The sequence below is a fragment of the Streptococcus sp. ZY19097 genome, from assembly GCF_040731245.1.
Classification (GTDB): domain Bacteria; phylum Bacillota; class Bacilli; order Lactobacillales; family Streptococcaceae; genus Streptococcus; species Streptococcus orisratti.
The window spans coordinates 2,076,176-2,537,548 of record NZ_CP160400.1; the positions used below are offsets into that span (position 1 = coordinate 2,076,176).

Consider the following 461,373-nt stretch of genomic DNA (forward strand, 5'->3'; position numbering starts at 1 on the left):
GTTGACAACGGATAATTTTGATTTTCGAAGAGTATGAGCGATTAAACATCAAGATGTGTCTTCTATCTTGGTTCTCGAGAAATGTCAAACAAAGAAACTCTGCGAGAAAGAAGCTAGCGTCATTAATCACGATACCGCTAACTGCACCCACGGCACAACAAGTTCTTCCCGATTAAAGGTCACACTTGTTCTTCTAGTCACAAAGTTCCTTGTCACAATTAATTTTTCATCATTTTAGACCTTTATAGAGATGTTCATAAGCGAGACTAGCCGTATCCCATGAAAAATCTTTTGTCATGGCATTATGTTGTAACTCTCGCCAATCTTCTTTATGATGATAGTAAACATCTAATGCAAAGGCTAGAGTCGTCGTTAACCAGTAGCCTGAGAAATTATTAAAGGTGAAACCTGTTCCCGTTTTATCAAAACGATTGTAAGGAATTACTGTATCACGCAGGCCACCCACTTCATGTACCAACGGCAACGTTCCGTAGCGCATAGCCATCATTTGTGATAAGCCACATGGTTCAAAGGCTGAAGGCATAAGGAAGAGGTCACATGCTGCATAAATTTGCTGAGCTAATTCAAGGTCAAAAGTAATGTTAGCAGATAATTTTTCAGGATAATTACGTCCAAACCAAGCAAAAGCATTTTCATAATCTGCATAACCTGTTCCCAGAACGACAACTTGCAGGTCATTTTGTAAAATGTTGTTTAATTCATTGACCACGAGATCAAAACCTTTTTGGTCCGTTAGGCGAGACACAATACCAATCAAAGGCACATCATCACGCACAGGCAGACCAACGCGCTCTTGAAGCGCAGCTTTATCTTTGGCCTTGCCCGAAAGGTCGTCAGCAGAGAAGTGTGCTAACAAATAAGGATCTGTTTCAGGATTGAGAAGCTCTGTATCAATTCCATTGACAATCCCTGATAACTTACCTGACTCCATACGCATAATCTGGTCAAGACCTTTACCAAACTGAGGCGTCTTGATCTCTTCGGCATAAGAAGGCGATACAGTCGTTACACGATCTGCATAAAGTACCGCTGCTTTCATCCAGTTAAGACAGTCATTCCAGCGCAAAGTTCCATCAGCATAACGCTCAAAACCTACACCGAACAAATCCCAAAGCATTCCCGGATCGAATTGACCTTGAAATTCAATATTATGAATAGTAAAGACCGTTTTAATATCCTTGTAAGCATTTATCCAGTGATATTTTTCTTTTAACAAGAAAGGAATCATTCCAGTGTGATAATCATGTACATGAAGAATATCAGGAATAAAGTCAATTTTCTCCATCAATTCAAGCGCAGCTATTTGGAAGAAGGCAAAGCGCTCGCCATCATCCCAATCTCCATAAACATGCCCACGGAAAAAATAATCATGATTGTCGATAAAATAAAAGGTCACTCCATCACGTACGATACGTTTGACACCGACGTAAACGCGGCGCCAACCAAGATAAGTGTAGAAATACAGGACATCTTCAATTTCCCCACTAAATTTAGCATCTACAACATCATAATAGGGTAAGACAACTGCTACTTCATTTCCGTTTTTAACAAGTGACTTAGGCAATGCTCCAATAACATCACCTAAGCCGCCTGTTTTGGCAAAAGGGGCTCCTTCTGCCGCAACAAACATTATTTTCATCCAACAATATCCTCAACAATTTCACTAGCCTTGGCGATAACAACTGGTTTTTCCTGAGTTCCACGAATAGTGACACCCGCAGCGATGGTAACACCTTTATCAACGATGGCGTTCTCAACAATTGCACCTTCTCCAATTTTTACTTTAGGGAAAATCACACTGTTCACAACTCGTGAATTCTTGTCAATCTGGCAGTTACGTGAAACAATAGAATGTTCAACATTACCTTTTACGATACTACCTGAAGCAAACTGAGCGTTTTTAACAGTAGAAGTAACATCAAAATAAGTGGATTCTTCATTTTTAACTTTGGTATAAACCTTTTGATTTGAATAAAGTAATGAATAGAATTTTTGTGTATCTAGCATATCCATGTTAGCATCGTAGTACGATTTTACCGACGAGATATTAGCAAGATAGCCTGTATATTCAAAAGCTAGAGCGTTGGAGGTAATAGTCAAATCACGTAGTAAGAAGCGCAATTTGCGTGGTTCTGCTACCTCAGCCTCTTTCTCCATCTGCTCAATCAACCAAGGAGTATTAACAACATAAATACCAGCTGACATCTTTTCAAAATCTTCTCCAGTGAGACCATCTCTACGACCAGTTACTGTATCACTATCATCTATTTCTAAAATATCATTTGCCGCAGATACATCAGATTTTGGCATTTTTTTATAAACAACTGTGATGTTACGCTTATTGGCATTATGAAGGTGAATAACTTGCGCTAAATCAATGTTACAAAGAATATCACAAGACATGTAGATGGTTTGGTCTGAACCAGAACGTTTGAGATAAGTTAAAATTTGATCGTAATAATCTTTATCAGCAGTTTCTTCACCGATACTTGCATTGTAAAAGCCAAGGAAATAGTGGCTAAGCAAAGTATTCAGCCCCCATTCACGTCCTGAACGAATATGGTCAAAAATGGAACGGACATTTTGCCCACGGAAAATACCGTAAACACTACGCACACCTGCATTTGCCAGATTAGAAAGTTGGAAGTCAATCAGACGATATTTACCATCAAATGGCAAACTAGCTAATGGTCGTTCAGCTGTTAATCCTTCCATTTCATGAAAGCCAATTGTGCTTCCAAGAATCGCAGAATATTTATCAATCTTCATTTGGTACCCCCACTACTTCATTATAACCAATAACTTGAACTTCATCCGTTCCGTCAATAACAACGCCTTCAGCAATCTTAGCACCTTCACCAACAATGGCACGGGTTATTTTTGCACCTTCACCGATAATGGCGCCACTCATGATAAAGGAATCTTTAATTTCAGCACCTTCTTTTACCTGAACATTAGTTGATAGGATGGAATGTTCAACTTTTCCAGATACAAAACAGCCATCCACAACCAATGAATCTTTGACATCGGCAGTTTCAGTAATAAAGTTTGGTGGCGCAATCAAATTCTTGGAGTAGATTTTCCATGAGCGATCACGACTATGAAGATCATTGTCTTCACCAATATATTCCATATTGGCTTCCCAAAGTGATTCAATGGTACCTACATCTTTCCAGTAACCTTGGAAGTTGTAAGTATAAACACGTTCACCCGATTCAAGATAGGCCGGAATGACATTCGAACCAAAGTCCGACATATCAACATTATTCTTTTCTGCATCTACCAACATGGTACGAAGACGTTGCCAATTGAAGATATAAATCCCCATGGATGCCTTAGTTGATTTTGGCTCAGCTGGTTTTTCTTCAAACTCGACAATTCGGTCATTTGAATCGGTATTCATAATACCAAAGCGACTGGCTTCTTTGAGAGGAACATCAATAACGGCAACTGTCAAGCTAGCATAATTATCTTTATGGGTTTGGAGCATATCATCATAATCCATCTTGTAAATATGATCGCCTGACAAAATCAAAACATATTCTGGATTGATACTATCAATGTAATCAATATTTTGATAGATGGCATGGCTAGTACCTTGGAACCAACGATTTCCTTCAGTCGCTGAATAAGGCTGAAGAATGGTAGCTCCCGCGTTAATACCATCAAGTCCCCATGATGATCCGTTTCCAATGTGGCTGTTTAAAGCTAGGGGTTGGTACTGTGTAATAACACCTACATTGTTAATGCCTGAATTTGCACAATTTGAAAGTGCAAAATCAATGATACGATAGCGTCCTCCAAATTGAACCGCAGGTTTTGCAATGCTTTGTGTCAATTTTCCAAGACGAGTTCCTTGTCCTCCGGCGAGGATCAGAGCTAACATTTCATTCTTCATGTAGTTTTCCTTTCTTAGGTTTATTTTTTCAAACGACGTTTAATTTTCCAGATACTTGCTCCAAGTGCTGGAAGGGTAAAAGTGAGCGTGTTTTGATAGTGTTTCCAAAGTCCAGTCTGCGTCCGAACATTTGGATTACCTTCTTTCCAAACGCCACCAAAAGCCTCTAACTCCGTATTAAGAACTTCTTCGTAGATGCCCGCAACCGGTACACCGATAGTAAAATCTCTACGTTCAACCGGCGTCATGTTAAAGATACAAATCAACATATCTCCCTTGTCATTCTTACGAATGAAAGATAGGACAGATTCCGCAGTATTATCGGCATCAATAATCTCAAGTCCTTCATAGGAATCATCAATCTGCCATAGAGCTTTATGCTCCTTATAAAATTGATTGAGATGGCTGGTGAAACCTTGCATTTTTAAGTTGAGTTTATCTTCTTCATCAAGATTTCCCCATTCTAACTCATGATCATACTTCCATTCCAAAAACTGACCAAATTCCGACCCCATAAAGAGTAATTTTTTACCCGGATGACAAATCTGGTAAGTATAAAGGGTACGTAATCCCGCAAACTGGTTATAGCGGTCTCCCCACATTTTGTGCATCATGCTTTTTTTGCCGTGAACAACTTCATCATGTGAAAATGGTAAGATAAAGTTTTCATTAAATACATACATGAAGCTAAAAGTGACCAAGTTAAAGTCATATTGACGATAAATAGGATCTTCTGCAAAGAATCTGAGGATATCGTTCATCCAGCCCATGTTCCATTTATAGTCAAAACCACAGCCATCCTCACTAAGCGGTTTGGTAATTGGTGTTGCAGCTGTTGATTCCTCAGCAATCATCATAACGTCTGGGTGATGATACTTGACAATCCCATTAAGACGGCGAAGGAAATTATAGCCTTCAATATTACGATTTCCCCCAAATTGATTTGGCGACCATGGTCCATCATCGTAGTCTAGATAAAGCATATTGCTGACAGCATCAACACGGATACCATCAATATGATAAAACTCAATCCAAAACAAGGCACTTGAAATCAAGAAAGACTGCACTTGATTTTTACCAAGGTCAAAGTTCAATGCTCCCCAACGGTAATTATGGGCGCGATGATGATCTTGATATTCATAAGTTGGCGTCCCATCAAAATAAGCTAGGGCATCGTCATTTTGTGTAAAATGTCCTGGAACCCAGTCAACGATAACACCAATATTGTTCTGATGACAAGCTTCTACGAAATCTTGAAAATCTTCCGGTGTCCCGTAAGTGTGCTCGAAGGCAAAATACCCCATCAACTGGTAGCCCCAACTCATCCCCAAGGGATGCGCCATCAACGGCATGAACTCCACATGGGTATAATTCATTTTCACTAGGTAAGGAATCAATTCCTCTTTTAACTCTTTAAACTGATAAGGTTTTCCAGTTTCATCCTTTTTCCATGAATTGGCATGGACTTCGTAAATATTAACCGGACGTTGTTTGAAACCGAAGCGTTTACGGCGTCCCATCCAAAGACCATCTTTCCACTTTTTATCCTCAAGGCTCTTGACAACAGCCGCAGTCCCTGGGCGTTCCTCCAAGTAGAGCGCTACTGGTTCCATTTTTTCAACAACTTGACCACCTTTTCGTGTCACTAAATACTTGTAAAGTTGTCCTTCCTTGGGTAAGTCCGTAAAAACTTCCCAAACTCCCGCTTCATTTTTAGTCATTTGAAGCGGTTCATTGCGCCACTCTGTAAAGTCACCAATCAGCTGAACAAGTTCTGCATTTGGTGCCCAAACTCTAAAAACATAGCCATCTTTATCCTCTTGGTGATCACAATGCACCCCAAAATACTGTTGAATATGGAAATTTTCCCCTATTCCAAAAGTGTAAAGCGCTTCTTTATTATCCATCAAATCCCCCCTCTAAACCACTATCCTGATTGCCCTTATCAGTAAAATTTCACACAATATGTGTTCTAATCACCCATACTATAACAATACAGATAAAATAAATCTCACTAGCTATGTCTAAGTAACAAAAGATAAACCGAACAAATATTATTGAAAATTTAGCTCCTTAGAGCACCCCAGAGTGTGTTAAAAAATAAAAAATGACAAAATAATATTGAAAGAAAATCAAAATTATCATGTCACTTTTACACTATTTCGATTTTCAATTAATATATGTCTCGAAAAAACAAAAATAACCCGAGAAACCTCAGGTTATTCCGTGATATCAAGGATCGCCGCTGTCAAATTATCAAGCATTAATTCATTTTTTCGAAAACTCTCATCATTTGTTATTATTATATCATTAAATTGTTTAGTTTGCAAGCGTTTTCCAGAAGTGTTGAAAATGACTTTGTATTTCCTTTCGTCTTCAACAATGAAGCTAATAAAACCAGTCCCAGAAACAGCACTATTAACATAAACATGGTCACGCACATCTTTAAATGTCTGGTATGAAAAATATGGAGTTTGAGTTTTCATTTGAATAACTTTTTTAACAAACTCAATCGTTGATTTATGGTAGGTCACATGACGCCAATTTACTTGATTGACATTATCAGGTGCGTTGTAAGAATTCATTGCACGTTCCTTGTCTGCATCAGTCAGTTGTCCATCTTGACCCGTTGGATAAAGTTTTGTTCTTAAAAATTCCTGTCCCAACTGCATAAAGCTCATCCCTTGCATTAAAAGATTCATTGCTGTTGCCAACTCAACTCGACGAATATGTTCCTCAACACTATCAGTAGGATGTAACTCTAAAAGAAGATCATTAAGATTGTAATTATCATGAGCTTCAACATAATTCAATACTTGATTTGGAGCCAAATAATTAACAAGTTCATCACTTCCAAGAATAGCCTTAGCAACCTTATCCTCCGAGGAGGCACCCGATACAAAACCTCGCTTAAAGTCACCATAAACTTCCGCACCTTTAACCGCATTACGTTGATCATCGTTAAAGAAACCAATGTTTGGCATTTGCTGTGCGTTATCTTTTTTAGCTTTATCCTCTGGCATCAGACCAATACCCATGTCCCAACCCTCACCGTAAAGAAGGATGTTAGGGTCAATCTTGTCTAACTCTTTCCGAATGGCATTCATCGTTTCAACATCATGAAGCCCCATTAAGTCAAAACGAAAACCATCCAAATTGTAATTTTGAGCCCAGTAAAGAATAGAATCAATCATGTATTTTCGATACATTTCTTTCTCACTAGCCATCTCATTGCCACAACCAGAGCCGTTTTGGAAAGAACCATCAGAATTCATACGATAATAATAATCTGGAACCGCTAATTGAAAAGCCGAATCTTGTGAAGAATAGGTGTGATTGTAAACCACATCCATAATCACCCCAATCCCTGCATCATGATAGGCTTGAACAAGTTGTTTTAATTCTAAAATACGAGTTGCAGGCTCATGAGGTTTACTTGTAAAACTCGCCTCAGGAACATTATAGTTTTCTGGATCATAGCCCCAATTATAAGCATAATTTCCATCAGCATCAAAGGTTTGATGATGATCAAAAATGGGTTGCAACTGAATGTGAGTAACTCCTAAGTCTTTTACATAATCAAAACCAGTCTTATCCCCAAACTGATTACGCGTTCCTGTTTCAATGGCACCAAGAAATTTTCCGCGATTTTTAGGATTGACTCCAGATGTTTCCGATTGTGAAAAGTCACGAATATGCATCTCATAAATGACTGCTTGATTTGGGTTAGATAACCGCCAAGTAGCTTCTTTTCCATGCTTGATACTAAAACCTTCTGGAATAAGATGTTCAGGAGCAATGACAATTGAGCGGCGCCCATTTGCTGTTGTCGCAATAGAATAGGGATCTCTGGTATCCCTAAAGGTTCGTTTACGATAATATATGCGGTAACAGTAAGCCTGATAATTCATATTTCCCTGTATGGTTTCAAACCAGACCCCATGTGTATTCTTCCTGTGGTCTGAATGATTCACTTCGTTTCCTCGTACCATAGGAAAAACTCGCTCCACACTGGCTTTTTCATCTGTTGAGTTGTAAAGTACTAACTCTACTTTTTCTGCAGTTGGTGCCCAGAGTCTAAATTCTGTAAACCTTTCAGAATACTTAGCTCCCAACCAACCATCAAAGCCCCATTTTTGATCAAAAACTTTACTATTAGTTCCCATATCAAATGCATGAGGTTGTCTCCGACCGTAGGAATGGCTTGCAACTGCTGCTTGACGAGAATAGTAAACGGTACTATCACCATCAACTAACCAAACTTCTGTTTTAGAACCACCATTTTCACGATTGATGCGGTAGTCAACAGTCTTATAACTCCAATCTCGATTCTTAACAATTACGTAGATATGACTCAAAAAATAAGGTGCTGGTTCAGTTAAAGTCGCTACTGCTCCAAAGCTATCATAACGCGAAAAGCGGGCATCTCTTCCCAAGTGACCGTCACGCCATTGCCATAAACTTCGGTCGAAATAACTACCTTGACGGCTATGGTAGTGCACGATTACAGTGTTTTCCATATTATTTTACTCCTCTATTTCAGGTTTGAGTTCTTCCACTTCGTGGGCAAATTTCTGAGCGATAGCTTCTAGTGCCAATTCTTCCTGACTCCATACCAGAGCATCGTCTGAAATTTCATCTGTATTGGCGAAGAAAGTGATATGATTTTTCAAATTCTTGAGAGTAATCGGAGCATCTCCACCATATTCGCCATCCAAATTAATCATCATGCGCTTATCAGATTTTGGTTCAATTTCAATATAGCTAGTTTTAATGTACTCAACACGTCTGTCGTTGATGTGTTTGCCTCCGTCTAGAACCAAGCGAATCAAATGCAAAATCTCAATCAGATTAGCTGTCTTGACCAAAATCAAGGTAAATTTCCCATCATCTAGCTTAGCATCCGGTGCAATTTGTTCAAATCCGCCCACAGAATTAGTGAGGGCAGTAAAAATCATCGAAACGTCACCCTCAAAAACACCATTATCATGCGTAATTCTAACAGGAACCTTACTGACTTGCGGTAATAACTCAACTCCCTTGACCAAATAAGCCAAGTAACCAAACATGGTTTTCAACTGACTTGGGACACTGTAGGTCAACTCAGTGAAGGAACCAGCCGCAGCAATGTTGATAAAATAAGTATCTTCGTAAGCTTGACCAATGTCCATTTTAATCAGTTGGTTTTTACCAATCAACTTGGCCGCTTCAACGGGATTGCCACGCGGAACTTTCAATGCCCGTGCATAATCATTAGTCGTTCCAGTCGGAATAATAGCCATTTTAGGCCGCTTCTTCAGGGGTGCTATCCCATTAACAACTTCATTAATCGTTCCATCCCCTCCAGCTGCAATAACCAAGTCAAAGCCTGCAAGGGCAGCGCGTTCAGCTTCTTTTTGGGCAGAATCTTTTTCTGGAGTGGTCTGAAAAGCAGATGTTTCATAGCCAAAACCTTCCAAAACATTCAAAACTTCTGCAACATTTTTCTTCATGATTTCTTGTCCAGATGTCGGATTGTAAATCAAGCGCGCACGTTTTTGTTTCTTAACCATAAGATTTCCTCTTATAAACTTTCTAACCAAGCTTCATCACGAATATCAACACCAAGTGCTTGAGCCTTTTCAAGTTTAGAGCCCGCATCACTTCCTGCAATTACCAAATCTGTCTTTTTAGACACAGAATTTGTCACTTTAGCACCTAAATTTTGCAACTTTTCTTTAGCCTCATTTCGAGTTAAACGTTCTAGTTTTCCAGTAAGAACTACCGTTAAGCCTGATAATTGGGCATCAGCCTGTGGCCTTTGACCTTTGAAGGATAAATTCAGACCAACCTGACTTAGCTCCTCTAAAAGCTTTTCTGCCTCTTCCTTATCAAAATAGCTGCGCAGAGATTTGGCAACCGTATCCCCTAAACCATCTATAGCAGAAATGGTTTCCACATCTGCTTGAGCCAAACTCTTGAGATCACCGAATGTTTCAAGCAACTGGCGACTAACCTTGGCACCAATGTGACGAATCCCCAGACCAAATAAAAGTTTTTCTGCTGAATTCTCTTTAGATTGTTGAATGGCTTGATAAAATTTCTCCGCCGATTTTTCCTTTACCCCATCAAGCAACAGAAAATCTGCAACTGATAATTGATATAAATCCGCAACATCATGAACCAAATTAGCTTTGAATAATTTTTCAATAACTGATGGTCCTAAGCCAGCAATGTTCATGGCATCACGACTGGCAAAATGTGACAATCGCTCCAAAATTTGAGCTGGGCAAAGCGGATTGATGCAACGTAAGGCTACTTCATCATCGTAATGAATCAAAGTGCTATCACAGGATGGACAAGTTTTAGGAATAGGCATAATTTCTTGCTTATCCCGCTTGCTTTCAACCACATGTAACACAGCAGGAATGATATCACCAGCTTTATAGACAATCACAGTGTCACCAATGCGAATATCCTTATCAGCAATATAATCCACATTATGCAACGTAGCCCGACTAACAGTCGTTCCCGCTAGCTGAACTGGACTCAAGTTTGCTGTTGGTGTCACTACTCCTGTTCGACCGACAGTCCAATCAACAGAAAGAATCTTTGTTTCCTTTTCCTCTGCTGGAAACTTATAAGCAATAGCCCAGCGAGGTGCTTTTACGGTAAATCCTAGTTCTTCCTGCATAGCTAAGCTATTAACCTTGATAACAACACCATCTATGTCATATGGTAGGTGATCACGTTCTTCAGCAATCTCCTGAATAAATCGCCAGATGTCATCTATTGATTCTGTCACAATACGGCGAGGATTCACAGAAAAACCAAATTCAGCAAGTTCTCTTAAGACATCATCTTGTGTACGACGTGTTGTTGGACTTGCTTCTTGATAAAGAAACGTTGCTAGTCCTCTTTTGGCAACGACCGAAGTATCTAACTGTCGCAACGTTCCTGCAGCAGCATTTCTTGGATTGGCAAATTCAGCCTGCCCATTATCACGACGCTCCTGATTGATTTTATCAAAAGAGAGTCGTGGCAAGTAGGCTTCTCCACGAACCGTTATTGTCAAAGGTTCAGATAATCGCTGCGGAATATCTTTAATCCGTTTTAGATTCTCAGTAATGTTTTCACCAATATTGCCATCACCTCGAGTCGCACCAACCTGAAGATCTCCATTAACATAAACTAAAGAAACCGAGAGCCCATCAATCTTTAGTTCGGCCATATAGGTTGCCTCTGGAAAAGTACGCTTCACTCGATTATCAAAGTCTTCTAATTCTCCACGTGAAAAAGCATCCTGCAAACTGTAAAGCGGAGTTTCATGTTGGTATTTTTCAAATCCATCTAAAACAACACCTCCGACAGCCTGAGTTGGACTATCTGGGAGAATAAACTCTGGATGTTCATTCTCTAGCTCAACCAACTCTCGATAAAGCTTGTCGTACTCAGCATCTGTCACTGTAGGACTGTCTTGGGTGTAGTATTCGGTTCTGTATTGATTCAGTAAATGAACCAGTTCTTTGATACGTTTTTCCATATGTTTCATTTTACCACATTTCCAACTCTCTGACAGTTCAGAAACGCTCTAAAATACATTTTTTAAAAAATCATCTCTGCTTATATCTGTTAAAAAACTCCCTTGCAAATTCGTACTCAGTAGTAACCTAACACCAAGCATTCGAAAGCAGGTAGCAATTGAACATTAGAGCGACTTTCACAACTTAGTTAACCTTATTATGTCAGTATTTCTTGTGCTTCATCGCCTAGTTCGTTTTTGATTTTCTTTGGTAAACAGTCTTCTCATTCTTAAAAGGTGCAAAAGAAAAAGCTGGATGACAAATCAAACCTATGAGAAATAGTGATTTATCATCTCAGCTTCTTTTTAATTATAGACTATTTTTGTAACCAAGCGTCAGCCATATTTCCCAAAAGTTGGCCAACATAGTAGGCAAATAAGGCCGCCGTTAGACCAACTATTAGAGTACGCAGAAGTTCTTTTCCCTTATTTCTGTTTGTTATGTGTGCTTTAACCAATCCCAAAAGCGCTAAGGCAAAAGAAACCAAGACACAGGCAATGGTGAACGTATTATCTTGAAAAGCACTGAAAATATTGAACAAGAGATAAGATAATAAGGGAATCAGACCAAAAAAATTGAATGAAATAAAGGTCGCGGCAGCATTTTTAACCGCCTTTCTCTTGTCCACATGCTCCTCAGTTGTCGAACTGAGGTAATCACCAACTGCCATGGAAAAACCATCAGCCAGTAAGTTAGAAAATCCTAAAACGATAATGGGGGCTACGCCAAGATTGCCACCAACCGACCCTGCCACTACAGCAAAAGTTGTCACAATGCCATCCATTCCGCCATAAACTATGGACTTTGCATAATCGTTGACTGCCATTTGAAACCAACTTTCTATCTTTTTAGTTTAACCTTTTAGAACCTGTATTCACAAGCGAAGTGCTTATAGATAAGAAATCGTTTTTCGCTAATCAAGGCAGTTTTTTTGAGGAGATACTGACTGTATTTGGAAAAAAACTAGCCTTAGATAAAAGTACTGAACTGTGAATATAGGTTCTTAATTCAAAATAAAGATTTGCAAACTCTACTGGACTGCAGCAAGAGAAGATAAACTAAAAGAGTATAAAATTGAGATAGCTATCCTTCTTATGACTATTGTATCATTTATTTAGAATGATTACAATTAAGTAATTCAAAGATGACGGCAAGCAGTTATCGTGATATAATAGGAAGGCTAAAAAGAGAGTTAACGAGGAATATAATGAATACTGAAGATTTTAATTTTCATTTACCAGAGGAACTCATTGCACAGACACCTCTGGAAAAACGTGATAGTTCGAAATTATTAGTCATTGACAAAGACAATCACAGCATGATAGACACCCATTTTGACCATATTATTGATCAACTGAATCCGGGTGATGCTTTAGTTATGAACAACACGCGTGTCCTTCCTGCCCGTCTTTACGGTGAAAAACCTGATACTCATGGACATGTTGAATTGCTTTTACTTAAAAATACCGAAGGCGATCAATGGGAAGTTTTAGCAAAACCTGCCAAACGTCTTCGTATCGGTGCTCAAATTTCTTTTGGAGATGGCCGACTAACAGCAACGGTAAAAAAAGAATTAGACCACGGAGGTCGAATTGTCGAATTTGCCTATGACGGTATCTTCCTAGAAGTTCTTGAAAGCCTTGGCGAAATGCCATTACCACCTTATATTCACGAAAAGCTTGAAGACCGCGAGCGTTACCAGACCGTCTATGCCAAGGAAAATGGCTCTGCTGCGGCTCCTACAGCTGGTTTACATTTTACAGAAGAATTATTAGAAAAAATTGAAGCTAAAGGGGTCAAATTAGTTTACCTCACTCTTCATGTTGGTTTAGGCACTTTCCGCCCTGTTTCAGTTGATAATGTTGATGAACATGAGATGCACTCTGAGTTTTATAACTTATCCGAAGATGCAGCCCAAACTCTGCGTGAAGTCAAAGCAGCAGGTAAACGTGTGGTGGCTGTAGGAACAACTTCCATTCGAACACTTGAAACTATCGGTTCAAAGTTTGATGGTCACATCAAAGCTGACAGCGGTTGGACCAACATTTTCATCAAGCCAGGATATCACTTTAAAGTTGTCGATGCTTTCTCAACAAACTTCCACCTCCCTAAATCTACCTTAGTGATGTTAGTTTCTGCCTTCGCTGGCCGTGAATTTGTTCTTGATGCTTATAAACACGCAGTCGATGAACATTATCGCTTTTTCAGTTTTGGTGACGCTATGTTTGTCAAATAACGGAAAGCCTCTCCTTATCAGACCGATAGGGAGACTTTGTTTTACTGATATTCTGTGAAAAGTATATTGATAATTTATCAAGGCAACTTTGCTTTCGTTAAGTGTTACGATGACACAAGTGAACTACAATAACGTAGTCTGATACATTGAACACTTGCAATTAGCATTTTATGTTAAAATAATACTCTTCGAAAATCAAAATTATCCGTTGTCAACTTGCCTTGATGAACTCAAGTTCTATCGTCGGCTTCGTTTCCTAGGCTACTTTTGATTTTCATTGAGTATAAAGTCAACATTCAAAGAGAAAGGGTACAGATGAAAGGAAAGATTTTAAGAATTTACCTTACCATTTTTATGTTAAGTATTTTGGGTTTTACTGCCTATCGGCACGAAGAAAAACAAGCCCAATCTGAAAAAATTTATCATGCCTATCAAGATCTCTATGAATCATTAACCGCTGAAAATGAGGAGTATCACTCCTTACCACTTTTAGAGAAGTGGCAGCTCCGTCCTGCTTTATTAAAGCAATTTAAAGAATTGGTACAAAAAGGATGGTCTAAGACAGTCATTAAAGAAATCTATATCAAGAAATTGAGTTTTTTAGATGAGCGTTCAAATCCTAATTTAAAATCCTTTCAAAGTCAATTTTTAGAAGCTCAAAAGGTTGGCAGTCCTCTCTTTAGAGATATGTGGCATAGTCAAGTTAAACTTGATTCCACCCAAAACGCGAAAAAAAGTCTCGCTTTCCTCACTCATTTCATCAATTTACCTAAAGAACTTAGTGGTAATACCAATGAGACCAGAGCCCTTCTAAGGCATTTTGATGCAAACCTCTCACCAACCGATGCTTTCTGGACCGAACTAGCCTCTCTGGTACAGATAGCCTTTCCAGACGACACCTTCTCACAAACGGACACTTTTTCCAAACAAATCCATCAACTTCGCTACGTTATCTCTGCCCAGCAAGCCAACTGGGTTCGTCAACACTACCGTACCAAAACAGACAGCGATGCAGATGCCTTAGCCAAATATTTAACAAAACTACCTGAGCAAGATTACAGTCTGACCGAGTCTTCCCGCTATCATAATAAGGTTGCCATTGAAACCAACACTTCGGGCAGAAAAGTCCCCAAGTATAGTGACAATGTCAAGCAAAGCAATTTCAAGGTGCTTATCCACTTTCACTCTGAGTTTATCCTATCAGAATCTGGACAATTTCTTAATGAGATTGATACACAAACTCGGACAAAAAATAGTATCGTCAATAGTGCTAGCTTTAACTATGCCAATCAAAATGACAATCGCCATCGTCAACTAGACATCACTCCCATCAACGACAACGAACCAAAATTCGCCTTAAAAGCAATGATAGATGGCAATTCTCTCTTTGTTGAGCCAAGTAAAAAACAACAGCGAGACAAGCACAACAAAATTTTCAGCCGTAAAGGAAAATCTTCTAAACAATTAACCAAAGAAGCAGCTCAAAAATTTCAAAACCTCATCAAAAGCTACCAAATCGCCTTCTCCAAAACAACAAAAATGCAGTAATCTTGAGGTTACTGCATTCTCTTTTATAGTCTTTTAGTACTAGTCAACGAGCTGCAGGTTGCTAGAACAGCCTCTAGGCTGTTCTAGGTTGGAAATAAGACATGCGAAGCAAGTGACTTTCGTAAAGTACGGCAAAGTGAGTTCAAACAATCCAGTGGAGTGTTTGAAGTTGGAAATAAGGAAACAGAGTTTCCTCTTACGTCGAAGTAATAAAAGATAAACTAATTGACTATACTACTTTAGGCTAGACCATTTTCATTAACCCGATGCCACTCATTGATAACATAGGTCAGAGCTGCTAGTTGCATATAGCCATAGCCATTGATTTCATCTGATTCCTCGGTAGTTCCTCCAAGATAACGAGTGTAAATAGCAATCAAGTAAGGACTTTCTTCAAAAACCATAGCATCAACATTAAGCGCCTCACGCACATAGCCCGGCTTTTGAACGATACGAATATCTGAAAGGTAGGTTTCATAATATTGTCCAGTAAAGGATTGATCCATGAAGTTAATAATATCAGCATATTTCTCTTGATGATTGTAAAGATACTCCAAAACCTGAATGTAGTAATCCGTTGTCGTCTTATTGTCCTCTTGACGAATGGTCTTGACCTCTCCTTTTGATTGTCCATATTTACCAAACATAGTGTAAGCGGCATCCATACCACCAAGTCGTTCAGCCAAAGCATATGCAGGAGTATTCTCCGAATAAACTAAGGAATACTCTTGCATATCTGGGATTGACATTGCGCCATTAAATTGTCCCACATAGGCATCATGTTCTGGTCTATACTCATAATCTGTCTGAGTAATGTCAAACCGCTCAGTCAAAGACAGCTTTCCCTCATCGACAGCATCTACAACAAGCATATTCAGTGGCAATTTATAGGTACTTCCCGCTGTCATAGGCTGAGTATCATTCATCGAAAATTGATGACCTGTCTTAGGATTCTTATAAGTAAAAGCTACTTGAGACACGTCAATTCCACACTCTGTTAAATAATTTTGGACCACCTCAACTAGACTCAAATGTGCATAATCATAATATAATCCTAGCGAGCTCATTCGTTCCAAATCAGCCTCCATGACGGCTTGCTTATCCACGTCGCTCTTTTTTAACTCTGGTTTATTCGCTGCTTCTTGTTTTGACATTCCTTCCGTTGAAGCTTTCAAAAACGATTGCTTCGTCGAAACGTCAGCTTTTGCTTGTTTTTTCAACTCCTGACTATTTTTGATAAATAGCAGAGCAGCCAATAAAAGTGCCAAAACAGAGAAGCATACCCCTATACATAAGTGTTCTTTCTTTTTCAAATCATTTCTCCCTGCTATCTATTTTATAACATTATTAGAAAAATTCAAGAAAAAATAGTATAGATAATAAATGATTAATAGCAAAAATCTATAATTCCTCATAATATGGATACATTGAAATATTAAAAATTTGATTGATTAACATCCTAATTCTAAAATATTGTTATCATCCATAGCTATAAATTACGTTCTTTCTCATTGTTTTCTAAACAATTATTTTTATCTTAGCAAACTTTTTACACACAAAAAAAAATAGTCCTAGTGCTCTAGTCCTAATCTATCGTTCCATTAGCTGTTTCTAATCAAGTAAAATCAAAAAGAGCAGAAAGTCCTGCTCAATATCTTATTTTGCTGCGGCATAGAGTTCCGCAACTTTATCCCAGTTGATAATTTCAAAGAATGCTTTGATGTAGTTAGGGCGTACATTGCGATAGTTGAGATAATAGGCATGTTCCCAAACATCAAGAGCCAATATTGGTTTTAAACCTTGTGAAATTGGCGTGTCTTGGTTAGCTGTTGAAAGTACTTCAAGTTTGCCTTCTTTATTAACAACAAGCCAAGCCCAACCAGAACCGAAGCGAGTTGTCGCTGCTGCTGTGAAAGCATCTTTGAAGGCAGTAAATGAACCGAAAGCTTCGTTGATAGCTGCTTCAACTTCTGCTGTGACTTCTTTCTTTTCAGGTGAAAGGAGTTCCCAGAAGAGAGCGTGATTAAGATGTCCGCCACCGTTGTTGATAAGAGCTTGACGAATGTCAGCAGGAATTTGTTCAACATTTGCCAAAAGAGCTTCAAGGTCTTCACCGATTTCTGGATGCTTTTCAAGAGCAGCGTTAGCATTTGCCACGTAAGTTGCGTGGTGTTTATCATGATGCAATGTCATCGTTTCTGCATCGATATATGGTTCAAGCGCATCATATGCGTATGGAAGGTCTGGTAAAGTGATTGCCATGAGAGGTTCCTCGTTTCTTTTATTTTTCTTTATTCTACCGTAAAATAGCAGAGCTTTCAAAGAATTTGACTGAAAATAAAAGTGAGCTTAGCTTCTTTCATGTGCAATCTTAAGCAGGGCAATATCAAAAAGATAATCCTTATCAAACTTACCTTGTTTAATGGCATAGTCCGTCTCAATCAAGGTCACGACAGCCTTTTTCAAAAAAGGCAATGATAAGGTTCTAGAATCTCGCAAGGCAAACTTAACCTGATAAGGATTGACCCGCCTTCCCAGATAATCAGAGAGCTCCATTACAATTTGCTGCTCAGATTTACCTTGGCTAGCCAAGTTTTTCACTTGCAAAAAGGTACGAAATTGCCCCAGCATAATAGCAATAAGTTTAATTTCATCCTCGCCTTGCAGACGCAGATCACGCACCAATTCACGCGCACCATCAATCTTTCCTGACAATACAAACTGGGTCAGGTCAAAAATATTATCTTGCAATGTCTTGGGAATAGCTTCGCTGATATCCTGAGAGGTAATATGACCGTCTTTCTTATAGGACTTAAGAAAGGCAATATTGGTCAGGGTATCACTGAAATCAAAATTAGACTTAATCAGCAATTCCTCAAAGGCACCCGTTTCAAAAACCAATCCCTCTTGATGGGCATATTTTTGAAAATACGTTTTCAACTCCGCTTCTTTTAGCTGCCTCGCTTCAAAAACCTTGGCATCACGCTTAAGAAGTTTGACCAGACGACGTTTGCCATCTAATTTGCCAGGAACACAGATGATAAGCCTAGTTGTCTCCACAGGATTTTCCAGATAAGCTTCAAAACGCTTGAGCTCTTTCTCATCCAAAAAAGATTTTTTATCCGTTGTAATGTCAAGCAAATTATCAAAAATCACAACTTTACTATCAGAAAAGAAAGGGAGGCTTTCCAAATCCATCTCAGCCTCCTGATAGGAAGTCTCCGCCATATCAAAGTAAGAATACGTTAAGTCATCCTTGTCAAACCCTATTTTTTTTAAAAGACGTTCTTTCAACTGAGCATACTGCCCCATATCTTCACCAGCTAGCACTGTTAATGGTGAAAGATTATTTTTGTTAATTTTATCAATTTCTTCAATAGTAATCATACTGCTATTATAACATACCTCTTACAGCAGTTTATAAGAAAAGGAGAAAAAGGCCTTGAGTCAAAGTTTCTTTGTATATTTCCCTTAGGTGGTAAGTGGACAGTAGCGACTTCCATCAAAATTCCATACTTAAGTCAAATCTTCCAAATGCCTGAAACCAAGCAGATTCAGGTGTTTTTATCGTATAAAAAACCTTAGTTTAGCGCTCACTTCGCTCGTAAAAACTAATCGTTACTTTTTCTAGTAGAGCCTCCTAGCTAATTTACTGCTAAAACAATTTGTCCACATGATAAGGACTTTTGTCTTTGTCACACCATACGCATGAAAAAATGCATGTATCCATTTTTTAGCTACATGCACTTTTTAGTTTTTCATAAAATTGATATTCTGACAAAGGTAATTCCTCATTTACAATGCCATTTATTCTCATTAAGCTTATCGCATATCCTGACAGCTTGACCTTGAAAAGTTGAAATTTAAAAGAGTAATAATAAAATACCTGAGTTTACAGTTGATGTACCAAAAATTTAAATAAATGTTGACTGCTACGACTTTCCAAAATCAATTCTGGATGCCATTGAATACCCAAAATTGGTGTTCCATGTTTACTTTCGTATGCCTCAATAGTGCCATCTCGCGGATCACGTGCTGTCGCTACTAAGCTAGGTGCTAGTTCTTTCACACTTTGACGATGGATGGAATTGATTCGACTACCAGACTCCACCAAGCGGCTTACCCGACTATTAGGCTTGACTTCTACCTCATGAGCAGTACCTTGGAATTTGCTCTGCCAATGATTGTCAATATTTTGATTGAGCGTACCGCCTAAAGCAACATTAAGCAACTGCATGCCCCGGCAGACAGCAAAGATAGGTTTTCCTTGTGCTAGTGCTTCCCTAACCAGAGCTAGTTCAAACTCATCACGCTCAAGGCAATAATCATCACAATCAACTTCCTTTTCCTCACCATAAAAGCGGGGGTCAACATTTTGACCACCTGATAGGATAAGCTTATCAACCATATTCACATAGACTTTTGCTAAATCAGGAGTTCCAACAGGGATAACGATAGGAACACCTCCAGCTTCCTTAACTCCTTCTGAAAGCTGGCGTGAAACTGCATCAAAATGAATGCCTGACATAGCTGGCATTTCCTTCACATTTCCTGTAATTCCAACAATAATAGGCTTCATCACTGCTTCTCACTTTCTCTTATTTTTATCCCAATTCAGAATATGTCTATTGTAAACTTTTTTTAGCATTTTTTCCAATAGCAATTTTTTATCACGAAGATAAAATGGCTCTATCACCTTAGGTGACATTGCAGAGGTTCAAAATGTTATCGTCAGTTATGACTTCAACGATTGGAAAAACCAGCCCCCGCTTATAACAATTCACTTAATTACTGAGTTCACTTTACTACTTCAGCATAGCCCATAGCTTTCTGAAACGTGATGAACTGCTCTAACAGCCACAAGAGCTACTGGGTAACCCCATACTAAAAACAGTCGATAGCTACTATTTCAGTCCGCTACTATAACGTTTTTTCCATAATTCTTGTAACTGCTGACAAATCTTTTCAAGCTGCTTTAATTGATTAACTTGATGAATGCCATAACCAATCTGATAAGGGGAGACCACAAAACGAGGAGCAATGTGGCAGTAAATGCTGTCTTCAAACTGGTAAAAGAAAAGATTATAGGACTTACACCGACCACCCAGAAAAATAGTCAAAATGTAATCTGAAATGAATTGAACCCCATCAGCTAGTTGGTCTAATTGTGATAAACTGGACACCTTGATGTTAAATTCAGTGAAATCAATCATAGGCTTAGTAGATACAGTGATTTCAGGTTGCTCATTTGTCTCTTGAGTAACTAGTAAGCCCTGAAAATCTTGAATCCTAATTTTTTCCTGACCATCAATATTATCCAATCCAACAATTTGTAGGTGGGGGTGCCTAAGGCTACCTCCAGATAAAGGACCAAAATTACGGTACATAATGACACTGCGAAAACGCCCGCTGGACTGTAAGCTCTGCCATTTTTCAAATGCAAACGAAAAGAGCTGATGATTTTTTTCTAAAGAATAGTTGGAAATATCACCGAGATGATTATAAGACTCAATAATAAGAGTCTGATAGGTTGCCTCCAAGGTCGGGTATTTATTCTCTACCCAAATCATATCTTGACGTTGATCCAAAATTTTGCCTAGATTATCTTGAATACAGAACGGGCAGGTGTCCTTGTTGCTAGGCTTTTGCTCTGCTATATTAGGGTTGAATATTAGTTGTCTATCTGTCATGCTCCTATTATACGACCACATCACAAAATGTCAATAAAGAAAACGCTTGACTAGTGTCAAACGTTCTCCGAAAATTTTTAAATTTGGTAGGCTATTAATAGATATGTTCTTAGTTTATTGCAGCAAGGACAGCTTCAGCTTGTTTTGTAAGCTGTTCAAGAACTTCCTCAGTTGCCACAAACTTGCCATCTGCCCATGCGGAATCATTTACTTTTGATGTTGTGATTTCATCAACAAAAGTTGTACGGATAAACGGTAACAAATTACGGTAGATTTCGGCTGCTTGTTCATGCCCACCATTAGCAACAAGAGAAACCGTTGTTACTTTTTCGTTAATAGCTGACACACCAGTTGTATCTGAAAGGTCAACCGCACGACTCAGCCAGTCAAGCAAGTTTTTCACTGAACCTGGGATTGAAAAGTTATAAACTGGTGAGAAAATCCAGATTGCATCTGCTGCCGCTACGGCATCACGTACAGCTTGAACCTCTGGCAATACCGGAGTTTCAAGATCTTGGCTGAACATCGGAACATTTTTCCAGTCAAGGTAAGAAACGTTTGCTTTACCCTCAAGAGCTTTCTCAGCGTTTTGCGCTAATTGGTGATTAAATGATCCTTCACGAAGTGATCCAACGATAAATAAGATATTTTTCATGTCTTTTTCCTCTTTTTGAAATAAATTTTTTAAAGTGTCTAAGATTGTCATCTCGGCTCCTTTTAACTACTAATTAGTAGTTTTTATTACTATGTAGTAATTATAACCCTAAGAAAATCTTTTGTAAAGTTTTTTGCTCACAAAAGATTAATTTTTTACCCCCCACTTGTCAAGTCAAGTGCAACAAGTTCATTGATAACTAGAGTTCCAGAGGTTAAGCTGTTTGGGCTAGCCCAAACAAAATATTTGCGGTTTTATACTTGTGAATTCGTCTAGGTCTGTCATTGATAGCAGAGACGTAGTGATTGAGTTCTTCTGTCGTTAGTGAGTTAAGAGAGACACCTTTTGGGAGAAACTCTCTCAAGAGACCATTGAAATTTTCATTTGTTCCTCTTTCATGAGAAGCATAAGGATGGGCAAAATAGACTTCCACACCTTTTAAGTCTGACAAGTTACTGAACTCTGAGCCGTTGTCCGATGTGATAGAGCGAATAGGGTACTGTGATAGTAAGCTCTTAACAGCCCTATTGATGGTTTCTGCTTGTTTATTAGCCAGTTTTACAGCGATGGCAAATCGTGTTTGACGCTCTACTAGGGTCATGACAACAGCTTCCCCTCTGGTCTTCTTGCCAAGCATGAGATCAATCTCCCAATGCCCAAATTCAGAACGGTCATTGATACACTCTGGACGTTCTTCAATGGATTTTCCTAAGATTATCTTCGTGGCCTTAGGCGTTACTTTAGACCGTTTTCGGATGCTTACCATCTTAGGTAAATCAATCGGTTTAACCCTCAACAGTCCGTCTTTGATGTAACGATACACTGTCTTGGTGGAAGGGATAACTTCCAGTGGATGTTTTTCTCGGTAAGTTTGAACAAAGCTATCGACACTGTGACAGCGAGGTTTCGTTTTCAGGGCTTTCTCAAGTTCCTTGAAGAAGGTCTGGGAGCAGTACGATAGTTTATGATAGGCACTTTTTCGACGATTGGTTTCATAAACACGTTGACCACTATCTGGAAAGTAAACCGTTGAGTAGATTCGTTTCCCGTTCTTATCTTGAACCTGAGAAACACTTCCTCGTTTGATTTCACGACTGATGGTTGAGCGATGACGCCCAAGCAGACGAGCAATCTCAGAGGGGTTTTTGCCCATCTTGAGATAGGCGCTGATTTCTCCGCGTTCAGAGGCTGAAAGGTGTGAATATAACGATTTTTTGGTAGAATGATTAGTGGACATGTTCATCTGCTTTCTATACTGAGTTGGGGAATTCTAGTATATCAGACGAGCATGTCTTTTTTGTTGCACTTCATTTTACAACGCGGGTTAATTTTTTACCTAGGAATTTTTAAATTTTTTAAGAAGCTCAATCAATTGTTCTTGTTCTTCTTCTGTTAAAACAGAAAAAGTCTCTTCAACAGCTACAATATGAGCTGGCAAGGCCTTCTGAATTAAGTCACGCCCAGCCTCAGTCAAAGTCACCAGATAGGCACGTTTATCTGTAGGACAGGTCGTGCGAGTTACCCAACCGTTTTTTTCCATATTTTTAATAACAACTGTCATATTACCAGAAGTTGCCAACATGCTATCAATGAGCTCTCCAATTTTCATCGCTCCCCCCTTGGCAAATAACACATCCAGCACACCGAATTGTGTAGGTGTCAATCCAAATTCCCTAAAAGACTCCGAAACCTTTGCATCAATAGTTCGAAAAGCCTTGCGCATGACTACCATAGACTTAACTGCTGCATTTTTGAATTGAGTCATAATATTTCCTTTCTTTCGAACTCGTTGATTTAATTTTAACACTAGTTAGTAGTTTTGACAAATTTTAGGGAATAAAACACAACGCTTTAAGGGAGTTATTGAAAAAACATTTATTATATCACGAATAAATAAATGAAGTGCTATCGAAACTAGACTACCCCAATCTGTATTGCCTATCGTGTCATTCCAAATAATAGTTGCACCCTCCTGCATATAGCGCTTATAGATGACATTATCACTAAATGTATTCCCGTTTTCTATATCACTGTCTGTTGCCCTAGCACTTATTAAAGCTATCGAAGGAACAACTACTGTGTTACTTCCACTTTGGTGGTATAAACAAAAGAAAAGAGAGAACAATCTCGTTCTCCCTTTCACGTCATCTCAAACACTTATGATTAAGCGTTTTTAGATCTGCGATAGTATACCACTGCTGCTACAAGAACAATAACTCCTAAAACAGTCGCTACAAGTCCACCTTTTTCACCTGTCGATGGAAGACCTGGTTTTTTAGGTTTGCTAGTAGTAGTTGTTTCTGGTTGGTTTGGTTTCTCACCTGTAGTAGTTGTTGTGGTTGGCTCTTCTGAAGTAGTCGTGGTGGTTGGCTCTTCTGAAGTAGTTGTGGTTGTTGCTTCTTCTGAAGTAGTCGTGGTTGTTGGCTCTTCTGAAGTAGTTGTGGTAGTTGCTTCTTCTGAAGTAGTTGTGGTTGTTGTTGCTTCTTCTGAAGTAGTCGTGGTGGTTGGCTCTTCTGAAGTAGTTGTTGTTGTTGCTTCTTCTGAAGTAGTCGTGGTTGTTGGCTCTTCTGAAGTAGTTGTGGTTGTTGCTTCTTCTGAAGTAGTCGTGGTTGTTGGCTCTTCTGAAGTAGTCGTGGTGGTTGGCTCTTCTGAAGTAGTTGTGGTTGTTGTTGCTTCTTCTGAAGTAGTTGTTGTGGTTGGCTCTTCTGAAGTAGTCGTGGTGGTTGGCTCTTCTGAAGTAGTTGTGGTTGTTGTTGCTTCTTCTGAAGTAGTTGTGGTTGTTGTTGCTTCTTCTGAAGTAGTTGTTGGGGTTGGCTCTTCTGAAGTAGTTGTGGTAGTCGTAGTCGTTTCTTCAGTTGTAGTTGTTGTGGTTGGCTCTTCGTAATTATTCTCAAACGACTTTTTATCATCCTTATAAGAAACTGTCGCTACAAGATTACCTTTGCCATCATCTTCAACTTTCACTGTAACGGTCAATTTAGATTTATCGTAGGTAATAGTTGAATCTATTCCTTCAACTTCTTCAATAGTATAATTGTAAGTTCCTGCTTTCTTATATTCGATGACATCAAAGACAACTTTACCATCAGCAGTATTCTTAGCAGTTTTTACATTTCCATCTTCATCAGTTAATGTAAATTCAAACTCATCTGCTTGAAGTCCTGTTGGACGATTTCCAGTAAGCAATTTAGTAACTTCAATTTGTGCAGTAGTAGGTTGTACACTATAAATATTTGTTACACTAAGGTCATCGGTTTGTTTTGCACTATAACCATCAACTGTTGTAATAACATTACCATCCTTATCAACCTCTTTAACGCTGTATGTATATTTCACACCGTTTGAATCAGTAGCAGGAAGTTCTGTCCACTCTACACTAGTTTCATCATCAGTTGTAGAAATTTCTTTCAATTCAGTACCCGATACTTCTTCAGTTGTTCCTTCCAAAGTACGATATAGTTTGAAGTAAACCGTTGGACGAGAATCCTTTTTACCGCCATCCCAAACTTTTTTAGCTGTTACTGTCGTTTTAGGAACTTCATAAGTGTTTGTTACAGCTGTCTGGTCTGCGTTGTAAGAAACAGTGTACTCCTTATCCTGACCAAGTTGAATTTTATCTCCTTCGTTCAAAGGAAGGCTTGTACTATCCTCAAGTTCACGTACAGAGTAGACTAATTCAGTCACACCATCGGTATCGTACTTAGGCAATTGATTTGCCCAAACATAGGTATAGATACCATTGCTTTCAGTTACTTCTGGTCTATAGGTTGCACCGACTGGTTTTGCTGCAGAGATGTCTTCACCAGCTTTACGTACATAAAGACCAAGGCTAACTTGCTTGTGATCCGCAGTTTGTCCACCAGACCAAGTTTTTGTTGCTTGAAAATCAACTGTTTCTCGCTTATTAGAGATGCTCACTGGTACAGCTTCGCCAGTCATTTCAACTTCAAATTCATCACTACTTAAAACATAACCTGCTTTAGGAGTCTTTTCTTTGACAATGTATTTCCCGTTAGAAAGCACTGGTGAAATGGCAATACCATTCTCATCTGTTTTTACGGTATAGACTTCTGAAGGATTGTCTTTGTTGATGATATCAAATTCAACATCACTCAGTTTTACAGTAGCATCAGCTTCATCGTATTTAGTGATTTTAATCTTACCTGCAAGGTCAACAGAGACCGATGCTCCTACTTGTTGAAGAGCTTTAACACTTATGGATTGTGTTGTTTCTGTGCGTTCTTTTCCGTCCCATGATTTCCAATTTGGGCGCGCTTCGCCATTAATAGTGATTCCGCTTGAGTTGACAACTTGTGTATCATCACCTGGATTTGTCGTCTTGTAAGCTAATCTAAAAGCTTTTGTCCCTGTATTGGTAGGTAAAAGAAGTTCAAAACTTGTTCCACCATTTTTTAAACTTAAAAGTGCATAGTTATCAGAGTCAGCCTTATAAACTGCAGAATCAGTCGTGATTTTATACTCTTTTAACCAGCTGACAACATCTGCCTTTGAAGTGTCTGTCGTTTCATAAGTTACTTCTCTGAGTTCAAAACTATCTTCAATGTAGGTTGACAGAGAACCTGCACTTGTATCAATAGAGTCTCCAACTTTGACGACTTTACCTGTCAGGTCTTCACCACCACGGTTTACACGTACCCACCAGTTGATATCTTTAGAAGTTCCGGTAGACCAGCCACCCTTGTAGACAACTTCACCTTCAACCGAAACTGCATCAGCGTCGTTATATGGTTTAAAGGTAATGGTCTGAGTTCCACCAGGTAAAATGTAGGTAACAGTATTTTCGACTCCCGTAATGACTGCATTTGATGAGGCATTAAAGTCCCCCTTGACATTTTGCTTGTCTTCAACTTTATCATTGAAGGTGAAAGTCAAAACACCAGTAGCATTATCTGCCACAACCTTACCAAGGACTTCTCCGCTATTAGTATCCTTTAGATCAAACTCTGATTGTACAAGGGTTAAACCATCTGGAACCTTAATTGTGAAGTAATCACCACCCTTGATATCTCCAGCTCCCAATGTCGGAAATGAAAACTCTCCTGTATACAGGACTTCTTTGGTCATACTTCCCTTGCCATGCCAAAAGACATCTGACGCTTCTCCGGTCGAACTGTCTTTAATTTTGACATTGGATAAAACTACCTTATCGGTGATATCCGCAGCCTTTACTTCGTTTGCTGAAACAAATATTGAAAAGGCTATGAACGGAAGCATTAGTAGACCTAACACTTTCTTTAAGTTTTTCATAAAAATCAATTTTTCCTTTCTGAATTATTAAGCCAACAGTGAAATAGTGCATCCATCATTTGTAATAAGCAACACTCCTTTCAAAAAGTGAAAACGCCATCAGTTTGAGTGTTTTTTCTCTACTCCATAAGCTTACTTCACAGTATACTCCATTGTTTATAATTTGAGGCTGAGTTTGTTGACAATCAGATTCATTTTGCTGTGTGTTTAACATATTTTATTGTATCATATCCCCGTCTTATCGAATATACCAATACTATTCTACCCCCCCCCCCCGATCCATTTGTCAAGCGCTTTTGAGCACTTTTTTAGGAAAAATCATTGTATTTAACCTGTCAAATAGGGGGGAATAAAGCCATCAGTTTGCAGTTTTTTTCTCAAAAGCAACTCAGTTGCTAGAACAGGTTAAAGACATTTAAAAGAAATCATCAAAGAGGCTAAGCTGATTGTCTTCTGGCATATTACCTAGAATGCCCATTTCGTCCATTTTATCAACAAGAGTTGCGGAAACTCCGCCTCGTTTACGGAGTTCCATCTTAGAGAGAAATTCCCCTGCTTCACGCGCTGCGACAATTTGTTTTGCAACGTTTTCACCAAGGCCATCCATAGCCACAAATGGGGGCACTAACGTATCACCGTCAATGAAGAACTCAGTTGCCTTGCTGCGGTAGAGATCAAGTTTCCCAAATTTAAAGCCTCGTTCCAACATTTCATTGACAATCTCCAGTGTTGTGAAGAGGTCATTTTCAACGTTGCTAGCCTCGTTGCGCTGCCTTTTTTCCATAATATCCTTCATACGAGCCTTGACAGCATCCAAACCCGCACTCATGGTTTTGAGTTCAAAGGCTTTCGCACGGATTGAGAAATAAGCACAATAATAATAAAGTGGGTGGTGTACCTTAAAGTAGGCAACGCGTAACGCCATGAGTACATAAGCTGCCGCATGGGCTTTAGGGAACATGTACTTGATTTTTCCACAAGATTCAATGTACCAGTCGGGCACATTATTTTCTCGCATAGCCTGAATGTAGCCGTTGCGCTCCTCATCAGAGATTTTTAGCCAAGCTCCTTTACGCACACGCTCCATGATGGTAAAGGCCATTTTAGGCTCAAGACCTGCGTGCATGAGGTAAACCATAATATCATCACGACAACCAATAACGGTTTTCAAGGTGGCAATGCCTTCTTTAATCAAATCTTGGGCATTTCCCAGCCAAACGTCCGTACCATGTGAAAGTCCAGACAGTTGCAGAAGCTCAGCAAAGGTCGTTGGATGAGTCTCTTCAACCATTCCGCGAACGAAGTTGGTTCCAAACTCAGGAATTCCCAACATCCCAGTAGGTGTTCCAATCTGTTCGGGCGTCACTCCCAACACTTCTGTCCCTGAGAACAAAGCCATGACATCTGGGTCATCAGCTGGAATATCTTTGGGATCAATACCTGACAAATCTTGCAGCTTACGAATCATAGTTGGATCATCATGCCCAAGAACATCGAGCTTCAAGACATTTTCATCAATATCGTGAAAGTTAAAGTGAGTGGTCTGCCATTCAGCTGTATTATCATCGGCTGGATATTGAACAGGAGTAAAGTCATAGACGTCCATGTAATTAGGAATAACAACAATCCCCCCTGGGTGCTGCCCCGTCGTTCGCTTGACTCCAGCAGCTCCCATGGCTAGACGCTCTACTTCTGCATCTTGATAGAATTTTCCGTAATCGCGTTCATAGCCTTTCACAAAACCAAAAGCGGTTTTTTCTGCAACGGTACCTACGGTACCAGCACGAAAAGCGTATTGTTCCCCAAAAATATCACGCACATCCAAGTGGGCTGAGGGTTGGTCATCCCCTGAGAAGTTCAAGTCAATATCAGGTACCTTATCTCCATCAAAACCAAGGAAAGTCTCAAATGGAATGTCCTGACCATCTTTCTTGTAGCGCGTGCCACACTTGGGGCAAAACTTGTCTGGCAAATCATAACCTGAACCAACCGAACCATCTGTGATAAATTCACTGTGCTGACAAGAGGGGCAGACATAGTGGGGCGATAAAGGATTAACCTCTGTAATTCCAATCATGGTCGCTACGAAACTTGAACCAACCGAACCACGTGAACCTACCAAGTACCCACGCGCATTGGAGCGGTGTACCAGCATTTGTGACGCTAAATAAATCACGGCGAAACCATTACCCAAAATAGAAGTCAGCTCCTTTTCAATCCGCAAATCAACAAGGTCAGGCAGAGGATTTCCGTAGATCTCAAAAGCCTTCTGATAAGTCATCTCAGCGACCTTTTCTTCAGATTTATCAATAAACGGTGTGTAAAGGTCTTTCTTGACCACTTCAACCTCTTCAATACGGTCAGCAAAGTCTTGAGTATTGGTCACAACGATTTCGTAAGCCAGTTCCTCACCCAAAAAAGCAAATTCGTCCAGCATTTCATTAGTCGTGCGGAAATGTGCCTTAGGAAGTGGGGCAGGCTGAGCATTTTCACCACGTCCAATAGGGCGATTAATCATGGCACCTTGACCAAGGCTTCGCACAATGATTTCACGGTAAATTTCTTGCTCTGGTTCCAAATAGTGTACATTACCAGTCGCAAGTACTGGTTTGTCTAACCTACGTCCAACCTCAATCAAATCACGAATGACCTGGCGAATACCTTCCTCATCCTTGATGGTTCCTTGAGCCAATAACGGAGCATATATGGCAGGAGGCATGACTTCAATGAAATCATAGTATTTGGCAACTTCTACCGCTGCTGGGACACCTGACGATAGTACAGCATCAAAAACTTCACCATCTGAGCAGGCTGTCCCCAAAAGTAGGCCCTCACGGTACTTATCCAAGATTGTTCTTGGGATACGTGCCACTCCTTCGAAGTACTTGACATTAGACAGGCTAACTAATTTGAATATATTTTTCAATCCTGTCTGGTTTTGCACATAGATGGTGGCATGTTTGACACGCGCTTTTTTGTAAGAATCTTCTGCTACCAGCTTGGTGTTGAGTTCGTTCAGATTAGTCAGGTTGCGATTTTCACGCGCTTCTTTTAAGAAGATAAAGAGCAGGCGACCTGTCGCTTCAGCATCATAGTTGGCCATGTGGTGATGGTCAAGCGAAACCTGGAAACGTTTTGTCAAGGGACCAAGACCATGACGTTTGTATTCAGGATAGAGGTTACGGGCAAATTCCAAGGTATCAATAACAGGCTGAGTAATTAAAGGTAAACCATGACGCTCATAGTTTGCATTCATGAAACCAACGTCAAAGGTGGCATTGTGGGCAACTAGCACTGTGTCTTGACAAAACGCTTGAAATTCTTGTAAAACCTGTAAAATCGGCTTAGAGCCACGTACATGATTGTCTGTAATCCCTGTCAACTCTGTCGTAAAAGCAGATAAAGGATAACCTGGATCGATGAATTCGTCAAACTGCTCAACAATGTTTCCCTTGTACATTTTAGAAGCTGCAATTTGAATCAGGTCATTATTAACAGCAGAAAGTCCTGTTGTTTCAACGTCAAAGACCACATAAGTTGCTTCGTTGAGATCCATGTCAATAGGATTATAAGCGATTGGAACCTTATCTTCTACAATATTTGCTTCTAAACCAAAAATAGGTTTTATACCTTTTTTACGAGCAGCATGATATCCATGTGGAAAGCTCTGCACATTGCCATGGTCAGTGATAGCTACCGCCTTATGCCCCCACTTAGCAGCTGTTGCAACCAGATCCTCTACTGTTGGCAAGGCATCCATTGTAGACATGTTGGTGTGAGCATGAAATTCGACCCGTTTTTGTCCCTCTGGCATGAGGTCCTTGCGTTCATGATGGACAATTTCTTTCACATCTTGAACATTCATCGTCAGAGCTTTGGTGAATTGATTATTTTCAATATTTCCACGTACCCGTAACCAAGCACCCTTGGAAATCATATCATACTTTTTAAGCTCATCGTCGTCCTTAGCCCACTTTTGCATAGCAAAACTAGATGTGTAGTCAGTCATCTTAAAATTGATAATATGACGACCTGTTCGCGTTGTCTTACGTTCGACATTGAAAACCATACCTTCAAAAACAATGCGATTTTCTTCAGTAGTAATTTCAACCATCGGTGTAATTTCTGCCTTCTCAAAACCTGCTTGACGCTGTTTTGCACGTTCCTTAAAGTCAAATTGTGGCTTAGGTGCTATTTCTTCTGCTGGTGGCATAGATGCCTCTAGAGACTTAACAGCTTCCATATTTTCCTGCACCGCTTTCTCCACCAAAGCCTCACGAGAAGTCTCAAATTCCGACTTAAGCTCTTGCGTCATAACCTCATCTGACACCATGTCAAAGGTCACTTTACCAAAACCGAAGTGTTCAAATTGCTTCTCAAGATGAGGAAGGTGATTTTTACGAAAATGCTCATTATTGACAAATGCTGGCGCTGAAATGGCAATTTTTTGACCATCATAAGATACCTTCAGTTTACTAAAGGAAGCTTTAAAACTGGCGCTGTTACAAAGTGGTAGTTCAAAAGCTTCACGATAGTAAGCAGAAATCAATTCATCAGAAAAATCAATATGTTCAGCTTTAATATCAAAGGTTGCCTTAATATCAGCTTTTTCAAAAGTGTTCACCAAGCGCATCTGCAACTCACGGTAATAGTCAATAGGTAAAATCTCTGCAAAAGAAAAATGAAACTCCCATAAGCGTGATATTGAATGAACCTTAACCTCAATAATATCAGCAGATGAAAAAGCACTTGAATTCTTTATCTCAAGTGGCATTTCTATCTGGTCCATGAGTTTCTTAAACAAGTCTGACATAAATTAAGTTACCTCTTTGTACTCAAATAATCTGGTGGTCCCTGGTTTTTAAAGAACTCTAAAGTCCGTAATAGGTTATACTCTCCAAAAATCATCCCATCTGGTCAAGTCGTCTTGGTGGCTTGTATTATTCTGTGAAAATTTAGCAAAAAATGAAAAGTGTCATCTATCTAGTACTCATTTTTCACTGAAAGCTAAACCATTTTAACTTTCAGTGAATAAAAGCTTCAGAGTTCAATAAACTACCCTATGATTTTCAACAAGTCGTATTTTAATCTAGTGATGATTACTATTTATTTTACCATAAGCTAAGCTATTTTTCGAGACAAAAGAGCACCTCGCTATCTAGCAAGGTACTCTTTTCACTGAGCAAAACTACTCGTCTTCCTCTATAAACTCATCTTCTTCGTCATCTTCTTCGTTGATATCCACTTCTTCGTCAAAGTCATCATCAGGAATGATTTCACTTAATTCAGAATCATAAGATTCAACTTCTGATTTTTCATCGTCCGGATCTTCATCATCATATTCTAGATCAGTTCCTTTACGATCAAAATCTTCATCTTCTGGATCATCATCACTATAATCAATGGCGTCCTCATCTCCATCCATGAAGGCATTGACGCGTTTGTTTTTACGTTTTGGCGCTCCTTCTTCATCCTCCTCAAGAGTGATGATTTCTTCATCGATTTCATCAATAGCATACCAAGAGCGAAGTCCCCATTTGTTTTCACCAAGTGGGATAAAACTTCCATCAGTATTTAAATCTGCGTAGAAAAATGGCAGAGCTTCACGAATGTCTGCATCAGATTTTTCCAGATAAATCTGAATTTCATTCACAAGATCACTGAAATACATCTCATGATCACGACCACGCTCTTCCAAAATGGCACGGGCAACCTCTATCAATGAAAGTTCACTTTTTTCTTGTCCAGCAAATACTTCTAATTCCAAGACAGTTCTCCTTATCCTATTCGGCCAGGGCAAAATGCCCACAATAGTCCGATTGTCTATAAATATCGTTCCTTACTATTTTACGCTAAAATCCAGCATTCGTCAAAAGATTTATAGAAAAAGTCAGGTTTCAGAGCGAGACCTGACTTTAAAATTATTTTCTGTTAGTCATACCAGTATAGTTTGGTTGATTAGAAAATTATTTTTATTTAACTTTAGCTGTACCTGTGATTGCTTCAACTGCTTTTTTCATAGCAATATCATGTTTGAGCATGTCAGCTGAAAGAAGAGAACGGACTTGTTGAACTTCCATATTATACTCAGAAGCAAGTTCGTTAATTTCTTTTTCGATTTCTTCTTCGCTCGCTTCAAAACCTTCTGCTTTAGCGATTGCTTCGATGACAAGGTTAGTTTTCACGCGTTTGTCAGCATCAGCTTCATATTGTGCATGAAGATCTTCCTCAGTAGTACCTGTCAATTGGAAGTACATTTCTGGTGAAATACCTTGACGTTGCATGTTGCCCATAAATTCGTTCATAGCACGGTGAACTTCGTCATGTACCATTTCTTCTGGCAATTCAACGATTTCAGCATTAGCAACTGCCAATTCAAGTGCAGCACCTTCTACAGCATCATCGTATGCAATTTCTTTAGCTGCTTCAAGTTCTTTACGGTATTTTGCTTTCAATTCGTCAAGAGTTTCAACTTCTTCGTCAATGTCTTTAGCTAATTCGTCATCAAGAGCTGGAACTTCTTTAGCTTTAACTTCGTGAACAGTTGTTACGAATTTAGCATCCTTACCAGCAAGGTCTTCTGCCTGATAATTTTCTGGGAATGTTACGTTAACTTCCACAGTATCGCCGGCTTTTGAACCAACCAACTGTTCTTCAAAACCAGGAATGAATTGACCTGAACCAAGTTCAAGAGAGAAGTTATCACCTTTACCACCGTCAAATTCTACACCATCAACTGACCCTACGAAGTCAATAACAACAGTGTCACCTTCTGCAGCTGCGTCTTCCTTAATAACCAACTCTGCAAGATTGTTACGTTCACGCTCAACCTTAGCATCCACTTCTTCATCGGTAACTTCCTTGGTAACTTCAACTGATACCTCAAGGTTTTTGTAGTCACCAAGTTTTACTTCAGGTTTTGTAACAACTTCAGCAGTCAAAGCCCATTCTTGACCTTTTTCCATAGAAACAACGTCAATTTTTGGTTGTGCAACAACATCAAGACTAAGCTCTGCAACAGCAGCTTCATAAGCGTCTGGCAAGATAGCGTTTAAAGCATCTTCGTAAAGCGCTTCTTCCCCATATTTTTGATTAAATACAGCACGTGGCATGTGTCCTTTGCGGAAACCTGGAGCATTCAAATCTTTCTTAATTTTATTGAACGCTTGATCAAGAGCTGGTTTGATTTTATCTTGAGCAATTGTGAATGTAATCACGCCACGATTTGTAGCTTTGTTTTCAAATGATACAGACATGAAGTCATTTCTCCTCTTAAAATTTTATATACAGTTTAGTTTACCATATTTCAAGGTCTTTTAAAAGTTTTTTATGTAAAAAAACATTCTGTTTTACCATCTTTCTGAAAAATACTTGCTTGATGGACTGATTTTTAATAAACTATTTCTATGAAAATTATTACAAAATATATTGAGCAATTACAGATTGAACAAATTGCCGTTGAACTTCTATCTAAAGTTGTTTCTCTGATACTACTCCTTATCTTTTTTACTCTGGTCAAGCGATTATTAGACTATCTTTTTGATAAAACCATTATCAAGTCTATCAAACTTTATCGTCAATCCGAAGCACGCCAGAAAACCATTGCCAAATTGCTCCATAACATCATGAATTATACCCTTTATTTCTTCTTGATTTACTGGATTTTAAGCATTCTGGGTGTTCCAATTTCTAGCCTTTTAGCTGGTGCCGGTTTAGCTGGTGTTGCCATTGGACTTGGTGCACAAGGTTTCTTGACAGATGTCGTCAATGGTTTTTTTATCCTTTTAGAAAATCAATTTGAAGTTGGAGATTCTGTCGTTATCGGTCTGGTTGAGGGGAATATTTCTAGTGTTGGCATTAGAACAACACAAGTACGTGGCTTTGATGGTACTTTACATTTCATTCCAAACCGTAATATCACAGTCGTTAGTAATAAATCTCGCGGAGATATGCGTGCTCAAATTGATATTCCTATTTACGCACATACTGATCTTGATAAAATGATGGTGGTCATAAAAACAGTGAACAAAGACCATTTAGAAGATTTTCCAGAAATTGTAGGTAGCCCAAACGTGCTTGGTCCACAAACCCTAAAAACAGGTCAATTGGTTTTTCGTATTGATATTTTTGTGCAAAATGGCAACCAAAGTAAAGTCTATTCCCAATTTTATCAGCTTTATCAAGAAGCACTTATTTCAAGTGGTATCCATTTACCAACAATCAATACAAACCCAATAACAAAGCTCTGATGATAAACCAGAGCTTTTTTCGTATCTTAAGAACCTGTATTCTGCAAGGGACATTTCCCATCAGCAACTAATTTCTAAATTTAATTATAGATATCAGAATTTACGGATGGGATCAGCGGCATAAGTCGCACGGACACCACCAATTAATTTTGGTCGGCTAGCTAGAGCAGTGACGTGCGCTCCTCCAAGCTGACGTTGAATGGGAACCAGCGGTACTTGAACACGTTTGATATGCATGCCAATGCTAGTATCACCGATATCCAGACCCGCCTGCGCCACAATTTCTTCAACCTCAACAGGGTCTTTCATGTATTTAAAAGCGGCAACTTGACCACTACCACCAGCATGTAAGTTAGGAAGGACGTTAACAATCTCTAAATCTTTTTCCTCGGCTAAGTCTCGCTCAACAGCTAGAGCACGATTGAGATGCTCACACCCCTGCACCGCTAGATAAATACCTCGATTACTCAACTCATCCAGAATAGTCTTAACAATTACTTCACCAATTTCTGTGCTACTATTTTTTCCAATCAGGCCGCCGGCGACCTCACTACTGGAGAGACCTAGAACAAAAATCTGTCCTTTTTTAATAGCAGAGCGTTCAATGATATCGACAAGAATAGCACGTGTCTGTGTTTCTAATGATTGTAAGTCCATCTTATCTCCTTTCAAAGCGTTTAAAGGCTAGATAGCTCAAATAACCGACTAACATGCCGTAAAAATTCTGTAGGACATTTCCCAAAATACCCGCCAGAGAGCCACCTAAACCATAGCCTAGCAATAGCGATCCAATAAAATACCAACCAACCATAACTATCGAAGCCAGCACCAGACCTAAAAATCGCTTACCGCCAATCCAACCAGCAAAGTACCCTTGTGCTCCATGAGCAATCAGACTGTGAAACATCCACTGGGGATAACCCGCCAACAAATCAATGAGAAAGCCTGCCAAGCCACCGACAATAGCTCCTTGACGACTTCCCAAATAAAAGGCCGTAAAATAAATTCCCGCATCAAGCAAGGTCAAAAAGCCTGTTGGCGTTGGTACCATCACAAAACGCCCCAAAATAACACTGAGAGCTGTTAAAACGGCTAATTGGCTTATTTCACGTACATTACTTTTCTTCATAATTTTGCTTAACCCCATAACGATCTGAATGTAAAATGGCTTGGTAGACAAAATCTTTAGAAATGCTAACCGCCTCAGAAACTTCTTTCCCCAGAACTAATTGACTAGCAATGCTAGACGCAAAGGTACAACCAGCCCCGACATTATTTTGTTTTAGTACAGGATACTCTAAGATATTGAATTCACTACCATCATAAAAAACGTCTACAGCTTTTTCTTGGCTAAGGCGATTGCCACCTTTGATAACCACGTTCTTTGCTCCCAATTCATGTAGGTAACGAGCAGCCTCTTTCATTTCATCCAAGTTTTGGATTGGTTTTTGAATTAAAAGCTCCGCCTCAACCAAGTTTGGTGTGATAATAGTAACATAAGGGAAGAATTTCAAGAGTTCCTTTCGCAAGGCTGATACTTCCACATCATGACTTTCTTTACACACTAAGACAGGATCAAGTACCACCGGAATGTCGGTGTGGGCTTTTACAAAGTCTAAGGCTAGCTCTGCAATGTCCACATTTGGCAAAAGCCCAATCTTAATACCTGCAAAAGGGACATCCTTGAGGCTTTCAAGTTGATGACTAAAAATAACGTTATCTGTTGCAAAAACTTCAAATCCCTTGTCCGTTATAGCAGTTAAACAAGTCACAGCTACAAAACCATGCAGATGATTGGTATTATAGGTTGCTAAATCTGCATAAAGTCCACCACCGCTAAAAACATCATTCCCAGAAATTGCCAAAATGTACTTACTTGTCATAAATTATCTCCTTTAAATAGAGCCCATTGCCCGATGCCGTAGGACCAGCTAGATTTCGATTTTTACTCTCAAGAACTGTTCGGATTTGGCTTACTGGCATACGACCGTTGCCAATTTTCAAGAGAGTTCCCACCATGTTTCTGACTTGTTTATAAAGAAACCCATTCCCTGTGAATGTAAATACCAAAAAACCTGTTTTAGCATCGCGTTCTACCGTTGCCCGCGTGATAGTGCGAACCTTATTTTCAACAGAAGATCCAGAAGCTGTAAATCCCGTAAAATCATGAGTCCCAATCAGGTCTTCAATCGCCTCTTGCATACTCATCAAATCCAAAGGATAAGGATAAGAGGTCGCATAGTTTCGCATCATAGGATTCTTGGGGCGACCGCTATCCACTAAAAATTCATAAGTTTTGTAGTGTTTGGTGTAGCGTGCATGAAAATCTTCCGTAACTTCCTCAACGCTCACCACATCAATATCCTCAGGGAGCTGACTGTCCAGAGCAAAGCGCAGACGTTCTGGATCACGCGGCTTGGACAAATCAAAATGAATGACCTGCCCATAAGCATGAACACCCGAATCTGTCCGACCTGCACCCTGAATTTGGACCGCTTCACCGCTGTTAAGCCTTTGCAAAGTTTTTTCAATTTCTTCCTGAACCGAGCGCACCTTAGTTTGACGCTGAAAACCAGCAAATAAGGTACCATCGTAGGAAATCGTTACTTTATATCTTGTCATAGGTTTATTTTAGCATTTCTTGAAAAGTTAGACTATCCTATTTATAACTTTCTGTCCCCAGACAATTCATTATACGTAAACACTTTACAGAAATAGTTTAAAAGAATATACTGGCAATAACAAAGAAATCGTAAAAAAAGAACATCACCTTTCAAATTCCTTTATTTCTTGAATCCAAAATTTTGACAGGCTTTAGAGATTGAAAAGAAAGCATTTATTTACAGTATTAAAAGCAAACCAGATACGAACAGCTACATTTCTCACCTACGGAATATTTAGGCTATAAAATGCTCTTAGTAAAATATCATTAAAGGAGGTTAAAATGATTAACATCAGTATTTATTTCATTATTTTATTAACATTGATTATCTTGACTGGGCTTATCATTATAACTAAATGCCACCAAAATATGAGTAAGCTTGCCATAATCCTGATTAGTCTCTTGCTCCTAATTTTATCTATCCCAGTTATATATGCCATTCTTTTTCTAATCTTTATTGGTTTTAACAGTCCATAAATTATTTTAGACAAAACAAAAGAGCCAGATGGCTCTCAGAATAATGTATACAAACCTACTTTTAACTGAAATAGAAGGGAGCAACAAAACGATATTTACCGTCGTGGTGAAAGTGGCTGAATAGCAGTAAAATCAGCCACTCGGAAGTTTTGAGACTTTAGACTCAAAACTTAGGCATGGAATTCCGTAGGAAGTCGCTACCGACAGCACCATCTAAGGGAAGTATCAAAAACGACTTTTTCTTCTATCTAAAAAGAGCCAGATGGCTCTTTTATTATTCTCCTTCAAAAGCATCTTTCATTTTATCAAAGAAGCCTTTTTTCTTTGGAGTTACAGCCTTGTCACCACCCGCAGCAGCAAAAACTCGAAGCGCCTCTTTCTGAGCATCATTTAGCTTAGTCGGTGTGACGATATTAACAGTTACATGCTGATCGCCCTGACCGCCACCACGGAGTTTAGGAGCCCCTTTGCCCTTAAGACGGAAGGTCTTACCTGTTTGCGTCCCAGCTGGAATGTTCATTTCAACAGGGCCGTGTACGGTCGGAATATCAACTGTATCTCCAAGAGCTGCCTGAACAAAGCTAATATCCATATTGTAATAAATGGTTGATCCATTACGTTCAAATTTAGTGCTTGGCAAAACATTTATGACGACGAAAAGATCGCCATAAGGGCCGCCGTTGAAACCAGCTTCTCCTTGACCTTGCAAGCGAATTTGTTGACCAGTTTCAACCCCTGCCGGAATTTTGACAGAGACTTTGTGTTTTTCCTTTTCATGACCTGTGCCATGACAAGTTGTACAAGGGTTCTTAATTTCTTTACCAGTTCCGTGACAAACATCACAAGTCACTTGACGACGCATCATACCAAGTGGTGTTTGTGTATCCACGTTGATAACTCCTTGACCATGACAGCGGCTACATGTCACAGGACTTGTACCGGGTTTAGCACCTGAACCATGACAGGTAGTACATTCTGCTTCACGGTTATAGGTGACTTCTTTTTCAGCACCAAAAATAGCCTCTTCAAAACTCAGATTAACACGGTATTGAAGGTCATCACCTTGACGTGGCGCATTGGGGTTACGCATACTTCCGCCACCACCAAAGAAGCTTGAGAAGATATCTTCAAAGCCACCGAATCCTGCTCCACCATCAAAACCACCAAAACCACCTGCTCCACCTCCGAAGCTACCATTAGCTCCAGCAGGCCCATATTGGTCATAAGCCGCACGTTTTTGTTCATCACCTAACGTTTCATAAGCCTCCTGAACATCCTTATACTTCTGTTCAGCACCAGGTTCTTTGTTAATGTCCGGGTGGTACTTTTTCGACATTCTTCGATAAGCTTTTTTAATCTCATCTTGCGAAGCGTCTTTAGAAACACCCAAACGATCGTAAAATTCTGTATTGTTCATAATGTAAGATATTAAGCCGTTAAGCGACTCAAAGAAAAATAGGAAACTGTACGACGATGCTTCGCATCTAGGTAAAGTTTATCTTTTTTCACAGAGTCGTAGGCGTATTCACTTGTACCAATTTAGTCATGCAAGAATACTACCTATTAACGACCGTGTTCAGTTACGAACACTTTCCTTTCTGTAAAAGTTAAGCAAAGTGAAAATAGGAAATCGGCAGAAAATCCTGATTTTCTAGATGATTTATCTTTTTCACACAGCTTTTAGGGCGGGTTCAATTCCTTTCGTTAAATAATAGACGAAACTCAGAAAGTAGCCCGTATTCAATTACGAACACTTTCCTTTCTATGAAGATATTAAGTCGTTAATCAACTCAAAGAAAAATAAGGAGTAAGAGGTCCAGTGGACACTTTCAGCCCTGTCGCACAAAAACAACGAGCGACAGGTATTCCTCAAAAAGTCTATCCCCAGACTTTTTGACTTTTCCACAGAGTCGTAGGCATATCACTTCTGTAAAAGTTAGAAGGGCATTTACCCAAAAACAGAGGCTGGGTTGCAACCTCTGCGTTTAGAATTATATTTCAAGCTTTCGAGTTTTAACCTTAACGTAAAATAACCTAATAGACCCACTTATTTTTCAGTAAACTCACCATCAACAACGTCATCACCATTGTTTGATGAATCAGTTGATTGTGCACTTTCAGAACCTGCTTGGGCTTGTTGAGTTGCTGCGGCTTGTTCATACATTTTAACAGCAAGTGCTTGTGCTTTTTCGTTAAGAGCTTCAAGTTTTGCCTTCATATCATCAAGGTTGTTAGCCTCTTGAGCAGCTTTCAACTCATCAAGAGCTGCTTGTGCTGCGTCACGTTCTGTGTCAAAGCCTTTACCTTCAGTTTCTTTGATAGTTTTTTCTGTGGCAAAGATAGCTTGGTCGACTTCGTTACGAAGGTCAACTTCTTCTTTACGTTTAGCATCAGCTTCTGCGTTAGCTTCTGCATCTTTCATCATTTTTTCAATTTCTTCATCAGTCAAACCAGAGTTAGATTGAATAACGATGTGTTGTTCTTTTTGAGTGCCAAGGTCTTTAGCTTTAACAGATACGATACCGTTTTTATCAATGTCAAATGTTACTTCGATTTGTGGGATACCACGAGGTGCAGCTGGAATATCAGTCAATTGGAAACGACCAAGAGTTTTGTTGTCAGCAGCCATTGGACGTTCACCTTGAAGAACGTGGATATCTACGGCTGGTTGGTTATCAGCAGCAGTTGAGAAGACTTGTGATTTAGACGTTGGGATAGTTGTGTTGCGATCGATAAGTTTTGTGAAGACACCACCCATTGTTTCGATACCAAGTGACAATGGAGTAACATCAAGAAGAACGACGTCTTTCACATCACCGGTGATGACACCACCTTGGATAGCCGCACCCATAGCAACAACTTCATCAGGGTTTACAGATTTGTTTGGCTCTTTACCAGTTTCGACTTTGACAGCTTCAACAACGGCTGGAATACGTGTTGAACCACCAACCAAGATAACTTCATCAATTTCTGACAAGCTTAAGCCAGCGTCTGAAAGTGCTTGGCGAACTGGTGTTTTTGTGCGTTCAACAAGATCACGAGTTAAGTCATCAAATTTTGCACGAGACAGGCTCATTTCTAAGTGAAGAGGTCCAGCAGCACCAGCAGTAATAAATGGTAGGCTGATTTGTGTTTGAGTCACACCAGACAAATCTTTCTTAGCTTTTTCAGCCGCATCTTTCAAACGTTGAAGAGCCATCTTATCTGTTGATAAGTCGATACCATTTTCTTTTTTGAATTCAGCAACTAAGAAATCAATAATCTTTTGGTCAAAGTCATCTCCGCCCAGCTTGTTGTCACCAGCTGTTGCCAATACATCAAAGACACCGTCACCAAGTTCCAAAATAGAGACGTCAAAGGTACCACCACCAAGGTCAAATACCAAGATTTTTTCATCTTTGTCAGTTTTATCAAGACCATAAGCAAGGGCTGCTGCAGTTGGTTCGTTAACGATACGCTCTACTTCAAGACCAGCGATTTTACCAGCATCTTTTGTTGCTTGACGTTGAGCATCGTTGAAGTATGCAGGAACTGTGATGACTGCTTTGGTCACTTTTTCACCAAGGTAGTCTTCAGCGTAGCCTTTAAGATATTGAAGGATCATCGCTGAGATTTCTTGTGGTGTGTATTCTTTACCGTTTGCTGAAACTTTTTCAGACGTTCCCATTTTTGATTTGATCGAGATGATGGTATCTGGGTTAGTGACTGCTTGACGTTTTGCTGCATCACCAACGATGATTTCACCATTTTTGAAAGAAACAACAGATGGAGTTGTGCGGTTTCCTTCTGGGTTTGCAATGATTTTGCTTTCTGTTCCTTCAAGAACTGCAACTGCTGAGTTTGTTGTTCCTAAGTCAATACCGATAATTTTACTCATGTGTTTTACCTCTTATTTTAGTTTTCTTTTTATTCATTCATAGTTTACCGTCATTGCAGACGAGGTTTTTCCATAGTTTTCGAGTAACTCTTGTCGCTTTAGCGACCTTAGAGTTACCGACACAAGGTTTGCCCAAGAGCTAGGAGCCTCTCGACGAAACGATTGGTTGCAAACGACTGTGCATGACATTTCGGTCAAGTTTTTGTTTAGTTATAAACCACCACCATTGCTGGCCTCAGCAAACGTTCGTGCAGCTTGTAACCCTTTTGGAGGACCTGTGCAATCGTATCTGCTGGATGATCATCATCAGCTGGCAAAGTTTGAACTGCCATGTGGAGATTGTGATCGAAACTTTCTACTTCAACTTCTTCAATACCTTCATCCTTGAGTGCTCGAACTAAGCTTTCTTGAACCATTTCAAGACCTTTTCTGACGTCTTCTGTCAAGCCTTCAACAGCAAGAGCACGCTCCAAGTTATCTAAACTTGGAAGGATAGCTTTAGCCAAGTCTTGTGAGCGGTATTTTTGCAATTGCTGACGCTCTTCATTGGCACGGCGTTGGATATTTTGCATTTCAGCGTGAGCACGAAGATATTTGTTTTCAAAATCTTCTGCTCGAGCCAAGGCCTCTTCTAATTCTTTGTTTTCAGAAACTTCTTCAACAGTTTCCTCAACAACCTCTTTCGCTTCGGTTACTGGAACTTCTTCCTGAAGATCTTCGTTTTTTACTTCTTCCGACACCTTGTGCCTCCTTGTCTTTTTCTTGATAAATTTCTTTAGCATGGTCGCCTCAATTCACCTCATAATGGTTACTGTTGAGGTAGCGGTAATAATCTCCGAGTTTCATAGCAAGTACCCGACCAATGACATTAACCAGACTGACACTCCTGCGATAATCCATATCAATTGGACCAATCAAGCTGAGAAGCCCAAATCCTCGATAAGGAATAAGGAATTTGTGCGTTAAAACTGTCAGATTCGCCAATGCAGCTTCCTTGCTATCAGCAACCTGAACAGTTGCCATCTCATCTTCTTTCAATGAAGAACGTAAAGCTAAGGCAACGCTTTGCTCATTGTCCAAAAACTGATAGGTTAAAAGATTCGCATATTCCAGAGATTGAACCTTCCCAGAAACAAAAACCGTTTCCTTAAAGAGCTCTGCAAAGATATAATCAAAAAGATTCAGCACATTATCCATCGTGGTGAAATACTTCTGCACAATTTGGGGGATTTCTGTCCGAAGCTTATAATGAATATCCATAACCGATCGTCCCAAAAAACGTTCATCAACAATTTCCTTTAGCGTGAGCAAGTCACGTGTCAAGAAATTTTTAGGAATTGCAAACTGAATAGTTGCTGGCCGTGACTCATCAAGAGTCATAACAGCCAGAGCATCGTGGTTAGACAACTGAACAATGTCAAAAGCAGTCAATTTTTGTCTAGCAGGCTCAACATCCAAAATCACCGCCACATAGCCAGTCATATCAGTCAATACTTGACTAGCTTTCTGGAGAATGTCTTCCAACTTGAAAGCTTCAAAATCGAAGGCTTTGATAACTTGATAGATGTCCTGTTCGTCAATGCTATCAAGACTCAAGGAATGTTCAACAAAGTATTTGAAACCTGCTGGACTTGGCATACGACCACTAGAAGTGTGGGCCTTCTCTAGTAAACCCAATTTTTCAAGCTTAGCCATATCATTCCGAATGGTGGCACTTGAAGAATCAATGGTTGCCTGAAGAGCTTTGGAGCCAACAGGCTCATGAGTTTGCGTAAACAAGTCCACAATTAAATTCAAAATATCATTTTGACGTGGCGTAATCATGGCCTAGCTCCTTTCATTGAATTAGCACTCTATTACCTTGACTGCTAATTTATGATTTCATTATACTCCTTTAAAAACTTCTGTCAAGGGAAAAACACAAAAAATTAGCACTCTTTTTAATTGAGTGCTAAAAATACATCTAGAGACCTATTTGTCATATCGTTCTAACTTATTATCCTTTATGACTTTACTTAATTTTGTGGCATAATCAGGATCACTAGAAAAGTAATATTCCTGCAAAGCCTTGGCATCATCTACGTATGTTTGACCACTAACTAGCTGCCGATAAAGTTCTTCATCCCAAAAACGACCATTTTTTAAAGCCAACAAATAGTCGTAAATTGACTCACTATAATTGGAATAAATAACAAAATCTTCCGACCTAGTTGCCCACCCTTTGCTACTGTAAATCTTTTGGAGAAGGGTTACCTTTTCCTGCCCATCCGATGCTTTTAAGGAAAATAAATTGTGATATTTCTTAGCTAACAGACTATTTCCATAATTTGTTTCTAGCGCAGCTTGACCTATAATAATAGATGGCTTTACTCCATAGGCCTTCGCAGCTTTTTGAACAATCGGAGCGATAGCCTTGATGAACTGTATTTGAGAAACAGAGGTGGTTTGAATGTCAGACGCCTGTCGTACCGATTGATGTCGAAATAAGGAAATAGTCAGCAATAAAAACAGAAATAGAAAAACTAAAGCAGTCTTTAAAGAAAGACGGGATCTCATTTACCATTCTCCTTCAATACATTTAAGTATTCTTCCAGTGAAAGGTTATGTTCAGTCATGTACTTAGCAGATTCAACTCCTACATATCGGTAATGCCAATCCTCATAGCCAATCCCAGTACTGTCCTGCTTATCTGACTCAAACCTTAAAACAAAACCATACTCTGGAGCTATCGCCTTGATTTGAGAAACGATTTCAGCATTACTCTCATTAAGAGAGTTAACATTACTCATATCAATAGCCAGCCCCGTTTGGTGTTCACTGGCGCCGGGTGGCTGAGAATATGTTTGAACCTTTTCCTCAGCAGCTTCCTGAGTGAGGCTCGGATCATTAGCAATTTCTTGCTGCACATAAGAATTGTACAGTTCTTGCTGATAGGCAACGCTACGATATCCAGAGATAAGTTTTTCATTTGGTTCAATAGCTCGCGCTGCAGCTAGGAAATTCGTTACATTCTCTGCAATCCGTGCATCAACTTGAACTCCTTCAACCTCTGCCAATTCAGGATTCATCTCTTCCTTAATATTATTTCGGTTGACCAAAACCAACTCCCAGTCACTTGATGATACGTCAGGCAAATCTGTCTTTTGATTTTGAGACGATTGCGAACTTGACTTACTAGAAGCAACTGCTGAGGATGTGGATGATGTAGAAGAGGTAGAAGATTGACTCACCTGCTTGACTTGATTATCGTGTGTAAAGAGGTACAAACACATAATAAAGACGACCACTACTAACACTTGTAAAATAAGACCTATAAAACTACGCTTTTTCATTTTCTAATATTTCCTGACCTCTGTGACGGTAAGACATGTCACCTATTTCTTCAATCGTAAATTTACCATCTGCAAAATCTACCACTGAAACACTACCATTGTCTAAACTAATTTTTTCACGATTATTGTCAATCAACCAAAGAAAAGTATTGATTGTCATGCCATGACTGACAATGATAACATTTCCACCACCCTCAGCATCAATCTTTTTAGCGATGGCTGTAAAACCATCCCAAATGCGCTGACTTAAAACTTCCCATGGTTCTGCCCAACCCGCTGTATCTACTTCAACAATACTCTCGGCAAGTTCAGGATAAGTCACCTCATTAATTGACTTCCCACCTTCAAAAGCCTTCGTTCTTGGTAACACACCAAAGAATAGCTCTCCATCATAGCCACCATCCAAACTTCCAAAACACCATTCGCGAATGCGTTTGTCTCTTTGATAAGGAATAGATTCTTGACCACATTCTTTCAGAATGATTCCCATAGTTTGAATTGTCCGACCCGAATCACTTGAAAATGCAGCTTTAAATGTAGTTCCAGCATCTTTCAAACCTAAACCTAACTGACGAATTCCTCGTTCACCCTCATCAGTTAATGGTGTATCACTCCAACCCTGAGCGCGACCAATCGTATTAAACATGGTTTTACCATGACGAGCAATGTATAATCTCGTTTTAGCCATCACAATCCTCCACAGTATTCGTTCGTTATTCAATTATACCAAAAACTCCAATCTTTCAGTAAAAAACACCTGCCACAAAAGCAAGTGTAATGAAATTGTAATCAGTTTTTGAAACTATGAATTGGTGCCGGAATTTGACCCCCTCGTGCAATAAAATCAGCTGAAGAATTCTTATTAACCGACATCACAGGAGCCGTTCCCAGAAGCCCGCCAAATTCAATCATATCGCCTTCTTTACCTTTTGGAATAATACGCACAGCTGTCGTCTTCTGATTGATAACTCCTATCGCAGCCTCATCAGCAATCATAGCCGCAATGGTTTCATAGGGCGTATCTTCAGGAATGGCAATCATATCCAAACCAACCGAACAAATAGCAGTCATGGCTTCTAGTTTTTCAAGATTGAGTGAACCACTCTGTACCGCCGCAATCATTCCTTCATCCTCTGATACAGGGATGAAAGCACCTGACAGGCCACCAACTTGGTTACAAGCCATAACGCCGCCTTTCTTAACTTGATCATTGAGCAGGGCTAGTGCTGCTGTTGTTCCGTGAGTTCCAACAGTTTCCAGCCCCATTTCTTCAAGAACGCGAGCTACAGAGTCTCCGACAGCCGGAGTTGGAGCAAGGGAGAGGTCAACAATACCAAATTTCACACCCAGACGTTCTGAAGCCATTTGCCCAACCAATTGACCAATGCGCGTGATTTTGAAAGCAGTTTTCTTGACAGTTTCAGCAACAACATCAAAACTTTCTCCGCGCACTTTCTCAAGAGCACGTTTCACAACACCTGGACCTGAAACACCGACATTGATGATAACATCCGCCTCACCAACACCATGGAATGCTCCAGCCATAAAAGGATTATCTTCGACAGCATTAGCAAAAACGACCAGCTTAGCCGGGCCCATCTCAGAAGCTTCAGAGGTTTCTTTAATGATGCGCCCCATATCACGAACTGCTGTCATATTAATCCCTGCTTTGGTGGACCCAATATTAACAGAAGAACATACCTTTTCTGTTTCGGCTAAAGCACGTGGAATAGAATTAATAAGAATTTCATCACCTTTTTGATATCCCTTTTGCACCAATGCTGAAAAACCACCAATAAAATCTACACCAATTTCATGAGCAGCCTTATCAAGAGCCTTAGCAATCGGCACATAATCTGTCGCATCCGTTGCAGCCCCAATCAAAGAGATCGGAGTCACCGATACACGTTTGTTAACAATCGGAATTCCTAATTCTGCAGCGATTTCATCCCCTACAGTAACAAGGTTAGACGCTTTGGAGACAATTTTCTGATATATCTTTTCAGCAGCACGATTAATATCCGTGTCAATACAATCAAGAAGTGAGATTCCCATCGTAATCGTACGAATATCAAAATTTTGCTCCTCAATCATCTCAATGGTTTCAGTAACTTGTTTAATATCCATCGCTAGTACCAACTCCCATTCTACAAATTATGCATAGCATCAAAAATAGCAGAGCTTTGAATGTTTATTTTAACATTCAAGCTGTCTCCATAAGCTTCTAGTTCAGAACGCAATTGAGTAAAATCCTTTTTATCATCTGAAGACACCACCATCATCATTGTAAAATACTCATCCAGAACAGTTTGTGAAATGTCATCAATATTCAAGTCAAGTTCAGCAATCTTCGCAGAAACACCTGCAACAATCCCAGTTCTATCCTTACCAACCACAGTAATAATTGCTTTCATAATAAGCCTCCAAAATACGATTTGTTCAATTTTATCATATTTTAAAAAATAAAGCCACATTTTTCAGATTTTTCGGAGTTTTTCCGAACTTTATCTATATCAACATTAAATAATATTCCTTATTTCTTATTTTCTACCAAATCATAGTCATTTAGTATTTTTACTAAGTGTTAGATAATAGCAATATATCAGCAAAACAGGAAAGTGACTTTCATTTTATACATTAGTGGCTTATACTGACCCTAAAAATTTAATACTCTTCGAAAATCAAAATTATCCGTTGTCAACTTGCTTTGATGAACTCGAGTTCTATCGTCGGCTTCGTTTCCTAGGCTACTTTTGATTTTCATTGAGTATAAACATAACATCTTAAGTCAAGGATTACTTTCTGTATTGTACAGAGAACACTACTTCTAAATTTGGTTTGATTCGTTTTTTGTTAAAATAATAAATACAGAAAAGTGTTGCCTTTTCAAGTTAACTTAATATAGTAAAATGAAACACAAACAGTGCATTTTGTGATATAATGTATTTATGGCATATTCATTAGATTTTCGTAAAAAAGTTCTCGCATACTGTGAGAAAACCGGCAGTATTACTGAAGCATCTGTTGTTTTCGATATTTCACGCAACACCATCTATCAATGGCTAAAATTAATGGAGACTACTGGCGACCTTCATCACCAAGTTAAGGGAACCAAACCAAGAAAAATTGATAGAGAAAAATTAAAGAACTATCTTGAAGCTCATCCAGATGCTTTTTTGACTGAAATAGCTTCCGAGTTCGACTGTCATCCAACAGCTATTCATTACGCTCTCAAAGCTATGGGATATACTCGAAAAAAACATACTAAGATTAGTAGTGAAGAAATCTCCGACGGGAGAAAGTACTCACTACTTTTTCTTTATGATAAAGTAGAGGTGTCTTGTTAAGTCGATGCTTCTTTTGACGCTAGACGTCGCAACAAAAACTGGCAAGACACCTGTTTTAGGAAGAATGTTATCAAAGTATGTGGGACGCTAGACGTCGAGTATTGAAAATGACATCTCTAAAACAAGGAATCATTCAAGACAAAGAGGTAATATCATGCGTGCAGTTTTTGGGATTGATGTGAGTAAAGTAAGTTCAGAAGTGGCCATTCTAGTCAACGGCGAGAAGGTTCATGGCTATACCATGCCCAATGATGCCATTGGCTTTGCTCGGCTACTTGGCGATTTGAAAACCGTCCACAAGCCAGAAATCATCTTTGAAGCAACAGGCGTCTATTCTCGTCGTCTTCAAGCTTTTCTGGATGAACATGGCTACGCTTACACACGGCTCAATCCCTTAGAAGCCAAGAAGCAACTGGATAGCTTGCGTGTGCGGAAAACAGATCAAATTGACGCTGAAAAACTGGCTCAGTCCCAGTTTGTGCTGAATCGTAAACCGACCTATGTCCAAGAAGAAGTCTATCAAGACTTGCGGGATCTCAGCCGTTTCTATCAGAATCTGACTGAGGACATTGTTCGGGCTAAAAATCGTCTACACAAGGTCTTACAGGTCACTTTCCCAGAGTTGGAGACTATCTTATCAACGCCAACTGGGGAACAATACTGGAACTTAGTTACTGCGTTTCCTTGCAAGGACTTCGTGCTTGAGTTAAGCAAGGATGAACTCTCAAAGAGCATCCGTCAGTCCACTTCAAAACGGATTTCTGACGAGCGTGTGGCCTACTTAGCAGAGAAGCTGACAGCACTAGCTAATCAATCTTATTGTGCCGTCAAGAAAACCTCTCCAATCATGGAAGAGGTCCGTTACTATGCAAAAGAATTGCTTAGACTTTCTGAACAGAGACAAGCAATCTTAGACGAAATGGTGGAACTAGCTCAACCTTTACCAGAGTATGACATTCTGCTTTCTATTCCTGGTATCGCTGAGACGACTGCAACAAGTATTATTGGTGAACTGGGAGATATTCGCCGTTTTCAGTCTGCCAATCAAATCAATGCCTTTATCGGTATTGACCTGAGACACTATGAATCTGGAAACTTCATCGCTAAGGAACACATTACCAAGCGTGGCAACCCCTACGCTAGAAAGATTCTGTTCAAATGCATTCACAATATCGCTTCAGCTAGTCACACCAATCCTTGCCATATTGCAGACTTTTATGAGAAACGAAAAAGGCAATCGCAAACGACTTCAACCAAGCCACACACGATTGCCTCCATACATCGTCTCATCCGGACAATGTATTACCTCATTATGCATAACAAACTTTACGATTACACTTTAACCCAAAATCGGTAAAACTGTTTATGCCATATTATTGTAACACCTTATTTCAAAAATCACAAAATAAGGTGTTGGTTTTGTATACACTTTTTATGTAAATCTTTAGTGTAAAGTAAGGTCACTTCCCTATTTTGATGACTGTATGAAAATTATTTTTTCTCTAAAACCTTGATAGGCTTGACAAATGGTAGAAAAAGAGCTGTACCTACTATGAACAAGACCCTGAGAAAGTAAATCAGTTCCTTAAAGAATTTAATAACTTAAGTCACCTGACACCTGTTTATATTGACGAGACAGGGTTTGAGACATATTTTCATCGAAAATATGGTCGCTCTTTGAAAGGTCAGTTGATCACGGGTCAGGTCTCTGGAAGAAGATTCCAGCGGATATCTTTAGTCGCAGGTCTTATAAACGGTGAGATTATAGCCCCAATGACCTACAAAGAAACCATGACTAGTGACTTTTTCGAAGCTTGGTTTAAAACATTCTTACTACCCACTTTAGATAGACCATCTGTTATCATTATGGACAATGCAAGGTTTCATAGGATGAGTAAGCTAAAAGGGTTATGCAAGGAGCAGGGGCATAGACTTTTACCACTTCCTCCTTACTCACCTGAGTATAATCCCATTGAGAAAACATGGGCTCAAATCAAAAAACACCTCAGAAAAGTATTGCCAAATTGCGATACTTTTCTTGAGGCACTTTTATCCTGTTCCTGTTTCAATTAACTATAAAAATACAACTTTTTTATGAAAAATCGTTATCTGAAAGCAAAATTTTCTTCATGCGTTTGTCCTGATAAGATTGATAGATAGGTTTGTTTTTGATTCTTATTTCAGGTTGCCCCCCTTAAAATCCTTAAATAAGGGTTCAATTTTCCTCAAAAAAGCCTTTCTTCCCTTAAAACACTCTCCTCGCATCACTCTTTCTAACATCTCCATTTCCCCAGATGTCAGTCCCTTTTCAACTCGTTTTAAAACATCACAATATGCTACATAATCATCTAAAAACATTTCGCTGCCACGAATCACATGCTCAACCTCTCCAATTTCTGTGTAAGCCATCTTATGAAATTGCCTCTTTAAACTCTCTTGCGAACGGATCACGTCTTTAATATGGCTAGAAAATTTAGTTTTAAAATAACGATAAAAAACTAACTCATCTTCTTCTAACAACTTAGGATATTGGCAAATTAAACGGTAAAGGATCAAGCGTCCTTCTTGCTGCCAATCATCCCTTTCCCAATCCCTAACATAATAAAATCGGCGCATCTTCATAACAATAGGTCTCACCTTAATATAAATTTTTTCAAAATTATCCATAATGACTCCTTAAATAATAAGATAAGACCAGTATATCTAAAAAGTTGAAAAACCAACATGACATAAATGTCATGTCAGAATGAAGAAATATTCCCATTTTTTGTACAAAAAAAGGAACGCTGATTTCTCAACGTTCCCACCACATTATCTACTCCGCCAGTAGGACTCGAACCTACGACATCATGATTAACAGTCATGCGCTACTACCAACTGAGCTATGGCGGATAAAAGCTAAGCGACTCCCTTATCTCACAGGGGGCAACCCCCAACTACATCAGGCGTACTAGGGCTTAACTGCTGTGTTCGGCATGGGAACAGGTGTATCTCCTAGGCTATCGTCACTTAACTATCGAATGGTTTGACCACTCAAAATTGAATATCTATACTCTATCAAGAAAACCGTACGCTGTCAATACTGACGTCGTTGAATTTTATGAATTGTATTCGAACTAAAAAGCTAGTGATTTAGACAAATCGCCTTAAAGTCTCAACGACTTCCGCGTTGATTTTCTAAAATCCTACGCTTTTCTTTACGTTCTCATTACTTAGTTTGGATAAGTCCTCGAGCTATTAGTATTAGTCCGCTACACATGTCACCATGCTTCCACTCCTAACCTATCTACCTGATCATCTCTCAGGGCTCTTACTGATATAAAATCATGGGAAATCTCATCTTGAGGTGGGCTTCACACTTAGATGCTTTCAGCGTTTATCCCTTCCCTACATAGCTACCCAGCGATGCCTTTGGCAAGACAACTGGTACACCAGCGGTAAGTCCACTCTGGTCCTCTCGTACTAGGAGCAGATCCTCTCAAATTTCCTACGCCCGCGACGGATAGGGACCGAACTGTCTCACGACGTTCTGAACCCAGCTCGCGTGCCGCTTTAATGGGCGAACAGCCCAACCCTTGGGACCGACTACAGCCCCAGGATGCGACGAGCCGACATCGAGGTGCCAAACCTCCCCGTCGATGTGAACTCTTGGGGGAGATAAGCCTGTTATCCCCAGGGTAGCTTTTATCCGTTGAGCGATGGCCCTTCCATACGGTACCACCGGATCACTAAGCCCGACTTTCGTCCCTGCTCGAGTTGTTGCTCTCGCAGTCAAGCTCCCTTATACCTTTACACTCTACGACTGATTTCCAACCAGTCTGAGGGAACCTTTGGGCGCCTCCGTTACATTTTAGGAGGCGACCGCCCCAGTCAAACTGCCCGTCAGACACTGTCTCCGATAGGGATCACCTATCTAGGTTAGAGTAACCATAACACAAGGGTAGTATCCCAACAACGCCTCAATCGAAACTGGCGTCCCGATGTCCTAGGCTCCTACCTATCCTGTACATGTGGTACAGTTACTCAATATCAAACTGCAGTAAAGCTCCATGGGGTCTTTCCGTCCTGTCGCGGGTAACCTGCATCTTCACAGGTACTAAAATTTCACCGAGTCTCTCGTTGAGACAGTGCCCAAATCATTACGCCTTTCGTGCGGGTCGGAACTTACCCGACAAGGAATTTCGCTACCTTAGGACCGTTATAGTTACGGCCGCCGTTTACTGGGGCTTCAATTCATACCTTCGCTTACGCTAAGCACTCCTCTTAACCTTCCAGCACCGGGCAGGCGTCACCCCCTATACATCATCTTACGATTTAGCAGAGAGCTGTGTTTTTGATAAACAGTTGCTTGGGCCTATTCACTGCGGCTGACTTAAAGTCAGCGCCCCTTCTCCCGAAGTTACGGGGCCATTTTGCCGAGTTCCTTAACGAGAGTTCTCTCGATCACCTGAGGCTACTCGCCTCGACTACCTGTGTCGGTTTGCGGTACGGGTAGAGTATGATACAACGCTAGAAGCTTTTCTCGGCAGTGTGACGTCACTAACTTCGCTACTAAACTTCGCTCCCCATCACAGCTCAATGTTATAGGTATAAGCATTTTACTCATACCACACCTCACTGATTAGACGTGCACTTCCAATCGCACGCTTTAGTTAGCCTACTGCGTCCCTCCATCACTTCATACTCTAGTACAGGAATATCAACCTGTTGGCCATCGGATACACCCTTCGGTCTCTCCTTAGGTCCCGACTAACCCAGGGCGGACGAGCCTTCCCCTGGAAACCTTAGTCTTACGGTGGATGGGATTCTCACCCATCTTTCGCTACTCATACCGGCATTCTCACTTCTATGCGTTCCAGCGCTCCTCACGGTACACCTTCATCACCCATAGAACGCTCTCCTACCATACCTATAAAAGGTATCCACAGCTTCGGTAATATGTTTTAGCCCCGGTACATTTTCGGCGCAGGGTCACTCGACTAGTGAGCTATTACGCACTCTTTGAATGAATAGCTGCTTCTAAGCTAACATCCTAGTTGTCTGTGCAACCCCACATCCTTTTCCACTTAACATATATTTTGGGACCTTAGCTGGTGGTCTGGGCTGTTTCCCTTTCGACTACGGATCTTAGCACTCGCAGTCTGACTGCCGACCATAAATCAATGGCATTCGGAGTTTATCTGAGATTGGTAATCCGGGATGGACCCCTCACCCAAACAGTGCTCTACCTCCATGATTCTTAATGTCGACGCTAGCCCTAAAGCTATTTCGGAGAGAACCAGCTATCTCCAAGTTCGTTTGGAATTTCTCCGCTACCCACAAGTCATCCAAGCACTTTTCAACGTGCCCTGGTTCGGTCCTCCAGTGCGTCTTACCGCACCTTCAACCTGCTCATGGGTAGGTCACATGGTTTCGGGTCTACGTCCACGTACTCATTCGCCCTATTCAGACTCGGTTTCCCTACGGCTCCGTCTCTTCAACTTAACCTCGCACGTAAACGTAACTCGCCGGTTCATTCTACAAAAGGCACGCTCTCACCCATTAACGGGCTCGAACTTGTTGTAGGCACACGGTTTCAGGTTCTATTTCACTCCCCTCCCGGGGTGCTTTTCACCTTTCCCTCACGGTACTGGTTCACTATCGGTCACTAGGGAGTATTTAGGGTTGGGAGATGGTCCTCCCAGATTCCGACGAGATTCCACGTGTCTCGCCGTACTCAGGATACTGCTAGGTATAAAGACTATTTCAAATACGAGGCTATTACTCTCTTTGGCCTACCTTCCCAGGTAGTTCTTCTATACTCTTTAAGTCCATATTGCAGTCCTACAACCCCAGAGAGTAAACTCTCTGGTTTGCCCTCCTGCCTCTTCGCTCGCCGCTACTAAGGCAATCGCTTTTGCTTTCTCTTCCTGCAGCTACTTAGATGTTTCAGTTCACTGCGTCTTCCTTCCTCTACCCTTAACAGGTAGGGATACTAGCCATCAGCTAGTGGGTTCCCCCATTCGGACATCTCTGGATCAGCGCTTACTTACAACTCCCCAAAGCATTTCGTCGTTAGTCACGTCCTTCATCGGCTCCTAGTGCCAAGGCATCCACCGTGCGCCCTTATTAACTTAACCTTATTAAACTAGTTTTTTAAACTAGAAAACTCATTAAATTGTCACAGCGTTTTCGGTTTATTTTCTTGTTACTATTTCATATATTTCTATATGGAATTTGATAGATATTCAATTTTCAATGATCAAACTTGAATCCGTAGATTCAATGGAGCCTAGCGGGATCGAACCGCTGACCTCCTGCGTGCAAAGCAGGCGCTCTCCCAGCTGAGCTAAGGCCCCACAAGACCTCTCAAAACTAAACAAGATCCAACCAAACGTGCTTCCGTTATTTTCCTTAGAAAGGAGGTGATCCAGCCGCACCTTCCGATACGGCTACCTTGTTACGACTTCACCCCAATCATCTATCCCACCTTAGGCGGCTGGCTCCAAAAGGTTACCTCACCGACTTCGGGTGTTACAAACTCTCGTGGTGTGACGGGCGGTGTGTACAAGGCCCGGGAACGTATTCACCGCGGCGTGCTGATCCGCGATTACTAGCGATTCCGACTTCATGTAGGCGAGTTGCAGCCTACAATCCGAACTGAGACTGGCTTTAAGAGATTAGCTTGTCGTCACCGACTTGCGACTCGTTGTACCAGCCATTGTAGCACGTGTGTAGCCCAGGTCATAAGGGGCATGATGATTTGACGTCATCCCCACCTTCCTCCGGTTTATTACCGGCAGTCTCGCTAGAGTGCCCAACTCAATGATGGCAACTAACAATAGGGGTTGCGCTCGTTGCGGGACTTAACCCAACATCTCACGACACGAGCTGACGACAACCATGCACCACCTGTCACCAGTGTTCCGAAGAAAAATCCTATCTCTAGGACGGTCACTGGGATGTCAAGACCTGGTAAGGTTCTTCGCGTTGCTTCGAATTAAACCACATGCTCCACCGCTTGTGCGGGCCCCCGTCAATTCCTTTGAGTTTCAACCTTGCGGTCGTACTCCCCAGGCGGAGTGCTTAATGCGTTAGCTACGGCACTAAGCCCCGGAAAGGGCCTAACACCTAGCACTCATCGTTTACGGCGTGGACTACCAGGGTATCTAATCCTGTTTGCTCCCCACGCTTTCGAGCCTCAGCGTCAGTTACAGACCAGAGAGCCGCTTTCGCCACCGGTGTTCCTCCATATATCTACGCATTTCACCGCTACACATGGAATTCCACTCTCCCCTTCTGCACTCAAGTCCTGCAGTTTCCAAAGCGTACAATGGTTAAGCCACTGCCTTTAACTTCAGACTTACAGAACCGCCTGCGCTCGCTTTACGCCCAATAAATCCGGACAACGCTCGGGACCTACGTATTACCGCGGCTGCTGGCACGTAGTTAGCCGTCCCTTTCTGGTTAGTTACCGTCACTGTGTGAACTTTCCACTCTCACACACGTTCTTCTCTAACAACAGAGCTTTACGATCCGAAAACCTTCTTCACTCACGCGGCGTTGCTCGGTCAGGGTTCCCCCCATTGCCGAAGATTCCCTACTGCTGCCTCCCGTAGGAGTCTGGGCCGTGTCTCAGTCCCAGTGTGGCCGATCACCCTCTCAGGTCGGCTATGTATCGTCGCCTTGGTGAGCCTTTACCTCACCAACTAGCTAATACAACGCAGGTCCATCTCATAGTGAAGCAATTGCCCCTTTCAAGCCTCTAACATGAGTTAAAGACTATTATGCGGTATTAGCTATCGTTTCCAATAGTTATCCCCCGCTATGAGGTAGGTTACCTACGCGTTACTCACCCGTTCGCAACTCATCCATCCGGTGCAAGCACCAGACTTCAGCGTTCTACTTGCATGTATTAGGCACGCCGCCAGCGTTCGTCCTGAGCCAGGATCAAACTCTCATTTAAAAGTTTGAGCTTGCGCTCGTGTCATTGCTGACTTATTGTTTCTTGACAGGTTACTTCCGTAACCCGCACGTTTGGTTCGTCTTCTTGTTCAGTTCTCAAAGGTCTTCGCCTCTCTCGAGACAACTTCTTTATTCTATCAAACTTCTTCTAACTTGTCAACTACTTTTTTTAACTTTTTTTCTTCCGTAGTGACTTCCTGTTTGACAGCTATGTCAGTATAGCAAACTTCTTGTGCTTTTGTCAACTATTTTTTTCCTCCTAAATTCTCAAAGTAAGTTCTAGTCTACCCCCAAAGCTGGAAATTAGACTGAGACAAAAAAATAAGGTAGAACTTACTATGGGACAAGTTGGTAACTGACAATGAAAAACAAACACTTAACTCTCTCTGATCGCAATGATATTCAAATAGGAATTGAACAGCTCAAGCCCTTCTCAGCTATAGCAGCTAAGTTAGGAAAAGACCCGTCCACAATCTCAAAAGAAGTTCGGAGAAATAAGGTGATAAAAGAGAACTCTAGTACAACCAATTGTGATTCTTGCCCTCTATTCAAAAAGGCTCCTTACGTTTGTAATGCCTGTCCAAAAAAGAGAAGCAACTGCGGATACCAGAAACAGTTCTACTACGCCAAAAGAGCTCAGCTTGACTATGAAGCTAAGCTCTCGGAGTCGAGAACAGGCGTTGCCCTAAACAAGGAAGAATTCTATCGTATGGACGAGATCGTCTCTTCAGCCATCCAAAAGGGACAACACCTCAACCACATCATCGCCTCAAACGAACTTTCGGTATCCAGAGCTTCTATCTATCGTTACCTTGAAAAAGGGTATCTGTCCACTAAGCCTATTGATTTCCCCCGTGTCGTGAAATTCAGAAAACGGAGAACCAGAAACCTCCAACCCATTCCTAAAACTTCCAAAGAAGGACGGTCTTACGAGGACTTCCAAGGCTTTCTTACTAAAGAAGGCATCAGCTATTGGTTGGAAGGAAGATTTCCACATGACCTATACAGATGAAAACCCTGCCCAACGTGCAGCAAGTGGCTACTCAGAAAAACTTATGCTGTAGCAGGTGGACCATTTTATCTGGCCGGTCATTCGAAAGGTGGAAATTTAGCCCTCTACGCAGCATGCCAGCATGCTGCAGATCAACAGGATAGAATCCTAGCCATCTATCCCTTTGATGCACCTGGCTTACACAAAAAACTTGGAAGTATCTTGATATACTCCCCTTATATTTATTCGAAAGATTATTACCGTTTAACGCCCTAGTACCAGATGACACGCTCTATGTTTATTGACAATGCGCCAATTGAGAGTTTCTTTGGACACTTTAAGACGGACTGCTATGATTTGAAGAAGTATAAGACCTTTGAGGAGCTAGTATCAGATATCGATGACTATATTTATTTTTATAATCACCAATGTTTTCAAGAACGCAATCAAAACCACCCGTGAGAACGGGTGGTTTGCTCTTCGGCTGAAAGCCTCTGCTACCGGCCGAGGCCTAAAGGCCTACCGAATGGTTTCCCTTCAGCACCACCTTTGCTAGCTGACCCGACTAGCGGGTCTCTTTAAGACTACTTTCTTTTATTCTTCTCACCTGTAAACGGATCATATTCCTCGAAAAGACTGAGCTGATCTGCTATCACGTCTTCTTGTAATTGATTACGAATATATTCTTCAATTCGCTTCTGATTTCGCCCAACCGTATCAACATAAAACCCTCGACACCAAAATTTGCGATTCCCATATTTATACTTTAAATTAGCGTGTCGGTCGAATATCATTAAGCTACTTTTACCCTTTAAATATCCCATAAATGAGGAAATACTTAGCTTCGGTGGTATACTCACCAACATGTGAATGTGATCTGGGCATGCTTCTGCTTCATGAATTTCAACACCTTTTCTTTCACATAATAACCGTAAGATTTGACCAATACTTGCTTTGTATTTCCCATAGATTATCTGACGTCTATATTTTGGGGCGAAAACAATATGATACTTACAATTCCATGTAGTATGTGCTAAACTATTATTATCCTGTCTCATCAGAGGTCCTCCTTTTGTATATTAGTTAGTGGTCGGGAAACCTTATCTAATATAACACTTTAGGGGGACTTTTTTGATACATCGCTAAAAGCTTTTCGGAACCACTAGCACAGCTAGTGGTTTTCGTGAGACAAACAACGGCCTTGCCCCTCTTGAAATGAGGAACAAGGCCGTTGCCTAATCTTTTATTATTTCATTGTCCACTTGACAGGGAGCAGTTCAGATTCAAGCTGATTTTAACAAAAGCCAGCTGAAAGTCTGCGTTTTTTATTATTGGCTAGTTCTTGACCAGCCTCATTGTGAAAACGTTACTATAAAAATGATACTCCAGTTATTAACGCTTCAATATCATTGACTAAGAATTAAAAATTTATCTTTTAAATAATGTACCTATACTTAGCCTATAAGTTTAAAAACGATTGATCAGATCAATGACACCAAAAGCTAACAATTTATCAAAAATATAGATAACTAAGGTAAAGAAGGCCGTATACTCTAAAACCGAGAGAAAATCCTTCCAGCGTTGATTAGGGTCAGGCCATGTCGTGTCCTTTAAAACAGTGAAAATACTTCCTATGAATCTCACTTTAATCTCCTTTACTTATTCTATGATTAGCGCGTTTCTTTGTGCAAGGTATATTTTTTACAGTGTTTACAAAATTTATTAACTTCTAATCGTGTTGTTTTAGGTGTGCTACTAATTGCAATCGAATAGTTACGACTACCACATTCTGCACATGCCAAGCTTGCTTTTTTTTGTGCCATAACGCCTCCGTAAACTTGATTCTACCACATTTACCTGTTTCTAGCAAGTTAAAATCAAAATCTGATTTTTTCTGCTATCTTTTACTAATAATTGATTTAAGGGGTGCTTCCTTTTAATCCTAGGATCACCTTTTGTAACTTTACAAATCATACTCCTAAGCATTTAAAAATCCATATTGAAACTATAATTGCGAATTTTAATCTATACTTGTTCACTAGAGTTCGTTTCAGGTTTGTTATAAGTAATAAGTAAAATGAAAAGTAAACTCTATATTTTCAAGCATATAAATGGATGAAAGTTAGCACATTACGCTCAACTAAAATCAAAATCTGACAATCCAACTTATGTGAAATATCCTCTTTAAAATAGACCAATCTAATCTTTGTACCACTTTTCGAAGCCTCGTTTGCGAATTTTAATCCAGACTTATTCAATAGGGTTCATCACAGGGGGATAAGGCGGAGCAAAGTCAAGCCTATATTAGTTGTTTTTTCAACTGTCTTAGATTTATGTCAAATAGCGTTATCCATAGCCAAAAGGATGTAGTCATTCGGGTGGGCTTGGGATAATTGTCTCAAAAATTCATTCATCCAGTTGGTATTACAGACTCCAGCAATCATAAAGAAGGAGTCGCCGATTCGGATATCAACTGCTCCGTGACAATAGCGATACTCTCTAATATAATAACTATGAACTTGAGGGCGTTCTCTTCCAGGTGTCCAGGACTTGCCTGTTTTACTAATTCGTCCAAATCTTGCTTCATCTGGATACACAACCGTATCTTTTGATAATATATACTATATTTAAAACGATTTCTAACTTTCTTGAATGAAGATTTTATTTTAGGCGCTAAAATAGGCTTGGGTCTGAATTCTTGGGATGTTCTAGTCTAGGAGTCACTTAAGTTGCTTGCTGCTTAAGCTACATTCCCCACCCCTCAAAGAATCTTGTTGATTTTTTGAACCAACCATGACGCTTTAAGGGTGCATGAAAACCTTCGCAAGTCGTTGGACGACCACCCCTTTTTTGATAAGCCTTAAAAACTTTATCTATGGTTACACATTCCCCTGTTAATGAGTTGGTAAAATGCTCTTTAAAAAAACTTCTTCTACTTCAAGGAAAAGTCTGTAAAAATGACAACATTCACGTCTCTTCCCTTAGGAGCAATCTTTTTATCTAACTAACGAATCCGTAGATTTCGTACTATTTGATGGATGAAACCTATGTTTTTGATTTTTTTGTTAGCTATTAGACTATTTCTTTCTAAACGAAAAACATATGTCCGTCCTGAGCATTACGCCCATTGATAACCACTTTTGACAAGTTAATTTTACTATCTATTAATATTTTCAAGCATATAGTACTCCGAAAAAGCAGCTTACATTTTTTTGATTTTTACTAACGTAGAATAGATGATACAATTATCCATTCGAGAAGCATAGGCTCCTCAAAGCCTTCACGAAATCTAGAGCAAGACCACAGAACTCCTTGCCAACGTTTCATTTTCACCTCAGCAATGAAAATTTAGCCTTAGGAAGAACGTTGTGCCTCACTCCTTTATTGTCTTACCTGTCCTTGACCATTAATATAGAACTTTGTAGAAGTTAATGCCTCAAGTCCCATTGGACCTCGAGCATGCATTTTTTGTGTTGAAATACCGATTTCTGCTCCCAGACCAAAAACAAACCCATCTGTAAAACGTGTTGAGGCATTGACATAGACGGCTGCTGCATCAACTTGGTCTTGAAATGATTCAGCGTGTGTAATATTTTGGGTGATAATTGCTTCCGAGTGATGAGTCGTATGCCTATTTATCCAATCAATAGCCCGATCTACGGAAGTGACAAGTTTTACTGACATGATGTAATCAAGAAACTCAGTGTTAAAATCTTCCTCGGTAGCTGGAACTGCATTTTTAAAGAGTTTTAGCGATTCCTGATCAGCTCGAAATTCAATAGGATGTACTTTGGAAATTTCTTCCTCTAATTTTGGAAGAAATTGCTCTGCTATTTTTGCGTGAACTACCAAGGACTCTGCAGAATTGCAGACACTTGGTCGCTGCGTCTTAGCATTAATGACGATGTTAATCGCCATATCTAGATCGGCACTGTCATCAACATAAATATGACAATTTCCTACTCCTGTTTCAATAATTGGGACTTTTGATTTTTCCTTAACTGTTTGGATGAGGCGTGCTCCTCCACGAGGGATAAGGACATCAACATAGTCTACAGCTTGCATCAATTCTTCCGCTACAGTATGACTTGTGTCTTCAATAAGTTGAACGACATCGGCATTGATTCCAGAAGTGGCGAGTACCTTTCTAATAACGGAAACAAGAGCTGTATTGGAATGAATGGCATCTCTGCCACCACGAAGAATAATGGCATTCCCTGTCTTGAAAGCTAGTGAAAAGGCATCAACAGTAACATTTGGCCGACTTTCAAAAATCATAGCGATGACACCTAACGGCACACGCTTTTGCACTATTTTAAGCCCATCCAAATTGGTATAACCACGAACAACTTGACCAATGGGGTCTTGTAAATCAGCAACTTGATTCACTCCTTCCGCAATGCCTTTGATTCTTTCTTCGGTCAAACGTAATCTGTCTAGCATAATATCTGAGATTCCATTTCCCTTGGCTGCCTTCAAATCACGGTCATTCTCTGAAAGAATATAATCAGTTTGAATAATCAAAGCCTGAGCAACTTGTCGAAGAATGTTATTTTTTTCTGAACTTCCCAGTCCAAGCAAGGTTTGACTAGCTGCTTTCGCATTTTTCCCTAAATTATCAATATATGTCATTTGAGCCTCCTATTTTTCTTGGGCAAACCAGGTACCAATCTGGTCACCGCTTAAAACACGAAGTATATCACGAGGTTGGGCACCATTCATCAAAATCATTTGGCTTTGATTTTCAAAAACCATCTGAGCGCTCTTTACTTTACTGAGCATTCCACCCGTTCCAAACTTACTTCCCGCACCTCCTGCTGAGGTGATGATTTCGTCTGTGATTAACGAAACATGACTTCGTAATTTGGCATCATCATAAATATTAGGATTCTTATCAAAAAGTCCATCAATGTCTGACAACATGATAAGTAAATCAGCCTTTGTGATTTTAGCAACGACAGCAGAAAGGCGGTCATTATCGCCAAACTTAGTGATGTGATCCATCTCATCAACACTAATAGCATCATTCTCATTTACGATAGGCACAACTCCTATTGAAAGTAATGATTCAAAAGCATTGGTGACATTAGATAAGCTTTCAGGGTACTCAACAACATCACGTGTGAGCAGGATTTGAGACACTGTTGTTTGGTAGTGTGAAAAGATCTGTGAGTAGAGACTCATCATAGCTACTTGTCCGACACTTGATACTGCTTGTTGTTGGGATATTTCAGCCGGTCGTTTCTCCAAACCTAAAACATCCAGTCCAAATCCCATGGCACCTGATGATACTAAAATTACTTCTTTCCCTGTATTCATCAGGCTAGAGATAACAAAAGCCAGTTGATCAATTTTGGATAAATTAATCTTTCCATTAGGCAAAACAAGGGAACTTGTTCCAATTTTAATTACAATACGTTTTACAGTTTCAAAATTTCGTTTCATAGGTATAATTATACTATAAATACCGTGCGTATGCACGGTATTCTTTTTGATATTAACCAAGTTGTTTCCAGAATATCTTATTCACAAAGAGCTGGGTAAGCCCCAATAACAATACAGAAGCTATTGTCACAGCGCTGTTAACTGCTAGAGGATTTTTCGTTATGATACTGGCGAATATGGCTATAGCAACAACAATACCCCCAAATATGAGATTTCCAAACATAAAAGCCATCATCGTCCACTGACCCGCACCGCGGGTAAACAATTGGGTGACATCTTGCCATTTCAAATCTAACAATTTGTAATCACGGCGATAGACGAACTCTCCTTGCAAGCTTGCCATTAAAATGAACCCTAACACAAAGGACACTACAAGAATTGGATGAAATTTGAGAACTACCAATCCTAGCCCTGCATAAACAAGAACAGGAATAATCACTTGAAGTCCTAGCAAAACAAGAAACTTTTGATGTAAAAATCGTTTGAAATTTAAAGGTAGTGATTTAAAGAATGTATAATTTTCTCTTTCAAGCGAGATCCCTACACCAAGAAAAGAGGTCGGAGTACTACACATACTACCTAAAATCATGCCAACTAGTAAAGCAATGCCAAAGTAGTCTGGGGTAATCATCGTTGAAAAATTACTACCATTAATTGCCATGGGCATAACAAAAGAAACTGCAAAAATGAGTGGCATAAGATAAGTTTGTGTCAAAAGCGTCGCGTTTTGGAGTGTTGATAAATGATGACGAATCAGGACTTTAGATAAGGATGCATCAATAGTTTCTTTAGGCTTTCTAATTCTCCGTGCTTGACTTTTAGCATTGACGTAAAGTGCTTCTTGATAGTAGTTTGGCATGATATATTTGATAATACCCACAATCAACAAAACAAGAACTAGTAATGGTAACCAAAAGTTTAGCAAGGCATTTAAACCCAAAGGTGCTACAACAACATCATGAAATCCTCTAAAATAAGGAACGATTCCTCGGTCAGAGATAACTCCTTCTTCAACCATACGGGTCTGATTGGTTGCATTTAGATAAAAAATGAGACCTACAGCACCAAATGTCGACAAAAACATCAGTGCCGTCGAAATCAATTTACGTTTTGGGCTTCTGACAATAACGCGCCCAATGAGGCTGTTAAGGTAAAGTGCGAGCGTCATAGAGGAGACCAGCAAAATCGCAAAAAGTAAGATAGCCAACGGAATCGCAACAAACGCACCAGCTATTTGCCAATAAGCAATACCAAAGAGAGATAGAAGGGGCATAAGAAAAACAGACCCCATCCCCAAGGAAGAAATAATCTTTGCAACGTAAAGTTCGGATGATTTTACAGGTAAATAGACATAAAGCTTAACATCATTACTCTCATAAAAAATAGTATACATCGCTGTGAAAGCAGATATAGTTGCCATGACAAAGAAAATAGCCACATAAAATGAAAAATATCCTGGATAACGCGCAAAATCCATACCAACAAACATAAACAAGTAGATAACCATAAAGACGGCAATCATAATTGCCTGTTGCTGAAACATGCTCTTGTAGGCTGAAAACTTTTTATTAGGTTTACGTTCTTGCTTCTTCTTTAGCGCTGTCAGTGTTTGAGGATTAGAGTATAAGATGTTAATTTTAACGAGTTCCCAAATAATCTTCCAATTCATCTTATTCACCCCACTTCTTGTGATTTGCGACCAGCCATTTCCAAATAGATTGTTTCTAGGTCTTTTTCTGGGTGGTTTGCTTTAAGCTCATCTAATGTTCCAACAAAAATTAGTTTCCCTTGTTTTAAAATTCCAATTCGATCACACAATTGCTCTGCTACTTGGAGTACATGTGTGGAGAAAATTACTGTATTTCCCGCTTTTGCGTGCTCTTTCATCAATTCCTTCAAGTCAAAAGAAGCCTGAGGATCAAGTCCTGTCAAGGGTTCGTCCAAAATCCAAATATCAGGATTTGAAACCAAAGCACCGATAACGATAACTTTTTGACGCATTCCATGTGAAAAACTATCAATCATTTCCTCTTTCTGAGTAGAAAGATCAAATAGTTTGCTCAACGTCTCAATGCGCTCCTCTGCAAGATTCTTATCAATATCGTAAATTTTTGCAAGAAAGTGCCAATATTCATTGGCGGTCAAATTTAGGAAAATATCTGGTGAATCTGGAACGTAACCAATCTTTTTCTTTATTTCATCACGGTGTTGTGACAAGGCCAAGTCATCCAAATATACTTCTCCATAACTGGCTTCAATAATAGATGTTAAAATACTAATTGTCGTTGTTTTACCAGCTCCGTTATGACCAATCAATCCAAAAATTTCACCATTGTTAATGGTCACATTAAGGTCGCTTAGAGCTTCTTTTTCACCATACAATTTTGATACATGATCAAATTTTATCATCTTAATCCTCCTCGTAAAACTATTCATTTAATCTCACACTTTTGTTCTATCAAAGCAACACAAAAGTTACTATCATTATACCCCTCATTTCTCATTTGTCAAGCGTTTCCAATTCGTTTTTAGCCATTTTTATTCTTTCCTAAATTCTCAAAGTAAGTTCTAGTCTACCCCCAAAGCTGGAAATTAGACTGAGACAAAAAAATAAGGTAGAACTTACTATGGGACAAGTTGGTAACTGACAATGAAAAACAAACACTTAACTCTCTCTGATCGCAATGATATTCAAATAGGAATTGAACAGCTCAAAACCTTTTCGGCTATAGCAGCTAAGTTAGGAAAAGATCCGTCCACAATTTCAAAAGAAGTTCGGAGAAATAGGGTGACAAAAGAGAACTCTAGTGCTTCCAATTGTGAGGCCTGCCCTCTGCTCAAAAAGGCTCCCTACGTTTGTAATGCCTGTCCGAAAAAGAGATTGAACTGTGGATACCAGAAACAGTTCTACTATGCCAAAAGAGCTCAGCTTGATTATGAAGCTAAGCTCTCGGAGTCGAGAACAGGCGTTGCCCTAAACAAAGAAGAATTCTATCGTATGGACGAGATTGTCTCTTCAGCCATACAAAAGGGACAACATCTCAACCACATCATCGCCTCAAACGAACTTTCGGCATCCAGAGCTTCTATCTACCGATACCTTGAAAAAGGATATCTTTCCACAAAGCCTATTGATTTCCCCCGTGTCGTGAAATTCAGAAAACGTCGAACAAGAGATCTTCCTCCCATTCCTAAAACTGCCAAAGAAGGACGGTCCTATGAGGACTTCCAACGCTTTCTCACAAAAGAAGGCATCAGCTATTGGCTGGAAATGGACACCGTTACTGGACGGATTGGAGGAAAAGTTCTTCTAACCTTCAACCTCTCCTTCTGTAACTTTATTTTCGCTCGATTGCTTGATAATAAAACAGCTAATGAGGTCGCTAAACACCTCTACATTATCAAAAACGACCTGCATCAGAAAGAGATAGACTTCTGCGAACTATTCCCTGTCATTCTGACCGACAATGGTGGTGAATTCGCCAGAGTGGACGACATCGAAAGGGATGTTCGCGGAGAATCAAAGCTATTCTTCTGTGACCCCAATCGTTCTGACCAGAAAGGGAGAATTGAGAAGAATCACACACTTATCAGAGATATTCTTCCTAAAGGCAGTTCGTTTGACAACTTGACACAGGAGGACATCAACCTGGTTTGTTCGCATGTCAACAGCGTCAAACGAGCTTCTTTCAACGGAAAATCGGCTTATGAACTCTTTACATTTACCTACGGTGAGGAATTGGCAACACTTTTGGGTATCTCTAAAATTGACCCTGAGAACGTCATTCAATCTCCACGATTACTAAATAATCACTAGTTTTTATCAAAAAAATTAATCAAAAATAGAAAGGAACTTGTCCCATCCCAAATTCCAGATAGCTAGAACTTACTTTGAGACGTCTCAGAGCCAGTAACTTTAGTGTACTCTTTTTTTCAACAATTTCAAGCCAAAAACACCCTTGAAGCCTCATTTTAGTCAAAAACAGAACTTAGTCTGAGACTAAATTCTGTTGGTTTTATGCAGTTTTCTCATAGTAACTTCTGGGAGACTCAGACCTAGAACTTACTTTGAGAATTTACCATTTTTATTCTTTAATGAAATATTTTGAAGCAGCTGACCGAATTCTCTTCTGATAAAAGTTATTATCACTTATATACAATTTAATTCAAAAATGGTCGTATACCCACAAAAGAAATGCAGGGCTTTTTTATCAGAAAATTAAAAACATCTCACTTTTATGTTATAATAGTAAAAAAGTCGAGGAGATACCGTATGAAATTTGAAAAGAAAGAAATGTTAGCACTTGCTGCCAGCTCTGTATTGCTATTGTTTGCAGCGACAATTTTTTTTGTACATGAAAATAAGGCACAGTCAGCTGCCAACAAAAAACTTGATTCATCAAAAGAATCACAGGTAGATATTGCAAAAATTCAGAGTTTATTGACAAGTATTGAAAAAGCACCAAGCGATGCCAGTATCAAGAACATTGATAACTTATTGAAGAAACTCCCAGATTCTGAAAAAAAGCAAGATCTCATCAAACGTTTGGATACTATTAAGATAAACTTAGCCAAAGAAGCCGCAGAAAAAAATGCTATCGCAGAAGCAGAAAACGCAGTTAAGACCTTGGAAGATAATCAAAATCAAGACAATTTGACTGCTGCTCAAGAAGCTATCAATAAAATTGCCAAAGAGGAAAATAAGAAAGCGTTACAAGAACGTCTTGCTGCTGTTAAGGCTAATTTAGAAGCTATTGCAGAAGCAGCACAGGCAAGTGCCAATACAGTAATTCAAGATAACACCTCTCAAACACAACAAAACAATAGCAATAACTATACTTATAGTACACCTAGCGTTGTTGTTCCTAATACAAATTCTTCTGTTCCTTCACAAACACCAGTACCAAGTCAGGAGCCCACACCTAATCCTACGCCTACCTCTGAGCCACAACCATCTGAAACACCTAGTACTTCAACTCCCGAAACAGCACCATCATCAAATACTGAATCTAATGAGAATGTTTCAGCTAACAATTAAAACCACTATGCCCTGGAGGTTATAAAGACTAAGTCCTTATAACCTCTTTACTGTGAAACTATGTTACTTTCTACCATAATAAACTTACGAAAGTATTGAATTATTGAAAAATCCGGTTTATAATGGATGTATTGGAATTTTTTACAAATGCGAAAGGGATTTTAATGAAAACTTCTAAAAGTGAGATTGTCTATCTCATTCTAAGTATCCTAATGGTTGCTTTAGCAGGTAGCGTTTACTTCCTTTTTGGAAATAAAAATAATGCTACAAACTCATCAGTAGCTACTAAACAAGTATCCACTGAACAATCTACTCATTCGGAATCAAAAGAGCTTAGTGCTGCAAAAGCTGCTGTTGAAGCTTTGGAGTCTAATCCTAGCCAAGAAAATCTGACTGCTGCTCAAGAAGCCATCAAATCTGTTAAAGATGACGTTAAAAAGACTGAATTGCAGATTCGCATCGATACGGTCTCAGCTGAGTTAACCAAACAAACAGCTGCAGAAGAGGCTGTTAAGACTGCTGAGGAGACGCAAACTACTGTAAATGTTGCTGCTGCTCAAGAAGCCATTGATGCCTTAACTGATAACTCAAAAAAAGCTGAACTTCAGGTACGACTTGATGCTGTCTCTAAAGCTATTGCTTCTCAAGCTAGCGCAGTTACTAGTTATGACTCTATGAATACTTATTATTCTAATACTTATTCAAATCAAGCACCATCAACTTATACATCCGAAACCATTCAGCAGGAGCAATAATGTCTATTGGACTTATTTTCTCTGCTATCGGTGCTAGCTGTCTTGCCGTCTCGGCTTTTACTAAACACAAAGATAGAATGCTTGTTTGGCAAGTTGCCGATTATATTTTTACAATGATAGCTAATCTCCTCCTTGGAGGCTACACTGGAGCTATTTCTATTAGTGTTTCTATCATTCGCAACTTGTTGATGATTAAGAAATGGTATTCTTGGGCGACTGCAACCTTATTTGTATTTCTCCAACTTAGCTTAGGGGCTTACTTTAATAATCTTGGTTGGGTTGGTTTTTTACCCATTATATCCTCTATTTCTTATACCCTTGCAACGTTTATGACCAATAAAATACAATGGTTACGCTGGGTTATTATTGAAAATATGTTACTTTGGTCTTTCTATGATTGGACTATTAAAGCTTATCCTGCCCTAATAATGGATTTTTTCATTGTTACGACAACACTCATCGCTATCAAAAAAAGTAAAAGGAGCAAGATTTAATCTCGCTCCTTTTGTTTGGTCAATCAAGTCAATAACATTTGCTTTTCAATGGATAACTAGGAAATTTCGTAACCTAATAATACACCACCTTCTTCAGCATAAAAGCTACATAAACCAGATGTTGCAAGGAAAGTAACTTTAGCTTCTGGAAATTTTTCTTGAATTTTCTCTGCCAATTGTTGGCAGATTTTTATATTATTGGCATGTGCAATGACAACACGACCACCTTTATAACCTGCTTTGAGTAATTCTTCAACAGCAATAATTACAGATTTCTTCTGGCCACGCGCCTTTTGAAGAAGTTCAAGTTTTCCTTCACTACTTGCTTCTCCCACCATACGAATATTTAAAAGACCTACAACTTTGCCAACAAGCTTACTAAGGCGCCCATTTTTGACTAGATTATCAACCTTAGAAAGAATAAATAATAGTTTTGTCTTAGACTGATAATCAGTGATGGCCTTCACAACTTCCTCAAAACTCAGTCCCGCTTCAATTAGGTGTATAAGTTCCAAAACAATCAAATCCATTTCTCCTCCTGCTGACAGTGAGTCAATCACGTGAACATTGACAACAGGATTTTCCTCCAAAAGTAGGTTTTTTGCTAGTTGAGCGCTATTTTGGCTACCCGAGAGAGAACCTGTAATAGTCATGGCAATGACATTTTCTGCTCCTTGGTAAGCTTGTAAAAAGGCATCTGGACTGGGACAACTTGAACCTGCTGATGATTTGGTGGCATACAATGTCTCCATCATTTGGTCAATATTTAAACCCTCGTCATCAACAAAAATTTCAGAACCAATTTGAATGGTTAAAGGTACATTTTGAAAAGACACTCCCTCAGGTAAATTTTCTACAGTTTTAAAATCACATCCAGAATCAACAACAATTTTCCATTTCATCTCTACTTCCTCCAGTCTAATTCCTTCTAATGATAAAATTTCAGGACAATTAGTCTATAACTCTGCCTTAAAGCCTGATTTTACGTATTTATTGCTTACTTTATTTGACAAATAAAGCCTTTTCACTTAAAATTATACCATTAAAGACTTTTTTTCTTTTTGAAAAAACGTCCGCTGTCACAACTAAGGAGAATTTGTCATGACTGAAAGGCGGGTTTCAGCTAATTCTATCAGAAACTTAACCCAATTCAATACAGAAAATCGCTCTTTAACACGGGAAGCCATAGAGACTGCTCTGCTATTTTTTATGGAAAGTAAGCAACTTTCTCAGATTACTATCTCAGAATTGGTCAAAAAGGCAGGCGTTTCACGCAATGCTTTTTATCGTAACTACCACTCAAAAGAAGATATTTTGGAAAGCCTCTTGAAACAGACTGTCCGCCAGGTAGGGCGTGGTCTAAAACAATTTGAACTAAAAACACAGACTTATCAAGCTTGGCTTTATCTTTTCCAAGAAGCTCGCAAAGAGGCTCATATCCTTGCTCTAATTTTCAAAAACCATTGCGAAGATTTGTTGAACAAGATTATAGCCAAACGAATTGCCGCCTACCAGCGGTATAAACGCAAATGTCTCATTGCATACAGCAATTCTTTTTGGAGTAGTGCTATCATTTCTGTTCTTCGTAATTGGATTACAGATAACATGCGTATTGCCGAAGAAGATTTGGCTGCCATGGATTTACCTCTATTGCCATTTTAAAACAACAAAGGAACCACAACGGGTTCCTTTTATAATGCATAATCGTAGATAGCCTTGGCAACCCCAGCTTCATCATTGCTGCTAGTCACATATCTACAGCGCTTCTTGATATCCTCTGTTGCATTACCCATAGCCACGCTGTGAGTAGCAAATTCCAGCATTTCAAGGTCGTTAGCCGCATCTCCTAGAGCCATGACTTGATCTGGAGAAAAGCCCAACTTCTCAGAGAGACTTTTAAGGGCACTGGCCTTGGTGTGACCTTTTGGCATCACTTCGAAAATGTAATCTTGGCTGCGCACTACACTGAAATCTTGAGATAACTCTGCCTCTTTGCTATTTTGGAAAGAATCTAATAACGACTCTTCAGCCATGTACATGGCTTGAAAGATAATCTCGGAGCTTTTCTTTACTTCTTCTAGGCTAATTGACTTAGCTTCCGCAAACACTAGGTCAGCATCATATTGAACAAGCATTGGTACTTTATTAGCGACAGCATAATAATTTTCTTCTCCTGTTAAGGTCAAACACACATCTGGATGACTTTGCGTTGCTTGATAAAGGCTTTCCAATTCTTTTGTAGTCACCTGAGCATAGTCCATTAACTCCCAGTTTTTTGTACTATAGATAGTACAACCATTGTTCATAATAATGTATTCTTCCTCAGTCAGACCAAGCTCCTCAAAATAAGGTAAAATTCCAGATTTGGGCCTACCTGTACACAGAACAACTTTGATACCAGCTGCAGCTGCCTTTTGGATAGCAACAATATTTTCTGCTGGTATTTTTTTATTGGAATCAAGAAGCGTTCCGTCCATATCAATTGCAATTAATTTAATCATTTTCGTCTACCTTCCATTTTATTTTAGGCAAATGCCATTGACGCCAATAGCCAATCATCCGTAAGCATGTTAAAACTAGCACCAAGAGATAATAATCTGGATCGTTTTTAGCAATTTTAAAATAAAGTAATAGAGCAGCTAAAATAGACCAGCCAGCGTAAATCTCACTTCGCAGAACACTTGGTTTTCGTCCAGCTAATACATCTCGAACCACACCGCCACCAGCTCCAGTTAAGACAGCAGCAACGATAACTGCACTTAGAGGTTGATGTAACTTTACTGCATAAAGCGTCCCTTGGACACTAAAAGCCGCTAAACCGATAGCATCTGTTAGCACTTCAGCTTTCATCCAACCTTTGCCCACCCATTTTGGGAAAAATATCAGCAAGATCATCGCAGCAAAAGCAAAATGAAAAGCTTGTCCTTGACTCCACAACGCACTGATAGGCAGACCGATGAGAACATTCCGAATAGCACCGCCGCCAAAAGCCGTCACAAATCCTAAAATAAAAATCCCCAGCAGATCAAAGTCTTCCTCCATGGCTACGATGGCTCCTGACAGGGCGAAAGCCACACTGCCAACAATACTTAAAATTTCCCAAACATCTATCGTCATTTGTCACCTAAGCAAAATTTTCCTACTCCATAAGTTTATCATTTTTACAACTAAAAAAACAGGAGGACTCCTGTTTTTTTAGTAAACTTCTTTGCCTAATGTAAACTTTGTCCCTTTGAGGGCACGTTTGAGTGACCATACCCAAGGCTTACCAGTTACGGTAGCTTGTTTTTTGTCCAAGTCAACAACGACTTTTTCAACACCACGTACGGTGGAAAGTTTTTCCGTTACAGTTTTGACGCAACCGTCACATTTCATGCCGGTTATTTCATATGTTTTTTCCATGATAGACTCCTTTTTATTATCATTATTTTTAATTATAGTCTTTTCAACTTAATATCATTTTCTGCACTTTTCCTTAGGTGGTGGGAGGCGGAAGCGACCTCCTATGGACGATAGATACAAGCTTTCGCTTGCTCTATTTCCAACCTTTAACAGTCTTCCAGACTGTTAAAGCCATTCCTTTTCAGCGAGCCTAGGTCTCGCAGACCTCCACCCCTAGAACTTAAATATTCTAGGGGTCATAGCGCAGCGGTTAATTGGTGCTAAAGCACCTATACTATTGTGGTGAGCTACGCTCACTTCATTTCCAACCTCAAAAGGTTCCCCAAACCTTTTGAGCTATGCGGGGGTGAGAGTGAAACAGTCCAGTGAACTGTTTCAGGTCGACATCTAGAAATCGGAAAGTGGAGAGAACCATAGAATTGGGTTTCTGCCCCACTCCCACGGCGGAAAGTGCCTGTTGGTGAGCGGTAAAACTGCCCGTAGTACTCCTTATATTCTGAAAGTAAAAGAGGGATTTCTATTAAACCATCAATCAATTAACTACTACAAATCCAACTTGATGTATTTCAAGCGGAGAGCGTTGAGGACAACCGACACAGAGCTGAATCCCATGGCAAGGCCTGCAATCATTGGATTGAGGAGCGGTCCACCGAAAAGATGGAGGAGCCCCATGGCAACGGGGATAGCCAGAATATTGTAGATGAAAGCCCAGAAGAGATTTTCTTTGATGACACGAATGGTATAGCGACTAATGCTGAGCACCTTGATGACATCAGAAATTTCAGGCTTCATGAGAATAATATCTGCTGACTCGATAGCAATATCTGTCCCCGAACCAACAGCGATACCAATATCGGCAGTCGCTAGAGCAGGGGCATCATTGATACCATCACCAACCATAGCAACGATCTTGCCTTGACTTTGTAGACTTTGGATGGCTTGTGATTTTTGATCTGGTAGCACTTCGCTGATGACAGTCTTGATACCAACTTGGTTGGCAATGGCTTGCGCAGTTTTTGCATTGTCACCAGTCAACATCACCACGTCAATACCCATCTCTTGCAATTTAGCGACAGTAGTCTTGCTGTCTTCCTTGACTAAGTCCGCTACGGTGATAAGTCCCAGTAGATTTGCATTAGCCGAGATGAAAATCGGAGTTTGACCTTGCTCGGTCGCAGCCTGCACCGCTTGCTCAGCTGCGGTCAGGTCAACACCTTGTTCTTCCATGAGTTTGTGGTTCCCGACATAGAGGATTTGCCCTGCTAGGTCAGCTGTTAACCCCAAACCTGTCAAGGAGGTAAAATTCGTCACCTCAACCAATTCCACTTGGTATGCGCTAGCTTTTTCCACAATAGCTTGACTCAGAGGATGTTCTGATAATTTTTCAATAGAAGCCACTTGTGCAAGAAGGTCTTTTGCTGTTCCCTGATAAGCAAAGATGTCAACCACTTGGGGTTTGCCCTGCGTGATAGTCCCCGTTTTGTCAAAGACAATGGTGTCAATATGATGGGCATTTTCGAGGATGTCACCACGCTTATAGAGAATGCCATTTTCAGCGCCACGACCAGTACCAACCATGATAGCTGTCGGTGTTGCAAGCCCAAGAGCACAAGGGCAAGCGATAACCAGCACTGCAATAGCAACAGTCATGGAAAAGACAAAGGTTTGACTCATAACGAAATACCAGAAGAGAGCTGACACAAGGGCGATGGCAATGACCGTCGGAACAAAGACACCCGCAACACGGTCAGCAATCTTGGCAATAGGCGCCTTGATTTGTTGGGCGTCCTCCACCAGCTTGATGATTTGTGCCAAGAGGGTCTCATCGCCAACTTTTTCTGCTTGAATGGTCAGTGCGCCAGCGCCGTTGATAGAGGCGCCGTAAACCTTATCGTCAGCGACCTTTTCCACGGGAATAGATTCACCCGTAAGCATGGACTCGTCAATGGCAGAATGTCCTGATAAGACCACGCCATCTACAGGAATTTTTTCACCAGGTTTGACCAAGATGCGGTCGCCGATAACCACTTCCTCAATAGGGATAGCCTGCTCGACACCGCCACGGATAACGGTAGCCTCCTTGGCGGACAGCTTCATGAGCTTTTGAATAGCATCTGATGTGCGTCCTTTAGACAAGGTTTCAAAATATTTACCCAAAGTTATCAGGGTCAAAATCACAGCAACCGACTCAAAGTAGAGCTCGTGGGCGTGATGGGCGTGTCCCAGCGCAATGTGGTAAATGCCGTAAAGGCTGTAAAGGAAGGCAGCCGACGTTGCCAATGCCACCAGCGCATCCATGTTAGGATGGCCTTTAAAGAGGGTGCGAAAGCCATTGACATAAAAGCGGCGACCAAAATGCATGACAGGCAGGGTCAAGACCAATTGCACCAGCCCATAAATCATAGGGTGGAGCGACATATTGACAATGTCTGGCACCCAAAGTCCCATCATGGAGCCCATTGACAAGTAGAGTAAGGGGAGTGCAAAAACGGCTGACCAGAGGAATTTATGCCACATATTTTGTGTGGCTTCACTCTGGCGTTCGGCCTGACTCTTGGTAGTTGACGGGTCAAAGACCATTGCCCCATACCCCGCGTCAGCGACCGCCTGCTCAATCTGGCTCTCGCTCACCACGTCAGGATTGTAGTCTACCGTCATCTTCTCCGTCGTCAAATTGACCACAGCTGTTTCAACCCCTTGCAACTTTTTGACAGCATTTTCCACATTAATCACACAGGACGCACAAGTCATGCCATCAATGACAAACGTTTCTTCTTTCATACACTCACCTCCAAATGTTCCTTACAGCGACATTGCCCCGGCGTGCAGTTACAGGGCACTTCCTCGACTGCCGATGCTTTTTTGGTCAATAGCAGAGCTTGCAGGGCATCGATATCCGCCATTGTCATAGGGGTGCTGTCCAGCAGGTGCTCTAAGATAGCCCGATGCTTGCGCTGGCAGAATTTAGCGAAAAGCTCATCAGCTTGCTCGTTCTGAGCATCTTCCTCAGTCAAGCACGCGCTATAAATGAAAGACTTACCGCTTTTAACCGTGGTCAGATAACCCTTATCCACTAGGCGTTTGAGCATAGTTTTGACAGTTGACACCGTCCAATCGGTCTTTTGACTAAGCACAGTCAAAATCTCACCGCTGGTGGTCTGCTCCTTGGCCCAAACCACCCGCATGATTTCCCATTCTGCATTTGAAATTGGCATGGCAAACTCCTTTCGTTTACATTTGTAGATTTATTTTATCTCGTTCGTCTACATTTGTCAACAAAAATCTTTGGGTACATTACATTTATTATGAAACTGATAGTCTATTCGTGGTAATCACCTAATCTATATCACAAAACCATGGGGGCGTCCTCATGGTTTTTGCTTTGTTCTAATGTTTTTCACCCCAAATTAGCAATAGTGCAGCCTGAGCTACCTGTACTTTGTGGGGCGTAGCCAAAGGATTTGACATGTTTGTTATGACAGAAGTACTTAGTTACACCTTCGCGAATGCCACCTGTACCAATACGTAGATGATGTCCATCTGGTCCTTATTGAGCAGGACTTAGTCCATAAAGTCATCCAATTTTTGCATAGCTTCTTCCGTAGCGTTTGGCACACAGAACCAAGCGAGTACGTATCACAGAACTCGTCTTAGCTTTTTTAACCACATTTCTTCTTAGGTTTCTGTACTTCTTCTTACACGCGCGCCAAGGTAAACTTATTTTATTTCAATATCATCTTTGAAAATATAGAAAGAGAAAACTGTTCGTAATGAAAAGGAATCACGATAATTTAGATGCTGACAGCTAAGAAAAGATTTGAACTTGCTATTTTTGATTTTCTTTGAGGTTAGATAAGTCTGTAGCTAAACGATACAGGCTACTGTTTAGTTCATCGGAATTATGGGATGAGAGGCAATTCACAACCATACGCTTGTCCCTTGTGAAAACCAAAATAACACTTAGTCAACTTACCTTTCTCAACTTTAATTTTACTCATACATTTCGCATTTAGTTAATTTCTTTGAATGGGAATTTGTTGCTGACCTTGTTATTCCTTATTTTCTTTCGTTGAAACATTTTTATCCCATTTGACAGTGTGATGGGTATCTCGATATTTCTTAGGAGTAATGCCTACCGTCTCTTTAAATTGTTGAATAAAATGGCTTTGGGAGGAAAAGGACAGGTGATTAGCAATTTCAATCATGGAATAGTCACTAAATTTTAGCAAATCTTTGGCAACTTCCATTTTCTTACCCCTAACATAAGAACTTACCGAAACGCCAACCTCTTTTTTAAACAAACGTGATAGATAACTTGGGGAAACTCCGTATTCCATAGCCATCTGTTCAACGGTAATACGCTCTTTGATGTGGCAATAAATGTAATCCTTACAAGCTGCAACGTGTTTAGAAGTTACATCCTTTTGAATACTTCGCCTCATTTTTTCGGTATAATCAATAACCATCTCATCATGTAAATTTTGAACCTCTTGAACAGTGTGGATGTCATCTAACTTTTGAATATAAAAATCACTAAGACGAAATGCTTGTTCAAGTTCCATGCCGTTTTGTCCACACATGCGTGTGATAAGAGCCGTTGTGATGACAAAATGGTATTTCAAATTTGTCACCGGATTTCGTGAAAGCTGACCAACACCGTCTTTTTCTGTAAAACGCTCTTGTTCACAATTTTTTCGGACAGCTTCAACATCTCCAGTAGAAACTGCTTGATAAAACAAGAACTCTTCAGTTAATGGTCGGTGTTCCATCTCATCAGCACTATCACTAGCAGCAAACAACTTCCATTCGTTTTGGTAGTTCATCAGTTCCTCCAAATATTAAACGTAATCGGTAGCTAGCTACTTTGATCAAAGCAATATTCCACCAAAGGAATTCAAAAAAGAGAGCAATACCGTAATCCATTATATCATATTAATAATTGACCATGTGCCAATTCTTTTAAAGGTAACTGTACTGCTGTCATTTCCTTTAAAAATATAGTTCTTATCCAAGAAATCTTATCAAAAAACAGAACGTATTAAAAGAATAAAACAATTGCCATTCATCAACCTGCAAGGTCAATCCACCAACTTTGTGCTAAACTATCAACATCATGATAGACTTCAACATTCGCATTGCTATCTTTACTAGCATAAGAAACATTTAACAGCAACCCTGTCTGTCGATTAGCAATCTTATAAAGGTTATCGCCAGTCGGCATAATCTCCCATTCTTGACTTGGATGATATTGGTACTCCCACCGACATACATTACCACCATCTTTTGCTGTCTTATCTTGAGTAGCTATCCAGTCATAATAGGCATACAATGTTGTCTATTATTCTAATCTCTGTGTTGCCTAAAGGACATCTTTAATCTTTAATGTTTCTTTTTTACCTCATAGGACATCCAATCGTAATAAGCATATAGCGGCGTTTGACCATCATAGGTATCTAGCCAATCATCAACGCCAATTCCTGGCCAAGCATTCATCATGACTTTTCCTGGTGTTTCCGGTATATTCTCGGTCGCTGTATAAACAGCTTTACCATCTACATACCAAGTAATGCTATCTCTTTGCCAATCAAATCCGTAGGTATGAAAATCCTCTGATGCATCAAATCCAAGTTCAAATAAATACTCATGTTCTCCTTCACCATCCGTGAAATAGTTAAACTGAACTTTAGTTGTATCCTTTCCTAAAAATTCAATATCAATTTCATCCCATTTCGTTCCATCACTTGGTCCAGTATAAGTGAAAAAAGAACTGACAACACCTGGATTTTTAATAGCTTTCATGGAAACTTGATAGAACCCATAATGATAATAGTCTCTGGTGCGCCATTCACCTCCTGTATAACCTCCTTGTCCATCACTGTCGATTTTTAAGGACATGAGCTCATCCTTAAAAGTGACATTTTCTGGTTTCCAAATACAGTTGAACATATCTCCATTTGAACCTGTTCTAAGTTCCATAAAGCTATCATCATAAGATTCAAACTTTGTCCCAAATTGGGGATTCGTATTTTTCATTACAACAGTTTTCCATCCTTATCTAAATTAGATTTATTGACCTTTCATTAGTTCCAAAAGGAGCTATCCTTTTCTTCTTTTTGGTTTGAAAATAGCAGCTCCAACTAGAAGAAAACTACCAGCTAGAGAAGCCACTAGACCTGATTTTTCACCAGTATTCGGTAATTTTTGATTATCGTTTTTAGCAATCTTTGCAACACTAGTTTTTTGTACTTCTTTTTCTGCTACAGGAATCTCAGTTTTGTTCGTTTTCTCTATGCAATCTTTCTTAGTTGGTACTTCAACAATATCGTCTTTAGCTGGTTCTTTGTCAATAGTTGGTATTTCAACGTCATCATCCTCAGTTGGTTCTTCCGTTGGAAGTGGTTTGGAAGTAGCTTTCTCGTAACTCATCCAGTCATAATAAGCAACAAGGGGTGTTGTTCCGTCATAGGGTTCCAACCAATCATCAACACCTTTACCTGGCCAAGCATTCATCATGATTTTACCTGGAGTCACTGGAATATTTTCAGTTGCTGTATAAACGGCTACTCCATCGACATACCAAGTAATCTTATCTTTTTGCCAATCAAAAGCATAGGTGTGAAAGTCCTCTGCAGCATCAAATCCTAAATCATGGATATATTCATGTCCTCCCTGACCATTTGTGTAGTAGTTAAATTGAACTTTACTTGTATCTTTACCAAGAAATTCAATATCAATTTCATCCCAAGGGTTATCATCGCTTGGACCTGTATAAGTGAAGAAGGAACTCACTGTACCAGGTTTTTTAATTGGCTTCATGTTAACTGTGTAAATTCCATAGTGGAAAAATTCTTGGGTACGCAATTCCCCTGAAATATATTCAACTGGTGCACTTGTATCTGTTCCGTTATCAATGGTAAGCGTCATGATACCGTTATTAACTTTGACATTTTCTGGTTTCCAGACAGCTCCAAAAGGATTACCATTCCACCAGTCAGCTTTAGCCATAGTGGCTTCATCAAATTTATCAAATTCAGTTCTAAATTCAGTTGGCAAAGTTTTTTCTGCTGTATCTGCTGGTGCAGTTTCCTCCACAGGTGCTTCTGCAACTACAGGCAAATCTGCAGGTGCTTCTGCAGTTACAGTTGCTCCGGCATCCTCAACAACTGTCGTAGCAGCTTCTGTACTAGTAGTATTTTGAACAACATCGCTTGCTGAAGAAACGTCAGCAGTTGTATCAACAGGATTAGTTTCTGTGACTGTAGGAGTAAGCTGAGTTGTGTCCGCTTGTATTGAAACTGTCACATCATCTTCGGCTGAAACAGTTGCCAAACCAACATGTAAGCTACATAGCGCCGCAGCATAACATACATATTTTAGAACATGTTTTTTTGTCATAAAAAATCTCCATTTTCATATTTTTTAATAATTAAATTTAAACTAGCAAATTGAAATATCAATAAACTAGGAGAGGGAATTATACTAGTGTAGTTAAATATAGCGAGATCAATCTGGTCTCAATACACCCTATACATCTCACGCTTCCTAGTAACATACGACTTTCAATAATCGCTCTGCTATTTTCAATACATTTCACTTAGAAACGCTTTAATATGATGTCAATCAAAAAGATATTAAACCAGCAGCTCTCATCAGAGCTTAGAAATTGCTGGAAAAATATCAATTTAAAGTTATAAAGGTAGGGGCTAATCCTATTCTTTGACACCACCAAGAGTCACACCCGCAATAATGTATTTAGAGAGGAAGAGATAAACGATGATAATTGGAACGATGGCTACCAAAATCATGGTGTAGATTTTACCCATGTCAAAACTCATGTAGTCCGCGCCACGGAGAGTGGCAATTAGAATTGGCACAGTCATCTTATCTTTGGATTGAATGACCAAAGCTGGAATAAAGTAATTATTCCATGAGCCAACAAAGGTAAATATAGCTTGAACCGCAATAGCTGGTTTCATGATAGGAAGAACAATGGTGTTGAAAGTGCGAAATTCATTAGAGCCATCAATTCGTGCAGCTTCTACTAAGGAAAGTGGTAAGGAAGCTTGCAAGTAGCTATACATAAAATAGAAAACAGCTGGTGACGCAATGCTTGGAATAATCAGTGGTAACAAACTATCGTACATTCCCATATTAGTTATCAAACGAAGAAATCCCATAGAAGTTACTTGAGTTGGCATCACTAAAATTGCCAAAATAAAGGTGAATGCAATTTTCTTTAATTTAAAATTGTAAACATACAGTCCATATGCTGTCAAAGCTGAAAAGTAGGTACAAATAGCTGCCGTAAAGCCTGAAACTATCAAACTATTTAAAATACCTCGGAACATAGGGAAACTACCATCATTGGCAACTTTTGAAAGATTGCTAAAAAGGGAATTCCCTGGCAAAGCTGAAAATCCTTTTTGCAGTTCAGCATGTGAGTGTGTTGCATTGATAAATAGAATGTAGAAAAAGAAGAGACACATGAAAGAGAGAACTATCAATACGAAATGTGCCACAATAGTGCGTAACCGATTTTGTGCTTTTGTTGACATCATACCACCTCATTATGCCTTTCTAGCCTTCATTTTGCGTTTCGTTGCCTTAAGTTCATTATTAGTCATCCTATAAACAAACCAACAAAGAAAAGCACTGACAACGAATAGGTAAACCGACAAAGCACCCGCCATACCATAGTTTTTACTCTTCAGGTGATTATTCAAGAACATGATGAGTGTTGTAGAGGTTCGGTCTGGTGCTCCTTGTCCATTGGTCAAAATTTGCGGAACATCAAACATTTGTAGTCCACCGATAATAGATGTAATTAAAGTATAGGCAAGAATTGGACGAATCATCGGAAGAGTAATATAGAAGAAACGTTGACGACTATTACACCCATCAATTTCAGCAGCCTCAAAAATATCTGGACTAATTCCCATAATAGCTGCCATGAGCATGATAGTTGTATTTCCGAACCACATCAGAAAGTTCATTACACCAACCAGTGAACGCGTACCAAAAGCCGTTCCCATGAAATCAATTGGCTCTTTAATCCAACCAAGAGAGCTTAAAATAGAATTGATTGGACCATTAGTTGAGAAAAGGGTAAAAAAGAGCATGGCAAAGGCTGAGGCCATAATCAAGTTAGGAAGATAGATAACTACCTTGAAAAATTGTTTACCGCGGATTTTCAAACGTGCATCTACAAACCAATTAGCCAAAAGAAGAGCAATTGTAATCTGAGGAACAAAACCAATCAACCATAAAATCATAGTGTTTCCTGCATATTTCAACATATCTGACTTCAATAAGCTGATGTAATTTTCCAAGCCAACAAATGTTGGTCCGATTTCTCTAATCCCTGAACGGTAATATTCGTAAAAACTGTAACGAACCGTATCAACCAACGGAATAAAAGAGAAAATAAAGAAACTTAGGAAGAAGGGCAGTATGAAAATATAACCCCATTTACCATAATCAATACGTTTGCGTTTTTGTTTCATCTTTCTTACTCCTTTAGTTATCCGCAGTGCTAATTAACACCGCGGATACTATTTTCTATTTTGGCCATTTAATTTCTGTGATTTCTGGATAACGTTCTTTTATGGCTGTTTCAAAGTTGGATTTTGCCTTGTCAAAGCTTACTTTACCTTGGAGATAGTCGTTAAATGAATTTTGGAAGATTTCGACACAACCTTGGTCATAAGCTGATAATGGCGCGATTTTAATTCTTTCTGCAACTGGTGAGAAGTATTCAAAGGCATTTTGTCCGCCAAGGAAATCTGATTTAAAGCTGTCATCTTTAGCTGCTTCTTCCATACCAGATTTAGTATTTGTGAAATCTTGGTAATCTTTAGAAATTTTCAACAGATTTTTCTTATTACCAGTTAAGGCTAATATAATGTCTTTGACATGTTTGGGATTATCTGTTCCTTCAGCACCATGAATGTAAGAACCGCCCCAGTTATATTCTTGTGGTGGATTTGTGACAGCCCAAGCTCCCTCAGCACCATCCCAATTTGGTTTCAAGGTAAAATCAATTCCCCAAGCTGGGAAAAGAAAAGCAAAGACATTTGATTTAGATCCCATAGCCTTGTTCCAATCATCCGTCCATTGACCTTTGACGGTCTTATTAAAGTAACCTGCATCAAGCCATTCTTTAGAATCTTTAACCCAGTTCATTACTTCTGGACCAACATTAATAGTTGTTTCACCAGCTTTAACCCAAGGAGTTTTGATACTATTTCCATATAGGCGGAAAGTGTCTGCATAAGAAGCAAATGTTAAGTAGCCTTTATCTTGCAATTCCTTAGACGTAGCTTTTAGGGTATCCCAGCTTTTTACTTTTTCACCAATAGCTTCTGGATCATCTGTTCCAAAAACAGCTTTGGCGATATCACGGCGGTAAACAAGGACACCTGGACAAGTTTGCCATGTTGCCCCACGTTGAACACCATCTTCATCAGAAGCGGTTACTTTTGTAAAATCATACTGATCAGCCAAATCTTTCTTCGGATTGATTCCTAAATCTTTCAAAGGCATCGCTGCATTAGCTTCCTTGGAAGAGTATTTGTTGACGTAATCCGTTTCAGATAAGAAAATATCAACCTTGTCATCTGCAGAAGCTGAATCTTGTTTTAGCAGAGCCTCATCAAGTTTTTGTTGATAGACACCATCCTGGTTAGGATTAACAATCCAATGAATTTCTGTTCCATCTTTCAAGGTTGTCACTGTTCCATCTTTTGAAGTTTCTTTGACTTCTGGATAAACTGCTTCTACACGTTGACGAAATTCATCATTCCAAGAATAGATGTTGATAACTTTTCCTTCTTTAGCAGATGTTCCTGCTGAAGAACTGCTTTTTGAAGAGCACCCAACCATTGTTCCAGCAGCAAGAGCAATTGCTATTAAAGCGCTTACTTTTTTGTTCATAAAAATTCTCCTTTAATTTTCTGAGGATCTTCCTCATGTATTTTGTACTTGAATTATAACTTGAATGCTAGGTGGGTTATATTATATTTTTTCAAAAAATATCAGATTTTTGACCTCATTTCATTTTTTTCTTTTTTCAATTTTTATTTCTTTCAAGGTATTTATATAGAACATTTTTATCTCAAAATATCTATTTAGTGCTATAAAACATTAATATAATAGCATTTAAAGGTTTTAATTGCTTTAAGTCCAGACAAATTCAACGAAACTATTTTAAAATTCCATTTTATTGTTTTTTGACTTGATGTCAGATTTTTGATATTTTTCGCTTTTTTTTTATTTTTAAAAGAAAGCCTTTTCTTTAAAATAAAGCACGTAAGATAACTTAGACCTTGTATTCACAGTTCAGCACTTCCATCTAAGACCAGTTTTTAAACTACTCATCGTTAGTTTTTTCAAAATACAGTCAGCATTCCCTAAAAAAACTACCTTGATTAGCTTAAAAACTATCTCTTATAAAAAGCACTTTACTTGTGAATACAGGTTCTTAAAATAAGGAGACTAAGATGGAGCATTTGACATTTACTAATAAAAATGGTGATTTCACTATCGATCATCCTGAAAATATCAATTCTTTGTACTTTCCTCTTGCTTCAGAAGTTGGACTAAAAAGTGCCATTAGTCCAAATTTAGGAGGAGATGCAAAAATTGATCAAGAATCCTTCCTGATAGAACCAGTTAGTATTGATAATTTACACAATAACCGTTCTACTCGAAACTTTTGGATAAAAAATCAGTTTGGCCAAGTTGCCTCGTTAACGGGGGCCTCTGCTAGACAGGAAGCACAGAAATTCAGTGATGAACAAGAAGAAAGTCGCATAAGTGCAGGTTTCATGTGGCAAAAATTGGAGCGTCAATTAAAAAAACCACAGCTGACAGCAACCCTTACTTCCTTTATTCCACACAACGAAAATGTTGAAATTATGCAAATAGACATTATTAATAAATCTGAGGTGGAACAAACCCTAACCCCTTATGCTGCTATTCCAATTTTTGGACGGAGCGCAGACAATATTAGAGATCATCGTAATGTAACCTCTATGCTACACCGTATCAAGACAAATCAATTTGGTGTTGAAGTTTGTCCAACAATGTCCTTTGACGAACGTGGCCATCGTCTTAATAATAAAATTTATTATGTTTTTGGTTTTGACGACAAAGAAAAAAGACCACAGACCTTCTATCCTACCGTTGAAAGTTTTATCGGTGAAGCTGGAAACTTTACCCACCCTGCTGCTGTTTTTAAAGATTCAACAGGTTTCGATTCACAAACAAGTATTGATGGTCGTGAAGCTATGGGAGCCTTTCGCTTTGATTCCTTTACATTGGATGTTGGTCAAAGTAAATCTTTTATTATCCTTATGGGAATTGAAGAGGAAGAAAAAGCCATACACAATATGGCGAAGAAATATAGTAAACTCTCTCAAGTTCGGTCTAGTTTAGTAGAAACACAAAACTATTGGTTAGATAAAGTTAGCGTTGGATTCCATACTAAGGACATCAATTTTGATAATTACATGAAATGGGTTTGTTTTCAGCCTTATTTACGCCGCATTTTCGGTTGCTCCTTCCTTCCACATCATGATTATGGTCGTGGAGGCCGAGGCTGGCGTGATTTGTGGCAAGATTGCCTCTCACTTCTGCTCATGGAGCCTAAGGCTGTTAGAAGTATGATTATAAATAATTACAAAGGAGTTCGTCTTGATGGCACCAATGCTACTATCATTGGCCAAGGGGAGGGAGAATTTTTGGCCGATCGTAATGGTATCAGTCGTGTTTGGATGGATCATGCACTTTGGCCACTCATCACAACAAAACTTTACATTGACCAAACTGGTGATATCAATATTCTAACCAAAGAAGTCTCCTACTTCAAAGATTCTCATGTTAAACGTGGAACAGCAATTGACAATCTCTGGACTGAGACCTATGGTAATGAACAGCGAACTGCAACTAATGATCTTTATACTGGTTCTATCTTAGAACATCTACTTATCCAACATTTAACAGCTTTCTACGAAGTCGGCCAACACAATGTCTATCGCCTCCGTGGAGCTGATTGGAATGATGCCCTTGATATGGCCGATGAGAATGGCGAAAGTGTTGCCTTTACTGCAGCCTACTCTGGTAATCTTATGGAATTGGCTTCACTCGTTCGTTTACTAGAGAGTAGAACTAATATAAAATCCATAGAAATCTTGGAAGAAATTGGATTGCTTCTGAAAAGTGATTCGGATATTTACGATAAAATTAATCGTAAACATCACATTTTAGATGCCTATACTAATCAATGTCAACACAATACCAATGGTCACAAAATAAAATTAAGCCTATCAGAAATTGCGCTCAACCTTATTCAAAAAGCAACTTGGTTACGTCAACATTTACAACAAAACGAATGGTTAGATGTCAATGAAGCAGAAGGCTGGTACAATAGCTACTACGACAACAGCGGCAAAGCAACCGATGGCTACTATAACGGCCAAATTCATATGATGCTAACCGGACAAGTCTTTACCATCATGAATTATGTAGCTACTGATGAACAAATTCGTAAAATGACTGCTAGTGCTGACCACTATCTCTATCGCCCAGAAATCGGTGGTTATCGCTTAAATACAGATTTCAAAGAAATTAAGAGTGATTTAGGACGTATGTTTGGCTTTGCTTATGGCGAAAAAGAAAATGGGGCTGTTTTTTCACATATGACTGTTATGTATGCGAATGCTCTTTACCGTCGCGGTTTTGCCAAGGAAGGCTGGAAAGCACTTAAATCCTTAGCTGACACTGCTTTAAAATTTGAGACTAGCCGCATCTATCCAGGAATACCTGAATATTTTCGCTCAGATGGTCGAGGTGTTTACCACTACTTGACAGGAGCAGCTAGCTGGTACATGTTGACCATGGTCACTGAAGTATTTGGACTTCAAGGAAAATCAGGTGACTTAGTACTCTATCCTAAGCTCTTAGCAGAACAATTTGATGAAAAGGGCATAGCTTCTATCACCGCACCATTTGACAATAAGACTTTTCATATCACTTATGAAAATCGTAAGCACAAAGATTTTGGTGACTATGTGATAACAAAAGCCAATTGTGACGGTCAGAACTTAGACATTACAGATGATGCCTTTGTCCTCATCTCTAAGACACAATTAGACCAACTAGATGATGCAGAGCACCGTATTACTATTGTTTTGAATTAAGAACCTGTATTCACAGTTCAGCACTTCTATCTAAGGCTAGTTTTTGAGCTACTCATCGTTAGTTTTTTCAAAATACAGTCAGTATTCTCTCAAAAAACTGCCTTGATTAGCTAAAAATTACCTCTTATCTATAAACACTTCGCTTGTGAGTACGGGCTCTAAAATACTTTTTAGGTTATTCCTCACAAGGAAAATTTGCAACAGTTTTAAAAATCTTATAGTTACCTAGAGTCAAATTCTAACCCTATTATGCTTCGAAAATTTAAAATCAGGTCTTTTAGCCTTGATTTAATGAACTTCAATTCGTATTTGTAAGTTATTAATATGAACAACGTTTACTTTATTCCAACCTTCAACTGCCCTCTCCTAGACTGTTAAAGCTAGTCTGATTTTGATTTTCGTTAAGTATAAGTGATAACTGTAAGGCAAAAAGTTAAATCTAGTTTCACATACCATCCCAAAAGGGATTATAGTAAAACAATAATTGTTAAGGAGAATTTCATGAAGTACGGATATTTTGACGATGTCAATCGTGAATATGTAATCAACAAACCTGATACACCAAGACCCTGGGTTAATTACCTTGGTTCACCAGAATATGGTGCCATCATTTCCAATAATGCTGGTGGCTATAGTTTTGCTAAATCTGGTGCAAATGGGCGTATCCTACGTTATATCTTTAATCATTTTGATCAACCCGGCCGCTATATTTACTTGCGTGATGACGACAGCCAAGACTTCTGGTCTGCCTCTTGGCAGCCTGTTGGAAAGAACTTAAAAAATTATCATAGCGAGTGTCATCATGGTATGGGATATACGAAAATGATCGCTGATTATGCAGACATTCATTCAGAAGTCACCTATTATGTTCCAAAGGGGCAAAGCTATGAAGTTTGGGCGCTTACAGTGACTAACAACTCTAACTGTACCCGTCACCTAACTCTGACTGGTTACGCTGAATTTACCAACCACCCTAACTACGAGCAAGATCAAGTTAACTTGCAATATTCACTATTTATCACGCGCACTCTTTTTCAGCACAATCATCTTATTCAACAACTCCATGGGAATTTAGATGCTTTAGAATCTGATGAAGAAGTTGATGAAAAAACTGTCACAGAACGTTTCTTTGGTTTGGCTGGACAGGAAGTTTCTTCTTTTTGCGGTGATAAAAAGGCCTTTCTCGGATCCTATAATAGCTATGACAAACCTATCGGAGTCACCTCTGGTGATCTTGGAAATATCCCAAGTTATAATGAAAATGCCTGCGGTGCACTAGCAAGTAAAGTTACTCTTAAACCCAAGGAAAGTAAAACACTGGTCTTTATTCTTGGTGAAAAGTCATCTCTTGAAGCGCAGGCTATTCTCCGAAACTATAACGTTCCTAAAGCAACTGTTGATACTGAAGTCAATGATCTTCGATTAGAATGGGAAGATCGTCTAATCAATCTGCAAGTAAAAACACCAAGCCCTGAGTTCAACACCATGATTAACACTTGGAACGCCTACAACTGCTACATGACTTTTATCTGGTCACGTGCAGCTTCACTTATTTACTGTGGTTTACGCAATGGCTATGGCTACCGTGATACAGTGCAGGACATCCAAGGCATCATCCATCTCAAGCCCGAAATGGCTGCTGAAAAAATACGCTTTATGCTCTCTGCACAGGTGGATAACGGTGGCGGATTGCCATTGGTTAAATTCAATCACAATCCAGGGCATGAGGACACGCCAGACGATGCCTCTTATGTCCAAGAAACGGGGCATCCAGCCTATCGCGCTGATGATGCTCTCTGGCTTTTCCCAACGGTTTACAAATATGTGGCTGAGACGGGAAATCTTGCCTTTCTGGATGAGGTCATTCCCTATGCAAACAAAGGGCAAGCTACAGTTTACGAGCACTTAAAGGCAGCCATTACCTTCTCTCTCAACAATCTAGGCCCACATGGGATGCCCGCAGGTCTTTATGCTGACTGGAACGACTGCCTACGCTTGGGAGCACAAGGTGAGTCATCATTTGTTGCTCTGCAATTTTACTACGCCTTGACTATCCTCAAAAATTTAGCAATTGCTAAAGGTGATACTAACTACATAACTTTTCTTGATACTGAGCTGGAGAATATGGCTACAAAAATTCAAGAACTTTGTTGGGATAATGACCGTTTTGTACGTGGATTTACTGAAACAGGCGAACGCATTGGTGAGGCTTGTGCTCCGGAAGCCAATATGTGGCTCAATCCACAAAGCTGGGCTATCATTAGTGGACTAGCCAGTGATAGACAGGCTGACTTAGCCATGAACAATGTCTTCAATCGCCTCAATACGAAATATGGTGCTATTCTCATGGATCCCCCGTACCACAAACATGCCTTTGATGGCGCACTTGCAGTTATTTATAATCAAGGTAATAAGGAAAATGCCGGCATCTTCTCACAATCACAAGGTTGGCTTATCTTAGCCGAAGCCCTACGCGGTCAAGGTGAGCGTGCCTTCACTTATTTTATGGAAAATGCTCCGGCTGCACAAAATGATCGTGCTGACATCCGTCAGTTAGAACCTTACTGTTATGGGCAGTTTACTGAGGGACCTGCCAGCCCACACTTTGGTCATTCACACGTTCACTGGTTGACAGGAACAGCTTCAACTGTTATGGTAGGCTGTGTTGAAGGTATTCTGGGGTTGCGTCCTGACCTCAAGGGACTTAAACTCAGCCCCGCCATCCCCAAAGATTGGGATAGCTTCTCTATGAACAAGACCTTCCGTGGCAAGCAATTGCACATTACCGTTCAAAACCCAAACCACAAAGAATCAGGCTTTAGCAAACTCTTCCTAAACGGACAAGAGTTAGATAGTCCCTATCTGCCAGAGCAACTCTTATCAGAAGAAAATGATGTCATACTTATTTTGTAACTTGAATTATCAAATTAAGTTTACAGCTTTCCCATAAAATATCTCATAAGATTTCCTTGCGTAAAATGTTCGTTCGAATCCATTTTACTAGAAAATCTTATGAGTTTTTATTATACATTTATAATGTAAATCCAAGATAAGGAACATCTTTAAAGAAGATTTAGTGATTTATCAGCAATTGCTTGTCTGCTAGTGACTCGTATTGTTGCAGGCATCTAAGCGTTTAAGCATCAGCACGCTTTCTGTTTTAGAGCCTTTTTGAGCAAAGGACTTGCTAGATAAGGCTCCTTATGCTAATTTTGTACCAGAATACAAAAACTATTCCCGTTTTGTCATGAACTGCTCAGACGGGAATAGTTTCTTTAATTGGTTAAAGACTTAACTTAATGACATTGGGTGTTTTCTGGGTCACTTTTTTAAAAACATGTCGAAGATGAGACTCGGAGCCGTGAGCCAAATAAGCCAGTTCTTTCAATGTCAGATTTTCGGCATATTGCTCTTGTAAAATCGTGTCAATTTCCTCCACCCAAAGCGTGTCATCTACGGGCTTTCCGTTGGGCTGACACCTTTTGCAAGGCCTAAAACCATCTTTTTCAGGTTCTGTAAAATCGTAATATCCCGTAATATTTTCTCGTTTTGGTGGACGTGAGGGACAGGAAGGGCGACAAAATATTTTTGTGGTTTTGACAGCATAGCGAAATTGGTCGTCATAGGAAGGATTATTTTCGATGATGGCCTTCCATTCGGTATCGGTAATCATGTTGCCTGACCTCCTTCAAGTTTTAAGAGGGCTATTTTCCGTTCAATACCACCAGCGTAGCCTGTCAGTTCTCCCTTGCTTCCCAAGACACGGTGGCAGGGAATGAGTAAGGAAATTGGATTGTGTCCTACAGCACCTCCAACTGCTCGGGCAGAACTCCTTTCTTTTCCCTCCAATTGGGCGACTTGCTCTGCTATTGCTTTATAAGTAGTGGTTTGCCCGTAAGGGATTTGCACCAGTATTTCAAGTACTTTTCTGCGAAAGTCCGTGACTTCAGGAGCCAGTATCTCCAAGTTTACCTTTGGGTTTTCTCCAGCAAAATACCGCTGTAACCAGTCTTTGACCTCTAGGATAGCTTTATTTTCACCTTTTGGAATGGCTTGAAGGTCATAGTCAGCCCCCAGATATTTTTGATTGTGAAACCAAACTCCTTTGATAGTATGGGCATCTGCCAGTATAATCAGCTTGCCCATTGGGGATACATAATTGTTTTGAATCAGCATAATCTCTCCTCCTCTTAATAAAGTAAACGCCAAATGTAGAAAGTAGCGTAGCTAGACCAAGTTCCCCATTCTTGCTTTAAATGGTGCAAGGTGTCAGTGTTTGGCTTATCTGGTAATTGCTTGATTAGCTTGATACCATTTCAGAGGCCTATATCGGCCATTGGGAAAGCATCTCCCATGCGCAAACAACGCATGAGGACATGGTTGGCTGTCCAAGGACCAATTCCCCTTAATTTGACCATAGCCTTTTCGGCACTCTCAGCGGTTTGAAATGTTTGATAATAGGATTTTGAAATATCGCCAATCACTATTTTTTGTGAAATATCAATGAGGTATTCAGCTTTCCGTAGTGTCATACTTAGACTGACTAACTGTTCATACTCTTCGAAAATCAAAAATATCCGTTGTCAACTTGCCTTGATGAACTCAAGTTCTATCGTCGGCTTCGTTTCCTAGGCTACTTTTGATTTTCATTGGATATCAATGGTCGTTTGAGCCAATTTTTTGGGATCTGGATAAATCCAATAGTTTTCTCCATCAAAAGAAATGGCTTTTCCAAAAGTCTCGGTGAATCGTCGTTTTAAGGTGTAAGTGTAGGCAAGATTGATTTGCTGTCCTAATATTCCCCAAGTAATCGCTTCATAGAACTCAGGCATGCCGACCATTCTTAGTCCATAAAAATCATTGACAAGCTGGTTCAGAATGGAATCAGAAGATGCCAATTTGTAGAATTCCACTAAAGACCTGGCTAAATCAAACCAGTCCGACACAAACTGCGAGATGTGTTCTTGACTGCTACTGGTCCAACTTATCTGATTCAAAATTCTGATTTGAAGCCGCTTTAGAGAATCGCTATCGGCTATTTCACAAAGATAGATTTGCTTGTCGATTAAAAAGGCACGCCGCACCCTATCCTCTACCACTTTGTACATGATTTCATTATTTTCACAAGTCAAATAGCCTAAAATAGCTTCCCACGAAAAGATAGTTGGTACTGAAAGAGGCAGTATTTGCTCGGGCATTACGGTACTTCCTCGAGTTTTCTTGATTCTATTATAACAGAAACAAGAACGGGAAAAATAACACAATCTGTCTTTTTTATCACTGAATGTCTCAACTACCTGATATTTTAGAACCCGTATTCACAAGCGAAGTGCTGAACTGTGAATACAGGTTCTTATACTCAATGAAAATCAAAAGTAGCCTAGGAAACAAAGTCGACGATAGAACTTGAGTTCATCAAGGCAAGTTGATAACGGATAATTTTGATTTTCGAAGAGTATTAAATAGGCTATCAGGTCTGGCCTTAGAAAGTGCATTTTGTTAAACTATCCATAGAAAGAATAAAGAGGAGCCTTATGAAACTCACCATTACCAAACAATATCAAGAATTTTTAAAGAGTATTGGTCTTGACTTCCAAACCTTACTGGATGTTGCCCAGCTTCCTGATGGCACCTGGAAGGAAGAAATGAGCCTGTCAACGCTGGATTACTACCGCCTACTGTTGGCATTTGACAAGATTTTGACTGATGAGCAAATTTTGGCCATGAGCCGTCTTCAGAATATCCAGATGTTCATGCCGCCATTTTTTGCTGCCCTTTCCTCAAAAAATGGCCTAGCGGCTATTGAACATTTTGCCAAATACAAAAAAATCATTGGCCCCGTTATCGTTGGTGTGGAACAATTTGACGATTTTGTACGCGTCAGCTACCGCTATGATTATACCGGACTTGAACTGCCGCGCTTTGCTGTTCTCAATGAGCAACATCTCCTTTTGGACATGATCCGTACAGGGACAGGTCAGGCGATTAAGCCGGTTCGTCTAGGAACACCTTATGTCTATGGTCAGGAAGCTTTAGAGGCTTTTGACTGTCATGTTGAGCAGATGGAGGGAAATGAGCTTATTTTCCGGAAATCAGATTTGGAGCTGCCCTTTATCACTGCCAATAATATCATGCTGGATTATCTCGAACCCCAGCTCAAAGAGCGTCTGGCTGAAGCCATCTCTAGTGAGAGCTTTACAGGCATTGTTCAGCAAAAACTTTATCAGGCGATTCCTGGTGGAGAATTCTCGGTTGAGGATATCGCCATGTCCTTGGGCATTAGCAGCCGTACCCTGCAGCGGAACCTAAATGCCGAAGGTACCAAATTTAACCAAGAACTTCAAAATGTACAGAAACTTCTGGCCCTCAGCTACCTCGAAAAATCTGACATTTCGACGGATGAAGCGGCCTATTTAGTGGGCTATGCAGAAGTTTCTTCCTTCTCAAGAGCCTTTAAAAAATGGACGGGGAAGACCATCAGCCAATATCGCAAACTAAACCAGAAAAAATCCGTTGATTCAGCCCTTTAGCTTGCTGTTAGTTCAAGATAGAAGGGTAGGTGAGCTATACAAAAAAGAATAGCTAAGCTCAATTATTCAATTTGGAAATATAGTCTTTTAGTTTGCTTTTAGTACTAGACAACGAGCTGCAGGCAGTACTGGAGTACGGCAAGGCGAGTTAACGAAGTAATAAAAGATAAACTAATTGACTATATCAGCAACTTCTCCCTCTATTAGCGATACTAAGCGACGCAAATAGAGCTACACTTCCAAATTGATCCAACATCTCATTTTGATTTTTAGAATATGAATGAATTTAGATAAACAAATACCCCTCCAAGAGAATGTTCCAACTGACTGGAAATTTCTTAGTGGGGGTAATTTTTTAAATTGGAAAAATTAAGCTCAGACTCCAAAATTTTACTTTGTCATCTTAAAGTTTTCAGGTTCACCATCATATTTTGCCCAAGCTTTCGTTAGAAATTGGTCATTAATGGTGTAATTGGGGAGCGTTTTTTGCTTGCTAAGGAAAGGATTAACCGCCTTATCAAGAGCTAGCCAACCATTCCATCCCATGTGGATGGTATCTTGCATGAAATAAGATTTATTACCATCTTTTGAAAAATCAGCAATGTTGGTAAAGCCTTGGCTTTGTAACTGATATTTAATCTTAGCGACAGCCTTTTGATACATGTCCTGATCAAGACCTGTAAAAGCTACCCACTTACTATTCACTGGAGGAATGACAAAAAGAACGTTCGTCTGACTCCTAGCAAATTGATTAAGAACTAATTGAAGGTCATTATATTCGGGGGATTTGATGTAATTAAAATTTTTTTGTGAACCTTCCAACCTTTTAAGCTGATGAGATATTCGAATGTTATAAAATTGATTTTCAATGCCAAAGTCATTATTTGTAGTGGCAGCTTTGCCATCTTGGATGGCGATATCTCCCAATTTTTTATAAGAAATTGGTTTAGGGAGATCATTTACCTGTGACAAAACCTTATTTTTAAAATTGTTAGTTATAGAAAAATGACTAAAGAAAGCATCTTCTTTCTGATAAATCAAGTCTTTCCACTCTAACAATTTTAGATCACTACTACTAAGTTTTTCTCCTCGAGCAACTTTTTCCACCATGGGTTTGAGAGCGCAATCAGGATACATTTTCAAAAAACGCTTGGCAGCATAACGGTCATAAGTGCTCCCAGTCTGAGTTTGCAAAAAATCCACTAACTGCCCTATACTAAAGTAATTTTGAAAAGCGCCAGCATTGGCTCCTTTTGCCACAAACCACTGAGGGGAAATCACATAGACTGCCTTCTTATGGTCAAGTTCTTTGCCAATTTGCTGAATCCCAAAGAAATGAGTCAAAGACGCTGCTCCTTTTTGTCCTAAGAGATAAGGGATATAAGGTCGTTTATAAGCCTCTGCCAAGACCGAAGGATGCATTTTATCCATACGTGACCACTCACTAGATCCAAAAAATGGGACAAAGCGATGATTAGGATCTGTCAATGCACGTGTTTTCTTATACTTACTTTTAAAATTTGACTTAGTCAGAGCCACTGCATCTTCCTTTTCAGCCGGCAAAGAATAGTTCATTGTAGTGGGGTAAAACCCAATAAGGCCAAATACTAATAGCAGAGCACAAAAGACAGGTCCTAAAATGTGCCAGAGGCGTTTAAGCATGACGAAGCTCCTCTATCCCTGCAATAATTTTGTTAGCAGTGTTCCAATCATTACGACCGAATTCTGAAACTGGAATGTTGATATCAAAATGCCCTTCCAATTCAACAATTAACTCAACCGTACCCATACTGTCAAGTACGCCGGCATCGTACAAATCCTCATCCATCATATCAGAGACATCTTCCATAAAAAGATCATCAAAAATTGCTAATACTTCTGCTGTTACATCCATTATTATAAACTCCTTTAATTAAGATACAAAGGGCACTCAGAAAGCGTGATGAAAATAGACGGTAAGTCCAAAATCTTCGATTTTGTAGACGCACCCCCGTCAAGACGACTAGACCTTTCACAAACAATGTCAAAGAAAGGTCGGACATCTACGACGTTAAGGAAAATGAAATAAATCTTATTTCGATAATCCCTTTTTCACGACGCTTTTAGCCCATGTTCAGTTATTAAGATACAAAAGGGCTTCAGAAACACAAAGTCATGATAGGAGATGTACGAAGAGACCTAAAAACTCTAGACTCCCTATCTTTTTGATGTAGCGTTTAGCCCATATTACGTTAACATGTGTCGTTTCAGCTTTTAAAGAATGTTAGTCACCTAAACAAAAACTCTGTAAACACACTAAGGTTTCATCGGTTTTGGAACCCATAATTGATCTAAAAAGCCTGAAAAGAGCAAGAAGGACAACATGACCACGTTAAACGTGATAAAAATCCCCAAGGCTTTGGTCCATCTATTGTCTGGCAGTGGCGCTTGTCCTTTGTTTTTGCGTTCTTTATTGATTTTTTTCTTCTTACGTAACCACCAGTCATTGATGACTAAGCCAATACCGTGGAAGAGACCGTAGGCAATGTAATACCATGTCACGCCATGCCAAAATCCCATTATCAACATATTAACAATATAGGCAACACTGGAAGTGACATTACGGTTTTTAAAGACCTTATGTTTTACCAAAACCTTCACCAAACGCATGAAAACAAAGTCTCGGAACCAAAACGATAGACTCATATGCCAACGATTCCAAAATTCTTTCAAATCACGAGATTTAAACGGTTGATTGAAGTTAGCAGGACTTCTAATTCCCATCAAATTTGAAATAGCCAGCGCAAACATGCTGTAACCTGCAAAATCAAAGAAAAGATCCAAACCATAAACATACATGATGCCTAAGGTTGGTAAATTGAAAATACCACCTAGCTGCAAAGCAATTTCTCTAAGAGGCGGCATAAGTACTTGCCCTAAAATGTAGGCCAAAATAAACTTATACAGAAAGCCTAGCATCATGTAACGAACGGCTTGTTCTAACATGTCTAATAAATCATCTCGCTCAGGTATTTTCTCATAGTCGTCATTAAATCGTTTAAAACGATCAATGGGACCACTAGAAAATGTCGGCATAAAAAGTAAGAACCGTAAAAATTGCCAGAGAGTAAAATCTGTTAGCGTACCATCACGCATTTCCATAATCATACCAACTGAACGAAATGTCAGATAAGAAATCCCTAAGAAACCAAACAGTGAAGCATGAGTGTTGGCTTCCATAAGTGGATTGATTTTCACAACAGCCAGCGGTAAGATTGCTAAAAAGACCCAGAAATAAAAGACCCACTTATTATCACGCGCCTTGCGATAAAACTTATAACTGTAAACCAGAACAATCTGCCAGACCACGTAAGCTAGAAGCGAAACCAATTGATTAAGGTGTTTACCCGTCAGCATGAGAACAATAAAAGCGAGACTAACTAGAGCTTCATAAACTGGAAAACGTTTTTTGAAAAAGAGACCTATAAAAATAGGTAAAACCGCTATTATCAAGTAGACAAAATATTGAGGATTACCATAAGCCTCTAAGTGAGGCAGATGATGGAGAAAATCAATCATCGTGAATTCACCTCATTCATAAGCCCCTTAATATCAATCTTTCCATTTGGCGTCAATGGCAAACTATCACGGTACAAAAACTTTGATGGCATCATGTAGTCCATCATGATGTCTTTCAATTCTTCTTTGATAGCCTTGGTGATGTCTATTTCTCTATCAAATTGCGATGCAACACCTTCTTTAAGTACAACGTAGGCTAGGAGGTTTTGTACCTTATGATCTTTGTTATAGCGTGGCACAGCGACAGCTGATTTGATATAGTGTGATTTATTTAAATTTTGAGAAACATCCTCAAGTTCAATACGATAGCCATTAAATTTAATTTGAAAATCCATGCGTCCGCCATAGAGAAGCAACCCCTCATCTGACATTGAACCCAAATCACCAGTATGATAGGCAGGTAGACCATCTATCTCGAAAAAAGCTTCCGCTGTTTTTTCAGGATTATTGAGGTATCCTTTTGAAACCGCTGGTCCAGCAATAATAATTTCACCTTGCTGACCATTGGCCAACTTATTACCATCTTCATCAACGATAAAAGTTGGTGAATCGGCCTTCGTATAGCCAATTGGAAGACGTCTGCAGTTTTCTAACATCTCATCTGTGATAGCTACCGCTGATAAGGCTACGGTTGCCTCTGTAGGCCCATAGGCATTGACGATTCTGGCATTTGGAAAACGTTGGCGAAGTTTCTGAGCAGTTTTCACCGTCAATTCCTCTCCATCAAAATAAAAATGTGTCAATTGAGGTAGAGTTTCAGCATTAAAATCATTGGATAACATGGCCATATCTACAAAAGATGGTGTTGAGGTCCAAACTTCTATCGGTAGTTGATTGATAGTTTTAAAAAGCTGCTTGAAATCAGTGGTTAATTCTTTTGGCAGGGCATATAGTGTCCCACCCTTAGCCAAGGTTGGTGCCCAATACATGACCGATAAATCAAAAGAATAAGGTGGCTGCGCTAACATTTGTGGACGCTCTGGAACTGAGAAGGCTTCTGCTTCTATCATCCAATTCGTGAAACTCAACAAGTTATCATGCGAGATTTGAACGCCTTTAGGTTTACCAGTTGTTCCAGATGTAAAGATGATGTAATAATTATCATCTCCCTTCACAGAGTGACTAAGTTGATAGGTCGCCTTTTGTGCAAAAATATCTTGAAGCTGAGCCAAATCAAGTATTGGAACTTCCCTTGCATCTATCGGAAAGTCCCCCACGGCGATAATAAGGCTCGGCTCGGCTATCTCAACAATAGACTCAATACGCTCCAGGGCCGAGTGCTGATCCACTGGAATATAAGCATGACCAGCTTTTGTTAAGGCCACAAAAGTCGCTAGCATCTCGTATTCTTGACCTCCAAAAACGAGCACTGGTGATTTTGGAGCTACCTTTAGAAAATCAATATAGGCCGCAAGTGAATCCGAGTCTGCTTTCAAATCTCCGTAAGTATGAACCTCTCCTAAAATATTATAAACTGGAAAATCTCCCTGAGTTTGAGCTAGTTGCTCAATCGTTTCAATCATATCCTGTAACATGAATACAAACCTTTCTAGAATTCATTATAGATAAAACTACCCTGACCGTGACCAAGATAACTGAAAAAGTAGATTAGAACTAGAAATATAAAAAAGTAAAACACGGTTTTTAATATAAATTGACCCACATCTTTCATTGTAAACTCCTTATTTAATTGGTAGATGAACAGTAAAAATCATGTTCCCATGGTCTTGAATAGCAGTAATTTCCCCTTTGTGCTTGGTGACAATGGCTTTGGCAATCGCCAAACCAAGTCCAAAGCTTGAAAAGCTATGATGAGAACCCTCTACTTGGTAAAATCGTTCAAACAAAGAATCCATAACTTCTTGGGAATAACTTGGACTAGGGTTAGATACCTGTAAAACTGCTTTCTTTTTTTCCTGTGTCAAACTAATCCGTATCGTACTTTGATCCAAAGAATATTTGATGGCATTGTCAAGAAGGATAGTGATTAGCTGCTTTAGTTGGGAATCTTGACCTAATACTCGAATATCTTCGACAATATCTGACTCAATCAATTTGCCCTCTTCATAAGCTAAACTTTCATAATTCAAGGTCAGTTCTTCACAGATTTCTGATAAATTGACATCGCTAAAATTGATGTCACCTTGTTTCTCATCTAACTTTGAGAGGCCTAGTAAGTCTTGTACTAAATTTTCCATCCGCTTGGTTTCTGAAAGAATGTGTTCTAGATAACGATTTGGCTTGATTTTATTTTGCAAAACCTGAGCATTGGCACGAATGGAAGCAATGGGGGTTTTTAACTCATGACTAGCATCTGACACAAATTGCTTTTCTCGGTTGATGGCTGCTTGAGCCGGTTGAGTGATAAAACGTGATAGATAGATACTAACACCTGTCAGAAGTAGAAAACCAAATACCGTAAAAACAATCGTCAGAAAAACTTGTCCGTAAGAAACCGAATAACTTTCCAAATCAATGAAAACCAGTTGCCAAGAGCCATCTTTCTTTTCTTTTAAAGAATAGATGATATCCCGCCATTTCCAACCTTTTTTCCCTTTTTTCAATAAGGACTGGCTAATTGTTTTTACTTCCTTATTAGTTAAATCTGTGTCGTTTACATCAATGGTAATATGACTCTCAGCATCAATCCTAACAAGGGCAAGGGCTTCTCCAGAACCATTATTAAGATAGCCATTATTTGCCACCATCTGCACGATGCGGTGAGTATCATATTCATCCCAGTATCTATCATAGCGGTTGCTTATGATAAATAATATCATGATCATTCCAGCCAGCATAGACATTGTGATAATGACAAATTTTCGCCGTAAATTATTTAGCACTAGCCTTCCTCCTCGATAGAGTAACCGACTCCTTTAGTAGTCTTGATAGCAATATTCGCCTTTAAAAAGCGGAGCTTCTTTCGTAAAAAGGAAATAAACACTTCTAGTTGATTATAGTCTGATTCGTCCAAAGGTCCCCACACTTTCATAATCAGTTGATTTTTGGGAATAATCTGTTTGGGGTTGCGAAGGAAAGTTTCCATGAGCAGAAATTCTTTATTAGATAGTTTGACGCTATGATCGCCAGATGTCAATTCACGCGTATCTGAATTTAAAATAAGATTCCCCATTTTAAAATGATTAAGCTTAGTAACTGAAGATTGGCGAGTTCTTACCCGAATTCGTGCAAGTAATTCTTCGGCTTCAAATGGTTTTGTCATATAATCGTCAGCTCCTAAATCTAGACCAGCGACACGATCCTCCAGCTGAGACTTAGCGGTCAGAAAAATAATTGGAACTTCCATTCCCAAGTGGCGCACTCGCTTCAAAATTGTTACACCATCTACTTTTGGTAGCATGATATCCAACAAGATTAAATCATAAAGCCCTGTTAAAATGTAATCCAACCCTGATTCACCATCAAAAGCCAGATCTACCTCATAATGATTGCTCTCTAAAATTGCCTGAATCGCTTCTGCAATACCACACTCATCCTCAACAACCAAAATGCGCATAAATGCCCTCCTATCATAAACCAGTATTAGTATAATCGTTCAAAATTGAAATAACCTTGAAATTTTTAAGAAATCTTTCAAGGTGGTATCCCTTCGTTTTTTTACCTCCTTAAAACAGCGCTCTTAATTATAACAAAATCACAAAACAAAGACATTTTTTAGCCGTACCATCTTTAACCAAGCTAAAAATCAAAACTTAAGTTGTCTCAAGGCAATAACTAAAACTTCATGAAGTGTACATGTGAAAAAATGCCCTTAAAGAGTTACAGAAAAAATACCTTCATTACGGACTGACAAAAATCACTGGGCTCCTTCTGACAGGCGCTTCTTTTGAATTTATCAGTATTGTCCTATTTATCTATTTGGCGCACTCGCTTTATCACCACCAAATTGGTATTCCTGAGGTGGTGGCAAGTTTGGGTTATATCACTGCCTTTTCAGAACCAATTCAGGAAATCCTGTACGACCTGCAAATGTTGGAATCTGTCAAACCTGTACTTAAAAGTTTTCAGGATATTGTACAGCACCAGCCTGCAGTTCAAAATCCCTTGCTTTCATTTGACAGAATTACTTTGGAAAATATCTCCAAACAGCTCGGGGATTTAACCTTAACTATCCCTTACGCCAGTATTAGCAAGGGTGACAAGATTGCCCTTATTGGTGAGAATGGTTCTGGCAAGAGCAGCCTGCTTAACATTTTAAATGGAACGGACGAAGATTTTCAAGGGCAAATTTTTATTGACGGTCAAGCTACCAAACAGCTCTGGGGGAGATTTGGCTTGATTTTACAACTAGAGCATACCTTTATCTCTAGTTACAAAAACAATGTGACAGTTTTTGAAGCCTTTGATGCAACGTTTAGTGACTCTCTATTTGAAAATACACCTCCCCAGTCCTTATCTGGTGGTCAACAGCAGAGGATGTACCTCAATCGAGAGAAAAACCGCAAAAGTCCTTTAATTATTATGGACGAGCCTTTTTCTGCACTGGATGCTCTTCAGTTTGAATCGGAATTAAAAAAGGTTCTGGCTTTGCCAAGTTCAGTCATTATCACCTTGCACCGACAAAATCAAGCTTTGAAATACTTTGACCAAATCTGGGAAATCAAAGACGGAGAGCTTACTATCGTAAAAAGCTAATGCCATGTATTCACGGTTCAACACTTCCACCTAAGGTTAGTTTTTAAGTTGCTCATCGTTGGTTTTTTTCAAAATACAGTCAGTATTCCCTCAAAAAACTTGCCTTGATTAGCGAAAAACTATTTCTTAGATAAAAGCACCTCGCTTGTGGATACAGGCTCTTAGTCTGCGAAAAATAAGATCTTGCCTTACAAAATTAATTTTAGGGACCGTGTTATTTTATCTATTTTAAGGAGAAATTAATCAGAAAAACTTGTGCTTTTTCGAGGTAAACATCAACACTTTGTACGATAAAGAAAACAACTCTGTAATATCTTTCCTCTAAAGGTATTGTGGAGTTGTTTTAATCTGTGAAAAAGGTCAAGTATCATCAAAATAGGTTCTCTTATACTCTTCGAAAATCAAAATTATCCGTTGTCAACTTGCCTTGATGAACTCAAGTTCTATCGTCGGCTTCGTTTCCTAGGCTACTTTTGATTTTCATTGAGTATTACAACTCCTTAAAACAGTTTTAATCAATTCAAAAGATAAATAAGACAACGTTTTGTCTGACAACATCAAATTCCAAACTTAAAGTGACAAATAACTTTATCAAACTCATTAAGCACAGTACTTTTGGCTTCAGGAAGATGAAAATAAAAAAAAAAAAAAAACGGTTTTTGATTGCTTTGGATATAAAGAAAGAGAGGATGCCTTCACCCTCTCTAGGTATTAGTTTTCCATCAATCCACTAGTTGATAAAAAGTCTATTTAACTTTCATGATACGTACCAGATTGGCACGTTCAGCTTCTTCTAATTTGAGTTCAATATAGTGTATGGTTTCTTCCAACTGGGGAATGGTAGAATATTCCAATCCGTTTACGCGACGGCGGGTTTTCTCGATTTCATCAGCCATAAGCTGACAAGATTTTTCAACCTCTGCCAAGCGCAGTAATTTTTCCACCAAACCCTCCATAGCTAAGAGGGTAGCATCCATCTCACTATTGGAAGCAAGATAACTATACACCACGTCCCCGTTGTCATCACCATAGGGATTGTCGATGTGGCTATGCATCTTGGGAACATTAACGCTCATGACGTTTTCTGTTTCGATGAAAAGTTGAACTTCCTTGGTCGGAACCAAAAACATTTCTTCAATCATGGCATTATTTTCCAATGATTTAGCCATGACAAAGTCCTGCATATTACTCACCAATGCCGCTTCAACTTCTTTACGAAGGTTATTATTTTCACGAATAAGATCAACAAAACGACGCATGAGTTCATCTCGCTTATCCTTGAGCAACTTGTGACCACGAGTTGCGGTTTTGAGACGATTTTTGAGATTGCTCAATTCCATACGCGTGGGTTTGACATTTAATCGTGCCATAGGCTACTCCTCCTCATGGCTACTCAGCATCTGCTTGTTTCTGAGGCAGATAGTGATCGAGCATATCGTCCTTAATACGCTTGAGTTCCGTACGCGGTAGGATAGAGAGCAATTCCCAGCCCAGATTAAGCGTCTCCTCAATGTTGCGATTAGTTTGGAAACCTTGATTGATGTACTCTTCTTCAAAACGTTTGGTGAATTTCACATACAATTTATCTGTTTCTGACAGGGCGGACTCCCCCAGTACAACAGCCAATTCAGCCGCTTGTTTGCCTTGAGCATAAGCCGCGAAAAGCTGATTCATGGTTGCCGCATGGTCGCCACGCGTCTTGCCCTCACCAGAACCCTTGTCTTTTAAACGTGATAGTGAAGGAAGCACATTAATTGGCGGACGGTAGCCTGAGTTGTAAAGTTCATGGGATAGAATAATTTGACCTTCAGTGATGTAGCCTGTCAAATCAGGGATTGGGTGGGTAATGTCATCTTCTGGCATGGTCAAGATTGGAATTTGGGTGACAGAACCCTTCTTCCCTACCAAACGACCTGCACGCTCGTAAAGGGTTGATAGGTTGGTGTAAAGATAACCTGGGTAGCCACGGCGGCCTGGCACTTCACGGCGAGCTGCTGACACTTCACGAAGAGCCTCACAATAATTGGTCATATCTGTCATGATAACTAGCACGTGCATGTCTTTTTCGTAGGCAAGATATTCGGCTGTCGTCAGTGCAATACGTGGTGTCGCAATACGTTCAATAGCAGGGTCGTTTGCCAAATTGATAAAGAGAACCGAGCGATCAATGGCACCCGTTTGACGAAGGTCATTCATGAAAAATTCTGCTTCTTCAAAGGTAATCCCCATCGCTGCAAAGACAACGGCAAAATTTTCATCCGAATTTAAGACTGTTGCCTGACGGGCAATCTGCGCCGCTAATTCATTGTGAGGCAGACCTGAACCTGAAAACACTGGCAATTTTTGCCCTCGAACCAGTGTATTCAAATGGTCAATCGCTGAAATTCCTGTCTGAATGAATTCGTCAGGATAGTCACGCGCCACTGGGTTAATAGCCTGACCATCAATATCTAGGTATTTTTCAGGAATGAGTTCTGGTCCACCATCGATTGGTTTTCCCATCCCATTGAAAATACGCCCAACCATATCTTCTGACACTGGCAATTCTAGCGGATGCCCTGTAAAACGAACCTTTGCTTTTTCTAGATTAATCCCAGAAGATCCTTCAAAGAGCTGTACCATGGCTTTGTCTTCGTGGACTTCTAATACCTGCCCCTGACGGACTTCGCCATTATGCAGTTTGATTTCCACCAATTCATTAAAATGAATCCCTTCAACTTGATCCACAATCATCAGAGGGCCTACAACTTCGCTGACTGTTCGATATTCTTTGAGAACACTCATCTTAGATACCTCCCTTTGCTAATACTTGGTGAATATCTTCTTTAACTTGACCTGCTAATGCCTTGATTTGGTCCAGATTGTCTTCTGAAATGTATTTACTGCGAGCCATGCGGTCACGGACTTGGCTAGTACCTTCCATGATTTCAGTGAAGTAGGCGCCTAGTCTGAGTGCCTCTTCCGCCTCATCAGCAAAATTAAGAATATTGCTGAGCATAGCTTCTTGTTTACCAAAGGAAGTAAAGGTATCCACAGAGTCAAAGGCATTTTGCTGCAAATAATCTTCACGGATTTGTTTGGCAACTTCCATGGTCAAGCGGTCTTGTTCCGACAGCGAATCAATCCCAACCAGACGCACAATTTCTTCCAAACTGGATTCACGTTGTAAGATATTCATAGCACGGGTCACCTTAGTAGCCCAACCAGTATTTTGAACCTTATCGATATACTTACCAATCTCATCCTTGTAAAGTGAATAAGATGTCAGCCAGTTAATAGCAGGGAAATGGCGGCGTTGAGCAAGCGGTGCATCCAACCCCCAGAAAACCTTAACAATACGCAAAGTATTTTGAGTAACTGGCTCAGAAATATCTCCTCCTGGAGGGGACACAGCACCGATAGCGGTAATAGTTCCTTCACGTCCTTCACTACCAAGCACACGGGCACGACCAGCTCGCTCGTAGTATTCGGCAATACGGGAACCAAGATAAGCTGGGTAACCTTCGTCACCTGGCATCTCTTCCAAACGCCCTGACATTTCCCGCAAAGCTTCTGCCCAACGTGAGGTAGAGTCAGCCATTATGGCTACAGAATAGCCCATATCACGGAAATATTCTGCAATAGTAATCCCAGTATAAATAGAGGCTTCCCGCGCAGCCACGGGCATGTTGGACGTATTGGCAATCAAAACAGTCCGTTCCATAATTGACTGACCGGTATTTGGATCAATCAATTCTGGAAACTCATTTAGAACATCAGTCATCTCATTCCCACGCTCGCCACATCCAACGTAGATAACGATGTCCACATTGGCAAATTTAGCAATTTGGTGCTGCACAACGGTCTTCCCTGCTCCAAACGGTCCAGGGACAGCGGCGGCTCCCCCTTTTGTCACAGGGAAAAAGGTATCAATAACACGTTGTCCTGTGATAAGAGGTTCTTCTGGAATCAGACGTTGGGCAACAGGACGGCCTTTACGAACAGGCCATTTTTGCATGAGAGTCCCTTTGTAAATGGCCCCGTCAGCTTGTTCAATCTCATAAACCGTATCTGTCACAGTAAAGTCACCTGCTACAATAGACCGTACTTTCCCAGATATCTTATTTGGTACCATGATACGGTGCTCAACGACAAGCGTTTCTTGAACAGTTCCTAGAATATCCCCAGCTGACACCTCAGCTCCCACCTCAACCGTTGGCGTAAAGTTCCATTTAGCATCACGATCAAGACTGGGAAGTTCTACCCCGCGAATAAGAAAATCACTTTTTGTAGTTTGTTTAAAACGATCAAGCGGACGTTGAATACCATCAAACATTTCTGAAATTAGTCCGGGTCCAAGCTCAACAGACAAAGGACTTCCCGTTGTCACGACTGGTTCACCTGGACCAATACCTGAGGTTTCTTCGTAAACCTGAATAGAGGCTTTATCTTGGCGCATCTCTATGATTTCACCAATCAAGCCTAAGTTACCAACACGACAAATATCCTGAATATTGGCCTCTTGCATGCCTGATGCCACTACCAACGGCCCCGACACTTTAATAATTTTTCCTTGGCTCAAGATTTTTCCTCCTGAAATAAGATTTAGCAGTCAAGAAGTGGCTTACCACCTCTCCTCTTCTTAGGAGGCTGCTTCTTTTGTATAAATGATAATTGAATAGAATAGAGACTGTACTCTCAACCTATGGCTCTAAAAACTAATAAGCGACAAGATACACTGAGGTTTATAGAGTTGAAAACAGAGCTCAGCTTTTATGGTAAGTCAAAACTAACCTTCTTATCTAACAGCTTTTAGAACTAAAGTATGTTCTGTCCAACAGCTTTCTCGACATTATCTTGCACACGCTTAATTCCCAAGCCACTTGCTCCCTTATGAGTTGGAATGAGGATTACTGCAGGGGTTACCTGACTATCGTAATAAGCAATGGTCTCAGGGATATGCGTTGCAATATCCTCAGTCAAATAGATGATGCCATAGTCTGACTTAGCTAATTTTCTTAGGGTATTAATCGCATCCTGATTATTGTTAACTGGAAAAGTGTTAAAACCAATCATGCGAAAAGGCAGAATAGCATCGCGATTCCCAACGACACCAATTTTATATTTTTTACTGTCCATAAACTGGTCTCATCCTTTCTTTGACAGCTTCTAACGGCAAGTCATTGCAAATAGCTGACAAGAGCAGGCGCAGATTTTTCACTTCCAATTCACGACCAAGCAAGTAACGTGCCAAAACTAGAGGACCTTGAATCTCAAAGCGCGCCTGCTCAAGCAAATTGAACTGCAGTACATCATACAAATACTCCAAGTCCACTGCCGTAATACTACCTTGACGCATTTTTTCTTCATAATCTTTGAGATCAACCTTAAAACCATCTGGATTGACCTGATTAAACCAGACCGTTAGTTCTTGATTTTCAACCAAGGTGATGTAATCTTTCGGCGCTAGGTTGCCATCTTCGGATAAGAGTTGAAGCATAAAACTCTGCGGTTTCTTTTGGTCAAGAGCCCGCTTAACTGTAATTACGTTATAAAACTCAATCATCAGTTGAACAGCTTGGCTAAAGACTGAACTGTCAAACTGCTCTGCCATTTTTTTTAAGTGCTTAAAATAAGCTAAATCAGTTCCTACTTCTAGGACGCGAATATCCCTATAATCCTCATATTCAGACCAGATATCTCGTAGTTCCTCAACCATAAAGTTTGGGAAAAATTCTGAATGCAGAGTTGAAACCAAATGACTCAGTGCTTCTAAAGGCTGCTCTCCTATGGGTAACAAAAGTTGTGAAAAATCCTGTTTGCTGGCTTTTGCCTTAAACAAAACCTTGATGTTATGGTAGACATAGCGCAAGGAAAACATGGAAACAATGGCTTTGTCTGGCGTTTCTTCAAAAGCCCACTGGTATTCTGCCGCTAACGTCTTGATTAAGACCTGCTCAATGGCATCTAAATCCTCCAAGTCCTCTGCTGACAGGGGGTAAGGCGTTGATTGCAAAAGCAAGGCTAGCACCTCTCTGTCCTCAGCTTGAAGAAGCTTTTGAAAAAACTCTTCCGTCAAAAGACTGTTTTCCTTAACCGCAATGGTGGTGTTAATCTGAGAGAATAGTGTTGAATCCATCAGTCACCTCCCTAATGTTCTTTGAAAATATCAGCAGCAATGTGTGAACTTTCTTCTTTGTAAATAGAGTCAACGAGGGTGTCGTAAAGGTAGGTGTCATCCACTTTCCCATTTGAAATAACAAAGCCAGCTTGATCGGGAAGTGCTAGCGTTTCAAAACTAACCATTGGAAACTCTGTGCGTAATTGACTGAGGACTTCAGTGGCTAGCTTATCAGCAGTAATTTGCCCAAAGATGACCTTAATCTCTTCATCCTTATATTTTTTTAAAACCGATTGGAGAAAGGTCAGTTCATTAGCTAAACTCCAAGAGGCCATCTGCTCCTGAGCCGCTGTGAAAAGTTCCTTTAAAATGTTTTGTTTAGACACCAAGGTTGATTGTCGCTCTTGATTACGAATTTGCTGTGCTTCAACTTGGAAACGCTGATTAATTTCTTTTAATCGACTTTGGCGCTCTGCTTCTTTATCAAGTAACAGTTGTGCCTTACGATTTTCAAAATCTTTCTCCAATTGAGTCTTAGCTGCCTCTAACCTGAGCTGTCCTTCTTGGTGAGCCTGTTCGATAATCGATATTTTTAGTTTGCTAACGTCACTCACAAAGAGACCTCCTTTTTCATCTTTAGCTAGGTTTTATAACCTTATACTCAACGAAAACCAAAAGTAAGGATGTTAAGGTAGAATATCACACTCATCACATCAAGCTAACAACATCTAAATTTGATTTTCCCAGAGTATCTTTTCTCTTTTTGAAAGAGAAGCTTATCCCACGCGGAGTGTCAAGATAAAGGAGACAACGAAAGCAAGGATGGCATACGTTTCTACCATGGCTGCTAAAATGGCACCCTTCATGAATTCTTCTGGGCGTTTCGCTAAAATTTGCATCCCCGCAACCGCTACGTTTCCTTGATGTTTAGCTGAGAAGTAACCAACAATAGCAACAGGTAGGGCAACAAAGAAGTAAGCCACTCCTTTTTCAAGCGCAAGGTCTGGTGACAATTGCAACCAAATCAAGATTCCAATAACAAAACCATAAAGTCCTTGAGTCCCTGGCAAGAGTTGCAAGATAAGAGCTGAGGCAAACTTTTCAGGTTGTTCTTTCAAAAGAGCAGCCGCAGCCTGACCAGCTTTACCAACACCGTAAGCTGACCCCATACCACTCAAAGCGACAGCAAAAACAATGCCAAGAGCAGCAAAGAAGGCGCCGCCATGTGTTGAAAAGTAAGATGCTAATGATTCCATTTTTATTCCTCCAAATGAGTTTTTCTAATTTTAACGTATTTTTCAGCTGACTTGAGCGGTTGGAAAGCCTTTCCGCCACCCTCATAGAATTTACCGAAGAATTCCACAAACATCAGACGAGCGCCATGAACATAACCTGACAAGAGGGACAGGAAGATATTGATGGCATGTAGTAGAATGAAAATAACAATACCAATGCTAAAGCGAGCCACTGGTGGGAAAATATTGACGATCAGGTTAAAGGCAGATCCGATACTTGCTCCTGACAATCCTAGGGCCATTAAGCGAGTAAAGCTGACCAAATCACCAACATATCCGCTAATATTGTAAAGATTGTACAAGCCTGTTCCCAAGCCAACCAAACTTTTAGCTTGGAAAATAGAAACAGCAACAATCCCCACAGCATTGGCAATGGCTAAAACTGCTCCAATAGTTCTCAGCACTCCCATACCTGGCATCATTGTCCCCAAAGCAATCAAGAGGATACCAATTAAGATCAGACACCAAGCGAAGCCTGAATTATATGCCTCACCATAATCTTTCATGCGCAAGCGCTGCATACCACCTAACAAGAGACCAACGATAACCGTCACAAAACCGAAGGCTACCGACAGCATCAAAATCGTCATGACATCCGTTGTGGTTGAAATAAGAACAAGTGGCAAGGTAAAGCCAAAGAAAGAGCCGTAAACGATTCCCCATAGCGAAACCGCAACGCCTAAAATATTAAAGAACTTGATAAAACGACGCGTTCCCTTTGATAGATTGAAGCATTTCAGTGCTAGAGCCGTTGCAATAACCATGAAGAGGCCATAGCCCAGATCTGCCACCATCATTCCAAAAAAGGTAAAATAAAATGGCGCTAAAATCGGGGTGGGGTCTTTTTCATAGTATTTTGGTAGGGCATACATCTCCGTAACCAACTCAAATGGTTCAATCAGAGGATGATTTTTCAACTTAATGGGAACTTGATCCCAGTCAGCTTCCTCAACTTCAAATTCTTGAACAAAGACACTGTCGCCAAATTGTTGAGCAATTTCCGCCTTCAAGTCAGCTACCTCTTCTGCTTGAACCCATCCTTCCAAGGCTATTAAGTGCTTGGTACTGGCCAGATTGTATTTGACCTTTTGGCGCGAATAAAGCCCTAGAACGTAATCTGTCTGCACCTGTAAATCTTGTAGTGCTTGTCCAGAATCTTGCAGCTCCGCAATCAGAGATGCTTTCTCTCTTTCAAGCTTTTGACTTTTTTCTTTAAGCTGCGTAATCTTTGTAGCTGGCAGGATAGGCTCATCATAGTCAAACGCTACAAAACCATAGTCTTGCAGAGGAATGTCCTGCTTCGCTTCATAGAAAATTATCACCCCATACTCAAGTTCAGAGTTAAAAACATCCTGACAGGTAATATAGGGATTGTCCTTAAGTTCATGGTAAAACCCATCATCAGCGGTCTTAGGAACGCTGCCGACAATTGCTTTGATAAATTCAAAACGTTCAAGTTCCTTTGGACTGACCTCCAAGTCTCGCCATTTTGACAAACGATCAATCTCTGTTTGACTTTCGGCCAGTTGCCGTTCTAAAAGTTGCACACGAGCAATTTTAGCATTAATCGTTTCCAATAATTTTTCAGCTACATGCCCTTGACCGAAATTCTCTAACTCGTTAAAAGATAGGGTAAAATCTGGTCGACGTAAAGACTTAAGTAAGCCTTCTTTGGATAAATACCTGTTTAACTTTTCAATGGTCATCTCCAAAGATTGCTGCCTCCTAGAAAGGTAGGACAATGCTTCATCTCCAGATAAGAGACCTTTCTTGCTTTCCAAGTGAATTTGAGGTAACTGAACCTGGTTCTGCGCAAAAGCATCTTGCCAATCTGTCAACTGGCTGATTTCTCGAACTTGGACAATCTGTGAAGCCTGTAAAGCCAACAAAACCGCGTCTAAGCTTTCTTTAGGGAATACCAGAGATACCTTTTCCATTTGACTAATAGCCATACTTCTCTACCACCCTATCCACAATTTGCTGAACCAGATCATCTTTTTTATCCGTCAAAACCGACCTGACACTACTCTCATTTTGGGTAATCGTCTTGGCAAGACTTTCTTTTAATTGCGCAATTTCTTGAGCTAACTTTTCTTCTAATGCTGCCACTTCAGCTTGAGTTTCACGATCATAATCTGCTTTGATGACGTCTAAATCCTGATCAGACCGCACTCGCAAGTCTTGAATCTGAGCATCATAATCTGCCAAAACTTGTTTGGCTTCATTTTCAATTCCTTGCATTGTCTCTAAAATGGAATTTGCCACCGCGCCACCTCCTCTCAATAATTACCCTTCTATTTTACCAAAATTCTAATCATTTAGAGTATTCTAAATAAACTTTTTTTATGTATATTTTAAGGGCAAAATAGGTATATTGAGAAAACGAACCACCATCTGGAAAGTGGGATAATGGTATTTTGATAAGGTAATATTTTTACAGATAATAAGTCAAAAATCCCCATTGTTTCTACAATGGAGATTTGACAACCCTAAAAATTCAATTTAACCTTCCCAAACTTTTTCACCATTCAAATAAGTTGCCAGCAAATTCAGGTCTTTATCTAAAACTATGAAGTCAGCAGCGTAACCTTCTTTGATTTGGCCGCAAATATTATCAATACCAACTGAAATGGCTGGGATTAGACTAGCCATTCGAACAGCCTCTTCAGGACTTGCAATCCCCCAAGCTACTACATTTTTAAGACCATCCTTGAGTTTTAGGATAGAACCAGCTAGGTTTCCGCCATCCTTTAGTCTTGCGGTTCCATTTTCCACAGTAACAGGAAACTCACCCAGCATATAATCCCCATCTGGCTGTCCCCCTGCTGCCATACAGTCGGTAATCAGGGCCACATGATTATGATTTTTCTGCTTCATGAGAATATCGCAGGCTACGGGAGAAACGTGATGCCCATCGCAAATTAATTCAGCATAGGTATTCGGGAGGTTGTAAACAGCACCTACCATTCCAGGTTCGCGGTGATTAAGGCCACGCATCCCATTATAGGCATGTACCCAGACAGATGCCCCTGCTTGAACTGCTCTTTTAGCTTCCTCATAGGTTGCATTAGAGTGTCCAAGTGCCACTGTTACCCCTTGTTTGGTCAACTGTGATACAAAATCCGCAACTCCCTCTCGTTCAGGAGCAAGTGCAATTTTTTTAATCAACCCATTTGCCGCATGTTGCCAGTTCGCAAATTCTTCCAAACTTGGATTTTTCATATAAGAGGGATTTTGAGCTCCTTTGTACTTTTCAGTAAAATAAGGACCTTCAAAGTAAATTCCTTGAATTTTCGCTCCTTCTTCAGTCCCTGCCACCTTAGCAACAGCCTTGGAAGCCTCCGTCAATCGCTCTGCCGATGATGTCAACGTTGTTGGCAAAAAGGAAGTCACACCTGTTGACAAGAGTTCTCGGCTCATTGCTAAGATTCCTGCTGGGTCACAGTCCATGACATCATGACCAGCAAAGCCATGAATATGGGTATCCACTAATCCTGGTGCAATTTGGTAGCCTGTGTAATCGAGTACCTCTGCTCTCTCAGGAAGATCGCTCAGCCATTTCCCAAAATGACCATCTGTCACCTCCAAGTATCCACCACTTTTCGTTTCCTGTGGGTAATAAAATTTGCCCGCTTTAATATATTGTGTCATCTCACACCTCCATATTGTCACCTTCATTATACGCTTATTTGATAGAATTGTAAATGGTATATACCAAAAAGGAATTAAAAAAAGAAGCAATAACCTTACGGCCACTGCTCCATTAAATTTTAAAGTGAGTTATAAAGTTTAACTGCATTTTCCACGGTAAAGCCGTATTCTTCAAAGATTCGGTTTCCTGGTGCAGATGCTCCCCATGTATCAATGGTCAAAGTTTTGCCAGCTAATCCAACATACTTGCCCCAACCAAAACTTGAAGCAGCTTCGATAGCCAAGCGTTTTGTGACAGCCGTAGGAAGAATTTCTTCCTTGTAAGTTGCATCTTGTTCGTCAAAGAGATTTTGTGATGGCATAGAAACCACGCGCACATGCACCCCTTGCGTTTCGAGCGCTGCCTGAGTGTCAAGCGCTAATTTCACCTCAGAGCCTGTCGCAATGATGATACCATCAAGGTCGCCTTTAGCTTCTGAAATGATGTAGGCACCTTTATTAACACCATCTTTAGCCAATTGAGCTGTGCCTTCAAGAACAGGTAAGTTTTGGCGCGTCAAAACAAGCATGGTTGGACGATTCGTTTCAGCCAAGGCGCGTTGCCAAGCAGCGTTGGTCTCATTGCCATCAGCGGGGCGAATAACATTGAGATTTGGCATCGAGCGTACACTAGCCAATTGTTCAATTGGTTCGTGAGTAGGACCATCTTCACCAACAGCAACGGAATCATGTGTCATGACGTAAACCGTTGGTAATTGTTGAAGAGCAGCCATACGAACAGCTGGAAGCAGATAATTTGAGAAGACAAAGAAGGTTCCACCATAAACACGTGTGCCTCCGTGAAGCGCAATCCCGTTCATAGCAGCAGCCATAGCAAATTCACGGACACCAAACCAGATGTTACGGCCTGCGTAATTATCTGGTTGGAAGTCTGTTTCAGCCTTCACCATAGTATTATTTGAAGCTGATAAGTCAGCTGAACCTCCCCAGAAATCTGGCAGTTGAGCTGAGATTTGTTGAATAGCTTGTTGGCTAGAAACGCGGCTAGCGACAGCTGTACCAAGTTCATGCGCAGCCAACTCCACTTGTGCAGGCTCATTCGCAAAAGCAGCCTTGTATTCTGCCGCCAACTCTGGGTAAGCTTTTTCGTATTCTGCAAATTTAGTATTCCATGCATTTTCAGCAGCTTCGCCACGGAATTTTATTCCTACTTCAAAACGACGGGCAACTTCTTCTGGAACAGTAAAAGCTGGATAAGCATAGCCAAGTGTTTTCTTAGCATAGTCAATCCCTTCTTGACCAAGTGGTGCTCCGTGAACAGCTGATGTCCCTTGTTTTTCAGCACCAAAGCCAATAATGGTTTTGACTTCGATAATGGTTGGTTTTTCAGTCTCTGCCTTAGCTTCATCAAGAGCAGCAGCAATTGCTTCCAAATCATTACCATCTTTAACTAAAATATGTTGCCAACCATAAGCCTCAAACTTGCCTTTAATATCTTCAGTAAAGGCCATTGAAGTTGGTCCGTCAAGGGAAATGTCATTTGAGTCATAGAGCAAGACCAATTTACCTAGTTTGAGGTGCCCCGCTAAGCTAGCGGCTTCTTGGCTGACACCTTCCATCAAGCAACCATCTCCATTGAGGGCATAAGTGTAGTGATCAACAATATCAAAACCTGGTTTGTTGAATTTAGCTGCTAAATGAGCTTCTGCCATAGCCATCCCAACAGCGTTGGCAATTCCTTGTCCAAGTGGACCAGTTGTCGCTTCAACGCCGTCTGTATGATTAACCTCTGGGTGGCCTGGGGTTTTAGAACCCCATTGACGGAAGTTTTTTAAATCATCCATGCTAACCTTGTAACCAGAAAGGTGTAACAGACTATAAAGAAGAGCGGAGCCATGACCCGCTGACAATACAAAACGGTCACGGTTAGACCAATTGCGACTTGTCTTAGGATTCACGTTCATCACATGATTCCAAAGTACATAAGCCATAGGAGCAGCACCCATAGGAAGCCCTGGGTGACCTGAATTAGCAGCTTGAATAGCCTCAATCGAAAGTGAGCGGACAGTGTTTACTGCCAACTGATCAATAGCATCAAATGTCATGAATAAAACCTTTCTGTAAATGAATGGGTAAAATTAACAATCTTCAATATTTATTATATCACAAAGAAAAGAAGTAGGAAACGGTTGATTCTCTATACTTTCTGCTATTCTCCTACTTTTTTAAAATCATACGGTCCCTTAGTTAAAAAATAGCTTTCAGTAAACTTCCGCCTTTACTACCGTGGAAGTCAGTCTGGTAAGCCAATACTAGTAGGCTAATCAGAGCTATGAGAATCTAAGGCAACAATGAAATGATAAAATTAAGATTGAATGATGTAATTTTCTCTAACATTGAAAACAGACTAAAAGGCTGGAAACTTAATCCCAGCCTTTTATGTTGTCCTAGACTAACATCATTTGTGAAAGATTCCAACACAAATGATGAATTACCTAACTACACTATTACTAATAATCAACTAATAATACTCAATGAAAATCAAAAGTAGCCTAGGAAACGAAGCCGACGATAGAACTTGAGTTCATCAAGGCAAGTTGACAACGGATAATTTTGATTTTCGAAGAGTATAAGTATTAGTTTGTTGAAGATATACTCCCTCTTTTATCCAATCACTTTACTTCAGACATTGTAACAAGATTGTAGGTGATTGTTTGACCATCTGATGTGCTGATAGAAACGAGACCACTGCTAATATCTTTAATCCCATCAAGCGCTATATGATAAGTATTGGCGATTTGATAAAGTTTGTTGCTGAGTTCTTCACCTGTTAAATTGTGAAGTTTGCCCCGTTCTTTCATTTCCAAATCAAATTCATCCTCTTCCGTTTCAACCTCGTCTTCAGAACTGTCTTGATTTTGGTCAGTTTCGCTAGGTTCCACAGAATCTTGTGACTTAGCTGAGTCGGAAGTTTCACTCTTATCTTCTGAAGCAGTTTCACCAGATGCTTCTCCTTTGACATGGTCGCTGGCATTTCCCCAACCATCATCAGATGTTGGACGATCCTCTGGATGTTCAACAAAGTATTTGATTGTAGCCAACAACTGCTCTAAACTATATCCAGATGGCACTTTGATGGTTTTGTCATCAAACCAAGATAAAGCTACGTTGTGATAATGATCTTGATGTGGAATAACCAATCTTCCATTTTGATAAGCAACTGCATATGCGGTATTATATGGCATTACGTCAACAGGAACTACCTTTTCTGGAGAAACACGTTCATAAAGTTCTGCTGCTGTTTCTAGTTTTGGAGAGGCACTAGAAGATGCGGTGTCTTGTGCTTTCTTCTCAGGAGTTTTTGACTCAGTTCCCGCTGTTATTCCTTTTTCCGCGCAGAATGCTTGTGCTGCTTGTCTTTCTTCCTCTGACAAGTCACTTTTCGGGATCCAATGGCTATGACTCATGTGAGGGACAATGTAGGCATCTCCTTCGTCACTCACAATATCTTTAGCATCAAAGATATAACCATCCGAAGTTGTATATTTACCAGAAGCCTTAGCTTTGGCAATTTCATCAGCATTATAAGTGATTTGTGAGTTTGGCTTACCTTTGCGTTCATCCGATCCGAGTTGATCACTCTTAACATCTTTATTTGGTGTATTTTGGACGGTCTTACTTCCCCAACCATATTGTGAACTTGGACGGTCTTCTGGATGTTCAAGATAATACTTGATGGTTGCAAAAAGTTCTTCCAAGCTATAACCACTTGGTGCTTTGAAGGCTTCTGAATCATCAAACCAAGAAATTGCAATGTTATGGTAATGGTTCTTATGAGGAATGACAAGATTTCCATTTTTGACCATCGTAACATAAGCTGTATTATATGGCATTTTTTCAATTGGAATGATTTTTTGTGGTGTTACTCTATCATAGACTTCTTCAGCTGATTCTTTATCTGGAGTAAAGTATGATTTATCGTCTTTTGCTGGAGCCACTAATCCTTTTTTCTTACAAAATGCTTGAGCTGAAGCCTCTTCACTTTTTGAAAGTAGGGTTTTATCTACCCAGTGAACGTAGTCTTTGTAAACAACAATATATTGATCGCCCTCGTCACTAATGATATCTGAAGCATTGAAAATGTAACCATCTTCATAAGAGACATAACGCCCAGCCTTTTTAGCTGCTGCTATTTCTGACGCACTGTAAACTGTCCCTTGCCCCTCTGTCAGATTATCATCCTTTTTAGATTCTAAGGACTGAGATTTCTGATCTTTGGACGGTTCTTCCTTCTTGTCCTTGTCTTTTTCCTTATCAGCCTTAGCTTTAGCTAACAATTCTTGCGCCGCTGCCCATTCTTGCTCTGATAATTCTTTCTTAGAAATCGCGCGCAAGCTTCCTCCTGTGGCCCGTGGAATACTAAATGCTTCTTTCCATACGAATGTGCCTGGATCTAGAACATCCTCTGGGGCAAAGATATAGCCATCTGAATCGGCAAATTTACCCGCAGCTTTAGCAGCATTTACTTCCTCTGCCGAATGGATGATTTGCCAATTCTTCAACTTGCTACGTTCTGATTCTGGAGTGACATTAGTTGCCGTCTCTGTCTTAGTTGAATATTTGGTAACTCCTTTTTTATCGGTGCTTTGAGTTGTTGACTGGGTTGCTTTCGTTGATTCCCCTTGTGCTGCTTTTTCCTTATCTGCCTTAGCTTTGGCTAACAATTCTTGCGCTGCTGCCCATTCTTGCTCTGATAATTCTTTCTTAGAAATCGCGCGCAAGCTTCCTCCTGTGGCCCGTGGAATACTGAATGCTTCTTTCCATACGAATGTCCCTGGATCTAGAACATCCTCTGGGGCAAAGATATAGCCATCTGAATCGGCAAATTTACCTTCTTTCAAAGCCTGTCTAACTTCATCAGCTGAATGAATGATTTGCCAATTCTTCAATTTGCTACGTTCTGATTCTGGAGTGACATTGACAATTGTTCCAATTTCCTTCTTGCTACCATGTCCCTCTGTCCAAATCGCTGGACGATCTTCTGGATGCTGCATGATATACTTCACACTTGCAATTTCTTCCGCAGTTAGCCAAGTATATGGAACAACGTGAATGTGATCAATATGTGGAATAATGAAAGACTCTCCAGTATCATATGTGGCATTTCCAGCATGCATCTTGAGTTGACTTGCTGTCACATAGAGTTTAGGAGCTAATTCATTTTCTTTAGGAGCGACGATGTCATAAATGTATTTTCCATCAGCTGCCGACATCAGCTCTTGCTCAGCAAATGAAATCTTAGTTAAATCTAATTCTTCACGTGCATAGAAATACTCTTTCCCATTATCTTTCATAAGATAACCTGTTTGACCGTTTTGTGTCAGTTTTTTAGAAACTTTCTTATAGTCAAACGCAGGTTTTACCTCATCAGACTGACTTGTCTTTGCGTCACTCTTAGTATCACTCTTAGGTGTTTCCTGTTTCGGCTGAGAAGGGGTTTTTTCTTCCGCTTTCTCTTTTACCCAAGCAGCGACTTGATCCAATTCTCCCTGCTCCAATTCTCCCAATCCAATATAGTGGATATGGTCACCGTGACTGGCTGTCAAACCATTATTGTCAACTGATAGAATAGAAGATTTGCTAAAAACATAGCCATCTGATGTATCGTAAGGCTTGCCATCTAAACCTTTTCCATAGGCAACTATTTTTGTTCCGTTGTAGTTAAGAACAATCTCTTTTGGCTTCTCTACTGGTTTAACAATTGGATCTGTTGTCGGTTTGTTTTCTTCCATTTTTGGCTGTATTGCCGTACCAATTGGGAATTGCTTAGCAAGGGTCGCCTCTAACTCAGACATCCTGTCATAAGGAATAAAGTGGAAGTGATCACCATGCGGAACTACCACTCCTTCTCCTGTACGCTTTGTTATCTGGGCTGGATCAAAAACAAGACCATCTGCTTCCGTATACCTTTCTGATTGTGGACTATGATAGAGTTTATAGAGAAGAGTGGCTAACTCATCAGTTTTTTCAGTTGTCGGATGTGATGGTAATACAGAGACGATACCTTTTTGAACACCAGTCTGTCCTTTGTTAGAAGTGGTTGGTTGACTTGGAGATGGGATAATTGAAGGGAAACTTTGCCCTGTTGAAGCTGTCGGATAGGATACTACAGGTGCTGTTCTGATCGTCCTATCCCCCTGAGATACTCCTCCTGATTGATGAGCAACGACTGTCTCTCCTTTTGTTCCTTTATGTTGCTTGCTGTCCCAATAAGCTTGTGCAGCAGCTAATTCACTAGGAGATAGATCAGCTTTAGGAATAAAGTGAAAGTGATTACCGTGTGGCACTAAGAAACCATCACCCAAGTCATTAATGACATCTGTTGGGCTGAAAACATAACCATCATCTGTTTTATAACGTCCATCAGTATGACTCCCTGACTTACTCTCAGAAGTTGAAGCATTCGCTTTCTTTTGACTTCCGTGTTTATGCGACCCACTCTGCTTTTGAGCAGCCTCTTTCGTTCCTTTTTCTCTCTCAGCTGCAATTTGTTCCTTCGTGCGTATATTTTTATGGTCACTATTTTCCTTCAAATACAAATAATAGTTTCCATCAACTTTGATGATGTACCCATCCTTGACCTCATTAATAACATCTTCCTGTTTAAAGACATAATTTGGGTCTTTCATAACCAGTTCCTCACTGATTAGAGCATCGTAAGGAACTTTTCCGTTGTAGTAATGATAATGGTCTCCATGCGAAGTGACATAACCATCATCTGTAATTTTGACAACAATCTGTTCTGCACTAATGCCTTCTTCCTGACTAATTTGATCAGGTGTTTTATTCTCAGATTGACGAGATGTGGATTTTTTCTTTGATGTCTCCACATATGCTATATTAGACTCCTGGGCCTGACTTGCTTGATATTTTCCTAGCTCATAGGCACAAAAACTGACCGACAGCAAAACAACTGCTACGGCGGAACCAGCTACAATTTTCTTTTTCATAACTTCCCCTATTTATTCAACTCTTGATATAAAATTTCTAAATTTTCTTCAACATTTTCAAGATAAGTTTTCTGATTTTTAGGATCTGACTCCAAAGGACTAAGTGTTTTCAGCTTGGCCCCTGTTGATTTGGCAACAGTTTTTGCCATTTTCTGAGAAACATTTTTTTCAACAAAGACAGTTTTAACCTTATATTGTTTAATGAAATCACGAATTTCTTTCAATTGTCGTGGTGTCGGTTCCTGTTCAGGAGAAATCCCAGAAATGCCAAGTTGGGTTAAACCAAAGCGATTAGCAAGGTAAGAAAAGGCAGTATGTTGTGTAACAAAAACCTTGTTAGAAACATTTTTGAACTTTTTCTGATATTTTTGCGTCAATTGCTTGGCTTCTTCCTTAAAGGATTTTGCATTTTTTTCGTAAATATCCTTGTTCTTTGGATCCAGCTTAATCAAACTTTTCTTGATTCGCTCAACTTCTTTTGAAGCCATTTGCGGATCTGTCCAAGTATGGGGATCATACAAAGTGGCTGGGTCAACACCATCACTTACCTCCATATCCTCAAGACCTTGAACCTTAGATAAAGTCATCCCTTTAGAAGCCTCCAAAACTTTAACTGTTGACTTATTTAAGCTAGGCTCTAAACTTCCAGCCCAAGTTTCAAGAGTATGCGAATGGTAAATGAAAACATCAGCATCATAAATCGCTGCCACATCATTCGCAGAGGGTTCAAAGGAATGAATACCCGCCCCTGATTGAATCATTCTGACATCATTTAAATCACCTGAAACAGCCTTTGTCATGGCATATATGGGATAAAAACTTGTAACAATTCGCAGTCCCTTTTGTGTTGAGGACTTATTCTGGCATCCTGTCAATGTTGTCACTATCAAAGCTAATGTAGCTAGCAGACACCAGTGAGAGAATCGCTTTTTCATGAAAAAACCTCCTTTTACTTAACCGGTTTTTAACCAGTTAAGTAAAATTATAGCACTGCTTTTTTTCTTGTCAAGAAAAAATTAACAATCAATACAACTCTAAAGTATAGTAAAATGAAACAAAAACAGTACATTTTGTGATATAATGTATTTATGGCATATTCATTAGATTTTCGTAAAAAAGTTCTCGCATACTGTGAGAAAACCGGCAGTATTACTGAAGCATCTGTTGTTTTCGATATTTCACGCAACACCATCTATCAATGGCTAAAATTAATGGAGACTACTGGCGAACTTCATCACCAAGTTAAGGGAACCAAACCAAGAAAAATTGATAGAGAAAAATTAAAGAACTATCTTGAAGCTCATCCAGATGCTTTTTTGACTGAAATAGCTTCTGAATTTGGCTGTCATCCAACAGCTATTCATTACGCTCTCAAAGCTATGGGATATACTCGAAAAAAAAGAGCTGTACCTACTATGAACAAGACCCTGAAAAAGTAGATCTGTTCCTTAAAGAGTTTAATAACTTAAGCCACCTGACTCCTGTTTATATTGACGAGACAGGGTTTGAGACCTATTTTCATCGAGAATATGGTCGCTCTTTGAAAGGTCAGTTAATAAAAGGTCGGGTCTCTGGAAGAAGATTCCAGCGGCTATCTTTGGTTGCAGGTCTCATCAATGGTGAGCTTATAGCCCCGATGACATACAAAGATACTATGACTAGTGACTTTTTCGAGGCTTGGTTCAAAACATTCTTACTCCCCACTTTAGATAAACCAGCTGTTATCATTATGGACAATGCAAGGTTTCATAGGATGAGTAAGCTAAAAGAGTTATGCAAGGAGCAGGGGCATAGACTTTTACCACTTCCTCCTTACTCACCTGAGTATAATCCCATTGAGAAAACATGGGCTCAAATCAAAAAACACCTCAGAAAAGTATTGCCAAATTGCGATACTTTTCTTGAGGCACTTTTGTCCTGCTCTTGTTTCAATTAACTATAATTGGAAGTGGGAAAGACATCCACGATGGCTTGCCCAGCCTCAATGAAAATTATTTTTTCTCTAAAACCTTGATAGGCTTGAAAAATGGTAGAAAAACATACTAAGATTAGTAGTGAGGAAATCTCCGACGGGAGAGAGTACTCACTACTTTTTTCATTCTCAAGATGATAAAGTAGAGGTGTCTTGTTAAGTCGTGGGGCTTTTTGACGCTAGACGTCGCAACAAAAACTGGCAAGACACCTGTTTTAGAAAGAATGTTATCAAAGTATGTGGGACGCCAGACGTCGAGTATTGAAAATGACATCTCTAAAACAAGGAATCATTCAAGACAAAGAGGTAATATCATGCGTGCAGTTTTTGGGATTGATGTGAGTAAAGTAAGTTCAGAAGTGGCCATTCTAGTCAACGGCGAGAAGGTTCATGGCTATACCATGCCCAATGATGCCATTGGCTTTGCTCGGCTACTTGGCGATTTGAAAACCGTCCACAAGCCAGAAATCATCTTTGAAGCAACAGGCGTCTATTCTCGTCGTCTTCAAGCTTTTCTGGATGAACATGGCTACGCTTACACACGGCTCAATCCCTTAGAAGCCAAGAAGCAACTGGATAGCTTGCGTGTGCGGAAAACAGATCAAATTGACGCTGAAAAACTGGCTCAGTCCCAGTTTGTGCTGAATCGTAAACCGACCTATGTCCAAGAAGAAGTCTATCAAGACTTGCGGGATCTCAGCCGTTTCTATCAGAATCTGACTGAGGACATTGTTCGGGCTAAAAATCGTCTACACAAGGTCTTACAGGTCACTTTCCCAGAGTTGGAGACTATCTTATCAACGCCAACTGGGGAACAATACTGGAACTTAGTTACTGCGTTTCCTTGCAAGGACTTCGTGCTTGAGTTAAGCAAGGATGAACTCTCAAAGAGCATCCGTCAGTCCACCTCAAAACGTATTTCGGACAAGCGTGTGGCTTACTTAGCAGAGAAGCTGACAGCACTAGCTAATCAATCTTATTGTGCCGTTAAGAAAACCTCTCCAATGCTGGAAGAGGTGCGTTACTATGCAAAAGAATTGCTTAGACTTTCTGAACAGAGACAGGCAGTCTTAGACCAGATGGTGGAAATAGCTCAACCTTTACCAGAGTATGACATTCTGCTTTCTATTCCTGGTATCGCTGAGACGACTGCAACAAGTATTATTGGTGAACTGGGAGATATTCGCCGTTTTCAGTCTGCCAATCAAATCAATGCCTTTATCGGTATTGACCTGAGACACTATGAATCTGGAAACTTCATCGCTAAGGAACACATTACCAAGCGTGGCAACCCCTACGCTAGAAAGATTCTGTTCAAATGCATTCACAATATCGCTTCAGCTAGTCACACCAATCCTTGCCATATTGCAGACTTTTATGAGAAACGAAAAAGGCAATCGCAAACGACTTCAACCAAGCCACACACGATTGCCTCCATACACCGTCTCATTCGGACAATGTATTACCTCATTACGCATAATAAGCTTTACGATTATACTTCTACCCAAAATCGGTAAAACTGTTTATGCCATATTATTGTAACACCTTATTTCAAAAATCACAAAATAAGGTGTTGGTTTTGTATACACTTTTTATGTAAATCTTTAGTGTAAAGTAAGGTCACTTCCCTATTTTGATGACTGTATGAAAATTATTTTTTCTCTAAAACCTTGATAGGCTTGACAAATGGTAGAAAAAAGCCCCCCGAATAGTCAATATTCAAGGGGCATTAAGCTTAGATCTTAGAAACAGTATTCACAGTTCAGCACTTCCATCTAAGGCCAGTTTTTAAGATGCTCATCGTTATTTTCAAAATACAGTCAGTATTCCCTCAAAAAACTGCCTTGATTAGCGAAAAACTATCTCTTATCTAAAAGCACTTCACTTGCGAATACTGGGTCTTATTTTGACAGCGATAAGTTATCCGCCGAATGAATGCGTGCTAATAACTTTGAAAAAAGGAGCTAGCTGTCTTTCTTTTCGTCAAAACTACGAATTTGGATCATCAAGACTACGTCCATGCAGACCTTTTTCACGTTGTAGTTGACGAAGTTTTTCAGGAGTGATGTCATTACCTTCTTCATCAACAATTTTTATTCCTGCAATGTGATGACGAACCGAACGACGATAACCTTCGATATATTCTTCACGGAGTTGGGCTTGTTCAACCTTTTCCTCTGGGGTCAAACCTACCGTTTTTTTCTTTTTAGCAAGCTCGTTAATACGAGCAATTTTTTTAGGTTCCATTTTACAACTCCTTTCTTTGTTTATTATTTGAGATTTACTTGGTATTCAGTTTATTAAAAGCTGCAACAGTCTTAGCCTTGTTGGTCAGGGTTGCGAGAATGACTAAGCGATTATTCTTCACAGCATCATCTTCCACCATGACCATAGTATTGTCAAAGAAGTCATCAATGACTGGACTTAGCGCAAATAGCTGAGCAAGTTTGTCACTGGCTGTTCCTGATAAGACTAAAGCTTCTGCAGCCTGTGCGAGAGCTTTTTCGGCTTCATTTTCAAAGAGTCTGCTGTCCACCTGGCTAGTAACGCCAGCTTTTTCACCAAGATTAAAGACACGAGAAAGGGACTCGACTGCTGGTTTGTAAACATCAGTCTTGCTAGCCTCTACTAAGCTTTCTGCGACAGCAAGCATGTCTGGAACAACAAAAGTCGCACCTGCAAGGACAGCTTCCTTGATATCTTTAGGCGTCTTACCCATCATCTTGTCAACACGCGCCTTGATAAAGTTCATCACATCAGCCTTATGGTCATACGTCAGGCTATCAAAGCTAAGGGCATAGATGTTATCCACCAGTTCATCCATTGGGATATTCCAACCAAAGGCGTCAAGAATACGAACAATCCCTTGAGTGGCACGGCGAAGGGCGTATGGATCGTTTGAACCGCTTGGAATCAAGCCTACTGAGAAGAATGAGAAGAGAGTGTCCAGTTTATCAGCCAAGGCCAAAACCGCACCCACTTTTGTTTCTGGCAAATCACCATCAGCCGAGTTTGGTAAGTAATGTTCGCGGATAGCTGTAGCTACTGCAGCATTTTCACCTGCCAAGAGAGCATATTTTTCACCCATGATTCCTTGCAACTCATCAAATTCTCCGACCATACCTGTCAAGAGGTCAAATTTGTAAATTTGAGCAGCGCGATCAAGGGCGGACGCTTCATCAACAGAAAGTCCAGCCTTGTCTGATAAATATTTGGCGATGATACGGCTGCGGTTCATGTGTTCCGAGAGTGAACCAATCTTTTCATGGAAGGTCACATGGTCTAATTTAGCCACCAAGTCAGAAATCTTAAGTTTTTGGTCTTCACGCCAGAAAAACTCACCATCTTCAAGGCGGGCAACCAGAACCTTTTCATTTCCCTTGATGACATTTTCGATGTGTTCTGCGTTACCATTACGGACCGAGATGAAGTTTGGTTTTAGCTGACCTGCTAAATCACGGACAACGAAATAACGTTGGTGATTTTTCATGGAGGTTACCAGAACTTCTTCTGGCACTTCAAGGTACTTGGTGTCAAAAAAGCCCATGAAAGCTGTTGGGTATTCGACTAGGTTGAGGACTTCATTGAGAAGCTCTGCGTCAATTTCAACGCTAACGTTTTGGTTTTTTTCGATATCCTTGATTTGGTCAACGATGAGCGCTTCACGTTCTTTGGCATCTGCGATAACAAAGACGCTGCGCAAGTCGTCTTCATAACTATCTGCGCTAGCAATTTCCACCTCATGACCGAGAAAACGATGTCCGCGGCTAATGCGGTCAGAATGAATATCCAAAAATTCCATATCTAATGCTTCATCACCAAGGAGTACGGTCAAGGTATGGACAGGGCGGATATACTCAAATGTATTGCTAGCCCAGTGCATACTGACTGGAAAAGTCATGCTTGCAAGAACTTCTGGAATCCCTCCTAGAACTTCACGAGCTGGTTTACCCGCCTCATGCTTAGTCACATAAACGTACTCTTCGCCTTTGATTTCGCGGAATTCGATGTCATCAACCGTCAAACCTTTACCACGGACAAACCCTTGCGCTGCCTTTGTAAAATTGCCATCAGCGTCCAAGGCGATTTTCTTAGAAGGCCCCTTGAAGTCTTCGGTCAAATCTGTTTGTTGGTCTGCAAGTCCAAGTACACGCACAGCTAAACGGCGTGGGGTTGAAAAAGTTTGAATGCCATCAAAAGTCAAACGATTGTCTGTCAAAAAGGCAGCCATTTTGTCCCCCAGTTGTTTTTCACTCGGTGTGACAACGTAGGCTGGTAGTTCTTCAAGTCCTAACTCTACTAATAAGTTTTTTGTCATGTTTTTCTCCAAAAATGATTTTTCTTTGGTACTTTTCTGATGTGATGCGGACAGCAGCAAACCTTCGGTTTCATACCTAACTTTCGAACTTAAAGTCTCGAAAATCCCGACATTCATTAAAAATCAATCACTTAATGAACGTTTCACCACCGCGAAAAGTATCGTTTAGGGCGACCTACTGTCGCTAAATCCTATCACTCATAAATTATCAGCTCACTTTGCTGACACTTAATTGCTCTTCGCACTTTTCAAGCTCAGGTTAAGATAGCCCACTGGGCTACCATTACTCAGCCTCTTCTGCCAATAATTTCGCCCGTGTTGCTTTATCAAGTAATGGATAGCCTAGCTTTTTACGCTCTGCGACGAAAGTTTTGGCAACTACGCGCGCTAAATTCCGAATACGAGCAATATAGCCGGCACGCTCCGTCACCGAAACGGCACCACGCGCATCAAGCAAGTTGAAAGTGTGTGAACATTTGAGTACGTAATCATAAGCTGGGTGAACCAAGCCTTCTTCCAGAGCACGACCTGCTTCTTTTTCAAACTTTTCGAAGTTTTCAAGTAGCATGTCTTGGTCTGAAATTTCAAAAGAGTATTTTGAGTGTTCATATTCGGGCTGGAGGAAGATTTCTCCATATTTGACCCCTGGTGCCCATTCAATATCATAAACAGAATCCACTTCTTGGATATACGATGCCAAACGTTCTAAACCATAAGTTACCTCAGAAGTGACCGGACCTGTTGCTAGACCACCGACCTGTTGGAAATAAGTAAATTGGGTGATTTCCATACCGTCAAGCCAAACTTCCCAACCAAGACCAGCTGATCCAGTTGATGGATTTTCCCAGTTATCTTCAACAAAACGGATGTCGTGTTCCAAGGGATTGATACCCAATTTTTCCAAAGACTCAAGGTAAAGTTCTTGGATATTTGATGGGGAAGGCTTCATTACCACTTGGAATTGGTGGTGTTGGTAAAGACGGTTCGGATTTTCCCCATAACGACCATCCGCAGGACGACGCGAAGGCTCTACATAAGCCGCATTCCATGGCTCAGGACCAATGGCACGCAAGAAAGTGTAGGGACTCATAGTTCCCGCACCTTTTTCATTATCATAAGCCTGCATAAGCATGCAGCCCTTATCATTCCAAAATTGTTGCAAAGTTAAAATAATTTCTTGAAATGTTAATTTTTTTGACATAATTGCCCTTCTTTCTATGTGTATTTGTTTGTTTTGAGATTCCATTCTTAAAAACGCTCAAAGGCTCGAGATAGCCCTTAGCTTATCAGACACTCATCAATCGCTTAACCAACTAAATTGGTCATCTTCAAAAATATGTCGTTTAGGCACAACACTTAAATTCTGGCTAGAATGATCAATCGTTCCCATTTTTAGTGTCATCATATTTGGAAGCGTCTCTTGAAGATGGAAAAGCTGACTGTGGCAGATCTGACAATAAAATCGCTTTTTCCCTGGAGATGAGCTATAGCTCACCAATCGATCATCACCAGCTAAGAGAGTAACATTGTCTTGATGAACTCTTGCATTAACAGAAAAGGCAGAGTCTGTTGCTTTTCGACAAAAAGAACAATGGCACAGTATCAATTCAGTGATGTCTTCCTCCACTCGATAGCTAATCGCCCGACATAAACAACTTCCGTCTAGCATATTCTCACATCCTTGTCATTAATACTGGGGACAATCTCTTCAAAGACTGCTCCAGATTGGATATCTACAGTATTTTCCACCATGCTCAAGGCTTTAAAATAAGCAATCAGCTTGGGGAAATCATATCCTGTAAACTGCTCGTGACCTCGATTGATAGCTTCTAAGGTAAACATTGCTCTCCTTTCTTGATAACAACCTTTCACCCTTTAGTAAAAAACAAAAAGAACCACATTCTCTTCCCTTGTCCGCAGACATAGGGGCGTTGAGAACGCGGTTCCACCCTAATTTATTACTTCATTTATTCGTCATTATTAACTTGGCTAACACCAAGAGAAAGCGCCAGCTTCTTATCTTGTTTCACCTGACTTGCACTCTCTCAGGCTCGCTACAGAAACGCCACAAGACTTTCTTTCTTGACAAGTATTATAGCAGAAATCATCCAACTTGTCTAATAATTTTCGAGGTGAAATTAGTCCTTACAGTTTTTTCAACATATTATCAATATGCTCAATTGATTTTTCACGTCCAAGCAGGAAGATGGTGTCTGGTAACTCTGGACCATGCATTTCACCTGAAACAGCGATACGGATTGGCATGAAGAGGTTTTTTCCTTTGATGCCTGTTTCTTTTTGAACAGCTTTGATTTGTGGGAAGATGTTTTCTGATTTAAACTCTTCATCAGACATAGCTTCCAATTTTGCCTTGAAGGCTTCAAGCACCGTTGGCACGGTTTCACCAGCCATGACTTCGCGCTCTGCCTCGGTCAATTCTGGGAAATCAGCAAAGAAAAGGTCTGTCAATGGTAAGATTTCATCAGCTGATTTTAATTGTGGTTTGTAAAGCTCCACCAATTTTTCAGCTTTATCTGTCAAACGCCCTGCATCTTTCAAGAATGGTTTGCAAAGTGCAAAAACAGTATCAAAATCCGCATTTTTCAGGTATTCATTGCTCATCCAGTCCATTTTCTTTTGGTCAAAGGCAGCTGGAGATTTGCTGAGGCGGTTTTCATCAAAGAGTTTAATGAGTTCGTCACGGCTGAAGATTTCTTCCTCTCCACCCGGGTTCCATCCAAGAAGGGCAATAAAGTTGAAAACTGCTTCCGACAAATAGCCCTTTTTACGGTAGTCTTCGATAAATTGAAGCGTGTTGGTATCACGTTTGGACAATTTTTTCCCTGTCTCAGAGTTGATGATAAGGGTCATGTGACCAAATTCTGGAGCTTCCCAACCAAGTGCTTCATAAACCATAAGCTGTTTTGGTGTGTTGGCAATATGATCATCTCCACGAATAACGTGAGAAATTTGCATATCGTGATCATCAATGACAACGGCAAAGTTGTAAGTTGGGTAACCGTCTTTCTTCTGGATGACCCAATCCCCACCAATGTTGCCACCTTCAAATTCGATGTCACCCTTAACCATATCCGTCCACTTGTAAATACCTGCCTCATTGACTTTCAAGCGAACAGTAGGCACAATACCAGCTGCTTCACGTTCTGCAATATAAGCTGCTTTTTCCTCTTCTGTCATGCCAAGAAATTCATTGATATAACGTGGTGTTTCACCGGCTGCTTCTTGGCGTTCACGTTCCGTTGCCAATTCTTCTTCGGTAACGTATGATTTATAAGCTTTGCCTTCTGCTAAAAGCTGGTCAATGTATTTTTGGTACAAAGGCAAACGTTCTGATTGACGATAGTTTTCATGTGTTTCCGGACTTTCGTCCCAATCCATCCCCAACCAACGCAAGTTTTCGAGCTGAGAACGTTCCCCATCCTCGACATGACGCTTACGGTCAGTATCTTCTATACGGATAATGAAGGTTCCACCGTGATGACGAGCGTAGAGATAGTTGAAGAGCGCAGTACGCGCATTTCCAATGTGTAAAAGTCCCGTTGGACTTGGTGCATAACGCACACGAATGTCTTTAGCCAATGCTTTTCTCCTTGAATACTTAAGTCTATTCGCAGAACCTGTATTCACAGTTCAACCCTTCTATCTAAGGCTAGCTTTTGAGCTACTCATCGTTAGTTTTTTTTAAATACTGTCAGTATTCTCTCAAAACTGCCTTGATTAGCGAAAAACTATCTCTTATCTATAAGCACTTCACCTGTGAATATAAGTTCTTAGTTCTAGCGACTTCAGTCGCCAATCATTCCTATTATAGCATTAAATTTAAAAAAATAAAGCTGACATGTCAGCTTTTATGATAAGTTACCAGTTACCAGTTATCAGCTTTTAGCTTTGGATTCCAAATTTCAAGTTGAAGTTAGCCATTTTGTAAAAACTCTCTAGGAGATTTGTAATCTAGTATTTTCTTTGGATAGTTATTAATCCAATTTTCAATGAATGCGACTTGTTGTTGAGTCGCATTTTTGCTTCCCTTTGGTAACCAACGATGGATGAGTCTATTATGATTTTCATTGGTTCCCCTTTCCCAAGAAGAATACGGGTGAGCATAATAAATATGCTCAGGGTCAAAAACATCTGCTAAGCGACTAAATTCTGTACCATTATCCGCCGTAATAGAATGAATTTGGTAGCCTTTCAGAATCGTGCTCAAGGCCTGATTAACCAACTCAGCCGACTTGTCAGGGATGAGACGAATGATTTGATAACGACTCTTTCTATCGGTTAATGTCAGTAAGCACTCATTTTGAGCTCGTGTCTGAATGACGGTATCAATTTCAAAATCACCGATATTCTCACGCTTATTGATACTCTCTGGACGTTCCTCAATAGACTTTCCAGCAGATTTAAAGTCAGGACTAGCTTGCTTCTTCTTAGCTTTCACTTTTCGGGGATAAAGCATGTCAACCTCGGTTAGGCCTAGATGACCGTTGTGAATCCAATAATAGATGGTTGAAATAGGGACGTTAATACCTTTTGCCTTGACCATCATTTCAGGAGAGTATTTCTGATTCATATAGTGAACAATCTTTAGATGATTGGATTGAAGGCTACATTTTATTATGCTAATTTAATTATTTGATCAAAGTATTTTTCTCTTTCTGAACTAAGGTGATGTGTTACGGTAATATAGGTAATATCAGGATTTTTTAAAAGATTATTTTCAATAAAATCAGAATTAGTCTTATCAAGATTGGCTGTAGCTTCATCCATAATAATAATTTTACTACCTTTTAATAATGCTCTTGCAATACCAATTCTTTGTTTTTGACCTTCTGAAAGTAGATCATTAGATACCTTTTCCTTTAAACGCCCCAGTAAGTCTAGTAAATTTACATCTTTCAAAGCTTTTTTTATTTCATTTTGTGTAATGTCTTGAGACCACAGAGTTAAATTATTTTCAAGTGTGTCATTGTAAATATGTGTAGAATTACTAATATATGCGACTTGAGAAACAATGGAATTTTCATCAATTTCTTTTAACTCTAAATTGTTGTATTTTACATGACCAGTATAATTCTGGAGATTTCCTAAGATAATATTTATCAATGTTGACTTTCCACTTCCAGATTCACCAATAATAGCATATTTTTTATTTTTTATTAAGTTGATATTGAATTTAGAGAAGATTTTCTTATTACCAAAATTGTATTCTAAATCGCAAATATCAATGTTCTCAATATTATTTACTATTTTTTTCTCAGTATTTTTAGAAGAAATCTCAAATTTTAAAAATAAAGGTTTAACAGAATGAATTGCCACTTGTAGTTGATTAAGTGTTGTTAATGAATTAAAAATATTACCTGAAATTTGTCCCACAGAAGATATAGAACCAATTGAAACTTGTCCTAAAGTGATAAGTAAACCTGTCAAGAAAAGAATTGACATTTGTGCAATAATAGAAAATATAGACATGATTATCTCTATCCTAGTACTGTTTTGAGTAAAGTTTACTTTTTGTGTCATATAGTTTCTAATTATTTTTGTGATCTGAATTAATAGAGTAGGTTTTTTATTCGAATAATAAAGTGTTTTGTATCCTGATAATTGATCATTTAATCCAGATACGAGCTCTTCGTTTGCAGTTGAAAAAATTGACATAAAATTTTGCATTTTCGTAGCAAATGGTTTAGGAAGGTATGTAAGACAAATTGTTAATAGTATAGTTAAAACTACAATTCTAATATCATAACTTAAAAGAGCAATAATAGAAAAGAGGGAGGTGAATAATGTAGAAAATAGATTGTATAAATTTGAAAAGCCACTATTTTCGATGATTTGAATATCATTATTTAATATGGAGATATGATCTCCGATAGTTTTGCTTTGGAATGTATGGAAAGGAGAATTAGTTATGTTTTTAATATAATCGGAACGAATTTTTAGAGACATTTCTTGTATTAACTTAGCTTGATGAATAGTAATGATATAAGTAAATACAAGATAGAGAAGGTAGAGTGATATTTCAATTCCCAACCAAATAAGGAAGAGTTTAAAATTACCTGCGACTAATTGATTGGTCATAAATGCTAAGGTAACAGAAGCACCTACAAGAAATGCAGAATTACAAGCAATGAGAAATATATGCAATAAATTTTTAAATTTAAATTGTAAGATGTATTTTTTCATAATTTTTTTCCTTATTTTGTACCTTGCTTATCAAAGAGATAAGAGTTTCAAAAAAATAGAATTGGCCTAACATGCCATGAGAATAGCTATTTTTTATTTCATCACGTATTGGATCAATTAATATAAATTTACCATTTTTTTCTATTGAGTAATCACAAATGTGATTACTGATATTAATACTAGTCTGTAAATAATGCATTTTATCGAAATAGCGATATAACCAGGCATTCGCAAGCCCGAGTCCGGCTAATCCATTATATAGTGATGTACTTTTTGCATAGGGATGTTCTACTCCATTACCTAGCTTTTTAATAAAAGCATCATATTCTGTAGTTTGTTCAGAAATACTAAATTTTATTAATTCAATAATTAAACCTGAGTTTCCATCTACTAGATACGGCGAAAGATAGTCTTCAATAATTAGATAGGGAACATCTTTTTCGTATTTGATGTTATTAGAAATAATAGATTTTACTAGCTTCCTAAATAAATTAGGATTTTTTAGTTTTGAGTTTAAAATGGTTAGTAGACGATATTTTTCTTTGTATTCCAGATTTTTAAAAAAGTTTTCAGATAACATGTCGTCAGATAAATTTTCTTGTGATTCATCTAGTAAAATTCTTGCTAACTGAGAATCTAAATCACTTCCTTGAATATCTTTTACTGTTAATTTTTCAGATGGAGTAAGTCCTAATTGATTTATTGCTAGATAGTTATCTACTTTTTCACACCAAGATTTACCTTCTATAGAAATTGTAGAATTAGTTACCAGAGTATTTAACAGTTGATCTCGTTTATGTATGAGTTTTTCCAAATCCATTCCTAGTTTGATAAAGTTAATAAAAAACATTTGATTGTTCCTTTCTAGCTTAAAGTCTTTCATAAATTTATTTAATAGTTGTGAAGGGAAGTTCATCTCTAAACACATCTTTGTAAATAGCTTTAAAGTCTCTGTTCCAGTTTGATCAAATTTTAAAAGTGAACTTGCATTGGTTAGTAGATTGATGATACAGTACCACAATTTGACTATATCTTTATGTTCAAATTTTGCATATATTGTTTTTGGATAGCAGCTATTTGTAGTTGCTATCAACGGATTTTCATTTTTTAAATATGCTGTTTCGAAGTCAATAAAATAAACTTTGTTTTCTGGTGTTAATATGATATTACTACAAGAGATATCGTCAACAATAACACCATGATCATGAATATATTCTAATGATTTAAATAGTTTTGAAATTATTTGTTGGAGTTTATTATTGAAAGTTGTAATTTCTGAAGGAGTTCGTTTTAGGAGTAAATTAAAGTCTGTTTTTAAAGTGTTAAGTGTTTTACCTTCAATAAATTCCTCTACGAGGTAGTAGTTACCTTCTAAATAAAAATCATCAATGTAATTAGGAGTTACTGAACCTGATAATTTTTTAATTATTTTAGTTTCGTTTTTTAGTAATTCTATAGAAGTGATATCCCTGGTAGCATAGACATATTTTCGAGCTTCTTTTATAATAACTTTTTGGAGTTAGTAATATCGATTGCGATATAGATATTTCCTGCACCAGTTTGATAAAGGATAGATTTCATATCATATCTCTCCTTTAGGATAGTAGAGGTGTCAGTTTTTTCAGGAAAGTATTCTGTTACAAATTTAGGGCAAGAATAGTATGCACCTGGTAAATCTGGATATTCAACACCATTATTATCAAAAAGATAGGGTCTTTGACCGTTTTTTACAGATGCATTCATGAGGCCGTACCTATAAAATATAACCTCTGACTGTTTATAATTTTGGTCTGTTATTATTTGGATGCCAGATTCATATTTTATTTCTTGATATAGGACATCGAGTAGATATAGAAAGGTTTGATCGTTTTCAGGATAGATCGTAATAAACTTTCCAATCTCAATTTGAGAGGTCTTTTTTGAAAAGATAAAAAATAATTTTTCTGTAGAGTTTATAAATTTAAATGGGGTATCGTTCGTTAAACAAATAGTGGTTACAGAATCTAATATTTTTTGGTAATTATCTAATGTTGCTGAAATATGGATCTTCCATCCTTGGTATGGGATAGATTTATTAGTTGAAAATACATAGGTAAAGTTAGAGTTAATAATTAAGTTATCAGGGGATAGACTAGTTGGAAAAATCATGGTATCAATCATAAATTTGCTCCTTAAAAAAACTAGAACTATAAAAAGATAATATCTTTTTATAGTTCTAGTTTACATCGTTTTAAACACCAAAGTTAGATATTGTTATATAGTGGAATTTAGTAGTTCTTCATAGTAAGCTTCGCGAGATACGAGTAGATTGTTCGCTCCTAAAGTTTTGAGAATTTCAAGGCAGTTCTCAATAAGTTTTTTTCCAATTTCTACTTTACCTGATTTAATCCAGAAAGCTCCTAAAAGTATATTATATTCAAGTTTTTCGTGTAAAAAGGTTTCTGGAATACCTATATCTGAAATCATATCTAAATACGACTTTGCTAAATCTAGTTGATTTCTTTCAATAAATTCAGATGTTGCATTTATCAGTATATCAATCCTAATTTTTATATTTGATTCATTATTTCCAAAAAGGGTTGTTTTGTAAATGACTTCTTTGACAAGTACATTGAGAGTTTCTGAAGAAATAGCTGGCATACTATTTCCTAGTATTATCAACTCCCTCTTACCCCATTGTTCAATATCAAAAAGATAGTCCGTGATAATTTTTATCTTATCCACATCTACGGCTTCCCTTGTGATTGTAGATAAAAAGGATTCAATCATGATTGTATTATACAGGAATAGTTTTTTATTGCTATCATGATATTTATTATTTTCTTCTTTTAGGTATTTTTTTAAAGCAAGGATATTATTTTGATAATACGCCTTACTAACACGTTCTAACAGTAGTTCTGTATAAGTCGGTTTTTCTTTTGAGAGAATACCATAGAATTCTTCTATACTAACATCTAGATTTTCTAATAGTAAGAAGAACCTAGATAAAGAAATTTCTGATTCTCCACGCTCAAATTTTGACAAGAAAGATATAGATAAGTAGTCACCAGCAACATCTTTTAAAGCTAATTTTTTTGATAAGCGAATCTTTTTGAATAGTGCGCCCATTTCTGTTGTTTCAATCATAGTACTTCTTTCAATAGGTAAAATTTTAAATTTTAATAGATTATATCAAAAAAATAAAAGAAAGTAAAAAAGGCGTATGTTTAGCGAACATAGCCTTCTTACTTTTAAGATACTACAATAGAGCAATAGATGGTAAGAATAAATTGACTTTGAGTGATGTTTTCTTGAGGAAGTTTGTTAAGCTGTTGTACATTCATGATACTTCTCCTCGTAAGTGTCTCTTTTTTAGTATTGAAAGAACTACAATTTCGTCTCCCAAAAAGATATTATTCATAAGCAGATATTTCCTTTCATCAAATTTGATAAGTTAATTTTAAACTAAATTCCTTTAAAATCAGGGGGAAGTTTCATATTTGATAAATAAGTTATCCCATGAAGAATATAAAAAGTATTATTAAGCTTCTAGAAAAGGGGAGTAATTTTGTCATAAAGGAAATTATTCATAGAAAATTCAATTAAATTTATACTTTAAGATATAAAAAAATGAATATGGTTCCGAAATAGATTTCTAATATATGACACTTCAATAATATAAAGCGGATTTAAGGAGGGGAGTGAAAAGGCAACACTTTTCTGTACAAATTTTATAAAGTGTTTTTGTTAAGTGATTGCTCTTCTAGCCATGGGGGTTGTTTGGTAATTGAGACTATTGCGGATGCGGTGATGATTCCACTAGTGAACATAATCCTTGGTTTTAAGGGTTAGTTCTTCTAGAGAGTGGAAGGTTTCTTGGTTGATAAACTCAAGTTTGAAAGCATGATAGGTACTTTCAGCTACGGCATTATCATAGGGACAAACAGCTTGACTTAGACCGAGCGATGCCAAACGCTTCTAACATCTCATCAATCAGCTGGGTATCAAACTCCTTCCCTCGATCAGAATGAAGCATCTTGACCCTGATAAGAGCGTAAGGAATGCTTTGAAGGGCTTCTTTGACCAAGTCAGCAGTCTTTTGCCAACCAAGAGATAGGTCAATGATTTCACGATTAAAGAGGTCAAGAATCAAGCAAACATAAGCCCAGCGATTGCCAACACGAACATAGGTTAAATCCGTCACAAGGGATTCCAATGGCTTTCGTTGGTTGAATTGTCTAGCCAGTGTTTGGAATGGGGGCTTCATTTTTCCCTTTAGAATGCAGTTTGAAGGCAGTCTTCTGGTAGACGGATACGAGATTCAGCCTCTTCATGATGCGACGAATCCGACGACGAGACAAGTTGACCCCACTCATCTCCAGACACTTCTTGATTTTCCTAGTTCCGTATCTGGACTTACTGTCAAGAAAAATGTGCTTAACCATTTCTTCAAGCTCTGCTTCAGATACGGGCTCTACAGTCTGGTAATAATAACTTGAACGAGGTATATTCAACCAACGACACATGGTCAATAGCACAAATAACACAGTACCTATCAGCTTTACCTATTTCAATGCTCTACCAAGTCTAATTGACATTGAAATCATAATAATAGCCTGCCCCTATACTGCCAACTCATTTTTCTTAACCAGATTATCCAAGGCACAATTATAATAGTGCTACGATGAAGAGCCGGAAGAAAATTCTTGGTATTGCTACGCAACTACTTTCCTGAGCTTCCCTCTGTAAGCATAGACAACCAAGGCAAACCCGATAAACAGGAACATCAAACTAATCACATCAATAGGTAAGACCACAATTAAACCAGCCACAACAAGACGCGTCAGCATGGAACCGATTTGAAAATAAGTATTAACACCACCACTTATCATGGCTAACTTGTCCTCAGGCATACTATTTGCAATCAAGGCAGCAAACTTAGGATTAATAGCTCCAGCTAAAATGGTGATAAGGAAAATCGTTGCATAAACACCATGAATCTCATGGATATAGATAAAAAAGAAGAAAACTGGTACGAGTAACGTTACCAAACGAATAGCTAGCGTCAGATCTAGCTTCTTCAGAACAGTCATGGCAAGAATATTACCCAGAATACCACCAAGGAGGTTGAAAATAGTCAACAGTGCCAAGGTCGTTACCGCATTTCCGATAATAAAGTGCTTATCCTGACTGATAATAACGGGAATGATAATAGTTACAACATTCAGCACACCATTGAGAACAGGAACTACTACCATAGACTGACGCATTTCTGGCAGTTTGAGACATTCACGCAGGGCTAGCTTCATGCTGTTCCACATATCCTTGACCAGATTACCTTTGACTTCTTTTGTAATTTCCAGAGGGCGTTCCACCAATAATTTTTCAAGACTGGGTTTCAAACCCAGCATTATCAAAGCACAAAGGGCAAAAGTTCCTGCATTGACAAAAGCTAACGCTTGATAACTCATAACCGTCACCAAGGCTGCGCCAGCCGATTGAAAACCGATATACAATATAGCAGCTGCGGCCTGACGAAAAGCGTAACTATCTGAGCGATCTTCGTCAGCCACTACCCGTAAACTCAAAGGTGTGTAGAGACCATTTTCGTACTGACCCGCTAAGTCGGACAAAAAATTGATAAAAGCTGCCAGAATAACAATCCACAAACTTGGTTTAAAGCCGATAACAACACCGATTAAGAGATAAATTCCCGTCCGAAAGTAAAGTGTTTTCAAAATCGTCTTAATCTTATCAGTTGTTCGGTCTGCAAAATACCCCATAACAAAACCTGCCAATATAGGCAGCGTTTCTGAGATACTGACAATTGAAATGGCTAACTTGGCATCCGGTAGCTGCAAAACATAAGACATCAGCGCTAGGTAATAGACAACATCCCCAAAATTAGATAGCATATCGTTGACAAAAGTCAGCATGTAAAGTTTGTTTTTCAAAAGCTTTTTCATAATATCTCCTTATATTTTTGGAATTTTCTGATATTTGTTTTTCAATAAAAGAGCAGAAAAACAAGAAAGATTTTACTGCTCTAAAAGGGCACTTAAAGATACATAATTGTTAGGTTTGAAAAGACCATATCGGCGTTAATAACTAAAGTCTTTTCACAATCTAAATGACTAGGTTCCTGATTAACCTTGCTAAAGACTTGGTCTCCTTTGATCGTAACCTTCCAAGTTGATGGCACATAAAGGATTACACTTGAGAATATAGCATTGACTTCATAAGTTGCTGTTTCTCCAACCATATCATTCTCTTCAAAATAAACCGTTGAATTTCCAAAGATGAGATCCATAGACTCTCCAGAAAGAATCCTGCCAGATGTCCGTTCCTCGGAGGCCGTCCATTTTTTTTCAATTCGGATTCGCTCACTTTTATTCCAGTTAATCAGTGATTTGTCCTTAGGCTTAAAAATCAATTGCAGACCGCCAATCACCAACATAGCTACTAAAAATAACAACCAACTTGAAATACTATACCAGTGAAAAATACTATTTAACTGACTCAAAGCTAAAATAAGGCAAGCTAATCCAGCAAACCAGCTTCGTTTCAAGAGACAAACAATAGCACATCCCCCCAAGAAAGTAATCCACAAAATCGTCCAAACTGGAATGTAGGCAAGTCCTAACTGTTCTTGAAAAAGTAGGAAACCAGCCAGCAAAATCAACCCTATTCCCAAAAAAGTTCGTTTCATATTTTACCTCGTTTCTTGTAACTTCTCTTTAAGTAATTGATAATAATGTCGCGACGCGTGCACCTGCTTGTGAGTCTCATAAAAACGAATGGTGCTAGTTCCTGAGAATGATTTATCAAGCGAATAAATGCTACGCGTATTGACAATAGTTGCCTTAGCCACCCTGCAAAAATATGAGGGCAAGTAATCTTCCAGCTCATAGAGTTTGAGTTTCACCTCATAAGCATTATCTCTTGAATGCCCATAGATTTTTGAACCATCCGTTTCAAAAAAGAGAATGTCTTCAATTTTTACGAAATACTCACTGCTTCCTTTATAAAATACCAAAGGTGCTCGACTAAGCTGGGAAAGTGCCTTTTGAATTTGTGCCACTTGTTCATTTAGTTGACTGGTTTTTATGATAACTTCAACATCACTACAAGTATCATCCAAATCAATCCGAATCCTCATCGGCTTCCTCCCTTCATTGCTATAACTATTATAGCAAGCTTTATTCGTAAAACAAGGGCTTTTCAGTAAGTGGTAAGCTTTGGACAGTAAGTCGTACCAAAAAGAACCCAAGATGACTTGAGTTCTAATGTCTAATTTTTAGAAAAGATTTCCTAGCAATGTGCCACCATCATCATCTCCGCCACCAGTCACAATATGATTTCCGATAACTCGTGAGAATGTTTCAATATTAAGACTCTGAACGTAGATTTCACCGTAACCATGGAAAGTGTTGACAATTCCTTCTCCAGTACCGATGGACTGCAAGAAGCCGTTCTCAAGATGAATATCATAATTGAGATCCTTACTCCAAGCAACGACATGGGCATTATCAATAGTAATACTTCCACCGTTCAGTTCGAGTTTCTTGATAGAACCAAAACTATTGGCCAAAAGCGTTCCCTCTCCCTCAGTTGTCATGACAAAGAGTCCTCCTTGTCCACCGAAGAAGGCGCGGCCAACAGACTGACGTTCCATTTTGTACTGTGCTGAACCATCTAAAGCCAGAAAAGCACCATCATTGAGGCGATACTGTTTAGTTCCCAAATCAAGGGCGATAACCTGACCAGGCATTGATGGCGCAAGAGCCAATTTACCATCATCTGCATTTGACACTGCTTGGGTGATAAACATAGACTCGCCAGAAGTAAAAGAGCGACCTATGGCTCCCATCAACTTCCCAAGACCAGAACCACGTCCGTTAAGGCGAGTATTGAGAGTGACACTTGGTGTGTGGTAAACCATGCTTCCTTGTTGGATATAGGCTGTCTCACCAGCTTCTAGGGCAATCTCAACTAAAGGAAATTGCATATTACTATCAATTGTGTACTTCATTCGGTTATCCATAATCGGCTCCTTTTGTATGTTTGTTTCGATACAATTATTTTAACCTTTTCCTAAATAACTGTCAAATGAGAAATGCGCCTTATCTAAACTTTAGAAGCTGTATTCACAGTTCAGCACTTCTATCTAAGGCTAGTTTTTTCAAAATACAGTCAGTATTCTCTCAAAAAACTGCCTTGATTAGCGAAAAATTATCTCTTATCTATAAGCACTTCACTTGTGAATGCAGGTTCTTAGAATCAAAGCAAGGAGTTATCAAGAAATTAAACACATGCTATCTACAGCTTTCATTTTGAGTGAATCTTATAATTTTATCTCACTATAAAACTTACCAGTAAGAATTCGTTCTAAATTTGCTTGATGGGTAGGGATCATATTTTCTGGTAATTGTTCAATAGAAAACCAAGCAAGTTGGGCACATTTTTCGTTTTCTTGAATCGTTGGAATCCTATCAAAGTGGTGAACTGAAAAATAAAAATACAAGTAAGTTCTTTCTGGAAAAACGACTTGTGAGATATGCTTCAAAGTAGGTTCATCCTCAGAAATGCTAATTCCTAATTCTTCACGACACTCTCTGATCAGTGCTTGTGTTGCTGTTTCACCCTTTTCAACATGACCTGACCCAGCAAAATCCCAGTATCCATCTTTATAACCAGTATTTTGCCGCAATTGTAGGAGTACCTTACCATCTTTGTATATCATAGGGAGTACTGCTGAGAACGACTGAAACCGCTCTGCCATTTCTAAATCACCTCCGTCATACGCCCCGTATCAACATCATAGACTGCACCTGAAATGTTAATATCATCTGGTATTAACGGGGACTGGCGCAAAATCGCCATATCCTCCCGTACACTTTCTTCGACATCAGTAAATGGAAGAAAATCGTGACCGTGAACATCTACTCCCAAATCACGTTGGAGTTGATCTGCAAAAGCATCATTGGTAAAAGTCTGCGCACCACAGTCTGTATGATGAAGAACAACAATTTCTCGAGTCCCCAACTGTTGCTGAGAAATCACAAGTGAACGAATCATGTCATCTGTCACGCGCCCACCAGCATTCCGCAAAATATGAGCATCCCCTAAAGCAAGCCCCAATGCCTGAGCAACATGCAATCGAGAATCCATGCAGGTCACGATAGCTACTTGGGTTTTAGGTTTAATTGGCAAATGGGCTGTTCCATGAAGATCCGCATAGGCCTGATTAGTTTTTAAAAATTTTTCAAAATATGACATGAGAGCCTCCTTTACTAGTTAATGGTCTCATTTATAAATTTTATCTATCTTAGCATTTTTAGAGATATTTGTCATGAAGAAGGGTCTGGTTTCATAATTTTTCAAATTATATACAGAAGAATGAGAGGTGGAAGGTCATGCATCAATGACTATTTTCGTCTTTCTTCAACTTTACCTATGAAATACGGATTCTTGTAATGTCAAATGAAAAAGGTTGCCAAATGTAGGACTTTATTTTTGAGATAAATCGGTTGATATGAGTTTTCGCATCCCCGTCCCTATTATCCTAAATTGCAAATGTTCATAGAAATCATCAGCTTCTGAAACCAAGTCAAGTCTGGTTTTTGGGTGATGATGACCAAGTTCGGTCAGTAGAAGACTTGCATATCCCTTATGTCTATGTTTCTTGGAAACTAACAGCTCGCAAAGATAGGTTGTTAACACCCCATCTGTCAGATACCAGACAAAGCCACAAATTTCCCCTTCAACTTCTAGAACGAACCAACAAGATGTTTGTAAGAGCTGTTCAATTTTATCAGGAGTAAAACTCTTCCAACCCTCTGCTTGATAGAGTTGATATAGCTGGACAGAGTCATCTATTTTAGGTTGACGGATAATCAGTTATGAAACACCTTCTTCAAGACCTCCCCAACTGTCGTCACACCGACAACAGTGATATTTGCAGGTACTTCAATACCTTGCAGAGCATTTTTGGGAGCGTAAACCTTGGTAAAACCAAGTTTTGCCGTTTCGTTGATACGTTGCTCAATACGTGTCACACGACGAATTTCGCCTGTCAAACCAATTTCACCGATGAAGGCTTCCTGTGGATTTGTTGGTTTTTCTTTATAGCTTGATGCAATGGCTACCGCTACTGCCAAATCAATCGCTGGCTCATCAAGTTTAACACCACCAGCCGATTTCAAATAAGCATCTTGATTTTGCAAAAGAAGTCCGCAGCGCTTTTCTAAAACAGCCATAATCAGACTGACACGATTAAAATCTAAACCCGTTGTGGTGCGTTTGGCATTTCCAAAAACAGTTGGCGTCACGAGTGCCTGCACCTCAGCCAAAATTGGACGGCTGCCTTCCATGGTAACCACGATAGCTGACCCCGTTGCACCGTCCAAACGTTCTTCTAAGAAAACTTGGCTCGGATTAAGCACTTCAACAAGACCACCAGATTGCATTTCAAAAATGCCGATTTCGTTGGTTGAACCAAAACGATTTTTCACAGCACGTAGAATACGGAAAGTGTGATGACGTTCCCCTTCAAAATAAAGCACCGTATCCACCATATGCTCAAGCATGCGCGGTCCTGCAAGCTGCCCTTCCTTAGTCACGTGACCAACGATAAAGGTTGCAATATTATTTGTCTTGGCCAGTTGCATCAACTCTGCAGTCACTTCACGTACTTGTGATACCGACCCTTGAACCCCAGAAATATCAGGGCTCATAATGGTCTGAATTGAGTCTATAATGAGAAAGTCAGGCTGAATTTGCTCAATCTGTGCGCGAATGGCTTGCATATTGGTTTCAGCATAAAGGTAAAATTCATTGTCAATGTCGCCAAGACGCTCACTACGTAGTTTAATCTGCTCTGCTGATTCTTCCCCAGAAACGTAAAGAACTGTTCCCTTATCTGCAAGTTGAATAGATACCTGCAAAAGAAGCGTTGATTTTCCGATACCTGGGTCACCACCGATAAGCACCAAACTACCTGGCACCACACCGCCACCAAGTACGCGGTTAAATTCATCCATGCCAGTCTTCGTGCGTGAATAATGAATCGAGCTAACATCCTTTAACTTAGTCGGTTTGCTCTTTTCACCCGTCAAACTAACACGCGCATTTTTGACTTCTTGCACCTCAACTTCTTCAACAAAAGACGTCCAAGACGAACAATTCGGACAACGTCCCAAATATTTCGGAGAATGATAACCACACTCCTGACAAACAAATGTTGTTTTTTTCTTAGCGATAACTCGTTACCTCCATTGCGTTTCCCATTTGTCTTCTTTGCCTTTATTTCCCTGTTGAACCAAAGCCGCCTGTACGAACACCGTCTGCTTCATCACCGTCAGCAACCAAGAACGGCATGAAAACACCTTGAACAATGCGTTCGCCAGCTTCAACCACAACAGTCTCATTAGTGATATTTTTCATTTGTGCAAAAATGTGACCTTCATTAGCAGGATTGCCATAATAATCACCGTCAATGACACCTACCGAATTGATCAAAACCAAGCCTTTTTTACGCGGATTTGAAGAACGGTCAAAAAGATAAAGCACCTCACCAGCTTGCATGTAAGCTTTGACACCAGTTGGCACTAATTTAATCTCACCAGCTGCAATTTCTGTTGTTTCCGCAGCTTTCAAATCATAACCTGCAGCGTGTGCTGTTTCTCGCTTTGGTAGCAATGTTTCATCAGTAAATTGTGAAACCAATTCAAATCCTCTAATTTTACTCATTTTGTCTCCTTTTTCTGTATTAAATCATCTTCATATTATAACATAAAAGCTATTCATCAAAAAAACTTTCCTTGCTTGGAAACAAAGAAAGTTTACTTATTACTATTTTTCCTTACACTATTTAATTCCGTAAATGGTAGGGCAAAAAATAGCAAAACCAATATTATTGCTAAAACAGCACTACCGTCAAAAAAGATTGTTGTCAAATGGCAGAGCTTTTCAACAATAGCAAAGCAAGCTGTTAGACTAAGTGTTAAAACAACCGAACTTGTCCGTAACAACGATAATGATTTTCCTTGATGATTATCTGGAGTAACAAGCATTCTTTCTGCTGAAAGCAACCCAAAACACGGTAAACCTGTTCCAAAAATAGCTCCTACCGCTAAACCAAACACTAGAAAATGCTCAACAGTTTGTGCATGACCAACAAGATAGGTAAAATACCCACTACAAGCAATTAAGAGCATTGAAAGAACTTTTCTTACCGATACCTTAGCTAAATAAAGAATCTTATTAAGCACCGCACCACCTGCTACACTAAGCAGAATTCCGATACCAATGATATGAATATGAGTAAATCCCTTATCAATCTGTCCAATTCTAAAAATCAAAAGGCTCATGACAATCTGATTTTTCACCATGAAGAGAAGATTGGCAAGGTAAAGACCTACTTGTTTTAGCCTTACAATCACTTGCAATAATTCTCTTAACGCCAAAATAAAGCTTTCTTGTGTTTCAGAAAGAGGCTGTTCTTTCTTTGTTTCCTTTGGCAAATGAAAAATAAATAGAGCACTAAAAAGGTAACAAATGCTAACAATAATAAAATAAGTGTTAATTTTGAGAAAAGAAATTGTCAAAAAGACAAAAAGATAGCCAACAATAGCAAAGGCTGAATCAACAATATTAATGCTCTGTAAAACCGAAACGGATTTTTCTTTAGTTGTGATAAGGCTGAGATAAACAGGTCTTGAAATCTCATCTAACTCCGAAACAACTATCGAAATCACGTCAATAATGACTATTGAAATCAGAAATAACGGAAGTGAAACCTCGAAAAGAAAAATAGGAATGATAAGTAGCGGTATCAAAACCAAGTCTGATAACAAAATCAACTTCCACGGCGATTTCTTATCGACAATATAACCTGTAAAAAATGCCATAAGCATGCTTAATGTCACGCTGATATTGCTAACTAAACTATTTAAAAATTGACTATCAACATAACGCTGAACAATAAATGATAGCGTTAACCCATAAACGCTACTAGCTACAATCCCAGCAGCTTCAGATAATAGAAAAAACGATGACCTAAATTTTTTCATAACCTCTCCTAAACCCTACGATAGTTCACCCTTCACCAAAACGCCACTTTTTATCAATAAATAAACACCGATGCCGAATGTCATTATATTAATCGAAATTCCTAAAACCGTTATATTTTGATAAAAACTTGGAATTAACAAAAATAAAATACCAAAGATAGCGTATAAACTAGAACTAGCAGTGTAAATTAAAGCGACTTTATTATTGTCATATTCCGCATAAATCATTTTTTCAAATATATTTCCAGATACTCCAATCACAACAAACGCGATAAAAAATAGCAGTAATTTCACCAATGGATCAGGAATAATGAATACAAATAACAAGCATAGTCCAGATATGATATAGTCAATGCAGAAAAAATGCCTAGGACGTATTCTGATATGTGGCGCTAGAAGTGCTCCAAGCAAATCTGCCCCACGTTGCACAGCAAGCACAACACCTAAATACCCAATAGAAATCTTCTCCTGAAGTAAATATAAAGGAACAAGGGTCAACAGTAAATCCGTACCCCCACTCAAAAAAGCCTCGATGAAAATAATAAGCGAAGCAAATTTTGACTCTCTAAATGCCTCTACCGATTCTAATAGACGAAGTTTTTCTTTCTCAGGCTCCTTAGAAAATTGACTTGTAGCCCTAGTGTCAAGTTTAACTCGAAACATAAAATAGATAGCTCCTATAAAAAATGGAATACTAAGTTGCAAAAGGACTAGATACGAAATAAAAGCCAACAAAGAGGAAGCTATAAAATTACTAATAATATCTAGCACATTTGACGTTTTGTATTGAATATCGATAGATTTATCAATCAGCTCGCTATCATTATCCAAAGTTTCAGGAGTAATTTTCATTTGCATGGTATTTAACAACGTTGTCAGCAAATTAAAAATGACATTCAAACTATACATCCAAAAAACATCAAATCGATAGTTAAGACACAAAATAATTCCCACAATAGCAACTAATTGCGATATTTGGAAAATCATTAACCATTTTTTGTCATTCCTTATGCGGTTTAAAAAAGGACCATAGAAAATCGAAGTCACATTAGGAAGCATTCCAAGTAAAGTAAATAAAGATAGCTTCGCAGCGTCTATTTGATACACCTGCACCAAACCAATAGAAAGAGCAATCAGATAAAAACTATCCGCTATGTTTCTCGTTGAACGACTTAAAATTAAATGATAAAAATTACTCGTAAATGTTTTAATTTTCATATCAATTTATACTCAATGAAAATCAAAAGTAGCCTAGGAAACGAAGCCGACGATAGAACTTGAGTTCATCAAGGCAAGTTGACAACGGATAATTTTGATTTTCGAAGAGTATTATCACTCCTACACTTAATGTACTCTATTATACCCCCTAAGTGGCTTATATGTGAAAAGTTGAAAAAAAGAAATTAGCTCAAAACTGAGCTAACTTCTTTACTAATTGTTGATCATAGGTAACATTATTTTTCCTCCTTTTTGAAAAACGTTTGTTCATACTGAAATAATCTTTTAGTCAATAGATCTGCTAGAGGATCTAAATTCAACCTTTTAATATTTTCTATATAGATTTCCACACGTTCTTTCTGAGTTCCTTTATAGAGATAGGAATAAGTAAGCTTCAAAAAATTTAATAATATCATTTCAAATGTGTCAAAAACATCTAGTAAAGATTCTAACTCCGTAGTAAAAAATTGAACATGAGTCAACTGCTTTCTTTCGAACATTTCTGAAATGATATTTAGGTAAGTAAATTTCAATAAATTCCTATAACTTGTCAGTGGTAAATAAACTTTTGAACGAGTGACAAGCTCTTTACCCAAAAATATTAAATCTGTATCGCTAAGAATTGGCATGGTATTACCAAATATGTGAAGATCATAACTTGTCCAATCCTCAATAGAAAACAGATACTCTGCTAAAAACTCACCATCTTCTTTATCAAATACATATTCCCTATCCAATGAATGTATAGCATTTTTTATAACCAAGCTATTCAGTCTATAATAGATAACGTCTTCTTGATTAAGGTACTGTTCTAATAACGCTTCAAGTCCACCTTTATCTTCATTAGTTAACAAGGTCATGATATGTTTCATTAACTCTTCATAATCAGTAAGTCGATAACCATTTAATACATGACCAAACTCAGCAAAGGTTAAATTAATCCCCTCAATGGCACTAATCATTCGGTCGGCCGATAACATCGACTGACCAGATTCAAATTTTGATAACTGTGACTTCGATAATTTCCCTTTAGCGACATCTTTCTGTTTCACTTTTCTAGCTAAACGTAGTGCCTTGTAAAATTCCCCTAACTTTACCTTCGACTCTAATTCCAAATTCTTACCTCTTTCAGTGACAGCATTTATTCTCTAAACTTCTTTTCCATCAAATACAAAGCGTATCTGCGGAAACTCTTGAGCTCCATCTCTGTCTTGCATAAAGGCTTTAGCCTCTTTTTTGATTTGCACGAGGTCAATGGCTTGCGCTTTTGCCGCATAGACGCAGCCGCAGTAACACTGACGGTAGATATCGTATTCCTCGCACATTTCAACTGACCTGCGATAGCCATTATTTTTCTTAAAATCACTCGGCAGATATCTCGTAGTATAAACCTTTTGAACATCAATCCCTACACTATTGATTGTTTGAGAGTTCTTATGAGGACTAATGGTCAAAGCACTGGCAAAATAGTCAAACCCCAGTTCAACAGCTTTCTGAGCAGTCTTGTCCAGACGATAGTCAAAACAGACACGGCAACGGTCACCACCTTCTGGTTCTTCTTCCAAACCACGTACCCTACGAACATATTCGTTAGGATTGTAAGCCGCTTCAAGAAACTGCACCTGATTTCCTGTCTTTTCATTAAAATCCGAAACAAACTTTTGGGTGACGTAAGCCCGGCGATGATACTCCTCTTTGGGGTGAATGTTAGAATTAGCAAAATAAACCGTTAGGTCCGCAAACTGCGTCAGATATTCTAGCGTATAAGTCGAGCAGGGTGCACAGCAAACATGCACAAGGATTTTGGGACGCACATTTTCTTTAGCCCAGGCTTTGGTCATCTGTTGCATGACACGATCATAATTTATCTTTTGATTGGGATTCATCTTGGCAAGAATCTCTTGTAAATCAATCATTTTTATTCTCTTTTCTAGCTAATCTAGGTTTTAATATTAGACTTGTTCGGTAACTACATCATCTGCATTCAAATTTCCAAAATCAAAGAACTATTTGTACCAACAAACTATCTATAAGCCTCCTTGAAAAAGGATTCTGCATATTTAGCAGAACCTGGCGAATTTACTAAAAACTCACTTTATCCTTAACGGAATCACGACTAGTACAATAAATTGATTTGATTTAACACTAATATTCAAATGTCCTTTCAATTTCGTAACCCTATCATAAATACTTTTTATTCCTATACCTTGTCTATCAGGTGATTTTATAGATTTCATACCATCATAATTAATAGCCACATCAGTTTTTTTGATAGGATTAACCACTTTAAAAACTAATTTGTTATTCTTAAAGCGTAATACTATGTCAATTGGAGTCTTTAAGCCATTACGTTCAATTTCTTCTATGGCATTGTCAAGAATATTCCCAAGAATAGCACATGAATCAACAGCTATCAAGCTTAAATCTAAATTATATGGAATTTGTAAGTCTAAGTTATATGGAATATTATCTTTTTTCATCTTAGATATTTTTTGATTTAATATTGCATCAATAGGGATGCACCCTGTAATTTTACGATTAAATACTTCCTGTCCCAATATCTCTTGAGTTATTGTTTTGATGTTCCCACAATCGTTATTATCAGCATAAAAATCTATTGAAGAAATAATATTTTTCAAATCGTGTCTAAGGACGGCTAGTTCCTTTTCTTGCTTTATAACCTCACTAGTTATGTTATTTTCATCAGAAGCTATTTTATTTTTTATAATATTATAGTTTTTTTCACTCATGTAATTATAAAGCACAATTATAACAATATTAATTAACCACAAATAGCTGTCAAATGCAAGAACTTTACCGAGAGATAACGGTACTTTATGTAGTAGCAAGACAATCGAAATAAAAGGAGTGACTGAAAGAATCCCGTATTCTATCTTATTCAGACCTATTAAATTGTCAACTTTGAATCGCTTCAATCCTAATATAAATAGCAGAGTCAGCACCATCATGAAAAATTGAACAAAGAAAATGGCAAGTGTTTTAGTTTGTGGCGCATGGCTAAATAGTAAAACAACAATATCTTCTTGAATCAGTAACCAAAAAATCAGAAATATGAAATGAAATATTTTTTTCATCACATCTCCAGATAAAAAGAAGAAAAGAATCAAAAAAGTGAAGAACAGGGAAAAAATCTTAAAATCAATGAAGGTGTTCTGATTCACAATTATTGATGTTCTACCAATAAAATAGATAACTAAAATAAAGCAATAGAATCTCATTTTAGGTATTCTGACAACAAAAAAATGCTGTAAATAGATCCAAATAATAAAGCTTTGAAATAAAAAAAGAGAGAGGAGACCAGTTGTTTTAAATAAACCAATCATAATCCAAAACTCCTCTCAATAAACTGATTATAGGCTGTAATTACTGCTTTCTTTCGACTTCTACTGATAGCGATACAATCGCCATTTACCATTGTTACTTCATTTCTATTAAAAGATGCAACATAGTCTAGATTAATTATTGTACCACTATTAACTCTAACGAAATGTGTTTGAGGCAACCCTTCTTCAATTGCCGATATCTTCCCATAAAACGACACATTACCACCATCAACTAATTCAAGATGAATTTTTCTACCAAATTCAGAGTACAGGCATACAATATTATCTAAAATCACTTGAAAATGTTCCTTACCTACTTGATAAAATAAGAATTTCTGTTTAGCCGTCAATTCTACAAGAACATCCTTAAGAACAGCTCTCAGTTTCTCAATAGATACAGGTTTTATTAGATAACGAAAAGGAGAGACTTCAAAACTTTCTAAGGCATATTGTTCATAACTTGTAACATAGATTAAGATAAAATTTCTGTCTATTGCCCTCAATAATTTTGCAGTCTCAATACCGTTGATCCCTTCCATTTCAATATCCAAAAATATCAATTGATAGTTATCTGTCTGATCTCTCATTGATTTTACAAGACGATCTCCTTTATAATAACCATCAATATCATGTTGAATATTAACTTCATCAAAATACCTTGAAATCTGATACTCTAGATTACTAACCTGTAAACTATCATCATCACAAATTGCTACTCTATACATTTGTTTCCGTAAATTCCTTTTTGGAATATTATATCACTCATAGTGCTTTCTTTTCAAATCCTTTCATAGTAACAAATAATAATAACATACAAATCAAGAAATAACTCAACACATGGGCTATAGATAATCTAACTGTAAAATGATAATCAGGTACAACAAAAAAGTATCCCGGAATAAATTCAGAAATAATCGTAATATGTGATAAAAGTTGACACAAAAAGTAAACACCTAAACTTACGAATGCAGCTACTATTGCCGAAACGTATAATGACAAGTAAAAGGCTACACTAGCCAATAAAATAATAAAACCTAAATTTACCAAACTAATTATTATTGATTGCATATTTGTAGAATGCAATTCCCAAAAATTTACGTAACCAAACTCACTTCGAGATAAAAAACAAATATAAGTGATTAGTGAGGATAAGCAGTTCAGTACATACAAAAATAAGATTGATAAGATGACAACTATATACTTAGAAATAATTAATATTTTCTTACTAGACACTCGGTTTACTTCTAGTAAAATTTGCCCTCCTTGAATTTCTCCTCCCAAAATAAAAGAAGCAGTGTACAAAATTAATAATAGTGGAATAGTTAATATCAATAAAAAGGTCCACATCGTTGTAATAAAGGTAACTAAATCTAACTTAGCACCAATTTTTACAAAATCCCAATGCAAAAAAGTACCTAATCCGTAAATCAACGACCACAAAGATAACACTGCTAATACAATAAAATTTTTCCGTTTCAGTAATTTATATAGTTCTGCTAAAATAATCGATTGCATTTTGTTACCCCCTAAATAATTCTTCTATAGAATCATTCATTGTGATATCCTTTATTTCACCGTTATATCTGTAAATAAGCTTTAATGTTGAATTCAGTAGCGACATATCTTCTGGTAAAGTTATTTGATTTTCTTTCACATCAACCATATCTCTTAAATCATGTTCCAACTCTGGCACTACATATTCCAAAGTAATAATTATTTGATTTTCTCCCAGTTTAGAATGTGTTTCAATTCTCTTATCATTTATAAATAAAAAATAATCACAAATTTCTTCAATTTCATGTAACTGATGTGATGAGATTAAAATTGTAACACCCTTTTCTCGACGTAACTTTACAATATAATCTAGAAGGACTCTAACTCCTGTAGGATCCAAGCCAACAAATGGTTCATCCAAAATCAAAAATTCAGGATCATCTAATAATGCCAACGCCAAACCCAATCTCTGTTTCATACCAAACGAATAAGATTTTACCAGCTTTTTACTGTTATCTAAACCAACAAATTTTAACAACCTATCAATTCGATCATCTAAATTTTCTTCATTAACAGTTGAAGAATACATAGAGAATAATTTCAAATTATCATATGCAGAGAAGTCTTCAAACAACCTACAATCTAAGAGAAAACCAATTTTATTTAATGCCTTTCTTTTAGTATGATAATTCGAATCACCTTTAAATTGAATATCACCTTCAGTTCGTGATGTGAGACCCAATATCATCTTCATTAGAGTAGTCTTCCCACAGCCATTTTTTCCAATCAAGCCAACTATATCTCCTGAGTGGATATCAAAATTGATATTAGTTAACACCTCTTGTAATCCAAACGATTTACTTAAATGACACGCTCGTAGTATTGTACTCATGAATATTACCTCCGCCATGTGCAGTATGCGTTAAATAATTATAGAAGTTATCACAATTTTCAAGTAATACTTCATATTTTTCCGTTGCAATAATTTCTCCATTTCCCATAAAAATTATAGAGTCAAATTTTTTTAAAAATGACTGTTCCAAATTATGTGAGATCATTATGACAGTTTTTTCTGAATTCAAAAATTTTTCAGCTATTAGTTTCGAGGATTCTTCATCTAAAGCTGACTCAAATTCATCAACTAGTAATATTGGTCTATCCTCTAAAAACGCTCTAGCTATATTGACTTTTCTCAATTCTCCACCAGAAATATTGTCCCCATTTTCCGAAATCATTTGAATCTCTTTACTTTTTTTGTTTAAATTAACGTCTCTAATTACCTCATCAATAGTTTTATCATCATAGCGTTCAAACAATGTAATATTATCTTTCAAAGTACCTTTAAAAGCAATACTATTTTGCGGTACATATGAAATCAATTTGGCGACATCTTCTAAATTACTAGCTTCTCCATCTATAAATACTCGTTCTTCAACATCATTTAGCAAATTTAACATCAAACGTCCAAATGTTGTTTTTCCGCTACCGTTTGGACCAATAATACAATATTTTTTGCCATATTCAATAGATAGATTAACATCACCCAAGAGCTTTTTAGCGCCTCTTGTTACACTGCTAGTAGAAAGCCTTATATTCCCAAAACCTTTTTGATACACTTTTTTATCTAAAACAATAGATTGTTTTGAAAAAATATCTGACATTTCTTTCGTTATATCCTTGCTAGCCAAAATATCAATAACGGAAGAACCTATCTGTTGAATCGGACTAACTATCAAATTTGAAATTTGTGTGACGGCAATCATCTTTCCTAATGTCAATCCTTGATTCAACACTAAAAAGCCACCAAAGCATAAGCAAGAAATAATAATTACATATTGGAAAAAACCACTAATTTGATTATACTCTCCATTTTTTATATTTAGTAATTGGGTATTTTTTTCAAATTTAAATAACTTCTCTTCAAATTTCTCAAAAAATATTCGCTCCTTCTGAAAAGTTTTGACCACCAATATTCCTTGAAACATCTCTTTTATAAAATGTAGGTATTCTCCACTTAGAACTGCATTTTCAGAAACTAAATCATTTAACTTTTTACCAAGTAATAAAGGAATCAGCATAGATACAATCCCTAAAGTAAATACTATTACACAAATCAACGGGCTAATTTGATATAAATAGACAGTGGCAATCATCAACACCAAAATTGCTTGTATCATCGAAAAAATACTATCTAAATAATACTGTTCAATTAACGAAATTTTATAATCAAAGTAATTCATCTTTTCACCCGTAGTTGTTTCAGAAAAATCACAATAACAAAGCGATAAAAAATATTTAGCCAAATTTGATTTTAAATACAGATGAATATTCTTAGTAAGTACTGATTGAATCCATATCACAAAAAGATTCAAGACATAGTTTATTACAAGAAAGACCACAAAGGAAAAAATTGCTAATTTAAACTTTGTAATATCTGATGATTCTAGGGAATCAATAAATTTTTGAATTATTGTAGCGAATGATACTTCAACTAAGCCTAATATAAACGTAGAGATTATAAATACCACTACTTTATTTCTTTCTTCCCTTAAGACTCTCCTCATAGATGTTCTCCCTAGTCAGAAATAATTTCTGCTGCAACTTCATTGTAGTAAGTTTTAAATAATCGACAATATGGATCTACTTTATCTACTACATCAAATTTCAATTTTGAACGAGCTCTACAGCCTCCTCCACATAGGTATCTGAATTGGCATCGTGAACAACCCTCTATTTTATCTACATTCAATAATTTGAACAAACTTGCATTAGCAGATTTCTCTCTCATATTCTTTATTGAGTCGTACTTTATATTTCCTATACAGTACTCATCATACATCAACATATGGCATGGATAAACGTTACCTTGAGTGCCTATGGCAATCATTGATGTACCAGCTCCACAGTAATTCCTAGCTACTAAAGTTTTATCCTCAAAGGCACTATCATTGATTGGTGCATCAGACTCAATCATAAACTTACTGATATTGATTAAATCAGTATCATTTGGAAGATATGACATCAATTCACCTTCAAAACATGCGCTGAGAATACTAAAACTGATTGTTGTTCCTATTTCCTTTGCAAGTTTTACATACTCAAAGAGATTACTTGAATTCAAATGATGAATTGTTGGAATAATATTGACATTATTTCCCGATTCTTTCAACCAAGAAATTGACCTCATAATTTTGTCAAATATTCCTTTATCTCTTAGATATGGTTCACTATCCGAACAGTATGTATCTAATGAAACAGAAACAGTATCTACAAATTTTGATAGTTCTGAAAGTATTTTTTTGTTAAAAATAGTTCCATTAGTTATTAATACTACATTTGGAATTTTAGCAACTGTTTTAGCATATTCCACTATCTGAAGAATATTTCTCCTTAACAAAGGTTCCCCTCCAGAGAATACTAGGTTTCGAATTCTGACATCAGAAAGTTGGTCAATTGCATTTAAAATCTCTTCTGTTGATAGATCTTCACACTTATTTCTTCGCTCATCGAAAGAATAGCAACCTACACAATGCAAATTACACTTATTAGTTAAATGTAAATAGGCAGTTATTGGAGTTTGCTCATTCCTAAATTCTACATCAGAGATGAAATCATTCTCTACAAGATAAGTAAAAAATTCTTTCTCTTCTCCGGTTAAATCATTACAATTTAACTGATTATTTTTTATTCTTTTTAGAAATTCAATTGCTTGATTATCTACCCCAGCAACTATCCCGTTGCTAAAATTAAATAGTAAGTACATTTCATCTATTTTCATTACTGAAATATTGTCATTTAGAAACACGTTTTCCCTCAACTCTTCCTATGAAATAATTTTCAATAATCATTAACAAAAATACAAATAGGCTAATAACTAAAAATGACGTCAAACTCAAGTCTAATGAAATATTGTTACCTACACTAGGATTAATTTTCACTGTATTTTCGACAAGACTATTAAACACTTCCTTTGTCAACAATCGGTGAATTATAACCCAATTCAACAAAAAATGTACAATAGTTGATAATAAATAATATACTGCTCTCCCCTTTTTAAAGTGCCTTAGGAGAAATACGCAACAATTTGAATACAAAATTGAAGGAAGAAGCATCAACAATATATAAAATGTAAACAGATTATAAGTTGAAATAAAATTATAATTGATGAATATTAGAATAAGCAAACAAAATAAAAATATTGAACCCAATTTAATTTTCATAAAAACCTCTATCTAAAAAGTTACTAAAATATTATATAAACTATGAATAATCGTTGAAACTCCAACATTATTAAATTTTATTCTGATAAATGCCAGAAATACCCCTAAAGGAAATCTTATCATTAGATTATCTAAAATAGGTTCCGATATGTGACCTAAAAAGGCAAAGATAAGCGAAGTAATCACTATTGATTCTAAGATGGTATAAGAAGACTCCATCCTATCTAAGATAATCATTCTATATAACATTTCTTCAGAATAACCTACCAAAATAAAATGTAAGATCAGTATAGTTTTCTCGGATACATTAACAAAAGAGCATAGTAAAATACTTATTAAAGCTAATGTAGCTACAATAATATGTTTTGAAAAGTTTACTTTACTTTTAAACAAAACTTTTTCTAAAAATATTGGCTGCACTACCAGGGCTACTATTGTAGGTGCACTTAATAATAGCAACATGCTCTGAGTTTTTAAGCAGACTGAACAAAATAAAATATATAATATCAAACAAATATTAGAAACCATTACTTGAAATAAACACTGTACTAATATCTGAAGTCTTCTGTTTTCTTTCATAACATCTTTAAATAGAAAGTAGGCTAACACAACATTAGCCTACCTAAACGATTAATCACACACAAAAATCTTTGTAACCAGAAATTATTAATTATAATGATGAATGAAATACTTCAACAATCATTATTTTTAGCAATTCCCATCACTACAAACATTTCTCTGTGCTTCTCCGACACTCAAAAAGTAAGCTATACCGTACTCTTAATTTCTTTAATGTAGTGACCAACTGAAACTTGAACTAGTGCTCCTACACTCACACAGCCTGCTTTTTTAGCTTTTTTTGTAGAAAATTTAAGCATGATAGCTTCCTCCTTTGAATTATTTTAACATCTCTGTTGATGACTATAGTATACCTTAAATTATTAAAATTAAATTTCGTTCGTATTATTCTGTTAATTTGAATGTAGTAAATGGTAAAATATTTTGTGTGATAAAATTTTTATTTTATAAGGGTTTTGAGTTTCTCCTCAAAACAAATAAAACCATCAGTCAAAAAGTGTCAGTCTGACCTTCACTGATGATTCTATTTTTACGATAGTGTGTATACACTGTCTGAGCTCGCAAAGACCTTTTTATATTTTATAGATGTTGCCGTATTTGATACGGTGCCGTACGTTGTTCGTACAAATCTGTTATATCATATTCCTTATTTTGAGCGCTAAATAGCAAGTTTTGCTCTGCTATTTCCAAAATCCAAAAGCAAGACAATCAAAGACAAATAAACCTTCCTTATGATATAATGGGGTGAGATGTTTTATTAGACTAGAAAGAGGAAAATTATGATTAAGCAAAAAGTTGCTATTTTGGGTCCTGGTTCTTGGGGAACTGCTCTTGCCCAAGTCCTTAATGACAACGGACACGACGTGATTCTTTGGGGAAATATTCCAGCACAAATTGAAGAATTAAACACGCATCATACCAACTCACATTATTTCAAGGACATCGTCATTGATAGCAACATCAAAGCAACGCTAGATTTAAGAGAAGCCTTAGCAGACGCAGACGCAGTGCTTTTTGTTGTTCCTACCAAAGTGACACGTTTAGTTGCCAAACAAGTTGCTGAAATTCTTGATCACAAGGTTGTGACTATGCATGCCTCAAAAGGTCTGGAGCCTGGTACGCATGAAAGGTTGTCAACTATCTTAGAAGAAGAAATTCCTGCTGAACTAAGATCTGAAGTTGTAGTGGTCTCTGGACCAAGCCATGCAGAAGAAACAATTGTTCGCGATATTACTTTGATTACTGCCGCATCAAAAGATCTGGATGCAGCCAAGTATGTTCAAAAGTTGTTCAGCAACCACTACTTCCGTCTCTACACAAATTCAGATGTGATCGGTGTTGAAACGGCTGGTGCTCTGAAAAATATCATTGCCGTTGGCGCTGGTGCTCTCCATGGCCTCGGATATGGTGACAATGCTAAAGCTGCAGTTATTACGCGTGGTCTGGCTGAAATCACACGTCTCGGTGTCAAACTTGGTGCTGATCCTTTGACTTATAGTGGTTTGTCTGGCGTTGGAGATCTCATTGTCACTGGGACATCTGTTCATTCACGAAATTGGCGAGCTGGTGATGCACTCGGCCGTGGTGAAAAACTGGAAGATATCGAACGCAACATGGGGATGGTTATTGAGGGAATTTCCACAACAAAGGTTGCTTATGAGATTGCACAGGAACTAGGTGTCTATATGCCAATCACAACTGCTATCTACAAGGTTATCTACGAAGGTGCAGACGTTAAAGAAAGCATTATCAATATGATGTCAAATGAATTCCGTTCAGAAAATGAATGGAACTAAACTGTGATTAAATTGAATTCTAAAAAGGAGCTATTTATGAAAAAAGTTAGAAAAGCCGTCATTCCAGCAGCAGGTTTAGGAACACGTTTTTTGCCAGCAACCAAAGCCTTAGCTAAAGAAATGCTGCCAATAGTTGACAAGCCAACCATCCAATTCATCGTCGAAGAAGCCCTTCGTTCGGGTATTGAAGATATCTTAGTTGTAACTGGTAAATCCAAACGCTCCATTGAAGATCACTTTGATTCAAATTTTGAATTGGAATATAACCTCAAAGAAAAAGGCAAGACAGACTTACTCAAGCTTGTTGACGAAACAACTGGAATTCGACTTCACTTTATTCGACAAAGTCATCCACGCGGTCTTGGAGATGCTGTCCTTCAAGCCAAAGCCTTTGTGGGGAATGAACCTTTTGTTGTCATGCTTGGTGACGATCTCATGGATATCACTGATAACAAGGCTGTTCCATTAACCAAACAACTCATGAACGACTTTGAAGTTACTCACGCATCAACCATTGCTGTAATGCCTGTTCCACATGAAGAAGTTTCTGCATATGGCGTTATCGCTCCGCAAGGTGAAGGAGCAAACGGCCTTTACAGCGTTGAAACTTTCGTTGAAAAACCTGCTCCAGAAGAAGCACCAAGTGACCTTGCCATTATCGGTCGCTATCTACTCACCCCTGAAATTTTTGCCATTCTTGAAAATCAAGAACCCGGTGCTGGTAATGAAATTCAGTTAACTGATGCCATTGATACCCTCAATAAAACCCAACGTGTTTTTGCACGTGAGTTTACAGGTAAGCGTTACGATGTTGGAGACAAATTTGGTTTCATGAAAACCTCTATTGACTACGCTCTCCAACATCCCCAAGTCAAAGATGATTTGAAACAATACATCATTGATCTCGGAAAAAAACTGGAAAATACAACGAAAGTTGAATAAATTACCACAAAATACCAATAAAGCTTCCTATCACTTGATTTGATAAGAAGCTTTTTACTATACACAATTCCTTTCCTTAAAAATTATTAGTTATGGGCTTTCAGTTTGCTTTTATACTCAACGAAAACGAAAACGAAAATCAGGCTAGGCGACGCAGAAGTAGGTAGAACTGTCTTCATTAAATCAAGTTGACTACATCTATATTTGAAACATTACTTAGAGTAATGCCATCCCCACAAGGACAAATACCAATAAAATATAGGTCAGTAGAGCAAGCAATCGTTGGTTTGGTTTGAATAGTTGCCGTTCAAAATTGCTTGGTAAGAAACAAGCGCATAGAGCACCACCAATCAAGCCACCAATGTGCCCCGCAAGACTAACATTGGGACTAAAAAGGTTAAAAAGTAAATTAATCAGAATTAAAACTTGATAGGAACGACCAAGTTGTTTTAAGTAAGGGTTGTGACCAAAATAGCCAACAACAGCAATTGAGGCAAAGATACCAAAGAGTGATGTTGAGGCCCCTGCGGCAACAGCATTAGGTGTAAAAGAAAGGGTCAGAACATTTCCCATAATACCAGACAAAATATAAAGAACAAGAAATCTGCGACTTCCCCAAATCTGCTCCGCTATTTGTCCAACAAAATAAAGAGTCAAGGCATTAAAGAAAAAGTGTTCCCAACCAATGTGAACAAAAATCGGTGTCACCAACCGCCAAAGCTGACTAGGATAGGCTTTGACATATGTACCAAACATGCCACCAAAGTCAAAAATAGCCTGTACCGAAGTAGCACGGCCAAAATACAATAATTGCATAGCCAGAAAAATAAGAGTTGTTAAACTAAGCAGGCCTATTGTTACTGGATTTTTTTTAAATTCATTTTTCATTCAACAAATACCTCCTGAATAGCCACATCGTGCTGTTCTGATTGAAAATCAGCGAGTTGAAAGTCATAAATCGTACTAACCGTTTTTCCCGCGTAGTCAGCTAAATAATGATCATAATAACCACCACCGTAACCAACCCTATAACCAGCTTTATTGAAGGCTAAACCTGGCACTTGAATCAAATCAATAGTTGATTTATCAACTGCTAAAGTACTCTTGGGTTCCCACAGCCCAAAAGATGTTTGAATCAAATCTGTCTCATCATAGGCTACAAAAATCATGTGTCCTTGACCAAAGGTTTTTGGAACCAAAATAGTTTTTCCATCTCTAAACGCTGCTTCAATTAACAATTTTGTATTAAATTCAAAATCAAAAGAAAGGTAGGTCGCAATTACCTGACTGGTCTGATAAGCCTGAGACATGAGCAAAGTTTCTGTTAATCTAATGTCTTTTTCAGCCTTACTCTCTCTATTTTGCGACTTCATTCTTGAAATCATTGACTTTCGTAATTTCTTTTTTTCCATATCATTATCATACCAGAAGTAGGACTCTTTGTCTTAATAGAGACATTCTCTAGTCACTTTAAGGTTTCTTTAAGATTTTTTGTGTAGGATACTCTTATCCTAAATAGCGGTCTCTCCCGACCGTTGGGAAAAATAGTTTTCTCTTTTTCCCCTTTTCATAAATCTCCTGAGCATCTGGTGAACACTAGGTGCTCTTCCCTTTATCACAAAATAGGCTGGGGTTATCCCAGCCTATTTTAATTGTTTACACGTGTCTTCAAAAAGGAGCTAATTACTTCAACGGCAAATGGCAAAGCTGCTTCATCTGGACTCATCTTAGGGTGATGAAGAGCGTATGGGGTATCTACACCTAACCAGAACATGACACCTGGAACTTGGTGTAACAAATAACCAAAATCTTCTCCCGTCATTGCAGGTGGACAGTCAATCAGATTGACTGCTGGGCTATTTTCAAAGAAAGCCATCAACTCTTGAGCTAATGTCGGATTATTTTCCACTGGCAAATAACCACCTTGTTTAAGCTGAATATCCACCTCTATGCCAAAGCTAGCAGCCACACCTTGGGCAATCGCTGTCACACGTTTTTGAATGAGTAGGCTCATGTCCTGAGTCAGCGTGCGAATGGTTCCGTGAAGCTTGGCAGTCTCGGCAATGACATTATTGGTTGTTCCAGCATGCATCGAGCCAAAAGTCACAACCCCACCCTGAATAGGGTCAACATTACGGCTGACAATAGTCTGCACTTGTGTAATGAAGTATGAAGCCGCAACCAGAGCATCGTTGGCCTCATGCGGAAATGCGGCATGACCACCCTTCCCTTTAAAAGTAATCAGCACCTCACAAGTACCTGCAAATAAAGTTCCTGTATTGGTAGCAATGTCACCCACCTTAAAATCAGGACGCACATGAAGCCCATAAAATTCGTCGGGTAGCCAGTCACCAAAAGCACCATCCTCATACATGAGCATACCACCAGCTTCATTTTCCTCTGCTGGTTGGAAAAGAAAGAGCAGATTATTCTTGGGTTGTTCTTGAGCCATAACCTCAAGCAGACCAAGTGCTGTTGTCATATGCATATCATGCCCGCAAGCGTGCATTCGTCCTTCGTGAGTGCTAGCAAAATCCAACCCCGTCTGCTCCACAATGGGCAGACCATCAATATCAGTCCGCCAGCCAACTGTCTTTTCTGGAACTGAACCATGCAGAAAGACCAGAATCCCTGTCCGCCAAGTCCTCTGCTCCACAAAGTCTTTCCCAGCAGTAACTTCGGCAATCCGTTCCAAAAGGTAAGCCTGAGTTTTATATTCCTCCAGCCCAATCTCTGGGATTTGATGCAAATCACGTCTGATTTTTATTAAATCTAAAGTCATGCGTATTCCTTTCAAGAAAAGCTTGAGTTGACCTCAAGCTTTCACTATTATAGTCTTTAGTTTACTTTTAGTACTAGGCAACGAGCTGCAGGTTGCTAAAACAGCCTCTAGGCTGTTCTAGGTTGGAAATAAGACATGCGAAGCAAGTCACTTTCGTAAAGTACGGCAAAGTGAGTTCAAACAATCCAGTGGAGTGCTTAAAGTTGGAAATAAGGAAACGGAGTTTCCTTTTACGTCGAAGTAATAAAAGATAAACTAAATGACTATAACAATCAACTTACAAATTGCGCAGAGCATCTTCAAGCGCCGTTTTTTGTTGTGTTTTTTCGTCAATTTCTTTAATGATACGGGCAGGCACACCAGCTACGACCACATTTTCAGGGACATCTTGTGTTACAATAGCTCCCGCGGCAACAACCGCCCCATTACCAACTTGAACACCTTCAATAACAACAGCGTTGGCACCAACTAAAACATTGTCACCGATACGAACAGGCTCAGCTGATGCAGGCTCAATCACTCCCGCAAGAACAGCTCCTGCTCCAATATGGCTGTTTTTACCGACAGTTGCTCGACCGCCAAGAATAGCTCCCATGTCAATCATCGTTCCGGCGCCAATTTCAGCACCAATGTTAATGACAGCCCCCATCATAACTACGGCATTATCCTCAATCGTCACTTGGTCGCGGATGATAGCTCCTGGCTCAATGCGAGCATTGAGATGACGTTTATCAAGCAAGGGCACAGCTGAATTGCGACCGTCTTGCTCTACCACGTAATCTTTGTTTTCAGTCAAGTTTGCCAAAAGTGGCTCAATGTCTTTCCAATCACCAAAGAGAACATTGCCAAGCTTAACGACAGAATTAGGCACTTCCGAAGCTAAAGTCCCTTCAAAAGTCACCTTTACATTGGTTTTCTTTTCGGCATTTCCAATAAAAGCAATAATTTCTTGCGCAGACATTTTTTGTGCAGTCATCTCGTCTTCTCCAATTTCAAAAATAGTTAGTTCCTATTATAACAAATATTCAGAAAATTTCAAAATAATTTGGACTAAAAATAGGGCAAAGAAATCAACCCTAAATTCCAACAAAAGAAGTCATTCACTCTGCTATCTTATCTAATATCTTTAGTGCCTCTTGAGACGACAAGCATACTTGAACCTTCTTTCCATATTGTTTTAAATTCTTCAAGAGCATTGCTCTGTCTCTGTTGAATTGCCTATGCCAACGCAAAAATTGTCCTAAAGCTGCAAAATCAGGAAAAACATGATAAGACTCTTTCCCACTCCTCTGTCTAAACCATCTCACCAGCAGACGTTTCAGTCTAACCCTTGAAGGAACATCTAAAAAGATAATCACATCGGCCTTGTCAAAACTTTCCTGTAGAACCTTGCGTGGAGAACCTTCAACAATCCAATTGTCTTGAGCTAAAATTGCTTGGAACAAAGCATCCCTATCTTCAGCACTTCGTTTATAATCCCCCGAATCATCCCGAACCCAAACAATATCATCCTTTTCATAGTAGGGAATCCGATAATAGTCACTTAATTTCCTAGCTAGAGTCGTCTTCCCAGCACCGACTGAACCAATAATATCAATCTTCATTTTAAACATCCTTACCAGTAAATTAAAAAAATTTTTCCAAAATCTTGAATTTAACGGTCAAAAAGTGGTTAAATGCACAAAAACCCTTGATATCTCAAGGGTTTAAAAAGCTTAAAAAGGAGAGGAGGGGATTTCAGCGTCTAACTTAACAGGAATTAACCGAATCAAAAGCCAATAAAATCAGGCTTTTTGATTTTTTATTTGGTTAAATTTGGCTAATTATTGGGAAATTGGTGGGCGAATGGTGGGCGAATATTCCTTGAGTTATTCAGAAAAAACCTTAGCAAACTATGTCAAAGGTCGGACTGATATTGGCGGCATGTCTTTTGATAAAGTGATAAAGATTACTGCATACTATATTAGTTTAGATAATGGAAGTCCATTATAACCGACATTTTGCCAAAAGTCCGTTATAACGAAAACAAGCTCTAGGAGTTTCCTAAGGGCTTGTTTTATTTGAGTTCAAAAAAGCCCCAGAAATTGCTGGGGGTTAAGCGGTCATCAACACCTCTTCAAAAGAGTTTGTTGTTTCCGGTAATCTTATAAGTTCTTTTACACGTTCAAACCAAGTCTTCTTCTCTTCATCTTTTTTACTCTTAGATATATACGGAGAGTATCCCACAGTTTCAACCATTGCAATATTTTCTAATAACAGTTCTGTAAGAAAAATAATCGATAGTTTATAGTTCACAAAATAAGACAACAAGTATTTGACACCTATTTTTCTATCTTTTTCCTTACGAAACATATTGAAATGTAGTGAAAATAGAACAACTGGCAACGCTCCTACTCCAAGGACACTAAAATGAATATCATTCCTTGCCAAATAAGTATAAGTTTGAACTACCATAGAGAGATACCAAATTATCATAAAAATTATTAAGAAAGTCAGTAGTATCATTTTAATTTCTTCCTTCCCCTTTTGTAAGAAACGTTCGCGATATATTCACGACTTTTTAACTTATAGTGGGTCCTTCTTTTTTCCATATTTTCAAGAAACTCATCATTTGATGCTCTAACTACCCCTCTAGCAATACGTTTATTCTCTAGATCTTGAGGTGTATCAACTGTTCCAGATAAAACCGATAAAACGAGAACACCTAATGTTGCCATAAACGCTATAATAGTTTTCATCATAATCATGATAAAAGTAAAACTATTTGCTGAAAGATTAAGCTTTCCGAAATTATTACCAAATAAAAATACAATAACTATAGAAATAAATTCAATTTTTACAAGTAATGAAGTGATTTTAAAAATTTTTTCTTTGCCTTTATAATCTTTGTCAAGACACGAAATAATGTTATTGGCCATAAAAAGAATAGACGTAGAAGAAAAAGTAGCTAAATCTGATGTAGTGGCAAATGTTAAAAGACATGTACACAAGGAAACCCAGACTAATACTTGTTTTATGAATAAACGGCCAATCAATAACCTTATCCTCTCTTTATCTAATCAATTACATTATCACATATTTTTGTTTTTATTTCAATTTTTTTTTATTTTTTAAACAAAAAACCGCCCAGATTTTCTCTGAGCGGTCATTTTCATCTATTCGCAGACTTGCACGATTTTACATCTGTTGCCATCGATGGCGGAGGTTCCTCATTTCTTTTTTGTTCTGGTCGCCTGCTGTTGAATCCGATGTTATTTTGTTTTAATTGTGTTGGCTACATTGTCAATAGCCGTTTTGAGCACGTTGTTTAATTTTTCGTCATCAAGCTTTTGTGAATCAATCAAACGATTAAAGTCGCCATCGTCTAACGTTAAATGCTTACAACCAGCCTCTTGTAGAGCTGTTACGGTACCAATGTCACCGATACCAAATATAGCACCATTTACACAGCCAATGTAACCTTGTTTTCCTGATTTTGAGCGCATTACGAAATTCATATAATCTTCCTCCTCGTCCTCTGACGTTTGTTCTTTTAGTGTTGATGACGTTGTTTGCTCGTCATCTAGCAATACAATATTTTTATCTAAACCGCCTGCAATACCCACAGACGTAAACTGCCACCAGCGGATGCCTTCCATACTCGGAAACACTGACCAAACAGGGTCTGGTGTTATCTCGTAGTTTGGATAGGCTGCAATCCACAAACTGTTTGGATATTTAGCAATAATCTGCGTATAATCCACATTTGCCAACGTAAACGGCTTATATGAGTAGTAGATAGGCTGATAGCCTGCTGCTTTGCATTTATCCATAAAAGCAAGTACAGCGTTAGTATTAGCCTGTCTGTTTCCGCTTGCGTCATCTTCATAGTCACAGACGAGGTAAGTCACTTTAGCTGGCAAGTTTGCGATAAAAAAGTCAGCTTCCGCCTGAGCTAGTGCCACATTGCCACCAAAACGAGCAAAGTGATAATAGCCAACACAGTTACTCGTCTGGGTCTGTGTGACCCGTACAGGACTTAACCAACCTGTACCCTCACTAACCTTGATAATTGTGTTACGAGTGCCAGCCGCTTGGCAAATCGCCGTTAAATCAGCCGCCTGATAAGCCGACACGTCGATAAAATAATCATTCTTCTTCATGATTATCACTCTTTCAAATCAGCCAGATTCATCAGCACACAGACAAGTCCAGAAAGGGCAACTGTAGAAGCAACTACTTGCCAGTTTACTTCTGAGATAAGAGCTGTTGAGCCAATTACCCCAAGCGCTGCCTGTGCCATCGTCTTAACGACCTTGACTCCTAGTTTTTTGATATAAGTTTTCATTTCTTTCCTCCTAAGGCATCATCTTATAGTCTCTGACCTCATCTTTGAGTTCTGAGACCTGTTCTTTTAAATCTGCAATATCATTGCGTGTCTCACTGGCCAAATTATTGACCGCTGTTGTCAAATGTTCCATATGTCGTTGATTATCACTCGCAATTTGACGATTGGTTTCCATCAGCGCATCGTTAGTCTTTTGAAAATTGTTAATCAAGCGTTTAACATGAGAATTTTGACTGACAGCCATCGAGACAAGCAAAATTGCGAGAATGACAACAACCACCCCCGCAATCTTATCGATTGTCCAAGAGGCCTTGATAGCCTCCCGTACGATATCTTGTCCTGGCATCCAATCACCTGCCTAACTACTTACCTTCAACAGCTGCATCTTCAATTTCAGCTAAAATAGCATCCTCTAATTCATAGCGTTTTGTACGAAATTCAGCTTCTTGTTGACGCATTTCTTTACGATTTTTAGCGTATAAGTCTGCGTTGTACACCGTTTCATAGACAGTTGACACACCTTTTTCATTGACATTCACTGTGTAAGATTTGATGATTTCATCACCGATTTTCAAATTCCCGATAAGTTGTGTTGTTTTAATTGTTTCTAAAGCCATAATTATTCTCCTTTTGTTTTTTCTGGTACAGTTTGGACATCAAGCAGAGCTTCCAGCTCCGTTACTCGTGCTTGTAGTTCGGTGTTTTGCTGAGTAAGTTGCTTTTTAGCGCGGTCAACTTCGTTTAGCTGGATAGCCAGCAAGTTTTTAGCGGTTGACTCATTAGCCAACTGAGCTGTCAATTCGTTGATGGTCAAGCGTAGAGCTTGATTAAGTTGTTCTTCTTGGTTCATTTTTCCTCTTTCCTCCTTTTTTTACCAGATAGAGTAATACCCGCGTTGATATTGTCCGTCATGATCTAAGTTTCTAAAGTTATCAAATATATTATTTAGTATCGCTGCTAAAGACCGTCCTTTAATGTAGATATCATTTATGCCATCAATAGTTTTGCTATCTGTGTTAAAGCCAATAGAACCCAGCCCTTCTTGACCGCTTTGGGTAAAATCAATTCTTTTCCCGTAAAGATTGACGGCCGTTTGAACATTTGTACCAGAGCGCGCATTCCAAAATTGGATGCCGACAGACGTCGAATCCATTTTAACCAAACCGTTTCGATTTGACAGCAAAGCAGTGTACGATCCCTCTACACCATTAATAGTCCCTGACCCATAGACCAAATACTGTAACGGTCGTCCGGTAAATTGATTTCTTATTCCAATCGCCTGCTGGTCCATGTTAATCCATCCTGTTTGCAAATCAAACTTAGTCGCTCCGTTTATGGATGAGAGAGTGCCACCTATAATTTTTTCGGCGCTCATCGTCACGGACTGTACTTGGGTGATGAAGGCATTTTTAGCAAACAGCTGCTTGAGATAAGCTTCATTAGCCATCAGCTTATCAAAAAATGCTTGGTCAAATTTAATCTGTCCACCAGTGATGGCTTGTGCTCCGATAATGTTAGCATTGAGTTTGCCAAAAGTTCCGTCTGCGACAAAAAGCGTTCCGAATTTACCATCAATCGCTTGAATTTCGTCAGCCAAGGTCTTGCCCTTCAAACGTATTTTTGCTGCGTCAAGTAAAAACTGCGAACTTGACAGATTAGCTTGCGACAAGATGTCACCAGCACTATTTAAGGTCTTAAAGGACCAAGAATCTTTTAAGAGCGCTACTTGTGATTCAATTGCCAGCTGCATTGCCGATGTGCCATCTACAAAAGATTGAGGTGGTGTGTCGCCACGAACAATGGACAGCTGACCAAAGGCAACTGTGCCGTTCTTACGTAACCAAACATGCAAAGCGTAGTCATCAGTTACTAAACTAGTATTGTTAACCGTAAATGTGCCCGTGAAGATTTGATTGCTGCCTGCTTTTGTTGGCATTATCGTAAAGTTGGCCAGAATCGTACCACCATTTTTGATTTCAAATCCTATAATGTCATCTGGCAAGGCATCAACCCACAAGTTAACACGATAGGATAACTTTTCTCCTGCCACAAATTTTTGACTGTGCAAAGGCATTTGAAATCCTTTCCAGCCTCTCGATGTTAGACCACTCTGCGTGATACGCAGCAACTTAAAAGCAGATACACCAGTCAAAACAAGATTGGAATTTGGTTCTCTTTCTCGGTATTTGCTATAGTTTGTCGGATCATATACCAGGTTACCGCTTGCAGTCAAATCAGCCACACGATTAACCAGACCTTGCGATGTCTGCAAAACTTGGCTGATTGAGAGGCCTTGCTCAGCGATAGTTTGCGTATGACTACGTACAGTGTCTTTAACCTCGTTAAAGGCCGTGACAGTGGTTAAGTCCTCAGGTGCTAGTGACCAGTCCGCAAATGTACTTTTTGTCAATCTCGCTTTCGTGATAGTACATGTCGCTATAGTATTGTCGTGTCTAATTTTAATTCTATCAGTTACAAGCCATGCAGCATTAGATATAGTGAGTTTACCAGCGAATTTTCCTTTTTCAGTTGTGATAACATCACCGATTCTTGCTAAATATCCAGTCGTGGAATTGTAAAGCTCGACCCTAAAGTTACCAAATGTAGTTTTGTTTGTTGTTGTATAATCAAACGCGACATATAGAGTGTCGTTAAGGGTAAAACCTAAATTCGACAGAGTATCCGATAGTTGATACATGTCGTTAACGACATAACCGCTTGTTTTATTGATTGCCAGCTGTCTTTGCTTGTCTGTCGCTAGAAGATAGTTACGAGTTCCAATATTCGTCGGTATTTTACTTTCAACCTGACTAATCGTCTGCGTCAGTGTATCTGCTGACCGTGTAACCATCTGTTGCACCTGACTAGCTGTCTGATAGCCTTTGCTATCAACTAGCGAGTTAATCTCAGTGCGTGTCAGCCGTTCGGCGATTTGGCCAGCTTGAGCTTGGATGGTAGTCTCTGCTGCGTAAATACGACCTGATAACTTATCGTAATCTGATTTTGACACTTTAGCAGCTATCTGATTAGCCACATCATCAACCTTGACATCTACTGACTTGATTTGGTCAGTCAGAGCGGTTTTGCTGAGCTCAACCAAACGATTAGCTTCTGCGATGGCGTCAGACTTAGCCCGACTACTGATGTTTTTAGCTTCTGTGGCTAAATTTACACTAGCACTAGCTTTGGCCAAGACATCAGCAATCTGCTTATCCTGTGCCTGCTTGTCAAGTTGGTATTGCTGGTTAGATTTGGTCATCTCGCCAACTATCTCCTGCTTGATACCATCCGAATAGACCTCCGCACTAGCTTTCGCTTGCTCGATGTCGTCGTTAATTGCTTCAACACGCTTGTCAAATTCAGCATCAAAGGCCTGATTAGCATTTTTGACAGCTCGATCAACAGCAATTTCCTGAGCCTTTGCACTTGCTCCCAAAATAGCTTCAGCAGCATTAGACACACCACTAGATACACCCGAGCCACCAACACCAGGTTTGTTATCAAACGTGATAGAGATATACTCTTCCGTCAAAGCGTTGTATTCATAAGCGATAGCCTTCTTGTAGAGGTCTACATTGTGCTTCCTGCTCTTGATGTTGACCGTATCGCCCAAATGGATAACTTGACCATCAAGCTCATAGGCCTCAATCTCAATGGCATCGGATATCTTATCAATACCCTCGTTCTTAAACTTAGCTTCAGCCCATTTTCTCAGCTCATCCACTGTCTTAGCATTATTATTCTCATAATCTTTTTCGTTGATGTATGGATAATTTCCGATAAGTGGGCTATCAACGGTCACTCTGATGGTGACTTCATCTTTTGCTCCATCTGGCTTAAAAGTTGAGCTAGCATGGATTCTTGTCACAACTCCTTGTGAGTTCTTGGTCCGTTGATAAGACTTGAGGCTCTTGTGGGTTGTGATAACGACACCTCGGTCTGTTCCACGGTTGCGCTTAATGGACAGTGCAAAGTTGTCACGGATCAGCTCACCCTCCCACGTTCCAACGATGCTGTGCTTACCGTCCAGAAGGACAGAGTACAGGGTTTCTGTTTCAGTCGTGTTAAAGGTCCGACTATCCATGATATCGCTAGTAAAGCTAAAATCACCTAGCCCAGTCTTAGCATTCTGCACCATTTGAGATAATGCCACACCACAGCTAAGTTGTGAAATGCTGACAGGTTTGATAGACCGCTGCATAATATCGTCAGTGATATGGTAAGCAGTAATATCCAGACTATCATCATTCTCAACAGGCTTCTTGATGCGAAAAAGTTGTGAACCAAGAATAGGAGTTGGAGCTTTTATCAGCATATCTTCTTTGATAAGCTGATAGATGCCAGAATCTGTGATAGGATAGCGGACAGTCAAAGTAAAGTCACCATTTGTTTCTTCTTTGACAATAGCAGAGCTCGCTTCATGCAATGGGATACCGTTCCATTTAACTGTCTTGACATCTTTATCAAGTAAATAAAGCAACTACGCCCACCCCCAAACTGTTTCGAATGTCAAAGATTGAATGCCAGCACCTAAAACAACACCCACATTTTGACCTTTAGCTGTATCAATTGTGATGAAATCCCCAGACCACTTGATAAGCTTACCAGTAACCGTCTTAAAGCTAGGATTGTCAGGATCATTGATCATCACAAGCGATTCTGAGAGTTTTTCAAGCTTGATGACTTGGTTATCTATCGTAAACGATGTCTCAGATGCACTCTGACCAACCACCGTAATTTTTGGAAAAGCAAGAGCTGACCCTTGAACCTTCAAAACCCCACTAGCGTTCAATGTCTTGGTGTCAATGTCCTTGAAAAACTTGGTTGGATGACAAATAAAGGTAACATCAACAACCCAAGCACCAAAGTCATCTTTTCCAATCTCAAAACTATTGACCTTATAGCACCAAAGTCTAATAGTTGGTTCCTGTTCATTTTCCAACCAAAACTTTTCACGGTTCAAAAGAGCAGAAAAGCGATAAATTTCTTCGTCACTTGGCTCAATTAAAGTGATATGATAAGACTTTTCAATCAGTCCACGATGTCTGTTCGTTTGCACAACTGCACCACTAATTCCATCATGCTCTAATAAAACTGTTTTGGAGGTAGAGACAATGACATTTGGTCTAGTTTCAACCAAAATTTCACAATCGAAAGACGACGTTTTCACATTGTCAATAATCAATTCGTTAATTGTTGTCATGCAAATCATCCTTTCAAATTAGTTTTACGTTGCAGTTCTTCAGCGATGCGATTTCCGACCATATCAGCAAGTTTGCCTAAGTCTGCCTCTTCCCTGACTGTCACATTAGAAAAGTTAACATTGATGTTATTATCAGTATTCATTGTATTAGCAATACTTTGACCTATGGCCCCCAGCGTTGACTTATTCAACGGTAAGATAGCTTCAGCGCCAGCTTCACCGCCAACCATTGCACGGTTCCCGTTCAGCCCAAATAGTGTAGGTTTTGTCATGATACCACCCTTAGCGTACCAATCAATCCCAATGCTAGGAACGCCGTCATCCAACCAATCCAAAGGGTTAGCAGAACCACTCACACGAAAGTGAGGCAGTGGAATATGAGGCCACTTAATATTAAAATCAAATAGGCTTTTTATTGCATTGATTCCGTTTGAGACTGCATTTTTCGCTCCGTCAATAGCATTTGCAATACTATTCTTGATACCATTCCATATATTTGAAACAGTACTTGATATACCATTAAGAACATTGCTGACAGTGCCAGAAATCCCATGCCATGTATTCGAAATAAACTGACTAATTCCTGACAAGATGTTTGAGATAATTGATTGGATGCCATTAAAGACACTTGAAGTTGTTTGCTTGATAGTCTCCCAAGCTCCCGACCAATCACCAGTAATCATTTGCATGACAGCTGTGATAATGCCAAGTACCAAATTGATAGCTGTTTCAACAGTCGTCTTGATGACCTCCCAAACAGTTGAGATAATGAGTTTGATATTTTCCCATGCTGCCTGAAGATAAGGCTGTAAAACTTCCATTACGGTTGTAATGACAGCTAAGATAGCATTCCAGACAGTCTCAATAGTCTGTTGTATTAAAGCCTGATTCTCAGTAAACCAAGTCGACACGGTCCCCCATATTGACATAATAAAATCAGAAATACTTTGAAATATACCTTGAATAAAAGGGGCGACCGCTCCCCATATACCTTGAAACCACTCGGCAATACTACCCCAGTTCGTAATTGCCAGCACAATAGCTGTAATAGCAGCAATCGCTCCCGCTATCGCTGCCACAACAATTCCGATAGGGGCTCCAATTGCTCCTATTGCTATTACTAGTGGTGCAATTGCTCCAACTAAAGTCATTACTGCTGCGGTGACAATACCAAAAATAACAATAGCCTGTTGCATACTGCCATCAAGACTAGTAAACCAATTGACAGCAGACTCAAGCAGACCCATCAAAGGTTCTAAAGCTGGAATTAACGTCTCTAAGAGTTTACCGCCAATCTCAGCAAGTCCTTCTTTGGCTTGATTAGCATATTTTGTCAGATTATCAATTGGATCAAGCGTCTCGTCAAAAGTTGTTGATACAGTACCAGATGATTCTTTAGCAGCATTGGCCAAATCATCAAGACTAAAAGCACCACGTTTAATCGCATCTACCATACGAGGCGCCGCCTTAGAACCAAAAACATCAGATGCAAGACTTAAAGCTTCTGTTTCTGATGTGGAATTTTGGATAGCAGTGACCGTCTCTTTTAAACCTTGCTCAAGACTTTTACCATCTTTAGCATAGTTTACAGCAGCTTTAGACAAACTTGACAAAGCAGCAGATGAGTCAACACCGCTCTTCTCAAATTTTCCAATCAGAGCAGCACCTTCCTCAAATGACAGTCCAAGCGCTTTGATTTGAGGTGCACCAGAAACGGCCTTACTCATGATGTCATCTACAGACTGACCAGTATTTTGAGAAACCTTAGTCACATTGTCTAAAACCATGCCCAGATCATCAGCAGATAACCCGTAGGCCTCAATAGCCTGTTTAGCTGAAACAGCAGAGCTTGAAATGTCTGTGTTGTTAATTTGTGCATACTTGATTAGCAATTCCGAACTTGACCTCAGCTTGTCTCCTGTTAGTCCAAACTGAGTATTCAATTCCCCAACAGCATCTGCTGATTCCTGAAACGTAGTAGCAGGCATGCTTGTAGCAATACCTTTGCTGATTTCTTGTAGTTCGGCTAAGGCTGTACCTGTTAACCCTGTTTTGGTCGTGATGGTATCCATAGCCTCGTCAAGCTCTGACCAGGCATCCACAGTCGACTTCCCAGCGTCAATCATCTTCTGACCTAACTCACCAGCCTTCTCAGCAGCCTCCATCATGACATCAGCTTTCAGGTATTCTGTGGCTTCGCTGATACTACCACCAGCAGTTTTACTAGATTCTCCAAGATTGTCCATTGCTCGGTCAATCTTCATGACTTCGACCTCTGCTTGACCGATTTCGTTTTGAAGTTGCTTCCATTCAGCCGTGCCGATATTCTCGTCACCAAGTGCTGCTTGCTTTCGCTTAAGCTCTTGGACTTTATCGCTAGCCAATTCGGATTGTTGAGCCAACAGCCTCATCTTTTGTTCGGCTAGTTCGACATTGTCAGGGTCAAGCGCTAGCTTTTGATTAACGATATCAAGTTCTTTTGCGACATCATCAAGCTGTTTGTTAAGATTGTAGATAGATTTTGCATCTCCAACTTCATCAATATGACCCTTTGTAGCTGTGATAGCTTTATTGACAGACTGCATCTGCCCCTCAACTTTAGCAATTTCAAGTTGAAGCTTATTCCATTGAGCTGATCCAACCTCTGACTGACCTAAATCTTGCTGTTGTTTCTTTAACTCAGCAAGCTTCATAGCTCCTACACGAGCTTGCTCTTGCAAATTTAGCAGTTTCCTGTTGAGCAATTCAACATTATCTGGATCCATTTTCAACTGCCGATTGATATTGGTAAAATCCTTTTTGAGACTAGACAGAGCACTGTTAATCCCTTTGACAGATTTGTCAAATTCAACCGTATTAGCACCAAACTTGACATATAGACCTTCAAATGTTTCTGCCATATTATCTCCTCCTTTCTATCTAATCTCCCATTACACTAAGCAACTCAGCATTAGATAGCTGTTTCTTTTCCTCTTTGCCAGAAGACATCTGAGCAAACAGGCTCATCAAGTAATTAAAATGTTGCTGTTCTGCCCAATGAACGTCTATCCTAAATTCAAAAATAAGCTGATAAATCTTTTCAGAAGTTATTACTTCGCTTGAGGCTTTTTTCGATCTTGAGGCACCGTTCCTTTAAACTTGTTCAATTCAGCAATCAACTCAGTGAAGAACTGAACATTAAGTAAGTCGCCAAACCATGGGGCCATTTCTGCATTTTCAGCAGTGATTTGATTTTGCGCTAAACGACCATTTTCAACTTCACCATACAGACATGGAATAGCATTAACCATAAAATCCATAAAATCAGGTTGAAGCAGTAATGGAATTAGTTTAATCTGATCTTCTTTGGACAGATCGTCACTAGTTTTTAATCCAATTTCCAGTAAGGCATTGACATAAGCGTCAACAGCTTTCTTGTTATCGTCAAAAAAATTGCGACCTGTTCGTTCTGCATACAATTTGAAAGCTGGAAGAGAATAAAGAAAGCGCACCTTTTCAGTACGCTCTACTTCTTCTTCATAGCTATCAAATGTAATAAAAGATAGCTCTTTAGTAATCATGTTATCCTCCTGGAGTTACGCTAGTCGCCTTTCCAAGCGCTTCATTGATAAAGTCAATAAGCTTTGTAGGTGACGACTTGGCAAATAATTTTTCAAACTTAGTACGAACGGCACCTTGCGCATTATCACGCCAAGCAATTTCAGAGACAGGTTTGTTTTCAGAATCTAAGATAAAGTTGTTAGGCGATGCCGTACATGGTATTTCGATATTTTTTGGAGTAACTGAGCTTTCATCAGTAGCAGTTCCTGCCTTTGGAGCAGATGCTTTGACGTTAGTCCAAATATGGAATTCTTCTACCTCTCCACCAAATTCATCTGTGACAGTTTCAGCATAGCCCCAAATGAAATTAGCATTGATACCAGTATCGATTAAGGCTGGTGGCACTGCTGATGTCAACTTTTTACCTAAATGATCAATCATAAACTGTTTTGGGATTTGATAAGTAGTGATTGACCCTTCTGTTGATTTTTTACCTTGCAAGCGTACATGTTCAACATTATCAGCGTAGTAAGCGTTAGATTCTTGGGAGGTTTCAAACGACGTGCTAATCATACCTGTAAATGGGTATGGAGTTTGAAGGTCAAGTTCCCCCTTACTATTCTTTGCAATTTTAGCAAAGAACCCCGTAGCATTACCATGAGTAACTTCCCGTGTATCATATTGATAAGTCATTGCTGACTCCTTTCTTATTGTGGTTTAATCTTGATAGATTTTAGTTCATTGAGGTACTCCTCTTTATTTTTTAGATAGGCTGGTCTGATGTGTTCTTGCGGTGCAACAAAACCACCATTCTTTGTAGCATGTCCTAACTCCAAAAGATGAGTTAGACTCTTATCTCTGCCTACATTATGGACAACAGCAGTGTCTTCGATGATATCATTTACCCATCCCTCAGCATACTCACCACCATGCGGTCTTCGTGGACTAGCATCCTTTATATCGTTGCAAGTTTTTTCTCCGTATTTTTCAACAAGAGACTGTACTTGACTCTTGATATCAATTCTAAGTACATTGACGCGTACCATACTACCATTTCCCACTTGTCAACACCTCGAATCTAAAAGTAGTTAGCAAATAGTCTGTATCTGGTTGCTTGAGATTGATTTGATTTGGCTCACACATAAAATGAGACAGCATCAAATCCTCAATGCTGTCCAATTTCTTTTTATGATAATGACTAACCTGCACAGTGACTTTCCGCATATGCACCTTGTCGTCAGCAAATAGTGTGCTGCTTGGAATCAAACGATAGTATAAGATGACATTATCAGGTGAGCTTCGCTCCTCACGTTCAGCATAGAAGACTTCCGATTTGACACTGTTGGTTTCTAAAATTCTTTGAATATCTTGTCTTGTGAAAAACTTTCTGGCCATTACTTCAATTCTCCAAGTTCAATGACAGTGAAGTGTCCCTCATCTGACTCAGTTCCAATATTTACTTTGTAATCTTTTCCTTTGTACTTCACATAGTCCAGATTATCAGTCACATAGTTAGCGCGGACAATGAGCCTCGCTGTCAAAACTTGACCATCGGCAAGAGCCTTGTCTAGTCGTCTCTGATAGATTTTCTCTTGCTCAGCCTTGACCTTTTTTTCAACAATTTGATTTTCAAAGACACCCTTTTCAACTTCGACACGCTTGTTGTAACAAAGAATAATGGCAACTCTGGATGACTTCATGTCTTTCCTACATAAATAGCCTTGAGCTGATATAAAATATTGGTCAGCTCGCTATCTATCCATTCCATCGTAGTCTTTGAACCAGTCATCAGTGACTTGTCAAAGCGTTGCACACATCGCAGATGGAGCCAGTCAAGAATACTTTCCTGATCTTCATCTTCAATATCAGCCCATGCTTTCAGCTCAGTATCAGTTGAAACTTTGCTTACTGGTATGCCATTTCTCTGCAAATAAGAGATACCACTGTTAATGTAACGCAGAAGTTGACCGTCAAAGATATCTTCTTCAACGTCAACCTCTACCATTTCCTTGATTATGTTAAGGATTGTCATTGTGACTCCCCTTTCTATCTATTTTAGCCTGCTGCTGAAGTAAACTTAACAGCTGACTTGTATTGACCCAAGCGACCGCCCATTACGCTTGCAAGCTCGATATGACGACGGTTTACAGTAACGTCATAATCTTCAAATTTATCAGCAGCCACATCATCACCAACCAATTTGTAAGCCTTGTCCGCCACTGCAATGATAGGATTAGTTGCATCATCCATCCAGTCATACACATAAACTCGGAAGCCAGAGATGATATTTCCGGTCGTTGCGATTGGAGCGAATGGTTGAGGGTCAAGATAGCGACCTTCTGGATCTTTAGCAGTCTTGAGCTTACGAGCAATTGCTTTTGAAGTGATAAGAATTGGTGTAGCTGTTGCTGCCATTTTATCAATACCAGCGACAAGCGTCTCAAGAGCTGTTTGAGTTAATGAAGCTGCCTTCAAGTCAATTTCTTGAGTGTCAAATAATTCAGAGAGTGTTTCTTCGGCGATTGATTTAATTTCTGTGATTTTATCATCAGCGTTTGGAGCTTTACCATCTCCAATAACAATAGCACGTTCGACAGCGCGGATGAAACCTTGAGCAAGTTCTTTCATGACATAATCAAAGTAAGCACCAGTTGTGTCTTTTTTCAAATCTGCATATTCAAAAGCGTACTTGATATAGACAGTGGCTGAATTGATAGTAAAGTCAGTGAAAGAAAATTCTTCATCTTTCTTCGTCTTACCAGCTTTTTGACCTTTAGCAGCAGATACTTGAGATTGCAACGCCACACGCACTGAGTATCGTGGGTCTTTTGTAACGTGATTTAGAATACCGTCGTAGTTGACAAACGCATCTTCGATAGCAATAAGCACTGGCTCTGGTAAAATCTTATCAAGACCGGTCACTCCTTTTTCAACAAGGTTAGCTTCCCAAGCCTTGCGAGCAGCATTAGAACTTCCTTCGTTATCCATCAAGATACGGACAAAGTCAAGAGCAGCAGCTTTGGTTTTTAAATAATCCATAGTCGATTTACCTTTCTGTTTAGACTTGATGACGTGAGCAGCTTTGCTGAGTTCTTCTTCAGTTTCTTCAATGTCAGAATCTAAACCAGCAATAGTTTCCTTGAGTGATGTTGCTTGAGTGGCCAGATTTTCAGCTTCGGTTTTCAATTGCTCCAAAACATCATCTTCAATAGTTGCAGCTTTCAGTTTTACCTCAACTGCTGACTTTTTAAGTTTTACTTCTGACAGTTCATCAACTGCTTTTTGACGAGCTTCCAACAGCTCTACAAGTGATTTTTTCATCTTGTCTCCTTTTCAAATTTCTGCAAGTTTATTCATGATTTCTTGCTTCATGTTCGCTTGAGCGATACGTTTATCAACTTCTGACATATCAAAATTTTTGACATTGTCTACAGTTGCTTGAGGGTTGGCTGGCACGGTCACAACAGAGATTTCAAAGATTTCAACTTCCTTGAAAATCCATCCACCGTAAGGTTGCTTAGCGTCAACAGGCTCATAATCTTTGATAAAGAACCCAATGCTTAGACTATCCAACGCACCCATTTTCATGAGGTCATAAGTTTTCTTAGCCTCTGGATCACTAAGATTAAATGTTGAACGTGTTCGCAAGCCTTTTTCATCCACAGACAATTCATGTTTACCAATAACACAATTACGGTCATGGTTGAGACACATCGGGACAACAGCCTTGGTTTTCAGTGTCTTATCGAAGCATCCTTTAGCCATGACGTCCCCATCTCTATCAACATTGCCGTAGGTAGAAGCGTAAGCCTCAAAATGAAAGTCAGCTGACTCATCCTCAACTGACTTCACGACAAAGGTTTTTAGTTTTTCCATTACTTACCTCCTTTCGTGAAAGATATGCCAACCTCCCACCCCTATTGATTATTCAGTTGACTCACTGCCAATCTGCACAGCGTTCAAGTTGGTTTCAAAGACTTCACCACCCTCGTAACCTGGTAAACCAAGATAGGTTTCACGGAACTCATTTGAGTTCATTAAGCCAGCATATTTGGACTTGAAGCCACCTTCAACCAAATCCTTAAATGAAATCATGTCAGCCATATCAAAGAAGACCAGTAGCTTGTTCCCCTGAGTCCGTGCTGTCTTTGTGAAATATTTCCTGTTAATCTCTTCCGAAAAGACACGCTGATAGAGTTTCATCACACTAGAATAGTAAGCCCTGTATTGCTCTTCTGAATAATCACAAGTAAAGAGTTTCTCATTGATACCATGAGCATGATATAGCTGAGATTTAAGAAACTCTAACTCTTCTTTGGAAGCAGTTGAGTAGTCCTTGCTTAGTTCCTCAAATTCTTCACCTTGCTCAAGATAACCGATGCCACCTTTATGAGCAGCATTCAAAATAGAATCAACACGCTCTTCAGCTAGCTTTTTCAACTGATTATCTGCTGCCTTAGTTGGAAGTTTCAAGAACCCTCTTAGACTTTGATTTCCTTCACTCAACTTCTCAGACAAAGCATTCAAGTTGATGTCAATCAATTCTGTAATCTGATTAAGCTGAGCAGTAACATTGAGCTTGGGATTTTCAAAGACCCACACATCAGTCAAAGGCAATTCAACAGAAACATCATCAAGCATAAGCTCCACGCTCTCAGAAGTCCAAGTAACTGTTTTCTTAGCGAGCCAAATCTCAATCATCCGTCCATTCTCCCACCGAGGGACAACAACAGCGACACCATCACGCAACATAGCCCTTGTGACATTTGACCAAAAGACAATAGGAATTTCCATAGGGTTAGGAGAAACTGACAAGACATTTGCTAAGTCACTATTCTCATACCATTCCATCTTATCCACACCGCCCTGATTACGAGTAATCTTGACATGCTTAAATCTCATCTGAGCCGTATCCGTTGAAATCTTATTGTAGATGTTATCCAGATAAATCGAATTTCGCCGCCAATAAGAGATATTTCGTTGAAGATAGGTTCTAGTAGCTTTCCGATTATTCGGACGGAAAATCCTAGCCAAAACCTCCCTCAGATTGTTTAAATACCTATTCATTATTCACCTCAATCAAAATAATAACTCAAGTCCTCCTTGCAATTCTCGTAACAAATAAACGCATCAAGCTGACTAGCAAAGACGTCAATCTTTTCTTTTGCCTTTTCTTTATTTGGAAATACGTTGTTATTCGCATCTATCTTGACACGAACATTGGCATGATTCCAAGTTGCCACAGGATCATCAAAGATGATTTTACCCATCTTAGCCTTTTCCTTATAAACCTTTAGAGGATTTGACAAGCTCTTGACTGTCTGTGGAATGTCGTGACAGATATCACCGTAGTAGTCATTAAATAAGCGGATAAGCTCTTTAGCATTCCAGCGGTCATATCCAACAGCAACTGGTAAAATTCTATTCTCGCTCATGAACTGTCTTAATTCTTCAAAGATATAGGCTTGGTCATTGTAGTCCAGTTCATGAACATGAAGCTGGCCACTAAGTTCCCACTCAGCGTATTTGTCCCTCAGTTCTTTTGGAAGACCTTCAATCGTATGACGTGGCATGAATTTCTTGTTCAAATACTGACGTTCTTCTCCACGTACCACCATAAATGAGACAGAACAGATATCATTGACATCAGATAAGTCAACGCCAAGAACGCATCGAGCACTCCGCTCATCATTTCCAACAAATAAACTCTTATCAAACTTATCTGTCCAACCCCTGCATTCTTCATTACTGAAGTATGCTAAGTAATTGTTAACAGGAAGATTGAAAGTCTTGGCCATCAACTCTGCTTGCTGTGCTGGGTCATTTTTGCTCATCTCAATATCACGAGCTATAGTTTCTTTCTCTGTCGTGATACCAAGTAAAGGCATAGCTTTCTGCCACATATCGGGGTCATGAATCTCAGACACATCATCCAACTGATAAATCCAGGGCATGACAGAATCATTGATTATCTTGTCATCAAGGATATCTACCCAGATGTTGTAATACTTATCAAAGAGCTTGTCACGCTTCGTCCCATTGGTGGAAATGTACCAGGTTATCCAATTCTTGCGCTTACGGCTAGAGCCATCATTCACAACCTTAATAAAGTCATCATCGTAAGTGTGCACCTCATCAAAGATATTGTAGTGAGCATTAGTACCGTCAAGACTTTCATAATCAGAAGTCTTGATTGACATAAGGCTGTTAGTTGTTTCATACAAGATACCTTGCTTGGTTGACCGTAGGATGTCAGCCTCACGCATGTAATGTAGCAAGCTTTCTTCGTTCGACAACATGGCTCTTGAAGCATTAAATAAATAGCCAGCCTGTTCACGACTGTAAGCCAGAAGCTGAATATCAGCACCCCACTCACCATCAATGATTTGACCAACCTCCCCAATAGCAGAACCAAGAGTAGTCTTACCAGTCCCACGAGGCACAATAATAGGCACCTCATGAATGAGACGCCTTTCTTCGTAGTCAGTATATTCCTCCAAGGTGTCGGGATTGGTCTTAGTAACCTCAACTGTGTGATAAAATCCCCATGTTGTTTCAAGCCAAACCTTTTGAGGCAAAGCCAAACGCAACTTGCCAGCAAGACCTTTGGTATTGCTGCATTCCTCTTCAATAAACTCAATCCGCTTGTCAGCTTCCTCTTGTTTGAAGATGTATTGCTCTTTGTAGCGCTCAACACGTCTAATTGATTTCATTGTGAGCTTACAAACACGAATCTTACCAGAATAGATGAGCTGAGCATACTTATCAAAATATCTCATCTCAACCATAACGTGCCAACTTCTCCTGAATCAATTCTTTGAGACTATCACCTTGCGGGCTCTGTTTTTCAATCGTTGACATGATTTGCATGTTTAACTTTTGGTACTTTTCCATACCGTCAAGCAGATACTTATCAGGTAACTCACCAGCATTGATAACCTTATTGATTTCAAGCTGGAAATTTTCAATCACTTTTTGATTATGATTGTACTGAGTCTTGAGATTTTTAAGAGCCACAGAGTCATTATCGCTGATGTCCAGTGTTTTTTCCTTTGGAATCAGCTTGAAAGTCTTACGAGATAGCTCAACACGTTCCTGTCTTGTGTACTTTTGCCGTTGATTTGCAAGCTTTTCCAACTCTTTGAACTGACTTTTGGTGATATTTGACCTAGTTTCTTCAAATATGCCCAGCTTTTTTCGATACCTGGTAAGGGTAGCACGACTTATTCCTAGCTTTTCTAAAACTTCATTGATTTTCAAAATCATACTCCTTTCTTGTATCAATTTTCGTCATTTTTGGGGGAGAGGTGCACAAGAGGATTGACACCGTTATTATTTTGGCGCTGTCAAAATTCAAAATGGGGGGTGTCCACAAAATTTCAAAAATAAAAAAATCAAAAATAAATTTATATTCCGATTGTCTAAATTTAAATTTATTTTACTTTGAAAAGTTTTTGTGTTGTGACATTCAAGACAAAGTAGCTGACAGTTCTCTTCGTTGAGAGTAATAGATTCATCTTGATAATTAGTTTCGTCAATCTCTATGATGTGGTCAACAATACTCTTACCGTGAATCAAACGTCCACACATGTCACAACGCATACGCTTAGCTTTTCTGATTTTATTTCTCAGAGTTCTCCAAGGTTTCGAGTTGTAGAATTTAATCTGCCAAGCTCTGAACCAGTCAGAGTGTTTAGGGTTTCTATAACTCATGGTAATTTCTTAACCTAGTCTTAGAAATTGATTCACCTTCTCTGATAGCAAAGGCTACAAATTCAAAAGGATAATTTGATTTGTTGTCTTGACTCTTTGCTAAATCATCAAGCCAATGCTTAGAAGGACTAGGATTTGAATTGATTGTGATTTTTAAAGAATTATCAATCTCATTTATCATCATGAAAGCTCCTTAACAAAAACAGAGAACATGCCTAGACTTGCTCTCTGTTTTTTTCTCATGCTACCAATATATCAGATTGTTTTTGTCAATAATACCTCTTTTTTTGACAAGATTGTTTTCTGTTGGTCAAATTGTGTAAAATAACCATGCTGAACTATCTATATCTTATATTTTATCTAATTTTGTTTCACCTTAAAAAACCAATATAGACAAGGCTTCAAGCATACTCCAAAATATAAACTAGAAACTTCCTCGTTATGGATAGTTGAAAAAATCAAAAAAATATTAGAGGCTAAAATTACTCATCTTAGTATCAAGTTCGTCTTGTCTTACACAGATATAAATTAGCGTAACTGCTGGACTTGAATGATTGAACAATGACATCAAGTCAGCAACGTTCTTGTACTTCTTGTAGTAATGATAGCCAAATGTTTTTCGCATAGTATGAGTGCCGACATTATCAATGCCTAAGTCTTCAGCTGCTGTTTTCAAAAACCAATATACTGTCTTGTAACTGAGAGCTTTATTCTTGCCAATTCTACTTTGGAATAGATACTCATGCAGCGCTCTATCTTTTACGAATTCCCTTAATTCATTTTTGAGTGGCCTTGTCATCTTGATACTCTTATATTTTCCAGTCTTCTGTTCTCTAATTTTAATATGCCAGCCTTGAACATCTTTAACCTTCAATTTCAGAATATCCCCAACACGAAAGCCTGTGTTGATTCCTAAAAGAAATAGCATGTAATACTTTTCATTCCAAGATGATAGGTAATCTTTCATTGCTTGAATGTCATCTTTATCTCTTAATGGTTCGACAATATTCATCGCTCTGCTCCTTTCGTAAAAAAATAAAGCACCAAGGATTTCTCGGTGCTTAGCGACACTATCAATCTATCAGATTGTTGCTGTCAATTCTATATATTTTTTTGACAAGTTACATGAAGAGTAGTTTCGCTAGTGTATCCAGAATAACTTCTCGTCTTCTGTAAATCTGCTTGCTATGCCTGTACAGATATCCAGTTTCTCCACTCTCCATGATGTGCCAAACCTGAATCCAATCATATCTAGTATGTTCTCCCCAGCGTAGATGGAAAATTTTTTTATCATCAGGTTCAAGTACCTTTAGTAATTCTGATATAGCATTTTGGAACTCTTCCAATTTCAGAATCATTGGATCGCTGGCATAAGCAACAGCTAGATTTTCAGAAGTGTTAGTTGAAGTTCCACTGCGACTAGCTCCCGAATCATCGATATCTGGCATGGTCAGGTTTTTGACCGCATAGACTCTTTCCAGCTCATGACGGCGCTGACCAATAAGTTTATCAATTTTTTGATACTTAGCCTCAAGCTCAAACTCAAGGAAATCACGTCTTGTCTTACTTGCTGTTTTCTTTGTCAAATTGTTCTCCCCATTTTTTCCATTGTTCAGCTGCACTAGCAAAGGCTAATGATAAGTTCATAAATACATTACTAAGAGCAGTACCAACCGACTTAAAAGCTTGTCGGATCTGTTCAGGATTTTGCAGTAGCTGTTCCAGCTCTTGTTGCTTTTTTAATTCAGCTTGCTTAGCTTTCTTCTTCTTGATTCTTTTGTTCATATTGCTTCCAATTCTCCATCACTCCAACGCCACCCATCTGAATTGTGGGTATTTCTTTGCTTCTTCTTTGGTGCATTTGTAAGCTAAATCTGCGACTTCAACTATGTTATCCGAACAATCCAAGCACCACTCTTCATCCTCGGCTTTTATCAAATAAAAGAATTCGAATCGTCTCGGCTCTGGCACATCGACCAGTAGCACACCTAGTTTTTCAGTCATTGTCTGCCTCCATCGACAAAGCTATAACTTGCCTCGCTTCACCATTGAAAACCATGAGTGTTGTGCCATTTTTTAATTTTTTGATATCATTTTTAGTCAACTTGACCGTGTGCACATCGTACTCATTATCTTTAAAACGTATTTTAGCTACTTCTCTATTTGTCATTGGTTTCCTCCTTAAATTGAAAATCAATAACTCTAATGTGAGTAGGATTTATTACAGCGTTCCCAACGATAACCGCATGCCCGTTGTTCAATTGGGAAATCACCTTTTCTCGGATTTTCATTGCTTCATCATCGGATTTAACTGTTAGTACTGTTTTTGATTTATCTGTCCAAGCTGTAATTATACACATTTCTACCCCTCCATCAATTCCGGATTTTTGTAGATGTTGCCGATGATTTCGATTTCAGTTTCTATATCAACGAACCCACTTTTATAATTCCATAATGGGTCATAAGTGTCTTTTTCATCGACTATAACAAAAGAAAAATCCTTGAAGCAGACAACACCTACATATTCGCACTCATCTTTTTCTGTTACTATGTAACACTTAACTACATCCCCCTCAAAAATCTCCACACCATTTTTATCCAACAGCCCTGTGGATTGCATGAGATACTTTTCATCAATACTCCAACCTCTCATTTTATCTACAGATATCTTGCCAGGATCATTTGCGTAAACGTTGCCATTCCAAATGATGAGTTGAGCATTAGTAAACATCTCCATATTGTGAACATCCCAAGCTCTAAATTTCGGTATCATTTTCTGCCTCCTTCGTAAAATAGCCAACTAGCCCCTAATCCAAACATCATCTTCTGAGCAAGCGTCATCTCGTGGATAGTATTCGGGACAAACGAATAAAATATCAGCATAAATCCAAAAGACCTTAATAATTGTTTCATCACTCCACCTCCACAGGCTCATAGCTAATTTTGACTAAAATCCCATTGCCATCGTCTTTGGTAATTTTAGCTCTCAAAAAATTACCATCGCTATCAGTTAGCATTTTCAGAACATCGGCTACTGTCATATTCAAAAATTTATCTGGTGTCATTTTCTACCTCCACATCGCTGGCAACCATAGTATCAACAAGATTACCAATCCAATCAAAGTATCATCACTTATCATTCAACAACCTCCCGAACAACCTGAATTGATACGCTCTTTGAACTGTTCCAGTTCTTCTGTAACCTCAGACAATACCCGTTTTTCTTGCCTGACATCCTTTTCAGAAGCACCATCACGATTGATATAATGCTGTAACGCATGCTTCATGATGTGTAGCTTGACATATTCACTTGCCATTTTTATCCTCCTTTGGATTGCCATAAATCAAATATACAGCGATTTCCATTTGTGCCATACCAATAGCAAAATTGACCCAGTCATCAAATTCTTTGGATTTGGGCAACCAATCTTTAGTCGCTCCCCAATCGTAATCTTTGGGTTTCTCATCAGCAAAAATGCACTCAAGAGCTCCTAGAAAGCTCATGCCATCCTCAGTCATTTCCCAGAAGTAGTCAGCTCTTTTCTTAACCGCTTCTGGCAAGCTGTGTTGTGGTTGTACAACCTTACCATCTTTTATTTTCCAACCGTAAACACCATCAAATTTTTGCTTAATATCATCAAACATTTATTCTCCACCTTCCAAGTATTCAGGAATCTCATCCCCTACCTTAACAGCCTCATACTGTTCCTTCGTAACCAAGAACTTACCATAAGCACCCACAGTCACGGTATAGTGACCACTGATAACTTGCTTGTCAGTAATCTTACCACCCATCGCAGCGCCAGCATTGTCAACATTATAAATAACAACAGGCTTTCGTGCCTCAAGCTTATCTACCTGCTTGGTCATTTCCATGGCATGGTCTTTTGCTTGTACAACTATAATCAGCAAGACGATAGCAGCAAGAATCGGCATTTTGTTAGCGTAGTGGATAAACAGTTCATATTCAAGGTAACAGACCAGAAGAACTGTTACTACGGTCACAACGATAATCACATCATAACTACTCATTGTTCGTCACCGTCACTGGAATAACACTTTCTGGCATATATTCCACTTCGTATTTATACTTACTTACTTTTGTTCCATCGGTCACATCCTCAACAACGTACATGTTATTCTTAGTCATATTGACCAAATGCTTTTTATACTTACCCTTACCAACCTCAGCAATAATAACAAGTTTATTTGACTTGCCAGTATCAACTGAGATTAAGCCTGTAACAGTAAATTCCACCTTATCCGTACGCGTATTGATAACCGTCACACGCCTGCGAACATTGAAGTTATCAGCTTCCTTGCTGATGTTTTCTGATACTTTGTCAGATTCAGTACATGCTGCAAGTGATAACAGCGCTCCAAAAAATACAATTCCTGCAATTAGTTTCTTTTTCATTTTAAATCCTCCTCCTTAACGAACACTCCATTAATCATTTTGCCTTTTCGATCTTTGATTTTGTCGTATGCGATCTGCAAGCAATCAGTTAGTGTAGTGTCGCTGTATAAAGCAATGTACTGCATTGTTCTATTGATTCCTAACAACTCAACTCCAACACTGATTTTTTCAGTGTTTTTGTTCTCAATATGCAATAGGATTTTACCAGCCATATTGCCAATATGTTTTACCAATTCTAGCAAAAGGAGTTCTCGGTTGGCGGCCTCAGGTTTGTTTCCCCTATTCAATTGCAGCAGTAGTCCAATAATTACTACCCGCATATCGCCAAGAGCATCCTTAATAAGCTCAGGCTTATCCTTAGCAATCCCCTCAAACAGCTCACCACTTTCCTCCATCAGCTTTTCGAACTGTTTAACAGGATTTGCCTCGTGTAAATTACGGTCAACGAACCATTGGTCAACTTTTTCTTCTAGTGTTTTAGTCATTTGATAATACCTTTCCTGTTATTGTTTTTAAATTTTTTGTAATTTTATCAGCCATTTTTTCATCAATAAGAAACTCTTCAACTAACTCATTAATCTCCGAAATAGCAAACTGCATCGCATCTCGATAGCCTTTCTTGTAATCTAGACTTTTAGTCATTTTCTGTCCTCTCTATTAAGTAATAGCAATCCTTAGCACCGTAATCAATTCTGATACACTCACCACTCATACTTTTGCAAAAACGTGGATTATTGATAGCAGAATACACAGCTTGATGTGCTTTAAGAGCCTTGACAGCAGCATGTATGTGCACAAACTTTCCAAGACTACACTTTCTATGCCCGTTATAGACAAAATATAGTTCTAGCACTGCTCACCCCTCCAAATAATCAAATATCGTCATCTGCTCCACTTCCTCAGAAAAGACTGGTTTGAAATGTACTCAACATTTCAGCCTTTGCCTTCCTGTAAAAGTCTTTCTTAATCTCAAAGCCATAAGCTTTGCGATTCATCTCAATAGCAGCTCTAAGCGTACTCCCGCTTCCTGCCACAGGGTCAATCACCACATCACCTTCATCCGTAAAGATTTCAATTAACCTTTTTAGTACAGGAATAGGTTTCTGCGTTGGGTGGATGGTTGGGTAAGAGCTATCTTTTTCCCAAGGAGCATGATTGAGTACCATTGCCCCGTTATTATTAAACTTATGCAACTTATCACGATACAACACTGTAGCTTCTTCAACTGCTCCAACAATCTTCATGTTAGCTTTTAGCACTTGAGGACTTGATTTCTTCGTAAAATACAATGGATAGGCCTTATTAAAACCATGCTTTTTACCACATTCAATCACCATACCCCTTTGTTGCCATGCGTGGAAAACAATCATAGCTGGTGCTTTACCTTTTTCCTTTGGCTCTTTTCTCAGAAGTCGGCTGCAAAAATCAAAGAAATTGTTAATTTTAAAATCGTTGTCCGTGTCAAAGAATGATTTACCTGCTAACTTACTCTCCCCGTTGCTGTTGTCACCATCCTTGTACCAACGTGGATCACTAGCATAAGCATTATTACCGAGATTGTAAGGAATGTCTGCGATAATCAACTGAGCCCGTGGAATTTGATAACGCTTCGCATTTTCAAAGTGGTCATTATACAACTCACAAACTACCTTATCACTAATCATCTCTCCCCCTCACCCACTCAATCGCAGCCTGAAACTTCTCGTACTGACTATAGCACCACGCATCATAGTCATTTACAGAACCATCATCTGAAATAGACCGATAATACGAATCACGCTGATCAGTCAGCAAAGCTATCACATCTTCTTTATCCATCAAAATACAACCTTTCCGCCACATTCTGCCCAGTTCTGCCACTCAACCAGTTTCAATTTCAAGCATTCTAATGGCAAATCAAGCAACATCCGCCTAACCTTGCTGTCAATCTTCCAGTAACACTCTTCAAAACCAGTTATCAACTGCTCTTTTTCTTCCACAACAATCACCTCTTACTCACGCTGTTATCAGGCCAAATCAAAATCTGTTTATTCTGCGTTGACCCCTTAAAAATCCTATCAACCAAAGCCGCATCATAAATCTGCAAAAGTTGTTGACGACTAAAATTCGTATTGATAACAGTTGTCTGCCGCTGATCTAAAATATTAAACAACACACCCTGCACCCAATCACTTGCAGGCTTAATTTGTGTACTCATACAGGATTCTTTACCCAAATCATCAAGAAAAAGATAATTAACCCGTGTCAGTAAATCAATCGCATACTCCTCAGTAAAACCACCGCCACCGTTGAAAGAGCTCTTGATTTTAGAAAATAGCCGAGCTGTTGGCATAAAAAGAATGGATTTCGGCTTTCCTGCCTTTTTAAAAGAATCATTCAAAGCATCCGCCATCGCAACAGACAAATGAGATTTACCAACACCAGGAACGCCCATAAGCACAGTATTTCCAGAATTTCCATCGTAGTAAGAGCGACAAATCCGCTTAGCAAAGTTCAAAGCCTTCACATCAAACTCAGTGACAGTATCATAAGAATTAAAATTAGCCTTCTTCAAATCCTCTGAAATGATACTTTCCTTCCTAAAGACACTAAAAGTCTGTGCAAGCTTAGCATTAACCAAGCTCTGCTGTAATAGGTCATCTTCTTTCTTTCTGATAGACTCTTTCTGACATTCAGGACAAAACTCCTGAACCACAGGTCCCTCAACAGACGGACGACTAATTCGCCACAAATGAATATCATGAATCTCACAAATCTCATCACTCAGCTGTTTGCTCATAAATTCGCTATACTTGCGAGCAATACTATCAACCTTTTCCATCAGTTCCAATCCTCCATCCCAGCAAACTTAGCAGCATTAGGATCAACAGGTTGGTTAGTCGTCTGACGTCTGTCTTCCTGCTGTTGCTGTTCCACCGTCAAAATGCCTTTAGCTTTCCAATTTTCCAAAATGCTAAACGTATAAGACGGGTTATCAATGCCTTGGTCGGTTGTCTTTATGACAGCTAACTTCACCAAATCAAGATCCATGTGGTCAAGTCCAACATATTCAAGCAGCTGCGTGATATGCCTGTCTCTTACTTTCAATCCCTCACTTTTTAAGAAGCTACCAAAATCCTTATCAGTAGTAGTAGTATTTATTGATATATTAGTATTGATATTATCAGTATTGATTCCCTTAACTTTTTTAAGGTCTTGACCTAAAGTTTCTTTAGTTCCGTGCTTAACTTTCTTTAGCTCCTGACCTAAAGTTTCTTTAGTTCCAAACAAATACAAGCGATTAGGCTTGTTAATACCTTGCCTAACTTCCTTTAAAAGCCCAAAGTCAGCTAGTTCTTTCTTGGCTTTGATGATAGAGGGTTCAGAACAACTCAGCTCTTGCATAAATTGTTCATTGGTAAAATACATATAAATTTTACCGTCTTCATCATGCCACTTATTTTTGACAGATAACCCCCGCCTATCAAATAGCAACATATACATCATTTTGGCTTTATCCCCCAACCGACTGTATGGCTCATTTAATAGCCATTGCGGAAACTGGTAAAAGGAATTACGCTTAACTTCATCTATGCGCATTTTTCTTACCTCCTCTTAAAGTTCAGTCTGCGATTTAGCTTCATTTTTTGTGAGATATTCATAAGCTTTACTATAGGCATCCAAATAAAGATAAACAATGTCAGAGATGTGACGACCAGCATGCTCTAAAATGACATAATATTCATCATGTTCCTGACTTAAAAACTCTCTAACACTATCTGAAACATGACGAAAGCCATAACTACCATCAAAATATTCAAAGAGTTCATCAAAGTAATATTGCTCATCATCATCCAAAGCTTCGTATGGTTTCTGATAAAAAAAGCTATTAAGTACCTCCTTCTTAGCTTCTTCACAGTCATAAGCAAATAGAGACCTTCGTGATGTTTGTACTTTTTCTATGAAGTAGCCTGGATTGTTTGTGTAATCTTGATAAAATTCCTTCCAGTCGCCCATATTGTCAAAATTGACAGCCACCAACTCCCCAAAATCTCCAGTAATCGCCAAAGATGAGTGCTTTTTATCAAAAAAATACCGTAAACTATGCCATCTGCCCTGCTCAGGATCATAAAAATCAATAATTGTTGCTGTCTCTAACTCAATTTTCTCAGCAATATGATTGCTAAATAACTTAAAATCTCGCATTATTTACCTCTCTTTACCGTAACAACATAAAACCAAACAACCCTAAAGACATCAGCAAGATTATCAAAATCTCCAGACTTGATAAAGTTTCTAACAGACTTCCTCACCTGCCACACCATCTCAGACCGATAATCCAGATGGTAACTGACAGGATACTCAGTCCATCCTGTCATATCCACTTTGTCCGTTGAGCTGAATAACTCGCCCATACCGCTCCAGATATGCTGGAGCTTCATTCTCAGCAATGTTTTCATGCGTCACCTCACTCTCCACTGTATCGCGACCAAAATAGGCCAGTAAGCAAAGAATAGCTATAAATACGATTGCAGTAATAGGATTTTCCATTTTCAACCTCACACTACCGTTCTTTGCCAATTTTTGTGATACCACTCGATAACTTCATCCCGAGGATATTTCTCACGAGCATTTTTAATCCGTGGGAAATCCTTATGACAGTTAAAGCGTGCATCAAATGTTCCAGTATCTTTAGTACCTAATAACATTTCAGCACATTGAGACTTATTGAGTTCCATCGGATATCGCCGTTTTTCGTCCATGACAACGTGCATGACCTTCAACGCTCTATCCATAAGACCAGCTTCAAACTGGTCAAACATTTGAATCATTAAATCATTCATGATATAATCCTCTTGTATTATTTATTACAGAGCCTGATTGCCGTCAGGCTTTTTTGCATTACATTTCATAAGCATTTAACTCCATGATTTTCATTTTGGTGTTAGTGCTTGGTTCCCAAGTCATCCAGTAAGACAATGCTGCATCCGTGAATTTCTTTGGTAACATGTCATATCTGCTGATATTGAAATGTTCTTTGAAATCAATCTCAGCTTCTCTAAATATAGATTGAGCAAATGGCTTATCAGCATAAGCTTGACTATCCATACCACCAAGCCAAGCCACTACTCTAGCCTTTCTCTTTTTCAAAAGAGCCTGCGCTGTGCTAGGATGAATCGGTTGTTCATTTTTGAGATAATCAACATCTTGAGCCAATGCCAACTGCTGCTCTTTCAGTTTCTTCTGACCAGTAAATAGAGCGATAAAAGCTTCATCAGACAAATTCTCTGGCACATAAGCTCCCTGTTGACGAATCTGTGGCAATACCTCACTAGTCACCCAACGTTTGAATTCTTTTGCCTGTGGCAACTTACTGGATAAGATAAGTGAGTAAAGACCAGATTCATTGATGATAATTGTGTTTTGGATACGACCCAAACTATCGGTGAGTCCGTGTTTCACGGAGTCATCCTCATCAACATGTCAAGAAATTGCATCAAGTGGTTTTTGATAACCTAAAATATCAGCCACATCTTTCCCAACAAACCAAGGCTCATTGTTAATGGTTACAGTACGGACTTCCTGCCCGTGAAAAACAAAAATTTCGTTCATAAAATTCCTTTCTAATTTGATATAATAAAAATAAAATGCTTGTGAGGTAACAATGAAATTCATCTATTTAGGACTTATTCTTTATGCAATCCTGTATATTTATCAAATAATAAATGGATTAAGAAAGATACAAATGACACATGAGTTGATTGATACTTTCAACAAAGCATTTGAAAGTAAAGATATTTCTGAATGGAGACATCAATTAGTTCCATTAATGCCAAAATTAAAATACCTCAATCCTTCGTATCCAATAGATGCCCTCAGCTACGATAAAGATGATTATTATTTTCACGATGCTGTAAAAACAATCTACTCACAACTTTTCACTATTCAAGATTACTTACTGTTTGATAAATGGAAAATTTTTAATCCATTGACTCCTCTGAAAGATGTTTTCCTCATACCAAGTAAGATTATCAGATTTTTAGGACTAGACCTAAACAGTATTGTTTCTGCCATCGTAAGCACCATTACGTGGATAGTCATTTATCATGATAAAATTTCAACATTGATAACTAGTTTAAAACCTATCTTTGAGGAATTTTTCAAAAATAATTAATAGCATTACTGTCTCAAATAGGACACAGACAGCTACCTCGAAACCTAATAAACACCAGTTGGCAGCAAATAACGACAACGATAAAAACATTAAGTCTCTTAAAAATATCTTCACACCATTCCCCTCCTTATCTCTCCAAGTGCTAAAATAGTCTCCCACACATCTAGCCCCTCAAGGCTATCTATCATCAGCTGGCTCAGTTGATGATTTTTCTTTTGCCAGTTGGCGATTAGCTTCTTACTCATATTTTTCAAAACTTTCCCAACTCTCAGAAATTCTGAGTTTCTTGTTTACTTTCAGCTTGAGATCATCGCCAGCCATGACCATCTTTCAGTAAACGACTGACCATGGCTGGCGAAACACCTAGCACAATCGCAAAATCAGACCGAGACCAACCACGTTTATGTAGTCGCTTGTTTACCAAATCAATCCATTTTTGATGTTGTTGGCTCATATTTTCCCTTTCTATTTTTGGTATAATTGACTTATCATCACGTAAAGGAGGATAAGTCAATGAAGTCTTTTGACGATTTTGTATCAACTCTCACAGCTCAAAAAGTAACTGAACTGGTAGGTAAAGCAAATCAAACAGCTGCTTCTATTGCCAACTCTGTGCCTGAGCAACAGAAGGAAACGCTCATTGCTGTCACAGCCTACACTACTTCTCTTGAGCTGTTGAAAGAGTATCATGAATGGCTGAACCAATAGCCTGGACGTTTCTTGAGGTTAGTGGTAAAACGCTAGCCTCTTTAATTTCATCTCCCAATACAATCTTGTGTTGGGACTTTTCATTGTCAATATAGGCACTTGCCATTTTTCTAACTCGACTTGCAACCATCTCGCAAATCGTGACTGTCTCGACTGGGAGATCTGGATACTTATCAAAATGAAACGTACGAGTTTCCAATTCGGACAAGTTATCACACTCCTTCAAAAGTTCCAGAAATGCCGATTCAGCAATGGTATCAATAAGTTTGACAGTTGTTTCAATGACAGGTAAAAAATTTGTTGTGAGTTTTTCCATCCCCTTATCCTTTCTATAGTTGATTAAGACCACTTTTCGTGGTCTTTTTAGGTAAAAAAATATCATTGATATTATGTTTTAAAATATCAGCAATTATGAACATTTCTGTTGACTTAAAATCTGTATATCCTAGCTCCTTTGAACGATATGAAACCTCAGAAATATTCAATTTCTCAGCCATCTGCTTTTGTGTCAGATTGGCTTTTTTTCTCAATTCATATAATTTAATCTGCAATAAATCCACCTCTTTCTAAAATATTTGACGTCATGACTAGCCGAGGAATCGAACCACGAAAAAAGACCAACCTAGCCACCTGCTCCTTGTGCTATAATAAAATGTACCACCATCTCTACAGAAAGGAGCAAGGATATGGATAAAAAACAAGCCATTAAAGAACCCAAGATGAAGAATAGTCAGACAAGCCAGACGGCTCAGACAACTGATAAGGTTCGTTTCCCTCAACCTTCTAAAAATAAATGATTTTGATTTTCTTGTCAAAATTAAGATAAACGTCACTTTGAATATCATTTTCATCTAAATAAGTCATTAGTTCTGCTTCCGTTCTAGGCCTTTCATCGTTATGGCCAACAAACGAAGCAAGAATTAGTGATTTTTCTTCATAGTTACCGTTTATAGCCTTAATAACACCACTTGCGATAATATTACCAGAGAAATCAATGACAAATCGATTCGGCTTATCTTCCTTAAACATCATGTCCCACAAGTGCATATCAACTTGCTGTGCTAAGCCATGCTTTCCCCTTAGCCAATTGCTAAAGTTATAGGCCATATCAAGAAAGCAATGAGCTGAAATAGTGAAAATGATAGCAGAAATAATTGCTCCTACAATAGACCAAAGCATGCTGTCACAAAAGTGTCTAAAAACAAGATAAATGAGATAATCAAAAGATGACATCAAGCCAATCAGAAATTTTCGATCTGACTCTCCACCAATATCCCTATCTCGAATTCTAACAAACAGCCAATAATTCAAATACCCAAAACCACCAACAGCAACAATAGATTGAATAACTTCTTCCATCACTTCACCACCAACCAAATAACTAATCCTATAAATCCGATAACCAAGACAGCTGGTAACAAACCACCTTCAAACTTGACGGTAGTTTTCACTTTGCCATCTTTACTGACTTTAGTACCTTCCAAGTCTCCAAATAAAACTTTTTTCCAGTCCATCATGTTTCCTCTCTTTTCTTGCAGAGATAGAGCCAATGTGCTAAACTATACCTATCCCCTCAAGGGGGAGGAGGCTTTCGCCTCCCTACTCAATCAAGCTACCGCTTGATTAAGTATTTGAGTTTAAGCTTGAACCAAAAGATGTGTAGCTCGAATTCTACTTCTTTGTGTTCAGGCTTTTTGTTTAGCCTTGACTGCATCAGCTCTACCTCCTTTCTCGGTCATTTCCTTGACCTTGATTATATTATAGACCACGTTTCGTGGTTTGTCAATATTTTTTTTTTTGAAAAAATAAAAAAAGTTTTCTTTCCGTGGTTTTTATGTTATTATTTAATTGCAAGAAGGAGGTGATGAAATGGACAAAGAAGAAATTGCTGTCTTCATAGGTGAAAAAATTAAATATTATCGGAAATTAAATAATTGGACTCAAGAAGAATTAGGTAGAAAAATTGGAATAGGAAAAAACGCTGTTGGTAATTATGAACGTGGCTTTCGTTCCCCTAAAAAAGATACTGTATTTGCTTTAGCTAATGCTTTTGATATTTCTATAGACGATTTATTTCCACCTATAGATAAAAACTCCACCTCCACAGAAGCCCCTAAAACCGTTTCTGACGAAGTTTTGAGATTGGACAGGGATTTATACAAAGATAACCACAAAAGCTGGATAAACTACGGAAATAAGCTCCTAGATAAACAAAATACAGTAACATACAGTAAGAATACAGTAAACAAACCACAAGCCACCTACTACACCTACAACTACTACGACCAACCCGCTTCAGCTGGTACAGGTCAGTATCTAAACGATGTACAAGTTGAACAGCTTGAATTGCCAGTAGATATAGACGCTGACTTTGTAGTCCCCATCTACGGAGACTCCATGGAACCCGAATACCACTCAGGCGACTACGTCTTTGTAAAACTATCTGTAGACCTCTCAAATGGTGATATTGGCGTATTTGAGTATTACGGCGATGCTTATATTAAAGAATTAGTAATTGATGATTCTGGGGCATACCTACATAGTTTAAACTCTAAATACGACGACATACCAGTTGATGCCGATAGCGACTTTAGAATTATCGGTGAAGTTGTTGGAAGATATTCAGAAAAATAAAACAATGCAATATAGGAGAATATTATGAAGAAAGTTACATTAGGCACAATCACACTACTATCTATCTTGACTTTGGCAGCTTGCTCATCAAACAAAGAAAGTACAACGACATCTAGTAAGGAAAAAACTGAACAATCATCTTCGACTACTCAGTCAAAAACCAAGGTAGATAATAGCAAATATAATGATACTATCAAAGAAATTAAAGAAAAACTTGACCCAGATAACACTGGCGGTGTAACAGTTGAAATTGAAAATAACGTTACCGATTCTGAATATCCTGATGGTCATAATATCATCCGAGTGTTGCTGACAGGAGAGTCACAAAAAGCAGCTAAAGAAGCTCTGGATGCTGTCTATTCGAACACTGCAACGACAGACCAAAGCAACACTATTACTCTATTTAGAATGACAATTTCTGAATTAGCTAAAAATTTACCAGACGATACAACAACTATTGATTTTGGTTACGAACAATCTGCTGATCAATACGACTTAATCGCTAAATCTTCAAAAACAAAAGACGTTATCCCCGTAGGTGACCTAATTGTAGAATAAAAAAAGCCCTACGCTCGACAGTTTGGCGACAGAGAGCGTAAGGCAAATCATATATAGTAAAAACCTGCTTTTCAGTAGGCCTCTTTACTATACCCATTTTATCAGAAAGTGAGGTAAAAAACAACATGGCATCATTTAGAAAACGTGGAGACGCTTGGGAATATAGGATAATCTATCAAGATATAAATGGAAAGCGACGTGAGAAATCAAAAGGAGGGTTTAGAACCAAAGTCCTTGCAAAAGCATCAGCCCAACAAGCTGAGCTGGAATTAAGTACAGTTTCAAGCGAACTTCTAGATATTACTGTACTTGATTATAATGAACGATGGGCAGAAATATACAAAAAACCACACGTCACAGCTAAAACATGGAAAACCTATACTAAAAACTTCAAACACATCAAACGCTTTTTTGGCGAGAAGAAGCTCAAAAATATCAATCACACCCTCTATCAACAAATTTTAAATGAATTTGGAGAGACAGTCGCACAATCAACGCTTGAAAAATTCCACTATCAAATCAAAGGAGCCTGTAAAATGGCTATCCGAGATGGTATCATTAGAGACAACTTCGCTGAAGGCGCCATTGTCAAAGCGCAGAAGTCTGGTAAAGCAGAGGCTGAAAAATTTATGGAGGAAGATGACTATCTAAACTACCTAAACTTTGCGAAAGCAAGAATCAGGCACGCCTCCTACCTGACAACCTACATTATTGGGGTAACTGGTCTGCGTTTCGCTGAAGCTCAAGGGCTTACCTGGAACGACATCAATTTTGAAAATGGCTATGTTGACGTCAATAAGACATTTGATTACTCGATTTCTCAGAACTTCGGACCAACTAAGAACGAACAATCCATTCGACAAGTTCCTATTGATCAAAACAGTCTAAAAATACTCAAAAACTATAAAGAAAATTACTATCAAGAAAACAAGCTAGGTCGTATCTGCTTCGGTACGTCAAATAACGCCTCAAATAAAGCCATTAAGAGAGCGACTGGTGAAAATTACACCAACCACTCTTTAAGACACACATACGCCTCCTATTTGATATATAAAGGGGTAGATTTAATATCTGTCTCTAAACTCCTTGGACACGAGAATTTAAACATTACTCTGAAAACATACGCCCACCAAATCGAAAAATTGAAACAAAAAAATGACCAAAAGGTCAAAGAGATTTTTAACAAAATATAAAATCGGTGGGCAAATGGTGGGCAAACACCCTTAAAACCTTGTTACATCAAGGGGATAAAAGGAGAGGAGGGGATTCGAACCCCCGAGCCCCGTTAAGGACTACACGCTTTCCAAGCGTGCGCACTCGGCCACTATGCGACCTCTCCAAGATAAAAGTTGGCAAACCAACTTTTCCATTATAACATGCTTTTTCAAAGTTGACCACTAAAATGTTGCTTCAACTCGATAGATAACTTGCCCTTTATTTGAAAATTTTTCTTCGTACTCGGTCATGACATTTCCTTCAAAATCACTGGCGTGCAAATCTAGCCAGACCTGTTTAAGAGCCATACCATACTGAGAAAAACTGACCAAACTGTATTCAAATAAGCCACGATTATCTGTTTTAAAGTGAATCTCACCATGTTCAGGTAATATTTTTTTATATGTGTCCAAAAAAGATTTATAGGTCAAGCGGCGTTTTTCATGCTTTTTCTTTGGCCAAGGATCTGAAAAATTCAGATACAGGAGGTCTACTTCGCCATCAGTAAAATAATTAGTCAGGGCTGAACCATCAACCAAAAGCAGCCTGATGTTAGGCGCTTGACTTTCTAGAACCTTATCCAAGGCATAGCTAAGCACTGACACTTGGATATCAATTCCGATGTAGTTGATATTTGGATTTTTCAAAGCCATCCCTGTGATGAAAGCACCTTTTCCAGAACCAACTTCAATATGGATAGGATTGTCATTACCAAAAATGTCATGCCAACGTCCCTTAGCTTCTTCAGGATTTAAAATGACATAGTGTGGGTTATTTTCTAGGTGCTCCTCGGCACCCTTACGTTTTCTAACTCGCATTATTTCTTTCTAACGATTTCTCTAAATTTACGCAAACCATAGATTTCTTGATTGACGTGTTCCATATCACGTTTATCAAAACAATTCAAAATTTGGGAAAGGTAAGAAAATTGACCATACCAGGCAATTTTTTCTCGCACTTTCTCATTGTCCTTATAACCATAATAAGCCAACCACTCATGCCATCGGGAGTAGGGAATATAGTGGCTCAACAAATAAGCCACATCATACATGCGGTCAGTTAAGCGTACCGAATCCCAGTCCACCAAATAAATCATACCACTGGTTGTAATCACCCAATTGCTATGCTTAATATCTCCGTGCACAATGGTAGCAACCTCAGAACGAAAAGGCGGCAAACTGCGTTTAAGTTCCTTTACAATGGATTGGAGATAGGTATTTTCTCGAATTTGTAAAGGTGCGTTATTTTCCCAAGCAAGCAGTAAATCGTAAGGATTTTCAATCTTGTAATTGAGTTGCAAGAGTTGGTTAACTAATGGTTTTGAAGTGTGCAAACGTTGCAAAATATGGGCAACTTGCTTACTACCCATATCTTCACGCGTCAAAATACGACCATCTAGCCATTCCTGTGCGCTCATAGTATCTCCATTACCCAAGCGCTTCGACCACAAAAGTTGCGGAGCAATTTGTTCCTTGGCAAGGGCTGGCAAAATGGGAGTTGTGTTGACTTTGACAAAGATACGCTCACCACTTGTATAAGTTCCTATATAAGCCTTGCCGCTTTTTCCTCTTAAGGGGGTCAGTGTGAAATCTTGTTCGGATGCTGTCACCTCGCCACCCTCCTTTTCTCAATGAATCATTTAGTCTATTTTACTTGTTTTACAGAGCTTAGTCAATCATCGTCTTTATTTTGTAAGGAAGATACAATTTTGTAATAATTAAAATGGCCACAATCAAAATGACCCCAGCCTGCCATGACAAGGTCAAAAATAGTTGAAACACAGCCAGCAAGTAAAGCAACTTTTCCAAAAAAGACTGTAAATTTTTGGCTTTAGTTTCTCCAGAGATTGGATAAAGTTTTACCAAATACTGGTAATCAAAATGATGATAGAGCGCTAGCAATTGAAAAATCAAAAGATAATCAAAAGTCAGTGTTAAACCTATCGCAATGAGACGGTTAGACACAAAAATCAAAGCCAGAACACTTAGCAGAAATAGACGCAAGGTTAGAGCTAGATAATCTGAACTCCGTAAAAAGGCACGAAGGTAGAGATTGGACCACAGTTTGGCAGAATTTTTTTTGACAATAGCTAAGAAACCATCCAAATACGATCGCCTTTTAACACTACTTGAGATACCTTTCACATTGGTGAAAAGTGAATAAAATTTGAGAATAGACTGTTTGCGCCTCATTTCGTAGGCAATAGCCCTATCCCAAGCTAGACGCCCATCATCAAAAAATACTCTCGATTTAGCTTGCATAATAAAGTATTTGACAATTAACAAAATCCCTACCGCAATGATAAAACCTATAACCGATAAACCTAATTGAAAGAAAATTGGAGCTAACAGCACAAGAACAACTGTCTGCAACATTCCCCAAATCACAAAAGAACGAACCTTAGCTCGACCAATCCAAACTGTAAGTTCTGCTTCTTTGGTCAAGAGAAACTGTTTGTCAGCCGGTTCCAAGTAAGAAGCAATTTGCCCCACACTCAGCAGCACAGCTATTGTCACCACTAAAATAACAATAATCGGAAAATGATTACTTGGAAAGTTTTTCAATAGACTACTATATTGAAACATGAGAAATCCCATGAAAAAAACCAAAACCAGCACAAAATGATCATTAAGGACATAGCGTAAATATTTTAGGCATTGATTAATAAAAGCAGAGCGACGTTTTTGAAAAAGCTTTGTCATATTAAACCTCTTTCGTCAAAGCCATATAGATATCGTTGAGACTAGCCGTGCTGTCAGCAAATGTTTTCTGTAATTCTTCCAAAGTCCCAACTGCCCGCACCTGACCTTGATGTAAAATCACAAAACGATCACACATTTTCTCTGCAGAATCCAAAACATGGGTTGACATCAAGATTGACTTGCCTTTAGCCTTCTCCTCAGCTAATAAATCTGTCAAATCTGCAATCGCCAAAGGATCCAAGCCGAGAAAAGGCTCATCAATGATAAATAAACTAGGATCAACAATAAAGGCACAAATAATCATAACCTTCTGCTTCATTCCCTTAGAGAAATTGATAGGAAACCACTCCAACTTATCGGATAGACGGAAGATTTGTAATAACTTTTCAGCACGCACTAAGGCCTCATCTACAGGAATATCATAGGCCATCGCCACTGTTTCGATATGCTCACGCAGAGTTAATTCTTCATAAAGACTTGGTGTCTCAGGAATGAAACCTATCTTTTTGCGATAGTCAGCCTGATTTTGAGAAAGGCTCAGCCCATCTATGCTAATCTGACCTTGATAAGGCTGCAATAGACCAATGATTTCATTGATAGTCGTTGATTTTCCAGCACCATTAAGCCCAATCAAACCGACCAATTCTCCATCAGCCACCTCAAAGGAAATATTTTTTAAAACAGGGATATTAACATAACCACCTGTTACATTTTCAATTTTTAACATAAGTATCTCACCATTTTTTTGATATAATAATTATAACAAAATCAAAGAATTATAGGTGCTTCAAATGGAAAATTGTATTTTTTGTAATATTATTGCTGGTGAAATCCCATCATGTAAAGTTTACGAAGACGACCAAGTTTTAGCTTTCTTAGATATTTCACAAACCACAAAAGGTCATACCTTACTGGTTCCAAAAGAGCATGTCCGTAATGTTCTTGAAATGTCAGAAGATACTGCTGCTACACTTTTTGCTCGCTTACCAAAGCTCGCCCGTGCCCTCAAAAAAGCAACTGGGGCGCCAGCCATGAATATCATCAATAACAATGAAGAATTAGCTGGCCAAACAGTCTTTCACGCCCACATCCACCTCGTGCCACGCTACCATGACAATGATGGCATTGAGATAAAATACACCACACATGAGCCTGATTTTGAAGTCCTTGGAAAAATGGCAGAGCAGATCTCTCGCGAGGTTCAATCATGAAATTAAAATCTTTTATCACACTTAGTCTCTTAGGCTATGCTGGCTATCAAGCATATAGATATCGCGATCAGATTACTGAAACTATCCAAGATTTTTTAGAACGCAAAGACAATATTAGCTCTGATCTAGACAATATCAGACGCAACCTAGACATTATTAACCAAGAAAAAAATAACATCCAACAAATCAGTCAGGACTTATCTTATAAGTTTAGGGTTTTTGGTAAAGAAACTCAAGCACATCTTGATGAAATCAACCGTATCACATCAAAATATAAACAAGTCAAGTAAAATATGATACATCTTATACTCATTTAAAATCAAAATTAGCTATCTACTAATCAAATTGAATATAGAGAATTTCAATTTTGAAGTTTTCGAAAAGAGAATGGCTAGTCAAAATCTATGATTTCCAATCTGAACTTAGATATTGATTATAGATTACTTTTCGTCTATACTTGGGGGGAAACACAATGTGGTATTTACACATCCACTTTGTGTGAGATAAACTATGTGCCTTTTGTGCCATATTTTGCTCCTTTCGCTTTACATTAGGCTTGAACACCTTTATTGTATCGCGTTTGGAGTTTTTTTGGTATAACCAGCGATGCGCACCCGCATAGCGGGTGGTTTATTTGTTTCGCACCTGCGGAGCGAAACGGACTGAAAGTCACATAAAACAAAAAAATTGAGCAAACTGTTTTGTTGCAGTTTGCTCAATTTTTTTCTGTCTGATTTTTATTTATTATTGATAGCCATAAGTTTGATAAGTCTGATCTGTATAGCCTTGATCATAAGTCTGATTGTAACTATCTGTTCCAGAGTAGGTAGCATCAGCAGCTCCAGTATCATATCCTCCATAATCGCCATAGAGATTTTCATATAAAACAGCTGTTGTTTTCAATTCTTCACTCTTGGTCAAATCAAGTTCTGACTTAATTGTATTTTGAATTTCTAGCAAATGCTCTGATGTCACGAGCTGATAAGAAGTTCCGTTTATCATCGCATCCTCACCTTTTAACTGGTAGGTTTCAATTTTTTTCAAAGCATCTTGGTAGCCTAAAAGATTAGGAATTGTTTTGGACGATATTTCAATATTAGTCTGCATGTTTTTGCTGACAGCTGATAAAATTTTTCGGTAAGAACTGATACTATCCAAAGCAAGTATTTTTTTCAGCACTTTTTGAATAACTTCGCGCTGACGTTTTTGACGACCGTAGTCCCCTTCTGGATCATCATATCTCATTCGAGCATAGACTAAGGCCTGCTCTCCATTAATATGATGTGTCCCAGGTTCAACCGTTGCTTCATACTCTGGCTCATGTTCTGATATAGAGATAGGGAAGTCGAAAGAATTAGTAACAGTGATTCCATCCACAGCATCAACAAGGTCAACTAAACCTTGCATATTGATTTGCATGTAATAATCGATATCAATATCTAATAAGTTTTGAACCGTCATAATGGCCATTTGAGCTCCGCCTGAAGCATAAGCAGCATTCAGCTTAGCTTCAACACCATTCATATCATTATCTTCAGAACCGGTTAAGTTTATCAAAATGTCACGTTCCAAACTTGTCATAGTCGTTTTTTGGGTTTTAGGATTGACTGTTACCAAAATCATGGAATCGCTATTGCCTTCCCATTTTGATTTTCGCTCAGATGAACCTGTGTCAACTCCCATCAAAAGGATAGAAAAAGGTTTAGTCTGTTGAATAGCCTGACTGTCAGTATCCGATGTCTTATAATTCTTAAAGGTTTTTGACAACTCGCTTGTTGAAAAATTATAGGCATTTGTGACATAAACTCCAATTGCAACTACAGTTGTTAGTAAAATCGCCCCAAGCATGAGAACTATTTTTTTTCCAATTTTCATTATTCTAAATCAATCTATCAGTTTCCCCATTAGGCAAACATCTAGAAACTCTCCATCCTTTGTTTTTACTCCACGTTTTTTTAAACCTTCAATTTCAAAACCAAATTTTTGATAGATATGAATAGCCCTTTTATTGCGTTTTTGAACAGTAAGTTCTAAGCGACGAATAGTGTTACTGTGTTCAGCCCAATCTAAGGCTGCCTCCATGAGCATCTGTCCCAAACCATAGCCCCAATAATCTTTTGAAACTGCTAAAAAGACTTCACCAATATGACTTACTTGCGAAGAAGATTCCGCGGAAACATTTAACACACCAACAATTTCTTGACCAATACGTGCCACCAAACAAATCTGATTGTCAGATAACTGGCGATCTTGGATAAACTGAGCAAGAGCCCTCTCAGTCATAAGTGACTTGTCATCATTGCTCGTCAAAAAATCTGTTTCCGTTTCAACCTGTTTGATAAGGTTAAGCAAACCAGAAGCATCCTCAGCTTCTGCTTCGTAAACTAGCACTTCCCGCTCAGCCATTTTGCAAATCCTCTAAAAGCTCCTGACTGCGTGTGCCATGTGCATCGAACCTCACCTTACGACCATCAATGTCTCGCTCTATAAAGACCTCCAAATAGTCATCTAGCAAGTCTGAACTAAGCAGTTCCCCCCACTCAATCACAGTTACACCTGCGCCATACAGGAAATCATCCAAATCAATAGAATCTGGATCGTCACCAATACGATAAACATCCAAGTGATACAGTGGTAATCGCCCCTCATATTCACGAACAATGGTATAGGTTGGGCTCTTAATCATTTGTGAGATTCCTAGGCTTTTGGCAATTCCCTTAGTTAAGGTTGTCTTGCCAGCACCAAGGTCACCCGTTAAAACCAGAACATCACCTGCTATCAGTTTTTTGCCGATTTGCTCACCAATGGCAATCAGCTCTAACTCATTTCGACTATAATACATGGCAACATTATACCAAAAAATATCTCACCTTCCAAGCAAGACCCGAAAGTCATCAGATTAAAATTATTAAAAAAACTGGGAAAACCCAGTTTTAATGCTATCAATCTTATAAAATTGCTAGACTGATAAAGTTTAAAATAAACAAGATATCCAAAATCCAAAGAATTGCATGCACATCTTTTGCTTGACCCTTGACAATTTTAACAACAGTATAAGTCAAGAAACCTGCTGCAATACCGTAGGTAATGCTATAAGTGAAGCCCATAAAAATCGAAGTAAAGAATGCTGGAACAGCTTCTGCCATATCGTCCCATGTGATATTCTTAAGATTTGAAAGCATCATCACACCAACAATGATAAGAATCGGTGCAGTTGCTTGCGTTGGCACAATGGAAACTAGCGGGCTAAAGAAACTTGAAATGGCAAAGAGTACCGCAACAACCAAGGCTGTCAGACCAGTGCGTCCTCCCGCACCAATACCAGCAGCTGATTCAACATAAGTTGTTACATTTGAAGTTCCTGCCACAGCTCCGACTGTAGTAGCAATCAAATCGGAATACAAAGCCTTATCCAAAGCCTTAGACTCATGGTTGTCACCTGTTGTTGCAATGATACCAACCTTTTCACCAGTACCAATCAAGGTTCCAATAGTATCAAAAATATCTGTCAAAGAGAAAGCAAGGATTGCCATCAATACACCAGGAATACGTGACACATCTGCAAAAAGCGAACCTAGACCTTGGCTACCGAGTGCTACACCAAAAATGGATTTCAAATCACCAAATGAAGCAAATAAGTTTGTAGCTGCCCAGTTAACACTTCCAAGATCTACAACTCCCATGAAAATACCAATAACAGTCGTTGCTGCAATTGAAAGGATGACGCCACCACGAATCCCCTTAATAATAAAGACGATAGTAATCAAGAGACCGATTAAAGCAAGGATAACTCCTGGGTTATTAAATGCTACCAAGCCGGGTGTTGCAGAAGAATTGGCAGTAATTGAAGCCAAACCTTTCGCTGCACCTTTACCAGCTACCGTATAAGTTCCTGGGTCAACCGAAAATTTCAAGAAACCTGCATTTTTAATGCCAACATAAGCAAGAAAAATTCCAATACCAGCTGAGATCGCTGATTTCAATGTTGCTGGGATAGATTCAATGATCATTTTCCGAACTTTTGTAACTGTGATAATCAATGAAATCACACCACAAATGAACACCATGGCCAAAGCTTCTTGCCAAGTGTAACCTAAAGCAAAAACAACCGTATAAGTAAAGAAAGCATTCAATCCCATTCCCGGCGCTTGAGCATACGGTAGATTTGCATAAAAGGCCATCATTAAGGTCCCTACAACAGCACCAATAATCGTAGCTAAGAAAACACCTTGAGCAGGCATCCCAGTTTGAGCGAGCATTGATGGATTAACAAACAGGATGTATGACATTGCAAAGAAGGTGGTCAAACCTGCTGTGACTTCTGTACGAACATCTGTACCATGCTCTTTCAATTTAAAAAACTTTTCCATGAAAGTTTAAGTCTCCTTACGACATTAAATTATTCGGATTTGTATTATTTCCCGAACGACTTAACCATTTTATCAAAACATCGTTCACTTTTCAAGAGACTTATTTTGAATTTTATTGTCTAAAAAGACTAGGCAAAGCACCTGAATAAAAGTAAATCCTAACACAAAATGCAAGGCATCCCAGCTAACAACCTCTACAAGTTCATGAATAACAGTCATCGGACGAGTTGCAATATCCCAAGAATTCAATCTAGCATAGCGTCCGATATGAATGGCAAAACTTGACACAAAAGATAATCCACCAATGAAGAGGAGTCTGAGAATATAAGAATTTAAGCGCAGTACCCCCGTTATCAAATTAAAACTTTCAATCCCACAAAGCACTCCAAATAGAATACTCGAAACATATAAAAGGTACAAGATAAGACTCTGTTTGTCCCAAAGAACAGTACTCGTGAAATGCATATGAACAATATCTGTCAACATATAGAAAGTATTTGGATAAAAAAAGAGCCACATACCTCCAGCTAATACTCGTAACAGTTTCTTTTTGATCACTACCGTAATAACAGCAAAATCTAAGGCAATTAGCGCTAAAACCATATTCCAAATCAAATCTGGACCAGATAAATTGTAATAGCGAATACCAAAAGCTATGACTAAAAAAAAGAGATGGATAAGACTTAACTTTTTGAACATCAGTTTTCCTCCTCACTAATTGACACTTATTATAACAAAAATTTCTTAAGCTTTCCTGATTAAAGAATGCGCAAGTCGCTTCTTAAAAAGGTCCTCATCTATCTACAACAATAAAAACATACTAAGATTAGTAGTGAGGAAATCTCTGACGGGAGGAAGTACTCACTACTTTTTTCATTCTCAAGATGATAAAGTAGAGGTGTCTTGTTAAGTCGATGCTTCTTTTGACGCTAGACGTCGCAACAAAAACTGGCAAGACACCTGTTTTAGGAAGAATGTTATCAAAGTATGTGGGACGCTAGACGTCGAGTATTGAAAATGACATCTCTAAAACAAGGAATCATTCAAGACAAAGAGGTAATATCATGCGTGCAGTTTTTGGGATTGATGTGAGTAAAGTAAGTTCAGAAGTGGCCATTCTAGTCAACGGCGAGAAGGTTCATGGCTATACCATGCCCAATGATGCCATTGGCTTTGCTCGGCTACTTGGCGATTTGAAAACCGTCCACAAGCCAGAAATCATCTTTGAAGCAACAGGCGTCTATTCTCGTCGTCTTCAAGCTTTTCTGGATGAACATGGCTACGCTTACACACGGCTCAATCCCTTAGAAGCCAAGAAGCAACTGGATAGCTTGCGTGTGCGGAAAACAGATCAAATTGACGCTGAAAAACTGGCTCAGTCCCAGTTTGTGCTGAATCGTAAACCGACCTATGTCCAAGAAGAAGTCTATCAAGATCTGCGAGATTCAAGTCGGTTCTATCAGAACTTAACTGAGGACATCGTTCGAGCTAAAAACCGTCTGCACAAGGTCTTACAGGTCACTTTTCCTGAATTGGAAACTATCTTGTCAACACCAACTGGGGAACAATACTGGAACTTAGTTACTGCGTTTCCTTGCAAGGACTTCGTGCTTGAGTTAAGCAAGGATGAACTCTCAAAGAGCATCCGTCTGTCCACTTCAAAACGGATTTCTGACGAGCGTGTGGCCTACTTAGCAGAGAAGCTGACAGCACTAGCTAATCAATCTTATTGTGCCGTTAAGAAAACCTCTCCAATGCTGGAAGAGGTGCGTTACTATGCAAAAGAATTGCTTAGACTTTCTGAACAGAGACAGGCAGTCTTAGACCAGATGGTGGAAATAGCTCAACCTTTACCAGAGTATGACATTCTGCTTTCTATTCCTGGTATCGCTGAGACGACTGCAACAAGTATTATTGGTGAACTGGGAGATATTCGCCGTTTTCAGTCTGCCAATCAAATCAATGCCTTTATCGGTATTGACCTAAGACACTATGAATCTGGAAACTTCATCGCTAAGGAATACATTACCAAGCGTGGCAATCCCTACGCTAGAAAGATTCTGTTCAAGTGCATTCACAATATCGCTTCAGCTAGTCACACTAATCCTTGCCATATTGCAGACTTTTATGAGAAACGAAAAAGACAATCGCAAACGACTTCAACCAAGCCACACACGATTGCCTCTATACATCGTCTCATTCGGACAATGTATTACCTCATAACGCATAACAAACTTTACGATTATACTTCAACCCAAAATCAGTAAAATTGTTTATGCCATATTATTGTAACACCTTATTTCAAAAATCACAAAATAAGGTGTTGGTTTTGTATACACTTTTTATGTAAATCTTTAGTGTAAAGTAAGGTCACTTCCCTATTTTGATGACTGTATGAAAATTATTTTTTCTCTAAAACCTTGATAGGCTTGACAAATGGTAGAAAAAGAAATTCTCAAACGAAGAGAATTTCCGTATAAGAATAGTTATATTACAATTCTATTCATCCCCCAACAACAATAGAAGCATCACCTGAATAGTTGTCATACCAAAGATAAAGGGAACATTAGCAAGCGAGATGCTCGAAACTAGTTCGTCGGTGAAATTAATCGGACTGGCCAGTAAATCACCACGACTCAAGGTGGTTACACGCCCGACATGTAAAATAAAAGTGGCTATCAAAGCGATAATTGGCATCAAAACCATCTGAACATAAATATTCAACTTAAAACTCTTCATAATCAAATGAACGCTCAGAGTTCCGGCAACCAAAGCAAAGACCAAACTTCCCAAATAAGCCATGAAAGGTCTCATTGCAGCATCAGTCCATATAGCTTCGCCGCCCCAAGAAACCTCAGCAACACTTAACAAACTCGCAACAGTTGAAGGATAGAAAAAACACCAAACTGGCAAAGCAAGCACCTTAAATAAATTGTTTTTCGAGTAATAAGCCAAAAAGCCCATCTCTAAAGTCACTAAGGCAAAAATCGTATTTTTCATAATGCCATCAACAGACGGATTGTATTGCCAAATGCTAAAAAGAATTATCAAAACAAATAGGTGACTAAAAATAATTTTGTGCATTTCAACTAAAAACCTCTCCACATTCTCAGATTTCATTATATCATACTATTTCGTATAAAGATAAGCCAGTCATTCAAAAATTAGTAATAGGATAATTCTAAAATGACGTTAGCCACTTAGGGTATGAAAAAACATCTCAGAGAGATGTAATATAGTCACCACAACGAGATGCGCTAAATTGGAAGAATGGTTAGCACAAGGTTTCACAGGCCCAAAAGACTGATTCAACTACCTAAACTTAAAGGAACAATATGAAGATGAAAACCTTGATTATAGCTTTTCAAAACGAGAGATCATCATTATCACTCGTGAGGATGGCTTCCCAAATCTTGATGAAGCACTAAAAAATTATCTTGACCTTGTTGCCCAACTAGATGATCTGGACAAGGAACAAGCTAATTACTACCGTAAGCATTTGGTTTAGAAAGTGGTGTAAGGTATGATGGAACAGATAGTGCAAACTTTTTTGACTATCGCCGTTTTATTATTTGCTATCAGCTTTTAAAGGCTGTTTCAGGGGAGAATAAATCTAGTTTTTCATTTTGAGTCACTAGATTTTTAGATTATCCTACACCGATAACAATAATCCCTTCTAAAACAACAAGAAGAAAAGGCAATAAATGGTGGTTTTTCATGTGAAATACCTCACTTTTATTTTTTCCCTATTTTATGCTAAAATGTTATAAAATAAAAAATATTCCCATATATGCGTAACAGAGGAGAAAAATGAAAAAATTTGGAGAAGTTTTTAAAAAGTTTCGAGAATCTAGAGGACTGCGCTTAAAAGATGTCGCAAAGGCTGGTATATCAACCTCCCAGCTATCTCGATTTGAAAAAGGAGAGACAGATTTAACCATTTCTAAGTTCATGCTTATCTTAGATGAAATCAACATGCCGATTGAAGAATTTATGTATGCTGTTCATGATTTTCATCGTGATGAATTAAATGAACTCTTATCAAAGGTTCGCCATTTTGTATCTAATCATGATATTGAGGGATTGAAAAGATTACTCTATTCCCAAATGGAGTCAGATCCTAAGCAGGAGAAATTTCATAAACTTAATATCGTTTTATTAAAAATTCGTTTACAAGATTTATCAGGAGAATCTTATTATTCTAGTGATGATTTATCTTATCTAACCGATTATCTTTTTAGTGTTGAATATTGGGGATACTATGAATTATTGATTTATTCAAATACTTTAGATGTCCTAAAACATGATGTTTTCATGGTTTTGGCTAGAGAGATGTCTAGGCGCTCTGACTTTTACAAAGAGATTCCAAAGAATAGACGATTGATTTCAACGATGCTATTAAATGGATATATCACATGTGTTGAAAGAGAAAAATTTATGGATGCCTTATATTTTGAAAAACAGTTAAACCAATGCTTTTTTATCGAAACAGAAGTATATGAACGCTTGGTATTCCAATACGCACAATATCTCTATCGTTACAAAAAGGAGAAGGATTGTAAAGCAATTATTGCAATGAGAAAATGTATTGCAGCTATGAAATTAGTAGAAAGTAATCACTTAGCACAGACTTATGAAGGACATTTAAAAAAAGTTTTAGAAGAAAATAGCTAGTCGGCATATACGGGAAAGAAATTTAACTGCTAGGAGTAAGTGATACAATTATGAAGAGGATAACTTCATGAAAAATGATAAGTAAAATGAAGCAATAGCGCTTGACTTGTCAATCAATAAAATTAATTTGTCACATGGTGTTCTTTATTATGCCAATTCAAAATCTCACAGGCACTAAATAAAATTAAGGGGGAAAGATTTCCCCCTTAATTTTACAAATTTTATTTGTAGCAGGATAATTAATAAATAGACGAACGTCTTTGGTTGACTAACTGGAATAAATTATCTGTAAAAATGAAATTCACCTAAAAAAGGTAATCACTCCTCTTTATGTAAGATTCAAAATTACGGTAAATTGTAATCAAAAATGCCGGCACTACTGGATAGTAAACATAAAGATTGTAAACTTTTTAATAATTGTGGTGGAGGTTGCTATGCCATGGCATTTGTTTCGAAACTAGAATATGATAAGAGGTGTATCATACATGCGAATAAGTAAAAATTGGTTTATTAGGTTTGAGCCTAATTTTCAAACGGAACAAAATACAATTTTATTTAATAAATTAAGCGGAGAATTATTTGAAGTAACAGAAGTTTATTATGATTTTATTGATTCTTTAAGAATTGGAACTGATTTTCAAAAACTTCTCTTAAGAAAATATAACGTCAACAAAAGAAGATATGTTTGAGATTGAAAATACGATTTTAAAAAATCTAATATTACTAGGAGTAGTTATTAATGAGTGAGGTTGGAGTATATAACATCAAAAAAAGTTTTCATGGTAAAGTCGTACTGAGTATCCCAAGTTTTGAAGTGCAGAAAGGAGAAATTGTTTCTATAGTAGGTGCTAATGGTGCAGGTAAATCTACTTTGATAAAGATTATCTCGGGCCTAATGCTGCAAGATTCAGGTGATGTTGTTGTTTTTGGAAATAGCAATACCTCAGCAGCAATTCATAAGGATGTCAAATTTGTTTTAGAAAGCGGTAGGGGGTACTATGAGTATTTAACTTCAGATCAAAACATTGATTATTTTTTACACTTGAATAAGATTTCACGGAGTCACATTAAGAAGGATTTAGAAAATTTATTTGAAATACTTGACTTTAATGCCTACACCAATATATTGGTATCCGAACTGTCACAAGGAACGAGACAAAAATTATCTCTAATTATCGCTCTACTTTGCAAGCCAAAAGTTTTGTGTCTGGATGAGCCTACAAATGGTTTAGATATTGTTGCAAAAAAACAGTTTGCAAAATTATTACAAACCCTCTGTCAAGAAAAAGAAACCATAGTTCTGATGACTACACATGACATATATTTTGCAAAAGAGATCTCAACGAGAGTTTGTGTGATGAATAAAGGTGAGATAAATCAAGAAGGTAGTTTCTCAGAAATTTTTGGAAAAAACAATAAGTGGATTAAATATAGAATTGGTATTCCATACTTTGAGAAAGATTCTTTTGATAAGTTATTTCCTGAATTATCTTATCATGTAGACAATGAGAGATTAATTGTTGAAGTGAAAGACAGTCATGTGAAAAATCAAATCTTCAATCATTTTGATATTATATTTTTTGAAGAAGTTGAAGAAAGTATTGAAGAAATATTGTATGAGGTTATTCATCATGATTAAAGAAATAAGAAGGGAATTGAACCGACAGCTGCAAGAGATGATGCAGTTTAAATTTAATTTATTCTTTGCAAATTTTGGAATCTTAATAATGGTTTCAGCTTATCTCCAATACTTTCAAAATGTACAGAGTAAGTATTTGTTATTATGTTTACTATTTACCTGGTACTTTACAAGTCATGCTATTACACATCCAACATTTTTTATTGAAGATGACCTTTATGATAGAACTTTGATCAGTGTGATTCAGAGCAGTAAGAGTATTTTTCATGTATTAATGTTTAAAATCACAGTTCAGATTTTAGTAGATTTTGTTAAAGCAATTCCAATCTTTATCGTTTTATCCATGATTAATCAAATTAATTTTCCAGATGATGTCTTAAAATTAGTTGGGAGCCTCACTGCATGTATGCTAACGATTATTAGTATGTATGGTTTTGGATTCTGCTTATCAAGTCTCTGTTTTATTTTTAATCGTACATCTAGCATCACATCGTTAATTTCTTACTTTATGCTATATTTTACTGGTATACTAGCGCCTCTAAGTGGCTCATTGAGGATTATAGGAAACCTCTTTCCTTATTATACCTTGAGAAATGTTATCATTTCTCCATCGTATCAGAGTGTATTTTTGATAATCATTTATTGTGCCATCTATTGGTTAGTTGGAGCTTTACTATTCCCCACTTTATTGAAAATAGCTAAAAAAAGAGGGAGTCTTTTCCATGTTTAGTGAATTGAGAAGATATTTTAATTATAAAGTTCGATATCTGTTTGATAGTATTTGTGAAGTCATTTATTCCTTGATTTTTATTACGGGTATCATTGTTATTTTCAATAGTGATAAACCAATAAATCTAATTAATTTTTTTATTTATTATTCAATGACTAATGTAATATTACTTGCTAATAAGGAGTTGGAATATGAAATTAGAACGAATCAATATACAAATATCAAAGCAACAAGATGTACACCGATGATGATTTATTTTACCCGTTCAATCACATATTTTATCTGGACAACACTCATTTTTTCGATTTCAATCATTTTATCTTACCCATTTTTTAAAGACAAATTTGTTATCCCTTCCGTAGATACGGTAGGTCTGATTTTAATTACAGTACTTAATTGTATTTTATTTTTGGTGATTTATTTCCTGATAATTAAGTTAACTGAGCGTTTTAAACGAGTATCCGTTTTATTAAATTTGCTTAATACAATTACATTATTTTATTCAGGACTAGTATTTCCAACTTCATTTACTAGCTATGCAGATTTATTGGATATCTTCTTGAATTAAATTCAAGATTAATATGATATACTCAAAGTGTATTTTCATATAGTTTTATTCAAAGTTGGGTGAATTACTATATGTCTAATTCATTTGTCAAATTATTACTCTCTTAGTTGTTTGCAAATTTAGCAGATATTTTCTTTAGATCTAAATTGTCAAATTAAGGTTAGGCTTTTCATAATTTAAATTTTTGATATACAAAGTTTTGAAGATTATTACTAAACACGCACACACGTTGTTTCGAACGAGGAATCCCATAACTATTCAACTTTTCTTGAATTATTTTTCCATAGTTTTTAACCTCACATGAATCTAATTCAATTACTGATGCGACTACTTTTTTTAACTCTCTTAAATCTTTATCGTTAAAAGCCTCTAACTCCAAATAGGTACCAATCGGATCTGGAAATGTATCAAAACAAAAAGACTTTTCACCTTTTGTATAGATTGTTCTCTTTTTTTGTGAAAGCATTCTACATTTAGTAAAACCAATACTGTATAAATAATCAATGATTTCTACAATATTATCAATGATAGTATTTTTTAACAATACTAATTCCGATAATTCAATTGAAAATTCTGAATTAATTATCCTTTGAATTTCTTTAAAAGATTTCTTATCTTTACTACAGCTTTCATACTCAATCTCTATATTATCCTGTAAATCGTGTCTCTTTCCCTTCAACTTTAAAGTTAATAAATATCTTTTAGGTTTAACTAATCGATATCTCAAAACAATCCCCTTTGATTTAAATTCAAAATTTGCTAAATCTGGAACAAAATCAGTTTCAAGAAAGCTCCCCCGTATCTTAAATCCTGCTTCCTCAATGACTCTTTTACAATTCTCAAAAGTTTTTGAATCTAAGACCTCATATTTTAACTCTAATTCATTTTTATATAAACTTTGTTGATCAGTTGACATCAAATATCTCCCTCCTAAAAGTCTAACTTTTTTAATAACTGCATTAACAAGCTCCTTATATTTCAACTTCATCTCCTGAATAGTTGTTGTTTCTATGATGTTATAGAAGTCATCAAAATAAAATGTGTCATTTTACAAAATTTTAGAAAGCCTTTAAAAAATTCAAAAGCAGGTTGATACAATATATTGTAAAATCAAGACACATTTACTACTGTTGGCCAGCACGGTACTTTTTTAATTTTCATAAACGTTTTTTTACTATTTACCCTTACAGAGTACAACTCTCCTGACTGTTTGTCAATTGAATATATAGAATTTTCCGAAAAATATGGAGTAGTCTAATCTCCACTTAAACTTATCATAGTCAGTCCTTGCATTTCAACTTATTTTCTGTCATAATCCTTAATATGAGAAAAAAACTAATCGCTATTGATTTAGATGGTACCCTATTACACAATGATAATACCATTTCAGATTATACTGTTGATGTCATTCAACGTGTCAAAGATAAAGGCCATTTTGTCGTTATCGCGACCGGTCGCCCTTTTACCATGGCAGCTGACCATTATAAGCGTCTCCGCCTAAATACGCCCTTGATTAGCTTCAACGGCGCTCTCACGCATATTCCTGACAAAAAATGGGACCGTGAACAAAGTGTTACCATTGACAAAAGCTACCTTATAGACGTTTTAAAACAAAGAGAAAGTTTCGAAGCAGACTTTATTGCCAGTGAATATCGGAAAAAGTTTTTTATTACTATGGACAATCCGCAGAGCATCAATCCTGAATTGTTTGGTGTTGAAGAAATCACGAATAAAATGCAATTAGATGCTTCAAAAATCACCAAAAATCCAAATGCCCTCCTCATGCAAACAAGGCATGAAAACAAGTATGCTCTTGCTGATGAGATGCGCCGCCACTTCAAATATGAAATGGAAATTGATTCTTGGGGTGGACCAATGAATATCCTTGAATTTTCACCGAAAGGTATCAATAAAGCCTACGCCCTGAGCTACTTACTTAAAGAACTCAATAAATCCAAAGAGGACCTGATTGCTTTTGGCGATGAACACAACGATACCGAAATGCTATCTCTGGCAAAATCTGGTTATGCCATGAAAAACGCTAGTGAAGTACTTTTACCATACGCCGATGAGCAACTTGACTATACAAATGAAGATGATGGTGTGGCTCGAAAATTAGAAGAACTTTTGCTATAAACGAACATTATTAACCTACTTTGATTAAAAAGTAGGTTTTTGTGTCATATTTTCTGCTATTTTGACACATTTTCAATCATTTTCGATTGGAAATTTATGCTAGAATTTGCAAGTTTTTTCTTTTTTGTCATATCTTTGTAAAAATAGGGGTTGATTTTTAGGTGAAAACGTTTTACAATAGTATCGTTCTCTAATTCACTAAAATGAAAAAGAATAGCCGCTCTTAGCGGAAGGAGATTATTCTTTTTTCTTTTAATGAAAAATATAAATAAGGAGGAAGAACAAGAATGGCTATCGGTATTATTATTGCCAGTCATGGTAAATTTGCTGAAGGTATCCATCAATCTGGTTCTATGATCTTTGGTGAGCAGGAGAAAGTTCAAGTTGTAACTTTCATGCCAAATGAAGGTCCAGACGATTTGTATGAACACTTCAACAATGCTATCGCACAATTTGATGCTGATGATGAAATCCTTGTACTTGCTGACCTTTGGTCTGGTTCACCATTTAACCAAGCAAGTCGCGTGATGGGAGAAAATCCTGATCGCAAAATGGCTATCATTACCGGTCTCAATTTGCCAATGCTTATTCAAGCCTACACTGAGCGTCTAATGGATGCTACTGCTGGGGTTGATAAGGTTGCTGCAAACATTATTAAGGAATCTAAGGATGGTGTTAAAGCCCTTCCCGAAGAACTTAATCCAGTGGAAGTTGCAGCGGTTCCAGCTAAAACTAGCGCTCCAAAAGGAGCTATTCCAAAAGGGACTGTCATTGGAGATGGTAAGATCAAAATTAACCTTGCACGTATTGATACGCGTCTTCTTCACGGACAAGTTGCTACAGCATGGACTCCAGCTTCAAAAGCTGACCGCATTATTGTTGCATCAGATGCCGTGGCAAAAGATGATCTACGTAAAGGTTTAATCAAACAAGCGGCACCTTCTGGGGTTAATGCTAATGTTGTTCCGATTGATAAATTGATTGAAGTAGCAAAAGATACCCGCTTTGGTGAAACGCATGCGCTTATCTTGTTCGAAACTGTCCAAGATGCCCTTCGTGCTATTGAAGGCGGTGTGCCGATTAAAGAACTCAATGTTGGTTCTATGGCTCACTCAACAGGTAAGACAATGGTTAACAACGTTTTGTCAATGGACAAGGACGACGTTGCTGCCTTTGAAAAATTACGTGACCTAGGCGTAAGCTTTGATGTTCGCAAAGTGCCAAACGATTCTAAGAAAGACTTGTTTGACCTTATTCAAAAAGCAAACGTTCAATAATTCACTCAAACTGCAGTGCTCACATCTTGTTAAATCAGTTGAGAGTACTCATGAAAACTCAATAGAAAAGGAATAAAACCATGTCAGATATTTCAATTATTTCTGCTATCTTGGTTGTAGTTGTTGCCTTCTTTGCTGGTCTTGAAGGTATCCTTGACCAATTCCAATTCCATCAACCACTTGTGGCTTGTACACTTATCGGTCTTGTGACTGGTAATCTTGAAGCAGGCGTTATGCTTGGTGGATCACTTCAAATGATTGCCCTTGCTTGGGCTAACATCGGTGCTGCTGTTGCTCCTGACGCTGCACTCGCTTCTGTAGCTGCAGCTATCATCATGGTAAAGAGCGGTAACTTCTCAACTGAAGGTATAGCCGTTGCAACAGCAACAGCTATCCCACTAGCTGTCGCTGGACTCTTCCTCACAATGATCGTTCGTACAATCTCAGTTGCCCTTGTCCACACAGCTGACAGCGCTGCTAAAGAAGGGAACATTGCTGCAGTTGAACGTGCCCACTTGTTTGCCCTTGTCCTTCAAGGTCTTCGTATCGCTGTTCCTGCTGCTATGCTAATCGCTGTTCCTGCCTCTGCTGTTAAAGACATCCTTGGCTTGATGCCAGACTGGTTGAACGGTGGTATGGCTGTCGGTGGTGGTATGGTTGTAGCCGTAGGTTATGCCATGGTTATCAATATGATGGCAACTCGTGAAGTTTGGCCTTTCTTCGCTCTAGGATTTGCATTTGCTGCTATCAGCCAATTGACACTTATCGCACTTGGTGTTATCGGTGTTGCGATCGCCCTTATCTACCTTAACCTTTCTAAACAAGGTGGTAACGGTGGAGGAGCTGCCTCAGGTTCTGGCGATCCAATCGGCGATATCCTTGAAGACTACTAGAAAGGGGAACAATCATGGCTGAAAAAATTCAATTATCAAAATCAGATCGTCAAAAAGTTTGGTGGCGTTCACAATTCTTGCAAGGTTCATGGAACTATGAACGTATGCAAAACTTGGGTTGGGCTTATGCACTGATTCCTGCTATTAAAAAACTTTATACTTCTAAAGAAGACCAAGCTGCTGCTCTTGAACGCCACTTGGAATTCTTCAATACCCACCCATACGTTGCTGCCCCAATCATGGGGGTAACTCTTGCTCTTGAAGAAGAAAAAGCAAACGGTACTGAAATCGATGACGCTGCTATCCAAGGGGTTAAAATTGGTATGATGGGACCTCTTGCTGGTATCGGAGACCCTGTCTTCTGGTTCACCGTTCGTCCTATCTTAGGAGCTCTTGGTGCATCATTGGCAACAACAGGTAATATCGTTGGTCCATTAATCTTCTTCTTTGGTTGGAACATTATTCGTATGGCCTTCTTGTGGTACACACAAGAATTTGGTTACAAAGCTGGTTCTGAAATCACAAAAGACATGTCAGGTGGTATCCTGAAAGACATCACAAAAGGAGCTTCAATCCTTGGTATGTTCATTCTTGCTGTTCTGGTTGAACGTTGGGTATCTATCAGCTTTACTGTTAATCTTCCTGGTAAACAATTATCAGAAGGAGCCTACATTGAATTTCCAAAAGGAAATGTAACTGGTGCTGAGTTGAAAGGGATTCTTGGAGAGGCACTTAGCGGTTTGAGTTTGGATAAGGTTCAATCACAAACACTCCAAGGACAGTTGAACAGCTTGATTCCTGGATTGATGGGACTTCTCTTGACTTTCCTTTGCATGTGGCTACTTAAGAAGAAAGTTTCACCAATCACAATTATTATTGCTTTGTTTATCGTTGGTATCGCTGCTCGTTTCTTCGGTATCATGTAATCAAATCATTCAATTCATAAAAGGGGTTTGGAACAATTTAGTTCTGAACTCTCTTTTGTTTAACTAAAAATTTGAGGTCAAATGATGTTTTTAAAAATCTTTATCACTCTGACCGACTTTTGCTTTACAACCTTCAATTATGGTATAATACAATAAAAAACAGCAAAGTGAGAAATTATGGCTCAATCTCTTAATAAATCAGTTGAACTTCAAACAACAGGTGTTTCCTATCTAGCTATTGGAGGTAAAGTTGGAAAATTCCTTATAGGTGAAACTGCTCTAGAATTTTATCCAGACGTTAATGTTGAACAATTTATTCAGATTCCATGGACTTCTATTAATCACATTGGTGCTAATGTTACACGTAAGAATAAAGTCAGCCGTCATTTTGAAATCTTTACAGATCAGGGGAAGTTTCTCTTTGCCTCTAAAGATTCTGGTAAAATTCTTAAAATTGCACGAAGTTATCTTGGCAATGATAAGGTCGTAAAACTCCCAACTCTAATTCAAACCATTATTTCAAAATTAAAGTCTTTTAAGCGCAAGTAACCTATCTATTGGCTAAATATTTGCTCTTTAAGCTACTGCATATCAGCATAGCAAAAATATCATTTACTTTTTCTCAGTTTTCCTATATAATAAAGTTATCGGATAAGTAAGATTGGACGTTTTCCAGAAAGTCTGCGGTTGCTGTGAGCAGGTAATCGAACAATCCCAAATTCTACCGTGGTAAAATTTAAAAGTAATTAAGTGCACAGAATGTGAAGCTGGATGGAACCGCGCGTGAGCGCTCCAGCAAAATCATTTCTGTGTTTTTTTCTTACTGGGGAGGTTTTCCATGATTAAAATTATTGTTCATGCTTTTATAGATAAGTCCGAGGCGGTGGTTGAGGTTGTTTTTGCCTCTAAGGACGAAACTATTATCCGTGATAAAATGGCTATCTTTCAGAAACAATTCCCAAAAGACTACTTAGCCATTTATGATTTACCACTTGACACGGACCTTACTAATCTTACTCATTACCCATCTGTAGCGATTAGTAAAGATGACTTTAATTAAACCAATCACAATCATTACTTACAAAATCAAACCATTTGGAGGAAATTATGTTAGATATTAAACGTATTCGAAACGATTTTGATACTATAGCTGCTACTTTAGCTAATCGAGGTGTCAATCAAGAAACACTTCATGAATTAAAAGAATTGGATGAAAAACGCCGAACACTTTTAATTAAGTCAGAAGAAGCTAAAGCAGAACGCAACATCGCATCGGCTGCTATTGCTCAAGCTAAGCGCAACAAAGAAGATGCTTCTGAACAGATTGCGGCTATGCAGACATTATCAGCAAGCATCAAAGCTACTGATGCTGAATTGACTGAAACTGATGAGAAACTCAATGAAATCATCGTTCGCCTACCAAATACACCACATAGCTCTGTTCCTGTCGGGGCCGATGAAGACGAGAATGTTGAGGTCCGCCGTTGGGGAGCACCACGTCACTTCGACTTTGACATCAAAGCTCACTGGAACCTCGGAGAAGATTTGGATATTCTTGATTGGGAACGCGGTGCCAAAGTCACTGGTTCACGGTTCCTTTTCTACAAAGGATTAGGCGCCCGCCTAGAACGTGCTCTCTACAATTTTATGTTAGACGAGCATGCCAAGGAAGGTTACACTGAAATTATTCCTCCTTACATGGTAAACCACGATTCAATGTTTGGTACCGGTCAATATCCAAAATTCAAAGAAGATACTTTTGAGTTAGCGGACAGTGACTTTGTCCTCATTCCAACTGCTGAAGTCCCTGTGACTAACTATTATCGTGGTGAAATCCTTGATGGCAAAGATTTACCTATCTATTTCACAGCTATGAGTCCTTCCTTCCGTTCTGAAGCTGGCTCTGCTGGTCGTGACACTCGAGGGCTTATTCGTCTTCACCAATTCCATAAGGTTGAAATGGTGAAATTCTCTAAGCCAGAAAATTCCTATGACGAATTAGAAAAAATGACAGCAAATGCTGAGAATATCCTTCAAAAATTAAACCTACCATACCGTGTCATTACCTTGTGTACTGGAGATATGGGCTTCTCAGCCGCTAAAACTTACGATTTAGAAGTTTGGATTCCAGCACAAAACACTTACCGTGAAATCTCTTCATGTTCAAATACTGAAGATTTCCAAGCACGTCGTGCCCAAATTCGTTACCGCGACGAAGCAGATGGCAAAGTCAAACTGCTTCATACTCTTAACGGTTCTGGTCTTGCTGTAGGACGCACTGTGGCTGCTATTCTTGAAAATTATCAAAATGAAGATGGTTCTGTAACAATTCCAGAAGTTCTTCGTCCATATATAGGCGGTGTTGATATCATCTCACCCAAATAAACTATATCTTAATACTAAAAATCCCAAATCTAAAGCTATTGATGACTTCTGATTTGGGATTTTTGTCTGCTCTCAGTAACTTAAGAACAGCAGGTATATTACATTTATACTCCCGAAAAATCAAAAGCACACTAGACAACGATGTCAGAATTTGATTTTTGAAGAGTAGTATTACTTAAAAGTCTTACAAAAAAAGCCCAAATCGGGCTAATTTTAATATTTTCTAAAGCGTCGATAACGGTTTTCCAGTAAAGTTTCGATGGGTTGCTGACGAAGTTGAGCTAGTTCCTCAATCAAATTTTTCTTTAACATTTCTACAATTTCACTTGAAAAATAACCATGCTCTGGAATAACCTTGTCAACCACTTCCATTTGGAGTAATTCATTGGCTGTAATCTTCATCAATTCAGCAGCCTCTGTTGCCCGTGAACCATCTTTCCACAAAATAGAGGCAAAACCCTCTGGGCTTAGAATTGCATACATGGTATGTTCGAGCATCCAAACCTGATCTGCCACAGCTAAAGCTAAAGCACCTCCTGAGCCCCCTTCACCAATAATAACGGCGATAATAGGCACCTTAAGATCGCTCATTTCCATCAAATTACGAGCAATAGCCTCTCCCTGACCACGTTCCTCAGCACCTACACCTGGGTAGGCGCCTGCGGTATTGATAAAGGTAATAATAGGACGACCAAATTTTTCAGCTTGCTTCATCAGTCGAAGGGCTTTACGATACCCTTCTGGATTTGGCTGACCAAAATTACGATGCAAATTATCTTGCAGATTTTTTCCTTTTTGGATACCTACAATGGTAACAGGTTGACCGTCCAAACGTGCTAAACCGCCAACAATAGCCCCATCATCCGCAAACTGACGATCTCCATGTAGTTCCATAAAATCTTCAAAAATCAATTTGGCATAGTCGAGCGTTGTCAAACGACTTTGTTCTCTGGCCTCTTTCAAAATTCTTGAAACATCACTCATCTAGCACCTCCATGGAATTTTACCAAGTCAGCTATCACGTCAGCCAATTCTGTTCGTTTGACAATGGCATCAACAAAACCGTGATCCAACAAAAATTCTGCCCTTTGAAAATCTTCTGGCAAATCTTCACGAACAGTTGTTTCAATAACTCGACGGCCTGCAAAACCGATCAAAGCTTGAGGTTCAGCTAAGATAATATCTCCTTCCATGGCAAAACTTGCCGTAACCCCACCAGTCGTTGGATCGGTAAGAACTGTCAAATAAAAGAGTCCTGCATTAGAGTGCCGCTTAACTGCCGCAGAAATCTTAGCCATTTGCATAAGACTCATGATTCCTTCTTGCATCCGAGCACCACCTGACGCTGTAAAAATAACAACTGGTAACTTCTCTGCAATAGCTAATTCAAATAAACGGGTCAATTTTTCACCAACCACTGTCCCCATTGAGGCCATGATAAAATTCGAATCCATAATTGCCAGAGCAACCTTTTGTCCCCTTATCAAAGCTTTACCCGTAAGCACAGCCTCATCAAGGCCAGTTTTCTCCCGTGCAAGAGCTAATTTTTCAGCGTATTGTGGAAATTTTAAAGGATCTTTAGTTTCAAGGCCTGTAAACAATTCATCGAAACTTCCTTCATCAACTGTAATAGCTAAACGCTCCTGAGCAGAAATACGAAAATTATAAGAACAAGCAGGACAAATCTTAGCAACACCTAAATCTTTCTGATAGATCATATGCTTACATGATGGGCATTTGGCAAATAATTCATCAGGAACTTCTGGAGCCTCACGTTCAACCGTTTTTTTAAGTGAACGATTAGGATTGATACGAATATATTTATCTTTTTTTCCAAATAAAGCCATAATCCCTCCTAATCACCTGACTTGTAATAGTTTGGTAGGAAGTCCTCCATCAAGAAGGAAGTATCATAGTCCCCTGCAATAACTCTTGGATTAGCAATTAAATCCAATTGAAAGTCTGTATTAGTGGTTACTCCTTCAATCTCCAACTCATAAAGTGCCCTCTGCATTTTCATGAGAGCCTCAAAACGATTTTCCCCATGAACGATAATCTTAGCAATCATACTGTCGTAATAAGGAGGAATCGTATATCCAGTGTAAACTGCCGAATCAACACGGAGTCCAACGCCACCGCTTGGAAGGTATAGTTCTTTAATAGTTCCAGGGCTTGGAGCAAAATTAAACTTAGGATTTTCAGCATTGATACGACATTCTATGGCATGCCCTCTGATTTCAACTTCATCTTGTGTGATTGGTAAAGGTTCTCCAGCAGCAATCCGAATTTGTTCTTTTACAATATCAATGCCTGTAACAAATTCAGTCACCGGATGCTCAACCTGAACACGCGTATTCATTTCCATAAAATAAAATTCACGTGTAGACTCATCAAGCAAAAATTCGATTGTTCCAGCATTTTCATAAGCAACCGCCTTAGCTGCACGGACTGCCGCATCACCAATCTTTGTACGAAGAGTCTTACCAATGGCAATAGATGGACTTTCTTCCAAAACCTTTTGATTATTCCGTTGCAAGGAACAGTCACGTTCCCCAAGATGAATCACATTGCCAAATGAATCGCCCAGAATCTGCACTTCAATATGTCGAGCTGGATAAATAACTTTTTCAATATACATGGCCCCATTTCCGAAAGCTGCTTTAGCTTCCTGTGAAGCTGATTCAAAAGCAGGGCCCAATTCAGCAGAGGAGTTAACCTTCCTAATTCCCTTACCACCGCCTCCAGCCGAAGCCTTAAGCATGACAGGATAGCCAAGTTTATCAGCAATCGTCAGAGCTTCCTTGCTAGTGTAAACCTCACCGTCAGAGCCCGGAATCACTGGAACATTTGCCTTAATCATTTCAGCGCGTGCATTAATCTTGTCACCCATCTTATCCATAACAGCTGCACTTGGCCCTATAAATTTGATGCGCATTTCTTCACACATCGTGGCAAATTTGGAATTTTCACTTAAAAAGCCAAAACCAGGGTGAATGGCTTCCGCACCTGTGACAATAGCAGCAGACAAGACTGAATTCATATTCAGGTATGAGTCAGTTGAGCGTGCTGGTCCAATACAAATAGCTTCATCCGCTAAAATCGTATGGAGAGAGTCTCTATCAGCCTCTGAATAGACGGCAACTGTTGAGATTCCCAACTCACGCGCCGCACGAATAATACGCACCGCAATTTCACCACGATTGGCAATCAATAATTTTTTAAACATGTGGATGCATTTCTCCCTCTATTCGAGTAACCTATCAGTTGCCAATAGCAAAAGTAAGTGTCCCTGACGCTGCTAATTTACCATCCACTTCAGCTTTGGCTTCAACAACAGCAATGGTTCCGCGACGTTTGATAAATTTAGCGGTCATGACCAATTGATCTCCTGGAATCACTTGCTTTTTGAATTTCACCTTATCCATTCCTGCGTAAAAAACAAGTTTCCCCTTATTTTCTGGTTTTGATAATTCCAGAACACCCGCTGTCTGAGCCAAAGCTTCCATAATGAGAACTCCTGGCATAACAGGATAGTCAGGAAAATGCCCATTAAAAAATGGTTCATTGATGGTTACATTTTTAATGGCAGTTATTTCATCTTCAGAAATCTCCAGTACTCGATCAACCAAAAGCATGGGATAACGATGAGGAAGAGCATCTCTAATTTCTTTAATATCAATCATTTAATGCGCACCAATCCTTGTCCAAATTCAACCACTTCTTCATTAGTAACGAGAATTTCAGTCACAATTCCATCACGAGGAGCTGGAATCTCATTCATCACTTTCATCGCCTCAATAATCAAAAGAGTTTGACCTTTTTTAACCGAGTCACCTACTGAAACAAAAGCTGGTTTGTCAGGGCTTGAAGCAAGGTAGGCAACTCCTACAAGCGGACTAGGGACTTCCTCGCCTTCAGCAACAGCGGGAGTCTCTTCCTTGGAAATAGCTTGCGCTGCCTCTGGATCCTCCTCTTGAGTTGTTGCCACTACTGGTGTAGCTACAAACGTTGGAGTAGACACAGGAGGAAGCGGCGCTTGCGCTTGTACCAACTGATGGTCGTTTTTAGAAAAAGCTAATTCCCCATCTACTGTCTTAAATGAAAATTCTTTCAGGCTTGAAGCATCAAACTGCGCCATCAATTCTTTAACTTCACTAATATTCAACATTATTCCTCCCAGCGTTTAAAGGCAAGAACGGAATTATGACCACCAAATCCAAAAGTATTGGAAATAGCATATTGAAGGTCTGCCCCTTGACCTTGTCCGAAAATAACATTAGCCTCAATATCGTCGGAAAGCTCCTTTGTTCCCGCTGTCATTGGAATAAAACTATGACGGATGGCCTCAATGGTTGCAATAGCTTCTACAGCTCCTGCCGCCCCCAAAAGATGCCCAGTGAAGGACTTGGTTGAAGAAACTGGAACATCTTTACCAAATACAGTAACGATAGCTTGACTTTCTCCTTTTTCATTGGCCTGAGTAGAGGTTCCGTGAGCATTGACGTAATCAACATCACTAGCTTGGATACCTGCTTCCTGAATAGCCAATTTTATAGCCTTAGCCGCACCAGAACCATCTGGTGTTGGGGTGGTTTGGTGGTAGGCATCACAATTGCTACCATAACCCACAACTTCAGCTAAGATAGTCGCTCCGCGATTTTGAGCATGTTCAAGGCTCTCTAAGACAAGCACACCAGCACCCTCGCCCATGACAAAACCATTTCTATCCTTATCAAAAGGAATAGCTGCACGTTTAGGATCTTCTGTTGTTGACAAAGCGGTTAGTGCGTTGAAACCACCAATACCAATCTCATTAATAGTGGACTCCGAACCACCTGCCAAAATCACATCGTGGAAACCAAACTTGATTTCACGAAAAGCTTCTCCAATAGCATCATTCGAGGAAGCACAAGCAGTTGTAATTGACTTACATACTCCTTGGGCACCAATTTTAAGGGCAATATTCCCAGCGGCCATATTTGACAATGCTTTTGGAATAAACATAGGCTGGATACGTCGGATTCCTTTTTCATGCATACGAATGATTTGCTCTTGCATTTCCTGCAAACCGCCAATACCAGATGATACGATTACACCAACACGGTCACGATTTTCGGTTTCCATGTCTAGCCCAGCATTTTCTAAAGCTTCCAAGGTTGCATAAATTGCATAGATAGAGTACATATCCATACGATTTTTATCTTTACGAACAAAGTATTTATCAAAAGGAAAATCTTTAACCTCGCCAGCATTGTGCACTGGGATATCTGAAGTATCAAATTTGGTAATCGGACCAATGCCAATTCTACCATCATAGAGGCTGTTCCAAAATTCTTCCGGGGTATTTCCAATTGGTGATGTCACACCGTAACCCGTTACTACAACTCTATTCAATGTCATCTTTTTCTCCTTATTTACAGGGAACTGTCTAAAACTCTCCTCTTACTGCATGGTCATGCCGCCATCAATAGCAACAACTTGACCAGTTAGGTATTCTTGCTGTGCCAAAAATGATGCAAGTTGAGCAACTTCATCGGCTTTCCCAACACGTTTCATAGGAATTTGAGCAAGCATTGCTTCTTTCATTTTTTCAGGAATAACATCAGTCATATCCGACTCGATAAACCCTGGAGCAATAGCATTCACCCTTACACCACGCGCAGCAACTTCTCTTGCAACAGACTTTGTAAAGCCAATCAAACCAGCTTTTGAAGCTGCATAATTGGCCTGTCCGATATTACCTGTTAAGCCAACGACACTAGATATATTAATGATAGCACCTTGACGTGCTTTTGTCATCGGTTTCAAGACTGATTGTGTCATATTAAAAGCGCCAGTCAAATTAATTTTCAAAACAGTTTCAAAATCTTCTTCTGTCATTTTTAACATGAGCTTATCTCTAGTAATTCCAGCGTTATTGACTAGAACATCAATTGACCCAAGATGGGCAACAGCCTCATCCACCATACGTTTTGCATCCGCATAGTTTGAGACATCTCCAGAAACAGCAATTACTTTAACTCCATAATCATCAAAACTATTGATGAGGTCTTGCGAAATAGCTGAGCGACCGTTTAGTACAACATTGGCTCCCAATTTTGCAAATTGATGTGCGATTGCTAGACCAATCCCTCTGCTTGATCCGGTAATAAACACGTTTTTAGATGTAATTTCCAAATTAAACCTCCTATTTTTGTAGCAAATCAGTCAGACTAGCCAAATCCTCAACCGTAGTTGTTGGAATTGTTTTGTCAATTTTTTTCATAAAACCACTGAGTACTTTGCCAGGGCCAATCTCAATCACTTCGGTCAGCCCTAGTTTTTTCATTGTTTCAATAGATTCGTAAAAACGAACTGGCTCCATAACCTGTCGAGCAAGTAGACTCTTAACTTCAGACTCTGTCATGACCTTAGCTTCAGTATTTCCAATTAGAGGAATATTAAATGGTCTAAAGACAATCTTTTCTAACTCCACAGCTAACTTTTCACTAGCTGGTTGCAAAAGAGCCGTATGAAAGGGACCTGAAACTTTAAGCGGAATAAGACGTTTAGCACCGGCTTCTTTTAGAAATTCAAGCGCTTGACCAACTGCTTCAACTTCACCACCAATTACAATTTGTCCAGGAGTATTATAGTTTGCCGGTGTCACAATTCCCTTTTCAGAAGCTTTCCGGCAAGCCTCCTCAATGACGGAAGCATCCATATTCATAACTGCAACCATCTTGCCTGTTCCAGCAGGAGCCGCAGTTTCCATAAATTCTCCTCGCTTAGCGACCAAAGCAACTGCATCTTCAAACGCCAAAGCCCCTGAAGCAACCAAGGCAGAATACTCACCCAAGGACAGGCCAGCAACTAAGTCAGCATTGTAGCCTCTTTCTAAGAGCAAACGATAAATAGCAATAGAAGTCGTTAAGATTGCTGGCTGTGTGTATCGTGTTTGATTGAGTTTTTCCTCATCATGATCAATCAGATGCCGCAAATTATATCCCAAGATACGACTGGCGGTATCAAAAGTTTCTCTGATAATAGGAAAAGCTTCGTAGAGATCACTTGCCATCCCAAGTTTTTGAGCACCTTGCCCGGCAAATAAAAACGCTGTTTTTGTCATTTAAATGTAATCCTCCAACTTGTGATAAGAGAGACTAATGGCAATTAGGCATCAACATCTTCCCAGCGAGCAGCTTCTTTTTTGATTACCCTAGCAGCACCATAGTAAATATCTTTTAGAATATCTTCGCAGCTTTCTTCTTCCTTAACCAAACCCGCAATTTGGCCAGCCATGACTGAACCATTAACGACATCGCCATCAATAACTGCATTGCGAAGAGCACCTGCACCAAGCTCTTCAATTTCTTCTGCCGATTTTTTACCAGCTAAAAAATCTTTTTCCGCTTGTCCATAGGCAGAAGAGAGTTTATTTTTAATTGCTCGAACTGGATGACCAACAACTGAAGCAGAGACGACAGTGTCAATATCCTTTGCTTTCAAAATTTTATCTTTAAAATTCTGGTGAGCATTTGACTCTTTGGCTACAACAAAACGTGTCCCAACTTGGACAGCCTCTGCCCCCAACATAAAGACCGCAGCAGCGCCTGCACCATCTGCTACACCACCTGCACCAATGACCGGAATGTCAACAGCGTCTACAACTTGACGCACAAGGGTCATCGTGGTCAGTTTACCAATGTGTCCGCCTGCTTCCATTCCTTCTGCAATGACTGCATCAGCACCCAATTTTTGCATCCGTTTTGCTAATGCTACCGAGGGAACAACGGGAATAACAGTAATACCAGCTTCATGGAATCGCTCCATATATTTACCAGGATTTCCTGCTCCAGTCGTTACAACTTTAACCCCCTCTTCAATGACCAAGTCAACAATATCATCTGCAAAAGGAGACAAAAGCATGATATTCACACCAAAAGGTTTATCAGTAATTGATTTCACTTTATCAATATTTGCTTTAACTACCTCTTTGGGTGCATTTCCTCCGCCAATGATGCCTAGACCGCCAGCATTTGATACTGCCCCAGCTAAGTCACCATCCGCAACCCATGCCATTCCCCCTTGAAAAATGGGGTATTTTATATTCAATAATTCTGTAATACGTGTTTTCATTTTTAAAACTTCCTAAGCCTTAACACCGACGATAATTTGATTATCAAACTATCAAAATAAGAAGAGGGAGCGGCGTAGTTTGACAACTGTCAATGCTTCACCGCCCCTAACTTTAAAGAGTGCCTTATTTTGTTTTTTCCTCAACGTAAGCAACCAAGTCACCTACAGTATTAAGTCCTTCTTCTGTTTCGATTTGAATATCAAAAGCATCTTCGATTTCTGAGATGACTTGGAAAACGTCAAGTGAGTCAGCGTCAAGATCATCAAAAGTTGTTTCCAATTGTACTTCTTCTGCGTCCTTACCAAGTTCTTCAACGATAATTTCTTGTACTTTTTCAAATACTGCCATGATTAATTTCTCCTTAAGATATAAAAATTTTTATAAATGTGCATTCGCACAGTGTATAACTAGATTTTAACAATAAGAGTTCCCCATGTCAAACCTCCACCGAATCCGGAAAGAAGAATTGTCTGAGAACCATCCATTTTCAACATTCCCTTATCAACACATTCTGATAAAAGAATAGGGATACTGGCCGCACTAGTATTGCCATATTCCATCATGTTGGCTGGGAATTTTTCCCGCGAAATACCAATCTTTTTAGCCATTTTATCCAAGATACGATTATTTGCCTGATGTAATAAAAGATAATCTAGGTCATCATTTGAAAAGTTGATATCTGTAATCAACTGTTTGATATTGGCGGATACCTCACGAACAGCAAAATCAAAGATTGCACGACCATCCATTTTTATATACGGATCATTCTCTGACTTTTGTGAAAATGGTGAAGATAGACCAATTTTACCAGAAGTTAAACTTTCTCCCCGACTTCCATCAGAATGAAGTGATTCAGCCAAAAAGTGACGCTTATCACTTGCTTCTATCAGCACACCACCTGCACCATCCCCAAACAGAACGGCCGTTGAGCGATCAGACCAATCAACAGCTTTAGAAAAAGTCTCCGCACCAATGACCAAACCTTTGTGATAAAGGCCAGACTGTATCAATTTATCTGCCGTCGCTAAAGCAAAAATAAATCCACTGCAGGCTGCTGTTAAATCAAAAGCGAAAGCATTAGCAGCACCAATTTGCGCTTGAACCCTTGTGGCTGTAGATGGCATCATAGAATCTGGCGTAATTGTTGCAACGATAATAAAGTCAATTTCACTGGCTTGAACAGAGGATTTGAACAGCAACTGCGCTGCAACATGACTAGCTAAATCACTAGTAGTCTCATTTTCACTAATATGACGATTTTTTATTCCCGTCCGAGAAGCAATCCAGTCATCAGAAGTGTCCATTATTGTAGCTAAGTCATCATTAGACACAACTTGCTTAGGCGCATAATGAGCAACGTGGCTAATTCTTGAATATACCATCAGACTAACTCCTCAAGAAATTTATGGAGATTACTCAGTCCACGTTGTAGTACTTCAACATCTTCTTCGGGCATTCCTTCAACAATATGATTAACCATAGATTTATGAAATCTTCCGTGCAAACGATTTAATAATCTTCCCTTTTTTGTCAAGGCCAAATGAACAACACGTCGATCAACATTAGATCTTGAACGTTCTATATAGCCCTTTGCCTCAAGTTTATTCAAACTAGTGGTGACTGTCCCCAATGTCAACATCAGCTCACGTGCAATATCCGTTGGAGTAACATTTTCTGAATTACCAATAATTTCAATAGTGTGCATCTCTTTTATAGAAACATCATTGAATTGACTTGTCCTCAAACTCATCTCCTCAATAACTATAACACGATTGAAAATATCAACAAGATATTCATTGATTTTATCGTAATCCACGAGGTCACCTCCCACAAATAAACTTTGACAGTCAAAGTATATCAAACATCAAACTATTTTGCAAGGATTTTTCAGAAAAACAAGCTTTATTTCCCAGTAAATTTTGGACGACGACGTTCCCCGTAAGCACGCACACCTTCCTTAAAATCTTCTTTAAAAGCTAGTTCCCTCTGTAATGCTAGTTCAACTTGTGTATAATTTTCCCATGATTCAAACGATGATGTCCAAATCATTTCTTTAATCGCTCGATAAGAGTTGATTGAACCACGTAATAGTTTTTTAACAAGCTGATTCGTAGTTTTTTCAAGTTTTTCAGAGTCACATAAACGATACACAATACCATATTCATGTGCTTTTTCTGCAGTCAAGCCTTCACCTGTCATTGCTAATTGGGCGGCTCGTGTCACACCAATAGCACGTGTCATGAGAAGCAAACCTCCTGCATCTGGTGCCAAACCAACTCCAACAAAAGCCTGAATGAACTTTGCTTTTACAGATGCAATAACAAAATCAGCGGCAACTGCCATATTAGCAGCAGCACCAGCAACTGCTCCATCTATACTCATAATAACTGGCTTTGGCAATTTTTTTAGAGCAAAAGAAATCTGATTAACGAGCTCTGCAATTTTAACCAGAGATTGTACATCATCCTCCTCAACAGCCCTTTGCATCTCTGCCAAATCACCTCCAACAGAAAAAATTGATCCATTAGCCTTAATGATAAGTACCTTGGTAGTCGCATTTTCTGCGACTATACGGATTGCTTCCAACACTTCCTCACACATTGGAATATTGAATCCATTAGATACTTGTGGGCGATTGAATGTCAACGTTGCAACATCTTTATCATTATCAAAAATAACATTATTAAACATCACAATTCCTCAACACTTTCATTGGTTTGATAATAAAGTATTTTGATTATCAAATTATTTTGATAACATCTTAACATAAAAATCCCACAAATAGCAAGAAAAAAATTAAAATAATTCAACTTTTTAAACAGTGACCATTTTGAAAACATAGAAATATTCTAAGAAAAAAGGAAAAACTACTGACAAATTTTCTGAATTTTGCTATAATTTTATGTAAAATCTACCTTTTGGAGAAAATATGAAAGTTATCAAATTTGGTGGAAGCTCCTTGGCTTCTGCAAAACAGTTGACTAAAGTTTTAAACATCGTTAAATCCGATTCTAATCGTCGCTTTGTGGTCGTTTCAGCTCCAGGAAAACGTGATGCTAATGACATAAAAGTTACAGATGCTCTGATTAAATATTACAATGCCTACACCTCTGGACAGGATGTAACAGAGGTCCAAAATTGGATTATCGAGCGATACCAATCGATTGTTAATGAGCTTAATCTTGGATCAACAATCATGAAAAAAATATCCGATGCAATTAAACATCTAGCTAGTGAGCCGATTGAAGGAAATGATTTCTTATATGATACTTTTCTAGCTGCTGGTGAAGATAACAATGCCAAACTCATTGCGGAATATTTTTCAAAAAACGGCGTTCCTGCGCGCTATATTCATCCAAAACAAGCTGGTATCATAGTGACTAGCGAGCCTGGAAATGCCCGAATTCTTCCGTCAAGTTATGATAAATTGGAAAATCTCCGAGATTATCAAGAAGTACTTGTCATTCCTGGATTCTTTGGAACCACTGTAGATAATCAAATTTGCACCTTCTCTCGCGGTGGTTCTGATATTACAGGCTCCATTGTCGCTGCTGGAGTGAAAGCTGATTTGTATGAAAATTTCACAGATGTAGATGGTATTTTTGCAGCTCATCCTGGTGTTGTTCACAAACCTCACTCAATCCCTGAATTAACTTACAAAGAGATGCGCGAATTAGCCTATGCAGGATTTTCTGTTCTTCACGACGAAGCTCTCATTCCAGCTTACCGTGGAAAAATTCCACTTGTTATTAAAAATACAAATAATCCTAGCCATCCTGGCACAAAAATTGTATTAGCCCATGAAGGTATGGAAGTCCCTGTTGTTGGGATAGCGGGTGATGATAACTTTGTTAGTATTAACATCTCAAAATATCTTATGAATAGAGAAGTCGGGTTTGGTCGCAAAGTTTTGCAAATCCTTGAAGATCTCAACATTCGTTGGGAACATATGCCTACTGGTATTGATGACATGTCTATTGTTTTACGCGAAAGAGAGTTAACACCCATTAAAGAGCAAGAAATCATCACACAATTAACTCGTAAGCTTGAAGTCGATGAAGTAAATATTCAACGTGGCCTATCAATCATCATGATAGTTGGTGAAAACATGAAAAGTCATATCGGGGTAACTGCATCTGCAACAAAGGCTCTTTCCGATCAACATATAAATCTTGCTATGATTTCGCAGGGATCAAGTGAAGTATCAGTTATGTTTGTTATTGAAACAGCCAAAGAAAAAGAAGCTGTTCGCGCCCTTTACAAAGCATTCTTCGGACTAACAAAAAAATCATAACCTCCATCAAATAGATGTTTTGTACAGAGATAGAAGTCAAAATTCCCAGCCAGCGCTTAAAACGCTGGCTTTCACTTTGTTCAAGCTACTCTGCATCTGACCTGCCACTAGTCACTTTTGTTTTACAACTCGCCATCCATAAAGGAAGCCTCATATTCCTCCAAAAGTTATGATTCCAAATTGGTGGACCTATTAACTATAGTCATTTTCTACCGTTTGTCAAACCTATCAAGGTTTTAGAGAAAAAACAATTTTCATCCTAAATTCTCAAAGTAAGTTCTAGTCTAACACCAAAGCTGGAAATTAGACTGAGACAAAAAAATAAGGTAGAACTTACTATGGGACAAGTTGGTAACCGACAATGAAAAACAAACACTTAACTCTCTCTGATCGCAATGATATTCAAATAGGAATTGAACAACTTAAGCCCTTCTCAGCTATAGCTGCTAAGCTAGGAAAAGATCCGTCCACAATCTCAAAAGAAGTTCGCAGAAATCGAGTGGTTAAAGAAAATTCTGTGACATCTAATTGCGAGGCCTGCCCTCTACTCAAAAAGGCTCCTTACGTTTGTAATGCCTGTCCAAAAAAGAGATTGAACTGTGGATACCAGAAACAGTTCTACTACGCCAAAAGAGCTCAGCTTGATTATGAAGCTAAGCTCTCAGACTCTAGAACAGGTGTTGCCCTAAACAAGGAAGAATTCTATGAAATGGACGCTATTGTCTCTTCTGCCATCCAAAAGGGACAACACCTCAATCACATCATCGCCTCCAACGAACTTTCGGCATCCAGAGCTTCTATCTACCGATACCTTGAAAAAGGATACCTCTCATCAAAACCTATTGATTTCCCTCGTGTTGTGAAATTCAGAAAACGCTGAACAAGAGAGCTTCCTCCTATTCCTAAAAAAGCGAAAGAAGGACGGTCCTACGAGGACTTCCAACGCTTTCTCACAGAGAAAGGCGTCAGCTATTGGCTGGAAATGGACACCGTTACTGGACGGATGGGCGGAAAGGTACTTCTCACCTTTAACCTCTCTTTCTGCAACTTTATCTTCGCTCGATTACTTGACAACAAAACGGCCAATGAAGTCGCTAAACACCTCTACGTTATCAAGAACAACCTGCATCAGAAGGAGATGAACTTCTGCGAAATATTTCCTGTCATTCTGACCGACAATGGTGGTGAATTCGCCAGAGTAGACGACATCGAAATGGATGTTCGTGGTGAATCAAAGCTCTTCTTCTGTGACCCCAATCGTTCTGACCAGAAAGGGAGAATTGAGAAGAATCATACACTTATTAGAGACATTCTTCCTAAAGGAAGTTCTTTTGACATCCTGACACAGGATGACATCAATCTGGTTTGTTCGCATGTCAACAGCGTCAAACGAGCTTCTTTCAACGGAAAATCAGCTTATGAACTCTTTACATTTACCTACGGTGAGGAATTGGCAACACTTCTGGGTATCTCTAAAATTGACCCTGAGAACGTCATCCAATCCCCTCGATTACTAGATAAATAATCGCTAGTTTTTATTAAAAAAATTTCAAAATAGAAAGGAACTTGTCCCATCCCAAATTCCAGATAGCTAGAACTTACTTTGAGACGCCTCAGAGCCAGTAACTTTAGTGTACCCTTTTTTTCAACATTTTCAAGCCCAAAACACCCTTGAATCTGCATTTTAGGCAAAAACAGAACTTAGTCTGAGACTAAATCCTGTTGGTTTTATGCAGTTTTCTCAGAGTATAGCAAAATGAAACACAAATAGTACATAATGTGATATAATGTTTTTATGGCATATTCATTAGATTTTCGTAAAAAAGTTCTCGCCTATTGTAAACGAACAGGTAGTATCACAGAAGCATCAGATGTTTTCCAAATCTCACGAAATACCATTTATGGCTGGTTAAAACTAAAAGAGAAAACAGGGAACCTAAACCATCAAGCAAAAGGAACAAAACCAAGAAAAGTTGATAGAGATAGACTCAAAAACTATCTTAATGACCATCCGGATGCTTATTTGACTGAAATAGCGTCTGAATTTGACTGTCATCCAACGGCGATTCACTATGCTCTCAAAGCTATGGGATATACTCGAAAAAGAACCATACCTCCTATGAACAAGATCCAGAAAAAGTAGCTTTATTTCTTAAACATTTTAATCGTTTAAAGCACTTAACACCTGTTTATATTGATGAAACAGGATTCGATACTTATTTTTATCGAGAATATGGTCGCTCATTAAGAGGACAATTGATAAAAGGTAAAGTATTTGGAAAAAGGTATCAGAGGATTTCTTTGGTTGCAGGGCTGATAAATGGTGAGCTAATCGCTCCGACGACTTATGAAGAAACAATGACGAGTGACTTTTTTGAAGCCTGGTTTCAGAAATTTCTGCTGCCAACATTAAGCACACCATCAGTTATTATTATGGATAACGCAAGATTCCATAGGATGAGTAAGCTAAGAGATTTATGCGAGGAGCAGGGACATAAACTTTTATCACTTCCTCCATACTCACCTGAGTATAATCCTATTGAGAAAACATGGGCTCATATCAAAAAACACCTCAGAAAAGCATTGCCAAATTGCGATACTTTTCTTGAGGCTCTTTTGTCCTATCCCTATTTCAATTAACTATAGTTTGAATTAGCCAAGTAAGCGAAATCATAATTATTCTGTCCTTCAACTGCTAATCTTAAAATTCTTTATTTTCTTATGATACAATACTAGTAAGTCACCTTTCATAATTAATTGGAGGAACTTTATAGTAATTGTTGTACCTCAATTAACTTAATAACATTGATAGATAGGTTTGTTTTTGATTCTTACTTCAGGTTGCCCCCCTTAAAATCCTTAAATAAGGGTTCAATTTTCCTCAAAAAAGCCTTTCTTCCCTTAAAACACTCTCCTCGCATCACTCTTTCTAACATCTCCATTTCCCCAGATGTCAGTCCCTTTTCAACTCGTTTTAAAACATCACAATATGCTACATAATCATCTAAAAACATTTCGCTGCCACGAATCACATGCTCAACCTCTCCAATTTCAACGTTCCCACCACATTATCTACTCCGCCAGTAGGACTCGAACCTACGACATCATGATTAACAGTCATGCGCTACTACCAACTGAGCTATGGCGGATAAAAGCTAAGCGACTCCCTTATCTCACAGGGGGCAACCCCCAACTACATCAGGCGTACTAGGGCTTAACTGCTGTGTTCGGCATGGGAACAGGTGTATCTCCTAGGCTATCGTCACTTAACTATCGAATGGTTTGACCACTCAAAATTGAATATCTATACTCTATCAAGAAAACCGTACGCTGTCAATACTGACGTCGTTGAATTTTATGAATTGTATTCGAACTAAAAAGCTAGTGATTTAGACAAATCGCCTTAAAGTCTCAACGACTTCCGCGTTGATTTTCTAAAATCCTACGCTTTTCTTTACGTTCTCATTACTTAGTTTGGATAAGTCCTCGAGCTATTAGTATTAGTCCGCTACACATGTCACCATGCTTCCACTCCTAACCTATCTACCTGATCATCTCTCAGGGCTCTTACTGATATAAAATCATGGGAAATCTCATCTTGAGGTGGGCTTCACACTTAGATGCTTTCAGCGTTTATCCCTTCCCTACATAGCTACCCAGCGATGCCTTTGGCAAGACAACTGGTACACCAGCGGTAAGTCCACTCTGGTCCTCTCGTACTAGGAGCAGATCCTCTCAAATTTCCTACGCCCGCGACGGATAGGGACCGAACTGTCTCACGACGTTCTGAACCCAGCTCGCGTGCCGCTTTAATGGGCGAACAGCCCAACCCTTGGGACCGACTACAGCCCCAGGATGCGACGAGCCGACATCGAGGTGCCAAACCTCCCCGTCGATGTGAACTCTTGGGGGAGATAAGCCTGTTATCCCCAGGGTAGCTTTTATCCGTTGAGCGATGGCCCTTCCATACGGTACCACCGGATCACTAAGCCCGACTTTCGTCCCTGCTCGAGTTGTTGCTCTCGCAGTCAAGCTCCCTTATACCTTTACACTCTACGACTGATTTCCAACCAGTCTGAGGGAACCTTTGGGCGCCTCCGTTACATTTTAGGAGGCGACCGCCCCAGTCAAACTGCCCGTCAGACACTGTCTCCGATAGGGATCACCTATCTAGGTTAGAGTAACCATAACACAAGGGTAGTATCCCAACAACGCCTCAATCGAAACTGGCGTCCCGATGTCCTAGGCTCCTACCTATCCTGTACATGTGGTACAGTTACTCAATATCAAACTGCAGTAAAGCTCCATGGGGTCTTTCCGTCCTGTCGCGGGTAACCTGCATCTTCACAGGTACTAAAATTTCACCGAGTCTCTCGTTGAGACAGTGCCCAAATCATTACGCCTTTCGTGCGGGTCGGAACTTACCCGACAAGGAATTTCGCTACCTTAGGACCGTTATAGTTACGGCCGCCGTTTACTGGGGCTTCAATTCATACCTTCGCTTACGCTAAGCACTCCTCTTAACCTTCCAGCACCGGGCAGGCGTCACCCCCTATACATCATCTTACGATTTAGCAGAGAGCTGTGTTTTTGATAAACAGTTGCTTGGGCCTATTCACTGCGGCTGACTTAAAGTCAGCGCCCCTTCTCCCGAAGTTACGGGGCCATTTTGCCGAGTTCCTTAACGAGAGTTCTCTCGATCACCTGAGGCTACTCGCCTCGACTACCTGTGTCGGTTTGCGGTACGGGTAGAGTATGATACAACGCTAGAAGCTTTTCTCGGCAGTGTGACGTCACTAACTTCGCTACTAAACTTCGCTCCCCATCACAGCTCAATGTTATAGGTATAAGCATTTTACTCATACCACACCTCACTGATTAGACGTGCACTTCCAATCGCACGCTTTAGTTAGCCTACTGCGTCCCTCCATCACTTCATACTCTAGTACAGGAATATCAACCTGTTGGCCATCGGATACACCCTTCGGTCTCTCCTTAGGTCCCGACTAACCCAGGGCGGACGAGCCTTCCCCTGGAAACCTTAGTCTTACGGTGGATGGGATTCTCACCCATCTTTCGCTACTCATACCGGCATTCTCACTTCTATGCGTTCCAGCGCTCCTCACGGTACACCTTCATCACCCATAGAACGCTCTCCTACCATACCTATAAAAGGTATCCACAGCTTCGGTAATATGTTTTAGCCCCGGTACATTTTCGGCGCAGGGTCACTCGACTAGTGAGCTATTACGCACTCTTTGAATGAATAGCTGCTTCTAAGCTAACATCCTAGTTGTCTGTGCAACCCCACATCCTTTTCCACTTAACATATATTTTGGGACCTTAGCTGGTGGTCTGGGCTGTTTCCCTTTCGACTACGGATCTTAGCACTCGCAGTCTGACTGCCGACCATAAATCAATGGCATTCGGAGTTTATCTGAGATTGGTAATCCGGGATGGACCCCTCACCCAAACAGTGCTCTACCTCCATGATTCTTAATGTCGACGCTAGCCCTAAAGCTATTTCGGAGAGAACCAGCTATCTCCAAGTTCGTTTGGAATTTCTCCGCTACCCACAAGTCATCCAAGCACTTTTCAACGTGCCCTGGTTCGGTCCTCCAGTGCGTCTTACCGCACCTTCAACCTGCTCATGGGTAGGTCACATGGTTTCGGGTCTACGTCCACGTACTCATTCGCCCTATTCAGACTCGGTTTCCCTACGGCTCCGTCTCTTCAACTTAACCTCGCACGTAAACGTAACTCGCCGGTTCATTCTACAAAAGGCACGCTCTCACCCATTAACGGGCTCGAACTTGTTGTAGGCACACGGTTTCAGGTTCTATTTCACTCCCCTCCCGGGGTGCTTTTCACCTTTCCCTCACGGTACTGGTTCACTATCGGTCACTAGGGAGTATTTAGGGTTGGGAGATGGTCCTCCCAGATTCCGACGAGATTCCACGTGTCTCGCCGTACTCAGGATACTGCTAGGTATAAAGACTATTTCAAATACGAGGCTATTACTCTCTTTGGCCTACCTTCCCAGGTAGTTCTTCTATACTCTTTAAGTCCATATTGCAGTCCTACAACCCCAGAGAGTAAACTCTCTGGTTTGCCCTCCTGCCTCTTCGCTCGCCGCTACTAAGGCAATCGCTTTTGCTTTCTCTTCCTGCAGCTACTTAGATGTTTCAGTTCACTGCGTCTTCCTTCCTCTACCCTTAACAGGTAGGGATACTAGCCATCAGCTAGTGGGTTCCCCCATTCGGACATCTCTGGATCAGCGCTTACTTACAACTCCCCAAAGCATTTCGTCGTTAGTCACGTCCTTCATCGGCTCCTAGTGCCAAGGCATCCACCGTGCGCCCTTATTAACTTAACCTTATTAAACTAGTTTTTTAAACTAGAAAACTCATTAAATTGTCACAGCGTTTTCGGTTTATTTTCTTGTTACTATTTCATATATTTCTATATGGAATTTGATAGATATTCAATTTTCAATGATCAAACTTGAATCCGTAGATTCAATGGAGCCTAGCGGGATCGAACCGCTGACCTCCTGCGTGCAAAGCAGGCGCTCTCCCAGCTGAGCTAAGGCCCCACAAGACCTCTCAAAACTAAACAAGATCCAACCAAACGTGCTTCCGTTATTTTCCTTAGAAAGGAGGTGATCCAGCCGCACCTTCCGATACGGCTACCTTGTTACGACTTCACCCCAATCATCTATCCCACCTTAGGCGGCTGGCTCCAAAAGGTTACCTCACCGACTTCGGGTGTTACAAACTCTCGTGGTGTGACGGGCGGTGTGTACAAGGCCCGGGAACGTATTCACCGCGGCGTGCTGATCCGCGATTACTAGCGATTCCGACTTCATGTAGGCGAGTTGCAGCCTACAATCCGAACTGAGACTGGCTTTAAGAGATTAGCTTGTCGTCACCGACTTGCGACTCGTTGTACCAGCCATTGTAGCACGTGTGTAGCCCAGGTCATAAGGGGCATGATGATTTGACGTCATCCCCACCTTCCTCCGGTTTATTACCGGCAGTCTCGCTAGAGTGCCCAACTCAATGATGGCAACTAACAATAGGGGTTGCGCTCGTTGCGGGACTTAACCCAACATCTCACGACACGAGCTGACGACAACCATGCACCACCTGTCACCAGTGTTCCGAAGAAAAATCCTATCTCTAGGACGGTCACTGGGATGTCAAGACCTGGTAAGGTTCTTCGCGTTGCTTCGAATTAAACCACATGCTCCACCGCTTGTGCGGGCCCCCGTCAATTCCTTTGAGTTTCAACCTTGCGGTCGTACTCCCCAGGCGGAGTGCTTAATGCGTTAGCTACGGCACTAAGCCCCGGAAAGGGCCTAACACCTAGCACTCATCGTTTACGGCGTGGACTACCAGGGTATCTAATCCTGTTTGCTCCCCACGCTTTCGAGCCTCAGCGTCAGTTACAGACCAGAGAGCCGCTTTCGCCACCGGTGTTCCTCCATATATCTACGCATTTCACCGCTACACATGGAATTCCACTCTCCCCTTCTGCACTCAAGTCCTGCAGTTTCCAAAGCGTACAATGGTTAAGCCACTGCCTTTAACTTCAGACTTACAGAACCGCCTGCGCTCGCTTTACGCCCAATAAATCCGGACAACGCTCGGGACCTACGTATTACCGCGGCTGCTGGCACGTAGTTAGCCGTCCCTTTCTGGTTAGTTACCGTCACTGTGTGAACTTTCCACTCTCACACACGTTCTTCTCTAACAACAGAGCTTTACGATCCGAAAACCTTCTTCACTCACGCGGCGTTGCTCGGTCAGGGTTCCCCCCATTGCCGAAGATTCCCTACTGCTGCCTCCCGTAGGAGTCTGGGCCGTGTCTCAGTCCCAGTGTGGCCGATCACCCTCTCAGGTCGGCTATGTATCGTCGCCTTGGTGAGCCTTTACCTCACCAACTAGCTAATACAACGCAGGTCCATCTCATAGTGAAGCAATTGCCCCTTTCAAGCCTCTAACATGAGTTAAAGACTATTATGCGGTATTAGCTATCGTTTCCAATAGTTATCCCCCGCTATGAGGTAGGTTACCTACGCGTTACTCACCCGTTCGCAACTCATCCATCCGGTGCAAGCACCAGACTTCAGCGTTCTACTTGCATGTATTAGGCACGCCGCCAGCGTTCGTCCTGAGCCAGGATCAAACTCTCATTTAAAAGTTTGAGCTTGCGCTCGTGTCATTGCTGACTTATTGTTTCTTGACAGGTTACTTCCGTAACCCGCACGTTTGATTCGTCTTCTTGTTCAGTTCTCAAAGGTCTTCGCCTCTCTCGAGACAACTTCTTTATTCTATCAAACTTCTTCTAACTTGTCAACTACTTTTTTTAACTTTTTTTCTTCCGTAGTGACTTCCTGTTTGACAGCTATGTCAGTATAGCAAACTTCTTGTGCTTTTGTCAACTATTTTACCCCGTACGCATGAAAACTTTCTTCTCTCCTTTTGTACCTGGAAATAACTGCTTTAAACTTGATATCTACCTTTGTACAAGCACCTTATCCGCGATTTCCAAATAATTGTGGCAAATAATCCTCCAAATGGACAGAAATATAGCGGTGTTTGCGGCGGTAACTCAATTTTTCCTTAGGGAATGTCATAGTTTGTAAAAGATGAAGACAAACTTTACGAATAGCGTTCAAATTAAAGGTCGCTCGTTTATCTAAGGTTTGGTTCTTATCTTCTCGGTAGACCTCATCTAACAACCAATGGAGGCTCTCAACCGACCAATGACCACGAACTACCTGTGAAAAAGTCTGCACATCACCCTTGAAACTGAGGATAAAGTAACGAACTTCTTCCGTGATGATACCGTCTTTATCAATGGTATTCTTAGTCATCCCAATCCCACGAAGGTTCTGCCATTTTGGGTGTCGTTGGCTCAGCCATTTTACATCTTGAGAAACCCAGTAATCCCTCCCCTCAATCTGACTGCGTGCCTTTTCGATGGTCTGATAATGACAGCCTTTCTCTGTCAACTTAGATAATAATTTGGCATCACTAAAATAAAGGTCAATATCCTCATGGAGAGTACCTTGATTTCCTTTGACTGCCAAACAATAATCTCCTTTGCCCCTTATAATCACATCCGCAATGTCTGTCTGAGTTCCCATGGCATCAATCGTGACAACACTCTTACGAAGGTCTAGCTGACGTAAGAGGCGAGGAATGGCTGTAATTTCATTGCTTTTATCCTCAACAGCTACCTGTCCAAGGCTAATCCGATTAACACCGTCATAAGCAGTGACAATATGAGTAGGAGATTGGTGTTTTCCTCGGTTCCCCCGAATCGTTTTTCCGTCAACGGCAATCAATTTGGAAAAATCAGTTGTTTCTGAAGAGGTTTCGAAGGACAGCTGACACTCAAGCCAACGTACCAGATTAGTCCATCACTTTCCACGTCTCAATCCCTGCCATTTACAAGCAAAACACAAAAAGAGAATAGTAGATAGGAGGTAGGAGGTAGCGGATTTTCCATGCTTGACGGCTATCGTACTCTTTTTGTGTTCTTCTATGGATAAAAGAAAATCAATCATTGTAGTCCACCTCTATTCTAGCGTACTACTTTGATTGATTTTTGTTTATGGTTGCCGTTTGCTAAAAACAAAACTTTCTTCATGCGTTTGTCGTATTTACTTTACTGACTAAACCAGTTTGAAACCCCATTCCAAACATCTTTTACGGTTTCACCGGCTTTATCTAGAAATTCGCCCAGAGAATCACTAGCTGTTTGAGCAGATTCTTGTACTTTGTCTAGAATCTTATTGGTATCAATGCCTGAGGAAGTTTCAGTTTCGCTGGAATCCGCACTGTAGGTTAAGTCATACCCATTTTGACGATAAGCATTAGTGACTGTGAACTGAGTACCTGCTGTGTATGGCAAAACGGAGCTTGCCACAGCGCTAAAAATAGTTGAAGCAGTTCCTGAACTAGCATCAGTCAAATAATGATTTTCATCCGTTGAATCGTAACCCAACCACTGTGCAATGACCACATCAGGGGTATAGCCTATAACCCACTGGTCACTGGTTAAATCAGCATTAAAATTCGCCTCCACTGTACCTGTTTTACCGGCCATAGTGTAGCCGTAAGCATTAGCATTAATTCCTGAACCATTAGAAAAAGTTCCCAACATCATACTCGTCATTTTGTCAGCCACAGATTGACTTATAACACGGGTATTTTTCTCTTTAAAAGAAGCGATGGTTTCTCCGCTGGCATTTTCAATCCGTCTAATAAGATGAGCTGTTGGCATAATTCCTTTATTAGCAAAAGTGGAGTAAGCTTGTGCCATTTCTAACGGATTCGTTGTTATGCCACCACCAAGAGCAATACTTAATTCGTTTTTAACATTTTCCATGCTAAGCCCAAATTTCTTACCATAACTTATTCCCTTACTGATACCCATCTCATTTAGCAAATACACTGCTGGAATATTATAAGAGTTGGCTAAAGCTTGATACATAGGAACATCTTCTGTCTCAATTCCTCCATAATTACTTGGTGCATAACCGTTATAATCCCTAACAGTGTTTGGCAATAGCGTAGTAATGTCATAGCCTGAGGCCACCGCAGGCGAATAAACAACCAACGGTTTGATAGTTGATCCTGGACTCCGTGAAGCTTGGGTTGCATAGTTAAAGCTACGAAATGGCGATGCGGTTGAACTTACTCGCCCAACTAAACCTTGAACAGCTCCCGTTGCTGGATCCATAGCAACACTTGCTCCCTGGGCACTTTGTCCATCGTAATCAGAAACAGGGAAATTGTAAGTATTGTCAAAAACTGCCTGCATATTGGCTTGGTAATTTTGGTCTAGTTCTGTGTAAATTTTATAACCGTTATTAACAATATCATCTTCAGAAATGCCATAGGTTTTCTCGGCTTCTTGAATAACTGCATCAAAATAAGAGGCGTACTGATAGTCATCTGAGCTACCCGTGTAAGCATCGTTTAATTGACTGGTAATATCTACCTGTGACGCTGCATCAGCTTCTTGTTGAGTAATTTTTTTAGCATCCACCATTGCTTTTAAAACAGTATTGCGGCGATTAGTTGCATTTTCTACAGAATAATAGGGATTATAGATTTCTGGTCCTTTAAGCATACCTGCTAAAGTAGCTGACTCCTCAATTGTTAGATCAGCTGCGTGAACGCCAAAATATTTAAGACTAGCATCTTCAATGCCCCAGACCGAGTTCCCAAAATAAGCATTATTAAGGTACATAGTCAAAATCTCATTTTTGCTGTACTTTTTCGTCAATTCTAGTGCTAAAAAGAATTCCTTAGCCTTACGTGTCACTGTTTGTTCTTGACTTAGATAGGCATTTTTAGCCAATTGTTGAGTAATCGTTGACCCTCCGCCAAATTTCCCCATAGTAAATACGGCCAACAAAAAACGAGAATAGTTAATTCCAGAATTTTCATAAAATGTGCGATCCTCAGTCGCGACAACTGCTTTTTCCATATAATCACTGACTGCATCCAGTTCAACATAAGTACCTTTTTGTCCAGACAAGGAACCAACTTGCTGATCCGATTTATCATAGATTACAGTTGTTGCCTTGAGGGCATCTTGTAAATCAGAAACATTGGTTGACTTAGCAATGTAAAAAAGATAGGATCCTATTGTCAGTACACCAACACTGGCTAAAAGAAGTAAAATCTTTCCGATACGATAGCGACGCCAAAATCTGCGAATTGGATTTTTAGGAGAAGGGACAAAACGTTCTACTTTTTTTAACCACTTCGGGCGATTTTTTGCCTGCTCATGATGACCTTTGCTTCGTTGGTAGCGCCTTGATTGGATTGGCTCCAAATCTTCATTCAGTGAGTCATCATTGCTTTTCTTTTCTACATTTTTGGCTCTTTGTCTTAAAATCTTAAATTTATCTCTAAGAAAATCAAATACTTTCATGCTTTCATTATAACAATTTCTCTTAAAATCTTCATAAAATAAAAGTTACACAGTAAAGTAGAACGTTTTCAAATAAATTATGTTATAATGAGAGTAAAAATAATCAATCAGGGAGAATTCCTATATGAATAAAGAATTTGAGGCTTTCAAAAAAACCTTATCACGAGAAAGCTTGAAAGCTATTTACGATGAAACTAGAATTGAAATTGCTCCTGAAGAATTTGAAGGTACAGAAGCCTTTTCAATTGCCATCGCATCCCAAATGGCAGTCAATCTTTTAGAGAAGTATCAAGATTGGTTAAAAGAGGAAAGATAAACAAATATCTCCAATACCACTAAAAAGCTTTTAAAACCTTTTTAGTTCGGTATACAACACAAAACAACTCAACGACTTTGGGTCAGGAGTTGTTTTTTCTATTCCCGCTGAAGTTTGGTATAATAATCCTATGACATTTCGTATTAACCTAAACAACCCCTATGACACAGCAACGGTCAAAATGCTTTTAGAAGAACATTTTCTGATTCCACGAAAAATTCGTCATTTTTTGCGCACCAAAAAACACGTTTTTATCAACGGTCAAAACGTCAATTGGCAGACTTTAGTTCACAAGGGTGACTGTATTGAATTGATATTTGACGAAGAAGATTATCCCGAGAAGTCTATTCCTTTTGGAAATGCTACACTAGTGGACTGTCTCTATCAGGACGAACACCTTATTGTGGTTAACAAGCCCGAAGGCATGAAAACACACGGCAATGAACCCAATGAAATCGCTCTGCTCAATCATGTCTCAGCCTTTGTTGGTCAGACTTGCTATGTGATTCACCGATTGGATTTAGAAACGAGCGGGGCAGTCATGTTCGCCAAGAACCCTTTTGTTCTCCCCATTCTTAATCGTCTTTTAGAAAGAAAAGATATTACCCGTCAATATTGGGCACTGACTGAAGGAATTTTTACACCAAAACATCAAGTTTTCCGCGACAAAATTGGTCGTGATCGCCACGATCGTAGAAAACGCATTGTTGATCAAAAAAATGGTCAGACCGCTTTAACCGCCGTTGACTGTCTCAAGACCTTTTCAAAAACCAGTCTGGTCAACTGTCAGTTGGCAACTGGACGCACTCATCAAATCCGCGTCCACCTTTCCCATCATGGCTTTGCTATCATCGGCGATCCTCTTTACAGTCAGGTCAAAGCTCCTAGACTTATGCTCCATGCTCACATGCTCAGTTTTACCCACCCTTTTACTCTTGAAAAAGTTATGGTTACAGCTCCATCTCAAACTTTTGAATCACATTTAAAAAAAATGAAAACAACTCCTTGATATGGGAGTTATTTTCATTCTTTCAAAGTTATTGTTTCGTTAGCGTTATACCTTCTAGTGGATGGCTATAATCAAACTCTTGATTTGTTCCCGTTTGCCAAATGACTGGAGTAATCGTATCACCATTTATTTTGACACCATAGGCATATTTAACACCAACGCCGCCAATTCCTCCAGTTACAAATGCCGAAACATCGGTACCGTCATCGTAGAGATAACGATAAAGACCATTATTCTTTTCTTCAAGTTTGGTCACCTTTGCCGTATGAGTTGTATCTGTCAACTTGTCATCAATATAATCAATGGTCGTACTCACACTGCCGTCTGCTTTGAAGGACATAGAAACCAGGGCACCATCATGTTTGCCCGACCAGCTTCCCAATAACTTTTCTGGGAAAACACTGATTGCTTTGACTTGATTATCTTCCTTAACTACTGTAATAGCCTTCTGACCAGACTGTGATATAAGATAGTTTTGACCAGACTTTTTGAGGGTCAACTGTCCAGATAAGTCCTGAATGATATCACCTTGGGTATTGTTGACAATGTCCGTTGATTTATCATAATAAAAATCATAACGAACTGAAAAATCTATTACATAGGAATCCTTGCCAACTTGTGTCATTGCATTTAGCAAAATGCTAGGAATCGTGAGACTAGTAGCTGTACGCTTATCTGTCTGCATTTTAGAGGCAATACTTTCTTTCAGTCCCTTGTAAAAGGCATTCGCTGAGCCACTTTCAAAAACACTAGATAGCCCGCTTGGATCTTGACCTTGATTGAGGTAGGCAATGAGCTGATCAAAAGCAGACACAAGAATTTTACCTGCGGATTCTTCCGTTAACAAGCCTTCCGCATTGAGTTCAACAGTTGCTCCATCAGCAATATCAGACAAAGTCTTTTTATTAGAGTTCATGTCACCATCTGAATAAGTTTTCTTGACATAGACCTGCGCCGAATTGGTCAGCGGATAATCAGCTACCTCACAGCGTCCATCAGATAGGGTGGCTACTCGTGTATCATCAAAATACAAGTCTCCGTCAAGCAGATTACTAGTCACCGTAAAACTCTTGAAAGTCACCGTCAAATCCAAAATCGTATTCTTTCCATCGAAAACCTTACTTAGTTCAAGTTTTTTATTTTTATAAAGGCCTGAAATGCTAGCTATGTAGTCCGCCACAGGTAGACGATCAACGGTAACATTGTAGTCATCCGAGTCAGATGTGGACACTTTCTTCCCATTAAGCAAAATATCGACCTTATCAACGTTGGTTTTGATATTCAAGCTCAAGGGTTTGAGAGCAATCTTATAATCAGGAAATATCAACCAACGATTACCAACACGTTTGACAAAACGTTCAGCAGATGCATTGGCCGCCTGTAACTCCTTGGTCAATTGCTTCGCTTCTGAGTGATTTAACGCTGTAAAGTTTGTGTACTTGGCTTCATCGCTCGTCACCTGCTCCCCTGTATCCGACCAAACCAAATAACCCTTAATATTTTCAAAAGTATTACCCGAAGCCTGATAGGCTGCCACATAACGCTCAATCGCATAGAATTTGGAATAATAAAAGCTACCCCAAATGACAAAAATCAACAAAAGTAAACTCAGAACGGCTGTAGGTACCCAAAACTTTTTTTGTTTCATTGTTTTCTTTAACTTTTCCATAGCTCTCTCCCTTCCTAATCAATTGATAAATCGTTTACATTTTCATTATATCAAAAAGTCAAGTCTAGACCAAATACTATCAGAAAGAGACTATAAGAATCTATGATTAATTTTTTCACCATTTTGAACCTTTAGCAAGAAATCAAACCCAGCCCTTACAACAATAAAAACCCACTCTATTGAGCAGGTTAGTAAATTTTTCTTGTTTTAGAAGCCACCCATCATACTTGGGTCCATAGCTGGAGCAGCTGGGGCTGCTGGTTCTGGCTTGTTGGCCACGACCGCTTCAGTTGTTAGAATAAGGCTAGCAACTGAGGCTGCATTTTGCAAAGCGGAGCGAGTTACCTTAACTGGGTCAATAATACCAGCCTCTACCATATCTACCCATTCACCGTTGGCAGCATTGAAACCTGTTCCGACAGGGCTATTTTTAAGTTTCTCAATGATAACAGAGCCCTCATAACCAGCGTTGAGAGCAATTTGACGAACAGGTTCTTCCAAAGCACGTTGAACAATATTACGTCCTGTCGCCTCATCACCAGTCACATCAAGCTCAGCAACCTTACCAATGACATTGACTAAGGCTGTCCCACCACCAGCAACAATGCCTTCTTCAACAGCTGCGCGCGTTGCGTTTAGAGCATCTTCAATGCGAAGTTTCATTTCTTTCAATTCAGTTTCAGTAGCGGCACCAACTTTGATAACGGCCACACCGCCAGCCAATTTAGCTAAACGTTCTTGGAGTTTTTCACGGTCAAATTCTGATGTTGTCGTTTCAATTTGAGATTTAATCAAAGCCACGCGGTTGGCAATTGCATCGGCTTCACCCGCTCCTTCAACAATCACAGTGTTATCCTTATCAACAGTAACTTTAGCAGCTTGGCCAAGCGCCGCCATTGTGGCATCTTTCAATTCAAGGCCAAGATCTTCTGTGATGACTGTTGCCCCTGTTAAAATAGCAATGTCTTCAAGCATGGCTTTACGGCGATCACCAAATCCTGGAGCTTTAACAGCTACAACATTGAAAGTACCTCGAATTTTGTTAAGAACAAGCGTTGGCAAGGCTTCACCATCAACATCATCAGCGATAATCAGAAGCGGACGGCTTGTTTTAAGAACTTCTTCTAATAGTGGCAAGACTTCTTGAATATTTGAGATTTTCTTGTCTGTAATCAGGATAAATGGATTGTCAAGGTCAGCAACCATTTTTTCATTATCCGTAACCATGTACTGTGACAAATATCCGCGGTCAAACTGCATACCTTCTACCACATCAAGTTCTGTTTCCATACCACGTGATTCTTCAATAGTAATAACACCGTCATTACCGACTTTTTCCATGGCTTCTGAAATGTAATCACCAACTTTTTCAGAGCGTGATGATACCGCAGCAACTTGAGCAATGGCTTCTTTGTTAGCAACCGGTTGAGCGATAGCTTTCAATTCGTCGACCGCTGCCGCAACTGCTGCTTCAATCCCACGACGTATTCCAATAGGGTTAGCTCCAGCAGTCACATTTTTTAGACCTTCACGCACAATGGCTTGAGTCAAGACAGTAGCTGTTGTCGTTCCATCACCAGCAATATCGTTGGTTTTTGAAGCCACTTCGCTAACTAATTTTGCTCCCATATTTTCGAAATGGTCTTCCAATTCGATTTCTTTGGCAATGGTAACCCCGTCATTGGTAATTAGTGGTGAGCCAAATGACTTTTCCAAAACAACGTTGCGTCCTTTAGGGCCCAAGGTTACTTTGACGGTATCCGCCAAAATATCAACTCCACGCACCATAGCTGCGCGTGCATCTGATGAAAATTTAATATCTTTAGACATGTTTATTCCTTTCTTTGTGAACTTCTTCTAAGCTCTAGAATGTAATAAGTTTTCCATTTTATTTGCCTTGTTACAGACACCAGTCTAGTCTTAGCAAATCAGGATCAATTTATAGAAACCAATTCCCAAAAACTCTGTTTAGTCAACAAAGCTAAAAATATTTTTTAGGCTTTTGCTCACGTCTTCTAGCACTTCTTTAATCTACAATAGCCAAAATGTCGCTTTCACGAATAATGGTAACTTTAGCCTCGCCATCTTTGACATCAAGACCTGATCCGTTTTCAACCAAAACAGTGTCACCGACTGCGACGCTTGGAGCTACCAAATCACCTGTCAAGGTTCGAATACCTTGACCAACAGCTAGGACTTGGGCAACTTTTGTGGCTTCATGGCTGTTTCCGGCTAACACAAAACCACCACTTGTTTTTTCTTCTGTTTCTTTAAATGTCACGACAACACGGTCGCCTAATGGTTTTAATGACATCTTGATTCCTCCATTATATTCTTTTGAAATAGCAGCGCTGTTAACTCACTACCTGCATTAGCACTCTTTAACGTTGAGTGCTAATGTTTTACAAAGACTATTCTATCACTTGGTCAGAAATAGTCAAGAAAAAAACTCTACCAAGCGGTAAAGTTTTATTTTTTATCCTAACACCAGAGCATCATCATTTAGCACTTGTCCACTATTTTTATGGAAGAGGTCCATAAGCTGCGCAACAGTGAGATTTCTCTTTTCTTCGCCTTTGACGTCCACGACAATTTTCCCGTGATAGAGCATAACCAGACGATTACCGTATTCAATGGCGTGTTCCATGTTGTGGGTAATCATAAGGGTGGTGAGTTTTTGTTCTTCAACTACTTTCTTGGTCAAGCCCATGACCATGTCACTGGTTTTAGGATCAAGGGCTGCTGTATGCTCATCAAGTAAGAGTATTTTGGGACGAACCAAGGTCGCCATAGCTAGAGTTAAAGCTTGGCGCTGACCACCTGAAAGAAAATTAGCATCTGTTTTCATGCGCCCTTCTAGTCCTAAGCCCAGCTCGGTCAAGGATTCTTTGAAAATCTGACGTTCTGACTCAGTGATTGATTTTTTGAAAATGCTGCGCTTCTTACCACGTCGGTAAGCAATCGCCATATTTTCCTCAATAGAAAGATTGGTAGCCGTTCCCATGCGGGGATCCTGAAAAACACGACTGATATCTTTTGAGCGTACATCAACAGAGAAGTTCTTGATTGACTGTCCTTCTAAGATAATATCTCCCTCATCAATTTTCAGAACACCTGCGATTGAGTTCATGAGGGTTGACTTCCCAGCACCGTTCCCACCAATGACGGAGATAAAATCACCTTGCTCAATTTCCAAATTCAAACCGCACAAAACATGGTTCTCATTAACTGTTCCTTTTTCAAAGGTTTTATGAATGTTTGATAATGTCAGCAAAGCCACTACTTGTCACCTCTCATACTTAGATTTTTAGATGGTTTGATATTTAGGAAATTACGAATTTCTGGGATATATAGAATCACAGCAAGTAGGATAGCTGATACCAATTTAATCATTTGTGCATCCACATTCATAGCTAAGATGATAACAATGATAAGGCGATAAAGTACAGCACCCAGGACAATAGATAAAAGACGTTTGCCTAATGGTAGGTATTTGATAATCACTTCCGCCAAGATAATTGAGGCAAGTCCGATAACAATGGTTCCAACCCCCATATTAAGGTCTGCATAGCCATTATTTTGGGCCAAAAGAGCTCCTGAAAGTGCAATTAAACCGTTGGATAGCATATAGCCTAAAATTTTCATCCGATCCACTTTAATCCCATTGGCTTCTCCCATCTCTAAATTATCTCCCGTTGCGCGGAGTGCAAGACCCAACTGTGTATTAAGCAAAACTATTAAAGATAGGACAACTAAGGCTACGAAAACAGCACCAATAACAAGCACTGCACTTGTCTTAGTCAGACCGCTATCTGTCAATAAGGTGACCAGAGTTGTTTCTCCTGAAAGAGACACGTTAGATCGTCCAAGAATGAGCAAATTGACCGAGTAAAGCCCCGTTAGGGTGATGATACCAGTCAATAGTGCTGGAATTTTCATCTTAGTATGCATAAAGCCTGAAACCACTCCAGCTAACATGCCACCTGCCATACCACCCAAGGTGGCCACAATAGGATGGTATCCATTGACAATCAAGAGAGCACATACCGCTGCTCCCATAGGAAAAGAGCCTTCTGCTGACAGGTCCGCAATGTCCAAAATACGAAACGTTAAAAATACACCAATGGCCATAATCGACCATAACAAGCCTTGTGAAATGCTTGATAATACAATATCTATCATTTATTTCCTCTAAACTGTAAATTAGTTATCTCTTTTATTCTTCCTTAATTCCGCTAACATCAATTCCTAATGTTTTCGCCATATCTTCGTTAACAACAACTTTCAAAGCCTTCGGGTACTCCGCAGCCACTTGATTTGGTTCTTTACCCTTTAAGATTTTGACTGCTAGATCCGCTGTTTGGCGACCAAGTTCTTCATAATCAGCCCCGTAAGAGAAAAGCACACCTTTTTCAACAACGTCTGCAGAACCCCCCACAACTGGAATCTTCATTTCTTTAGACAGGTCGGTAATGAGAGTGATAGAACTTACGATGGTATTGTCCGTTGGGATAAAGAGCACTTCTGTTTGATTCATCAAACTTTTAGCAGTATCTTGAACATCATTGGTTGAGGAGATCCCCTTTACCAATGTTTCAATGCCAGCCTTTTTGAAGGCTTTCTTAGCTTCCTCCACCTGAACTTCTGAATTACGTTCACTGGTAGTGTACATAATTCCAACCTTCTTCACATCTGGCATAACTTTTTGGAGTAATTCAACCTGCTTGTCAATTGGTGACATATCACTAGTTCCTGTGGCATTACCTCCAGGTTTTTCCATAGATTTAACCAACTTTGCAGATACTGGATCTGTTACTGCCGTAAATAGAATCGGAACATCACTTGAAGCCGCAACCAAACTCTGCGCAGCTGGGGTTGCAATACCAAGAACCAAATCATTATCTTTGACCAAGCTTTCAGAAATGGTCTGTAAATTAGATTGATCACCTTGGGCGTTCTCATAATCAATTACGATATTATCGCCATCTTTGTAGCCTAATTTTTTTAACTCAGCTACAAACCCTTTGCGTGCAGCTGTCAGGGACTCATGCTCTACATATTGTAAAATTCCAATATGTTTGGCATCGCTTGAAGCTGTACTGTCTTTTTTTGACGCACAGCCAATCAAAAGTAAACTAGCGGCACCTAAAATTAGGGCACTTTTCAATAATTTTTTCATAGTAGTCTCCTCTTCTACTTTTAAATTCATTTCCTTAACGAAATAAAACCGACTAGACTTCTGAAAATCTAGCCGGTTTACTTACTGCATTTATCTAAATACATTTACAGTCTCGCCCCTTAGATTTTCCTATCATCTAATCGGCTATCCAACAGTAAAATGCTTCAGCTTCATAGATACAAACAGCTCTGACGTTTGCATCCTAGTGGCTACAAACGTCTATCTAAAGAAACTAAAGTAATAGTAACGATTCAATTTTTGACGACTTGCTGGCGCTTGCATTAGCATACCACTATCTCCTTCGTTTTCGGTTACTTTAACTATACTCTTATTTTTATACCTTGTCAAGATTGTTTGTGAAATTTCTGAAAATTTTGAAACAAAGAAACACCTGACATTGAAAGGTTAACTGTCAGGTGTTTGAGTTTAGTTTTTAGAGAGGTGGAGTTTAGTTTCAAAATCATCAATTACTTTTGTGACATTCTTTTTCCCCTTGTAAATACCATAGCCAAAGAGAAGCATACCTAAAATGCCAAGAACAATTAGAACAAGTCCAAGGATAAAAGCCATTTGTCTGTTAGATTTGAAGAAGTAGGTTAGCACAACGCCGACACTTGCTACGATGAAGAATAAACTGAACCATCTCCCAAGATTATCGATCATATGCTTTTGATATTTTATTTCAGTTTCATATCCCCGAATAAGTTCTTGTTCTGTCATTTCTTTTTCCTCTTTAAATTTAGTAAGACAAACCTGGGTTGAAGAAGCCAACAAGTACACCAACAAGGGCAATAACTACCAAAAGAAGCATTACTTTGATTGGAGAAATGTTTTTCTTAGCCATTAACCACCAACAAAAGACGATAAAGGCTGCTGTCAAAAGCCCTGGATAAACGGCATCCAATTTATCTTGGAGAACTAAGTAAGGATGTTTAGCACTACCTAATTGGAAGGATGTTTTTACTGAAACCCAAGTTGCAGCAACACCGCCGACAACCATACCACCGACGATTGAGACAGCTTTACGGATAGCTTGACCTTGTGCACCAACAAGGAATTCAACAGCCTTGTCACCCAATTCATAACCCTTGAAGTAGGCAAATTTCATACCAAAGTAAGCCAAGAGGTTCCAGACGATGATGTAGAAGATAGCACCGATTGGTGAACCACCAGTTGACAAACCAAGAGCGATACCCAAAATAACTGGAATCAAAGTACCAACAACGAGAGAGTCACCAATACCAGCAACAGGTCCCATCAAACCTGCACGAAGACCATTGATGGTTTCGTCATCGACTTCTTCTGATCCATTAGCACGCGCTTCTTCAAGACCTGCTGTGATACCAACAATCAGAGCACCAAGTTGAGGTTCTGTATTGAAGAAAGCTGTATAAGTCTGCATCGAACGTGCTTGGTCTTCTTTTTTATCGTACAATTCTTCCACAATTGGCAACATTGATGTCAGGTAACCAAAAGTTTGCATGTGTTCTTGAGAAAAGCAAGTCAAGTTACCATAGTACCAATGATGGAAAGATTTCATTAGGGTTTTCTTTGTAATTTTCTTTTGTGCCATCTTAGATATCCTCCTCATCATCGTCATCAAAATCGTCACCAGCTGCAACAGCCGTAGCTCTCACATTTTTAGCCATTTCAAGTTCATAGAACAATACTGCAAAGATCAATGAGATTACTGCACATGACACGAGGTTCAAACCAAGTGAAGCAGCCAAAGTGAAACCAACAAAGAATGGGATAAAGTCAGTTACTTTATCAACAATTTGCTTCAACAGGATTGCAATCCCTACACATGGAAGCAAAGCACCTACCGTGAAGAGGGTTTTCATTGGGATACCATCCATTGGGAGGGCATCTTTCATAGCAGTAACAGCAGTTGCACCGAGTTTACACATAATTAGCGTCGGAATGAATGAGAAAACGATGTGAGAAACCCATGGATAGAGCCAGTCAACTTTGTAAAGTTGTTTGAAGTTTCCTTTTTCAACAGCTTTCCAGCCGATATGTTGCCAAACAAGGTTCATTGTTGCAGTACCGTAGAAAAGAACAGTACCAACAGTACCAACAAGAGTCCCCATTGATTTAGCCAAGTTAGCAGCATCAGCTGAACCAGCTGAGAGACCTTGTGAATGAATAGCAACCATTGCAAGAGGAATACCGATATAAGATACGGCACGAACGTCTGCTGAAACAGTACCTCCTGGTGTTACAAGAGCAATGTAAACTAATTGCATGGCAACCCCACAGATGATACCCGTTTTAACATCACCTAAGATAAGACCACAGACCAAACCACCAACTAAGGGACGACCCAATGTGTAGTTACCAATCGAGGTACCACCAAGACCAGGCATTGAAGATAAACAAGCAAATAAGCCTAGCAAGGCTGCTTGAAGCCAAGAAATTGTCATAATACATCTCCTATACTAAGATACAAAGAGCGTTAATAAATCCGTATAAAAATAGAAAACTGATGACGTATCATTGGGATACAAGGAAGTTTATCTTTTTTACTAGGATTTTAGCTCGTGTTCAATTACTAAGATACAAAGAACATTAAATCTTTACTAACGATAAAGATTAATAACCAAATTTAGATTTGAAGTCCGACCAGTAACCAATTGAGACATCTGGCAGAAGTTGGAATTTCACTTTGTAGCCAGCTTTTTCGATGGCTTCAATAGCATCTGCTTCTTCCTGAGTAATGGATTGATTGTTCCCAAGTTTAACAGCTCCTGGACGGTCATTAGCTGGACCGACGATAATTTCCTTGACATCACTTGGTACAAAACCTTGATCAACCAAGAGTTTCTTCATGTCAATTGGATTTTTTGTGATAACGAAGTAACGGGTATCTGAATCCAAAACTTTTTGTGATTTTTGACCAAAAGCGTCAACTGACCAGACAAAAGTTTTCTTATCAGAAGCACCTTTGTAAGCCTGTGTCAAAACTTTGTTCTTAGCTGCCGCATCATTGACAGCAATAAGACCATCACATGGGTATTCCTTTGCCCAGCGCGTAACGGTTTGACCGTGAATCATACGATCGTCAATACGTACAAATGAAACTACCATTATATATCTCCTTTTTTGTAAAATAGCAGAGCGTTAGCCCTATTAAATATCGTCATCTTCATCGTCAGCATCATCTGATGTGACCTTAAATTCTTGAAGAGCAGCTTGTGCTTCTGGTAATACAGCAGCTACAAAGTCAGCTCCTTCTAAGGCATCCTTCATCACAACAGATGTTAAAGCCATTGGTAAGTTCATACCTCCCAGAACAACTGCTGTGTCCAATTTGCCGAGTTCTTCGAGAACACCACATGCTGTTGTTAGTGGACTTCCGCCAACGATGTCTGCCAAAACAACAACGCTGTCATCTTCTTTCAATGGTGCCATCGCAGCCTTGAAATCAATCGCAAAATCATCAACCGATTTCCCATTTTGCAAGCCAACTGCAATGACTTGGTCCATCTTGTCGCCAGCAAACATGGCAAGAGAAGTTTTCAACCCTTCTGCAAAGCCGCCATGGCTGACCAGTACTAAATACTTCATGCTCTGTCCTCCTTTATTCACACTTATTGTAAAACATTTGGAAACGCTTTATAATTGTAAAATGTCACCTTGATAGAAGGATAAATGTCATCTAAAATGTGACAAATGTCAACTTTGAACAAAAAAGACAAGCAACTGAAAGAAAAATCCAGAAGCTTGTCTTTTGTAAAAGATGATGACAGAACAGTGGTAGTTTTGAAAATCTATCAAAACGAGAAGAATAAAGAAGGATTACAATTTGAGAAGATAAGTCCCCTGAAATCAAAAGTCCAGATAACCTTCAACAACTTCCCTGTTTCGTCTTATTTTTATTTCAATTGATCTTCAATTTGGTGTTGAATATCCGCTAAATCACTATCTATCGTCTTATTTTTCAAAGACTGGGTAATGAGGTAGTCCACCTTTTCCAAGACGGAATTATATTTTTTAAATTTCGGTTGGATATTGGCATTTGTCATCATGGAATCTAAGGTATCTGCACTCAAGGCTGTTGAGCCAAAATCATCATTTTTCAAAATATCCTTAGTCTCAGTATTTTTCATGATTTTCTTGAGCACAGAAGTTCCCTGTGAAGTTTCAAAAAGCATTTGTTGAGTAGCTTCATTATCTGTCAGGAGCTTAAGAAATTCCCACGACAATTTGGCATTTTGGGTTTTGACCGAAATGCCATAAAGAGAGGTGCTGACTTGAGTGGCATTGATACTTGACTTAGCCGCTGGCATTTGTACGCAAGTCCAAGCAAAAGAAGAATATTTGGCCACATGATAAGGATAAGGTTTGTAGGTACGATACTGAGCTAAAGTCATGGGCAAGAAAGCCACCCTACCCTCATCGAAATCTTCTGTGCTAACTTGGTAATTTCCAGTTAAGGCATTCAACTTGCTCCAAACTCCCAAGGCAGACTTGACCTTCTCCGTGTTCAAGTAGGTCTTGGTCCCATATTCATCAAAAAGTTGTACACCATAGGCCGCTAAAGCTTGTTGCCAAGTGTATCCTGTCAAACCGTATTGATCAAGTATTCCATCACCATTGGTATCCTTGGTTACTTGTTGGCAAATATCGTAAAATTCAGCCAGAGTCCAACCCGAACTTGGAATTGTAATACCTTCTTTTTCTAACAAATCCTTATTGATACACATCATGGTTGGATTACTTTCATAAGGAAGGGCGTATTGAACATTTCCATAGCGTCCTGCTTGATAAGCAGAGTTGTAAAAATCAGATACCTTTAAGTCGGACTGAATAAAACTGTCTAATTTTTTAAGAGAGCCCGTTGAAGCCAAAAGATTAAAGTCATTTTCAGGTAAGATGAAAATGTCAGGTTGTTCACCATTAATGATAGCGTCTGAAAGCCAAGTAGAATAATCATCCTTGGAAATGCCGCTCTCATAGGTTACTGTGACATTAGGGTGCTTCTTTTCAAACTCAGCAATCACCTGGTCAATAACTTGATAATCGTTACCATTTGGAACTCCCCAGCTGCTTCCCGAATAAATTCCTAAGTGCAGTTCAATCTTTTTTACCTTTTGATGATAGATCAAGAAGGCAGATAAAACAACAACTAAACAAACAAGAAGGATAATGAGTCTTTTCTTCGTCCAAATTTTCAACATCTTAATCATGACCATCACCGAAATCTTGGGTTGTCACACCAGTTTGCACTGCCCAGATTGCTAGCTGAGTACGGTCTCTCAGGCTCAGTTTGGATAAAATGTTTGACAGATAATTTCTAACAGTTCCTTCAGACAAAAAGAGCTTGCTAGCGATTTCCTTGTTAGACAAGCCAAATCCGATTTGCTGTATAATCCGCCACTCAACCTTGGATAAATCATCAACGTTATTTTCTTCTACCTGAATGGCAAAATTTGACTGAGCCATACGGGAGAAAATTTTAAAGACCTTAGTCGCAATATCAGGGTTGATCATGGCACCACCACTGCTAACCGTAATGATAGCCTGATGGAGTTCATCGGTTGACACTCCTTTAAGCATATATCCCGAAGCTCCGTATTTTAGGGCGCTAAAGATAAAATCGTCATCATCAAAGGTGGTTAGGATGATAATTTTAATATCTGGATATTGTTCTTTTACTTGCTTTGTGCAGAGAACACCATCCATCTTTGGCATGCGGATATCCATTAAAATAACATCAGGATGACAATTTTTTAAGGCCTCAATAACTTCTAGCCCATCACCAACAGCAGCAACCACTTCAATATCATCGTGAGCAGACAGGACAATTTGTAAGGACTCTCGAATTAGAGCTTGATCGTCTGCTATCAACACTTTTATCATTCTTCTTCCCCCTTAGCTTTTGGAATAGAAACTACTGTTTTAAATCCATGATCATTGTAAAATTCAGCTTTTCCTCCAATAATAGATAGACGTTCGCGCATTTGAGTCAGCCCATAGCCATAATGCAAGTCGTCAAAACCAATCCCATCATCCTGAATAATCAAGCGATAACAGGAATCACTGACCATCTTGATTGTGACCTGCCTTGCATGACCATGGCGAAGCGAATTGGTAATGGATTCCTGAATCACGCGGAAAATAATGTCTTCCTTTGTGGCGTCCAAATCAACATCTCCCCAATCATAGGCAAAGGAAATGGTTAGACGTGATAATTCTTGATAATCAGCTACCATTTTTTCCAAAGCATCTTTCAGACTTCTTCCTTCCAGAGCACCTGGGCGCAATTTTTCCAGCGACCGCCTAACATCACGGATACCTTCACGCACTACATTAGAGATATTCTTGAGTTGCTCTTTGGCTCGGTTAGGATCTAAATCAACCAATACCATGACTGCATCAATTCCTGCCGAAATCCCTGTCAGAGCGTGTCCCAAGGTATCATGGATTTCTCTTGCGATACGCTTTCGCTCTCTATCCTCAGCAATCTTTTCAGTTACTGCAATATAATTATTCATTTCTCGGTTAGCTTGTGCTGCCATCCGTAACTCTTCCTCAATCTTATGGTTCTCAGAAACAGAATACATGGTATAAGTAATAAGAGAGCTGATAAAAACAACGATATTTAAGGATGCCAAAAGATTTTTAACAAAAAGGGTCACAAAACGAATTGACTCTGGAAAGAAATCTAAATAAGTATCCAAGGAAGGGATTTCAACAACCAAGGATAAAATATCATAATTGGAAATCAACAATGCGCCGAAACTGAGAATAATGAAAGCTAGCCAGCTACGTCGCTGTTGCAAGGTGTAAAAATCTGTGTAGCTGTAAAAAATATCTATAAATACCAGCAAAATTAATCCATTATAGGATGACTGTAAAGCAATGAAAGTAGTCAACAGGAGAAAAATCTCTAATACCAGTAGCCAGTCCATCAACGATTGCCGCTCACGAGACAAACCGTTCTTAATTTGCATAACCAATAAAAGCAAGGCAAATGAACCAATAGAAGTCCAAAAAACGACAATCGGTTGTGTTGGTAGGGCTGTCAGATTTTCCAACAATGAGTGACTAAGACCTTTTTCAGTGATGTATTTGGTTGCAAAAAGATATAGCGAAGCATTGTAAACAACGGCTACAAAATTGATTAAAAGGAGTACCTGACGCAGATAGCGAATTGTTTTTAAATGAGCCATCATTGCCACCCCGTTACATCATAATCGCTGATATTTTCCTTGGTAATCAAGCTTACTGGGATGGTGATAAGCCTATCCACTTTTTTACCTTCTAAAAGTTGATAGGTGGTCGTAATAGCTTTTTCCCCCATCGCGATTGGAGATTGTGCAACCGTGGCTTCAACGTCATTAGTCGTATTTAGGAAATTTTTCATGTCTGGCGAGCCATCCACGCCATAAATGTAGATTTTTCGGGAAAGGTTCTTTTCTTTGATGGCTGCTAGTGCTCCTAAAGCGCTTTGATCGTTGAGAGCCATGACCACATCAAAATAAGTTTCTCTTTCAATAACCCCTTCAACTACTGGCATAGCTCTTTCCGTCTGACCAAAAGACTCTCGTCGCGCGACAATGCGATAGGCATCATGTCCAGAGATAGTGTCCATAAACCCCTTAATCCTATCAACAGCTGATAAGGTTTCCGAATGCTCCAGCAATAAAATATCAGCTTGAGAAACTGTTGACATCATCTGTTGTGCATCGAGAACCCCAGCATTGTAATTATCAGAGACAACTGTCGTATCTGCAACTGAATCATCCTCTAATTGGCTATCAACAACAATTATCTTGATTCCTTTTTTATGGGCTTTCTTTAAAACAGATACAATTTGCTTACTAGTACTATCCACAGGATTAATGATGATGGCATCCACTTTTTTACTGATAAATGTTTCCACTTGTTGGTATTGTTTCTCCACACTCAAGGCTGGATCTCTAGTGTAAAGAATATCCCCTTTGCTGTCTGCAACCTTCTCAACCTCCGCATTAACGACCTTGTAAAAAGCATTGTTCATAGTCATATAAGTTACACCAATCTTACGTTGGTTGGGAGACAAAACCAGATTACGATAATTTACATAAATCCCAAAAACTAATAATAAACCTAATATCAAGGCTATTAACGACTTGGTCTTTTCTTTTTTGAACATAGCCTCTCCTTAAAGATAGGTAAAAAGCACTTGGGCAATACCATCATGATTATGGTCAGAAGTAACGTGACCAATAGCTTCTTGAACTTCCTTGGGGCCATTGCTCATCACGTAGCCCTTACCCACTGTTTCTAGCATGTCCAAATCATTAAAATTATCTCCAAAAGCAATGGTGTCAGAGAGCTCTACCTTCATATAGTCAGCCAAAACCTTAACAGCTTGCCCTTTCTTTATCCCCGGTGCCATGATTTCAATAAAATAAGGCGCTGATTTGGCAATAGACAAGTCTGGATATAACTTCTTTAGGGATAACTCAAGCGGAGCAATCAAATCTGGCTCTCCCATCAAGAGGACTTTGTGAACAGCAGGCAAGAACTGGAGTTGTGATAAGTCCGCTTCATGTGAGCGTACCCCTACAATATCTTCCTCCCGTTTAACCCAAACATTGTCACGATCCATGGCATACCAATCGTGATAGCTGTAAACATTCCACGCAATCTCAGGATAATTTTGGCTAATAAAGCGACAGATTTTCAAAGCCGTCTCTGTCCCCATCGGATTTGAGGTAACAGTCTCTTCCTTGTCCGTCTGCACCAGAGCTCCGTTGTATGAAATAATAGGAGTTTTAATGCCGATACTGTTGACAATGGGCTTGATCCCCTCTGGCATCCGTGCTGATACTGGCACAAAAACTATCCCTTGCTTCACCGCTTGACGGATAGCCGCTTGAGTTTTGGGAGTTACCTGAAATTCACTGTTAATTAAAGTTCCATCAATATCACTGAAAATCATTTTAATACTCATCGTCTGCACTCCTTTACCCCTACAACTATTAAAAAATAATTAGCTTTTTTATCATTATAACACGTTTTTAGGGACAATAAAATCCCTACAAAAATGACCTGTAGGGATTTAGTGCCTTGATGAGTTTCGAGATAGTTGAAAAATTAGCAGATTAACTTCTCCCTGTCCTTTCCAATTTTCTCTAGATTCTCCGACTTGCTGGAAACCATTTTTGATGAGAACTCTTTGAGAAGCCTTATTTTCAGGCATGACGAATGCTTTAATTGTCTCAATATGACGTTCTCCTACAAGAAAATGGCAGAGCAAGTAGAGTGCTTGACTGGTTAAACCTTGATTCCAGTAATCATGGTTGGTACGATAGCCAATAGTGACTGAATCTGATCGTTTTTTATAGTCAAAAACTTCTAAAACGCTAATCAATTTTTCTTGATAAACCACTCCAAGAAACAAGCGCCTTTTCTTAATAAAGTCTCGTTGAAAATGATCAATACGCTTACGCAAAGTATCCTTATTTTGAGTTGATGTATTTGGGGTAAACTGAAAATGAAGCGGATTGGAATAGATTTCCCATAAATCCTCAAAATCACTGTCTTGAATGGCGCGCAACTGTAAAAAAGAGGTCTGGATGGAAGGAAAATTATCAAATAAGCTACTCTTGTTATTCATAGCAATAGTTTACTATGAAATCGTTGATTTCTCAAGATATCTATAAAATACCATATCCTTAGCATTACGATAAGAGTACCTCAGCAAAAGCCTTACCTGCCTTTCTAGACACTGGGTTCTGAAACCTCCATCAGTATTTTAAAAGGGCAACTCTTCCTCCTCTAAAACCAAATCTGCTAAGTCACCTGCTGTATTATTTTCACGCATAGCACGTTGAGCACGGCTTTCCAAAAGTTGGAAAGAATGTGCTAAAACTTCAGTGATATAGTGCGTTTTGCCATCTTTTTCATATTTGCGAGTACGCAATTCGCCATCTAAAGAAATAAGACTACCTTTGCTGCCATAAGAGGCTAGTGTTTCTGCCAGACGCCCCCAGACGACTACATTGACGAAGTCTGCTTCTCGCTCGCCATTTTGACTCTTAAATCTGCGATTGACTGCCACTGTCACGCGCGTGACTGATTTGTCGTTTGGTGTCTTGACCATCTCTGGTGTAGCTGTGAGACGTTTGATGATAATCACTTTATTGTACATTGATGTACCTCCTTACCTCTACTATTCGCAAGGTTTCTAAAAAAATGCTAAAATAAGAAAAAATATTTGGAGGTTTTTATGACAATTGATTTAAAGGCTTATCAAGAAATGCTGGCGCAGCCATGGGGCAAAATAATGTATGAATTGATTTTTGCACAGCTATCTCATGTCCAAAATCAAAATGTACTAGACTTTGGTGCAGGTTTTGGTATCACCGCGCAGCAGTTGTCCCAAAACAATACCGTTACTGCTATTGAGCCAAATTCTGATTTGCTTTTCGCTGACAACACACAAAATTTCACCAAAATCCAAGGCAGTCTAGATGCCCTCAAAAAGTTACCAGATCACAGTTTTGATATCATCATCTGCCACAACGTTCTTGAATATGTGCCTAAAAACCAACACGCAGAATACCTCGCTCAATTTGAGCGTCTGCTAAAATCTGGAGGCGAGTTATCATTGATTAAACATCATTCTATCGGTAAGGTCTTGCATAGTGTGGTTTTTAATAATGACATAGCATCCGCTTTAGATACTCTGGCTGGAAAAGATAGTTACCAAAGTGCAGCCTTCACAAAAGGAGATACATACACATTGGAAGAGCTCGCTGAAAATACCAAACTAACCATTGAAAACTACCAAGGCATCCGAACTCTCTATGCCCTCCAACCCAATCATTTCAAAACCCAGGAAGGTTGGATAGAAAATCTGACCAAATTTGAACTCGCTGTTGCCAATCAGAAACCTTATAAAGATATAGCTTTCTTCCATCATGTGACCTTACGAAAAAAATATTAGTACAATATCCAATGAAAACAAAAAGCACAGAAAGATTTTGTAACGGACCTTATCAAGTCGAAATCTTTCTGCCTTTTTAATTAGAATAGAAACTCTCAATAACCTCAGATTCTTCGAAAATCAAAACTCTATCCATCAACTCATCTTGGTAAATTCCAGCTATATCTACAATTCATTTTCGCATCTTTTTTGATTTTTGCTGAGTGTCATTTTAATCTGCAGTCTGTGTTTCTCCAGAATCGCTAGTTGACTTGTCTGTAGATGGAGTAGGAACTGGAGCCCCTGTGTACCAAGCACCGTTGCTGATACCAACGTTGACAGTATAGTTTAGGGGTAACCATGTTTCTTTGGCACTTTGTTTGACAACAGTTCCTTTTGGCTGATCTGAATTTACATAATAACTGCTAAAGTAAATTTCAGCCCCCTTGGATCGAAACTCTTCATAGAAATATTGTTGGAGTTCCCCTTCATTTTTACCTGTCAAATCACGAATATAAGGAGTTCCTGCTGAATAGACGACCTCAACATTACGGTTATCTTTTTCAGTCAATTCTGTACCAGCCGGTTGAGATTGTGAGATCAATTGTCCATAAGGTTTGTCCCCATAAACCTGACGAACAATCACTGTTAATCCCGAAACGGAGCTGGCTTGGCCCATCGTAATCTGTGAAAAATCGGGAACTGTCACACCTTTTCCTGCTGAAACCGTAATTTCCATTTTAGACTTTTTGGCTACTTTTTCATTAGCCACTACTGACTGCCCCATAACCAAGCCTGTTGCAATTGTTGAACTGGCTTTTTCAACATAAGTAACTTCAATACCGTTTGTCTTTGCCCAACTCTCAACCTCAGACTTTTGTTTCCCATTAAAATCTGGCACCGAGATATTGGCCTCTAAAACTTCGGCACCACGTGAATAGGTTAATGTAGCCTTTGTGCCACGTGTATATTCGCTAGCAGGAACAGAGTTAGTAATATCAAGTTTGATAAACTCGCCTTTCTTAATTGTCTCGTTAAATTCCTGACTGACCTTTAGATTTTCAGCTTTATTCTTTTCAACCCACTTAACCGCCTGACTATATGTCATCTTGGAAAAATCTGGCAATTTCAAAACTTCTTCAGGATCTGCACCAAGAGAGCTGACAACGCCTAACTGACTCCCCTTGGCAATTTTCTTACCTGCCTTAGTTTTTTGGGAAATAATGAAATTTGCGTCATATTTTGTGCTATATCTTTGAGTCAAATCAATAGTCACTTGATGCTGATTTCCCCACTCTCTAACTTCAGTTATACTTTTTCCAACAAAATTTGGCAAAGTAACATGGGTAAAGTGATAAGCAGAAAAAGCAATAACCAATATAGCAAGAGACGCACTAGCTACAAGAATTACCAACTTACGTTTCTTTTTCTTTTGATAAGTTGGATCAATCTCAACCTCTTCGTGAAAATCATCCCGACGCTTCTTTGCCCTATCATACCGAACAGGTGCTTCTTCTGGTGTCTCAAGGTTAACTGATTGACTGGATAAACCATTCTCATCTGTATCAACTGCTGATATCACAGTTGGAATTTGATGAGCCTCATCTTCTGAAGAAGCTGACACGACCGAATTTTTTTCAAGCTCTTTGCTTTCGTTTTCTGGATTTTTCTGATCTGTCTCGAGTAATTCCGTGTACTTATCACCTGAGAATTTTGATAAAAAATCACTCATATGCTTTCAACTTTCCCTTCCTTAAATAGTAAGTTTTATCAGATAAGGCGGCAATTTCCTGCGAGTGGGTTACCACAACAACACATTTTTCATGCTCATGAGCTAATTTCTTGAAGATTTCAACAATCTCACCTTCCATCTCCTCATCTAAGTTTCCAGTAGGCTCATCAGCTAAAATAACATCCACATTTGTAGCCAAAGAGCGCGCAATAGCGACACGCTGCTGTTCCCCACCTGATAGCTGATTGACCAAACGATCTGCCTTGGTTTTGACAATCCCAATATAATCAAGCAAATTGTAAGCAACTTCTTTTTGATTGGCTGGTATTTCATTTTCTGTAATAGCCATAGGAACCATGACATTTTCTACCGCAGTCATATAAGGAATAAGATTATAATGCTGAAAGACTATTCCAACATTATTACGACGAAAGGTTTCATAGCCAATCTCCTTGAGATCCTTACCATTATAAAAAACTTGCCCTTCTTTAGGAATTTCTAAAGCACTCAACAAAGATAGTAAGGTTGTCTTGCCCGAACCTGATTGTCCTAAAATCGTATAAAATTTTCCCTTTTCAAAACTGATATCTGTATTTTTCAAAATATAGCGACGATTTTCCCCATCTTGATAAAAATAAGATAAATTTTTCGCTTCTAAAATTGGCATACCAATCTCCTTTCAATCATCAGAGCTACATCATAATCCGCTTAGGGTTAAGGCGAACAATATAGGTCGTTGGTACAATAGTGGCTACCAAAACTGTTCCAAGTCCGATGACATACATCAAAACGACATAACTTGGTGTCAAGCGAACATCATACTCTTCTACCACATCGTCAATTGTTGTCGAATCATTGAGTTCATCTAAGCCAACGTAAGACACTCCATTATCATTTTTTTGCTGCTCAATCTGACTTTGGATAAGAGTATTTGAGAGACCTTTGGCCAAGACATTCCCTGAAACGACCGAGAGGCTCAGAGCCACAAGTGCTATGATAAAGACTTCTACCAAAGCCTGTAAAACAACTTTTACCTTTGCCTCACCGAGAGAAAGATAGATGCCAAGCTCATGTTTTCGATCACGCAAGAAAAGAAGTACAACCAGAGTAATGACCATAACACTAGCACTAACAGCTGCAATAAGAACATAACCTGCTATTTTTGACATAGACTTAACTGGTCCAGCAATGTTATCATAATTATCTGATGACGCATAAGCGATATAGTGTTTTGGTAACAGGGCTTGCGCTTCCTGTTTGAATTTTTCAAGATCTTCAGGATTTTTCAAGACGTAGAGAGGTTCACCGATACCAATGCTTTCACTCAATTCTTCCTCAGATACCTCAGAGGTGTTTGCTTCCGCCTGTTCACGCCTTGTTTCCTCAACTATCTTATTTGGCACATAAATCTGATTGATTGCCGTTTGCTCTTGGTAGGCTTGATTCCACCGATCAGCATCACTGGACTTATCCGTTTTACCAACTTTCTTTTGTGTGGATTTATTTTGATAAATCCCAACAATTTCAAGAGGATAGTCCGTTTGACTTTTCTTTTCATTTTTCTCATAATCTACAATATAGTTAGTAAAGGTTGCTGTATCTCCAACACTCAAATGGTTAAGATCAGCTAATTCCTTGGAAATCAAGGTCACAGCTTTACCCTTTGTCACTTCCTCTTCTGTAAACGCTCGTCCTTCTACCATCGTAATCTTTCCTTCTTCAAGAGGCAAAAGTTTGGAAGATTGAACACCTCTAAGACCAAAGGCATAATAGCTAGCAATCTCATCATTGCCCATTCCTCCATTATCTTCAATCATCGAGGAAACATAAGATTTGAGACCGGAAGAGCCGATATTTCCCATCAAAACATAGTCATAATACTTGACATAAGGAAGCTCACCAACCGCCGTGATTGTTTTCATCTTTAGATTTTCAATATTTTCATAATCACCATCTTTCATATTCTCATAATCCAGACGAAGGGTTACTGTCGCTCCCATTTTGTTCTTGATGGTCTTTTCAACATTCTGCGTCGCTTGCTGAATAGACACTGCACCAGCAATCACGTTGCTGAGTATAAAAATAATAATAAACAGCAAGAGGGATTTTCCCTTACGACGAGTAACACTTAACCAAGCACGTTTGAGATAATTCATAACTTCTCCTTTCATTTGTAGGTAATAGAAGGTAGCACTGTGCAAATTACCTACAACACCCCTAAAACTCTTCTGCTGAAATTATATCTAGTACTGAATCAGCTTGCACAGCTAAAAAATAATGATCTAAAAACTTTTAAAACCGCAGATGTAAGCGCTTATAGTTTTATATTATCATATTGATACAAGATTTTCAATTTTTATACCAATCTTCTGTAATCATTAATTTTCCAAAGATAAACATATCTCTTCAAAAATCATTCGCATATTATAGCTTTTTAGCGCGAGACGGCTGATTGCGGTTTATCACCCAGTCTGATTTTCTTTGAGCATTAATCTGAGTCTCTGATTACAGCCAGCAGCCCAATGTTCTTTATATTAATAAAACGAACAAAGTTTCAAAAGGTTACAAAAAAACACCTCCGAAAAGATGTTTTTTACTCAATACTTATGCCCAATGTTTTTCTGGGTTAAAAGCTTCACCAACAATAGCGCTATCGTTTAGCTCAATGATACCTCGTACCTGTGGAGCATTTGGCAATTCAAGCTCACGAGCAGAGCAAAGCATTCCAAAACTATCTTGACCGCGCAGCTTGCCTGGAAAAATTAAGCTACCACTTGGCATCATAGCGCCTGGCAAGGCCGCAACAGTTTTCAGACCAAGAGCCGCATTGGGAGCCCCACAGACAATCTGAACTCGCTCATCATCGTTGATTGCCACTTGACAAATATGCAAATGATCACTGTCTGGATGGTCAATCATTTCCACAATTTGTGCAACGACAAATTTAGGGGTAGCATCATTTTCTAAAACCGGCTCAAAACCTTCTTTGACCAACTCATCATTCAACCGTGCAACATTTTCGTCCGTCAGAAAAACTTGACCATTTCCATCAAGCTCAATCAGACTTGAAACCTCAAAAATATTCCAAGCCAGAGTCTCTCCGTTGTCATCACGATAAACACGTGCAACATTCCCACGACGTTCAACACTACGTTTGACATCTTCAGTGTCTTGAAAGATAACCAATAAAACGTCTCCAATATGTTCTCTATTATATGCAAAAATCATCTTTTTTCCTTTCCTATACAAAATCATTCGTTTTTCTCGAAATAAAGCTCCAATTTCAAAATTCCCTTAACTTTGTCTAAGCAGACAGAACACTTCAAGTTCTCCATGCCCGACATTCATCCCTGAGTATTATAGCTTCTAAGCTTACTTGGTATTACAGATTAGCCAAAAAGCTGTTAATTTCTGCCTTGCTCTTGCGCAGTTTATTAACTAGACGGCCGATTTCTTTACCATTTTCCACAACGACAAAGCTTGGAATACCAAAAATATTCCAACGTTGGGCAACTTCTATAAAGTCATCGCGGTCAACCCGAATAAAGTGAAAATCTGGATTTTCAGCCTCAATATTTGGCAAAGCTGGGTAAATGAACTGACAGTCTGGGCAACAATCTGCCGTAAAAAAGAAAACAAATTTCCCTTCTTTTTCAAGAAATTCTGCCAATTCTTCATAACTTTTTGGAATAATCATCATTCAGCCTCCCGATAATCGATTTCACCCTGTCGGTATTCAAAATAGAAAGTGACGTCATCATCAAAGACAACTCCACCCTTGACACAATCTATCGTAGACTCAAAATCATTGATGTAAAGCACCGCAATTGTCCCAAAAGTATCAAAAAAACGGCGGACTTCAGCCAAAATACGCTGACGTCTTTTCTCATCGAGCTGCTTTTTGACAACAACCCCTGTCACAAACAGGCCTCCCAGCCCTAAAAGACCTGACAGTAGGGCAACATTCTTTTTCTTCATGCCTACTATTGTAACATAAAAAATGCTTCTAGGTTCTGACTTTACTCTAAATTTTCATAACGAAAAATGATAGTTTCCCCCACAGATAATAAAGTTCTCCTTTGAAAAATGGTTTTTATTTTTAACCGAAAGTGCTAAAATAAAGGGGATAGAAATGAGGTATTTATGACTGAATTGTTTGATAAAATTAAAACTGTAACTGAATTAGATGGTATCGCAGGCTATGAGCATAACATACGTAACTACCTGCGTCAAAAAATCACTCCTTTAGTGGATGAGGTAGAAACTGATGGACTTGGTGGTATTTTTGGTATTAAGCATAGTCTAGCTGATCATGCTCCTCGTATCATGGTTGCCGCCCATATGGACGAAGTTGGTTTCATGGTCAGTGATATCAAGTCTGACGGCACCTTGCGCGTGGTTGGTATTGGCGGATGGAATCCCCTCGTTGTTAGTTCACAACGCTTTACGCTTTACACACGCGACAATAGTGCAATTCCAGTTATTTCTGGCTCAGTCCCACCTCATTTCCTACGTGGAAACAATGGCAGTGCTTCCTTACCGAAAGTGGAAGATATTGTCTTTGATGGTGGCTTTAGCAATAAGGAAGAAGCTGAGAGCTTTGGCGTGCGCCCTGGTGACATCATTGTGCCACAATCAGAAGCTATCTTGACCGCTAACCAAAAGAATATCATCTCTAAAGCTTGGGATAATCGCTACGGTGTCCTCATGGTAACAGAACTCCTAGAAAATCTGAAAGATAAACAACTGAACAATACCCTCATCGCAGGCGCTAATGTCCAAGAAGAAGTCGGCTTGCGTGGTGCTCATGTATCAACCACCAAGTTCGAACCAGAAATCTTTTTAGCCGTTGATTGCTCTCCCGCTGGAGATGTCTATGGAGGGCAAGGAAATATTGGTGATGGTACTTTGATTCGCTTCTACGATCCCGGTCATGTTATGCTTAAAGACATGCGCGACTTTTTGCTCACAACTGCCGAAGAAGCTGGTGTCAAATATCAGTATTATTGCGCTAAAGGAGGTACGGATGCTGGTGCAGCTCATCTCAAAAACGGCGGAGTACCTTCAACAACGATCGGAGTATGCGCACGCTACATTCACTCCCATCAAACACTTTACGCGATGGATGACTTTCTTCAAGCACAAGCCTTCCTCCAAGCTATTGTTAAAAAGCTTGACCGCTCAACTGTAGATTTAATTAAGGGGTACTAAAATGAAAATTGGATTCATTGGTGTTGGAAAAATGGCTAGCGCTATTATCAACGGTCTCAACAGTACCTCGCACGATATCACCATTTCAGGATCATCTCTAGCGCGCTCTCGGGAAATAGCAGAGCAGTTAGAGGTAACGGCAGCAGCATCACATCAAGAACTCATTGACCAAGCAGATTTGGTTATTCTCGGCATAAAACCACAGATGTTTGACACTGTTTTAGCTGACTTGGCCTTTCATCAACCAATCATGAGCATGGCAGCTGGTATGACCTTAGAACGTCTGGCAAAACTAACCAGTCCAGAGTTACCGCTCATTCGCATCATGCCAAATCTCAACGCTCAAATCCTCAAAAGTACAACTGCTATCTGTACCAATGAGAATGTGTCAGCGCAGCTATTGACAACAGCAAAAGAAATCACAGATAGCTTTGGTTCAACGTTTGAGATTGCTGAAAAAGATTTCGACACCTTCACTGCTTTAGCAGGTTCAAGCCCTGCCTATATCGCTCTCTTCATCGAGGCACTAGCAAAAGCAGGTGTCAAATATGGCCTCCCTAAAGCAGAATCTTTAAATATTGCTACGCAAACTGTACTGGCAACTGCTGAAACCATTCTAACAGGAACAGACAGTCCACACGATTTGATTGACAAGGTTTGTAGCCCTGGTGGCACAACCATTGCTGGTCTTCTTGATCTTGAAAAAACAGGACTAACTGCTAGTGTCATCTCTAGTATTGACACAACCATTAACAAAGCAAAAAACCTTTGAGCAGACTCAAAGGTAAACAGATACTTGATGGTATCTGTTTTTTTATACTCAATGAAAATTAAAAGTAGCCTAGGAAACGAAGCCGACGATAGAACTTGAGTTCATCAAGGCAAGTTGACAACGGATAATTTTGATTTTCGAAGAGTATTAATTCATTAACATCATCAGCAAGTACATTAAGGCAATTGCAAAACCGTTATTGAGAAAATGAATCATCATGGTATATTCAAGCTTCTCTGTTTTACGGTAAACCCAGCCTAGAACAAGCCCCATTCCACCATATATAATCCAAGCACCGATACTTGTTGGAAGATGGGCAAGGCCAAAGAGAAAACTACTAATCAGTAGACCAGGGATGGATTGTCTGTCAAACACACGACCCATGATAAAACCGCGAAAGACTGTCTCTTCCACGATTGGTGCCACAATCACTGTTAGTAAAACCATAACGAGTGGATGCATGCCCGCATTTTCAATAGCCGCCTGATTACTCGTGCTTTCTAGACCTTCTAAGACAAGCGTGATTCCTCCAAGAATCTTAACCAGATAGAGTACAAGAAAACCTAACAGAATATACAACCAAGCTCTGCCATTTGCCAAAGCTTTGAACCCTTCAAGGAGATTTGCTCGTTTAGCAATATAAAGAGTTAATCCGCTAATGATAAGAAGCACCGCAGACAGCAAAAGAACTTGCCAAAGCTGACTGACACCAATAAAAAATATTGGCAATTGCTCCACAAGAAAAATCAAAAAAGCACATCCAAAATACAAACAGCGTTTTAAAATAGAATTATTTTTCATAAAAATATCCCTTTCTTATAACAGTTTTGAAAATATCACTTGTAAGATGACAAAGCCCAACACTAAAACATAAAGCAATGCCACTAGCAAAATCGGATAAGACAACGTAATCCCTGTAAATGCAAATAGGGCAATCAAGGCAAATAGAAAGAAAAACAGAAAAACGAGTGTGGCTACCGCTGTCACCATTAAAATCCTACTATTGCGCTCATCATATGCTTCAATATACATTTTATGCAAACGTTTTGGATACCTAACAATCAACATAAAATAGATTCCCAAGACCAGTAAGCTGATTGTCATACCGGTCATCAGTCCTAGACCAAAGCTACTAAATTTAGCAAAATAAGTGATAACTAATCCAAACAGCCCCAAAACGATGCTGGTAATACCAATATTCTTGAGATAATTTTTATAGGCTTCTTCTGAACGTCTCTTGCCAAAAGTCTGAATCATTTTTAATAACATCATTCTTTCTCCTTTCGTTGCTGCTTAATCATCCGAGTGAAAAAGACCAAGCCCAGACCATTTAACAAGATGCTAGCTCCAATCAACAAACCAGATATAAAAGCAAATTCACGAATAACCAATCCAGACACTAAACAACTCTGACCTGAACAAACCAAAGCAACACATTGAGCAAACCCATTTTTTTCTGACATAATATCTCACCTCACTCTTCTTCAAACAGAAAAACCTCTTCAATTGTTTTTCCAAAATACTTAGCTATCTTATAAGCTAATTCCAACGATGCATTATAACGACCTTTTTCAAGGGAAATAATAGTCTGTCGCGTCACATTCAACTCATCTGCCAATTCCGCCTGACTAACCTTGTTAACCTTACGCAATTCCTGAATTTTTGTTTTCATTACACTCCTTTCATTTTTTGGAAAAATTACACTTGACAGTATTTGCTATACCACTTATCAAAAATATGCTTATTACAGGATAGAAGGGTATAAGCTATCGTAATAATCAGAACAAGCAGTCATACCCTGAAAACAAAGCCAACCGTAACATTTAAAGTAAAGTTTTCTTTACATTTTTAGTATAGTATGCTTTACATTTTTAGTATAGTATGCTTTACATTTTTTGTCAAGCTAATTTTACATTTTTTATAAAATTTTCTTCACTTTTAATATTAGGCTTACTCGATAACAAAAAAGTAGGATAGTTACCAAGCAAGTCTATAGAAAAACAAAAAAGCTGACCGAATACGCAGCCAGCTTTTCTGGTCTTATCAAATTTTTTTGATAACTTATTTAGTTTTAAGGCGTTCTACATCACGCGCAATGACAAGTTCTTCATCGGTTGGAATAACAAAAACTTTCACCTTAGACCCTGAAGTGGTGATAGCACCTTCAACTCCAAAAACATTCTTTTCTGGATCAACATCAATCCCAAACCAAGTCAAGTCAGCAAGGACCGCTTGACGGAATGGTACAGAATTTTCACCGATACCTGCTGTAAAGACAATGGCATCAACTCCATTCAAAACAGCAATATATTGTCCAATATACTTTTTCACACGATCAACATACATGTCAAACGCTAATGTGCATTTGGCATCACCCGCATCTCTGCCTTCAATGATGTCACGCATATCACTTGATTTTTCAGAAATTCCAAATAATCCAGACTCACGATTGAAGATATTACGAATCTTTTCAGCATCAGCCAACTCTGGTTCGCGATCAATCAAGAATGGAATGATAGCTGGATCAAGATCTCCAGAACGCGTTCCCATCATAATACCACCCAGCGGTGTCAAGCCCATTGAGGTATCAATAGATTTACCACCTTTAACTGCTGTAATAGAAGCTCCGTTACCAATGTGGCAAGTGATAATTTTTGTATCTTCAACAGGCTTATCTAGCAATTTAGCTGCTTCTTGAGCAACGTACTGGTGGCTTGTTCCGTGTGCACCATACTTGCGAACTTGATAGTCGTCATAATAACGGTTGGCAATCGGGTAACGATAGGCTACTGCGGGCATTGTTGTATGAAAGGCGGTATCAAAAACAGCAACATTTGTTACGTTTGGTAAGACTTCTTGGAAGGCACGCATAGCAGCAACATGGGCTGGATTATGCAAGGGTGCCAGAGCACTAAGTTCTTCAATTTCTTGGATTTCTTTTTCACCAATCACTGTTGATTCTTTGAAGATTTCACCACCAGCCACTACACGGTGCCCAACGCCAGTAATCTCATCATAATTTGCAATAATATTTAGGCGTAAAAGATCTTCTAAAAGAATCTTAACAGCGACAGTATGGTTTGGAATGTCTGTTGTTTCAGACTCTGATTGACCATTAAACTTAACTGTGGAAATACCATCTGTAAGACCAATACGTTCAATCAAACCTTTGGCAATAACTTCCTCCTCTGGCATTTTATAAAGTTGCCATTTTAAGCTGGAACTTCCTGCGTTAATAGAAATAGTTTTTGACATAATTCACCTCTAAAGCGTTTTCAGAATGTAACCCTATTTTACCATAAATTGTCATAAATTCATATTATCTCTTTTCCAATTTTGAAAATTTTCAATAAAGGTTGTTAACACATTTCGATTTTGCAAGTCAGAGAGGGGATAAACAAAGGTTTCAGGTGTCACATTTGATTGCTTTTGCAAAATAAATATTGACTTAGCATTCGCACTATTGCCAAAAATCGTCTCAGGAAGTGTTATCACTGCAATAACATCAGCATAACCTTTGAGCCAAGACTTAAGTAAATCACTTTGCTGGCTAGTCAGTAATGATACTGGTGCTAAGAATATGGCAACGCCATTTTTTTTGAGGTATTTGAGTGATTGTTCCATCAGTAGATGGTGGGCGTAGGTATGCCCTTCAGCACTCGCCACCTGATAGCGCTTAGCAATGTCATCATTGGGATAAAAACCTATCGGCAAATCACTAATAATAACATCACTTTCCTTTAAAATATGCGGACGAACAGCATCTTCTTGTAAGAATTGAGCATTTGACCCCATGATTTCCGCAATACTGGCAGATAAGTCAATCAAGAGGTCATCAACTTCAATCCCCAAATAATCTAATTCCTTGGAACTGTTATTGAGCAGGGTTTGCGCCAAATTCCCCGTACCACTACCTATTTCAAGTACATCAAGCTTATCTGACTTGGTTAAATTTTCCACAAGGTACAAGATGATAAAACCAATCGCATCAGGTGTAAATTGGTGATTAGCTTGCAGTTTTTCCGTTTGCGAAGCCTTGATAAAAATAAATTGAAAAGCGCGTCGCCATTCTTCTTTGGACAAATGGAGCTGGCGCAACCTGTCATTATTAGCTGTAACTTGCTCACTGGCTCCTTTTGCTCCCAGATAAAAAGAATTTTGTTCAATTAGAGCATCGTAAATATGCGTTTTTAAATCATTTTCAATTAACTGGATATTCTCTAAAATCAGCTCGTAAGCTGCTTCAATATTTTCAAAATTCATGATTTCCTCCGCTTCCTATCATATCAAAAAACACATTAAATGAAAAGAAAGCCCTACTTCTCTGTAGAACTTTCCCTCTTCTCTTCAGGTAACTTGGCTGGTGCTTTTTGCTGGAAACGATAACTGTATTTATCTCCCTGTTCCAGATGAATACTCACCTGCAATTGCTCCTTTTCTTGCTTATATCTAGCAAGTCCCTCCTTAAAAACTAGCTCGCCCGAATCATCTTTTGCTAATTCTTTTGTTACTTCAGCCATAAGGTAAGCTCGACTAGCAGATAACTGACTCTGCTGTTGACGCTCCATCGCTACTACACGATTCAAGTAAAACTGTAAAAGTAACACAAAGATGGCAGACATGAACAGAGCATAGAGCAAAATCCCAGCCTTAGACTGCCTCTTCAAAAGCATAAATTAGACTCCTCTCTAGGCCATTTTTAAACGTCAGATTAATTTGAATCATGTTTTCTTTTTGGGAGATTGCAGAGCTTTTCAGCCCATACAGCATGGGTTGATAACCACGGCCATCAGCGTTTGTTTTTCTAAAATCATCTGCCTTAGACTGCCCAAAAGCCAAGGTTTGCCCCGATTTTGTTACATACAGTTTATTGTTTTCAACCTTATCCAAATGGCTAGTCTCTAACTCAGATCGCAGTTGCTGAGAAAAAAGCAACCAATTGCCATTATCATTATCAGATAAATAATGAACATTAGCTGAAACTGACTTGGTCAGACCTTGGTAGACCAGCATGGAACCTGATAGGACAAAAAGGGCCACTAGACACTCAAGTAAACTAAAGGCGGCTAGCTTAATTTTTTGACACCTGCAAAACAATTCTGCCATTTTCATTAATCGAAATTCCTTCCTTGTTTCTCTCAACATGAACATTAACACCATTTAATGTCAAATCTTCCTGATCAGTCTGTACAGCCATAGCAGCAACATTGAGAACTTCTTGTTGATGAAGACTTTCTGCCACCCGCTGACGATTTTTATCAACCTCTCCTAAAACTAGACTAACAATCAAGGCTAGAATGCCCAGAGATAAAAGACTTTCAAGGAGAATGTAGGCTTTTACTGATTTTTTTATAATTACCACTCCCTAGATACAATTGATAAACCACCTCTTTTTCAGATGTTTTAAATGTTACTTTACTCAAAGAGGAATTACCCCCTGCTTGATCAAATTTAACAGTCTGTTGTCCTGAGAAATCCACAGTCTTAGGCAAATGAAGTTCTCCTATACCATTAGAAACTTTTTCAGAAGACAAGTCTAAACTCATACTTTTCTGTTTGGTAATACTTAATTTTTGGGTATCGCGGTAGAAATTTTCAAACGAGAGGAAAAACAAGGTTTCCTCTACCTTCTGAAAAGTTCTCGATACCGTTCCTGAAAGACAAAGCAGTAAAAAGCAGGTCACGCCTAAGGTTAAAAGACTTTCCAACAAGGTGAAGGCCTTAGTTTGATACTTGACGACTTGGAGCATCTTTTGGAGGATTGGCATAATAATCATTGTAAGCCTTTTGTTGTTTAGCAGTGATACTACCATCTGACACTAGCTTGCTCAACGTTGCAGTAGAATCATTATTGAGCTCATAAAGCTCCGCTTGACTTTCTACCACTTTAACTACTGCTGCATTGCCTTTTTCGTTGATAGCATCTTTTTGCTTGGTCAAATTAGGTACAAAAAGCAACATGAGAACGCTGATGATAAGAAGGACGACCAACATTTCTACCAGAGTGAAAGCGGGTGCAGCCTTTTTCTGTAATTTTCTCCATAATAATTTCATTTAAAATGTTCCTCCCATATTTTGGTACATCGGCAAAAGCATTGCCGCATAAATCATAACAATCACTAAAGCAACAAATACAAAAACCAATGGCTGTATCAGTTGTGTTGCCTGAGTTAGTTTATTAAAAAAGCTTTCCCAGCATTCCTCAGCATAAACATCAAGTTCACTACCCAATTTTGACTTCACTTCACCATACTCGATGATAAGTCCCAGTTCTTTGTTGAAAAAAGAATAATCTAAAACCTTCTGATGAAACTCTCTGCCAGATAGTAGCCCAATTTCCATGTCTTCGCCAATTTCTTGAAATAGCCGAGCTTTTTGAGTCTGCATTAGCTGAACAATTTGTGCCAGCTCAATACCTTGCCCGATAAGGTTCCCCCACTCACGCGCATAATAAGCTGTCAGGTAAAGACGGACATACACCCCAAAAACTGGCAAACAACTCATATAGCTCATTAAACGGATACGCGATAATCTCCTACTGTAAAGGTAAATAGCAAGGATCGTAACTACTAATAAAGCAAAACTCCCTAGAAAAATCAGCGGAAAATGATTGATTATCTTGGTTGCAAAATTTCCACCTTGCAACTGCGGCAGCAGATAATTTTTTAATCCCAGCATAATCAAAATCAGAAATGTCAACAGAATTAGGGGATAAGTTGCCACTTCAATCACTTTTTTTCTAACCTTAAAAACCTCAATCAAATAGCTTTCTATTTTTTGCAAACTTTTTCTGGTGTTACCATGAACATCGGCCAAGGCCAGCTGGGTGACTACAGTGTCTGAGAAGCCCAATTTTGCTAACATTTCAGCCATTCCAAGCCCACTCAATAAACTTTCCTGCATACAGTCTGTGTACTCGTCGGCCAAGAGCTGACTACGTCTCAGAAAATCAACCATTTCTGTCAAATTAAAACCACTTTCCATCAAGTTGTTGAAAAGCTGAAGTAGTTTACGTTGCTTCTTAAGCGGTAATTTTTTCGATTTTTGCCTGCGCAGCACTGATATGTCCGTCATGAGCAAGGCTTTCAATTTGCCCATTCCACTTGTCTGCGATATGGTTTTGGAAGTCTTTACATGCAAAGTCAATCACACCTCCTCCCCCAATCAAACGCTGGTAGGCAATTAAGCGCAAGCTATTGTCCAGCTCTTCCCGGCTGACACCAAGCTCTAGCAGACGGGCATAAACTCCTTGAATACTCTTAGCGTGAATGGTTGAGAAAACCATAGCTCCCGTCAGACTGGCTCGAATGACCGCCCGTGCTGTTTCGCTATCTCGGATTTCCCCGATGATAAGAATATCAGGACGGTGTCGCAGAGATAGCTTTATCAGATTGTCATAAGTCATACCAATGCTATCGTTTAATTGTAGTTGCAACATATTATCCTGCTTAATCTCAACTGGATCTTCAATGGTAATAATTTGCTTGTCTGGAAATTTCTCCGCAATCAGCTGGTACATGAGAGTGGTTTTACCACTCCCAACTGGACCCGAAAAAAGGTAAAGTCCTCGACCACCAATCGCTTCCATAATATTGTGCATGCCATTAAACCAATATTTCAAATCATGACGACCCGAGTAGAGCAAGCGAATGACCAAACTCTCACGCCCACGATAATCTCCCACACTGGAAAGTCTGAGCGAAATCTCCTCTTCATCTGAAAATGGGTAATCACAGGATCCCAGTTGACTACGTCGTTTCTCTCCGACATTCATCCCAGATACAAACTTAAAATGACTAATCAAACTCATCATTTGCTCTGTGTCATAATCGTTGATAAAGCGGCGTTCATCTCCAATCCTCATATAAAGCTCATAATTCTCAGATAGAGGTATCATATAAATATCCTGGGCATTGAGTGCCACAGCCTCACTGATAATCTTTTTTGCCATGTCTTGAACCATAATAACCTCCTCACCATAACTATTCGCAGGTAAAGAAAAAAACTCTGCAAAAATACAAAGTTTTTATTTCTTATCGAAATCTGTTTAAGTCGTTCTAATGTTTTACGGCACAGTTTGAGGGGCGGGTAGGGTGGTCGTTGGAACTCTCAAAAGTCGGCAATTCATAAGTCACTGCAAGTTCCTCACCATCTTTTAACAAGAGTAGAGAATAGTATTGCTGTAAATAGTCATCGCACTCCTCACACCACCGTTGCTCCTTTTTATCCCAAAAGGCAGCCAGAAGATTTTTACGACTTTGATAGCTCGGCAAACAATTTTTCAAAAATTGCCACTCCGCTTCATAAACCAACAAAGCATCCTCAAAACACTCGAAACTTAGTTCCGCAATGATATCATCTTGCCAATTTTCAAGAAACCACCAAGGTTCCCAGTCCCCATACATTTTTATCACTTGATACATATCTTCTTTCCTCGTGCCATTATTATATACAAAATTTTGTATTTTTAAAAAAAATATGCTTATTAATAATGATTATCATTAAAAGTATTTTTCAAAAATGAAAAAAACCAATAATTATTGGGAGATTCTACTGTTAATCAAGAGGCTCGTATACCTTTTCTATTAATTTTTCTCTTTTACGGTAATATTCAATGACTGGATACTGTAAAATAATTTCTTTTAAAACTCTTATAGCAACCTCTTCATTGGGAAAGGCTAGTTCAACTCTATTTTTAGACTCGTCGATTTCTCGAAAATAGCTTTTCAAATGAACAAACTTGTTTATCTCGTTAACAATTGGACTGACAAGGTAATAAACTACTTCCAAACCATTATCCACGAAAGAATTAACTGTCCCTTCTTTAATAATTTTTCCATCATCAAGAAGATAAATATAATCCGATACACGCTCCAATTCATCAATATTGTGCGAGGTTAATAAAACGGCAGCATTACGCTCCTTTAGTCTTTTTACAATATCAAGCATAACTAATGCCGATGGAACATCTACACCTGAAGTTGGTTCATCAAAAATATAAGCATCATAATCACCAATCGCACACTGGACAAAGGATAATTTTTTCTTCATTCCAAAAGAGTAACCACTGATTTTAGTTTTTATTTTTGGGGTTAAACCTAATTTATCTGCCATAGCTAAGGCTTCTGAAAGTTTGGTCTTCTTCATCTTAGACATAAAAGATAAAAATTCTAATCCTGTCCAAGAACTATATATGTTATCTGCATCTGGCATCACAGATAAACTGTTCTTACTAATCCTCCCTGAGTCCAAATGATAGTACCCTACTATGAGATTAATCAAAGTTGATTTCCCTGCACCATTTCTCCCGATAAGAGAAGTAATTTCCCCATTATTCAGCTTTAGATTAACATTTTTTATCACAATATTATTCTTAAAAGATTTCCTTACTTCTTCACACTCAATCATCTTTAAATCTCCTTTTTATTAAAAATTTTGATTCCAATCCAAATACATAAAATAGACAGTAAATAAAGTACTGTAATTTCCCAAGTTTTTGAAAGGTAATAGTAAGGAAAAATCCAGCGAATTATCTTAAAAATAAACCACTTTTTTAATAAAGAAAGACTATAAAGTAATGGAAAAAGGATACTTATCAATAGGCTAATAAGATTAGAAAGTCTTTGAGAGGAAACTATAGTAGATACTAGTATAACAAGACTCTGAATATAAAGATAGAACCCCAAAATTGCCAAAAATGAGTATATTGGAAAAGATAAAGTCCGATGCGTAAGAAAAAGCATCACCAACGAAATAACGGTTAAAATTAAAAAGTAACAAACAGTTGCCAAGTATTTCTCTAAATAAATACGTTCTCTAGACAGGTATGGAGTCAAATATCTCATCGTTTGACTCTCTACTTCTTCGGCAATCAAACCCGAAAAGAGCACTGACGAGAATAAATAACCTAATAAGGCGTAAATAGCTAAAAGTACATCCACTAGCACCGAGGGGCCATCCTCACTGAAAAGTGTATCTAATGTTGTTCCATATTTTCCAACTAAATAGGCACTTAAAATATAAAACGCAATAACCACTAGCGATTTCTTTGAAAAAAGTTCATTTCTTAAAGTTGAAGAGAATAAAGTCATCTATAAAAACTCCCTTATGATAATGTTGCTAATATGGAATATAATTTTGTTAATGCAAGTAATATCACTGTAGAAAATGTAATACTTATCAGCATATTGTTAGCTGTTATAATTTTAGCTGATATCTTTTTTTCTATATTTAGGGATACTATTCTATTAGATGTATAAAATGCTATTATCGTTACAATGAAGCTTACTAAATAATCAATTTGTTTAGATGAAATACAAGCAATTAAAACTACTGGTATAAAAACCAAAGAGAGTTTTATAGATTGCTTTAAAGCGTAGTGTCTCAGTAAATATAGCTGACGTCCATTATAGAAAAAATAGATTTTGCCTTTTTGAGCTGACAGATATTCAAAGTAGGATAAGTATAAAAAACTGAACAATGTTGTAACTAGAGTTACCTTAAAATCAATTGACCTTTCAGAAAGATATCCCAATATAGCCAAAAAATAAATAAAAATCAAGTCATACCGTATCCGATTTCTTTTGATAAACAAGAAAAATCTATCTTTCATTTTTCTTCACTTCCTTTAGCACCAAGATATTCATCAAGAGTAATACTCCAAAAATAATGAATAATAATGATTGGTTAACACTCCATAAAATATCTTGCGTAGAAAATGGGAGAAGCTTTTTTGCCCACAACATTAGCAAAGCACAAGCTAAAAATTTGATTCCTGTTTTCAAAATTCCAGAAAATGTCGAATAATACCTTTTGCAGGTAGAAGTCACTAATGTTAAGAACAATAAAATAATCATTGCCAGTAAAAAATAGGTAATATTTTTAGATGTTAGTATCATCGGAAATAATACATACAGGCTAAAAACAAGAGCAAATATCATTTTTTTATATTTATTATAAGTTTTTACAGATTTCAAACTGATTGTAGGAAAAAATGCTTTCGTTTGAGAAATTTTTTCATACAATTTCTCATTGGGCAAACTGGTATCAGTTAAATCCAAAATAATTAAGATAACAATTAGTATTGGGAATATTTTTTCATAGTGACCAATAGCTAAAAAACACATTTTAAAACCAATTAACAACGCTAAAATTACTAAAATGAGACTCAGTAGATTAAATAGCCCATAAATTTGAAATTTTTTTCTGACTAGTTTAATCTCTAATAATAGATTTCTATTCAAATAGCTCACGCTCCAATACTTTAATGTCTCCCGTGTTTTTAAATACTTTTTTTACTCGACCGTCTTCTAAATAAATAAAATCATCGCACAAATCACTCAAAGTATCCAAAATATGTGATGAAATCACTATAGTTGATGTTCTTTTTAGCTTGACTAGTAATTGTTTTAATTGGTAGATGTATTTAATGTCAATACTATTGAAGGGTTCATCTAAAATAATAAGCTTATAATCTCGTGTAAAAACATTGATGAGAGATAGTTTCTTTCTCATCCCTTGTGAAAGTTCCCCAATGAGAACTTCTTCCTTGCCAACCAATGACAATGCTTCAATCAATTCTTGATTGGATTTATGACTGTTAGAATACTCTCTAATGATATCAACAAACTCTTCAACGGTCATATACTCAAAAGGTTCAAGTTCAGATGGTATAAATAAAATCTCATCTACATTAATTCCTTCAACTTCATAAGCAATATTGGCATCCAAGAACTCTGAAAGCAAATTCATTAGTGTCGTTTTCCCAGATCCATTTTCTCCAATTAGACCAATGATATGATTATCTTCAAAAAGAACATTACGAACATCCAATTCAAATTTAGGAAACTTATGCCTGATTATATTAACTTTCAAAATTAACACCTCTATATATCCAAATAAAAGCAGGGAGGAGACTTATTGAACCTCCCTACCCTTTGAGGTATCTAAAAATACCTCTTTAAAATAGTTTCTAACCCCAAATAGAGCGAATAACGTCCCATACCGTATCACCAAGGCTAAGAAGCCATCCTTTATTAGCCCAAGCCCATTTTACAGCTTTTGTTCCATATTTAGCAACGTATTGAATAATTTTTGCCCACATATTTAAATTCCTTCTTTCTTTATCTTTATCTTCATAATAATAACCATAATTAGCTAGCATATCTATAGTCATCACCTGAAGATTTATATAAATAGTTTTCTGAACTATTTACACAAGTAATATACCACCTAAATTATACTTTTTTAAATATTCGCAAATTTGAATTTTTTTTGTTATTTTTTTTCATATTAGCGAATATTAAAAAAATTTCCAATCTGATTATATAATAAAACAAAACTAATGAAGGAGAAGTATAATCAGATGTTCTTAAAATTTGTGGGCTTCATTTTTATCATACCTGGACTTTAATTATATCTATAACATTGGGGCTAGAAAAAACTTAGTCATTTCACAAAGTTCAATTAAACAATATATCTAAATCTAAAATAGTCTATCCCCATACAAGTTAAGTGAGGCGATTAGTATCGATTATTTACACTTCATATCCCTCTCAACCACTACGATATGCAATAAAATTACATAAAGAAATTAGCTGACAGTCCCCCTTACCTTACCTTACCTAACATATCATTGTAAAAAACTACTTTGATAACATTTGTTCTAGACTAATCTCCAGCAAACTAGCGGTAGTAGGACTTCCCACCTCTTCGACCATCTTTATATAATTTCGTATATCCTCAATGGTAATCGAACCGTCGTCAAAATATGTTAGCATTTTTCTCATAAAATTAAGAACTACCTCTGCAAACATATCTTGATAAGTAATTAATGTATCCAGCTTTTCTATAAAGTAGGAAGCATAATAAAATTGTTTACGCTCTATAAGAGTTAAAATAAGATTAATAATAATGATTTCTACACTCTTTTTATGATGTGGAATAGATGAATAAAACTTGTCTCGTTCTACAAAAGCCTTTCCTAAGAAAATAAGGTCTTCATCAGATAAAATATTAAGTGTATTGCCATAAAGATACACCTCATACTCTGTCCATTCTTCAATACTGAATAAGTAATTCGTTAGAAATTCCCGTTCCTCAGATGATATAGGCATATTTTTATCTAAAGAAAAGATGCTACTTTTTATTACAATCTGTTGTAAACGTTCATAAATCTCACAGCAATTGGAGCGGGATTCTGAAAGTAATAATTTTAAACCAGTTACATCCTTTTTACTATGTAATACTTGAATTTTATTAGCTATCTGATGAAAATCATCCTCTTTGTATTGGTTTAAAGCATGACCAAATTCGGATAGACTCATATGAATACCTGAAATAGCAATTAATAACTTATCTGCAGCCAACATACTTTGACCGTTTTCAAATTTAGACAATTGTGATACCGATAGGTTTTCTCTTGCAACATCTTTCAACTTTAATCCTCGTGCAATTCTAAGGTCACGAAATAATTCGCCTAATGTTAATAAATCCCTATCCCCCATAATTAATCCTTTCTAGCTCTAATTTAAATTTTTATATTATTATAGCAAATATTTTTAATCCTGTGATATCTTCAATTATTAGTTATGACAAAAAGCCTGAGATAACTCTCAGACTTTTTTACGTTATTAGTCAGCTTCGGTAGCTTGTACTTCTTCGGAAGTTTCTTCTGCTACTGGTGTGTTTTCTTCTGTACCATCAAGTGGATCATTGATTGCTTGTGGTTCAAGGTTACGGTAACGTGCCATACCTGTACCAGCTGGGATAATCTTACCGATGATAACATTTTCTTTAAGACCAAGAAGATGATCCTTCTTACCACGGATAGCCGCATCTGTCAGAACTCGAGTTGTTTCTTGGAAGGAAGCCGCTGACAAGAATGAATTAGTTTCAAGAGAGGCCTTAGTAATACCCATAAGGACTGGACGTGATGTTGCAGGAATACCACCAGCGATGACGATATCCTTGTTGGCATCAGTGAAATCGGTGATGTCCATAAGAGTCCCTGGAAGAAGATCGGTATCACCTGGATCCATAACTCGGACTTTACGAAGCATTTGACGAACCATAACTTCGACGTGCTTGTCACCGATTTCTACCCCTTGGCTACGATAAACTTTTTGAACTTCAGCAAGGAGGTAAGTTTCAACTGACAAAGTGTCACGCACTTCAAGGAGACGTTTCGGTTGAATAGAACCTTCAGTCAATGGCGCACCGCGATGAACTTCATCCCCAACTTGTACTTTCATACGTGCAGTAAATGGAACTACGTATTCACCTGTACCAGTTTTACCTTCTACGAAAACCTTCTTGGTACGAGTTGTAGCATCTTCTTCTATTTCGATAACTGTTCCCTTGACTTCAGTGATAACAGCTTCCCCTTTAGGATTACGAGCTTCAAAAATCTCTTGAATACGAGGAAGACCTTGTGTAATGTCGGTATTTGAGGCTACACCACCCGTGTGGAAGGTACGCATGGTCAACTGTGTACCAGGCTCACCGATAGATTGAGCAGCAATCGTTCCAACTGCTTCACCAACTTCAACAGCATCTCCAGTAGCAAGATTAATACCATAACAGTGACGACAAACACCATGACGGGTATTACATGTGAAGACAGATCGGATAGTCACTTCTTCTACCCCGGCTTTGACAATTTCAGCAGCCATATCCTCCGTAATCAAGGTATCAGGACCAACGATAACCTCACCAGTTTCTGGGTGTTTAACAGATTTCTTAGTGTAACGCCCAATAAGACGTTCTTCAAGAGTTTCGGTTACTTCTTTACCATCTGTAATAGCTGTGATGACAAGACCACGGTCGGTTCCACAGTCATCTTCACGAATGATAACATCTTGAGCCACGTCAACCAGACGACGGGTCAAGTAACCTGAGTCGGCAGTCTTCAAAGCGGTATCCGTCATACCTTTACGCGCACCGTGAGTTGAGAAGAACATTTCCAAAACGCTCAAACCTTCACGGAAGTTAGACAAGATAGGCAGTTCCATGATACGTCCATTAGGAGCAGCCATCAAACCACGCATACCGGCAAGCTGTGAGAAGTTTGAGATGTTACCACGCGCTCCAGAGTCCATCATCATAACGATTGGGTTCTTAGGATCTTGTGTTTCAATCAGACGTTTTTCAAGTTCTTCCTTAGCTTCACGCCATGTTGTTGTTACAGCAACGTAACGATCGTCGTCTGTCATCAAACCACGACGGAAGGCTTTGTTGATTTGCTCAACTTTCTCGTGAGCCGCTTCAATAATCTCTGCTTTGTTATCAATGACTGGAATATCGGCGATCCCTACAGTCAAACCAGCAAGTGTTGAATGGTAGTACCCAAGGTCTTTCAAGCGGTCAAGGAAAGCTGATGTTTCAGTTGTACGGAAACGTTTAAAGGTTTCAGCAATGATATTACCAAGATTTTTCTTCTTGAATGGGATATTAATATCCAAACTATCAATAACGGTTTGAATATCTTGTCCTGGTGCCAAGAAGTATTTATCCGGTGTTTTTTCAGTCAAGTTAGCATTATTTGGCTCTTGGAGATATGGTAGGTCATCTGGCATGATATCGTTGAAGAGAATCTTACCAACAGTTGTGACCATAATTTTATGACGTTGTTCATCTGTCCATGGTTTGTTTGGCATGCTGTCAACGGCAATACCAACACGTGAATGCAAGTGAACGTATCCATTGCGGTAAGCCATAACAGCTTCATCACGGTCTTTGAAAATCATACCTTCACCTTCACGTCCAGCATCTTCCATAGTTAAGTAGTAGTTACCAAGAACCATGTCCTGCGATGGGGTTACGACTGGCTTACCATCTTTAGGATTAAGGATGTGTTCGGCAGCGAGCATCAAAAGACGTGCTTCAGCTTGCGCTTCTTCAGAAAGTGGCACGTGGATGGCCATTTGGTCTCCGTCAAAGTCGGCATTGTAGGCTTCACAGACAAGTGGGTGAAGACGAAGCGCCTTACCATCAATCAAAACAGGTTCAAAGGCTTGGATACCCAAACGGTGAAGAGTCGGTGCTCGGTTAAGAAGAACTGGGTGTTCTTTGATGACTTCTTCCAGAATATCCCAGATACGTTCGTCTCCACGTTCAACCATACGTTTAGCTGCTTTGACATTACCAGCAAAATCACGTGCAACGATTTCGCGCATCACAAATGGTTTAAAGAGTTCAATTGCCATCTCACGTGGCACACCACATTGATACATTTTCAATGTTGGGCCAACGGCAATAACGGAACGGCCTGAGAAGTCAACACGTTTCCCGAGCAAGTTTTGACGGAAACGTCCTTGTTTACCTTTCAGCATGTGACTGAGCGATTTAAGCGGACGACTACCTGGTCCTGTGATAGGACGGCCACGACGACCGTTATCAATTAAAGCATCTACTGCTTCTTGAAGCATCCGTTTTTCATTTTGCACGATGATACCTGGGGCATTCAATTCAAGCAAGCGCGCCAAACGGTTGTTACGGTTGATAACACGGCGGTAAAGGTCATTCAAGTCAGAGGCGGCGAAACGTCCACCGTCCAATTGAACCATTGGACGAAGATCTGGTGGGATGACTGGCAAGATGTTCAGAACCATCCATTCTGGTTTGTTACCAGATTTGTAAAAGGCATCCAGCACATCCAAACGACGAACAGCTTTCACACGTTTTTGACCAGTTGCAGATTTTAATTCCTCTTTAAGCTCTGCGATTTCAGCTTCAAGATCCACACGTTTGAGCAAGTCTTGAATAGCTTCTGCACCCATTTTAGCCACAAATGAACCGTAACCATATTCTTGTAATTTTTCACGGTATTCGCGCTCTGTCAAGAGAGATTTTGGCTCAAGCGGTGTGTCCATTGGGTCGATAACCACGTAAGCTGCGAAGTAAATAACTTCTTCAAGGGCACGTGGGCTCATATCAAGGGTAAGTCCCATACGCGATGGGATACCTTTGAAGTACCAAATGTGCGATACTGGCGCTTTCAATTCAATGTGACCCATGCGTTCACGACGAACTTTAGCACGAGTTACTTCAACCCCACAACGGTCACAAACAATCCCTTTGTAACGGATACGTTTATATTTGCCGCAGGCGCATTCCCAGTCTTTTGTCGGACCAAAAATGACTTCGTCAAAGAGTCCTTCACGTTCTGGTTTGAGCGTACGATAGTTGATTGTTTCAGGTTTTTTAACTTCACCATAAGACCAAGAACGGACTTTGCTTGGTGAGGCTAATGTGATTTGCATACTTTTAAAACGATTTACGTCAACCACTAGTTTTACCTTTCTTTGATTTAGCAATAGCATTCCACAAGGAACGCGCTCTTTTTATCTTTCCAACTTAGGAACAGATACTCTCAAGGCAAACCGCATTTGTTAGTGTTTGCCTTGCTTTCAGAGCTCTTATCTTTACTTTGTCTTAGTCTTCTTCGACAACTTCAGCTGCTGTTTCAGCAGCGGCAGCCACCGCTGCTGCACGTTCCTCTTCTTCTTGTTTTTGGCGGGCTTTTTCAAGTTCCTCGACGTGCATCACGTCATCATCTTCACCCTCATCAAGATCACGAAGTTCAACTTCTTGATCATCTTCATCAAGGACACGCATATCAAGTCCAAGGGATTGCAACTCTTTCACAAGAACGCGGAAGGATTCTGGCACTCCTGGTTTTGGAATTGGTTTTCCTTTGGTAATCGCTTCATAAGCTTTCAAACGACCATTAACATCATCTGATTTGTAAGTCAAGATTTCTTGAAGAACGTTTGAAGCACCGTAAGCTTCCAAAGCCCACACTTCCATTTCACCAAAACGTTGTCCACCAAATTGTGCTTTACCACCAAGTGGCTGTTGGGTAACCAGTGAGTAAGGACCAACAGAACGCGCATGAAGTTTATCATCAACCATGTGGTGAAGTTTGATCATGTACATGACCCCAACGGATACACGGTTATCAAATGGTTCACCGGTACGACCATCATAAAGGACTGTCTTAGCATCTGAGTCCATACCAGCTTCTTGAACGGTTGACCAAAGGTCATCTGAAGTTGCTCCGTCAAAGACTGGCGTCGCAATGTGGATACCCAAGTTACGCGCAGCCATACCAAGGTGGAGCTCCATAACTTGTCCGATATTCATACGAGATGGCACCCCAAGTGGGTTCAGCATGATATCAACTGGTGTCCCGTCTGGAAGGTAAGGCATGTCCTCAACAGGAACGATACGAGAAACAACCCCTTTGTTTCCGTGACGACCGGCCATTTTATCTCCGACCTTAATCTTACGTTTTTGGGCAATGTACACACGAACAAGCATGTTAACACCCGATTGCAATTCATCACCATTAGCACGTGTAAAGATCTTCACATCACGAACGATACCATCACCACCGTGAGGTACGCGGAGCGATGTATCACGCACTTCACGTGACTTGTCACCAAAGATGGCATGCAAGAGACGTTCTTCCGCAGAAAGGTCTTTTTCACCCTTAGGTGTTACCTTACCAACAAGGATATCGCCTTCTTTAACTTCAGCACCAATACGGATGATACCCATTTCATCAAGATCTTTAAGGGCTTCCTCACCAACGTTTGGAATTTCACGGGTGATTTCTTCAGGGCCAAGCTTTGTATCACGTGTTTCTGATTCGAATTCTTCCAAATGGACAGATGTGTAAACATCCTCTTTAACAAGACGCTCAGACATGATAACGGCATCCTCAAAGTTGTAACCTTCCCATGTCATGTAAGCGACAATTGGATTTTGACCGAGAGCCATTTCACCATTTTCCATAGAAGGCCCATCAGCAATGAAATCACCTTTTTCAACAAGGTCTCCAACCTTAACCAAAGTACGTTGGTTATAGGCAGTTCCTGAGTTTGAGCGACGGAATTTTGTGATGTGGTAAACATCTAGTGAGCCATCTTCGCGGCGAACTTCAACTTTTTCTGCATCTGAGAATACAACACGTCCATCGTGTTGGGCGATAACCGCAGCACCTGAGTCATGAGCAGCTTGATATTCCATACCTGTACCGACATAAGGCGCATGTGGATCAATCAATGGAACAGCCTGACGTTGCATGTTGGCACCCATAAGGGCACGGTTGGAGTCGTCATTTTCCAAGAACGGAATACATGCAGTTGCTACCGCAACTACCTGTTTAGGTGATACGTCCACATAATCAACAATACTTGCAGGAAATTCTTGGTTATTCCCTTGATGACGTCCCATGACAATTTCGTTAGCGAATTTGCCATCTTCAGTTAATGGTGAATTTGCTTGAGCCACAGTGTACTCATCTTCTTCATCAGCTGTTAACCAAACAATCTCATTTGTGACAACACCTGTTGCACGGTCAACCTTACGGTATGGTGTTTGGATGAATCCATACTTGTTCAAATGACCATAAGAAGACAAGTTGTTAATCAAACCGATATTAGGTCCTTCAGGGGTTTCGATAGGACACATACGACCATAGTGAGTGTAGTGAACGTCACGCACTTCGTAACCAGCGCGATCGCGGGTCAAACCGCCAGGTCCCAAGGCTGACAAACGACGTTTGTGAGACAACTCAGAAAGTGGGTTGTGCTGGTCCATGAACTGTGACAACTGAGATGAACCAAAGAATTCTTTAACCGCTGCTGTCACTGGACGAATGTTAATAATACCTGTTGGTGTCAATACTTCATTATCTTGAACTGACATACGTTCACGAACATTACGTTCCATACGGGCAAGACCAATACGGAACTGGTTTGCAAGCAATTCACCAACGGCACGAATACGACGGTTTCCAAGGTGGTCAATGTCGTCAACCTTACCAATTCCTTCGGCCAAATTGAGGAAATAAGACATCTCAGCCAAAATATCAGCTGGAGTAAGCGCACGCACCTTGTCGTGTGGGTTAGCATTACCAACGATTGTAACAACGCGATCTGGATCCGTTGGAGCCACAACCTTAAATTTTTGAAGAACAAGAGGTTCTGTTACAACTGCATAATCATTTGGTGTGTAAACAAATTTGTTAAGGTCTCCGTCAATGTAGTCAGCGATGGAATCAATCACATCACGAGTCATGACCGTACCAGCTTCAACAAGGATTTCACCGGTCTCTCCATCAACTAAATTTTCTGCAATCGTTTGGTTCAAAAGACGCGTTTTAAGATTAAGTTTCTTGTTAATTTTATAACGACCAACAGCTGCTAAATCATAACGTTTTGGATCAAAGAAACGAGCTATCAACAAGCTGCGTGAACTGTCAGCCGTTTTGGGTTCACCTGGACGAAGGCGTTCGTAAATTTCTTTGAGTGCTTCATCCGTACGTGAATCTGCAGGATTTTTGTGAATATCTTTTTCGATAGTATTGCGAACCAATTCGCTCTCTCCAAAAATATCCAAAATCTCATCATCTCCAGAGAAGCCTAGAGCACGAACTAGAGTTGTAAATGGGATTTTACGCGTACGGTCAATACGTGTATAGGCGATGTCTTTTGAATCAGATTCTAATTCTAACCATGCCCCGCGGTTAGGGATAACCGTTGAACCATATCCAATCTTACCGTTTTTATCCACTTTATCATTAAAGTAAACACCTGGAGAACGCACCAACTGAGAAACAATGATACGTTCACCACCATTGATGATGAAAGTTCCCATTTCAGTCATGATTGGAAAATCACCAAAGAATACTTCCTGAGTTTTGATTTCTCCAGTTTCTTTGTTTACTAAACGGAAAGTGACAAAGATTGGCGCAGAGTATGAAGCATCATGGATTCGTGCTTCTTCTAAAGTGTACTTAGGCTCCTTTAGTTCATAACCAACAAACTCCAATTCCATAGTATCTGTAAAGTTAGTGATTGGAAGTACATCTTCAAAAACTTCTTTTAAACCATTATCCAAGAAGTCCTTGAAAGAGTCTGTTTGAATTTCAATCAAATTTGGTAAATCAAGAACTTCTTTAATTCTTGAAAAGCTACGACGGGTACGATGTTTCCCGTATTGAACGTCATGTCCTGCCAAAATATTAACTCCTTCTATGTGTTTGGACTTGCTAAGCAAGTCAAGCAACAAAAATCGCTCGTCTATGTGTGAATTTTTAGAAACTTTAAATATAAGTTACATTTCTTATGTTTCCTAAAAATAGGCACAAAAAGAGCAGCTAAATCGGACTTTAAAGTTTGATTTAACTGCTGTAAACCTTGGTTGGACAATATTTCAACCAAAGAAGACGACAAATATCTAAGATATTATACCTTATTTTTCTCAAAAAAGCAAATTTATTTCTTATTACCTAAACTTGACCAAGCCTTAGCATAATCGCTATCCGTACCTCCGATAGCAAATTTATAGGTCATGGTGCCTGGACCGCCCTGAGCCCAGTAACTAACGGTTGTTTCACCTCCAACAGTTATACTACGACCATTAACTGTCACGGTTCCTGCCTGTAATCCAGTCGATTTCAAAACTGTTGCCTTGATGACGCTAGAATCCAAACTGAACTTGTCAGAATTTCCAAAAATATTTGGAGAAGCTTGATCAATAGCATTGACGAGATTAGCCATGTAATTGGCGTTATTATTGTAACCCGTTAAAGCGGCCATTGAATGGTTGTCATCATGTCCGGCCCAGCCCCCCAAAGTTACCTTAGGAGTAGCCAACATCAGCCAAACGTCTGACGTTGAGTTGGTGGTCCCTGTTTTACCAATCCAATCCGCATTTGCCAAACTAGCATTCAAACCTGCTAGACGTGATTTAAAGGTTGTCGTTTTGCCAGAACTAATTGGGCCTCTCAAAAGGTCTTGTAAAATAGTGGCGGTTGCCTTAGAGAAAACACGAACAGGTTTAGACTCGTGTTGATAGACAACAGTTCCATCACCAGCGGTGATTTTTTCTATAAGATACTGTTCTTGATAGTTTCCGTTATTTGCTACCATCTGGTAAGCATTAGTCTGAGTAGCAACAGAAACTTCAACACCACCTCCCAATGGCAAACTTTCAATATTGTAATTGTCAATATTATAGCCCATCTTATTCATGTAATCTTCAACATCAACACCTTGATTCAGCAACTTTTGATACGTCCAATAGGCTGGAATATTCCAAGAAACATTCAGCGCTTCCTGAAGGTTAATCATTCCTGTACCTTCTTCGTCTCCGTGCATGATTTTTTCACCACTTGAGAAGGTCGTCGGGTAATTGGACAAGACACTGGCACTCCCCATTATTCCCTGATCAATTGCTATTCCGTAAGGCAAGATTGGTTTAATACTTGACCCTGGTGAGCGTTTGGTATCAAAAGCGTGATTATTCTGATTACTAAGGTAATCCCTACCTCCGATAAAACCAAGAACTGCACCTGTAGCGTTATCCATTAGAACATTCCCCATCTGAACAGTTCCTGTTCCATCATCTAGTAAAGCACCAAACTGAGCAGCAGCGGATTGCATTGCATCATTAACAGCTCTATCAATCGTGGAAGTTACCGTGTAGCCACCTTGCTGTAATTCGCTCAAAGCACGCTTTTTATAGCTTTCTTTGGTTGCATCATTTTTCAAATCTTGTTCTGAAACTTGATCGCGTTGAATCAAGTAGTCATACATAACATCCTGAGCAGCCGATAATACCGTATAGTAGAGAAAATCGTGGGAAGTGGTTGAAGCGGCTTCTGGCTGTTTAAAATCTTGAACAACATTATAAGACTTATATTCCTCATACTCCGCCTTTGTTAAATAGCCTGCGCGGTACATATTGTAGAGTACATCCTTCTGACGTTTCAGACCATAAGCCATATCTTCCTCAGATTTCAATTGACCATCTGACATGTACGGAGAATAAACAATTGGACTTTGTGGCAGTCCTGCCAAGAAAGCAGCTTGAGGAACTGTTAAATCCTTGGCTCTCACTCCAAAAATTCCCTGCGCTGCCTCTTCAATCCCTGCAATATTTTGTCCCTTATTATTACGCCCAAATGGCGAAACATTAAGGTAGTCTGTCAAAATCTCATCCTTGCTCATATAACGTTCTAAGGCCAATGCGTAGATAATCTCCTTAGATTTACGTTTAAAGGTAGGATCATCTCCCAGAACTTGCTGTTTCAGCAATTGCTGTGTCAAAGTCGAACCACCACTTGATTCTCCAAACCCGAGCACTGAAGCTAACGTAGCACGAAAAACTGCCTTGGGAACCACTCCTTTGTGATGCTCAAAATTTTCATCTTCTGTGGCAATAATAGCATGTTTGATATTATCAGAAATATCTGTGCTCGCAACAGGTGTCCTCAACAAATCTGAATCTATTTGTCCGATGGCAGAACCATCAGAGTAAGCCAACTGAGAAATACGAGTCAGAGAACTCACTTGACTAACCAAGCTGTCTTTACTCGGTACTTTGACCGTATCAATTTGACTTGCCAGATAGCCAAAGGCCATACCTGTTCCCAACATCACAAAGAGCAAAATGATGACATAAGCAAAATCAATCATCAGCTTCAGAGTCCGTAAAAAAACGGCTCCAACGTCCAATACCGTCAAAGTATGCTTTTCGCTTTTTTTCTTATTTTTCTTTCCTTTGAACATTAAAATACCTCACCTCTCATTATACCAAATTTTCAACAAGCTTGCATAGTAGCACTGATTTTTGATATAATAGCCTGTAAATCAATAAAGATAAAGGAGAAAGCTCATGAATATTTTCGAAGAACTCAAAGCACGTGGCTTGGTCTTTCAAACGACTGATGAAGAAGCCCTAGTAAAAGCATTAACAGAAGGGCAAGTATCCTATTATTCTGGCTACGACCCAACTGCCGACAGCCTGCATTTGGGGCATTTGGTACCAATCCTCGTCTGCCGTCACTTGCAATTAGCAGGGCACAAACCTTACGCTCTAGTTGGTGGAGCTACTGGTCTGATCGGTGATCCCTCTTTCAAAGACGCAGAGCGCAGCCTTCAAACCAAAGAAACGGTAGAGGGATGGGTTACTAAAATCCAAGGTCAACTCTCTCGTTTCCTTGATTTTGAAAATGGTGACAATAAAGCCGAAATGGTTAACAACTACGACTGGTTTGGAACTATTAGCTTTATCGACTTCTTACGCGATGTCGGAAAATACTTTACCGTTAACTACATGATGAGTAAAGACTCTGTCAAAAAACGTATCGAGACAGGAATTTCTTACACCGAATTCGCCTACCAAATCATGCAAGGCTATGATTTTTACGAACTCAACCGTACTCATAATGTTACCCTTCAAATCGGTGGTTCTGACCAATGGGGCAACATGACAGCAGGTACTGAATTGCTTCGCCGTAAAGCAGATAAAACAGGACATGTCATGACTGTTCCACTCATCACAGACTCAACTGGAAAGAAATTTGGTAAATCAGAAGGTAACGCCGTTTGGTTAGATTCCGACAAGACGTCACCATATGAAATGTACCAGTTCTGGCTCAATGTCATGGACGATGATGCTGTCCGTTTCTTGAAAATCTTTACCTTCCTATCCCTTGATGAGATTGCAGAGATTGAGGAACAATTTAACGCTGCCCGTCATGAACGTTTAGCCCAAAAAATCTTGGCCAAAGAAGTTGTGACACTTGTACACGGTGAGGATGCTTATAAGCAAGCTCTCAACATTACAGAGCAACTATTTGCAGGAAATATCAAAAACCTCTCTGCTAAGGAACTTAAACAAGGTCTTAGCAACGTGCCAAACTACGCCGTACAAGCTGACGATAACCTTAATATCGTCGACATCTTAGTGACTGCTGGCATTAGTCCATCTAAGCGCCAAGCTCGAGAAGATGTCCAAAACGGTGCCATCTACATCAATGGAGAACGTGTACAAGATCTAGATTATAGCCTTTCTGATAGTGACAAGATTGACAACGAATTAACGGTTATCCGCCGTGGGAAGAAAAAATATTCTGTATTGAAATTTGATTAACGTTAGAGGGTATTATACCCCCTAAAACCTTGATTTTACTAGGTTTTTGAAAAATCGTATTTCTTTAGATTTCCTTATATTTCCCTCAAAGGTGAACATAAAGGTGAACAAATTTTACATAGAAAAAAGGTTATCAAATCAACGTTTGACAACCTAAAAAAATCTCAAAAGTCCACAAATTTTAATGAGTTCAGCAGGCAAGAACTAGCGTAGTCATCAGCTACGCTTTTTTTGATTGCTGGTAAGTGTATTATACCATGTTTTTACAAAATCGCTTGCTGTTCGCATTATACACTCTTTGAAACTAGCCAAAACGTAACGCTTTTTGTTAGGATTAACCCCATTTTGTTAGGATTGTGTTACCATTTGGGGAACTTACAACCCTCTAAAAACTTAATAATACCAATGGTTTTAGCTGTTTTTACCCCCTTTAGAATTTTTGGCGTGAGAAAAAATGTACAATGACGGCGTGAAGGTCGGACGTGTACCCATGGTAGGTTAGTACCCCCGCATTCACAAAGGCCTCTAGCTCCGTTTCTAAAGGCCTAATTATTCCCTGGTTTATTTATCGGACAAGCTCAAACACGCACTAAAACAAGGTTAATTTTCTTTCTCTGCATGAGTTAACAAGCTAACTAATTCGGCTTGTCCTTGTCTCAAATATCTAAAAAATGTCGTCTTACTTATTCCCATTATCTCACTAGCTTCAATATCTAACTTATGTTGAACATAGTAAAGGTTTAAGGCTAAGCGATATTTCGGGATCTCTAGCTTGTCAATTATGCTGACAAGCTCCAGGCGGTCCTGGGTTAGTCTGTCAATTCTACTTGTTATATCTTCCTTAAGTGTTAGCTGGGCAACTAACTGATTTTCCGTACTGTTTACCCTGCTAGTCTGTACCCTGGCCTGCGTTAGTGTTGTCTGCTTGAATAGTCCAGTTTCCAAGTATTGAAGCTCCAGGTAAAGCTGACTGATCTCTTTGTCAATCCACCTAATACCCTCTAGCCTCTGCTTTAACTCCTCTATGGTCATTGTTGCCCCTCCTATGGTAAAATAAGCTTGTTGAAACTTCTTACCCTGCGTGTGTCTCGTGGGGCTTTTTTATGCCTAAAATTCTGTAACTGTATGCGCGTTTTCTCGGGGTTCGCTCGTGGTTCAATCACGCGCCACCGTGTCTGAAACACTATCTCTTTTAGACTGCCAAAAAATGCCGAATACCTCCCCTGAAACACCTTTTTTTACTTATCCAACCTAGCCTAAACCTAATTATTTCATTCCTCTAACTTTAAGAATTATATAGCGTTCGGATATTCGTCGTTTTGAAAAATCAAAAAACGTTCCATATTTTTGCACCCTTTTAACCCTGTGAATGCTTGATAGTACTAGCTTTTTAGCTCCCAACCGTTCCGTCATTATTTGTTTTGTAAAGCGAACATTTGTAGTATTTGTTCGTTTTGGAAATTGCCAAAATACTTCACCTAGATAATCCTCTCAGCCAATAGCTATCCCCTTTTCTAACATAGTTCAAAAACCTTTGATAATGTTTATAATATCTATCACGCTTCATTCTCTTTGGACGACTAGGAAAACCATCAAACACATATCCGCCACGTTCAGGGGTCCACCCTGGTTGGACCTTCCTAGCCTCCCTTAGTGCACGTTCCCAATAATACTGACAATCTGTCTTACTGCGGTTTAGTGTCTGTTTATGGATCTGCTGACACGTCCCACAACTAAAATACAGATACCGCTTATATAGTTTCCTGCAACGCCTACCACAATCAGGGCAAAGAAAAAAATACCTATAACCGCCTTTTGTCCCTGGTATTCTGGCCAATTCAAAGCTCTCTCTACCCATAACAATAAAAAGGTTATCTAAGTCAATGGTCAAGGGATAATCATCTAATTCAGCCTTACCTTGGGTTATCCCTTTCTTTTTCATAGCTCTGGTAAATGTCTCTATACACAATACTTCCATCCAAAAAATACCTCTATACTGTAAAAGCCCAAAACTATTGGTTTAAGTGCCATTATTCTTCATTTTCAGAAATCAATGCCCGTAATTCCTCTACAGTTAAATCTTCAAATGGATTGTGAGGCGATACAGACACATTGCCATCATGTTCTAGTTTTGTCTTGGTTTTAAATTCATCATCTTTCCGCTCTAAGTACCATTTGGAAATAGCCACGTCTCCACCCTCTATGGCGTTAGATATGTTCAACTTTGCGCGTGTTTTCAGTCGTTGCTTCAGTAGCTCTTTTCGGTCAGAAAACTGTGGATTTTTCTTGCAATAATCGTATAGTGTCGGCTTCGAGATATTCGCATATAAGCAGGCTTCCTCATCACTTAGCCCCCTCAGAAAAGCCTCTTCCAGTTTCTTAATTGTTCCCTGTGTCATTTTCGTAGGTCTGCCACCTTTATTTTTAGCCATGCTGCTATTTTCCTTTCTTTGCTGATATAGCACAAAAAGAGGCGGGGCCTCTCTGTTCAATCTTTGGCTAGTAACCCACTGATTGCCATATCTCGGATAAACTGGCTTTCTATCTCTGCCGGTAGCTCTAACAAATCTAGTAACTCACCTAGTGCTTGTTTGTCTGTACTTGAGATAAGTTTCTTAATAATCTTTTGGAACTGTCCTTCAAGGTATTCGCAAAAATTCAAGCGTTGGGCTTGAGTTGGTTCAACTGGTGTAGGAGTAGTAGCAACCATCATGAAACAGGCTTCAGCAATCTGTGAGAATAGTTTTGCACGCGCTTCTGGGTGTTTGTAAAGTTCGTAGGCGTTGATATTAGTATCCTCATTTCTCAACATATTTCCAATCTCAAGCAACTTTGGAATGTCACCAACTTCCACGGGTGTTTTGTCGGCCATGAAGTTGGCTCGGTGCTGATTTAACTCTTCCAGTTCCTTATCTGCTTTGTCAAATAAATCTTGTTCGGTCATTTTGGGTATCTCCATTATTTGTATAGGACTAATAGCCCTGTGTCTGTGCATAGATTTTCATAGTCGCCACTAGTTGCCTCTGTATATTTCACGTCAATAACTTCAATGTTTGCCATAAAGTCGTTAACCTGGTTCTCAAATTCCTCCAGGCTCTGCTTATGTTTCTGATAAAATAGCTTGATTTTCAATTTTTTTAGCTCCTTTTCTTTAATTTGTTACCTTCTTTAGTGTTTTTGTTACCTTCTAGGTAACATAGCTCCGCCTTACTGCCACAAGGGGTTAGACCGCTTTGTTACCATGTTGACCTTCTTTCTAACTCCTTACCCTTATATATAAATACTACTTTTTTCCTATATAGAGAGTTAAAAAGAAGGTAACAAGGTCAACATAACAGCTATAAAGCTATATATATCAAGGGTCTAGGTGCGTTACCTTCTTTCTAAACAAGGTAACAAGAAGGGCAACAATTTTTGTAAAATCCTAGTAACTGCAAGGGTTTAGGCCATCAAAAGAAGGTCAACATTATTCTTTTTTCTACCATTTGTCAAGCCTATCAAGGTTTTAGAGAAAAAATAATTTTCATACAGTCATCAAAATAGGGAAGTGACCTTACTTTACACTAAAGATTTACATAAAAAGTGTATACAAAACCAACACCTTATTTTGTGATTTTTGAAATAAGGTGTTACAATAATATGGCATAAACAGTTTTACCGATTTTGGGTTAAAGTGTAATCGTAAAGTTTGTTATGCATAATGAGGTAATACATTGTCCGGATGAGACGATGTATGGAGGCAATCGTGTGTGGCTTGGTTGAAGTCGTTTGCGATTGCCTTTTTCGTTTCTCATAAAAGTCTGCAATATGGCAAGGATTGGTGTGACTAGCTGAAGCGATATTGTGAATGCATTTGAACAGAATCTTTCTAGCGTAGGGGTTGCCACGCTTGGTAATGTGTTCCTTAGCGATGAAGTTTCCAGATTCATAGTGTCTCAGGTCAATACCGATAAAGGCATTGATTTGATTGGCAGACTGAAAACGGCGAATATCTCCCAGTTCACCAATAATACTTGTTGCAGTCGTCTCAGCGATACCAGGAATAGAAAGCAGAATGTCATACTCTGGTAAAGGTTGAGCTAGTTCCACCATTTCGTCTAAGATTGCTTGTCTCTGTTCAGAAAGTCTAAGCAATTCTTTTGCATAGTAACGGACCTCTTCCATGATTGGAGAGGTTTTCTTGACGGCACAATAAGATTGATTAGCTAGTGCTGTCAGCTTCTCTGCTAAGTAGGCCACACGCTCGTCAGAAATCCGTTTTGAAGTGGACAGACGGATGCTCTTTGAGAGTTCATCCTTGCTTAACTCAAGCACGAAGTCCTTGCAAGGAAACGCAGTAACTAAGTTCCAGTATTGTTCCCCAGTTGGCGTTGATAAGATAGTCTCCAACTCTGGGAAAGTGACCTGTAAGACCTTGTGTAGACGATTTTTAGCCCGAACAATGTCCTCAGTCAGATTCTGATAGAAACGGCTGAGATCCCGCAAGTCTTGATAGACTTCTTCTTGGACATAGGTCGGTTTACGATTCAGCACAAACTGGGACTGAGCCAGTTTTTCAGCGTCAATTTGATCTGTTTTCCGCACACGCAAGCTATCCAGTTGCTTCTTGGCTTCTAAGGGATTGAGCCGTGTGTAAGCGTAGCCATGTTCATCCAGAAAAGCTTGAAGACGACGAGAATAGACGCCTGTTGCTTCAAAGATGATTTCTGGCTTGTGGACGGTTTTCAAATCGCCAAGTAGCCGAGCAAAGCCAATGGCATCATTGGGCATGGTATAGCCATGAACCTTCTCGCCGTTGACTAGAATGGCCACTTCTGAACTTACTTTACTCACATCAATCCCAAAAACTGCACGCATGATATTACCTCTTTGTCTTGAATGATTCCTTGTTTTAGAGATGTCATTTTCAATACTCGACGTCTAGCGTCCCACATACTTTGATAACATTCTTCCTAAAACAGGTGTCTTGCCAGTTTTTGTTGCGACGTCTAGCGTCAAAAGAAGCATCGACTTAACAAGACACCTCTACTTTATCATAAAGAAAAAGTAGTGAGTACTTTCTCCCGTCGGAGATTTCTTCACTACTAATCTTAGTATGTTTTTGTTATAGCGTGATTTACTCTCCCCAGTTTTGGCCTCTCAAACTCCAACGGATCCAGTTTGTCATAATCTTCAACCTTAACACGCGCTTTTTTTAGTTGGTACTTATTTGGCGTTAACTGCTGTAAGTGCCTGATTGTCTCCTTACCAGCACCGTAAACATTTGGCTTAGGTATTCCCATATCTTCGGCATAATGCTTCAAGGATCTTGTAGCGATAAAAACGGGTACTACGTCCAGCTCGTGCCAACCTCTTTCCATGTACTCATGTTTTACCCAAGATAACAAGTAATCATTATCTTCCTGGTATTCCTCTAACAGGCCTTTGACTGCCTGCGGTTCGATAAAATGGGTAAATGGTTTCTGGTTGATAGCTTTATAAAGGGCGTACTCTAATACCTCTTTATTGGCCAAAAAATCATTTTTTATCCAGGGCTTTTCTTTCTCACCGTTAAAGTCAGCATTGAAGGGGACAATCATAATACGCCTATACCAGCCCTTTGTCTTATTTCCACCGTTGGGGATATAGTTTCCTGAAAAGATATTAAAGAGTTTGAAGGTCGCTTCAAAAGCTGGGCGCCCCTTTGGATTGACTAGCACGGTGTCCCCACTGGTAATACTCATTAGGTCAGACGGATTTTTTAAGTATTCATTAGGTGCCTCGTCTCCAATATTGCAAACTTTACCTACTAGCGTTTCCAGGTTATGCTTTTCAGCAAACTGAGCGGGCTTCAATGCTGATACGTTACTTTCTCCTATCAGGTTGATAAGGAACCGCTGAAATGTCCCTTTTCCGTTGTTACCGTCCCCGTAAAAGATAGCAAACTTGTTCCGTGTATGGTTGGGGTTGATAGCCTCCAGGATAATCTGCCAAAACAATATTACAAGCTCACTATCATTACAAGCGATTGAGTTTAACCAATCGTCAAATGTCTTCCCCTCCCTATCGGTCGGGACCCGCTTAGGCGCGTGGTATGCCGTGTTAATCTTACTTGTAATCACATATTTAGGACTGAAAGGAAGTAGCTCCTTAGTCTTTAAGTCAATAATGCCATTCTGTACGGGGATAAGATAGGCGCTCTCCAGCGGTTTCTTTATCCTTGTCAATGTTCTAACCATTAGCTTAATCTGGGGCCATTCCCTAGGCTTAATCCTCACGTCAAATGTCTTGCAAAATCGGTTAAATAAGTCATTACTAGCCGTATATATACCCTCATCTAAATCATATATATAGAGTAGGCTATAATCAGGTACGTTGCTTTTGCTGATAAAAGTAAAGGTGATAATTTCGCTTAGCATTTTGGCAACTGTAAAAACCTGGGGCATGGCCACCTTTTCGGTAACGTCCCCTGTACTTTCGTTTATTTTGGTTTCCGTGTGTTCTTCCCGCCATTGTTCCCCAGCTTGAAAGATACGGTTTTCCAATTCCTTCATTGTCCTGGGCGGTTGCTCCTGCTCACGCGCCTCTAAGATTTCACTTTCCAGGCTTTTCAATTCTTCCTTTTCTATGGTTCTATCCTCTCTTTCTAAATTCTGCTCTTGCTATACTTTCAAAAGTCCTATCTAGCTCCCTCTCTGGTAGGGGGGTAGCTGTCACGCTGTTTGCTATCTTTGTTAATTCGTAAGCTGTTTCTATATCACAATCCACCCACTTATTAAAGAGTAACCCCACAAAGCGCGTGAGTGCCACGTTACGCCCTCCCTCGTCTCCAAAGCCATTAAAAAGCGTATCTATGACCCTCATAGTGATAGACCGCTGACCGCTTGGCCGTGGTGTGTACGTCTGCGGTTTTACTCCCTTTTGAGTTGTCGGGCTTGTACTTTGTACGGGATAATCTATCCCACGGTTAACATAACGCTGATAGTTTTCTGGGTCTCTAGTTGTAACGGGTAAGCCTTGGAGTTGCGACCAAGTAAGGCTAGCCATGTCAAAAGGTAGCCCGACCTTATCCGCTATCTCATTAACTACCTGTTTATAGCTTTCTTCGTCCATATTGCCACTAGGCTTCACGACAAGCCTAAAACGCTGTTTTTCGGCTGTGTACTTAATAGTTGGATAAATAATATAGCTGTACTCCCAGAGTGTCTCAGAAATGATTTTAGGGAAGTCTATGCCTGTTTCTATCTCATCATAATCAAGGAAAATCAAATCACGATAAACAAGGCTAGTATTATTACGCTTATAACTTCCATTAGTATCTGGTTTCACTTTACCACTCAAACAGTAGGGGGCTTGTGTGCGTTTATATTCCTCAAGATTAGCCCCTTCTGGTACTTTTATGGGCTTAAAACGGGCGATATATTCAAACGGTTCTAGCTTGTCAAACGGATAAACCAGATTATTCTGAAAACCTCTGGCTTCGTAAATCATGTCACTTCCTCCGTTTCTTTTTCAATTTCTTCAATCGCTGCTGTTCCTTATTCTGTTCGACGCTCGGACGTTGGTCTTTGTAAACTTTTTCATTATGGTAATGTCCGCCACCTTGTGCGGGGTGTATGCTATATCTACCCATTGTCTACCCCCAAAAATATCAGAATATCACTCACTTTATAAAAGACTTTGCGTGTGTCCTCGATAGGAGGGGAGTAGCGCTGTAACCCAGCACGTTCCCAACGTTGCAAAGTTTTATAATCTACGTCCAACTCTTCTTTGAGTTGTTTGGGTGTCATCAGCCCTGTCAAACGTGTTTTGGGCTTCAGATAATCTTTTAGAAAGCCATCTATTAGTTTTAATACTCCACGTTTTAGGCTGTTTTCACTCTCTTTGCTTAAACTAAACATTCATATCAGCCCCTTTCAGTAACTCCTTATAGCTATCAAGGTCAGCATTTAACAAAACACTTAGGCGCTTTTGTTCTTCCTGTACTTGATTATAAAAAGCTTTAGCGCCGTCTAATAGCTCAGCCTTATCTGCTGGGATAAAGTAACCACGATTAAAGCCATGTCTTACGCCAATGATAGGAACGCCGTAGCGCGTGATTAAACGGCTGATTATACTTTGTACTGTCCTTTCTTCTAACTTCAAAACAAGGGCGATTTCTGCCCCTGTGGTGGGCTTGTCAGCTCCTACCTTGATAAGACTAAGGACACGTCTATAATTCTCTGGTAGCGGTGGTAGTGTCATTCTATTTCCTCTCTTTCCTTGCTGATTAGAATAATCTGACCTTTTTCCCACATATCAGAAAAATCTGTTAGGGTTTCTAATACTCGTTCTAGCTGATTTCGTTCCTCGATACTGTAACAATCAAATTTATCTTCTAGGGAAAAATCTAGCATAGTTTGGAAAGCCTCATTTAACCACTGACCAAAGTTTTCAGCGCGTGATTTTGCTAGGTCAAAATTTTTGTTTGCTGTCATGTCTACACCTCTCTAATTGTAATAACGCCCCTGTGATTGAATATAAGCCCCATAGCGTGTTTGATATGGTTCGGGAGTAGTTTTCTTCTCATCATCATTTTTAGGCTCTAAATCAAGCTTAAAATAGCTCCTATGCTGCAATAATTTGACAAGCAGCAGAAGTAGTAACGCAAACAAGATTATCATCTCTGTTGGTGTTAGGTTGAGTTCGGTCATGTTATGCCTCTTTCTTTGATAATTTGTGTATTTGTTCAATGTCTGACAACGCCATGTTTAAGTACCACATAGGATTATCGAAATCTACACGATTTTCATACCCACCTTTTAAGAGTAAAATACGTGCTTTTTCAATACGTGCAACAAGCCCATTTAGATTGTTTTCGATAGGAGATAGGTCCCCATACGATACACGCGCGACGTCCTCATGAAAATGGTTCATCATAATATCAGTGAGATAGTGCAATGTCCATCCTGTTTCATGATCTAATTGATATATTTTGCTAATAACTGTTTCTAATTCCACAGCTATGGCATTTTTCACCGGACTATATTCTTTGTTTTCAATTTCAAAAGCTACCATGGTTTTTATATTTTTTTCTTTCATTCTGTCTTACCTCGTTTTTGTAATTTTTTCTGTGTAATTGCTGTGCTGGCGCACATGCTTTAGGCTGTTTTCTTATACGATTTATTTTGACTACTTCAAACGCTGGGCGATTGCCCAAAAGTTGGCGAACATTTGAAATAGTGTGCTAGTTTTAAGGGGTAGCGCCCTCTGTATGGTCATAATGTTCTAGATGTGGTATAATCTAGCTATAAATCTTTACTAAAACCCTTTTAATAACAGCTTGCCTGCTTGTTAATTTTGTTTTAGTGTTTGGTTAAAGGCTTGGAAGTTTGGTCGCTCTCAAAGCCTTTTTTGTTTGCTCTCACGCACCTAAATGATGTCATCTTCATTCTTGATAACTTCTAGACGCTTTTTGAGTTTGATTGTTTTTTCAGTGGGTTAACCAGTGCTAGAATGATATTGTTGACCCGCTGCAAGCCTTCATGAACTTCTACAAGCGTGTTAGCGTTGGCTTGTAGCTCGTTTAGCTTATTTTTAATATAGGCTAAGTCGTCTGTTTGCATGGGTGTCACTGGTTGCGTGTGCTCTTTGTTTATTAACTCCCCGTTCATGTAATAGCCATTCAATCTGATTTCTTTCAGAACGTTCTTGACCACTTTCTTAAATTCTTTGGCTTTTGGTTTACGTGATTGGAATAGCACTTCATACAAACCGAACTCGGTTAACATGTTTACTTCCCTTTTTTGACCTGCCCTAGTTATTACATAGGTTAGCTTTTCATCTTCATCAACCCTTTTTAATAGATCAGTTGTGTTTTGTACTTCAATCATTTTAGCGACTTCAACAGCAATAAAAAGCGGGTTATCTTTATCGCCATAAATTTCAAAAGACTTACTACCGAATTGTTGAGTAGTGATAACTTTGGTAGTTGGTTTTTTAATCTTTCCTTTTGACCAATCATAAAAATCTTCAAACGGGTCTACTGTTGTGCGTTGTGTTTCCTGTGATGTAGTTGGTGTCATTGGTTGGTTCTCCTTTTTGTAATTTAAAATAAAGCGGTTCAGTTTATCCTTAGTAGCCTGTTGGGGTTTTCGCTCCCCTCTCCTGATAGCTTGGATAGTCTCTTCAGCCATTCCAACCATACGAGCAACCTGCGCCCCGCTCAGTCTGTAAGTGGTACAAAAATCATCTAAGTAACTGCTGTAATTCCTCCGCATTGTTTACTCCTTTTCTTTACTTTTGCATACCTATGGTTAAAAAAATATGTCTTCTAGTGTGATGTCAGGGAACAACGGCAGAAGTAGCTGCTTAAACTTTATCTTTTCATCATCACTGAAAGAGTTCTTACCGACTTCTTTGTTATGATAACTTTGTTTTGTCATTCCCAGCTTTTGACCAAGTTGTTCCTGTGTTAAACCCAACATATTTCGATAGCCTCGAATCTTGTTTTTTCTAGTCACTCAATCACCTCCTTTACTTTTGCATACTCACACTATAACACCTTTTTAAAAACAAATCAATACTTTTATTTACTTTTAAAAAAAAAAAGTTTATTATGTAATTATTAGGAGGTGTTTCCGTTATGAATAATAATATTCAAGTTGGGGAAAGAATTAAGCAAATTCGCCTTTCATTAGGTGAATCCATGGAGAAGTTCGGAGAACGCTTTGAAACTTCCAAAGGGACCGTTAATAACTGGGAAAAAGGTAGAAATTTACCCAATAAAGAAAACCTTAAAAAAATATCTGAACTTGGTCAAATAACTGTAAATGAACTTTTATACGGAAATGTCGATAATCTCATTGAGTCTATTTTGTTGAATTTTGACTTCTATGACTTTGCTGATGAAAATAAGAAAAAACGTGTCTTTGAACTCGTAAAAAAAGAGGTAAGAGACAACCCACACCTACTTACCCCGGATTTTAACGATGAACTTATAGAAAAAGTTTCAGATATTGTTGTAGATATTATCAATGGATTGGACGGGACGAATGAATCTGCATTAAGAATGAGTTATGAAGCGTTTAGTTTCTCGCAAATTGAGGATATGTTTTACAAGACTGTAACCACTAGCGAAACAGAAATTAGGTACAATTACAGTTTAATGATGTACCAAAAGCATTACAAAACTAAAAAAATATTACGCGACGGCATGGATGAACAACTTTATAAAAAGTTGGAATTTGTTCATAAACAAGCAGAAATTGAAGTCACTAAAGTAGCAAGGGAACTCGGCTACAAACTTTATAACATTGATGAATCAAAAGAGGAAACAAAAAAACAAGTATTTGATTTGATTGATAAAATTCAATCTATCGTTCCAAAAATGCTTCGAACTAAAAAAATTAAAAAAAATATCGATGTATGGGTGCATAACAATTTAAAGGAATTGATAGAATCGCCTGAAATTCTTTCTGATTTGATAACCACTGGAACATTAAAAGAAATATCACTAGGAACGGTTGAACCAAAGTATCTAGATATGACCCAATTTCATGAACCTGATGTAGACTAACCCACGCGCTAAGAACCAAAGGAAGAGTTAGAAAATGAAAGAAATTATTTACTTAAATACTAAATTAGTCAACTCATTATTAGCACAAACAAATGCAGGACTTGTAACTAAATTAATAAATGAAAATTCAGAATCAGATTCAAATACTGAATCAGGAAGTCAAACTACGACAACTTCAGGATCCACTGGTTTTGCTATGGGAGTTAAAGGAGAAGTTTCTCATTCCGAAAGTGACACTGATAGTTACAGTGTAGTATTTTCGAAATCAAATAAAAATCTCATCGAATCTGCGTTAGATGATTACTCATTAGACGTATTATTGGACAGTTTAGAGGATAAAATTAAGTCTGAAAATTACAATATTGGGGAAATTGTTCTAGTATGCGATACAATCCAATCTTATAATTTTAAGACCTTGATACATGGAATTGAGCTCAAAGGAATATCAAGTCAATTGGAGGGCTACGCTGAATTCCAAGAAAATCGTGCAAAATTCGACAAATTAAAAGAATCAGAAAAACATCTTGATAAACATAAATTATTATCTACTAAGGTAACATCTTCGGGCTGGAATAATTTCCATAATGCTAAAATTATGGCAGAGTACATGGATTCTCTGTTTCCAAATATGACGCTAATAAAAATCGCAGATACACTAAGTATCTGCGAAAATGAGATGATTCGACTAAATCCTGCAATTATGAACTTTAATAATATTGGTGAACGTGAAGCCAAGGTTTTAGGTATTATTTCTAGCAAATTTTTCGAAAAAGTCCCTGAAGACTTCTCAAAAGCAACGCAATCCGATGGATTATACAGAAACGCCCCAAGTATGTTTAGTAATATTATTCTTGGAAGTAATGATATTATTGATAAAAACGATTTTGTTGTGAGGCCTATCGCTATATATTTTGAAAACTAGAAAAAGCGATTGTATTTATTTTCAAAGTTTTTAGATTTTTCTGCAAGTGACTTTCTACCTTGCATTATTTCCTGATGGACTTCACTTTTTTTGAGGACATACTTGCTGTCCATTTCTGATTGCTTAAAAATCACTCTTTTAGAAATGCTTTTAATTTCAGAAATAGTTTTCAACATATAATGCACCTCCTTTATATATCTATTTTACTACTGACTAACGAATAAAGCAACAGCGCGGGCAATGCTGCTGGAATGTTAGAAAAAGCTAGCATTTTAAAATGCCAACATTTGCCGACAATTCACTTATAAAAAATATCAGGTCTTGTCAGGTTCTCCAAAAAAATATTTAAGGTTTTATTAGGTTTTGCGCGTGGTATCAAGCCTAGTTACCTTTACAAAATCTATACATACCTTAAGAAATCCTTACCAGTTTTTAGCTTATCTAATCAAACACCATATAAAGCCCGTAGCGACGTTTTAAGGCTTAACTATATAAATTATCGTCTTACTCAAAACAAACGAAAATAGAAGCCTTCTCGTAACCCCTGGCATGATATAAACCTAAAACATTATAAAACCCTTTTAATAACAGCTTGCCTGCTGATGGAAAGGTTTATGATCATGAAAATAACTGAAGTAACAAAAAAAGACGGTAGCATTATCTACCGCGCAAATATCTATCTGGGTACAGATGCCATTACTGGCAAGAAAGTAAAAACCAGTGTGACGGGTAGGACAAAAACGGAGGTTAAACAGAAAGCAAAAGAGGCGAAAAATAAATTTTCAACAAATCCAACACGCCTAATAGTTCAAACTGATATAAAGAATTTTAACGAACTAACAGAATCATGGTTAGAAACGTATAGGTTAACCGTCAAGGCTCAAACCTTAGTGAATACCAAGACGATTCTGAAAGTGCATATTTTACCAACGTTCGGCAGATTGAAGTTGGAAAAAATCAGCCCTATCTTCATACAAACTTTTATCAATCGGTTGTCTATGACCTTTGTTAATTTTAAGGTTGTTCACTCCATTATCAGACGTATTTTACAACATGGTGTACTATTGGAATTGTTACCACATAATCCAGCAAGGGAAACTATTTTCCCAAAACGCCAACAGCCCGAAAAGCAAGCAATAAAATACATTGATAACCAAGATTTAAAAAAACTACTTGATCATATGGAACAGCTAGCCCCTCAGAAATTTCTGTATTACTATGATAAAGTGCTGTATAACTTCTTTATCGCCACTGGCTGCCGTTTCGGCGAGGCTATCGCCCTGGAATGGTCTGATATTGACTTTGAAAACTTAACCATCAGCATTTCAAAAACGTATAACCGACAACTAGACATAGTTAGCACCCCGAAAACCAAGGCGGGTACTCGTGTAATCAGCATAGACAAAAAAACTTCCCTCATGCTGAAACAATACCGAAACCGTCAGCGGTTGCAATTCTTGGCTATTGGCGGAAAACCGCCCAAAGTTGTTTTTGCTTCCACTACGCTCTTATACGCTAGTTCAGACGTGAGGAGCAAAGCCCTGAGAAACCGCTGTAAAGAAATAGGTATCCAGCCTTTTAACTTTCACGCTTTCCGCCATACTCACGCTAGTTTGCTACTAAACGCTGGTATCAGCTACAAGGAACTCCAGCACCGTCTGGGACATTCTAAAATCTCAATGACTTTAGACACATATGGACATCTATCCAAAGACAAGGAAAAAGAGTCAGTTGTTTACTTTGAAAAAGCCATAAATAGCCTATAGGGTGAACAAAAAGGTGAACAAATTAGAAAATAAACCACCGAAAAAACGCTCAAACCCTTGTCAAATAAAGGTTTTTACACAAAAGTAAGACAATATATTCTGTCTTGACCTACTAGGAGAACGACATGCAGAAGGTGAAAGAAAAGACAGAAAAACAAAAGGATTGGAATAACTACTTTGAACAAATGGCACAAGAGGCCAGCCTCCTTCATCCCGAGTTAGAGAAGCTATCTGCCAAGGAACGGCAAAAGGCTCTAGAACAAGTCTATCACGATGATGAAATACGTCGTGCCAGACGCTTAAAAGAACATATAGAGGTCTTCTCTGATGCCGTTATCGGAGTGATTATCACCATGATGTTATTAGAAATTCCGCTACCAAGCGATACCATTGATTTACATCATTTTTTGACAGGTATCCTTATCTTCTTTGTATCCTTTTTCATCGTGGCGGATTTTTGGTATGATAACCACAAGATTCTTGGGCAGATTGAACATGCAACCAGCAAAATCTTAATTGTTCAATTCAATTTTATGGCAACACTTGCTCTCATTCCCCTCTTTACAAGATGGATGATGGAAGGTATTACAACAAGTGCAGTTGTTGGATATGGTATTGTCACGATTGCAGTTAATCTTTGCCAGTCAATCTTAAATTATTTTGTCATACAAGAAAAGTTTTCTGGAACGACTTACACGCGCAAATTTGCCTCTGTCGCCCATTTACGTCAACTACTAACGGTTGCTATTTTCAACCTTACAGTTATTATATTTGCCTACTTTAACCCAACAGTTGCCTTTTATTTCTATATCTTAAGGCCAATAGTCTCCTTCTTAGGAGCTGCTTTCTTTGAAAAGAAACACCAAGAACGGTGGCGAAAAAATAAGAACACTTCACTGATAATTTAATGAGGCTAGGCAAGACATCCATGACAGTTATTGCCCCATCTTCTCTTGAATTAATGATAGTTCCTACTACAAAAAAGATTGGACTTAAACCAATCTCCTCAATTCTATATTAGATACAGGTAACAAACACTCTTAAAAGGGTGTTTGTTTGTCATTTGTCCAAATTATGATGCCTTGATCAAGCGATTAACCAAACTAACCAAAACAAATAAGGCAATAAATATCATTGTAATAGTTGCACTAGCAGGTGTTTCCCAATAATACGAAATAACAATTCCTGCTACCATACCAACAAATCCAATGATAATTCCTAGGAAAATAACCGACTTGAAGTTCTTTCCAATTCTCATCGCAATACTGGCTGGTAAAACCATAATCGTAGATACCAACAAAGCGCCTGCTGCAGGAATAGTCAAAGCAATTGCAATACCAGTAACAATGTTAAACAAAATCGACATCAGCCGAACAGGTAAGCCGTCAACAAAAGCAGTATCCTCATCAAAAGTCAAAATGTACATCGGACGAATAAACAAGAGTGTCAACACCAAGATAATGGCCGCAATGACAAAAAGTGCAACAACCTGATCCTGACTAATCGTAATAATCGAACCAAAGAGATATTGTTCCAAACTCATACTGCCAGCATTATCCGACTTGCTCATAATAATCAACGAAACTGCCAAACCAAGCGACATTAAGATGGCTGTGGAAATTTCCATGTAATGCTTGTAAACCGTCCTCAAATACTCCAGTACAACAGCCGCAAGCGTGACAACCACGATAGTTGACCAAGTCGTTGAAATTCCTAGTAAAATTCCAAAAGCTACTCCAGCCAAAGAAACGTGGCTCAAGGTATCACTCATCAAACTCTGACGCCGTAAAATTAGGAAAATCCCTAAAATCGGTGCAAAAATACTAATAGCAACCACCGCCAAAACAGCACGTTGCATAAAATCATATGCAAAAATCTCAGTAAGCATGGCTGTCCCCTTTCTGGTCATTCTCATGAATATTGAAACAACGCCAAGGTAAATCTTGATTGCGTACCAAATGAATATTTCGGTCCGCATATGCCTTGACCTCCTCAGGATCATGCGTAATCATAAGGACTGACTTCCCATGTTTATGAGCACTATGGTGCATCAACTCATAAAAAGTTGCCGTTGTTCCAGCATCCATACCAGTCGTAGGTTCGTCCAAAACAAAAATATCAGGATCAGAAGCAAACATACGTGCAATCACCGCGCGTTGTTTTTGACCTCCTGACAAGCTACCGATACGCTTATGGCGATTCTCCCACATCCCTACCGCTTCTAAACTAACCTTAACATGTTCATCGTCATGCTTATTTAAACGACGAAACCAGCCATTACGCGGATAACGACCCGACTTAACAAATTCATAAACCGTTGAAGGGAAACCTGCATTAAAACTAGCAATTTGTTGAGGCAAATAAGCCAAACGTAGTTTCTTTCCATCCTTGTTGGTCTTAGAGATAGTGACTGTACCAACCTTTGGTGTCAATATTCCTAGTGTTGCTTTAATCAGAGTTGACTTTGCAGCACCATTTTCACCTGTTAGAGTTACAAACTCTCCACTGTCTAAATAATAATTGATTCCTTCCAGAACAGGATCAGTATCATACTGGAAGGTCAAATTTTCCACCGTAATATACCTCATGCTTCTCCTTCTAATTCGTTAGAAAAAAGCTCCAAAAAACGACTAACCACAAGCTGCTCATCTTCAGAAAACTGACTAATCAACTTACTATAAACATCCAAAGTCTTATCGTGATGATGCGTGTGTTCATGAGCAATCGGCTGCGCTAACTCTGTCAACTCAAAATAAGTCACACGCGCATCCACCGCGTCTTTCTTAGCAGCCAGCATTTCCTGAGCCAGCAAACTCTTAATAGCCTTAGTAATCGCTGCTTGGCTGACATTTAACTTTTTAGCCAAGTCAGAATTAGTTAAACGTTCTTGTGATAAGAGCATCAAAATATGCTCCTGAGTGTTGGTCAGTTTAACACCACTCTCACAGGATCCAAAAAGTAGTTCGTGCTGATTTTCCGCCTTCAACAAAATCTGATTAACCAAAGCATCAATTTGTTTCTCTAGTTGTTTCATACGTTCACCTCTATTTATTAACCAGTTAATTATATCAAAAAGTAAAAAAAGAATCAAATATCTCTGACTCTTATATCGTCCTCACCTTATAAACTTCCTTACAGAAACCTCGCATGCCATTAACAACTCGGTCTGCTCGTTTCTCGCTCGGACAAAGGGCAAAAACTGTTGGTCCACTTCCCGACATCAGAGCCACGTCAGCTCCACATTTCATCATTTTATCTTTTATTTTTTGGATAAATGGCTTGCGCGAAATGGTGACGTCCTCCAACGAATTTCCCATGTGCTCGATCATAGCTTTATAATCCTCAGCCAAAATAGCAGCTTTTAAAGCTTCAATATCCACACGAGAAATAGTGTTACAGTCAATCTCTGAAAAAATAGTTCTTGTTGAAATTCCAAAGTCAGGTTTAACCAAGACTACCCAAGATGATAAATGGGTATTCAAACATTGAACAACCTCCCCTTTACCAGTAATCAAGGCACAGCCAGCATCCAAACAATAAGGGACATCACTGCCAATAGCAAAACCAATCTCTATCATCTCATCCTTAGAAAGATTGAGCTCCCAAAGCTTGTTCAGAGCTCGAATTGTCGCAGCTGCATCCGTAGAACCTCCACCTAGGCCAGCGCAAATAGGAATAGATTTTTCTAAAACAATCTTGACACCCTTTTTAATCCCATAACGCTCCTTTATCAGGGAGGCCGCTTTAAAAACATCATTTCTGGCATTTAAAGGCATCTTATGGTTGTTAGATTCCATGATAATACCATCAGTTTCAAGATCAGAAACTGTTACATAGTCATTCAAATCCACACTAATCATAATCATAGACAATTCATGATAGCCATCTTCATGTTTACCGATAATATCTAATCCCAAATTGATTTTTGCTGGTGCTCTTTCAATAATACTAGTCATAGCCCTTCCTTTAATTGCTAGTTACTAGTATTATAACAGAAAAACTTAAAAGAACTCAAAAGTTTACTTTAAAAACAACAAGATAAGGCCGAGAAAACTCCTCGACCTTATCTTAACTAACTTCAAAAGCGCAACAAATCATTTTTTATGACTTGCAGTTTTTTTAGCAAAAAAACGTTTATAAATTGCCCAAAACAGCAATAAGATAAATAAAAGTAAGGTGCCAATCACTGGTGATACTAAGAGCGGCTCAACTTGTGAAGCTTCTGAAGTGACACGCGCTGTCTTAGCTTTATTAGCAATACGATGACCACGTACCAAGAGCCTATGAGAATTGACTCCGTAAGGTGTACAAGTAACCAAGGTCACATAATCTTGATTTGGGTCAATCGCTAGCGCCGACACGTCATCAGGCGTTACGGTCAAAATCTGGTCGACCTCATAAGTCAGCGTCTCATCCATAACCTGAATGAGGAAGGTATCTCCCTCCACCAGCTGGTCAATATCCGTAAAAAGCTTGGCCGATGGCAAGCCACGGTGTCCAGAGATTACGGCATGCGTGCCCTGACCACCAACTGGCAAAGACGTTCCAGGGATATGCCCAATAGCCACCTGCAAGATAGCATCGTCCGTCCCGTGATAGATAGGCATTGTAGTGTTGAGCTTGGGGATTTCTACATAGGCCATAATACCAGCATCTGTGACATTCAAGACTTTATTATAGGCAGACTTCTGCTCAGCTGACAAATTCAAATCAGGGATAACTCCTTGCGGCAAGGACTGATTATAAGCACGCGCAGCATCCAACATCTTGTCTGTCTCTTCTTGGGACATGTCCTCAACTTTCTCGACATAACCCGCAACAGCTTTTGACTGGTGGAAAGAATTCCAATAATCACTCACCGTTGGGTACAGCAGTAGGGACAGCCCAATTAGCAATATAAAGACTAATAAAAAAGTGGTCCAATTTTGTTTTAGTTTATCTATCATTAATAGAGCTCTCCTTACTGTTGTCAAAAGAAAGAGGTAGCCAAGGCTACCCCTCACCTTATAACAACAGAAATTTTTCTGTTAAGCTTGATTAAGCTTCCATACGTTTTTTAGTAATAAGAAGGATACCAGCACCAAGAACTAAGATAGCACCAGCAATGTAAAGCATTGTAGTACCAACACTACCAGTTGAAGGAAGGATTGAACCTTTTTTATTTTCTACTTTAGTAGTTAAAGCATCTTCGTTAGCTGTATCGCGAGTAAATTCGATTTCACCTGAAGCGGCAACACCTGTAAGGTTAGTCAATTTAGGAGCATCAGATTCTGTATCATGTTTTGCTTCTACAGTGAAAGTGATATCTTTAATTGTGTTGTAACCAGCAGGTGTCTTGATTTCTTTAAGAACATAGTCACCATCGTCAAGACCCTTGAATGAGAATTGAGTTCCAGCATCGTTCTTCACAACAGCCACTTCCTTAAGTGAACCATCTTTCATTTTTTTAGAAAGTGTGAATTCAGCACCAGTCAATGGTTGGTTGTCTTGGTCAACTTTGTTTACAACTGTTTTGTATGTAAAGACGATTACAGTATCTTTTGGAGTTTTACCAGTTTCAGTTGGTGGTGTTGGAGGAGTAGTTGGTGGTGTTGTTGGAGGAGTTCCAGGTGTTTGGTTACCGTCACCTGAGTTATTAGGGTTGTTAGAGTAGATCAATTCAACTGTATTAGGGTTACCAGCTGAACCGATAACAGCATTTTCATTAAGAGTTGCAGTGTATTCTACAACAATTTTAGAATTTTTATCAACAGTAGCAGCACCGTCAACAGCGATTTGTTTCAAATCTTTAATAGCAAATGAAGAACCATTTTCTGCTGCGTAGAAGTACTTAGTTACTTCTGTACGTTCTGTACCATTTACCACATAAACTTTAGCATCTTTGTTATAAGTCAAACCAGCTGAAAGTTCATCAGAGAAGTTCAAGTAGTATGAGTTATAAGAATCGTAGTTTTCTGGCAATGTAGCAGTCAATTGGAATGGTACTTTATCATTGATGTCATGGTCAGCTGAATCTTGCCAATCTGAAGTATCACCAGTTGTGTCGTTAGTATCTATAACTTTTTTCTCTACAGTTGGAGTACCAACCTTAGGAGTCATGTCAGTATCTTTGATAACTTTAAGAACATAAGCTGATGTAGCATCATTTTTATCTTTGATGAGGTAGTAACCAGCTGCAAGACCAGTAATAGAAGCTGAACCTGTGCCTGCTGGTGTACCTGTCAGGTAACCATTGATTTTAGTAGCAAAGTTTTTAGCATCTGTTGAATTATCAGCTGCTTTTGACAATGTTTCAGCTACTGTACCTGCATCTCCAAGTTTAGATTTACCTGCATCAGAAACGTTAGCACCCCATTGAATATTACCAAGTTGTCCATCAGAACCAAGACTACCAGTAAAGATTTGATAAGCTTCATAGGTATGACCTGATACCGGTTCGTTGATAGTTAAAGTATAACCATCAGCCAAGGCTTTACCACCTGTGAAGGCAGCAAAGACTGCGACGATTGTCGCCAAGATTAATTTTAATCTCTTCATTTCTTTCTCCTTTTAAAAATATCAAGTTTGATAACAGTTCAGTCCTGAACGTTACCGCCAACTGCCCGAAGGCTTAGGACAGTAATGCCTAGCAGTAAGCATCACCGCCTTTCTTATAACTTATTAGAAACATCATAGGAGACCTCCTCCTTGATAGGTTCTATAAAGTTTAAGGCTTAATAATAAAATTCCCAAAGCTACTAGGATAATACCCCAGAGATAGACAGGCTCTAACCCAATCCCTCCCGTTTTTGGAAGATTATAGGCTTTTTGAGCTTTGTTGGCAAGTGTGATGTCTCCTGAAGCAACTGCGTTGTCTTTGGTTACCTCATAAGACACGTCATACCCTTCTATTGGGTCCTCTGTTACATAGTATCTATAGTAGGTGATAGCACCTGTTGAGTCTTTGGTCTGGGTTGGTACATTATCTAAAGACATGGTCCAGATATCTGAGCCCGATGGAGTCATCTGATAACGACCATAACGAGATTCAGAAAGAATCTTCCCAGCATCATCTACCTTAACCTGTATGAGGTTAACATTGATAGATCCTGAGGAACGTGTTGTCTGCTGACCATTAGCATCTAACCACTTCTTGTTAATAGTAATTGTGGTTGAGGACGGAAGTGGATCGTTTTCGACGTATTCATTGGCAGACCGTTGTGATAAATCTATCACCTCTTCTCCCAAAGGAGGAGGATTTTTAGTCATTCCTGTTTCAGAATATTGGAAGTAATATTTTTTCGGCGATTCTGAGAGTCGGTAGCCACTAGGTGCCGTGGTTTCCATGATATAGTAGACGGTATCGTAGTCGAGTGCAGCAATATTTTCACTGGTATTTCGTCCATCACGGAAGATTGCTAAGGTTCCTTTGGCACCTGTCGTGTAGCTGGCCATCTTCTTATTGGTACCGTACTCATAAACTGTGAAAACCGCACCAGGTAAGGTGTATCCATAGTTTCCTGTCATTACTTTTGTAATGTTGTAGGCTGTTTCAAAACTGACAGAAGCCGTCTGAATTCTTGTAGTGGTTGCTGTAGAGTCTGAGCTATTGCCAGCATCACTATCAGCGAGTTCGTATATCCTAGCTGAATTGGACACATTGATAGCTATATTTTGCCTTGGGTCAGTTACTTTATTGGCAGAAAATTGATAGCTGTACTTAAAGGTGTAGGCCTGACCATCTGGAACAATGACCTTGAGGACAATTTGATTTTCCCCTGTACCATCACTCTTTGTCCGTATGGTGTAGGTTGTCCATGAATATTGGCTCTTGTCTACAACTTGGTTGTTCGAGTCAACCAAAGTAATAGAATCCGCTAAAAGCTGATAAGCAATTCCAGTATTGACATCTCCAGTGTATTTAAAGACATCAATGATTGTTAGACTGTCACTATTTGTCACTAAATCCTGTGCTTTAGGGTTAATAGTCAAACTATAGTCAACTGTTTTCTTGTCATTGTCCCAAACACCGTCTTTTGAAATCTTTTTAGATGGTTCAACTGTGATGTTCTGAGTGTGTCCATCCGAACCTGACTCTTCTCCATTTATAGTAACCGAGGCATTGTTGGTCAGTGGATAGGTAGCACTCTGACTGACTGGAACCTCTCCCTTGTAGCGGAAGGTATAAACAAAATAGAAATATGTTTTACCTTGAATCACCGAACTTAGGTTTTGACCATTTAGTGCTGTTGCTGTCGTGACAATTTGCCCATTAGAATTTACTTTTCCTGAAATGGTCAAATAATTACTCATATCCCACGTATTTTTCTTAGAAATTGCTCCATTCGCTAGCGCGGCAGTTTCTCTGTAATCAATATTTCCGTACTCAACAGATACCAACTCCAGACCTGCTGGAGGTGTGTCCGTTACGGTCAGGGTTGTATCGGTGTTACTGAGCTCCACTTTGACCGCCCATTTAATATAGGCCGTGCCATTATCGACAGCACTCTCCGCAATGGTATGGCTGGTCGTACTGGAGTTGAAATCATTTGCCGAACCGTTCCAAGAAATCGTATTACCATCCATCTTGGTCAATTTCCCTGACAAGGATTTATAGTCATAGCTCTGACTACTAGTATGGCTTCCTGAAACAACTGTATTAGTAAATTTCTTGGTGCTTGTGGCATCTATGGTGGACTGGTAGGCCAGATTGAGATTCACACTGCTCGTAAAGTCTTTCAAGAGGGTGATTCGAATCTTGTAATACTTGTTTCCAACTAATGTTAGGCTTTGGTCGATATAATTTGAATTCCAATCTCCTATTGTCGCAGCTTCGAGGGTGAAATTTCCAGCTCCGAAAATCTTGGTCAGATTGTTGTATAAGCTGGTTATCTGATTCTTGGTAAAGTAATGGTTTTGAATGTCGCCACCATCCTTACCATTCAGTGTGTCTGTAAAGACTGTCCCTGCAGGCAAGACTTGACTTTTCGGCATGGTAATCGCCAAATTCCAGTTTAAGAGTTGGATTAATTCATTGTCTGTCCCTTCAACTGTGGTAAGGGTCTTATCAATGTCTCCCGAGTTGATTGGTACTTCCGCTGTTGCTGGCAATCTATTTCCATTTGGTGAAGTTAGAACAGCCGTGTTACCAATGCTGTTTCCTGCCCAGGTCATCTTATCACTACTCACCCTTGTTTTATAGACGAATTCATAGGTCTTGTTATTGGTTGTGCTCCCTGAGAGAGCATTAAAGGTGATGACATTGCCATTTCGTGTCCAACCTTCTCCGCTAGTCGGTAAATTCAAGGATTCACTGAACATCGGATCAGTCAGGGTTGCACCTGCAATATTGACTTGACTCGTATTCACCCTTAGGGTCCAAGTGATCAGCCCTGTTGCATCATCATAAGTTCCTGATTTAGCAGATTGGTAGTTCCCGACGGTTGTATTATTGTTGGTACTACTATTGGGGATGTTTGGGGTCGTGGTTGTCGCCTGGTTGTTTATCCACGTTCCTGACCCAGCCGTATAATTACTGATACGGTAGGTATAGGTCACTAGATACCTCTGATTTGCCGCTAATTGAGGCAGGGTCATCTCAAAGGACTTTTTGTCTGACGAAATGTTAGGAGTAACTGAAATGGATGTGTCATTCGTGTATCCTGTCTGTCGGATTACAGAATCAATGGTCAGGGAATCAACTGTTACCCCTGATGCACTAAGAATATCGCTCAGTTTAATACTGTCATTCGTACCATTATTTGACTTCACCTCTATTTGATATTTGACAATCGCAACATTCCCCTCATAGGTTATAGAGTTGACCCATTTCGATACCGAAACATCCTTTTGAAGCGGTTGGCTAGTTGAGGTGCTGGTGCTCGTTGACGTCGAGGTGCTGGTTGATGTACTGGTACTTGTTGGCGTCGTATCTGGAATAGTATCAATAGAGGATGACGGAATGGTCAAAGCAGTATTGTCTCCAAAAATAAAATTGTAATTATTATTCAAATCCCTATTTGCGGTTGTTGAAGTCATAAAGTAATTTAAGCTTACAGCACCTTTGGCATCCGCAGTAAGGCTATTGAAGTAATCTTTATCAAATTCAAAGACGAGATAGGCATTGCCACTGCTATCCTTCTTGAAACTATAGGTAAATTGCTTAATCCCATCTTTATAGATTGGATAAGGCGTATCAAACTGTAACTCTGATATATCAATCCCTGTGTTCGTTGGTAACTTCAAGGCATAGTTCAAGGTTTGAGCCAAGTTAGTCTGATTGATTGAAAAATCTATTTTAATTGTGGAATCCAGTATTTTGGTTGCTTCTTTGTAGGTAGATCGTCCTTGTGCTGTAATTTTCGGCGAGAAGATATCAATACTTTGATAGGTGATATTTCCCAAGGTATAGGTTGAAAAACTATCCGATTTGAAGGATACTTCTGTCACATTTTCGGACTTGTCCTGATCAATCACTGTCGCGGTTTCAGGCGTTAAATCTTCCACCTGATCCATATTGTTATTGATAAAGTGATAAAGTCTCCAACCTTCTTGTATCTCAGATGAAGCTAGGGCATTTTTAAAGTTGATAGATACGGACACTTCTTTTGAAGGTTCGATCTCCACTCCATCCGCATTAATAAAGGAAATATCGTAGGAATAGGACTCTATCAAGCTTTGCTTGTTTTCCTTCAAGACATCATTGAGTTTGTCTTCAATTTTTCTGGTATCCGCAATAGGTGTAACTCGTAGTAAAACTGGCTCATTGAAAGTTTCAGCTTCATAAGAAACCTTCACAATGACGTTGTCCGTCTCCACTTCAAACTGACCAGCTTGATTGCCTGTCGGTTGTGGGGCGCTTTCTTGAATTGTGCTGCTCTGTTGTGTTTCCACTTCTTGAGCGGTTGAAAAAGTAGTTACCGCATCTTGAGTTGGTTGGGTTGATTCTACAGTTTCTGTTACAGAAGCTTCTTTTTCTTGTTGAACTACTGAGCTACTTGAACTTGATGATAACGTTAACGCAGGCAAAACCAATGCATATGTAGTACAGAAAACGACTACCACAGAAAGTACCAAACCAATACGCGTCCAAACACTTTCTCGAATACGCTGCTTGACAAGAACAGCTACTTTTTCAAATAATGTCTTCATAGAACTCCTTTCCAAATCAAACTAGTCTTATCTGACCCATTCTATACGGTTTAGAGGCCAAATACGAAACGTCAAACGTCCAACTAACTGTTCTTCTCCAACAGTCCCAACAGCCGTGTTTCGCGAGTCAATAGAGACACTTCGATGATCTCCCATAACAAAGATTTTACCATCAGGCACCTGATAAGGAAGTTTGATATTAGTTTCCCCATAATCCTTTTCATTTTCATCAAGATAAGGTTCTTTGATCCGTTTCCCATCGACACTAACATTGCCTTTTTTATCAATATCAACCCACTGACCAGATGTTGCAATAACTCGTTTCACAAGAACTTTATTATTGTAATAAAAAGCAACAACATCTCCCCTGCTTAGCTTTTTTGCATTTACAGAAACAACTAAATCCCCTGATTGTAGAGTCGGCGTCATAGAATTTCCATAAATCTGTAAAACAGGCAACCAGATAGTTGCAATCAAGACAGCTACTGCCGCTACAGTCACCAAGGTAAATACAGTACTTTTTAAGGTATTAAAATACTTATTACGATACTTAGTCTTCTCTAGAAAAACAGACAGTTCATCAGAATTTGGTAAATCTGACCAATGATATCTTTTTATACTCAGTTAAAATCAAAAATAGCGGAAGTCCAGTCTCTATCTACAATTGATTTGAGTTGATAAGCGGTTAAGGTTTGAATAACCTCTTGAAGTTTATCGATTACCTCATTTAAGGTCCTAAATACTTTATTCTTGAAACCAAGTTTACGAATCTCAGCCCAGACTTGCTCAATAGGATTCATTTCAGGTGTGTAGGGTGGAATGAAGGTAAATTCAATATTCTTAGGAATATTTAAGGTCTGAGATTTATGCCAGATGGCATTATCCATGACTAAAATAATATAATCTTCTGGATAAGCTGCCGATAGTTGGCGTAAAAATTCATTCATCCAATCACTATTACATCCGCCTGCTATGATGAAAAACGAGTCGCCTGTATGGGCATCCACAGCTCCATAACAATAGCGGTATTCACGAATGTGATGACTTGCTACGTGAGGACGATAACCTTTTGGAGACCAACACGAACCAAGTTTACTGATACGCCCAAAACCCGCCTCATCTTGATACATAAGGCGGATTTTTTGATATTCTTTTCCATCAATAAAGCGCTTACTCATTCTCTCCTCGAATAAAGATTTTATTTTTAGACGCTAAAATGGTTTCGGCGTCTGCTTTTTTCGGATGTTGGGGACGTGGGCTAACTTTACGCCAACCATGACGTTTCAGGAGAGCATAGAAACCTTCTCGGGTTGTCTTGTGCCCAACTCTCTCTTGATAAGCTTTAAAGAGGGTGTTAACGGTAACGAATTCTCCATTCAAAGAGGAAGAGAGTTGCTCTTTAAGGAAATCTTCTTCCTCCTCATGCGTCATATAGGAGCGGCGGCGACCACCACGATTCTCCTTTAAGAGAGCTTCTAAGCCACCACTTAGATAGCGATTTAATAAGTTGCGGACTGTCTGATGGACAAAGCCTACTGATTTAGCTACAGATGTTAAATTATGGCATTCAGAGTAGAGAATAAGGGCTTGAATTTTTCTATGATGCGGAGCATTATTTTTATCTTTAAGGGCTTGCTTTAATTCTTCGACTTGTGTTTGGGTAAGTTCTTTTGTCATAATACTATTATAACGCTATTTTTGATTTTTGTTAAGTATTAAATTTTTACTCATAAAATTATCGGCTCCAAAGCTAACTCAATTATCTAAATCAGCCTTATCAGCTAAACGACCCACGTTTTCGAGATATTGATCTGCCGCAGCTTGAGCTGATTCAAAAACTTTATTGAGCTTTAATGCAGCTTCCGCAATCGACCCTGCTTCCGCCATGAGAATTTCTCTGTTTTTCAACTTTTCTTCTAATTCAATAACTCTTTCTTGTAAGGACTCAATTTCCTGAGCCTGGGAAAGCAATAATTCCATTAAATCGATTCGACGCAATCGTCTTAACTGTTTTTCATCCATTTTTATCTCTATAACAAAATCCTTATAATACAATTTAATACAAAATTTTAGACTTAAAAAGTCTACCGTATTTTTATCAAAATAACAAATAATTTGCTCATGTCTTTATCTTCTAAAATCATTATACCCCCCCCCCCCGATTCCTATTGTCAAGCGGTTTTAGAGGCTTTTTAATAAAAAAGATAATTTCATTTTTCATTAAATTATCGGTCAAAATAATTAATCAAAAACTCATAAAATGTTATCGCTTTCATTTTTGAACTTTTTTCATCAGATAATACACCCTTGATACTTATCAAAGTATAATGATTTAATAGAAAGTGCCTTTATTTTAGCAAACCAGATTTCCTTAATTCACTTTCAAAACTCCTAATAAAGAGAGTTTTAATAAAATAGTCTAATTTTACTAAATATAAAGATATAAAATTAATATTTTATAGATATATACTTTTGTACATATCCTATCATCGGCTTATAGAAATGTATATACTTTTTAGAAAAAATTAATTTTTTTATTTAAAAACAAAGAGATTAAAACAACTTATACTGTCCCCATTCTTTTAATTATTTCATGAGCTTCCTATCGGGCTATATCAAAAAGCATACGCTATTAGGATCTGTATTAAGTGAAAGTGAAGGTCAAAATCAGATCAAATGATACTTATCTATAAAACTATCTCCATCAAATAAAGAACACCTTCCCTTGATTTTAAAGACACAGCCCTACTTACTACCCCACTAAAATTAAGAAGAGGGATTCTAAAAATGGAATCATAAACCTACCCACTCCATCTCTGTAGTTTTACTTTCAATACTGGATATTAGCCTTTCCACATACACTGACAAAATTCAACTAAAAACAGTTTATACTCAATGAAAATCAAAATTATCCGTTGTCAACTTGCCTTGATGAACTCAAGTTCTATCGTCGGTTTCGTTTCCTAGGCTACTTTTGATTTTCATTGAGTATTAGTTGCACCGTCAAGCATCAAAAACCACCATAACGTAACAAACCCTCCTGTTATAATATAAAAAAAAGCAGTAAGTCCTCTCTATTACTAGAGATTTCCTACTACTAATCTTGGTATATTCAGTTTACCTATTGTTCCTAAATAGCTCCTTTAACTTTCTCACGTACAGACCCAAACTCGCTACTCGTTCAAAAAATAACCTAAGTAACTATATACGCATTTAAAAGATTTCAAAATAAATTCTCAATATTTAATCTCAACAAAAAATCAAAAATAGCAAGTTCAATTTTTTTATTAGCCGTCAGCACTTAAATTATCGTGGTCCATTTATAAATTGTGTATTATTACTAACAGTTTTCTCTTTGTAAACTTTCAAAACTGAAATATCCGATATCCATTTGACTAGCAAATTGTTATTTTTGATTTTCATTAAGTATTAGACGCTAAAATAGTCTAGGTGTCTACTTTCATGGGATGTTCTGGTCGAGGAGTTACTTTTGTTATTTATTGCGTAAGCTTTATCTCCCACCTCAAAGAATCTCTTGATTCTTTGACCCAACCAACTATGGCGTTTCAATAAGGCATAGAACTCTTCGCGTGTTGTCTGTTTTCCAACACACTCTTGATAGGCCTCGTGAAGCTCTGCAATTATGATGAGTTGTCCTGAGGCACTGCTAGTAAACTGTTATTGTAAAAAGCTTTTTTCTTCCTCATATATTAAATAAGAACGGTGACGGCCGCCTCGCGTATCTTGGAGAAGTGAAGAAAGATCTTCATGTTCATGCTTCTTCACCAAACGCCAGATGGTGTCCTGAGAGAAACCAATGCTCTCAGGAATAGTTTTGCAAGTCATCTTTTGAGAGCGGAAATACACAACTTGAATCCGTTTGTGATAGGGAACTAACGTTTTATCTTTTAGAGCTGATTTGAATCTTCTTATTTGGGATTGTGTAAAGTTCATATTATTATAATTCAGGTTTTGATTTTTGTTAATTATTAGCTTATCTCTTAAAAAACGCCTGCTTACGAAGTGCTTCTAAAAATAGAGGCATTTCGTAAACAAGCGTTAATCATTACCAATATGATGAGTGTTACCGCTGAGATAAACTCAGCGGTAGACCAGAGCTAGACTAAGGATATCTAAATAGATAAAACCCATCATCATAACACTCAACAAAATTGATAAAAATTATACTAATTCAATAATTGCCATTGGAGCAGCATCTCCACGGCGTGGTTCTGTTTTAAGGATACGAGTGTATCCGCCGTTACGTTCAGCATAACGAGGTGCGATGTCATCAAAAAGTTTTTGAAGAGCAGTTTGTGATGTATATTTATCAGTTGCTTCATCATAGTTTTCTGATGCAATTTCATTACGTACAAAAGCTGCTGCTTGACGGCGAGCATGAAGATCACCACGTTTACCTAGAGTAATCATTTTTTCAACTGTTTTACGGATTTCTTTAGCACGAGCTTCAGTTGTTACAATGGATTCGTTAATTAAAAGATCTGTTGTCAAATCACGAAGCATTGCTTTACGTTGTGAGCTAGTACGTCCTAGTTTACGGTAAGCCATTTTGTCCTCCTATTTTATTTATCGTTTTTTAAGCCGAGACCAAGATCAGCAAGTTTAACTTTAACTTCTTCAAGACTCTTGCGTCCAAGGTTCCGAACTTTCATCATTTCAGGCTCAGTTTTCTCTGTCAAATCAAACACAGTGTTAATACCTGCACGTTTAAGACAGTTATATGAGCGTACTGACAAATCAAGTTCTTCGATAGTTCGGTCAAGCACCTTTTCATCGTTCACTTTTTCAACTTCCTTCATCACATCCGTTGCTTTAGCAACATCCGTTAAATCAGTAAAGAGATTCAAGTGTTCAATCAAAACACGAGCTGATAGACCTATTGCATCTTCAGGAATGATTGTGCCATTTGTCATGATTTCAATAGTCAACTTATCAAAGCCATCATTGCTACCTACACGAGCTGGCTCAACTTGATAGTTAACTTTTTTCACTGGTGTGTAAATAGAATCCACAGCCAATGTCCCCACTGGAGCATCATCTTTTTTATTACCTTCTGCTGGAACATAACCTCGGTTAGTATTGACAGTCATTGTAGCTTTAAGACTGTGGCCTTCAGCAATGGTGAAAAGATAATGATTTGGGTTCACGATCTCAATGTCGCTATCCGTTAAGATATCACCAGCAGTGATTTCTGCAGGACCTTCAACGTCAAGTTCGATAATCTTTTCGTCTTCGACGTATGATTTTACAGCAAGCCCCTTAATATTAAGGATGATTTGCATCACATCTTCGCGTACACCTGGGATAGTATCAAATTCGTGGAGTACTCCATCAATTTTAATTGATGTTACTGCAGCACCCGGAAGTGATGACAAAAGTACACGACGAAGAGAGTTACCTAGAGTTGTACCATAACCACGTTCAAGCGGTTCGATGACAAATCTGCCGTAATCTTTATTTTCATCAATTTTTGTTATTATTGGTTTTTCAAACTCAATCATTTATATACTCCCTCGAAACGAATCTTGTGTACTATTGACAATAATGATTACACACGACGACGTTTTGGAGGACGAGCACCATTATGTGGTACAGGAGTAACGTCACGAATAGCAGTCACTTCAAGACCAGCAGCAGCAAGAGCACGAATAGCAGACTCACGACCTGAACCAGGTCCTTTTACAGTCACTTCAACTGTTTTAAGACCATGATCTTGCGCAGATTTTGCAGCAGCTTCAGCAGCCATTTGAGCAGCAAATGGTGTAGATTTACGAGAACCTTTAAAACCAAGAGCACCTGCTGATGACCAAGCAATAGCATTACCGTGCACATCTGTAATCATAACAATAGTGTTATTAAATGTAGCGTGAATATGAGCAACACCAGATTCGATGTTCTTTTTCACACGACGTTTACGTGTTGGTTTAGCCAATTTTTTAACCTCCTATATTATTTTTTCTTACCAGCAATCGCAACAGCTTTACCTTTACGAGTACGGGCGTTGTTTTTAGTGTTTTGTCCACGGACAGGAAGTCCACGACGATGACGAATTCCACGGTATGAACCGATTTCCATCAAACGTTTGATGTTCAAGTTAACTTCACGACGAAGGTCACCTTCAACTTTAATTGCATCTACTTCACGACGGATAGCATCTTCTTGATCTGATGTCAAATCTTTAACACGGATATCTTCTGAGATCCCAGCTGCAGCTAAGATTTTCTTAGATGTTGCAAGACCGATACCGTACACATAAGTAAGTGAAATTACTACACGTTTATCGTTTGGAATATCAACTCCAGCAATACGAGCCATTTTTTCTCCTTTCTATTTTTATCCTTGACGTTGTTTGTGTTTTGGATTTGTTGGACAAATAACCATAACACGACCGTTACGACGAATAACTTTACAGTATTCGCAAATTGGTTTAACCGATGGTCTTACCTTCATGTTTTAATCCCTCCAATTATTTCGATTATTTAAAGCGGTATGTGATGCGCCCACGTGTCAAATCATATGGACTCATTTCAACAGTTACACGATCTCCAACCAAAATACGGATGTAGTTTTTACGGATTTTTCCTGAAACAGTCGCCAAAATTTGGTGTCCATTTTCCAATTCAACAGTAAACATTGCATTTGGCATTGTCTCAACGACTTTGCCTTCAATTTCAATCACATCTTCTTTTGCCACGCAAAAGTACCCCCTAAAAATTCGATTTGATATCCTCTGAGTACAGAGGTAACAATTATAAGCCAGACTATTCTAGTATATCATGAGTTGTTAGCTTACGCAAGTAGAAATTACTAAATTATTTCAATGTTACGATAGCTTTTTCGACATCTGCAAAAACGTCAGCAATTTCTTGATTACCTTCAATATCTGTAACAAGCCCAGCTTTACGATAATGTTCAAGAATTGGTTCGCCTTGAGCAATATTAACTTCTAAGCGACGTTGAACCGACTCAGGTTTGTCATCTTCACGTTGGTAGTAATCTTCTTCATTATAATCAACTGGTGGATTGAAAACTTTGTGGAAAGATTCACCTGTTTTACGATTAATGATACGACCACTTAAACGTTCCAACAAACACGATGGATCCACATCAATATTAATAACGCCATCAAGCTTTATTCCAAGATTCGCAAGTGTTTCATCCAAAGCATAAGCTTGTTCAATCGTCCGTGGGTAACCATCAAGTAAGAAGCCTTTTTCAGCAATGTCTTTTTGAGAAAGGCGTTCTTTAACAATACCATTAGTCACTTCATCCGGTACTAAATCACCTCTGTCTATATATGATTTAGCAAGCAGCCCCATCTCAGTTTGATTCGCCATTGCAGCACGAAACATATCCCCAGTTGAGATATGTGCAACACCAAATTTTTCAACAATTTTTGTGGCTTGAGTACCTTTACCAGCACCTGGTAAACCCATGATTAAAAGATTCATGATTGTCTCCTTATTTTGTTTTTAAATCAGCCAAGCAAACATACGACCTGCTAAACTGATTTAAAAACAAAAGAGAAGGACAGGGAGATCTCCCCGATCCTCAATTTTGTTTTAAGATATTGTAGGGTTTCTTACTCTGCTGTGTTCATAAAACCTACATACTGTCTCTTCAAGAGATAACCTTCAAGTTGTTTCATACCTTCAATTCCTGTTGAAATCAAGATAAGAAGACTAGTTCCTCCCAATGCAATACTTGAAGATAAGTTTAGCATCTGCTGTGCTGCAATTGGTGTTAACGAAATAAATGCTAAGAATACTGAACCAATCGTCGCCAATTTCTTCAATGTTGAAGACATATACTCTTCTGTTTCACGTCCAGGTCTAACTCTTGGAATATAGGACGCACTCTTTTGTAAGTTTTCAGCTGTTTTTTCCGGATTAACTTGAACAAAAGTATAAAAGAACGAGAAGAGAATAATTAGTACTGCGTATATTAGCATACCGGTCGGTGTTTGATAATTTAGTACATTCTGCAAAGTCGTTAACCAAGGAATATCTTTCCCATGTTGAAAGAATGGAATAATCGTACTTGGAATAGTTGTAATCGAGCTGGCAAAAATAACGGGAATGACACCAGCAGGATTAACTTTTAAAGGTAAATAAGAACTTGTTGGAGCTCCTTGAGCAAGCTTGGTATATTGAATTGGAATTTTATACTCTGCTTGTTGAACGAACGTTGTAAAGAATACAATCGCCAAAACAGCAAAGATAAGGATTGCAACATAGATATATGATGACATCATATCGGTCGCACGGACATTGACAAAGAAATCTTGATAAATGGTCGAAATAGCACTTGGAATTGATGAAATGATACCTGCAAAGATAATCATTGATACACCGTTACCAAACCCTTTGTCTGTAATCTGCTCACCCAACCAGGTCACAATCATACTACCTGTTGTCAGTAAAGCACCTATCAACATATATGTTTTAATATCTGGATTTTTAACCAAAGCTACTGATGACAATGTGTTAAAGCCTGCAGTAATACCAATTGACTGAATAAAGGCCAAGGCAAGCGAAATATAGCGAGTTGCTTGATTAAGCTTTCTACGACCGACTTCCCCCTGCTTACCCCACTCAACAAATTTAGGTAAAATATCCATTTGCAATAGTTGAACCACAATAGAAGCTGTAATGTACGGGCTAACTCCCATTGAGAAAACTGAGAAGTTTCTCATAGCGTTACCTGAAACCAAGTTCAACATATTTAAAAAAGGTAAATCACTGAGTTGTTCCAAGCTTTTGGCATTGATACCTGGAACAGTAATATGAGTTCCAATTCGAAATACGAGAATGATGAATAATGTATAGAAAATTTTATTTCTAACATGTTTCACCTTCAAAGCATCTTTTAGTAATTTAAAGAACATCTAGGGTCCCCCTCATTAGATGACTTCTACAGAACCACCTTTAGCCACGATAGCTGCTTCAGCAGATTTTGAGAATTTTGCTGCTTTAACAGTCAATTTCTTAGTTAGTTCACCATTACCAAGAATTTTAACACCTGATTTTTCAGCGCGAACAATTCCAGCTTCTTTAAGAACAACTGGAGTTACCTCTGCACCATCTTCAAAAATATTCAATTGTTCAAGATTTACAAGTGCATATTCCTTAGCGTTGATGTTCAAGAAACCACGTTTTGGCATACGACGGAACAATGGAGTTTGTCCACCTTCAAAACCAAGACGAACACCGCCGCCTGAACGAGCCTTTTGACCTTTTTGACCACGACCAGACGTTTTACCGTTGCCTGATGATGTCCCACGACCTACACGGTTACGAACTTTACGTGAACCTGCAGCAGGGTGTAATTCATGAAGTTTCATTATAGTTTTCTCCTTATTTGTAAAATGCTAGCGCCTCTATGAGGGGAAAGGACTCCCCATAGAAACTCGCCTATACCTCTATTCACTTTAAGTCGCAAGAGAAAAGCTCTGCGACCTAAATGTCATTATAAATGTTAATTACTTAACATCTTCTACAGTAACCAAGTGAGATACTGCATTAACCATACCACGAATAGCTGGGGTGTCTTCTTTGACAACTGAGCTATTCAACTTACCAAGTCCAAGGGCAACAACTGTTTTACGTTGTGCAGGAATGCGACCGATTGGAGACTTAGTCAAAGTAATTTTAATTTGAGCCATGATAATCCCCTTTCTTATGCCAAATCAGAAACTGAGATGCCACGAAGAGCAGCAACGTCTTCTGCACGTTTAAGTTGTTTCAAACCTTCAACTGTAGCACGAACGATGTTGATTGGAGTGTTTGAACCAAGTGATTTAGATGTAACATCTGCAACACCGGCTAATTCGATGACGGCACGAACTGCACCACCAGCGGCAACTCCCGAACCTTCTGCAGCAGGTTTCAACAATACTTTAGCTCCACCAAATTCTGAATGAACTTCGTGTGGAATTGTTGTACCAACCATTGGTACTGCGATCAGATTCTTTTTAGCAGCTTCAACTGCTTTACGAATAGCTTCTGGTACTTCTTGAGCTTTACCAGTACCAAAACCAACGTTACCATTGCGGTCACCAACAACTACCAAAGCTGCAAAACGAAGACGACGTCCACCTTTAACAACTTTAGTAACACGGTTAATCGCAACAACGCGTTCTTCAAGTTCAACTGCGTTATCTTTAAAAGCCATTTCTTAGTGTCCTCCTATTAGAATTTCAATCCGTTTTCACGAGCTGCATCAGCCAAAGCTTTAACACGTCCGTGATAGAGATATCCACCGCGGTCAAAGACCACTTCAGAAATACCTTTAGCTACTGCGCGTTCAGCAACAAGTTTGCCGACAACAACGGCTTGTTCTGTTTTAGTTCCTTTAGAAACTTCTTTATCAAGAGTTGATGCACTTGCGAGCGTTACACCCGCTACGTCATCAATCACTTGAGCGTAGATGCCTGTATTAGAACGGAATACGTTCAAACGTGGGCGTTCTGCAGTTCCAGAGAGTTTACCGCGTACGCGACGATGGCGTTTTTGGCGGATTTTGTTTTTATCTGGTTTCGAAATCACAATTTTCACCTCTTAATTAATTATATCCTTGCCAAATGGACAAGTTTGGGTAGAAATAGCGAGTACCTGTGAATTAATATTTCACAGAGCAAGCTCAAACTATTATTTACCTGTTTTACCTTCTTTACGGCGTACATATTCACCAACGTAGCGGATACCTTTACCTTTATACGGTTCTGGAGCACGAAGACTACGGATGTAAGCTGCAGTTTGACCAACAACTTCTTTGTTGATACCTGCAACCTCGATTGAAGTTGGGTTAGCTACTGTAAAAGTGATACCTTCTGGAGCTTCAACTTCATCTTGGTGAGATTTACCAACTGAAAGAACAAGCTTAGTACCTTGCAATTGTGCACGGTAACCAACACCTTTCATTTCAAGTGCTTTTTTGAAACCTTCAGAAACACCAACAACCATGTTGTTCAAGTTAGCACGAGTCGTACCATGAATTGTTTTCATTTCTTTTGAGTCGTTTGGACGATGAAGTGAAACTTCATTGCCTTCAACTTTGATTTCAATGTTTTTGTTAAACTCACGAGTGAGTTCGCCCTTAGGTCCTTTTACAGTAACAACGTTATCGTTATTAGTAATTTCAACACCAGAAGGCAACGTAATTACTTTATTACCAATACGTGACATAATATTTATTTCTCCTGTTAAATTATCAAGCCGTCAAGCGACTAGTTTTCACGGGGTGAACAAGATAAAAAGCCGTTAAGCAACTCGAAGAAAAATAAGCGGTAAGTCCGAAATCCTTGATTTCGTAGACGCACCCTCGTCAGAACGACTAGGACCTTCCTGACCGAAGAGCAAAGAAAGTTCAGACGTTTACGACGCATAAAGTGAACATTTCTGAAACTGCTTTTCACTTTTTTTCAAAGAGTTGTAGGCGTATTCAATTAGTGAATCTTGTTCTAATTTGGTTTCATGATACTAAATAATCAGAAAATCTGATTTGAAGCCGAGCTGTGACCTGTGTGAAAAAGATAAATCAAACTAGAATGCAAGTATTCTTTGTTTGATTTCCTATTTTCACTTGGTTCACTACGCTCTTGGTATCATCTAATTACCAAACGTAAGCAATAACTTCTCCACCAACGTTCTTTTGACGTGCTTCTTTGTCAGTCAAAAGACCTTCTGATGTTGAAATGATTGCGATTCCAAGTCCGTTAAGAACTTTAGGGATATCTTCACGTTTTGAGTAAACACGAAGACCTGGTTTTGAAACACGTTTCAAGTTAGTGATAACACGTTCACCGTTTTGGCCATATTTCAAGAATACACGGATAATGCCTTGTTTGTCATCTTCAATAATTTCAACGTTTTTCACAAAACCTTCGCGTTTAAGGATTTCAGCAATCCCTTTTTTGATGTTTGATGCAGGTACTTCAAGTACTTCGTGTTTTGCTTGGTTAGCGTTACGAATACGTGTCAGAAAGTCTGCGATTGGGTCGGTCATAACCATTTTAAATTTCTCCTCTTACTAGTAGTTTGCAAGTTGCACTTGCTAGTTAATGTCGCCCAAGTGGGCTGGTTGTATGCTTCTCAGACGAAAAGCTAATTTGAACTCGCCCTATGAACTGTGCAAAATAGATAAATCGACTCATTTGCAAGCAAGCATCCTCGATTTTCTAATTTTGCTTTGTTCACCACGGGCTTAGTATCATAATTTTTGAGCACGGACTAAAATCCTAGTGAAAAAGATAGGCTTTCTCAAAGTCTAATGACTTCTGCGACAGCCTCCTATTTTCATACGGATTTTTACGTCCTTTGCATCATCATTTTACCAAGAAGCTTTGGTAACGCCTGGGATTTGTCCTTTGTATGCTAATTCACGGAAGCAAACACGGCAAAGTTTAAATTTGCGGTAAACTGAATGTGGACGACCACATTTTTCGCAACGTGTGTAAGCTTGCGTAGAGAACTTCGCTGGGCGTTTGTTCTTAGCAATCATAGATTTTTTAGCCAATTGATTTACCTCCTAAATTATTTTGCAAAAGGCATTCCAAGGCCTTTAAGCAATTCACGTCCTTCTTCGTCAGTGTTAGCAGTAGTAACGATAACAATATCAAGACCACGTACTTTATCAACATCGTCGAAATTAATTTCTGGGAAGATCAATTGTTCTTTCACACCAAGTGTGTAGTTACCACGTCCGTCAAAAGATTTTGTTGGAACACCATGGAAGTCACGCACACGTGGAAGTGAAACAGTAACCAATTTATCCAAAAATTCGTACATGCGTTCACCGCGAAGGGTTACTTTTGCTCCGATCGCTACACCTTCACGAAGACGGAAGCCAGCGATTGATTTCTTAGCTTTAGTAATAAGTGGTTTTTGACCTGAGATAAGTGCTAACTCAGCAGCAGCTTTTTCAAGATTTTTAGCGTTTGATACAGCATCACCGACACCCATGTTAAGAACAATTTTCTCAACTTTTGGCACAGCCATTACTGAAGAATAGTTAAATTTTTCAGTCAACGCAGGAACAACTTCATTAGTATATTTTTCTTTTAAGCGATTTGCCATTATGCTTCTCCTTTCCTTCGTGATTAATCAAGCACTTCGCCTGATTTTTTGTTGTAACGAACTTTCTTGCCATCTACAACTTTGTAACCAACACGGCCCGCAACGCCATTTTTGTCAAGTACTTGGACGTTTGACACATGGATTGGTGCTTCTTTTTCTACAATAGCACCTTGAGGGTTTTCATTGTTTGGTTTTTGGTGCTTTTTGACAATTGCAACACCTTCAACAATTACTTTGTTAACTTTTGGAAGAGCTTTAAGAACTACAGCTTCAACACCTTTGTCCTTACCAGCAATAACGCGAACTTTGTCGCCTTTTTTTACAAACATGTGAGTATTTCTCCTATTTTTTCTTACGCCCAAATGGGCACCCTGACAAACGTCAGGGGACTAAGTTTGCTTTTTTATAATTATAAATTAAAGTACTTCTGGTGCAAGTGAAACAATCTTCATGAAGCCACCGTCACGTAATTCACGTGCAACAGGACCGAAGATACGAGTTCCGCGAGGATTTTTGTCTTCACGGATGATTACCGCAGCGTTATCGTCAAATTTGATGTATGAACCGTCTGCACGACGAGCACCAGTTTTTGTACGAACAACAACAGCCTTAACCACGTCACCTTTTTTAACCGCTCCACCAGGAGTAGCTTGTTTTACAGATGCAACGATGATGTCACCGATATTAGCGAATTTACGTCCTGAACCACCAAGAACTTTGATGGTGAGAATTTCACGGGCACCGCTATTATCAGCAACTTTCAAGCGAGTTTCTTGTTGAATCATTCCAATTTTCTCCTTTTAGTTTGTTTAGATAATAACAGCTTCTTCCACAACTTCTACAAGACGGAAGCGTTTTGTAGCTGAGAGTGGACGAGTTTCCATGATACGTACGATATCGCCTTCTTTGGCAACATTATTTTCATCATGTGCTTTGTATTTTTTTGAATAGTTGATACGTTTACCATAGACTGGGTGGTTACGCTTTGTTTCAACTACAACAGTGATTGTTTTATCCATCTTGTCAGATACGACACGTCCAACAAGGGTTTTACGTTGATTACGTTCCATTATTAGAATTTCTCCTTTCCCAATCTATTATTTGTTTTCTGATTGCACAGTTTTAACACGTGCAATTTGCTTTTTCACTTCGTTCAAACGCGCAGTTTGATCAAGTTGACCTGTTGCTGCTTGGAAACGAAGTTCAAAAAGTTCTTTCTTAAGTTCGTTTTCTTTCTTAGCAAGTTCTTCTTGAGAAAGTCCACGAAGCTCTTTAACAAAATCTTTAATTTCTTGAAGTTTCATGTGCTCTCCTTATTCTGCTTCACGTTTTACGAATTTACATTTAACTGGTAATTTGTGGCTCGCAAGACGAAGTGCTTCACGTGCAACTTCTTCAGATACACCAGCAATTTCAAACATAACTTTTCCACGTTTAACTGGTGCTACCCAACCTTCAGGCGCCCCTTTACCAGAACCCATACGTACACCGATAGCTTTAGCAGTGTATGATTTGTGTGGGAAGATTTTAATCCAAACTTTACCGCCACGTTTCATGTAACGCGTCATCGCAATACGGGCAGCTTCGATTTGACGGTTTGTAATCCAGTGGCTAGTAGTGGCCTGAAGACCGTATTCACCAAATGCGACTTCCTTACCACCTTTAGCTTCACCGCGCATTTTTCCACGGAATTCGCGACGGTGTTTAACACGTTTAGGTACTAACATCTGTTATTTGCCTCCTTTAGTGTTTTTGCGAGCTGGAAGAACTTCACCACGATAAATCCAAACTTTAACTCCAAGTTTACCGTATGTAGTATCAGCTTCTTCCCAAGCATAATCGATATCTGCACGAAGTGTGTGAAGTGGAACTGTTCCTTCTGAATAACCTTCAGCACGAGCGATATCTGCACCGTTCAAACGACCAGATACTTGAGTTTTGATTCCTTTAGCACCTGCACGCATTGTACGTTGGATAGCTTGTTTTTGAGCGCGACGGAAAGCAACACGTTGCTCAAGTTGACGAGCAATGTTTTCACCAACAAGATGAGCATCAAGATCAGGTTGTTTGATTTCGATGATATTGATGTGAACTTGTTTTCCAGTCAACTTATTAAGTTGAGCGCGAAGAGCGTCAACATTAGCTCCACCTTTACCGATAACCATACCTGGTTTAGCAGTGTGAAGTGAAACAATTACTTTATTTACTGCACGTTCAATTTCGATAGTTGAAACCGAAGCGTCAGCCAATTCTTTATTGATGAATTTACGGATTGCAAGATCTTCATGAAGGTAATCCGCGTATTCTTTTTCAGCATACCATTTCGCATCCCAGTCACGGATGATTCCGACACGCATACCAATTGGATGTACTTTTTGACCCACGATTTTACCTCCTTATTTTTCTGCAACTACTACAGTAATATGTGTAGTACGTTTGTTGATTGGTGAAGCTGAACCTTTTGCGCGAGGACGGAAACGTTTCATTGTTGGTCCTTCGTTAGCGAATGTTTCAGATACTACCAAATTAACTTTTTCCAACCCAAAGTTGTTTTCAGCATTTGCAATAGCTGAGTTAAGAACTTTTTCAACTTCTGTAGCAGCTTTAGTTGGAGTGAATTTCAAGATTGCGATTGCATCAGCAACTTTCTTACCACGGATAAGATCAAGCACAAGACGTGTTTTACGAGGTGAAACACGCACTGTACGAGCCATTGCTTTAGCTGAAGTAATTTCTGCCATTGTGTCCTCCTCCTATTAACGACGTGTTTTCTTATCGTCTGCAGCGTGACCTTTGTAAGTACGTGTTGGCGCAAATTCACCAAGTTTGTGACCTACCATGTCCTCTTGAATGTAAACCGGCACGTGTTTACGTCCATCATAAACTGCAATTGTATATCCGATGAAACTTGGGAAAATCGTTGAACGACGTGACCAAGTTTTAATTACTTTTTTCTTTTCGTCATTTGCTTGAGCTTCAACTTTTTTCATCAAATGCTCATCGACGAAAGGTCCTTTTTTAAGACTACGTCCCATTGTGTAGTTTTCTCCTTTAAATATAGTACCACAGCGGCTTGGGAGCTGGGAGAATAACCCAACTTACCCTACCGAGCTGGCGGATTTATCATAACCGACCGGCGCAGTGGTTGACAGTCAAATAACGGCATTTTTCAACTTGCTATTTTCCTCGTCAACTGTGCGGGGGTCTCGCTACGAAGTTTTAACAACCTTCTGCTCGGCCGCCTATTTTTCGTTACGGCGACGAACAATAAGTTTGTCAGATTTAGCTTTTTTGTTACGAGTTTTAAGACCAAGCGCAGGTTTACCCCAAGGAGTAGACGGTGCTTTACGTCCAACTGGCGCCTTACCTTCACCACCACCGTGTGGGTGATCGTTAGGGTTCATTACAGAACCACGAACAGTAGGACGAATACCCATCCAACGGCTACGACCAGCTTTACCCAAGTTAACAAGTGATTGTTGTTCATTACCAACAGTACCAACCGTTGCACGACAAGTTCCAAGAATCATGCGAACTTCGCCTGATTGAAGACGAACAAGAACATATTTACCTTCTTGACCAAGCACTTGAGCAGATGTTCCCGCAGCACGAATCAATTCAGCACCTTTCCCAGGTTGCAATTCAATGTTGTGGATAACTGTACCAACCGGAATGTTTGCAAGCGGAAGCGCATTACCTACTTTGATATCCGCATCAGGACCTGAAACGATGCGTTGTCCTACTTCAAGACCTTTTGGTGCAAGAATGTAAGCTTTAACTCCATCAGTGTAGTGTACAAGAGCAATATTAGCTGTACGGTTTGGATCATACTCAATAGTTTTAACAACTGCTTCAACACCGTCTTTATTACGTTTGAAGTCAATCAAACGGTAATGACGTTTGTGCCCGCCACCTTGGTGACGTACAGTGATACGACCATTGTTGTTACGACCAGCTTTGTTTTTCAATGAAACAAGCAATGATTTCTCAGGAGTGCTTGTTGTGATTTCAGCAAAGTCCAAAGAAGTCATATTACGACGGCCATTTGTCGTTGGTTTATAAACTTTAATACCCACGTTAATTCCTCCTTTGATTATTCAGCTTCGGCTGCAAACAACTCGATTGCTTTAGAATCAGCTGTAAGAGTGATGATAGCTTTTTTAGTTTTGCTTGTGAAACCTGTGTAACGTCCTACGCGTTTAGCTTTAGGTTTAACTGTTACAGTGTTCACGTTCGCAACTTTAACTCCGTCAAACGCTGCTTCAATAGCTTGTTTGATCAAAAGTTTGTGTGCACGAGTGTCAACTTCAAATGTGTATTTCCCTGCTTCGAGGTCGTACATAGATTTTTCAGTAATAACTGGTTTTTTGATTACGTCGTACAAATTCATTATGCAAGAACCTCCTCAATTGTAGAGATTGCTTCTTTAGTAACAAGAAGTTTGTCTGCGTTCACGATGTCAAGAACACTTGCAGTAGTTGCAGTTGCAACCGTTACGTTTGGAAGGTTACGTGCAGAAAGCGCTGCAAATTCATTTCCTTCTTCAAGGATTACAAGTACTTTTGAATCAACGTTAAGTGCTGAAAGTACGTTTGCAAATTCAGCAGTTTTTGGAGCTGCAAATGAAAGGCTTTCTACAGCTACAAATTTATCTTCAGCAACTTTTGCTGAGTAAACAGATTTCAAAGCAAGGCGACGAACTTTTTGTGGAAGTTTGTATCCATATGAACGCGGAGTAGGTCCGAAGACAACACCACCACCACGCCATTGTGGTGAGCGGATAGAACCTTGACGCGCACGTCCAGTTCCTTTTTGACGCCATGGTTTACGTCCGCCACCAGATACTGCTGAGCGGTTTTTAACTGCATGAGTCCCTTGGCGAAGGCCAGCACGTTGGCTGATAACGACATCAAATACTACTGATTCGTTTGGTTCGATACCGAAGATAGCGTCGTTTAATTCAACTGAACTAACTTCTTTACCAGTTTGGTCAAATAGTTTTACGTTTGCCATTTTAACTGTTTTCTCCTTTCTTATTATTTAGCAGCTTTGACAGCTGATTTGATAGTGATAAGAGATTTCTTAGCACCAGGTACGTTACCTTTGATTAGGATAACGTTCTTCTCAGGAATAACTTGTACAATTTCAAGATTTTGAATTGTTACACGATTGCCACCCATACGTCCTGCCAAGTGCTTATTTTTGAAAACACGGTTAGGCGCAACAGGTCCCATAGAACCTGGACGACGGTGGTAACGAGAACCGTGAGCCATAGGCCCACGTGATTGACCATGGCGTTTGATAACACCTTGGAAACCTTTACCTTTAGATGTACCAGTTACATCAACAACATCCCCAGCTGCGAAAGTTTCAACTGTAATTTCTTGTCCAACTTCCAAGCCTTCAATGTTTTTGAATTCACGAATGAAGCGCTTAGGAGCAGTGTTAGCTTTTGCTACATGGCCTTTGGCAGGTTTGTTGCTCAATACTTCACGTTTGTCATCAAAACCAACTTGAACTGCTTCGTAACCATCTGTTTCAACAGTTTTCACTTGAAGCACAACGTTTGGAGTCGCTTCGATGACAGTAACAGGGATAAATTCACCGTTTTCAGTGAAGATTTGAGTCATTCCCACTTTTTTCCCTAAGATTCCTTTTGTCATGAGAAAATATTTCCTTTTCTTATTTGTATTTAAAAAGTTTTTTATGAGCGTTTTTCATGCTCAAAAAAGTTTTTAACGAGCGTTTTTTGTGCTCAAAGTAAGATACTGAAGACTCAAACTCAATGTAAAAATAAGAAAACCGACGAAGAAACATTACTTTCTAGAAAGATTTGTCTTTCTCACACAGAGTTCAGCCTGCGTTCAGTTACATCCGAACCTACTTCTTACTTGCTTTTCAAACGATTAAAGTTTGATCTCTACATTAACACCACTTGGCAAGTCAAGCTTCATCAAAGCATCAACCGTTTTTTGTGTTGGGTTAATGATGTCAACAAGACGTTTGTGCGTACGCATTTCAAATTGTTCGCGAGAATCTTTATATTTGTGCGTCGCACGAATAATTGTGTAAAGGCTACGCTCAGTTGGAAGTGGAACTGGTCCAGCAACTGTAGCACCTGTACGTGTCGCAGTTTCAACGATCTTTTCTGCCGCTGTATCCAGTGTACGATGCTCGTAGGCTTTTAAACGGATACGGATTTTTTTGTTTGCCATCTTTTTCTCCTTTTCGTCTATTTAAGATAATAGGCTAGCTCCTCAAGAAAACCAACACGCTATTGCGTGGCAATGCAACCGAGCGTGTCGCAACCTCTTGCATCATAGCTAAAGCTGTTTTTTACAGCACCAGTATATAATACCAGATTTCACAGGCCTTTGCAAGCATTTTTTATATTTTTATTTACCTTTTTTCGTCCCCTAAATTCTCAAAGTAAGTTCTAGTCTACCCCCAAAGCTGGAAATTAGACTGAGACAAAAAAATAAGGTAGAACTTACTATGGGACAAGTTGGTAACTGACAATGAAAAACAAACACTTAACTCTCTCTGATCGCAATGATATTCAAATAGGAATTGAACAGCTCAAGCCCTTCTCAGCTATAGCAGCTAAGTTAGGAAAAGACCCGTCCACAATCTCAAAAGAAGTTCGGAGAAATAGGGTGATAAAAGAGAACTCTAGTACTTCCAATTGTGAGGCCTGCCCTCTACTCAAAAAGACTCCCTATGTGTGTAATGCCTGTCCGAAAAAGAGATTGAACTGTGGATACCAGAAACAGTTCTACTATGCCAAAAGAGCTCAGCTTGATTATGAAGCTAAGCTCTCGGAGTCGAGAACAGGTGTTGCCCTAAACAAGGAAGAATTCTATCACATGGACGCTATTGTCTCTTCTGCCATCCAAAAAGGACAACATCTCAACCACATCATCGCTTCCAACGAACTTTCGGCATCCAGAGCTTCTATCTATCGTTACCTTGAAAAAGGATATCTTTCCACAAAGCCCATTGATTTCCCACGTGTCGTGAAATTCAGAAAACGGAGAACCAGAGATCTTCCTCCTATTCCTAAAAAAGTCAAAGAAGGGCGGTCTTATGAGGACTTCCAACGCTTTCTTACAAAAGAAGGCATCAGCTATTGGCTGGAAATGGACACCGTTACTGGACGGATAGGCGGAAAGGTACTTCTCACCTTTAACCTATCCTTCTGTAACTTTATCTTCGCTCGATTACTTGACAACAAAACGGCCAATGAAGTCGCTAAACACCTCTACGTTATCAAGAATATTCTTGATAAGAAAGAAATCAGCTTCTTTGAGTTGTTTCTCCCAAAGATACAGCGTATTAGTGCTAATCCCAAATAACTGACAGGTTTCTTTTTTGGAATGACCAGCCTCTACATAATTAATAACTCGTTTTCTAAAATCTATTCCGTAACTTTTCATAAGTATAGTATAGCGCATACTACATAGAAACTAAACAACTATAAATGGTGAGCTAATCGCTCCGATGACTTATGAAGAAACAATGACGAGCGACTTTTTTGAAGCCTGGTTTCAGAAATTTCTGCTGCCAACATTAAGCACACCGTCAGTTATTAGACTTGTTCGGTAACTCAAAGGTGGTATACTAAAGCTATGGAAACAACATACGAAAAAGCCTTAAAATTAAACTCAGAGAATTTCAAATTGTTGATAGGTGTTAAAAAAGCGACGTTTCAACTGATGCTTGATTGTCTCACTGACGCTTATCAAGAGCAACACCGGAAAGGAGGACGCCCACGCCGTCTAAGTATGGAAGAGCAGCTCATCATGACCTTGCGCTACTTACGCTATTACCCCACTCAACGCTTGTTGGCATTTGATTTTGGTGTAGGTGTGGCAACTGTCAATGAGACCATTACATGGGTAGAGGACACCCTTCGTTCTTCAGGTCTCTTTGATTTAGACCACTTGGAAGCACCTAGCGCCACTGTTGCCATTGATGTCACTGAAAGTCCTATTCAACGCCCTAAAAAAACCAAAGCAAGAATTATTCTGGTAAAAAGAAAAGACATACCATAAAAACTCAAATCATGCTTGATTTGACTAGCCATCGTGCTTGTCAATTGGCTTTTTCAGATGGCCATACGCATGATTTTACCCTTTTTAAGGAGAGTATTGGCTATAGTTTGCCCCAAAATACTCTTGTTTTCGTAGATTTAGGGTATTTAGGCATCTTGAAATTTCACGAAAATACCTTTATTCCTGCTAAGCGTTCTAAACATCACCTCTTAACCGAAGAGGATAGACGGTTGAATCGAGAGATAGCTAAAATGCGTATTGAAGTTGAGCACTTTAATGCCAAATTTAAAACCTTTCAAATCATGGCACAGACCTATCGTAATCGTAGAAAACGGTTTGAATTAAGAGCTGAGTTGATTTGTGGCATCATCAACCATGAGATGATGTAGTTACCGAACAAGTCTAATATTATGGATAATGCAAGATTCCATAGAATGAGTAGGCTAGAGCACTTATGTGAAGAGTATGGGCATAAACTTTTACCACTCCCTCCATACTCACCTGAGTATAATCCTATTGAGAAAACATGGGCTCATATCAAAAAACACCTCAGAAAAGTATTGCCAAATTGCGATACTTTTCTTGAGGCTCTTTTGTCCTATCCCTATTTCAATTAACTATAACTCAAACAAGAGAAACTACAGGCACAAAACAAAAGACAAGGCTTAGAAACCTTGTCAAATCAACTATACCGGCGGCCGATATTTTGATATTTTAATTAAAATTGATTTGCTGATTTTAAAGCATTTGGATAATCTAGACTACTTAAAAAGTAGCTTATTTTGTTATTTTTGGGGAGAAAAATTGGGGCAGAATTTCTCTAAAAAGTAGAAAAATCATGTATGCCTATACCTATGTTTAATTTATTAATCTCCAGTCATTATCTATTTTATTTTTCGATATTTTCCAAGGTTCATTAATTTTAAAAATAGGTGTCTCATGATAGTTATCCTTTGAATCATAATATGAAATTCTTACTTCATCAAAGTTTTTTCCTTCCATATCTTTTTGTAAGATTGCAAATTCTAAATCAAACCGTTTAATTTCATTTCCAGCTAGCAAAAAGGTATAGGAGCCATTTTCTCCATAAGGCTTGCTTTCACCATCTTCTTCATAATGGCTTAATTGAACAGTCTTACCAATCACCTTTCTATGATTATACAAGACTAGGTTAATATTTCTAATAACTTGTTTAGTTGATTTCATATTGTGAATTTCTATCCATAATGGAACATCAAACATTAAACCTTGGGATGCACTATTTTGGAATCCCCAAGGTTTACCAGTCATTTTATTGTAAACTGATTTAATATAGATTTTTACTTTTCCCTTGTTTGCAAGTATTGAAGTTACAAAAGTTTGTGCAAAAAAACCTATTATTGTAGAAATCAAAGAAATTATAGAACCTAAAATAAGTATTAACACTTCCTGCTGCTGAAATAATTTCCCCATTGTACACCTCACTTCTTCCATTATGTTTTATATAATAACTTTTTATTCCTCTAGTGAAACCATAGAATTTACATCAAAATACTTAGAATACCTGGTATAATAGTTATCCTTTGAGATTAAAGCTATAGTTGGAAACGGGGAAGCTTCACCATGTGGAAATTCACTTGTATAAAAGTATTTATTATTAAATGCCCACATAACAAAGTCAACTTTCGATGTTATAAATAGATTCATAAAATTTTTATCAAAAAATGGATAGTCAAGAAAAGCTTCCTTAGTTGAGATAGGATTAGTTTGAAATTGTTTTCTCGTTATATAAAAAGTAGAATCATCTACAATTAGAAATCCCAATTTTTTGTTAGGATAGTTTTTTCTATATGCTTCAACACTATTTAAATGTTTCTGACAGATTCTCTGAAAATTACTTAAATAAGCTCTATAATTATGATGACTTACTGAATCATCAGGAATAAAATTATCAGATTTGGGATTATACCTTGTATCCCCGTGAGCAATAATTTTTAAGTCATCTGCAAATGTTCCCTCTGGAAACTGTTGAATAAGTCTTTCCACTTCTCTTAATGCTCGAGCATCTGCTTTTCTTTGAGGATTCTCTCTTCCTTTTTTCTTAGCAACTATATCATCAACTTCAAACATTTCTATCATCATATCATTAGTGATAAAATCTGGTCTTGTATCTGTATTATCATTCCAGATTGAATTACAAATTTTATCAGCTAATTTTTGTTCTTTTTTTGATTTTGTATATATAGCTTCACAACTATATATTACTGATTTAAATATATCCCATTCTGATTCATTTGAAAAAAATTTGAACATAATACCGTCTCCATGTTTCTAAAAATCTAGGATAGTTTTTCTCCAATTCACATCAAACTCTTGCGATAAAGAAGAGAAAGATGTGTCGATATTCGTTAATAGAAGGGTGCTATTAACATTGTTACTTAGTAAATCCCTCAGTTCAATATTTTTTAATGGCATAATTTTTACATTTTCTGCAGTTTTTCCAAAGGTTTGAACTTCCCTGCTAGATTTCAGAGGAACACTTGCTACCGCACGCCATATATTTATAGTATTGTCATCAAGTTCATCTGCTACAAACAATGTAGTTACTGGCTTAGGTTCTTCATCTATTGTTAAGTTTGCAGCATGCCGAAGAACAGGTTCCCATTCTCCCCGCTTTTGAGTGTTTCTATCCATTAAGGTTACTTCCAACTGAACAATTTCATCATCGTATACTGCAACTATATCACCGTAGCCGCCACCAGCAAATTTTTCTGGTAAAAAATCAGCTGTCATTGTTAAATTAAAACTGGAATGTAAATCATAATCTTTATCACTCAAGTAGTACCAAGCTAAACCTACTATGTACTCATAAATGGTTGGTACAGATGATTCTACTCCAACCATTTTTTGAATAATCTTATCATTGCTTCTATCCGAGAACAATGGAAGAATTTCTATTATTTTATCTTTTGGAAAAGTTCTATGAACAAATTCTTTAAATTCTATAGATATTTGAGACTGTAAATGTCCTTTTACTTCATCTGCAGTAGATAAAGACAATTCATTTGTAATTTCCCGAACTATAGAAACTACTTGATTTTCGTCATATCCATAAATTTTAGATAAAGTAATATTATTATAGAAGACTGAACCATAACTATTTTCATAAAATTCCATATCCTCTTTAGTACTTGGAACAAAAATATTATTTTGGAGTACATCTAAATTTAAAAATTTTTCCCAAAGATTTCGGTAAGCCAATTCAGCTATACCATTATTGACATGTAAAATTCCTGTTGCCAATGCCACTTTTCTAAAATTTCTGTTGTACTCTCTTACATCTGAATTGCGCTTACTAAATCTAAACTCTGAGTAGTACATCGCATTATTTGTACCATCTGTCAAATATACCTTGTCAGCATTCTCTGTTAGGAACTCTTCAATTCTAGTTTTTCTAGTATTATAAACTGATTCCTTACCACCAAATGCAGTTTTTATAACCTTCCCTTTTGACTTATTTTTCAATAATTCTATTAAGATATCTAAGGATTTTTGCGTTTTATTTTGAACAAATCTGTAATTTTTTAAATAAAACTCATAATATATCTGTGACTGAGTTGAATCTTTCTGACTTGTAAAGTACTTTGAAAAATCCTCATACTGCATGACTCCTTGAAAATCTGGAAATTCGTCATTCCCGGATATTCTATTATTATAAGACAATTGCACCTCTTCAAAGGTGGTTGTTAAAACTCGGTCCAAAAATGTGTCAGGATTTACTGGAAATTTAGGATTTAGTAATTCAATCATTTTAAACAAAACTGAATCTGATATCCTATTATACTTCAACAAAGTATATAATAGTAAATTAAATGGTGAGTAGTACATACTACCATCTTTTGAATATACTCTTAATTTTGAAAGCTGCCGTAATAGAATTAAATTTATTGAGTTGATTGGCAAAAGTTTTTCAAATGTATCGAGTTGACCAACTTTTTCATTAAGATAAGACTTACCTACAGTTGAAATTTTTCTGTTGTTGTATGCAAACCCTATTTTTGTTAAATTACTAGTATAATGTCTCGCTCTTGCTTCAAGATTTTTATCCAAATCCTCTAGAAGTATTTGCCCTTTTGGCAAGCTTTCAAATGTTTCTTCATCTAGAGCCCAAAAAGAATTTGCATATTCACTCTTTTCTAAATATTTATTAAAGCTATCCAATTTGTTTGTGTCTTTAAAAATTTCTGGACTGGATTGGATTGCAAGCATATAAAAAACGAATTGTCCAACACTTTTTGGAAAACTATCCCACTCATAATTTCCACTTTCAAATTCCTCATTTAGTATAGTTAAATATTTTGTATAAGCATCAGTTATATCTTTTCTCCTACCATTCGTATTCCACATATTAAACTTTGAGTCTTCAGCGACTTTCATTCATGTCTCCTCACTATCATTTTTAGTACTTAGATTACTTTTATTATAACATTAAAATAAAAAAGGAAGTACGGGATACTTCCTTACTATTCAATAATTCTTTATTAGAACTTCAATAGTTTCAGATTTCTTAGCTCTTGACTGATAATTACTATTATTATAATTGAATGTCAGCCGTAATGGTGATTTATTTTCATATTTTTTACTCCACTCAATAAGTTCTTTATTGTATTGTCCTTTATGAGCAATTACATTTGACATTGCAAACTTAGCACCAATGCTATCAACTTTATCAAGGTAATCAAACAAATCTAAGTCATCTTTTAAAGTCCAACCATTATTTTCATTATAGGTTGCTGTACTTATTCGGTATGGGGGGTCAGCGTAAATGAAATCACCCTTTTTAATATCCGTAACATTTCGGAAATCTTCTTTTTTAAAGGAGAACTTATGAGAACTTAATATTTTTTGGAATTCAATCAATTTATTTTTCATTTGACTATTGAAATCCCTTTTCCCAACTGGGAGATTATACTCTCCTTTAGAATTAAAGCGTATTTGATTATTGAATCCAAAAACTATTAGCAAATAAAACAAGATATTTTCATCTTGCTTATTTTGATGTTTATTGTAGTCTTCTCGTAAAATTTTATATTTTTCCTTATTATAGGCACTAACGTCTTTCTTATCTCCAATATAATAAGGGGCATACCCAAATTTCTCAGTATTAGACAACCCATATTTATTTATATAAAAATATATTTTTTCTAGTATTTCTTCAATTTTAGATTGGGATAAAAATTCTAAAAAATCTATAACATGATACTCACTATCATTAACAACAATTTCTCCATCTTCTTTAAATAGACTTGAAAAGAATTCATTAGCAACATTAACAGATACTACCCCTCCTCCAGCAAATAAATCAATAAACCGATTGAAAGTATCGGGCTGAGGAAATTGTTGAAATAACTGAGGTAGTAGCTTATGCTTTCCACCCGTATAGTTTAAAGCACTTTTTATGTAATAATTTTTCACTATTATACCTCAATTGACTTCACATAAATACAGTATTTCTTTATGATTCTTAATATGAGATTTACCCGTTGTAAATGGTGCAAAATCTGTTTCAAACTTGCTAACCTTTCCTTTTTTATTTAGAATCGCCATTATTTCTTCTCCTGAAATTTTTGCGTTAGAACGTGAATTTCCCTTCTTTTCCATATTATTATAAGAAACTAAAATATATTTTGAATTGATATTTGAAATTAAATTATTAAATGCTATTGGTGCTTTAGATTTTGTATAATCTGAACTTTTTTCTGAACGATTTACTGCTTTACGAGCTACACCTTCAACTTTAGGCTTTTTCCACTCTGCTACATTTTCTAGGACATGATAAGCATTCTCATATCCTCTAGAATTATATGGAGTATCAATATATACCAAATCAGCCTTAATATGTTTAACTAATTCATTCGCGTCCATATTAAATAATTTATTCCCCGAATTTATTTTAATATTAGGTACTCTAAGAATTAATTCTTGAGTGGAATCCATTTTTTTTCTATATGCATCAAAATGCCCAACAGTATTTGCTACTTTATCCATTGCATATAAAAGTGAAGTCATTATACATGACCTTTCTCTACCATTTAAGTTTGTTAAACAGTCTATTTCTTCTCTGATGGCATCTATTTTTTGTGCATTTTTTATACTAAAATATCTATCACCAAAAACATCTGTGACATACCCTCTTATGCCCTTAAGATTATTTAATCTATCAATTTCATATTCAACTTTTGATAAATCTACATTATCATTTCCAAACCAAGTTACATAACTTACAAAATTACTAAACAAAATATCATTAACAATTATTTGTTTTCCTTGACGATTGAATAAATCTGCAACTACTCCTGTTCCTCCGAAAATATCAGCAATGATATTTACATTTTTAGTATGCTTCTCAACAACTTCATTAATGAAGGGGAGCATTTTTTGTTTACTTCCCAAATATCTTCTATTTTGGATTTCTAGTTTTTTCTCTTGAGAAAGTGTATGACGTTGATTATCGTATTTTGATTTAATCACTTTTTTTATTTGCTGGATATCTTCATTTGACCATAAATATCCTTTTCTATCTCTGAAAGGTTTCTCAATATCTCCTTGTTTAATATAATTATGAAGAGATTGACGTGTAATATTCAATTCTTTCTCAATTTCTACAGTACGCAACATAGGCATCACCTCTTTTTTACATTACGGTAATTATATCATCTTTTTATAAAAGTTCCAAGTTATATTTTTTAATAGTTCATAGTTAGAGATAAAGTACACTCTATATCTTATCTTAAAATTCGATAGTTGTATCTGATTTGTAACATTTTTCTAGTATAATATTATAAGGGAGGTTTGGAAAATGAAAAAAATACTTAGTCTATTACTTTTAGGAATTACTGCTATATTTCTAATATCTTGTTCCAAACAAAATAGTCTTTATGGAAAATATTATGATATCTATGACGGTAAAGCTAAACTTATTTTAGAGTTTAATGAAAATGGTGGGAGATTCTACGAGAATGAAACCCGTGCTATAACGAATATTGATACTAAAAATAATACTTTTACATTTTCTGTTAACGGTCGTGACGTTGTTGTTACCTACGATTTAAAAGAAAATGGCACTTTAAAGTATGATACAGGTAGTTATTTTACTTCAGGTAATGAAAATATTGCATACAAAAAGGATAGTGAAGCCTATAAAAAGGCATTGAAAAAATGACTTAGAGATTTTCTCTAGGTCATTTTCTTGTTATTAAAAGAAGTTTTGCATGTCGTTTAGCTTCTACTTCTGTCACTTGTTTGGGATTCCAAGCATAGCTAATAGATTGCCCCTTATCATACAATCCCCAGATTTTGAACTTTGGATAACATTGTTTTATCAAAGAGGTGAATTGAGTATCTGCTAGCTCTGGTAAGTCAATATCTGAAATGAAATTTGATTGATTTATTAAATAGTTGAACTTATCTAGTGCACTAGGTTCAAATTCATTGTAATCAGAGATGATATAGTCTTTCACTTGGTCAAAGTAACCGATAATATGTTTATTTTTTCTAGTTAGATAATCTTCTACAATTTGTTTTGCAGATAGTCTATTGATGTCTAACTCAAAGTTTAAGAAGTCTGTCAAACGAGTTTTAAGAGCTTGACCAGAAACTTGTAGTGCTACTTCTACCTCTTGAAAAGCCATTTGCTGATAAAAAATCTTAGTTAGAAGCACAATATCAGGCATTAAGAGAAAAGCTGAGTAAAAATTAGCTTCTCTTTCTTGTAAAGAATCATCATGAAAATCAGTGAATACTCGCCCACTGTGATGTAATAAGATGTGTCCTAATTCATGACATTTTGTGAAATTTTGACGATTGATAGAATCGCTATCTTGATATGAAATTGTTAAAACATCGTCATTGATATTAAAACCTGCTATATCTATTCGGATATGATGAGGAATGACAAGTATATTTTTCTTGTTGACTTCATAATTGAAGTAATCCTGAAAAGTATAATAAAGAGGATGTACTTTATTTAATTTCATGAATGGATAAAGTGATTGTTTTACACGATTCCAAACATTAAAGTAAATTCTTTGCACGAAATATCAGTCTTTCTTTTCTTTATTCATAGCTTTAATGGCTTTTTCTCTCTCTAACAGAAATTCTCTCAAATCTTCTTCTAGTATTTTCTTCTCTTCATCAGATAAATTCTTAGAAGTTTTCCGATACAGAACTTCAAAAGTTGATAAGTCAATCTCATCAGAATTTTTGTAGTCAGATTTTCCCATTAAATAATCAATGGATACATTATAAAAATTCGCTAATTTAGTAATAACTGATTGTGTCGGGTTAGCTTTGGCATTTTCCCATTTAGCATAGGCTTGTTGAGAAATTCCAAATTCTTTTGCTACATCGCTTTGCGTTAAATTAGCTTCTAAACGCAAAGCTTTTAAGCGTTCGGGAAACATTTTTGTACCTCTTAAAATATTTTTTTAATTTTTTTTTACAAAAAACTCTTGACAATACAACCTATAAGTTGTATTATATATTTACAACCTGAAGGTTGTTTGAATCTAGTTAATACTAAACCTAAAATTATAAAATAGATAAATCTAATAAAGTATGAAAAAGGTTGATATTAACAAGAAGATTTGAAATAGTCCTTTGAAAATTGAATAAAAAAGTGCGTCAGACAACCTCACTCAAGCTTAGCTGACCAACACACAATAATCATTTAGCAATTATTATTGTACAGGTTTTATCGCAAAAAGTCAAGGAGGTTGGAGTAGATGAACACAAAAATCCTTTGGAGTTATCTCACGCACTCGGCTTTTTGCCCCTCTTGACCGGATAACAAAGGGGAACTGCTGGCGCTGGTGGCGTCGGAAATGCTGACAGGTAAGATACGTTCTGCTGGGGGTAAGCATAGGCGGTTAATTGTCGCTATAGTGAAGTGAGATGACTACAATAACAGAGATTAGTCAAGTACAGCTATAGGGCGGTGATAACAACAATGAGTGTGCGACGATATGAGCACGCCCTAAACAGGACTTCCTGTTTAGAAGAGTAGAAAATTGAAATTCAAAGTCACATCAATCAATAAACTTTAATTTTTTCATCTGTATTTGTAATTTTCTTTTGAAATATGGTATAATAAAGAAAATTACATTGAGAGGTGATAAAATGACACAAGAAGATATTTTATCTGAAGAACAGTGTCAACTACTTGTTGATGCTCTCCTTAAAGGAAACGAAGAATTTTGCGAAGAAATGAAAGCAAAAGAAAAAACAGAGCCGATTTACTCTGCTGCTAAAAATGGACGAGGAAATAAAATTGATAGTCGTCTTATCAAAACTTTTGCGAATCAAACAATCAGCTTCATACAAGATTACAGTATAAAAAAAGCTGGATATAATTGGGACTACGGTGAGTATATTTGTGAAACACCTTTTGGTCGATTCTTATTTGTCATTAAATCTGACAAGGCATTAAAAAGAGCCTTTCCTAAGTCCAATAGTGATGAAAATCTTTCTGAGGATGAGGATAAAAAATATTTTGAAAATTATTTGGGAATTAACCAAAAAATAATTCGTCAAAGCAAAGAGCCTGTTGAAGGTTTATTTGAGATTCCGATTCCTCTTTTTGAAGAAGATAGAAATTCTGAAATCTTGTTAATCCCAGATGAAGTTGCTCATGAGGATATCGATTTCTTTTTTGTTCTGACCTATAAAACATCTGGCGAAGAGATAACAAGTATTGAGCTGACATTTCCTAATCCCGTTTCAAATGACCTACGGTTAGCACAAGACTTATCAAGATACATTCAAACAAGTCAAATTAATAGTAACAATAGTCAAAACCCTATCAATACTACTTCTCCTCAAGAAAAAGATGAGGACATGGAAAACTTTGACGAAGGAGTGATTGAAACGAAGAAAAGTAAGTAAAAAATAAAACGTAAAGGGGGATTCACTCGTGTTTAACGGTGATATATTAAAACAATTACGCCTTTTATATGGCATGACAAGAAAGGAGCTGGCGGCTAAATTAGATATAACTGAACAAGCAGTTTGGCAATTTGAAAAAAATGAAATCTCTCCTAAAACATCAGTTAGACTTAAAATGACCAATTTATTTGGAGTACGTTCAGACTATTTTTCACAAGTAAGTTCCAATTCAAATTTTGACATGACATCCGTAGCTTTCAGAAATGAGGCAGAAAGCACACGAAAAGCCACAGATATACAAGAAGCTTATCTAAATGCGTTGGATTCTCTTACCGTATTTCTTGAAAGTATGGTGATGATTCCTAATCAAAAAATTATAGATTTAGTAAACATTCTTTCTCAAAAAGAACCAGACAAGAATAATCTAGAAGAATTGGCGCTGTTTACTAAAGAGTTTCTAGGTATCTCTGACGATAATAGTGACCTTCTCTATCAATTGGAAAAGTCTGGTATTTATATTTTTGAAAGAAAAATGGCTAACAATGAAGACGCCTATAGTATCTGGTCTAACACAAATAGACCATTTATTATTTTAGGAACTGGGAAGACTGCCGTGAGACGAAATTTTGATTTAGCTCACGAATTAGGACACCTTCTCCTACATCGAAATATTGATTTTAGCACCTTGTCTAGAGATGAGTTTTTAGAGAAGGAATCGGAAGCCAATAACTTTGCTTCTTACCTTTTACTTCCACGAGAAAACTTTATTCAAGACATGGCTAATCTTGTTGGAAAGCGGGTAAGCAATCCCGATAACTATATTGACTTAAAACGGAAGTATACTGTTTCCATACAAGCACTGGAATACCGTGCCTTTAAGTTGGGCTTAGTTAGCCCTTCACAACATGGATATTTTTACAGATTGATTAACAAAAATAATTATAAAACATTTGAAAAACTCGATGACGAAATCATTGTAAAAAGACCATCTAAAGTCAGAAGCATGTTAAACACGATTTTGTTAAATGTCTTGACGTTGGAGAGCCTATCTAGTGCTTTAAAGGTTGATAGCCGTTTCTTAGCTCATCTGTTATCGGTGCAGCCACAATTTTTTGATAAATATAAAAAAACGATTAGCGACGAAGATAAGTTTGATAACATTATCCGTCTGAATGATGTGTCTAGGGGGTCTATTTAAATGCCCAACAATAACAACTATAACCCGAAAATCTTAGACGCCTTGGCTGAAGCTAAACGGATTTCTCGAGATAAAACGGTTGTTTCTTATGGTAGCTTGACAGAGTTGAAGAAAGCTCTTGAAACTTAATAATAATGCTAGTATAGACAGTTCTTAATGGAGCTGTCTTTTTTATTTTCTACTCCTCTAAGCTGATAAAGCTACTTAACGCATTCTAAAAGAAAGTGAGGTAACACTATGACCTATTATGAACAAAGTTTTCAGAGATTATACGAGAACTTTGTTTTTTCTTTGAAAATCTATCCGGATAAGCATTATCAAAAGGTCTTATGTTATCAAGTGCTAGAAAAAATGGATAAGTTGTTTCACGACTACCAAAAACTAGGCTTGCCAACGGTTCAAATAGTCCAATGGAAAAATCACTACAAATTTAAAGTGCAACAGGATTACATCATGAATGGAGGTACAACATGAATTATTTTGAACAACGATTCCAACAAATCTATGAGAAGTTTCTTTTCTCCCTTAAAATTTACCATACTAACCCTGCACACTGTAAAACGTGCTACCGAGACTGTCTGAATGAAATGGACAGTCTTTTTTTACGCCATGATACTCATGACCAGTTTGCTAAACAGCTTTTGAATTGTAAAAAGACTTTTCAATTTAAAGTTAAAAAAGCCTATTTTGGAATGTAAGGAGGACGGTATGACCAGAGTAAGAGCACCTGCCGATTAAAAAGATGAGTTGATTTTTTGACCTAGACAAATCGTAAAACGGTCTAAACAAAATAGAAATTGAGGTAAATATAATGGAAATTACAAAAGTATTCGTTGACCAAAACCAAGTCTTAGGAAATGAGGTCTTTGTCTCAGGTATGGAAGAAGTCCGTGCCAATGATTATAATCCTGTCTCTTACCGTATCTTTGAAATTTCAAGTCGAAAAGAGCCTTCTGCCTTTCTCATTGTAGAAGGTTTTAAAATGTCAGATGTCCCTGAGGGGCGTCAAAAGGTCGTCTTCCCTCGTGGGATTGCTATTGAACGTCGTAACTTCCGTTTTGGAGGCAAACGCAAACATGAAAATGTTATTGTTGCGGAAGAAATGCGTACGGTAAAGTCTAAATAAGAAATAGAATAGGAGAAATACTATGACTGTAAAATTTGCTGCTGATGTGATTGAAACTTTTGATACTGTAAAAACGCTTGGAACTCTAAATTTCCTTGAAGCTATTCCTTTTATGCACTGGGAAGACTATGTGGAAGAAGGAACCGGTGAAGAAAAACGCCGTGAAACAGACGAAGTGGACTATGTAGATGTGAAGCTCTACTCTTCTGCTGTAAACGGGGATATTACCGTAACGGTTCCACCTGAAGCAAAAGTGGCTCAAATGACCGCTGAAAAGAACTACAATGATGAAGTAACACTCGTAGCTCCTACGGCTCGCTTCTGGTCAAATTCAGAAACGATTAACAATCGCCGTATTATCACAAGCGGAGTCAAACTACGGGCTAAAGACGTTGTATTAGTGGGGAAACCTGAACCTAAAAAGGAAGGATAGTAGCCTATGAAACTGTTCACCTATCGGGGAATCCGTGTTCGGAAGTTTCATGAGAAAATTAAACGGCTAACCTTTGCTCTTTTTCTTCTGCCCTTTCTCCTTGGAGGGGGCTTTTTCGCTTACCTGCACCAAGACCAGCTTCAAAGCCAATTTCAACGTGACCCGATAACCTATGGAATTCTTTTTAGTGGAAGTGTATTAGGATTGTTGCTACTAGACGGCTTAGTACAAATGATTTGTTCCCGAAAATTTCTTTTCTTTAGTCGTCTAGATAGTTTACGGATTCTTTCTCACTATTTGCTGGATAATAACTTGTATAAGGTCAAGAAAATCAAATCCAATCATCATACAAGAGAACAGATTCTATTGCCCAAAGTGTATTTGAAACGTGACCGTTTTGGTATCACCGTTTCACTCCACCTTCAAGGTAGCCGATTCCAAGACCGTTTTATCGCTCTTGAAAAGCCTCTTGAAATTATGTTTGACGGAGACTTTATGAATAAGCAATTCACCAAAGGCTACGTTTCTTACACTATTGCCATTGACCAATTTTCAGGTCGCTTATCTATCTTTGATGTTAAGATGACTGAAAAAGGCATTTACTTGATGAAAGATGTCTATTGGGATTTCAATAAACACCCACACTTGCTGATTGGTGGTGGAACGGGGGGCGGTAAAACGGTTCTCTTGATGATTTTGATTTGGGTCTTGGTACAAATTGGTTATGTAGAAATTCTTGACCCGAAGCGCTCTGACTTTGTCGGATTGAAACAGATTCCTGTCTTTAAAGGGCGGGTTTACTGGGATAAACAAGAAATGTTAGCTTGTTTAAAGCGTGCTGAGCAGGAAATGGATAAACGTTATGATTACATGACTAGTCACCCTGACTATCAGGCAGGGAAAAAGTATTATGCTTACGGACTGAAGCCTCGCTTTATTGTCATTGATGAATTGGCAGCCTTAGCGGCTAAACTAGAACGGGATTACCAGTCATCTGGAGACTTTATCGAATACCTAACAGAATTGATTTTAAAAGGTCGCCAAGCTGGAGTCATCATGATTGTTGCTATGCAACGTCCTGACGGAGAATACCTCAAAACGTCTTTACGTGACCAATTTATGAAACGGATTTCTGTTGGTCACTTAGAAGATACTGGTAATAAAATGATGTTTGGGGACGCTAACGCAAATAAAGTTTTCAAAAAGATTGATGAAATTGACGGAGAGGAGATTTTCGGTCGTGGTTATATTGCAAACGGTGGAGAGGTGGCTAGAGAATTTTATTCACCTGTTGTTCCCTTTGAGGAAGGCTTTTCTTTCTTTGAGGAATACAAGAAACTACCCATCTTAGATGACCCATTATTAGAGACACTAGAAACTACGCCCACTTCATCACCTGACTTACCCGTTGAACAAACAGAATCTTCTCTCCTTCCTCTGAATGACTTCGCCAAGGAGTCAAACGTACCAATTTCAACCTTACGAAACCTTGTGAAATACATAGAAGAACAGGACTATACTTTCACAAGAGAGGATAATCGTATTCTGCTAGATGAAGCAGATATTGCTTTGTTGGAGGAAATTGTGATAGAGAAAGAAGAGGCTGACTTGTCTTATAAGCAAGTTGTCCTTCAGCACTTTGAAACACCTTCTGAGCCAGCGTAGGCACGAAGGTCAAGGTCAGGGCAGCGCCCGTCCGACCTGCCCGACCGAGCTGACAAGCGGGCGTTTTGGGGTGTGCCGTAGGCACGCCCCAAAAGGGCTTAACCTCCCAATACTAATAGGGGGGTTAAAACTAACACAAGCCCTTAAAAAGCTGTTCTTATCCCAATGACTAGCCTAGCTAGCATGAACACAAAAAGGAGGTTAAACAAGAGTGATAAGCAATACGGATTTAAAACGTATCAGGCTTGAGTTAGGGTTTACCCAACGCAAAATGGCAATGATGATGGGTTATAGTTACTACAACTACCGAAACATTGAACAAGGTCAACGAAAGATGACCAAGGAATTTGAAAAGGCACTCTTTCACTTTCTGAATCGCAAATCAGAAACCAAACTAGAAAGCACGGTGGATTGGTTAAAAATTCGCTTCAAAACACTTGATTTTAAAGCTGTCATCTCACACGTTTTAAAATTAAGACCAACGGATTTTTTTCACGAAGAAAAAAGCTTATACAGCTATTCAGATATGGTGACTTATGGTTCAATTCGGGTGCTTTATTCCCATTCTGAAAAGAAGGCAGAAGCTGGAACACTGATTGACTTAACAGGAGGGGGTTGTCGTGAGTTTGAATTGTTATTAAAGCAACAAGGACGGGATTGGTTTTCTTTTCTTCATGATGTCTTTCTCTTTGCGGAACAAGAACGAAAAGATAGACCTTTAGAAGATTTTTTAGCCTTCCCCCGCTTTGATATTGCTCTTGATGAATTATACAAAAAGTCAGGCAATCTCGACTTATTTGATATTAAAAATCGGATTTTTGACAATAAAATCATCATGCGCAAACTCCGCACCTTTACCGCTATTGAAGGCTTGAAAAAGGTTGAAAATCACTTTGTCAATCAGGGATTGACCTTAAATTTTGGTAGTCGTCAATCTAGCCTCATGATTCGCTTTTATCAAAAAGATTATGAACAAGCCCTCTTAAAAGATGTTTCTGTTGACTATATCCATGAAGTCTATAATTATAAAAACCGCTATGAGATTGAACTACACGACACCAAGGCGTTTGATATTTTGAAAGAGTGGTATATGCTGGAAACAGACTTGACCAAAATAGGCGCTCGGATTTTAAATAACTATTTTGAAGTGAAAGATTGGAACGGGAACTATGATAGTGAATGGGATAACCTGCTTGGCACACAAGCGGGTTTTAAATTTGTCACACGTCCTCGCCAAATTAACTACGCAAGGACAAAACATTGGGTCACAAAACAAGTCTCTAGTGCTTTGAAATTATTGAAAATCGTTGATATGGTCTATCAGACAGATGAGCTTTCAGAAATCATTTCTGAAGCCTATCTGAGTAACAATCATACGAAACTAGCAGAAGAAATTTGTGAACGAAACGGAGTTGATTTTGATGTTATTGTCGGACAGATATAAACCTATAAATATCCCTGATAAATTCAATCGCCCTCTTCAAACAAAGACCTTCCCAGTCGGTTATGAAGAACTCTACCTATCGTTTTACGATTTTGAACTGGTCAAAGATGTGATTGATTATTGGGGGCTCTTATATTATCCACCTAAGAAAGATTCTGAATTGAAATATGCGGAACAATTTAGAAAACAATCCTTTAAAGATGAAAACCACCAACAAAATGCGATTAAAAAGGCGACTAGGCAAGAAGCTAGACAACCTTTTTTTGAAGAGTTAAAAACAAAACCACTAAAAAAGATGAGTCAAAACGCTCGTTGGGTGGCAGAAATGCTCGTACAGACGGGCTATGCTCAATTGGTACTATAAAAATGAAAGGAAAAATGAAATGGAATATAAAGTTGAATTGAATAGTCTGGACAATTTCAGGGCTTGGTCAGGTGCACGCAATACACTAGCAACTGTCCGTGAACGGGGAGATATGGACAGACTAACCTCACTTGGTGAAGATATTTTTTCAGGAAGTATCCCCACAGAAACAGAAATCAATGATTGGCTTTGGTTTGATTCTGATGATATTTATCGATTTCTTGGCTATCATGATTTGGTAGAAGATGACGTATGAAGGTTGTAAAGAAAATTTACGAGGGAATCTCCTGCTTTCCTGATAAAAATGAATTTTGGAATCTGTACATTGTCTTAATGAAAGAAAAAGATTTTTTTCTGGACGCTTTTGCGAGAAAAACAGATGATAAAGAGGCTCTCCCTCAATACCAACATGCCTATTTTACCCTAGATGGAAACGTCCTTGACCAAAATTGTGCAATGAATACACAGCTTGTCACCTTATTTAGACAAGTCATTTTAGAAAAACAAATAGAATTTTTGGAGGAAATCACAATGACAACACAAAACATACTGGAAAAGAAAATCAGAACTATTTCTTTAGAGTTAGGAGAACTGATGAAATCTCATAATGATAAAGAAGCTTGGACAAAAGCTGGTGAATTAAACGGACTCCTCAAAAAAGAAGAAACTAAGCAAGTCCCAGAAGCGCTTGTTGAAAGTCTCCGCTCTGAACTGCGCGGTTATTATTATGTCAACGGGGAACTCAATAAACTTCATAAACAGCTTTATGCCAAAGGAAATAAATTGATTGAACTTGCCAATCAGTAAGGAGAAATCATGGATAAATTGAAACTTATTTTACGTCAAGCAAAAGCTTATTTGGGACGTTTTTCTAAACGCCCTAAAAAGAAAGGAAAGCCTAAACTAGCCATTGCCAACCAAAAAACAGTCAATCTTGCCGTTCTGTCAGGATTGACTTTTATTTTACTTGTGGGGCTACTAGGAAGCATTCGTGCGATGACTATCTCCAGTAAAGTCACCAATCTTGAAAAAATGATGGCTTCTAAGAAAACTACTTCTTCTACCTCTTCTGCTCCCCAAACAATAGATAATCGCTTGCAATATTATCTGAATGATTTTGTAGAGTGCTACTTCACTATTCCTGCGGATTCAGACGGTCAAACCAAACAAGCTAAGCAATTAAAGAGCTTCTACGGTTCAGAACCTGATATTCAAGCACAAGGTCAAGTCAAAAATCCTAGTCAATTAAGCTGGTCACGCTTGCTAACGGTTACGGATAATGTAGCAACGTATGAAGTGCATTACAAGCAAACGGTAAAAAATGGGGATAAGACAGAAGAAAAAGAATTAGTGACGGGGTTTAATATTCCTTATGCCAAAACAAAAACGGGCTACTATGTGACGGGCTTACCTTGGTTTTCAAGTTTATCGACCAATCAGGCAGTTAAGAAAAGCACCGACACAGAGGTCAAACTCAATCAGTCAGATAGGATTTCAGAGAAAGCAAAGAAGAAACTGGATAAATTTCTCACTGTTTTCTTCACTAACTATACCACTGACCAAGACAACTTGGACTTAGTGGCTCACAATATAGCGGTTGTAAAAAACGCCACTTTTAAAACCTTGGATTTTAGTTACTACAAAGCCACCGATAAAACAGTTATGGCCTATGTTCAAGTAACATTTGAAATTGCAGGCTCGACACATGCTGAAAACTTCACCTTGACCTTATCAGAAAAAGGGAAGTCTTATTATGTGGAGAAAGTCAGCCATACAATCCCTGCTAATTACGCAGATACAAAAGAATAAAAGGAGAGTTTAATCAATGAGTTCATCTAATTTACAAACATGGTTACAAGGAGACGGTTTCTGGTTCATTACCTTTGGAGCGATTATCCTGATCATTTTAGCTTGGAGAAACAGCTCTTGGGGAAAACTATTTACCACGCTTGTTTTCTACGCTGTGATCGCCTCTTTAACAGGAGGCGGACGACAATTACTTCATGTTGTCGGTTGGTTCCTCCGTCTCTTTGGAATTGAAACGGGGTTGTGATATGGAAAAAGAAGAACGATTGTATGATTACGCTAGAGGGATAAACGCTCCCTACTGGATTCAAGAAGTCAAAACACAAAAAGGAAAACGCATTTGGTATTTTGCAACACCCATGCAACTTTCCTTTTTTGTGGTCTTTGCCCTCGTCTTGATTTTAATGTTGACAGTGTTTAGCTCGCTTCTTCTTCCGTTGAACAAATTAACGCATTCCATTTCATGTTATCTTTATTGGTATATCCCTTATAAACTCGCTAAGTTCTATACAGAATATGAACCACAAGGAAAGAAAATGCACGTTTTCTTATGGGATTATATCTGCTACCTTATGGATTTTCGCCTCAACCATAAAGCGATTTATCATGAAGATAGAATAAAAATGATTGATAAAGAAGAAATCGTCTTTGAAAAAACAGATTTATAAAGGAGGTCTAATGGTTTTAAAACTAGTCTATCCGATTCTTAAAACACAGGATAATATAGCTTTAACAACAGATAAAACGGTGATGAGTTTTTATCGTATTCCCAATACTCCCATCACTATTACCGATAAAGCCAAGAAACAAAAACACAAGCTGACAACTGCTCAGCTGATTAAAAAACTGGTTAAAAACAAGTCCTTTGAAGTCTCCTTGATTCCAAAGGACTATTTGCTAGAAGAAAAGATGAAAGACTTTTCTCATGCCTTGTCTCCTGATAGTCAAGCATTGGGGGAAGAACTGTTGCAGTATTCGACAGATAAACTGACACAAGAAATGGAAATTCCCTATCAGTTTGACTGGTTGATTGGTGTCAATCTTTTAAAAGATGACCAGAACACCACCGTTCAGGATATGGCGGTTGAGCGCTTCTCTGAAGTCTCTGAAATGATTGCCAATAGCGTGGGCTTTCAATATGAGATTCCTGAAGATTGGGCGCAAGACTATCTGGTGAGTGAAGCGACCGTCTATCAAACCCTTTCTGCTCTTCGGGCACAACGCTTAACCAATGAAGAGCTCTTTTACTATCAACGCATGCAATACTTGCGCTATATCCCTCATCTAAAGCAAGAAGTCACCGCCAATCGGGCGCTCTTTAATGTGACAGATACGGTCTTACGACCCATGGCAGGGGGCTTTATGAAGTTAGACAGCCCCTATGGCTCTTCTTTTCTCACCATTCTTCCGATTGCTAAAACACCCATTATTTTTAATGGCTTTCATCTGGGGGAATTTACCCAACGCTTTAACTTCCCTGTAGAACTACGGATAAAGGCAGAATTTATCGAAAAGAACTCTTTAAAAGGGCGAATGGCACGTTCTAATATTCGTTATCGCAACATTATGAATGAAGCAGAAAGTACCGATACCGTCCAACAAGATGAAATTATTCTAGGGGCAATGTCTCTCAAAGACTTGATGAAAAAGGTTGGTGGGAAAGAAGAAGTCATTGAATACGGTGCTTATCTCATTATTGTTGCTTCTAGCCTATCCCAATTACGACGTCGCCGTCAGGTAGTCTTAAGTTACTTTGAGGATATGCACGTAGAAGTGAGTGAAGCTAGTCATGATACGCCTTATCTCTTCCAGTCTCTCCTCTATGGTCAACCACTTGAAAATAAGACCAGAACGTGGACACACTATGTCACTCCAAGAGGTTTTGCAGAGCTAATGCCATTTACCAACACAGCTTCAGGAAACCATATTGGCTGGCATATCGGACGGGTGGATAATTGGACAGGACGGTGGGAAAGTATTGAAAAGGCACAAGAAGCGTCTAAAAATATGGTGCTCTTTAATGCGACCGTTGGAAATAAAGAAGGGATTGCAGGAAAACTTACAAAGAATCCGCATATCCTAATTACTGGCGCAACGGGTGAAGGAAAATCTTTTTTGGCAGAACTTATCTTTCTCCTAACCTCTCTTCAAGATGTGAAATCTTTGTATGTTGACCCCAAACGCTCTATCCGAAAACACTTTGAAGCAATTGCTCACCACCCAGACTTTGAAAAACGATTCCCGCTTCTGGCTGAATATATCAAGCAGATAAACTTTGTCACTTTGGATAGTAAGGTGAAATCCAATCATGGGGCTCTTGACCCAATTATCATGCTGGATAAAGATGACGCTGTTTCAGTTTCAAAAAACATGCTCAATTATCTTATTTTCTCCAACAAGCGAATTAAGGTCACAATGAAGCAAATGACCGCTATTTCGAGAGCGATTAACAAAGTGGTCGCTCAAAGACAAGCAGGAGAAACGGTTGGGTTAAAACACGTCCTCAAAGAGCTCACCAATAATCCAGATAGCACTATCTTTGAAGTAGGAGACTATCTAACATCTATTGTAGAAAATTCCATTTTGGAATTGGCTTTTTCAGACGGTAACGTAGAAGGATTGTCTTACGATAAACGGGTGACTGTTTTAGAAGTAGCGGATTTATCCCTACCAGATAAAGACAATCAACAAGATGTCACCCCAGAAGATAAAGAAATCAATTCTACAGCTCTGATGTTTGCTTTAGGAGCTTTCTGTACACGCTTTGGAGAACTCAATCGTTATGAAGATACCATTGAATTTTTTGACGAAGCATGGGTACTGATGAAATCGGCAGAAGGACGAGCCGTTATCCAATCCATGCGCCGTGTTGGACGTTTCTTTAACAACGTCCTCTGCCTGATTACGCAATCCGTTCATGACGCTGAAGGAGATGATGATACCACAGGCTTTGGGACACTCTTTGCCTTTAGAGAAGATAATGAACTTCCCGATATTTTAGAACATGTTGGACTAACGGCTAATGAAGAAAATCTGGAATGGATAAAGAATATGATTTCAGGTCAATGCCTCTATAAAGATGTTTATGGCAATCTCAATATGATTTCCATTTATAACATTTTTGATAGTATTGACCCGCTTCTAAAACCAATGAAAGCTACGGTTTCTTCCAATCTTGAAAATAAATACGCATCTTAAGGAGGTGAGCTTGTGCAAGAAGCATTTGAAAAATTAAAAGGCATGGATATTTTTTCTTTAAAATCCTACATGATGAAAACTGGCTTTGGAGATTTCAGCGGTGTTTGGGTGATGTTCAACGAAATCTTTGTCAACTTCCCCTTTTTTCTCCTCAACCTCATTGTTGGTTTCTTCTCCTTGATGATTCGGATTTTAGAAAATGTCCGACTTTATGACACTTACAAGCAATATGTTTTCAATGGAGCTCAATCCATTTGGCGAGGCTTTACAGGAGCTACTTCTGGTGTGGCTCAGTCGTCATTAGTCTTTCTGATTCTCCTTTGCTTGGCTTTTTATCTCTTTTATCAGTTCCTCATGTCTAAAGGCAATTTCTCTCAAAGATTGCTTCATGTCCTTCTGGTTCTCTTTTTAGGCTTTGGTTGGTTTGGGACAGTTGCTGGAACTTCTGGCGGACTATATCTGCTCAATACAGTAGACAATGTCGCTAGTACTACGATTCATCACATTTCTAATGTCTCCGTCTCCTACGGAAAAAATCAGTCTTTAAAAATAGGGTTTTCCGTAGCTGATTCTTATATCGCAGAAACCTCTTATAAAGCCTATCTCTTTGTCAATACAGGACAAGAAAACGGGAAATACAAAGACCGTCAAACAGGAAAAGAAGAACCGTTTGAGGATTCAAAAGTTCTAGGAAGCTTGGATAAATCAGGCAAGTTTAAAGCAGTTTCTACCGCTGATAAGAATAAATATTTAGAAATAGGAAATGGAGCAGGTGATGATAATGAACATAACCGTTGGGTATCGGCTATTCCTGATTATATCCCTGTCAAGTTTTTCTATATCCTTTTTAAAATGGTAGAAGCGATTGTCATTGCTATTCCTATTGTCTTAATTCAGTTGCTCAATGTCCTTGCACAAGCCCTTGTCCTTATCATGATTCTTCTTTTCCCTATTGCCCTTTTGATTTCCTTTATTCCCAAAATGCAAGATATTCTCTTTGGAGTTTTCAAGGTCATGTTTGGTGGTCTTGCTTTCCCAGCCATTACTAGCCTTTTAACTTTGGCTTTGCTTTACCTTGAAAAAATCATTGAAAACTTAGTAAGTAGTGGCTTTGATAAGGTCATTGGAGATTTTTCTTCCTTATCCACTTTTAGCGCTCTCTTTAAACTAATTGTCTCTGTTTGTGCCAAAGGCACGATTTATTGGTTGCTTTGGAAATACAAAGGAGAATTGATTGAATTGTTGCTCGGCTCACGAGCCAAGATTACGTTTGATGAGATAGATACCAAAGTCAAAGAAACTGTGACAAATGGACAGGAAACTGTGAAGCAGCTGCCGGCAAAAGCCACTAACGCCTTTGAAATGGCTCAAACATCCGGAAACTTTTTCCTTGCAGGAGCAGGATTTGGGGCTGGACTCTTCATGAATGCTAGTAAACAAATGAAAACTCTTTTTTCAAATCCCCATCCGACTTCAGAAAAAACGGAAAGTTCAACGCCTTCAGAAAATGACGAGGAGGAAACACCCGATACTTCTTCCTTTGAAGAAACAGGTGCTCCCGACGAGGTAACAACACCGTTTCAAGAGCCAGATATGCCAAGGGAGACTTTTGAATCCGCTATTCAGGAAGAAGACACAAGCGTTCAACCTTTTGACACAGAGCCTTCTCCGCTAATGGATACAAAGCAAAGCAGAGAACAGATGGAGTTTGAAGAACGCCGTCAAAATCGCCTCTCTTGGAGAGAAAAACATCACATCAATAAACTTGAAAAGGAATTAGAACTGTACAAAGATGATGAAGCACTATACCAAGCGCAAGGTTCAAATGCCTTTATCAAGAACTATCGTAAAACCTTGCCGAAAGACGATAAATTGAAAGCCAATATTAACCGTAAACATCAGATAATAGAGGAATTAGCACGATTGAGAGGAGGAAAGGAATAATGAATATACGCATTTATTCTAAAAGAGGTTTTGAACAGACGGTGAACAATGCGGTTGCTCTTGCCTATGAAAAGAGAAAGCCTTCTATTGACTTTCTCCTTTTATTTTCAGTAAAAGCAACTGAGAAAGAGCAACTGTTGGCAACTATCAAAGAAAATCCTCTCATTTTAACGGCTCAATGGCGATTTGAAACGGTAATGATGACAGTCTATGTGAAAACTTAGGAGGGACGATGAAGAAAAAACTAGTAATTGTTAGTGCTTTAAGTGCTCTGTTTTTACCTTTGTTCTTAGTCGTCATTATCATGGGAGCTTTCGCAGGTAGTGCGTCTTCTAATGGACAAGTCAAAGGACTACAAACGAAACTAACCGCTAAAGAAGTAGCTCAAAAAGCCAATATTTCAGAAGAACGAGCTAATGATGTCATCAAAATTCTCAACTATGAACTCTCACAAGAACAATTTACTATCGCAGGAGCTTCTGGAAGTTTAGCGGTTGCAGAGCGCGAAAGTGGCTTTGACCCTAAAGCCGTCAATACAGGTGGTGGCGTAGCTGGTTATTTCCAATGGTCGGGTTGGTCTTCTACTATCAATGGCAATCGCTGGTCAAAAGCAAAGCAAAAGAAATTAGATTCTGATATTGAACTAGACCTATTATCTACAGAGCTAAACGGCTCTTATAGTAAAGTCAAAACAGAAATGCAAAAAGCGACTGACCCTGAAGAGGCAGCCCTTTACTGGTCAGAACATTATGAAGGGGTCGCTTTATCAGACGGTCAAACCAAAGCTAGTGACCTTAAAAAGAACGCGAGAAAATGGTATAACCTCTTCAAAGACACTTTAACAGGTGATACAACTAATGCCAAAACACGAGACGGTGGAGGCGTAACTTCTGATGGAGTGCCGGCTGGATATAGCCTTACAAAGGCAATCAACACTTCTAACTATACTTCTGCGACTTATCCTTGGGGACAATGTACATGGTTTGTCTATAACCGAGCCGAAGAGGTGGGCGTTCATTTTGACCCTTATATGGGAAATGGTGGGGATTGGAAGCAGAAAGCAGGCTACCAAACCACACATACACCAACTGAACATAGTGCTCTCAGCTTTTCTCCTGGGCAAGCTGGCGCAGACCCAACTTACGGGCACATTGCGTTTGTGGAGCAGGTCAAATCAGACGGGTCTATTCTCATTTCAGAAGCCAACGCCAAGGGACTTGGAGTTGTTTCTTACCGCACATTTGATAAAGCAACGGCTAACCAATTTACTTATGTGATTGGGAAGTGAAAAATAGAAAAGGAAAACGAAAAATGGAAAAACAACTTATTACAAAAAATGACCTTATTAAGCAAGGTTTAAAAGAGGGAACAGCAAGAAAAGTGATTCATGAAGCTAAAATGTTACTTGTAAATCAAGGTTTTAAATTTTACAGCAATAAACGTTTAGGAGCTGTTCCTATTAGTACTGTGGAAGAAATTTTGCATGTAAAGTTTTAAGAAGGAGATTTTATGTATATTCCCCAATTCAATCCGCGAGTTAGAAAAGACCAAAAATCAGGTCTCTTCTTTTTTGAAATTAGAGATAATGAAGGTAAGACTGTTTCATATCAATCAGGATTTAATACTAAACGAGAAGCAGAGAATACGGCTTTAGAAATTCAACAGAAATTAAGACAAGGATATACACTTGATAGACATACTTCCCTTTATGATTGGTTTCAAACATGGTATGATTTAAAAATTCGACCAAAGAAAACATTATCTCAAGAAACAAAGAAAAACTACCAAATTTATGGTGAAACTTTAAAACGGCTTTTTGGTGATAAACCTATTATTGATATTAAATCAAGCCAATATCAAAGGATTATGAATGTTTATGGAGAAACAGTTGGTTATGACTATCTCAGTAGAATAAACTCAGTAATCAGAAAAATCATCAAATTAGCACAATCAGATAAAATTGTAATTGATGATTTTACAAGTAATGTAGAATTATTCGCTGGAAAGGATGGACAAAAAACAGAAGACAAGTACATACATAGTGTTGATGACTATCATAGACTTATAAAATATTTAGAAGCTAATCTAAAATATGAAGAATCCATTGTAAACTATATTCTCTACTCGATAGCAAAAACAGGTATGAGATACGGAGAAATTGTTGGGTTACTAGATAGTGACACAAATTTTGAAGAGTTCTACTTACATACACATAAACGCTATAATACATCAACATGGAAATGGACAAATGCTAAAAACGATTCCTCCAAAAGATATGTACCAATAGATGATAAAACAGTTACTATTCTGTCTAACATGATAAAAGAACGAGAAAGAATGAACTCATTACTACAAATAAAAAACAAAGAGAAATTTCTCTTCTTCCACTATGGTCTAGAACATGGTATTCCTTCAGTAGCTACTGTAAACAAAGCTTTGAAAAAGATACTAAAAGAGCTTGATATAGAACCAATCATAACGACTAAAGGACTTAGACACACTTATGGCTCATATTTACTTCATAATCATATAGATATGGGAGTTGTGGCAAAAATTTTAGGTCATAAAGATATCCAAATGTTGATACAAGTTTATGGTCATACACTTACTGAAAAAATTGATAAGGAGTTTAAAGAGGTTGAACAAATTATGAATAGAATATAAATTTGGGAGAGATTTTGGGAGAGAAAATCAAAAAAATCTCAAAAAAGCCCAGTAGAATAAGCATTCTACTGAGCTAGTACTATACCGGCGGCCGGGGTCGAACCGGCACGTCCTTGCGGACACTGGATTTTGAGTCCAGCGCGTCTGCCAATTCCGCCACGCCGGCATATAGATTAACTGGGGTAGCTGGATTCGAACCAACGCATGAGGGAGTCAAAGTCCCTTGCCTTACCGCTTGGCTATACCCCAAATATCAAGGCGAATGATGGGAATCGAACCCACGAATGCCAGAGCCACAATCTGGTGTGTTAACCACTTCACCACATTCGCCATAATAACACGGGCAGTAGGAATTGAACCCACACTGAAGGTTTTGGAGACCTTAGTTCTACCTTTAAACTATGCCCGTAGTATGGAAGGGGAGGGATTCGAACCCCCGAACCCGAAGGAGCGGATTTACAGTCCGCCGCGTTTAGCCTCTTCGCTACCCTTCCAGAAAAATGGCACGAGACGGAATCGAACCGCCGACACATGGAGCTTCAATCCATTGCTCTACCAACTGAGCTACCGAGCCAACTCTCAAATTAAATTGCGGGAGCAGGATTTGAACCTACGACCTTCGGGTTATGAGCCCGACGAGCTACCTAGCTGCTCCATCCCGCGATAACAATATTAATTCTAAGGAGGATGTGGGATTCGAACCCACGCACGCTTTTACACGCCTGACGGTTTTCAAGACCGTTCCCTTCAGCCAGACTTGGGTAATCCTCCAATTATATAGTCCGTACGGGATTCGAACCCGTGTTACCGCCGTGAAAAGGCGGTGTCTTAACCCCTTGACCAACGGACCATACATATGGGCACAAGTGGACTCGAACCACCGACCTCACGCTTATCAGGCGTGCGCTCTAACCAGCTGAGCTATGCGCCCAAAAATTTTTGGGATAAATTTAATAAATAAATCTAAAGCGGGTGACGAGAATCGAACTCGCGACAACAGCTTGGAAGGCTGTAGTTTTACCACTAAACTACACCCGCTTTCATGGGAGTTAACGGGATCGAACCGCTGACCCTCTGCTTGTAAGGCAGATGCTCTCCCAGCTGAGCTAAACTCCCTATTGCTAAGCGACTCCCTTATCTCACAGGGGGCAACCCCCAACTACATCAGGCGTACTAGGGCTTAACTGCTGTGTTCGGCATGGGAACAGGTGTATCTCCTAGGCTATCGTCACTTAACTATCGAATGGTTTGACCACTCAAAATTGAATATCTATACTCTATCAAGAAAACCGTACGCTGTCAATACTGACGTCGTTGAATTTTATGAATTGTATTCGAACTAAAAAGCTAGTGATTTAGACAAATCGCCTTAAAGTCTCAACGACTTCCGCGTTGATTTTCTAAAATCCTACGCTTTTCTTTACGTTCTCATTACTTAGTTTGGATAAGTCCTCGAGCTATTAGTATTAGTCCGCTACACATGTCACCATGCTTCCACTCCTAACCTATCTACCTGATCATCTCTCAGGGCTCTTACTGATATAAAATCATGGGAAATCTCATCTTGAGGTGGGCTTCACACTTAGATGCTTTCAGCGTTTATCCCTTCCCTACATAGCTACCCAGCGATGCCTTTGGCAAGACAACTGGTACACCAGCGGTAAGTCCACTCTGGTCCTCTCGTACTAGGAGCAGATCCTCTCAAATTTCCTACGCCCGCGACGGATAGGGACCGAACTGTCTCACGACGTTCTGAACCCAGCTCGCGTGCCGCTTTAATGGGCGAACAGCCCAACCCTTGGGACCGACTACAGCCCCAGGATGCGACGAGCCGACATCGAGGTGCCAAACCTCCCCGTCGATGTGAACTCTTGGGGGAGATAAGCCTGTTATCCCCAGGGTAGCTTTTATCCGTTGAGCGATGGCCCTTCCATACGGTACCACCGGATCACTAAGCCCGACTTTCGTCCCTGCTCGAGTTGTTGCTCTCGCAGTCAAGCTCCCTTATACCTTTACACTCTACGACTGATTTCCAACCAGTCTGAGGGAACCTTTGGGCGCCTCCGTTACATTTTAGGAGGCGACCGCCCCAGTCAAACTGCCCGTCAGACACTGTCTCCGATAGGGATCACCTATCTAGGTTAGAGTAACCATAACACAAGGGTAGTATCCCAACAACGCCTCAATCGAAACTGGCGTCCCGATGTCCTAGGCTCCTACCTATCCTGTACATGTGGTACAGTTACTCAATATCAAACTGCAGTAAAGCTCCATGGGGTCTTTCCGTCCTGTCGCGGGTAACCTGCATCTTCACAGGTACTAAAATTTCACCGAGTCTCTCGTTGAGACAGTGCCCAAATCATTACGCCTTTCGTGCGGGTCGGAACTTACCCGACAAGGAATTTCGCTACCTTAGGACCGTTATAGTTACGGCCGCCGTTTACTGGGGCTTCAATTCATACCTTCGCTTACGCTAAGCACTCCTCTTAACCTTCCAGCACCGGGCAGGCGTCACCCCCTATACATCATCTTACGATTTAGCAGAGAGCTGTGTTTTTGATAAACAGTTGCTTGGGCCTATTCACTGCGGCTGACTTAAAGTCAGCGCCCCTTCTCCCGAAGTTACGGGGCCATTTTGCCGAGTTCCTTAACGAGAGTTCTCTCGATCACCTGAGGCTACTCGCCTCGACTACCTGTGTCGGTTTGCGGTACGGGTAGAGTATGATACAACGCTAGAAGCTTTTCTCGGCAGTGTGACGTCACTAACTTCGCTACTAAACTTCGCTCCCCATCACAGCTCAATGTTATAGGTATAAGCATTTTACTCATACCACACCTCACTGATTAGACGTGCACTTCCAATCGCACGCTTTAGTTAGCCTACTGCGTCCCTCCATCACTTCATACTCTAGTACAGGAATATCAACCTGTTGGCCATCGGATACACCCTTCGGTCTCTCCTTAGGTCCCGACTAACCCAGGGCGGACGAGCCTTCCCCTGGAAACCTTAGTCTTACGGTGGATGGGATTCTCACCCATCTTTCGCTACTCATACCGGCATTCTCACTTCTATGCGTTCCAGCGCTCCTCACGGTACACCTTCATCACCCATAGAACGCTCTCCTACCATACCTATAAAAGGTATCCACAGCTTCGGTAATATGTTTTAGCCCCGGTACATTTTCGGCGCAGGGTCACTCGACTAGTGAGCTATTACGCACTCTTTGAATGAATAGCTGCTTCTAAGCTAACATCCTAGTTGTCTGTGCAACCCCACATCCTTTTCCACTTAACATATATTTTGGGACCTTAGCTGGTGGTCTGGGCTGTTTCCCTTTCGACTACGGATCTTAGCACTCGCAGTCTGACTGCCGACCATAAATCAATGGCATTCGGAGTTTATCTGAGATTGGTAATCCGGGATGGACCCCTCACCCAAACAGTGCTCTACCTCCATGATTCTTAATGTCGACGCTAGCCCTAAAGCTATTTCGGAGAGAACCAGCTATCTCCAAGTTCGTTTGGAATTTCTCCGCTACCCACAAGTCATCCAAGCACTTTTCAACGTGCCCTGGTTCGGTCCTCCAGTGCGTCTTACCGCACCTTCAACCTGCTCATGGGTAGGTCACATGGTTTCGGGTCTACGTCCACGTACTCATTCGCCCTATTCAGACTCGGTTTCCCTACGGCTCCGTCTCTTCAACTTAACCTCGCACGTAAACGTAACTCGCCGGTTCATTCTACAAAAGGCACGCTCTCACCCATTAACGGGCTCGAACTTGTTGTAGGCACACGGTTTCAGGTTCTATTTCACTCCCCTCCCGGGGTGCTTTTCACCTTTCCCTCACGGTACTGGTTCACTATCGGTCACTAGGGAGTATTTAGGGTTGGGAGATGGTCCTCCCAGATTCCGACGAGATTCCACGTGTCTCGCCGTACTCAGGATACTGCTAGGTATAAAGACTATTTCAAATACGAGGCTATTACTCTCTTTGGCCTACCTTCCCAGGTAGTTCTTCTATACTCTTTAAGTCCATATTGCAGTCCTACAACCCCAGAGAGTAAACTCTCTGGTTTGCCCTCCTGCCTCTTCGCTCGCCGCTACTAAGGCAATCGCTTTTGCTTTCTCTTCCTGCAGCTACTTAGATGTTTCAGTTCACTGCGTCTTCCTTCCTCTACCCTTAACAGGTAGGGATACTAGCCATCAGCTAGTGGGTTCCCCCATTCGGACATCTCTGGATCAGCGCTTACTTACAACTCCCCAAAGCATTTCGTCGTTAGTCACGTCCTTCATCGGCTCCTAGTGCCAAGGCATCCACCGTGCGCCCTTATTAACTTAACCTTATTAAACTAGTTTTTTAAACTAGAAAACTCATTAAATTGTCACAGCGTTTTCGGTTTATTTTCTTGTTACTATTTCATATATTTCTATATGGAATTTGATAGATATTCAATTTTCAATGATCAAACTTGAATCCGTAGATTCAATGGAGCCTAGCGGGATCGAACCGCTGACCTCCTGCGTGCAAAGCAGGCGCTCTCCCAGCTGAGCTAAGGCCCCACAAGACCTCTCAAAACTAAACAAGATCCAACCAAACGTGCTTCCGTTATTTTCCTTAGAAAGGAGGTGATCCAGCCGCACCTTCCGATACGGCTACCTTGTTACGACTTCACCCCAATCATCTATCCCACCTTAGGCGGCTGGCTCCAAAAGGTTACCTCACCGACTTCGGGTGTTACAAACTCTCGTGGTGTGACGGGCGGTGTGTACAAGGCCCGGGAACGTATTCACCGCGGCGTGCTGATCCGCGATTACTAGCGATTCCGACTTCATGTAGGCGAGTTGCAGCCTACAATCCGAACTGAGACTGGCTTTAAGAGATTAGCTTGTCGTCACCGACTTGCGACTCGTTGTACCAGCCATTGTAGCACGTGTGTAGCCCAGGTCATAAGGGGCATGATGATTTGACGTCATCCCCACCTTCCTCCGGTTTATTACCGGCAGTCTCGCTAGAGTGCCCAACTCAATGATGGCAACTAACAATAGGGGTTGCGCTCGTTGCGGGACTTAACCCAACATCTCACGACACGAGCTGACGACAACCATGCACCACCTGTCACCAGTGTTCCGAAGAAAAATCCTATCTCTAGGACGGTCACTGGGATGTCAAGACCTGGTAAGGTTCTTCGCGTTGCTTCGAATTAAACCACATGCTCCACCGCTTGTGCGGGCCCCCGTCAATTCCTTTGAGTTTCAACCTTGCGGTCGTACTCCCCAGGCGGAGTGCTTAATGCGTTAGCTACGGCACTAAGCCCCGGAAAGGGCCTAACACCTAGCACTCATCGTTTACGGCGTGGACTACCAGGGTATCTAATCCTGTTTGCTCCCCACGCTTTCGAGCCTCAGCGTCAGTTACAGACCAGAGAGCCGCTTTCGCCACCGGTGTTCCTCCATATATCTACGCATTTCACCGCTACACATGGAATTCCACTCTCCCCTTCTGCACTCAAGTCCTGCAGTTTCCAAAGCGTACAATGGTTAAGCCACTGCCTTTAACTTCAGACTTACAGAACCGCCTGCGCTCGCTTTACGCCCAATAAATCCGGACAACGCTCGGGACCTACGTATTACCGCGGCTGCTGGCACGTAGTTAGCCGTCCCTTTCTGGTTAGTTACCGTCACTGTGTGAACTTTCCACTCTCACACACGTTCTTCTCTAACAACAGAGCTTTACGATCCGAAAACCTTCTTCACTCACGCGGCGTTGCTCGGTCAGGGTTCCCCCCATTGCCGAAGATTCCCTACTGCTGCCTCCCGTAGGAGTCTGGGCCGTGTCTCAGTCCCAGTGTGGCCGATCACCCTCTCAGGTCGGCTATGTATCGTCGCCTTGGTGAGCCTTTACCTCACCAACTAGCTAATACAACGCAGGTCCATCTCATAGTGAAGCAATTGCCCCTTTCAAGCCTCTAACATGAGTTAAAGACTATTATGCGGTATTAGCTATCGTTTCCAATAGTTATCCCCCGCTATGAGGTAGGTTACCTACGCGTTACTCACCCGTTCGCAACTCATCCATCCGGTGCAAGCACCAGACTTCAGCGTTCTACTTGCATGTATTAGGCACGCCGCCAGCGTTCGTCCTGAGCCAGGATCAAACTCTCATTTAAAAGTTTGAGCTTGCGCTCGTGTCATTGCTGACTTATTGTTTCTTGACAGGTTACTTCCGTAACCCGCACGTTTGGTTCGTCTTCTTGTTCAGTTCTCAAAGGTCTTCGCCTCTCTCGAGACAACTTCTTTATTCTATCAAACTTCTTCTAACTTGTCAACTACTTTTTTTAACTTTTTTTCTTCCGTAGTGACTTCCTGTTTGACAGCTATGTCAGTATAGCAAACTTCTTGTGCTTTTGTCAACTATTTTTTTCCTCCTAAATTCTCAAAGTAAGTTCCTAAATTCTCAAAGTAAGTTCTAGTCTAACACCAAAACTGGAAATTAGACTGAGACTAAATCCTGTTGGTTTTATGCAGTTTTCTCAGATTAACTTCTGGAAGGACGGGAACTAGAAATTAGCTTCCTCGCGCACCACTTTCCCGAACTGAGGCTGGGCAAAAACTAGCCAGTAAATAAAAAACACAGATAGATTCAAGCTGATTTTGATGAAATCCAGCCGAACTGTCTGTATTTTTCTTTTTGTTTCTATTATCTTGGACTAATTTCTTCGCCAATTTCGTGAGATTCATGCTCATTAGGAGGAATCCTATCTCAGTTTCAACCACCTTTTGACCTCTGACATGCACTCTGCGCACGCCAAAAAACACCCTTCATCCTACCAAATACAGGTTCGACATCCACCTTGCGTTTGGCATAAATGCGAGCTCCCTCTTTACTTGTCAATTCCTCTTTGACTAAGTTCTTGAAATAGTTCTACGTAGGATTATACTGAATTTGTTTGAGGTTTCCTTTCTCTGTCCGTGCTAACTGGTCCAATTCCTCGCTAGCTTGTACAGGATCAGCTTCGTAAATCTTAATATCTTTCTCAAATCCATTCTGCTCCGTTCTTCGTGAATAATTCTTAAACGAGTAGACAACCCCATCTGGTTTTATCCACTGGTCAGAATCTTCTAAGTAGGTCCAGTTATCAGGATTGGCATCACTCTTCTTATAGCTTTTCTTCTGCTCTTTCTGATATGTTCCGTAGGGGATCAGAGGTGTTTTCTCTAGGTCATCAAGGATAAAGCTGTAATTTTCTTCACTACCATAACCTGCATCCGCGACAATGTGTTGAAAGAGTTCTAAGGTTTGGATGGATTGAAGAAAAGGTTTGAGTGTACGAGTGTCAGTTGGATTCGGATACAATCCGTAAGCCAAGGCAAACTGGTTGTTTGTACCAAGTTGAAAGTTGTAACCAGGCTTGAACTGGCCATTCCTCATACTCGCTCTTTTATTTCAAGGCTCGTGAAGAAACAGTCTCTCCCCAGACTGTTTCTTTCCTCTTTCATCCGCATAAATGTCGCATCAGGATCTGTTTTAGAATAGGAATTTCGCTCTTGTAGAATCTGTTTATCTCGTTCGTACTTCTGTTTCCTTACTTAGTATTTCAGATTAGCATGCTTGTCAAAAATCACAAGACTACTTTTTCCCTTTAAATAATCCATAAAACCTACTTAGTTTTGGGGGAACGCTTATTGACATGTGAATATGATTCGAGCAAGCATTCGCTTCATGGATTGTCAATCCCTTTCGCTCACACAAATCTCGAACAATCTTGCCGATACTCGGCTTGTATTTGCCATAGATGATTTGACGACGATATTTGGGAGCAAAAACAATATGATATTTACAATTCCAACGTGTATGTGATAAACTTTTATTATCCTTTCCCATAAGAGACCTCCTTTATGATAAGATTGGGCGGCGGGGAAACCACTTCTATTTTATCGTTTTAGGAGGCTTTTTCTACCATTTGTCAAGTCTATCAAGGCTTTAAGCAAAAAAATAAAGCATGACAGTAGCTATTTTGAGGCTGCTACCTTATTTTTGTCACTAATTTTAGATATAAAAGGGCATGACGAAACGACACGACAAACGCATGAAGAAAATTTTGTTTTTAGCAAATGGCAACCATAAACAAAAATCAATCAAAGTAGTAAACCAGAATTAAGGAGAACTACAATGATTGATTTTCTTTTATCCATAGAATAGCACAAAGAAGAGTATGATAGCCGTCAAGCATGGAAAATCCGCTATCCCTTATCTACTATTCTCTTTCTAGTGTTCTCTTGTCAATTAGCAGGGATTGAAACGTGGAAAAAGATGGACTAATCTGGTACGTTGGCTGGAGTGTCAGCTGTCCTTCGAAACCTCTTCAGAAACAACTGATTTTTCCAAATTGATTGCCGTTGACGGAAAAACGATTCGGGGGAACCGAGGAAAACACCAATCTCCTACTCATATTGTCACTGCTTATGACGGTGTTAATCGGATTAGCCTTGGACAGGTAGCTGTTGAGGATAAAAGCAATGAAATTACAGCCATTCCTCGCCTCTTACGTCAGCTAGACCTTCGTAAGAGTGTTGTCACGATTGATGCCATGGGAACTCAGACAGACATTGCGGATGTGATTATAAGGGGCAAAGGAGATTATTGTTTGGCAGTCAAAGGAAATCAAGGTACTCTCCATGAGGATATTGACCTTTATTTTAGTGATGCCAAATTATTATCTAAGTTGACAGAGAAAGGCTGTCATTATCAGACCATCGAAAAGGCACGCAGTCAGATTGAGGGGAGGGATTACTGGGTTTCTCAAGATGTAAAATGGCTGAGCCAACGACACCCAAAATGGCAGAACCTTCGTGGGATTGGGATGACTAAGAATACCATTGATAAAGACGGTATCATCACGGAAGAAGTTCGTTACTTTATCCTCAGTTTCAAGGGTGATGTGCAGACTTTTTCACAGGTAGTTCGTGGTCATTGGTCGGTTGAGAGCCTGCATTGGTTGTTAGATGTGGTTTACCGAGAAGATAAGAACCAAACCTTAGATAAACGAGTAGCTTTCAATCTGAACGCTATTCGTAAGGTCTGTCTTCATCTTTTACAAACTATGACATTTCCTAAGGAAAAGCTGAGCTATCGCCGCAAACACCGCTATATTTCTGTCCATTTGGAGGATTATTTGCCACAATTATTTGGAAATCAAGGATAAAGATGAAGATACAAAATCGATATTAGGACTAAAGTAGTTGCATTAGGTGCAAAAGGAGAGAAGAATGTTTTCATGCGCACGGTGTGCTTCGCACCTTGATATACTTGACAAATGGTAGAAAAGAGCCCTAAAAAACTCATAGAGTTCAAACTCGTGTAAACTGTAAGTAACCACACTAAACAGAACACAGGAGAAACCTATGAGCTACTCATCATATTACCACAACAGAGCGCATTAAGATAGATACTTATCTAGAATTAGGTCTCAAACCAATCCAAATAGCAAGAAAATTAGGAGTTCACAAATCAACACTTTCAAGAGAATTAACGCGTTGTAATGGTACTTACTCTGTACCATACGCACAAAAAACACTATGAGCGACTGGCTAAGCAGAAGGGAAGAAAATCTAGTTGGACTTCTGAGTTAATACAGGAAATTGAAGAACGACTGAAGTCTTCCTGGTCCCCAGAACAAATTTGTGGCCGCTATCAGCTTAAACATAAGCCCCTGGTGTCCTTTAAAACCATTTATAACTGGCTTTATATAGGGGGTGACTGATTATGATTTGTCTGCTTTAAGACGTAAAGGGAAAAGCTGAAATCCTCAAGAAACACGTGGAAAATTTACCATTGGTATCTCCATTTCTAAACGCCCTAGAGAAGTTAAAACAAAAGAGACCGTTGGTCACTGTCGTCTCCTCTCGTGGAAAAAGTAAAGGGTGTTTGGCGACTTTTATCGATCGAAGACACGCTTGTACTTAGGCATTTAAGATACCTGATTGCACTTCAAAATCTATGTTCTCAGCCATCCAAGTGCTATGTCACAGCATACCGAAAAAATTTCTGAGGACCTTTACATCTGACAGAGAAACGGAATTTGCTTGTTATCCCTTGGCAGAAGATCTTAACATTAACTTTTACTTTGCGGATGCCTATTCCTCTTGGCAAAGAGAGAGTAATGATACTCAACCAAAATCAAAAATAACAAACTTATAACTATCATCACAAATCATACCCTTTTACCGTGACAAAAGATTCCATCAATCGTGTAATTGTTCATTTTTAAATATATCCAATCACTTCCAGGTAGCTATTTCTGATTTTTAATCAGTATGAAAATGCTAAAGGACTATCGCGATAATATTTCCAATTTTAATAAGGGGGGCAGCGAGGCGTATCTTCATATACACAATTTTGCACAACCTTAAGTGTTAAAAGTTCTTGCCAACTCTCATGTATTTTATATATAGAAATCCCCAGCGAAAAAAGTTATCCACTAGAGTTGCTAACCAAACACCCGATAACCCTAGATTAAGCGTAACGCCTAACACATATCCCAAAAGAATTCGAACAAACCACATACCAAAGCTTGTTGCATAAAAAGGCATTTTAGAATTGCCCAGTCCTTGCCATACTGCCGTGAAAATCAAAGTTCCCGCTGTCGCTGGCCCACCAATAAATGAATAGAATAGAACAACGAGACTAGCCTGTCGTGCTCCGCTATTTTCTGTAAAGAAACTAGTCCAGTAATCTCCAAACAAAAAGGTTAGCAAGCCAACTATAATCATGAGGCAGGCTGAAATAAGATATGATTCTCGCACAATCTTTTTCAATTCATAATAATCACCACTTCCCAAGTAGTGTGCCACAAGAATAACTGTTGCAGTTGCCATCCCCAGACCAGGCATATAATTAAACTGAGTCAAGCTCTCCCCAATCGCGTTCCCAGCTACAGTCTCTGTCCCAAATTGAACAACAATAGCAATGATAACTACATCACCAGCTCTCATCATAAGCCGCTCACCAGCCGCTGGTAGAGAAAGCGTGAGCAAATTCTTATCTAAACTAAGAGTCAAATTCTCAAGAATTTTCTTTACAGGAAGCTGACTACCTAGTAATGCAATACCTATAAAGCGCGAAAGTACCGTAGCACTAGCAACTCCAACAATTCCCCAGTCAAAGACAAAGACAGCTAAGGCCGATAAAAGCGCATTAACGAGATTAATTAAGAAGCTGACATACATTGGTAGGCGTGTTTTCCCTTGTGCTCGCAAAAATGAAGCTAAAGTAGTCAACAAACCAAGACTGACTATCAGCCCACCAACAATTTTAAGATACAAGCCTCCAGAATCAGCTACAGCTTTTTCCATCCCGAACAGGGCTAGTAGATTTTTCCCGAAGAAAACTGTGACAATGCCCAATATAAAACTTATTATTATAGTGACAAGCAAGCCCTGAACTTGATAATAAAACTGCTTCGAGATATTCTTTTCACCACGACTCTTAGCAATAAGACTAGATATAGCAGCCCCTAATGCAATAAAAAGCGCTTGATAAATGCTGATGATATTATTGGCTACCGAAACCCCTGATACTGCAATCAGGCTGATTTGAGATACAATATAGCTGTCAACAAGGCCCATGAGCATTTGAAGAAGATTTTCTACCATAGCAGGTAGAGCAATATTTAAAAGTGTTCTCTTATTGTTCATATAACCTTTCAAATTGAATCAACGAAATGAAGAAAAGTATGATTTCTCTGACTGTCCCTTCTAAACGAAAGGAAGGCTTGGAAACTTTAGTATTCCAAGCCCTCTTTTTCAGATGTGTCAAAGACGAGGTTCTATCAACCTCTAACAAAAATTAAAATCAGAGACCCAAGTACTCTTCCACAGCTTTTTGCATATCAACAGTAGCAACAACCGTTTTGTGGCGAACTATGGCTCTATCCAACCCATCAACCGCAGCAGGAATAGTTACACCAGAAAGTTGGTGCAATGCTTCAACAGCTTTAAAATCATCACCACTGTCTTTACCTGTGATGGCAGACACAGCTACACGCGGGAATTTGTATGGACTCGCTGTCGAGGCTATGACTGTTGGTGTTTTATCTCCTGTCTTAGCTGCGTAGCTCTGATAAACCCTAGATGCAACAGCCGTGTGGGGATCTTCAACATAGCTACACTCATCATAAACTCGCTTGATTTCGGTTGCCGTTTCTTCTTCGGTTGCAAATCCTGCGGCAAATAGATTTAAAATATCTTGGTTAACATCACCAAGCGTGTACTCACCTGTTGTTGTAAGATTATCCATAAGTTGCTTGGTTTTAGCTGCGTTATTTCCTGAAAGATGGAAGATCAGACGCTCCAAGTTCGAAGACACAAGAATATCCATGGATGGGCTTGTGGTAACCTTGAAAGATCGCTTTTTATCATAGGTTCCTGTTGTAAAGAAATCTGTCAGAACATTATTTTCATTAGAGGCACAGATAAGTTTGTTGACTGGAACTCCAATTTGTTTCGCATAGTACGCAGCTAGGATATTTCCAAAATTTCCTGTTGGCACGGTGAAGTTAACCTTATCACCATTTTGAATATCGCCAGATTTAACTAGCTGAGCATAAGCATAAACGTAATAGACTACTTGAGGCACTAGGCGACCAATATTCATTGAGTTTGCAGAAGAAAACTGAGTTTTGTGCGCCAGCAATTTATCGCGCAAATCAGTATCATTAAACATACGTTTCACATCTGTCTGAGCATCATCAAAGTTTCCATCGATAGCTACAACGTGGGTATTGGCGCCAATTTGTGTTGTCATTTGTAGCTCTTGGATTTTTGAGACACCGTCTTTTGGATAGAAGACAATGATTTCTGTTCCCGGAACATCAGCAAAACCAGCCATAGCAGCTTTTCCTGTATCACCCGATGTAGCCGTTAAAATCACAATCTTATTATCAACACCTTGTTTCTTCGCTGATGTTGTCAATAGATAAGGCAAGATGGATAGTGCCATGTCTTTAAAGGCAATCGTTGACCCATGAAAAAGTTCTAGATTGTATTGATTACCCAACTTTACCAAAGGAGCAATGGTTGGCGTATCAAATTTGGTATCATAAGCATTGCTAATGCAGTAGTCGAGTTCCTCTTCTGTAAAATCATCCAAAAAGGCTGAGAGAACCAACTTGGCCACTTCCTGGTAAGAAGCACTTTTGAGTCTATCAAAGTCAAGTGCCACTTGCGGCGTTGTTAAAGGAGTGAACAGTCCTCCATCTGCCGCTAAACCTTGCAAGATCGCCTGGCTAGCTGTTACTCGATTGTTTTCGTCACGGGTTGATTGGTAAACAAGCGTCATGATAAATCCTCTTTATTTAGATAGTCTTTTTAGCATTATACCATAATTATCAGAAAATTTGAGAATTTTCTCAATAAATTTCTATTCTTATGATTGGGTTGTCGCTAATACTTTGTGCTTTTGGTTTTATGGAAATAGCCTTTTGTGTCAGAGGAGCCCTATTTTTCAAGCCTATTAGCTAGTAACAGCCCTTAGAAGAAGATAACACTTTCTTGAAACAAACAGCTATCACACTTCACTTTTAATCCCTCACAAAATTCCTTGTCCTAAACTCTGATACAAAAACGCCATTCCTAGGAATAGCGCCAATACCTTTAATTTCCCCAACGTGGATCCATTCCTGCAATGAAAATCCAAACAATTGCTAACACTTCATAAAAGCGCTCAGCCATCTCCTTACCCCCTTTGTTTGTTACATCTTATGTCACATTTATTATAGCGCTTAGCCTGAACAATGTAAAGGTTTTCTTGGGATTTTTTTCAAATAATTAATGACATATAGTGTTATAAAAAAGCCAAGACCTCAGGTCTCAGCTTTTTTAGGGAGAATTATAACTGAAAACTTATTTACGACGTCCTGGACGTTCTGCGTAACCATAGTAAGCATCCGCCATGATTTCTTCCATGTCAGCTACCATTGGCAAGCGTGGGTTAGCAGGTGAACATTGATCTTCATAAGCAAGAAGAGCAATTTCATGCAAGCTATCTTTCCAAACTTTTTCATCAATACCTTGATCTTTGAAGTTCATCTTAATACCAACAGCTACTCCAAGATCGTAAACAGCCTTAGCATAAGCTTCAACGGCTTCTTCTGGAGTTGAACATGGCAATCCTAACATACGAGCGATGTCTTGGAATTTTTCATCTGCTTTCCAATAGTTATATTTAGGCCATGTTGTTGTTTTAGATGGACGAGTTCCGTTGTAGCGGATAACATATGGAAGCAAGATAGCATTTGTACGACCGTGGATAGTGTGGTGTACCCCACCAATCTTATGGGCCATAGAGTGGCTCATACCGAGAAAGGCGTTGGCAAAGGCCATACCTGCCATTGTAGAAGCATTATGCATTTTTTCGCGTGCTTCAGGATCTGCTGTTTTAACAGATTTTTCAAGGTATTTGAAGACCAATTTGATGGTTTGAAGAGCAAGACCATCAGTGTAGTCGTTGGCAAAGTTCGAAGTATAAGCTTCTGTTGCGTGAGTCAGAACATCCATACCTGTATCAGCTGCGATAAAGGCAGGAACTGATTCAACCAAAGCTGGGTCAACAATAGCAATTGTTGGAGTCAAGGCATAGTCAGCCAATGGATATTTACGGTTATTAGCTTTATCAGAGATTACAGCAAATGGTGTTACTTCTGATCCTGTACCAGATGTTGTTGGGATACCAATATATTTCGCTTTCTTACCAAGAGATGGGAATTTGAAGGCACGTTTACGGATATCCATGAATTTTTGGACAAGGTCGCTGAAGTCAACTTCTGGTTGTTCGTAGAACATCCACATACCTTTGGCTGCATCCATTGGTGACCCTCCACCAAGTGCAATAATGGTATCTGGCTCAAATTGACGCATTACTTCTGTACCACGACGGATTGTTGTGATGTCTGGATCTGGCTCAACATCTGAGAACACTTGGATAGTTACTTTGTTAGCACGAAGGTTCAGTTGATCAATAATGCGTTGTACAAAACCAAGTTTTTCGATAGATTTATCTGTAACAATCATAACACGGTTAATATCTTCACAAGTTTGAAGGTATTGAATTGAGTTACGTTCGAAGTAGATTTTTGAAGGAACTTTAAACCATTGCATATTATTTCTACGTTTCCCTACTTTCTTGATATTAAGAAGGTTGATAGCAGATACGTTATCACCAACTGAGTTGCGTCCGTATGAACCACATCCAAGTGTCAATGATGGAATGAAAGCATTATAAACATCACCGATACCACCAAATGTTGATGGTGAGTTCCAGATGATACGCATTGCTTTCATTTCAGTACCGAAACGTTTTGCAAGAGCTTCGTCTTTTGTATGGATAGCAGCTGAGTGTCCAAGACCATTGAATTCAACCATTTGACGTGCTTTGTTCAAACCGTCTTCAGTGTCTTCTGCTTTAAGAACAGCGATAACTGGAGAAAGTTTTTCACGAGTCAATGGTTCTTTTTCACCAACTTCTGCACATTCAGCAGCCAAAATATTAGTTCCTTCTGGAACTTTGAAACCTGCTTGTTCTGCAATCCATGCAGCTGGTTTACCAACGATATCAGCATTCAATTTACCTTCTGCACAGTTTTTGCTATTTGCTTTTACACCAAAGCAGTATTCTTCAAGAAGAGCCTTTTCTTTCTTGTTAACAAAGTAAGTTTTATATGATTTGAACTCTTCAACAAAGTCATCATAGATTTCTTTATCAATGATAACAGCTTGTTCAGAGGCACAGACCATACCATTATCAAATGATTTAGACATCACAATGTCATGAGCAGCTTGACGAATATCAGCTGATTTTTCAACATAAGCAGGAACGTTACCAGCACCTACCCCAAGAGCTGGTTTACCACATGAATAAGCGGCACGAACCATAGCATTACCACCAGTCGCAAGGATAGTCGCAATACCATCGTGGTTCATCAAAGCGTTTGTTGCTTGAATAGAAGGCTCTGTAATCCATTGGATACAGTTTTCAGGCGCTCCAGCTTTAACCGCAGCATCATAAACAATTTTAGCCGCATGCGCTGATGATTCTTGAGCTGATGGGTGGAAACCGAAAACAATTGGATTACGAGTTTTGAGAGCAATCAATGATTTAAAGATTGCAGTTGAAGTTGGGTTAGTTGTTGGAGTTACCCCACAGATAACACCGACTGGTTCAGCAATTTTAGTCAATCCTGTAATCGGATCATCTTCAATGACACCAACTGTCTTAACGCCACGCATATTGTTAACAACATGTTCGCAGGCAAAAAGATTTTTAGTTGCTTTATCTTCAAAGACACCCCGACCGGTTTCTTCAACCGCATGTGCTGCCAAGATTCCGTGTGCATCAAGAGCTGCTACAGAAGCTTTTGCCACGATATAATCCACTTGTTCCTGATTAAGTTTACGGAACTCTTCAAGAGCAACAAGACCTTTTTGAACAAGTTCATCAACGTGTGCTTGAGCTTGAGCAAGTTTTTCTTCTGGTGTAACAGTTTTTTCAGCCATATTTTTCTCCTTTAGAAACACCTTGTTAAATGTTTCACAATTTTTATTACATGTTCATTATATCACAATATTTTTTTTTGTAAACCATTTCACATAAAATTTGTGAATTTTTTTTCAAACTTTTTGCCTACCATTCTACATACCTTTAAAGCCTTTTCCTGATACTCAAAGAAAATCAAAATTATAATGGACGACGCCAACACAGATAAAGCTTAAAGTCATCTAATCAATAATGTCTGAGTTTGATTTTCAATATTAAAAAGCCCACCTTTCAGTGAACTTTTATAACGCTAAGACTCACCCTTAGCTGAGCGTTTAGCTGCTTTTTGAATAGCTTTCTGGATAGTTTTAACATATAAATCTGCCCCCGTGCTGTCACTATCACTATAGTGTACGCCATCTGTTTCAGACCAGATGGCTGGATTTTCAACAGCAACCTTGTACCAATCTGCGACAGTAACATAAGAATATGTTTTAGCCAAACTCAGCTCATAATCTCTAACCTCAGCTACCGCAGCATCGTTTCCAGCATTGTACGGAGTAACAAGAACCAAGCGATAACCGTCAGGCAAAGCATCAATAAATTGCTGTAAGTCGTCTTGATAGTTCCCCAAAGAATTGACACCTACCGCCAAAACAGTGGTTTTAGATAGAGTGTTTGAATCAATTTGGTTTTTAAAAATGTTAAAAGCTTCACTAAAATTACGGCTGACTGCAGCGTCCAACTGAACTTCTGGTAAAAGACTCGCAAAAGCTGACGATGATCTTAGGGCAACTGAATCTCCTATCACACTGACATTGCTTAAAGCTGAGGCGTCCCCAGCTGCTAAAGTATGGGTACGATTCATATTATTCTGGGCTTGTTGAAGAGAATCAACTAATAGATTGGTTTCAAATTTACCAACTTTAGGAGCAATAGCAGCGGTTGCTATCGTGATAATGGTTAACACCCCAGCCGTCCCAAAAAGCCATTTTTTATATGGACTGAGATCTAATTGTAAACCAAATAGATTTGGCTTTTTCCCAACAATGTAGGGTTCAATCACATAATAGGACAAGCTAGCAAAGACAAGAGAAAAAATAGTTGTTGTTAAAGCTGCAAGCCAGTTGTTAGCTAACTGACCAAAGATGATGTAAAAAGGCCAATGAAAAAGATAAATACCATAGGAAATATCTGCTAAAAACGTGATTATCTTGGGTTCGCGAACATTTGAAGTTTGTTCATGTAAAACACGCGCTGCATAAATCATGACACTAGCAAAGAGACTCGCTAGTATGAACCCAAATAAATAAGTAAATTGATGATTAAAATCAAGCAAAAAGGTCAGGAGCAAAAGGAGAGCAAAACTTGTTGCCATGACTGTAATCACACGCTTTCTTGGCCAAAGAACAATATTTTTCTCAAATCGTTTGGTAGTCTCGTTGATACCTGACATAGTCGCAAACATCGCGCCTAGGAAAAAAGGAAAACTGTGAGAGAGTGTTGAGAAATAAATCATCGAAATATTTTCAACAAAAAAACTTCTGATAAACATAGACAAAAAGCTGACAAGAAACAAGCCTGTTGAAAGAACAAAAACTAACCCCCGAAACTGTTTAGAACCTACATTCCTTTTTGTCAAAATCCAAAGTAAAACTCCCCAAATGAGATAAAAATGTACCTCAATAGCCAAACTCCAAGTGTGAACAAATAAATGCGGGATAAACTGGCTTTCATAATTGCCACCAGTTATCATCTCATAGAAATTTGTCGTAAATCCTAAAACTGATGCAATTTGTTGACCAATGCTTGCACGAAAGTCATCACGCACCAAAAGCGTAAACGGCATAACAATCAGTATCATCAAGACTACCGGCGGCACAATTCTATAAAAACGTCGCTTAAGAAATCCTAGCAAATCAATTTTTTCGCTTTTTGCATATTCATCAATCAAAAGCGCTGTTATCAGGTACCCAGAAAAAGTGAAGAAAATATCAACACCAATAAATCCCCCTGAAAAAGTATTTTGAAAGAAGTGATAGAGTAGAACTAGCAAAAGTCCTGTTACACGTACCAGTGAAAACCATTTTATTCTCATTTTTGATAAATCCCTTGTTTAAAGGTTCCTTTATAAACCTTTTTATCTTGTGCTACTAGTGTCCCTTGCCCATCAGCTTGACCATTTTTAAAGTCTCCTTTATATGACCAACCTGTGCTTGAAGTGAAAGTACCTTGTCCGTCAAAGACACCATTGACAAATTGACCTTCATAAACATCACCATTTTCATAAGTCAGCTTCCCTTTGCCGTTCATACGGTGGTTAACGACATAACCTGTATAAACAAGCTTTCCGTGGTTATAACGGAGGGTTGCTTTAGACTTCTGGTTTACGGTTAAGACCGACAGTCCGCAACATAGTATCACCAGTACAGCAAGTAACTCTATGCGTCCTCGTGTTAAGTTTATTTTTTTCATTTTCTTTTTCCTTATTTTCATGACAGTAGTTGCGCTAGCCATTTTTCACAGCCAGTTTTGACCAAATCATAGGTCTCTTCAAAATCACCAGTGAACCACGGATCTGGGACGCCATCTTTCCTAAAAATAACTATCTTATCATCATATTTTCCTTGAGAGAGACGTTGCAAATCCGCAACATTTTCATCGTCCATACCGATAATCAAGTCAAAAACTTCTAAATCTTTCAAGCTAATTTGCTGAGAACGTTTTTGACGATCAAAAGCAATGGCATGTCTTTTGAAAATTCTCTGCGTGCCTGGATGAATAGGGTTCCCATGTTCCCAATTCGATGTTGCCCGACTTTCGACGCGAATATCGTACCCTTTTGCAAGATCTTTCATGACAAACTCAGCCATGGGACTACGGCAGATATTCCCCAGACAAACAAAAACGACTTGCTTCATCACAATCTCCTAATTCAAAATGATAATCTTACTCTCATTATAACAAAATTTAATCGTATGTTACATTCAAATTAATCAAAGATTTCAAAGGGATGCGTTTTTATATCAAAAAGCTAGAACAAACATGCCTAGCTCCTTATATTTTATAGTTTTTATTACGTCATTAACTCGCATCACCGTACTGCAGTAGTGCCAACAGCTTATTGTCTACTAAAAGCAAACCGAAAGACTATAGCGTTGATTTGTAAAATCAGAATTTAACCTCTACTCACTGGATAAAATAACGTTTAACTCTTGTCTGACAAAGGGTAACCTAGGTGTTCATAAGCTTTGGCAGTTGCTACCCGACCGGTTCTTGTTCGCATGATAAATCCTTTTTGAATAAGGTATGGCTCATACATGTCCTCAACTGTATCACGTTCTTCAGCAATATTGACAGACAGAGTGCCTAGACCAACAGGGCCGCCATTATACATCTCAATCATGGTTCGAAGGATTTTTTGGTCAACATAATCCAAGCCCTGATGATCAACATCCAGCATATTGAGAGCCTTATCAGTAATATCCGCAGTGATGACGCCATCTCCCATAATCTGAGCATAGTCACGGACACGCTTGAGTAGTCTATTAGCAATTCGCGGAGTCCCTCGGCTACGTTGTGCTAATTCTAGCGCAGCTTCATGGACGATTTCCATCTCAAAAATCGCTGCGGTTCGCTCAACAATCTCTGTTAAATCTTCCACTTCGTAGTATTCCATATGACCCGTAATTCCAAAACGCGCCCGCAAAGGATTAGACAACATGCCTGCTCGTGTCGTGGCTCCAATGAGTGTGAAAGGTGGTAAATCAAGGTGAACACTACGACTAGTGTCACTTGCCCCTATCATAATGTCAATGTAAAAGTCCTCCATGGCTGAATACAGCACTTCTTCAACAGCCATCGGCATACGGTGAATTTCATCAATAAAAAGGACATCTCCTGGTTCAAGATCGTTCAAAATAGCAACTAAGTCACCTGCTTTTTCAATTGCAGGTCCAGAGGTTTGCTTTAGATTTACTCCTAATTCATTGGCGATAACAAAAGCCATCGTCGTCTTACCGAGCCCTGGGGGCCCAAAAAGTAAAACATGATCTAGCGACTCATCGCGTAGCTTAGCAGCCTCAATAAAAATCTTAAGTTGATCTTTAACCTTGTCCTGTCCAATGTATTCTTTTAAAAACTGAGGACGAAGCGTACGTTCAACAAATTCTTCATCACCCATTACATCATTATCTAAAATTCTAGTCATAAAAATATTATACAAAAAAATAGCCTAAAAGACTACTTTTGCTATAATGAACTCATAACTGTGTTCAGTACTTCCATCTAAGGATAGTTTTTCAGCTACTCATCGTTAATTTTTTTCAAAATACAGTCAGTATCCCCTTGAAAAACTGCCTTGATTAGCGAAAAACGATCTCTTATATAAAAGCACTTTACTTGTGAATACAGGTTCTAAAATTGACATATGTGACTCCTTTTTTGTTATGGTATAAAAAGTTTAATGTTTTGCATATTTACATAGTAGTAAATCAAAGATTCCACCAAAAGAAATCTCCTAGTAAGCTAGCATTCTTAGCAAAAATAGCTGTCGCAAGAACTAGATAAAGTCGATATTGTTTCCAATTTTTCATAATTTTGGGTCCTCCAAATTTTTATTATTTACATTTTTTAGTATATCTTTTATTACCAAAAAGCAACATGACATTTTTGTCATGTTGCACAATCTTTTTGCCATTCTTCTTGTAATTTTGTCTCTAAATATTCATCTTCCATTATATTAGAAAAAAGCAACGCTTTGCTATAACAAGCTTCTGCTCGTTTCTTATCTTTTAATAGTTGTAAACTTAGTTTCCATTCAATCATATTCAAAATAGGAGATTTTTGAAAGTCTTGAATCTTAGACATGATACGCTCACAAATTTTTATAAGCATCTCAATTTTTTCAATATTAGCAATTTCCAGATAGACCCCACAAGCATGTATAAGTAAATTATTTAAAACAAATAATGTTTCTATATTGAAGTTGTCTCTCTGTTCAATTAAATTATTAACAAGTTTATTGAAGTCTTTAAGACTAGCAGACTCCCCTTTTTTAATTTCCGATATAATGCTCATAAAATAAATGTCTATAACAACTAAATCATTTAAACTATAATTATTTTTTTTAGTTATTTGTTCAAAATAATCGTCTATAATACCTAAACCAAAGGAAATATTATTACTCATATGTATATCAAGCTTTGCTTGCAGACAATCAATAACCAATTGCTCATACTCTGGAAGAGTGTCATAAAATACTTCTGAAACTTCATCAAGTTGTTCCTCACGTGTTTTAATTCTTTCAGGTTCCGCGTACAAAGGAGTCCTCAAAATCAGATACTTTAGTTCTTTATATCGCTTTGGAAGCTCTAAACTTTTTTCATCTGTCAACTCTCCAAGTTGAACTCCTAATCGACTTGCAATGAACTGTGCTTTTGATAAATTAGGTAGGGAACCCGTCTCAATTCTGGCTAATTGTCTAACTGAGAGTTCGGTTTCATCTCCGCAAAATTCTTCTCGCGTAATTTCTCTTTGCTCTCTTAGATACCTAACTTTTTCTCCAAATTGGTTTATCATTCAAAAATTCTCCTGATTATTCTTAAGTTATACTAAATTTGGTGACACTTCATACTATTCTTCCATTAGCTTTTTGTCGCTTCGCTATAAACTGAGCTTTCGACAAGGTCGGTAGCGATCCAGTTTCTATTCTTGCTAATTGCCTAACCGACAATTCGGTTTCATCTCCACAAAAATCTTCTCTCACAATTCCTTTTGATTCTCTTAACTGTCGAACCTTAATCCCAAAATCACTGATACAAATTAAAGAGTTTGAAACAAAAATGTCATGTTGCCTCGCTAATTTATTTTGGATACTAATTTTCTCCATTCTTCTTCTAACTTATTTACAAGATAGTCACCGTTTATTACTCCAGCGAATAAAATAGCCTGTTTATAACATTCTTCAGCTTGTTTAAAATCATTCAAGCCAAACCAACAATATTCCCATTTTAGCATATAATAAATGGGCATTTTTTGAAAATCCTGAATTTTTGTCATTATCTGATGGCTTATCAGTAATATCCTATCCAGATCATCATATCGCTGTAATCGAACTGATACATCTGCACAAACAAGCAAGATGCTATTCAACAAATATAAATCCTCTATAGGTAAAGTTTGTGATTGATTGATAAGACTAGTTTTTATTTTTTCATAAAATATCTCATCAAAAATTGTATTATCAAAATTGGAAACAACCGAACAAAGGAGAAAAAGTTCTATCAAAACTAGGTCATTTAATTTATATAACTTTCTCTTTTTTAACTGATTAAAATAATCTTTGATTACTTCTGTTCCAAAATCAACATTACCAGTTTGATATACTTCAAATTTGGATTGAATAAAAGTAACCATCAGTTTTTCTTCCTCTGGTAGTTTATCATAATAATCCTCATAAATTTCATCAAACTGTTCTTCACGAATTTTGAGTTTCTCTGAATCCATATATGTTGGTGTTCGTAAAATCAAGTATTTCAATTCTTTATAACGATCTGGAAGTTCTAAGCTCTCCCCATCTGTCAATTCTCCAAGACTAACACCCAGTCGCTTCGCTATAAACTGAGCTTTCGACAAGGTCGGTAGCGATCCAGTTTCTATTCTTGCTAGCTGCCGAACTGAAAGTTCAGTTTCATCTCCGCAAAACTCTTCTCTCGCAATTCCTTTTGATTCTCTTAACTGTCGGACCTTAACTCCAAAATCACTAAGCATAATCATCCCCTCTCTGACAGAGTTTTAAGTTTTATTTAAATAATTGTAACATACATTTTCATTTTCTGAAAGAAACATTGCTATAATTTTCAAACAATTCAAAATTAAATCACTTATACAAAAAAATTCTAGAGTTAAATAAATTGCAAAATGGTTAGGATCTGTGCCTAACTTTAAGTCTGCATTTCAAACTCTAGAATTTTTAGTTTATGCTAATTAATCTCCAAGCCCAATGCGCTCAAAGATTTCATTGACACGCTTGGTATAGTAGGCTGGGTTGAAGATTTCGTCGATTTCGTCTTGGCTCAGGCGGGAAGTGACTTCTGGGTCTGCTTCCAGCAGCGGTTTGAAGTCTACTTGATTGTCCCAAGACTGCGCCGTTTTAGGCTGAACAAGGTCGTAAGCCTCTTCGCGGGTCATGCCTTTTTCAATCAAGGTCAGCATAGCACGCTGGCTGAAGATCAATCCAAAGGTAGAGCCCATGTTGCGCTTCATATTTTCTGGGAAGACCGTCAGATTCTTGACGATATTGCCAAAGCGGTTGAGCATGTAGTCAATGAGAATGGTCGTATCAGGCGTGATAATGCGCTCCGCTGATGAGTGGGAAATATCACGCTCGTGCCAGAGGGACACATTTTCATAGGCTGTCACCATGTGACCGCGGATGACGCGAGCAAGACCCGTCATGTTCTCAGAGCCGATGGGATTGCGCTTGTGAGGCATGGCCGAGCTACCCTTTTGACCTTTGGCAAAGAACTCTTCCACCTCACGCTGTTCAGATTTTTGCAGACCGCGGATTTCTGTTGCCATACGTTCAATGGATGTGGCAATGCTGGCTAGCACTGCAAAGTATTCTGCATGAAGGTCACGTGGCAAGACTTGGGTTGAAATCTCCTGCGGGCGAATACCAAGTTTTTCACACACATAAGCTTCAACAAATGGTGGAATATTAGCGAAGTTACCAACAGCACCAGAGATTTTCCCAGCTTCCACACCAGCGGCAGCATGTTCAAAACGCTCGATATTCCGCTTCATTTCACTGTACCAAGTCGCAAGTTTGAGACCAAAAGTCGTTGGCTCCGCATGGACACCGTGGGTACGCCCCATCATGATTGTAAACTTGTGCTCCTTAGCCTTATCAGCGATGATATTGAGGAAATTATCCAAATCCTTGCGAATAATGTCATTAGCCTGCTTGTAGAGGTAGCCATAAGCCGTATCCACCACATCCGTTGAAGTCAGCCCAAAATGCACCCACTTGCGCTCCTCACCCAGCGTCTCAGAAACCGCACGGGTAAAGGCCACCACATCGTGGCGCGTTTGCTGTTCAATCTCCAAAATGCGGTCAATATCAAAATCCGCCTTCTCGCGAATCTTGGCCACATCCTCCTTAGGAATCTCCCCCAGCTCAGCCCAAGCCTCATCAGCCAAAATTTCCACTTCCAACCAAGCACGGTACTTGTTTTCCTCGCTCCAAATGTTCGCCATCTCAGGGCGTGAATAACGTGTAATCATGTTTAAGATACCAAGGGCGACAAGAAAGCGACTGAATTTTAGGAAACCAACGACGGACGCTTGCGTCCTAGGCGGTTTATCTAAATTCCGAGCTTTCCGCCCGGGTTCAGTTGTGCTAACTTGTAACCCATTCCTTTCTGTTTTACAATTTTTTAATATGGAATTAAGAGTACCCGTATTCAGTTTAGAGAATACGGCTACCCTTGTTCCTTTCTATATTTTTATTTTTTATTCTTTCCCGAAAAATGATTGGCTATTGCTGATCCTCCAATAGAGACTAGCGCCGTTGCAATTATTGCAGCATTTTTCTTCAAAAATTTTACAGGTTTATTTAACGTTTTACCAATTTGATGAACTTGTTTTTTATCCATGTTGTTCTCCATTCAATAATTCTTCGCCAGTAAATTCAATAGTGATTACATCATCTTCCAATAACTCTGTTGTTCCAATTTGAGCAATGAATTCACTGGGGTCAATACACCATTTCATTTGACGTTGATACTCCTCGCTGCCTAAATCTTGCAATTCCACTAGTTTTGATACATACTCGTGGTGATTTTCTACTAAAGATTTTACAGGCGAATAAATTGTATCAAGTAAATTATCATTACCTGTAATCAAATAGGTTTTAGCAAGTAAATCACTAGCTTTTACGATATGAGAAAATTGGTCATTTAATTCAGAAAAACTATTTGAAATATCATCATTGAATTTGTCATCCCATAATGATTTGAAAAATAATCTTAATTTTGATTTTGGTATTGATAAACCCTTGGAAATTTCACCTTCAAATTCCTTAATAAGAGACTCTCTTCCTTCATTCAACTGGCTTATTGAATTTAATAGCAAAAATTGTTTCTGCGGATTATCATCAGACATTTGCAAAGCTTGATTTATCGTGCTTTCTGCACCTAAAATTTTTGCCCGTCTGTCATCTTTTTGTCCCTGCTTAATTTCCAAACTAAGTTGTTTAACCTCGGAAAGAAGAATTTCTAACTCACTAATTTTTTGAGCATTTGCTAGCTGGTTCACATTAGACATGATATTCTGTAAAGCTTCAGGATTATCTAATACGATTTTTTCCAGTCTAGCTTTAGAGACAATATCGTTATTTGTTCCTTTAGTCACAAAATTAGGTAGTAAAGATTTCCTATCCATTGTCTTTTGAAAATCAATCTCTCCATTTTGAAATTTTTTCAACTGCTCCTGAGTAAATTTAACAACATACATTTCCTCAGGATTGATATTTTGTTTAATTTCATTATAGGAATTAACAATGGTCGAGAAATAATTACCGATTTGTTCAAAACTTCTTCTTTTATTTTGAGATAATTCAACATCAAGTGAAGTATTCCCCACTTCCTTTGTCTTGGCAAGCTTATCATTTTTTATGGCTAATTCGCCCATGCATCCCCCTGTAAAAAATCAATTTTATCACTAACCACCATCACACGCCCCATTTTGCAGTTTTGTTTTTACTGTCTAACTTCCAGCGCTTTTTCTAAATCTTGGAAATATTGCTTTTGCTGCTTTCTTAAATAAAGCCAGACAAATGGTGACAGGAGAGCGTTTTTAACAGTGACATCTTCTGTAAAATCCAGAACTGTTTACCCATCATGATAATCAAAGCGTCCTAGCCAAGTGCCTTGGAGATTTTTGTTTTCAAACTCAAGTTCCCAGAGCTTGTACAAATCGACTTTGGTCACCTTAAAATTTGTCTGAATGCCATTTTGGGTATATTCAATAAAATGGTTCTCGTCTATCTTTTCAAAATGACCAAGATCACTTCTCCAAGTTTGATTGGATAAGTCAGTGACAAGTTCCCATACTTTATCAATAGGATAGGAAAAACTTGCTTTCCTATTAGATTTTACCATAAGTTCACTCCTATTTTAACGACTAATTTGATACTAAATTAGCATAAACGCAGCACATAGGCCTGAAAAGATATTATAAGATCACATTTACTAACTTTCTTAAATCCCAGCCAACTTAGAAAATGAGCGTTTTTTCTATCTTTGCTAAGCCAATAGATAAAGGGAAGTGCAGCAAACAATACTATTTCTAAAAGGCTGCTGACTATTTTTGAGATGAAAAGTTCCATTTTTTAATCTCCTGATACCTATCACCTCAGCATCTGCTGTCAATTTTGATTTACTCATTCACCGCTAATTGCGCGGCTTTTTGAGCATGGATAGCGGTTGTATCATAGAGGGGTAGGTCTGTGTCTGCTTGTTTGACCAAGAGACCAATCTCTGTACAGCCTAGGATAACGGCTTCTGCGCCAGCATTTTTCAAATCATCAATGATAGCAAGGTAGGTTTGCTTGGAGCTGTCTTTGATGTCTCCCAGACACAGCTCATCATAGATGATTCGGTTGACCTCGGCAATGCCAGCTTGGTCTGGAATCAGCACTTCTAATCCCGCTTCAAGCAGTTTGTCCTTGTAAAAATCTTGGGTCATGGTGTACTTGGTGCCCAAGAGACCAACCTTTTGAATGCCATTTTCAAGAAGAGTCTCAGCAGTTGCCTGTGCAATGTGCAGGATAGGGATTGAAATGTTTTCCTGAATCTGCGGAGCAACCTTGTGCATGGTATTGGTGCAGATGACAATGAAGTCCGCACCAGCCTGCTCCAGCTTCTGGGCAATTTTGCTCAGCACTTCCGCACTCTTAGCCCAGTCGCCGCTTGCCTGATAGTGCTCAATCTCTGCAAAGTCAACACTGTAAAGCAGAATTTTGGCCGAATGCAGCCCGCCAAGCTCATTTTTGATTGTCTCGTTGATGAGCTGATAATAGGAAGTCGTACTCTCCCAGCTCATGCCACCGATAAGACCAATTGTTTTCATGTTTGTTCTCCAGTTAAGTTAATTGGGTTTAATAACTCTTTATTTTACTGAACCCCAATATCAGCCCTAATTAGCTGTTCTAATTTCCATCGAATGTTATCCAACCTGTTACACCTTCCATCATTATATTCCAATAATTTACGACCAGCTATAAAGGCGTTATTCAGAAGCACCTCAAATTCAACTAAACAATTTTTAACTTCCTGACTTGAATATATTTCAATAATTTTGTCATTACGTCTAAATTGTTCATATTCATCTTTTGCTATAAAATATTGCTTGCTGATTTTTGTAATCTCCTCTATACACCATTCTCTATTCCAAATTTCTGTTTTAATATCTTCTTCATCTTGATAAGTAAGACCTTCTCGCTTCAATCGCTTTTGATAATCTTCCTTAATCTGAATTTCCAAAATTCTATTCACCGTATCAAAGTTTTCTGAACTAAAGTTAGGTCCATATGATAATAGGTTCATGATATCATTTGGAGTTTTATTTGGAAATAAAGATATTATTCTAAGTAAATTGTTGTAGATCCCTGTTAATTTTTCTTGTTTATTTCTTTTTTCCTCACACTTCCATTGCCGCACCTGCTCCTTTTTGCTATTTAAGAATTTATATAATGCCCATATTCCACCACATACAACTAAAATCGGTCCCAAAATTGTAGCAATATGAGCCCAATTCTCTAATTGATTCGCTTGCCGCATAAAACCTACCAATCCACTCCTTCCCCAAACTCCCTCACTTTATCCGCATCTTCTGCGAACACGGTCACGTGTCCCATTTTGCGGTTGTGTTTGGCTTCTACCTTACCGTAGAGGTGGAGGTGGACGCTAGGATTTTCTGCGACGTAGGCTTGGGCAGCCTCCATGTGCTGGCCGAGGACATTGAGCATGACAGCTGGGGCGTGGAGGCGGATTTGAGGAAGGGGTGCGCCGAGCACGCCTAGGATATGGGTGTCAAATTGCGAGAAGTCGCAGGCTTCGATGGAATAGTGGCCTGAATTGTGAGGGCGCGGTGCGATTTCGTTGACGAGGATGTCATCAGCTGTCGCAAACATTTCCACGCAGAGGGTGCCTGAGAGATGGAGCTTTTTGGCAATTTGCACCGCCATGCTCCTAGCTTTCTCAGCCAGTTGGTCAGAAATACGGGCAGGCACAATGGTCTTGTAAAGAATATTATTGCGGTGGATATTTTCCTGCACAGGAAAGACGGTGTAGTCGGAGCCATTGCCAGACACAAGGACGGAGATTTCCAGGTCGAAATTCACAAACTCTTCCAAAACACACTCGGCAGAGTTGGCTAGCTGACTAGCCTCTACCAAGTCCGCCTCTTCTCGAATGACCTTCTGACCATGTCCGTCATAGCCCCCAGTGGCTGTTTTTAAGACATAGTTTTTGCTGAGGTCCAGTCCTTCTAGGTCTAGGCTAGAAGTGACGACTTTGTAGGGGGCGACTTGCACGCCAGCTTTTTTTGCCAAAAAATCCTTCTCAAAAATACGGTTTTGGGAAATACGAAGGAGGTCTGTCCCTTGAGGGAGCTGACCGTCCTTGATGACCGCGTCCAGTCCGTCGGCATTGACATTCTCAAACTCATAGGTCAGCACGTCGCAGCGTGCAGCCAATTGGCGCAAAGCGTCCACGTCGTCGTAAGGTGCCACAATCATATCAGACACGCGCGAAGCGGGGCAGTCCGCCGTCGGATCCAGTGTCACCACCTTGTGCCCCATGTAAATAGCGGAAATGGCCATCATCTGACCCAGCTGGCCGCCGCCGATAATACCAATTGTTTTAGATGAGTTCATCCGTTGATGCCTCCGCGATTTTTCCTTGTTCTTCTGCGAAATGGGCTAGCGCTGTTGCCAAATCTTGATCTTCAATCGAGAGAATGCGCAGTGCAGTCAGGGCAGCGTTGGTAGCTCCCGCTTCCCCAATGGCCATAGTTGCCACAGGCACGCCACCCGGCATTTGCACAATAGAGTAGAGGGAATCAAGTCCACTAAGAGCACGCGATTTGACAGGCACACCGATAACGGGCAGCGTTGTTTTGGCTGCTACCATCCCCGGTAAGTGCGCTGCACCGCCAGCACCAGCAATGATAACCTTGATGCCGCGGTCACGTGCTTCCTCTGCATGTTTGAACATGAGGTCAGGTGTGCGGTGGGCAGAGACGACTTTTTTCTCATAAGCCACACCGAACTTGTCTAAAACTTCAGCTGTTTTTTGCATGGTGCTCCAATCGGATTTGGAGCCCATGATAATAGAAATAATTGGTTTCATAATAAGATACAAAGGGACGTTTCGGCTTACCGAAAATTTCCGTAGAAAAATAGGAAAATTAACGACAACGCTTGCGTCTAGGCAATTTTATCTTTTTTTCCTAGGTCTTAGTCCCGTGTTCAGTTAGGACTACTAACTAAACATTCCTTTCTTTAGTATTCAGAAGCGATTGTTTTCTTCCTTTTTTGACAATCACCTTAGGTTTGTGGGGTCGTCAGCAACCACTTTCAGTGTCTCATGACTAACTTGAAATCCTAAAGTCTCAACGTTTCCCGCGAGCGTAACTGAAAGTTACGGTCTTTTCACTACGACGCCCATTATCCTTTTTGGCGACCTGCGGTCGCTTGAGCTAGCGCTATATTTTATTTGATTATCTATAAAAATTATTTTTCTTTACCTATGTCTTGGGCATCAATAACCCTATAACCTTGTTTTTGTAATGCTTGTGCAAATAACCCGCTACCCGTAATTTTATTGCCAGTAAAACTACCATCATAAATCTGATTAACACCACAAGATGGACTTCTCGACTGAAGAATCGCAAAGTCAACGTCTTTTTCGACTAAGAGAGAAAGTGTACGCTCAATTCCTTCTTGAAATTCTTTATCATAAAAATTTCCATCAACATCACACACCCTTCCCTCTAAAATTTCTACAGGGGGTCTCGGCACTGGCAGGCCACCAGCAACTTCTGGACAAACTGCTATAACCTCTTTATTTGCAACAAAGTCAATAACAGCCTGATTGTAATTATTGCTCCCATTATATTTGCAATTTTCCCCTAACAGACAGGCGCTAATTAAGACACAGCTTTTTTTATCTTTCAATGGCCTTACTTCCAATATCATGTCGGTAAAAGAGGCCTGTGGTGTTTTGTTTATCAAGCTGGGCATAAATTTTGTCCTGCGCAGCTTTGACGGTATCGGCTGTGGTAACGAGCATATAGACGCGTCCGCCGTTTGACAGCAAGGCTTTGCTATTGCCATCAAACTTAGCCCCTGCATAGTAGGTGATGATATCGCCGTCGGTCTTTTCTGGCAGAGGCAGGCCTTTTTCGTAAGCGAGCGGGTAGCCATCTGAAGCGACCACCACACCGAGGGTCACGCCCGTGTCCAGCCAAGTGATGTCAGGCTCCTTGCCAGCCAAAATGTCCGTGATGTTCTGCGCAAAGTCAGAAGTCAGACGCGGTAGGATAATCTGGGTCTCGGGATCGCCAAAGCGGGAGTTAAACTCAATAACCTTAGGACCATCAGCCGTCAGGATAAGCCCCGCGTAAAGCACGCCCAGATAAGGACGGCCTTCCTTAATCATGCCCTCAAGCACGGGCTTGACAATACTGTCAACCGACTGGTCAATCACACTTTGAGACAGGTGAGGGACAGGAGCGTAGGCCCCCATACCGCCTGTGTTTGGCCCCTTGTCGCCGTCATAGGCACGCTTGTGATCCTGCGCTGCAGGCATCACGTAGAACTTGTCGCCATTGACAAAGGCAAAGAGAGAGAACTCCTCACCATCGAGAAATTCTTCGATAACCACACGCGCACCGGAGTCGCCGAACTTATTGTCCAGCAGCATCTCATGCGCTGCTTCGACCGCCTGCTCCACGGTCTCTGCCACGACCACGCCCTTACCCAGCGCCAAGCCGTCCGCCTTGACCACGATAGGAGCGCCCTGCTTTTCGATATAAGCCTTTGCTTCCTCGAAGTCGGAAAATGTGCCATAGGCTGCTGTCGGAACACCGTATTTGACCATGATTTCCTTAGCAAAATCCTTAGACCACTCCAGCTCCGCTGCTAACTTAGTCGGACCAAAAGCTTTAAGCCCAGCCTGATTAAAATCATCAACGATACCAGCTGCTAAAGCGTCATCAGGACCAATGAAAGACCAAGCAATATCATTTTCCTTGGCAAAATCAATGAGCTTAGATTGTTCGGAAATTCCTATATTAACCAAATCCAACCCATCAAGCGTCATACCATCATTTCCAGAAGCCACAAAGACCTGCTCCACCTGCGGAGACGCCAATAACTTCTTAGCAATCGCATGCTCACGACCGCCAGAACCAACAACCAAAAGTTTCATAAACAAGATACCAAGAGCGAACAGAAAGCAATAGAGTTTTAGGGAATCAGTGCAGTGTGTAGACACACAAGACAACTTCTCTAAATTCCGAGCTTTCCGATCGGGTTCAATTCCTTTCATTTTACGAATTATGTAGGACTATTATAACAAAAAAGTTCGGTTCAATCCACTTGAACATAAACTTTGAATATAATCAAATTCAAACTAAGATAAATGTTTTTCTAATTCCAATAACCGTTCTCGTAATTGCCGTATTTTAAACCTATCAATGCGTTCTAGCTCTACTGAATCAATCTTATCATCAATGGTTTCTACTAATTTTCTTATATCTGGAATCTCTTCATGATGGAAATCCTTTGCATTTGATATATGTAAATATTCCGTATTAATATAACTCATTAGATAGTCTGCCTTACTTCCAATACATAACATATAGGATTCTACATAATCATATTCCAAAATATATTTAAAAATATTAACATCCACGAACGGTGTATTATTGGTTATTTTCTTTACTGCTTGATTATCATCTTTAAAAATAGCATCAAGTAGTTGTAGATTCTTATTTTTTTGATTCTGCTCTTCCGGTTTTTTTATTAATTCACTGATTCTATTTTTTAACTCTACGTCCGTTATTCCAGAAAAGACAATCTCATCTCTCAATGATTCAATCGTACTGCTATTATTGCCTTCATTTTGAATCATTTTAATAAATTCTTCTCTAACAATATCCAATTTATCTGCTTCAATAAATAACAAGTCTAGCTTTTTGAACTGATAAAGAAGATCATACAGTCTTAATAATTCCTTGTAGGAGTAATCATTATTGATTACTTCACATACTGCTTGCTCTTGTAGATCATGGATTTCACTATCCGAAAAACGCCTAAAATTTTGCAATGATTCATAAGCTTGCATTTTTCTATTAGGATAAAAAGTGCTTTCCCAACTATTTACATAGTTATTAGTATTCCACACACCATTGAGAACATACTCATTGAGAACATCTGAATATACTATTAATGCATCAAACAAAGGATTCTTATTATGATATTTTTTGATTATCTTATCCATTATCTTTTCAGAATTGTCATCTCCAAATGTCCAGAAAAATCTTTGAAAGTTATGGCTCTTCAATTCAGGCAAATTACCATCTGACAGTCCTCCCTGTTTATACTCATTGGTTATTACAAATATGTTTAAAAATATTGATTTTTTGATTTCTAAATTTCTCTCTTCTAAAAGTTTATTAATCTCAGAGAACAGTTTAGTTTCTACAAACTCAAAATTATCAACTATACTAAATAAAGTTCTTAAATTAACTTCACCAATATTTCTATAAGATATTGATAAAATATCCAATACCCAGTCTAAATTTTGTTTAATAAAGTCACTTTGACTTTTTGAAGATATTATCTCTTTCAGCCCTCTTTCATCATAGTTAAAATGGATCGTCCTTCCTATGACTTTTTCTTTTATTTTTTTATACTTATCTGAAAAAGAAATCTCCTTTGAGTTTGACACTATAATTACCCTGCATCTTAAAGTTTCAAGTAAACCATTCAAAATGAAGCCAAGAACATCCTGAATTTGAAGTTTTCCGCTGAGCCTTTCTAAATCATCAATAATAACAATAACTTTGTTGCTTGTTTCAGCCAGCTTCTTATCTTTCATATATTCTAAAATATAATCAGACAACAAGCCTACCGAGCTAAAAATCATATTATCTGAAATCCATGGTGAGGTCTTAATTTTTCCTAAGAGCCCATGGGCTTTCTTTATTAAGGGGCTTTCTTCAAGCTCCATAAAGATTTTATATAATAAATCTTTTTTTAACTCTGACAATTTGTCATAGCCGTAAACAGAAAAATAAATAGTTTTATGCTTACTTTTAAATTTTTGTTGCATATTATTTTTTAAATAATAAGTTTTGCCGCTCCCCCAGTCTCCGTCAATTTGAAGAGCGTAACCATCTGTACCATTAATGTAATTTTCAATAGCATTATTAAGATATTCCATATTTTCCCCTATACAAATTTTTCCTCATTATACCAAAAAAGCAAGCCTCTCGGCTCACTTCTTATATTTTTATTTCCTCAAAACACGTTCCCAATTATTGGTAAAACCCAAGTGGTGCAAATGGATACTAGGTTGGTATTTGGTAAACAAGGCTTTTAAACGCGGGATAAAATGGTTATTCCATTTGTCGCTATCAATATAAAGTTGCTTGAGAGCGTATAATTGTGCCATGAAGCGATTTTTAATTTTGGTATTTTCAGCCATAAAAGGCGGAAGCTGACCAGCGGTTATAAAAACTTTCTTTTACTTTGTGTAATCCTCCATGATGTGTTGAATTTTGGGCATGATGCGGTGCATAATGACAAGATTGGCATAAACGACCGCCATCGTTAAAACAAGTGACATGATAAAAACTGGTATTGAGTAAATAACATGCCAATAGTGGGTAATGATGAGAAGCACCAGCGGAATTTGCAGCGTTACCGTAACAACTCCAGGCACATACCCTTTAAACTTAAAACACATCACATAGTGCATGATGAAATGAGAGGTATAAGCCAGTACAAAAGACAGATAAAGTAGGTCATTCTGCGTCATTTGGCAAATAGCTGAAATCAACAGCAAGATGACAAACTCCTCCAAGACACCTGTTGCAAAGGCAGAACCGTTGGTCGTTGCTCCAAAGAAAGGAGTTTTCATTTTCTTCAGCACTTGCTGATGTTTCTTTTTCCACAAGGGAACAAAGATAATTTCTTCAAAATCGTGTAAAATAAATAAAATGGGTAGCATCCAGATATTAAAAAGACTATTCACAATTTGACCTCCTTAAAGTGTAATAAACTATTGTGCCATCTCCAAAGATTCGCTATAGTATAGTTAGTTATCACATGTGATAAGAACAGTATAAAAGAAATATCGAAAAAAACCATAGGATAAACAAAATTGGCACAGGTTGGCTCAAAATGTGACAAAAAGAGGATTATTATGGAATACCAAACACGGCAATGGCTAGAAGAAGCCTTATTTGATTTGTTAGCTACTAAACGTTCTTTACAAAATATCAGCATTGCAGAACTCAGTGAGCATGCTCAAATTTCCAGAAGAACCTTTTATCGTTATTATCATTCTAAAGAACAGGTTCTTACAGATTATTTGGATCGTTTGATTCAAGGTTATATCACTGAACTTCAAAAAAGAAATCTAGGTGGCTTTTCTGACTTGGTCAAAACATTTTTCCATTATTGGTGCAGGTATACCGATACTCTAAAAATCTTACAAGATGCCAATCTGTCACTATTTGTCTTGCAACGATATCATGATATGCTGCCAAATGTTTATGACAGTATCAGATTGCCGTGGCACATAAAAAATGACAATCAAAGACAGATCATATATGACATTCAATACATCAGCGGGGGGCTTTATAGTATGCTTGATGAATGGCTCAAATCTGATTATCAAACGATGACTGCGGATGAACTGGCAGCCCTTGCTTTAGATACTATAAAACGACTGAATTAGCATAAAAACTTAACACACTTGAACAAACCTAACTCCAGCCCACTTCTTATAAATATCTTTCTTGTGTCCGCCGTTAATAGCTATTTCAATCTTAAACGCTGAAAGTGTGACAAAATTGTTAGTAGCCACTGCTATGAAAAAGATACGATCACTGTTTGAGCTTTAGCTCATTACAGTGACGGATGCCGAACTAGTTCGGCGAAAGTTTTGACAATATCCGTTGTAGCGTCAGCTACTTACGGATAACTATGCAAGGTTGTCCCAAGAGTTAGATTTGCAAAATCCTTTCAAACACAGCAAAAGAGCTAGACTTGCATCTAGCTCTTTCTAGGAGATTTATGAAAAAGAAAAGTTTTAGGATAGCTATAGTATATGAGATGATACTTAAATAAATCTAAACTGATGACCAATTTTTCGTTTTCTACCAAGCAAAGGCATTGGTTGGTGCTTGCAAATAGTCTAGCCAGACCTTGTCTTGTAAGCGACAAAGTGTGATGGAGAGACCTGCCATATCCAAACTAGTAATGAGATGACCAGTCTTCGTAAAAACGATTTTTAGCTCATCTAATGCCAAAAATTCTAGAACATCATTAGTAAAAACTTGTTCTTCCAAGGTTGAGCTACCACCAAGATTATTGATCAGTAGAATAAAAGGATCCCCATCATGCCACTTAAGTTTCATTTTTAATTTATTAATCAATTCATTAGCTAGAACCTCAGATGATTCAAAGGGAACCGTACGATAACCTGGTTCACCATGGATCCCAATACCAAACGAAATTTGTCCCTCAGGCAATTCAAACATCGGTTGCTGATTCCAAGGCAGAGTTGCGGGTTTGGTTGCAACCCCTAATGTAGCAACAGACGTTGATACAGATAGCCCAATTTGTTCTAATTCCTCCAAACTAGCTCCACGACGTGCAGCCTCTCCTAAAATTTTATGGAGCAAAATTGTTCCTGCTACCCCTCGATGGCGAATTTGAAAGTTAGAAGTTTCTACGGAAATATCATCATGAGAAACCACATATTTGATAGGAATACCTTGGGCACGCGCCGTATGAATGGCTTGACCAAACTCTCGTAAGTCGGCTTCAAAATTTTTGACAATAACAAAGACCCCGCGTCCTCGATTAATAAACCGAATGACCTCTAGGATATCTGCTGCCTTAGGAGGGGCAAAGAGCGGTCCGCTAATTGCAGTCGTCAACATCCCTTCACCAACATAACCAAAATGGGCTGGCTCATGACCACTGCCACCTCCTGACAAAATGGGTATCTGTTGATCAGATGCTTGACTATTATAAATCGCTGGTAAGTCCTTAATTTGCTTGATATGAGGATGAATACTAACAATAGCTGCAATGCTCTCTTGAACATAATCCATTCCCTGATTGTAAATATGTACCATAATTATACCCTAATCGTCTTTTAAAGCTGTTTGAATATAGTGAATCACAGCTTGACTATCTAGCTGAAAGCTCTGAGTTGAGCTTGTCAAATGATGTTTAATCAAATTGGCCAGGGCCAAGCTATGATAAGTGATAAATAATTTCCGCTCTTCAGCCGTCGCAAACGGCTTATGCCCATAATCATCAATAATCTTACAAATAATCTGCTGGCAGTAGCCTTCAAAATAAGATGAGAAATCATTCTGATCAGCAATCTGAAATAATTTACCATAAAAAGCAGCATTGACTTGAAAAAAATGGAAAAGCTCAGTAATCAGTTGAAAGCCAGAGATATATTCTAGATTATCTGTGATTTGTTCACTTAACTCGGTCTGAAAAATCCATTCTAATAGCTCATACTTATCTAAAAAATGATTGTAGAAAGTTTGCCTGCGAATACCTGCTTCTTCCATAATAATGCTAACGCTAATTTTATCAAAAGATTGCGACACAAAAACTTTCTTAAAAGCCTTAGCAATACGCTTTTTAGTAATAAGTGAGGAGACCATTTTTCCTCCCGTAATAGTATTAGCTGATTCTCTTATGACAAGGAACTTAACAGAGAGTCCACTTTAGTTTTTTCCACTATTGGGTTAGAAATAAGCTAAAGATTATGAGAATCGTATTTTAATTTCTTCTATAAGTTTAACATCTTTTTACAACATTGCAAACCTTCCCAAAGGGGACAGAAGTGATTTTTTGTCCATTCTCAGATATCCATTAAAGTTTTATAATGAAGACGAAAAATAACAAAAGGAGTTAAACTCATGAAAAAAATTATCAACAAACCAACAGACGTACTTCCTGAAATGCTTGATGGACTTGCCTTTATCCACAGCGATTTAGTGCATCGTGTGGAAGGTTTTGACATCATTGCTCGCAACGCTAAAAAAACTGGTAAAGTTGGTGTTATTTCTGGTGGCGGTAGCGGTCACGAACCTTCCCACGCAGGATTTGTCGGTGACGGCATGCTATCTGCGGCTATCTGCGGAGCTGTCTTTACTTCTCCAACTCCCGACCAAGTTTTAGAAGCCATCAAGGAAGCTGATGAAGGGGCCGGAGTTTTTATGGTCATCAAAAACTACTCTGGTGATGTTATGAACTTTGAAATGGCGCAAGATCTAGCTGAAATGGAAGGCATCAATGTGGCTGGCGTTATCGTTGACGATGACATTGCTGTTGAAGATAGTCTTTACACTCAAGGCCGTCGCGGTGTTGCTGGAACTATCCTTGTTCATAAGATTCTTGGGAACATGGCTCGCGCTGGCAAATCCCTTGACGAGATCAAAGCATGCGCTGACGAATTAGTGAAAAATATCCACACTGTAGGACTTGCCCTTAGTGGTGCAACTGTTCCTGAAGTTGGTAAACCAGGATTTGTTCTTGCAGACGATGAAATTGAATTTGGTATTGGTATCCACGGTGAACCAGGCTACCGCAAGGAAAAAATGCAGCCTTCTAAAGACTTGGCTAAAGAATTAGTTGACAAATTGACAGAGTCATTTGATGCTAAAGCAGGAGACAAATTCGGTATCCTCATCAACGGTATGGGAGCTACTCCTCTCATGGAACAATATATCTTTGCTAACGATGTAGCGCAACTATTAGCTGAAAAAGGCCTTGATATTACCTACAAGAAATTGGGTAACTACATGACTTCTATTGATATGACTGGTTTATCATTGACCTTGATTAAGTTGGAAAATGAAGACTGGCGTTCTGCCCTTGAAAGCCCAGTAACAACCATTGCTTGGGGATAGGAGGAGCTTATGAATTTACAAACTGCAAAAGATTGGATGGCTGCTTTCAATGCTAAAATCCAAGAATACAAAGATTATCTATCAGAATTAGACACACCAATCGGTGATGGCGACCACGGTGGCAACATGGCTCGTGGTATGGCTGCTGTCATGGACAATATGGACAGTGAGGATTTTGCTAGCGCAGCAGATGTCTTAAAAATGGTATCCATGCAACTTTTGAGCAAGGTAGGTGGAGCCTCTGGTCCTCTTTACGGCTCTGCTTTTATGGGCATGACCAAGGCGGAAACTGCTGGCGCTGAAATCGCTGATGTGCTAGCTGCTGGCCTAGAAATGATTCAAAAACGCGGCAAGGCAGTAACCAACGAAAAAACCATGGTTGATGTTTGGACTGGTGTTGTCGAAGTAATCAAAAATGGTGATTTATCTGAAGAAGTTATTGATGGTTTGGTGGAAGCAACTAAAGACATGAAAGCAACCAAAGGCCGTGCTTCTTATGTGGGTGAGCGTTCTATCGGTCATATTGACCCAGGTTCCTTCTCATCAGGCTTGCTTTTCAAAGCCCTTCTTGAAGTGGGAGGTGTCTAGATGGCAGATATTGGAATTGTTGTCATTTCTCACTCAAAAAATATTGCTCAAGGTGTCATTGACTTGATTTCCGAAGTGGCTAAAGATGTGTCCATCACTTACGTTGGTGGCACCGAAGATGGCGGTATTGGAACCTCATTTGACCAGGTTCAGGCTGTGGTTGACCAAAATGACAAAGATACTCTACTGGGCTTCTTTGATCTCGGTTCTGCCAAAATGAATTTGGAACTGGTCGCCGATTTTTCAGACAAAAAAATCATTATCAACTCAGTGCCAATTGTCGAAGGCGCTTATACAGCTGCTGCACTTTTACAAGCTGGCTCTGATCTTGACAGCATCAAATCACAATTAGCGGAATTATCAATCAATAAATAAAGGAGATTATCATGACTCAATTTTTTGGTGAATTTATTGGAACCTTCATCTTGGTTCTCCTGGGTGATGGGGTTGTTGCGGGAAATGTCCTCGGTAAGACTAAAGAGGAAGGTACTGGTTGGGTCCCAATCGTATTTGGTTGGGGGATTGCTTGTACAGTAGCTGTTTACGTGTCTGGACTCTTTAGCCCAGCTCATCTTAATCCTGCTGTTACCTTGGCTATGGCTGCTACAAATGCCTTACCTTGGGGACAAGCGTTTATATTCATTCTAGCCCAAATGCTTGGTGCAATGGCTGCTGCTGTCGTCCTATGGCTTCACTACTACCCACACTGGGCTGAAACCAAAGATCAAGGTGCCATTTTAGGTAGCTTCTCAACAGGACCTGCTATCCGCCACGCACCTTCAAACTTCCTTGGCGAAGCCCTTGGTACTGCTATTCTTGTTATAACCATCATGGCAATTGGTCCAAATAAAGTGGCCTCAGGACTTGGTCCAATCATTGTTGGTCTCGTCATTATCGCTATCGGATTCTCACTCGGTCCAACAACAGGTTACGCCATAAACCCAGCTCGTGACTTAGGTCCTCGTATCATGCACAACATTCTCCCAATCGCAAATAAAGGCGATTCAGACTGGCCATACGCATGGATTCCAGTTGCAGGTCCAATCGTAGGTGGCATACTTGGAGCTCTTATTTATAATTTAGCACTTGGCATGCTTTAAGATAACAAAAATCTCAGAAGGTTGCTGTACTGCCCCCAAAAAGTTAGACAAAAAATAATGAGTGAAAGGATTTGGTTCTGTATTGAACAGGACTAAATCCTTTTAGTTTGGCTTTAATGCGCTTGTTGTTGTAGTAAAAAATATAATCTGTGATGGCTTGTTCCAAGTGATCCAGTGACTTGAAAGTCTTCTCGAATCCGTAAAACATCTCTGTTTTCAAGATACCAAAGAAAGACTCCATCATGCCGTTATCCGTGCTGGTTCCTTTGCGAGACATAGACGGACGTATGCCTTTACTGTCAAGAAAACGATGGTAAGCTTCATGCTGGTATTGCCAGCCTTGGTCACTATGGAGGATGGTATTTGGGTAGGCTGCTTCAGGAAAGGCCTTCTCAAGCATAGACTTGACCTGTATGAGGTTGGGTGAGCGGGATAAGGTAAAATCAATAATTTCGCTGTTATAGCCATCCAGAACAGGCGACAGATAGAGTTTCTCAGAGTAGTTTGGCAGAGCGAACTCGGTCACATCGGTATAACACTTCTCAAAAGGCTTCGCCCCCTCGAAGGCTCTGTTAATCAAATTAGGAGCTTTCTTGCCCACATCACCCTTGTAGGACTTGTATTTCTTACGCTTACGGATACGAGCTGATAAGCCTAGCACCTGCATCAGGCGTTGCACCTTTTTATGATTGATAACATAGCCACGGTTGCGCAGCTCCAGGTAAACCCTGCGATAGCCATAATTGCCCTTGTGTTCCTCAAAGATAGCTTGGAGATCAGCTTTTAGTGCTTTGTCTTTGTCCTCTTTCGCCAGCTGTTTGAGCTGGTAATAGTAGGTGGCACGAGCTAACTGAGCTGTTGTTAGAAGAAGATCTAGTCGGAATCCTCCATTGACCATTTCTCTAACTGTTTCTGCTTTTTGCGCGCTAAGGCTTCGTCCCTCAGGCGCAATTCCCTCAACTTTTTTAGATAGGCATTCTCCGTTCTAAGCCGTTCATTTTCTTCCTGGGGTCGCTCCAACTCCGTCATCTCTTCCCAGGTTTTCTTTGGTTTACGCCCCATCTTTGGTGGCCTCCCTCTTGTTTTCTCAAGAATAGTATACCCGTTTTTCTTGTATTGTGCTATCCAGTTTGAAAGAGTTCCTTGATTTGGTAGAGCGTACTCAAGAGCTACTTGGTTGAGAGAGTGACCATCAATCAGAACTTTATCAATCATTTCTTGCTTTAATTCTGGGGAATAGTAGGTATTTTTCCCTTTTTTGACAATGCTTAGGCCATACCTCTCAATCAATCGAATCATATATTTAATGCCAGATTGAGCAATACCGAACTGTTTTGACAAGGAATTGAGGGAATTACCATTTTGCCGTAACTCATAAATTTGGACTTTGTCTTCATAACTTAATTTCATAAAAATAACACCCCAAAAGTTAGATTTTTTCTGTCTAACTTTTGGGGTACGGTTCAATGAAACAAGAAATATTTAGAATTTTAACAAAACCAGGGACGATTATGAGGAATTGTCCCCTTAGGAAATTCATTTACAATTTGTTGACAATATTTAAAAATCTCCTCATTCCTATTTTTTTCTAGATATGAAATCAACTCTTCTGTAGCTTCAAAAAACTTATCATCATAAATATACGGTGGTGGACAGTATGCTTCGCCGTTACCGTCTGAAAGCAAACCCAAACTAATCATACCATCAGAATACCCTAAGTCATAGTAAGCCAAATTAAAATTTCTTTCTTCCAGCCTTTTTTCATAAAAAGTATTATATTGATGAGCTACCTCATTTAAATATCCATGTTTCAAAAAAGAACCATTAGCCTCATTAGCAATACACCTTTGGTAAGCGTGGATTAATCCATCTTGATAGGCAATTGTCAATAATAATTCTGGATACTCGGTTAAAATATCTACAAAATTTTCATGATTAGTTAATTTCATATGCTCCTCTGATAATAGATGATTCCATTCTTTAGCATAATCATAGATACTGTTTTTTACCAAAAAACCTCGAGTAATTAGCTCTTCTTTCAAAGACTGAATAAAGAAAGTTCCATCAGTAATGATGGGGATTATTCTTTTGTCTTTATTTTTCTCCCAATTCTTATCAATTGTGACTAAATAATATTGGTTCGAAAAATCACCTAGTTTTCCTGATAGAACATCAATCAACTCATTCAAATCTTCATCACCAAATGAAAATCCAATGAAAACAACCGTTTTAGTACTAAGAATTGTTTTTAATCTATCACCAATTGGGTCTTCCGATAGTCTCTTATGGCATTTTTGATAATCTTCTTCTGTAGCAACTATTGAACCAACATTTTTTATTGAACCATGAATTTTGAAAACTCGTTTTTCAAATGTATCCCAAAGTGCCACATCTTCATTATAAATAATGGGAAACATGTCACACTCATCTTCAAAATAAGTATCCCAATTCGTTGTGATGACAGTATTTATTTGAGGTATTTGAGCAACTTCTTTATGAAATTCTGTTGCAGAACTATATAACTCTGGAAAATTTTTTACCATCTGAAATCTTTTTTGGATTAGCTGGTACAAACTTTTTCTTCCGTTTCGCAAAGCGCTACAATATTCTGTCATCATTTTCGAAAAAGAAGTATCATCATTGATTTCTTTACCCATACCTAGAAGACTATTTTTAATTTCAGTATAAAAAGTATAAGGCATAACCTTTCTAGTTTCTGTACTTATACCTGCACCACAAAATAAAATTAGGTCATTATCCAATGCTGCATCTATTACATCTTTAGGTAAAGTGAAGTCATTGTGATTTTCACAACAAATACAACCATCAATCTTTTTTCCAGCTTCTTTAGCAAACACCTTTAAATACCTCTTCCCAAAATCTTCTTTATTCTAATTGTTCATTTTCTTAATTATACCAAAAAGCAAGCCATTCAGCCTGCTTCTAAGAAATATCCTTTCTATGCCCCACCGCAAATATTTCAATGACTATTTCATCATCGTAAATATTCGCCGGGATGCGATAGCTTCCTACACGGTAGCGCCATTCTCCAGAATGATTGGCGGTTAATCCCTTGCCATGCTGACGAGGATTTGATGCGCTTGCCAAGTTTTTGTCAATCCAATATAAAATGGTTGACCTCGTGAAAGAATCTAGTTTTTTAAGCTGTTTAACCGCTTTTTTCATGTAAGTTACTCGATAATTCATAGACCAAATTCCTTCATGAGTTCTTCGTGCGAAATCCTCATACCATCGTCTTCTGCCATGGCTTGTCGCAATATTTTCAAATCATATTCATCTTCGATTTTTTCAATCATGGATTGACGAGCAAATTCTGAAATGGTTAGCCCATGTAGTTGGATGTATTTTTTAATCAGTTCACTGTCTTCTTCATTGATACGTAATGTCATTGTTGCCATAGTTTTTACCTCTTGAATACTTTGTATTCTAATTTTATGACTTTTTCCTCCCCTTGTCAATTTCTACTCACTTACATATTCGTAAAAGCAAAAAAAACACCAACTTGAGCTGATGTTTTCTTAGGAGATTTATGAAAAAGAAAAGTTTTAGGAGTCCTATTGCTAGGATGGTTATAGTATAGCTGGACTAGCTTAAGACAGGCTTAAAGAAAACTTGCGGAAAACTTAAAATAAGCACCCTAACGTTTGGGGTGCTTATTGCTATTTTCGAAATTCTTAATGTCTAAAATGACGAACTCCTGTAAATACCATGGTAATACCATATTTGTCTGCCATGTCGATTGATTCTTGGTCACGGACTGAACCACCAGGTTGAATGATTGCTTTCACACCTGCGGCAGCAATTTCTTCAACATTATCTGCAAATGGGAAGAAAGCGTCTGAAGCAAGGACAGCACCGTCAAGACGATCTTTGGCTTGGTCAAGAGCGATACGAACAGAAGCCACACGGTTTGTTTGACCAGGACCAACACCAAGTGTCATGTGGTCATTTGTCACAATGATACCGTTAGATTTTACGTATTTGATAGCTTTCCAAGCAAATTCGAGCGCAGTTTTTTCTTGATCGTTTGGTTGACGTTTTGTCACAACTTTCCAATTAGCTGGATTTTCTTCGACAACATCTTGGTTTTGTACCAAAAGACCTCCCACAACACCGGTGTATTCTTTTTCAGCCTCACTGGCCTCTTGCGCATCAAAAGCCAACTCAAGAAGACGGAGATTTTTCTTTTTATTGGTTAAAATAGCTAGCGCTTCTTCTGTATAACTTGGTGCGATGATGATTTCTAAGAAAATCGGGTGCATCTTTTCAGCCGTCACTGCATCTACTTCTCTGTTGAGAACAACGATGCCTCCGAAAATGGATACAGGGTCAGCCTCATAAGCATAATCCCAAGCTGTCTCAATGTCATCTGCTTGACCGATTCCACATGGGTTCATGTGCTTAAGTGCCACAACCGTTGGACGATCTTTGAAGTCACGGATAATACGAATGGCCGCATCTGCATCACGGATATTGTTGAAGGATAATTCTTTACCGTTCAACTGTTTGGCAGAAGCTATTGAGTAATCTGTTGGCAAAGCTTTTTGATAAAAGTCTGCATCTTGTTGCGGGTTTTCACCGTAGCGCATAGGCTGCTTGAGGTCGTAGGTGATGGTCAGCTTTTCAGGCTTAGTTTCCCCGACTTGTGCCGTAAAGTACTCTGCAATCAAGGCATCGTAAGCTGCGGTATGACGGAAAACTTTCGCTGCTAGGCGTTGACGCGTTTCGTAAGTTGTTTCTCCATTAGCTGACAATTCATCAAGTACTACAGCATAGTCTGCTGGATCAACAACAACAGTCACACTTGCATGGTTTTTGGCTGCAGAGCGAAGCATTGACGGTCCACCAATGTCAATGTTTTCAACCGCATCAGCATAAGTCACATCTGGTTTCAAGATGGTTTCCTTAAAAGGATAAAGGTTTACCACCACCAAATCAATCAAGCCAATTTCATGGTCTTGAGCCGCCTGCAAGTGACTTTCTGTGTCACGACGCGCCAAAAGTCCACCATGGATTTTCGGATGAAGCGTCTTAACACGACCATCCATCATTTCAGGAAAACCTGTCACATCATCAATGGCAATGGTTTTAACCCCAGCAGTATCAAGGGCAACCTTTGTCCCTCCAGTTGAGATAATCTCCCAACCAAGTTTTGTCAATTCTTGGGCAAAGTCAACAATGCCCGCTTTATCAGAAACACTAATTAGTGCACGTTTTGTCATGTATTTTTCCTTTCTTGAAATCTATCATTTCTTTTGCTTATGACTATGGTAAACAGTCAATACGAGTGAAGCAACCGCTAAATCTAACGCCATTCTTCAAAAATGTGTCATAAAGGTTATCACACTATCTGCCAAGCCAATACAAACAGGGTATATGAGAGTTATCAGCATGATTGTTTTCACTACTAGTACCTCTTATCAACATATAAACTGATGAAAAAAGCTAGAATGCTCGCAAGAAAAATAGCGATACTTTCTCGTAAACTTTTATCTAAGAAAAACAGTAGCAATTGGTTGAAAATAGTTGCCAAAATAAGATAAGAGCAAACAAACACAGTCAACCAAACTATTCGACGTTTCATCACTCTGTCCCCTTGAGGTTAATGTTATATCATCATTTAGGAGAATCATTAACCTCCTAAACTAGACTAGACTTTCCTAGTCACTCCCAACTCCTCCAAAACTTCTGGATAAAGCTGATACTCTGCTTCGTGAATACGAGCTTCAAAGCTTTCAATGGTGTCATCTGCCAAGCGTGGCACACGTACTTGTTTGATGACTTTTCCTGTGTCCACACCGCTGTCCACCCAGTGAATCGTGACACCCGACTGGTCCACTCCCGCTTCCCAAGCATCTTCAATACCATGAGCTCCTGGAAATTCAGGTAGGTAGGCTGGGTGGATGTTGATGATACGACCTTCGTAAGCGGCCAATAAGGTCGGTCCTACGATTTTCATGTAACCTGCCAAGCAAACCAAGTCAATGTCATATTCTTCAAGTAAAGCAACGATTGCCTCTTCGTAAGCGACTTTGTTGTCAAACTCCTTGAGTTCAAATGCATGGGCTGTCACACCGAGTTTTTCTGCACGCTCTAAGACATAAGCATCTCGGTGATCTGAAAAGACAAAGTCAACGGGAAATTGCTCTGCAATCACCTGGAAGTTTGAGCCATTGCCAGAAGCAAAAACTGCAATTTTTTTCATTACTTAATCACCACACTTGCATCAGCTTTTTTCACGATGCGACCAAGTTCGTAAACAGGCTCGTCAAGCAAGGCTTTCACACGCTCAACCTTATCAGGACTGACTGCCAACATCAAACCAATACCCATATTAAAGATTTCAAACATCTCTTCATGTTTGATGCTACCATATTTCTCAATAGCCTTAAAAATTGGAAGAACAGGAACTTTATCTTCTTCGATTTCAGCCGCTAAATCATCCGCAAACATACGTGGAACATTTTCAATGAAACCACCGCCAGTGATGTGGGCAATACCGTTAACTAACTCTTCCTTGATGAGTGGAAGCACTGCTTTCACATAGATGCGTGTTGGCTCAAGAAGAACGTCTTTCAACTGTTTACCCTCAAGCTCTGGAAGGACCTCTTCACCCGTATAATCAGCAAAGACGCGACGGACAAGTGAATAACCATTTGAATGAATCCCACTTGAAGCAAGTCCAAGAAGAACATCTCCCTCAGCAACCTTTGAACCATCAATGATTTGTGATTTTTCAGCCACACCTACAGCAAATCCCGCCAAATCATAGTCATCTTCACCGTACATTCCAGGCATTTCAGCAGTTTCACCACCGATAAGAGCTGCGCCAGATTGAACACAACCTTCAGCAACACCTGCAACGACTTGTTCAAGTTTTGCAGGTTCATTTTTACCAGTTGCAATGTAATCTAGGAAGTAAAGTGGTTCCGCACCAGCTGCAATGATATCGTTGACACACATGGCCACACAGTCCTGACCAATGGTGTCGTGCTTATCATATTTGATGGCAAGCATGAGTTTTGTTCCCACACCATCAGTTCCTGAAATCAAAACAGGTTCTTTCACACCAGTTTTTGTAAGGTCGAACATACCACCAAAGCCACCAAGAGCTCCCATAACACCTGCACGCTCAGTACGCGCAACGTGTTTTTTGATACGTGCAACAACTTCATAACCCGCTTCAACATCAACACCAGATTGAGCATAAGCATTTTTTGTCATAATATTTTTCCTTCTCTTTTTTTGTCAAAAAACCATTTTGGAGATTGCGACGTTTTTTCAGTCAAACCATCATTTTAACTGAAAAAACTAGTCAGGTCTTTAGCTTTGGTCCCATAGGACAAAGCGTCCACTGACAAATGCTTTAGCCTTTAGTCAGTGGTAAGACATGGGGCGTAAGCATTTTTATTTTCTGTCATTTTCTTTCCTTTCTTTGGAAATAGCAGAGCTATTAAACGTTTTTCCAAATAAGTTTATTTGAGTGTTCTAAAGTGTCGTTGATTAATTTATTGTAATCATCAACAGCCTTAGAAATTGCATTTTTAACTTCTTCATGTGAAGCATTAACATTGTCATAAGCATAATTGATAGCTCTCGAACAAGGAATAATGACACCTGTTCCTTTGTCATCAAATGCCGATTCAAGCAAAGTAACATCACCACCTTGATACCCAATTCCTGGCATCAAGAACAATGATTTTGGTAATAGTGTTCTAAACTTAGCAACTTCTTCTGGATAAGTTGCACCAATAACCGCACCTAAGTCAGAATAACCATATTTACCAACCTTTGTTCCGTGCTCATTAATATAGTCACAAATAAGTTCTGATACTGTATTATCACCAACAGTTTCCTTATCCTGTAACTCACCAGATGATGGATTACTAGTCTTAACAAGAATAATTGTTCCACAACCAGTTTCTTGCCCTACCTCTACAAATGGGTTCACACCATCACTACCTAAGAAAGGATTTACAGTAACAGCATCAACATAGCAAGATTTTTCCATCCATTCATCACAAGAACCTTTAAAGAAAGCTTTGGCATAAGCTTCAGAAGTTGTCCCAATGTCACCACGTTTAGCATCCGCAATAACCAATAAACCTTTTTCATGAGCATAATCAACAGTATCCCAAAAAGCTTGTAAACCATCCGCACCATATTTTTCAAAATATGCCAATTGAGGTTTAATAGCAGGCACTTTACCGTCAATCAAATCAATAACCAATTTATTGAATGTCAAAATAGCGTATGCAGCCCCCTTTGGAGTTTTACCATATTTTTTTGCAGCTTCTTGTAAAAGATAAGTTGGATATTTATCTAAAATCGGGTCTAAACCGACACAAAGATGTGAGTGAGTTGCTATAACCTTTTCAATATATTTATCTGAAAACATTCGTTCCCCATTTCCTTAAGTAAAAAGCTATTTATTTTCATTAACTTCATGAATATAGAAGCTTGTTTTTTCTTCTAAGCTCTTGAGGTAAGGTTCTTCGTAATCGTAAAGTGGTGTTGGATACTTACCGTCAAAGTAAGCTACACACAAACCACCATTTGGTGCATCTGTATCAAGACCAATTGATTCAATCAAACCGTCAATTGACAAGTAAGTCAAGCTATCCGCACCGATAATCTCACAAACTTCATCTTTAGTGTGGTTAGCTGAAATCAATTCACGGCGATTTTGAATATCAATACCGTAGAAACATGGGTATTTCAATTCTGGACTACCGATTGCCACATGAACTTCTGTTGCACCAGCTTCACGAAGCAAACGAACGATACGGCGTGATGTTGTTCCACGTACGATAGAATCATCAATCATAACTACGCGCTTACCTTTAACAACACCAGATACGGCTGAGAGCTTCATGCGAACACCTTGTTCACGCAACTCTTGTGTCGGTTGAATGAAAGTACGTTGTGTGTACTGATTTTTCACCAAGCCCATTTCATTTGGGAGACCTGATTCTTCAGCAAATCCCATCGCTGCTGAAAGTGATGAATTCGGTACACCAACGACAATATCAGCTTCATGTTGAAATTCCTGTGCCAAACGTTTCCCCATATTTTTACGAGCCGTGTGAACATTGACTCCATAAATATCACTGTCAGGACGTGCAAAATAGATATATTCCATTGAACAGATAGCAAGCTGTGTATCATTTGTGTAAGTGTCATACTGAATGCCATTGTCATCAATGATAACAAGTTCTCCTGGTTTTACATCACGAACCCATTTAGCACCAACCACTTCAAAGGCACACGTTTCGCTTGATACTACCCAAGCACCATTTGCCATTTGCCCAATTGACAACGGACGAAAACCATTTGGGTCAAGCGCAGCAATCAATTTATCTTCTGTCATCAAAAGATAAGCAAAGCCACCTTTGACAGTGTTCAACGCTTCTTTGACTTTACCGATAAACTCAGGATTATGGCTACGGCGAATCAAATGCATTAGAATTTCAGTATCAGATGAGGCATTAAAAATCGCCCCTTGGTCTTCCAATTCTTTTTTCAATGATACTGCATTTGTCAAATTACCATTGTGACAAAGCCCAAATTGCTCGTCTGTAAAGTTGTAAAGAAATGGTTGAATGTTATTAATAGATGCAGAGCCAGCAGTCGCATAGCGAACGTGACCAATAGCTGCAGTCCCTGTTAATTTTTCCAAATCAGCAGGATTTTTAAATACTTCTGAAAGAAGACCAGTATTACGGTGCTGAAGAAGTTTGCCATTATCATTTGCGACGATACCAGCACCTTCTTGACCGCGGTGTTGAAGACTGTGGAGTCCAAAATAAGTCACTTGAGCTGCTTGAGGGTGCCCCCAAATCCCAAAAACACCACATTCCTCATTTAAAGATTTTACTTCGTATGTCATTTTATATACCTTTTGCACTTAAATCCTAAGCTTCAATAAATTTACTTGCCAATTTATAAACTTGACGAATCTCTCTACTTTCTATTTTCCAAGTTTTTAACTCAACGTTCACCAAATCTGGAAATTTTTTGCTAATATCCCTTAAAGCATTCCCTACTGATTTTCTAACATATTCACTTTCATCTTCTTTTAAACTAGCTATTCTTCTAATAGCTTCGTTAGGATTTTCTTTAAAATATGGTCTACTTGTCCATATTCTTAGACCCTCTGTAACAGCTCTTCTCGTATTAGAATTGCTGTTTTTTAACCATTCGTCAATAATAGGAAGTGCTGTTTCATATCCCGTTTTCTTGCAAAATTCATCAAATGCTTTTGCTAACACTTCTTGAACTCTCCAGTTATCATCTTTGGAAACTTCATCTCTCATGAATATTAAAATTTCTTCATCCTTTGATAAATATCCAAAAAGGAATACAGCATACATTCTTACTTGGTAAACATCAGATTGATAAGCTAAACATGCTAATTTCTTGATATATTCATCATCGTTGGACTTATAATCAGTAAGGCTCTTTTTTCTTCCTCTTTAAATCCATGTTCTATGAGCGAAAAATCATTTTCTAGCCTTGCGACATATTGATTCATAATATCCTTTCTGCAAATAGGCCTTGAGCAAACGTCTATTCCCCAGTAAAGTATTTCACTGCACTTTCAAATAATTTTTGGTCTTTATTTCCTGGGATATTTTGGAAGAGACCATTTTCATAACGTTCTGAGTGTCCCATTTTACCAATGATTTGACCGTTCTTGCTTGTAATACCTTCAATCGCATGAACAGAGCCGTTTGGATTATATTTAGAATCCATACTTGGTTTACCGTCAAAATCAACGTATTGGCTGAAGATTTGTCCATTATCACGCAGTTCTGCAAATTCTTCATCTGTTACGACGAATTTACCTTCACCATGTGATACTGGAATAGCATGAACATCACCCACTTCAACACCTGCAAGCCACGGTGAATTCGTATTGGCAATACGTGTTTCAACCATTTTCGCCACGTGCTGGTTAGCATCATTGTAGAAAAGGGTTGGACTTGTTTCAGTCGCATCTTCAAAGTTACCGTATGGAAGCAGACCTGATTTGACAAGCGCTTGGAATCCATTACAAATACCAATGATGAGACCACCTTTTTCAATAAAGCTGTCAATGGCTGCGCGGACTTTTTGGTTCAAGAGGATGTTGACAATGAATTTAGCCGAACCATCTGGTTCATCAGCAGCTGAGAAGCCACCTGCAAAGAAGATAATATTAGCTTTACTGATATTGTCAACCATTGTGTCAACAGATGCTTCAATAGCTGCTTCATCAAGTGTTACAAATGGTACCAAGTTAACTTTTGCACCTGCTTGTTCAAAGGCTTTAGCTGAATCGTACTCTGAGTTTGTACCAGGGAATACTGGGATGTAAACCAATGGTTCAGCAACTTTTTCACTTGCTTTAATCACTGCATCTGAAGCAACTGCTGGAACATCTTCAAGTTTTGTACTCTGTTCAAATTTAGTTGGATAAACATCTTCAAGTTTGCCCTCAAAGGCTGACAAAAGTTTATCTCCTGCAAGGTTGACACCATTGACAGCAAGTGTAAAGTCAGCTGTTGTTTCACCGATTTTGCTAACTTCAGCAATTTCTTCAGTAGATGTAAAGATAAAGCCACCGAGTTGTGCTGTCAAGCTAGTTGTAAGCTCTGCCAATTCTACTTTAGCTCCGATATGGTTACCAAAAGCTGCAAGTGCCAAACTTTCAATCACACCACCATATTTAACAGCTGAAGCTGATGTGATATGGTGTGCTTTTTGAATCGCTTCAAATTTAGCAAAGTTAGCTTTAATCAAATCAAAATCAATCTCTTGTGAAATAGCTTGCCCTGGGATGTAGTAAATGTATTCACCAGCTGTTTTAAATTCTGGCGAAAGAACTTTACGACTATCAGCTGTTGTCACACCAAAAGCAACCAAGGTTGGTGGTACTGTCAATTCTTCAAATGTACCAGACATTGAGTCTTTACCACCGATTGATGGCAAACCAAGTTGTAATTGCGCTTCAATTGACCCAAGAAGGGCTGAGACTGGTTGTCCAAAGCGTTCAGCTTGTTTATCCATACGTTGGAAATATTCTTGATAAGAGAAGCGTGCTTTAGACCAATTCGCACCTGTTGCCACCAAACGCGCTGTTGCTTCGATAACAGCGTAAGCTGCACCATGATATGGTGACCATTCAGCAATATAAGGGTTGAACCCTTGTGCCATAACTGACGCTGTTGTTGTTACACCGTTTTGAACAGGAAGTTTTTGAACTGAACTTTCTGTTGGTGTGATTTGATAACGACCACCAATCGGATGGTTAACCGTTGAACGACCAACAGAGCTATCAAAGATAGTTTGTAAACCTTTTTGACTAGCGTGATTAAGGTCAGAAAGAACATTTACAGTATCAGATTCAAGTGTCGCAGCTGAAGTGGTACGTTGTTCTGGCATGTCAACTTGACTGTCAACAACATTAGCATCAACCACCACGCGCACACCGTTTGTATCAAGGAAACGACGTTCAATATCAACGATTGTTTGACCATTCCAAGTCATAACAAGATTTGGTTTTTCAGTAACTGTGGCAACCACTACCGCGTCAATATTTTCCTTGGCACATTCAGCGATGAAAGCATCCACATCTTTTGGACGAACCACAACAGACATCCGTTCTTGTGATTCAGAAATAGCAATTTCAGTTCCGTTAAGTCCTTGGTATTTCAAAGGAACTTTGTTAAGGTCGATTTCAAGACCATCAGCTAATTCACCAATTGCCACACAGACACCACCAGCACCAAAGTCGTTTGATTTTTTAATGAGGCGAGTCACATGACCATTTCGGAAAAGACGTTGAATTTTACGTTCTTCAATGGCATTCCCTTTTTGAACTTCTGCACCAGCTGTTTCAACAGATTCAACCGTTTGAACTTTAGATGAGCCAGTTGCACCACCGACACCGTCACGACCAGTTTTTCCACCAAGAAGAATAACCACATCACCAGCTTCTGGTTTCTCACGAACAACATTTCCCTTAGGAGCTGCACCGACAACGGCACCGAGTTCCATACGTTTAGCGACGAATCCTGGGTGGAAATATTCTTTAACATAAGTTGTGGCAAGACCGATTTGGTTACCATATGAAGAATAACCATGTGCCGCTGTTTTAGAAATCACTTGTTGTGGCAATTTACCAAGACGTGTTTCTGAAATTGGTCTTGTAATATCACCAGCACCTGAGATACGCATTGCTTGGTAAACATAAGAACGTCCTGACAATGGGTCGCGGATTGCGCCACCAATACAGGTTGCGGCACCACCAAAGGGTTCAATTTCTGTTGGGTGATTGTGTGTTTCATTCTTGAACATCAAAAGCCATGGTTCTTTAACACCGTCCACATCAACTTCAATTTCAACCGAACAGGCGTTAATTTCGTCTGACACTTCCATATCGTCCAAACGACCATTCGCACGTTCATAACGACCAAAGATTGTCGCCATGTCCATCAATGTTTGTGGCTTTTCAGAACGTCCAAGTTCATCACGCATAGCGATGTATTTGTCATACGTTGCCTGCAATTGTTTTTGGAATTTAGACGCTGAGAAATCAATATGTTTAAGCTCAGTTTCAAAAGTTGTGTGACGGCAGTGGTCTGACCAGTAAGTATCCAAAACTTTCAATTCTGTTTCCGTTGGCACGCGCCCAATTGATTTGAAATAGTCTTGGATAAAAACAAGGTCATCAACTTCCATGGCCAAACCTTGCTCAGCTTTATAATCAGCAAATTCAGCCGCTGTATAAGTCTTGAAGAAATCAAGATTTGGAATCGTTTTATCTGATTCTGAGAATGCTTGTGGCGCAATTCCTGTCGTAATATCTTTAAAACGAGAATCTACTGGATTAAGAAGATAATTCTTAACCGCATCAAGTTCAGCAGTATCAATATCCTTGTTAACAAGATAAAGTTGAGCCGTATTAACCGTTACATCGTTATTGCTACCAAGTAAAAGCAAAGCTTCTTGTGAGGACGCTGCACGTTGGTCAAATTGACCTGGAAGTGATTCAATAGCAAAGAAAGCGTAGTTAGCAAGTTCAGCAACCACATCACTCTCAGCCAAAATATTATCCGTTACTTGTTCAGAAAAAATGTGTTTTTCAGCACGTTCGAAAAGCGAATCTGCCAAATCAAAAACATCGTAAACTTGAATAATGCGTAAATCAGTCAAACTTGTTAATTGAAGATTATGTTTGAGTTCTTTAACAAGCGCCTGAGACTTAATGTTAAAATTTGATTTTTTCTCAACGAAAATTCGTTTATTCATTTTTTACCCTTTTTAGAATTTTTCTTTCTACTTGATTAGAAATTACAGTTTTTAGTTAAGCCCTTTGAGTTTGTCAAGGACAACTTCGTAAACATCTGTCAAACTACCTAAATCACGACGGAAAACATCTTTATCCATGTGGTGACCTTCAGCATCCCAAAGACGGCAATTATCTGGTGAAAATTCATCAGCCAGAATGATATTGCCATCTTTATCTTTACCAAATTCCAATTTGAAATCAATCAAATTAAGGCCAATTTGGCTAAACCAATCTTTCAAAAGGTCATTAATACGACGTGTTTCTGCTTTGATATAGGCAATATCTTCATCACTTGCAATACCAAGGAATTTTACGTGTTCATCATTGATAAACGGATCATCCAAATCATCATTTTTGTAGTAAAATTCAACGATTGGAGTATCTAATTTGATTCCTTCTTCAACACCAAAGCGTTTTGAGAATGAACCTGCAGTGACATTACGCAAAACAACTTCAAGTGGAATGATGTCAACTTTTTTATTTAATTGTTCGGTTTCTGATAATTGTTTAACAAAGTGAGTGGCCACACCAGCTTCATTCAATTTCGTAAAAATTAAAGATGAGATTTGATTATTTAGCACGCCTTTACCTTGAATAGTCTCTTTACGAGCGCCATTGAGCATGGTAGCTTGGTCTTTATAAACCGAAATAATCAAATTCTCATCTTCAGATGTGGTATAGATATCTTTGGCTTTTCCTGTATAAATAAGTTGTCGTGACATGATTTTGTTCGCCTTTCAGATTTATTCAACTAAATTCTAACATAAGAAAAAGCAAAGTTCAACATTTTACAGACTTTTTTCTTAAAAGAAAATAAAAACGTCCGTAAAATACGAACGTTTATTTCTGCGATAGACGGCTATACAAATACTCCATTATTTCTTCCATCGTCATCATATCCTCAACATCCTCATCTGGAATATCCAAACCAAATTCATCCTCTAAGCTAATGATAAATTCCATCAAAGAAATTGAATCCACTCCTAAATCATCCTGTAAGGTTGTTGAAGGTTTAATATCTAATTCCGGCTTATGAAGTTGTTCTTTTATGATGATAACAATACGTTCAAAAATAGCTTCTTTTGTCATATTCCCTCCTAATCTACCTTTTTCGGGGTAAATTCATCTACAAGCTGACCCACTACATTCGTCTGAAGCATCGTACGGACCTGTTTAAGAGTATAGTAGACAGATTTTGCATCACTTGATCCGTGACATTTAACTACTGGAGCCTTAAGCCCAAAGAGAACGGCACCTCCTGCACTGGTATAATCTAAAGTATTTTTCAGACGATACAAGCTATCTTTCAAGAATAAGGCACCAAGTTTGGCTATTAGACCACCTTCTTTAATGGAAGTTTTGAGACTACCCATTAAGTTTAAAGCTGTTCCTTCCATTGTCTTAAGTACAGCGTTTCCCGTGAAACCATCAGCAACCACTACATCAGCAACACCATTCATAAGATCACGCGCTTCCACATTCCCCACAAAGTTCAGGGAAGTATCTGCTGCCAATAAAGCATACGTCTCCTTGCGTAGGGGGTCTCCTTTTGTATCTTCTGTACCATTGTTGAGCAGGCCAACACGCGGCTTGTCAATATTGCGCACATTTTTAGCATAAAAAGATCCTAGCACAGCATATTGATGGAGATGAGTAGCTGTATTTTCAGCATTAGCTCCTAAATCCAACATATCGTAGCCCTTACCATCAAGTGTTGGTAGCGTAGACATAAGTCCAGGTCTGTCAACACCTTTTATACGCCCAACAACAAAGAGACCTGCTGCTAACAAAGCACCTGTATTGCCTGCCGAAACAACAGCATCAGCCTGTCCTTCTTTGACAGCTTGAGCACCCAGCACCATGCTAGATTTTTTCTTACGACGAATAGCCTTTGCTGGCTCATCATCAGAGTTAATCTTCTCATCTGTATGGATGATGCTAACACGTTCTGTCGCCGTTAGATACTGCTTAATTTTTGCCTCATCACCATAAAGCTGGATTTCAATATCCTTAAACTCAGAAATCGCACGATTGACCCCCTCCACAATCGCTTGAGGAGCGTGGTCACCTCCCATAGCATCTACTGCAATAATTTTCATATCAAACTTCCTTACTTAATGAATTAATGGCTTTATTATAGCACGATTTCAGCTTTTTTCCTATTATTGAAAATAGCAAAGCAAAACAAATACCCTCTCTAATCACTAGAAAGGGCATAACACCTTAAAATTCCATCTTTTTAAAATACTTCAATGTCAGATAGGCTAATACCGTCGAATAAACCAAAGTAACCAAAATAGATGTTCCTAATGTTGAAAACAGGCTTGCTCCTTCATACAAGGCATTAATGTTACCAGTTGGAAAGAAGCTAGCCAAACCAAATACTGCTAAAATACTTGACCCAAGTGAGTAACCAAAGGCAACTGCCATGGTCGCTCCAACCCCTGAGTACAAAGAAAGGCAGGCAGACAGTAGGACACAGACTAACATATCAAGCATCCCCCCCAGTATGCTTTGAGCAAATGCTGCATTTTCCATCACATACAAGTGATCCCAGAAAGTCAGGGTCGCATAGTCCAAATGACCAATACGTGTGTAGTAATATGGCACCATCACCAATAGGAAGATTCCTGTATAAATAAGGACAATCGTCACCAGACTCAAGACCTTGGCCCAAAAGATGTCCTGACGCTTGATGTCCTTATAGAGAAACATAGTATGACTATCAGCCTCACCCTTGAAGACCGTATAGGTTAGATAGAAAAGGGCAAGGATAGGTAGAGTAAAGGCAATTGAAGACTTAAATAAACTACTAGTCAAAGCTACAAATGAATAAAGATAGCCGTCGCTTACACTAGGCACCATGAAGTTGGAACCTTTTGGTAAAAAGGTTGAAGCCAGAAAAAGGGTCGGAAAGAGGAAGGCAAAGGCAAGGAAAATCTTGGTTTCCTTCCTCTTCCAAACACTGGCAAAAACAGGTTTAAAAATTGCTAACATACTATTCACCTCGACTAAAAATTTCTTTCAAGTGGTTTTCTTTTACATGGAGCTTGCTGATCAAGTTTTGACTAGCTAGGTGGGCAAGGACCGCATTTAGTTCTCCACTGCTTGCCTGAGTAGAAATCTCTAGGATATCCCCATCCAGAGTAATCGCTTCTGTCAGATAGGTAGAGAGAGCTTTCTTATCTGCTCTGCTATTGACCTCTACCAAGACGCTTGGAGCTGACTGCCCAGCAAACTCATCTGCCAACTGACCTTTTTCGATATAGACATAACGCTCACAAAGAGCCTCCAACTCGCCAAGCTGGTGACTGGAAATCAACATAGAGATATTGCGTTCCTGTGACCAAGATTTGAGAATATCAATCAACTGTTGGACACCGACAGGGTCCAAGCCCACAAAAGGCTCATCCAAGATAAGGAAGTCTGGCTCTGCTACCATCGCGATAGCCAAGGCCGTCCGCTGTTTCATACCAAATGAGAACCCTTTTGGTTTACGGTTGCGCGCCTCCCACAAATCTAAGAGCTTGAGAGTCTTTTCAATATTTGGAAACATCTCTGTCCTACCGTGCAAAGTCAGGTAAAACTTCAAATTATCAATAACCGACATCTCTGGATAGAAAACAGGGTCAATCATAATCCCAAAATCTTTGAGCAAGTTATCTGCCGTATGAATATCCACACCATTATAGATAATGCTTCCTGTTGTCGGCTTGAGGGATTTGGCCATCAATTTCATCAAGGTCGATTTCCCAGCTCCGTTTTTACCGATCAGGCCGACGATTTCACCCTTTTTAATCTCCAAACTCACATCTTTTAATGAGTAAAAGTCATTTCCAGCAAATTGTTTTGATAGGTTCTTGATTGTAAGCATTGTTATTCTCTCTTTCTTAGGTATCTTTTAATATTCAATTTTTTCAAAATTCTTGCGTGCCGAACGATAAGCCAATCCAAAATATAGCAGGATCAAACCTAAACTAATAGCAAAGGCAAGTCCAAATGGAAACTGTCCAGCCAGTTTGGTCGCATAGGTCTGTGGGAAAGTATAGCGAAAACCATTTAAAAGTGGAGCGATTTGAGCAAAAAGGTTAAAAAGTACCCCAATCAAGACAGCCATTATGGTTGTTCGCTTGATAGATACTGCCGCTACCAGACTAAGCAAAATCAGATTTAAGCCAATCATCGTCAAGATATAGAGCCAACTATAAGCAGCTTGATGAGCAGGAAGCCAGTGGAAACCATACTGGGGAGCAATGGTAACGACATAAGTCAGGCTAGCGATAAGAACCGTCCCAAAGAAGTAAATCATATAGACAGCAAAGAGACTGAGCAACTTGGCATGAAGAATGCTGGATTTCTTGATATCCTTGTAAAGAAACAGGATTCCTGAACCAATCTCATCACGAAAGACCGACGATACGATAAAACCCATGATTAAGGCAGGTAAGACCAACTGGAATTGCAAATCCAAAGCCGACACGATAAAGGAAAGCCAACTTCTTGTCACATCTATGTTGATTCGAGCTTCTCCTACCCCTGATAAGCTAGATATCAACAAGGGCAAGAAGGCAAAGGCTAAAAGAATATTCACATCACGTCTTTTAAAAACGGATTGAAATACTGAAGGAAACAGATTCATAATTTAACTCCTTAGGACTTGATTTGTTTTACAAGAAGAGTATACCCCTAAAGAGCAATAAAAAATGACCACTCTAATGAATGGTCGTTTATTTGTCATGAACGGTAAATGTTATATTTCAACTGTCTGTGGCACATGTAGTTCTTGACGGAATCGAAAAGCCTGACTAGTCGTCACCAGTCTACAAGACGGATAGTGTGACAAAATTTTCTGCACATTGGCCAAACCAATCCCTCGCCCCTCTCCCTTACTGGATTTTCCATAAGAAAAGATAGATTTTGTTTGAATCCGTACTTCCACTGTACTATTTTCGATGATAAGGATTTTTTCACCTTGGTCTTCAAAATAGGCCACAAGCAGACTCTTCTCAGCTGACAAACTGGCTGCCTCTATGGCATTGTCTAAAAAGATTGATAAGATGGTCACCATATCCAGCAATTCGATTCCTACTGGAGCGGTGCTAACTTCTTCTATCTCAACGGTCAGCTGAATCCCCCGACTTTGAGCTTCCATCAGCTTAGCAGATAAAATACTTTTCATCGCAGTATTATCCAGATGTGCTAGATTTCCAATATCATAGGCATCTTGATAAAATTTCTGGTCTGTCCCTGCTAAAACCGTTTGATAGATAGCCTTGATTTCACTGACATCTTCCTGCTTGATAGCTTCATTCAGACTGACTAGAATATTGGTATAGTCATGTCGAAAACTCCTGATGTCCTTATACAGGCTTTCCACATGCTGACTGTAGTCTTCTAAAGAAGATAATTGAGCGTCCTTTGCTTCCTGCAATTCCTCAGTCAACTGCTCTTTTAACTTGGCATTGAGGAAAAAGAGACTCCCAATAAAGTAAGCAAAATAAATCTTGATAAAATCCAGAACAACTAGGCTATCGCCAATACCAAGCGACACCGAAAAACTCATTTCTCCTACTGACTGTCCAAAAACAAGCAACGTATGCACCACAAGAATATAGAAGAGCATAGAATAAATTAGGTTCTTGAGACTCTTTTTAAACTTAGGATAGGCAAAGACCTTCTTCATGTGCTGAAAATCAATTCCCAGCAAACGGATAAAGGTCCGATAAAAAGGAATAAATAGCAAAAGGACCACTACCACAAAGAGAATATCAAGCCATTCCAGATGTGTCTGCCATAGTTGAAAGGTTGTCCACTTAAACTGGTAAATCCCAAAGGTTCGCTGAAATAAATCAACCAAGACAAAAGGTGCCAAACCGTAGAACAAGGATTGAGACCAAGTCCAAGACCGTTGAAATATCAAAAGATAGACCAGGAAATAAAAAGGTTCGAGGTAAGGAATACTATCTGGAAAAAGGATGAATAATCCCGAAAATAGACCTGAGAAAGCAAGCAATCGCCACCATTTCAAGCTCAGCTGACTCAACTGATTAAAAACTCCAAGCTTGATAAACCAGTCGATGAAGGACACTAGAAAAATGAGAACAATCGCTAGCATTTACCAACCCTCTCTAGCAAACCTTTCAGTTTCATTCGAGAGACCAAGCAAGATTCCTCCTGTTCAAAATAAACCATCCGCTCCACAGCATCCACACGAAGAATATTAGCAGGATTGACCACATAAGCCCGATGGCTCTGGTACAAACGTTCATCCATTTTAGCAATATCTGATACCTTGCCATAAAACTCTGTATGACCTGACTTGGTTGTCAAGACAACCTTATGAGGCGTTGAAGAGGTTTCAAAATACAAAATATCTGAAAACGGCACCTGAATCTGAGAAAACTCACTCTTGAAAACAAAAGCATCATCACTCACAGTCTGACTGATATGACTATAAGCATGTTGGAGAACATCTGCCACCGCTTCCTTAAAGGCAGGCTCATCCAACCCCTTATCAATAAAATCAAGAGCTGACACACGGTATTTATAGGTCAAAGGCATAAATTCCGAATGCGTCGTTACAAAAACAATCACAGCATGCGGATCACGCGCCCTTATCTCCCGTGCAATCTCCATCCCTTTCTTCTCCTCACCTCTAATCTCAATATCTAGGAAAAAGAGTTGATGGTTTCCAGTCTCTGTTACAGCCTCAAGTAACTGCTGAGGTTTACCAAACACTTCTAAGGTCTTGTAGGCAACGTCACTCGTTTTTACAGCTTCCTCAATCACCTGCTCCAACCTAGCTTGTTGCATAAAATCATCTTCCAAGATAAAAATCCGTAACATCTCATCCCCCATTCATGACAAAATAAAGACTGTTCATGACAGCGCCACCCCATTTTCTCTAAAATCTCCTATACTAAGATATATCAAAGAAAGGAAAGGAACCTACATGATTTATATCCTAAAACCATTCTTCTATCCAAATACGATAGAAAGGATTTTAAACCAACTTGGGCGACCATTCCAAGTCAAACACAAGGAAGATTTTCCCGTCACCCATCAAATTAACTACTATTTTATCATAAATACCCCTCAAAACATATTCTGGGATGGACTGAAGATAGCCAAAGCCATTCGCCAGCGAGATAACACTGGACAGCTCATCTTGATTGATGAAGAGCCTGACTACCAAGTCTGCTTCCGAAGCCACCTCTCCTTTCTAGCTGTCCTGACACCACACCAAGCCCAAACAGAATTAAGGGAATATCTACAAAACAGCCCTCTCCACTGAGAAGGCTGTTTTTATTTAGAACCTGTATTCAGCTTTTATATAAGAAATAATTTTTCGCTAATCAAGATAGGTTATTTGAGGGAGTACTGACTGTACTTTGAAAAAAACTAACGATGAGTAGCTGAAAAACTAGTCTTAGATGAAAGTGATGAACTATGAATACAGGTTCTAAATATAGCAAGCAGGGAATTATTGAACCACGACAAATTTTAGTCATTTTGTCGGAAACTGGAAAAAATCTAGTTTTTTCGGTAAACTAACACTAAAAAGACACGAGGTATTTACAGTGACTGAGTCTGCTAAAGTAAAATTACAACAAGCACTTATTCTTCTCTTGGATGAAAAAGAATTTGAACGTATTTCTGTCAGTCAAATTTGTAAAGAAGCTGGTGTCCACCGTTCTACTTTCTACAGTTACTATGACAACCAAATAGATTTGCTAGAGGATGCTTATCAATACCTCACTAGCCTTTTTCAATCTGAATTCAAGCACTATCAAACAAATTATAAGTCAGATGAAAAGGCAGGCTTGGTGGGAGATGCCTATCTTGTTCCATATCTAACCTTTGTAAAAGATTACCAAAAAATCTACCGTATTTATCTCAGTCATGAGCTCGATTTCCAACATAAAGATCGTTTTGACAGTCTTGTCGCTACTATTTTTACTCCCCGATCTCATGCTCACGGTGTTACAGACCCTATACGTATCGCTTACATGGTTAGCTTTTTCATGGCAGGTATCACTCAGATTATTTCCCGCTGGTTGCGTAACGACTGCGCAGAGCCAATTGAAGAAATAGTTGATATTATCCAAACTTGTATTCCTAAGGAGAATAAATGACTACTAACAAGCTGAAAACAAAGCAAGAACCCTTATCGAAATCCAATTTTTTAAAACCATCATGGAAACTAATTGCCCTATTACTGATAATTATTTTTGTTCTTTCTTATTTAGGAACAATGGTCTTTGAAGAAGACAGCATGTTCGCCTATATCACGAACACACTTTCCGGTATTGGAACTGCCTATTTTGTCATCTGTTTTATTTATTGGATTAGCCTCAAAAAATGAAAAGTAGCTTTCTTGCAAAACCCTTGGCTAACCAGTAGCTTGTCTATTTTAACAGGACTTGCTACTAATCTGATTTACTGCTTGGCAATGATTGCTGTTGGTAGTTACAATCACTCTCCTTGGTACTTTACTGTTGCTCTTTACCATGCTATCTTAGCATTGCAAAAATCTTTTCTTGGTTACTCATTCCGTAAACATCGCGAGGATTTATCACGTGCTTGGCGTATCTATCGGTTAGTGGCTTATCTCATTTCTGCTGTTTCGTTTGCCCTGGTGGCAACAATTATTTTAGTCATTAGCCAAAAATATCATCTCAATAGTGGCACTAATTACGCTATTGCTATGGCAGTCTATACTTTTACCATTGCTATCACATCTTTTATCAATACTATCCAATCCCGAAAATTAAAACACCCACTATTAGTCGCAAGTCGATATGTCAGTCTCACTTCTTCCCTTTTTTCTGTTTTTACGCTTCAAACCATTATTCTTCAGACATTTAACACTAAAAATGAGTTAGATTGGACCACAACATCACTTATAACAGGTATTGCCATTTTTCTTATTATCAATGTCCTCGCTTTGCTAATGATTAATCAAGCACAAAAAAATCTTAAAAAATTGAGTTCGTAAGAACTCAAGAGATCAAAAAATTCGTATTTGTATTCCAGCATTCGCACTGAAATATAAACACGAACTCCAATAAATGAATCTGAGCTATTTACTCAGGTTCTTTTTAATTTTTCAAACCAACAGCAACTGGAATAATGCCGATAATTAATACTCAATGAAAATCAAAAGTAGCCTAGGAAACGAAGCCGACGATAGAACTTGAGTTCATCAAGGCAAGTTGACAACGGATAATTTTGATTTTCGAAGAGTCTAAGATAAGACCAATGAAACCAAGGATAACCCCAAGGACAAAATTTCCAGCTGTGACTAGGGCAAATCCTCCACCAAATACTAACAAGGCAAAGACACAGTAAAGAACTTTTGCTGTCAACTTAAGATCTAAGTTTGGTGCTCCTTTTCCTGATAATCGTCTCTGAAGAATCCATGATACGACAACTAAAACAAGCCCTAAAATAGATAAAGGCATTCCCAGTGAGGGCATTCCCCACTCTGGCAGTGTATAAAGGCACATTCCTAAAGCCAAAACAAGCAAACTAACCGTATAAGCAATCAACACAATAAAATCTCTTTTTTTTCATCTTTCATTCTCTTTCTCTAATATAAAATCTGGAAAAGTTAAAAACAAATCTTTTGTTTTATCTTTACTCTTATTTACTTACTTTGATAATATGTAAGCTATTTAACAACGTGTTTGGCATGAGCATCATGCTTGGCTTTTGACCGTTCTTTAGATGCTATTGCTGAAACTTGTAGACGTGCCCTAGCCTCCTCAAGCGTTTCATTATCTTTGGTAAAAAATTTCCCAATAAATTTATCTGATACTTTGGTGAAACTATTTACGGCGGCCGTCTCTGTTACTTTATACCCATTAACAACTGTTTTTTCAACAACTTTATGGGCATTGACAACTTTTTCTGCTATTTTTTCATTTGCTTCTATAAGTGACATCAAGCAAACCTCCTTCTCTTTATGCTATCAGTATAACCAATGCAACCAGAAGTTTGAACGACAAGTTTGGTAAAAAGTGTCGGATTAAACGAAAAAACCTTCACAATAGTAAAGGCTTTCTCACTTCTTCATAATGTCTCCCCATTTTCCCAGATCGTTAATAAATTTTTTACTTTTAAGATGCAAACCAACGTAGTTCTCATACAAATCATCAATAAACTGGCGTAGTTTCTTTTTCATTTCAGGTTTTATGGAAATGCTTTGTAATTCTTCAAAAGAAATATTCTGAAAACGATCCAAAAGATACGGAACATTGGGATCTAAGTGACTACGATGTTGATCTTTTTCATAATGTTGCGGGCAAAGCAAGCCCGAGTACTTATGAGAAAAGTCAAAGGGCAAGCCCACACGGTGACAAAAGACACAGTCATGAAAATTCAGATTGACACCAAATCGTTCCAATAGTTGAATTTCAAAGATATTGGTCAGGATTTCATAATCAAGCCCCTGATCCATTAATTCCAAAGTTTTTCTCAAAAAAACAAAGAGTTGAGGATCCGACACAGCATCTACAAGTGCCGCATCTGCCAAGGCGACGACATAGGAAGCATAAGATAGAGTAAATAAATCTGCATTAATCTTCTTATAAACCTCCACATCCCTATAATCTTCAATATAGGACAGTCCATCATCATTAATTTTCAGAATAAAATCGGCAACTGTCAATGGTTGAATGACCGAAGACAGTTTTGACTTTCCTGCATGTTTCACGAAAAACATTCGCTTTCCAGCTGTTTCTGTAAAAATCTTTACCAATTTATCATCTTCACGATAATTTCGATTATAGAGAATCAGTCCACTTGTTTCTCTAATTTGCATGATCTTCCATAAATGCTTTTAGGCGGTCCATAGCCGTGCTGATAGTTTCCATGCTGGCCGCATAAGACAGACGCACGTAGCCTTCCCCATATTTCCCAAAAGCTACGCCTGGAATGAAAGCGACAGCCTTTTCACGAGCAAAATCCTGACAGAATTTGAACGAATCCTGCTCATATCCTGCTGGAATTTTAGCAAAAATATAGAAAGCACCATCTGGTTTGATAATCTTAAAACCAAGTGCAGACATCTTATCAATAATATAATCACGACGTTTAATATATTCTGCTCTCATTGGTAAAGCATCATCTTTACCAGCTGATAATGCTTCAATTGCAGCAAACTGAGCCATAGTTGCTGCAGCTGTTACCAAATACTGATGACTCTTAATCAGCTGGGCTGTAAAGTTAGCTGGAGCAAAGATTAAACCGATTCGCCAGCCGGTCATAGCATGTGATTTGGATAGTCCATTGATAAGAATAGTCTGTTCTGGTAGATATTCAGCAATGGAGACATGCGGGGCGGGGCTGTAGGTCAACTCAGAGTAAACCTCGTCAGATACCACAAAGACTTCATATTTCTTGAGCACCTCTGCCAAACCCTTAATTTGTTCCCGTGAATAGGTCACACCAGTTGGATTGGTTGGATAATTTAAGAGAACAGCCTTTACCTTATCTCCTTGCTCAATAATAGCTTTTTCCAACATATCAGGGGTCAATACAAAATCATTGGCTGTTGTATCAATTTCCACAATTGACGCACCAACAAGATTGGCAATAGGTTCGTAACCCGGGTAAGCTGGAGCAGGAAGTAAAACAGTATCTCCAGGTTCCAAAATAGCAGTTAAGGTTGCTGATAAAGCTTCAGTTGCACCGATTGTCACTAAAATTTGATTATCGGGATCGTAACTAAGATTGTACTTATCACGAACAAAAGCTGCCGCAGCCTTCCGCAATTCAAGTAGGCCAGCCATCCCAGTATAATGTGACTGATTAGCATCAATAGCTGCTTTTGCCGCTTCCTTAACATGATCAGGAGTCGTAAAATCAGGTTCTCCTAAAGTTAATTTCATAATTCCTGGAACATCAGAAATTGATTGATCAAATTGGCGGATCAAAGAAACTTCGATTTGATCTAAATTTTTATTAAAACGATTGACTAAATTCATATTATCACCTCACAGATTAAGTAACTCTATTATACACAAAATTCTGACAATTACCAGTCCTTTTGTGATTTATCCACATAGGAAATCCGCAAAAACTTATGCACTTGTGGATAAGTTCTTATCCATAACTTCCCAATACTCAACCAAAATCAAAAATAACAAACTTATAACTATCATCACGAATCATACCCTTTTACCGTGACAAAAGATTCCATCAATCGTGTAATTGTTCATTTTTGAATATATCCAATCACTTCCAGGTAGCTATTTCTGATTTTTAATCAGTATCAATCATACCCACCAAACAGATAAGTTAAGATAAGACTTCGTTTTGGATTGATTTATTAATTTTTTACCTTCATAAAACAGATAATATGATGGAGATTTTACAGAGCACTTATAAATGGACTATAAACCTCATCACAAAAAAGGAGCAACCCCGGAGTCGCTCCTTTTCAATATTAACCAATTTTTCCAATTTCAAACAACGGTGACAATGGACGCTTCTCATGAATACGGATAATAGCTTCCGCAATCAAATCAGCGATTGAAATCTGTTCAATCTTATCAATCAAACGCTCTTCAGGAAGATAAATAGTATCCAAAACGATTAATTTTTCAATAGCTGACTTTTGAATATTGTCTAGTGCAGGCCCTGAAAGAACTGGGTGTGTACAGGAAGCATAAACAGCTGTCGCACCCGCTTCTGCCAAAGCATCTGCTGCATGACAAATTGTTCCAGCCGTATCAATCATATCATCAATCAGAATACACTTTTTCCCTTTTACATTACCAATAATATTCATCACCTCGGAAGTGTTCATTTTTGTCACACTACGTCGCTTATCAATAATAGCAATTGGTGTTTGGAGGAATTGTGCCAACTTACGTGCACGTGTAACACCACCATGGTCAGGACTAACAACAACGACATCATCTCCAACTAACCCGTGACGATCAAAATAATCCGCAATCAATGGTGCCCCCATCAAATGATCAACAGGAATATCAAAGAAACCTTGAATTTGTGCCGCATGAAGATCTACTGTCAATAGACGATCAACGCCTGCAACTTCAAGCATATTTGCAACCAATTTAGATGTGATTGGTTCACGTGAACGCGCCTTACGGTCTTGACGAGCGTAGCCGTAGTAAGGCATAACAACACTAATTTTTTCAGCACTGGCACGCTTGAGTGCATCCACCATAATTAAAATTTCCATCAGGTTATCATTAACTGGTGAACTCGTTGATTGCAAAATGAAAACATGATGTCCTCGAATAGACTCTTCAATGTTAACTTGAATCTCACCATCAGAAAACTGACGAACAGTTGATTTACCAAGTTGGATGCCCATTGTATCAGCAACTCTTTGTGCCAATTCTTTGTTTGAAGAGAGGGCAAACAATTTTAAATCAGAATAAGACATGATTTCCTCCAAAGTTTTAATCCTATACCATTTTAACGTTTTTTGAGCATTTTTTCAATGAAAATAAAATGATTTAAACTCAAAACGACGAGGTTTTAGCCTCGTCGTTTGATATTATTGGTAAATAAAGTAATGTGATCCTGATGAATTAACATTAAAAGTACCACGATAATTTCCGATAGACATATTACCAGCATAATTTGATTCCATGACAGTAATATTTGAACCAGATACTGATGTTACATAAGCAACGTGACCATAACCACCACCATCATATGGCCAAACAATAACTGCACCAACAGCGGGAGTTGAGCCTGTTGAATGACCAGCAGCTACAGCACTAGCACCCCATTGATTAGCATTTCCCCAGTTGTTACCAACCCAGCTAGCTAATGACTTGACACCCCAAGTACATTGACCTACAGGATAAGTATTTCCTGAAGTCGAATATGAAACTGTAGTAGCCGCTGTCGTAGTTGATTGAGTCACAGTTGGTGAGCTAGTAGTTGACGAAGCGGTTGACTGTGTTGAGGAAGTATTAGCTTGAGCAGATGATTCTGCTTGCACACTCGGTGCTTGAACCGTTGTTGTTGTTTCAGTAGTAACAGTTTCTTGTGCTTGTACTGCTGCTTGAGCTGCTGCAACTGATTCTGCTTGAGCTTTAGCTTCCGCCTCTGCTTGAGCCTTAGCTGCTGCTTCCGCTGCTGCTGCTTGGCGTGCAGCTTCTTCTGCTGCTGCTTTTTGAGAAACAAGATTTGCTCTCTCTTCTTCCGCAGTAGCCAATTGAGATGCCAATTCTAATTGTGCAACTTGTAATTCTGCTTGCTTAGTTGTTAAAGCAGCTTTATTATCAGCCAAGATTGCTGAGTTTTCAGCGACTGTATTAATTGCTTTTTGATTTTCTGCTTGTTTTTCCTCAATAGAAGCCTTGTCAGCCTTTTGTTGAGCCAACATTTTTTCATTTGCAGAAACAACTTCACGGATAGCCACAACACGGTTAATCGCATCAGATACAGATTTAGAGTTTAAAAGCGTGTTGATATAACTAGTAGCAGTCCCTGATTTTTGAGCACTACGCGCCTGTTTTTTAAGCGAATCATTACGTGCAACAATTTTGCTTGATAATGCTTGAATTTCTTCATTAAGCTTTTGTGACTCAGCTTCCAATTTAGCATTTTCAGCTTCTAATTCCGCTTGCTGATCTTCAAGAGAAGAAACTTGGGTTTGAATAGAAGAAACCTGAGCTTGGGCTGCAGCTTGATCAGCCGTAAGATTTGAAATTACAGCATCTTTAGCAGAGATTTGACTATCAAAATCATCCGCACTAACTTGTGTAGCAACAGTTCCAAGTGTAACACCACTTACCAAAACTGCTGATAAAATTCTTTTTTTCATATATATAAAACGACTCCTTTTCGATAAGACATCTATTATTTTACCAAAAAATTAAACTGTTAACATTACGCAATTATTACAATTCCATTTTGAAAGCGTAAACTACTTTTCTAAAAAGATTTTTTTTAACCCATTTCGCGCTATTAGAAACAAAAATGAGTTAAAAACAAGCGATGGAGCAATTGAAAAAGTAACATAATTCATTAAGTCAAAATTAGTAATATTATAAAAAACAGCTAAAAAATATGTCAGCAAATCAACTAAGAACAATAAAATAATAAAAATGAATAAACTTGGAAAAAAGGATTCTAAAAATACATAGGAAATCTTTCTTGCTAACATAAAAAAGGCAAATAATATCAATAACATGATACCAAAATGGTTAAGATAATAAAAATCATACAAAATTCCTAAAACAAGAAAAATGCTGACGGAAATTATCTTTTTTCTCCCACTAGAATAAAATAAGGCTGCTAATAAAAACAAATGGGAAGTGATGAAAATTTTATTTTCCGTCAAAATACTGGCTAAAAAAGACACTTGACCATCAATCAGCATTAGAAAAAAAAGTAACAAACCTAAGAAAAATTCATTTTTCAACAAACGCATTTAATCACCTACAATTGTTACATACCTAACTGCATCAAAGTTAACTTTTGGTGTCACATAAATTTTCCGATTAAGTGTATCTGATGCGTCATCAACCTTACTAACATTCCCTACTATAACATCACTTACACTTTCTCCATCTAACCCACTTGTTAAAACTTGAGCATTTGCCTCAATCTTTTCAGAAGAATTTACTTGAGAAACAACATATTGACTAGTGGATTTATCAAAAGAGGTTAATAACCCGTAAATGAAAGAGTTACCCGTAGAAATTTTAACTGGAATATTAATTTTTTCGCTAGAAGATAGTAACTCTACATTAGAAGACTGAGAGGAAACAGAGGAAATTTTCCCAATTAATCCTCCATTAGAAGTAACTAACATTCCGCTCTTAACACCATAGCTACTTCCAACACCAACAACTAAACTATCGTACCATGAAACAGGACTTCTTACAATCACTTGTGCGATCAAATTAACAGGATTTGTGAAAGAATCAGAAGTAGAGATTTCAGCCTTTAAAGCTTCATTTTCATCCATTACACGTTGTAACTCTTCTTGTTGATTTTCTAAATCGGATATTTCTGATTTTAACTCTTCGTTCTCTTTATAAGTATCCAACAGCTCCTTTACATCATCACCTACAGAGAGAGCAAAGCGAAAAGGAGTAGAAAGAATATTATCAACTTTGGATATTATTCCACTAACAGGCGAAGAAAGATTCCCCAAGAAAGAAGGATTTCGGAAAAAGAAAAAAATAAGCATTACTCCAAAAATAGAAATCATAACTAAGAAAAAAAGAATACGATAAAATCTCGTTTGCTTCATGTGCCACCCAAACTTTATAAAAAATAGTAGTAAAATTAAAATACTACCTAGCCAAATCAAGAAAAAAGTAAAAATAAAACGAGATATCAAAAGATAATCTCGTTTTCACATAGACGGAGAATAAGGGATTCGAACCCTTGCGCCAGTTACCCGACCTAACGATTTAGCAAACCGTCCTCTTCAGCCTCTTGAGTAATTCTCCACTCTATTTATGGGCACAAGTGGACTCGAACCACCGACCTCACGCTTATCAGGCGTGCGCTCTAACCAGCTGAGCTATGCGCCCAAAATTTTTGGGATAAATTTAATAAATAAATCTAAAGCGGGTGACGAGAATCGAACTCGCGACAACAGCTTGGAAGGCTGTAGTTTTACCACTAAACTACACCCGCATATATAAATGGCGCGAGACGGAATCGAACCGCCGACACATGGAGCTTCAATCCATTGCTCTACCAACTGAGCTACCGAGCCAACTCTCAAATTAAATTGCGGGAGCAGGATTTGAACCTACGACCTTCGGGTTATGAGCCCGACGAGCTACCTAGCTGCTCCATCCCGCGATAACAATATTAATTCTAAGGAGGATGTGGGATTCGAACCCACGCACGCTTTTACACGCCTGACGGTTTTCAAGACCGTTCCCTTCAGCCAGACTTGGGTAATCCTCCAAAATGGACCTTGTAGGAGTCGAACCTACGACCGCTCGGTTATGAGCCGAGTGCTCTAACCAATTGAGCTAAAGGTCCAAAACCAAAATAGAAACTAAAAATAGCGGCGAAGGGGATCGAACCCCCGACCTCCCGGGTATGAACCGGACGCTCTAGCCAGCTGAGCTACACCGCCATTCCACATCGGGAAGACAGGATTCGAACCTGCGACCCCTTGGTCCCAAACCAAGTACTCTACCAAGCTGAGCTACTTCCCGAAAATGCACCCTAGAGGATTCGAACCTCTAACCGCCTGATTCGTAGTCAGGTACTCTATCCAGTTGAGCCAAGGGTGCCTTATATTCAATTTATGCCGAGGACCGGGATCGAACCGGTACGAAGGTCACCCTTCGCAGGATTTTAAGTCCTGTGCGTCTGCCAATTCCGCCACCCCGGCCTCTAAAGCGAACGACGGGATTCGAACCCGCGACCCCCACCTTGGCAAGGTGATGTTCTACCACTGAACTACGTTCGCACTTATTCAATTTATGCCGGCTACATGACTTGAACACGCGACCCTCTGATTACAAATCAGATGCTCTACCAACTGAGCTAAGCCGGCTAACTTCTCTAATGCGGGTTAAGGGACTTGAACCCCCACGCCGTTAAGCGCCAGATCCTAAATCTGGTGCGTCTGCCAATTCCGCCAAACCCGCATCTCTTATGACCCGTGCTGGGCTCGAACCAGCGACCCTTTGATTAAAAGTCAAATGCTCTACCGACTGAGCTAACGAGTCTATCCAATCTTCCGACTGACGGTCCCGACGGGAATCGAACCCGCGATCTTCGCCGTGACAGGGCGACGTGATAACCGCTACACTACGGGACCTTTTAATTATGGGAGTTAACGGGATCGAACCGCTGACCCTCTGCTTGTAAGGCAGATGCTCTCCCAGCTGAGCTAAACTCCCTATTGCTAAGCGACTCCCTTATCTCACAGGGGGCAACCCCCAACTACATCAGGCGTACTAGGGCTTAACTGCTGTGTTCGGCATGGGAACAGGTGTATCTCCTAGGCTATCGTCACTTAACTATCGAATGGTTTGACCACTCAAAATTGAATATCTATACTCTATCAAGAAAACCGTACGCTGTCAATACTGACGTCGTTGAATTTTATGAATTGTATTCGAACTAAAAAGCTAGTGATTTAGACAAATCGCCTTAAAGTCTCAACGACTTCCGCGTTGATTTTCTAAAATCCTACGCTTTTCTTTACGTTCTCATTACTTAGTTTGGATAAGTCCTCGAGCTATTAGTATTAGTCCGCTACACATGTCACCATGCTTCCACTCCTAACCTATCTACCTGATCATCTCTCAGGGCTCTTACTGATATAAAATCATGGGAAATCTCATCTTGAGGTGGGCTTCACACTTAGATGCTTTCAGCGTTTATCCCTTCCCTACATAGCTACCCAGCGATGCCTTTGGCAAGACAACTGGTACACCAGCGGTAAGTCCACTCTGGTCCTCTCGTACTAGGAGCAGATCCTCTCAAATTTCCTACGCCCGCGACGGATAGGGACCGAACTGTCTCACGACGTTCTGAACCCAGCTCGCGTGCCGCTTTAATGGGCGAACAGCCCAACCCTTGGGACCGACTACAGCCCCAGGATGCGACGAGCCGACATCGAGGTGCCAAACCTCCCCGTCGATGTGAACTCTTGGGGGAGATAAGCCTGTTATCCCCAGGGTAGCTTTTATCCGTTGAGCGATGGCCCTTCCATACGGTACCACCGGATCACTAAGCCCGACTTTCGTCCCTGCTCGAGTTGTTGCTCTCGCAGTCAAGCTCCCTTATACCTTTACACTCTACGACTGATTTCCAACCAGTCTGAGGGAACCTTTGGGCGCCTCCGTTACATTTTAGGAGGCGACCGCCCCAGTCAAACTGCCCGTCAGACACTGTCTCCGATAGGGATCACCTATCTAGGTTAGAGTAACCATAACACAAGGGTAGTATCCCAACAACGCCTCAATCGAAACTGGCGTCCCGATGTCCTAGGCTCCTACCTATCCTGTACATGTGGTACAGTTACTCAATATCAAACTGCAGTAAAGCTCCATGGGGTCTTTCCGTCCTGTCGCGGGTAACCTGCATCTTCACAGGTACTAAAATTTCACCGAGTCTCTCGTTGAGACAGTGCCCAAATCATTACGCCTTTCGTGCGGGTCGGAACTTACCCGACAAGGAATTTCGCTACCTTAGGACCGTTATAGTTACGGCCGCCGTTTACTGGGGCTTCAATTCATACCTTCGCTTACGCTAAGCACTCCTCTTAACCTTCCAGCACCGGGCAGGCGTCACCCCCTATACATCATCTTACGATTTAGCAGAGAGCTGTGTTTTTGATAAACAGTTGCTTGGGCCTATTCACTGCGGCTGACTTAAAGTCAGCGCCCCTTCTCCCGAAGTTACGGGGCCATTTTGCCGAGTTCCTTAACGAGAGTTCTCTCGATCACCTGAGGCTACTCGCCTCGACTACCTGTGTCGGTTTGCGGTACGGGTAGAGTATGATACAACGCTAGAAGCTTTTCTCGGCAGTGTGACGTCACTAACTTCGCTACTAAACTTCGCTCCCCATCACAGCTCAATGTTATAGGTATAAGCATTTTACTCATACCACACCTCACTGATTAGACGTGCACTTCCAATCGCACGCTTTAGTTAGCCTACTGCGTCCCTCCATCACTTCATACTCTAGTACAGGAATATCAACCTGTTGGCCATCGGATACACCCTTCGGTCTCTCCTTAGGTCCCGACTAACCCAGGGCGGACGAGCCTTCCCCTGGAAACCTTAGTCTTACGGTGGATGGGATTCTCACCCATCTTTCGCTACTCATACCGGCATTCTCACTTCTATGCGTTCCAGCGCTCCTCACGGTACACCTTCATCACCCATAGAACGCTCTCCTACCATACCTATAAAAGGTATCCACAGCTTCGGTAATATGTTTTAGCCCCGGTACATTTTCGGCGCAGGGTCACTCGACTAGTGAGCTATTACGCACTCTTTGAATGAATAGCTGCTTCTAAGCTAACATCCTAGTTGTCTGTGCAACCCCACATCCTTTTCCACTTAACATATATTTTGGGACCTTAGCTGGTGGTCTGGGCTGTTTCCCTTTCGACTACGGATCTTAGCACTCGCAGTCTGACTGCCGACCATAAATCAATGGCATTCGGAGTTTATCTGAGATTGGTAATCCGGGATGGACCCCTCACCCAAACAGTGCTCTACCTCCATGATTCTTAATGTCGACGCTAGCCCTAAAGCTATTTCGGAGAGAACCAGCTATCTCCAAGTTCGTTTGGAATTTCTCCGCTACCCACAAGTCATCCAAGCACTTTTCAACGTGCCCTGGTTCGGTCCTCCAGTGCGTCTTACCGCACCTTCAACCTGCTCATGGGTAGGTCACATGGTTTCGGGTCTACGTCCACGTACTCATTCGCCCTATTCAGACTCGGTTTCCCTACGGCTCCGTCTCTTCAACTTAACCTCGCACGTAAACGTAACTCGCCGGTTCATTCTACAAAAGGCACGCTCTCACCCATTAACGGGCTCGAACTTGTTGTAGGCACACGGTTTCAGGTTCTATTTCACTCCCCTCCCGGGGTGCTTTTCACCTTTCCCTCACGGTACTGGTTCACTATCGGTCACTAGGGAGTATTTAGGGTTGGGAGATGGTCCTCCCAGATTCCGACGAGATTCCACGTGTCTCGCCGTACTCAGGATACTGCTAGGTATAAAGACTATTTCAAATACGAGGCTATTACTCTCTTTGGCCTACCTTCCCAGGTAGTTCTTCTATACTCTTTAAGTCCATATTGCAGTCCTACAACCCCAGAGAGTAAACTCTCTGGTTTGCCCTCCTGCCTCTTCGCTCGCCGCTACTAAGGCAATCGCTTTTGCTTTCTCTTCCTGCAGCTACTTAGATGTTTCAGTTCACTGCGTCTTCCTTCCTCTACCCTTAACAGGTAGGGATACTAGCCATCAGCTAGTGGGTTCCCCCATTCGGACATCTCTGGATCAGCGCTTACTTACAACTCCCCAAAGCATTTCGTCGTTAGTCACGTCCTTCATCGGCTCCTAGTGCCAAGGCATCCACCGTGCGCCCTTATTAACTTAACCTTATTAAACTAGTTTTTTAAACTAGAAAACTCATTAAATTGTCACAGCGTTTTCGGTTTATTTTCTTGTTACTATTTCATATATTTCTATATGGAATTTGATAGATATTCAATTTTCAATGATCAAACTTGAATCCGTAGATTCAATGGAGCCTAGCGGGATCGAACCGCTGACCTCCTGCGTGCAAAGCAGGCGCTCTCCCAGCTGAGCTAAGGCCCCACAAGACCTCTCAAAACTAAACAAGATCCAACCAAACGTGCTTCCGTTATTTTCCTTAGAAAGGAGGTGATCCAGCCGCACCTTCCGATACGGCTACCTTGTTACGACTTCACCCCAATCATCTATCCCACCTTAGGCGGCTGGCTCCAAAAGGTTACCTCACCGACTTCGGGTGTTACAAACTCTCGTGGTGTGACGGGCGGTGTGTACAAGGCCCGGGAACGTATTCACCGCGGCGTGCTGATCCGCGATTACTAGCGATTCCGACTTCATGTAGGCGAGTTGCAGCCTACAATCCGAACTGAGACTGGCTTTAAGAGATTAGCTTGTCGTCACCGACTTGCGACTCGTTGTACCAGCCATTGTAGCACGTGTGTAGCCCAGGTCATAAGGGGCATGATGATTTGACGTCATCCCCACCTTCCTCCGGTTTATTACCGGCAGTCTCGCTAGAGTGCCCAACTCAATGATGGCAACTAACAATAGGGGTTGCGCTCGTTGCGGGACTTAACCCAACATCTCACGACACGAGCTGACGACAACCATGCACCACCTGTCACCAGTGTTCCGAAGAAAAATCCTATCTCTAGGACGGTCACTGGGATGTCAAGACCTGGTAAGGTTCTTCGCGTTGCTTCGAATTAAACCACATGCTCCACCGCTTGTGCGGGCCCCCGTCAATTCCTTTGAGTTTCAACCTTGCGGTCGTACTCCCCAGGCGGAGTGCTTAATGCGTTAGCTACGGCACTAAGCCCCGGAAAGGGCCTAACACCTAGCACTCATCGTTTACGGCGTGGACTACCAGGGTATCTAATCCTGTTTGCTCCCCACGCTTTCGAGCCTCAGCGTCAGTTACAGACCAGAGAGCCGCTTTCGCCACCGGTGTTCCTCCATATATCTACGCATTTCACCGCTACACATGGAATTCCACTCTCCCCTTCTGCACTCAAGTCCTGCAGTTTCCAAAGCGTACAATGGTTAAGCCACTGCCTTTAACTTCAGACTTACAGAACCGCCTGCGCTCGCTTTACGCCCAATAAATCCGGACAACGCTCGGGACCTACGTATTACCGCGGCTGCTGGCACGTAGTTAGCCGTCCCTTTCTGGTTAGTTACCGTCACTGTGTGAACTTTCCACTCTCACACACGTTCTTCTCTAACAACAGAGCTTTACGATCCGAAAACCTTCTTCACTCACGCGGCGTTGCTCGGTCAGGGTTCCCCCCATTGCCGAAGATTCCCTACTGCTGCCTCCCGTAGGAGTCTGGGCCGTGTCTCAGTCCCAGTGTGGCCGATCACCCTCTCAGGTCGGCTATGTATCGTCGCCTTGGTGAGCCTTTACCTCACCAACTAGCTAATACAACGCAGGTCCATCTCATAGTGAAGCAATTGCCCCTTTCAAGCCTCTAACATGAGTTAAAGACTATTATGCGGTATTAGCTATCGTTTCCAATAGTTATCCCCCGCTATGAGGTAGGTTACCTACGCGTTACTCACCCGTTCGCAACTCATCCATCCGGTGCAAGCACCAGACTTCAGCGTTCTACTTGCATGTATTAGGCACGCCGCCAGCGTTCGTCCTGAGCCAGGATCAAACTCTCATTTAAAAGTTTGAGCTTGCGCTCGTGTCATTGCTGACTTATTGTTTCTTGACAGGTTACTTCCGTAACCCGCACGTTTGGTTCGTCTTCTTGTTCAGTTCTCAAAGGTCTTCGCCTCTCTCGAGACAACTTCTTTATTCTATCAAACTTCTTCTAACTTGTCAACTACTTTTTTTAACTTTTTTTCTTCCGTAGTGACTTCCTGTTTGACAGCTATGTCAGTATAGCAAACTTCTTGTGCTTTTGTCAACTATTTTTTTCCTCCTAAATTCTCAAAGTAAGTTCTAGTCTAACACCAAAACTGGAAATTAGACTGAGACAAAAAAATAAGGTAGAACTTACTATGGGACAAGTTGGTAACTGACAATGAAAAACAAACACTTAACTCTCTCTGATCGCAATGATATTCAAGTAGGAATTGAACAGCTCAAGACATTCTCAGCTATAGCATCTAAGTTAGGAAAAGACCCGTCCACAATCTCAAAAGAAGTTCGCAGAAATCGAGTGGTTAAAGAAAATTCTGTGACATCTAATTGTGAGGCCTGCCCTCTACTCAAAAAGGCTCCTTACGTTTGTAATGCCTGTCCGAAAAAGAGAAGCAATTGCGGATACCAGAAACAGTTCTACTACGCCAGGGGAGAATTGAGAAGAATCACACACTTATCAGAGATATTCTTCCTAAAGGCAGTTCTTTTGACAACTTGACACAGGAAGATATCAACCTAGTTTGTTCGCATGTCAACAGCGTCAAACGGGCGTCTTTCAACGGAAAATCGGCTTATGAACTCTTTACATTTACCTACGGTGAGGAATTGGCAACACTTCTGGGTATCTCTAAAATTGACCCTGAGAACGTCATCCAATCACCACGATTATTAGATAAGTAATCGCTAGTTTTTATCATAAAAACTAATCAAAAATAGAAAGGAACTTGTCCCATCCCAAATTCCAGATAGCTAGAACTTACTTTGAGACATCTCAGAGCCAGTAACTTTAGTGTACCCTTTTTTTCAACATTTTCAAGCCAAAAACACCCTTGAAGCCTCATTTTAGGCAAAAACAGAACTTAGTCTTGCCCAACTCCTTTCAAATATCGGCGTAATGTTGGCTTAGTCAAAGTTTCAGATGAATCGCTCCTTGTCTGGCTTTTGTTACAAGCTGAACTAGGCCTGATATCACAACGCCATTTCTACACCATCTGCCCCCTCTTTCCTTGTGGTCAGTTACTAGAACGAAGTCGTTTCAATCGTCGGTCTAGACAATTGATCTGGCTAGTCCAATTAATCCGAAAAGCTATGAGTGACATGCTTCCATCTGATAGGCTAGCCATTATAGATAGTTTTCCTTTGCCACTTTGCCAACTTGTTCGCAATCACAGAGCTACCATTTTTAAAGGATTAGCCGATATTGGTTACAACGCCTCTAAACATCTTTGGTTCTACGGTTTTAAGGTTCATATGCTGATGACCTTATCTGGTTATATTCTAAATCATGTTGTCATGTCAGCTTCTGTTCAAAATATCAAAGTGGTGGATGGATTGTTGGAAGGTTGCCAGCAATCTGTGATTCTAGCAGATTTAGGATATCTCAGTCAGGAGCTAAAAGACAGCTTGAAACTAAGAGGGTATCACTTATGAACCCCACTGCATCAGAACATGGAAGGAGCTAGCCGGCATAACAATTGGAGATTATTAGCTATGGGACCGGCTATTGAAACGCACTTTTTGAGCTATGCACTCCTGTTTGATATGGAACAAACCTTTGCCAGAGGACTAACGTGACTACAGTAGTTGAGGATGGAACAAATCGTTTTAGCTTATAACCTAAGATATTTTGTGATGAACTAGCACCACGGGTGTAATTCTACTATCTCTCGTGAAATCAAACGAGGGTCTAACGAAAACTTTAATGGTATATTGAGAGCGTTTATCCCAAAAGTAATATCACCGGGAGTACTGACTTTAGGTGATTTGGAAACTTACACATAAGCTATCAATAATAGACCTAGAAAACTACTTAATTACAATTCTGCTAAAAAGCTGTTCGAGCGAGTTTGAACAGTTTGAGAGAACGACATGAGGCTGGGCATTTAGAATTGTGTAATCCAAGTGACCATGGAGCTCTAAATGAATTCCCATATCATACTTATTTAGTGATAATGATATTTTTACCTTTAATTCCGAGAAAATTTGTGATAAGATCTTCACTTTTCTATTTCTAGACTCAGGAATCCGTTCTAATGTGAGTTTTGTCGCTTTTCACCATAGAATGTATGAAACTTTTTTCAAAAGGCTCGGAATCTCAATAGTAGGTTTACCCCCTACACACAAGTAGGGGTTCCCTCTCATACCACCGTACATGCCGTTCGGCACACGGCGAGAGTATATAGAATCCCCCACCCTCAGATATTATAGTCGTTCTATTTGTGCTGTCCTATATTTTCGAACAATAGTCATCATTTACATTTTCTAGCTACCGTCTTTTCAGACTAAAATAAATAGACAACTCCTCTCTGAGTGATAATCATTTATTTGTTCAGTCCTCGATCAGCTTCCATTACAGAAACTTCATCACTACTATGGCTTTGGCTGACTTCTTGTCGTTCGTTGTTACAAGGTTATTACCTCGACAAGACCTCGCGGGATAAGTCATATATCTTTCCTCGTTTACACAAGATATAAAAATATTAGTCAGAATTCAATGATACTCGTGATTTACATACATAGGTTACGACTACCTTTTTGGACTTTAGTGTTTGTCGTCACCTCACAATAGTCAAGATTGGGAATCACTGTTGGGTTCATGAGTAGCGGGTGCTCCCATCTGTTTGGGCAGCGCTCAAAAAAGTGAACATCACTTTAAAAAAAGACCACAACCTATAAGGAACAAGATAGCGAAAAAGTGAGATGCTATCTTGATGGTTTAACCTGCTTTCCTAATACACTGATTGTTTATATTGATGATACTGGCATTGATACTTATCTTTACCATCACAAAGCTGGAGCAGCTCGAGGGGAGAACGGGTACGCCAAGGTCAGTGGACGCAGATTCGAAAGAATTTCTGTAGTAGCAGGTCAAATTGGCTCCCAAATTGTAGCTCCCTTGCTCTATCATGGAACAATGACAGGTGAACTTTTTACCAAATGGTATCAAGAACACCTATTGCCATCTTTAACGGAACCTCATGTCATTATTATGGATAATGCGACTTTTTATCCTAAGAAACAACTGGATGAACTTGCACTGGCTAAGGGGCATTATTTTCTTCCACTTCCCCCTTATTCCCCTGACCTTAACCCAATTGAACGATTCTTGGCTGGCTTGAAAAGAAAGTTGTTGAACTGTTGAGACAATTCGGTTCAGTCGAGTATTGTTTGGAATACTATTTTAAAACTAAATAACTATAATGCACCAATTGACTTTGGATATTTTAAGACAGCGTGCTATGATTTGAAGAAGTATAAAACCTTTGAGGAGCTGGCATCAGATATTGATGCCTACATCTATTTCTACAATCGCTAGCAGTTTCAAGAGCGCAACAACGGCCTTGCCCCTCTTGAAATGAGGAACAAGGCCGTTGCCTAATCTTTTATTATTTCATTATCCACTTGACAAGGAGCAGTTCAGATAAAAAACCAGTTTTTCAGACACAAGCTATATTTGTCAACTATTTTCCAAACTGAATTTGCTCATTTTTATCTGATAAAGTTCCCCATGCTTTCATCTTTACCCAATTATAAATCGTTCTTTATTTTCTCAGAAGTCATTTTTTCTTTGATTTCATCGTAAGAAAGTGCATGTGCTTCTTCTGTATCATTTTCTAACTCATCAGGCATTTTTCCTGTTTCAAAAATTGACTTGATTTGTGCAGCATCAAGTGTTTCGTACTTAAGAAGTGCTTCAGCGATGAGTTTGTGAGCTTCACGGTTACTTTGAATGATATCAGCAGCTTTATTTCTTGCTTCATTAAGTAAATCACGTACCTCATCATCAATCATCTTAGCAGTTTCTTCAGAATAAGTCTTTTCTGGACTAATTTGACCGGCCATCATTGTATGGTTTCCAGCATATTGGACAGGACCTAGTTTTTCACTCATACCATATTCTGTTACCATAGCCCGTGCCATAGCACTTGCTTGTTCAAAATCATTTGAAGCACCTGTCGTTTGAGCATTGAAGATAATTTCTTCAGCTACACGGCCACCCATCAAACCAGCTAGTTGTTCTTTCATATCATCTTTTGAAAGAAGCATTTGATCTTCTTTAGGTAAGGCAATCATATAGCCACCCGCACGACCACGTGGAACAATGGTTACCTTATGAACAACACGAGCATTTGAAAGTATCAAACCAACGATGGTATGACCAGCTTCATGATAAGCGACCATTTGACGTTCTTTTTCAGAAATTGAGCGATCTTTCTTAGATGGTCCTGCAATCACACGATCCTCAGCCTCATCGATATCGGAAGCATCAATAATTTTTTTATTGCGACGAGCGGCAACAAGTGCTGCTTCGTTCAAAACGTTTTCAAGGTCTGCACCAACAAATCCTGGGGTTTGTTGAGCGACTACTTTTAAATCAACGTCATCTGCAAGTGGTTTATTTTTCGCATGGACACGTAAAATAGCTTCACGGCCTTTCACATCAGGGCTACCTACAAGTACTTTACGGTCAAATCGTCCTGGACGAAGAAGAGCTGGGTCAAGGACGTCACTACGGTTTGTTGCTGCGATGACAATAATGCTTTCATTACCCTCAAAACCGTCCATCTCAATCAAAAGTTGGTTAAGGGTTTGCTCGCGTTCATCATTGCCGCCACCCATACCAGCACCACGACGGCGTCCGACAGCATCAATTTCGTCAATAAAGATGATTGCGCGCTCTGCTTTTTTAGCATCCTCAAATAGAGAGCGCACACGACTGGCACCGACACCAACAAACATTTCTACAAAGTCTGAACCTGAGATGGAGAAAAATGGAACTCCTGCTTCACCTGCGACAGCTTTTGCTAAAAGTGTCTTACCAGTCCCTGGAGGCCCCTCAAGAAGAACTCCGGCTGGAATACGAGCACCAAGTGCTTTATATTTTTTCGGATTTTTAAGAAAATCAACAACTTCAACAAGCTCTTGCTTTTCTTCCTCGGCACCAGCAACATCAGAAAAACGAACTTTAACATCGCCTTTATTTTGAGAACGTGCTTTATTTTTTCCGAAACTCATTGCACCACGAGCGCCAGCACCACCTTGATTCATCATCATCATCATGAAAATTGCAAAAATCAATAATGGGAGGAAGCTAACTAGGTAACTAATCCATGTACCACTTGAACTTTCTGGTTTTACTGATACTTTAACATTAGCATCTTCTGCAGCACTCGTAATCTTATCGACGGAGGAGTCACTTGGCAAGATAATGGAAGTAAAACGAGAAACTTTTGTTGTGCTAGAACCTTCTAAAAACGAGAAATTTGAAGTAGTCTCCACGCTTTGAGATTTTTTGTATTCTCCACTAATTTCAATGATACTTCCGCTAGGCTGATACGTGATAGACTTAATGTCTCCAGCTTTGATTTGCTTAACTAACGTAGAGTAATTAATTTGCTGACTTTGTGTATTTGTTCCTCTGAGATAGTATTGGAAGGCTGTAATGAGCGCTACAATGACTAAAATATAAACAAAGGAATTTCGCACAAAGCCGTTATTCTTATTATTTTTCATATAATACTAATCGACTTTCTATTTTGAATAAACTTCTTCTTTTAGAACTCCCACATAGGGCAGATTACGATAATTTTCAGCATAGTCTAAACCAAAACCAACAATAAATTCATTTGGCACATTGTAGCAAACATAATCAGCGTCAATTTCTACAACACGACCTTCTGGTTTATCAAACAAGGTAACAATTTTAACTGATTTTGCTTGACGGTATTTAAACATATCTCTGAGATACTTTAATGTACGTCCTGTATCAATGATATCTTCAACAAAAATAATGTCTCGTCCTTCAACGTTGGTGTCAACATCCTTGAGAATTTTAACTTCTCCGCTGCTGGTGGTTCCTCCTTGATAGCTTGACACAACCATGAAATCAATTTCTACATGCGTATCAATATGCTTCATTAATTCTGCCATAAAAGGAACTGAACCTTTTAAAACACCTACTAAAAGTGGATTTCTGTCTTGATAATCCTTTGTTAACTGCGCACCAAGCTCTTTGGTTTTTGCAATGATTTCTTCTTCTGAGTACAGAATTTTTTGAATGTCTTGTTCTAGCATAGCATCACCTATTCTATTTTTTCAATATACAGTTTAGCTTTCATTATACCATCTTTAGAGGCTTTTCTCAAATAAGTTTTACCATCAACAAGCACAAAAATGATTTTTCCGTCTTGTTCTCCAACAATAGCTTCTTGGCGGGCTTGTGTTGAAATCTTATTATCAATAAACAAACGCCTGAGTTTCTTTGAAAAACTTCCAAAGTCAATTTTATCTCCAGCTTTACGTTGTCTTAATAATATTGGAGCTGTATTTTCTATAAAAATCTCCTGAAAAACCTTAGATAGTTTGTGAAATGAAAATCGATACTGACCATATTTGACTATATTGTCATATTCTAGCACTTTTTCAGTTTTCTCCCTATACGTCTTAGGACTGATTTTTTCAATGCTAAAAACCTCAGCAGTCTTTTTTAAAAAATAACCATTTTTTATAGGGTAATTCAGAGAATCTTTTGTCCGAACAAAATTTAACATCTCTTGAAATTGCTCTCGTGAAAGATGTAAGTCTGGAAAATTTTCCAAATAATTTTGTAATAGCAGTTCCTGAACTGCTGATGACTGTTTTAAAAAGGTTTGGCAGTTGGTCACATCAATCCCTACTGTCAGATCCTGGAAAGCCTGAAAAACTAATTGACTTTCATAAGCAAGGTGATTTAAAGCTAACTTAAATTGGGGATTTTCTTCTTCAAGCATGGGAAAGTAACTATTACGGATGCGATTTCTTAGATAATGGGGAGAAGCATTAGAAGAATCCTCAAAATGAAAGATATCTGGTAATTCTGATTTTGATAGACTTAAAAAAGGTCTAATAAGTTGTCCATTTCCAAAATTCTGAACGGATTTTATACCTCTTAGATGACGCAGGCGACTACCTCGTAACAGGCGCATAAAAACAGTCTCTGCCTGATCATCTGCATGATGTGCTGTAACTAAGGCAGTGTAATTGTAATCCTGCATCACTTGTTTAAAAAATTCATATCGAAAGTCACGCGCAGCCTTCTCTGAAAAAATGCCAGAAAAATTTGAGACATAGATAGGTAATCTATGTTCTTGAGCAAAACGTCTGAGAAAATCCTCTTCCATTTCAGATTCGGGACGCTGTTTATGATTAATATGGGCTATTCCAATCTCAATGTCAAGATTTTCTCGGTATAAATACAAAAAGTGCAGCAGATTCATAGAATCTACTCCACCGGAAACAGCTATTAAAACCTTTTTATGGTGGTCAAAATATGCTTTTTTCTGAATGTCTTTTAATAATTTAGCGTACATGTTATTTTAAGATACTGTAAACATCGTTAGCGATGTTTGTAATGTCCTGGTAAGAAGAGTTATTGGTAAAAATAGATAATATGAAAGGTTTGTTGGTATAAACAATGGCAACATCATGCTTATAATCATAAGCATCACCAATTTTATGAGCAACCTGAACGGTGATATCTTTAGAAATACGTTCGTTATCAAATTCTGTCTCAGAAAGATAATTGATAATTTGTCCATTTTGATAGAAGATAGCCTCCAGTAAATCAGCTGCTTCTTTAGAAGACATTTGACGTTCTTTCATATCAAAGGAGTCACCTAGGATTGATGATATTTCAGTCTCAAAACTCTTATCGTACTGATTAGCGACATAATAGCCCAATATATTAGTTGCTACATTATCTGAATGCTGTGCAACTTCTTTTAATAGGTTATCCACACTATAATCTTTGTTATCTGCTGATTTAACCATTTTGCCACTGCCACCAGGGTCATAGGCTTTAGAAAATTGATTAACTGCATCAATATATTTAAAGCTGTCAGTAGTCTTAATATTAGCTTCTTGAATCTGCTCTTGAGTGTAGTAGAGAGTTGCTAACTTGGCAATGCTTGCTGCATACATTTTTTCATTTTGATTAATTCCTGCAGTTAGTCCAGTATCCAGCTGCTTAACAAAAATACTAAAATCAGACTTGTTATATTTCTGCGACAAGACTTTTTGAACTTTTTCTATACGATTATCATTTTTAGAAAGAAATTCTTCAGAAATCCAACCCTTGCCATTAATTTTATAATAACTACCATGCTCAGTAACCGCATGTTGGCTGACAGTCACCTGACTGTATGCAACTAGATCAGATCTGACAGTCTTACTTCCTAAAACATAGGGGGTGTCATAAAGAATAAACCCGTCTTTTAGCCAATAATTTTCATTAATAGATTCCTGTCTAAGAATCACATCGTCATAAATAGATTGATGACTAGCCTCTAGATATGTTCCATCTGATAATTCAAAAACAGGAATTGATTGAGCGTTAACTTTCAAATCAATAATTTTAAGTGCTTTGTCTGGCAGCAAAATTTTATCTTGAACCGTTAAGTTCTCATCTTTATAAGAAGCTGTCTCCTGATAAAGATTGGGATTTGACGGAATATTTTCAAAGTAGGTAGACTCAGTCACAACATCAGCGGTTAGATGGTATTTATCTATATTAGATAGAACTGGTGTTTTTTCCGTACTAATCACGGAAAAAGGAGACAAAAAAAACGGTATTAGCATGACAGCAAATAGTTTTTTCACAGACTCCTCCTTCCATTAATTTGTATCATTTTGATGATTTTCTTCTCTTAATTTTTGATTTTTCTCAGCTAATTCCTCTAACTTTTCATCTGAATAAGCTAAAAATTTTTCAATCGTTTCTATTAAATGTTCCATTTTATTTTGGTAATAAACTTGGTACAGGGTATATTGTTTCCCCTTGCCGTGCTAAATAATACTTTGCTCGCGCATATTTTTCAACATAATCTTCGTTTTTTAATTGCTCAACTAACAACTTTTCTTGCTGGGTTTCTTTAGTTAAACTTTGATATTCTTTAGTTAATTTGACAACTTCATCTTTGCGTTCTTGCAAATTTCTATAACTGCTGACCAAATTGTAAGCTGGCAAAATAAATAAAAGCATAACGAAAACCAAAACAGTTCCCATAAAACGATTTTTTTTGCGATTTTCTTCTTCTTTGTAACGTTTTTTGAGATTTTCATCAGTGATGTACTGATTATTCAACTGAACAATATTAGGCTTTTTCATCTGTTTCAATCCTTGTTTCACTGACGATTTCATACATCTTAGACGCATCTTCTTTTTTGGTACTGTCTTTTATTTCCAGCACACGAACAGTTAAAAGTTTATTACCAAAACGCACTTCTACTTCGTCATTAATTTTTAAATCAGTTGATGATTTAGCTAAAATACCGTTGACCTTAACACGTCCTTTATCAGCAACTTCTTTAGCTACAGGACGACGCTTGATGATACGTGAGACTTTCAAGTATTTATCTAATCGCATACTTTCTCCCTTCAAAACTGTCAATCACTTTCATTTTATCACTTTTTTTGAAAAATAGCAGAGCTACATAGCATTTGTCAATAGAATGTAATAAAAAGAGAGTCTAAAAACTCTCTTGATTACCAAAATATCAAATCATAGACAACAGTACCTACAAGGAAAATAAGCCACACATCAAGGCAAATATTAAACTAATTGTAAACCAAATTTTACTTAAAACAGTTGATTTAATAAGTCTTTAAAACATCTGCTTAGACAGTCAAAAAAAAAAATACTATCTCAAGTAAATCAGAGTTTTCAGGAAATTTATACAACATTGCTATTGAAGTACAAGGAGTTACAGCAACAAAATAGTTCAGTATTTCCCTTCAGGAATACAAAGGAGACTCCCAACTTAAATAAATTAGGAGTCTCAGGAGATTTATGAAAAAGAAAAGTTTTAGGATGGTTATAGTATATGATTCCTTGCTTAAATTTTTCTTAACAATCAATTTTTTTGTTGACGATTTTTAATTTCTGCAAATCCTTGTCCAAATTTGAGAAGTTCCTCAAGGATTTCATAATTTTTCTTTTGACAAACATTGAAAATAATCTCCATTTTACCTTTATTTTCACTTATTTGCGCCTTCAAATTAGTTTTGGACAAGGCTTCAAAATAATCCTGTGTCAAAAATAAAGCTAACGAGGCTTTTTCAAAACGAACAGTTACCCTATCTTGTTTACGCTCTACTAATTCAACAAATATGGAATCCATATAGTATTTTAAGAGCCCAATTTCAATGAGATAGGCAACTTGATCTGGGTATTCGCCAAAACGATCAATAAGCTCATCTTGTAAATTCTGATAATCTTCTTGTCCTTCAATTGAACGAATACGTTTGTAAATATCGATTTTTTGCCGTTCATCATTTATATAATCATTTGGCAGATAAGCATCAATTTGTAGATTTATTTCTGCATTACTCTTACGACGGACAGTTGATTTTCCCTGCTTCTTAGCAATAGCCTCTTCAAGCAACTGAGAGTACATCTCAAAACCGACTGAATCAATAAATCCGCTCTGTGATGCTCCTAAGATATTTCCTGCTCCACGGATTGACAAATCACGCATGGCAATTTTAAAACCAGAACCAAGCTCTGTAAAGCCTTTTATGGCATCCAGGCGCTTTTCTGAAATCTCTGTCAACACTTTATCTGGACGATACATAAGGTAGGCGTAAGCAATACGATTAGAACGGCCAACACGACCCCTAAGTTGATACAATGTTGACAATCCCATGTGGTCAGCATTCTCAATAAAGAGAGTATTAACATTTGAAATATCTACACCTGTCTCAATGATTGTTGTTGCAACCAATACATCATAAACACCATCAATAAAGTCCATTAGTGTATTTTCAAGCTGAATCTCACTCATCTGACCATGAACAAAGCCAATTGAGGCCTCTGGAACGAGTTCTTGTAATTCAGCCACTTTCTGATCAATAGTGTCAACACGATTGTAAACGTAAAAAATCTGTCCTCCACGATCCATTTCACGTATAATAGCTTCCCGAACTAGCCCAGGGTTTGTTTCGAGAACATATGTTTGAACAGGATAACGATTTGTAGGTGGTGTTTCAATAACAGATAAATCTCGAATTCCTAGCATTGACATATGAAGAGTACGAGGAATTGGAGTTGCTGTTAAAGTCAAAACATCAACCCTCGTCTTTAGCTCTTTAAGCTTCTCCTTGTGTTTAACCCCAAAGCGTTGCTCCTCATCAATAACAATAAGACCCAAATCAGAAAACTCAACATCTTTGGAGAGGAGACGGTGTGTTCCAATAATAATATCAACCTGTCCTTGTTTAAGTTTTTCCAGAGTTTCATTCTGCTCTTTTTTACTACGAAAACGACTAAGTACATCAACATTAACAGGATAGTTATCAAATCGCTCTGCAAAATTAGTATAATGCTGTTGAGCAAGGACTGTTGTTGGTACCAAAACAGCTACTTGTTTATGATCTTTAACCGCTTTGAAAGCAGCTCGCATAGCTACCTCTGTCTTACCAAAACCAACATCGCCAACAAGCAGACGATCCATCGGTTTGTTGTCTTCCATGTCATGCTTGATTTCCATAATAGAACGCAGCTGGTCTTCTGTTTCAACATAAGCAAAATCGTCATCAAATTCACGCTGAAAGTCGTCATCTGGAGAAAAGGCAAATCCCTTCAGTTGACTACGTTCCGCATATAACCTTAGTAAGTCATCTGCTATATCTTCAACTTGTTTTGTAACTTTTTGCTTTGTTTTCTGAAAACGTCCATCATTAAGTTTATTGATTTTAGGCTCTTTTCCATCTGCTGAAACATATTTTGACAGACTCTCAATCTGTTCAACAGGCAAAGAAATCTTAGCTGAATCTTGATACTGGATACTCAAATAATCCCTATGAGTTCCATGAATCTCTATTGTTTCAATACCTAAAAATTTTCCAATTCCATGGACATGGTGAACGACATAGTCACCTTTTGATAACTCATTGTAATCCTTGAGGCGTTCTGCATTACTAATATTAGAGCGACGAATTTTACGCTTAATTTTCTTATGATAAATTTCATGCTCTGTAATCAGAACAACCTTCTCATCAGCAAAATAAAATCCTGTTGCCAGATTTCCAATAATCAGCTGAGCTTCTTTCGGAGTAATATCATTGACATCACTGATAGGTAATTCTAAATCATATTCTTGTAAATTTTCTTGTAAACGTTCTAAACCATGCTGAGAATCTGCTTGCAACAAAATTGTAACATTGGATTTCTGATAACGACGAATTTCATCAATTAGAAGAGGAAATTGATTGAAAAATTCTTGCATTGGATATTGTGTAAAGTTATGTAACTTATCAAATTTAAGATTACCAAGTCCCTTGTGAAAATTTGAAAAGAAAGTTGCTGGTTGATAGTTCTTCAAGTCTTTATAAACATCAGCAAAATAGTCTAAACTTGACACTGCTTTACCTTTTTGTAAATCTTCTGTCAAGAGATTAGCAATTTCTAAATCAAACTTGGCATTACGATCAACAATTTTTTGAAAGTCATCAAAAAACACTGGGATTTTTTTAGGAATATAATCTAATAACGTCCATTTTTTTTCATAAAATAAAGAAGAAAAGCGTCTCACATCTTGATGTTTAAAGTGATTTCTGGTTGCTGATAAGAGTTCTTCCAAATAGCTTTTTGAATCCTTACTAGCTAATTGATAATGATGCTCTAATTTAGATACTGCTCTGTTAAAATCATCGGCAGTCAAAATCATATCATCTGCTGCTGCTAATTCAATATTTTCTAAACTAGTTAGAGACGTTTGACTTTCCACATCAAACTGACGAATACCATCAATTTCATCACCAAAAAATTCAACTCGATAAGGGATCTCCTCTGTAATCTCGTAAATATCTAAAATGTCACCGCGATGACTAAATTCACCTGGACTAGAAACCTGAGACACTTTTTGATAGCCGATGGTTGACAATGTTTTTACTAGAGTGTCAAGTTCATATTCATTACCTACCGACAGCGAAATCTGGCTCTTACTGTATGTCTCTGGGCTGGGAAGTAAGATGCGCATTCCTGTCAAACTAGTAATTAGTACGCCAGTCTGATTTTCATCCATCAGAAAATTTAGACTTGTTAATCTTGAAATAGCTTTATCAAGTGAAGCAAAAATAAACTCTGCCGCTGCTACATCATCTGCAAAAAATTGATAGACTTTTTCCTCACCAATAAGACTAGAGAGATCACTTGCCAATTTCTCTGACTCATTCTGAGTAGGAGTCACCACAACTATCTTTC

General features: G+C 39.0%; 437 protein-coding genes, 36 tRNA genes, 12 rRNA genes and 39 pseudogenes (1 of these 524 running past the window's edge). 102 read left to right on the forward strand and 422 right to left on the reverse strand.

Going from position 1 to position 461,373, the window contains the following annotated elements:
- Window positions 1–229 precede the first annotated feature (229 nt).
- The 8 genes from glgA to ABZ559_RS10280 form a co-directional block, all read right to left on the reverse strand.
- Window positions 230–1,660, reverse strand: coding sequence for a glycogen synthase GlgA (gene glgA, locus ABZ559_RS10245; protein WP_321058105.1), 1,431 nt, complete (start codon window positions 1,658–1,660; stop codon window positions 230–232).
- Window positions 1,657–2,790: a glucose-1-phosphate adenylyltransferase subunit GlgD gene (glgD, locus tag ABZ559_RS10250; RefSeq protein ID WP_367006281.1), complete on the reverse strand. Its 1,134-nt coding sequence runs from the start codon at window positions 2,788–2,790 to the stop codon at window positions 1,657–1,659. Before glgD ends, glgA begins: the two co-directional genes overlap by 4 nt.
- Complete coding sequence (locus tag ABZ559_RS10255) at window positions 2,780–3,919, reverse strand: glucose-1-phosphate adenylyltransferase (RefSeq protein ID WP_018375026.1); 1,140 nt, start codon at window positions 3,917–3,919, stop codon at window positions 2,780–2,782. Before ABZ559_RS10255 ends, glgD begins: the two co-directional genes overlap by 11 nt.
- A 20-nt stretch (window positions 3,920–3,939) precedes the next feature.
- On the reverse strand, window positions 3,940–5,826 hold the full coding sequence (gene glgB / locus ABZ559_RS10260) for a 1,4-alpha-glucan branching protein GlgB (RefSeq protein ID WP_367006283.1): 1,887 nt from the start codon (window positions 5,824–5,826) through the stop codon (window positions 3,940–3,942).
- A 312-nt stretch (window positions 5,827–6,138) separates the two neighbouring features.
- The gene (gene pulA / locus ABZ559_RS10265) at window positions 6,139–8,439 is read right to left on the reverse strand and encodes a type I pullulanase (protein WP_367006285.1); all 2,301 of its coding nucleotides are present in this window, start codon (window positions 8,437–8,439) and stop codon (window positions 6,139–6,141) included.
- Between the two features lie 6 nt (window positions 8,440–8,445).
- On the reverse strand, window positions 8,446–9,471 hold the full coding sequence (locus ABZ559_RS10270) for a diacylglycerol kinase (RefSeq protein ID WP_273415278.1): 1,026 nt from the start codon (window positions 9,469–9,471) through the stop codon (window positions 8,446–8,448).
- A gap of 11 nt (window positions 9,472–9,482) precedes the next feature.
- Window positions 9,483–11,441 carry an NAD-dependent DNA ligase LigA gene (ligA, locus tag ABZ559_RS10275; RefSeq protein ID WP_367007655.1) on the reverse strand — a complete coding sequence of 653 codons (1,959 nt, stop codon included), beginning with the start codon at window positions 11,439–11,441 and terminating at the stop codon, window positions 9,483–9,485.
- 356 nt (window positions 11,442–11,797) lie between these two features.
- Window positions 11,798–12,307, reverse strand: coding sequence for a VIT1/CCC1 transporter family protein (locus ABZ559_RS10280; protein WP_018375021.1), 510 nt, complete (start codon window positions 12,305–12,307; stop codon window positions 11,798–11,800).
- 381 nt (window positions 12,308–12,688) lie between these two features.
- Here ABZ559_RS10280 and queA point away from each other — a divergent pair, with 381 nt between their 5' ends.
- Window positions 12,689–13,717, forward strand: coding sequence for a tRNA preQ1(34) S-adenosylmethionine ribosyltransferase-isomerase QueA (queA, locus tag ABZ559_RS10285; protein ID WP_321058108.1), 1,029 nt, complete (start codon window positions 12,689–12,691; stop codon window positions 13,715–13,717).
- A gap of 315 nt (window positions 13,718–14,032) precedes the next feature.
- Window positions 14,033–15,265, forward strand: a complete 1,233-nt coding sequence (locus ABZ559_RS10290) for a DUF3114 domain-containing protein (protein ID WP_367006287.1) — start codon at window positions 14,033–14,035, stop codon at window positions 15,263–15,265.
- Between the two features lie 239 nt (window positions 15,266–15,504).
- Here the strand turns inward: ABZ559_RS10290 and ABZ559_RS10295 are convergent, their stop codons facing one another.
- From ABZ559_RS10295 to tig, 12 genes are all read right to left on the reverse strand, one after another.
- Window positions 15,505–16,578, reverse strand: coding sequence for a serine hydrolase (locus tag ABZ559_RS10295; RefSeq protein ID WP_367006289.1), 1,074 nt, complete (start codon window positions 16,576–16,578; stop codon window positions 15,505–15,507).
- 343 nt (window positions 16,579–16,921) lie between these two features.
- The gene (gene sodA / locus ABZ559_RS10300) at window positions 16,922–17,527 is read right to left on the reverse strand and encodes a superoxide dismutase SodA (RefSeq protein ID WP_367006291.1); all 606 of its coding nucleotides are present in this window, start codon (window positions 17,525–17,527) and stop codon (window positions 16,922–16,924) included.
- 87 nt (window positions 17,528–17,614) lie between these two features.
- Complete coding sequence (gene holA, locus ABZ559_RS10305; RefSeq protein ID WP_367006293.1) at window positions 17,615–18,652, reverse strand: DNA polymerase III subunit delta; 1,038 nt, start codon at window positions 18,650–18,652, stop codon at window positions 17,615–17,617.
- A 505-nt stretch (window positions 18,653–19,157) separates the two neighbouring features.
- On the reverse strand, window positions 19,158–19,844 hold the full coding sequence (locus tag ABZ559_RS10310) for a gamma-glutamyl-gamma-aminobutyrate hydrolase family protein (RefSeq protein WP_317334657.1): 687 nt from the start codon (window positions 19,842–19,844) through the stop codon (window positions 19,158–19,160).
- Between the two features lie 325 nt (window positions 19,845–20,169).
- The gene (locus ABZ559_RS10315) at window positions 20,170–20,955 is read right to left on the reverse strand and encodes a DUF4931 domain-containing protein (RefSeq protein ID WP_367006294.1); all 786 of its coding nucleotides are present in this window, start codon (window positions 20,953–20,955) and stop codon (window positions 20,170–20,172) included.
- Between the two features lie 109 nt (window positions 20,956–21,064).
- Complete coding sequence (locus tag ABZ559_RS10320; protein WP_317334660.1) at window positions 21,065–21,661, reverse strand: NADPH-dependent FMN reductase; 597 nt, start codon at window positions 21,659–21,661, stop codon at window positions 21,065–21,067.
- A 163-nt stretch (window positions 21,662–21,824) separates the two neighbouring features.
- Window positions 21,825–22,847, reverse strand: a complete 1,023-nt coding sequence (locus tag ABZ559_RS10325) for an IS30 family transposase (protein ID WP_367005659.1) — start codon at window positions 22,845–22,847, stop codon at window positions 21,825–21,827.
- 99 nt (window positions 22,848–22,946) lie between these two features.
- Window positions 22,947–23,375 carry a MarR family transcriptional regulator gene (locus ABZ559_RS10330; protein WP_018375012.1) on the reverse strand — a complete coding sequence of 143 codons (429 nt, stop codon included), beginning with the start codon at window positions 23,373–23,375 and terminating at the stop codon, window positions 22,947–22,949.
- A gap of 398 nt (window positions 23,376–23,773) precedes the next feature.
- Window positions 23,774–26,878 (reverse strand): FctA domain-containing protein, encoded by a 3,105-nt coding sequence (locus tag ABZ559_RS10335; RefSeq protein ID WP_367006297.1) that lies wholly within the window; start codon window positions 26,876–26,878, stop codon window positions 23,774–23,776.
- 415 nt (window positions 26,879–27,293) lie between these two features.
- A complete protein-coding gene (locus ABZ559_RS10340) occupies window positions 27,294–31,691 on the reverse strand; it encodes a PolC-type DNA polymerase III (RefSeq protein WP_367006299.1) in 4,398 nt (1,465 codons plus the stop codon).
- Between the two features lie 375 nt (window positions 31,692–32,066).
- On the reverse strand, window positions 32,067–32,645 hold the full coding sequence (gene rpoE / locus ABZ559_RS10345; RefSeq protein WP_273415250.1) for a DNA-directed RNA polymerase subunit delta: 579 nt from the start codon (window positions 32,643–32,645) through the stop codon (window positions 32,067–32,069).
- 205 nt (window positions 32,646–32,850) lie between these two features.
- Complete coding sequence (gene tig / locus ABZ559_RS10350) at window positions 32,851–34,134, reverse strand: trigger factor (RefSeq protein ID WP_367006301.1); 1,284 nt, start codon at window positions 34,132–34,134, stop codon at window positions 32,851–32,853.
- 150 nt (window positions 34,135–34,284) lie between these two features.
- Between tig and ABZ559_RS10355 the strand changes: the two genes are divergently transcribed.
- On the forward strand, window positions 34,285–35,127 hold the full coding sequence (locus ABZ559_RS10355) for a mechanosensitive ion channel family protein (RefSeq protein ID WP_018375518.1): 843 nt from the start codon (window positions 34,285–34,287) through the stop codon (window positions 35,125–35,127).
- A gap of 93 nt (window positions 35,128–35,220) precedes the next feature.
- Here ABZ559_RS10355 and ABZ559_RS10360 read toward each other — a convergent pair whose 3' ends face one another.
- From ABZ559_RS10360 to truA, 4 genes are read right to left on the reverse strand one after another with little or no spacing between them, the layout of a single operon-like run.
- A complete protein-coding gene (locus ABZ559_RS10360; protein WP_321058692.1) occupies window positions 35,221–35,784 on the reverse strand; it encodes a TIGR01440 family protein in 564 nt (187 codons plus the stop codon).
- A gap of 1 nt (window position 35,785) precedes the next feature.
- Window positions 35,786–36,256, reverse strand: a complete 471-nt coding sequence (locus tag ABZ559_RS10365) for an ECF transporter S component (RefSeq protein ID WP_367006303.1) — start codon at window positions 36,254–36,256, stop codon at window positions 35,786–35,788.
- Window positions 36,243–37,010, reverse strand: a complete 768-nt coding sequence (locus ABZ559_RS10370; RefSeq protein WP_367006305.1) for a bifunctional hydroxymethylpyrimidine kinase/phosphomethylpyrimidine kinase — start codon at window positions 37,008–37,010, stop codon at window positions 36,243–36,245. The genes ABZ559_RS10365 and ABZ559_RS10370 overlap by 14 nt, the downstream gene beginning before the upstream one ends.
- Window positions 37,000–37,749 carry a tRNA pseudouridine(38-40) synthase TruA gene (gene truA / locus ABZ559_RS10375; protein ID WP_367006306.1) on the reverse strand — a complete coding sequence of 250 codons (750 nt, stop codon included), beginning with the start codon at window positions 37,747–37,749 and terminating at the stop codon, window positions 37,000–37,002. Before truA ends, ABZ559_RS10370 begins: the two co-directional genes overlap by 11 nt.
- 322 nt (window positions 37,750–38,071) lie before the next feature.
- On the opposite strand from truA, the gene ABZ559_RS10380 reads away from it, so the two are divergent.
- Window positions 38,072–38,266 carry a hypothetical protein gene (locus tag ABZ559_RS10380; protein WP_367006308.1) on the forward strand — a complete coding sequence of 65 codons (195 nt, stop codon included), beginning with the start codon at window positions 38,072–38,074 and terminating at the stop codon, window positions 38,264–38,266.
- A 274-nt stretch (window positions 38,267–38,540) separates the two neighbouring features.
- Here the strand turns inward: ABZ559_RS10380 and dnaJ are convergent, their stop codons facing one another.
- From dnaJ to ABZ559_RS10425, 9 genes are all read right to left on the reverse strand, one after another.
- Window positions 38,541–39,683 (reverse strand): molecular chaperone DnaJ, encoded by a 1,143-nt coding sequence (dnaJ, locus tag ABZ559_RS10385; protein ID WP_367006309.1) that lies wholly within the window; start codon window positions 39,681–39,683, stop codon window positions 38,541–38,543.
- Between the two features lie 630 nt (window positions 39,684–40,313).
- On the reverse strand, window positions 40,314–42,143 hold the full coding sequence (gene dnaK, locus ABZ559_RS10390; protein ID WP_367006311.1) for a molecular chaperone DnaK: 1,830 nt from the start codon (window positions 42,141–42,143) through the stop codon (window positions 40,314–40,316).
- A 206-nt stretch (window positions 42,144–42,349) separates the two neighbouring features.
- Window positions 42,350–42,883 carry a nucleotide exchange factor GrpE gene (grpE, locus tag ABZ559_RS10395; RefSeq protein ID WP_367006313.1) on the reverse strand — a complete coding sequence of 178 codons (534 nt, stop codon included), beginning with the start codon at window positions 42,881–42,883 and terminating at the stop codon, window positions 42,350–42,352.
- 49 nt (window positions 42,884–42,932) lie between these two features.
- Window positions 42,933–43,967 carry a heat-inducible transcriptional repressor HrcA gene (hrcA, locus tag ABZ559_RS10400; RefSeq protein ID WP_367006314.1) on the reverse strand — a complete coding sequence of 345 codons (1,035 nt, stop codon included), beginning with the start codon at window positions 43,965–43,967 and terminating at the stop codon, window positions 42,933–42,935.
- 147 nt (window positions 43,968–44,114) lie between these two features.
- Window positions 44,115–44,699: a glucosaminidase domain-containing protein gene (locus ABZ559_RS10405; RefSeq protein WP_367006315.1), complete on the reverse strand. Its 585-nt coding sequence runs from the start codon at window positions 44,697–44,699 to the stop codon at window positions 44,115–44,117.
- Complete coding sequence (locus ABZ559_RS10410) at window positions 44,696–45,475, reverse strand: M15 family metallopeptidase (RefSeq protein WP_367006316.1); 780 nt, start codon at window positions 45,473–45,475, stop codon at window positions 44,696–44,698. Before ABZ559_RS10410 ends, ABZ559_RS10405 begins: the two co-directional genes overlap by 4 nt.
- Window positions 45,462–46,163 carry a histidine phosphatase family protein gene (locus ABZ559_RS10415; protein ID WP_367006318.1) on the reverse strand — a complete coding sequence of 234 codons (702 nt, stop codon included), beginning with the start codon at window positions 46,161–46,163 and terminating at the stop codon, window positions 45,462–45,464. The genes ABZ559_RS10410 and ABZ559_RS10415 overlap by 14 nt, the downstream gene beginning before the upstream one ends.
- Before the next feature lie 101 nt (window positions 46,164–46,264).
- Complete coding sequence (locus ABZ559_RS10420) at window positions 46,265–47,602, reverse strand: PFL family protein (RefSeq protein ID WP_273404577.1); 1,338 nt, start codon at window positions 47,600–47,602, stop codon at window positions 46,265–46,267.
- Between the two features lie 20 nt (window positions 47,603–47,622).
- On the reverse strand, window positions 47,623–47,889 hold the full coding sequence (locus ABZ559_RS10425; protein WP_018375532.1) for an ACT domain-containing protein: 267 nt from the start codon (window positions 47,887–47,889) through the stop codon (window positions 47,623–47,625).
- A 534-nt stretch (window positions 47,890–48,423) separates the two neighbouring features.
- Between ABZ559_RS10425 and ABZ559_RS10430 the strand changes: the two are divergent.
- The 3 genes and pseudogenes from ABZ559_RS10430 to ABZ559_RS10440 all read left to right on the forward strand — a co-directional run.
- A pseudogene (locus ABZ559_RS10430) lies at window positions 48,424–48,735 on the forward strand (IS630 transposase-related protein); the annotation flags it as partial.
- A gap of 241 nt (window positions 48,736–48,976) precedes the next feature.
- Entirely contained in the window at window positions 48,977–50,179 is a 1,203-nt protein-coding gene (locus tag ABZ559_RS10435) for an IS110 family transposase (RefSeq protein WP_367006320.1), read from the forward strand.
- Between the two features lie 176 nt (window positions 50,180–50,355).
- Window positions 50,356–50,895, forward strand: a pseudogene (locus ABZ559_RS10440) (IS630 family transposase); the annotation flags it as partial.
- Window positions 50,896–50,997: 102 nt separating this feature from the next.
- On the opposite strand, the gene ABZ559_RS10445 reads toward ABZ559_RS10440, so the two are convergent.
- From ABZ559_RS10445 to ABZ559_RS10470, 6 genes are all read right to left on the reverse strand, one after another.
- Window positions 50,998–51,489, reverse strand: coding sequence for a competence protein ComX (locus ABZ559_RS10445; RefSeq protein WP_337957584.1), 492 nt, complete (start codon window positions 51,487–51,489; stop codon window positions 50,998–51,000).
- 151 nt (window positions 51,490–51,640) lie between these two features.
- Window positions 51,641–51,714 (reverse strand) — tRNA-Asn (locus ABZ559_RS10450).
- Between the two features lie 5 nt (window positions 51,715–51,719).
- Window positions 51,720–51,835: ribosomal RNA gene (gene rrf / locus ABZ559_RS10455) — 5S ribosomal RNA — on the reverse strand.
- Window positions 51,836–52,039: 204 nt separating this feature from the next.
- Window positions 52,040–54,941: ribosomal RNA gene (locus ABZ559_RS10460) — 23S ribosomal RNA — on the reverse strand.
- Between the two features lie 146 nt (window positions 54,942–55,087).
- A tRNA-Ala gene (locus tag ABZ559_RS10465) sits at window positions 55,088–55,160 on the reverse strand.
- Window positions 55,161–55,219: 59 nt separating this feature from the next.
- A 16S ribosomal RNA gene (locus ABZ559_RS10470) occupies window positions 55,220–56,767 on the reverse strand.
- Together the 16S, 23S and 5S rRNA genes with 2 tRNA genes alongside form the textbook arrangement of a ribosomal RNA operon.
- Before the next feature lie 360 nt (window positions 56,768–57,127).
- Here ABZ559_RS10470 and ABZ559_RS10475 point away from each other — a divergent pair.
- The 3 pseudogenes from ABZ559_RS10475 to ABZ559_RS10485 all read left to right on the forward strand — a co-directional run.
- A pseudogene (locus ABZ559_RS10475) lies at window positions 57,128–57,748 on the forward strand (helix-turn-helix domain-containing protein); the annotation flags it as partial.
- A 13-nt stretch (window positions 57,749–57,761) separates the two neighbouring features.
- Window positions 57,762–57,916: pseudogene (locus ABZ559_RS10480) on the forward strand (Mbeg1-like protein); the annotation flags it as partial.
- An 87-nt stretch (window positions 57,917–58,003) separates the two neighbouring features.
- Window positions 58,004–58,219 (forward strand): annotated as a pseudogene (locus tag ABZ559_RS10485) (IS3 family transposase); the annotation flags it as partial.
- Window positions 58,220–58,341: 122 nt separating this feature from the next.
- Here ABZ559_RS10485 and tnpA (ABZ559_RS10490) read toward each other — a convergent pair.
- The 8 genes and pseudogenes from tnpA (ABZ559_RS10490) to ABZ559_RS10525 form a co-directional block, all read right to left on the reverse strand.
- Window positions 58,342–58,815, reverse strand: coding sequence for an IS200/IS605 family transposase (gene tnpA, locus ABZ559_RS10490; RefSeq protein WP_002891962.1), 474 nt, complete (start codon window positions 58,813–58,815; stop codon window positions 58,342–58,344).
- A gap of 409 nt (window positions 58,816–59,224) precedes the next feature.
- Entirely contained in the window at window positions 59,225–59,401 is a 177-nt protein-coding gene (gene secE, locus ABZ559_RS10495; RefSeq protein WP_321058620.1) for a preprotein translocase subunit SecE, read from the reverse strand.
- 26 nt (window positions 59,402–59,427) lie between these two features.
- Complete coding sequence (gene rpmG, locus ABZ559_RS10500; protein ID WP_273414663.1) at window positions 59,428–59,580, reverse strand: 50S ribosomal protein L33; 153 nt, start codon at window positions 59,578–59,580, stop codon at window positions 59,428–59,430.
- A 430-nt stretch (window positions 59,581–60,010) separates the two neighbouring features.
- Window positions 60,011–60,658 (reverse strand): annotated as a pseudogene (locus tag ABZ559_RS10505) (transposase); the annotation flags it as partial.
- A 480-nt stretch (window positions 60,659–61,138) separates the two neighbouring features.
- Entirely contained in the window at window positions 61,139–62,389 is a 1,251-nt protein-coding gene (locus ABZ559_RS10510) for a glutamate-5-semialdehyde dehydrogenase (protein WP_367006322.1), read from the reverse strand.
- A 9-nt stretch (window positions 62,390–62,398) separates the two neighbouring features.
- Window positions 62,399–63,202, reverse strand: a complete 804-nt coding sequence (gene proB, locus ABZ559_RS10515) for a glutamate 5-kinase (RefSeq protein WP_026217128.1) — start codon at window positions 63,200–63,202, stop codon at window positions 62,399–62,401.
- Window positions 63,203–63,254: 52 nt separating this feature from the next.
- Window positions 63,255–64,871: an ABC transporter permease gene (locus tag ABZ559_RS10520; RefSeq protein WP_367006323.1), complete on the reverse strand. Its 1,617-nt coding sequence runs from the start codon at window positions 64,869–64,871 to the stop codon at window positions 63,255–63,257.
- 5 nt (window positions 64,872–64,876) lie between these two features.
- Window positions 64,877–65,611, reverse strand: a complete 735-nt coding sequence (locus ABZ559_RS10525) for an ABC transporter ATP-binding protein (RefSeq protein WP_018375642.1) — start codon at window positions 65,609–65,611, stop codon at window positions 64,877–64,879.
- A 241-nt stretch (window positions 65,612–65,852) separates the two neighbouring features.
- On the opposite strand from ABZ559_RS10525, the gene ABZ559_RS10530 reads away from it, so the two are divergent.
- The 4 genes from ABZ559_RS10530 (at window position 65,853) to ABZ559_RS10545 (ending at window position 69,489) form a co-directional block, all read left to right on the forward strand.
- Window positions 65,853–67,019 (forward strand): IS30 family transposase, encoded by a 1,167-nt coding sequence (locus tag ABZ559_RS10530; RefSeq protein ID WP_367005779.1) that lies wholly within the window; start codon window positions 65,853–65,855, stop codon window positions 67,017–67,019.
- Window positions 67,020–67,475: 456 nt separating this feature from the next.
- Window positions 67,476–68,240, forward strand: coding sequence for a hypothetical protein (locus ABZ559_RS10535; protein ID WP_018375643.1), 765 nt, complete (start codon window positions 67,476–67,478; stop codon window positions 68,238–68,240).
- Between the two features lie 164 nt (window positions 68,241–68,404).
- Complete coding sequence (locus ABZ559_RS10540) at window positions 68,405–68,995, forward strand: peptidase (protein ID WP_367006325.1); 591 nt, start codon at window positions 68,405–68,407, stop codon at window positions 68,993–68,995.
- Complete coding sequence (locus tag ABZ559_RS10545; RefSeq protein WP_367006326.1) at window positions 68,995–69,489, forward strand: YgjV family protein; 495 nt, start codon at window positions 68,995–68,997, stop codon at window positions 69,487–69,489. Before ABZ559_RS10540 ends, ABZ559_RS10545 begins: the two co-directional genes overlap by 1 nt.
- Window positions 69,490–69,545: 56 nt before the next feature.
- On the opposite strand, the gene ABZ559_RS10550 is transcribed toward ABZ559_RS10545, so the two are convergent.
- Window positions 69,546–70,391 carry a DegV family protein gene (locus ABZ559_RS10550; RefSeq protein WP_367006327.1) on the reverse strand — a complete coding sequence of 282 codons (846 nt, stop codon included), beginning with the start codon at window positions 70,389–70,391 and terminating at the stop codon, window positions 69,546–69,548.
- Window positions 70,392–70,590: 199 nt separating this feature from the next.
- Here ABZ559_RS10550 and ABZ559_RS10555 point away from each other — a divergent pair, with 199 nt between their 5' ends.
- Window positions 70,591–71,151, forward strand: a complete 561-nt coding sequence (locus tag ABZ559_RS10555; protein ID WP_273403557.1) for a TetR/AcrR family transcriptional regulator — start codon at window positions 70,591–70,593, stop codon at window positions 71,149–71,151.
- A 29-nt stretch (window positions 71,152–71,180) separates the two neighbouring features.
- Here the strand turns inward: ABZ559_RS10555 and ABZ559_RS10560 are convergent, their stop codons facing one another.
- From ABZ559_RS10560 to ABZ559_RS10620, 13 genes and pseudogenes are all read right to left on the reverse strand, one after another.
- On the reverse strand, window positions 71,181–71,990 hold the full coding sequence (locus tag ABZ559_RS10560; protein ID WP_367006328.1) for a Cof-type HAD-IIB family hydrolase: 810 nt from the start codon (window positions 71,988–71,990) through the stop codon (window positions 71,181–71,183).
- Window positions 71,983–72,606 (reverse strand): trimeric intracellular cation channel family protein, encoded by a 624-nt coding sequence (locus ABZ559_RS10565; protein ID WP_367006330.1) that lies wholly within the window; start codon window positions 72,604–72,606, stop codon window positions 71,983–71,985. The genes ABZ559_RS10560 and ABZ559_RS10565 overlap by 8 nt, the downstream gene beginning before the upstream one ends.
- Before the next feature lie 78 nt (window positions 72,607–72,684).
- Window positions 72,685–72,891, reverse strand: a complete 207-nt coding sequence (locus tag ABZ559_RS10570; RefSeq protein WP_367006332.1) for a heavy metal-associated domain-containing protein — start codon at window positions 72,889–72,891, stop codon at window positions 72,685–72,687.
- 543 nt (window positions 72,892–73,434) lie between these two features.
- A complete protein-coding gene (locus tag ABZ559_RS10575; protein WP_367006333.1) occupies window positions 73,435–75,672 on the reverse strand; it encodes a heavy metal translocating P-type ATPase in 2,238 nt (745 codons plus the stop codon).
- Complete coding sequence (locus ABZ559_RS10580) at window positions 75,669–76,106, reverse strand: CopY/TcrY family copper transport repressor (protein ID WP_277290544.1); 438 nt, start codon at window positions 76,104–76,106, stop codon at window positions 75,669–75,671. The genes ABZ559_RS10575 and ABZ559_RS10580 overlap by 4 nt, the downstream gene beginning before the upstream one ends.
- 182 nt (window positions 76,107–76,288) lie before the next feature.
- Window positions 76,289–76,631: pseudogene (locus ABZ559_RS10585) on the reverse strand (Smr/MutS family protein); the annotation flags it as partial.
- Between the two features lie 309 nt (window positions 76,632–76,940).
- Window positions 76,941–77,714 carry an AraC family transcriptional regulator gene (locus tag ABZ559_RS10590; RefSeq protein WP_367006335.1) on the reverse strand — a complete coding sequence of 258 codons (774 nt, stop codon included), beginning with the start codon at window positions 77,712–77,714 and terminating at the stop codon, window positions 76,941–76,943.
- 242 nt (window positions 77,715–77,956) lie between these two features.
- Window positions 77,957–78,220: an RICIN domain-containing protein gene (locus ABZ559_RS10595; protein WP_367006336.1), complete on the reverse strand. Its 264-nt coding sequence runs from the start codon at window positions 78,218–78,220 to the stop codon at window positions 77,957–77,959.
- 50 nt (window positions 78,221–78,270) lie between these two features.
- Window positions 78,271–78,924, reverse strand: coding sequence for a glycoside hydrolase family 16 protein (locus ABZ559_RS10600; RefSeq protein ID WP_367006338.1), 654 nt, complete (start codon window positions 78,922–78,924; stop codon window positions 78,271–78,273).
- Window positions 78,925–78,987: 63 nt separating this feature from the next.
- Entirely contained in the window at window positions 78,988–80,286 is a 1,299-nt protein-coding gene (locus ABZ559_RS10605) for a family 16 glycosylhydrolase (RefSeq protein ID WP_367006339.1), read from the reverse strand.
- 314 nt (window positions 80,287–80,600) lie between these two features.
- Window positions 80,601–81,449, reverse strand: a complete 849-nt coding sequence (locus ABZ559_RS10610) for a carbohydrate ABC transporter permease (RefSeq protein ID WP_245538840.1) — start codon at window positions 81,447–81,449, stop codon at window positions 80,601–80,603.
- A 9-nt stretch (window positions 81,450–81,458) separates the two neighbouring features.
- On the reverse strand, window positions 81,459–82,394 hold the full coding sequence (locus ABZ559_RS10615) for a carbohydrate ABC transporter permease (RefSeq protein WP_018375658.1): 936 nt from the start codon (window positions 82,392–82,394) through the stop codon (window positions 81,459–81,461).
- Window positions 82,395–82,449: 55 nt separating this feature from the next.
- Window positions 82,450–83,823, reverse strand: coding sequence for an ABC transporter substrate-binding protein (locus ABZ559_RS10620; RefSeq protein WP_367006341.1), 1,374 nt, complete (start codon window positions 83,821–83,823; stop codon window positions 82,450–82,452).
- Window positions 83,824–84,389: 566 nt separating this feature from the next.
- On the opposite strand from ABZ559_RS10620, the gene ABZ559_RS10625 reads away from it, so the two are divergent.
- Window positions 84,390–87,089 carry a cellobiose phosphorylase gene (locus tag ABZ559_RS10625; RefSeq protein ID WP_367006343.1) on the forward strand — a complete coding sequence of 900 codons (2,700 nt, stop codon included), beginning with the start codon at window positions 84,390–84,392 and terminating at the stop codon, window positions 87,087–87,089.
- Between the two features lie 501 nt (window positions 87,090–87,590).
- Complete coding sequence (locus tag ABZ559_RS10630) at window positions 87,591–90,002, forward strand: glycosyl hydrolase family 65 protein (RefSeq protein ID WP_367006345.1); 2,412 nt, start codon at window positions 87,591–87,593, stop codon at window positions 90,000–90,002.
- A gap of 370 nt (window positions 90,003–90,372) precedes the next feature.
- Here the strand turns inward: ABZ559_RS10630 and ABZ559_RS10635 are convergent, their stop codons facing one another.
- The 4 genes from ABZ559_RS10635 to ABZ559_RS10650 all read right to left on the reverse strand — a co-directional run bounded on the left by ABZ559_RS10635 (window position 90,373) and on the right by ABZ559_RS10650 (window position 92,353).
- The gene (locus tag ABZ559_RS10635) at window positions 90,373–90,762 is read right to left on the reverse strand and encodes an Ada metal-binding domain-containing protein (protein ID WP_367006346.1); all 390 of its coding nucleotides are present in this window, start codon (window positions 90,760–90,762) and stop codon (window positions 90,373–90,375) included.
- On the reverse strand, window positions 90,759–91,262 hold the full coding sequence (locus ABZ559_RS10640) for a methylated-DNA--[protein]-cysteine S-methyltransferase (RefSeq protein ID WP_367007656.1): 504 nt from the start codon (window positions 91,260–91,262) through the stop codon (window positions 90,759–90,761). The genes ABZ559_RS10635 and ABZ559_RS10640 overlap by 4 nt, the downstream gene beginning before the upstream one ends.
- Before the next feature lie 143 nt (window positions 91,263–91,405).
- Window positions 91,406–91,621 (reverse strand): hypothetical protein, encoded by a 216-nt coding sequence (locus ABZ559_RS10645; protein ID WP_317335155.1) that lies wholly within the window; start codon window positions 91,619–91,621, stop codon window positions 91,406–91,408.
- A gap of 114 nt (window positions 91,622–91,735) precedes the next feature.
- The gene (locus ABZ559_RS10650) at window positions 91,736–92,353 is read right to left on the reverse strand and encodes a DNA glycosylase (protein ID WP_367006347.1); all 618 of its coding nucleotides are present in this window, start codon (window positions 92,351–92,353) and stop codon (window positions 91,736–91,738) included.
- Between the two features lie 270 nt (window positions 92,354–92,623).
- Here ABZ559_RS10650 and ABZ559_RS10655 point away from each other — a divergent pair, with 270 nt between their 5' ends.
- Window positions 92,624–93,619, forward strand: coding sequence for a helix-turn-helix domain-containing protein (locus ABZ559_RS10655; protein WP_367006349.1), 996 nt, complete (start codon window positions 92,624–92,626; stop codon window positions 93,617–93,619).
- A gap of 390 nt (window positions 93,620–94,009) precedes the next feature.
- Here the strand turns inward: ABZ559_RS10655 and dltD are convergent, their stop codons facing one another.
- The 7 genes from dltD to ABZ559_RS10690 form a co-directional block, all read right to left on the reverse strand.
- Complete coding sequence (gene dltD / locus ABZ559_RS10660) at window positions 94,010–95,281, reverse strand: D-alanyl-lipoteichoic acid biosynthesis protein DltD (protein ID WP_367006350.1); 1,272 nt, start codon at window positions 95,279–95,281, stop codon at window positions 94,010–94,012.
- The gene (gene dltC, locus ABZ559_RS10665) at window positions 95,274–95,513 is read right to left on the reverse strand and encodes a D-alanine--poly(phosphoribitol) ligase subunit DltC (RefSeq protein ID WP_018375203.1); all 240 of its coding nucleotides are present in this window, start codon (window positions 95,511–95,513) and stop codon (window positions 95,274–95,276) included. Before dltC ends, dltD begins: the two co-directional genes overlap by 8 nt.
- 401 nt (window positions 95,514–95,914) lie before the next feature.
- Window positions 95,915–97,177 (reverse strand): D-alanyl-lipoteichoic acid biosynthesis protein DltB, encoded by a 1,263-nt coding sequence (dltB, locus tag ABZ559_RS10670; RefSeq protein WP_367006352.1) that lies wholly within the window; start codon window positions 97,175–97,177, stop codon window positions 95,915–95,917.
- Window positions 97,174–98,712, reverse strand: a complete 1,539-nt coding sequence (dltA, locus tag ABZ559_RS10675) for a D-alanine--poly(phosphoribitol) ligase subunit DltA (RefSeq protein WP_317334376.1) — start codon at window positions 98,710–98,712, stop codon at window positions 97,174–97,176. The genes dltB and dltA overlap by 4 nt, the downstream gene beginning before the upstream one ends.
- Before the next feature lie 14 nt (window positions 98,713–98,726).
- Window positions 98,727–98,849 (reverse strand): teichoic acid D-Ala incorporation-associated protein DltX, encoded by a 123-nt coding sequence (locus ABZ559_RS10680; protein ID WP_018375200.1) that lies wholly within the window; start codon window positions 98,847–98,849, stop codon window positions 98,727–98,729.
- A 10-nt stretch (window positions 98,850–98,859) separates the two neighbouring features.
- Window positions 98,860–100,020, reverse strand: coding sequence for a HAMP domain-containing sensor histidine kinase (locus ABZ559_RS10685; RefSeq protein ID WP_018375199.1), 1,161 nt, complete (start codon window positions 100,018–100,020; stop codon window positions 98,860–98,862).
- Entirely contained in the window at window positions 100,020–100,694 is a 675-nt protein-coding gene (locus ABZ559_RS10690; protein ID WP_367006354.1) for a response regulator transcription factor, read from the reverse strand. The genes ABZ559_RS10685 and ABZ559_RS10690 overlap by 1 nt, the downstream gene beginning before the upstream one ends.
- Window positions 100,695–100,939: 245 nt before the next feature.
- Here ABZ559_RS10690 and ABZ559_RS10695 point away from each other — a divergent pair.
- Both ABZ559_RS10695 and ABZ559_RS10700 read left to right on the forward strand, forming a co-directional pair.
- Window positions 100,940–101,833: pseudogene (locus tag ABZ559_RS10695) on the forward strand (ATP-binding cassette domain-containing protein); the annotation flags it as partial.
- Window positions 101,834–102,390: 557 nt separating this feature from the next.
- A pseudogene (locus ABZ559_RS10700) lies at window positions 102,391–102,548 on the forward strand (ISL3 family transposase); the annotation flags it as partial.
- A gap of 31 nt (window positions 102,549–102,579) precedes the next feature.
- Here the strand turns inward: ABZ559_RS10700 and ABZ559_RS10705 are convergent.
- The 13 genes and pseudogenes from ABZ559_RS10705 to ABZ559_RS10765 form a co-directional block, all read right to left on the reverse strand.
- Entirely contained in the window at window positions 102,580–103,203 is a 624-nt protein-coding gene (locus ABZ559_RS10705; protein WP_277291019.1) for a V-type ATP synthase subunit D, read from the reverse strand.
- 19 nt (window positions 103,204–103,222) lie between these two features.
- Entirely contained in the window at window positions 103,223–104,617 is a 1,395-nt protein-coding gene (locus ABZ559_RS10710) for a V-type ATP synthase subunit B (protein WP_367006356.1), read from the reverse strand.
- Window position 104,618: 1 nt separating this feature from the next.
- Entirely contained in the window at window positions 104,619–106,394 is a 1,776-nt protein-coding gene (locus ABZ559_RS10715) for a V-type ATP synthase subunit A (protein WP_277291017.1), read from the reverse strand.
- Window positions 106,395–106,630: 236 nt separating this feature from the next.
- A complete protein-coding gene (locus ABZ559_RS10720; RefSeq protein WP_018375193.1) occupies window positions 106,631–106,951 on the reverse strand; it encodes a V-type ATP synthase subunit F in 321 nt (106 codons plus the stop codon).
- The gene (locus ABZ559_RS10725; protein ID WP_321056298.1) at window positions 106,941–107,951 is read right to left on the reverse strand and encodes a V-type ATPase subunit; all 1,011 of its coding nucleotides are present in this window, start codon (window positions 107,949–107,951) and stop codon (window positions 106,941–106,943) included. The genes ABZ559_RS10720 and ABZ559_RS10725 overlap by 11 nt, the downstream gene beginning before the upstream one ends.
- Window positions 107,952–107,962: 11 nt before the next feature.
- Complete coding sequence (locus ABZ559_RS10730; protein ID WP_018375191.1) at window positions 107,963–108,547, reverse strand: hypothetical protein; 585 nt, start codon at window positions 108,545–108,547, stop codon at window positions 107,963–107,965.
- A gap of 162 nt (window positions 108,548–108,709) precedes the next feature.
- The gene (locus tag ABZ559_RS10735) at window positions 108,710–109,189 is read right to left on the reverse strand and encodes a V-type ATP synthase subunit K (protein ID WP_018375190.1); all 480 of its coding nucleotides are present in this window, start codon (window positions 109,187–109,189) and stop codon (window positions 108,710–108,712) included.
- Between the two features lie 2 nt (window positions 109,190–109,191).
- Entirely contained in the window at window positions 109,192–111,180 is a 1,989-nt protein-coding gene (locus tag ABZ559_RS10740; protein WP_367006358.1) for a V-type ATP synthase subunit I, read from the reverse strand.
- Window positions 111,170–111,493 carry a hypothetical protein gene (locus ABZ559_RS10745; protein ID WP_367006360.1) on the reverse strand — a complete coding sequence of 108 codons (324 nt, stop codon included), beginning with the start codon at window positions 111,491–111,493 and terminating at the stop codon, window positions 111,170–111,172. The genes ABZ559_RS10740 and ABZ559_RS10745 overlap by 11 nt, the downstream gene beginning before the upstream one ends.
- Before the next feature lie 237 nt (window positions 111,494–111,730).
- Window positions 111,731–112,879: an N-acetylglucosamine-6-phosphate deacetylase gene (gene nagA, locus ABZ559_RS10750; RefSeq protein ID WP_367006362.1), complete on the reverse strand. Its 1,149-nt coding sequence runs from the start codon at window positions 112,877–112,879 to the stop codon at window positions 111,731–111,733.
- A 119-nt stretch (window positions 112,880–112,998) separates the two neighbouring features.
- Window positions 112,999–114,984: a transketolase gene (gene tkt / locus ABZ559_RS10755; RefSeq protein ID WP_367006363.1), complete on the reverse strand. Its 1,986-nt coding sequence runs from the start codon at window positions 114,982–114,984 to the stop codon at window positions 112,999–113,001.
- 567 nt (window positions 114,985–115,551) lie between these two features.
- Window positions 115,552–119,871, reverse strand: a pseudogene (locus ABZ559_RS10760) (pneumococcal-type histidine triad protein); the annotation flags it as partial.
- 26 nt (window positions 119,872–119,897) lie between these two features.
- Entirely contained in the window at window positions 119,898–120,824 is a 927-nt protein-coding gene (locus ABZ559_RS10765; RefSeq protein ID WP_367006364.1) for a metal ABC transporter substrate-binding protein, read from the reverse strand.
- A 153-nt stretch (window positions 120,825–120,977) separates the two neighbouring features.
- Between ABZ559_RS10765 and ABZ559_RS10770 the strand changes: the two genes are divergently transcribed.
- Window positions 120,978–121,825 (forward strand): IS630 family transposase gene (locus ABZ559_RS10770; RefSeq protein ID WP_367006365.1). Its coding sequence is split into 2 segments (ribosomal slippage): window positions 120,978–121,281 and window positions 121,281–121,825, totalling 849 coding nucleotides; the frame shifts between segments, so codons are not numbered across the junction.
- Window positions 121,826–122,175: 350 nt separating this feature from the next.
- Complete coding sequence (locus ABZ559_RS10775) at window positions 122,176–123,378, forward strand: IS110 family transposase (RefSeq protein WP_367006366.1); 1,203 nt, start codon at window positions 122,176–122,178, stop codon at window positions 123,376–123,378.
- A 472-nt stretch (window positions 123,379–123,850) separates the two neighbouring features.
- Here ABZ559_RS10775 and ABZ559_RS10780 read toward each other — a convergent pair whose 3' ends face one another.
- From ABZ559_RS10780 to ABZ559_RS10940, 33 genes and pseudogenes are all read right to left on the reverse strand, one after another.
- A complete protein-coding gene (locus ABZ559_RS10780) occupies window positions 123,851–124,108 on the reverse strand; it encodes a DUF896 family protein (protein WP_018376329.1) in 258 nt (85 codons plus the stop codon).
- Window positions 124,109–124,142: 34 nt separating this feature from the next.
- Window positions 124,143–126,179, reverse strand: coding sequence for a glycine--tRNA ligase subunit beta (gene glyS, locus ABZ559_RS10785; protein ID WP_367006368.1), 2,037 nt, complete (start codon window positions 126,177–126,179; stop codon window positions 124,143–124,145).
- A 283-nt stretch (window positions 126,180–126,462) separates the two neighbouring features.
- Window positions 126,463–127,380: a glycine--tRNA ligase subunit alpha gene (gene glyQ / locus ABZ559_RS10790; protein WP_367006369.1), complete on the reverse strand. Its 918-nt coding sequence runs from the start codon at window positions 127,378–127,380 to the stop codon at window positions 126,463–126,465.
- A gap of 96 nt (window positions 127,381–127,476) precedes the next feature.
- Complete coding sequence (locus tag ABZ559_RS10795) at window positions 127,477–127,848, reverse strand: GFA family protein (RefSeq protein WP_367006370.1); 372 nt, start codon at window positions 127,846–127,848, stop codon at window positions 127,477–127,479.
- Window positions 127,842–128,021 (reverse strand): hypothetical protein, encoded by a 180-nt coding sequence (locus ABZ559_RS10800; RefSeq protein WP_367006372.1) that lies wholly within the window; start codon window positions 128,019–128,021, stop codon window positions 127,842–127,844. Before ABZ559_RS10800 ends, ABZ559_RS10795 begins: the two co-directional genes overlap by 7 nt.
- Before the next feature lie 303 nt (window positions 128,022–128,324).
- Window positions 128,325–129,779, reverse strand: a complete 1,455-nt coding sequence (gltX, locus tag ABZ559_RS10805; protein ID WP_367006373.1) for a glutamate--tRNA ligase — start codon at window positions 129,777–129,779, stop codon at window positions 128,325–128,327.
- Between the two features lie 334 nt (window positions 129,780–130,113).
- Window positions 130,114–130,785 (reverse strand): annotated as a pseudogene (locus ABZ559_RS10810) (IS30 family transposase); the annotation flags it as partial.
- A gap of 29 nt (window positions 130,786–130,814) precedes the next feature.
- Window positions 130,815–132,383: an ABC transporter ATP-binding protein gene (locus ABZ559_RS10815; RefSeq protein WP_367006374.1), complete on the reverse strand. Its 1,569-nt coding sequence runs from the start codon at window positions 132,381–132,383 to the stop codon at window positions 130,815–130,817.
- The gene (locus ABZ559_RS10820; protein WP_367006375.1) at window positions 132,358–133,476 is read right to left on the reverse strand and encodes a hypothetical protein; all 1,119 of its coding nucleotides are present in this window, start codon (window positions 133,474–133,476) and stop codon (window positions 132,358–132,360) included. Before ABZ559_RS10820 ends, ABZ559_RS10815 begins: the two co-directional genes overlap by 26 nt.
- 60 nt (window positions 133,477–133,536) lie before the next feature.
- Window positions 133,537–133,890: pseudogene (locus ABZ559_RS10825) on the reverse strand (kinase); the annotation flags it as partial.
- The gene (locus ABZ559_RS10830; RefSeq protein ID WP_367006377.1) at window positions 133,884–134,543 is read right to left on the reverse strand and encodes a hypothetical protein; all 660 of its coding nucleotides are present in this window, start codon (window positions 134,541–134,543) and stop codon (window positions 133,884–133,886) included. The pseudogene ABZ559_RS10825 and the gene ABZ559_RS10830, both read right to left, overlap by 7 nt.
- Before the next feature lie 93 nt (window positions 134,544–134,636).
- Window positions 134,637–135,509, reverse strand: a complete 873-nt coding sequence (locus ABZ559_RS10835) for a helix-turn-helix domain-containing protein (RefSeq protein ID WP_273404702.1) — start codon at window positions 135,507–135,509, stop codon at window positions 134,637–134,639.
- A 600-nt stretch (window positions 135,510–136,109) separates the two neighbouring features.
- Window positions 136,110–136,888, reverse strand: a pseudogene (locus ABZ559_RS10840) (IS3 family transposase); the annotation flags it as partial.
- 189 nt (window positions 136,889–137,077) lie between these two features.
- The gene (locus tag ABZ559_RS10845; RefSeq protein WP_367006379.1) at window positions 137,078–138,328 is read right to left on the reverse strand and encodes an MFS transporter; all 1,251 of its coding nucleotides are present in this window, start codon (window positions 138,326–138,328) and stop codon (window positions 137,078–137,080) included.
- 92 nt (window positions 138,329–138,420) lie between these two features.
- Window positions 138,421–139,071 carry a hypothetical protein gene (locus tag ABZ559_RS10850; protein ID WP_367006381.1) on the reverse strand — a complete coding sequence of 217 codons (651 nt, stop codon included), beginning with the start codon at window positions 139,069–139,071 and terminating at the stop codon, window positions 138,421–138,423.
- Between the two features lie 3 nt (window positions 139,072–139,074).
- The gene (locus ABZ559_RS10855; protein ID WP_018376734.1) at window positions 139,075–139,521 is read right to left on the reverse strand and encodes a LytTR family DNA-binding domain-containing protein; all 447 of its coding nucleotides are present in this window, start codon (window positions 139,519–139,521) and stop codon (window positions 139,075–139,077) included.
- Between the two features lie 138 nt (window positions 139,522–139,659).
- The gene (locus tag ABZ559_RS10860) at window positions 139,660–140,409 is read right to left on the reverse strand and encodes a TIGR00266 family protein (protein WP_367007657.1); all 750 of its coding nucleotides are present in this window, start codon (window positions 140,407–140,409) and stop codon (window positions 139,660–139,662) included.
- 297 nt (window positions 140,410–140,706) lie between these two features.
- Window positions 140,707–141,144 carry an NUDIX domain-containing protein gene (locus ABZ559_RS10865; protein WP_367006383.1) on the reverse strand — a complete coding sequence of 146 codons (438 nt, stop codon included), beginning with the start codon at window positions 141,142–141,144 and terminating at the stop codon, window positions 140,707–140,709.
- A gap of 2 nt (window positions 141,145–141,146) precedes the next feature.
- Window positions 141,147–141,641: a carbonic anhydrase gene (locus ABZ559_RS10870; protein ID WP_367006385.1), complete on the reverse strand. Its 495-nt coding sequence runs from the start codon at window positions 141,639–141,641 to the stop codon at window positions 141,147–141,149.
- A 231-nt stretch (window positions 141,642–141,872) separates the two neighbouring features.
- On the reverse strand, window positions 141,873–142,262 hold the full coding sequence (locus ABZ559_RS10875) for a GNAT family N-acetyltransferase (protein ID WP_367007658.1): 390 nt from the start codon (window positions 142,260–142,262) through the stop codon (window positions 141,873–141,875).
- Window positions 142,259–143,623: a DNA repair protein RadA gene (radA, locus tag ABZ559_RS10880; RefSeq protein WP_367007659.1), complete on the reverse strand. Its 1,365-nt coding sequence runs from the start codon at window positions 143,621–143,623 to the stop codon at window positions 142,259–142,261. Before radA ends, ABZ559_RS10875 begins: the two co-directional genes overlap by 4 nt.
- A gap of 43 nt (window positions 143,624–143,666) precedes the next feature.
- Entirely contained in the window at window positions 143,667–144,113 is a 447-nt protein-coding gene (locus ABZ559_RS10885; RefSeq protein WP_012962568.1) for a dUTP diphosphatase, read from the reverse strand.
- 92 nt (window positions 144,114–144,205) lie between these two features.
- Window positions 144,206–145,435 (reverse strand): MFS transporter, encoded by a 1,230-nt coding sequence (locus ABZ559_RS10890; RefSeq protein WP_367006387.1) that lies wholly within the window; start codon window positions 145,433–145,435, stop codon window positions 144,206–144,208.
- Window positions 145,436–145,450: 15 nt separating this feature from the next.
- Window positions 145,451–146,653, reverse strand: a complete 1,203-nt coding sequence (locus ABZ559_RS10895; RefSeq protein WP_367006389.1) for an MFS transporter — start codon at window positions 146,651–146,653, stop codon at window positions 145,451–145,453.
- Between the two features lie 236 nt (window positions 146,654–146,889).
- A complete protein-coding gene (locus tag ABZ559_RS10900; RefSeq protein ID WP_367006390.1) occupies window positions 146,890–147,768 on the reverse strand; it encodes a helix-turn-helix domain-containing protein in 879 nt (292 codons plus the stop codon).
- A 33-nt stretch (window positions 147,769–147,801) separates the two neighbouring features.
- On the reverse strand, window positions 147,802–148,569 hold the full coding sequence (locus ABZ559_RS10905; RefSeq protein ID WP_018376197.1) for an epoxyqueuosine reductase QueH: 768 nt from the start codon (window positions 148,567–148,569) through the stop codon (window positions 147,802–147,804).
- Between the two features lie 174 nt (window positions 148,570–148,743).
- Window positions 148,744–149,997, reverse strand: coding sequence for a GHKL domain-containing protein (locus ABZ559_RS10910; protein WP_018376196.1), 1,254 nt, complete (start codon window positions 149,995–149,997; stop codon window positions 148,744–148,746).
- Window positions 149,994–150,722, reverse strand: a complete 729-nt coding sequence (locus ABZ559_RS10915) for a LytTR family DNA-binding domain-containing protein (RefSeq protein WP_018376195.1) — start codon at window positions 150,720–150,722, stop codon at window positions 149,994–149,996. The genes ABZ559_RS10910 and ABZ559_RS10915 overlap by 4 nt, the downstream gene beginning before the upstream one ends.
- Window positions 150,723–150,759: 37 nt before the next feature.
- Window positions 150,760–151,512, reverse strand: coding sequence for a membrane protein (locus ABZ559_RS10920; RefSeq protein ID WP_018376194.1), 753 nt, complete (start codon window positions 151,510–151,512; stop codon window positions 150,760–150,762).
- Window positions 151,513–151,516: 4 nt separating this feature from the next.
- The gene (locus ABZ559_RS10925; protein ID WP_018376193.1) at window positions 151,517–152,383 is read right to left on the reverse strand and encodes an ABC transporter ATP-binding protein; all 867 of its coding nucleotides are present in this window, start codon (window positions 152,381–152,383) and stop codon (window positions 151,517–151,519) included.
- Window positions 152,349–154,055 (reverse strand): ABC transporter ATP-binding protein, encoded by a 1,707-nt coding sequence (locus tag ABZ559_RS10930; RefSeq protein WP_018376192.1) that lies wholly within the window; start codon window positions 154,053–154,055, stop codon window positions 152,349–152,351. The genes ABZ559_RS10925 and ABZ559_RS10930 overlap by 35 nt, the downstream gene beginning before the upstream one ends.
- Window positions 154,056–154,066: 11 nt before the next feature.
- Window positions 154,067–155,269 (reverse strand): radical SAM protein, encoded by a 1,203-nt coding sequence (locus ABZ559_RS10935; RefSeq protein ID WP_156812757.1) that lies wholly within the window; start codon window positions 155,267–155,269, stop codon window positions 154,067–154,069.
- A 454-nt stretch (window positions 155,270–155,723) separates the two neighbouring features.
- Window positions 155,724–156,173, reverse strand: coding sequence for a CPBP family intramembrane glutamic endopeptidase (locus tag ABZ559_RS10940; RefSeq protein WP_273404723.1), 450 nt, complete (start codon window positions 156,171–156,173; stop codon window positions 155,724–155,726).
- Window positions 156,174–157,069: 896 nt separating this feature from the next.
- Here ABZ559_RS10940 and ABZ559_RS10945 point away from each other — a divergent pair.
- On the forward strand, window positions 157,070–158,086 hold the full coding sequence (locus ABZ559_RS10945) for an NAD(P)H-dependent glycerol-3-phosphate dehydrogenase (RefSeq protein ID WP_018376187.1): 1,017 nt from the start codon (window positions 157,070–157,072) through the stop codon (window positions 158,084–158,086).
- A 36-nt stretch (window positions 158,087–158,122) separates the two neighbouring features.
- Window positions 158,123–159,028 carry a UTP--glucose-1-phosphate uridylyltransferase GalU gene (galU, locus tag ABZ559_RS10950; RefSeq protein ID WP_317335656.1) on the forward strand — a complete coding sequence of 302 codons (906 nt, stop codon included), beginning with the start codon at window positions 158,123–158,125 and terminating at the stop codon, window positions 159,026–159,028.
- A 216-nt stretch (window positions 159,029–159,244) separates the two neighbouring features.
- Here the strand turns inward: galU and ABZ559_RS10955 are convergent, their stop codons facing one another.
- The 5 genes from ABZ559_RS10955 to ABZ559_RS10975 all read right to left on the reverse strand — a co-directional run bounded on the left by ABZ559_RS10955 (window position 159,245) and on the right by ABZ559_RS10975 (window position 163,414).
- Complete coding sequence (locus tag ABZ559_RS10955) at window positions 159,245–159,916, reverse strand: rhomboid family intramembrane serine protease (RefSeq protein ID WP_018376185.1); 672 nt, start codon at window positions 159,914–159,916, stop codon at window positions 159,245–159,247.
- A complete protein-coding gene (locus tag ABZ559_RS10960; RefSeq protein WP_367006392.1) occupies window positions 159,913–160,440 on the reverse strand; it encodes a 5-formyltetrahydrofolate cyclo-ligase in 528 nt (175 codons plus the stop codon). The genes ABZ559_RS10955 and ABZ559_RS10960 overlap by 4 nt, the downstream gene beginning before the upstream one ends.
- A gap of 236 nt (window positions 160,441–160,676) precedes the next feature.
- A complete protein-coding gene (locus tag ABZ559_RS10965; RefSeq protein ID WP_367006394.1) occupies window positions 160,677–161,810 on the reverse strand; it encodes an N-acetyldiaminopimelate deacetylase in 1,134 nt (377 codons plus the stop codon).
- A 277-nt stretch (window positions 161,811–162,087) separates the two neighbouring features.
- A complete protein-coding gene (gene dapD / locus ABZ559_RS10970; protein WP_367006395.1) occupies window positions 162,088–162,786 on the reverse strand; it encodes a 2,3,4,5-tetrahydropyridine-2,6-dicarboxylate N-acetyltransferase in 699 nt (232 codons plus the stop codon).
- A gap of 124 nt (window positions 162,787–162,910) precedes the next feature.
- Complete coding sequence (locus ABZ559_RS10975) at window positions 162,911–163,414, reverse strand: AAA family ATPase (protein WP_367006397.1); 504 nt, start codon at window positions 163,412–163,414, stop codon at window positions 162,911–162,913.
- A 241-nt stretch (window positions 163,415–163,655) separates the two neighbouring features.
- On the opposite strand from ABZ559_RS10975, the gene ABZ559_RS10980 reads away from it, so the two are divergent.
- The gene (locus ABZ559_RS10980; protein ID WP_367006399.1) at window positions 163,656–163,802 is read left to right on the forward strand and encodes a hypothetical protein; all 147 of its coding nucleotides are present in this window, start codon (window positions 163,656–163,658) and stop codon (window positions 163,800–163,802) included.
- 102 nt (window positions 163,803–163,904) lie between these two features.
- On the opposite strand, the gene ABZ559_RS10985 is transcribed toward ABZ559_RS10980, so the two are convergent.
- From ABZ559_RS10985 to ABZ559_RS11220, 48 genes and pseudogenes are all read right to left on the reverse strand, one after another.
- On the reverse strand, window positions 163,905–164,264 hold the full coding sequence (locus tag ABZ559_RS10985) for a hypothetical protein (RefSeq protein WP_367006401.1): 360 nt from the start codon (window positions 164,262–164,264) through the stop codon (window positions 163,905–163,907).
- Between the two features lie 47 nt (window positions 164,265–164,311).
- Window positions 164,312–164,728 (reverse strand): hypothetical protein, encoded by a 417-nt coding sequence (locus ABZ559_RS10990; protein ID WP_367006403.1) that lies wholly within the window; start codon window positions 164,726–164,728, stop codon window positions 164,312–164,314.
- Window positions 164,729–165,364: 636 nt separating this feature from the next.
- A pseudogene (locus ABZ559_RS10995) lies at window positions 165,365–165,952 on the reverse strand (GH25 family lysozyme); the annotation flags it as partial.
- Window positions 165,953–165,957: 5 nt separating this feature from the next.
- Entirely contained in the window at window positions 165,958–166,137 is a 180-nt protein-coding gene (locus ABZ559_RS11000) for a holin (RefSeq protein ID WP_367006405.1), read from the reverse strand.
- Between the two features lie 10 nt (window positions 166,138–166,147).
- Window positions 166,148–166,483 carry a hypothetical protein gene (locus ABZ559_RS11005; RefSeq protein WP_273414525.1) on the reverse strand — a complete coding sequence of 112 codons (336 nt, stop codon included), beginning with the start codon at window positions 166,481–166,483 and terminating at the stop codon, window positions 166,148–166,150.
- A 16-nt stretch (window positions 166,484–166,499) separates the two neighbouring features.
- Window positions 166,500–166,754, reverse strand: coding sequence for a hypothetical protein (locus ABZ559_RS11010; RefSeq protein WP_317334188.1), 255 nt, complete (start codon window positions 166,752–166,754; stop codon window positions 166,500–166,502).
- Between the two features lie 2 nt (window positions 166,755–166,756).
- Window positions 166,757–166,987 carry a hypothetical protein gene (locus ABZ559_RS11015; RefSeq protein ID WP_317334189.1) on the reverse strand — a complete coding sequence of 77 codons (231 nt, stop codon included), beginning with the start codon at window positions 166,985–166,987 and terminating at the stop codon, window positions 166,757–166,759.
- Window positions 166,988–167,008: 21 nt separating this feature from the next.
- Window positions 167,009–170,617, reverse strand: a complete 3,609-nt coding sequence (locus ABZ559_RS11020; RefSeq protein WP_367006407.1) for a phage tail spike protein — start codon at window positions 170,615–170,617, stop codon at window positions 167,009–167,011.
- Window positions 170,618–171,340 carry a phage tail protein gene (locus tag ABZ559_RS11025; RefSeq protein WP_367006409.1) on the reverse strand — a complete coding sequence of 241 codons (723 nt, stop codon included), beginning with the start codon at window positions 171,338–171,340 and terminating at the stop codon, window positions 170,618–170,620. It abuts the gene before it with no gap.
- Window positions 171,341–171,345: 5 nt separating this feature from the next.
- The gene (locus ABZ559_RS11030; RefSeq protein ID WP_367006410.1) at window positions 171,346–174,240 is read right to left on the reverse strand and encodes a phage tail tape measure protein; all 2,895 of its coding nucleotides are present in this window, start codon (window positions 174,238–174,240) and stop codon (window positions 171,346–171,348) included.
- A gap of 189 nt (window positions 174,241–174,429) precedes the next feature.
- Complete coding sequence (locus ABZ559_RS11035) at window positions 174,430–174,900, reverse strand: hypothetical protein (protein ID WP_367006412.1); 471 nt, start codon at window positions 174,898–174,900, stop codon at window positions 174,430–174,432.
- 1 nt (window position 174,901) lies between these two features.
- Entirely contained in the window at window positions 174,902–175,573 is a 672-nt protein-coding gene (locus ABZ559_RS11040) for a phage tail protein (protein WP_317334194.1), read from the reverse strand.
- Window positions 175,574–175,587: 14 nt separating this feature from the next.
- Window positions 175,588–175,941, reverse strand: coding sequence for an HK97 gp10 family phage protein (locus ABZ559_RS11045; RefSeq protein ID WP_317334195.1), 354 nt, complete (start codon window positions 175,939–175,941; stop codon window positions 175,588–175,590).
- Complete coding sequence (locus ABZ559_RS11050; RefSeq protein WP_367006414.1) at window positions 175,928–176,275, reverse strand: hypothetical protein; 348 nt, start codon at window positions 176,273–176,275, stop codon at window positions 175,928–175,930. Before ABZ559_RS11050 ends, ABZ559_RS11045 begins: the two co-directional genes overlap by 14 nt.
- Window positions 176,275–176,580, reverse strand: coding sequence for a phage head-tail adapter protein (locus tag ABZ559_RS11055; protein ID WP_317334197.1), 306 nt, complete (start codon window positions 176,578–176,580; stop codon window positions 176,275–176,277). The genes ABZ559_RS11050 and ABZ559_RS11055 overlap by 1 nt, the downstream gene beginning before the upstream one ends.
- Window positions 176,577–176,912 (reverse strand): hypothetical protein, encoded by a 336-nt coding sequence (locus ABZ559_RS11060; RefSeq protein WP_367006415.1) that lies wholly within the window; start codon window positions 176,910–176,912, stop codon window positions 176,577–176,579. Before ABZ559_RS11060 ends, ABZ559_RS11055 begins: the two co-directional genes overlap by 4 nt.
- A 23-nt stretch (window positions 176,913–176,935) precedes the next feature.
- Window positions 176,936–178,201 (reverse strand): phage major capsid protein, encoded by a 1,266-nt coding sequence (locus ABZ559_RS11065; protein ID WP_367006416.1) that lies wholly within the window; start codon window positions 178,199–178,201, stop codon window positions 176,936–176,938.
- Between the two features lie 12 nt (window positions 178,202–178,213).
- Complete coding sequence (locus ABZ559_RS11070) at window positions 178,214–178,756, reverse strand: HK97 family phage prohead protease (protein ID WP_367006418.1); 543 nt, start codon at window positions 178,754–178,756, stop codon at window positions 178,214–178,216.
- A gap of 48 nt (window positions 178,757–178,804) precedes the next feature.
- Window positions 178,805–179,947, reverse strand: a complete 1,143-nt coding sequence (locus ABZ559_RS11075) for a phage portal protein (protein WP_367006420.1) — start codon at window positions 179,945–179,947, stop codon at window positions 178,805–178,807.
- A gap of 8 nt (window positions 179,948–179,955) precedes the next feature.
- The gene (locus ABZ559_RS11080) at window positions 179,956–181,668 is read right to left on the reverse strand and encodes a terminase TerL endonuclease subunit (protein WP_367006422.1); all 1,713 of its coding nucleotides are present in this window, start codon (window positions 181,666–181,668) and stop codon (window positions 179,956–179,958) included.
- Window positions 181,661–182,146, reverse strand: a complete 486-nt coding sequence (locus tag ABZ559_RS11085) for a hypothetical protein (protein WP_367006424.1) — start codon at window positions 182,144–182,146, stop codon at window positions 181,661–181,663. The genes ABZ559_RS11080 and ABZ559_RS11085 overlap by 8 nt, the downstream gene beginning before the upstream one ends.
- Before the next feature lie 87 nt (window positions 182,147–182,233).
- Window positions 182,234–182,593, reverse strand: coding sequence for an HNH endonuclease signature motif containing protein (locus ABZ559_RS11090; RefSeq protein WP_367006425.1), 360 nt, complete (start codon window positions 182,591–182,593; stop codon window positions 182,234–182,236).
- The gene (locus tag ABZ559_RS11095) at window positions 182,583–182,777 is read right to left on the reverse strand and encodes a hypothetical protein (protein WP_125177611.1); all 195 of its coding nucleotides are present in this window, start codon (window positions 182,775–182,777) and stop codon (window positions 182,583–182,585) included. Before ABZ559_RS11095 ends, ABZ559_RS11090 begins: the two co-directional genes overlap by 11 nt.
- A 285-nt stretch (window positions 182,778–183,062) precedes the next feature.
- The gene (locus tag ABZ559_RS11100; protein ID WP_367006427.1) at window positions 183,063–183,605 is read right to left on the reverse strand and encodes a site-specific integrase; all 543 of its coding nucleotides are present in this window, start codon (window positions 183,603–183,605) and stop codon (window positions 183,063–183,065) included.
- Window positions 183,606–183,714: 109 nt separating this feature from the next.
- Window positions 183,715–184,179 (reverse strand): hypothetical protein, encoded by a 465-nt coding sequence (locus ABZ559_RS11105; RefSeq protein WP_367006429.1) that lies wholly within the window; start codon window positions 184,177–184,179, stop codon window positions 183,715–183,717.
- Window positions 184,157–184,378: a hypothetical protein gene (locus ABZ559_RS11110; RefSeq protein WP_367006431.1), complete on the reverse strand. Its 222-nt coding sequence runs from the start codon at window positions 184,376–184,378 to the stop codon at window positions 184,157–184,159. Before ABZ559_RS11110 ends, ABZ559_RS11105 begins: the two co-directional genes overlap by 23 nt.
- An 18-nt stretch (window positions 184,379–184,396) precedes the next feature.
- On the reverse strand, window positions 184,397–184,597 hold the full coding sequence (locus ABZ559_RS11115; RefSeq protein WP_367006433.1) for a hypothetical protein: 201 nt from the start codon (window positions 184,595–184,597) through the stop codon (window positions 184,397–184,399).
- Window positions 184,590–184,763, reverse strand: a complete 174-nt coding sequence (locus ABZ559_RS11120) for a hypothetical protein (protein WP_367006435.1) — start codon at window positions 184,761–184,763, stop codon at window positions 184,590–184,592. The genes ABZ559_RS11115 and ABZ559_RS11120 overlap by 8 nt, the downstream gene beginning before the upstream one ends.
- The gene (locus ABZ559_RS11125) at window positions 184,753–184,953 is read right to left on the reverse strand and encodes a hypothetical protein (RefSeq protein WP_367006436.1); all 201 of its coding nucleotides are present in this window, start codon (window positions 184,951–184,953) and stop codon (window positions 184,753–184,755) included. Before ABZ559_RS11125 ends, ABZ559_RS11120 begins: the two co-directional genes overlap by 11 nt.
- Window positions 184,954–184,955: 2 nt before the next feature.
- Window positions 184,956–185,366, reverse strand: coding sequence for a YopX family protein (locus ABZ559_RS11130; RefSeq protein ID WP_367006437.1), 411 nt, complete (start codon window positions 185,364–185,366; stop codon window positions 184,956–184,958).
- Complete coding sequence (locus ABZ559_RS11135) at window positions 185,363–185,506, reverse strand: hypothetical protein (protein WP_367006439.1); 144 nt, start codon at window positions 185,504–185,506, stop codon at window positions 185,363–185,365. The genes ABZ559_RS11130 and ABZ559_RS11135 overlap by 4 nt, the downstream gene beginning before the upstream one ends.
- Window positions 185,506–185,658: a hypothetical protein gene (locus ABZ559_RS11140; protein WP_367006441.1), complete on the reverse strand. Its 153-nt coding sequence runs from the start codon at window positions 185,656–185,658 to the stop codon at window positions 185,506–185,508. The genes ABZ559_RS11135 and ABZ559_RS11140 overlap by 1 nt, the downstream gene beginning before the upstream one ends.
- 75 nt (window positions 185,659–185,733) lie before the next feature.
- Window positions 185,734–185,910 carry a hypothetical protein gene (locus ABZ559_RS11145; RefSeq protein ID WP_367006443.1) on the reverse strand — a complete coding sequence of 59 codons (177 nt, stop codon included), beginning with the start codon at window positions 185,908–185,910 and terminating at the stop codon, window positions 185,734–185,736.
- Window positions 185,900–186,238 (reverse strand): hypothetical protein, encoded by a 339-nt coding sequence (locus tag ABZ559_RS11150; protein WP_367006444.1) that lies wholly within the window; start codon window positions 186,236–186,238, stop codon window positions 185,900–185,902. Before ABZ559_RS11150 ends, ABZ559_RS11145 begins: the two co-directional genes overlap by 11 nt.
- Window positions 186,239–186,529 carry a DUF1372 family protein gene (locus ABZ559_RS11155; protein WP_367007660.1) on the reverse strand — a complete coding sequence of 97 codons (291 nt, stop codon included), beginning with the start codon at window positions 186,527–186,529 and terminating at the stop codon, window positions 186,239–186,241.
- Window positions 186,530–186,617: 88 nt separating this feature from the next.
- Window positions 186,618–187,010, reverse strand: coding sequence for a hypothetical protein (locus tag ABZ559_RS11160; protein WP_367006446.1), 393 nt, complete (start codon window positions 187,008–187,010; stop codon window positions 186,618–186,620).
- Window positions 187,007–187,495, reverse strand: a complete 489-nt coding sequence (locus ABZ559_RS11165; RefSeq protein WP_367006448.1) for a MazG-like family protein — start codon at window positions 187,493–187,495, stop codon at window positions 187,007–187,009. The genes ABZ559_RS11160 and ABZ559_RS11165 overlap by 4 nt, the downstream gene beginning before the upstream one ends.
- A complete protein-coding gene (locus tag ABZ559_RS11170; RefSeq protein WP_317334219.1) occupies window positions 187,488–187,652 on the reverse strand; it encodes a hypothetical protein in 165 nt (54 codons plus the stop codon). The genes ABZ559_RS11165 and ABZ559_RS11170 overlap by 8 nt, the downstream gene beginning before the upstream one ends.
- A complete protein-coding gene (locus ABZ559_RS11175) occupies window positions 187,645–187,863 on the reverse strand; it encodes a hypothetical protein (protein WP_367006450.1) in 219 nt (72 codons plus the stop codon). Before ABZ559_RS11175 ends, ABZ559_RS11170 begins: the two co-directional genes overlap by 8 nt.
- Before the next feature lie 46 nt (window positions 187,864–187,909).
- A complete protein-coding gene (locus ABZ559_RS11180; RefSeq protein ID WP_367006452.1) occupies window positions 187,910–188,674 on the reverse strand; it encodes a site-specific DNA-methyltransferase in 765 nt (254 codons plus the stop codon).
- Between the two features lie 153 nt (window positions 188,675–188,827).
- The gene (locus ABZ559_RS11185; protein WP_367006453.1) at window positions 188,828–188,989 is read right to left on the reverse strand and encodes a hypothetical protein; all 162 of its coding nucleotides are present in this window, start codon (window positions 188,987–188,989) and stop codon (window positions 188,828–188,830) included.
- A 5-nt stretch (window positions 188,990–188,994) separates the two neighbouring features.
- The gene (locus tag ABZ559_RS11190; protein ID WP_367006455.1) at window positions 188,995–189,831 is read right to left on the reverse strand and encodes an ATP-binding protein; all 837 of its coding nucleotides are present in this window, start codon (window positions 189,829–189,831) and stop codon (window positions 188,995–188,997) included.
- Window positions 189,831–190,589 carry a replication initiator protein A gene (locus ABZ559_RS11195; RefSeq protein WP_367006457.1) on the reverse strand — a complete coding sequence of 253 codons (759 nt, stop codon included), beginning with the start codon at window positions 190,587–190,589 and terminating at the stop codon, window positions 189,831–189,833. The genes ABZ559_RS11190 and ABZ559_RS11195 overlap by 1 nt, the downstream gene beginning before the upstream one ends.
- Window positions 190,590–190,604: 15 nt before the next feature.
- Entirely contained in the window at window positions 190,605–191,195 is a 591-nt protein-coding gene (locus tag ABZ559_RS11200) for a hypothetical protein (RefSeq protein WP_367006458.1), read from the reverse strand.
- Window positions 191,195–191,368 (reverse strand): hypothetical protein, encoded by a 174-nt coding sequence (locus ABZ559_RS11205; RefSeq protein WP_367006460.1) that lies wholly within the window; start codon window positions 191,366–191,368, stop codon window positions 191,195–191,197. Before ABZ559_RS11205 ends, ABZ559_RS11200 begins: the two co-directional genes overlap by 1 nt.
- Window positions 191,352–191,585, reverse strand: coding sequence for a hypothetical protein (locus tag ABZ559_RS11210; RefSeq protein WP_367007671.1), 234 nt, complete (start codon window positions 191,583–191,585; stop codon window positions 191,352–191,354). The genes ABZ559_RS11205 and ABZ559_RS11210 overlap by 17 nt, the downstream gene beginning before the upstream one ends.
- Window positions 191,549–191,833 (reverse strand): DNA-binding protein, encoded by a 285-nt coding sequence (locus ABZ559_RS11215; RefSeq protein WP_367006461.1) that lies wholly within the window; start codon window positions 191,831–191,833, stop codon window positions 191,549–191,551. The genes ABZ559_RS11210 and ABZ559_RS11215 overlap by 37 nt, the downstream gene beginning before the upstream one ends.
- Window positions 191,834–191,891: 58 nt before the next feature.
- Window positions 191,892–192,602 (reverse strand): annotated as a pseudogene (locus ABZ559_RS11220) (ORF6C domain-containing protein).
- Between the two features lie 133 nt (window positions 192,603–192,735).
- Between ABZ559_RS11220 and ABZ559_RS11225 the strand changes: the two are divergent.
- On the forward strand, window positions 192,736–193,164 hold the full coding sequence (locus ABZ559_RS11225) for a hypothetical protein (protein WP_367006462.1): 429 nt from the start codon (window positions 192,736–192,738) through the stop codon (window positions 193,162–193,164).
- A gap of 110 nt (window positions 193,165–193,274) precedes the next feature.
- Here the strand turns inward: ABZ559_RS11225 and ABZ559_RS11230 are convergent, their stop codons facing one another.
- Both ABZ559_RS11230 and ABZ559_RS11235 read right to left on the reverse strand, forming a co-directional pair.
- A complete protein-coding gene (locus tag ABZ559_RS11230) occupies window positions 193,275–193,409 on the reverse strand; it encodes a hypothetical protein (RefSeq protein WP_367006463.1) in 135 nt (44 codons plus the stop codon).
- Window positions 193,402–193,618: pseudogene (locus ABZ559_RS11235) on the reverse strand (transcriptional regulator). Before ABZ559_RS11235 ends, ABZ559_RS11230 begins: the two are co-directional and overlap by 8 nt.
- 59 nt (window positions 193,619–193,677) lie before the next feature.
- Between ABZ559_RS11235 and ABZ559_RS11240 the strand changes: the two are divergent.
- Window positions 193,678–193,872: a hypothetical protein gene (locus ABZ559_RS11240; protein WP_367006465.1), complete on the forward strand. Its 195-nt coding sequence runs from the start codon at window positions 193,678–193,680 to the stop codon at window positions 193,870–193,872.
- On the opposite strand, the gene ABZ559_RS11245 is transcribed toward ABZ559_RS11240, so the two are convergent.
- The 4 genes from ABZ559_RS11245 to ABZ559_RS11260 all read right to left on the reverse strand — a co-directional run bounded on the left by ABZ559_RS11245 (window position 193,823) and on the right by ABZ559_RS11260 (window position 195,389).
- Entirely contained in the window at window positions 193,823–194,188 is a 366-nt protein-coding gene (locus ABZ559_RS11245) for a hypothetical protein (protein WP_367006466.1), read from the reverse strand. The two genes, ABZ559_RS11240 and ABZ559_RS11245, sit on opposite strands and share 50 nt — an antisense overlap.
- A gap of 13 nt (window positions 194,189–194,201) precedes the next feature.
- Window positions 194,202–194,432, reverse strand: a complete 231-nt coding sequence (locus tag ABZ559_RS11250; RefSeq protein ID WP_367006468.1) for a helix-turn-helix transcriptional regulator — start codon at window positions 194,430–194,432, stop codon at window positions 194,202–194,204.
- 223 nt (window positions 194,433–194,655) lie between these two features.
- Complete coding sequence (locus ABZ559_RS11255; RefSeq protein WP_367006470.1) at window positions 194,656–195,231, reverse strand: hypothetical protein; 576 nt, start codon at window positions 195,229–195,231, stop codon at window positions 194,656–194,658.
- A complete protein-coding gene (locus ABZ559_RS11260) occupies window positions 195,231–195,389 on the reverse strand; it encodes a hypothetical protein (protein WP_321058352.1) in 159 nt (52 codons plus the stop codon). Before ABZ559_RS11260 ends, ABZ559_RS11255 begins: the two co-directional genes overlap by 1 nt.
- Window positions 195,390–195,741: 352 nt before the next feature.
- Between ABZ559_RS11260 and ABZ559_RS11265 the strand changes: the two genes are divergently transcribed.
- The 3 genes from ABZ559_RS11265 to ABZ559_RS11275 all read left to right on the forward strand — a co-directional run bounded on the left by ABZ559_RS11265 (window position 195,742) and on the right by ABZ559_RS11275 (window position 198,257).
- Entirely contained in the window at window positions 195,742–196,506 is a 765-nt protein-coding gene (locus ABZ559_RS11265; protein WP_367006472.1) for an XRE family transcriptional regulator, read from the forward strand.
- Window positions 196,507–196,530: 24 nt separating this feature from the next.
- Window positions 196,531–197,064 carry a hypothetical protein gene (locus ABZ559_RS11270; protein WP_367006474.1) on the forward strand — a complete coding sequence of 178 codons (534 nt, stop codon included), beginning with the start codon at window positions 196,531–196,533 and terminating at the stop codon, window positions 197,062–197,064.
- Window positions 197,065–197,189: 125 nt separating this feature from the next.
- Window positions 197,190–198,257: a tyrosine-type recombinase/integrase gene (locus ABZ559_RS11275; protein WP_367006475.1), complete on the forward strand. Its 1,068-nt coding sequence runs from the start codon at window positions 197,190–197,192 to the stop codon at window positions 198,255–198,257.
- 59 nt (window positions 198,258–198,316) lie between these two features.
- Here ABZ559_RS11275 and ABZ559_RS11280 read toward each other — a convergent pair.
- From ABZ559_RS11280 to ABZ559_RS11300, 5 genes are all read right to left on the reverse strand, one after another.
- A tRNA-Ser gene (locus ABZ559_RS11280) sits at window positions 198,317–198,403 on the reverse strand.
- A gap of 58 nt (window positions 198,404–198,461) precedes the next feature.
- On the reverse strand, window positions 198,462–199,097 hold the full coding sequence (trmB, locus tag ABZ559_RS11285) for a tRNA (guanosine(46)-N7)-methyltransferase TrmB (RefSeq protein ID WP_277291416.1): 636 nt from the start codon (window positions 199,095–199,097) through the stop codon (window positions 198,462–198,464).
- Window positions 199,097–199,888 carry a cell cycle regulator CcrZ gene (gene ccrZ / locus ABZ559_RS11290; protein WP_018375776.1) on the reverse strand — a complete coding sequence of 264 codons (792 nt, stop codon included), beginning with the start codon at window positions 199,886–199,888 and terminating at the stop codon, window positions 199,097–199,099. Before ccrZ ends, trmB begins: the two co-directional genes overlap by 1 nt.
- A gap of 58 nt (window positions 199,889–199,946) precedes the next feature.
- Window positions 199,947–200,981: an ABC transporter permease gene (locus tag ABZ559_RS11295; RefSeq protein WP_273404745.1), complete on the reverse strand. Its 1,035-nt coding sequence runs from the start codon at window positions 200,979–200,981 to the stop codon at window positions 199,947–199,949.
- Between the two features lies 1 nt (window position 200,982).
- A complete protein-coding gene (locus ABZ559_RS11300; RefSeq protein ID WP_367006477.1) occupies window positions 200,983–201,708 on the reverse strand; it encodes an ABC transporter ATP-binding protein in 726 nt (241 codons plus the stop codon).
- Window positions 201,709–201,772: 64 nt separating this feature from the next.
- Between ABZ559_RS11300 and ABZ559_RS11305 the strand changes: the two genes are divergently transcribed.
- Together ABZ559_RS11305 and ABZ559_RS11310 are read left to right on the forward strand one after the other, a co-directional pair.
- Complete coding sequence (locus ABZ559_RS11305; RefSeq protein WP_273404748.1) at window positions 201,773–202,192, forward strand: HIT family protein; 420 nt, start codon at window positions 201,773–201,775, stop codon at window positions 202,190–202,192.
- Window positions 202,189–202,482, forward strand: a complete 294-nt coding sequence (locus ABZ559_RS11310) for a hypothetical protein (RefSeq protein ID WP_018375780.1) — start codon at window positions 202,189–202,191, stop codon at window positions 202,480–202,482. Before ABZ559_RS11305 ends, ABZ559_RS11310 begins: the two co-directional genes overlap by 4 nt.
- A 139-nt stretch (window positions 202,483–202,621) precedes the next feature.
- On the opposite strand, the pseudogene ABZ559_RS11315 reads toward ABZ559_RS11310, so the two are convergent.
- The 6 genes and pseudogenes from ABZ559_RS11315 to ABZ559_RS11340 all read right to left on the reverse strand — a co-directional run.
- Window positions 202,622–202,720 (reverse strand): annotated as a pseudogene (locus ABZ559_RS11315) (IS200/IS605 family transposase); the annotation flags it as partial.
- 216 nt (window positions 202,721–202,936) lie between these two features.
- Window positions 202,937–204,067, reverse strand: coding sequence for an LCP family protein (locus ABZ559_RS11320; RefSeq protein ID WP_273414356.1), 1,131 nt, complete (start codon window positions 204,065–204,067; stop codon window positions 202,937–202,939).
- 9 nt (window positions 204,068–204,076) lie between these two features.
- Window positions 204,077–204,598 (reverse strand): GNAT family N-acetyltransferase, encoded by a 522-nt coding sequence (locus tag ABZ559_RS11325; protein ID WP_273414357.1) that lies wholly within the window; start codon window positions 204,596–204,598, stop codon window positions 204,077–204,079.
- Entirely contained in the window at window positions 204,591–205,034 is a 444-nt protein-coding gene (gene tsaE, locus ABZ559_RS11330) for a tRNA (adenosine(37)-N6)-threonylcarbamoyltransferase complex ATPase subunit type 1 TsaE (RefSeq protein ID WP_273414358.1), read from the reverse strand. Before tsaE ends, ABZ559_RS11325 begins: the two co-directional genes overlap by 8 nt.
- A 106-nt stretch (window positions 205,035–205,140) precedes the next feature.
- Entirely contained in the window at window positions 205,141–206,562 is a 1,422-nt protein-coding gene (locus ABZ559_RS11335; RefSeq protein ID WP_317335506.1) for an NCS2 family permease, read from the reverse strand.
- A gap of 84 nt (window positions 206,563–206,646) precedes the next feature.
- A complete protein-coding gene (locus tag ABZ559_RS11340) occupies window positions 206,647–207,261 on the reverse strand; it encodes a DUF1361 domain-containing protein (RefSeq protein ID WP_273414360.1) in 615 nt (204 codons plus the stop codon).
- Window positions 207,262–207,626: 365 nt separating this feature from the next.
- Here ABZ559_RS11340 and ABZ559_RS11345 point away from each other — a divergent pair, with 365 nt between their 5' ends.
- On the forward strand, window positions 207,627–208,829 hold the full coding sequence (locus tag ABZ559_RS11345) for an IS110 family transposase (protein WP_367006480.1): 1,203 nt from the start codon (window positions 207,627–207,629) through the stop codon (window positions 208,827–208,829).
- 232 nt (window positions 208,830–209,061) lie between these two features.
- On the opposite strand, the gene ABZ559_RS11350 is transcribed toward ABZ559_RS11345, so the two are convergent.
- Window positions 209,062–209,646, reverse strand: coding sequence for a DUF1361 domain-containing protein (locus tag ABZ559_RS11350; protein ID WP_367006481.1), 585 nt, complete (start codon window positions 209,644–209,646; stop codon window positions 209,062–209,064).
- 151 nt (window positions 209,647–209,797) lie between these two features.
- Between ABZ559_RS11350 and ABZ559_RS11355 the strand changes: the two are divergent.
- The 6 genes and pseudogenes from ABZ559_RS11355 to ABZ559_RS11380 all read left to right on the forward strand — a co-directional run bounded on the left by ABZ559_RS11355 (window position 209,798) and on the right by ABZ559_RS11380 (window position 214,173).
- Window positions 209,798–210,070: pseudogene (locus tag ABZ559_RS11355) on the forward strand (DUF5962 family protein).
- A gap of 302 nt (window positions 210,071–210,372) precedes the next feature.
- Window positions 210,373–211,236: a helix-turn-helix domain-containing protein gene (locus tag ABZ559_RS11360; protein ID WP_367006482.1), complete on the forward strand. Its 864-nt coding sequence runs from the start codon at window positions 210,373–210,375 to the stop codon at window positions 211,234–211,236.
- Between the two features lie 485 nt (window positions 211,237–211,721).
- Complete coding sequence (locus tag ABZ559_RS11365) at window positions 211,722–211,925, forward strand: phosphoglycerate mutase (protein WP_367006483.1); 204 nt, start codon at window positions 211,722–211,724, stop codon at window positions 211,923–211,925.
- A 50-nt stretch (window positions 211,926–211,975) separates the two neighbouring features.
- Window positions 211,976–212,875 carry an ABC transporter ATP-binding protein gene (locus ABZ559_RS11370; protein ID WP_367006484.1) on the forward strand — a complete coding sequence of 300 codons (900 nt, stop codon included), beginning with the start codon at window positions 211,976–211,978 and terminating at the stop codon, window positions 212,873–212,875.
- Complete coding sequence (locus ABZ559_RS11375; RefSeq protein ID WP_277291030.1) at window positions 212,865–213,605, forward strand: ABC transporter permease; 741 nt, start codon at window positions 212,865–212,867, stop codon at window positions 213,603–213,605. The genes ABZ559_RS11370 and ABZ559_RS11375 overlap by 11 nt, the downstream gene beginning before the upstream one ends.
- Window positions 213,598–214,173 carry a hypothetical protein gene (locus ABZ559_RS11380; protein WP_317336254.1) on the forward strand — a complete coding sequence of 192 codons (576 nt, stop codon included), beginning with the start codon at window positions 213,598–213,600 and terminating at the stop codon, window positions 214,171–214,173. Before ABZ559_RS11375 ends, ABZ559_RS11380 begins: the two co-directional genes overlap by 8 nt.
- 169 nt (window positions 214,174–214,342) lie before the next feature.
- On the opposite strand, the gene ABZ559_RS11385 is transcribed toward ABZ559_RS11380, so the two are convergent.
- Entirely contained in the window at window positions 214,343–215,155 is an 813-nt protein-coding gene (locus tag ABZ559_RS11385; protein ID WP_277291023.1) for a CYTH domain-containing protein, read from the reverse strand.
- 341 nt (window positions 215,156–215,496) lie between these two features.
- Here ABZ559_RS11385 and ABZ559_RS11390 point away from each other — a divergent pair, with 341 nt between their 5' ends.
- From ABZ559_RS11390 to serS, 7 genes are all read left to right on the forward strand, one after another.
- Window positions 215,497–216,309, forward strand: coding sequence for a Cof-type HAD-IIB family hydrolase (locus ABZ559_RS11390; protein ID WP_277291022.1), 813 nt, complete (start codon window positions 215,497–215,499; stop codon window positions 216,307–216,309).
- A 287-nt stretch (window positions 216,310–216,596) separates the two neighbouring features.
- Complete coding sequence (locus ABZ559_RS11395; protein WP_277291021.1) at window positions 216,597–217,586, forward strand: PTS sugar transporter subunit IIB; 990 nt, start codon at window positions 216,597–216,599, stop codon at window positions 217,584–217,586.
- An 80-nt stretch (window positions 217,587–217,666) separates the two neighbouring features.
- A complete protein-coding gene (locus ABZ559_RS11400) occupies window positions 217,667–218,479 on the forward strand; it encodes a mannose/fructose/sorbose family PTS transporter subunit IIC (RefSeq protein WP_367006485.1) in 813 nt (270 codons plus the stop codon).
- Between the two features lie 14 nt (window positions 218,480–218,493).
- Entirely contained in the window at window positions 218,494–219,405 is a 912-nt protein-coding gene (locus tag ABZ559_RS11405) for a PTS system mannose/fructose/sorbose family transporter subunit IID (protein WP_273414373.1), read from the forward strand.
- Window positions 219,406–219,582: 177 nt separating this feature from the next.
- Window positions 219,583–219,954 carry a DUF956 family protein gene (locus tag ABZ559_RS11410; protein ID WP_018375799.1) on the forward strand — a complete coding sequence of 124 codons (372 nt, stop codon included), beginning with the start codon at window positions 219,583–219,585 and terminating at the stop codon, window positions 219,952–219,954.
- A gap of 289 nt (window positions 219,955–220,243) precedes the next feature.
- Window positions 220,244–220,465: a phosphoribosylaminoimidazole carboxylase gene (locus tag ABZ559_RS11415; RefSeq protein ID WP_367006488.1), complete on the forward strand. Its 222-nt coding sequence runs from the start codon at window positions 220,244–220,246 to the stop codon at window positions 220,463–220,465.
- 47 nt (window positions 220,466–220,512) lie between these two features.
- Complete coding sequence (gene serS, locus ABZ559_RS11420; protein ID WP_367006490.1) at window positions 220,513–221,790, forward strand: serine--tRNA ligase; 1,278 nt, start codon at window positions 220,513–220,515, stop codon at window positions 221,788–221,790.
- A gap of 213 nt (window positions 221,791–222,003) precedes the next feature.
- Here serS and ABZ559_RS11425 read toward each other — a convergent pair whose 3' ends face one another.
- From ABZ559_RS11425 to ABZ559_RS11485, 13 genes are all read right to left on the reverse strand, one after another.
- Window positions 222,004–222,774 carry an acetyl-CoA carboxylase carboxyl transferase subunit alpha gene (locus ABZ559_RS11425; protein WP_018375802.1) on the reverse strand — a complete coding sequence of 257 codons (771 nt, stop codon included), beginning with the start codon at window positions 222,772–222,774 and terminating at the stop codon, window positions 222,004–222,006.
- Entirely contained in the window at window positions 222,771–223,637 is an 867-nt protein-coding gene (gene accD / locus ABZ559_RS11430) for an acetyl-CoA carboxylase, carboxyltransferase subunit beta (RefSeq protein WP_018375803.1), read from the reverse strand. Before accD ends, ABZ559_RS11425 begins: the two co-directional genes overlap by 4 nt.
- 8 nt (window positions 223,638–223,645) lie before the next feature.
- Entirely contained in the window at window positions 223,646–225,016 is a 1,371-nt protein-coding gene (locus tag ABZ559_RS11435; RefSeq protein WP_018375804.1) for an acetyl-CoA carboxylase biotin carboxylase subunit, read from the reverse strand.
- Between the two features lie 34 nt (window positions 225,017–225,050).
- Complete coding sequence (gene fabZ, locus ABZ559_RS11440) at window positions 225,051–225,473, reverse strand: 3-hydroxyacyl-ACP dehydratase FabZ (protein WP_018375805.1); 423 nt, start codon at window positions 225,471–225,473, stop codon at window positions 225,051–225,053.
- Window positions 225,470–225,955: an acetyl-CoA carboxylase biotin carboxyl carrier protein gene (gene accB / locus ABZ559_RS11445; protein ID WP_026217146.1), complete on the reverse strand. Its 486-nt coding sequence runs from the start codon at window positions 225,953–225,955 to the stop codon at window positions 225,470–225,472. The genes fabZ and accB overlap by 4 nt, the downstream gene beginning before the upstream one ends.
- 2 nt (window positions 225,956–225,957) lie before the next feature.
- Window positions 225,958–227,190 carry a beta-ketoacyl-ACP synthase II gene (gene fabF / locus ABZ559_RS11450; RefSeq protein WP_018375807.1) on the reverse strand — a complete coding sequence of 411 codons (1,233 nt, stop codon included), beginning with the start codon at window positions 227,188–227,190 and terminating at the stop codon, window positions 225,958–225,960.
- A gap of 42 nt (window positions 227,191–227,232) precedes the next feature.
- Complete coding sequence (gene fabG, locus ABZ559_RS11455) at window positions 227,233–227,967, reverse strand: 3-oxoacyl-[acyl-carrier-protein] reductase (RefSeq protein WP_018375808.1); 735 nt, start codon at window positions 227,965–227,967, stop codon at window positions 227,233–227,235.
- 10 nt (window positions 227,968–227,977) lie between these two features.
- On the reverse strand, window positions 227,978–228,898 hold the full coding sequence (fabD, locus tag ABZ559_RS11460; RefSeq protein ID WP_018375809.1) for an ACP S-malonyltransferase: 921 nt from the start codon (window positions 228,896–228,898) through the stop codon (window positions 227,978–227,980).
- A 44-nt stretch (window positions 228,899–228,942) separates the two neighbouring features.
- Entirely contained in the window at window positions 228,943–229,908 is a 966-nt protein-coding gene (gene fabK / locus ABZ559_RS11465) for an enoyl-[acyl-carrier-protein] reductase FabK (RefSeq protein ID WP_018375810.1), read from the reverse strand.
- Between the two features lie 124 nt (window positions 229,909–230,032).
- Window positions 230,033–230,257 carry an acyl carrier protein gene (locus ABZ559_RS11470; RefSeq protein WP_018375811.1) on the reverse strand — a complete coding sequence of 75 codons (225 nt, stop codon included), beginning with the start codon at window positions 230,255–230,257 and terminating at the stop codon, window positions 230,033–230,035.
- 59 nt (window positions 230,258–230,316) lie between these two features.
- The gene (locus ABZ559_RS11475; protein WP_367006493.1) at window positions 230,317–231,291 is read right to left on the reverse strand and encodes a beta-ketoacyl-ACP synthase III; all 975 of its coding nucleotides are present in this window, start codon (window positions 231,289–231,291) and stop codon (window positions 230,317–230,319) included.
- On the reverse strand, window positions 231,291–231,725 hold the full coding sequence (locus ABZ559_RS11480) for a MarR family transcriptional regulator (protein WP_367006495.1): 435 nt from the start codon (window positions 231,723–231,725) through the stop codon (window positions 231,291–231,293). Before ABZ559_RS11480 ends, ABZ559_RS11475 begins: the two co-directional genes overlap by 1 nt.
- An 86-nt stretch (window positions 231,726–231,811) precedes the next feature.
- Window positions 231,812–232,603, reverse strand: a complete 792-nt coding sequence (locus tag ABZ559_RS11485) for an enoyl-CoA hydratase (protein ID WP_026217147.1) — start codon at window positions 232,601–232,603, stop codon at window positions 231,812–231,814.
- 235 nt (window positions 232,604–232,838) lie between these two features.
- Here ABZ559_RS11485 and ABZ559_RS11490 point away from each other — a divergent pair, with 235 nt between their 5' ends.
- The 3 genes and pseudogenes from ABZ559_RS11490 to ABZ559_RS11500 all read left to right on the forward strand — a co-directional run bounded on the left by ABZ559_RS11490 (window position 232,839) and on the right by ABZ559_RS11500 (window position 236,843).
- Window positions 232,839–234,203: an aspartate kinase gene (locus ABZ559_RS11490; RefSeq protein ID WP_018375815.1), complete on the forward strand. Its 1,365-nt coding sequence runs from the start codon at window positions 232,839–232,841 to the stop codon at window positions 234,201–234,203.
- Window positions 234,204–234,564: 361 nt separating this feature from the next.
- A pseudogene (locus ABZ559_RS11495) lies at window positions 234,565–235,728 on the forward strand (IS30 family transposase).
- Between the two features lie 270 nt (window positions 235,729–235,998).
- A pseudogene (locus ABZ559_RS11500) lies at window positions 235,999–236,843 on the forward strand (IS630 family transposase).
- A 435-nt stretch (window positions 236,844–237,278) separates the two neighbouring features.
- Here the strand turns inward: ABZ559_RS11500 and ABZ559_RS11505 are convergent.
- From ABZ559_RS11505 to pbp2a, 7 genes and pseudogenes are all read right to left on the reverse strand, one after another.
- Window positions 237,279–237,352: transfer RNA gene (locus tag ABZ559_RS11505), tRNA-Asn, on the reverse strand.
- A 5-nt stretch (window positions 237,353–237,357) separates the two neighbouring features.
- A 5S ribosomal RNA gene (rrf, locus tag ABZ559_RS11510) occupies window positions 237,358–237,473 on the reverse strand.
- 204 nt (window positions 237,474–237,677) lie between these two features.
- Window positions 237,678–240,579, reverse strand: a 23S ribosomal RNA gene (locus ABZ559_RS11515).
- A 146-nt stretch (window positions 240,580–240,725) separates the two neighbouring features.
- Window positions 240,726–240,798, reverse strand: a tRNA-Ala gene (locus ABZ559_RS11520).
- A gap of 59 nt (window positions 240,799–240,857) precedes the next feature.
- Window positions 240,858–242,405: ribosomal RNA gene (locus tag ABZ559_RS11525) — 16S ribosomal RNA — on the reverse strand.
- 337 nt (window positions 242,406–242,742) lie between these two features.
- Window positions 242,743–243,780, reverse strand: a pseudogene (locus ABZ559_RS11530) (ISAs1 family transposase).
- Window positions 243,781–243,881: 101 nt separating this feature from the next.
- The gene (gene pbp2a / locus ABZ559_RS11535) at window positions 243,882–246,161 is read right to left on the reverse strand and encodes a penicillin-binding protein PBP2A (protein ID WP_367006498.1); all 2,280 of its coding nucleotides are present in this window, start codon (window positions 246,159–246,161) and stop codon (window positions 243,882–243,884) included.
- Between the two features lie 124 nt (window positions 246,162–246,285).
- Between pbp2a and ABZ559_RS11540 the strand changes: the two genes are divergently transcribed.
- Window positions 246,286–246,477 (forward strand): hypothetical protein, encoded by a 192-nt coding sequence (locus tag ABZ559_RS11540; RefSeq protein WP_018376605.1) that lies wholly within the window; start codon window positions 246,286–246,288, stop codon window positions 246,475–246,477.
- 130 nt (window positions 246,478–246,607) lie between these two features.
- The gene (locus ABZ559_RS11545; protein WP_367006499.1) at window positions 246,608–247,486 is read left to right on the forward strand and encodes an RluA family pseudouridine synthase; all 879 of its coding nucleotides are present in this window, start codon (window positions 246,608–246,610) and stop codon (window positions 247,484–247,486) included.
- Window positions 247,487–247,514: 28 nt separating this feature from the next.
- Here ABZ559_RS11545 and ABZ559_RS11550 read toward each other — a convergent pair whose 3' ends face one another.
- The 18 genes from ABZ559_RS11550 to ABZ559_RS11635 all read right to left on the reverse strand — a co-directional run bounded on the left by ABZ559_RS11550 (window position 247,515) and on the right by ABZ559_RS11635 (window position 264,481).
- Window positions 247,515–249,155, reverse strand: a complete 1,641-nt coding sequence (locus tag ABZ559_RS11550) for a hypothetical protein (RefSeq protein ID WP_367006501.1) — start codon at window positions 249,153–249,155, stop codon at window positions 247,515–247,517.
- A 207-nt stretch (window positions 249,156–249,362) separates the two neighbouring features.
- On the reverse strand, window positions 249,363–250,985 hold the full coding sequence (gene groL / locus ABZ559_RS11555) for a chaperonin GroEL (protein ID WP_018376608.1): 1,623 nt from the start codon (window positions 250,983–250,985) through the stop codon (window positions 249,363–249,365).
- A gap of 196 nt (window positions 250,986–251,181) precedes the next feature.
- Complete coding sequence (gene groES / locus ABZ559_RS11560; protein ID WP_018376609.1) at window positions 251,182–251,469, reverse strand: co-chaperone GroES; 288 nt, start codon at window positions 251,467–251,469, stop codon at window positions 251,182–251,184.
- Window positions 251,470–251,631: 162 nt separating this feature from the next.
- Window positions 251,632–252,435 carry an ATP-binding cassette domain-containing protein gene (locus tag ABZ559_RS11565; protein ID WP_367006503.1) on the reverse strand — a complete coding sequence of 268 codons (804 nt, stop codon included), beginning with the start codon at window positions 252,433–252,435 and terminating at the stop codon, window positions 251,632–251,634.
- The gene (locus tag ABZ559_RS11570; RefSeq protein WP_273414331.1) at window positions 252,435–253,337 is read right to left on the reverse strand and encodes an ABC transporter permease; all 903 of its coding nucleotides are present in this window, start codon (window positions 253,335–253,337) and stop codon (window positions 252,435–252,437) included. The genes ABZ559_RS11565 and ABZ559_RS11570 overlap by 1 nt, the downstream gene beginning before the upstream one ends.
- A 34-nt stretch (window positions 253,338–253,371) precedes the next feature.
- Complete coding sequence (locus ABZ559_RS11575; protein WP_026217241.1) at window positions 253,372–254,334, reverse strand: ABC transporter substrate-binding protein; 963 nt, start codon at window positions 254,332–254,334, stop codon at window positions 253,372–253,374.
- 426 nt (window positions 254,335–254,760) lie between these two features.
- Window positions 254,761–255,054 carry a DUF202 domain-containing protein gene (locus ABZ559_RS11580; protein ID WP_367006505.1) on the reverse strand — a complete coding sequence of 98 codons (294 nt, stop codon included), beginning with the start codon at window positions 255,052–255,054 and terminating at the stop codon, window positions 254,761–254,763.
- Between the two features lie 19 nt (window positions 255,055–255,073).
- Window positions 255,074–255,907 carry a PTS system mannose/fructose/sorbose family transporter subunit IID gene (locus ABZ559_RS11585; RefSeq protein ID WP_273414329.1) on the reverse strand — a complete coding sequence of 278 codons (834 nt, stop codon included), beginning with the start codon at window positions 255,905–255,907 and terminating at the stop codon, window positions 255,074–255,076.
- 1 nt (window position 255,908) lies between these two features.
- On the reverse strand, window positions 255,909–256,760 hold the full coding sequence (locus ABZ559_RS11590; RefSeq protein WP_018376831.1) for a PTS sugar transporter subunit IIC: 852 nt from the start codon (window positions 256,758–256,760) through the stop codon (window positions 255,909–255,911).
- Between the two features lie 169 nt (window positions 256,761–256,929).
- Window positions 256,930–257,424, reverse strand: a complete 495-nt coding sequence (locus tag ABZ559_RS11595) for a PTS sugar transporter subunit IIB (protein ID WP_018364173.1) — start codon at window positions 257,422–257,424, stop codon at window positions 256,930–256,932.
- 42 nt (window positions 257,425–257,466) lie between these two features.
- Window positions 257,467–257,904: a PTS fructose transporter subunit IIA gene (locus ABZ559_RS11600; RefSeq protein WP_277290910.1), complete on the reverse strand. Its 438-nt coding sequence runs from the start codon at window positions 257,902–257,904 to the stop codon at window positions 257,467–257,469.
- Between the two features lie 308 nt (window positions 257,905–258,212).
- Entirely contained in the window at window positions 258,213–259,517 is a 1,305-nt protein-coding gene (locus ABZ559_RS11605) for an ABC transporter substrate-binding protein (protein ID WP_026217240.1), read from the reverse strand.
- 1 nt (window position 259,518) lies between these two features.
- The gene (locus ABZ559_RS11610; protein ID WP_018376828.1) at window positions 259,519–260,199 is read right to left on the reverse strand and encodes a response regulator transcription factor; all 681 of its coding nucleotides are present in this window, start codon (window positions 260,197–260,199) and stop codon (window positions 259,519–259,521) included.
- Window positions 260,196–261,515 carry a sensor histidine kinase gene (locus ABZ559_RS11615; RefSeq protein ID WP_367006507.1) on the reverse strand — a complete coding sequence of 440 codons (1,320 nt, stop codon included), beginning with the start codon at window positions 261,513–261,515 and terminating at the stop codon, window positions 260,196–260,198. The genes ABZ559_RS11610 and ABZ559_RS11615 overlap by 4 nt, the downstream gene beginning before the upstream one ends.
- On the reverse strand, window positions 261,512–262,477 hold the full coding sequence (locus ABZ559_RS11620; protein WP_367006509.1) for a sugar ABC transporter substrate-binding protein: 966 nt from the start codon (window positions 262,475–262,477) through the stop codon (window positions 261,512–261,514). Before ABZ559_RS11620 ends, ABZ559_RS11615 begins: the two co-directional genes overlap by 4 nt.
- 9 nt (window positions 262,478–262,486) lie before the next feature.
- Window positions 262,487–263,281: a Cof-type HAD-IIB family hydrolase gene (locus ABZ559_RS11625; protein WP_367006511.1), complete on the reverse strand. Its 795-nt coding sequence runs from the start codon at window positions 263,279–263,281 to the stop codon at window positions 262,487–262,489.
- Window positions 263,282–263,389: 108 nt separating this feature from the next.
- Entirely contained in the window at window positions 263,390–263,947 is a 558-nt protein-coding gene (locus ABZ559_RS11630) for a GNAT family N-acetyltransferase (protein ID WP_367006513.1), read from the reverse strand.
- A gap of 138 nt (window positions 263,948–264,085) precedes the next feature.
- Window positions 264,086–264,481 (reverse strand): single-stranded DNA-binding protein, encoded by a 396-nt coding sequence (locus ABZ559_RS11635; RefSeq protein WP_367006514.1) that lies wholly within the window; start codon window positions 264,479–264,481, stop codon window positions 264,086–264,088.
- Between the two features lie 78 nt (window positions 264,482–264,559).
- Between ABZ559_RS11635 and ABZ559_RS11640 the strand changes: the two genes are divergently transcribed.
- The gene (locus ABZ559_RS11640) at window positions 264,560–265,279 is read left to right on the forward strand and encodes a class I SAM-dependent methyltransferase (protein WP_367006515.1); all 720 of its coding nucleotides are present in this window, start codon (window positions 264,560–264,562) and stop codon (window positions 265,277–265,279) included.
- A 211-nt stretch (window positions 265,280–265,490) separates the two neighbouring features.
- On the opposite strand, the gene ABZ559_RS11645 is transcribed toward ABZ559_RS11640, so the two are convergent.
- The 6 genes from ABZ559_RS11645 to ABZ559_RS11670 form a co-directional block, all read right to left on the reverse strand.
- Window positions 265,491–266,990: a PASTA domain-containing protein gene (locus tag ABZ559_RS11645; protein WP_367006517.1), complete on the reverse strand. Its 1,500-nt coding sequence runs from the start codon at window positions 266,988–266,990 to the stop codon at window positions 265,491–265,493.
- The gene (locus ABZ559_RS11650) at window positions 266,983–267,657 is read right to left on the reverse strand and encodes an ABC transporter ATP-binding protein (protein WP_317334235.1); all 675 of its coding nucleotides are present in this window, start codon (window positions 267,655–267,657) and stop codon (window positions 266,983–266,985) included. The genes ABZ559_RS11645 and ABZ559_RS11650 overlap by 8 nt, the downstream gene beginning before the upstream one ends.
- Before the next feature lie 25 nt (window positions 267,658–267,682).
- On the reverse strand, window positions 267,683–269,146 hold the full coding sequence (locus ABZ559_RS11655; protein WP_018376819.1) for an ABC transporter permease: 1,464 nt from the start codon (window positions 269,144–269,146) through the stop codon (window positions 267,683–267,685).
- Between the two features lie 448 nt (window positions 269,147–269,594).
- Window positions 269,595–270,218 (reverse strand): YtpR family tRNA-binding protein, encoded by a 624-nt coding sequence (gene ytpR / locus ABZ559_RS11660; RefSeq protein ID WP_273414310.1) that lies wholly within the window; start codon window positions 270,216–270,218, stop codon window positions 269,595–269,597.
- A 154-nt stretch (window positions 270,219–270,372) separates the two neighbouring features.
- A complete protein-coding gene (locus tag ABZ559_RS11665) occupies window positions 270,373–270,687 on the reverse strand; it encodes a thioredoxin family protein (protein WP_367007661.1) in 315 nt (104 codons plus the stop codon).
- The gene (locus ABZ559_RS11670; protein WP_273414308.1) at window positions 270,687–270,968 is read right to left on the reverse strand and encodes a DUF4651 domain-containing protein; all 282 of its coding nucleotides are present in this window, start codon (window positions 270,966–270,968) and stop codon (window positions 270,687–270,689) included. Before ABZ559_RS11670 ends, ABZ559_RS11665 begins: the two co-directional genes overlap by 1 nt.
- A 165-nt stretch (window positions 270,969–271,133) precedes the next feature.
- On the opposite strand from ABZ559_RS11670, the gene pepA reads away from it, so the two are divergent.
- Together pepA and proC are read left to right on the forward strand one after the other, a co-directional pair.
- Window positions 271,134–272,201, forward strand: coding sequence for a glutamyl aminopeptidase (gene pepA / locus ABZ559_RS11675; protein WP_321058742.1), 1,068 nt, complete (start codon window positions 271,134–271,136; stop codon window positions 272,199–272,201).
- Window position 272,202: 1 nt separating this feature from the next.
- Window positions 272,203–272,973, forward strand: a complete 771-nt coding sequence (proC, locus tag ABZ559_RS11680; protein WP_367006519.1) for a pyrroline-5-carboxylate reductase — start codon at window positions 272,203–272,205, stop codon at window positions 272,971–272,973.
- 147 nt (window positions 272,974–273,120) lie between these two features.
- On the opposite strand, the gene ABZ559_RS11685 is transcribed toward proC, so the two are convergent.
- The 24 genes from ABZ559_RS11685 to pbp1b all read right to left on the reverse strand — a co-directional run bounded on the left by ABZ559_RS11685 (window position 273,121) and on the right by pbp1b (window position 296,555).
- Window positions 273,121–273,774: a type II CAAX endopeptidase family protein gene (locus tag ABZ559_RS11685; protein WP_367006520.1), complete on the reverse strand. Its 654-nt coding sequence runs from the start codon at window positions 273,772–273,774 to the stop codon at window positions 273,121–273,123.
- 15 nt (window positions 273,775–273,789) lie between these two features.
- Window positions 273,790–274,245 carry a CAAX protease gene (locus tag ABZ559_RS11690; RefSeq protein WP_277290533.1) on the reverse strand — a complete coding sequence of 152 codons (456 nt, stop codon included), beginning with the start codon at window positions 274,243–274,245 and terminating at the stop codon, window positions 273,790–273,792.
- On the reverse strand, window positions 274,242–274,436 hold the full coding sequence (locus ABZ559_RS11695) for a hypothetical protein (protein WP_273414269.1): 195 nt from the start codon (window positions 274,434–274,436) through the stop codon (window positions 274,242–274,244). The genes ABZ559_RS11690 and ABZ559_RS11695 overlap by 4 nt, the downstream gene beginning before the upstream one ends.
- An 11-nt stretch (window positions 274,437–274,447) precedes the next feature.
- Complete coding sequence (locus tag ABZ559_RS11700; protein WP_018376810.1) at window positions 274,448–274,645, reverse strand: helix-turn-helix transcriptional regulator; 198 nt, start codon at window positions 274,643–274,645, stop codon at window positions 274,448–274,450.
- Between the two features lie 389 nt (window positions 274,646–275,034).
- Window positions 275,035–276,228, reverse strand: coding sequence for an acetate kinase (locus ABZ559_RS11705; RefSeq protein ID WP_367006522.1), 1,194 nt, complete (start codon window positions 276,226–276,228; stop codon window positions 275,035–275,037).
- A 51-nt stretch (window positions 276,229–276,279) separates the two neighbouring features.
- Window positions 276,280–277,236: a class I SAM-dependent methyltransferase gene (locus ABZ559_RS11710; protein WP_018376808.1), complete on the reverse strand. Its 957-nt coding sequence runs from the start codon at window positions 277,234–277,236 to the stop codon at window positions 276,280–276,282.
- A 53-nt stretch (window positions 277,237–277,289) separates the two neighbouring features.
- Complete coding sequence (comGG, locus tag ABZ559_RS11715; RefSeq protein ID WP_367006523.1) at window positions 277,290–277,646, reverse strand: competence type IV pilus minor pilin ComGG; 357 nt, start codon at window positions 277,644–277,646, stop codon at window positions 277,290–277,292.
- Window positions 277,624–278,085, reverse strand: a complete 462-nt coding sequence (gene comGF / locus ABZ559_RS11720; protein ID WP_367006524.1) for a competence type IV pilus minor pilin ComGF — start codon at window positions 278,083–278,085, stop codon at window positions 277,624–277,626. The genes comGG and comGF overlap by 23 nt, the downstream gene beginning before the upstream one ends.
- The gene (comGE, locus tag ABZ559_RS11725; RefSeq protein ID WP_367006526.1) at window positions 278,045–278,335 is read right to left on the reverse strand and encodes a competence type IV pilus minor pilin ComGE; all 291 of its coding nucleotides are present in this window, start codon (window positions 278,333–278,335) and stop codon (window positions 278,045–278,047) included. Before comGE ends, comGF begins: the two co-directional genes overlap by 41 nt.
- Window positions 278,292–278,741: a competence type IV pilus minor pilin ComGD gene (gene comGD, locus ABZ559_RS11730; protein ID WP_277290537.1), complete on the reverse strand. Its 450-nt coding sequence runs from the start codon at window positions 278,739–278,741 to the stop codon at window positions 278,292–278,294. Before comGD ends, comGE begins: the two co-directional genes overlap by 44 nt.
- Window positions 278,695–279,027, reverse strand: coding sequence for a competence type IV pilus major pilin ComGC (gene comGC / locus ABZ559_RS11735; protein ID WP_018376803.1), 333 nt, complete (start codon window positions 279,025–279,027; stop codon window positions 278,695–278,697). Before comGC ends, comGD begins: the two co-directional genes overlap by 47 nt.
- A complete protein-coding gene (gene comGB, locus ABZ559_RS11740) occupies window positions 279,028–280,071 on the reverse strand; it encodes a competence type IV pilus assembly protein ComGB (RefSeq protein WP_367006528.1) in 1,044 nt (347 codons plus the stop codon).
- Window positions 279,995–280,936, reverse strand: a complete 942-nt coding sequence (gene comGA, locus ABZ559_RS11745; RefSeq protein WP_018376801.1) for a competence type IV pilus ATPase ComGA — start codon at window positions 280,934–280,936, stop codon at window positions 279,995–279,997. The genes comGB and comGA overlap by 77 nt, the downstream gene beginning before the upstream one ends.
- 94 nt (window positions 280,937–281,030) lie before the next feature.
- Window positions 281,031–281,396: a DUF1033 family protein gene (locus ABZ559_RS11750; protein WP_273415187.1), complete on the reverse strand. Its 366-nt coding sequence runs from the start codon at window positions 281,394–281,396 to the stop codon at window positions 281,031–281,033.
- Window positions 281,397–281,529: 133 nt separating this feature from the next.
- Window positions 281,530–282,381 (reverse strand): ABC transporter ATP-binding protein, encoded by an 852-nt coding sequence (locus tag ABZ559_RS11755; protein ID WP_367006530.1) that lies wholly within the window; start codon window positions 282,379–282,381, stop codon window positions 281,530–281,532.
- A gap of 2 nt (window positions 282,382–282,383) precedes the next feature.
- Window positions 282,384–283,064 (reverse strand): hypothetical protein, encoded by a 681-nt coding sequence (locus ABZ559_RS11760; RefSeq protein ID WP_367006532.1) that lies wholly within the window; start codon window positions 283,062–283,064, stop codon window positions 282,384–282,386.
- Between the two features lie 14 nt (window positions 283,065–283,078).
- Entirely contained in the window at window positions 283,079–283,585 is a 507-nt protein-coding gene (locus tag ABZ559_RS11765) for a hypothetical protein (protein ID WP_367006534.1), read from the reverse strand.
- Window positions 283,575–284,216 (reverse strand): hypothetical protein, encoded by a 642-nt coding sequence (locus tag ABZ559_RS11770; protein ID WP_367006536.1) that lies wholly within the window; start codon window positions 284,214–284,216, stop codon window positions 283,575–283,577. The genes ABZ559_RS11765 and ABZ559_RS11770 overlap by 11 nt, the downstream gene beginning before the upstream one ends.
- Window positions 284,209–284,856, reverse strand: coding sequence for an ATP-binding cassette domain-containing protein (locus tag ABZ559_RS11775; protein ID WP_367006538.1), 648 nt, complete (start codon window positions 284,854–284,856; stop codon window positions 284,209–284,211). The genes ABZ559_RS11770 and ABZ559_RS11775 overlap by 8 nt, the downstream gene beginning before the upstream one ends.
- 88 nt (window positions 284,857–284,944) lie before the next feature.
- On the reverse strand, window positions 284,945–285,076 hold the full coding sequence (locus ABZ559_RS11780) for an aureocin A53 family class IId bacteriocin (protein WP_321058657.1): 132 nt from the start codon (window positions 285,074–285,076) through the stop codon (window positions 284,945–284,947).
- Between the two features lie 541 nt (window positions 285,077–285,617).
- Entirely contained in the window at window positions 285,618–286,478 is an 861-nt protein-coding gene (locus ABZ559_RS11785) for an Rgg/GadR/MutR family transcriptional regulator (RefSeq protein WP_367006540.1), read from the reverse strand.
- Between the two features lie 126 nt (window positions 286,479–286,604).
- The gene (rpoC, locus tag ABZ559_RS11790; protein ID WP_367006542.1) at window positions 286,605–290,261 is read right to left on the reverse strand and encodes a DNA-directed RNA polymerase subunit beta'; all 3,657 of its coding nucleotides are present in this window, start codon (window positions 290,259–290,261) and stop codon (window positions 286,605–286,607) included.
- Between the two features lie 145 nt (window positions 290,262–290,406).
- Window positions 290,407–294,000: a DNA-directed RNA polymerase subunit beta gene (locus tag ABZ559_RS11795; RefSeq protein ID WP_367006543.1), complete on the reverse strand. Its 3,594-nt coding sequence runs from the start codon at window positions 293,998–294,000 to the stop codon at window positions 290,407–290,409.
- A gap of 257 nt (window positions 294,001–294,257) precedes the next feature.
- A complete protein-coding gene (gene pbp1b / locus ABZ559_RS11800) occupies window positions 294,258–296,555 on the reverse strand; it encodes a penicillin-binding protein PBP1B (RefSeq protein ID WP_367006545.1) in 2,298 nt (765 codons plus the stop codon).
- A gap of 106 nt (window positions 296,556–296,661) precedes the next feature.
- Between pbp1b and tyrS the strand changes: the two genes are divergently transcribed.
- Window positions 296,662–297,921 carry a tyrosine--tRNA ligase gene (gene tyrS / locus ABZ559_RS11805; protein ID WP_367006546.1) on the forward strand — a complete coding sequence of 420 codons (1,260 nt, stop codon included), beginning with the start codon at window positions 296,662–296,664 and terminating at the stop codon, window positions 297,919–297,921.
- A gap of 600 nt (window positions 297,922–298,521) precedes the next feature.
- Here the strand turns inward: tyrS and ABZ559_RS11810 are convergent.
- From ABZ559_RS11810 to ABZ559_RS11880, 15 genes are all read right to left on the reverse strand, one after another.
- Window positions 298,522–298,953 carry a DUF1492 domain-containing protein gene (locus ABZ559_RS11810; RefSeq protein ID WP_367006548.1) on the reverse strand — a complete coding sequence of 144 codons (432 nt, stop codon included), beginning with the start codon at window positions 298,951–298,953 and terminating at the stop codon, window positions 298,522–298,524.
- Between the two features lie 442 nt (window positions 298,954–299,395).
- A complete protein-coding gene (locus ABZ559_RS11815; protein WP_367006549.1) occupies window positions 299,396–299,899 on the reverse strand; it encodes a hypothetical protein in 504 nt (167 codons plus the stop codon).
- 52 nt (window positions 299,900–299,951) lie between these two features.
- Window positions 299,952–300,353, reverse strand: coding sequence for a hypothetical protein (locus tag ABZ559_RS11820; RefSeq protein WP_367006551.1), 402 nt, complete (start codon window positions 300,351–300,353; stop codon window positions 299,952–299,954).
- Window positions 300,354–300,409: 56 nt separating this feature from the next.
- A complete protein-coding gene (locus ABZ559_RS11825; protein WP_367006552.1) occupies window positions 300,410–300,865 on the reverse strand; it encodes a hypothetical protein in 456 nt (151 codons plus the stop codon).
- Between the two features lie 14 nt (window positions 300,866–300,879).
- Window positions 300,880–301,053: a sporulation protein Cse60 gene (locus ABZ559_RS11830; protein WP_367006553.1), complete on the reverse strand. Its 174-nt coding sequence runs from the start codon at window positions 301,051–301,053 to the stop codon at window positions 300,880–300,882.
- 522 nt (window positions 301,054–301,575) lie between these two features.
- Complete coding sequence (locus ABZ559_RS11835; RefSeq protein WP_367006554.1) at window positions 301,576–302,778, reverse strand: IS110 family transposase; 1,203 nt, start codon at window positions 302,776–302,778, stop codon at window positions 301,576–301,578.
- A gap of 233 nt (window positions 302,779–303,011) precedes the next feature.
- The gene (locus ABZ559_RS11840) at window positions 303,012–304,514 is read right to left on the reverse strand and encodes a phage/plasmid primase, P4 family (protein WP_367006556.1); all 1,503 of its coding nucleotides are present in this window, start codon (window positions 304,512–304,514) and stop codon (window positions 303,012–303,014) included.
- 19 nt (window positions 304,515–304,533) lie between these two features.
- Window positions 304,534–305,391 carry a primase alpha helix C-terminal domain-containing protein gene (locus ABZ559_RS11845; protein WP_367006557.1) on the reverse strand — a complete coding sequence of 286 codons (858 nt, stop codon included), beginning with the start codon at window positions 305,389–305,391 and terminating at the stop codon, window positions 304,534–304,536.
- Between the two features lie 134 nt (window positions 305,392–305,525).
- On the reverse strand, window positions 305,526–305,801 hold the full coding sequence (locus ABZ559_RS11850) for a MerR family transcriptional regulator (RefSeq protein WP_367006559.1): 276 nt from the start codon (window positions 305,799–305,801) through the stop codon (window positions 305,526–305,528).
- The gene (locus tag ABZ559_RS11855) at window positions 305,794–306,144 is read right to left on the reverse strand and encodes a hypothetical protein (RefSeq protein WP_367006561.1); all 351 of its coding nucleotides are present in this window, start codon (window positions 306,142–306,144) and stop codon (window positions 305,794–305,796) included. The genes ABZ559_RS11850 and ABZ559_RS11855 overlap by 8 nt, the downstream gene beginning before the upstream one ends.
- On the reverse strand, window positions 306,141–306,377 hold the full coding sequence (locus tag ABZ559_RS11860; RefSeq protein WP_367006562.1) for a hypothetical protein: 237 nt from the start codon (window positions 306,375–306,377) through the stop codon (window positions 306,141–306,143). The genes ABZ559_RS11855 and ABZ559_RS11860 overlap by 4 nt, the downstream gene beginning before the upstream one ends.
- Window positions 306,378–306,389: 12 nt before the next feature.
- A complete protein-coding gene (locus ABZ559_RS11865) occupies window positions 306,390–306,593 on the reverse strand; it encodes a hypothetical protein (RefSeq protein ID WP_367006564.1) in 204 nt (67 codons plus the stop codon).
- A gap of 1 nt (window position 306,594) precedes the next feature.
- Entirely contained in the window at window positions 306,595–306,981 is a 387-nt protein-coding gene (locus tag ABZ559_RS11870) for a hypothetical protein (RefSeq protein WP_367006565.1), read from the reverse strand.
- Between the two features lie 362 nt (window positions 306,982–307,343).
- Window positions 307,344–308,159, reverse strand: a complete 816-nt coding sequence (locus ABZ559_RS11875) for a BRO family protein (RefSeq protein WP_367006566.1) — start codon at window positions 308,157–308,159, stop codon at window positions 307,344–307,346.
- A 36-nt stretch (window positions 308,160–308,195) separates the two neighbouring features.
- Entirely contained in the window at window positions 308,196–308,402 is a 207-nt protein-coding gene (locus ABZ559_RS11880; protein ID WP_367006568.1) for a helix-turn-helix domain-containing protein, read from the reverse strand.
- 122 nt (window positions 308,403–308,524) lie between these two features.
- On the opposite strand from ABZ559_RS11880, the gene ABZ559_RS11885 reads away from it, so the two are divergent.
- Both ABZ559_RS11885 and ABZ559_RS11890 read left to right on the forward strand, forming a co-directional pair.
- Window positions 308,525–309,457 (forward strand): helix-turn-helix domain-containing protein, encoded by a 933-nt coding sequence (locus ABZ559_RS11885; protein WP_367006570.1) that lies wholly within the window; start codon window positions 308,525–308,527, stop codon window positions 309,455–309,457.
- Window positions 309,458–309,491: 34 nt separating this feature from the next.
- Window positions 309,492–310,379, forward strand: a complete 888-nt coding sequence (locus ABZ559_RS11890; protein WP_367006571.1) for a hypothetical protein — start codon at window positions 309,492–309,494, stop codon at window positions 310,377–310,379.
- On the opposite strand, the gene ABZ559_RS11895 is transcribed toward ABZ559_RS11890, so the two are convergent.
- Window positions 310,376–310,555, reverse strand: coding sequence for a hypothetical protein (locus ABZ559_RS11895; protein WP_367006572.1), 180 nt, complete (start codon window positions 310,553–310,555; stop codon window positions 310,376–310,378). The genes ABZ559_RS11890 and ABZ559_RS11895 overlap by 4 nt on opposite strands.
- Before the next feature lie 444 nt (window positions 310,556–310,999).
- Here ABZ559_RS11895 and ABZ559_RS11900 point away from each other — a divergent pair, with 444 nt between their 5' ends.
- Both ABZ559_RS11900 and ABZ559_RS11905 read left to right on the forward strand, forming a co-directional pair.
- Entirely contained in the window at window positions 311,000–312,145 is a 1,146-nt protein-coding gene (locus tag ABZ559_RS11900) for a site-specific integrase (protein ID WP_367006573.1), read from the forward strand.
- Window positions 312,146–312,270: 125 nt separating this feature from the next.
- The gene (locus ABZ559_RS11905; RefSeq protein WP_367006574.1) at window positions 312,271–313,053 is read left to right on the forward strand and encodes a TMEM175 family protein; all 783 of its coding nucleotides are present in this window, start codon (window positions 312,271–312,273) and stop codon (window positions 313,051–313,053) included.
- 164 nt (window positions 313,054–313,217) lie between these two features.
- On the opposite strand, the gene ABZ559_RS11910 is transcribed toward ABZ559_RS11905, so the two are convergent.
- From ABZ559_RS11910 to rpsJ, 40 genes and pseudogenes are all read right to left on the reverse strand, one after another.
- Window positions 313,218–314,033, reverse strand: coding sequence for a metal ABC transporter permease (locus ABZ559_RS11910; RefSeq protein WP_367006576.1), 816 nt, complete (start codon window positions 314,031–314,033; stop codon window positions 313,218–313,220).
- Complete coding sequence (locus ABZ559_RS11915; protein WP_367006578.1) at window positions 314,023–314,733, reverse strand: metal ABC transporter ATP-binding protein; 711 nt, start codon at window positions 314,731–314,733, stop codon at window positions 314,023–314,025. The genes ABZ559_RS11910 and ABZ559_RS11915 overlap by 11 nt, the downstream gene beginning before the upstream one ends.
- Window positions 314,730–315,179, reverse strand: coding sequence for a zinc-dependent MarR family transcriptional regulator (locus ABZ559_RS11920; RefSeq protein WP_018376791.1), 450 nt, complete (start codon window positions 315,177–315,179; stop codon window positions 314,730–314,732). The genes ABZ559_RS11915 and ABZ559_RS11920 overlap by 4 nt, the downstream gene beginning before the upstream one ends.
- A 70-nt stretch (window positions 315,180–315,249) precedes the next feature.
- Complete coding sequence (gene ispE, locus ABZ559_RS11925; protein WP_367006580.1) at window positions 315,250–316,101, reverse strand: 4-(cytidine 5'-diphospho)-2-C-methyl-D-erythritol kinase; 852 nt, start codon at window positions 316,099–316,101, stop codon at window positions 315,250–315,252.
- A 138-nt stretch (window positions 316,102–316,239) separates the two neighbouring features.
- Complete coding sequence (locus ABZ559_RS11930) at window positions 316,240–317,091, reverse strand: class C sortase (RefSeq protein ID WP_367006582.1); 852 nt, start codon at window positions 317,089–317,091, stop codon at window positions 316,240–316,242.
- Between the two features lie 91 nt (window positions 317,092–317,182).
- Window positions 317,183–318,682 carry an isopeptide-forming domain-containing fimbrial protein gene (locus ABZ559_RS11935; protein ID WP_367006584.1) on the reverse strand — a complete coding sequence of 500 codons (1,500 nt, stop codon included), beginning with the start codon at window positions 318,680–318,682 and terminating at the stop codon, window positions 317,183–317,185.
- Window positions 318,683–318,814: 132 nt separating this feature from the next.
- Window positions 318,815–323,275 carry a SpaA isopeptide-forming pilin-related protein gene (locus ABZ559_RS11940; protein ID WP_367006585.1) on the reverse strand — a complete coding sequence of 1,487 codons (4,461 nt, stop codon included), beginning with the start codon at window positions 323,273–323,275 and terminating at the stop codon, window positions 318,815–318,817.
- Between the two features lie 27 nt (window positions 323,276–323,302).
- Entirely contained in the window at window positions 323,303–323,893 is a 591-nt protein-coding gene (lepB, locus tag ABZ559_RS11945; protein ID WP_367007662.1) for a signal peptidase I, read from the reverse strand.
- Window positions 323,894–323,895: 2 nt separating this feature from the next.
- Window positions 323,896–324,952: pseudogene (locus ABZ559_RS11950) on the reverse strand (IS630 family transposase).
- Between the two features lie 78 nt (window positions 324,953–325,030).
- Window positions 325,031–325,297, reverse strand: coding sequence for a DNA repair protein (locus tag ABZ559_RS11955; protein WP_367006587.1), 267 nt, complete (start codon window positions 325,295–325,297; stop codon window positions 325,031–325,033).
- 1,656 nt (window positions 325,298–326,953) lie between these two features.
- Window positions 326,954–327,229: a hypothetical protein gene (locus ABZ559_RS11960; protein ID WP_367006589.1), complete on the reverse strand. Its 276-nt coding sequence runs from the start codon at window positions 327,227–327,229 to the stop codon at window positions 326,954–326,956.
- A 228-nt stretch (window positions 327,230–327,457) separates the two neighbouring features.
- Window positions 327,458–327,844: a 50S ribosomal protein L17 gene (rplQ, locus tag ABZ559_RS11965; RefSeq protein WP_018376789.1), complete on the reverse strand. Its 387-nt coding sequence runs from the start codon at window positions 327,842–327,844 to the stop codon at window positions 327,458–327,460.
- Window positions 327,845–327,858: 14 nt separating this feature from the next.
- Entirely contained in the window at window positions 327,859–328,797 is a 939-nt protein-coding gene (locus tag ABZ559_RS11970) for a DNA-directed RNA polymerase subunit alpha (protein ID WP_018376788.1), read from the reverse strand.
- A 47-nt stretch (window positions 328,798–328,844) separates the two neighbouring features.
- On the reverse strand, window positions 328,845–329,228 hold the full coding sequence (rpsK, locus tag ABZ559_RS11975) for a 30S ribosomal protein S11 (RefSeq protein ID WP_018376787.1): 384 nt from the start codon (window positions 329,226–329,228) through the stop codon (window positions 328,845–328,847).
- Between the two features lie 17 nt (window positions 329,229–329,245).
- Entirely contained in the window at window positions 329,246–329,611 is a 366-nt protein-coding gene (rpsM, locus tag ABZ559_RS11980; RefSeq protein WP_003046081.1) for a 30S ribosomal protein S13, read from the reverse strand.
- Window positions 329,612–329,629: 18 nt separating this feature from the next.
- On the reverse strand, window positions 329,630–329,746 hold the full coding sequence (gene rpmJ, locus ABZ559_RS11985) for a 50S ribosomal protein L36 (RefSeq protein ID WP_000868345.1): 117 nt from the start codon (window positions 329,744–329,746) through the stop codon (window positions 329,630–329,632).
- 25 nt (window positions 329,747–329,771) lie between these two features.
- Entirely contained in the window at window positions 329,772–329,990 is a 219-nt protein-coding gene (gene infA, locus ABZ559_RS11990) for a translation initiation factor IF-1 (protein ID WP_001040189.1), read from the reverse strand.
- Between the two features lie 118 nt (window positions 329,991–330,108).
- Window positions 330,109–330,747, reverse strand: a complete 639-nt coding sequence (locus ABZ559_RS11995; RefSeq protein WP_018376786.1) for an adenylate kinase — start codon at window positions 330,745–330,747, stop codon at window positions 330,109–330,111.
- Between the two features lie 131 nt (window positions 330,748–330,878).
- Window positions 330,879–332,183: a preprotein translocase subunit SecY gene (gene secY / locus ABZ559_RS12000; RefSeq protein ID WP_018376785.1), complete on the reverse strand. Its 1,305-nt coding sequence runs from the start codon at window positions 332,181–332,183 to the stop codon at window positions 330,879–330,881.
- Between the two features lie 15 nt (window positions 332,184–332,198).
- The gene (rplO, locus tag ABZ559_RS12005; RefSeq protein ID WP_018376784.1) at window positions 332,199–332,639 is read right to left on the reverse strand and encodes a 50S ribosomal protein L15; all 441 of its coding nucleotides are present in this window, start codon (window positions 332,637–332,639) and stop codon (window positions 332,199–332,201) included.
- Between the two features lie 138 nt (window positions 332,640–332,777).
- Window positions 332,778–332,960, reverse strand: a complete 183-nt coding sequence (gene rpmD / locus ABZ559_RS12010; RefSeq protein WP_018376783.1) for a 50S ribosomal protein L30 — start codon at window positions 332,958–332,960, stop codon at window positions 332,778–332,780.
- A gap of 14 nt (window positions 332,961–332,974) precedes the next feature.
- Window positions 332,975–333,469: a 30S ribosomal protein S5 gene (gene rpsE, locus ABZ559_RS12015; RefSeq protein WP_018376782.1), complete on the reverse strand. Its 495-nt coding sequence runs from the start codon at window positions 333,467–333,469 to the stop codon at window positions 332,975–332,977.
- 17 nt (window positions 333,470–333,486) lie between these two features.
- Window positions 333,487–333,843, reverse strand: a complete 357-nt coding sequence (gene rplR, locus ABZ559_RS12020) for a 50S ribosomal protein L18 (RefSeq protein ID WP_026183112.1) — start codon at window positions 333,841–333,843, stop codon at window positions 333,487–333,489.
- Window positions 333,844–333,945: 102 nt separating this feature from the next.
- Complete coding sequence (rplF, locus tag ABZ559_RS12025; protein ID WP_367006592.1) at window positions 333,946–334,482, reverse strand: 50S ribosomal protein L6; 537 nt, start codon at window positions 334,480–334,482, stop codon at window positions 333,946–333,948.
- Between the two features lie 427 nt (window positions 334,483–334,909).
- Window positions 334,910–335,308 (reverse strand): 30S ribosomal protein S8, encoded by a 399-nt coding sequence (gene rpsH, locus ABZ559_RS12030; RefSeq protein ID WP_018376780.1) that lies wholly within the window; start codon window positions 335,306–335,308, stop codon window positions 334,910–334,912.
- Between the two features lie 318 nt (window positions 335,309–335,626).
- Complete coding sequence (locus ABZ559_RS12035) at window positions 335,627–335,812, reverse strand: type Z 30S ribosomal protein S14 (protein ID WP_001085697.1); 186 nt, start codon at window positions 335,810–335,812, stop codon at window positions 335,627–335,629.
- Between the two features lie 17 nt (window positions 335,813–335,829).
- A complete protein-coding gene (rplE, locus tag ABZ559_RS12040) occupies window positions 335,830–336,372 on the reverse strand; it encodes a 50S ribosomal protein L5 (RefSeq protein ID WP_018376779.1) in 543 nt (180 codons plus the stop codon).
- A gap of 23 nt (window positions 336,373–336,395) precedes the next feature.
- Window positions 336,396–336,701 carry a 50S ribosomal protein L24 gene (rplX, locus tag ABZ559_RS12045; RefSeq protein WP_018376778.1) on the reverse strand — a complete coding sequence of 102 codons (306 nt, stop codon included), beginning with the start codon at window positions 336,699–336,701 and terminating at the stop codon, window positions 336,396–336,398.
- A gap of 87 nt (window positions 336,702–336,788) precedes the next feature.
- Window positions 336,789–337,157 carry a 50S ribosomal protein L14 gene (rplN, locus tag ABZ559_RS12050; protein ID WP_018376777.1) on the reverse strand — a complete coding sequence of 123 codons (369 nt, stop codon included), beginning with the start codon at window positions 337,155–337,157 and terminating at the stop codon, window positions 336,789–336,791.
- A gap of 24 nt (window positions 337,158–337,181) precedes the next feature.
- Window positions 337,182–337,442 (reverse strand): 30S ribosomal protein S17, encoded by a 261-nt coding sequence (gene rpsQ / locus ABZ559_RS12055; protein WP_002885836.1) that lies wholly within the window; start codon window positions 337,440–337,442, stop codon window positions 337,182–337,184.
- 27 nt (window positions 337,443–337,469) lie between these two features.
- Entirely contained in the window at window positions 337,470–337,676 is a 207-nt protein-coding gene (rpmC, locus tag ABZ559_RS12060) for a 50S ribosomal protein L29 (protein ID WP_018376776.1), read from the reverse strand.
- Between the two features lie 9 nt (window positions 337,677–337,685).
- A complete protein-coding gene (rplP, locus tag ABZ559_RS12065) occupies window positions 337,686–338,099 on the reverse strand; it encodes a 50S ribosomal protein L16 (protein WP_018376775.1) in 414 nt (137 codons plus the stop codon).
- Window positions 338,100–338,102: 3 nt separating this feature from the next.
- Window positions 338,103–338,756: a 30S ribosomal protein S3 gene (gene rpsC, locus ABZ559_RS12070; protein ID WP_136282081.1), complete on the reverse strand. Its 654-nt coding sequence runs from the start codon at window positions 338,754–338,756 to the stop codon at window positions 338,103–338,105.
- 12 nt (window positions 338,757–338,768) lie between these two features.
- Window positions 338,769–339,113, reverse strand: coding sequence for a 50S ribosomal protein L22 (rplV, locus tag ABZ559_RS12075; protein WP_367006594.1), 345 nt, complete (start codon window positions 339,111–339,113; stop codon window positions 338,769–338,771).
- Between the two features lie 15 nt (window positions 339,114–339,128).
- Entirely contained in the window at window positions 339,129–339,407 is a 279-nt protein-coding gene (gene rpsS / locus ABZ559_RS12080) for a 30S ribosomal protein S19 (protein ID WP_000533765.1), read from the reverse strand.
- A gap of 207 nt (window positions 339,408–339,614) precedes the next feature.
- Window positions 339,615–340,448: a 50S ribosomal protein L2 gene (gene rplB / locus ABZ559_RS12085; RefSeq protein WP_273405066.1), complete on the reverse strand. Its 834-nt coding sequence runs from the start codon at window positions 340,446–340,448 to the stop codon at window positions 339,615–339,617.
- Between the two features lie 17 nt (window positions 340,449–340,465).
- Entirely contained in the window at window positions 340,466–340,762 is a 297-nt protein-coding gene (locus ABZ559_RS12090) for a 50S ribosomal protein L23 (RefSeq protein WP_018376772.1), read from the reverse strand.
- The gene (gene rplD / locus ABZ559_RS12095; protein WP_367006596.1) at window positions 340,762–341,385 is read right to left on the reverse strand and encodes a 50S ribosomal protein L4; all 624 of its coding nucleotides are present in this window, start codon (window positions 341,383–341,385) and stop codon (window positions 340,762–340,764) included. Before rplD ends, ABZ559_RS12090 begins: the two co-directional genes overlap by 1 nt.
- A 23-nt stretch (window positions 341,386–341,408) precedes the next feature.
- Complete coding sequence (rplC, locus tag ABZ559_RS12100) at window positions 341,409–342,035, reverse strand: 50S ribosomal protein L3 (protein ID WP_273405067.1); 627 nt, start codon at window positions 342,033–342,035, stop codon at window positions 341,409–341,411.
- A 243-nt stretch (window positions 342,036–342,278) separates the two neighbouring features.
- The gene (rpsJ, locus tag ABZ559_RS12105) at window positions 342,279–342,587 is read right to left on the reverse strand and encodes a 30S ribosomal protein S10 (RefSeq protein ID WP_001284518.1); all 309 of its coding nucleotides are present in this window, start codon (window positions 342,585–342,587) and stop codon (window positions 342,279–342,281) included.
- A gap of 303 nt (window positions 342,588–342,890) precedes the next feature.
- On the opposite strand from rpsJ, the pseudogene ABZ559_RS12110 reads away from it, so the two are divergent.
- Window positions 342,891–343,649, forward strand: a pseudogene (locus ABZ559_RS12110) (helix-turn-helix domain-containing protein); the annotation flags it as partial.
- Here the strand turns inward: ABZ559_RS12110 and ABZ559_RS12115 are convergent.
- Entirely contained in the window at window positions 343,593–343,826 is a 234-nt protein-coding gene (locus tag ABZ559_RS12115) for a helix-turn-helix domain-containing protein (RefSeq protein ID WP_367006598.1), read from the reverse strand. The pseudogene ABZ559_RS12110 and the gene ABZ559_RS12115 sit on opposite strands and share 57 nt — an antisense overlap.
- 22 nt (window positions 343,827–343,848) lie before the next feature.
- On the opposite strand from ABZ559_RS12115, the pseudogene ABZ559_RS12120 reads away from it, so the two are divergent.
- The 4 genes and pseudogenes from ABZ559_RS12120 to ABZ559_RS12135 form a co-directional block, all read left to right on the forward strand.
- Window positions 343,849–343,962: pseudogene (locus ABZ559_RS12120) on the forward strand (IS630 family transposase); the annotation flags it as partial.
- A gap of 38 nt (window positions 343,963–344,000) precedes the next feature.
- The gene (locus tag ABZ559_RS12125; RefSeq protein WP_367006600.1) at window positions 344,001–344,426 is read left to right on the forward strand and encodes a transposase family protein; all 426 of its coding nucleotides are present in this window, start codon (window positions 344,001–344,003) and stop codon (window positions 344,424–344,426) included.
- Window positions 344,427–344,437: 11 nt separating this feature from the next.
- Window positions 344,438–344,740: pseudogene (locus tag ABZ559_RS12130) on the forward strand (transposase); the annotation flags it as partial.
- A gap of 15 nt (window positions 344,741–344,755) precedes the next feature.
- A pseudogene (locus ABZ559_RS12135) lies at window positions 344,756–345,043 on the forward strand (transposase); the annotation flags it as partial.
- 241 nt (window positions 345,044–345,284) lie between these two features.
- Here the strand turns inward: ABZ559_RS12135 and ABZ559_RS12140 are convergent.
- From ABZ559_RS12140 to ABZ559_RS12160, 5 genes are all read right to left on the reverse strand, one after another.
- The gene (locus ABZ559_RS12140; RefSeq protein ID WP_115341352.1) at window positions 345,285–345,878 is read right to left on the reverse strand and encodes a hypothetical protein; all 594 of its coding nucleotides are present in this window, start codon (window positions 345,876–345,878) and stop codon (window positions 345,285–345,287) included.
- Window positions 345,879–345,920: 42 nt separating this feature from the next.
- Window positions 345,921–346,718, reverse strand: coding sequence for a hypothetical protein (locus ABZ559_RS12145; RefSeq protein ID WP_367006602.1), 798 nt, complete (start codon window positions 346,716–346,718; stop codon window positions 345,921–345,923).
- A gap of 18 nt (window positions 346,719–346,736) precedes the next feature.
- Window positions 346,737–348,842, reverse strand: a complete 2,106-nt coding sequence (locus ABZ559_RS12150) for an AlwI family type II restriction endonuclease (RefSeq protein ID WP_367006603.1) — start codon at window positions 348,840–348,842, stop codon at window positions 346,737–346,739.
- A 90-nt stretch (window positions 348,843–348,932) separates the two neighbouring features.
- Window positions 348,933–349,880: a Dam family site-specific DNA-(adenine-N6)-methyltransferase gene (locus ABZ559_RS12155; RefSeq protein WP_258862865.1), complete on the reverse strand. Its 948-nt coding sequence runs from the start codon at window positions 349,878–349,880 to the stop codon at window positions 348,933–348,935.
- A 9-nt stretch (window positions 349,881–349,889) separates the two neighbouring features.
- The gene (locus tag ABZ559_RS12160) at window positions 349,890–351,083 is read right to left on the reverse strand and encodes a DNA adenine methylase (RefSeq protein WP_115341348.1); all 1,194 of its coding nucleotides are present in this window, start codon (window positions 351,081–351,083) and stop codon (window positions 349,890–349,892) included.
- 181 nt (window positions 351,084–351,264) lie between these two features.
- Between ABZ559_RS12160 and ABZ559_RS12165 the strand changes: the two genes are divergently transcribed.
- On the forward strand, window positions 351,265–351,627 hold the full coding sequence (locus ABZ559_RS12165) for a hypothetical protein (RefSeq protein WP_115341347.1): 363 nt from the start codon (window positions 351,265–351,267) through the stop codon (window positions 351,625–351,627).
- 19 nt (window positions 351,628–351,646) lie between these two features.
- On the opposite strand, the gene ABZ559_RS12170 is transcribed toward ABZ559_RS12165, so the two are convergent.
- Window positions 351,647–352,498, reverse strand: coding sequence for an ImmA/IrrE family metallo-endopeptidase (locus ABZ559_RS12170; protein ID WP_181877521.1), 852 nt, complete (start codon window positions 352,496–352,498; stop codon window positions 351,647–351,649).
- 6 nt (window positions 352,499–352,504) lie between these two features.
- Entirely contained in the window at window positions 352,505–352,867 is a 363-nt protein-coding gene (locus ABZ559_RS12175; protein WP_002270986.1) for a helix-turn-helix domain-containing protein, read from the reverse strand.
- A gap of 715 nt (window positions 352,868–353,582) precedes the next feature.
- Between ABZ559_RS12175 and ABZ559_RS12180 the strand changes: the two genes are divergently transcribed.
- From ABZ559_RS12180 to ABZ559_RS12280, 21 genes are all read left to right on the forward strand, one after another.
- Entirely contained in the window at window positions 353,583–354,347 is a 765-nt protein-coding gene (locus tag ABZ559_RS12180; protein ID WP_367006605.1) for a hypothetical protein, read from the forward strand.
- 28 nt (window positions 354,348–354,375) lie between these two features.
- On the forward strand, window positions 354,376–355,545 hold the full coding sequence (locus ABZ559_RS12185) for an XRE family transcriptional regulator (RefSeq protein ID WP_115341345.1): 1,170 nt from the start codon (window positions 354,376–354,378) through the stop codon (window positions 355,543–355,545).
- Window positions 355,546–355,674, forward strand: a complete 129-nt coding sequence (locus ABZ559_RS12190) for a hypothetical protein (protein ID WP_257235469.1) — start codon at window positions 355,546–355,548, stop codon at window positions 355,672–355,674. It begins immediately after the preceding gene.
- A 108-nt stretch (window positions 355,675–355,782) separates the two neighbouring features.
- Window positions 355,783–356,019 (forward strand): hypothetical protein, encoded by a 237-nt coding sequence (locus tag ABZ559_RS12195; protein ID WP_367006608.1) that lies wholly within the window; start codon window positions 355,783–355,785, stop codon window positions 356,017–356,019.
- Window positions 356,016–356,243 (forward strand): TetR family transcriptional regulator, encoded by a 228-nt coding sequence (locus ABZ559_RS12200; protein ID WP_115341343.1) that lies wholly within the window; start codon window positions 356,016–356,018, stop codon window positions 356,241–356,243. Before ABZ559_RS12195 ends, ABZ559_RS12200 begins: the two co-directional genes overlap by 4 nt.
- A 113-nt stretch (window positions 356,244–356,356) precedes the next feature.
- Window positions 356,357–356,671: a hypothetical protein gene (locus tag ABZ559_RS12205; protein ID WP_000406626.1), complete on the forward strand. Its 315-nt coding sequence runs from the start codon at window positions 356,357–356,359 to the stop codon at window positions 356,669–356,671.
- A 22-nt stretch (window positions 356,672–356,693) separates the two neighbouring features.
- Complete coding sequence (locus tag ABZ559_RS12210; protein WP_115341342.1) at window positions 356,694–357,104, forward strand: DUF961 family protein; 411 nt, start codon at window positions 356,694–356,696, stop codon at window positions 357,102–357,104.
- Window positions 357,105–357,110: 6 nt separating this feature from the next.
- Window positions 357,111–358,769 carry an FtsK/SpoIIIE domain-containing protein gene (locus ABZ559_RS12215; protein WP_115341341.1) on the forward strand — a complete coding sequence of 553 codons (1,659 nt, stop codon included), beginning with the start codon at window positions 357,111–357,113 and terminating at the stop codon, window positions 358,767–358,769.
- 211 nt (window positions 358,770–358,980) lie between these two features.
- On the forward strand, window positions 358,981–360,213 hold the full coding sequence (locus ABZ559_RS12220; protein WP_115341340.1) for a replication initiation factor domain-containing protein: 1,233 nt from the start codon (window positions 358,981–358,983) through the stop codon (window positions 360,211–360,213).
- Complete coding sequence (locus tag ABZ559_RS12225; protein ID WP_115341339.1) at window positions 360,191–360,577, forward strand: hypothetical protein; 387 nt, start codon at window positions 360,191–360,193, stop codon at window positions 360,575–360,577. Before ABZ559_RS12220 ends, ABZ559_RS12225 begins: the two co-directional genes overlap by 23 nt.
- A 19-nt stretch (window positions 360,578–360,596) precedes the next feature.
- Window positions 360,597–360,833 carry a hypothetical protein gene (locus ABZ559_RS12230; RefSeq protein ID WP_000456039.1) on the forward strand — a complete coding sequence of 79 codons (237 nt, stop codon included), beginning with the start codon at window positions 360,597–360,599 and terminating at the stop codon, window positions 360,831–360,833.
- Entirely contained in the window at window positions 360,830–361,384 is a 555-nt protein-coding gene (locus ABZ559_RS12235; protein ID WP_367006611.1) for a conjugal transfer protein, read from the forward strand. Before ABZ559_RS12230 ends, ABZ559_RS12235 begins: the two co-directional genes overlap by 4 nt.
- Window positions 361,385–361,393: 9 nt before the next feature.
- Window positions 361,394–362,386 (forward strand): conjugal transfer protein, encoded by a 993-nt coding sequence (locus ABZ559_RS12240; RefSeq protein WP_115341336.1) that lies wholly within the window; start codon window positions 361,394–361,396, stop codon window positions 362,384–362,386.
- A 16-nt stretch (window positions 362,387–362,402) separates the two neighbouring features.
- Window positions 362,403–362,630, forward strand: coding sequence for a hypothetical protein (locus tag ABZ559_RS12245; RefSeq protein WP_017827907.1), 228 nt, complete (start codon window positions 362,403–362,405; stop codon window positions 362,628–362,630).
- 1 nt (window position 362,631) lies between these two features.
- Window positions 362,632–363,051: a conjugal transfer protein gene (locus ABZ559_RS12250; RefSeq protein ID WP_367006613.1), complete on the forward strand. Its 420-nt coding sequence runs from the start codon at window positions 362,632–362,634 to the stop codon at window positions 363,049–363,051.
- Window positions 363,052–363,061: 10 nt separating this feature from the next.
- The gene (locus ABZ559_RS12255; protein WP_115341334.1) at window positions 363,062–365,581 is read left to right on the forward strand and encodes an ATP-binding protein; all 2,520 of its coding nucleotides are present in this window, start codon (window positions 363,062–363,064) and stop codon (window positions 365,579–365,581) included.
- Between the two features lie 12 nt (window positions 365,582–365,593).
- Window positions 365,594–367,525 (forward strand): conjugal transfer protein, encoded by a 1,932-nt coding sequence (locus tag ABZ559_RS12260; RefSeq protein ID WP_367006616.1) that lies wholly within the window; start codon window positions 365,594–365,596, stop codon window positions 367,523–367,525.
- The gene (locus tag ABZ559_RS12265) at window positions 367,522–367,749 is read left to right on the forward strand and encodes a hypothetical protein (RefSeq protein WP_115341332.1); all 228 of its coding nucleotides are present in this window, start codon (window positions 367,522–367,524) and stop codon (window positions 367,747–367,749) included. Before ABZ559_RS12260 ends, ABZ559_RS12265 begins: the two co-directional genes overlap by 4 nt.
- Window positions 367,750–367,757: 8 nt before the next feature.
- Complete coding sequence (locus ABZ559_RS12270; RefSeq protein WP_115341331.1) at window positions 367,758–368,813, forward strand: phage tail tip lysozyme; 1,056 nt, start codon at window positions 367,758–367,760, stop codon at window positions 368,811–368,813.
- 23 nt (window positions 368,814–368,836) lie between these two features.
- Entirely contained in the window at window positions 368,837–369,022 is a 186-nt protein-coding gene (locus ABZ559_RS12275; RefSeq protein WP_003034604.1) for a DUF3173 domain-containing protein, read from the forward strand.
- Between the two features lie 12 nt (window positions 369,023–369,034).
- Entirely contained in the window at window positions 369,035–370,189 is a 1,155-nt protein-coding gene (locus tag ABZ559_RS12280) for a site-specific integrase (RefSeq protein WP_115341330.1), read from the forward strand.
- Between the two features lie 82 nt (window positions 370,190–370,271).
- Here the strand turns inward: ABZ559_RS12280 and ABZ559_RS12285 are convergent.
- From ABZ559_RS12285 to tnpA (ABZ559_RS12370), 18 genes and pseudogenes are all read right to left on the reverse strand, one after another.
- Window positions 370,272–370,355: transfer RNA gene (locus tag ABZ559_RS12285), tRNA-Leu, on the reverse strand.
- An 11-nt stretch (window positions 370,356–370,366) separates the two neighbouring features.
- Window positions 370,367–370,438 (reverse strand) — tRNA-Gln (locus tag ABZ559_RS12290).
- 8 nt (window positions 370,439–370,446) lie between these two features.
- Window positions 370,447–370,519: transfer RNA gene (locus ABZ559_RS12295), tRNA-His, on the reverse strand.
- 8 nt (window positions 370,520–370,527) lie between these two features.
- A tRNA-Trp gene (locus ABZ559_RS12300) sits at window positions 370,528–370,598 on the reverse strand.
- A 4-nt stretch (window positions 370,599–370,602) separates the two neighbouring features.
- Window positions 370,603–370,683, reverse strand: a tRNA-Tyr gene (locus ABZ559_RS12305).
- A gap of 7 nt (window positions 370,684–370,690) precedes the next feature.
- Window positions 370,691–370,763 (reverse strand) — tRNA-Phe (locus ABZ559_RS12310).
- A 15-nt stretch (window positions 370,764–370,778) separates the two neighbouring features.
- Window positions 370,779–370,852: transfer RNA gene (locus ABZ559_RS12315), tRNA-Met, on the reverse strand.
- Between the two features lie 18 nt (window positions 370,853–370,870).
- Window positions 370,871–370,960: transfer RNA gene (locus ABZ559_RS12320), tRNA-Ser, on the reverse strand.
- Window positions 370,961–370,967: 7 nt separating this feature from the next.
- Window positions 370,968–371,039: transfer RNA gene (locus tag ABZ559_RS12325), tRNA-Glu, on the reverse strand.
- Window positions 371,040–371,046: 7 nt separating this feature from the next.
- Window positions 371,047–371,120, reverse strand: a tRNA-Ile gene (locus ABZ559_RS12330).
- Window positions 371,121–371,156: 36 nt separating this feature from the next.
- Window positions 371,157–371,227, reverse strand: a tRNA-Gly gene (locus ABZ559_RS12335).
- Window positions 371,228–371,232: 5 nt separating this feature from the next.
- Window positions 371,233–371,305: transfer RNA gene (locus ABZ559_RS12340), tRNA-Val, on the reverse strand.
- A 4-nt stretch (window positions 371,306–371,309) separates the two neighbouring features.
- Window positions 371,310–371,425: ribosomal RNA gene (rrf, locus tag ABZ559_RS12345) — 5S ribosomal RNA — on the reverse strand.
- 204 nt (window positions 371,426–371,629) lie between these two features.
- A 23S ribosomal RNA gene (locus ABZ559_RS12350) occupies window positions 371,630–374,531 on the reverse strand.
- Between the two features lie 146 nt (window positions 374,532–374,677).
- Window positions 374,678–374,750: transfer RNA gene (locus ABZ559_RS12355), tRNA-Ala, on the reverse strand.
- Window positions 374,751–374,809: 59 nt separating this feature from the next.
- Window positions 374,810–376,357 (reverse strand): 16S ribosomal RNA (locus tag ABZ559_RS12360).
- A 390-nt stretch (window positions 376,358–376,747) separates the two neighbouring features.
- A pseudogene (locus ABZ559_RS12365) lies at window positions 376,748–377,774 on the reverse strand (transposase); the annotation flags it as partial.
- A gap of 6 nt (window positions 377,775–377,780) precedes the next feature.
- A pseudogene (gene tnpA, locus ABZ559_RS12370) lies at window positions 377,781–378,072 on the reverse strand (IS200/IS605 family transposase); the annotation flags it as partial.
- A gap of 288 nt (window positions 378,073–378,360) precedes the next feature.
- Here tnpA (ABZ559_RS12370) and ABZ559_RS12375 point away from each other — a divergent pair.
- Together ABZ559_RS12375 and ABZ559_RS12380 are read left to right on the forward strand one after the other, a co-directional pair.
- A pseudogene (locus ABZ559_RS12375) lies at window positions 378,361–379,393 on the forward strand (ISAs1 family transposase).
- 215 nt (window positions 379,394–379,608) lie between these two features.
- Window positions 379,609–380,355 (forward strand): annotated as a pseudogene (locus ABZ559_RS12380) (IS30 family transposase); the annotation flags it as partial.
- 248 nt (window positions 380,356–380,603) lie between these two features.
- Here the strand turns inward: ABZ559_RS12380 and ABZ559_RS12385 are convergent.
- From ABZ559_RS12385 to ABZ559_RS12500, 24 genes and pseudogenes are all read right to left on the reverse strand, one after another.
- A complete protein-coding gene (locus ABZ559_RS12385) occupies window positions 380,604–381,884 on the reverse strand; it encodes an MATE family efflux transporter (RefSeq protein WP_367006618.1) in 1,281 nt (426 codons plus the stop codon).
- Between the two features lie 157 nt (window positions 381,885–382,041).
- Window positions 382,042–383,526 carry a threonine synthase gene (thrC, locus tag ABZ559_RS12390; protein ID WP_367006620.1) on the reverse strand — a complete coding sequence of 495 codons (1,485 nt, stop codon included), beginning with the start codon at window positions 383,524–383,526 and terminating at the stop codon, window positions 382,042–382,044.
- A gap of 563 nt (window positions 383,527–384,089) precedes the next feature.
- The gene (gene adhE, locus ABZ559_RS12395; RefSeq protein ID WP_367006621.1) at window positions 384,090–386,738 is read right to left on the reverse strand and encodes a bifunctional acetaldehyde-CoA/alcohol dehydrogenase; all 2,649 of its coding nucleotides are present in this window, start codon (window positions 386,736–386,738) and stop codon (window positions 384,090–384,092) included.
- A gap of 290 nt (window positions 386,739–387,028) precedes the next feature.
- Complete coding sequence (locus ABZ559_RS12400) at window positions 387,029–388,816, reverse strand: acyltransferase family protein (RefSeq protein WP_367006623.1); 1,788 nt, start codon at window positions 388,814–388,816, stop codon at window positions 387,029–387,031.
- A complete protein-coding gene (locus ABZ559_RS12405; protein ID WP_018375427.1) occupies window positions 388,813–389,193 on the reverse strand; it encodes a membrane protein in 381 nt (126 codons plus the stop codon). Before ABZ559_RS12405 ends, ABZ559_RS12400 begins: the two co-directional genes overlap by 4 nt.
- Window positions 389,194–389,210: 17 nt before the next feature.
- Complete coding sequence (locus ABZ559_RS12410) at window positions 389,211–389,639, reverse strand: low molecular weight protein-tyrosine-phosphatase (RefSeq protein ID WP_273402539.1); 429 nt, start codon at window positions 389,637–389,639, stop codon at window positions 389,211–389,213.
- A gap of 287 nt (window positions 389,640–389,926) precedes the next feature.
- Window positions 389,927–390,928 carry a Holliday junction branch migration DNA helicase RuvB gene (gene ruvB, locus ABZ559_RS12415; RefSeq protein ID WP_367006625.1) on the reverse strand — a complete coding sequence of 334 codons (1,002 nt, stop codon included), beginning with the start codon at window positions 390,926–390,928 and terminating at the stop codon, window positions 389,927–389,929.
- 464 nt (window positions 390,929–391,392) lie between these two features.
- A complete protein-coding gene (locus ABZ559_RS12420; RefSeq protein ID WP_277291088.1) occupies window positions 391,393–392,298 on the reverse strand; it encodes a helix-turn-helix domain-containing protein in 906 nt (301 codons plus the stop codon).
- A 76-nt stretch (window positions 392,299–392,374) separates the two neighbouring features.
- Window positions 392,375–392,536 (reverse strand): annotated as a pseudogene (locus ABZ559_RS12425) (helix-turn-helix transcriptional regulator); the annotation flags it as partial.
- A gap of 41 nt (window positions 392,537–392,577) precedes the next feature.
- The gene (locus tag ABZ559_RS12430) at window positions 392,578–393,489 is read right to left on the reverse strand and encodes a helix-turn-helix domain-containing protein (protein ID WP_277291087.1); all 912 of its coding nucleotides are present in this window, start codon (window positions 393,487–393,489) and stop codon (window positions 392,578–392,580) included.
- 216 nt (window positions 393,490–393,705) lie between these two features.
- Window positions 393,706–395,004: an adenylosuccinate lyase gene (gene purB / locus ABZ559_RS12435; RefSeq protein ID WP_367006627.1), complete on the reverse strand. Its 1,299-nt coding sequence runs from the start codon at window positions 395,002–395,004 to the stop codon at window positions 393,706–393,708.
- A gap of 221 nt (window positions 395,005–395,225) precedes the next feature.
- A complete protein-coding gene (locus ABZ559_RS12440) occupies window positions 395,226–395,375 on the reverse strand; it encodes a hypothetical protein (protein WP_367006629.1) in 150 nt (49 codons plus the stop codon).
- The gene (locus ABZ559_RS12445; RefSeq protein ID WP_367006630.1) at window positions 395,368–396,411 is read right to left on the reverse strand and encodes a hypothetical protein; all 1,044 of its coding nucleotides are present in this window, start codon (window positions 396,409–396,411) and stop codon (window positions 395,368–395,370) included. Before ABZ559_RS12445 ends, ABZ559_RS12440 begins: the two co-directional genes overlap by 8 nt.
- Window positions 396,412–396,479: 68 nt before the next feature.
- A pseudogene (locus tag ABZ559_RS12450) lies at window positions 396,480–396,881 on the reverse strand (SRPBCC family protein).
- 80 nt (window positions 396,882–396,961) lie between these two features.
- Window positions 396,962–397,108: pseudogene (locus ABZ559_RS12455) on the reverse strand (CPBP family intramembrane glutamate endopeptidase); the annotation flags it as partial.
- A 50-nt stretch (window positions 397,109–397,158) separates the two neighbouring features.
- Window positions 397,159–397,851 (reverse strand): aspartate/glutamate racemase family protein, encoded by a 693-nt coding sequence (locus ABZ559_RS12460; protein WP_367006632.1) that lies wholly within the window; start codon window positions 397,849–397,851, stop codon window positions 397,159–397,161.
- A 44-nt stretch (window positions 397,852–397,895) separates the two neighbouring features.
- Window positions 397,896–398,561 (reverse strand): hypothetical protein, encoded by a 666-nt coding sequence (locus tag ABZ559_RS12465; protein ID WP_367006633.1) that lies wholly within the window; start codon window positions 398,559–398,561, stop codon window positions 397,896–397,898.
- Between the two features lie 5 nt (window positions 398,562–398,566).
- Window positions 398,567–399,658 (reverse strand): 5-(carboxyamino)imidazole ribonucleotide synthase, encoded by a 1,092-nt coding sequence (gene purK, locus ABZ559_RS12470; RefSeq protein ID WP_367006635.1) that lies wholly within the window; start codon window positions 399,656–399,658, stop codon window positions 398,567–398,569.
- A complete protein-coding gene (purE, locus tag ABZ559_RS12475) occupies window positions 399,645–400,133 on the reverse strand; it encodes a 5-(carboxyamino)imidazole ribonucleotide mutase (RefSeq protein ID WP_367006637.1) in 489 nt (162 codons plus the stop codon). Before purE ends, purK begins: the two co-directional genes overlap by 14 nt.
- 383 nt (window positions 400,134–400,516) lie before the next feature.
- Window positions 400,517–400,960 carry a DUF523 domain-containing protein gene (locus tag ABZ559_RS12480; protein ID WP_018375438.1) on the reverse strand — a complete coding sequence of 148 codons (444 nt, stop codon included), beginning with the start codon at window positions 400,958–400,960 and terminating at the stop codon, window positions 400,517–400,519.
- Window positions 400,950–402,215 (reverse strand): phosphoribosylamine--glycine ligase, encoded by a 1,266-nt coding sequence (gene purD, locus ABZ559_RS12485; RefSeq protein WP_367007663.1) that lies wholly within the window; start codon window positions 402,213–402,215, stop codon window positions 400,950–400,952. The genes ABZ559_RS12480 and purD overlap by 11 nt, the downstream gene beginning before the upstream one ends.
- Before the next feature lie 204 nt (window positions 402,216–402,419).
- Complete coding sequence (locus ABZ559_RS12490; protein ID WP_367006639.1) at window positions 402,420–404,234, reverse strand: P-loop NTPase fold protein; 1,815 nt, start codon at window positions 404,232–404,234, stop codon at window positions 402,420–402,422.
- A 69-nt stretch (window positions 404,235–404,303) separates the two neighbouring features.
- Window positions 404,304–404,516, reverse strand: a pseudogene (locus ABZ559_RS12495) (Abi family protein); the annotation flags it as partial.
- A gap of 21 nt (window positions 404,517–404,537) precedes the next feature.
- On the reverse strand, window positions 404,538–405,047 hold the full coding sequence (locus ABZ559_RS12500) for an HXXEE domain-containing protein (protein ID WP_018375442.1): 510 nt from the start codon (window positions 405,045–405,047) through the stop codon (window positions 404,538–404,540).
- Between the two features lie 171 nt (window positions 405,048–405,218).
- On the opposite strand from ABZ559_RS12500, the gene ABZ559_RS12505 reads away from it, so the two are divergent.
- A complete protein-coding gene (locus tag ABZ559_RS12505; protein WP_018375443.1) occupies window positions 405,219–405,755 on the forward strand; it encodes a TetR/AcrR family transcriptional regulator in 537 nt (178 codons plus the stop codon).
- A gap of 421 nt (window positions 405,756–406,176) precedes the next feature.
- Here the strand turns inward: ABZ559_RS12505 and dhaQ are convergent, their stop codons facing one another.
- Both dhaQ and dhaS read right to left on the reverse strand, forming a co-directional pair.
- Window positions 406,177–407,163 carry a DhaKLM operon coactivator DhaQ gene (dhaQ, locus tag ABZ559_RS12510; protein WP_367006641.1) on the reverse strand — a complete coding sequence of 329 codons (987 nt, stop codon included), beginning with the start codon at window positions 407,161–407,163 and terminating at the stop codon, window positions 406,177–406,179.
- Window positions 407,164–407,172: 9 nt separating this feature from the next.
- A complete protein-coding gene (gene dhaS, locus ABZ559_RS12515; RefSeq protein WP_367006642.1) occupies window positions 407,173–407,712 on the reverse strand; it encodes a dihydroxyacetone kinase transcriptional activator DhaS in 540 nt (179 codons plus the stop codon).
- Window positions 407,713–407,970: 258 nt separating this feature from the next.
- Here dhaS and dhaK point away from each other — a divergent pair, with 258 nt between their 5' ends.
- The 4 genes from dhaK to ABZ559_RS12535 are packed head-to-tail and all read left to right on the forward strand — an operon-like array spanning window position 407,971 to window position 410,651.
- Entirely contained in the window at window positions 407,971–408,963 is a 993-nt protein-coding gene (gene dhaK / locus ABZ559_RS12520; RefSeq protein WP_367006643.1) for a dihydroxyacetone kinase subunit DhaK, read from the forward strand.
- Between the two features lie 9 nt (window positions 408,964–408,972).
- Window positions 408,973–409,551, forward strand: a complete 579-nt coding sequence (dhaL, locus tag ABZ559_RS12525) for a dihydroxyacetone kinase subunit DhaL (protein ID WP_367006644.1) — start codon at window positions 408,973–408,975, stop codon at window positions 409,549–409,551.
- Entirely contained in the window at window positions 409,552–409,926 is a 375-nt protein-coding gene (gene dhaM / locus ABZ559_RS12530) for a dihydroxyacetone kinase phosphoryl donor subunit DhaM (protein WP_367006646.1), read from the forward strand. It abuts the gene before it with no gap.
- Between the two features lie 11 nt (window positions 409,927–409,937).
- Window positions 409,938–410,651: an MIP/aquaporin family protein gene (locus ABZ559_RS12535; RefSeq protein ID WP_367006648.1), complete on the forward strand. Its 714-nt coding sequence runs from the start codon at window positions 409,938–409,940 to the stop codon at window positions 410,649–410,651.
- Between the two features lie 43 nt (window positions 410,652–410,694).
- Here the strand turns inward: ABZ559_RS12535 and ABZ559_RS12540 are convergent.
- From ABZ559_RS12540 to ABZ559_RS12630, 19 genes and pseudogenes are all read right to left on the reverse strand, one after another.
- Window positions 410,695–412,061 (reverse strand): IS3 family transposase gene (locus ABZ559_RS12540; protein ID WP_367006649.1). Its coding sequence is split into 2 segments (ribosomal slippage): window positions 410,695–411,602 and window positions 411,602–412,061, totalling 1,368 coding nucleotides; the frame shifts between segments, so codons are not numbered across the junction.
- An 80-nt stretch (window positions 412,062–412,141) separates the two neighbouring features.
- Window positions 412,142–413,509, reverse strand: coding sequence for an SIR2 family protein (locus ABZ559_RS12545; protein WP_367006651.1), 1,368 nt, complete (start codon window positions 413,507–413,509; stop codon window positions 412,142–412,144).
- A gap of 85 nt (window positions 413,510–413,594) precedes the next feature.
- Window positions 413,595–413,858: a type II toxin-antitoxin system RelE/ParE family toxin gene (locus ABZ559_RS12550; RefSeq protein ID WP_367006653.1), complete on the reverse strand. Its 264-nt coding sequence runs from the start codon at window positions 413,856–413,858 to the stop codon at window positions 413,595–413,597.
- Window positions 413,855–414,070, reverse strand: coding sequence for a type II toxin-antitoxin system RelB family antitoxin (relB, locus tag ABZ559_RS12555; RefSeq protein WP_367006655.1), 216 nt, complete (start codon window positions 414,068–414,070; stop codon window positions 413,855–413,857). The genes ABZ559_RS12550 and relB overlap by 4 nt, the downstream gene beginning before the upstream one ends.
- A gap of 276 nt (window positions 414,071–414,346) precedes the next feature.
- The gene (purH, locus tag ABZ559_RS12560; RefSeq protein WP_367006657.1) at window positions 414,347–415,894 is read right to left on the reverse strand and encodes a bifunctional phosphoribosylaminoimidazolecarboxamide formyltransferase/IMP cyclohydrolase; all 1,548 of its coding nucleotides are present in this window, start codon (window positions 415,892–415,894) and stop codon (window positions 414,347–414,349) included.
- A gap of 428 nt (window positions 415,895–416,322) precedes the next feature.
- Window positions 416,323–416,877 (reverse strand): phosphoribosylglycinamide formyltransferase, encoded by a 555-nt coding sequence (purN, locus tag ABZ559_RS12565; RefSeq protein WP_367006658.1) that lies wholly within the window; start codon window positions 416,875–416,877, stop codon window positions 416,323–416,325.
- On the reverse strand, window positions 416,877–417,896 hold the full coding sequence (gene purM / locus ABZ559_RS12570; protein WP_018375447.1) for a phosphoribosylformylglycinamidine cyclo-ligase: 1,020 nt from the start codon (window positions 417,894–417,896) through the stop codon (window positions 416,877–416,879). The genes purN and purM overlap by 1 nt, the downstream gene beginning before the upstream one ends.
- A 229-nt stretch (window positions 417,897–418,125) precedes the next feature.
- On the reverse strand, window positions 418,126–419,070 hold the full coding sequence (pyrF, locus tag ABZ559_RS12575; RefSeq protein WP_277291565.1) for an orotidine-5'-phosphate decarboxylase: 945 nt from the start codon (window positions 419,068–419,070) through the stop codon (window positions 418,126–418,128).
- 27 nt (window positions 419,071–419,097) lie between these two features.
- Complete coding sequence (gene purF, locus ABZ559_RS12580) at window positions 419,098–420,561, reverse strand: amidophosphoribosyltransferase (protein WP_367006659.1); 1,464 nt, start codon at window positions 420,559–420,561, stop codon at window positions 419,098–419,100.
- A 25-nt stretch (window positions 420,562–420,586) separates the two neighbouring features.
- Window positions 420,587–421,206 (reverse strand): annotated as a pseudogene (locus tag ABZ559_RS12585) (DNA alkylation repair protein).
- Window positions 421,207–421,241: 35 nt separating this feature from the next.
- A complete protein-coding gene (locus ABZ559_RS12590; protein ID WP_367006661.1) occupies window positions 421,242–424,967 on the reverse strand; it encodes a phosphoribosylformylglycinamidine synthase in 3,726 nt (1,241 codons plus the stop codon).
- Window positions 424,968–425,018: 51 nt separating this feature from the next.
- The gene (gene purC, locus ABZ559_RS12595) at window positions 425,019–425,729 is read right to left on the reverse strand and encodes a phosphoribosylaminoimidazolesuccinocarboxamide synthase (protein ID WP_367006663.1); all 711 of its coding nucleotides are present in this window, start codon (window positions 425,727–425,729) and stop codon (window positions 425,019–425,021) included.
- A gap of 118 nt (window positions 425,730–425,847) precedes the next feature.
- Window positions 425,848–426,096, reverse strand: coding sequence for an acyl carrier protein (locus ABZ559_RS12600; RefSeq protein WP_018375452.1), 249 nt, complete (start codon window positions 426,094–426,096; stop codon window positions 425,848–425,850).
- An 8-nt stretch (window positions 426,097–426,104) separates the two neighbouring features.
- On the reverse strand, window positions 426,105–427,106 hold the full coding sequence (gene plsX, locus ABZ559_RS12605) for a phosphate acyltransferase PlsX (protein WP_367006665.1): 1,002 nt from the start codon (window positions 427,104–427,106) through the stop codon (window positions 426,105–426,107).
- Between the two features lie 124 nt (window positions 427,107–427,230).
- On the reverse strand, window positions 427,231–428,004 hold the full coding sequence (locus ABZ559_RS12610) for a hypothetical protein (protein WP_367006667.1): 774 nt from the start codon (window positions 428,002–428,004) through the stop codon (window positions 427,231–427,233).
- A 1-nt stretch (window position 428,005) separates the two neighbouring features.
- Window positions 428,006–428,881, reverse strand: coding sequence for an ABC transporter ATP-binding protein (locus ABZ559_RS12615; protein ID WP_367006668.1), 876 nt, complete (start codon window positions 428,879–428,881; stop codon window positions 428,006–428,008).
- Between the two features lie 27 nt (window positions 428,882–428,908).
- A complete protein-coding gene (locus tag ABZ559_RS12620) occupies window positions 428,909–429,646 on the reverse strand; it encodes a hypothetical protein (RefSeq protein ID WP_367006671.1) in 738 nt (245 codons plus the stop codon).
- A gap of 111 nt (window positions 429,647–429,757) precedes the next feature.
- Window positions 429,758–431,122 carry a GHKL domain-containing protein gene (locus ABZ559_RS12625; RefSeq protein WP_367006673.1) on the reverse strand — a complete coding sequence of 455 codons (1,365 nt, stop codon included), beginning with the start codon at window positions 431,120–431,122 and terminating at the stop codon, window positions 429,758–429,760.
- Entirely contained in the window at window positions 431,116–431,853 is a 738-nt protein-coding gene (locus tag ABZ559_RS12630; protein WP_367006675.1) for a response regulator transcription factor, read from the reverse strand. The genes ABZ559_RS12625 and ABZ559_RS12630 overlap by 7 nt, the downstream gene beginning before the upstream one ends.
- A 106-nt stretch (window positions 431,854–431,959) precedes the next feature.
- Here ABZ559_RS12630 and ABZ559_RS12635 point away from each other — a divergent pair, with 106 nt between their 5' ends.
- From ABZ559_RS12635 to ABZ559_RS12650, 4 genes are all read left to right on the forward strand, one after another.
- On the forward strand, window positions 431,960–432,301 hold the full coding sequence (locus tag ABZ559_RS12635; RefSeq protein ID WP_277291053.1) for a hypothetical protein: 342 nt from the start codon (window positions 431,960–431,962) through the stop codon (window positions 432,299–432,301).
- Window positions 432,302–432,587: 286 nt separating this feature from the next.
- Window positions 432,588–433,142 carry a TetR/AcrR family transcriptional regulator gene (locus ABZ559_RS12640; protein WP_367006676.1) on the forward strand — a complete coding sequence of 185 codons (555 nt, stop codon included), beginning with the start codon at window positions 432,588–432,590 and terminating at the stop codon, window positions 433,140–433,142.
- On the forward strand, window positions 433,139–433,372 hold the full coding sequence (locus ABZ559_RS12645; RefSeq protein WP_367006677.1) for a hypothetical protein: 234 nt from the start codon (window positions 433,139–433,141) through the stop codon (window positions 433,370–433,372). Before ABZ559_RS12640 ends, ABZ559_RS12645 begins: the two co-directional genes overlap by 4 nt.
- Window positions 433,373–433,384: 12 nt before the next feature.
- Window positions 433,385–434,005, forward strand: a complete 621-nt coding sequence (locus ABZ559_RS12650) for a hypothetical protein (RefSeq protein ID WP_367006678.1) — start codon at window positions 433,385–433,387, stop codon at window positions 434,003–434,005.
- A gap of 172 nt (window positions 434,006–434,177) precedes the next feature.
- Here the strand turns inward: ABZ559_RS12650 and ABZ559_RS12655 are convergent, their stop codons facing one another.
- From ABZ559_RS12655 to ABZ559_RS12795, 29 genes are all read right to left on the reverse strand, one after another.
- Complete coding sequence (locus ABZ559_RS12655; protein WP_367006679.1) at window positions 434,178–434,561, reverse strand: hypothetical protein; 384 nt, start codon at window positions 434,559–434,561, stop codon at window positions 434,178–434,180.
- 119 nt (window positions 434,562–434,680) lie between these two features.
- Window positions 434,681–434,953 (reverse strand): hypothetical protein, encoded by a 273-nt coding sequence (locus ABZ559_RS12660; protein ID WP_367006681.1) that lies wholly within the window; start codon window positions 434,951–434,953, stop codon window positions 434,681–434,683.
- Between the two features lie 120 nt (window positions 434,954–435,073).
- Window positions 435,074–435,832, reverse strand: coding sequence for a DNA repair protein RecO (gene recO / locus ABZ559_RS12665; protein ID WP_018375457.1), 759 nt, complete (start codon window positions 435,830–435,832; stop codon window positions 435,074–435,076).
- Window positions 435,822–436,997 (reverse strand): pyridoxal phosphate-dependent aminotransferase, encoded by a 1,176-nt coding sequence (locus ABZ559_RS12670; RefSeq protein WP_367006683.1) that lies wholly within the window; start codon window positions 436,995–436,997, stop codon window positions 435,822–435,824. Before ABZ559_RS12670 ends, recO begins: the two co-directional genes overlap by 11 nt.
- A 461-nt stretch (window positions 436,998–437,458) precedes the next feature.
- Window positions 437,459–438,427 (reverse strand): ribose-phosphate diphosphokinase, encoded by a 969-nt coding sequence (locus tag ABZ559_RS12675; RefSeq protein ID WP_018375459.1) that lies wholly within the window; start codon window positions 438,425–438,427, stop codon window positions 437,459–437,461.
- 114 nt (window positions 438,428–438,541) lie between these two features.
- Window positions 438,542–439,822: a peptidoglycan hydrolase PcsB gene (gene pcsB, locus ABZ559_RS12680; protein WP_273414495.1), complete on the reverse strand. Its 1,281-nt coding sequence runs from the start codon at window positions 439,820–439,822 to the stop codon at window positions 438,542–438,544.
- A gap of 102 nt (window positions 439,823–439,924) precedes the next feature.
- Window positions 439,925–440,431 (reverse strand): rod shape-determining protein MreD, encoded by a 507-nt coding sequence (gene mreD / locus ABZ559_RS12685; RefSeq protein WP_273414497.1) that lies wholly within the window; start codon window positions 440,429–440,431, stop codon window positions 439,925–439,927.
- The gene (mreC, locus tag ABZ559_RS12690) at window positions 440,432–441,259 is read right to left on the reverse strand and encodes a rod shape-determining protein MreC (RefSeq protein ID WP_367006684.1); all 828 of its coding nucleotides are present in this window, start codon (window positions 441,257–441,259) and stop codon (window positions 440,432–440,434) included. It lies immediately after the preceding gene.
- 114 nt (window positions 441,260–441,373) lie between these two features.
- Window positions 441,374–441,461, reverse strand: a tRNA-Ser gene (locus ABZ559_RS12695).
- A gap of 10 nt (window positions 441,462–441,471) precedes the next feature.
- Window positions 441,472–441,545 (reverse strand) — tRNA-Ile (locus ABZ559_RS12700).
- 35 nt (window positions 441,546–441,580) lie between these two features.
- Window positions 441,581–441,651, reverse strand: a tRNA-Gly gene (locus tag ABZ559_RS12705).
- Window positions 441,652–441,660: 9 nt separating this feature from the next.
- Window positions 441,661–441,733: transfer RNA gene (locus ABZ559_RS12710), tRNA-Phe, on the reverse strand.
- A gap of 15 nt (window positions 441,734–441,748) precedes the next feature.
- Window positions 441,749–441,822, reverse strand: a tRNA-Met gene (locus ABZ559_RS12715).
- Between the two features lie 18 nt (window positions 441,823–441,840).
- Window positions 441,841–441,930: transfer RNA gene (locus tag ABZ559_RS12720), tRNA-Ser, on the reverse strand.
- A 4-nt stretch (window positions 441,931–441,934) separates the two neighbouring features.
- Window positions 441,935–442,008 (reverse strand) — tRNA-Ile (locus tag ABZ559_RS12725).
- A 23-nt stretch (window positions 442,009–442,031) separates the two neighbouring features.
- A tRNA-Met gene (locus tag ABZ559_RS12730) sits at window positions 442,032–442,105 on the reverse strand.
- An 8-nt stretch (window positions 442,106–442,113) separates the two neighbouring features.
- Window positions 442,114–442,187, reverse strand: a tRNA-Pro gene (locus ABZ559_RS12735).
- Window positions 442,188–442,191: 4 nt separating this feature from the next.
- Window positions 442,192–442,265, reverse strand: a tRNA-Arg gene (locus ABZ559_RS12740).
- A gap of 15 nt (window positions 442,266–442,280) precedes the next feature.
- Window positions 442,281–442,366 (reverse strand) — tRNA-Leu (locus ABZ559_RS12745).
- 6 nt (window positions 442,367–442,372) lie between these two features.
- A tRNA-Gly gene (locus ABZ559_RS12750) sits at window positions 442,373–442,444 on the reverse strand.
- Window positions 442,445–442,458: 14 nt separating this feature from the next.
- A tRNA-Thr gene (locus ABZ559_RS12755) sits at window positions 442,459–442,531 on the reverse strand.
- 12 nt (window positions 442,532–442,543) lie between these two features.
- Window positions 442,544–442,625 (reverse strand) — tRNA-Leu (locus tag ABZ559_RS12760).
- 8 nt (window positions 442,626–442,633) lie between these two features.
- A tRNA-Lys gene (locus ABZ559_RS12765) sits at window positions 442,634–442,706 on the reverse strand.
- Window positions 442,707–442,725: 19 nt separating this feature from the next.
- A tRNA-Asp gene (locus ABZ559_RS12770) sits at window positions 442,726–442,798 on the reverse strand.
- A gap of 9 nt (window positions 442,799–442,807) precedes the next feature.
- Window positions 442,808–442,880 (reverse strand) — tRNA-Val (locus tag ABZ559_RS12775).
- Window positions 442,881–442,884: 4 nt separating this feature from the next.
- Window positions 442,885–443,000, reverse strand: a 5S ribosomal RNA gene (gene rrf / locus ABZ559_RS12780).
- 204 nt (window positions 443,001–443,204) lie between these two features.
- Window positions 443,205–446,106 (reverse strand): 23S ribosomal RNA (locus ABZ559_RS12785).
- A gap of 146 nt (window positions 446,107–446,252) precedes the next feature.
- Window positions 446,253–446,325: transfer RNA gene (locus ABZ559_RS12790), tRNA-Ala, on the reverse strand.
- 59 nt (window positions 446,326–446,384) lie between these two features.
- Window positions 446,385–447,932 (reverse strand): 16S ribosomal RNA (locus tag ABZ559_RS12795).
- 360 nt (window positions 447,933–448,292) lie between these two features.
- On the opposite strand from ABZ559_RS12795, the pseudogene ABZ559_RS12800 reads away from it, so the two are divergent.
- The 5 genes and pseudogenes from ABZ559_RS12800 to ABZ559_RS12820 all read left to right on the forward strand — a co-directional run.
- A pseudogene (locus ABZ559_RS12800) lies at window positions 448,293–448,813 on the forward strand (helix-turn-helix domain-containing protein).
- Between the two features lie 186 nt (window positions 448,814–448,999).
- A pseudogene (locus tag ABZ559_RS12805) lies at window positions 449,000–449,716 on the forward strand (IS982 family transposase); the annotation flags it as partial.
- A gap of 93 nt (window positions 449,717–449,809) precedes the next feature.
- Window positions 449,810–449,983: pseudogene (locus ABZ559_RS12810) on the forward strand (IS30 family transposase); the annotation flags it as partial.
- An 844-nt stretch (window positions 449,984–450,827) separates the two neighbouring features.
- Window positions 450,828–451,274 carry a transposase gene (locus ABZ559_RS12815; RefSeq protein WP_367006685.1) on the forward strand — a complete coding sequence of 149 codons (447 nt, stop codon included), beginning with the start codon at window positions 450,828–450,830 and terminating at the stop codon, window positions 451,272–451,274.
- Window positions 451,275–451,331: 57 nt separating this feature from the next.
- A pseudogene (locus ABZ559_RS12820) lies at window positions 451,332–451,511 on the forward strand (IS3 family transposase); the annotation flags it as partial.
- A gap of 149 nt (window positions 451,512–451,660) precedes the next feature.
- Here the strand turns inward: ABZ559_RS12820 and ftsH are convergent.
- The 8 genes from ftsH to mfd form a co-directional block, all read right to left on the reverse strand.
- Window positions 451,661–453,646 carry an ATP-dependent zinc metalloprotease FtsH gene (gene ftsH / locus ABZ559_RS12825; RefSeq protein WP_367006687.1) on the reverse strand — a complete coding sequence of 662 codons (1,986 nt, stop codon included), beginning with the start codon at window positions 453,644–453,646 and terminating at the stop codon, window positions 451,661–451,663.
- An 18-nt stretch (window positions 453,647–453,664) separates the two neighbouring features.
- Window positions 453,665–454,207, reverse strand: a complete 543-nt coding sequence (gene hpt / locus ABZ559_RS12830) for a hypoxanthine phosphoribosyltransferase (RefSeq protein ID WP_273413319.1) — start codon at window positions 454,205–454,207, stop codon at window positions 453,665–453,667.
- 8 nt (window positions 454,208–454,215) lie between these two features.
- A complete protein-coding gene (tilS, locus tag ABZ559_RS12835; protein ID WP_026217087.1) occupies window positions 454,216–455,481 on the reverse strand; it encodes a tRNA lysidine(34) synthetase TilS in 1,266 nt (421 codons plus the stop codon).
- Between the two features lies 1 nt (window position 455,482).
- On the reverse strand, window positions 455,483–456,769 hold the full coding sequence (locus ABZ559_RS12840; protein ID WP_367006688.1) for a serine hydrolase: 1,287 nt from the start codon (window positions 456,767–456,769) through the stop codon (window positions 455,483–455,485).
- A 15-nt stretch (window positions 456,770–456,784) separates the two neighbouring features.
- Window positions 456,785–456,904, reverse strand: a complete 120-nt coding sequence (locus tag ABZ559_RS12845; protein WP_018375122.1) for an SP_0009 family protein — start codon at window positions 456,902–456,904, stop codon at window positions 456,785–456,787.
- A gap of 1 nt (window position 456,905) precedes the next feature.
- The gene (locus ABZ559_RS12850) at window positions 456,906–457,277 is read right to left on the reverse strand and encodes a septum formation initiator family protein (RefSeq protein WP_367006689.1); all 372 of its coding nucleotides are present in this window, start codon (window positions 457,275–457,277) and stop codon (window positions 456,906–456,908) included.
- Window positions 457,264–457,536, reverse strand: coding sequence for an RNA-binding S4 domain-containing protein (locus tag ABZ559_RS12855; RefSeq protein ID WP_317335129.1), 273 nt, complete (start codon window positions 457,534–457,536; stop codon window positions 457,264–457,266). The genes ABZ559_RS12850 and ABZ559_RS12855 overlap by 14 nt, the downstream gene beginning before the upstream one ends.
- 487 nt (window positions 457,537–458,023) lie before the next feature.
- Window positions 458,024–461,373, reverse strand: the 3' portion of a protein-coding gene (mfd, locus tag ABZ559_RS12860) for a transcription-repair coupling factor (RefSeq protein WP_367007664.1). It continues 145 nt past the right edge of the window; 3,350 of the gene's 3,495 nt are visible here — the last part of the coding sequence; its start codon lies beyond the right edge, outside the window — the gene reads right to left on this strand; the stop codon is at window positions 458,024–458,026.

Excerpts from the sequence above, each read along its gene's own strand:
- glgA (WP_321058105.1), bottom strand. The coding sequence starts at position 1,660 with ATGAAAATAATGTTTGTTGCGGCAGAAGGAGCCCCTTTTGCCAAAACA.
- glgD (WP_367006281.1), bottom strand. The coding sequence starts at position 2,790 with ATGAAGATTGATAAATATTCTGCGATTCTTGGAAGCACAATTGGCTTT.
- ABZ559_RS10255 (WP_018375026.1), bottom strand. The coding sequence starts at position 3,919 with ATGAAGAATGAAATGTTAGCTCTGATCCTCGCCGGAGGACAAGGAACT.
- glgB (WP_367006283.1), bottom strand. The coding sequence starts at position 5,826 with ATGGATAATAAAGAAGCGCTTTACACTTTTGGAATAGGGGAAAATTTC.
- pulA (WP_367006285.1), bottom strand. The coding sequence starts at position 8,439 with ATGGAAAACACTGTAATCGTGCACTACCATAGCCGTCAAGGTAGTTAT.
- ABZ559_RS10270 (WP_273415278.1), bottom strand. The coding sequence starts at position 9,471 with ATGGTTAAGAAACAAAAACGTGCGCGCTTGATTTACAATCCGACATCT.
- ligA (WP_367007655.1), bottom strand. The coding sequence starts at position 11,441 with ATGGAAAAACGTATCAAAGAACTGGTTCATTTACTGAATCAATACAGA.
- ABZ559_RS10280 (WP_018375021.1), bottom strand. The coding sequence starts at position 12,307 with ATGGCAGTCAACGATTATGCAAAGTCCATAGTTTATGGCGGAATGGAT.
- queA (WP_321058108.1), top strand. The coding sequence starts at position 12,689 with ATGAATACTGAAGATTTTAATTTTCATTTACCAGAGGAACTCATTGCA.
- ABZ559_RS10290 (WP_367006287.1), top strand. The coding sequence starts at position 14,033 with ATGAAAGGAAAGATTTTAAGAATTTACCTTACCATTTTTATGTTAAGT.
- sodA (WP_367006291.1), bottom strand. The coding sequence starts at position 17,527 with ATGGCAATCACTTTACCAGACCTTCCATACGCATATGATGCGCTTGAA.
- holA (WP_367006293.1), bottom strand. The coding sequence starts at position 18,652 with ATGATTACTATTGAAGAAATTGATAAAATTAACAAAAATAATCTTTCA.
- ABZ559_RS10310 (WP_317334657.1), bottom strand. The coding sequence starts at position 19,844 with ATGAAGCCTATTATTGTTGGAATTACAGGAAATGTGAAGGAAATGCCA.
- ABZ559_RS10315 (WP_367006294.1), bottom strand. The coding sequence starts at position 20,955 with ATGACAGATAGACAACTAATATTCAACCCTAATATAGCAGAGCAAAAG.
- ABZ559_RS10320 (WP_317334660.1), bottom strand. The coding sequence starts at position 21,661 with ATGACAATCTTAGACACTTTAAAAAATTTATTTCAAAAAGAGGAAAAA.
- ABZ559_RS10325 (WP_367005659.1), bottom strand. The coding sequence starts at position 22,847 with ATGTCCACTAATCATTCTACCAAAAAATCGTTATATTCACACCTTTCA.
- ABZ559_RS10330 (WP_018375012.1), bottom strand. The coding sequence starts at position 23,375 with ATGACTCAATTCAAAAATGCAGCAGTTAAGTCTATGGTAGTCATGCGC.
- ABZ559_RS10335 (WP_367006297.1), bottom strand. The coding sequence starts at position 26,878 with ATGAAAAACTTAAAGAAAGTGTTAGGTCTACTAATGCTTCCGTTCATA.
- ABZ559_RS10340 (WP_367006299.1), bottom strand. The coding sequence starts at position 31,691 with ATGTCAGACTTGTTTAAGAAACTCATGGACCAGATAGAAATGCCACTT.
- tig (WP_367006301.1), bottom strand. The coding sequence starts at position 34,134 with ATGTCTGTATCATTTGAAAACAAAGCTACAAATCGTGGCGTGATTACA.
- ABZ559_RS10355 (WP_018375518.1), top strand. The coding sequence starts at position 34,285 with ATGAAAATTATTACAAAATATATTGAGCAATTACAGATTGAACAAATT.
- ABZ559_RS10360 (WP_321058692.1), bottom strand. The coding sequence starts at position 35,784 with ATGGACTTACAATCATTAGAAACACAGACACGTGCTATTCTTGTCGAT.
- ABZ559_RS10365 (WP_367006303.1), bottom strand. The coding sequence starts at position 36,256 with ATGAAGAAAAGTAATGTACGTGAAATAAGCCAATTAGCCGTTTTAACA.
- ABZ559_RS10370 (WP_367006305.1), bottom strand. The coding sequence starts at position 37,010 with ATGACAAGTAAGTACATTTTGGCAATTTCTGGGAATGATGTTTTTAGC.
- truA (WP_367006306.1), bottom strand. The coding sequence starts at position 37,749 with ATGACAAGATATAAAGTAACGATTTCCTACGATGGTACCTTATTTGCT.
- ABZ559_RS10380 (WP_367006308.1), top strand. The coding sequence starts at position 38,072 with ATGATTAACATCAGTATTTATTTCATTATTTTATTAACATTGATTATC.
- dnaJ (WP_367006309.1), bottom strand. The coding sequence starts at position 39,683 with ATGAACAATACAGAATTTTACGATCGTTTGGGTGTTTCTAAAGACGCT.
- dnaK (WP_367006311.1), bottom strand. The coding sequence starts at position 42,143 with ATGAGTAAAATTATCGGTATTGACTTAGGAACAACAAACTCAGCAGTT.
- hrcA (WP_367006314.1), bottom strand. The coding sequence starts at position 43,967 with ATGATTACGCCACGTCAAAATGATATTTTGAATTTAATTGTGGACTTG.
- ABZ559_RS10405 (WP_367006315.1), bottom strand. The coding sequence starts at position 44,699 with ATGAGATCCCGTCTTTCTTTAAAGACTGCTTTAGTTTTTCTATTTCTG.
- ABZ559_RS10410 (WP_367006316.1), bottom strand. The coding sequence starts at position 45,475 with ATGAAAAAGCGTAGTTTTATAGGTCTTATTTTACAAGTGTTAGTAGTG.
- ABZ559_RS10415 (WP_367006318.1), bottom strand. The coding sequence starts at position 46,163 with ATGGCTAAAACGAGATTATACATTGCTCGTCATGGTAAAACCATGTTT.
- ABZ559_RS10420 (WP_273404577.1), bottom strand. The coding sequence starts at position 47,602 with ATGGATATTAAACAAGTTACTGAAACCATTGAGATGATTGAGGAGCAA.
- ABZ559_RS10425 (WP_018375532.1), bottom strand. The coding sequence starts at position 47,889 with ATGAAAGCAATTATTACTGTGGTTGGTAAGGATAGAACTGGGATTGTT.
- ABZ559_RS10435 (WP_367006320.1), top strand. The coding sequence starts at position 48,977 with ATGCGTGCAGTTTTTGGGATTGATGTGAGTAAAGTAAGTTCAGAAGTG.
- ABZ559_RS10445 (WP_337957584.1), bottom strand. The coding sequence starts at position 51,489 with ATGGATAATTTTGAAAAAATTTATATTAAGGTGAGACCTATTGTTATG.
- tnpA (WP_002891962.1), bottom strand. The coding sequence starts at position 58,815 with ATGAGACAGGATAATAATAGTTTAGCACATACTACATGGAATTGTAAG.
- rpmG (WP_273414663.1), bottom strand. The coding sequence starts at position 59,580 with ATGGCACAAAAAAAAGCAAGCTTGGCATGTGCAGAATGTGGTAGTCGT.
- ABZ559_RS10510 (WP_367006322.1), bottom strand. The coding sequence starts at position 62,389 with ATGACATATATTGATAATTTAGGGAAAAATGCGAAAGCAGCTAGTCAA.
- proB (WP_026217128.1), bottom strand. The coding sequence starts at position 63,202 with ATGAAACGAAATTTTGAAACTGTAAAACGTATTGTAATTAAAATTGGA.
- ABZ559_RS10520 (WP_367006323.1), bottom strand. The coding sequence starts at position 64,871 with ATGAATTGGAAGATTATTTGGGAACTCGTTAAAATTAACATCTTATAC.
- ABZ559_RS10525 (WP_018375642.1), bottom strand. The coding sequence starts at position 65,611 with ATGATAAAATTTGATCATGTATCAAAATTGTATGGTGAAAAAGAAGCT.
- ABZ559_RS10530 (WP_367005779.1), top strand. The coding sequence starts at position 65,853 with ATGAAAAACAAACACTTAACTCTCTCTGATCGCAATGATATTCAAATA.
- ABZ559_RS10535 (WP_018375643.1), top strand. The coding sequence starts at position 67,476 with ATGAAATTTGAAAAGAAAGAAATGTTAGCACTTGCTGCCAGCTCTGTA.
- ABZ559_RS10540 (WP_367006325.1), top strand. The coding sequence starts at position 68,405 with ATGAAAACTTCTAAAAGTGAGATTGTCTATCTCATTCTAAGTATCCTA.
- ABZ559_RS10545 (WP_367006326.1), top strand. The coding sequence starts at position 68,995 with ATGTCTATTGGACTTATTTTCTCTGCTATCGGTGCTAGCTGTCTTGCC.
- ABZ559_RS10550 (WP_367006327.1), bottom strand. The coding sequence starts at position 70,391 with ATGAAATGGAAAATTGTTGTTGATTCTGGATGTGATTTTAAAACTGTA.
- ABZ559_RS10555 (WP_273403557.1), top strand. The coding sequence starts at position 70,591 with ATGACTGAAAGGCGGGTTTCAGCTAATTCTATCAGAAACTTAACCCAA.
- ABZ559_RS10560 (WP_367006328.1), bottom strand. The coding sequence starts at position 71,990 with ATGATTAAATTAATTGCAATTGATATGGACGGAACGCTTCTTGATTCC.
- ABZ559_RS10565 (WP_367006330.1), bottom strand. The coding sequence starts at position 72,606 with ATGACGATAGATGTTTGGGAAATTTTAAGTATTGTTGGCAGTGTGGCT.
- ABZ559_RS10570 (WP_367006332.1), bottom strand. The coding sequence starts at position 72,891 with ATGGAAAAAACATATGAAATAACCGGCATGAAATGTGACGGTTGCGTC.
- ABZ559_RS10575 (WP_367006333.1), bottom strand. The coding sequence starts at position 75,672 with ATGAAAGAAGAAACGTTTGTCATTGATGGCATGACTTGTGCGTCCTGT.
- ABZ559_RS10580 (WP_277290544.1), bottom strand. The coding sequence starts at position 76,106 with ATGCCAATTTCAAATGCAGAATGGGAAATCATGCGGGTGGTTTGGGCC.
- ABZ559_RS10590 (WP_367006335.1), bottom strand. The coding sequence starts at position 77,714 with ATGAACTACCAAAACGAATGGAAGTTGTTTGCTGCTAGTGATAGTGCT.
- ABZ559_RS10600 (WP_367006338.1), bottom strand. The coding sequence starts at position 78,924 with ATGAAAAATACGAATCCCCAATTTGGGACAAAGTTTGAATCTTATGAT.
- ABZ559_RS10605 (WP_367006339.1), bottom strand. The coding sequence starts at position 80,286 with ATGACAAAAAAACATGTTCTAAAATATGTATGTTATGCTGCGGCGCTA.
- ABZ559_RS10610 (WP_245538840.1), bottom strand. The coding sequence starts at position 81,449 with ATGATGTCAACAAAAGCACAAAATCGGTTACGCACTATTGTGGCACAT.
- ABZ559_RS10615 (WP_018375658.1), bottom strand. The coding sequence starts at position 82,394 with ATGAAACAAAAACGCAAACGTATTGATTATGGTAAATGGGGTTATATT.
- ABZ559_RS10620 (WP_367006341.1), bottom strand. The coding sequence starts at position 83,823 with ATGAACAAAAAAGTAAGCGCTTTAATAGCAATTGCTCTTGCTGCTGGA.
- ABZ559_RS10625 (WP_367006343.1), top strand. The coding sequence starts at position 84,390 with ATGGAGCATTTGACATTTACTAATAAAAATGGTGATTTCACTATCGAT.
- ABZ559_RS10630 (WP_367006345.1), top strand. The coding sequence starts at position 87,591 with ATGAAGTACGGATATTTTGACGATGTCAATCGTGAATATGTAATCAAC.
- ABZ559_RS10635 (WP_367006346.1), bottom strand. The coding sequence starts at position 90,762 with ATGATTACCGATACCGAATGGAAGGCCATCATCGAAAATAATCCTTCC.
- ABZ559_RS10645 (WP_317335155.1), bottom strand. The coding sequence starts at position 91,621 with ATGACACTACGGAAAGCTGAATACCTCATTGATATTTCACAAAAAATA.
- ABZ559_RS10655 (WP_367006349.1), top strand. The coding sequence starts at position 92,624 with ATGAAACTCACCATTACCAAACAATATCAAGAATTTTTAAAGAGTATT.
- dltD (WP_367006350.1), bottom strand. The coding sequence starts at position 95,281 with ATGCTTAAACGCCTCTGGCACATTTTAGGACCTGTCTTTTGTGCTCTG.
- dltC (WP_018375203.1), bottom strand. The coding sequence starts at position 95,513 with ATGGATGTAACAGCAGAAGTATTAGCAATTTTTGATGATCTTTTTATG.
- dltB (WP_367006352.1), bottom strand. The coding sequence starts at position 97,177 with ATGATTGATTTTCTCCATCATCTGCCTCACTTAGAGGCTTATGGTAAT.
- dltA (WP_317334376.1), bottom strand. The coding sequence starts at position 98,712 with ATGTTACAGGATATGATTGAAACGATTGAGCAACTAGCTCAAACTCAG.
- ABZ559_RS10680 (WP_018375200.1), bottom strand. The coding sequence starts at position 98,849 with ATGAAAGATGTGGGTCAATTTATATTAAAAACCGTGTTTTACTTTTTT.
- ABZ559_RS10690 (WP_367006354.1), bottom strand. The coding sequence starts at position 100,694 with ATGCGCATTTTGGTTGTTGAGGATGAGTGTGGTATTGCAGAAGCGATT.
- ABZ559_RS10705 (WP_277291019.1), bottom strand. The coding sequence starts at position 103,203 with ATGGCACGATTAAATGTCAAACCCACGCGTATGGAATTGAGCAATCTC.
- ABZ559_RS10710 (WP_367006356.1), bottom strand. The coding sequence starts at position 104,617 with ATGAGTGTTCTCAAAGAATATCGAACAGTCAGCGAAGTTGTAGGCCCT.
- ABZ559_RS10720 (WP_018375193.1), bottom strand. The coding sequence starts at position 106,951 with ATGGACAGTAAAAAATATAAAATTGGTGTCGTTGGGAATCGCGATGCT.
- ABZ559_RS10725 (WP_321056298.1), bottom strand. The coding sequence starts at position 107,951 with ATGGATTCAACACTATTCTCTCAGATTAACACCACCATTGCGGTTAAG.
- ABZ559_RS10735 (WP_018375190.1), bottom strand. The coding sequence starts at position 109,189 with ATGGAATCATTAGCATCTTACTTTTCAACACATGGCGGCGCCTTCTTT.
- ABZ559_RS10740 (WP_367006358.1), bottom strand. The coding sequence starts at position 111,180 with ATGGCTATTAGTCAAATGGAAAAGGTATCTCTGGTATTCCCTAAAGAA.
- nagA (WP_367006362.1), bottom strand. The coding sequence starts at position 112,879 with ATGACACAATATATTAAAGCGGGCAAATTTTATTACCCACAGGAAACG.
- tkt (WP_367006363.1), bottom strand. The coding sequence starts at position 114,984 with ATGACATTTGATGCTATTGATCAGTTGGCAGTAAACACTGTCCGCTCA.
- ABZ559_RS10765 (WP_367006364.1), bottom strand. The coding sequence starts at position 120,824 with ATGAAAAAGCGATTCTCTCACTGGTGTCTGCTAGCTACATTAGCTTTG.
- ABZ559_RS10775 (WP_367006366.1), top strand. The coding sequence starts at position 122,176 with ATGCGTGCAGTTTTTGGGATTGATGTGAGTAAAGTAAGTTCAGAAGTG.
- ABZ559_RS10780 (WP_018376329.1), bottom strand. The coding sequence starts at position 124,108 with ATGGAACCTAAAAAAATTGCTCGTATTAACGAGCTTGCTAAAAAGAAA.
- glyS (WP_367006368.1), bottom strand. The coding sequence starts at position 126,179 with ATGACAAAAAACTTATTAGTAGAGTTAGGACTTGAAGAACTACCAGCC.
- glyQ (WP_367006369.1), bottom strand. The coding sequence starts at position 127,380 with ATGTCAAAAAAATTAACATTTCAAGAAATTATTTTAACTTTGCAACAA.
- ABZ559_RS10795 (WP_367006370.1), bottom strand. The coding sequence starts at position 127,848 with ATGCTAGACGGAAGTTGTTTATGTCGGGCGATTAGCTATCGAGTGGAG.
- ABZ559_RS10800 (WP_367006372.1), bottom strand. The coding sequence starts at position 128,021 with ATGTTTACCTTAGAAGCTATCAATCGAGGTCACGAGCAGTTTACAGGA.
- ABZ559_RS10815 (WP_367006374.1), bottom strand. The coding sequence starts at position 132,383 with ATGAAAAAATACATCTTACAATTTAAATTTAAAAATTTATTGCATATA.
- ABZ559_RS10830 (WP_367006377.1), bottom strand. The coding sequence starts at position 134,543 with ATGATTGATACCATGATTTTTCCAACTAGTCTATCCCCTGATAACTTA.
- ABZ559_RS10835 (WP_273404702.1), bottom strand. The coding sequence starts at position 135,509 with ATGATTGAAACAACAGAAATGGGCGCACTATTCAAAAAGATTCGCTTA.
- ABZ559_RS10845 (WP_367006379.1), bottom strand. The coding sequence starts at position 138,328 with ATGAAAAAGCTTTTGAAAAACAAACTTTACATGCTGACTTTTGTCAAC.
- ABZ559_RS10850 (WP_367006381.1), bottom strand. The coding sequence starts at position 139,071 with ATGAAACGAACTTTTTTGGGAATAGGGTTGATTTTGCTGGCTGGTTTC.
- ABZ559_RS10855 (WP_018376734.1), bottom strand. The coding sequence starts at position 139,521 with ATGAGGATTCGGATTGATTTGGATGATACTTGTAGTGATGTTGAAGTT.
- ABZ559_RS10865 (WP_367006383.1), bottom strand. The coding sequence starts at position 141,144 with ATGGCAGAGCGGTTTCAGTCGTTCTCAGCAGTACTCCCTATGATATAC.
- ABZ559_RS10870 (WP_367006385.1), bottom strand. The coding sequence starts at position 141,641 with ATGTCATATTTTGAAAAATTTTTAAAAACTAATCAGGCCTATGCGGAT.
- ABZ559_RS10885 (WP_012962568.1), bottom strand. The coding sequence starts at position 144,113 with ATGAGTAAAATTAGAGGATTTGAATTGGTTTCACAATTTACTGATGAA.
- ABZ559_RS10890 (WP_367006387.1), bottom strand. The coding sequence starts at position 145,435 with ATGAAAAAATTTAGGTCATCGTTTTTTCTATTATCTGAAGCTGCTGGG.
- ABZ559_RS10895 (WP_367006389.1), bottom strand. The coding sequence starts at position 146,653 with ATGAAAATTAAAACATTTACGAGTAATTTTTATCATTTAATTTTAAGT.
- ABZ559_RS10905 (WP_018376197.1), bottom strand. The coding sequence starts at position 148,569 with ATGATTGATTTACAAGAGATTCTTGCCAAGATGAATCCCAATCAAAAG.
- ABZ559_RS10910 (WP_018376196.1), bottom strand. The coding sequence starts at position 149,997 with ATGATTGGTTTATTTAAAACAACTGGTCTCCTCTCTCTTTTTTTATTT.
- ABZ559_RS10915 (WP_018376195.1), bottom strand. The coding sequence starts at position 150,722 with ATGTATAGAGTAGCAATTTGTGATGATGATAGTTTACAGGTTAGTAAT.
- ABZ559_RS10920 (WP_018376194.1), bottom strand. The coding sequence starts at position 151,512 with ATGCAATCGATTATTTTAGCAGAACTATATAAATTACTGAAACGGAAA.
- ABZ559_RS10925 (WP_018376193.1), bottom strand. The coding sequence starts at position 152,383 with ATGAGTACAATACTACGAGCGTGTCATTTAAGTAAATCGTTTGGATTA.
- ABZ559_RS10930 (WP_018376192.1), bottom strand. The coding sequence starts at position 154,055 with ATGAGGAGAGTCTTAAGGGAAGAAAGAAATAAAGTAGTGGTATTTATA.
- ABZ559_RS10935 (WP_156812757.1), bottom strand. The coding sequence starts at position 155,269 with ATGAAAATAGATGAAATGTACTTACTATTTAATTTTAGCAACGGGATA.
- ABZ559_RS10940 (WP_273404723.1), bottom strand. The coding sequence starts at position 156,173 with ATGTTGCTATTATTAAGTGCACCTACAATAGTAGCCCTGGTAGTGCAG.
- ABZ559_RS10945 (WP_018376187.1), top strand. The coding sequence starts at position 157,070 with ATGATTAAGCAAAAAGTTGCTATTTTGGGTCCTGGTTCTTGGGGAACT.
- galU (WP_317335656.1), top strand. The coding sequence starts at position 158,123 with ATGAAAAAAGTTAGAAAAGCCGTCATTCCAGCAGCAGGTTTAGGAACA.
- ABZ559_RS10955 (WP_018376185.1), bottom strand. The coding sequence starts at position 159,916 with ATGAAAAATGAATTTAAAAAAAATCCAGTAACAATAGGCCTGCTTAGT.
- ABZ559_RS10960 (WP_367006392.1), bottom strand. The coding sequence starts at position 160,440 with ATGGAAAAAAAGAAATTACGAAAGTCAATGATTTCAAGAATGAAGTCG.
- ABZ559_RS10965 (WP_367006394.1), bottom strand. The coding sequence starts at position 161,810 with ATGACTTTAGATTTAATAAAAATCAGACGTGATTTGCATCAAATCCCA.
- dapD (WP_367006395.1), bottom strand. The coding sequence starts at position 162,786 with ATGACTGCACAAAAAATGTCTGCGCAAGAAATTATTGCTTTTATTGGA.
- ABZ559_RS10975 (WP_367006397.1), bottom strand. The coding sequence starts at position 163,414 with ATGAAGATTGATATTATTGGTTCAGTCGGTGCTGGGAAGACGACTCTA.
- ABZ559_RS10980 (WP_367006399.1), top strand. The coding sequence starts at position 163,656 with ATGGTGGGCGAATATTCCTTGAGTTATTCAGAAAAAACCTTAGCAAAC.
- ABZ559_RS10985 (WP_367006401.1), bottom strand. The coding sequence starts at position 164,264 with ATGGTAGTTCAAACTTATACTTATTTGGCAAGGAATGATATTCATTTT.
- ABZ559_RS10990 (WP_367006403.1), bottom strand. The coding sequence starts at position 164,728 with ATGGCCAATAACATTATTTCGTGTCTTGACAAAGATTATAAAGGCAAA.
- ABZ559_RS11000 (WP_367006405.1), bottom strand. The coding sequence starts at position 166,137 with ATGAAAACTTATATCAAAAAACTAGGAGTCAAGGTCGTTAAGACGATG.
- ABZ559_RS11005 (WP_273414525.1), bottom strand. The coding sequence starts at position 166,483 with ATGCCAGGACAAGATATCGTACGGGAGGCTATCAAGGCCTCTTGGACA.
- ABZ559_RS11010 (WP_317334188.1), bottom strand. The coding sequence starts at position 166,754 with ATGGCTTTAGAAACAATTAAAACAACACAACTTATCGGGAATTTGAAA.
- ABZ559_RS11015 (WP_317334189.1), bottom strand. The coding sequence starts at position 166,987 with ATGAACCAAGAAGAACAACTTAATCAAGCTCTACGCTTGACCATCAAC.
- ABZ559_RS11025 (WP_367006409.1), bottom strand. The coding sequence starts at position 171,340 with ATGACAACAATTAACGAATTGATTATTGACAATGTGAAAACGTCGTCT.
- ABZ559_RS11030 (WP_367006410.1), bottom strand. The coding sequence starts at position 174,240 with ATGGCAGAAACATTTGAAGGTCTATATGTCAAGTTTGGTGCTAATACG.
- ABZ559_RS11035 (WP_367006412.1), bottom strand. The coding sequence starts at position 174,900 with ATGATTACTAAAGAGCTATCTTTTATTACATTTGATAGCTATGAAGAA.
- ABZ559_RS11040 (WP_317334194.1), bottom strand. The coding sequence starts at position 175,573 with ATGACTTATCAATATGATACACGGGAAGTTACTCATGGTAATGCTACG.
- ABZ559_RS11050 (WP_367006414.1), bottom strand. The coding sequence starts at position 176,275 with ATGGCCAGAAAGTTTTTCACAAGACAAGATATTCAAAGAATTTTAGAA.
- ABZ559_RS11055 (WP_317334197.1), bottom strand. The coding sequence starts at position 176,580 with ATGAAGTCATCCAGAGTTGCCATTATTCTTTGTTACAACAAGCGTGTC.
- ABZ559_RS11060 (WP_367006415.1), bottom strand. The coding sequence starts at position 176,912 with ATGACAATCCTTAACATAATCAAGGAAATGGTAGAGGTTGACGTTGAA.
- ABZ559_RS11065 (WP_367006416.1), bottom strand. The coding sequence starts at position 178,201 with ATGAAAAAATCACTTGTAGAGCTGTTGGAAGCTCGTCAAAAAGCAGTT.
- ABZ559_RS11070 (WP_367006418.1), bottom strand. The coding sequence starts at position 178,756 with ATGGAAAAACTAAAAACCTTTGTCGTGAAGTCAGTTGAGGATGAGTCA.
- ABZ559_RS11075 (WP_367006420.1), bottom strand. The coding sequence starts at position 179,947 with ATGAATAGGTATTTAAACAATCTGAGGGAGGTTTTGGCTAGGATTTTC.
- ABZ559_RS11080 (WP_367006422.1), bottom strand. The coding sequence starts at position 181,668 with ATGGTTGAGATGAGATATTTTGATAAGTATGCTCAGCTCATCTATTCT.
- ABZ559_RS11085 (WP_367006424.1), bottom strand. The coding sequence starts at position 182,146 with ATGATTTTGAAAATCAATGAAGTTTTAGAAAAGCTAGGAATAAGTCGT.
- ABZ559_RS11090 (WP_367006425.1), bottom strand. The coding sequence starts at position 182,593 with ATGAGTTATAGAAACCCTAAACACTCTGACTGGTTCAGAGCTTGGCAG.
- ABZ559_RS11095 (WP_125177611.1), bottom strand. The coding sequence starts at position 182,777 with ATGATGATAAATGAGATTGATAATTCTTTAAAAATCACAATCAATTCA.
- ABZ559_RS11100 (WP_367006427.1), bottom strand. The coding sequence starts at position 183,605 with ATGAATATTGTCGAACCATTAAGAGATAAAGATGACATTCAAGCAATG.
- ABZ559_RS11110 (WP_367006431.1), bottom strand. The coding sequence starts at position 184,378 with ATGAACAAAAGAATCAAGAAGAAGAAAGCTAAGCAAGCTGAATTAAAA.
- ABZ559_RS11115 (WP_367006433.1), bottom strand. The coding sequence starts at position 184,597 with ATGACTGAAAAACTAGGTGTGCTACTGGTCGATGTGCCAGAGCCGAGA.
- ABZ559_RS11120 (WP_367006435.1), bottom strand. The coding sequence starts at position 184,763 with ATGACAAATAGAGAAGTAGCTAAAATACGTTTTAAAGATAATGAGTAC.
- ABZ559_RS11125 (WP_367006436.1), bottom strand. The coding sequence starts at position 184,953 with ATGTGTATAATTACAGCTTGGACAGATAAATCAAAAACAGTACTAACA.
- ABZ559_RS11130 (WP_367006437.1), bottom strand. The coding sequence starts at position 185,366 with ATGATACCGAAATTTAGAGCTTGGGATGTTCACAATATGGAGATGTTT.
- ABZ559_RS11135 (WP_367006439.1), bottom strand. The coding sequence starts at position 185,506 with ATGAAACAATTATTAAGGTCTTTTGGATTTATGCTGATATTTTATTCG.
- ABZ559_RS11140 (WP_367006441.1), bottom strand. The coding sequence starts at position 185,658 with ATGACACCAGATAAATTTTTGAATATGACAGTAGCCGATGTTCTGAAA.
- ABZ559_RS11145 (WP_367006443.1), bottom strand. The coding sequence starts at position 185,910 with ATGGCAAGTGAATATGTCAAGCTACACATCATGAAGCATGCGTTACAG.
- ABZ559_RS11150 (WP_367006444.1), bottom strand. The coding sequence starts at position 186,238 with ATGTTTGATGATATTAAGCAAAAATTTGATGGTGTTTACGGTTGGAAA.
- ABZ559_RS11155 (WP_367007660.1), bottom strand. The coding sequence starts at position 186,529 with ATGCCGATTCTTGCTGCTATCGTCTTGCTGATTATAGTTGTACAAGCA.
- ABZ559_RS11160 (WP_367006446.1), bottom strand. The coding sequence starts at position 187,010 with ATGAAAAAGAAACTAATTGCAGGAATTGTATTTTTTGGAGCGCTGTTA.
- ABZ559_RS11165 (WP_367006448.1), bottom strand. The coding sequence starts at position 187,495 with ATGACTAAAACACTAGAAGAAAAAGTTGACCAATGGTTCGTTGACCGT.
- ABZ559_RS11170 (WP_317334219.1), bottom strand. The coding sequence starts at position 187,652 with ATGACTAAAAGTCTAGATTACAAGAAAGGCTATCGAGATGCGATGCAG.
- ABZ559_RS11180 (WP_367006452.1), bottom strand. The coding sequence starts at position 188,674 with ATGATTAGTGATAAGGTAGTTTGTGAGTTGTATAATGACCACTTTGAA.
- ABZ559_RS11190 (WP_367006455.1), bottom strand. The coding sequence starts at position 189,831 with ATGGAAAAGGTTGATAGTATTGCTCGCAAGTATAGCGAATTTATGAGC.
- ABZ559_RS11195 (WP_367006457.1), bottom strand. The coding sequence starts at position 190,589 with ATGCGCATAGATGAAGTTAAGCGTAATTCCTTTTACCAGTTTCCGCAA.
- ABZ559_RS11200 (WP_367006458.1), bottom strand. The coding sequence starts at position 191,195 with ATGCGAGATTTTAAGTTATTTAGCAATCATATTGCTGAGAAAATTGAG.
- ABZ559_RS11205 (WP_367006460.1), bottom strand. The coding sequence starts at position 191,368 with ATGACAGGATGGACTGAGTATCCTGTCAGTTACCATCTGGATTATCGG.
- ABZ559_RS11215 (WP_367006461.1), bottom strand. The coding sequence starts at position 191,833 with ATGAATGATTTAATGATTCAAATGTTTGACCAGTTTGAAGCTGGTCTT.
- ABZ559_RS11225 (WP_367006462.1), top strand. The coding sequence starts at position 192,736 with ATGACACATGAGTTGATTGATACTTTCAACAAAGCATTTGAAAGTAAA.
- ABZ559_RS11230 (WP_367006463.1), bottom strand. The coding sequence starts at position 193,409 with ATGAGTAAGAAGCTAATCGCCAACTGGCAAAAGAAAAATCATCAACTG.
- ABZ559_RS11240 (WP_367006465.1), top strand. The coding sequence starts at position 193,678 with ATGAAGTCTTTTGACGATTTTGTATCAACTCTCACAGCTCAAAAAGTA.
- ABZ559_RS11245 (WP_367006466.1), bottom strand. The coding sequence starts at position 194,188 with ATGGAAAAACTCACAACAAATTTTTTACCTGTCATTGAAACAACTGTC.
- ABZ559_RS11255 (WP_367006470.1), bottom strand. The coding sequence starts at position 195,231 with ATGGAAGAAGTTATTCAATCTATTGTTGCTGTTGGTGGTTTTGGGTAT.
- ABZ559_RS11260 (WP_321058352.1), bottom strand. The coding sequence starts at position 195,389 with ATGATGGACTGGAAAAAAGTTTTATTTGGAGACTTGGAAGGTACTAAA.
- ABZ559_RS11265 (WP_367006472.1), top strand. The coding sequence starts at position 195,742 with ATGGACAAAGAAGAAATTGCTGTCTTCATAGGTGAAAAAATTAAATAT.
- ABZ559_RS11270 (WP_367006474.1), top strand. The coding sequence starts at position 196,531 with ATGAAGAAAGTTACATTAGGCACAATCACACTACTATCTATCTTGACT.
- ABZ559_RS11275 (WP_367006475.1), top strand. The coding sequence starts at position 197,190 with ATGGCATCATTTAGAAAACGTGGAGACGCTTGGGAATATAGGATAATC.
- trmB (WP_277291416.1), bottom strand. The coding sequence starts at position 199,097 with ATGCGAGTTAGAAAACGTAAGGGTGCCGAGGAGCACCTAGAAAATAAC.
- ABZ559_RS11295 (WP_273404745.1), bottom strand. The coding sequence starts at position 200,981 with ATGACAAAGCTTTTTCAAAAACGTCGCTCTGCTTTTATTAATCAATGC.
- ABZ559_RS11300 (WP_367006477.1), bottom strand. The coding sequence starts at position 201,708 with ATGTTAAAAATTGAAAATGTAACAGGTGGTTATGTTAATATCCCTGTT.
- ABZ559_RS11305 (WP_273404748.1), top strand. The coding sequence starts at position 201,773 with ATGGAAAATTGTATTTTTTGTAATATTATTGCTGGTGAAATCCCATCA.
- ABZ559_RS11310 (WP_018375780.1), top strand. The coding sequence starts at position 202,189 with ATGAAATTAAAATCTTTTATCACACTTAGTCTCTTAGGCTATGCTGGC.
- ABZ559_RS11320 (WP_273414356.1), bottom strand. The coding sequence starts at position 204,067 with ATGAAAATTGGAAAAAAAATAGTTCTCATGCTTGGGGCGATTTTACTA.
- ABZ559_RS11325 (WP_273414357.1), bottom strand. The coding sequence starts at position 204,598 with ATGGCTGAGCGGGAAGTGCTAGTTTACGAAGCAGAAGCTGAGGATGCT.
- tsaE (WP_273414358.1), bottom strand. The coding sequence starts at position 205,034 with ATGTATTATAGTCGAAATGAGTTAGAGCTGATTGCCATTGGTGAGCAA.
- ABZ559_RS11335 (WP_317335506.1), bottom strand. The coding sequence starts at position 206,562 with ATGGAAAAGTTTTTTAAATTGAAAGAGCATGGTACAGATGTTCGTACA.
- ABZ559_RS11340 (WP_273414360.1), bottom strand. The coding sequence starts at position 207,261 with ATGTTCAAAAAGTTAAGTCTTATCCATCTCTTTTTTTTAGTCATAGCT.
- ABZ559_RS11345 (WP_367006480.1), top strand. The coding sequence starts at position 207,627 with ATGCGTGCAGTTTTTGGGATTGATGTGAGTAAAGTAAGTTCAGAAGTG.
- ABZ559_RS11350 (WP_367006481.1), bottom strand. The coding sequence starts at position 209,646 with ATGCACAAAATTATTTTTAGTCACCTATTTGTTTTGATAATTCTTTTT.
- ABZ559_RS11360 (WP_367006482.1), top strand. The coding sequence starts at position 210,373 with ATGAAAAAATTTGGAGAAGTTTTTAAAAAGTTTCGAGAATCTAGAGGA.
- ABZ559_RS11365 (WP_367006483.1), top strand. The coding sequence starts at position 211,722 with ATGCGAATAAGTAAAAATTGGTTTATTAGGTTTGAGCCTAATTTTCAA.
- ABZ559_RS11370 (WP_367006484.1), top strand. The coding sequence starts at position 211,976 with ATGAGTGAGGTTGGAGTATATAACATCAAAAAAAGTTTTCATGGTAAA.
- ABZ559_RS11380 (WP_317336254.1), top strand. The coding sequence starts at position 213,598 with ATGTTTAGTGAATTGAGAAGATATTTTAATTATAAAGTTCGATATCTG.
- ABZ559_RS11390 (WP_277291022.1), top strand. The coding sequence starts at position 215,497 with ATGAGAAAAAAACTAATCGCTATTGATTTAGATGGTACCCTATTACAC.
- ABZ559_RS11395 (WP_277291021.1), top strand. The coding sequence starts at position 216,597 with ATGGCTATCGGTATTATTATTGCCAGTCATGGTAAATTTGCTGAAGGT.
- ABZ559_RS11400 (WP_367006485.1), top strand. The coding sequence starts at position 217,667 with ATGTCAGATATTTCAATTATTTCTGCTATCTTGGTTGTAGTTGTTGCC.
- ABZ559_RS11405 (WP_273414373.1), top strand. The coding sequence starts at position 218,494 with ATGGCTGAAAAAATTCAATTATCAAAATCAGATCGTCAAAAAGTTTGG.
- ABZ559_RS11410 (WP_018375799.1), top strand. The coding sequence starts at position 219,583 with ATGGCTCAATCTCTTAATAAATCAGTTGAACTTCAAACAACAGGTGTT.
- ABZ559_RS11415 (WP_367006488.1), top strand. The coding sequence starts at position 220,244 with ATGATTAAAATTATTGTTCATGCTTTTATAGATAAGTCCGAGGCGGTG.
- serS (WP_367006490.1), top strand. The coding sequence starts at position 220,513 with ATGTTAGATATTAAACGTATTCGAAACGATTTTGATACTATAGCTGCT.
- ABZ559_RS11425 (WP_018375802.1), bottom strand. The coding sequence starts at position 222,774 with ATGAGTGATGTTTCAAGAATTTTGAAAGAGGCCAGAGAACAAAGTCGT.
- accD (WP_018375803.1), bottom strand. The coding sequence starts at position 223,637 with ATGGCTTTATTTGGAAAAAAAGATAAATATATTCGTATCAATCCTAAT.
- ABZ559_RS11435 (WP_018375804.1), bottom strand. The coding sequence starts at position 225,016 with ATGTTTAAAAAATTATTGATTGCCAATCGTGGTGAAATTGCGGTGCGT.
- fabZ (WP_018375805.1), bottom strand. The coding sequence starts at position 225,473 with ATGATTGATATTAAAGAAATTAGAGATGCTCTTCCTCATCGTTATCCC.
- fabF (WP_018375807.1), bottom strand. The coding sequence starts at position 227,190 with ATGACATTGAATAGAGTTGTAGTAACGGGTTACGGTGTGACATCACCA.
- fabD (WP_018375809.1), bottom strand. The coding sequence starts at position 228,898 with ATGACAAAAACAGCGTTTTTATTTGCCGGGCAAGGTGCTCAAAAACTT.
- fabK (WP_018375810.1), bottom strand. The coding sequence starts at position 229,908 with ATGAAAACACGTATTACAGAATTATTGAATATAAAATACCCCATTTTT.
- ABZ559_RS11470 (WP_018375811.1), bottom strand. The coding sequence starts at position 230,257 with ATGGCAGTATTTGAAAAAGTACAAGAAATTATCGTTGAAGAACTTGGT.
- ABZ559_RS11475 (WP_367006493.1), bottom strand. The coding sequence starts at position 231,291 with ATGGTATATTCAAGAATTAGCCACGTTGCTCATTATGCGCCTAAGCAA.
- ABZ559_RS11490 (WP_018375815.1), top strand. The coding sequence starts at position 232,839 with ATGAAAGTTATCAAATTTGGTGGAAGCTCCTTGGCTTCTGCAAAACAG.
- pbp2a (WP_367006498.1), bottom strand. The coding sequence starts at position 246,161 with ATGAAAGTATTTGATTTTCTTAGAGATAAATTTAAGATTTTAAGACAA.
- ABZ559_RS11540 (WP_018376605.1), top strand. The coding sequence starts at position 246,286 with ATGAATAAAGAATTTGAGGCTTTCAAAAAAACCTTATCACGAGAAAGC.
- ABZ559_RS11545 (WP_367006499.1), top strand. The coding sequence starts at position 246,608 with ATGACATTTCGTATTAACCTAAACAACCCCTATGACACAGCAACGGTC.
- ABZ559_RS11550 (WP_367006501.1), bottom strand. The coding sequence starts at position 249,155 with ATGGAAAAGTTAAAGAAAACAATGAAACAAAAAAAGTTTTGGGTACCT.
- groL (WP_018376608.1), bottom strand. The coding sequence starts at position 250,985 with ATGTCTAAAGATATTAAATTTTCATCAGATGCACGCGCAGCTATGGTG.
- groES (WP_018376609.1), bottom strand. The coding sequence starts at position 251,469 with ATGTCATTAAAACCATTAGGCGACCGTGTTGTCGTGACATTTAAAGAA.
- ABZ559_RS11570 (WP_273414331.1), bottom strand. The coding sequence starts at position 253,337 with ATGATAGATATTGTATTATCAAGCATTTCACAAGGCTTGTTATGGTCG.
- ABZ559_RS11575 (WP_026217241.1), bottom strand. The coding sequence starts at position 254,334 with ATGAAAAAATTATTGAAAAGTGCCCTAATTTTAGGTGCCGCTAGTTTA.
- ABZ559_RS11580 (WP_367006505.1), bottom strand. The coding sequence starts at position 255,054 with ATGACAGAACAAGAACTTATTCGGGGATATGAAACTGAAATAAAATAT.
- ABZ559_RS11585 (WP_273414329.1), bottom strand. The coding sequence starts at position 255,907 with ATGGCACAAAAGAAAATTACAAAGAAAACCCTAATGAAATCTTTCCAT.
- ABZ559_RS11590 (WP_018376831.1), bottom strand. The coding sequence starts at position 256,760 with ATGACAATTTCTTGGCTTCAAGCAGCCTTGCTAGGCTTATTTGCTTGT.
- ABZ559_RS11595 (WP_018364173.1), bottom strand. The coding sequence starts at position 257,424 with ATGGTAGTTTCATTTGTACGTATTGACGATCGTATGATTCACGGTCAA.
- ABZ559_RS11600 (WP_277290910.1), bottom strand. The coding sequence starts at position 257,904 with ATGAAGTATTTAGTACTGGTCAGCCATGGCGGCTTTGCAGAAGGGTTG.
- ABZ559_RS11605 (WP_026217240.1), bottom strand. The coding sequence starts at position 259,517 with ATGTTGAAAATTTGGACGAAGAAAAGACTCATTATCCTTCTTGTTTGT.
- ABZ559_RS11610 (WP_018376828.1), bottom strand. The coding sequence starts at position 260,199 with ATGATAAAAGTGTTGATAGCAGACGATCAAGCTCTAATTCGAGAGTCC.
- ABZ559_RS11615 (WP_367006507.1), bottom strand. The coding sequence starts at position 261,515 with ATGATGGCTCATTTAAAAACAATTCGCTATCTGCGTCAGGTACTCCTT.
- ABZ559_RS11620 (WP_367006509.1), bottom strand. The coding sequence starts at position 262,477 with ATGTTCAAAAAAGAAAAGACCAAGTCGTTAATAGCCTTGATATTAGGT.
- ABZ559_RS11625 (WP_367006511.1), bottom strand. The coding sequence starts at position 263,281 with ATGAGTATTAAAATGATTTTCAGTGATATTGATGGAACTTTAATTAAC.
- ABZ559_RS11630 (WP_367006513.1), bottom strand. The coding sequence starts at position 263,947 with ATGAATAACAAGAGTAGCTTATTTGATAATTTTCCTTCCATCCAGACC.
- ABZ559_RS11635 (WP_367006514.1), bottom strand. The coding sequence starts at position 264,481 with ATGTACAATAAAGTGATTATCATCAAACGTCTCACAGCTACACCAGAG.
- ABZ559_RS11640 (WP_367006515.1), top strand. The coding sequence starts at position 264,560 with ATGACAATTGATTTAAAGGCTTATCAAGAAATGCTGGCGCAGCCATGG.
- ABZ559_RS11645 (WP_367006517.1), bottom strand. The coding sequence starts at position 266,990 with ATGAGTGATTTTTTATCAAAATTCTCAGGTGATAAGTACACGGAATTA.
- ABZ559_RS11650 (WP_317334235.1), bottom strand. The coding sequence starts at position 267,657 with ATGCCAATTTTAGAAGCGAAAAATTTATCTTATTTTTATCAAGATGGG.
- ABZ559_RS11655 (WP_018376819.1), bottom strand. The coding sequence starts at position 269,146 with ATGAATTATCTCAAACGTGCTTGGTTAAGTGTTACTCGTCGTAAGGGA.
- ytpR (WP_273414310.1), bottom strand. The coding sequence starts at position 270,218 with ATGATTTTTGCATATAATAGAGAACATATTGGAGACGTTTTATTGGTT.
- ABZ559_RS11665 (WP_367007661.1), bottom strand. The coding sequence starts at position 270,687 with ATGATTATTCCAAAAAGTTATGAAGAATTGGCAGAATTTCTTGAAAAA.
- ABZ559_RS11670 (WP_273414308.1), bottom strand. The coding sequence starts at position 270,968 with ATGAAGAAAAAGAATGTTGCCCTACTGTCAGGTCTTTTAGGGCTGGGA.
- pepA (WP_321058742.1), top strand. The coding sequence starts at position 271,134 with ATGACTGAATTGTTTGATAAAATTAAAACTGTAACTGAATTAGATGGT.
- proC (WP_367006519.1), top strand. The coding sequence starts at position 272,203 with ATGAAAATTGGATTCATTGGTGTTGGAAAAATGGCTAGCGCTATTATC.
- ABZ559_RS11685 (WP_367006520.1), bottom strand. The coding sequence starts at position 273,774 with ATGAAAAATAATTCTATTTTAAAACGCTGTTTGTATTTTGGATGTGCT.
- ABZ559_RS11690 (WP_277290533.1), bottom strand. The coding sequence starts at position 274,245 with ATGATGTTATTAAAAATGATTCAGACTTTTGGCAAGAGACGTTCAGAA.
- ABZ559_RS11695 (WP_273414269.1), bottom strand. The coding sequence starts at position 274,436 with ATGTCAGAAAAAAATGGGTTTGCTCAATGTGTTGCTTTGGTTTGTTCA.
- ABZ559_RS11700 (WP_018376810.1), bottom strand. The coding sequence starts at position 274,645 with ATGAAAACAAAAATTCAGGAATTGCGTAAGGTTAACAAGGTTAGTCAG.
- ABZ559_RS11705 (WP_367006522.1), bottom strand. The coding sequence starts at position 276,228 with ATGTCAAAAACTATTTCTATTAACGCAGGAAGTTCCAGCTTAAAATGG.
- ABZ559_RS11710 (WP_018376808.1), bottom strand. The coding sequence starts at position 277,236 with ATGAATTTTGAAAATATTGAAGCAGCTTACGAGCTGATTTTAGAGAAT.
- comGG (WP_367006523.1), bottom strand. The coding sequence starts at position 277,646 with ATGCTTTTGAAGAGGCAGTCTAAGGCTGGGATTTTGCTCTATGCTCTG.
- comGF (WP_367006524.1), bottom strand. The coding sequence starts at position 278,085 with ATGAAAATGGCAGAATTGTTTTGCAGGTGTCAAAAAATTAAGCTAGCC.
- comGD (WP_277290537.1), bottom strand. The coding sequence starts at position 278,741 with ATGCCAATCCTCCAAAAGATGCTCCAAGTCGTCAAGTATCAAACTAAG.
- comGC (WP_018376803.1), bottom strand. The coding sequence starts at position 279,027 with ATGAAATTATTATGGAGAAAATTACAGAAAAAGGCTGCACCCGCTTTC.
- comGB (WP_367006528.1), bottom strand. The coding sequence starts at position 280,071 with ATGGGCAAATTGAAAGCCTTGCTCATGACGGACATATCAGTGCTGCGC.
- comGA (WP_018376801.1), bottom strand. The coding sequence starts at position 280,936 with ATGGTTCAAGACATGGCAAAAAAGATTATCAGTGAGGCTGTGGCACTC.
- ABZ559_RS11750 (WP_273415187.1), bottom strand. The coding sequence starts at position 281,396 with ATGTATCAAGTGATAAAAATGTATGGGGACTGGGAACCTTGGTGGTTT.
- ABZ559_RS11755 (WP_367006530.1), bottom strand. The coding sequence starts at position 282,381 with ATGATTGAGTGTGAAGAAGTAAGGAAATCTTTTAAGAATAATATTGTG.
- ABZ559_RS11760 (WP_367006532.1), bottom strand. The coding sequence starts at position 283,064 with ATGACTTTATTCTCTTCAACTTTAAGAAATGAACTTTTTTCAAAGAAA.
- ABZ559_RS11765 (WP_367006534.1), bottom strand. The coding sequence starts at position 283,585 with ATGAAAGATAGATTTTTCTTGTTTATCAAAAGAAATCGGATACGGTAT.
- ABZ559_RS11780 (WP_321058657.1), bottom strand. The coding sequence starts at position 285,076 with ATGTGGGCAAAAATTATTCAATACGTTGCTAAATATGGAACAAAAGCT.
- ABZ559_RS11785 (WP_367006540.1), bottom strand. The coding sequence starts at position 286,478 with ATGGGGGATAGGGATTTATTAACATTAGGCGAATTATTTCGTGACCTT.
- pbp1b (WP_367006545.1), bottom strand. The coding sequence starts at position 296,555 with ATGTTCAAAGGAAAGAAAAATAAGAAAAAAAGCGAAAAGCATACTTTG.
- tyrS (WP_367006546.1), top strand. The coding sequence starts at position 296,662 with ATGAATATTTTCGAAGAACTCAAAGCACGTGGCTTGGTCTTTCAAACG.
- ABZ559_RS11810 (WP_367006548.1), bottom strand. The coding sequence starts at position 298,953 with ATGACCATAGAGGAGTTAAAGCAGAGGCTAGAGGGTATTAGGTGGATT.
- ABZ559_RS11815 (WP_367006549.1), bottom strand. The coding sequence starts at position 299,899 with ATGGAAGTATTGTGTATAGAGACATTTACCAGAGCTATGAAAAAGAAA.
- ABZ559_RS11820 (WP_367006551.1), bottom strand. The coding sequence starts at position 300,353 with ATGGCTAAAAATAAAGGTGGCAGACCTACGAAAATGACACAGGGAACA.
- ABZ559_RS11825 (WP_367006552.1), bottom strand. The coding sequence starts at position 300,865 with ATGACCGAACAAGATTTATTTGACAAAGCAGATAAGGAACTGGAAGAG.
- ABZ559_RS11835 (WP_367006554.1), bottom strand. The coding sequence starts at position 302,778 with ATGCGTGCAGTTTTTGGGATTGATGTGAGTAAAGTAAGTTCAGAAGTG.
- ABZ559_RS11845 (WP_367006557.1), bottom strand. The coding sequence starts at position 305,391 with ATGATTTACGAAGCCAGAGGTTTTCAGAATAATCTGGTTTATCCGTTT.
- ABZ559_RS11850 (WP_367006559.1), bottom strand. The coding sequence starts at position 305,801 with ATGTTTAGTTTAAGCAAAGAGAGTGAAAACAGCCTAAAACGTGGAGTA.
- ABZ559_RS11855 (WP_367006561.1), bottom strand. The coding sequence starts at position 306,144 with ATGACACTACCACCGCTACCAGAGAATTATAGACGTGTCCTTAGTCTT.
- ABZ559_RS11860 (WP_367006562.1), bottom strand. The coding sequence starts at position 306,377 with ATGACAGCAAACAAAAATTTTGACCTAGCAAAATCACGCGCTGAAAAC.
- ABZ559_RS11865 (WP_367006564.1), bottom strand. The coding sequence starts at position 306,593 with ATGACCGAACTCAACCTAACACCAACAGAGATGATAATCTTGTTTGCG.
- ABZ559_RS11870 (WP_367006565.1), bottom strand. The coding sequence starts at position 306,981 with ATGAAAGAAAAAAATATAAAAACCATGGTAGCTTTTGAAATTGAAAAC.
- ABZ559_RS11875 (WP_367006566.1), bottom strand. The coding sequence starts at position 308,159 with ATGCGGAGGAATTACAGCAGTTACTTAGATGATTTTTGTACCACTTAC.
- ABZ559_RS11885 (WP_367006570.1), top strand. The coding sequence starts at position 308,525 with ATGAATAATAATATTCAAGTTGGGGAAAGAATTAAGCAAATTCGCCTT.
- ABZ559_RS11890 (WP_367006571.1), top strand. The coding sequence starts at position 309,492 with ATGAAAGAAATTATTTACTTAAATACTAAATTAGTCAACTCATTATTA.
- ABZ559_RS11895 (WP_367006572.1), bottom strand. The coding sequence starts at position 310,555 with ATGTTGAAAACTATTTCTGAAATTAAAAGCATTTCTAAAAGAGTGATT.
- ABZ559_RS11900 (WP_367006573.1), top strand. The coding sequence starts at position 311,000 with ATGAAAATAACTGAAGTAACAAAAAAAGACGGTAGCATTATCTACCGC.
- ABZ559_RS11905 (WP_367006574.1), top strand. The coding sequence starts at position 312,271 with ATGCAGAAGGTGAAAGAAAAGACAGAAAAACAAAAGGATTGGAATAAC.
- ABZ559_RS11910 (WP_367006576.1), bottom strand. The coding sequence starts at position 314,033 with ATGCTTACTGAGATTTTTGCATATGATTTTATGCAACGTGCTGTTTTG.
- ABZ559_RS11915 (WP_367006578.1), bottom strand. The coding sequence starts at position 314,733 with ATGAGGTATATTACGGTGGAAAATTTGACCTTCCAGTATGATACTGAT.
- ABZ559_RS11920 (WP_018376791.1), bottom strand. The coding sequence starts at position 315,179 with ATGAAACAACTAGAGAAACAAATTGATGCTTTGGTTAATCAGATTTTG.
- ispE (WP_367006580.1), bottom strand. The coding sequence starts at position 316,101 with ATGACTAGTATTATTGAAAGAGCACCAGCAAAAATCAATTTGGGATTA.
- ABZ559_RS11930 (WP_367006582.1), bottom strand. The coding sequence starts at position 317,091 with ATGATAGATAAACTAAAACAAAATTGGACCACTTTTTTATTAGTCTTT.
- ABZ559_RS11935 (WP_367006584.1), bottom strand. The coding sequence starts at position 318,682 with ATGAAGAGATTAAAATTAATCTTGGCGACAATCGTCGCAGTCTTTGCT.
- ABZ559_RS11940 (WP_367006585.1), bottom strand. The coding sequence starts at position 323,275 with ATGAAGACATTATTTGAAAAAGTAGCTGTTCTTGTCAAGCAGCGTATT.
- ABZ559_RS11955 (WP_367006587.1), bottom strand. The coding sequence starts at position 325,297 with ATGGATGAAAAACAGTTAAGACGATTGCGTCGAATCGATTTAATGGAA.
- ABZ559_RS11960 (WP_367006589.1), bottom strand. The coding sequence starts at position 327,229 with ATGAACTTTACACAATCCCAAATAAGAAGATTCAAATCAGCTCTAAAA.
- rplQ (WP_018376789.1), bottom strand. The coding sequence starts at position 327,844 with ATGGCTTACCGTAAACTAGGACGTACTAGCTCACAACGTAAAGCAATG.
- ABZ559_RS11970 (WP_018376788.1), bottom strand. The coding sequence starts at position 328,797 with ATGATTGAGTTTGAAAAACCAATAATAACAAAAATTGATGAAAATAAA.
- rpsM (WP_003046081.1), bottom strand. The coding sequence starts at position 329,611 with ATGGCTCGTATTGCTGGAGTTGATATTCCAAACGATAAACGTGTAGTA.
- rpmJ (WP_000868345.1), bottom strand. The coding sequence starts at position 329,746 with ATGAAGGTAAGACCATCGGTTAAACCAATTTGCGAATACTGTAAAGTT.
- ABZ559_RS11995 (WP_018376786.1), bottom strand. The coding sequence starts at position 330,747 with ATGAATCTTTTAATCATGGGTTTACCAGGTGCTGGTAAAGGTACTCAA.
- secY (WP_018376785.1), bottom strand. The coding sequence starts at position 332,183 with ATGTTCTTTAAATTACTAAAAGATGCTTTGAAGGTGAAACATGTTAGA.
- rplO (WP_018376784.1), bottom strand. The coding sequence starts at position 332,639 with ATGAAACTTCATGAATTACACCCTGCTGCAGGTTCACGTAAAGTTCGT.
- rpmD (WP_018376783.1), bottom strand. The coding sequence starts at position 332,960 with ATGGCTCAAATTAAAATTACTTTGACTAAGTCTCCAATCGGTCGCATT.
- rpsE (WP_018376782.1), bottom strand. The coding sequence starts at position 333,469 with ATGGCTTTTAAAGATAACGCAGTTGAACTTGAAGAACGCGTTGTTGCG.
- rplF (WP_367006592.1), bottom strand. The coding sequence starts at position 334,482 with ATGTCACGTATTGGTAATAAAGTAATTACGTTGCCTTCTGGTGTTGAA.
- rpsH (WP_018376780.1), bottom strand. The coding sequence starts at position 335,308 with ATGGTTATGACCGACCCAATCGCAGACTTTCTGACACGTATTCGTAAC.
- rplE (WP_018376779.1), bottom strand. The coding sequence starts at position 336,372 with ATGGCAAATCGCTTAAAAGAAAAATATACTAATGAAGTTGTTCCTGCG.
- rplX (WP_018376778.1), bottom strand. The coding sequence starts at position 336,701 with ATGTTTGTAAAAAAAGGCGACAAAGTTCGCGTTATTGCTGGTAAGGAC.
- rplN (WP_018376777.1), bottom strand. The coding sequence starts at position 337,157 with ATGATTCAACAAGAAACTCGCTTGAAAGTTGCTGATAATAGCGGTGCC.
- rpsQ (WP_002885836.1), bottom strand. The coding sequence starts at position 337,442 with ATGGAACGTAATCAACGTAAAACCCTTGTTGGACGTGTCGTATCTGAC.
- rpmC (WP_018376776.1), bottom strand. The coding sequence starts at position 337,676 with ATGAAACTTCAAGAAATTAAAGATTTTGTTAAAGAGCTTCGTGGACTT.
- rplP (WP_018376775.1), bottom strand. The coding sequence starts at position 338,099 with ATGTTAGTACCTAAACGTGTTAAACACCGTCGCGAATTCCGTGGAAAA.
- rplV (WP_367006594.1), bottom strand. The coding sequence starts at position 339,113 with ATGGCAGAAATTACTTCAGCTAAAGCAATGGCTCGTACAGTGCGTGTT.
- rpsS (WP_000533765.1), bottom strand. The coding sequence starts at position 339,407 with ATGGGACGTAGTCTTAAAAAAGGACCTTTCGTCGATGAGCATTTGATG.
- ABZ559_RS12090 (WP_018376772.1), bottom strand. The coding sequence starts at position 340,762 with ATGAATTTGTACGACGTAATCAAAAAACCAGTTATTACTGAAAAATCT.
- rplD (WP_367006596.1), bottom strand. The coding sequence starts at position 341,385 with ATGGCAAACGTAAAACTATTTGACCAAACTGGTAAAGAAGTTAGTTCA.
- rplC (WP_273405067.1), bottom strand. The coding sequence starts at position 342,035 with ATGACAAAAGGAATCTTAGGGAAAAAAGTGGGAATGACTCAAATCTTC.
- rpsJ (WP_001284518.1), bottom strand. The coding sequence starts at position 342,587 with ATGGCAAACAAAAAAATCCGTATCCGTTTAAAAGCCTACGAGCATCGT.
- ABZ559_RS12115 (WP_367006598.1), bottom strand. The coding sequence starts at position 343,826 with ATGCGCTATACTATACTTATGAAAAGTTACGGAATAGATTTTAGAAAA.
- ABZ559_RS12125 (WP_367006600.1), top strand. The coding sequence starts at position 344,001 with ATGGAAACAACATACGAAAAAGCCTTAAAATTAAACTCAGAGAATTTC.
- ABZ559_RS12140 (WP_115341352.1), bottom strand. The coding sequence starts at position 345,878 with ATGGGGAAATTATTTCAGCAGCAGGAAGTGTTAATACTTATTTTAGGT.
- ABZ559_RS12145 (WP_367006602.1), bottom strand. The coding sequence starts at position 346,718 with ATGTTCAAATTTTTTTCAAATGAATCAGAATGGGATATATTTAAATCA.
- ABZ559_RS12150 (WP_367006603.1), bottom strand. The coding sequence starts at position 348,842 with ATGAAAGTCGCTGAAGACTCAAAGTTTAATATGTGGAATACGAATGGT.
- ABZ559_RS12160 (WP_115341348.1), bottom strand. The coding sequence starts at position 351,083 with ATGTTGCGTACTGTAGAAATTGAGAAAGAATTGAATATTACACGTCAA.
- ABZ559_RS12165 (WP_115341347.1), top strand. The coding sequence starts at position 351,265 with ATGAAAAAAATACTTAGTCTATTACTTTTAGGAATTACTGCTATATTT.
- ABZ559_RS12175 (WP_002270986.1), bottom strand. The coding sequence starts at position 352,867 with ATGTTTCCCGAACGCTTAAAAGCTTTGCGTTTAGAAGCTAATTTAACG.
- ABZ559_RS12180 (WP_367006605.1), top strand. The coding sequence starts at position 353,583 with ATGACACAAGAAGATATTTTATCTGAAGAACAGTGTCAACTACTTGTT.
- ABZ559_RS12190 (WP_257235469.1), top strand. The coding sequence starts at position 355,546 with ATGCCCAACAATAACAACTATAACCCGAAAATCTTAGACGCCTTGGCT.
- ABZ559_RS12195 (WP_367006608.1), top strand. The coding sequence starts at position 355,783 with ATGACCTATTATGAACAAAGTTTTCAGAGATTATACGAGAACTTTGTT.
- ABZ559_RS12200 (WP_115341343.1), top strand. The coding sequence starts at position 356,016 with ATGAATTATTTTGAACAACGATTCCAACAAATCTATGAGAAGTTTCTT.
- ABZ559_RS12205 (WP_000406626.1), top strand. The coding sequence starts at position 356,357 with ATGGAAATTACAAAAGTATTCGTTGACCAAAACCAAGTCTTAGGAAAT.
- ABZ559_RS12210 (WP_115341342.1), top strand. The coding sequence starts at position 356,694 with ATGACTGTAAAATTTGCTGCTGATGTGATTGAAACTTTTGATACTGTA.
- ABZ559_RS12215 (WP_115341341.1), top strand. The coding sequence starts at position 357,111 with ATGAAACTGTTCACCTATCGGGGAATCCGTGTTCGGAAGTTTCATGAG.
- ABZ559_RS12225 (WP_115341339.1), top strand. The coding sequence starts at position 360,191 with ATGTTATTGTCGGACAGATATAAACCTATAAATATCCCTGATAAATTC.
- ABZ559_RS12230 (WP_000456039.1), top strand. The coding sequence starts at position 360,597 with ATGGAATATAAAGTTGAATTGAATAGTCTGGACAATTTCAGGGCTTGG.
- ABZ559_RS12235 (WP_367006611.1), top strand. The coding sequence starts at position 360,830 with ATGAAGGTTGTAAAGAAAATTTACGAGGGAATCTCCTGCTTTCCTGAT.
- ABZ559_RS12240 (WP_115341336.1), top strand. The coding sequence starts at position 361,394 with ATGGATAAATTGAAACTTATTTTACGTCAAGCAAAAGCTTATTTGGGA.
- ABZ559_RS12245 (WP_017827907.1), top strand. The coding sequence starts at position 362,403 with ATGAGTTCATCTAATTTACAAACATGGTTACAAGGAGACGGTTTCTGG.
- ABZ559_RS12250 (WP_367006613.1), top strand. The coding sequence starts at position 362,632 with ATGGAAAAAGAAGAACGATTGTATGATTACGCTAGAGGGATAAACGCT.
- ABZ559_RS12255 (WP_115341334.1), top strand. The coding sequence starts at position 363,062 with ATGGTTTTAAAACTAGTCTATCCGATTCTTAAAACACAGGATAATATA.
- ABZ559_RS12270 (WP_115341331.1), top strand. The coding sequence starts at position 367,758 with ATGAAGAAAAAACTAGTAATTGTTAGTGCTTTAAGTGCTCTGTTTTTA.
- ABZ559_RS12275 (WP_003034604.1), top strand. The coding sequence starts at position 368,837 with ATGGAAAAACAACTTATTACAAAAAATGACCTTATTAAGCAAGGTTTA.
- ABZ559_RS12280 (WP_115341330.1), top strand. The coding sequence starts at position 369,035 with ATGTATATTCCCCAATTCAATCCGCGAGTTAGAAAAGACCAAAAATCA.
- ABZ559_RS12385 (WP_367006618.1), bottom strand. The coding sequence starts at position 381,884 with ATGAACAATAAGAGAACACTTTTAAATATTGCTCTACCTGCTATGGTA.
- thrC (WP_367006620.1), bottom strand. The coding sequence starts at position 383,526 with ATGACGCTTGTTTACCAATCAACCCGTGACGAAAACAATCGAGTAACA.
- adhE (WP_367006621.1), bottom strand. The coding sequence starts at position 386,738 with ATGGCTGAAAAAACTGTTACACCAGAAGAAAAACTTGCTCAAGCTCAA.
- ABZ559_RS12400 (WP_367006623.1), bottom strand. The coding sequence starts at position 388,816 with ATGAGAATAAAATGGTTTTCACTGGTACGTGTAACAGGACTTTTGCTA.
- ABZ559_RS12405 (WP_018375427.1), bottom strand. The coding sequence starts at position 389,193 with ATGAAAAAAATAAACTTAACACGAGGACGCATAGAGTTACTTGCTGTA.
- ABZ559_RS12410 (WP_273402539.1), bottom strand. The coding sequence starts at position 389,639 with ATGAAGCAAGTCGTTTTTGTTTGTCTGGGGAATATCTGCCGTAGTCCC.
- ruvB (WP_367006625.1), bottom strand. The coding sequence starts at position 390,928 with ATGACTAGAATTTTAGATAATGATGTAATGGGTGATGAAGAATTTGTT.
- ABZ559_RS12420 (WP_277291088.1), bottom strand. The coding sequence starts at position 392,298 with ATGATAAACCAATTTGGAGAAAAAGTTAGGTATCTAAGAGAGCAAAGA.
- ABZ559_RS12430 (WP_277291087.1), bottom strand. The coding sequence starts at position 393,489 with ATGCTTAGTGATTTTGGAGTTAAGGTCCGACAGTTAAGAGAATCAAAA.
- purB (WP_367006627.1), bottom strand. The coding sequence starts at position 395,004 with ATGATTACACGTTATTCACGCCCTGAGATGGCGAACATTTGGAGCGAG.
- ABZ559_RS12440 (WP_367006629.1), bottom strand. The coding sequence starts at position 395,375 with ATGGATAAAAAACAAGTTCATCAAATTGGTAAAACGTTAAATAAACCT.
- ABZ559_RS12445 (WP_367006630.1), bottom strand. The coding sequence starts at position 396,411 with ATGGGCGAATTAGCCATAAAAAATGATAAGCTTGCCAAGACAAAGGAA.
- ABZ559_RS12460 (WP_367006632.1), bottom strand. The coding sequence starts at position 397,851 with ATGAAAACAATTGGTCTTATCGGTGGCATGAGCTGGGAGAGTACGACT.
- ABZ559_RS12465 (WP_367006633.1), bottom strand. The coding sequence starts at position 398,561 with ATGCGGCAAGCGAATCAATTAGAGAATTGGGCTCATATTGCTACAATT.
- purK (WP_367006635.1), bottom strand. The coding sequence starts at position 399,658 with ATGAACTCATCTAAAACAATTGGTATTATCGGCGGCGGCCAGCTGGGT.
- purE (WP_367006637.1), bottom strand. The coding sequence starts at position 400,133 with ATGAAACCAATTATTTCTATTATCATGGGCTCCAAATCCGATTGGAGC.
- purD (WP_367007663.1), bottom strand. The coding sequence starts at position 402,215 with ATGAAACTTTTGGTTGTTGGTTCTGGCGGTCGTGAGCATGCGATTGCT.
- ABZ559_RS12490 (WP_367006639.1), bottom strand. The coding sequence starts at position 404,234 with ATGGAATATCTTAATAATGCTATTGAAAATTACATTAATGGTACAGAT.
- ABZ559_RS12505 (WP_018375443.1), top strand. The coding sequence starts at position 405,219 with ATGGAATACCAAACACGGCAATGGCTAGAAGAAGCCTTATTTGATTTG.
- dhaQ (WP_367006641.1), bottom strand. The coding sequence starts at position 407,163 with ATGGTACATATTTACAATCAGGGAATGGATTATGTTCAAGAGAGCATT.
- dhaS (WP_367006642.1), bottom strand. The coding sequence starts at position 407,712 with ATGGTCTCCTCACTTATTACTAAAAAGCGTATTGCTAAGGCTTTTAAG.
- dhaK (WP_367006643.1), top strand. The coding sequence starts at position 407,971 with ATGAAAAAAATTATCAACAAACCAACAGACGTACTTCCTGAAATGCTT.
- dhaL (WP_367006644.1), top strand. The coding sequence starts at position 408,973 with ATGAATTTACAAACTGCAAAAGATTGGATGGCTGCTTTCAATGCTAAA.
- dhaM (WP_367006646.1), top strand. The coding sequence starts at position 409,552 with ATGGCAGATATTGGAATTGTTGTCATTTCTCACTCAAAAAATATTGCT.
- ABZ559_RS12535 (WP_367006648.1), top strand. The coding sequence starts at position 409,938 with ATGACTCAATTTTTTGGTGAATTTATTGGAACCTTCATCTTGGTTCTC.
- ABZ559_RS12550 (WP_367006653.1), bottom strand. The coding sequence starts at position 413,858 with ATGAATTATCGAGTAACTTACATGAAAAAAGCGGTTAAACAGCTTAAA.
- relB (WP_367006655.1), bottom strand. The coding sequence starts at position 414,070 with ATGGCAACAATGACATTACGTATCAATGAAGAAGACAGTGAACTGATT.
- purH (WP_367006657.1), bottom strand. The coding sequence starts at position 415,894 with ATGACAAAACGTGCACTAATTAGTGTTTCTGATAAAGCGGGCATTGTT.
- purN (WP_367006658.1), bottom strand. The coding sequence starts at position 416,877 with ATGAAAAAAATTGCAGTTTTTGCTTCTGGCAATGGCTCAAACTTCCAG.
- purM (WP_018375447.1), bottom strand. The coding sequence starts at position 417,896 with ATGACAAAAAATGCTTATGCTCAATCTGGTGTTGATGTTGAAGCGGGT.
- pyrF (WP_277291565.1), bottom strand. The coding sequence starts at position 419,070 with ATGTTTTCAGATAAATATATTGAAAAGGTTATAGCAACTCACTCACAT.
- purF (WP_367006659.1), bottom strand. The coding sequence starts at position 420,561 with ATGACATACGAAGTAAAATCTTTAAATGAGGAATGTGGTGTTTTTGGG.
- ABZ559_RS12590 (WP_367006661.1), bottom strand. The coding sequence starts at position 424,967 with ATGAATAAACGAATTTTCGTTGAGAAAAAATCAAATTTTAACATTAAG.
- purC (WP_367006663.1), bottom strand. The coding sequence starts at position 425,729 with ATGTCACGACAACTTATTTATACAGGAAAAGCCAAAGATATCTATACC.
- ABZ559_RS12600 (WP_018375452.1), bottom strand. The coding sequence starts at position 426,096 with ATGACAAAAGAAGCTATTTTTGAACGTATTGTTATCATCATAAAAGAA.
- plsX (WP_367006665.1), bottom strand. The coding sequence starts at position 427,106 with ATGAAAATTATTGCAGTAGATGCTATGGGAGGTGACCACGCTCCTCAA.
- ABZ559_RS12610 (WP_367006667.1), bottom strand. The coding sequence starts at position 428,004 with ATGTTAGCAATTTTTAAACCTGTTTTTGCCAGTGTTTGGAAGAGGAAG.
- ABZ559_RS12615 (WP_367006668.1), bottom strand. The coding sequence starts at position 428,881 with ATGCTTACAATCAAGAACCTATCAAAACAATTTGCTGGAAATGACTTT.
- ABZ559_RS12620 (WP_367006671.1), bottom strand. The coding sequence starts at position 429,646 with ATGAATCTGTTTCCTTCAGTATTTCAATCCGTTTTTAAAAGACGTGAT.
- ABZ559_RS12625 (WP_367006673.1), bottom strand. The coding sequence starts at position 431,122 with ATGCTAGCGATTGTTCTCATTTTTCTAGTGTCCTTCATCGACTGGTTT.
- ABZ559_RS12630 (WP_367006675.1), bottom strand. The coding sequence starts at position 431,853 with ATGTTACGGATTTTTATCTTGGAAGATGATTTTATGCAACAAGCTAGG.
- ABZ559_RS12635 (WP_277291053.1), top strand. The coding sequence starts at position 431,960 with ATGATTTATATCCTAAAACCATTCTTCTATCCAAATACGATAGAAAGG.
- ABZ559_RS12645 (WP_367006677.1), top strand. The coding sequence starts at position 433,139 with ATGACTACTAACAAGCTGAAAACAAAGCAAGAACCCTTATCGAAATCC.
- ABZ559_RS12660 (WP_367006681.1), bottom strand. The coding sequence starts at position 434,953 with ATGTCACTTATAGAAGCAAATGAAAAAATAGCAGAAAAAGTTGTCAAT.
- recO (WP_018375457.1), bottom strand. The coding sequence starts at position 435,832 with ATGCAAATTAGAGAAACAAGTGGACTGATTCTCTATAATCGAAATTAT.
- ABZ559_RS12670 (WP_367006683.1), bottom strand. The coding sequence starts at position 436,997 with ATGAATTTAGTCAATCGTTTTAATAAAAATTTAGATCAAATCGAAGTT.
- ABZ559_RS12675 (WP_018375459.1), bottom strand. The coding sequence starts at position 438,427 with ATGTCTTATTCTGATTTAAAATTGTTTGCCCTCTCTTCAAACAAAGAA.
- pcsB (WP_273414495.1), bottom strand. The coding sequence starts at position 439,822 with ATGAAAAAAAGAATTTTATCAGCAGTTTTGGTAAGTGGTGTTACACTT.
- mreD (WP_273414497.1), bottom strand. The coding sequence starts at position 440,431 with ATGCGTTTGTTGAAAAATGAATTTTTCTTAGGTTTGTTACTTTTTTTT.
- mreC (WP_367006684.1), bottom strand. The coding sequence starts at position 441,259 with ATGAAGCAAACGAGATTTTATCGTATTCTTTTTTTCTTAGTTATGATT.
- ftsH (WP_367006687.1), bottom strand. The coding sequence starts at position 453,646 with ATGAAAAATAATAAGAATAACGGCTTTGTGCGAAATTCCTTTGTTTAT.
- hpt (WP_273413319.1), bottom strand. The coding sequence starts at position 454,207 with ATGCTAGAACAAGACATTCAAAAAATTCTGTACTCAGAAGAAGAAATC.
- tilS (WP_026217087.1), bottom strand. The coding sequence starts at position 455,481 with ATGTACGCTAAATTATTAAAAGACATTCAGAAAAAAGCATATTTTGAC.
- ABZ559_RS12845 (WP_018375122.1), bottom strand. The coding sequence starts at position 456,904 with ATGGAACATTTAATAGAAACGATTGAAAAATTTTTAGCTTATTCAGAT.
- ABZ559_RS12850 (WP_367006689.1), bottom strand. The coding sequence starts at position 457,277 with ATGAAAAAGCCTAATATTGTTCAGTTGAATAATCAGTACATCACTGAT.
- ABZ559_RS12855 (WP_317335129.1), bottom strand. The coding sequence starts at position 457,536 with ATGCGATTAGATAAATACTTGAAAGTCTCACGTATCATCAAGCGTCGT.